The 461,373-nt window shown below is 58.4% G+C and carries 423 protein-coding genes, 12 tRNA genes, 1 other RNA gene, 3 pseudogenes and 1 riboswitch (2 of these 440 running past the window's edge); of the genes and pseudogenes, 194 read left to right on the plus strand and 245 right to left on the minus strand.

Annotation, left to right across the window (positions count from 1 at the left end; genetic code table 11):
• The 4 genes in view from IEW73_RS12230 to IEW73_RS12245 are tightly spaced (at most 4 nt apart) and all read left to right on the plus strand, a layout consistent with a single transcriptional unit that may run on beyond the window.
• Window positions 1–586, plus strand: the end of a protein-coding gene (locus IEW73_RS12230; RefSeq protein WP_188675443.1) for a phytoene desaturase family protein. The gene continues 995 nt to the left of window position 1, outside the view; only the last 586 of its 1,581 coding nucleotides appear in the window; its start codon lies beyond the left edge, outside the window; its stop codon occupies window positions 584–586.
• Window positions 574–1,461 carry a carotenoid biosynthesis protein gene (locus IEW73_RS12235; RefSeq protein WP_229675985.1) on the plus strand — a complete coding sequence of 296 codons (888 nt, stop codon included), beginning with the start codon at window positions 574–576 and terminating at the stop codon, window positions 1,459–1,461. The genes IEW73_RS12230 and IEW73_RS12235 overlap by 13 nt, the downstream gene beginning before the upstream one ends.
• 4 nt (window positions 1,462–1,465) lie before the next feature.
• On the plus strand, window positions 1,466–2,182 hold the full coding sequence (locus IEW73_RS12240) for an LppM family (lipo)protein (RefSeq protein ID WP_188675447.1): 717 nt from the start codon (window positions 1,466–1,468) through the stop codon (window positions 2,180–2,182).
• Window positions 2,145–3,449, plus strand: a complete 1,305-nt coding sequence (locus tag IEW73_RS12245) for a glycosyltransferase family 2 protein (protein WP_229675986.1) — start codon at window positions 2,145–2,147, stop codon at window positions 3,447–3,449. Before IEW73_RS12240 ends, IEW73_RS12245 begins: the two co-directional genes overlap by 38 nt.
• A 14-nt stretch (window positions 3,450–3,463) precedes the next feature.
• On the opposite strand, the gene metF is transcribed toward IEW73_RS12245, so the two are convergent.
• A complete protein-coding gene (metF, locus tag IEW73_RS12250; RefSeq protein ID WP_229676029.1) occupies window positions 3,464–4,387 on the minus strand; it encodes a methylenetetrahydrofolate reductase [NAD(P)H] in 924 nt (307 codons plus the stop codon).
• Window positions 4,388–4,566: 179 nt separating this feature from the next.
• Between metF and IEW73_RS12255 the strand changes: the two genes are divergently transcribed.
• From IEW73_RS12255 to IEW73_RS12270, 4 genes are all read left to right on the plus strand, one after another.
• Window positions 4,567–5,664: a polyprenyl synthetase family protein gene (locus tag IEW73_RS12255; protein ID WP_372433634.1), complete on the plus strand. Its 1,098-nt coding sequence runs from the start codon at window positions 4,567–4,569 to the stop codon at window positions 5,662–5,664.
• A gap of 23 nt (window positions 5,665–5,687) precedes the next feature.
• Window positions 5,688–7,241: a phytoene desaturase family protein gene (gene crtI, locus IEW73_RS12260; RefSeq protein ID WP_188675453.1), complete on the plus strand. Its 1,554-nt coding sequence runs from the start codon at window positions 5,688–5,690 to the stop codon at window positions 7,239–7,241.
• Window positions 7,242–7,368: 127 nt separating this feature from the next.
• Window positions 7,369–8,922 carry an alpha-(1->6)-mannopyranosyltransferase A gene (locus tag IEW73_RS12265; RefSeq protein ID WP_188675456.1) on the plus strand — a complete coding sequence of 518 codons (1,554 nt, stop codon included), beginning with the start codon at window positions 7,369–7,371 and terminating at the stop codon, window positions 8,920–8,922.
• A complete protein-coding gene (locus tag IEW73_RS12270; RefSeq protein ID WP_188675459.1) occupies window positions 8,919–9,848 on the plus strand; it encodes a phytoene/squalene synthase family protein in 930 nt (309 codons plus the stop codon). The genes IEW73_RS12265 and IEW73_RS12270 overlap by 4 nt, the downstream gene beginning before the upstream one ends.
• Window positions 9,849–9,864: 16 nt before the next feature.
• On the opposite strand, the gene IEW73_RS12275 is transcribed toward IEW73_RS12270, so the two are convergent.
• Window positions 9,865–10,251, minus strand: coding sequence for an Rv2175c family DNA-binding protein (locus IEW73_RS12275; RefSeq protein WP_206050461.1), 387 nt, complete (start codon window positions 10,249–10,251; stop codon window positions 9,865–9,867).
• Between the two features lie 169 nt (window positions 10,252–10,420).
• Here IEW73_RS12275 and IEW73_RS12280 point away from each other — a divergent pair, with 169 nt between their 5' ends.
• A complete protein-coding gene (locus IEW73_RS12280) occupies window positions 10,421–12,580 on the plus strand; it encodes a Stk1 family PASTA domain-containing Ser/Thr kinase (RefSeq protein ID WP_188675462.1) in 2,160 nt (719 codons plus the stop codon).
• A gap of 38 nt (window positions 12,581–12,618) precedes the next feature.
• On the opposite strand, the gene IEW73_RS12285 is transcribed toward IEW73_RS12280, so the two are convergent.
• The 7 genes from IEW73_RS12285 to IEW73_RS12315 form a co-directional block, all read right to left on the minus strand.
• Window positions 12,619–14,004, minus strand: a complete 1,386-nt coding sequence (locus tag IEW73_RS12285) for a class II 3-deoxy-7-phosphoheptulonate synthase (protein WP_188675465.1) — start codon at window positions 14,002–14,004, stop codon at window positions 12,619–12,621.
• Window positions 14,005–14,061: 57 nt separating this feature from the next.
• Window positions 14,062–14,559, minus strand: coding sequence for a polyadenylate-specific 3'-exoribonuclease AS (locus IEW73_RS12290; protein WP_188675468.1), 498 nt, complete (start codon window positions 14,557–14,559; stop codon window positions 14,062–14,064).
• A gap of 105 nt (window positions 14,560–14,664) precedes the next feature.
• Window positions 14,665–15,672: an ROK family protein gene (locus IEW73_RS12295; RefSeq protein ID WP_188675471.1), complete on the minus strand. Its 1,008-nt coding sequence runs from the start codon at window positions 15,670–15,672 to the stop codon at window positions 14,665–14,667.
• Window positions 15,672–16,166, minus strand: coding sequence for a hypothetical protein (locus IEW73_RS12300; RefSeq protein WP_188675474.1), 495 nt, complete (start codon window positions 16,164–16,166; stop codon window positions 15,672–15,674). The genes IEW73_RS12295 and IEW73_RS12300 overlap by 1 nt, the downstream gene beginning before the upstream one ends.
• Window positions 16,151–17,443 carry an ArsA family ATPase gene (locus IEW73_RS12305; protein ID WP_188675476.1) on the minus strand — a complete coding sequence of 431 codons (1,293 nt, stop codon included), beginning with the start codon at window positions 17,441–17,443 and terminating at the stop codon, window positions 16,151–16,153. The genes IEW73_RS12300 and IEW73_RS12305 overlap by 16 nt, the downstream gene beginning before the upstream one ends.
• Window positions 17,444–17,456: 13 nt before the next feature.
• On the minus strand, window positions 17,457–17,894 hold the full coding sequence (locus tag IEW73_RS12310; protein ID WP_188675478.1) for an SRPBCC family protein: 438 nt from the start codon (window positions 17,892–17,894) through the stop codon (window positions 17,457–17,459).
• A 10-nt stretch (window positions 17,895–17,904) separates the two neighbouring features.
• Window positions 17,905–18,300 carry a polyketide cyclase / dehydrase and lipid transport gene (locus tag IEW73_RS12315; protein WP_188675482.1) on the minus strand — a complete coding sequence of 132 codons (396 nt, stop codon included), beginning with the start codon at window positions 18,298–18,300 and terminating at the stop codon, window positions 17,905–17,907.
• Window positions 18,301–18,435: 135 nt separating this feature from the next.
• Between IEW73_RS12315 and IEW73_RS12320 the strand changes: the two genes are divergently transcribed.
• Window positions 18,436–20,229, plus strand: coding sequence for an AMP-dependent synthetase/ligase (locus IEW73_RS12320; protein ID WP_188675485.1), 1,794 nt, complete (start codon window positions 18,436–18,438; stop codon window positions 20,227–20,229).
• 72 nt (window positions 20,230–20,301) lie between these two features.
• Here IEW73_RS12320 and IEW73_RS12325 read toward each other — a convergent pair whose 3' ends face one another.
• From IEW73_RS12325 to IEW73_RS12340, 4 genes are all read right to left on the minus strand, one after another.
• The gene (locus IEW73_RS12325; RefSeq protein WP_188675488.1) at window positions 20,302–21,432 is read right to left on the minus strand and encodes a glycosyltransferase family 4 protein; all 1,131 of its coding nucleotides are present in this window, start codon (window positions 21,430–21,432) and stop codon (window positions 20,302–20,304) included.
• 84 nt (window positions 21,433–21,516) lie between these two features.
• The gene (locus tag IEW73_RS12330; RefSeq protein ID WP_188675491.1) at window positions 21,517–22,854 is read right to left on the minus strand and encodes a hypothetical protein; all 1,338 of its coding nucleotides are present in this window, start codon (window positions 22,852–22,854) and stop codon (window positions 21,517–21,519) included.
• Between the two features lie 3 nt (window positions 22,855–22,857).
• Window positions 22,858–23,967 carry an NlpC/P60 family protein gene (locus IEW73_RS12335; protein WP_188675494.1) on the minus strand — a complete coding sequence of 370 codons (1,110 nt, stop codon included), beginning with the start codon at window positions 23,965–23,967 and terminating at the stop codon, window positions 22,858–22,860.
• A gap of 271 nt (window positions 23,968–24,238) precedes the next feature.
• On the minus strand, window positions 24,239–24,847 hold the full coding sequence (locus IEW73_RS12340; RefSeq protein ID WP_188675497.1) for a C40 family peptidase: 609 nt from the start codon (window positions 24,845–24,847) through the stop codon (window positions 24,239–24,241).
• Window positions 24,848–24,862: 15 nt separating this feature from the next.
• A riboswitch (cyclic di-AMP (ydaO/yuaA leader) is annotated at window positions 24,863–25,024 on the minus strand.
• 557 nt (window positions 25,025–25,581) lie between these two features.
• Between IEW73_RS12340 and IEW73_RS12345 the strand changes: the two genes are divergently transcribed.
• Window positions 25,582–27,378 carry a DEDD exonuclease domain-containing protein gene (locus tag IEW73_RS12345; protein ID WP_188676866.1) on the plus strand — a complete coding sequence of 599 codons (1,797 nt, stop codon included), beginning with the start codon at window positions 25,582–25,584 and terminating at the stop codon, window positions 27,376–27,378.
• On the plus strand, window positions 27,375–27,650 hold the full coding sequence (locus IEW73_RS12350; protein WP_188675500.1) for an Lrp/AsnC family transcriptional regulator: 276 nt from the start codon (window positions 27,375–27,377) through the stop codon (window positions 27,648–27,650). The genes IEW73_RS12345 and IEW73_RS12350 overlap by 4 nt, the downstream gene beginning before the upstream one ends.
• 20 nt (window positions 27,651–27,670) lie before the next feature.
• On the opposite strand, the gene trpD is transcribed toward IEW73_RS12350, so the two are convergent.
• Both trpD and IEW73_RS12360 read right to left on the minus strand, forming a co-directional pair.
• Complete coding sequence (gene trpD, locus IEW73_RS12355) at window positions 27,671–28,717, minus strand: anthranilate phosphoribosyltransferase (protein WP_188675503.1); 1,047 nt, start codon at window positions 28,715–28,717, stop codon at window positions 27,671–27,673.
• 86 nt (window positions 28,718–28,803) lie between these two features.
• On the minus strand, window positions 28,804–29,211 hold the full coding sequence (locus IEW73_RS12360; RefSeq protein ID WP_188675506.1) for a hypothetical protein: 408 nt from the start codon (window positions 29,209–29,211) through the stop codon (window positions 28,804–28,806).
• A 203-nt stretch (window positions 29,212–29,414) separates the two neighbouring features.
• Between IEW73_RS12360 and ctaE the strand changes: the two genes are divergently transcribed.
• From ctaE to qcrB, 4 genes are read left to right on the plus strand one after another with little or no spacing between them, the layout of a single operon-like run.
• Window positions 29,415–30,023, plus strand: coding sequence for an aa3-type cytochrome oxidase subunit III (gene ctaE, locus IEW73_RS12365; protein WP_188675509.1), 609 nt, complete (start codon window positions 29,415–29,417; stop codon window positions 30,021–30,023).
• A 55-nt stretch (window positions 30,024–30,078) separates the two neighbouring features.
• The gene (gene qcrC, locus IEW73_RS12370) at window positions 30,079–30,966 is read left to right on the plus strand and encodes a cytochrome bc1 complex diheme cytochrome c subunit (RefSeq protein WP_188675512.1); all 888 of its coding nucleotides are present in this window, start codon (window positions 30,079–30,081) and stop codon (window positions 30,964–30,966) included.
• Complete coding sequence (gene qcrA, locus IEW73_RS12375; RefSeq protein WP_188675515.1) at window positions 30,963–32,126, plus strand: cytochrome bc1 complex Rieske iron-sulfur subunit; 1,164 nt, start codon at window positions 30,963–30,965, stop codon at window positions 32,124–32,126. The genes qcrC and qcrA overlap by 4 nt, the downstream gene beginning before the upstream one ends.
• Window positions 32,123–33,772, plus strand: a complete 1,650-nt coding sequence (qcrB, locus tag IEW73_RS12380) for a cytochrome bc1 complex cytochrome b subunit (RefSeq protein ID WP_188675520.1) — start codon at window positions 32,123–32,125, stop codon at window positions 33,770–33,772. The genes qcrA and qcrB overlap by 4 nt, the downstream gene beginning before the upstream one ends.
• Before the next feature lie 1,452 nt (window positions 33,773–35,224).
• Here the strand turns inward: qcrB and IEW73_RS12385 are convergent.
• The gene (locus IEW73_RS12385) at window positions 35,225–35,641 is read right to left on the minus strand and encodes a cytochrome c oxidase subunit 4 (protein WP_188675522.1); all 417 of its coding nucleotides are present in this window, start codon (window positions 35,639–35,641) and stop codon (window positions 35,225–35,227) included.
• Window positions 35,642–35,676: 35 nt separating this feature from the next.
• Entirely contained in the window at window positions 35,677–36,735 is a 1,059-nt protein-coding gene (gene ctaC / locus IEW73_RS12390; RefSeq protein ID WP_188675525.1) for an aa3-type cytochrome oxidase subunit II, read from the minus strand.
• Between the two features lie 215 nt (window positions 36,736–36,950).
• Here ctaC and asnB point away from each other — a divergent pair, with 215 nt between their 5' ends.
• Window positions 36,951–38,882: an asparagine synthase (glutamine-hydrolyzing) gene (gene asnB, locus IEW73_RS12395; RefSeq protein WP_188675527.1), complete on the plus strand. Its 1,932-nt coding sequence runs from the start codon at window positions 36,951–36,953 to the stop codon at window positions 38,880–38,882.
• 23 nt (window positions 38,883–38,905) lie between these two features.
• Here the strand turns inward: asnB and IEW73_RS12400 are convergent, their stop codons facing one another.
• From IEW73_RS12400 to IEW73_RS12420, 5 genes are all read right to left on the minus strand, one after another.
• Window positions 38,906–39,313, minus strand: a complete 408-nt coding sequence (locus IEW73_RS12400) for a DUF5313 family protein (protein WP_188675529.1) — start codon at window positions 39,311–39,313, stop codon at window positions 38,906–38,908.
• A complete protein-coding gene (locus tag IEW73_RS12405; protein WP_188675532.1) occupies window positions 39,310–39,765 on the minus strand; it encodes a MarR family winged helix-turn-helix transcriptional regulator in 456 nt (151 codons plus the stop codon). The genes IEW73_RS12400 and IEW73_RS12405 overlap by 4 nt, the downstream gene beginning before the upstream one ends.
• Window positions 39,766–39,919: 154 nt before the next feature.
• Window positions 39,920–40,897, minus strand: a complete 978-nt coding sequence (locus IEW73_RS12410; RefSeq protein WP_188675535.1) for a carbohydrate kinase family protein — start codon at window positions 40,895–40,897, stop codon at window positions 39,920–39,922.
• A 174-nt stretch (window positions 40,898–41,071) separates the two neighbouring features.
• The gene (locus IEW73_RS12415) at window positions 41,072–41,422 is read right to left on the minus strand and encodes a HesB/IscA family protein (protein WP_188675538.1); all 351 of its coding nucleotides are present in this window, start codon (window positions 41,420–41,422) and stop codon (window positions 41,072–41,074) included.
• A 116-nt stretch (window positions 41,423–41,538) separates the two neighbouring features.
• Window positions 41,539–42,588, minus strand: coding sequence for a glycerate kinase family protein (locus tag IEW73_RS12420; RefSeq protein ID WP_229675987.1), 1,050 nt, complete (start codon window positions 42,586–42,588; stop codon window positions 41,539–41,541).
• A gap of 77 nt (window positions 42,589–42,665) precedes the next feature.
• Between IEW73_RS12420 and IEW73_RS12425 the strand changes: the two genes are divergently transcribed.
• From IEW73_RS12425 to IEW73_RS12440, 4 genes are all read left to right on the plus strand, one after another.
• Window positions 42,666–43,343, plus strand: a complete 678-nt coding sequence (locus IEW73_RS12425; protein ID WP_188675541.1) for a DUF3043 domain-containing protein — start codon at window positions 42,666–42,668, stop codon at window positions 43,341–43,343.
• Between the two features lie 5 nt (window positions 43,344–43,348).
• Window positions 43,349–43,900, plus strand: a complete 552-nt coding sequence (locus IEW73_RS12430) for a bifunctional adenosylcobinamide kinase/adenosylcobinamide-phosphate guanylyltransferase (protein ID WP_188675545.1) — start codon at window positions 43,349–43,351, stop codon at window positions 43,898–43,900.
• A 68-nt stretch (window positions 43,901–43,968) separates the two neighbouring features.
• Window positions 43,969–45,009: a nicotinate-nucleotide--dimethylbenzimidazole phosphoribosyltransferase gene (cobT, locus tag IEW73_RS12435; protein WP_188676872.1), complete on the plus strand. Its 1,041-nt coding sequence runs from the start codon at window positions 43,969–43,971 to the stop codon at window positions 45,007–45,009.
• Window positions 45,010–45,050: 41 nt separating this feature from the next.
• The gene (locus tag IEW73_RS12440; RefSeq protein ID WP_188676875.1) at window positions 45,051–45,800 is read left to right on the plus strand and encodes an adenosylcobinamide-GDP ribazoletransferase; all 750 of its coding nucleotides are present in this window, start codon (window positions 45,051–45,053) and stop codon (window positions 45,798–45,800) included.
• A gap of 53 nt (window positions 45,801–45,853) precedes the next feature.
• Here IEW73_RS12440 and IEW73_RS12445 read toward each other — a convergent pair whose 3' ends face one another.
• Together IEW73_RS12445 and gcvT are read right to left on the minus strand one after the other, a co-directional pair.
• Window positions 45,854–46,957, minus strand: coding sequence for a branched-chain amino acid aminotransferase (locus tag IEW73_RS12445; protein WP_188675548.1), 1,104 nt, complete (start codon window positions 46,955–46,957; stop codon window positions 45,854–45,856).
• A gap of 24 nt (window positions 46,958–46,981) precedes the next feature.
• Entirely contained in the window at window positions 46,982–48,133 is a 1,152-nt protein-coding gene (gcvT, locus tag IEW73_RS12450; RefSeq protein WP_372433635.1) for a glycine cleavage system aminomethyltransferase GcvT, read from the minus strand.
• 124 nt (window positions 48,134–48,257) lie between these two features.
• Here gcvT and IEW73_RS12455 point away from each other — a divergent pair, with 124 nt between their 5' ends.
• Window positions 48,258–49,784, plus strand: coding sequence for a leucyl aminopeptidase (locus tag IEW73_RS12455; RefSeq protein ID WP_188675550.1), 1,527 nt, complete (start codon window positions 48,258–48,260; stop codon window positions 49,782–49,784).
• Between the two features lie 13 nt (window positions 49,785–49,797).
• Here IEW73_RS12455 and IEW73_RS12460 read toward each other — a convergent pair whose 3' ends face one another.
• On the minus strand, window positions 49,798–50,163 hold the full coding sequence (locus IEW73_RS12460; protein WP_188675552.1) for an oxidoreductase: 366 nt from the start codon (window positions 50,161–50,163) through the stop codon (window positions 49,798–49,800).
• A gap of 410 nt (window positions 50,164–50,573) precedes the next feature.
• On the opposite strand from IEW73_RS12460, the gene sucB reads away from it, so the two are divergent.
• The 5 genes from sucB (at window position 50,574) to IEW73_RS12485 (ending at window position 55,990) form a co-directional block, all read left to right on the plus strand.
• Window positions 50,574–52,334: a 2-oxoglutarate dehydrogenase, E2 component, dihydrolipoamide succinyltransferase gene (gene sucB / locus IEW73_RS12465; RefSeq protein ID WP_188675554.1), complete on the plus strand. Its 1,761-nt coding sequence runs from the start codon at window positions 50,574–50,576 to the stop codon at window positions 52,332–52,334.
• A 67-nt stretch (window positions 52,335–52,401) separates the two neighbouring features.
• On the plus strand, window positions 52,402–53,310 hold the full coding sequence (locus tag IEW73_RS12470; protein ID WP_188675556.1) for a TIGR01777 family oxidoreductase: 909 nt from the start codon (window positions 52,402–52,404) through the stop codon (window positions 53,308–53,310).
• Window positions 53,303–54,115 carry a lipoyl(octanoyl) transferase LipB gene (lipB, locus tag IEW73_RS12475; RefSeq protein ID WP_188675558.1) on the plus strand — a complete coding sequence of 271 codons (813 nt, stop codon included), beginning with the start codon at window positions 53,303–53,305 and terminating at the stop codon, window positions 54,113–54,115. The genes IEW73_RS12470 and lipB overlap by 8 nt, the downstream gene beginning before the upstream one ends.
• Before the next feature lie 76 nt (window positions 54,116–54,191).
• A complete protein-coding gene (lipA, locus tag IEW73_RS12480) occupies window positions 54,192–55,229 on the plus strand; it encodes a lipoyl synthase (protein WP_188675561.1) in 1,038 nt (345 codons plus the stop codon).
• Window positions 55,230–55,246: 17 nt separating this feature from the next.
• Entirely contained in the window at window positions 55,247–55,990 is a 744-nt protein-coding gene (locus IEW73_RS12485) for a DUF4191 domain-containing protein (RefSeq protein WP_188675564.1), read from the plus strand.
• 78 nt (window positions 55,991–56,068) lie between these two features.
• On the opposite strand, the gene IEW73_RS12490 is transcribed toward IEW73_RS12485, so the two are convergent.
• Window positions 56,069–56,533: an RDD family protein gene (locus IEW73_RS12490; protein ID WP_188675569.1), complete on the minus strand. Its 465-nt coding sequence runs from the start codon at window positions 56,531–56,533 to the stop codon at window positions 56,069–56,071.
• A gap of 229 nt (window positions 56,534–56,762) precedes the next feature.
• Here IEW73_RS12490 and glnA (IEW73_RS12495) point away from each other — a divergent pair, with 229 nt between their 5' ends.
• From glnA (IEW73_RS12495) to IEW73_RS12510, 4 genes are all read left to right on the plus strand, one after another.
• On the plus strand, window positions 56,763–58,199 hold the full coding sequence (glnA, locus tag IEW73_RS12495; RefSeq protein WP_188675572.1) for a type I glutamate--ammonia ligase: 1,437 nt from the start codon (window positions 56,763–56,765) through the stop codon (window positions 58,197–58,199).
• A gap of 691 nt (window positions 58,200–58,890) precedes the next feature.
• A complete protein-coding gene (locus IEW73_RS12500; protein ID WP_188675575.1) occupies window positions 58,891–59,181 on the plus strand; it encodes a putative quinol monooxygenase in 291 nt (96 codons plus the stop codon).
• A gap of 75 nt (window positions 59,182–59,256) precedes the next feature.
• The gene (locus tag IEW73_RS12505) at window positions 59,257–59,808 is read left to right on the plus strand and encodes a type 1 glutamine amidotransferase domain-containing protein (RefSeq protein WP_188675578.1); all 552 of its coding nucleotides are present in this window, start codon (window positions 59,257–59,259) and stop codon (window positions 59,806–59,808) included.
• A gap of 296 nt (window positions 59,809–60,104) precedes the next feature.
• Complete coding sequence (locus tag IEW73_RS12510; protein WP_188675582.1) at window positions 60,105–61,343, plus strand: alkane 1-monooxygenase; 1,239 nt, start codon at window positions 60,105–60,107, stop codon at window positions 61,341–61,343.
• Window positions 61,344–61,475: 132 nt separating this feature from the next.
• On the opposite strand, the gene IEW73_RS12515 is transcribed toward IEW73_RS12510, so the two are convergent.
• On the minus strand, window positions 61,476–62,210 hold the full coding sequence (locus IEW73_RS12515; protein WP_188675585.1) for a hypothetical protein: 735 nt from the start codon (window positions 62,208–62,210) through the stop codon (window positions 61,476–61,478).
• Between the two features lie 297 nt (window positions 62,211–62,507).
• Here IEW73_RS12515 and IEW73_RS12520 point away from each other — a divergent pair, with 297 nt between their 5' ends.
• Entirely contained in the window at window positions 62,508–63,140 is a 633-nt protein-coding gene (locus IEW73_RS12520; protein WP_188675588.1) for a hypothetical protein, read from the plus strand.
• Between the two features lie 25 nt (window positions 63,141–63,165).
• Here the strand turns inward: IEW73_RS12520 and IEW73_RS12525 are convergent, their stop codons facing one another.
• The 3 genes from IEW73_RS12525 to IEW73_RS12535 all read right to left on the minus strand — a co-directional run bounded on the left by IEW73_RS12525 (window position 63,166) and on the right by IEW73_RS12535 (window position 69,266).
• Window positions 63,166–66,189: a bifunctional [glutamine synthetase] adenylyltransferase/[glutamine synthetase]-adenylyl-L-tyrosine phosphorylase gene (locus IEW73_RS12525; RefSeq protein ID WP_188675592.1), complete on the minus strand. Its 3,024-nt coding sequence runs from the start codon at window positions 66,187–66,189 to the stop codon at window positions 63,166–63,168.
• A 13-nt stretch (window positions 66,190–66,202) separates the two neighbouring features.
• Window positions 66,203–67,543, minus strand: a complete 1,341-nt coding sequence (glnA, locus tag IEW73_RS12530; RefSeq protein ID WP_188675595.1) for a type I glutamate--ammonia ligase — start codon at window positions 67,541–67,543, stop codon at window positions 66,203–66,205.
• A gap of 76 nt (window positions 67,544–67,619) precedes the next feature.
• Window positions 67,620–69,266, minus strand: coding sequence for an alpha/beta hydrolase (locus IEW73_RS12535; protein ID WP_188675598.1), 1,647 nt, complete (start codon window positions 69,264–69,266; stop codon window positions 67,620–67,622).
• A 142-nt stretch (window positions 69,267–69,408) separates the two neighbouring features.
• Here IEW73_RS12535 and panB point away from each other — a divergent pair, with 142 nt between their 5' ends.
• The 3 genes from panB to IEW73_RS12550 are packed head-to-tail and all read left to right on the plus strand — an operon-like array spanning window position 69,409 to window position 72,269.
• Window positions 69,409–70,278, plus strand: coding sequence for a 3-methyl-2-oxobutanoate hydroxymethyltransferase (panB, locus tag IEW73_RS12540; protein ID WP_188675601.1), 870 nt, complete (start codon window positions 69,409–69,411; stop codon window positions 70,276–70,278).
• Window positions 70,279–70,304: 26 nt separating this feature from the next.
• Window positions 70,305–70,709 carry a hypothetical protein gene (locus IEW73_RS12545; RefSeq protein WP_188675603.1) on the plus strand — a complete coding sequence of 135 codons (405 nt, stop codon included), beginning with the start codon at window positions 70,305–70,307 and terminating at the stop codon, window positions 70,707–70,709.
• A gap of 12 nt (window positions 70,710–70,721) precedes the next feature.
• Entirely contained in the window at window positions 70,722–72,269 is a 1,548-nt protein-coding gene (locus tag IEW73_RS12550; protein ID WP_188675606.1) for a CYTH and CHAD domain-containing protein, read from the plus strand.
• A 26-nt stretch (window positions 72,270–72,295) separates the two neighbouring features.
• Here IEW73_RS12550 and IEW73_RS12555 read toward each other — a convergent pair whose 3' ends face one another.
• Window positions 72,296–72,478: a hypothetical protein gene (locus IEW73_RS12555; RefSeq protein ID WP_188675609.1), complete on the minus strand. Its 183-nt coding sequence runs from the start codon at window positions 72,476–72,478 to the stop codon at window positions 72,296–72,298.
• Window positions 72,479–72,487: 9 nt separating this feature from the next.
• Here IEW73_RS12555 and IEW73_RS12560 point away from each other — a divergent pair, with 9 nt between their 5' ends.
• Together IEW73_RS12560 and IEW73_RS12565 are read left to right on the plus strand one after the other, a co-directional pair.
• Complete coding sequence (locus tag IEW73_RS12560) at window positions 72,488–73,636, plus strand: peptidoglycan recognition protein family protein (RefSeq protein ID WP_188675613.1); 1,149 nt, start codon at window positions 72,488–72,490, stop codon at window positions 73,634–73,636.
• Window positions 73,637–73,771: 135 nt separating this feature from the next.
• Window positions 73,772–74,755, plus strand: coding sequence for a glycoside hydrolase family 183 protein (locus tag IEW73_RS12565; RefSeq protein ID WP_188675618.1), 984 nt, complete (start codon window positions 73,772–73,774; stop codon window positions 74,753–74,755).
• Window positions 74,756–75,045: 290 nt separating this feature from the next.
• Here the strand turns inward: IEW73_RS12565 and IEW73_RS12570 are convergent, their stop codons facing one another.
• Window positions 75,046–75,531 carry a DJ-1/PfpI family protein gene (locus tag IEW73_RS12570; protein ID WP_229675988.1) on the minus strand — a complete coding sequence of 162 codons (486 nt, stop codon included), beginning with the start codon at window positions 75,529–75,531 and terminating at the stop codon, window positions 75,046–75,048.
• Between the two features lie 366 nt (window positions 75,532–75,897).
• Window positions 75,898–77,286 carry an FAD-dependent oxidoreductase gene (locus IEW73_RS12575; RefSeq protein WP_241012684.1) on the minus strand — a complete coding sequence of 463 codons (1,389 nt, stop codon included), beginning with the start codon at window positions 77,284–77,286 and terminating at the stop codon, window positions 75,898–75,900.
• A gap of 72 nt (window positions 77,287–77,358) precedes the next feature.
• Here IEW73_RS12575 and IEW73_RS12580 point away from each other — a divergent pair, with 72 nt between their 5' ends.
• Window positions 77,359–78,207: a GNAT family N-acetyltransferase gene (locus tag IEW73_RS12580; RefSeq protein ID WP_229675989.1), complete on the plus strand. Its 849-nt coding sequence runs from the start codon at window positions 77,359–77,361 to the stop codon at window positions 78,205–78,207.
• 1 nt (window position 78,208) lies between these two features.
• Here IEW73_RS12580 and rnpB read toward each other — a convergent pair.
• The 5 genes from rnpB to cobC form a co-directional block, all read right to left on the minus strand.
• An RNA gene (gene rnpB / locus IEW73_RS12585) (RNase P RNA component class A) lies at window positions 78,209–78,615 on the minus strand.
• Between the two features lie 63 nt (window positions 78,616–78,678).
• The gene (locus IEW73_RS12590; protein ID WP_188675627.1) at window positions 78,679–79,785 is read right to left on the minus strand and encodes a bifunctional RNase H/acid phosphatase; all 1,107 of its coding nucleotides are present in this window, start codon (window positions 79,783–79,785) and stop codon (window positions 78,679–78,681) included.
• Between the two features lie 55 nt (window positions 79,786–79,840).
• On the minus strand, window positions 79,841–80,578 hold the full coding sequence (locus IEW73_RS12595; protein ID WP_188675630.1) for a zinc ribbon domain-containing protein: 738 nt from the start codon (window positions 80,576–80,578) through the stop codon (window positions 79,841–79,843).
• Window positions 80,579–80,683: 105 nt separating this feature from the next.
• Window positions 80,684–81,817, minus strand: a complete 1,134-nt coding sequence (locus IEW73_RS12600; RefSeq protein ID WP_188676892.1) for a Nif3-like dinuclear metal center hexameric protein — start codon at window positions 81,815–81,817, stop codon at window positions 80,684–80,686.
• A 47-nt stretch (window positions 81,818–81,864) separates the two neighbouring features.
• On the minus strand, window positions 81,865–82,911 hold the full coding sequence (gene cobC / locus IEW73_RS12605) for an Rv2231c family histidinol phosphate aminotransferase CobC (RefSeq protein ID WP_229675991.1): 1,047 nt from the start codon (window positions 82,909–82,911) through the stop codon (window positions 81,865–81,867).
• A gap of 81 nt (window positions 82,912–82,992) precedes the next feature.
• On the opposite strand from cobC, the gene IEW73_RS12610 reads away from it, so the two are divergent.
• Complete coding sequence (locus IEW73_RS12610) at window positions 82,993–83,484, plus strand: low molecular weight protein-tyrosine-phosphatase (protein ID WP_277395876.1); 492 nt, start codon at window positions 82,993–82,995, stop codon at window positions 83,482–83,484.
• A gap of 82 nt (window positions 83,485–83,566) precedes the next feature.
• Complete coding sequence (locus IEW73_RS12615; protein ID WP_188675636.1) at window positions 83,567–84,409, plus strand: SURF1 family cytochrome oxidase biogenesis protein; 843 nt, start codon at window positions 83,567–83,569, stop codon at window positions 84,407–84,409.
• On the opposite strand, the gene IEW73_RS12620 is transcribed toward IEW73_RS12615, so the two are convergent.
• A complete protein-coding gene (locus tag IEW73_RS12620) occupies window positions 84,326–85,348 on the minus strand; it encodes a cobalamin biosynthesis protein (RefSeq protein WP_188675639.1) in 1,023 nt (340 codons plus the stop codon). The genes IEW73_RS12615 and IEW73_RS12620 overlap by 84 nt on opposite strands.
• Window positions 85,349–85,358: 10 nt before the next feature.
• Window positions 85,359–85,745 carry a hypothetical protein gene (locus IEW73_RS12625; RefSeq protein WP_188675641.1) on the minus strand — a complete coding sequence of 129 codons (387 nt, stop codon included), beginning with the start codon at window positions 85,743–85,745 and terminating at the stop codon, window positions 85,359–85,361.
• A gap of 81 nt (window positions 85,746–85,826) precedes the next feature.
• Here IEW73_RS12625 and IEW73_RS12630 point away from each other — a divergent pair, with 81 nt between their 5' ends.
• Complete coding sequence (locus IEW73_RS12630) at window positions 85,827–86,528, plus strand: ABC transporter ATP-binding protein (protein WP_188675643.1); 702 nt, start codon at window positions 85,827–85,829, stop codon at window positions 86,526–86,528.
• A complete protein-coding gene (locus IEW73_RS12635) occupies window positions 86,525–87,835 on the plus strand; it encodes an FtsX-like permease family protein (RefSeq protein ID WP_188675645.1) in 1,311 nt (436 codons plus the stop codon). Before IEW73_RS12630 ends, IEW73_RS12635 begins: the two co-directional genes overlap by 4 nt.
• Window positions 87,836–87,846: 11 nt before the next feature.
• Here the strand turns inward: IEW73_RS12635 and IEW73_RS12640 are convergent, their stop codons facing one another.
• The 4 genes from IEW73_RS12640 to IEW73_RS12655 all read right to left on the minus strand — a co-directional run bounded on the left by IEW73_RS12640 (window position 87,847) and on the right by IEW73_RS12655 (window position 90,690).
• Window positions 87,847–89,325, minus strand: coding sequence for a serine/threonine-protein kinase (locus tag IEW73_RS12640; protein WP_188675647.1), 1,479 nt, complete (start codon window positions 89,323–89,325; stop codon window positions 87,847–87,849).
• 329 nt (window positions 89,326–89,654) lie between these two features.
• Window positions 89,655–89,726 (minus strand) — tRNA-Val (locus tag IEW73_RS12645).
• A 113-nt stretch (window positions 89,727–89,839) separates the two neighbouring features.
• Window positions 89,840–90,304 carry a peroxiredoxin gene (locus IEW73_RS12650; RefSeq protein ID WP_188675649.1) on the minus strand — a complete coding sequence of 155 codons (465 nt, stop codon included), beginning with the start codon at window positions 90,302–90,304 and terminating at the stop codon, window positions 89,840–89,842.
• Window positions 90,301–90,690 carry a DUF3052 domain-containing protein gene (locus tag IEW73_RS12655; RefSeq protein ID WP_188676898.1) on the minus strand — a complete coding sequence of 130 codons (390 nt, stop codon included), beginning with the start codon at window positions 90,688–90,690 and terminating at the stop codon, window positions 90,301–90,303. The genes IEW73_RS12650 and IEW73_RS12655 overlap by 4 nt, the downstream gene beginning before the upstream one ends.
• Window positions 90,691–91,231: 541 nt before the next feature.
• Here IEW73_RS12655 and aceE point away from each other — a divergent pair.
• From aceE to IEW73_RS12685, 6 genes are all read left to right on the plus strand, one after another.
• Entirely contained in the window at window positions 91,232–94,006 is a 2,775-nt protein-coding gene (aceE, locus tag IEW73_RS12660) for a pyruvate dehydrogenase (acetyl-transferring), homodimeric type (protein ID WP_188675652.1), read from the plus strand.
• 30 nt (window positions 94,007–94,036) lie between these two features.
• Window positions 94,037–95,278, plus strand: a complete 1,242-nt coding sequence (locus IEW73_RS12665) for a PucR family transcriptional regulator (protein ID WP_188675654.1) — start codon at window positions 94,037–94,039, stop codon at window positions 95,276–95,278.
• 143 nt (window positions 95,279–95,421) lie between these two features.
• Window positions 95,422–96,354: an ACP S-malonyltransferase gene (locus IEW73_RS12670; protein WP_188675657.1), complete on the plus strand. Its 933-nt coding sequence runs from the start codon at window positions 95,422–95,424 to the stop codon at window positions 96,352–96,354.
• Between the two features lie 52 nt (window positions 96,355–96,406).
• Window positions 96,407–96,706 (plus strand): meromycolate extension acyl carrier protein AcpM, encoded by a 300-nt coding sequence (gene acpM / locus IEW73_RS12675; protein ID WP_188675660.1) that lies wholly within the window; start codon window positions 96,407–96,409, stop codon window positions 96,704–96,706.
• 2 nt (window positions 96,707–96,708) lie between these two features.
• Window positions 96,709–97,986, plus strand: a complete 1,278-nt coding sequence (locus IEW73_RS12680) for a KasA/KasB family beta-ketoacyl-ACP synthase (protein WP_188675663.1) — start codon at window positions 96,709–96,711, stop codon at window positions 97,984–97,986.
• A 132-nt stretch (window positions 97,987–98,118) separates the two neighbouring features.
• Window positions 98,119–99,570, plus strand: coding sequence for an acyl-CoA carboxylase subunit beta (locus tag IEW73_RS12685; RefSeq protein WP_188675666.1), 1,452 nt, complete (start codon window positions 98,119–98,121; stop codon window positions 99,568–99,570).
• 98 nt (window positions 99,571–99,668) lie between these two features.
• Here the strand turns inward: IEW73_RS12685 and IEW73_RS12690 are convergent, their stop codons facing one another.
• The gene (locus IEW73_RS12690; protein WP_188675669.1) at window positions 99,669–100,181 is read right to left on the minus strand and encodes a DUF3145 domain-containing protein; all 513 of its coding nucleotides are present in this window, start codon (window positions 100,179–100,181) and stop codon (window positions 99,669–99,671) included.
• 254 nt (window positions 100,182–100,435) lie between these two features.
• Window positions 100,436–101,251, minus strand: a complete 816-nt coding sequence (locus tag IEW73_RS12695) for a serine hydrolase domain-containing protein (protein WP_188675672.1) — start codon at window positions 101,249–101,251, stop codon at window positions 100,436–100,438.
• 69 nt (window positions 101,252–101,320) lie between these two features.
• Between IEW73_RS12695 and IEW73_RS12700 the strand changes: the two genes are divergently transcribed.
• Window positions 101,321–102,322 carry an SMP-30/gluconolactonase/LRE family protein gene (locus IEW73_RS12700; protein WP_229675995.1) on the plus strand — a complete coding sequence of 334 codons (1,002 nt, stop codon included), beginning with the start codon at window positions 101,321–101,323 and terminating at the stop codon, window positions 102,320–102,322.
• Window positions 102,323–102,484: 162 nt separating this feature from the next.
• On the opposite strand, the gene IEW73_RS12705 is transcribed toward IEW73_RS12700, so the two are convergent.
• A tRNA-Ile gene (locus tag IEW73_RS12705) sits at window positions 102,485–102,558 on the minus strand.
• 64 nt (window positions 102,559–102,622) lie between these two features.
• Window positions 102,623–102,695: transfer RNA gene (locus tag IEW73_RS12710), tRNA-Asn, on the minus strand.
• Window positions 102,696–102,875: 180 nt separating this feature from the next.
• Between IEW73_RS12710 and IEW73_RS12715 the strand changes: the two genes are divergently transcribed.
• The gene (locus IEW73_RS12715) at window positions 102,876–103,136 is read left to right on the plus strand and encodes a hypothetical protein (RefSeq protein WP_188675675.1); all 261 of its coding nucleotides are present in this window, start codon (window positions 102,876–102,878) and stop codon (window positions 103,134–103,136) included.
• Window positions 103,137–103,194: 58 nt separating this feature from the next.
• On the opposite strand, the gene dnaG is transcribed toward IEW73_RS12715, so the two are convergent.
• Genes dnaG through IEW73_RS12730 form a run of 3 tightly spaced genes read right to left on the minus strand, consistent with a single transcriptional unit; the run spans window position 103,195 to window position 107,063 of the window.
• Complete coding sequence (dnaG, locus tag IEW73_RS12720; RefSeq protein ID WP_188675678.1) at window positions 103,195–105,096, minus strand: DNA primase; 1,902 nt, start codon at window positions 105,094–105,096, stop codon at window positions 103,195–103,197.
• A gap of 45 nt (window positions 105,097–105,141) precedes the next feature.
• Entirely contained in the window at window positions 105,142–106,419 is a 1,278-nt protein-coding gene (locus IEW73_RS12725; RefSeq protein WP_188675681.1) for a deoxyguanosinetriphosphate triphosphohydrolase, read from the minus strand.
• Between the two features lie 26 nt (window positions 106,420–106,445).
• Window positions 106,446–107,063 carry a YdcF family protein gene (locus IEW73_RS12730; RefSeq protein WP_188676903.1) on the minus strand — a complete coding sequence of 206 codons (618 nt, stop codon included), beginning with the start codon at window positions 107,061–107,063 and terminating at the stop codon, window positions 106,446–106,448.
• 188 nt (window positions 107,064–107,251) lie between these two features.
• On the opposite strand from IEW73_RS12730, the gene IEW73_RS12735 reads away from it, so the two are divergent.
• A complete protein-coding gene (locus tag IEW73_RS12735; protein ID WP_188675708.1) occupies window positions 107,252–109,483 on the plus strand; it encodes a TPM domain-containing protein in 2,232 nt (743 codons plus the stop codon).
• Window positions 109,484–109,548: 65 nt separating this feature from the next.
• Here the strand turns inward: IEW73_RS12735 and IEW73_RS12740 are convergent, their stop codons facing one another.
• Window positions 109,549–110,937, minus strand: a complete 1,389-nt coding sequence (locus IEW73_RS12740) for a glycine--tRNA ligase (protein WP_188675711.1) — start codon at window positions 110,935–110,937, stop codon at window positions 109,549–109,551.
• 233 nt (window positions 110,938–111,170) lie between these two features.
• On the opposite strand from IEW73_RS12740, the gene IEW73_RS12745 reads away from it, so the two are divergent.
• The 5 genes from IEW73_RS12745 (at window position 111,171) to phnE (ending at window position 114,555) form a co-directional block, all read left to right on the plus strand.
• On the plus strand, window positions 111,171–111,542 hold the full coding sequence (locus IEW73_RS12745; protein ID WP_229676035.1) for an ArsR/SmtB family transcription factor: 372 nt from the start codon (window positions 111,171–111,173) through the stop codon (window positions 111,540–111,542).
• The gene (locus IEW73_RS12750; protein ID WP_188675714.1) at window positions 111,539–111,964 is read left to right on the plus strand and encodes a Fur family transcriptional regulator; all 426 of its coding nucleotides are present in this window, start codon (window positions 111,539–111,541) and stop codon (window positions 111,962–111,964) included. Before IEW73_RS12745 ends, IEW73_RS12750 begins: the two co-directional genes overlap by 4 nt.
• A 105-nt stretch (window positions 111,965–112,069) precedes the next feature.
• Window positions 112,070–113,083, plus strand: a complete 1,014-nt coding sequence (locus IEW73_RS12755; protein ID WP_188675717.1) for a phosphate/phosphite/phosphonate ABC transporter substrate-binding protein — start codon at window positions 112,070–112,072, stop codon at window positions 113,081–113,083.
• Between the two features lie 4 nt (window positions 113,084–113,087).
• Window positions 113,088–113,798 (plus strand): ATP-binding cassette domain-containing protein, encoded by a 711-nt coding sequence (locus tag IEW73_RS12760; protein ID WP_188675723.1) that lies wholly within the window; start codon window positions 113,088–113,090, stop codon window positions 113,796–113,798.
• Window positions 113,791–114,555, plus strand: a complete 765-nt coding sequence (phnE, locus tag IEW73_RS12765) for a phosphonate ABC transporter, permease protein PhnE (RefSeq protein ID WP_188675724.1) — start codon at window positions 113,791–113,793, stop codon at window positions 114,553–114,555. Before IEW73_RS12760 ends, phnE begins: the two co-directional genes overlap by 8 nt.
• 15 nt (window positions 114,556–114,570) lie before the next feature.
• Here the strand turns inward: phnE and IEW73_RS12770 are convergent, their stop codons facing one another.
• From IEW73_RS12770 to hemW, 16 genes are all read right to left on the minus strand, one after another.
• On the minus strand, window positions 114,571–115,386 hold the full coding sequence (locus IEW73_RS12770) for an isoprenyl transferase (protein WP_188675726.1): 816 nt from the start codon (window positions 115,384–115,386) through the stop codon (window positions 114,571–114,573).
• A gap of 42 nt (window positions 115,387–115,428) precedes the next feature.
• The gene (recO, locus tag IEW73_RS12775; RefSeq protein ID WP_188675728.1) at window positions 115,429–116,208 is read right to left on the minus strand and encodes a DNA repair protein RecO; all 780 of its coding nucleotides are present in this window, start codon (window positions 116,206–116,208) and stop codon (window positions 115,429–115,431) included.
• Window positions 116,209–116,272: 64 nt separating this feature from the next.
• The gene (locus IEW73_RS12780) at window positions 116,273–117,034 is read right to left on the minus strand and encodes a winged helix-turn-helix transcriptional regulator (RefSeq protein WP_188675730.1); all 762 of its coding nucleotides are present in this window, start codon (window positions 117,032–117,034) and stop codon (window positions 116,273–116,275) included.
• Window positions 117,035–117,088: 54 nt separating this feature from the next.
• The gene (gene pstB / locus IEW73_RS12785) at window positions 117,089–117,979 is read right to left on the minus strand and encodes a phosphate ABC transporter ATP-binding protein PstB (RefSeq protein WP_188675732.1); all 891 of its coding nucleotides are present in this window, start codon (window positions 117,977–117,979) and stop codon (window positions 117,089–117,091) included.
• 76 nt (window positions 117,980–118,055) lie between these two features.
• Window positions 118,056–118,877 (minus strand): phosphate ABC transporter ATP-binding protein PstB, encoded by an 822-nt coding sequence (pstB, locus tag IEW73_RS12790; RefSeq protein ID WP_188675734.1) that lies wholly within the window; start codon window positions 118,875–118,877, stop codon window positions 118,056–118,058.
• Window positions 118,878–118,885: 8 nt separating this feature from the next.
• A complete protein-coding gene (gene pstA, locus IEW73_RS12795) occupies window positions 118,886–119,791 on the minus strand; it encodes a phosphate ABC transporter permease PstA (protein ID WP_188675736.1) in 906 nt (301 codons plus the stop codon).
• Window positions 119,788–120,777, minus strand: a complete 990-nt coding sequence (pstC, locus tag IEW73_RS12800; RefSeq protein WP_188675738.1) for a phosphate ABC transporter permease subunit PstC — start codon at window positions 120,775–120,777, stop codon at window positions 119,788–119,790. The genes pstA (IEW73_RS12795) and pstC (IEW73_RS12800) overlap by 4 nt, the downstream gene beginning before the upstream one ends.
• Before the next feature lie 114 nt (window positions 120,778–120,891).
• Complete coding sequence (pstS, locus tag IEW73_RS12805; protein WP_188675741.1) at window positions 120,892–121,968, minus strand: phosphate ABC transporter substrate-binding protein PstS; 1,077 nt, start codon at window positions 121,966–121,968, stop codon at window positions 120,892–120,894.
• A gap of 185 nt (window positions 121,969–122,153) precedes the next feature.
• A complete protein-coding gene (gene era / locus IEW73_RS12810) occupies window positions 122,154–123,062 on the minus strand; it encodes a GTPase Era (protein ID WP_188675745.1) in 909 nt (302 codons plus the stop codon).
• Window positions 123,055–124,395: a hemolysin family protein gene (locus tag IEW73_RS12815; RefSeq protein WP_229675996.1), complete on the minus strand. Its 1,341-nt coding sequence runs from the start codon at window positions 124,393–124,395 to the stop codon at window positions 123,055–123,057. Before IEW73_RS12815 ends, era begins: the two co-directional genes overlap by 8 nt.
• Before the next feature lie 6 nt (window positions 124,396–124,401).
• On the minus strand, window positions 124,402–124,953 hold the full coding sequence (ybeY, locus tag IEW73_RS12820; RefSeq protein WP_188675748.1) for an rRNA maturation RNase YbeY: 552 nt from the start codon (window positions 124,951–124,953) through the stop codon (window positions 124,402–124,404).
• The gene (locus IEW73_RS12825; protein ID WP_188676910.1) at window positions 124,950–125,957 is read right to left on the minus strand and encodes a PhoH family protein; all 1,008 of its coding nucleotides are present in this window, start codon (window positions 125,955–125,957) and stop codon (window positions 124,950–124,952) included. The genes ybeY and IEW73_RS12825 overlap by 4 nt, the downstream gene beginning before the upstream one ends.
• A 201-nt stretch (window positions 125,958–126,158) precedes the next feature.
• Entirely contained in the window at window positions 126,159–126,923 is a 765-nt protein-coding gene (locus IEW73_RS12830) for a 16S rRNA (uracil(1498)-N(3))-methyltransferase (protein ID WP_188675749.1), read from the minus strand.
• Between the two features lie 3 nt (window positions 126,924–126,926).
• Entirely contained in the window at window positions 126,927–128,081 is a 1,155-nt protein-coding gene (dnaJ, locus tag IEW73_RS12835) for a molecular chaperone DnaJ (protein ID WP_188675753.1), read from the minus strand.
• A gap of 183 nt (window positions 128,082–128,264) precedes the next feature.
• Window positions 128,265–129,299, minus strand: a complete 1,035-nt coding sequence (hrcA, locus tag IEW73_RS12840; protein ID WP_188675755.1) for a heat-inducible transcriptional repressor HrcA — start codon at window positions 129,297–129,299, stop codon at window positions 128,265–128,267.
• 121 nt (window positions 129,300–129,420) lie between these two features.
• Entirely contained in the window at window positions 129,421–130,653 is a 1,233-nt protein-coding gene (gene hemW / locus IEW73_RS12845; protein WP_188675757.1) for a radical SAM family heme chaperone HemW, read from the minus strand.
• Window positions 130,654–130,977: 324 nt separating this feature from the next.
• Here hemW and IEW73_RS12850 point away from each other — a divergent pair, with 324 nt between their 5' ends.
• The 4 genes from IEW73_RS12850 to IEW73_RS12865 all read left to right on the plus strand — a co-directional run bounded on the left by IEW73_RS12850 (window position 130,978) and on the right by IEW73_RS12865 (window position 136,027).
• Window positions 130,978–132,777, plus strand: coding sequence for a nitrite/sulfite reductase (locus tag IEW73_RS12850; protein WP_188675759.1), 1,800 nt, complete (start codon window positions 130,978–130,980; stop codon window positions 132,775–132,777).
• Between the two features lie 225 nt (window positions 132,778–133,002).
• Window positions 133,003–133,704 carry a phosphoadenylyl-sulfate reductase gene (locus IEW73_RS12855; RefSeq protein ID WP_188675760.1) on the plus strand — a complete coding sequence of 234 codons (702 nt, stop codon included), beginning with the start codon at window positions 133,003–133,005 and terminating at the stop codon, window positions 133,702–133,704.
• Entirely contained in the window at window positions 133,701–134,741 is a 1,041-nt protein-coding gene (gene cysD, locus IEW73_RS12860) for a sulfate adenylyltransferase subunit CysD (protein ID WP_229675998.1), read from the plus strand. The genes IEW73_RS12855 and cysD overlap by 4 nt, the downstream gene beginning before the upstream one ends.
• A 2-nt stretch (window positions 134,742–134,743) precedes the next feature.
• Window positions 134,744–136,027 (plus strand): sulfate adenylyltransferase subunit 1, encoded by a 1,284-nt coding sequence (locus IEW73_RS12865; protein ID WP_188675772.1) that lies wholly within the window; start codon window positions 134,744–134,746, stop codon window positions 136,025–136,027.
• 140 nt (window positions 136,028–136,167) lie between these two features.
• On the opposite strand, the gene IEW73_RS12870 is transcribed toward IEW73_RS12865, so the two are convergent.
• Window positions 136,168–136,398: a (4Fe-4S)-binding protein gene (locus IEW73_RS12870; RefSeq protein WP_188675773.1), complete on the minus strand. Its 231-nt coding sequence runs from the start codon at window positions 136,396–136,398 to the stop codon at window positions 136,168–136,170.
• A gap of 189 nt (window positions 136,399–136,587) precedes the next feature.
• On the opposite strand from IEW73_RS12870, the gene IEW73_RS12875 reads away from it, so the two are divergent.
• The gene (locus IEW73_RS12875; protein WP_188675774.1) at window positions 136,588–136,824 is read left to right on the plus strand and encodes a hypothetical protein; all 237 of its coding nucleotides are present in this window, start codon (window positions 136,588–136,590) and stop codon (window positions 136,822–136,824) included.
• 3 nt (window positions 136,825–136,827) lie between these two features.
• Here IEW73_RS12875 and IEW73_RS12880 read toward each other — a convergent pair whose 3' ends face one another.
• From IEW73_RS12880 to IEW73_RS16730, 6 genes are all read right to left on the minus strand, one after another.
• On the minus strand, window positions 136,828–139,137 hold the full coding sequence (locus IEW73_RS12880; RefSeq protein ID WP_188675775.1) for a hypothetical protein: 2,310 nt from the start codon (window positions 139,135–139,137) through the stop codon (window positions 136,828–136,830).
• Between the two features lie 75 nt (window positions 139,138–139,212).
• The gene (locus IEW73_RS12885; RefSeq protein WP_188675776.1) at window positions 139,213–140,181 is read right to left on the minus strand and encodes a sulfate/molybdate ABC transporter ATP-binding protein; all 969 of its coding nucleotides are present in this window, start codon (window positions 140,179–140,181) and stop codon (window positions 139,213–139,215) included.
• Window positions 140,178–140,987 carry a sulfate ABC transporter permease subunit CysW gene (gene cysW, locus IEW73_RS12890; RefSeq protein WP_188675779.1) on the minus strand — a complete coding sequence of 270 codons (810 nt, stop codon included), beginning with the start codon at window positions 140,985–140,987 and terminating at the stop codon, window positions 140,178–140,180. Before cysW ends, IEW73_RS12885 begins: the two co-directional genes overlap by 4 nt.
• Window positions 140,984–141,823 carry a sulfate ABC transporter permease subunit CysT gene (cysT, locus tag IEW73_RS12895; protein WP_188675782.1) on the minus strand — a complete coding sequence of 280 codons (840 nt, stop codon included), beginning with the start codon at window positions 141,821–141,823 and terminating at the stop codon, window positions 140,984–140,986. Before cysT ends, cysW begins: the two co-directional genes overlap by 4 nt.
• A gap of 4 nt (window positions 141,824–141,827) precedes the next feature.
• Window positions 141,828–142,874 (minus strand): sulfate ABC transporter substrate-binding protein, encoded by a 1,047-nt coding sequence (locus IEW73_RS12900; RefSeq protein WP_188675785.1) that lies wholly within the window; start codon window positions 142,872–142,874, stop codon window positions 141,828–141,830.
• Between the two features lie 145 nt (window positions 142,875–143,019).
• Entirely contained in the window at window positions 143,020–143,112 is a 93-nt protein-coding gene (locus IEW73_RS16730) for an Ms4533A family Cys-rich leader peptide (RefSeq protein ID WP_372433637.1), read from the minus strand.
• An 89-nt stretch (window positions 143,113–143,201) separates the two neighbouring features.
• Between IEW73_RS16730 and IEW73_RS12905 the strand changes: the two genes are divergently transcribed.
• Complete coding sequence (locus IEW73_RS12905; protein WP_188675788.1) at window positions 143,202–143,342, plus strand: hypothetical protein; 141 nt, start codon at window positions 143,202–143,204, stop codon at window positions 143,340–143,342.
• Between the two features lie 20 nt (window positions 143,343–143,362).
• On the opposite strand, the gene IEW73_RS12910 is transcribed toward IEW73_RS12905, so the two are convergent.
• Complete coding sequence (locus tag IEW73_RS12910) at window positions 143,363–143,587, minus strand: hypothetical protein (protein WP_188677042.1); 225 nt, start codon at window positions 143,585–143,587, stop codon at window positions 143,363–143,365.
• 154 nt (window positions 143,588–143,741) lie between these two features.
• Between IEW73_RS12910 and IEW73_RS12915 the strand changes: the two genes are divergently transcribed.
• A complete protein-coding gene (locus tag IEW73_RS12915) occupies window positions 143,742–145,664 on the plus strand; it encodes a glycoside hydrolase family 15 protein (protein ID WP_229676036.1) in 1,923 nt (640 codons plus the stop codon).
• A 278-nt stretch (window positions 145,665–145,942) separates the two neighbouring features.
• Here IEW73_RS12915 and IEW73_RS12920 read toward each other — a convergent pair whose 3' ends face one another.
• Window positions 145,943–146,320, minus strand: coding sequence for a hypothetical protein (locus tag IEW73_RS12920; protein ID WP_188675794.1), 378 nt, complete (start codon window positions 146,318–146,320; stop codon window positions 145,943–145,945).
• Between the two features lie 119 nt (window positions 146,321–146,439).
• Window positions 146,440–147,375: an NAD(P)H-dependent flavin oxidoreductase gene (locus tag IEW73_RS12925; RefSeq protein WP_229675999.1), complete on the minus strand. Its 936-nt coding sequence runs from the start codon at window positions 147,373–147,375 to the stop codon at window positions 146,440–146,442.
• A gap of 52 nt (window positions 147,376–147,427) precedes the next feature.
• Here IEW73_RS12925 and IEW73_RS12930 point away from each other — a divergent pair, with 52 nt between their 5' ends.
• Window positions 147,428–148,213 carry a PhzF family phenazine biosynthesis protein gene (locus IEW73_RS12930; RefSeq protein WP_188675801.1) on the plus strand — a complete coding sequence of 262 codons (786 nt, stop codon included), beginning with the start codon at window positions 147,428–147,430 and terminating at the stop codon, window positions 148,211–148,213.
• Window positions 148,214–148,250: 37 nt separating this feature from the next.
• On the opposite strand, the gene lepA is transcribed toward IEW73_RS12930, so the two are convergent.
• Window positions 148,251–150,107, minus strand: coding sequence for a translation elongation factor 4 (gene lepA, locus IEW73_RS12935; RefSeq protein ID WP_188675804.1), 1,857 nt, complete (start codon window positions 150,105–150,107; stop codon window positions 148,251–148,253).
• A gap of 264 nt (window positions 150,108–150,371) precedes the next feature.
• Between lepA and IEW73_RS12940 the strand changes: the two genes are divergently transcribed.
• Window positions 150,372–151,538: a peptidoglycan recognition protein family protein gene (locus IEW73_RS12940; protein ID WP_188675807.1), complete on the plus strand. Its 1,167-nt coding sequence runs from the start codon at window positions 150,372–150,374 to the stop codon at window positions 151,536–151,538.
• Here the strand turns inward: IEW73_RS12940 and IEW73_RS12945 are convergent.
• The 4 genes from IEW73_RS12945 to IEW73_RS12960 form a co-directional block, all read right to left on the minus strand.
• Window positions 151,522–152,364, minus strand: a complete 843-nt coding sequence (locus IEW73_RS12945) for a transglutaminase family protein (protein WP_188675811.1) — start codon at window positions 152,362–152,364, stop codon at window positions 151,522–151,524. The two genes, IEW73_RS12940 and IEW73_RS12945, sit on opposite strands and share 17 nt — an antisense overlap.
• Window positions 152,361–153,338, minus strand: coding sequence for an alpha-E domain-containing protein (locus IEW73_RS12950; RefSeq protein ID WP_188675814.1), 978 nt, complete (start codon window positions 153,336–153,338; stop codon window positions 152,361–152,363). The genes IEW73_RS12945 and IEW73_RS12950 overlap by 4 nt, the downstream gene beginning before the upstream one ends.
• 13 nt (window positions 153,339–153,351) lie before the next feature.
• Window positions 153,352–154,920, minus strand: coding sequence for a circularly permuted type 2 ATP-grasp protein (locus IEW73_RS12955; RefSeq protein WP_372433646.1), 1,569 nt, complete (start codon window positions 154,918–154,920; stop codon window positions 153,352–153,354).
• A gap of 211 nt (window positions 154,921–155,131) precedes the next feature.
• Window positions 155,132–155,704 carry a hypothetical protein gene (locus IEW73_RS12960; RefSeq protein WP_188675820.1) on the minus strand — a complete coding sequence of 191 codons (573 nt, stop codon included), beginning with the start codon at window positions 155,702–155,704 and terminating at the stop codon, window positions 155,132–155,134.
• 119 nt (window positions 155,705–155,823) lie between these two features.
• On the opposite strand from IEW73_RS12960, the gene rpsT reads away from it, so the two are divergent.
• A complete protein-coding gene (rpsT, locus tag IEW73_RS12965) occupies window positions 155,824–156,087 on the plus strand; it encodes a 30S ribosomal protein S20 (protein WP_188675823.1) in 264 nt (87 codons plus the stop codon).
• 98 nt (window positions 156,088–156,185) lie between these two features.
• Here the strand turns inward: rpsT and holA are convergent, their stop codons facing one another.
• The 11 genes from holA to IEW73_RS13020 form a co-directional block, all read right to left on the minus strand.
• Window positions 156,186–157,154: a DNA polymerase III subunit delta gene (holA, locus tag IEW73_RS12970; RefSeq protein ID WP_188675826.1), complete on the minus strand. Its 969-nt coding sequence runs from the start codon at window positions 157,152–157,154 to the stop codon at window positions 156,186–156,188.
• Window positions 157,138–159,561: a DNA internalization-related competence protein ComEC/Rec2 gene (locus IEW73_RS12975; protein WP_188675829.1), complete on the minus strand. Its 2,424-nt coding sequence runs from the start codon at window positions 159,559–159,561 to the stop codon at window positions 157,138–157,140. Before IEW73_RS12975 ends, holA begins: the two co-directional genes overlap by 17 nt.
• Window positions 159,503–160,468 carry a ComEA family DNA-binding protein gene (locus IEW73_RS12980; RefSeq protein WP_188675832.1) on the minus strand — a complete coding sequence of 322 codons (966 nt, stop codon included), beginning with the start codon at window positions 160,466–160,468 and terminating at the stop codon, window positions 159,503–159,505. Before IEW73_RS12980 ends, IEW73_RS12975 begins: the two co-directional genes overlap by 59 nt.
• 120 nt (window positions 160,469–160,588) lie before the next feature.
• The gene (locus tag IEW73_RS12985) at window positions 160,589–161,431 is read right to left on the minus strand and encodes a DegV family protein (RefSeq protein WP_188675834.1); all 843 of its coding nucleotides are present in this window, start codon (window positions 161,429–161,431) and stop codon (window positions 160,589–160,591) included.
• A 17-nt stretch (window positions 161,432–161,448) separates the two neighbouring features.
• Entirely contained in the window at window positions 161,449–162,204 is a 756-nt protein-coding gene (gene octT, locus IEW73_RS12990) for a diglucosylglycerate octanoyltransferase (protein WP_188675837.1), read from the minus strand.
• Entirely contained in the window at window positions 162,191–162,865 is a 675-nt protein-coding gene (locus IEW73_RS12995) for a histidine phosphatase family protein (RefSeq protein WP_188675840.1), read from the minus strand. The genes octT and IEW73_RS12995 overlap by 14 nt, the downstream gene beginning before the upstream one ends.
• A gap of 29 nt (window positions 162,866–162,894) precedes the next feature.
• Window positions 162,895–163,314: a ribosome silencing factor gene (gene rsfS / locus IEW73_RS13000; RefSeq protein WP_188675849.1), complete on the minus strand. Its 420-nt coding sequence runs from the start codon at window positions 163,312–163,314 to the stop codon at window positions 162,895–162,897.
• Between the two features lie 24 nt (window positions 163,315–163,338).
• Complete coding sequence (gene nadD / locus IEW73_RS13005; RefSeq protein WP_188676917.1) at window positions 163,339–163,947, minus strand: nicotinate-nucleotide adenylyltransferase; 609 nt, start codon at window positions 163,945–163,947, stop codon at window positions 163,339–163,341.
• A gap of 79 nt (window positions 163,948–164,026) precedes the next feature.
• Entirely contained in the window at window positions 164,027–165,457 is a 1,431-nt protein-coding gene (locus IEW73_RS13010) for a vWA domain-containing protein (protein WP_188675851.1), read from the minus strand.
• A gap of 15 nt (window positions 165,458–165,472) precedes the next feature.
• The gene (locus IEW73_RS13015; protein WP_229676000.1) at window positions 165,473–166,330 is read right to left on the minus strand and encodes an AAA family ATPase; all 858 of its coding nucleotides are present in this window, start codon (window positions 166,328–166,330) and stop codon (window positions 165,473–165,475) included.
• A gap of 32 nt (window positions 166,331–166,362) precedes the next feature.
• Window positions 166,363–167,658: a glutamate-5-semialdehyde dehydrogenase gene (locus IEW73_RS13020; RefSeq protein WP_188675854.1), complete on the minus strand. Its 1,296-nt coding sequence runs from the start codon at window positions 167,656–167,658 to the stop codon at window positions 166,363–166,365.
• 85 nt (window positions 167,659–167,743) lie between these two features.
• Between IEW73_RS13020 and IEW73_RS13025 the strand changes: the two genes are divergently transcribed.
• From IEW73_RS13025 to IEW73_RS13070, 10 genes are all read left to right on the plus strand, one after another.
• The gene (locus IEW73_RS13025) at window positions 167,744–168,601 is read left to right on the plus strand and encodes a ribokinase (protein WP_229676001.1); all 858 of its coding nucleotides are present in this window, start codon (window positions 167,744–167,746) and stop codon (window positions 168,599–168,601) included.
• Between the two features lie 151 nt (window positions 168,602–168,752).
• Window positions 168,753–169,274 carry a diaminobutyrate acetyltransferase gene (ectA, locus tag IEW73_RS13030; protein ID WP_188675860.1) on the plus strand — a complete coding sequence of 174 codons (522 nt, stop codon included), beginning with the start codon at window positions 168,753–168,755 and terminating at the stop codon, window positions 169,272–169,274.
• A gap of 63 nt (window positions 169,275–169,337) precedes the next feature.
• A complete protein-coding gene (gene ectB, locus IEW73_RS13035; protein WP_188675862.1) occupies window positions 169,338–170,645 on the plus strand; it encodes a diaminobutyrate--2-oxoglutarate transaminase in 1,308 nt (435 codons plus the stop codon).
• Between the two features lie 31 nt (window positions 170,646–170,676).
• Window positions 170,677–171,075: an ectoine synthase gene (locus IEW73_RS13040; protein WP_188675865.1), complete on the plus strand. Its 399-nt coding sequence runs from the start codon at window positions 170,677–170,679 to the stop codon at window positions 171,073–171,075.
• A 104-nt stretch (window positions 171,076–171,179) separates the two neighbouring features.
• Complete coding sequence (locus IEW73_RS13045) at window positions 171,180–171,515, plus strand: hypothetical protein (RefSeq protein ID WP_188675867.1); 336 nt, start codon at window positions 171,180–171,182, stop codon at window positions 171,513–171,515.
• A 211-nt stretch (window positions 171,516–171,726) separates the two neighbouring features.
• Window positions 171,727–172,593 (plus strand): NAD-dependent protein deacetylase, encoded by an 867-nt coding sequence (locus tag IEW73_RS13050; RefSeq protein ID WP_229676002.1) that lies wholly within the window; start codon window positions 171,727–171,729, stop codon window positions 172,591–172,593.
• A 101-nt stretch (window positions 172,594–172,694) separates the two neighbouring features.
• Window positions 172,695–173,045: an ArsR/SmtB family transcription factor gene (locus IEW73_RS13055; protein ID WP_188675873.1), complete on the plus strand. Its 351-nt coding sequence runs from the start codon at window positions 172,695–172,697 to the stop codon at window positions 173,043–173,045.
• 79 nt (window positions 173,046–173,124) lie between these two features.
• Window positions 173,125–174,183: an ACR3 family arsenite efflux transporter gene (arsB, locus tag IEW73_RS13060; RefSeq protein ID WP_188676923.1), complete on the plus strand. Its 1,059-nt coding sequence runs from the start codon at window positions 173,125–173,127 to the stop codon at window positions 174,181–174,183.
• The gene (locus tag IEW73_RS13065; RefSeq protein WP_188675876.1) at window positions 174,180–174,593 is read left to right on the plus strand and encodes an arsenate reductase ArsC; all 414 of its coding nucleotides are present in this window, start codon (window positions 174,180–174,182) and stop codon (window positions 174,591–174,593) included. The genes arsB and IEW73_RS13065 overlap by 4 nt, the downstream gene beginning before the upstream one ends.
• Window positions 174,590–175,018 carry an arsenate-mycothiol transferase ArsC gene (locus IEW73_RS13070; protein WP_188675879.1) on the plus strand — a complete coding sequence of 143 codons (429 nt, stop codon included), beginning with the start codon at window positions 174,590–174,592 and terminating at the stop codon, window positions 175,016–175,018. The genes IEW73_RS13065 and IEW73_RS13070 overlap by 4 nt, the downstream gene beginning before the upstream one ends.
• On the opposite strand, the gene proB is transcribed toward IEW73_RS13070, so the two are convergent.
• The 9 genes from proB to IEW73_RS13115 form a co-directional block, all read right to left on the minus strand.
• Window positions 175,007–176,110: a glutamate 5-kinase gene (gene proB, locus IEW73_RS13075; RefSeq protein ID WP_188675882.1), complete on the minus strand. Its 1,104-nt coding sequence runs from the start codon at window positions 176,108–176,110 to the stop codon at window positions 175,007–175,009. The genes IEW73_RS13070 and proB overlap by 12 nt on opposite strands.
• Before the next feature lie 2 nt (window positions 176,111–176,112).
• Window positions 176,113–177,672, minus strand: a complete 1,560-nt coding sequence (gene obgE, locus IEW73_RS13080) for a GTPase ObgE (RefSeq protein WP_188675885.1) — start codon at window positions 177,670–177,672, stop codon at window positions 176,113–176,115.
• Window positions 177,673–177,897: 225 nt separating this feature from the next.
• Entirely contained in the window at window positions 177,898–178,161 is a 264-nt protein-coding gene (gene rpmA / locus IEW73_RS13085; protein WP_188675887.1) for a 50S ribosomal protein L27, read from the minus strand.
• Between the two features lie 54 nt (window positions 178,162–178,215).
• The gene (rplU, locus tag IEW73_RS13090; RefSeq protein WP_188675889.1) at window positions 178,216–178,524 is read right to left on the minus strand and encodes a 50S ribosomal protein L21; all 309 of its coding nucleotides are present in this window, start codon (window positions 178,522–178,524) and stop codon (window positions 178,216–178,218) included.
• Window positions 178,525–178,723: 199 nt separating this feature from the next.
• On the minus strand, window positions 178,724–181,993 hold the full coding sequence (locus IEW73_RS13095) for a translation initiation factor IF-2 N-terminal domain-containing protein (RefSeq protein ID WP_188675891.1): 3,270 nt from the start codon (window positions 181,991–181,993) through the stop codon (window positions 178,724–178,726).
• 453 nt (window positions 181,994–182,446) lie between these two features.
• Entirely contained in the window at window positions 182,447–182,860 is a 414-nt protein-coding gene (ndk, locus tag IEW73_RS13100; protein ID WP_188675893.1) for a nucleoside-diphosphate kinase, read from the minus strand.
• A gap of 54 nt (window positions 182,861–182,914) precedes the next feature.
• Window positions 182,915–183,277, minus strand: coding sequence for a DUF4233 domain-containing protein (locus tag IEW73_RS13105; protein ID WP_188676925.1), 363 nt, complete (start codon window positions 183,275–183,277; stop codon window positions 182,915–182,917).
• Window positions 183,278–183,345: 68 nt separating this feature from the next.
• Complete coding sequence (folC, locus tag IEW73_RS13110) at window positions 183,346–184,842, minus strand: bifunctional tetrahydrofolate synthase/dihydrofolate synthase (protein ID WP_229676003.1); 1,497 nt, start codon at window positions 184,840–184,842, stop codon at window positions 183,346–183,348.
• A gap of 13 nt (window positions 184,843–184,855) precedes the next feature.
• Window positions 184,856–187,549 (minus strand): valine--tRNA ligase, encoded by a 2,694-nt coding sequence (locus tag IEW73_RS13115; RefSeq protein WP_188675903.1) that lies wholly within the window; start codon window positions 187,547–187,549, stop codon window positions 184,856–184,858.
• 128 nt (window positions 187,550–187,677) lie between these two features.
• On the opposite strand from IEW73_RS13115, the gene IEW73_RS13120 reads away from it, so the two are divergent.
• Both IEW73_RS13120 and IEW73_RS13125 read left to right on the plus strand, forming a co-directional pair.
• Complete coding sequence (locus IEW73_RS13120) at window positions 187,678–188,028, plus strand: hypothetical protein (RefSeq protein ID WP_188675907.1); 351 nt, start codon at window positions 187,678–187,680, stop codon at window positions 188,026–188,028.
• A gap of 68 nt (window positions 188,029–188,096) precedes the next feature.
• Window positions 188,097–189,068: a pirin family protein gene (locus IEW73_RS13125; RefSeq protein ID WP_188675910.1), complete on the plus strand. Its 972-nt coding sequence runs from the start codon at window positions 188,097–188,099 to the stop codon at window positions 189,066–189,068.
• 78 nt (window positions 189,069–189,146) lie between these two features.
• Here the strand turns inward: IEW73_RS13125 and IEW73_RS13130 are convergent, their stop codons facing one another.
• Window positions 189,147–191,210: a S9 family peptidase gene (locus IEW73_RS13130; protein ID WP_188675913.1), complete on the minus strand. Its 2,064-nt coding sequence runs from the start codon at window positions 191,208–191,210 to the stop codon at window positions 189,147–189,149.
• 63 nt (window positions 191,211–191,273) lie between these two features.
• On the opposite strand from IEW73_RS13130, the gene IEW73_RS13135 reads away from it, so the two are divergent.
• Window positions 191,274–192,119, plus strand: a complete 846-nt coding sequence (locus tag IEW73_RS13135; RefSeq protein WP_188675916.1) for a GNAT family N-acetyltransferase — start codon at window positions 191,274–191,276, stop codon at window positions 192,117–192,119.
• Here the strand turns inward: IEW73_RS13135 and mobA are convergent.
• The 7 genes from mobA to IEW73_RS13170 form a co-directional block, all read right to left on the minus strand.
• The gene (mobA, locus tag IEW73_RS13140) at window positions 192,098–192,706 is read right to left on the minus strand and encodes a molybdenum cofactor guanylyltransferase (RefSeq protein WP_188675919.1); all 609 of its coding nucleotides are present in this window, start codon (window positions 192,704–192,706) and stop codon (window positions 192,098–192,100) included. The two genes, IEW73_RS13135 and mobA, sit on opposite strands and share 22 nt — an antisense overlap.
• Window positions 192,707–192,709: 3 nt before the next feature.
• On the minus strand, window positions 192,710–193,171 hold the full coding sequence (gene aroQ / locus IEW73_RS13145) for a type II 3-dehydroquinate dehydratase (protein WP_188675922.1): 462 nt from the start codon (window positions 193,169–193,171) through the stop codon (window positions 192,710–192,712).
• 2 nt (window positions 193,172–193,173) lie between these two features.
• Window positions 193,174–194,454 carry an ATP-dependent Clp protease ATP-binding subunit ClpX gene (gene clpX, locus IEW73_RS13150; RefSeq protein WP_188675925.1) on the minus strand — a complete coding sequence of 427 codons (1,281 nt, stop codon included), beginning with the start codon at window positions 194,452–194,454 and terminating at the stop codon, window positions 193,174–193,176.
• 306 nt (window positions 194,455–194,760) lie between these two features.
• Window positions 194,761–195,414: an ATP-dependent Clp protease proteolytic subunit gene (locus tag IEW73_RS13155; RefSeq protein WP_229676004.1), complete on the minus strand. Its 654-nt coding sequence runs from the start codon at window positions 195,412–195,414 to the stop codon at window positions 194,761–194,763.
• Window positions 195,415–195,541: 127 nt separating this feature from the next.
• A complete protein-coding gene (locus IEW73_RS13160; protein ID WP_188676933.1) occupies window positions 195,542–196,129 on the minus strand; it encodes an ATP-dependent Clp protease proteolytic subunit in 588 nt (195 codons plus the stop codon).
• A gap of 238 nt (window positions 196,130–196,367) precedes the next feature.
• Window positions 196,368–197,792, minus strand: a complete 1,425-nt coding sequence (tig, locus tag IEW73_RS13165; protein ID WP_188675928.1) for a trigger factor — start codon at window positions 197,790–197,792, stop codon at window positions 196,368–196,370.
• Window positions 197,793–197,912: 120 nt separating this feature from the next.
• Window positions 197,913–197,986, minus strand: a tRNA-Pro gene (locus tag IEW73_RS13170).
• A 128-nt stretch (window positions 197,987–198,114) separates the two neighbouring features.
• Here IEW73_RS13170 and IEW73_RS13175 point away from each other — a divergent pair.
• Window positions 198,115–198,185 (plus strand) — tRNA-Gly (locus tag IEW73_RS13175).
• 392 nt (window positions 198,186–198,577) lie between these two features.
• Here IEW73_RS13175 and IEW73_RS13180 read toward each other — a convergent pair.
• The 6 genes from IEW73_RS13180 to IEW73_RS13205 all read right to left on the minus strand — a co-directional run bounded on the left by IEW73_RS13180 (window position 198,578) and on the right by IEW73_RS13205 (window position 203,504).
• Window positions 198,578–199,372, minus strand: coding sequence for an Fpg/Nei family DNA glycosylase (locus tag IEW73_RS13180; protein WP_188675931.1), 795 nt, complete (start codon window positions 199,370–199,372; stop codon window positions 198,578–198,580).
• A 33-nt stretch (window positions 199,373–199,405) separates the two neighbouring features.
• A complete protein-coding gene (locus IEW73_RS13185; protein WP_188676935.1) occupies window positions 199,406–199,879 on the minus strand; it encodes a ribose-5-phosphate isomerase in 474 nt (157 codons plus the stop codon).
• A gap of 49 nt (window positions 199,880–199,928) precedes the next feature.
• Window positions 199,929–200,540: a mycothiol-dependent nitroreductase Rv2466c family protein gene (locus IEW73_RS13190; protein WP_188675941.1), complete on the minus strand. Its 612-nt coding sequence runs from the start codon at window positions 200,538–200,540 to the stop codon at window positions 199,929–199,931.
• Between the two features lie 111 nt (window positions 200,541–200,651).
• Entirely contained in the window at window positions 200,652–201,557 is a 906-nt protein-coding gene (locus tag IEW73_RS13195; protein WP_188675943.1) for an SGNH/GDSL hydrolase family protein, read from the minus strand.
• Between the two features lie 153 nt (window positions 201,558–201,710).
• Window positions 201,711–202,307, minus strand: coding sequence for a GNAT family N-acetyltransferase (locus tag IEW73_RS13200; protein ID WP_206050463.1), 597 nt, complete (start codon window positions 202,305–202,307; stop codon window positions 201,711–201,713).
• A 384-nt stretch (window positions 202,308–202,691) separates the two neighbouring features.
• On the minus strand, window positions 202,692–203,504 hold the full coding sequence (locus tag IEW73_RS13205) for a class I SAM-dependent methyltransferase (protein ID WP_188675947.1): 813 nt from the start codon (window positions 203,502–203,504) through the stop codon (window positions 202,692–202,694).
• Between the two features lie 180 nt (window positions 203,505–203,684).
• On the opposite strand from IEW73_RS13205, the gene pepN reads away from it, so the two are divergent.
• Window positions 203,685–206,255: an aminopeptidase N gene (gene pepN, locus IEW73_RS13210; protein ID WP_188675950.1), complete on the plus strand. Its 2,571-nt coding sequence runs from the start codon at window positions 203,685–203,687 to the stop codon at window positions 206,253–206,255.
• Window positions 206,256–206,344: 89 nt separating this feature from the next.
• On the opposite strand, the gene IEW73_RS13215 is transcribed toward pepN, so the two are convergent.
• The 3 genes from IEW73_RS13215 to IEW73_RS13225 form a co-directional block, all read right to left on the minus strand.
• Complete coding sequence (locus tag IEW73_RS13215) at window positions 206,345–206,854, minus strand: DUF5130 family protein (protein ID WP_188675953.1); 510 nt, start codon at window positions 206,852–206,854, stop codon at window positions 206,345–206,347.
• The gene (ctaJ, locus tag IEW73_RS13220) at window positions 206,814–207,038 is read right to left on the minus strand and encodes an aa3-type cytochrome oxidase subunit CtaJ (RefSeq protein WP_229676005.1); all 225 of its coding nucleotides are present in this window, start codon (window positions 207,036–207,038) and stop codon (window positions 206,814–206,816) included. The genes IEW73_RS13215 and ctaJ overlap by 41 nt, the downstream gene beginning before the upstream one ends.
• A 77-nt stretch (window positions 207,039–207,115) precedes the next feature.
• Window positions 207,116–207,772: an HNH endonuclease gene (locus IEW73_RS13225; RefSeq protein ID WP_188675959.1), complete on the minus strand. Its 657-nt coding sequence runs from the start codon at window positions 207,770–207,772 to the stop codon at window positions 207,116–207,118.
• A 200-nt stretch (window positions 207,773–207,972) separates the two neighbouring features.
• Here IEW73_RS13225 and IEW73_RS13230 point away from each other — a divergent pair, with 200 nt between their 5' ends.
• From IEW73_RS13230 to IEW73_RS13240, 3 genes are read left to right on the plus strand one after another with little or no spacing between them, the layout of a single operon-like run.
• Window positions 207,973–208,866 (plus strand): mechanosensitive ion channel family protein, encoded by an 894-nt coding sequence (locus IEW73_RS13230; RefSeq protein WP_188675962.1) that lies wholly within the window; start codon window positions 207,973–207,975, stop codon window positions 208,864–208,866.
• Between the two features lie 51 nt (window positions 208,867–208,917).
• A complete protein-coding gene (locus IEW73_RS13235) occupies window positions 208,918–209,322 on the plus strand; it encodes a globin (RefSeq protein ID WP_188675963.1) in 405 nt (134 codons plus the stop codon).
• A gap of 45 nt (window positions 209,323–209,367) precedes the next feature.
• Window positions 209,368–210,942, plus strand: a complete 1,575-nt coding sequence (locus IEW73_RS13240; protein WP_188675965.1) for a glycoside hydrolase family 13 protein — start codon at window positions 209,368–209,370, stop codon at window positions 210,940–210,942.
• Here IEW73_RS13240 and IEW73_RS13245 read toward each other — a convergent pair.
• The 7 genes from IEW73_RS13245 to IEW73_RS13275 all read right to left on the minus strand — a co-directional run bounded on the left by IEW73_RS13245 (window position 210,932) and on the right by IEW73_RS13275 (window position 222,076).
• Window positions 210,932–211,576, minus strand: a complete 645-nt coding sequence (locus IEW73_RS13245) for a DUF8185 domain-containing protein (protein WP_188675967.1) — start codon at window positions 211,574–211,576, stop codon at window positions 210,932–210,934. The two genes, IEW73_RS13240 and IEW73_RS13245, sit on opposite strands and share 11 nt — an antisense overlap.
• Before the next feature lie 6 nt (window positions 211,577–211,582).
• The gene (locus IEW73_RS13250; RefSeq protein ID WP_268236315.1) at window positions 211,583–212,017 is read right to left on the minus strand and encodes an acyl-CoA thioesterase; all 435 of its coding nucleotides are present in this window, start codon (window positions 212,015–212,017) and stop codon (window positions 211,583–211,585) included.
• Entirely contained in the window at window positions 212,014–217,053 is a 5,040-nt protein-coding gene (locus tag IEW73_RS13255) for an NAD-glutamate dehydrogenase (protein WP_188675969.1), read from the minus strand. Before IEW73_RS13255 ends, IEW73_RS13250 begins: the two co-directional genes overlap by 4 nt.
• A gap of 103 nt (window positions 217,054–217,156) precedes the next feature.
• The gene (locus IEW73_RS13260; protein ID WP_188675972.1) at window positions 217,157–217,573 is read right to left on the minus strand and encodes an acyl-CoA thioesterase; all 417 of its coding nucleotides are present in this window, start codon (window positions 217,571–217,573) and stop codon (window positions 217,157–217,159) included.
• 5 nt (window positions 217,574–217,578) lie between these two features.
• Window positions 217,579–219,255, minus strand: a complete 1,677-nt coding sequence (gene ettA, locus IEW73_RS13265; protein ID WP_188675974.1) for an energy-dependent translational throttle protein EttA — start codon at window positions 219,253–219,255, stop codon at window positions 217,579–217,581.
• Window positions 219,256–219,398: 143 nt separating this feature from the next.
• The gene (locus tag IEW73_RS13270; RefSeq protein WP_188675977.1) at window positions 219,399–219,848 is read right to left on the minus strand and encodes a single-stranded DNA-binding protein; all 450 of its coding nucleotides are present in this window, start codon (window positions 219,846–219,848) and stop codon (window positions 219,399–219,401) included.
• Between the two features lie 164 nt (window positions 219,849–220,012).
• A complete protein-coding gene (locus IEW73_RS13275; protein ID WP_372433638.1) occupies window positions 220,013–222,076 on the minus strand; it encodes a bifunctional copper resistance protein CopD/cytochrome c oxidase assembly protein in 2,064 nt (687 codons plus the stop codon).
• A gap of 206 nt (window positions 222,077–222,282) precedes the next feature.
• Between IEW73_RS13275 and IEW73_RS13280 the strand changes: the two genes are divergently transcribed.
• From IEW73_RS13280 to IEW73_RS13310, 7 genes are all read left to right on the plus strand, one after another.
• A complete protein-coding gene (locus tag IEW73_RS13280) occupies window positions 222,283–222,930 on the plus strand; it encodes a SipW-dependent-type signal peptide-containing protein (RefSeq protein ID WP_188675980.1) in 648 nt (215 codons plus the stop codon).
• Window positions 222,931–222,933: 3 nt separating this feature from the next.
• The gene (locus IEW73_RS13285; RefSeq protein ID WP_188675983.1) at window positions 222,934–223,566 is read left to right on the plus strand and encodes a hypothetical protein; all 633 of its coding nucleotides are present in this window, start codon (window positions 222,934–222,936) and stop codon (window positions 223,564–223,566) included.
• Window positions 223,567–223,600: 34 nt separating this feature from the next.
• Window positions 223,601–224,152, plus strand: a complete 552-nt coding sequence (locus IEW73_RS13290; protein ID WP_188675986.1) for a signal peptidase I — start codon at window positions 223,601–223,603, stop codon at window positions 224,150–224,152.
• A complete protein-coding gene (locus tag IEW73_RS13295; RefSeq protein ID WP_188675989.1) occupies window positions 224,149–225,852 on the plus strand; it encodes a hypothetical protein in 1,704 nt (567 codons plus the stop codon). The genes IEW73_RS13290 and IEW73_RS13295 overlap by 4 nt, the downstream gene beginning before the upstream one ends.
• A gap of 11 nt (window positions 225,853–225,863) precedes the next feature.
• On the plus strand, window positions 225,864–226,490 hold the full coding sequence (locus tag IEW73_RS13300; protein WP_188675992.1) for a hypothetical protein: 627 nt from the start codon (window positions 225,864–225,866) through the stop codon (window positions 226,488–226,490).
• A 71-nt stretch (window positions 226,491–226,561) separates the two neighbouring features.
• A tRNA-Arg gene (locus IEW73_RS13305) sits at window positions 226,562–226,635 on the plus strand.
• Window positions 226,636–226,912: 277 nt separating this feature from the next.
• Complete coding sequence (locus IEW73_RS13310) at window positions 226,913–228,109, plus strand: RtcB family protein (RefSeq protein ID WP_229676006.1); 1,197 nt, start codon at window positions 226,913–226,915, stop codon at window positions 228,107–228,109.
• A 310-nt stretch (window positions 228,110–228,419) separates the two neighbouring features.
• On the opposite strand, the gene IEW73_RS13315 is transcribed toward IEW73_RS13310, so the two are convergent.
• Both IEW73_RS13315 and IEW73_RS13320 read right to left on the minus strand, forming a co-directional pair.
• Window positions 228,420–228,659 carry a lipopolysaccharide assembly protein LapA domain-containing protein gene (locus tag IEW73_RS13315; protein ID WP_188675998.1) on the minus strand — a complete coding sequence of 80 codons (240 nt, stop codon included), beginning with the start codon at window positions 228,657–228,659 and terminating at the stop codon, window positions 228,420–228,422.
• A gap of 166 nt (window positions 228,660–228,825) precedes the next feature.
• A complete protein-coding gene (locus IEW73_RS13320) occupies window positions 228,826–230,511 on the minus strand; it encodes an alpha/beta hydrolase (protein WP_188676001.1) in 1,686 nt (561 codons plus the stop codon).
• A gap of 110 nt (window positions 230,512–230,621) precedes the next feature.
• Between IEW73_RS13320 and IEW73_RS13325 the strand changes: the two genes are divergently transcribed.
• The 13 genes from IEW73_RS13325 to IEW73_RS13385 all read left to right on the plus strand — a co-directional run bounded on the left by IEW73_RS13325 (window position 230,622) and on the right by IEW73_RS13385 (window position 242,685).
• On the plus strand, window positions 230,622–231,038 hold the full coding sequence (locus tag IEW73_RS13325) for a DUF4383 domain-containing protein (protein WP_188676005.1): 417 nt from the start codon (window positions 230,622–230,624) through the stop codon (window positions 231,036–231,038).
• Window positions 231,039–231,101: 63 nt separating this feature from the next.
• Window positions 231,102–231,698 carry an ECF RNA polymerase sigma factor SigK gene (sigK, locus tag IEW73_RS13330; protein WP_188676008.1) on the plus strand — a complete coding sequence of 199 codons (597 nt, stop codon included), beginning with the start codon at window positions 231,102–231,104 and terminating at the stop codon, window positions 231,696–231,698.
• The gene (locus IEW73_RS13335; RefSeq protein WP_188676011.1) at window positions 231,695–232,435 is read left to right on the plus strand and encodes an anti-sigma factor; all 741 of its coding nucleotides are present in this window, start codon (window positions 231,695–231,697) and stop codon (window positions 232,433–232,435) included. Before sigK ends, IEW73_RS13335 begins: the two co-directional genes overlap by 4 nt.
• Window positions 232,436–232,470: 35 nt before the next feature.
• Complete coding sequence (locus IEW73_RS13340) at window positions 232,471–234,087, plus strand: molybdopterin-dependent oxidoreductase (RefSeq protein ID WP_188676013.1); 1,617 nt, start codon at window positions 232,471–232,473, stop codon at window positions 234,085–234,087.
• 113 nt (window positions 234,088–234,200) lie between these two features.
• Window positions 234,201–234,875, plus strand: a complete 675-nt coding sequence (locus IEW73_RS13345) for a fasciclin domain-containing protein (RefSeq protein ID WP_188676016.1) — start codon at window positions 234,201–234,203, stop codon at window positions 234,873–234,875.
• Window positions 234,876–234,959: 84 nt separating this feature from the next.
• Window positions 234,960–235,475, plus strand: coding sequence for an O-acetyl-ADP-ribose deacetylase (locus IEW73_RS13350; protein ID WP_188676018.1), 516 nt, complete (start codon window positions 234,960–234,962; stop codon window positions 235,473–235,475).
• Window positions 235,476–235,538: 63 nt separating this feature from the next.
• Window positions 235,539–236,087: a PadR family transcriptional regulator gene (locus IEW73_RS13355; RefSeq protein WP_188676020.1), complete on the plus strand. Its 549-nt coding sequence runs from the start codon at window positions 235,539–235,541 to the stop codon at window positions 236,085–236,087.
• Between the two features lie 38 nt (window positions 236,088–236,125).
• Window positions 236,126–238,174: an NADPH-dependent 2,4-dienoyl-CoA reductase gene (locus IEW73_RS13360; RefSeq protein ID WP_188676022.1), complete on the plus strand. Its 2,049-nt coding sequence runs from the start codon at window positions 236,126–236,128 to the stop codon at window positions 238,172–238,174.
• Between the two features lie 50 nt (window positions 238,175–238,224).
• On the plus strand, window positions 238,225–239,271 hold the full coding sequence (locus tag IEW73_RS13365; RefSeq protein ID WP_188676025.1) for a zinc-dependent alcohol dehydrogenase family protein: 1,047 nt from the start codon (window positions 238,225–238,227) through the stop codon (window positions 239,269–239,271).
• A 67-nt stretch (window positions 239,272–239,338) separates the two neighbouring features.
• A complete protein-coding gene (gene cmrA, locus IEW73_RS13370) occupies window positions 239,339–240,145 on the plus strand; it encodes a mycolate reductase (protein WP_188676029.1) in 807 nt (268 codons plus the stop codon).
• Between the two features lie 11 nt (window positions 240,146–240,156).
• On the plus strand, window positions 240,157–241,824 hold the full coding sequence (locus tag IEW73_RS13375; RefSeq protein ID WP_188676032.1) for an AMP-binding protein: 1,668 nt from the start codon (window positions 240,157–240,159) through the stop codon (window positions 241,822–241,824).
• A 79-nt stretch (window positions 241,825–241,903) separates the two neighbouring features.
• Window positions 241,904–242,542 carry an oligoribonuclease gene (gene orn / locus IEW73_RS13380; RefSeq protein ID WP_188676944.1) on the plus strand — a complete coding sequence of 213 codons (639 nt, stop codon included), beginning with the start codon at window positions 241,904–241,906 and terminating at the stop codon, window positions 242,540–242,542.
• 70 nt (window positions 242,543–242,612) lie between these two features.
• Window positions 242,613–242,685: transfer RNA gene (locus tag IEW73_RS13385), tRNA-His, on the plus strand.
• Between the two features lie 356 nt (window positions 242,686–243,041).
• Here the strand turns inward: IEW73_RS13385 and IEW73_RS13390 are convergent.
• Window positions 243,042–243,635, minus strand: coding sequence for a TetR/AcrR family transcriptional regulator (locus IEW73_RS13390; RefSeq protein ID WP_188676034.1), 594 nt, complete (start codon window positions 243,633–243,635; stop codon window positions 243,042–243,044).
• Window positions 243,636–243,717: 82 nt separating this feature from the next.
• Here IEW73_RS13390 and IEW73_RS13395 point away from each other — a divergent pair, with 82 nt between their 5' ends.
• Window positions 243,718–244,797 (plus strand): beta-ketoacyl-ACP synthase III, encoded by a 1,080-nt coding sequence (locus IEW73_RS13395; protein WP_188676036.1) that lies wholly within the window; start codon window positions 243,718–243,720, stop codon window positions 244,795–244,797.
• A gap of 82 nt (window positions 244,798–244,879) precedes the next feature.
• Here the strand turns inward: IEW73_RS13395 and IEW73_RS13400 are convergent, their stop codons facing one another.
• Window positions 244,880–246,067, minus strand: coding sequence for a L,D-transpeptidase (locus IEW73_RS13400; RefSeq protein WP_188676038.1), 1,188 nt, complete (start codon window positions 246,065–246,067; stop codon window positions 244,880–244,882).
• A gap of 175 nt (window positions 246,068–246,242) precedes the next feature.
• On the opposite strand from IEW73_RS13400, the gene IEW73_RS13405 reads away from it, so the two are divergent.
• Window positions 246,243–246,315: transfer RNA gene (locus tag IEW73_RS13405), tRNA-Lys, on the plus strand.
• Between the two features lie 77 nt (window positions 246,316–246,392).
• Here IEW73_RS13405 and IEW73_RS13410 read toward each other — a convergent pair.
• The 5 genes from IEW73_RS13410 to IEW73_RS13430 form a co-directional block, all read right to left on the minus strand.
• On the minus strand, window positions 246,393–247,487 hold the full coding sequence (locus IEW73_RS13410) for an ABC transporter ATP-binding protein (RefSeq protein ID WP_188676040.1): 1,095 nt from the start codon (window positions 247,485–247,487) through the stop codon (window positions 246,393–246,395).
• A gap of 17 nt (window positions 247,488–247,504) precedes the next feature.
• Window positions 247,505–248,815, minus strand: coding sequence for an ABC transporter substrate-binding protein (locus IEW73_RS13415; protein ID WP_188676043.1), 1,311 nt, complete (start codon window positions 248,813–248,815; stop codon window positions 247,505–247,507).
• 51 nt (window positions 248,816–248,866) lie between these two features.
• Window positions 248,867–249,718, minus strand: a complete 852-nt coding sequence (locus IEW73_RS13420; RefSeq protein WP_188676046.1) for a carbohydrate ABC transporter permease — start codon at window positions 249,716–249,718, stop codon at window positions 248,867–248,869.
• On the minus strand, window positions 249,718–250,674 hold the full coding sequence (locus IEW73_RS13425) for a carbohydrate ABC transporter permease (protein WP_188676049.1): 957 nt from the start codon (window positions 250,672–250,674) through the stop codon (window positions 249,718–249,720). Before IEW73_RS13425 ends, IEW73_RS13420 begins: the two co-directional genes overlap by 1 nt.
• Window positions 250,675–251,018: 344 nt before the next feature.
• Window positions 251,019–254,504 (minus strand): indolepyruvate ferredoxin oxidoreductase family protein, encoded by a 3,486-nt coding sequence (locus tag IEW73_RS13430; RefSeq protein ID WP_188676053.1) that lies wholly within the window; start codon window positions 254,502–254,504, stop codon window positions 251,019–251,021.
• A 232-nt stretch (window positions 254,505–254,736) separates the two neighbouring features.
• Between IEW73_RS13430 and IEW73_RS13435 the strand changes: the two genes are divergently transcribed.
• The 4 genes from IEW73_RS13435 (at window position 254,737) to IEW73_RS13450 (ending at window position 258,494) form a co-directional block, all read left to right on the plus strand.
• Complete coding sequence (locus IEW73_RS13435; RefSeq protein ID WP_188676056.1) at window positions 254,737–255,216, plus strand: Lrp/AsnC family transcriptional regulator; 480 nt, start codon at window positions 254,737–254,739, stop codon at window positions 255,214–255,216.
• Window positions 255,217–255,375: 159 nt separating this feature from the next.
• Complete coding sequence (locus tag IEW73_RS13440) at window positions 255,376–255,981, plus strand: TetR/AcrR family transcriptional regulator (protein WP_229676007.1); 606 nt, start codon at window positions 255,376–255,378, stop codon at window positions 255,979–255,981.
• 2 nt (window positions 255,982–255,983) lie between these two features.
• A complete protein-coding gene (locus tag IEW73_RS13445; RefSeq protein WP_188676059.1) occupies window positions 255,984–257,648 on the plus strand; it encodes an FAD-binding dehydrogenase in 1,665 nt (554 codons plus the stop codon).
• 3 nt (window positions 257,649–257,651) lie between these two features.
• Window positions 257,652–258,494, plus strand: coding sequence for an alpha/beta fold hydrolase (locus IEW73_RS13450; protein WP_188676062.1), 843 nt, complete (start codon window positions 257,652–257,654; stop codon window positions 258,492–258,494).
• Here the strand turns inward: IEW73_RS13450 and IEW73_RS13455 are convergent.
• The 8 genes from IEW73_RS13455 to IEW73_RS13490 form a co-directional block, all read right to left on the minus strand.
• Complete coding sequence (locus tag IEW73_RS13455) at window positions 258,487–258,915, minus strand: type II toxin-antitoxin system Rv0910 family toxin (RefSeq protein ID WP_188676065.1); 429 nt, start codon at window positions 258,913–258,915, stop codon at window positions 258,487–258,489. The genes IEW73_RS13450 and IEW73_RS13455 overlap by 8 nt on opposite strands.
• Window positions 258,916–258,941: 26 nt before the next feature.
• Window positions 258,942–260,462, minus strand: a complete 1,521-nt coding sequence (locus IEW73_RS13460; RefSeq protein WP_229676008.1) for a carboxylesterase/lipase family protein — start codon at window positions 260,460–260,462, stop codon at window positions 258,942–258,944.
• A gap of 198 nt (window positions 260,463–260,660) precedes the next feature.
• A complete protein-coding gene (locus tag IEW73_RS13465; protein ID WP_188676068.1) occupies window positions 260,661–262,286 on the minus strand; it encodes a monocarboxylic acid transporter in 1,626 nt (541 codons plus the stop codon).
• Window positions 262,286–262,663 carry a DUF485 domain-containing protein gene (locus tag IEW73_RS13470; protein ID WP_188676071.1) on the minus strand — a complete coding sequence of 126 codons (378 nt, stop codon included), beginning with the start codon at window positions 262,661–262,663 and terminating at the stop codon, window positions 262,286–262,288. The genes IEW73_RS13465 and IEW73_RS13470 overlap by 1 nt, the downstream gene beginning before the upstream one ends.
• Window positions 262,664–262,943: 280 nt before the next feature.
• On the minus strand, window positions 262,944–264,707 hold the full coding sequence (locus tag IEW73_RS13475; protein WP_188676072.1) for a sodium/solute symporter: 1,764 nt from the start codon (window positions 264,705–264,707) through the stop codon (window positions 262,944–262,946).
• A gap of 2 nt (window positions 264,708–264,709) precedes the next feature.
• A complete protein-coding gene (locus IEW73_RS13480) occupies window positions 264,710–265,084 on the minus strand; it encodes a hypothetical protein (protein ID WP_188676075.1) in 375 nt (124 codons plus the stop codon).
• Entirely contained in the window at window positions 265,081–265,914 is an 834-nt protein-coding gene (locus tag IEW73_RS13485) for a LytR/AlgR family response regulator transcription factor (RefSeq protein WP_372433647.1), read from the minus strand. The genes IEW73_RS13480 and IEW73_RS13485 overlap by 4 nt, the downstream gene beginning before the upstream one ends.
• Complete coding sequence (locus IEW73_RS13490; protein ID WP_188676078.1) at window positions 265,914–267,113, minus strand: sensor histidine kinase; 1,200 nt, start codon at window positions 267,111–267,113, stop codon at window positions 265,914–265,916. Before IEW73_RS13490 ends, IEW73_RS13485 begins: the two co-directional genes overlap by 1 nt.
• 128 nt (window positions 267,114–267,241) lie before the next feature.
• Here IEW73_RS13490 and IEW73_RS13495 point away from each other — a divergent pair, with 128 nt between their 5' ends.
• On the plus strand, window positions 267,242–268,063 hold the full coding sequence (locus IEW73_RS13495; RefSeq protein ID WP_188676082.1) for a hypothetical protein: 822 nt from the start codon (window positions 267,242–267,244) through the stop codon (window positions 268,061–268,063).
• A 128-nt stretch (window positions 268,064–268,191) separates the two neighbouring features.
• Window positions 268,192–269,082: a DUF7847 domain-containing protein gene (locus IEW73_RS13500; protein WP_188676085.1), complete on the plus strand. Its 891-nt coding sequence runs from the start codon at window positions 268,192–268,194 to the stop codon at window positions 269,080–269,082.
• A gap of 25 nt (window positions 269,083–269,107) precedes the next feature.
• On the opposite strand, the gene IEW73_RS13505 is transcribed toward IEW73_RS13500, so the two are convergent.
• The 6 genes from IEW73_RS13505 to IEW73_RS13530 all read right to left on the minus strand — a co-directional run bounded on the left by IEW73_RS13505 (window position 269,108) and on the right by IEW73_RS13530 (window position 274,441).
• A complete protein-coding gene (locus IEW73_RS13505) occupies window positions 269,108–270,388 on the minus strand; it encodes a lipase family protein (protein WP_188676088.1) in 1,281 nt (426 codons plus the stop codon).
• Window positions 270,389–270,763: a thiol-disulfide oxidoreductase DCC family protein gene (locus IEW73_RS13510; protein ID WP_188676091.1), complete on the minus strand. Its 375-nt coding sequence runs from the start codon at window positions 270,761–270,763 to the stop codon at window positions 270,389–270,391.
• Between the two features lie 106 nt (window positions 270,764–270,869).
• Complete coding sequence (locus IEW73_RS13515) at window positions 270,870–271,190, minus strand: antitoxin (protein WP_188676093.1); 321 nt, start codon at window positions 271,188–271,190, stop codon at window positions 270,870–270,872.
• A gap of 467 nt (window positions 271,191–271,657) precedes the next feature.
• Window positions 271,658–272,788: an MBL fold metallo-hydrolase gene (locus IEW73_RS13520; protein WP_372433639.1), complete on the minus strand. Its 1,131-nt coding sequence runs from the start codon at window positions 272,786–272,788 to the stop codon at window positions 271,658–271,660.
• 38 nt (window positions 272,789–272,826) lie between these two features.
• Window positions 272,827–273,555 (minus strand): enoyl-CoA hydratase, encoded by a 729-nt coding sequence (locus tag IEW73_RS13525; protein ID WP_188676095.1) that lies wholly within the window; start codon window positions 273,553–273,555, stop codon window positions 272,827–272,829.
• 64 nt (window positions 273,556–273,619) lie between these two features.
• Window positions 273,620–274,441 (minus strand): aldo/keto reductase, encoded by an 822-nt coding sequence (locus IEW73_RS13530; protein ID WP_188676097.1) that lies wholly within the window; start codon window positions 274,439–274,441, stop codon window positions 273,620–273,622.
• Window positions 274,442–274,552: 111 nt separating this feature from the next.
• Between IEW73_RS13530 and IEW73_RS13535 the strand changes: the two genes are divergently transcribed.
• The 3 genes from IEW73_RS13535 to IEW73_RS13545 are packed head-to-tail and all read left to right on the plus strand — an operon-like array spanning window position 274,553 to window position 278,211.
• Window positions 274,553–276,064, plus strand: coding sequence for a carboxyl transferase domain-containing protein (locus IEW73_RS13535; RefSeq protein ID WP_188676099.1), 1,512 nt, complete (start codon window positions 274,553–274,555; stop codon window positions 276,062–276,064).
• 38 nt (window positions 276,065–276,102) lie between these two features.
• On the plus strand, window positions 276,103–276,798 hold the full coding sequence (locus tag IEW73_RS13540; protein ID WP_188676102.1) for a response regulator transcription factor: 696 nt from the start codon (window positions 276,103–276,105) through the stop codon (window positions 276,796–276,798).
• Window positions 276,799–276,834: 36 nt separating this feature from the next.
• Window positions 276,835–278,211 carry a sensor histidine kinase gene (locus IEW73_RS13545; RefSeq protein ID WP_188676104.1) on the plus strand — a complete coding sequence of 459 codons (1,377 nt, stop codon included), beginning with the start codon at window positions 276,835–276,837 and terminating at the stop codon, window positions 278,209–278,211.
• A gap of 3 nt (window positions 278,212–278,214) precedes the next feature.
• On the opposite strand, the gene IEW73_RS13550 is transcribed toward IEW73_RS13545, so the two are convergent.
• A complete protein-coding gene (locus IEW73_RS13550) occupies window positions 278,215–279,597 on the minus strand; it encodes a cryptochrome/photolyase family protein (RefSeq protein ID WP_188676959.1) in 1,383 nt (460 codons plus the stop codon).
• Window positions 279,598–279,693: 96 nt separating this feature from the next.
• Between IEW73_RS13550 and IEW73_RS13555 the strand changes: the two genes are divergently transcribed.
• A complete protein-coding gene (locus IEW73_RS13555) occupies window positions 279,694–280,713 on the plus strand; it encodes a hypothetical protein (protein ID WP_188676107.1) in 1,020 nt (339 codons plus the stop codon).
• Window positions 280,714–280,778: 65 nt separating this feature from the next.
• Here IEW73_RS13555 and IEW73_RS13560 read toward each other — a convergent pair whose 3' ends face one another.
• From IEW73_RS13560 to pdxH, 3 genes are all read right to left on the minus strand, one after another.
• Window positions 280,779–281,138 (minus strand): FKBP-type peptidyl-prolyl cis-trans isomerase, encoded by a 360-nt coding sequence (locus tag IEW73_RS13560; protein ID WP_188676111.1) that lies wholly within the window; start codon window positions 281,136–281,138, stop codon window positions 280,779–280,781.
• Between the two features lie 3 nt (window positions 281,139–281,141).
• Window positions 281,142–282,440: a citrate synthase gene (locus tag IEW73_RS13565; protein ID WP_188676125.1), complete on the minus strand. Its 1,299-nt coding sequence runs from the start codon at window positions 282,438–282,440 to the stop codon at window positions 281,142–281,144.
• Window positions 282,441–282,566: 126 nt separating this feature from the next.
• The gene (gene pdxH / locus IEW73_RS13570) at window positions 282,567–283,244 is read right to left on the minus strand and encodes a pyridoxamine 5'-phosphate oxidase (protein WP_188676962.1); all 678 of its coding nucleotides are present in this window, start codon (window positions 283,242–283,244) and stop codon (window positions 282,567–282,569) included.
• Between the two features lie 182 nt (window positions 283,245–283,426).
• Here pdxH and IEW73_RS13575 point away from each other — a divergent pair, with 182 nt between their 5' ends.
• The 4 genes from IEW73_RS13575 to IEW73_RS13590 all read left to right on the plus strand — a co-directional run bounded on the left by IEW73_RS13575 (window position 283,427) and on the right by IEW73_RS13590 (window position 287,587).
• On the plus strand, window positions 283,427–284,593 hold the full coding sequence (locus IEW73_RS13575) for a citrate synthase 2 (RefSeq protein WP_188676128.1): 1,167 nt from the start codon (window positions 283,427–283,429) through the stop codon (window positions 284,591–284,593).
• A 79-nt stretch (window positions 284,594–284,672) separates the two neighbouring features.
• Window positions 284,673–285,764, plus strand: coding sequence for a phosphoserine transaminase (gene serC, locus IEW73_RS13580; RefSeq protein WP_241012716.1), 1,092 nt, complete (start codon window positions 284,673–284,675; stop codon window positions 285,762–285,764).
• A 241-nt stretch (window positions 285,765–286,005) separates the two neighbouring features.
• Window positions 286,006–286,827 (plus strand): septation protein SepH, encoded by an 822-nt coding sequence (gene sepH / locus IEW73_RS13585; protein ID WP_188676134.1) that lies wholly within the window; start codon window positions 286,006–286,008, stop codon window positions 286,825–286,827.
• Window positions 286,828–286,906: 79 nt separating this feature from the next.
• Window positions 286,907–287,587, plus strand: a complete 681-nt coding sequence (locus tag IEW73_RS13590; protein ID WP_188676137.1) for a YceI family protein — start codon at window positions 286,907–286,909, stop codon at window positions 287,585–287,587.
• Between the two features lie 8 nt (window positions 287,588–287,595).
• Here IEW73_RS13590 and IEW73_RS13595 read toward each other — a convergent pair whose 3' ends face one another.
• Together IEW73_RS13595 and IEW73_RS13600 are read right to left on the minus strand one after the other, a co-directional pair.
• The gene (locus tag IEW73_RS13595; protein WP_188676140.1) at window positions 287,596–287,865 is read right to left on the minus strand and encodes a DUF2537 domain-containing protein; all 270 of its coding nucleotides are present in this window, start codon (window positions 287,863–287,865) and stop codon (window positions 287,596–287,598) included.
• On the minus strand, window positions 287,862–288,680 hold the full coding sequence (locus IEW73_RS13600) for a TrmH family RNA methyltransferase (RefSeq protein ID WP_188676965.1): 819 nt from the start codon (window positions 288,678–288,680) through the stop codon (window positions 287,862–287,864). Before IEW73_RS13600 ends, IEW73_RS13595 begins: the two co-directional genes overlap by 4 nt.
• 31 nt (window positions 288,681–288,711) lie before the next feature.
• On the opposite strand from IEW73_RS13600, the gene IEW73_RS13605 reads away from it, so the two are divergent.
• Window positions 288,712–289,992 (plus strand): GNAT family N-acetyltransferase, encoded by a 1,281-nt coding sequence (locus IEW73_RS13605; protein ID WP_188676143.1) that lies wholly within the window; start codon window positions 288,712–288,714, stop codon window positions 289,990–289,992.
• An 85-nt stretch (window positions 289,993–290,077) separates the two neighbouring features.
• Window positions 290,078–290,326, plus strand: coding sequence for a DUF2530 domain-containing protein (locus tag IEW73_RS13610; protein WP_188676146.1), 249 nt, complete (start codon window positions 290,078–290,080; stop codon window positions 290,324–290,326).
• A gap of 41 nt (window positions 290,327–290,367) precedes the next feature.
• Here IEW73_RS13610 and IEW73_RS13615 read toward each other — a convergent pair whose 3' ends face one another.
• Window positions 290,368–290,901 (minus strand): phosphatase PAP2 family protein, encoded by a 534-nt coding sequence (locus IEW73_RS13615; RefSeq protein ID WP_188676149.1) that lies wholly within the window; start codon window positions 290,899–290,901, stop codon window positions 290,368–290,370.
• A 12-nt stretch (window positions 290,902–290,913) separates the two neighbouring features.
• A complete protein-coding gene (locus IEW73_RS13620) occupies window positions 290,914–291,777 on the minus strand; it encodes a DUF3027 domain-containing protein (protein ID WP_188676151.1) in 864 nt (287 codons plus the stop codon).
• A gap of 64 nt (window positions 291,778–291,841) precedes the next feature.
• On the opposite strand from IEW73_RS13620, the gene IEW73_RS13625 reads away from it, so the two are divergent.
• From IEW73_RS13625 to IEW73_RS13635, 3 genes are all read left to right on the plus strand, one after another.
• Window positions 291,842–292,702, plus strand: coding sequence for a glutaminyl-peptide cyclotransferase (locus IEW73_RS13625; protein WP_188676154.1), 861 nt, complete (start codon window positions 291,842–291,844; stop codon window positions 292,700–292,702).
• 131 nt (window positions 292,703–292,833) lie between these two features.
• The gene (locus IEW73_RS13630) at window positions 292,834–294,375 is read left to right on the plus strand and encodes an MFS transporter (protein ID WP_188676968.1); all 1,542 of its coding nucleotides are present in this window, start codon (window positions 292,834–292,836) and stop codon (window positions 294,373–294,375) included.
• Between the two features lie 34 nt (window positions 294,376–294,409).
• Window positions 294,410–295,009, plus strand: a complete 600-nt coding sequence (locus IEW73_RS13635; RefSeq protein WP_188676157.1) for a DUF2771 family protein — start codon at window positions 294,410–294,412, stop codon at window positions 295,007–295,009.
• Between the two features lie 88 nt (window positions 295,010–295,097).
• Here IEW73_RS13635 and IEW73_RS13640 read toward each other — a convergent pair whose 3' ends face one another.
• Window positions 295,098–295,508, minus strand: a complete 411-nt coding sequence (locus IEW73_RS13640; protein ID WP_188676161.1) for a cold-shock protein — start codon at window positions 295,506–295,508, stop codon at window positions 295,098–295,100.
• Window positions 295,509–295,708: 200 nt separating this feature from the next.
• On the opposite strand from IEW73_RS13640, the gene IEW73_RS13645 reads away from it, so the two are divergent.
• The 5 genes from IEW73_RS13645 (at window position 295,709) to IEW73_RS13665 (ending at window position 298,838) form a co-directional block, all read left to right on the plus strand.
• Window positions 295,709–295,957 carry a hypothetical protein gene (locus IEW73_RS13645; RefSeq protein ID WP_188676164.1) on the plus strand — a complete coding sequence of 83 codons (249 nt, stop codon included), beginning with the start codon at window positions 295,709–295,711 and terminating at the stop codon, window positions 295,955–295,957.
• On the plus strand, window positions 295,957–296,415 hold the full coding sequence (locus IEW73_RS13650; RefSeq protein WP_188676166.1) for a YccF domain-containing protein: 459 nt from the start codon (window positions 295,957–295,959) through the stop codon (window positions 296,413–296,415). The genes IEW73_RS13645 and IEW73_RS13650 overlap by 1 nt, the downstream gene beginning before the upstream one ends.
• A 77-nt stretch (window positions 296,416–296,492) precedes the next feature.
• Window positions 296,493–297,593 (plus strand): GTP 3',8-cyclase MoaA, encoded by a 1,101-nt coding sequence (gene moaA / locus IEW73_RS13655; RefSeq protein ID WP_188676169.1) that lies wholly within the window; start codon window positions 296,493–296,495, stop codon window positions 297,591–297,593.
• Window position 297,594: 1 nt separating this feature from the next.
• Window positions 297,595–297,843, plus strand: a complete 249-nt coding sequence (locus IEW73_RS13660) for a MoaD/ThiS family protein (RefSeq protein WP_188676172.1) — start codon at window positions 297,595–297,597, stop codon at window positions 297,841–297,843.
• A 461-nt stretch (window positions 297,844–298,304) separates the two neighbouring features.
• The gene (locus IEW73_RS13665; RefSeq protein ID WP_188676175.1) at window positions 298,305–298,838 is read left to right on the plus strand and encodes a transglycosylase family protein; all 534 of its coding nucleotides are present in this window, start codon (window positions 298,305–298,307) and stop codon (window positions 298,836–298,838) included.
• 117 nt (window positions 298,839–298,955) lie between these two features.
• Here the strand turns inward: IEW73_RS13665 and IEW73_RS13670 are convergent, their stop codons facing one another.
• The 4 genes from IEW73_RS13670 to IEW73_RS13685 form a co-directional block, all read right to left on the minus strand.
• The gene (locus tag IEW73_RS13670) at window positions 298,956–299,393 is read right to left on the minus strand and encodes a molybdenum cofactor biosynthesis protein MoaE (RefSeq protein ID WP_188676178.1); all 438 of its coding nucleotides are present in this window, start codon (window positions 299,391–299,393) and stop codon (window positions 298,956–298,958) included.
• Window positions 299,386–299,871 carry a MogA/MoaB family molybdenum cofactor biosynthesis protein gene (locus tag IEW73_RS13675; protein WP_229676010.1) on the minus strand — a complete coding sequence of 162 codons (486 nt, stop codon included), beginning with the start codon at window positions 299,869–299,871 and terminating at the stop codon, window positions 299,386–299,388. Before IEW73_RS13675 ends, IEW73_RS13670 begins: the two co-directional genes overlap by 8 nt.
• Window positions 299,856–300,284, minus strand: coding sequence for a cyclic pyranopterin monophosphate synthase MoaC (moaC, locus tag IEW73_RS13680; protein ID WP_188676182.1), 429 nt, complete (start codon window positions 300,282–300,284; stop codon window positions 299,856–299,858). Before moaC ends, IEW73_RS13675 begins: the two co-directional genes overlap by 16 nt.
• 81 nt (window positions 300,285–300,365) lie before the next feature.
• Entirely contained in the window at window positions 300,366–300,548 is a 183-nt protein-coding gene (locus IEW73_RS13685) for a hypothetical protein (RefSeq protein ID WP_188676186.1), read from the minus strand.
• A gap of 82 nt (window positions 300,549–300,630) precedes the next feature.
• Between IEW73_RS13685 and IEW73_RS13690 the strand changes: the two genes are divergently transcribed.
• From IEW73_RS13690 to IEW73_RS13715, 6 genes are all read left to right on the plus strand, one after another.
• Window positions 300,631–302,925: a helicase-associated domain-containing protein gene (locus IEW73_RS13690; protein WP_188676190.1), complete on the plus strand. Its 2,295-nt coding sequence runs from the start codon at window positions 300,631–300,633 to the stop codon at window positions 302,923–302,925.
• A 53-nt stretch (window positions 302,926–302,978) separates the two neighbouring features.
• Complete coding sequence (locus IEW73_RS13695) at window positions 302,979–304,649, plus strand: DNA repair helicase XPB (protein ID WP_188676193.1); 1,671 nt, start codon at window positions 302,979–302,981, stop codon at window positions 304,647–304,649.
• Between the two features lie 13 nt (window positions 304,650–304,662).
• The gene (locus tag IEW73_RS13700) at window positions 304,663–305,319 is read left to right on the plus strand and encodes a DUF3239 domain-containing protein (protein ID WP_188676197.1); all 657 of its coding nucleotides are present in this window, start codon (window positions 304,663–304,665) and stop codon (window positions 305,317–305,319) included.
• 493 nt (window positions 305,320–305,812) lie between these two features.
• The gene (locus tag IEW73_RS13705) at window positions 305,813–306,037 is read left to right on the plus strand and encodes a hypothetical protein (RefSeq protein ID WP_188676200.1); all 225 of its coding nucleotides are present in this window, start codon (window positions 305,813–305,815) and stop codon (window positions 306,035–306,037) included.
• A gap of 234 nt (window positions 306,038–306,271) precedes the next feature.
• Window positions 306,272–307,285: an alpha/beta hydrolase gene (locus IEW73_RS13710; protein ID WP_188676203.1), complete on the plus strand. Its 1,014-nt coding sequence runs from the start codon at window positions 306,272–306,274 to the stop codon at window positions 307,283–307,285.
• An 18-nt stretch (window positions 307,286–307,303) separates the two neighbouring features.
• Complete coding sequence (locus IEW73_RS13715; RefSeq protein WP_188676206.1) at window positions 307,304–307,447, plus strand: hypothetical protein; 144 nt, start codon at window positions 307,304–307,306, stop codon at window positions 307,445–307,447.
• 61 nt (window positions 307,448–307,508) lie between these two features.
• Here the strand turns inward: IEW73_RS13715 and IEW73_RS13720 are convergent, their stop codons facing one another.
• Window positions 307,509–309,320 (minus strand): long-chain-acyl-CoA synthetase, encoded by a 1,812-nt coding sequence (locus tag IEW73_RS13720; RefSeq protein WP_188676209.1) that lies wholly within the window; start codon window positions 309,318–309,320, stop codon window positions 307,509–307,511.
• A 221-nt stretch (window positions 309,321–309,541) separates the two neighbouring features.
• Between IEW73_RS13720 and IEW73_RS13725 the strand changes: the two genes are divergently transcribed.
• On the plus strand, window positions 309,542–309,757 hold the full coding sequence (locus IEW73_RS13725) for a hypothetical protein (protein ID WP_188676212.1): 216 nt from the start codon (window positions 309,542–309,544) through the stop codon (window positions 309,755–309,757).
• A gap of 159 nt (window positions 309,758–309,916) precedes the next feature.
• Here IEW73_RS13725 and IEW73_RS13730 read toward each other — a convergent pair whose 3' ends face one another.
• Together IEW73_RS13730 and IEW73_RS13735 are read right to left on the minus strand one after the other, a co-directional pair.
• A complete protein-coding gene (locus IEW73_RS13730; protein WP_188676215.1) occupies window positions 309,917–312,067 on the minus strand; it encodes a 3-hydroxyacyl-CoA dehydrogenase NAD-binding domain-containing protein in 2,151 nt (716 codons plus the stop codon).
• A gap of 32 nt (window positions 312,068–312,099) precedes the next feature.
• Entirely contained in the window at window positions 312,100–313,320 is a 1,221-nt protein-coding gene (locus IEW73_RS13735; RefSeq protein WP_188676218.1) for an acetyl-CoA C-acetyltransferase, read from the minus strand.
• Window positions 313,321–313,415: 95 nt separating this feature from the next.
• Between IEW73_RS13735 and IEW73_RS13740 the strand changes: the two genes are divergently transcribed.
• Window positions 313,416–314,579, plus strand: coding sequence for a pyridoxal phosphate-dependent aminotransferase (locus IEW73_RS13740; protein WP_188676221.1), 1,164 nt, complete (start codon window positions 313,416–313,418; stop codon window positions 314,577–314,579).
• Window positions 314,580–314,604: 25 nt separating this feature from the next.
• On the opposite strand, the gene IEW73_RS13745 is transcribed toward IEW73_RS13740, so the two are convergent.
• Complete coding sequence (locus IEW73_RS13745) at window positions 314,605–315,747, minus strand: acyl-CoA dehydrogenase family protein (RefSeq protein ID WP_188676223.1); 1,143 nt, start codon at window positions 315,745–315,747, stop codon at window positions 314,605–314,607.
• 151 nt (window positions 315,748–315,898) lie between these two features.
• Between IEW73_RS13745 and IEW73_RS13750 the strand changes: the two genes are divergently transcribed.
• Window positions 315,899–316,903 (plus strand): AraC family transcriptional regulator, encoded by a 1,005-nt coding sequence (locus IEW73_RS13750; protein ID WP_188676225.1) that lies wholly within the window; start codon window positions 315,899–315,901, stop codon window positions 316,901–316,903.
• On the opposite strand, the gene mftF is transcribed toward IEW73_RS13750, so the two are convergent.
• The 5 genes from mftF to IEW73_RS13775 all read right to left on the minus strand — a co-directional run bounded on the left by mftF (window position 316,801) and on the right by IEW73_RS13775 (window position 319,690).
• Window positions 316,801–318,228, minus strand: a complete 1,428-nt coding sequence (mftF, locus tag IEW73_RS13755; protein WP_188676227.1) for a mycofactocin biosynthesis glycosyltransferase MftF — start codon at window positions 318,226–318,228, stop codon at window positions 316,801–316,803. The two genes, IEW73_RS13750 and mftF, sit on opposite strands and share 103 nt — an antisense overlap.
• 153 nt (window positions 318,229–318,381) lie before the next feature.
• On the minus strand, window positions 318,382–319,284 hold the full coding sequence (locus tag IEW73_RS13760) for an oxidoreductase (RefSeq protein ID WP_188676229.1): 903 nt from the start codon (window positions 319,282–319,284) through the stop codon (window positions 318,382–318,384).
• Between the two features lie 102 nt (window positions 319,285–319,386).
• Window positions 319,387–319,460 (minus strand) — tRNA-Phe (locus IEW73_RS13765).
• Window positions 319,461–319,503: 43 nt separating this feature from the next.
• Window positions 319,504–319,577 (minus strand) — tRNA-Asp (locus IEW73_RS13770).
• Window positions 319,578–319,617: 40 nt separating this feature from the next.
• A tRNA-Glu gene (locus IEW73_RS13775) sits at window positions 319,618–319,690 on the minus strand.
• A gap of 311 nt (window positions 319,691–320,001) precedes the next feature.
• Between IEW73_RS13775 and IEW73_RS13780 the strand changes: the two genes are divergently transcribed.
• Entirely contained in the window at window positions 320,002–320,799 is a 798-nt protein-coding gene (locus tag IEW73_RS13780) for a sulfite exporter TauE/SafE family protein (RefSeq protein ID WP_188676233.1), read from the plus strand.
• 15 nt (window positions 320,800–320,814) lie between these two features.
• Here the strand turns inward: IEW73_RS13780 and IEW73_RS13785 are convergent, their stop codons facing one another.
• Both IEW73_RS13785 and IEW73_RS13790 read right to left on the minus strand, forming a co-directional pair.
• Window positions 320,815–321,633, minus strand: a complete 819-nt coding sequence (locus tag IEW73_RS13785; protein WP_188676236.1) for a spermidine synthase — start codon at window positions 321,631–321,633, stop codon at window positions 320,815–320,817.
• A gap of 50 nt (window positions 321,634–321,683) precedes the next feature.
• A complete protein-coding gene (locus IEW73_RS13790) occupies window positions 321,684–323,051 on the minus strand; it encodes an MBL fold metallo-hydrolase (protein ID WP_188676974.1) in 1,368 nt (455 codons plus the stop codon).
• 217 nt (window positions 323,052–323,268) lie between these two features.
• Here IEW73_RS13790 and IEW73_RS13795 point away from each other — a divergent pair.
• The 5 genes from IEW73_RS13795 (at window position 323,269) to phoU (ending at window position 327,738) form a co-directional block, all read left to right on the plus strand.
• Window positions 323,269–323,341: transfer RNA gene (locus tag IEW73_RS13795), tRNA-Lys, on the plus strand.
• A gap of 141 nt (window positions 323,342–323,482) precedes the next feature.
• Window positions 323,483–324,076, plus strand: a complete 594-nt coding sequence (locus tag IEW73_RS13800; RefSeq protein ID WP_188676239.1) for a DUF937 domain-containing protein — start codon at window positions 323,483–323,485, stop codon at window positions 324,074–324,076.
• Window positions 324,077–324,079: 3 nt separating this feature from the next.
• The gene (gene dusB, locus IEW73_RS13805) at window positions 324,080–325,243 is read left to right on the plus strand and encodes a tRNA dihydrouridine synthase DusB (protein ID WP_188676242.1); all 1,164 of its coding nucleotides are present in this window, start codon (window positions 324,080–324,082) and stop codon (window positions 325,241–325,243) included.
• A gap of 149 nt (window positions 325,244–325,392) precedes the next feature.
• Window positions 325,393–327,018: an LCP family protein gene (locus IEW73_RS13810; RefSeq protein WP_188676245.1), complete on the plus strand. Its 1,626-nt coding sequence runs from the start codon at window positions 325,393–325,395 to the stop codon at window positions 327,016–327,018.
• 63 nt (window positions 327,019–327,081) lie between these two features.
• On the plus strand, window positions 327,082–327,738 hold the full coding sequence (gene phoU / locus IEW73_RS13815) for a phosphate signaling complex protein PhoU (RefSeq protein WP_188676248.1): 657 nt from the start codon (window positions 327,082–327,084) through the stop codon (window positions 327,736–327,738).
• 5 nt (window positions 327,739–327,743) lie between these two features.
• On the opposite strand, the gene pstB (IEW73_RS13820) is transcribed toward phoU, so the two are convergent.
• From pstB (IEW73_RS13820) to IEW73_RS13845, 6 genes are all read right to left on the minus strand, one after another.
• Window positions 327,744–328,520 carry a phosphate ABC transporter ATP-binding protein PstB gene (pstB, locus tag IEW73_RS13820; protein ID WP_188676251.1) on the minus strand — a complete coding sequence of 259 codons (777 nt, stop codon included), beginning with the start codon at window positions 328,518–328,520 and terminating at the stop codon, window positions 327,744–327,746.
• A 29-nt stretch (window positions 328,521–328,549) separates the two neighbouring features.
• Window positions 328,550–329,455: a phosphate ABC transporter permease PstA gene (gene pstA, locus IEW73_RS13825; RefSeq protein ID WP_188676254.1), complete on the minus strand. Its 906-nt coding sequence runs from the start codon at window positions 329,453–329,455 to the stop codon at window positions 328,550–328,552.
• Window positions 329,456–329,458: 3 nt separating this feature from the next.
• Complete coding sequence (pstC, locus tag IEW73_RS13830) at window positions 329,459–330,430, minus strand: phosphate ABC transporter permease subunit PstC (RefSeq protein WP_188676977.1); 972 nt, start codon at window positions 330,428–330,430, stop codon at window positions 329,459–329,461.
• 80 nt (window positions 330,431–330,510) lie between these two features.
• Window positions 330,511–331,602 (minus strand): phosphate ABC transporter substrate-binding protein PstS, encoded by a 1,092-nt coding sequence (gene pstS / locus IEW73_RS13835; RefSeq protein WP_188676257.1) that lies wholly within the window; start codon window positions 331,600–331,602, stop codon window positions 330,511–330,513.
• Between the two features lie 177 nt (window positions 331,603–331,779).
• Window positions 331,780–332,700: a mycothiol synthase gene (gene mshD, locus IEW73_RS13840; protein WP_188676260.1), complete on the minus strand. Its 921-nt coding sequence runs from the start codon at window positions 332,698–332,700 to the stop codon at window positions 331,780–331,782.
• Entirely contained in the window at window positions 332,697–333,428 is a 732-nt protein-coding gene (locus IEW73_RS13845; protein WP_188676263.1) for a winged helix-turn-helix transcriptional regulator, read from the minus strand. The genes mshD and IEW73_RS13845 overlap by 4 nt, the downstream gene beginning before the upstream one ends.
• A 145-nt stretch (window positions 333,429–333,573) precedes the next feature.
• Here IEW73_RS13845 and IEW73_RS13850 point away from each other — a divergent pair, with 145 nt between their 5' ends.
• From IEW73_RS13850 to IEW73_RS13870, 5 genes are all read left to right on the plus strand, one after another.
• Window positions 333,574–334,371, plus strand: a complete 798-nt coding sequence (locus tag IEW73_RS13850) for an LmeA family phospholipid-binding protein (RefSeq protein ID WP_188676265.1) — start codon at window positions 333,574–333,576, stop codon at window positions 334,369–334,371.
• Entirely contained in the window at window positions 334,368–334,790 is a 423-nt protein-coding gene (locus IEW73_RS13855) for a thioredoxin family protein (RefSeq protein WP_229676011.1), read from the plus strand. The genes IEW73_RS13850 and IEW73_RS13855 overlap by 4 nt, the downstream gene beginning before the upstream one ends.
• A gap of 230 nt (window positions 334,791–335,020) precedes the next feature.
• Entirely contained in the window at window positions 335,021–335,470 is a 450-nt protein-coding gene (locus tag IEW73_RS13860; protein ID WP_188676268.1) for a DUF4395 domain-containing protein, read from the plus strand.
• A gap of 68 nt (window positions 335,471–335,538) precedes the next feature.
• Window positions 335,539–336,378, plus strand: a complete 840-nt coding sequence (locus tag IEW73_RS13865; protein ID WP_188676271.1) for a sulfurtransferase — start codon at window positions 335,539–335,541, stop codon at window positions 336,376–336,378.
• The gene (locus IEW73_RS13870) at window positions 336,379–336,684 is read left to right on the plus strand and encodes a DUF1416 domain-containing protein (protein WP_188676273.1); all 306 of its coding nucleotides are present in this window, start codon (window positions 336,379–336,381) and stop codon (window positions 336,682–336,684) included.
• Between the two features lie 70 nt (window positions 336,685–336,754).
• Here IEW73_RS13870 and IEW73_RS13875 read toward each other — a convergent pair whose 3' ends face one another.
• Entirely contained in the window at window positions 336,755–337,204 is a 450-nt protein-coding gene (locus IEW73_RS13875) for a hypothetical protein (protein WP_188676276.1), read from the minus strand.
• A 349-nt stretch (window positions 337,205–337,553) separates the two neighbouring features.
• On the opposite strand from IEW73_RS13875, the gene IEW73_RS13880 reads away from it, so the two are divergent.
• Window positions 337,554–338,171 (plus strand): heme-binding beta-barrel domain-containing protein, encoded by a 618-nt coding sequence (locus tag IEW73_RS13880; RefSeq protein ID WP_229676042.1) that lies wholly within the window; start codon window positions 337,554–337,556, stop codon window positions 338,169–338,171.
• Here the strand turns inward: IEW73_RS13880 and IEW73_RS13885 are convergent, their stop codons facing one another.
• A complete protein-coding gene (locus tag IEW73_RS13885; RefSeq protein ID WP_372433640.1) occupies window positions 338,172–338,915 on the minus strand; it encodes an SDR family oxidoreductase in 744 nt (247 codons plus the stop codon). It lies immediately after the preceding gene.
• Window positions 338,916–338,940: 25 nt separating this feature from the next.
• On the opposite strand from IEW73_RS13885, the gene IEW73_RS13890 reads away from it, so the two are divergent.
• Complete coding sequence (locus tag IEW73_RS13890) at window positions 338,941–339,738, plus strand: hydroxypyruvate isomerase family protein (RefSeq protein ID WP_188676284.1); 798 nt, start codon at window positions 338,941–338,943, stop codon at window positions 339,736–339,738.
• Window positions 339,739–339,842: 104 nt separating this feature from the next.
• Window positions 339,843–340,238, plus strand: a complete 396-nt coding sequence (locus IEW73_RS13895; RefSeq protein WP_188676287.1) for a YchJ family protein — start codon at window positions 339,843–339,845, stop codon at window positions 340,236–340,238.
• Here the strand turns inward: IEW73_RS13895 and IEW73_RS13900 are convergent, their stop codons facing one another.
• A complete protein-coding gene (locus tag IEW73_RS13900; RefSeq protein ID WP_188676290.1) occupies window positions 340,239–340,526 on the minus strand; it encodes a hypothetical protein in 288 nt (95 codons plus the stop codon). It lies immediately after the preceding gene.
• 159 nt (window positions 340,527–340,685) lie between these two features.
• Here IEW73_RS13900 and IEW73_RS13905 point away from each other — a divergent pair, with 159 nt between their 5' ends.
• Window positions 340,686–341,300 (plus strand): TetR/AcrR family transcriptional regulator, encoded by a 615-nt coding sequence (locus IEW73_RS13905; protein WP_188676293.1) that lies wholly within the window; start codon window positions 340,686–340,688, stop codon window positions 341,298–341,300.
• Here IEW73_RS13905 and cydC read toward each other — a convergent pair.
• The 5 genes from cydC to IEW73_RS13930 all read right to left on the minus strand — a co-directional run bounded on the left by cydC (window position 341,297) and on the right by IEW73_RS13930 (window position 348,200).
• Window positions 341,297–342,967, minus strand: a complete 1,671-nt coding sequence (gene cydC, locus IEW73_RS13910) for a thiol reductant ABC exporter subunit CydC (protein WP_188676296.1) — start codon at window positions 342,965–342,967, stop codon at window positions 341,297–341,299. The two genes, IEW73_RS13905 and cydC, sit on opposite strands and share 4 nt — an antisense overlap.
• Complete coding sequence (cydD, locus tag IEW73_RS13915; RefSeq protein WP_188676299.1) at window positions 342,964–344,592, minus strand: thiol reductant ABC exporter subunit CydD; 1,629 nt, start codon at window positions 344,590–344,592, stop codon at window positions 342,964–342,966. Before cydD ends, cydC begins: the two co-directional genes overlap by 4 nt.
• Window positions 344,589–345,629 carry a cytochrome d ubiquinol oxidase subunit II gene (gene cydB, locus IEW73_RS13920; protein ID WP_188676303.1) on the minus strand — a complete coding sequence of 347 codons (1,041 nt, stop codon included), beginning with the start codon at window positions 345,627–345,629 and terminating at the stop codon, window positions 344,589–344,591. Before cydB ends, cydD begins: the two co-directional genes overlap by 4 nt.
• A 15-nt stretch (window positions 345,630–345,644) precedes the next feature.
• On the minus strand, window positions 345,645–347,159 hold the full coding sequence (locus tag IEW73_RS13925) for a cytochrome ubiquinol oxidase subunit I (RefSeq protein ID WP_188676306.1): 1,515 nt from the start codon (window positions 347,157–347,159) through the stop codon (window positions 345,645–345,647).
• 186 nt (window positions 347,160–347,345) lie between these two features.
• The gene (locus IEW73_RS13930) at window positions 347,346–348,200 is read right to left on the minus strand and encodes an aminodeoxychorismate lyase (RefSeq protein ID WP_188676309.1); all 855 of its coding nucleotides are present in this window, start codon (window positions 348,198–348,200) and stop codon (window positions 347,346–347,348) included.
• 117 nt (window positions 348,201–348,317) lie between these two features.
• Here IEW73_RS13930 and ygfZ point away from each other — a divergent pair, with 117 nt between their 5' ends.
• The 3 genes from ygfZ to IEW73_RS13945 all read left to right on the plus strand — a co-directional run bounded on the left by ygfZ (window position 348,318) and on the right by IEW73_RS13945 (window position 350,741).
• Complete coding sequence (ygfZ, locus tag IEW73_RS13935; RefSeq protein WP_188676312.1) at window positions 348,318–349,403, plus strand: CAF17-like 4Fe-4S cluster assembly/insertion protein YgfZ; 1,086 nt, start codon at window positions 348,318–348,320, stop codon at window positions 349,401–349,403.
• Complete coding sequence (locus tag IEW73_RS13940; RefSeq protein ID WP_188676316.1) at window positions 349,400–350,356, plus strand: asparaginase; 957 nt, start codon at window positions 349,400–349,402, stop codon at window positions 350,354–350,356. Before ygfZ ends, IEW73_RS13940 begins: the two co-directional genes overlap by 4 nt.
• 175 nt (window positions 350,357–350,531) lie before the next feature.
• Window positions 350,532–350,741 (plus strand): DUF3073 domain-containing protein, encoded by a 210-nt coding sequence (locus tag IEW73_RS13945; RefSeq protein WP_188676318.1) that lies wholly within the window; start codon window positions 350,532–350,534, stop codon window positions 350,739–350,741.
• An 81-nt stretch (window positions 350,742–350,822) separates the two neighbouring features.
• Here IEW73_RS13945 and purM read toward each other — a convergent pair whose 3' ends face one another.
• The 7 genes from purM to purL form a co-directional block, all read right to left on the minus strand.
• Entirely contained in the window at window positions 350,823–351,911 is a 1,089-nt protein-coding gene (purM, locus tag IEW73_RS13950) for a phosphoribosylformylglycinamidine cyclo-ligase (protein ID WP_188676321.1), read from the minus strand.
• Window positions 351,912–352,060: 149 nt separating this feature from the next.
• Window positions 352,061–353,044: an oxidoreductase gene (locus IEW73_RS13955; RefSeq protein ID WP_188676323.1), complete on the minus strand. Its 984-nt coding sequence runs from the start codon at window positions 353,042–353,044 to the stop codon at window positions 352,061–352,063.
• Between the two features lie 127 nt (window positions 353,045–353,171).
• On the minus strand, window positions 353,172–354,686 hold the full coding sequence (gene purF / locus IEW73_RS13960) for an amidophosphoribosyltransferase (RefSeq protein ID WP_229676043.1): 1,515 nt from the start codon (window positions 354,684–354,686) through the stop codon (window positions 353,172–353,174).
• A 129-nt stretch (window positions 354,687–354,815) separates the two neighbouring features.
• Entirely contained in the window at window positions 354,816–355,214 is a 399-nt protein-coding gene (locus IEW73_RS13965; protein WP_188676328.1) for a sterol carrier family protein, read from the minus strand.
• Between the two features lie 20 nt (window positions 355,215–355,234).
• Window positions 355,235–355,906 (minus strand): CPBP family intramembrane glutamic endopeptidase, encoded by a 672-nt coding sequence (locus tag IEW73_RS13970; RefSeq protein ID WP_188676332.1) that lies wholly within the window; start codon window positions 355,904–355,906, stop codon window positions 355,235–355,237.
• Entirely contained in the window at window positions 355,903–357,690 is a 1,788-nt protein-coding gene (locus tag IEW73_RS13975; RefSeq protein WP_188676336.1) for an alpha/beta hydrolase, read from the minus strand. The genes IEW73_RS13970 and IEW73_RS13975 overlap by 4 nt, the downstream gene beginning before the upstream one ends.
• 66 nt (window positions 357,691–357,756) lie before the next feature.
• Window positions 357,757–360,039 carry a phosphoribosylformylglycinamidine synthase subunit PurL gene (purL, locus tag IEW73_RS13980; RefSeq protein WP_188676983.1) on the minus strand — a complete coding sequence of 761 codons (2,283 nt, stop codon included), beginning with the start codon at window positions 360,037–360,039 and terminating at the stop codon, window positions 357,757–357,759.
• Between the two features lie 204 nt (window positions 360,040–360,243).
• Between purL and IEW73_RS13985 the strand changes: the two genes are divergently transcribed.
• From IEW73_RS13985 to IEW73_RS14005, 5 genes are read left to right on the plus strand one after another with little or no spacing between them, the layout of a single operon-like run.
• Entirely contained in the window at window positions 360,244–361,179 is a 936-nt protein-coding gene (locus tag IEW73_RS13985; protein ID WP_188676338.1) for a DUF4129 domain-containing protein, read from the plus strand.
• A 23-nt stretch (window positions 361,180–361,202) separates the two neighbouring features.
• On the plus strand, window positions 361,203–361,679 hold the full coding sequence (locus IEW73_RS13990; protein WP_188676340.1) for a hypothetical protein: 477 nt from the start codon (window positions 361,203–361,205) through the stop codon (window positions 361,677–361,679).
• Complete coding sequence (locus IEW73_RS13995) at window positions 361,676–362,662, plus strand: AAA family ATPase (protein ID WP_229676013.1); 987 nt, start codon at window positions 361,676–361,678, stop codon at window positions 362,660–362,662. Before IEW73_RS13990 ends, IEW73_RS13995 begins: the two co-directional genes overlap by 4 nt.
• On the plus strand, window positions 362,659–363,888 hold the full coding sequence (locus IEW73_RS14000) for a DUF58 domain-containing protein (RefSeq protein WP_188676344.1): 1,230 nt from the start codon (window positions 362,659–362,661) through the stop codon (window positions 363,886–363,888). The genes IEW73_RS13995 and IEW73_RS14000 overlap by 4 nt, the downstream gene beginning before the upstream one ends.
• 8 nt (window positions 363,889–363,896) lie before the next feature.
• Entirely contained in the window at window positions 363,897–364,430 is a 534-nt protein-coding gene (locus tag IEW73_RS14005; RefSeq protein ID WP_188676347.1) for a hypothetical protein, read from the plus strand.
• Here IEW73_RS14005 and IEW73_RS14010 read toward each other — a convergent pair.
• Window positions 364,367–365,506, minus strand: a complete 1,140-nt coding sequence (locus IEW73_RS14010; protein ID WP_188676350.1) for an acyltransferase family protein — start codon at window positions 365,504–365,506, stop codon at window positions 364,367–364,369. The genes IEW73_RS14005 and IEW73_RS14010 overlap by 64 nt on opposite strands.
• 144 nt (window positions 365,507–365,650) lie before the next feature.
• Between IEW73_RS14010 and IEW73_RS14015 the strand changes: the two genes are divergently transcribed.
• On the plus strand, window positions 365,651–366,880 hold the full coding sequence (locus IEW73_RS14015; protein WP_229676014.1) for a glycosyltransferase 87 family protein: 1,230 nt from the start codon (window positions 365,651–365,653) through the stop codon (window positions 366,878–366,880).
• Between the two features lie 19 nt (window positions 366,881–366,899).
• Here the strand turns inward: IEW73_RS14015 and purQ are convergent, their stop codons facing one another.
• The 6 genes from purQ to IEW73_RS14045 form a co-directional block, all read right to left on the minus strand.
• Window positions 366,900–367,577: a phosphoribosylformylglycinamidine synthase subunit PurQ gene (purQ, locus tag IEW73_RS14020; RefSeq protein ID WP_188676353.1), complete on the minus strand. Its 678-nt coding sequence runs from the start codon at window positions 367,575–367,577 to the stop codon at window positions 366,900–366,902.
• On the minus strand, window positions 367,574–367,819 hold the full coding sequence (gene purS, locus IEW73_RS14025) for a phosphoribosylformylglycinamidine synthase subunit PurS (RefSeq protein ID WP_188676355.1): 246 nt from the start codon (window positions 367,817–367,819) through the stop codon (window positions 367,574–367,576). Before purS ends, purQ begins: the two co-directional genes overlap by 4 nt.
• Window positions 367,820–367,924: 105 nt before the next feature.
• Entirely contained in the window at window positions 367,925–370,435 is a 2,511-nt protein-coding gene (locus IEW73_RS14030) for an ABC transporter permease (protein ID WP_188676358.1), read from the minus strand.
• Between the two features lie 32 nt (window positions 370,436–370,467).
• Entirely contained in the window at window positions 370,468–371,220 is a 753-nt protein-coding gene (locus IEW73_RS14035; RefSeq protein WP_188676362.1) for an ABC transporter ATP-binding protein, read from the minus strand.
• Between the two features lie 99 nt (window positions 371,221–371,319).
• Window positions 371,320–372,024 carry a DUF2334 domain-containing protein gene (locus IEW73_RS14040; protein ID WP_188676364.1) on the minus strand — a complete coding sequence of 235 codons (705 nt, stop codon included), beginning with the start codon at window positions 372,022–372,024 and terminating at the stop codon, window positions 371,320–371,322.
• Between the two features lie 85 nt (window positions 372,025–372,109).
• Window positions 372,110–372,607 (minus strand): glutathione peroxidase, encoded by a 498-nt coding sequence (locus tag IEW73_RS14045; RefSeq protein ID WP_188676367.1) that lies wholly within the window; start codon window positions 372,605–372,607, stop codon window positions 372,110–372,112.
• A 121-nt stretch (window positions 372,608–372,728) separates the two neighbouring features.
• Here IEW73_RS14045 and modA point away from each other — a divergent pair, with 121 nt between their 5' ends.
• Window positions 372,729–373,499, plus strand: a complete 771-nt coding sequence (modA, locus tag IEW73_RS14050) for a molybdate ABC transporter substrate-binding protein (RefSeq protein ID WP_188676370.1) — start codon at window positions 372,729–372,731, stop codon at window positions 373,497–373,499.
• 64 nt (window positions 373,500–373,563) lie between these two features.
• On the opposite strand, the gene IEW73_RS14055 is transcribed toward modA, so the two are convergent.
• The 5 genes from IEW73_RS14055 to IEW73_RS14075 all read right to left on the minus strand — a co-directional run bounded on the left by IEW73_RS14055 (window position 373,564) and on the right by IEW73_RS14075 (window position 379,165).
• Entirely contained in the window at window positions 373,564–375,639 is a 2,076-nt protein-coding gene (locus IEW73_RS14055; protein ID WP_188676373.1) for a S9 family peptidase, read from the minus strand.
• Window positions 375,636–376,541, minus strand: coding sequence for a phosphoribosylaminoimidazolesuccinocarboxamide synthase (locus tag IEW73_RS14060; RefSeq protein WP_188676376.1), 906 nt, complete (start codon window positions 376,539–376,541; stop codon window positions 375,636–375,638). The genes IEW73_RS14055 and IEW73_RS14060 overlap by 4 nt, the downstream gene beginning before the upstream one ends.
• A 65-nt stretch (window positions 376,542–376,606) precedes the next feature.
• Complete coding sequence (locus IEW73_RS14065; RefSeq protein WP_188676379.1) at window positions 376,607–377,032, minus strand: HIT family protein; 426 nt, start codon at window positions 377,030–377,032, stop codon at window positions 376,607–376,609.
• Window positions 377,033–377,038: 6 nt separating this feature from the next.
• A complete protein-coding gene (gene purB / locus IEW73_RS14070; RefSeq protein ID WP_372433641.1) occupies window positions 377,039–378,478 on the minus strand; it encodes an adenylosuccinate lyase in 1,440 nt (479 codons plus the stop codon).
• 75 nt (window positions 378,479–378,553) lie between these two features.
• Window positions 378,554–379,165 carry a TetR/AcrR family transcriptional regulator gene (locus IEW73_RS14075; protein WP_188676382.1) on the minus strand — a complete coding sequence of 204 codons (612 nt, stop codon included), beginning with the start codon at window positions 379,163–379,165 and terminating at the stop codon, window positions 378,554–378,556.
• Between the two features lie 192 nt (window positions 379,166–379,357).
• On the opposite strand from IEW73_RS14075, the gene IEW73_RS14080 reads away from it, so the two are divergent.
• Window positions 379,358–380,269 carry an alpha/beta hydrolase gene (locus IEW73_RS14080; RefSeq protein ID WP_188676385.1) on the plus strand — a complete coding sequence of 304 codons (912 nt, stop codon included), beginning with the start codon at window positions 379,358–379,360 and terminating at the stop codon, window positions 380,267–380,269.
• On the opposite strand, the gene IEW73_RS14085 is transcribed toward IEW73_RS14080, so the two are convergent.
• Entirely contained in the window at window positions 380,266–380,907 is a 642-nt protein-coding gene (locus tag IEW73_RS14085; protein ID WP_229676015.1) for a TetR/AcrR family transcriptional regulator, read from the minus strand. The genes IEW73_RS14080 and IEW73_RS14085 overlap by 4 nt on opposite strands.
• A gap of 314 nt (window positions 380,908–381,221) precedes the next feature.
• On the opposite strand from IEW73_RS14085, the gene IEW73_RS14090 reads away from it, so the two are divergent.
• Window positions 381,222–386,300, plus strand: a complete 5,079-nt coding sequence (locus IEW73_RS14090) for a PDDEXK-like endonuclease domain-containing protein (RefSeq protein WP_188676387.1) — start codon at window positions 381,222–381,224, stop codon at window positions 386,298–386,300.
• Between the two features lie 59 nt (window positions 386,301–386,359).
• Window positions 386,360–386,614 (plus strand): DUF4357 domain-containing protein, encoded by a 255-nt coding sequence (locus IEW73_RS16770; protein WP_504739203.1) that lies wholly within the window; start codon window positions 386,360–386,362, stop codon window positions 386,612–386,614.
• Here the strand turns inward: IEW73_RS16770 and IEW73_RS14100 are convergent.
• From IEW73_RS14100 to IEW73_RS14110, 3 genes are read right to left on the minus strand one after another with little or no spacing between them, the layout of a single operon-like run.
• The gene (locus IEW73_RS14100; protein ID WP_188676393.1) at window positions 386,586–388,781 is read right to left on the minus strand and encodes a DEAD/DEAH box helicase; all 2,196 of its coding nucleotides are present in this window, start codon (window positions 388,779–388,781) and stop codon (window positions 386,586–386,588) included. The genes IEW73_RS16770 and IEW73_RS14100 overlap by 29 nt on opposite strands.
• 37 nt (window positions 388,782–388,818) lie before the next feature.
• Entirely contained in the window at window positions 388,819–393,762 is a 4,944-nt protein-coding gene (locus tag IEW73_RS14105; RefSeq protein ID WP_188676397.1) for a DEAD/DEAH box helicase, read from the minus strand.
• The gene (locus tag IEW73_RS14110; protein WP_188676399.1) at window positions 393,755–397,183 is read right to left on the minus strand and encodes a hypothetical protein; all 3,429 of its coding nucleotides are present in this window, start codon (window positions 397,181–397,183) and stop codon (window positions 393,755–393,757) included. Before IEW73_RS14110 ends, IEW73_RS14105 begins: the two co-directional genes overlap by 8 nt.
• 164 nt (window positions 397,184–397,347) lie before the next feature.
• Between IEW73_RS14110 and IEW73_RS14115 the strand changes: the two genes are divergently transcribed.
• From IEW73_RS14115 to IEW73_RS14130, 4 genes are read left to right on the plus strand one after another with little or no spacing between them, the layout of a single operon-like run.
• Window positions 397,348–400,239, plus strand: coding sequence for a helicase-related protein (locus tag IEW73_RS14115; RefSeq protein ID WP_229676016.1), 2,892 nt, complete (start codon window positions 397,348–397,350; stop codon window positions 400,237–400,239).
• Between the two features lie 3 nt (window positions 400,240–400,242).
• Window positions 400,243–404,937, plus strand: a complete 4,695-nt coding sequence (locus IEW73_RS14120; protein WP_188676403.1) for a class I SAM-dependent DNA methyltransferase — start codon at window positions 400,243–400,245, stop codon at window positions 404,935–404,937.
• Window positions 404,938–404,940: 3 nt separating this feature from the next.
• Window positions 404,941–411,306 (plus strand): DEAD/DEAH box helicase, encoded by a 6,366-nt coding sequence (locus tag IEW73_RS14125; protein ID WP_188676406.1) that lies wholly within the window; start codon window positions 404,941–404,943, stop codon window positions 411,304–411,306.
• The gene (locus IEW73_RS14130) at window positions 411,307–413,541 is read left to right on the plus strand and encodes a 3'-5' exonuclease (RefSeq protein WP_188676409.1); all 2,235 of its coding nucleotides are present in this window, start codon (window positions 411,307–411,309) and stop codon (window positions 413,539–413,541) included.
• A 351-nt stretch (window positions 413,542–413,892) separates the two neighbouring features.
• Here the strand turns inward: IEW73_RS14130 and IEW73_RS14135 are convergent, their stop codons facing one another.
• Window positions 413,893–416,172: a GmrSD restriction endonuclease domain-containing protein gene (locus tag IEW73_RS14135; RefSeq protein WP_188676412.1), complete on the minus strand. Its 2,280-nt coding sequence runs from the start codon at window positions 416,170–416,172 to the stop codon at window positions 413,893–413,895.
• 311 nt (window positions 416,173–416,483) lie between these two features.
• Here IEW73_RS14135 and IEW73_RS16735 point away from each other — a divergent pair, with 311 nt between their 5' ends.
• A complete protein-coding gene (locus IEW73_RS16735; protein ID WP_372433648.1) occupies window positions 416,484–416,759 on the plus strand; it encodes a LuxR C-terminal-related transcriptional regulator in 276 nt (91 codons plus the stop codon).
• A gap of 194 nt (window positions 416,760–416,953) precedes the next feature.
• Here the strand turns inward: IEW73_RS16735 and IEW73_RS14145 are convergent, their stop codons facing one another.
• Window positions 416,954–417,268, minus strand: a complete 315-nt coding sequence (locus IEW73_RS14145) for a hypothetical protein (RefSeq protein WP_188676415.1) — start codon at window positions 417,266–417,268, stop codon at window positions 416,954–416,956.
• 584 nt (window positions 417,269–417,852) lie between these two features.
• Here IEW73_RS14145 and IEW73_RS14150 point away from each other — a divergent pair.
• The 4 genes from IEW73_RS14150 to IEW73_RS14165 are packed head-to-tail and all read left to right on the plus strand — an operon-like array spanning window position 417,853 to window position 420,111.
• Window positions 417,853–418,713 (plus strand): hypothetical protein, encoded by an 861-nt coding sequence (locus tag IEW73_RS14150; protein ID WP_188676418.1) that lies wholly within the window; start codon window positions 417,853–417,855, stop codon window positions 418,711–418,713.
• A gap of 36 nt (window positions 418,714–418,749) precedes the next feature.
• Window positions 418,750–419,091 (plus strand): hypothetical protein, encoded by a 342-nt coding sequence (locus IEW73_RS14155; protein WP_188676422.1) that lies wholly within the window; start codon window positions 418,750–418,752, stop codon window positions 419,089–419,091.
• Window positions 419,091–419,807: a hypothetical protein gene (locus IEW73_RS14160; protein ID WP_188676425.1), complete on the plus strand. Its 717-nt coding sequence runs from the start codon at window positions 419,091–419,093 to the stop codon at window positions 419,805–419,807. Before IEW73_RS14155 ends, IEW73_RS14160 begins: the two co-directional genes overlap by 1 nt.
• A gap of 1 nt (window position 419,808) precedes the next feature.
• Window positions 419,809–420,111, plus strand: a complete 303-nt coding sequence (locus tag IEW73_RS14165) for a hypothetical protein (protein ID WP_188676427.1) — start codon at window positions 419,809–419,811, stop codon at window positions 420,109–420,111.
• Between the two features lie 2 nt (window positions 420,112–420,113).
• Here IEW73_RS14165 and IEW73_RS14170 read toward each other — a convergent pair whose 3' ends face one another.
• The 3 genes from IEW73_RS14170 to IEW73_RS14180 form a co-directional block, all read right to left on the minus strand.
• Entirely contained in the window at window positions 420,114–420,521 is a 408-nt protein-coding gene (locus IEW73_RS14170; protein ID WP_188676430.1) for a DUF779 domain-containing protein, read from the minus strand.
• Window positions 420,521–422,044: an acetaldehyde dehydrogenase ExaC gene (gene exaC, locus IEW73_RS14175; protein ID WP_188676433.1), complete on the minus strand. Its 1,524-nt coding sequence runs from the start codon at window positions 422,042–422,044 to the stop codon at window positions 420,521–420,523. The genes IEW73_RS14170 and exaC overlap by 1 nt, the downstream gene beginning before the upstream one ends.
• Before the next feature lie 83 nt (window positions 422,045–422,127).
• Window positions 422,128–423,417, minus strand: a complete 1,290-nt coding sequence (locus tag IEW73_RS14180) for a helix-turn-helix domain-containing protein (RefSeq protein WP_188676436.1) — start codon at window positions 423,415–423,417, stop codon at window positions 422,128–422,130.
• Window positions 423,418–423,570: 153 nt separating this feature from the next.
• Here IEW73_RS14180 and eat point away from each other — a divergent pair, with 153 nt between their 5' ends.
• Genes eat through eutC form a run of 3 tightly spaced genes read left to right on the plus strand, consistent with a single transcriptional unit; the run spans window position 423,571 to window position 427,162 of the window.
• Window positions 423,571–425,010, plus strand: a complete 1,440-nt coding sequence (gene eat / locus IEW73_RS14185; protein ID WP_188676439.1) for an ethanolamine permease — start codon at window positions 423,571–423,573, stop codon at window positions 425,008–425,010.
• Complete coding sequence (locus tag IEW73_RS14190; protein ID WP_188676442.1) at window positions 425,007–426,422, plus strand: ethanolamine ammonia-lyase subunit EutB; 1,416 nt, start codon at window positions 425,007–425,009, stop codon at window positions 426,420–426,422. The genes eat and IEW73_RS14190 overlap by 4 nt, the downstream gene beginning before the upstream one ends.
• Complete coding sequence (gene eutC, locus IEW73_RS14195) at window positions 426,419–427,162, plus strand: ethanolamine ammonia-lyase subunit EutC (protein ID WP_188676445.1); 744 nt, start codon at window positions 426,419–426,421, stop codon at window positions 427,160–427,162. The genes IEW73_RS14190 and eutC overlap by 4 nt, the downstream gene beginning before the upstream one ends.
• Window positions 427,163–427,186: 24 nt before the next feature.
• On the opposite strand, the gene IEW73_RS14200 is transcribed toward eutC, so the two are convergent.
• The 9 genes and pseudogenes from IEW73_RS14200 to IEW73_RS14240 form a co-directional block, all read right to left on the minus strand.
• Window positions 427,187–427,570, minus strand: a complete 384-nt coding sequence (locus IEW73_RS14200; protein ID WP_188676448.1) for an aldo-keto reductase family protein — start codon at window positions 427,568–427,570, stop codon at window positions 427,187–427,189.
• Window positions 427,571–427,588: 18 nt separating this feature from the next.
• Window positions 427,589–428,134 (minus strand): DUF3558 domain-containing protein, encoded by a 546-nt coding sequence (locus tag IEW73_RS14205; RefSeq protein ID WP_188676450.1) that lies wholly within the window; start codon window positions 428,132–428,134, stop codon window positions 427,589–427,591.
• 464 nt (window positions 428,135–428,598) lie between these two features.
• Window positions 428,599–429,729 (minus strand): phospholipase D family protein, encoded by a 1,131-nt coding sequence (locus IEW73_RS14210; RefSeq protein ID WP_188676453.1) that lies wholly within the window; start codon window positions 429,727–429,729, stop codon window positions 428,599–428,601.
• 154 nt (window positions 429,730–429,883) lie between these two features.
• On the minus strand, window positions 429,884–430,603 hold the full coding sequence (locus tag IEW73_RS14215) for a 6,7-dimethyl-8-ribityllumazine synthase (RefSeq protein ID WP_188676457.1): 720 nt from the start codon (window positions 430,601–430,603) through the stop codon (window positions 429,884–429,886).
• Window positions 430,604–430,701: 98 nt separating this feature from the next.
• Window positions 430,702–431,070, minus strand: coding sequence for a hypothetical protein (locus IEW73_RS14220; protein WP_188676460.1), 369 nt, complete (start codon window positions 431,068–431,070; stop codon window positions 430,702–430,704).
• A 317-nt stretch (window positions 431,071–431,387) separates the two neighbouring features.
• A complete protein-coding gene (locus IEW73_RS14225) occupies window positions 431,388–432,248 on the minus strand; it encodes a hypothetical protein (RefSeq protein WP_188676464.1) in 861 nt (286 codons plus the stop codon).
• A gap of 213 nt (window positions 432,249–432,461) precedes the next feature.
• Window positions 432,462–433,139, minus strand: a complete 678-nt coding sequence (locus IEW73_RS14230; RefSeq protein WP_206050464.1) for a PIG-L deacetylase family protein — start codon at window positions 433,137–433,139, stop codon at window positions 432,462–432,464.
• A 348-nt stretch (window positions 433,140–433,487) separates the two neighbouring features.
• Window positions 433,488–434,021 (minus strand): DUF4333 domain-containing protein, encoded by a 534-nt coding sequence (locus IEW73_RS14235; RefSeq protein ID WP_188676467.1) that lies wholly within the window; start codon window positions 434,019–434,021, stop codon window positions 433,488–433,490.
• Between the two features lie 158 nt (window positions 434,022–434,179).
• Window positions 434,180–434,422 (minus strand): annotated as a pseudogene (locus tag IEW73_RS14240) (transglycosylase family protein); the annotation flags it as partial.
• A gap of 598 nt (window positions 434,423–435,020) precedes the next feature.
• Here IEW73_RS14240 and IEW73_RS14245 point away from each other — a divergent pair.
• The 7 genes from IEW73_RS14245 to IEW73_RS14275 are packed head-to-tail and all read left to right on the plus strand — an operon-like array spanning window position 435,021 to window position 440,062.
• On the plus strand, window positions 435,021–435,350 hold the full coding sequence (locus IEW73_RS14245) for a hypothetical protein (RefSeq protein WP_188676470.1): 330 nt from the start codon (window positions 435,021–435,023) through the stop codon (window positions 435,348–435,350).
• Window positions 435,347–435,673, plus strand: a complete 327-nt coding sequence (locus tag IEW73_RS14250; protein ID WP_188676474.1) for a hypothetical protein — start codon at window positions 435,347–435,349, stop codon at window positions 435,671–435,673. The genes IEW73_RS14245 and IEW73_RS14250 overlap by 4 nt, the downstream gene beginning before the upstream one ends.
• On the plus strand, window positions 435,670–437,700 hold the full coding sequence (locus IEW73_RS14255) for a TPR repeat domain-containing protein (RefSeq protein ID WP_188676477.1): 2,031 nt from the start codon (window positions 435,670–435,672) through the stop codon (window positions 437,698–437,700). The genes IEW73_RS14250 and IEW73_RS14255 overlap by 4 nt, the downstream gene beginning before the upstream one ends.
• Entirely contained in the window at window positions 437,690–438,469 is a 780-nt protein-coding gene (locus IEW73_RS14260; RefSeq protein ID WP_188676480.1) for a hypothetical protein, read from the plus strand. Before IEW73_RS14255 ends, IEW73_RS14260 begins: the two co-directional genes overlap by 11 nt.
• Before the next feature lie 2 nt (window positions 438,470–438,471).
• The gene (locus IEW73_RS14265; RefSeq protein WP_188676483.1) at window positions 438,472–439,275 is read left to right on the plus strand and encodes a hypothetical protein; all 804 of its coding nucleotides are present in this window, start codon (window positions 438,472–438,474) and stop codon (window positions 439,273–439,275) included.
• 2 nt (window positions 439,276–439,277) lie between these two features.
• Window positions 439,278–439,601, plus strand: coding sequence for a hypothetical protein (locus IEW73_RS14270; RefSeq protein WP_188676485.1), 324 nt, complete (start codon window positions 439,278–439,280; stop codon window positions 439,599–439,601).
• 35 nt (window positions 439,602–439,636) lie between these two features.
• A complete protein-coding gene (locus IEW73_RS14275; RefSeq protein WP_188676488.1) occupies window positions 439,637–440,062 on the plus strand; it encodes a hypothetical protein in 426 nt (141 codons plus the stop codon).
• Between the two features lie 266 nt (window positions 440,063–440,328).
• On the opposite strand, the gene IEW73_RS14280 is transcribed toward IEW73_RS14275, so the two are convergent.
• The 5 genes from IEW73_RS14280 to IEW73_RS14300 form a co-directional block, all read right to left on the minus strand.
• Window positions 440,329–441,054: a hypothetical protein gene (locus tag IEW73_RS14280; RefSeq protein ID WP_188676492.1), complete on the minus strand. Its 726-nt coding sequence runs from the start codon at window positions 441,052–441,054 to the stop codon at window positions 440,329–440,331.
• A 7-nt stretch (window positions 441,055–441,061) separates the two neighbouring features.
• On the minus strand, window positions 441,062–441,202 hold the full coding sequence (locus tag IEW73_RS14285; RefSeq protein ID WP_188676496.1) for a hypothetical protein: 141 nt from the start codon (window positions 441,200–441,202) through the stop codon (window positions 441,062–441,064).
• 100 nt (window positions 441,203–441,302) lie between these two features.
• Entirely contained in the window at window positions 441,303–442,028 is a 726-nt protein-coding gene (locus IEW73_RS14290; protein ID WP_188676499.1) for a hypothetical protein, read from the minus strand.
• Window positions 442,029–444,371 carry a TPR repeat domain-containing protein gene (locus IEW73_RS14295; protein ID WP_188676502.1) on the minus strand — a complete coding sequence of 781 codons (2,343 nt, stop codon included), beginning with the start codon at window positions 444,369–444,371 and terminating at the stop codon, window positions 442,029–442,031. It abuts the gene before it with no gap.
• Window positions 444,368–444,718, minus strand: coding sequence for a hypothetical protein (locus tag IEW73_RS14300; RefSeq protein ID WP_188676505.1), 351 nt, complete (start codon window positions 444,716–444,718; stop codon window positions 444,368–444,370). The genes IEW73_RS14295 and IEW73_RS14300 overlap by 4 nt, the downstream gene beginning before the upstream one ends.
• Before the next feature lie 115 nt (window positions 444,719–444,833).
• Here IEW73_RS14300 and IEW73_RS14305 point away from each other — a divergent pair, with 115 nt between their 5' ends.
• The 3 genes and pseudogenes from IEW73_RS14305 to IEW73_RS16580 form a co-directional block, all read left to right on the plus strand.
• A complete protein-coding gene (locus IEW73_RS14305) occupies window positions 444,834–445,511 on the plus strand; it encodes a lipase family protein (RefSeq protein ID WP_229676017.1) in 678 nt (225 codons plus the stop codon).
• Window positions 445,512–445,600: 89 nt separating this feature from the next.
• A complete protein-coding gene (locus IEW73_RS16575; protein WP_229676018.1) occupies window positions 445,601–445,765 on the plus strand; it encodes a hypothetical protein in 165 nt (54 codons plus the stop codon).
• 96 nt (window positions 445,766–445,861) lie between these two features.
• Window positions 445,862–446,142: pseudogene (locus IEW73_RS16580) on the plus strand (alkane 1-monooxygenase); the annotation flags it as partial.
• A 244-nt stretch (window positions 446,143–446,386) separates the two neighbouring features.
• On the opposite strand, the gene IEW73_RS14315 reads toward IEW73_RS16580, so the two are convergent.
• From IEW73_RS14315 to IEW73_RS14330, 4 genes are read right to left on the minus strand one after another with little or no spacing between them, the layout of a single operon-like run.
• The gene (locus IEW73_RS14315; RefSeq protein ID WP_188676508.1) at window positions 446,387–447,142 is read right to left on the minus strand and encodes a hypothetical protein; all 756 of its coding nucleotides are present in this window, start codon (window positions 447,140–447,142) and stop codon (window positions 446,387–446,389) included.
• On the minus strand, window positions 447,139–449,466 hold the full coding sequence (locus IEW73_RS14320) for a WXG100 family type VII secretion target (protein WP_188676511.1): 2,328 nt from the start codon (window positions 449,464–449,466) through the stop codon (window positions 447,139–447,141). Before IEW73_RS14320 ends, IEW73_RS14315 begins: the two co-directional genes overlap by 4 nt.
• Entirely contained in the window at window positions 449,463–449,819 is a 357-nt protein-coding gene (locus IEW73_RS14325; protein WP_188676514.1) for a hypothetical protein, read from the minus strand. Before IEW73_RS14325 ends, IEW73_RS14320 begins: the two co-directional genes overlap by 4 nt.
• Complete coding sequence (locus tag IEW73_RS14330) at window positions 449,803–450,147, minus strand: hypothetical protein (RefSeq protein ID WP_188676517.1); 345 nt, start codon at window positions 450,145–450,147, stop codon at window positions 449,803–449,805. The genes IEW73_RS14325 and IEW73_RS14330 overlap by 17 nt, the downstream gene beginning before the upstream one ends.
• Window positions 450,148–450,265: 118 nt before the next feature.
• Between IEW73_RS14330 and IEW73_RS14335 the strand changes: the two genes are divergently transcribed.
• Window positions 450,266–450,541, plus strand: coding sequence for a hypothetical protein (locus IEW73_RS14335; protein ID WP_188676520.1), 276 nt, complete (start codon window positions 450,266–450,268; stop codon window positions 450,539–450,541).
• 149 nt (window positions 450,542–450,690) lie between these two features.
• Here IEW73_RS14335 and IEW73_RS14340 read toward each other — a convergent pair whose 3' ends face one another.
• From IEW73_RS14340 to IEW73_RS14350, 3 genes are all read right to left on the minus strand, one after another.
• A complete protein-coding gene (locus IEW73_RS14340; RefSeq protein ID WP_229676019.1) occupies window positions 450,691–451,377 on the minus strand; it encodes a DUF8548 family protein in 687 nt (228 codons plus the stop codon).
• A gap of 102 nt (window positions 451,378–451,479) precedes the next feature.
• Complete coding sequence (locus IEW73_RS14345; protein WP_188676524.1) at window positions 451,480–452,097, minus strand: hypothetical protein; 618 nt, start codon at window positions 452,095–452,097, stop codon at window positions 451,480–451,482.
• Window positions 452,098–452,508: 411 nt separating this feature from the next.
• Complete coding sequence (locus tag IEW73_RS14350) at window positions 452,509–452,655, minus strand: hypothetical protein (RefSeq protein WP_188676527.1); 147 nt, start codon at window positions 452,653–452,655, stop codon at window positions 452,509–452,511.
• 60 nt (window positions 452,656–452,715) lie between these two features.
• Here IEW73_RS14350 and IEW73_RS16645 point away from each other — a divergent pair, with 60 nt between their 5' ends.
• A complete protein-coding gene (locus tag IEW73_RS16645) occupies window positions 452,716–452,847 on the plus strand; it encodes a hypothetical protein (RefSeq protein ID WP_268236319.1) in 132 nt (43 codons plus the stop codon).
• A 201-nt stretch (window positions 452,848–453,048) separates the two neighbouring features.
• Entirely contained in the window at window positions 453,049–453,984 is a 936-nt protein-coding gene (locus IEW73_RS14355) for an exonuclease domain-containing protein (RefSeq protein ID WP_188676538.1), read from the plus strand.
• Between the two features lie 171 nt (window positions 453,985–454,155).
• Here the strand turns inward: IEW73_RS14355 and IEW73_RS14360 are convergent, their stop codons facing one another.
• Window positions 454,156–454,401: a hypothetical protein gene (locus tag IEW73_RS14360; protein ID WP_188676541.1), complete on the minus strand. Its 246-nt coding sequence runs from the start codon at window positions 454,399–454,401 to the stop codon at window positions 454,156–454,158.
• 34 nt (window positions 454,402–454,435) lie between these two features.
• Window positions 454,436–454,675 carry a hypothetical protein gene (locus IEW73_RS14365; protein WP_188676544.1) on the minus strand — a complete coding sequence of 80 codons (240 nt, stop codon included), beginning with the start codon at window positions 454,673–454,675 and terminating at the stop codon, window positions 454,436–454,438.
• Window positions 454,676–454,878: 203 nt separating this feature from the next.
• On the opposite strand from IEW73_RS14365, the gene IEW73_RS14370 reads away from it, so the two are divergent.
• Both IEW73_RS14370 and IEW73_RS14375 read left to right on the plus strand, forming a co-directional pair.
• Window positions 454,879–455,421: a hypothetical protein gene (locus IEW73_RS14370; RefSeq protein ID WP_188676547.1), complete on the plus strand. Its 543-nt coding sequence runs from the start codon at window positions 454,879–454,881 to the stop codon at window positions 455,419–455,421.
• Between the two features lie 10 nt (window positions 455,422–455,431).
• A complete protein-coding gene (locus IEW73_RS14375; protein WP_188676550.1) occupies window positions 455,432–455,854 on the plus strand; it encodes a HEAT repeat domain-containing protein in 423 nt (140 codons plus the stop codon).
• 285 nt (window positions 455,855–456,139) lie between these two features.
• Here the strand turns inward: IEW73_RS14375 and IEW73_RS14380 are convergent, their stop codons facing one another.
• The 6 genes and pseudogenes from IEW73_RS14380 to IEW73_RS14400 all read right to left on the minus strand — a co-directional run.
• Window positions 456,140–456,919, minus strand: a complete 780-nt coding sequence (locus IEW73_RS14380) for a hypothetical protein (protein WP_188676553.1) — start codon at window positions 456,917–456,919, stop codon at window positions 456,140–456,142.
• A gap of 723 nt (window positions 456,920–457,642) precedes the next feature.
• Window positions 457,643–458,497 carry a DUF6361 family protein gene (locus IEW73_RS14385; protein WP_188676554.1) on the minus strand — a complete coding sequence of 285 codons (855 nt, stop codon included), beginning with the start codon at window positions 458,495–458,497 and terminating at the stop codon, window positions 457,643–457,645.
• 96 nt (window positions 458,498–458,593) lie between these two features.
• Window positions 458,594–459,238 carry a uracil-DNA glycosylase family protein gene (locus IEW73_RS14390; protein WP_188676557.1) on the minus strand — a complete coding sequence of 215 codons (645 nt, stop codon included), beginning with the start codon at window positions 459,236–459,238 and terminating at the stop codon, window positions 458,594–458,596.
• Window positions 459,239–459,276: 38 nt separating this feature from the next.
• Window positions 459,277–459,513: pseudogene (locus IEW73_RS16585) on the minus strand (DUF8462 domain-containing protein); the annotation flags it as partial.
• A 54-nt stretch (window positions 459,514–459,567) separates the two neighbouring features.
• Entirely contained in the window at window positions 459,568–460,089 is a 522-nt protein-coding gene (locus tag IEW73_RS16590) for an ATP-binding protein (RefSeq protein WP_372433642.1), read from the minus strand.
• A gap of 365 nt (window positions 460,090–460,454) precedes the next feature.
• On the minus strand, window positions 460,455–461,373 hold the 3' portion of the coding sequence (locus IEW73_RS14400; protein WP_188676560.1) for a DUF3558 domain-containing protein. Its footprint extends 503 nt past the window's final position; only the last 919 of its 1,422 coding nucleotides appear in the window; the start codon falls outside the window, past its right edge; its stop codon occupies window positions 460,455–460,457.

Raw genomic sequence — 461,373 nt, forward strand, 5'->3', positions numbered from 1 at the left:
AGCCGACAACGCTGACGCGGTTCTATCGAGCCTGCAGCTGCTCACCACGGATCGTGCACATCTACGAAGATCACATGGCGCAATGTTGGCTGGCGATCTCCCGGAACGCCCAGTGACGTTGGCTATGAGCTTCAGCGCCATCGATCCCACGTTAGTTCCGGCTGGAGAACACCAAATTACGCTGTGGTCGCAATGGCATCCGTTTAACCCGGCCGCCTCGTGGGAGGACGCTGGGGACGATGCGGCCGATCGCATCGTCGCCGAGCTCGAAAGGTACGCCCCCGGCTTCGAAAGCAGCGTTCTAGATCGCTATGTACAGACTCCGCAGGCGCTACAAGACGAACTCGGACTCATTGGCGGCAATGTTATGCATGTTGAAATGAGCCTCGACCAGATGATGCTGTGGCGCCCCGCTTCCGCCTTGTCACAGCATCGGGTGCCCGGCGCTCCTGGAATGTATTTGACAGGCGCATCGACACATCCGGGTGGTGGCGTCTCAGGTTTTAGTGGCAGGTCGGCCGCACGCCTGGCCTTAGAGGATGCGCGCCTCGGTGCGATGAGACGGAGGTTCGCTTGGCCCGCATAAGGCAGATTCCTCTGGTCCTTGCGGCCGTTGCCGTACTCACCCAGATTGCCTACCCAATCACGTCTGGCTCGGTCAACGACGCTGTCACCGTAGCTGTTGTCACCCTGCTCGCAGCGACGGCGTTTGTGCACGCATGGATAACTCGTGGACCGCGTTTCCTTGTCACACTTGTGGTCGCTGCCACCGGCGTTGGCTTCGCAGCCGAGGTTGTAGGAGTTGCAACTGGTTTTCCTTTCGGTTGCTACGAATATGCACTCGACCGGCTTGGCCCCAACCTGGCTGATGTTCCGTTGGTTGTTCCACTGGCGTGGGCTGGTGGCAGCTATCCGATCTGGTGCGCAGTCTCAGCCGCCACTGCTGCGTTTGCGAGGCGATCGGGGCATACCCGCCGAGCAGCGATTCGTATCCCTGTCGTCGCGGCAACCATTGTTGGTTGGGACCTGTACTTGGACCCACAGATGGTCACTGCTGGGTACTGGACATGGTGTTCCGAGGGCCCACTGTTGCCGGGATTCGACATTCCGCTGACCAACTACCTAGGTTGGGCGCTCGTCGGTGTCATTGTGGCGACGGCATTAGAGATCGCTGAATCGTCAGACACCGTGCCGGATGGTGTGCGTTTGCGCAGAGACGCAGCACCGTTGATCCTATTTTTCTGGACGTGGCTAGGGTCTTTTGTTGCACACGCTGTGTTCCTGGCCCCCCAGATCGAAGACGCTGACTTGCGGATTTCCGCCGTATATGGCCTTATCGGCATGTCGGCGGCTGGTGTTCCACTAGTGATGTGGTGTGTCCGAAACTGGAGATTCATGTCACGGAAAGACCGCGACATGCACGGTCGCCGCACGCACGACGGTGCAGACCTGGCACGATAGTGCCGTGCCCGATTCATCTACGCCTCACTACGCCACGCCAATTAAGGCGACTCGCCGACGAGCTGCGCGTATCGCTCCTGCTGCGCTGTTGCTCGTGTCCCTCACCTTGCTGTTGACGGGATGTTTGCGTACTGACATTTCGCTCAGTATCTCGGAGGACGACCGAGTTTCCGGGCGCATTGTCGTTGCGCAGCTGGCTGACGATGAGGAGTCACTGGGTCCGCAGCTTCGAGTTCAGGATTCGTTGCGCACCCGAGTGAGAGTGCAGCCCTGGGCCGAAGATGGTTACGTTGGTAGCGACATGGTCTTTAACGGACTAAGTTTCGCTGACCTTCGCCAACTCGCGCTCTCGACGTCTGATGTCCCGGGCAACTTTGATGTTCGGCTCGTGCGGTCAGGTAGCACTGTGTCACTGACAGGTCGTGCGGACTTGCGCAATGCGCCCGAAGGGTCAGACGCCCGGGTGTCAGTCACCTTTCCGTCGAATATTGCTGCCACAAACGGTGAGAAGACCAGCGGGCGAACAGTCACGTGGAATCTCGCACCGGGTGAGCTGACAACGCTGCGCGCGGAGGCGACGTACACAGACCCGAATACTCGCAGTTTTGCAGGCTGGGCCGGATTCATGATCAGTTTGGCTGTCGCCGCGGCGGTGGTGGTTGGAGCTTTGGCGTGGTTCAACCGTGACCGGTCGCCCAAGCCAAGTGAACTCATGCATTGATGTGATGGCACGCCCTCGGCACTTAGGGAAGCATCGTGGCACTCGTAAATCGTGGCGAAAACTTGCTGCTTCCGTCGTAGCGATTGGATCAACTATCGCTGTGGGTAATGCGATTTTGGCGACAGCGAACACTGTCGCCACGCCTCGGCTTCCGACTGTTCCAATACGTGGTTCTCGTCGCCGCCATGATCGGATTGCAATATGCGTTCCTGCCCGCAACGAGGAAGAGTCGTTGCCGCGTCTCATTTCTGACCTCAAAGGTCAACGTGCGCAACTCGATCTGCGGGTAATAATTCTGGACGACAACTCAACGGATGCGACACTCGCTACTGCGAAACGTGCAGTGGGGTCAGATCCGCGATTTAAGGTTCTCTCCGGCACAGGGAATCCGCCGCCTGGCTGGGTTGGCAAGCAGTATGCGTGCCATCGACTAGCAGCACATGTCGATGGCATGGCGGATGAGGGCTGGGTCGCTGATGTGTTGGTTTTTCTCGACGCCGATGTTCGGCTGCAACCCGATGCAATAGAAAGATCTGTCGAGTATTTTGGTCGTACTGAGTCTGAGCTTGTGTCTGTTTGGCCCGCACAATGTGCGTTTACAGCGTCGGAAACTGTTGTACAACCGCTGCTGGCGTGGTCTTGGATGGCGTTCGCCCCCATGTGGATGACAAATCAAAGCACAAACCCAGACCATGCTGTGGCCTGTGGGCAGTTTCTTGTCATTGACCGGAACATATATAAGTCGGCCGGTGGTCATGCGGCTGTGAAAGATAGCCTTACCGAGGATCTTGATCTCGCCAGGCTCCTTCGGGGGAACGGTGTTGGCACGTCAGTGGTTCTTGCGTCAGGGCAGGCGCGTTGTCGAATGTACGACAGTGCGCGCGACTTGCACGCGGGATATACACGGTGGCTCGGCACTGCGTTCGGTGGCCCTGTGAAGTCCTGCACCATAGCTGCTGTTGCGACGCTTGCCTATATCGCGCCGCCGTTGCTGGCTGTGGGCGGCGGCGGTGCCGTGCGCCGCATCGGGATTGTGGGGTACACAGCAGCGGTAGCTTCCCGGATGATCGTGTGGTCCGCTGAACATCAGCGAACACCGACAATTGCCAGCTCAGCGAGTGCGGTGGCGCACCCACTCTCCACCGTTGCGTTTATCGGCCTTCTTGCGTCGTCACGATTCCGGCAAGTCCGCGGATCCACCTCGTGGAAGGGCCGGGCACTCCCGCAGGTGGCACAGATCTCCCAGCAAGAACTAGCCGCCCGATAGATCCGGGAGTTCGCTCAAGCTGGGACCGGCGCCATCCCCAGATTCGTCAATACTTCCTGGGAAGCTCGCGCGAAGTTCAGGGTGCAAAAGTGTAAACACGGCGCGCCCTCAGCTACGAGGCGCTCACACATCTCCGTAGCAAGTTCAATGCCGACTTTCCGGACTTCGGCACGATCCTCTTCTGGTCCGTTGCCAGCCGCGCGCGCAAGACGCTCGTCCAGCCAGCCTGGGATCTGCGAACCAGACAGTTCCACAATCTTGCGGACCTGCCGAAGCGACGTGATGGGCAAGATGCCGGGAATGATTGGTTTCTCGCCCTCAATGGGGTCCGCTGCAACTACACGATCCCGGAGACGCAGGTAATCCTCAACATCGAAGAACATCTGAGTGATCGAGTATTCGGCTCCAGCCTTCAGCTTCGCCACGAGATAGCGAGTGTCGTGGTCAAGGTCTTGAGCGCGGTAGTGCCCTTCGGGGAATGAGGCTACGCCGACGTGGAAGTCACCCAGTTCGCGAATCATACGGACAAGCTCTTCCGCGTACTCAACGCCCTCCGGATGCTTGACCCATTGGCCAAGGGGGTCACCAGGAGGGTCGCCGCGCAACGCAAGCAGGTTCACAATTCCGCGGTCAGCGTAGGAGCCCACTAGGCCGCGAAGCTCGTCAACGCTATGCCCCACCGCTGTGAGGTGCGCAACTGGGAGAAGCGTCGTTTCCTCGGCTAGCTGGCCAGCAATCCGCACCGTGCGGTCGCGGGTTGATCCGCCAGCGCCGTAGGTCAAGGAGACAAACGCTGGATGTAGCTGCTCAAACGTGCGCACAGCACGCCACAACCGTTGCTCTTCCTTCTCATTCCGAGGTGGATAAAACTCCACCGAAAACGGCGTTCCCCCTGTATGGCTGGAAATTCGTTCAACGATCGAAGGTGTGTGGCTCACGCGCCCGCCGTGGCCTCCTGGTGTGCTTGCCTCACTTGTCACACCACACAGCATACGGATAGTGGGCAAATGCGTCGCGGAGCCGAAGTCTGCGGGCAGCAGAGCAGGTTGGCTTCACCTTGTCAGAAAATGGCCGCTACTCTTGAAACGAGGATGCAGTCCACCGATGACAGGAGCCAGTGCTGAGCACGGAAACGATTACTCACGCTGCCCGTGACCTACCCGTCGCAATTAGCGGTGAGTTGCAGAAATTCTTTGTATCGCGCGAGGCACTGGTGGCGCCAATTGGACCACACTATGAAGCGGTGGCTGACCTTCTAGCGAAGTTTGTGCTGCGCGGCGGAAAACGTGTGCGACCCGTGTTTGCGTGGCTTGGGTGGGTCGGTTCCGGAGGAAACCCGGAATCACCGGAGGCACCTTCAGTTCTCACCGCATGCGCATCGTTGGAGCTCATTCAGGCGTGCGCACTTGTCCATGACGACATTATTGATAATTCTGACACCCGACGCGGCCACCCCACCGTGCATGTCGAGTTCGCTGCCCACCACGCAAACTCCGCGTGGAACGGCGACGCTGACCGGTTCGGCGTTGCTGCGGGCATCATTACCGGCGACCTCGCCTTTGCGTGGGCTGACGACATGTTTCACGGCGCGGGACTCCCGCGTGAATCACACCTCAGGGCATTCCCGGTGTGGTCGGCGATGCGCACTGAGGTTCTCGGAGGGCAACTTCTCGACATTGTGGTCGAGGCCTCTGACGATGGCAGTCTTGAATCCGCCGAAAAAATTAACCGATACAAGACCGCCGCTTACACAGTAGAACGCCCGCTACACCTCGGAGCGGCCATAGCAGGCGCCAACGATGAGTTAATAAGCGCGTTTCGTACCTACGGGGAATGCATTGGCATCGCCTTCCAATTGCGCGATGACCTGCTCGGGGTTTTTGGCGATCCAGAACTGACTGGCAAGCCGTCCGGTGACGATCTCATCGAGGGCAAACGAACCGAACTCTTGGCGCACGCCCTCAAACGGGCGGACGCGCAGCGACCACAGGACGCACAGTTCTTGCGCAAGGCCATCGGCACCGACTTGTCAGCACACGACATCGATACCATTCGGAGCCTTCTCGTCGATCTCGGCGCCGTCGACGCTGTCGAACAACGCATTAGCACCCTTACTGACCGAGGTCTCGCTGCGTTGGAAAACAGCACCGCCACAGACAGCGCGAAACAGCAACTACATCAGATGGCACTCACTGTTACACGTAGAGCTTTCTGACGATTCAGTACAAGGGGACGAGAATGAAGACCATCGCGGGCAAGACAGAACACGTAGTTGTTGTGGGTGCTGGGCTTTCCGGACTTTCTGCTGCGTTACACCTGCGCGGAACAGGACGTTCGGTCACAGTTGTGGAGCAGAGCAGCGAACCTGGCGGCAGAGTTGGCGCATACGCTGGTCCAGACAACCAGTACCGCATCGACAGTGGCGCCACCGTCCTCACCATGCCGGATTTAATTGACGACGCACTTCGAGCAGTAGGTACCGACCGGGACACCGTCGGGCTCCACATACGGCGCATGGATCCGGCCTATCACGCACGGTACGCCGACGGCACAAGCATCAATGTCCACTCTGATCCTGAGGCAATGGAAGCTGAAGTTCGCAGGGTATGTGGCGATGACGAAGCAGCACGTTATAGGCAGCTCAGAACTTGGCTTCAGACAATGTTCGAAACGGAATTCGACCGCTTCATTGCGTCCAATTTTGATTCGCCGCTCGACCTCATGAACTCATCTTCCGCGGCACGCGACATGACGAAACTCGTGGCTCTCGGAGGGTTCAGCAGGCTGGGTCGGCAGGTTGCCAAACGAATTCACGATCCGCGCCTTCAACGAATCTTCACTTTCCAGGCTCTGTACGCCGGGATGCCTCCAGCGAAAGCCCTTGGCGTCTACGGCGCCATCGCCCACATGGACACCTCGCTCGGCGTGTACTACCCCGACGGTGGCATGCACAACATCACCAAAGCGATGGCTGAAGCGTTCGTCAACGCAGGCGGAACACTGAAGCTCGACACTGCTGTCACCAGCCTCGAAGCCCAGGGCACACGCGTCGCCGCTGCAATCACCGAACACGGCGACCGCATCTCCGGCGACAGTTTTGTTCTCACGGCAGACCTGCCAATCGTGGACGCACTCCTCGCGCCTACCTCAGCGCGCCGTCCACGCAGGCGCCTCCGGTGGTCACCGTCGGCGTTCATCCTCCACGGCACCGTTCCGCAGTCCGTATCTTCGCTATGGGACGCACAGGCGCACCACACCATCGATTTTGGCGACGCGTGGGATACCACCTTCAAAGAGTTGACGGCTAGGCGCGGCAAGGGTCGGGTCATGTCAGACCCATCCCTGCTTATCACTCGGCCTGTTATCACTGACCCGGGTCTTGCTGTCGCTAACCGCCACGACCATCCCGACTCCCCTGGGGCGCACGAACTATTGTCGATCTTGGCCCCGACCCCCAACTTGGAATCAGCACCTCTTGACTGGGACAAACTTGGCCCCGCCTATCGAGATGAACTGTTGGGCGTTCTTGAAAACCGCGGGTACAAGGGCATCGCCGAACATTTCGTCGTCGACCACGTCGATTCCCCCGGGACGTGGCTACGGCAGGGCATGGGAGCTGGTACGCCCTTCTCCGCAGCTCACACCTTCCCCCAGACAGGGCCTTTCCGAAGGCGCAACTTGGTCAAGGGCATAGATAATGTCGTTCTTTCGGGCTGCGGAACAACACCCGGCGTGGGCGTTCCGACGACGATCATTTCTGGGAAACTGGCGGCGCGGCGGATAACTGGGTGATGGTTGATCGACTTCGCCATGAGCATCGTCCCCAGCGCAGGGCCGTGTTGACCCGCCGTTAGAATAAGTTGCGATCTTGGCCGCAATGGCCCGCCGCGGGACGCGACCCTAGGGAATGATCAGACCGATGAACGCCACAAACAGAGTCTCGTTGCAGACCACCGCCGACGAGCGTCGGATCGGTAGCCTACGGGTGTTCTTTGCCAGTGCAACCGGACGTGCCACGCTACTTGGTCTCGTAGGAGCCTTAACGCTGGTCGTTGGCGGCCTCGGTTCTGGAAGTTTGCGTCGACACGATCCGCTACTCGAAACAATGCAGCTGTCGTGGTTGCGATACGGGCATGGCCTCGTCATCGCTAGCATCCTCCTCTGGGTCGGGGTGCTCCTCATGATTTGGGCGTGGGTGCGTCTTGGCCGTGCCACGATCCGCGGTGACGTATCGCTCGCTGAACTGCGGCTCACAGTCTTGCTGTGGACTGTCCCGATGCTGTTTTCAGTACCCCTGTTTAGTCGTGATGCGTACTCATATCTAGCTCAGGGTGCGCTGCTTCGTGACGGGTTCGACCCCTACTCCGTGGGCCCTGTTGCAAACCCCGGGATCATCCTGGAGAACGTCAGCACGGTGTGGACGACCACACCAGCCCCATATGGCCCCGCGTTCATGTTGATTGCGATGCTGGTGACTGTCATCTCCGGTGACAGCATCGTCATAGGCACGATGCTCATGCGCATTGCTATGCTGCCTGGCCTAATCCTCACATTGTGGGCCGTTCCACGGTTGGCTCGATACCTCGGCGGTAATCCCGCGATCGCGATCTGGCTTGGGGTACTCAACCCACTCGTCCTCATTCACCTCATCGGTGGGGTGCACAACGAAGTCCTCATGGTCGGCCTTATGGCGGCAGGTGTTGTCCTCGCATTGCAGCGATACCACATTGCAGGGATCGCTGTTGTCACCGTAGGGCTCGCAGTGAAAGCCACAGCAGGTGTTGCACTGCCCTTCATTGTGTGGATTTGGATGGTGCACCTGCGCGACGACGCTATCGAACAGGGCCGACAACCCGCCGCACCTGTGCTTCTGTTCTTTCGAACCGCAGGTATTGGCGTTGCGGTATTCGCGGCCGTCTTAGGCGCGCTATCAGCTATTGCCGGGCTCGGCCTTGGCTGGTTAACCGCCTTGCAAGGTTCCGCGTTGATCGTTAACTGGTTGTCACTACCGACCATCCTGGCGCACATCGTGACGTGGTTTACCAGCGTTCCACTGGGTTCAGCGTTGGACGTCACACGAATGATCTGCGGCGTCGCGATGTTCATCATTCTGTTGACGGTGTGGTGGCGGGGTCGTCACACGCAGCGTGATGCCATTCTTGGATTGCTGTTCGCGTTACTTGCGATCGTGATCCTGTCGCCCGCCGCCCTACCGTGGTACTACTCGTGGCCAATCGCCATTGCCGCAGGGTTTGCACTCAGTCAGCGGACACTCGTGTTCCTCACTGGACTATCTGTGTGGCTGATGGTGATCTTCCGCCCTGATGGAGCCCACGGCATGTACGACTGGGTTCATGTCACGCTCACATTCTTCGTCGCCATTGTTGCCGCTGCGTCACTCCGCAACGAGGATCCGCTTAATCTTCGCTGGCTCACTGGCCGACCCACTCCTGCTCCAGAAAGGGTCTCGTGACCGCGCAGCTGCAGCACGCTTACGAACTATGTCGGCGCATTACCGCCCACCACGCGCGAACCTACTACTTATCGACGCAAGTACTAGATCCGGCTCAACGCCCAGGGATCTACGCCCTATACGGGTTCGCTCGACAAGTCGATGACGTCATTGATGAAGGCGACCACGATCCTGAAGTGCAGGCGGCCTACGTCGACAGCGTTGAACTCGAGTTGCGGCAAGCCCTCAACGGGGAGGCAGCACCCACCGACCCAATAATTCTCGCCCTGTGCGACACCATTTCGACCTATTCGATACCGCTCGAGTACTTTTGGAGATTCCTCGACTCCATGCGCATGGATATCCCTGGTACGCCCGCATTTCGCGACCGATACCATTCCATAGCGCAACTACACGAGTACATGTATGGCTCAGCCGCGGTCATCGGCTTGCAACTACTCCCCGTATTCGGAGCGCATAGCGCCGACGCGATTGAGGGCGCAGCCGCGTTAGGCGACGCGTTTCAACTCACAAACTTTCTTCGCGACATCGCCGACGACTATCGGCGAGACCGCATTTACTTGCCGCTCGACGATTTCGCCGCATTTGGTGTGACAGAAGACACTATTGCTCACTGTGTCGACACGCGCCGAACAGACCAACGCGTGCGACGTGCACTAGCGCATTTTGTTGCGCTGACGCGTTCCTATTACCGCACTGCTGAGAAGGCACTGCCCCTGCTTCCGCCCCAACCGCGGCTTTGCGTCGAAACAGCACTTCTGCTCTATGGCGGCATCTTGGCCGAAATTGAGAACGCAGACTACGAGGTCTTCGCTTCTCGGGTGGCAGTGCCGAAGCGGCGTCGATTCATGGTTGCGGCGCCGCGGATGGCCCGCGCCGCCGCTCTCCGCATCGAGTCATCCCGCGTTCAGCAATCCAGCGGTTAAACAACAACGAGCTCCGCTACAGCGCCAAAGCTTGCGCTCGACGCACTACCTCACGCGCAGAATGCGTATGCAACGCATCCACGGGGCGCCCTGGCAAAGACGGATCTTCTTCATACATCCAGCGCAAAGCCTCCGCGTGCGAGTACCCGCCATCGCGCAGTACCGCAATCAACCCAGGGAGTTGCTTCAGGACCCGCTGCTTTCCGACGTTCTCTTCATCGGCCACAAAGAAAGTGGACGGAATCACTGCGATCTTGTCGCGGCGAACCGCGAGCAACAGATCATCGCGCAACATTTGATGAACCCGGGTCACCGGGACGCCAAGGAGTTCCGCTACGTCAGGCAGCGTCAGGACTTCATCGGTTTCAGACAGAACATCATCACACACAGGAAACGTACTCACAGTGCTACCGTAGCGCCCCGACGGCCAATGAGTTGAACTGACGGTTGCGACAAAGCCGAAATCATCCCGCTACGATCGAGCAGTACGTCATGTTGGGAACTCCACAACCTAGACCAAATACTGGAGTGAAGTTCCGGGCAATACAGATAACGGTAGGAGCTGACGAAATATGGGGAACATTAGTCCGAAAGGTTCAGACTCGTTGAACCTTGTCGGTGCCCTACTCGACGGCAGATACCGCATTGACGCCCCCATCGCTCGGGGTGGAATGTCAGTTGTGTACCAAGGCATGGATGTTCGCCTCGACCGGCCGGTCGCTGTCAAGGTGATGGATCCCCGCTTCTCTGAAGACCCCCAGTTCCTTGAGCGCTTCGAATTTGAAGCACGAAGCATAGCGCGACTCAACCACCCGGCCCTCGTTGCCGTCCACGACCAAGGCACCGATGGCCAGCACGTTTTCCTCGTCATGGAACTGGTTCCTGGTGGCACGTTGCGCGAACTGTTGCGTGAACGCGGCCCCATGCCCCCGTATGCCGCCGCGGCCGTTGCCCGGCCTGTGTTGCGGGCACTAGCAGTCGCCCACCGCGCAGGATTAGTGCACCGCGACATTAAGCCCGAGAATGTTCTGATCTCTGATTCCGGCGCGGTAAAGATCGCCGACTTTGGCCTTGTACGCGCGGTGGCGGCCTCGGGCACAACATCGGGCAGCATGATTCTTGGCACCGCCGCGTACCTGTCGCCAGAGCAAGTCAGCATTGGTAGCGCAGATGCTCGGAGCGACGTTTACAGCATGGGTATTTTGCTGTTCGAGATGCTGACTGGGCGTACCCCGTTTACGGGCGACAGTTCGATCGCCATTGCATACCAACGAACAAGCAACGACGTACCCGCACCGAGCAGCATTATCGCTGGAGTACCGGCAGAGTTAGACGCCTTCGTTGTCAAAGCAACACAGCGTGAGCCGGAAAAGCGTTTTGCCGATGCCTCAGAGATGGTGCACGCACTGGTCGCCCTGACCGACAAGTTAGCTTTGCCGCAATATCGTGTTCCCGCACCCAAGCGGTCTGCCCAACACGAGACGATGTCCACGATGCACGGGGTCGCAGGCGGAGACAAACATGGCGGCGCCAACCTTGACAGCACCGAAACCGCCAACGCTGGTTCACACACCACCGTGATCGCCGACGAGTCGGGGGTAGCTCCGCCTGAAAACGCCACTGGGCGTAGTCCAAGTGAAAAAACTACCGCGCTGTCGCCTCCTGTTTCAGCACCCCCTGTTGCGGTACCGCCAGTCCCTGTGCCACCTGTTCCTGGGCCACCTGTTCCTGTGCCGCAGGCTGGGTCGCCGACGTCTGTGCTGCCAGTAGGTGCGCCACAGACCACCAGCACACCGCCGACCGGCGACGCCGCTGTTGGGCAGCCACACCCTTCGGAAAATGATCTCTCACCAAGTCGCGGTCCCCGTTCACCGCTAGTGCTGCTCATCATCGTCCTATTACTTGCGGCCACAATTGGTATGGCTGGTTGGTGGTTCGGGTCAGGACGGTACGTCAATGTCCCAGAAATCACCGGGCTTGACCTCACGAGCGCCGAATCAGCAATCGAAGAAGCAGGCCTCCGCCCGGTGCGCGACGGCCAGTACCAAGATGCCATACCCGCCGACACAATCCTCGACATCACACCTTCACCTGGTAGTCGGATTGTGCGGCGGTCCGATGTGGTTCTCGCCGTGTCGCTCGGCCAACCCACCGTCCCCGAGATTGATGGCGATATCACTGTCGAAGACATGATCGACGAGCTTCGTGACCGCACCTTCGTTCCGGTACTGGGAGACGGTGTCTTTCACCAAACCCGACCAGAGGGTTCCGTAGTATCCCTGTCACCCGCGTCGGGCACCACTCTTAATGTCGGCTCCACCGTCACCGTCACGCCCAGCCGTGGCGAACCAATCATCGTCCCCAACGTCCGCGGAATGAGCGTTGACGACGCACGCGCAGTACTTGCAGACGCCGGGCTGAACGTCGGAACCATCACCGAAGAATTTGACGGCGGGATAGACGACGGTGACGTTGCGGAAACGCAGCCTGCCATTGGGTCGGAAGCTGCCCAAGGGGAAACCGTCACAATAGTGGTGTCTAACGCGATTCGCGTACCTTCAGTGCTCGGCCGCAATGTGGGGAGCGCCCGCACCGAACTATCCGACTTGGGCTTCAATGTCGATGTCCGGCAGCTAGTTAGTTCTGACTCGTCCATCGTGATCGGGCAGAACCCCAGTGCGGGATCGCGGCAACGGCCTGGCGGCACAATCACACTCACCGCCCTGCCGTAGCAGCATCACCACAACTCCTGGGGCCTGCCTTACTGGCCTTAGCCCCGGAGCATCTCCGCAACAAGAAACGCCAGCTCAAGCGACTGCTGGGTATTCAGCCTCGGATCGCACGCGGTCTCGTAGCGCCCTGCGAGGTCGAGGTCGGAAATTTCCTGAGCACCACCAAGACATTCGGTTACGTTCTCGCCGGTGAACTCAATATGAATGCCGCCAGGGTGAGTCCCCAGGTCGTTGTGCACCTCAAAGAACCCCTGCACTTCGTCGACAATGCGGTCAAAGTGCCGTGTCTTATACCCAGTCGTCGCCTCGTGAGTGTTGCCATGCATCGGATCACACTGCCAAATCACCTGGTGCCCCGTGGCCTGGACCTTTTCCACGATTGGGGGCAACACGTCGCGAACCTTGCCGTTGCCCATGCGAGACACCAGTGTCAGCCGACCAGGCTTGTTGTGAGGATCGAGTCGTTCGACATATTCCACAGCCATATCGGGAGTCGTGGAAGGTCCAATCTTCAAACCGATCGGGTTTGAGATCAGCTCGGCAAGCGCGATGTGCGCGCCATCAAGCTGACGAGTGCGATCCCCGATCCACAAGAAGTGCGCCGACAAGTCGTACAAGCGTGGTTCCTCCCGACGCTCATCGAGACGCAACATGGCACGTTCGTAATCCATCACCAACGCCTCGTGGCTGGAATAGATGTCCACCGTGTGCAATTCGGGGTCCGAGACGCCGCACGCATCCATGAAACGCAGCCCGCGATCAATTTCACTAGCGAGGGCTTCGTACCGAGCGCCAGCGGGCGAAGTGCGCACAAACTCACGGTTCCACTCATGCACGAGGCGCAAGTCGGCTAGCCCGGACCCCGTCAACGCACGTACGAGGTTCATTGCAGCACTGGCATTCGCATACGCACGCACGAGCCTTGACGCATCGTGCTTGCGGGTCATCTCGTCGGGGGCGAGGGAGTTGACCATGTCCCCGCGATACGACGGCAAACCGAGCGCGTCGAGATCAGACGACCGCGGCTTGGCGTACTGGCCGGCAATGCGCGCGACCTTCACTACCGGCATGCTTGCGCCATATGTCAGCACGACCGCCATTTGCAACAGTGTGCGGATGTTCGCACGAATGTGAGGCTCAGTGTTGTCCGCAAAAGTCTCAGCGCAGTCACCACCCTGCAATAGGAATGCCTCACCCCTAGCTACCGCAGCGAGCTTGTCCTGCAGTGCATCAACTTCAGGGGCGACAGCAATCGGTGGTACCGATTCAAGCACAGTTCGCATCGTGGCGGCCTGCCCTGCGGGCCACGATGGCTGCTGCAGTGCGGGTTTCGCCAACGCCGCGTCGAGCCTGCTTCGCAGGTCGCCCGGTAGCGGCGGAAGTTCCGGCAATTCATCGATGGCAACGTCGACAGTCCAGTTCACATCTCTAGAGTAGGTCGTTTACCCGCCTGCCCGCTCAGGAGGTGTGAAATTGAGAGGCTAGACGGTGCGTCGCTGCTCCCTGTGGTGTTCAATCGCGAGGAATCTAACCCGGTTGTGTCGGGCGTCAGCGAGGGCGTCGTGAGCATCGTCGGGGGCTGGCGGCAAATGCGGTTTACCATGCGTTTCCCAATGTTGCTTGATCTCGCGAGTAAACCGAGGCATCCCTACTGGGAGTGCCGTCATCGGCCCCCACAATTGGCACAGAGCTACGTGATCGTATGCGCCGACCCAAGCCCACAATTCCACCCCACCGTCCTCTGGTGCGAGGAACCGTGCGAGATCGTCACGGATACTGCTTCGACTCCGCCACAGTTTGGAAGATGGCGAAGGCAACTTGGGAAGTACATGTTGCCGGACCCATTTGCCTGCCTTGGATTCATCGAACTCTGTGGAAACGGCATAGTATTCACGGCCAGATTCGCTCACCACTGCAATCGATACGAGATCGATGGTGCGCCCATCTTCAATAAATTCGCAGTCATAAAAATAGCGCACTGTTTCTCTGCATCCGCCTGTCGTATCGTGGTGTCGATTCGCTAAGTCTGCCAGAGTACTAGGTTTGCTGGGCACCTTTGTTTCTCACGCGAAGCTGACTGAGCACTAGTGTGATCGTTCCGCCGCCAGTGTTGTTCGCGCGATATCTGCCGCACCAATTGTCGCAGCGTCCTCCCCCATTTGCGCCCTTCTAATGCGCGCTAAGGGCCGATACCCTGCACCAGTTAACATCGCGATGTAATGTTCGCGGGCCTCGTCGAGGAACAGTGGCGCCGCAGAACCCACACCGCCTCCGAGCACAATCAGATCAGGGTCATAAACATCACTGACGAGCGCCAACCCCACACCTAACCACCGCGCAAAATACGCGATAGTTGCCTCCCCGAGCGGGTCGCCCTCCTGCGCTGCCACCATCACCCTGCGCCCCGAAACAGACTCCGGGTCTTGACGTAACTCACGAGCAAGCGGAGTTGACATCCTCGGGTTTGCGGCGAGCAGTTCGATGGCCGAATCGATCAATCCGGTTCCGCTGCAATACCGCTCCCAACAACCGCGCTTGCCGCAAGGGCAACTTCTGCCGTTCGGCACAACCTGGAGATGGCCGAGTTCAGGTGCCACTCCAAAGCTTCCCCGATAGATTTCGCCATCAATGACTAGTGCAGCGCCTATCCCTGTGCCAATGGCAAGCGTGACGACATTCTCCCCGCCCATCGCGGCACCAAAACGAAACTCAGCCCAACCAGCAGCATTCGCATCATGCTCCAGTACCACCGGAACTCCGAGCCTCTGAGACAGTTCAACGCCAACCCGCGCTTGGCGCCACGGCAAGTGGGGGGCAAATTGGACCGTGGTTTTATCCTTTGACAGAAATCCTGCGACAGCCAGACCAACTGCGGACACCGCGTGATCTGCTATGAGTTGCTTGATAGCGCCTTCTAGCGCCAACTCTAACGACGCCACAGAGTGCGGCGTGGGGGCATGCACAGTATCAATCACTGTGCCGTCGGCGGCGACAACGCCAGCACGGATATTTGTGCCCCCGATGTCGACGCCAATGGCGAGCTCCGGTGACGGTGAAACGTCACGTCGCGAGCGCCGCGCAGGGGTGTCCACTACGTTCCGACTAGCACCGGAATTGGTTCAAACCGAGCAGTCCGCCGCACTCGGGGCCCGGCAGTCGGGGCATCAGCCGACGGGTTCGTGCCGGTAGCTGTCGGCGCCGCGGTCGGTTCAGAACCGTACTCAGTAAAGGCCCGCGCAAAATCGAACATCGACGACAGCTGCATGGCGATCACATCATCGAGTGTTGAGTCGTCCTCGTGCTCCAAAATTGTCTTGAGAAAGCCCAAAACGGTGGCAGCGTGACGAGCAAGAAACCCCAATAGCTCGTGATTCTCACCTTTAGCGATGGCAACAATTGCGCACACAGGGCACCAGGCACAACCTGATCGTGTGATCGCGCCGTCATGGTGACCTTCAGCAAAATTACGCAAGGCCGGCTCGTATCGTTCGACGACCGCCTGCGCAAGTTGACGAAGTTCTCGAACTGCGGCGCGGATTCCAGCCTGCGCATCAGTGGCGGTTGATCCGTCTACCACTGTGGCCACACCTCCGGATTAGGTCTGAATCGAATCTGCAACTGGCTACCTTCTACACGAGCTCCGATGACTATGCACCTTCGCAGCACTGATGGTAGTGGGACACGTCGCTTTATCCCCGCAGCCCCCACGACGAGATCATCGTCAATTCGGCCAAGCTTAATAGAGTGAGCGTCAACTAGCGGGAGTTTAATGCGGAGCAGGTAGACCGCCTTGAGACCATCGCCGGACTCGTGTTCCAACTTCGGGTCGTGCTGATGATCCACCTCGCCCCACACCGGACCGTCTGGCCCATACACTTGGCCCGCAAGTTCACGAAGCGCAGCGATTCCCACCGGTTCGGAGGCGGTGTACCCGGCGGTGAGCAGCGGGGTGTCTCCTAATGCATGGGCGAGCTCGTCCACAACCGCGCGTTGTTCTGCGACTCGGGCGTGGTACCAGGTCCGAATGGGATCGTTAGTCGTGTCGGGCACGCGTTCCGCTTGTGTATCACCGCCCTGATCTGAGGCATCCTCATCTGAGCCGTCCTCAGAATAGGAAACCAGCATTCTATTGACGATTACCCCGTCGAGAGCCATTCCCAGCAAAGCCATCGCTGTGACGGTTCGGCGAGTCTCTTCAAGCACAACGCGTTCAGGCGTAAGCACCAGGCTTACCCGTGTCGAGGTGGAGTTCGTCAAGAGCGTTTTCAGACCCAGAGTGGTCTCCGCCAGTTTGTCGAGAAGTTCTGCCACAAAACCTTGAACCCCGGGATGACCGACGGAGTGAATTCTGCGATGTTGAGGCCACAAGCGCTCAACGTAGGATCGTGCTGTTTCGGGCAAGGTGATCAGACGAATCGTTTCGGCCGTAGGTGCGCAATCGAGAACAATAACGTCCCACATTTTGGTACGCGCAAGGCGTGCGACCTCAGCGAGCGCTAAAAGTTCCTCAACCCCCGGCAATACCGTGAGCTCTTCCGGCTCGAGGGAAAACCAATCGATTCCCTCAGGGGCAGCTACTTCTAGCAGCGGGTCCATCTTGTCAACAAGGTTTCGCCACGCCGACTCAGCCAACGCAACTGCGTCAATGTGATGGGCCTGAACGCCATCAGCAACATCCCACCAACCATCGCCGTCACGAGCCTGCAATTCGCCAAATGCGTCAGCGAGCGAATGCGCTTGGTCCGTGGATACCACCAGCACGCGCTGACCAGTACGCGCGAGGGCAACAGCAGTGGACGCAGCCAGCGTTGTTTTGCCGACTCCACCCTTACCAACAAACAGGCGAATCCGAGTTGTGGTCACCCGTAAACCCCGCTCAGCGCTCAACCCTTTTCTTCAGTTCCTTGAGCGCAGTGTCGGTAATGACCTTCTCGGCCCGCCTCTTCAGCAACCCGATCACAGGAATCGACAAATCAACTTCGAGTTCATATGTGACGCGAGTGCGGTTGTCGGGCAGCGGTTCGAGCGTGTAAGAACCCGATTGCGCCTTCTGAATTCCGCCGTCAACGAGTTTCCAGCTCACGACCAACCCGTCCGGCGACCAGGTGTATGCGAGTTCGTATTCGTCCTTGATTACCCCAGCGTCAAGCACAAAACGCACGCGCGACGCTCGACCATTGGGTAGTGAGGACCGCACTTCCACGCTTTTTGCTGCAGAAACCCAGCTTGGGTACTCGGCAAAGTCAGCGATCACCGCCATGATGCGATCAGCTGGTGCCTCGATCACGATCGACTGCGTGGTCCTTTCCGTCATGACCTAAACGCTACCTTGCCGGCGCAGCGCCCACAGCAGGCTCGCCTGGCCGACGTCCTTGTTCTGCCAGGAATTTCACCTCAAGCGCCATCGCGCGACCCGCTACTCGCCGCGCCCGGTTTGCCTCAGGCAAGCTCGCGATATCGACGTTGCCACCGACAGGTTCTGCGTGAAGGAAATAGTGCACCGTGGTGCCGTCAAGGTTTGGCTCAAGCCAAACCTCCATGGTGCCGTCCAACTTTCCAGCAACAAGCCATCGAATTCCCTGCTCACCACGATCTTGCCGAACGTCGAGACGCAAATCGGGCCACCAGCGGCGCCAACGCCTCTGGTCCTGGAACACTTCAGCGACGATGGCGGGGGGTGCAGCGACAAAAGTGTCGTCTGCAACATGGATGCTGCTCACCTCCACAGCATCACACAAGCAACAGCGCAAGCACCACTTTCTGAACTCTGTGTGGATAGGCACCTGCCATTGAATGCAATGGCAGGTTAAAGTGGGGCACAGATTTACAAGTGGCCTACATCACGGAGGTAATCAGTGCGCGAATTCAGCGTCCCAGCTACATTTACGGTCCCGGAAGGTGCGTCCTGCGCAGATGCTGTCGCGCGCAACGCGGCAGAAGCCCCCACCTACCCCCTGTTCCGGAAGCTCGTCGGCGAGAACTGGACAGATGTCACAGCCAAGGAATTTGCTGACAACGTAAATAAAGTCGCGAAGGGGCTCGTCGCTCTGGGCGTCAACAAGGGCGATCGAGTCGCACTTCTATCCAACACACGATACGAATGGGTCGTTCTCGACTACGCGATCTGGACAGCCGGTGGCGTCACCGTTCCCATTTACGCCTCCTCATCCCCTGACCAAGTTAAATGGATCCTCGAAGACTCCGCCGCCGTAGGCCTCGTCGTTGAAACAACCGAGAACGCCTCGACCCACAAGGCAGTAGCCGACGAAGCGAAAGACCTCAAGAAGGTTCTCGTCATCGACGAGGGCGCACTTGATGAGCTTGTCGCGGCGGGCGCTGACGTCTCAGACGAGGACATTGCAGCTCGCGTAAACTCCGTCACCGCCGCTGACCCCGCCACGCTGATCTACACCTCAGGCACCACAGGACGCCCCAAAGGCGTTCAGCTCACGCACTTTAACTTGCAGGCAGAAGTCCAAAGCATCCTCGCGTCGAGCTTGTCCGAGTACCTACAGCAAAACGCCAAGACGCTGCTCTTCCTCCCCCTCGCACACATTTTCGCTCGCGTCATCAGCATCGCGTGCGTCGAAGTACGCGTCACAGTCGGCCACACATCCGACATCCCCAACATCGTTGCGCACCTCGGCAGCTTCCAGCCCACTGTCCTTCTTGCTGTGCCGCGCATCTTCGAGAAGGTGTACAACGGTGCACGCCTGAAAGCTCACGCTGCAGGCAAGGGCAAGATTTTCGACAAGGCTGCCGACACCGCGATCGCGTGGAGCAAGGCCCAAGACGAAGGCGGCGCAGGCTTCGGACTCAAGGCCAAGCATGCACTTTTCAGCAAGCTCGTCTACGGCAAGCTCCTTGCAGCGCTTGGCGGGCAATGCACCGCAGCGATCGCCGGTGGCGCACCGCTCGGCGCACGCCTCGGTCACTTCTTCCGCGGCGCCGGATTGAAGGTGTACGAGGGCTACGGTTTGACTGAAACCAGCGCCGCGATCACGGTGAACACACCAGGTCACCATCGAATCGGTTCTGTCGGTAGGCCACTGCCTGGAGCAAAGGTTCGTATCGCGGAAGACGGCGAAGTCTTGCTGTCCGGACCAGTGGTTTTCGATGGCTACTGGCAAAACGAAAAGGCCACCAAGGAATCAATCGTTGATGGTTGGTTCCACACCGGTGACATCGGGTCACTCGACAACGATGGTTTCCTCTCCATCACGGGGCGCAAGAAAGAAATCATCGTCACCGCAGGTGGAAAGAATGTTTCACCTTCTGGTCTCGAAGACGTCCTTCGCTCCAGCGCCATCGTGAGCCAAGCAATGGTTGTCGGCGACCAGAAGCCCTACATTGCTGCGGTCCTCACCCTCGACCCCGAAGCGATTCCAGGGTGGCTCGAGCGCAACGGCAAGCCTGCCGATACCAGCGTCGGATCGTTGCGCAACGATCCAGATCTCATTGCCGAGATCGACGCTGTCGTCGCACAAGCCAACCAAACCGTCTCCAACGCCGAGGCCATCAAGAAGTACAAGATCCTCGACATTGACTTCACCGAGGCGACCGGCGAATTGACGCCGTCGATGAAACTCAAGCGGAACGTCGTTGCGCAGAAGTTCGCCGACGAAATCGAAGGCCTATACACGAAGTAGTATCAGGCTCAAGTAGCACCAAACTTGAATGGCCCCACCCGCGAACCAGCGGGTGGGGCCATTTTCGTCTCGTTAACCGTCAATAAAAGTCTGCAGTCTCCGAGCCATCGTGCCCCACTGCCAATTCTGTGTCACCCATTCGCGTCCGGCTTTCCCCATCATTCGAGCCCGGTCAAGGTCACTGAGGACAGCGGTGATCGCTTCGGTAATTTCAGCAACTGAACGTCCGTCTACAACATGGCCAGTTTCGTGGTCCAGAACTGTTTCCGGCGCACCACCGGAACGGCCCGCAACCACGGGCACCCCCGAGGCCGAAGCCTCCAAGAAGACGATCCCGAGGCCTTCGACATCCAGTCCTGCTCCCCTAGTTCGACACGGCATCGCAAACACGTCAGCCATAGCGTGATGCGCCGCAAGCTCGTCTGAAGGAACCGATCCAGTGAAAATCACATCGTCCTCAACGCCGCATTCTCGTGCCAACTTTCGGAGCTGCTGACCGTAAGGGCCTCCCCCGACAATGACAAGCGCCGCACCGTCGATGTGGCTCCGGATTCCACTCAGTGCGCGGATCAGCATGTCCTGCCCCTTCCGCGGAACCAACCGAGATAGACACACAATCGTGGGACGCTCGCCTAGACGGTAACGGGCACGCAACGACTCCCGCGCAGCACTGTCCGGGCGGAAGACGTTTGTGTCGACCCCCGGAGGAACATGCTCTAGCGCCGCATTCGCGCCAAATGCTGAAGCAAACCGTCCACGCGTGTACTTGCTGACATAGGTGATAACGTCCGCGGTTTCGCCAATGACGCGCAGTGATTGCCGCGACACCGGAAGCATGGACCAGCCGACCTCGTGTCCATGTGTGCAGGCAACTGCTCGCTCCACCCCCGAACGGCGAAGGAAGGGCGTCATCAACGCAAGTGGCGCTGCTGCACCAAACCACACCGCTGAACAGTTTCGATCACGCACAATCTCTCGTGCCCTTTTCAGAACACCTGGCGAGGGAACCATCAGGGTAGTTGGGTGGCGCACCACCTCGAACGGCTGTTCTGAATCAAAACGGGTATGTGTGTCTCCGCGCCATTTCGGGGCGTAGACGACAAGATCGTCAGGGGGGACCAAAGAGGCCAACGTATGGATGTATGACTGGATTCCGCCGGGGCGCGGCGGGAAATCATTGGTCACCAAAAGTGTGCGACGCATGCCCATACCGTATTGGTTTCTTCAGCTATCCACACACCAAGGTCCCATTTATCGCTTGGCACCGGCTGCCGCGCGGCGTGTCAGCTACTCAATATTGTTTGCCCACCACATCGACCACCGGGTCAGTGCTTCCGCGTAACCGATGCCCAGCGCTTCGCGAAGCCCGCGGTCGATCGCTTCGTTGCCTCCCCCTGTTTCGGCAATAGCGAAATACGTCTCACGTACTGCTGATGGTCCAAACTCGTCGGCAATGAACAGCGCGAACGACCACGAGAGTTCATATGCGAGAACTGTCGATTGTGTATCCGCATGAAAATGATCGTCGCGGGGCAACGAATCCGGCGGTCCGAATTGCCGAACCATTCTCACAGCGTTGGGTGCGCCATCGAACAATTCGATGCTCGTTCCCGTTCGGCCCACAAAATCTGCGGTGCCCTCTTTGAGCCACAGGGGTGTCGAAGGTGCTGTTCGGGACCGGGTGATGACGTGGGTGAGCTCGTGCTTGAGAGTCGCTTGACGTTGATCCGCACTTAGGGTGTCGAATACCTGTGTATTGATAATGACACGCTGCCCGTCGGCCGGGCTTGCGCTCGTTGCCGGATTCGCTATGGCGACAGCAGCGATATTGCCGCCTTTATGATTTCCGTCGTCACCATCATTGCCGAACCCGCCCGCCAATGCAGCTAGCTGCGCGGAGTCTGTCGCAAGGACGATTACCACCTCATCAGCCCACGGGGTTTCCCAAAAGCCATCAGCTTCTGAAGCTACCGTCGGCAGCGATTCTGCAATCTCTGCCAAGCGTTCATCCATGTCGGCGGGTGCCACAAGAACGAACCGAATGCCCTGTGAATCCTTTGTTTGCGAGGAAAGTACATCGAAATCCCATGGCCCCGACCATTGTTTACGGGGTACGCCCATCGATTGAGCATGTTCATCGGTGTCCCCAGCGATCAGCCACGTGTCGCCGTGTAGTGCCAGGAATAGTGTCGCGGGGCGATCTGCGTGCCCGACCTCATTGTCATAGGCGTACCGGGTCCGAATTTCTGGCGCCCACACGTCTCTGGCATTGAGGTGCTGGATCGCGTCGGTCGAGAGGAACTGTTCCGGGCCGTCAGCCAGATAGTACGACCAGGACACAATGGGTGCCGATGCCAGCGAAACCGAGCGCTGGATTTCACGGCGAACAAAACTTTCGTCTGCGTTCGGATGAATCAACTTTTCCAAGGCGTCTGTATCGCCCGCGTGCTGCGCTTGGGCAAACGAATCAAGCACGCCTTGCACTTCAGCAACTTTAGGATCCGCATTCGACACAGTGGCCGGAGCGGTCGTTTCCGCATGATCTGGTGGGTGCGCAGGCTGAGCGCATGCAGCAAGTGTGAAGGCAATGATTGCCACAAAAACCAGTCGAACTGCAGCGCTCACGATCTAGTAGCGTCGAATCGCGTGAATTGGTGCGTTGTTCACCGGGTCAACCTTAACGGGAACACCAAATGTGGATGCGTGAACAATCTGACCGTTGCCGATATATAGACCCACGTGTGAAGCATCGGCGTAGTACACCACCACGTCGCCTGGCTGAATTTCGGCGGGGCGCACCGGCATACCGCCTTGAGCCTGCATTTGGCTTGTACGAGGAACGCTTCGACCTAGCTGGTTGTGAGCCCACATAACCAGTCCAGAGCAATCAAACTCGTTTGGACCAGTCGCCCCCCAAACGTATGGAGTGCCAATTCTGCTGAGCGCCGCCCGTACGATTTCGGCGCCTACACCAGATCCTCGAACAAGGTCAGGGTCGAATCCCGGTGGAATTATGGCGCCGATCCACCGCTCACGCTCTTCCTCGCTCAGCGTCTCATAAAGCGCTTTGATTTCTTCGATCTGGCCTTGCAGCACCGACTGTCGGCTTTGAAGCGTCGCGTGCTGGGCCTGAGCGTCGCGCGTGAGTTGGAGGAAGCGCTCAGCTGACTCTCGGGCAAGCCGTTCTGCCGTCTCGTATGTTGCCCGCGCTGACTCAAAGTCCTTAATGCGCTCCCCCGTGTCCCGGGAGATGATTTCAAGTGCGGACAGCTGTGTAATCAGGGTTTGTGGGGAGTCACTTGTCAGCAGCGCATAAATGGGGTCCACCCGAACACCGCGGTAATTTGCGGCCGTGAACTTATCGACAATCTCTTGGAGTTCGGCAATACGGTCGCGCGCCTCGCTTGCCGCACGACCAAGCTCGTGTTGCCGTTCTTCTGCCTCGCCAAGCTGATTGTGGAGTTCTTCGAGCCTAATCTCGGCAGTGAGCACTTGGTCGTTGGCCCGAGTTGCATCTCGGCTTAGCTCAGTCAATCGCTGCAACGCTTCGGTTGCGTTGGTGATATCAGGGTGGGCGGCCGCACTCGGGGGGTTCCCTATGTGGGGTGCCGTGACGAGAACTGCACTCAAAGCGATGGTGCAGAGCACTGCAGCAAACCGTTGCGGGCTGTTTGCCTGGATATGCGGGGCCTGAAAATGCGGTGCCCGAGAACGTTGCGAAAGCAAAGGCAAACGCACGGTTTCCTCCCCCAAAGTTTGGTCGCACACGGTGCATTCATGCCGCAAGGCACCGCGTGCACTAGCTGAGAACTTAGTGCACGCTTACCCGATCACACGAGTCTCAGCTGGACGCCATCGACCCCGTTGATCGACAAATGTCTCGATTAGATTACGGAATAGGATTTGGGCTGTCCACTCGACATCTGCAAACGCAATGTGGGGCCGAACCAGTTTCCGGTTCGGCCCCACATTACTGCGCATTAGCTGCGCAAAAACTGCAGTCTGACGATCAGGCGTAACGACGCGCGCTATGGAACGGCATCATCCCGATTGAGTCAACGCGCACAGGTTGCGACGAGTTCAGAGCGTGGACGACCTGACCGTTGCCGATGTAGATGCCAACGTGTGAAGCTCCACTGTAGAACGCGACTACGTCACCTCGTTGCAAGTTGTTGTAAGCAACAGGAGTACCACTGCCGACCTGGGCCTGGCTTGTGCGTGGAACGCTAATTCCAGCCTGACCGTGAGCCCACTGAACGAGCCCGGAGCAGTCAAAAGCATTTGGGCCGGTGGCTCCCCAGACGTAAGGCGAGCCCACCTTGCTCAGTGCGATGTCAGCAACCTGGTTGCCACGTGAGAACGGGGCTGCAATGAACTGAGGATCGGCGCTGCCGGTGTTGATTTGCGGCAAGTTCGGAACCTGCGGAAGTTCGAATACAGGAACGTCGAAGTTTGTTGGGATTGCAAGGTGATCTGGAACGTCGAAAGTTCCGATTCCTGGAATGGTCACAGGCGCTGCCATAGCGGGTGCGGCGGGAAGTGCAACAGCACCGACCGAGATCAGTCCGGCTGCGATTGCATTACGTACGGTCCGCTTACTACGCGACGTGGTGGCCATAGTTCTGAGTTCTCCGTTTCTTCCATGTACCGCCGACCGAGTTAGCTGACGGGTTCGGGCTTGGAAGCTGCCCTACGCACGCTGATTGGTGGTCAGCGCGTGATTCACCCCAAAAGTTCACGGTGGGTCCCCGGCTCGCACAGAAATGAAAGCGGTGCGATTAGGCGGTTGCGTTGCGGCGCCATCCCGGTCGGGTCGGCAAAGACTCCGCAATGTCTCGAAAAGATTACGAAAAGGACTCAGCCGAGTCCATGACCTCACCCACGCGCGCCTTGTGTGATACAGATCACTACCAAATCCTGTAACGCGACACGCGCCTACATGTACCTGCTCAAAGCCCAGTTCAGTGGGTACTTCTTGTGCAGGTTGGCCGAACTTCACATCACCGCTTCGGCGAGTCGCGTCTCAGACTCGCGGACGCCCCACTTGGCGCAGCGCATTCCTGGGATGAATTGCCGCCGACTACGGATAACGACTGTTCGAGCGGTGCGGTGACTTTGGGTACATAGCCAATCGGATACAAAATCACCCCTCCCGTAACAGCGCAATCGGTCACAAAATAAACATTTTGTGATGCTTGTCTCAAAAGTGTTCCCTGCTTACCTAATGCGCGTTATCGCGAGATTAGGCGGCTGGTCCTGGCCCATTCATCGGCGTCGGCAAAGCATCGCAACCCTCCAAGTGACTGCACAATCAGCAAAGCTGTCAGTGCCCGAGCATATTCTTTGGCTGTGATGTCACCACCGCCTGGCGCTCAACTCCAGTTTGAGGACTTAGACGCGAATCTCAGTTGCACGACGTTTGTGGTCGTAGACCTCGAAACAACCGGCGGAAGTGCACAAAACGACCGGATCACGGAGATCGGCGCGGTGAAAATACGAGGCGGCGAAGTAATTGGAGAGTTCGCCACCCTCGTGAACCCTGAGCAGAGCATTCCTGCCTACATCGTTCAGCTGACAGGCATCACCACAACAATGGTGTCGAAAGCACCCACGATCAACGAAGTGCTCCCCGCCTTCTTCGAGTTCGCACAATCATCAACGCTGATAGCCCACAACGCTGGGTTTGACGTTGGGTTTCTCAAGGCCTCTGCACAACGATTGGACTTTGCCTGGCCATTTCCGGCGCCTTTATGCACCGTAAAACTCGCACGCCGAGTGCTCACAAAAGATGAAGCGCCCTCCGTGAAGTTGTCAAAACTTGCTTTGCTGTTTCGCATCCCCCACACACCAACCCACCGGGCGCTCGATGATGCCCGCGCGACAGTGGACGTCTTTCACGCCCTGTTGGAACGCATCGGCAACCAAGGAATCCACACTCTCTCTGAACTCAACGCGTACATGCCCAACATTCCGACAGCAGTGCGAGTCAAACGGTCACTAGCCGATTCACTACCCGACGGCCCCGGCGTGTACATGTTTCGTGGCCCATCAGAAGAGATCTTGTACGTCGGTAAAGCCACAAACTTGAGCAGCCGAGTTCGCTCCTACTTCACCGGCTCAGAAACCCGCAAATCAATACGCGAAATGGTCAACATTGCCGAGCGCGTCGACCACATCACGTGCGCGCACAGCCTGGAGGCTGGCGTGCGGGAACTCCGACTCATAGCGGCTACCGAACCGGCATATAACAAACGGTCAAAATGGCCCCAGCGAAGTTGGTGGATCAACCTCACCGACGAAGCCTTCCCCCGCTTCACCATCAGCCATCGTGCGACAACCAACTCATTCGGCCCGTTCTCGCGGCGGTCGATCGCGCTTGAAAACGCGCGGACGCTTGCCGAGGCGACCGGGCTCCGCACGTGCCTCCACCGAATCCCCGCCCAGGGGACGCACTCTCCCGACTGCCTCTCACACTCACCAGCACCGTGCGCGGCGGCGCAGCATGGCGAGCTAGATACCGACGCATACAGGGCACTCGTCGAGCACACGCTAAATGTTCTCACCGGATTCGACTGCACACCACTTGAGCGCCTTCAAAACTCAGTTCACACTCTTGCGTCACAAGAACGGTTCGAATCCGCCGCACGTATGCGCGACAAACTTTCCCAACTTGGGGTTGCACTACATAAGTCACAAAGGGCACGGGCCCTCGCCGCAATGTCAGAGTTGGTAGTCGGAAAGCCGGACGGGCACGGGGGCTGGGAGCTAGCTGTGATCCGCTATGGCACCCTCGCCGCATCCGGCGTAGCGCGAAAAGGAACATCAGCACGGGCGCTCGCTGACAGCCTCGTCGCGACGGCCGAATCAGTAATACCGACGGAAACACCACTGGCCGGCGTGCACCCTGAAGAGATCTATCTCATCATCCGCTGGCTTGACGAACCAGGAGTTCGAATCGTTCACGCTAGCCCCGGATACTCAGAACCCGCCCACAGCGCTACGAAGCACCTCAGCTGGTTTAAGCAGGCGCAGGACGGCGCACGTATCGACAAAACAACACTTGCTCAGATGCCGCGGGCGAGCGCCCCGAAACTTATGCCGGGTGTCGTGTATCCACCACGATCGTCACGGGTTACTGTCGGGCCATGATCAACGCAATTGTTCTCATCCATACCGAGGCGCACACAATCCCTGAGACAGCGCAGGCTGTCGCGGACGTCCCCGGAGTGGCCGAAGTCTACTCATGCGCAGGCGACATAGATCTGATCGCCATTCTCAGGGTCCGCACTCACGAAGAAATTTCGCATGTCGTAACCGAGCGCATCACTAAGGTTCCCGGCGTGAAGTCCACGAACACACAAATAGCCTTCAAGATGTACGCACGCAGCGACGTCGAAGCCGGATTTTCGCTCGGCGAATAAACGGCCAACGCGCTGCCGCCTCAGTTTTGTTGGGTCCAGTCTGCCCACGCGCTCAGGAGCTTTGCTGCTGCACCAGAATCAACCGCCTTCGTGGCTTGCTCCATCGACTCTGCGATTGCATCGTGGATGTCTCCGGTGACGCCCTTAGAGGCAGCAATTGCCGCGGCAGAGTTCAGCAGCACAGCATCGCGAACCGGCGACTTTTCACCATCCAGAAAAGCGTGTGCAATCTTCGCGTTCTCGTCTGCGTCGCCACCTCGCAGTGCACCCAAGTCGGACGTCGGAATGCCAAGCTTTGTGGGGTCAAACACCTGAATTGTGACTTCGCCCTCCGACACCACATACACAGTGGATGTTGTCGATGTCGTAATTTCATCGAGGCCGTCGTCTCCGCGCACGACTAGTGCTGAGTTTCCCCGCTCAGCGAGCACACCGGCAATCACTGGCATCAGAGTTGGAAACGCACATCCGACCAAACCTGCTCGAGGTTGCGCGGGGTTGGTCAGTGGCCCCAAGACATTGAAGACCGTAGGGATTCCAATTTCTTTCCGCGGCCCGGCAACGAACCGAAAGGCCGGATGGAAAACCGGTGCGAAACAGAACCCGATGCCGACGTCCTGCACACTGCGTGCGACCGCATCAGGGCCCAACGTGATTTTCACTCCCAACGCTTCGAGGACGTCCGCGCCGCCACTACGCGACGACGCTGCGCGGTTGCCATGCTTAACGACCTTCACACCCGCCGCTGCGACCACTATCGATGACATGGTCGAAATGTTCACAGTGTGCGACTTGTCCCCACCTGTACCAACGATGTCGACGGCGTCCGAGCACCCTGGCACCAATTGCGCATGGCTCAACATCCCGTCCGCAAGCCCCCGCAATTCGGCAGGTGTCGGCCCCTTCATCTTCAGAGCTACGCCAAATGCAGCGATCTGAGCTGACGTTGCGCTATCCGACATGATCTCGTTCATCGCCCACTCGGTCGCTTCCGAGGGAAGATCCTGTCGGTCCGTTAGCGCCCCGAGCACACTTGGCCAGGAAAGTTCGACAGTCCCCAGAGTCACGATGAAAATCCCTCACGTCGCAATGTCAACACCCGTTTTTCGACATCATAGTGCGCTACACCCTCGAGACAGTGCACTCGCCACAGCTAGGTCGCCATAGGTTGCAAAACACGCCAACCCAACACATCGCCGCCGCAACGAGAAGCGACACTGGCCATTCGTGAATTTTCCTGCGCACAACTCAAACCTGACACGACCTGAACGCGTTGGAACACCACTGCCTCGGGCGGCAGACCCTCCGCACTGCGAGACAGCGCGTAGCCGTCGATCGACACGATGGCAGCCACCTCGTCCACGGCACTTTGTGACAACACCATGACGTGCTGGATCAGCGCCACCTCCGTACGTCGCCACGCCTCAGCTCTCTCTAGCACCGCGGACGGAGATGCTGCCACATCAAAATTTTCGGCAACGACAACCAGATCCTTCCGATTTGGATCAAGGTCCGGTACGGACTTTCGGCGGCGGAACCACCGACCCATCGCTTTGAACATTGTGGTGCCACTCCTCCTGGATTCTTCTGCTCCACAGGTTTACACCGCACATCGCTCTTGACGCACAAATCTCAGTCACGAGCGCCACCAAATCACGAACTGGACACCCTCAGAAGTCCACGAGCTGGGAAAATAGTTTCGGGAGGACCCTAATTCCGGACCCGCTTGCATGTTTAATACGACGAGCCGTCATACTTCCAAGTGTGACGAGCGCAGTAGGGAACTCAGGAACGGCAATCACACAACGTGTGCACTCGCTGAACCGCCCAAACATGGTCAGCGTAGGAACCATTGTGTGGCTGTCCAGCGAGCTCATGTTCTTCGCCGGTCTGTTCGCGATGTACTTCGTGTCGCGCGCGCAGGCCACGGAATGGCCGCCCCCGCCAACCCATCTCAATATTCCGTTTGCATTGATGATTACAGTCGTGCTGGTGGCGTCATCGTTCACCTGCCAGCTCGGTGTTTTCGCCGCAGAACGGGGCGACGTATTTGGCCTCCGGAAGTGGTACTACATCAGCTTCCTCATGGGCCTGTTCTTCGTCATTGGCCAGGGCTACGAATACTACGAATTGGTGCACGAAGGCACCACGATCTCGAGCAGTGTCTACGGATCGGTGTTCTTTATGGCCACCGGCTTCCACGGCCTGCACGTGATTGGTGGCCTTATCGCCTTCCTGTACATCATTGCGCGGACAAAGATGAGTAAATTTACGCCCGCTCAAGCAACCGCCGCGATCGTAGTGTCGTACTACTGGCACTTCGTCGACATTGTGTGGATCGCCCTGTTCGCCACGATTTACTTCATCCAATAGGCATCCCACAACGTTAGCCCCGTCCAGCCCGTCCCCCATCACCAAAGGGATCTCGATGAGCTCATCTCCACCACCCACAGCCGAAAACAACGGCGGAGGCTCAGCCGAACCGACTACGTCGACCGGCAAGTCGCCGCGGCAACAGCGTCGCGCGCGCAAGCTGCGCCGTCGTGCTACCGGAGCGGCGATGCTCCTCATGGGGCTCGCAGGCGCAGGCGTTCTCGCCACCGCCGTTACTCCTCAAGGGCACATCGCCACAGCTAGTGACGACAGCGCCGCCCTCATTCGTGAAGGCAAGCAGCTCTACGACACGTCCTGCATCACTTGCCACGGCGTCAACCTCCAAGGTGTGGCAGACCGCGGACCTAGCCTCATCGGTGTAGGCGAGGCATCTGTCTACTTCCAGGTGGCGTCCGGCCGCATGCCAGCGATGCGCAACGAAGCACAGGCAATCCGCAAGGAACCAAAATTCGAGGCGCGCCAAATTGACGCCCTCGGTGCGTACATTCAGTCCAACGGTGGCGGCCCAGTTACACCGCGCGACGCCGACGGCACTGTCGCGACCGCATCACTGCGCGGTAATGACCCCGCACGTGGTGGCGAGCTTTGGCGACAGAACTGCGCATCTTGCCACAACTTCACAGGCCAGGGCGGCGCACTATCCTCCGGCAAGTGGGCTCCTGAACTCACCGGTGTCCCCGAGCCTGACATCTACACCGCAATGCTTGTCGGCCCACAGAACATGCCAAAGTTCTCCGACCGCCAACTGTCACCCGAAGACAAGCGCGACATCATCGCCTACGTCAAAGCGGTAAACGAGCCTCGAAACCCAGGCGGCTACGGCCTCGGCGGATTTGGGCCCGTCTCAGAAGGCATGACGATGTGGGTACTTGGAATCTCAGTGGTCATCGGCGCCACACTGTGGATCGGAGCTAGGTCATGAGTAACGCTGACCGGAACACCCCCGGGGTAAACCGCAACCCCTCGGAGGAAGAACTGGCCAGTATGAGCCAGGAACAACTCGCCGAACTCGGTGCCAAACTCGACGACGTCGACATTATTTTCCGCCGCAATCGGTGGCCTGAGAAGGGCACCAAGGCTGAAAAGCGCGCTGCACGCCAAATCTCATTTTGGTTTGCACTGTCCGGCGTCTCTGGCCTCGCGTTTCTCGGTGTCTTCCTATTTTGGCCATGGGAATACCGCATGCCAGGCGAAGAGGGCTACAACCTCTACAACTGGGCTACCCCGCTTTACGGCTTGACCTTCGGTCTCGCAATCCTCAGCATCGGTATCGGCGCGGTCTTGATCGCAAAGAAGATGATCCCCGAAGAGATTGCCGTACAGCAGCGCCACGACGGTCCTTCCGACGCAGTGGACCAAAAGACCACAGTCGCGCTTCTCAGGGACGCATACGACACATCCACCATCGGTCGCCGAAGCATGATCAAATGGTCGGCAGCTTTCGGTGTGGGCACATTTGCCATCGCATCGCCCATCGCACTTGCGGGCGGCATGGTGAAGAATCCATGGGCCGAAGGTGATAACTCACCACTATGGACGTCACTTTGGACCCCGTCGTATGAGGGTGAAACTATCTACCTTCGACGCGACACAGGGCGTATCGACGACATCGCTCTCGTGCGGCCCGAAGACATTGACGCCGGCGGTATGGAAACAGTCTTTCCGTTCAAGGAATCGTGGCGAAATGACAGCTACAAGTTGTTGAAGTCCTTCCGCCACGAGTACTCCCCCGTTATGTTGATTCACCTACGCTCTTCTGACGCGGCGCGAGTTACCAAACGCCAAGGCCAGGAAGACTTCAACTACGGGAACTTCTTCGCATTCTCGAAGATCTGTACCCACCTTGCTTGCCCCACCTCACTCTACGAACAGCAAACTCAGCGACTCCTCTGCCCCTGCCACCAGTCGCAGTTCGACGTGCTGCAGTACGCAAGGCCGGTGTTCGGTCCTGCTACCCGCGCGCTTCCACAGCTTCCACTGGCAGTGAACGAAGAGGGCTACCTGGTTGCCCGGGGCGACTTTATCGAACCGCTCGGCCCTGCCTTCTGGGAACGGCCTAATTACAGGGAGCGCCAGTCATGAGCATGAGTCAAGCGATCCAAGATCGCGCCAACGGGGAAGCCACCAGAGCCGCGGTCAATATGGACCAGCGGTACCGGATGGCGGCAGGCATGCGCCGTCAGATGAACAAGGTGTTCCCCACACACTGGTCATTCCTGCTCGGTGAAGTAGCGCTCTACAGCTTCATCATCCTGCTGCTCACTGGTGTGTACCTCACACTGTTCTTCGACCCTTCGATGGCACACATCGCCTATGAGGGTGTCTACCAACCTATGCGCGGCGTCGAAATGTCGAAGGCCTACGCAACCACGCTGGACATCTCCTTCGAAGTTCGCGGCGGCTTGTTTGTTCGCCAGCTTCACCACTGGGCGGCTTTGCTGTTCGCAGCATCGATCATCCTGCACCTCTTGCGTGTCTTCTTCACGGGTGCTTTCCGCAAACCACGCGAAGCTAACTGGGTTATCGGCTCAATGATCTTCGTTCTGACCATTGCTGAAGGCTTCCTCGGCTACACCCTCCCTGACGATCTACTTTCGGGCACAGGCCTCCGCATCACTTCCGCGATCATGTTGTCGCTGCCGGTGGTCGGGACCTGGATCCACTGGTTCGTCTTCGGCGGGGACTTCCCCGGTGAGCTGATCATTCCTCGTGCATACGTGGCTCATATTCTGCTCATCCCCGGAATTCTGCTCGCGCTGATCGCCGCACACCTTGCACTCGTGTGGTACCAGAAGCACACCCAGTTCCCTGGACCAGGCCGCACAGAAAACAATGTCGTCGGCGTCCGAGTGCTCCCCGTCTTCGGTGTGAAGGCAGGCGGATTCTTCGGCATCATCTTCGGCATCCTCGCCCTTATGGGTGGTCTGCTACAGATCAACGCAGTGTGGAACCTCGGTCCATACAATCCATCGCAAATCTCAGCAGGATCGCAGCCCGACTTCTACATGTTCTTCACGGAAGGCATGGCTCGAATCTGGCCCGCGTGGGACATCTACATCGGCAACTACATGATCCCGTCGGTAGTCGGTGTGGCAGTTATTCTCGGCGTTATCTTCATGCTGCTCTTCACATACCCGTTCATCGAAGCGAAGCTGACCAAAGACAACGTCCACCACAACATCCTGCAGCGTCCACGCGACGTACCGGTCCGTACCTCACTCGGTGCAATGGCCATCGCCTTCTACATCGTTCTCTACTTGATGGCGATGAACGACATCATCGCGTTGAAGTTCAACATCTCGCTGAACGCAACAACATGGCTCGGACGTATCGGCATGATCGTGCTACCGCCGCTGGTCTACGTCATCACCTACCGGTTCTGCCTTGGACTTCAACGCTCCGACCGCAAGGTTCTCGAGCACGGGATCGAAACAGGCATCATCACACGCCTTCCACACGGCGAATACATCGAGCTGCACCAGCCGCTCGGACCAGTTGATGAGCACGGCCACCCGATCCCACTTCCCTACCAAGGTGCCGCGATACCAAAGCGAATGAACCAACTAGGTGCCGCAGGCGCACCCGGCACAGGCAGTCTGATGACTGCAGATCCGGAAGACGAGCACCAGTTGCTCACCGAAGCGGAACACGAAGCTCACATCAGGCATGAACGCGCGCTCCGTGAACTGCAACAAAAGAACATCGAAAACGACGGCAAGGGCCACTAAGCCTGCCGCACCGTGAACTTGGGGTCCTGGACTTAATTGTCCAGGACCCCAAATTTTTTGTCCTGGCCAAACCCTCGTGGGTTCACAATCAGTGGGGTGCAATATCCCTGCGGATCGAATGCCGTGATGGTGCGCAGGTGGTTTGAGCGTCAAGCACCGCGGAGCTGCGGTAATCGCATGAACCACCGGTAGACGATCAGGGCCAAAAGCATTCGCGTGACTCGGGGTGGGTCACTCGCGCCATCTGGCGAACAAGATCTTGCACTTGCGCGAGTTGGGGCGGCACAAGTCGCTCCCGATACTCTCGATCGACCATCTGGTTAGTGTGAACGGAGGCTGCGAGGGCGCGAAACAGCGAACACAGTGGCTCGGTAGAGAATTTCACGGCTGGGGCTTTTTTGTGCTTCCTCCTCCGAATCACTAGTCGAAGCAGTGGGCGACGATGTGCCTTCGTCATGTCACCTATCTGCGCTCACGTACATACGAGCCCAAGCGGTGGGCACATCGCTCAGATCTCCTACGTCCGCGGAGTCGGCACTATGCCTTTCTTGGCCTGGTGACGATGCGTGCTGTCTACGTAGATCTGGTACATATTCTCGCTAGTTAAACAACCAGTGAGAGCCGCCCTGACAAGCGATACGGGGATCAAGATACAGATGGACCATCGCGTAGCGCTGTGGCTTTCTGCGCCCTGGACTCACGGCCAACATCGACTTCCCTGCCAGCAACACAGGTTCCGCCTGCCCGGTCGGCGGTCGGCCTGATGCGCACTGGCATCGTGCCGGGCAGGAAGCTGGCTACGCCCTCCCTGTGTGGGGACAGCTCCCACGGCGGCAGTGGAGTGGTCGTGTTGACCGACGTTCGTAGGTGCCATTGGTGAGGATGCGTGTGCGGTGGTGGTAGGCGCGTAGCGGTGTGGGGTGCGCTGCGCACCATGCGGTCACGCTTGGCGTGAATTCTGGATCAAGACAATCGCGCCCCGCCGTACCTGTGGTTGCGTCGGACTAGTCGGCTCGTCTGTTTCGGTTGTGCAGAAGAATGCATCGAAAACACTGCGTTGGGCGATGCATTTCTCTGCACATGTGGACGCCCAATCTGGTCATGAACAGCAGTCAATGCCTTGTCTTGGGTTCCGTGTCGCCGAATCCTCACACATGCCCGATCAGCCTAGGCATCAGTCGTGCCATATCTCCGTAGGCAGCACCTCTGTGTAACGCGGCCTAAGGGCGCTAGAAGGCTTCAGAGAGGCCTTAGCGGATGAACCAACACCCTTTAGTGTCCGCATGGCCTTTGCTGAGATTGGGGCTATCGACACCGAGTGGGGGCACGGCGACTGGGGGCTGTTCCAGTCATGCGCTCCCCTAGCTCCCCTGAAATGCGAAATGCGGCGCCGTATGACCGGGGAGGTCTACGGCGCCGCAATCACAAGCTAATTGGCGCTGAATCGCTTTCTCAGTGCTTTTCTGGTCCCATGTGGTACTCGAATACCAAACCGGCCGAGGCGACGAGCACAGCGACTACTGCGACTGCGATGAGCCAGTAGTAGAAGAAGGCAACGGCAAGACCGGCGAGTGCTGCGGTGAGAGCCACAACAAACGGCCAGTAGCTACCGGGGCTGAAGAATCCCAAGTCGCCCGCGCCGTCTTCGATGTCGGCTTCGTCATAATCTTCCGGACGGGTGTCAATGCGCCTAGCTACAAACCGGAAGTACGTTCCGACAATCAATGTCAGACCTGCGGAAAGAGCGATGCCAGTGACACCAACCCATTCAAATCCGGCACGCGAGTAGAAGGTGAAAACACCGTACAGAATGCCCACCAGCACGAAGAACACCGTGAGCAGCTCAAAGAGCTTCGCTTCGATTTTCATGTCAGCACACGTCCTTGTTCATGTTCAGGGCTTCCTCAGTTACCGGACCGGAAAGGGATGGCAGTTTGCGCTTCACGCCGTGTCTCGAAAGGCACGGTGGTGACGGAAACTGGTGATTCACCGATTGCCTCGAGAGCTTCCGCATTCGACAGTCCTTGCCCACCATCAACTGTGGGCTTGCGCAGTTCGATGTATTCAGCGAACCGTTCAGGACTCACTGCGCGAACTTCGAAGTTCATCATCGCGTGGTAGGTGCCGCACATCTCCGCACAGCGGCCAACGAATGCGCCTTCGCGTTCGATTTCACTGATCTGGAAAGAGAAGTCAGAGTGGTTCTCTGCCGGGTTCGGCAAGACGTCACGCTTGAACAGGAATTCAGGCACCCAGAACGAGTGGACGACGTCTGAGGAGGCAAGTACGAACTCAATTCGACGGTTCGTGGGAAGCACGAGGACCGGAATCTCTTCGCTCGAACCGAGAGTCTCAATGGTGTTGTACTCGAGGTATGACAGATCTCCTCGGCGCTTGCCGTGGATTGGGCCAAATTCGTCGTCATCGTTGGGGTCGACGACCTGTGGGCCACCATCCGGATCGGATCCGTCGTAGAACGGCGTTCCATCACCCATGTCTATGGTGCGGTAGCCGAACTTCCAGTTCCATTGGTACGCAGTGACGTCAACTACGACGTCGGCCTCGCCATGTTCTTTGTCGTTCACAAAGTTCTGTACGACCACTGTGAAGTAGAACAGCACAGCGATAATGACGAAGGGAACTGCGGTGTAGAGCAGTTCTAGCGGGACGTTGTATCCCGTTTGTCGGGGGAAATCTGGGTCGCCCTTCTTCTTGCGGTGAAAGATCACCGTCCAGAAGGTAAGGCCCCACACGATTACACCCATGATGAGAGCAGCGACCACCGACCAGGTCCACAATTCGCGCATCATCTGAGCCTGAGGGGTAACCCCTGATGGCCAGCCGAAACGAAGGACCGCATTGTCAATGGAGCAGCCCGAAAGGAGCACGGCAGCGATACCGAGAGTCGCCGCTAGCCCAGTCCGCCGCGCAATTCGACGCCGACTACCGTGTGCCACGTTCACGCCTTCCTGGTTGCCACACTTGGTGCAGACTCGATTATCTAAAGTCTTGAGTCTGAATACTACGCAGCGTAGACCACGCGTTTGCAGCCGGCACTATCGGGTCTCCCCATGGGACGAAGAAATATGCGGCATACTCCCTATCGGAAGTGTTTCCCCTGCCTGTAGGTGACCCGTTGTGGGCCGCCTGACTACCGCGAATAGAGGTGCTGAGCGCTGTGTGTGGCCTCCTAGGAATCTTGACGCCCGATCGGAACGCTGCGGTGATCGCACCCCAACTTGGTGAGGCGTTGCATTGCATGAGGCACCGCGGCCCTGACGAAGCCGGGACGTGGCATGACGAAGATTTGGCTCTTGGATTTAACCGTTTGTCCATTATCGATATCGCGCACTCTCACCAGCCGTTGCGGTGGGGCCCGGAGGGTAACTCTGAGCGCTACGCACTGACGTTTAACGGCGAGATCTACAACTACTTGGAGTTGCGCGAAGAGTTGGCGCGGGACCATGGAGCTGTATTTCATACGGAAGGCGACAGTGAAACGATTGTCGCGGCTTTTCACTACTGGGGCCCTCAGGCTGTGGAACGTCTTCGTGGAATGTTCGCATTCGCGGTTTGGGATACTGAGAAGCGCGAACTTTTTATCGCACGCGATCCGTTTGGAATCAAACCGTTTTTCTACGCGGAGGGCCAAGGCGGTTTTGGGTTTGGCAGCGAGAAAAAGAGCCTTCTGGAAGCGGCAGATTTACTCAAAATTGACCTAGATATTGACCCTCGGGCCACTGAACACTACTTGGTGTTGCAGTACGTTCCGGAACCAGAAACACTGCACAAAGGCATTCGGCGCCTTGAGTCCGGGTGCTACGCGTGGGTGCGTCCTGGCGGATCACCAGAGATCACTCGATATTTCAAGCCACGGTTTCCTGTTGTCCCATTCAAAAAGGGAAAGGACGAGGCGCAAAAGCGGTACGACGAGATTGCTGCCGCCCTTGAGGATTCTGTAGCGAAACATATGCGGGCCGATGTGACGGTGGGTTCGTTTTTGTCGGGTGGAATTGATTCGACGGCAATTGCGGCCTTGGCGATTCGGCATAATCCGGATCTCATAACTTTCACTACGGGATTTCAGCGCGAAGGGTATTCCGAAGTTGATGTTGCAGCAGAGTCCGCGGAGGCAATAGGCGCCCGGCATGTCGTGAAAGTCGTAGGCCCCGAAGAGTTTGCGAACGCGATACCCGAGATCGTCTGGTACCTCGACGATCCAGTAGCAGATCCCGCTTTGATTCCGCTGTACTTCGTCGCTCGCGAGGCCCGCAAACACGTGAAAGTCGTGTTGTCAGGCGAGGGTGCTGACGAACTGTTCGGTGGGTACACCATCTACCGCGAGCCCCTATCGTTGAAGCCGTTTGAAGCCTTGACTCCAGGAATGCGACGCGCTGCGGCCCGGTTGTCCGATCGGATTCCTGAGGGCAAGCGTGGAAAGAGTTTGCTACAGCGCGGTTCCCTCTCGCTTGAGGAGCGCTATTACGGCAATGCGCGCAGCTTCCAGGACGCCCATCTACGCGCCGTGTTGCGAGATTTCAGGCCCGAATGGACGCACATGGATGTCACAGCGCCGATCTATGCGCAATCTGAGGGTTGGGATCCTGTGGCACGGATGCAGCATGTGGATCTTTTCACGTGGCTGAGAGGCGACATTCTCGTCAAGGCTGACAAGATGACGATGGCGAACTCGTTGGAACTGCGTGTCCCATTCCTAGATCCTGAGGTTTTCGCGGTCGCTGAGAAGCTTCCGTTTAAGCAAAAACTGACGCGTGAGACGACGAAGTTTGCGCTCCGTCAGGCGTTGGAAGGCATTGTGCCGGGGCACGTTTTGCATCGCGCGAAGCTTGGTTTCCCTGTGCCGATTCGTCATTGGCTGCGCGGACCTGAGTTGTATGAGTGGTCACGCACTCAGATCGCGGAGTCTGGTACTGATCACATTCTGAATTTGGGCGCAGTGAGCCAGATGTTGGAAGAGCACCGGACTGGAGTGTCGGACCATAGTCGACGCTTGTGGACTTTGATTACGTTCATGGTGTGGCACGGCATTTTTGTGGAGAACCGGATCAAACCAGCTATTGAGGATCATCAGTACCCGGTTAAGCTCTGAGGGTGTGATCCTCACCCGCTTGCTTATCTCACCTGGGTGCGATGTGTTTGTTCGTATCGCTCTTTTTCGCGCTTGATACGTGCTGTGGTTCTCGGATTCTGCAGGTCGGCAGGTAGTCCGTGGCGCTCGAGTCGTCGGGCGCGATTGGGTTCCATGTAAGCGGCTGAGTAGAACAACGCCAGCAATACGCCGAGAAGTACGACTGACCCGGTCAGCACAAATGGACCGGGCAGTAGGAAACCCAGAGCAAACAGGGGCATGAACGGAACCAGGCTTCGGACGAGATGTCGCGGAACGGCCCTGTTACCGGTGAGGTCGTTCCGCACCCACTCCTGCATTGTGGGTGGGAGTGTTCGGCCGAAACTGTAGCCAATCCATTGCAATGGGCCGGGTCGAGTTCGTTGGTTCTTTATTTTGTGCAGTGTTTTCATGCGTCTAGTACTCCGGCTCGTAGCGCGGCGGCGTTGATATTGCTGAGCACGTCGTGCAGTTCGGTAATTTCGGCTTCTGTTACACCTAGTCGAGCCATCACCGCTGGCGGTATGGCTTCTGCCTGTTTACGCAGGGACTTGCCGGACTCGGTGAGCCGAACTTCGAGTTTGCGTTCGTCCTGTTGGCTGCGCTCCCGCACGATCAGGCCTGCCGCTTCGAGCCGTTTGAGGAGTGGCGACAGCGTGGCGGAGTCGAGTTGGAGTGCTGCGCCGATGTTGCGAACAGAACGCGGATTCTGCTCCCACAGGGCGAGCATGACGAGGTATTGCGGATGTGTGAGACCCATTGGCTCGAGCAAGGGCCTATAGACGGCCAGCACTGCCCGGTTTGCTACAGCGAGAGCGAAGCACACTTGCCTATCGAGCGCGAGTAGGTCCGACTTTTCTTCCATGCGCACTATCGTAGCGCCCAATTAGATAGCGCACTACTCATTAGTGCGCTATCTACAATGCTGTGAACTACACACAGCTTTTCCAAGCAACTGAGGGGCTGCGCGCCTCCTCGGCACACAGCCCCTCTGCAACACACGTCTAGCGCAATGCGCGCTATACCGGCAAAATATCGCCAATCTCCCGCGCGGCATCAACGCCGTACGCATCACCAATCCGATTTAGGGCATCGTCGCGATCCCAGGACCACTCCTGCGTACCTAATGTTTCGAGCACAAGCACAGCGACGAGGGACCCAAGTTGCGCGGAACGTTCGTGACTCAGCTTTGACATGCGCCCCGTTAGGAACCCTGCGCGAAACGCATCGCCGACACCTGTCGGATCTAGGCGCCCACGGTCAGGGACCACATCAACGTGAACGGGGGCTTCATCGGAGGGGAATATGCCTACTCCCCCTGCACCCAGAGTCGTGATCCGAACATCAACCAAGCCGGCGATATCCTCCGCAGTCATTCCTGTCTTCTGCCGCAACAAGCCCCACTCGTACTCGTTGGTAAACAAGTACTGGGCACCGGTAACAAGATCTCGCGCAGTATCACCGTCAACACGCGCCAACTGCTGAGACGGGTCTGCAGCAAACGGCAGACCCAATGTGCGGCATTCTTGCGTGTGGCGGGTCATCGCCTCAGGGTCGTTTGCACCGATCAGCACCATATCGATATCGGGATTCTTTTGCACGAGTTCCGTCACGGAAATTTCACGAGACTCACTCATGGCGCCTGGGTAGAACGAGGCAATCTGCGCCATCGCAGTATCCGTCGTGCACACAAACCGCGCAGTGTGTGCGGTATCTGAGATACGAACTCCGTCGCAGTTGACTCCGTGGTTCTCGAGCCATGCGCGGTACTCGGAAAAGTCCACACCAGCTGCGCCTACGAGAACAGGACTTCCACCTAGCACACCGATGGCGAACGCAATATTGCCCCCGACTCCCCCTCTGCGCACAACGAGGTCGTCCACCAAGAAGCTCAGCGAAATCTGCGAAAGCTTGTCCGCAACGAGTTGTTCCTCGAATGTGCCTGGGAAAGTCATGAGGTGATCTGTTGCAATTGACCCGCTGACGGCGATTGCCACGGCATGTCCCTTTCGCGTTCAGTTTGTTGTGTCGCCAGTATGAGAAGTGCGACGCACTACCGTACCGCGAAGATACTGATGGTCCTTAAAATCGCGCACGCAATACCGCCAGTACGCACTGTGGGGTGACCCGGCAAAAGCCAGGCCACCCCACAATGAAATGTGTGTACGGACTCAGTTAAACGAGTCTCCGCAGGCACATGAACCCGTCGCTTGAGGGTTGTCGATAGTGAAACCCTGCTTTTCGATCGTGTCAACGAAATCGATGACCGCACCGTGCAGGTACGGCTCACTCATACGGTCGACTGCCAACTTCACACCATCGAAATCACTGACGTGGTCACCGTCGAGCTCGCGGTCGTCAAAGAAAAGCTGGTAGCGAAGCCCAGCGCAACCACCAGGTTGGACGGCGATTCGCAACGCTAGGTCGTCGCGACCTTCTTGTTCCAGGAGAGCCTTAGCCTTCGCTGCGGCCGCTGCTGTGAGCTGCGCGCCCTGGGTGGTGGTTTCATTCTGCACTGTCATGCGTTCTCCCTCAGCTCAGACAAAAATGCCGTGCACATACCGGTGCTAGTCTCAACGGTACTCTTCATCGAATAATTCCCCTAGTCTCCCTGTCTTGAGAGATTGGGGCAACTATGTCAAATATAGCCGCGTGCGATATGGCGTGTGAGTTCATGTAGAGCCTCCGCTCCCCGTGCAAGTGCACTGCGAATCGATCCGCAGTGGGATGTCACAGAGTACGCGTCGTGAACACCGAGTTGCTTGTAGTGCTTAGGTGCCACCGACACCTGTCCAGCGATCACGATCGCTGGGACACCGCATTCGCTCGCTTTACGTGCCACGACAGACACGACTTTCCCGTTGAGAGATTGCTCGTCGAACGAACCTTCACCGGTGATGATGAGGTCAGCATCTGCGAGGCTCTCGTCCAGGCCAGTGTTGCGCGCCACTAGTTCGGCTCCGGAGCACCGGTGTGCACCCATCGCTAAAAGCGCCGCACCTAGTCCGCCGCCCGCTCCACTCCCCTCTTTACTTGAGCAGTAGCCCCAGTTCTCCAACTCATTCGTTAGCAGGGTGAGGCGCCGTTCCAACCGCGCAACGGTCGCTGGATCTGCGCCTTTTTGGGGACCAAAAACTCGGGCGGCGCCATTCGCTCCAAGCAAGGGATTCGTCACATCTGTTGCAGCTACCAAGTCGATATGTTCGTATTCTGCTGCCGCAGCTGGCAATCCGCCCAAGGCCGCGAGCATGCCTACCCCACCATCGGTTGTCGCCGAGCCGCCGCAACCGACCACGATGGTTTTTGCCCCCAAGATCCGTGCGTCGTGAATCAATTCGCCGACGCCGTACGTCTTAGACTGCCAAGCCGTGGCGGGCGTTGGCGTGGAGATGAGATGCAGCCCACAGGCCTGCGCCGATTCGATGTACGCGACATCGTCGACCATAAGCCACTGGGCACTAACAGTTTCGCCGAGCGGACCGCACACATCAGTGTGGTGCGTGGATCCACCCAAAGCGCCGAGAACTTCGACAAATCCGGGCCCACCATCGGCTTGCGGACACATGACAACATTGTCACCAGGACGCTCTGTTGCCCACGCGTCGGCAATCGCCCTCGCAACGTCGAGCGCCGTCATCGTGCCAGCGAACTTGTCCGGCGCGACCACAATGTTGAGGCGAGTTTTCACTACTTCAGTGTCACATTATGTGCCGATAGCGCCAGGGGGAGTTTGTACCCGCGACTCAATCGAATACCCTAAAGCCCGTGAAATCCTCCGGACGTGGCAGCGACAACAACTCACCAGACGACGGCGCCGACTCCCCAGATGCGGGCGCCGCTGTTCGCCGGGGGTACACCCCAGCAAAAGGCCGTGCCACACCGAAGCGGAGCGAGAAGCAGCGCGGCTCGCGCGGCCCTATTATGCCGCCGCCCATGACGCGCGCGGAGGCCCGCGCGCGCCGGAAGGCCATCAAAGCCGAGAAGAAAAAGACTGAATCGAAGATGACCAAAGCTGAGCGGAAGAAGCTCAGCGCGGAAACTCGAATGCGCGCAAATGAGCGCCGCCAGCGCATGATGTCAGGCGAGGAAGAGTTCCTCCTCCCCCGCGACCGTGGCCAAGTGCGACGTTTTGCGCGTAACTACGTAGATGCTCGCCGCAACCTTGCCGGCTTATTCATGCCGCTCGCTCTCGTCGTGCTACTGACGCTGTTCATGCCACCCGAGATCCAAGGCGTCATCACCCTCGGCATGTTGGTGTTCTTGATCTTCATGATCGCTGAAGGAATCATGCTAGGGCGGACCATTAGCAACAAGATTCGCGAACGGTTCCCAGACAGCGAAGACACAGGCTTTAGTATCGGTTGGTACTCATTCGTGCGCGCAACTCAGGTGCGACGACTGCGGGTGCCGCGTCCGCAGGTACGCCCCGGCGATCCCGTCTGAGCCACGTGCGTTGTCTCATTCTCGGTGGTGCTCGGTCGGGTAAATCCAGTTTCGGCGAGGCTTTGATTGCAGACTTGGCGTCCAGCGATCAAGTGCCGGTCCGGTACATTGCCACATCACCCCATCGTCCGAATGACGAGGAATGGGCCGATCGGATCAGGCGGCACCGGGCGACCCGCCCCCACCACTGGTCGACGGTGGAAACTTTGGATGTTGCCGACGAACTACGCACCAGCCCTCATACGCCGACGATCGTCGATGATCTTGGAACTTGGTTGGCAGCGGAGATGGACGTGTCGGGCGCCTGGGATGGTCATCGGGCTGAGCTTGTTGGTCGCCTCGACGATCTCGTGTCGAGCGTGAAGAACTTCACATCACCGCTTGTCATCGTGACTCCGGAGGTTGGGCTAGGAATAGTTCCAGACACCCGCGCTGGAAGAATGTTCCGAGACGACATCGGGGTGTTGAACGCCCGGATCGCCGAAGTGTGCGAGAAGGTAGTACTTGTTGTCGCAGGAATATCGTTGCCGCTGAAGCAAGTTCCACCGCTTAGGTAGGTTCTGTATCACTGTGGTGAGGAAGGCAGGACTTCGTGACTGGCCCACAGGCCCCCGACGAACCCGATGTGCGCGCAACATTCGGGGCAATAGACCAACCTGACCGCGAGGTACGACGCGCCGCCAGCGAACGCCAACTGACGCTCACAAAACCGCGTGGGTCCCTCGGTCGACTTGAAGACTTGGCAGTGTGGATTGCGGCCTGCCAAGGGCAGTGTCCCCCGAAACCGTTCACACGCCCGCGGGTCGTCATTTTTGCTGGAGACCACGGCATCGCAAATACAGGTGTGTCGGCGTACCCGCCTGAAGTGACCGCGCAAATGATTCACAATTTTCTCGCGGGAGGCGCTGCCATCAACATTCTGGCGGACGTTGCTGGCGCTTCAGTGCGAGTCGTTGATATGTCGGTTCGGGGTGAAACCCCCGCATCCGTCTCCAGGTTCAAGGTTCGTGAAGCGTCTGGTCGGATTGACCAAGAAGACGCCATGTCGATGGAAGAAACTCTCACGGCAATTGCAGCTGGACGCGCTATCGCCGACGAAGAGATAGATTCGGGTGCGGATGTCCTCATCGCTGGCGACATGGGCATCGGTAATACGACACCCGCTACCGTGCTGATTGCAGCAGTGACGTCAACCGAACCCGTCGCTGTTGTTGGACGAGGCACTGGGATTGATGACAATACGTGGATGCGCAAAGCGACAGCTGTTCGTGATGCGCTGAGGCGAGCAAAACCTGTGGTGCGTAACCCTGTTGAGCTTCTGGCGACAGCCTCTGGGCCTGATCTTGCAGCTATGGCCGGGTTCTTAGCGCAGTGTGCGTTACGGCGAACCCCCGTGATTCTTGACGGGGTTGTAGTGACAGCCGCAGCCCTCATTGCTGAGAATCTCGCGGCGGGCGCAAGTGAATGGTGGGTTGCCGGTCATCGGTCCACCGAACCAGCCCACACAGTGGCGTTGCAGTATCTGCGCCTCGACCCAATTGTTGATCTTGGTATGAGGCTTGGTGAAGGCTCAGGAGCCACCATCGCCCTGCCTGTGCTGTCGGCAGCCGTCGCCACACTAGCCAACATGGCCACCTTTTCGGAAGCGGGGGTTTCGGACCAGTGACTCGGCAAGACAAACGAACACGTCCGCGCAATAACCCATCGATCGACGGCATTCACCTTGCGTTCTCATGGTTGACGATTCTGCCGTTTCGTGGCCCGCGGCTAGTTGACCGGCATGCTGGCGCGTGGGCGATCGCCGCTTCCCCACTGATCGGGCTCGGGTTTGGTGTTGTCGCAGCTCTGATGCTGTGGGGAATGTTGGCAGCGAATTTACCGTGGCAGTTGGCGGGCGTCCTTACAGTCGGAGCATTAGCCCTGTTCACACGTGGGATGCATATCGACGGACTTGCCGACACTGCCGATGGTCTCGGAACTTTTGGGTCACCCGCACGTGCTCAAGAGGTGATGCGGGCCGGCGGTTCGGGACCGTTTGGTGTCGCGACGTTGGTCGTGGTCTTGGTTGGTCAGGCATTGGCGCTGGGCGCTCTTGCTGAGAAGCAGATGTTTGTCGGGATTGTCGTCGCGATCGCTGCTGCCCGTGTATCCGTCGTTTTAGCTTGTCGTACCGGCATTCGGCCCGCCCGAAAGGATGGGTTTGGTGCCCTGGTCGTCGGAACGCAATCGTGGGCCCTGATCGGTACGTGGATTGTGGCGTGCCTCTTCATCGCCACGATGGCTGTGTCGAATAGCCCTATTCATGGTCCAGTAGTCGTTGTTGTGGCGTTCGCCGTAGCGTTTGTTTTCACTATCCACTGCGCACGGAGATTTGCAGGGCTCAATGGGGATGTTCTTGGAGCGGTGTTAGAGATTACGGTTCTCTTGATCGCTGTGGGCATGCTGCTCGGAAATTAGTCCGCCCGCCACAGCGATCTGTGGCGGGCAGTCAGGTCCGGATGGTCACGGGCTTAGTACAGTTTTTGCATCCACCCGCGAGTATCCGTGAAGGTTCCCCGTTGAATACCGGTGAGCGTGTCGCGCAGAGCCATCGTGACTTCACCTGGCTCGCCGTTGGCTACGGTGTACTCACCTCCGGTGTGCTTCACTCGACCAACAGGGGTAATCACGGCCGCTGTGCCACACGCAAAAATTTCGGTAATGCCGCCGCTGCGAACCCCAGATTCCACTTCGTCGACGGAAATCTTGCGCTCCTCGACTGGAATACCGGCATCCTCGGCAAGGTGGATAAGCGATTCCCGCGTAATACCTGGCAGGAGTGAACCTGAAAGTTCAGGGGTCACGAGGCGCGCATCCGCTCCCGAACCATAAACGAAGAAGAGGTTCATTCCACCCATTTCTTCGATGTACTTCCGTTCGATCGCGTCGAGCCACACGACTTGGTCACAACCCTGTTCCGCGGCTTGTGCCTGGGCAAGGAGCGACGCGGCGTAGTTGCCAGCAAATTTTGCCGCACCGGTGCCGCCGCGCACTGCACGAACATACTCGGTGGACAACCACACGCTCACGGGCTTCACGCCAGCTTTGAAGTAGGCCCCAGCCGGTGACGCAATAAGCAAGTACTGGTATTCGTTTGCAGGTCGAACTCCAAGTCCAGCTTCAGACGAAAACATGTATGGGCGGAGATACAGGGACTCTTCGCCACCCGGTTGCGGAACCCAAGCGTGGTCGACTGAGAGAAGTTCCGTCAGCGATGCAAGGAACAATTCTTCGGGTAATTCCGCCATTGCGATTCGCCGCGCTGAGGAACGAAACCGCTCGGCGTTGGCATCTGGCCGAAATGACGCAATGGTGCCGTCTGGTTGGCGGTAAGCCTTGAGCCCTTCGAAAATCGCCTGACCGTAGTGCAACACCATGGCTGCGGGGTCAAGTGATATCGAACCGTACGGCAGCACTCGGGCGTCGTGCCACCCGTTGCTTGCCGAGTAGGAAATCGAAACCATGTGATCGGTGAAGTACTGGCCAAAACCGGGAGCGTGAAGGATTCGTTCCCTGTCGGCATCAGACCGCGGCGACGGATGCGGGGTGTACGTGAACTCGGGCAGTGCAGTCATGAGGGAAGATCCTATCGCGAAAGATCATTGAGTCTTCGGTGCAACGAAAGGCGGGATGACCACCTCACAGGGCATGTGCCGCCCCCGGATGTCCACCGTCACAGTATCGCCTGCACTGATGTCCGCTGAGGTGTCGAGGAGAGCGAGCGCAATACCTGCTTTAAGTGTTGGTGAAAAGGTACCCGACGTGCACGTTCCAATCACCTTATTTTCTTGCAGCACGGCGAGTCCAGCGCGCAAAACGCCACGGCCGTGCGCCTTGAGACCCCACAAGCTGCGGTTCGGGCCGTTTTCTCGTTCCGCCTGCAGTGCGTCGCGGCCCCAGAACTGTGGTTTTTTCCATCCGACTGCCCAGCCACACCGAGCTTCGACGGGCGAGATGTCGAGTGACAGTTCGTGTCCGTGCAGGGCGTATCCCATCTCGGTCCGGAGTGTGTCTCGCGCGCCGAGTCCGGCTGGTTGTCCCCCGGCTGCGACGATGCGTTCGACGAGGTGACTAAACGCCTCGGCTGCTGATTCTTGTGCGATCACGATCTCGTACCCATGCTCACCCGTGTACCCAGTGCGGCACACACGGACCGCTGCTCCGTTCAGTGCAGCCCACTCAGCGTCGGCGAACGCCATGTACCGCATGTCTGTCGGCAAACCTTCGGCTGCGAGAACTTCGGCTGACTGGGGACCTTGGACCGCATATACCGCGAACTCACGGTGCTGGTCAGTAATGGACACTCCGGCGGGCGCTTTGTCGGCCAGCATCTCCGCGACGTTGGCGGTGTTGGCAGCGTTAGGAATCAGAAAAACTTCGTTTTCGCTTACCAAATATGCGATGAGGTCGTCGACTACGCCGCCTTGGTCATTGCAGCACAGGGTGTATTGGGCTTTGCCTGGACTGATTCGGTGTAGGTCGTTGGTGAAGGCAGTGTTGACGAACTCGGCCGCTCCAGGCCCGGCGACGAGGATCTTGCCGAGGTGGCTGACATCAAAGATCCCCACGTGTTCGCGCACAGCGTGATGTTCACCTACAACGCCGCTGTATGACACTGGCATTGACCAGCCAGCGAAAGGCGCAAACGTCGCACCTAGGCGAACATGCACGTCATGAGCAGGACTGTGCAACAACTCATCACCTTCGGACGCTGTCGTCGTAGGGGCGGCAATTTCATGTTCGGCACTCACGGGATCCACGCTAGCCGGCGAAGATCGCGGTAGCCTCTACCTCACTACTCGGCGCGACCTTTTCCGCCCACGTAGCCGATCTCATTGCAGCGGTTGTTATCGAATATTTCAGTAAGGAGTTTGTATGAGCGCAGGGGCCATAGCGCAGACGAAGCGTCTTCACGTTGAGTTCGCGGCAAAAGTCACCAAAGCCCACGACGTCGTAGTGGTGGGTGTTCTCCAGGGCGGCAAGAATATTTCCCTCGACGGGGTTAAAGACCTGTGGGACAAGGAAACGCGCGCCGCAGTGGTGAAGGCGTTGAAGGAAGCTGGGGCTACGGGAAAGCGCGATCAGTTCACGCGAGTGCCGTCTCCGAAAGGTGTGGCTGCAGGCAGTGTCGTTGGCGTTGGTCTAGGCGTTGGGAAGCAAGGTTCGCTGACGGCTGAAGAACTACGCCGCATCAGCGGTTCAGTGGCACGATCACTGACCGGTGTGCGCGCAGCTGCCACCACGCTGCATTCGCGTGACCTCGCATCCGTTGTGGAGGGATTTATCCTCGGATCGTATTCCTTTTCTGCATTCAAATCCGCGAAGACAGCTCCGGCGAAGGACGCGCTTCCCCTCGCTCAGTTGGACCTCGTAGCTACCGGCTCGGGTGACGGCAAAGCAAAATCACAGCTGAAGCGGTCGATCGCTGTCGCCGAAGCAGTGTCTCTTGCACGCGATTTCGTCAACACCCCACCGAGCCACCTATACCCCGAGGTTTTTGCAGATCACGCCGCAAGTCTCGCGACTGATGCTGGCCTTGAGGTGGAAATCCTCGACGAAACGCAACTGGACGAAGGCGGTTACGGCGGGATTTACGCCGTAGGTAAAGGGTCGGCGCGTAAACCGCGATTGGTTCGCATCGCACACCGCGGCGGAGGTGAAGAAGGCAAGACCGTCGCCCTCGTAGGTAAGGGAGTCACCTTCGACACCGGCGGTATCTCAATCAAGCCCGCAGCAGGCATGGAGAACATGACCTCAGACATGGGTGGCGCCGCAGCAGTCATTGCGACAGTCTTGCTCGCAGCGAAGCTCGACCTACCAATCAACGTCATTGCGACGGTGCCGATGGCAGAGAACATGCCGTCAGCCAACGCGACCCGGCCTGGCGATGTCATTACCCACTATGGCGGCACGACCGTTGAGGTAATCAACACCGATGCGGAAGGTCGACTCATCCTTGCCGACGCACTTGGGCGTGCGGCGGAGGACAACCCGGACTACATCATCGATACTGCAACGCTGACAGGTGCGCAGATGGTGGCACTCGGGACGCGCGTCCCCGGTGTCATGGGAACTGATGAATTCCGCGATCGCGTGGCTTGGTTGTCCCAGGAAATTGGCGAGAATGCGTGGGCGATGCCAATGCCGCAGGAGTTGCGGGCAGACCTCAACTCAAAGGTTGCTGATCTCGCGAACGTCACAAACCACCGCTGGGGTGGGATGCTGTCGGCTGCGTTGTTCCTCAAGGAGTTCGTTGCCAACGGAACGCCGTGGGCTCACATTGACGTAGCAGGTCCCGCATATAACACCGGTGGGCCGTGGGGTTACACCGGCAAGGGCGGCACAGGCGTTCCAGTCCGGACAATGCTCGCTGTGCTTGAGGACGTTGCCGCAAACGGGTAGCGCAGTTAGGCGACTAAATACCGTCTCGCTGCTGACGTTCACGCCGCTTGAGGATGCGCTGCCGCTCATCGTGGTCGCGCATCCTCTGCGGGTAACCCGTTTTTTGCACGTCGTACATGGGGATCGAAAGATGCTCGCCTAGTTTCCTGGCGGTCTTTGGATTACCTACTCGGCGTCGAGTCCACTCGCCATCGTTGGCGACGAGCACAACCGTCATTTCGTTGACAAAAGTTTGTGGCTCAACAAACGCCTCGACCCCAACGCGGGCAGCACACCACTGTTCGAGATGTGCCACGTCGGTGTCTGACATCCCCCGCACGCCGGATTGACCACTTGCCCCGCCGCCGAGCGACTGACGCATTCGCCCAAAGATTCCCATAGGTCGATGCTGCCAGGAATTTGCCCATGTTCCCAAATTAGAACGTGATGTGGCACTCACAATGTGACCTGGTTGGAGACAACCCGCGCTCCGCCGACGAAGGGCGTAAGGTTTCGTTGGGTTTCGTTTCGTGGGCTTAGGTTTGTGGGCTTAGGTTTGTGAAAGTTCCCCACTCGAACTGAGTGCGCGCTAAGAATTGTGAACCTGCCCGCGCGTGAAAGTCCGTGTGATGCAAGGATGTCCTTGGACGCTTTCAATGTGAGATTGACTGACGGTGGGAGAAGTTTCCGCTTGATCTGTGCATCTCGCCACGAAACGTCCTTGCCACAAGCACAATAGAGATCGCTTCGCTAACGGAAAGTGAAGCGATCCGCCATACGCCCCATCGAGCGCCGAGGAGTCGAAGGATTATGGCCTTCTCCGTTCAAATGCCCGCCCTAGGTGAAAGCGTGACTGAAGGTACCGTCACGCGGTGGCTCAAGCAGGAAGGCGATACCGTTGAAGTCGACGAGCCGTTGCTCGAAGTGTCGACTGACAAGGTAGATACCGAGATTCCTTCGCCTGCCGCCGGTGTTCTCACCAAAATCGTCGCTCAGGAAGACGACGTCGTCGACATTGGTGGTGAACTTGCAATAATCGGCGACGGCGATGATGACTCCGGGTCGAGCGATTCCGGGTCCAGCGATGCTGATTCGAGTGAGCAGGCAGAGCCGGAGGCCGAAGAGGCCCCCGCTGAAGAAGAAGCCCCAGAAGAAACTGAGCAGTCCGCCCCGGCTGAGGAATCAGCTGACGACGAGGAAGAGTCGTCAGGCGGCGAAGGCAGCCCAGTGACGATGCCAGCGCTTGGCGAGTCTGTCACCGAAGGCACTGTCACTCGTTGGCTTAAAGCTGTGGGCGACACAGTGGAGGTTGACGAGCCACTGCTTGAGGTTTCCACTGACAAAGTTGATACGGAGATTCCGTCACCTGTTGCGGGGACGCTCCTTGAAATCTCGGCTGAGGAAGACGAGGTCGTTGAAATTGGCGGCCAACTCGCAATCATCGGCAGTGGTAAGCCCGCGTCGGCCAAAAAGGCCAAACCGGAACCGAAGCCTGAGCCTGAACCTGAGCCAGAGCCCAAGGCTGAGTCCAAACCAGAGCCGAAAGCTGAGCCGAAGGCTGAGTCCAAACCCGCACCTAAGCAGGAGACGGACACCAAGCCAGCTAAGAGCGAATCGAAACCTTCGTCGGGCAGCACACCGTACGTCACACCACTGGTTCGCAAGCTTGCGTCAGAGCACAAGGTTGATCTGGCCGACGTTCGCGGGTCCGGAGTTGGTGGACGCATCCGAAAAGAAGATGTGCTTGCCGCTGCTGCCAAGGCAAAAGAGTCGGCATCGTCCTCAGCATCTAAGTCCGCAGGTTCAAAACCGTCTACTCCAGTTGGCGTGCGGCCAGAACTTGCGAAGTTGCGTGGTACCACCCAGAAGGCGAACCGTATCCGCCAGATCACGGCGATAAAGACGCGGGAGTCTCTGCAAACCACAGCTCAATTGACCCAGACACACGAGGTAGATCTCACTCGCGTGGCTGCGCTGCGCAACGAGTACAAGGCAGCGTTCAAAGAACGCCACGGTGTGAACCTGACATTCTTGCCGTTCTTCGCGAAGGCCGTTGTTGAGGCGCTACAACTGCACCCCAACATCAATGCCAGCTACGACGAAGAAGCCAAGGAAATCACGTACTACGGCGCTGAGCACCTTGGTATCGCAGTTGATACCGAAAACGGTCTGCTCTCCCCTGTCATCCACAACGCTGGCGACATGTCTGTGGCTGATCTTGCGAAGGCAATCGCGGACATTGCTCAACGTGCTCGATCAGGTGGACTCAAGCCCGACGAACTGTCTGGTGGCACGTTCACGGTGACCAACATCGGAAGCAACGGCGCACTGTTCGACACACCGATTCTCGTTCCTCCGCAGGCAGCGATGCTTGGAACAGGTGCGGTCGTGAAACGGGCTGTTGTGACAACCGACGCTGACGGCAACAACTCCATTGCGATTCGTTCCATGGCGTACTTGCCGCTTACCTACGATCACCGCCTCGTTGATGGCGCTGATGCAGGACGGTTTGTTTCGACATTGAAGCAGCGTCTTGAAGACGGTGAATTCGCCGACGATCTGGAACTCTGACAGTTGGCCCCGGCGTTCCACGTCGGGGCCTCCGTGTTAGCGACGGACACCTGAAAGGCGATGAAATATGCGCGTAGTCATCGCAGGCTCGTCAGGGCTGATCGGAACGGCACTGGTTGCTGGTCTGCGTGCCGAGAACCACGAAGTTCTTCGGCTTGTGAGACGAAAAGCCCAGGGCCCTGACGAAATACAGTGGAGTCCCTCAGCTGCGCTCGACCCCAGTGTGCTGGATGGTTGTGATGCTGTCGTCAACTTGTGTGGCGCGAGCATCGCGGATAAGCGCTGGACTGGGGCGTATAAACAAGAATTACGGGATAGCCGAATTGGGCCGACGGAAGTTCTTGGCGAAGCCGTTTCACAGGCTCACGTTCCAACCTTGATTAATGCAAGTGCAGTCGGGTTCTATGGCGACACCGGCGACAATAAGGTGGGTGAATCGTCGTCTTCCGGCGAGGGCTTCCTCGCTGATCTATGCGTTGAGTGGGAGAAAGCATCCCTACGCGCTGCGAACAACAACACCCGTGTTGTCAACATTCGCACCGGAATTGTGCTGTCCAAAGCTGGCGGCATGATTCCCAAGCTCATTCCCTTGTACAAACTGGCACTTGGCGGGCGCCTCGGTGATGGGCGTCAGTACTTCCCGTGGATCACCCTTGAAGATCACATCCGGGCAGTGAAGTTCCTGCTCGAAAGCACCACTGTCGACGGTCCGGTTAATCTCACGGGGCCCGCACCAGTCACAAATGCCGAATTCAATCGTGCATTCGGCAAAGTTGTGCACCGTCCCTCACCATGGGTTGTACCTGGGTTTGCGCTGAAGGCTCTGGTTGGGGAATTCGCATCAACCGGGATTTTGGGTGGGCAGAGGGCTATACCAGCGAAACTAGAGGATGCGGGTTTCACGTTCGAGCATCACACCATCCGTGAAGCCTTGGACGCCACGTTGACGCCCGGAGTAGGTTTGAATAATGAGTGATCGCCAAGTGTCGGCACGCTTGTCCGACAGTCCGCTTGCCATTGCCACCCTCGGCCGCATCGACTACCTCGACGCCTGGGCGCGCCAGCGGGAAATCGCAGCGGACAGAGCCGTCGGCAAAGGGCTCGACACCTTGCTGCTACTTGAACACCCGCCTGTGTATACCGCTGGTCGTAGAACCACTGATGAAGAACGTCCACAAGATGGGACGCCCGTCATCGATGTTGACCGCGGCGGAAAAATCACCTGGCATGGCCCCGGGCAGCTCGTCGGGTATCCGATTATCAAACTTGCCGAGCCTATCGATGTTGTTGGCTATGTGCGGAGACTCGAAGAAGCACTCATTTCTGTTATTGGCTCGTATGGCATTAGGTGCGGTCGTGTCGACGGTCGGTCTGGCGTGTGGTTGCCTGCCGCAATGGTCATCACCAAAGATGGTTCGACTGTTTTCCGGCCTGAGCGGAAAATCGCCGCGATCGGTGTTCGCGTTCAGCGCGGCGTCACACTGCACGGATTCGCGTTGAACTGCAATAACGATCTTGGCGCGTTTGACGCAATTATTCCGTGCGGTATCACTGACGCGGGCGTGACGTCTCTCAGCGAGGAAACTGGCTCAGAAGTGTCGATTTCTGACGTCGTAGACAGCATTACTGATGCTGTCCGGCGTGCACTCGACGGCGACATGCCCGTCACCGAACATCACATTGAGCGGCTAACACTCGAAGACTTCCAGGCAAGTGTGTTCCAGTCGAGCGAACCATCAGTGCAAAAAATGCCCAAGGTGACGACATTTAGTTTTGGGTAGCCGCAGCTTCCCGCTATTTGTTTGCCTGTAATAGCGTCGCGACACGAAGTCGGATGCCAAGCGTAGGATCGTCAACGTGACTGTTGCCCCAGAAGGACGAAAGCTACTCCGGGTAGAGGTTCGCAATGCGGAGACCCCCATTGAGCGGAAACCCGGATGGATCAGAACCCGAGCGAAAATGGGCCCCGAATACACGGAGTTGAAGAGCCTGGTTCGCAAAGAAGGACTTCACACAGTGTGTGAGGAAGCCGGTTGCCCCAATATCTTCGAGTGCTGGGAAGACCGCGAAGCGACATTCCTTATCGGCGGGGACCAATGCACACGGCGTTGCGACTTCTGCCAGATCGATACCGGTAAACCGGCCGACTTCGACCGCGACGAACCGCGACGGGTCGCCGAGAGTGTTCAAGCTATGGGATTGCGCTACTCCACTGTTACGGGTGTAGCACGCGACGACCTCGAAGACGGTGGCGCCTGGCTGTATGCGGAAACGGTTCGACAAATTCACAGCCTGAACAGCGAAACTGGTGTCGAGCTGTTGATTCCCGATTTCAACGCAGTGCCTGAGCAGTTGGAAGAGGTGTTCTCGTCCCGCCCCGAGGTCCTCGCCCACAACCTCGAAACAGTCCCGCGAGTGTTCCGGCGGATTCGTCCGGCCTTCCGGTACCAACGCTCGCTCGACGTCATCACTGCGGCGAGGGATGCAGGGCTCGTCACCAAATCGAACCTCATTCTCGGAATGGGCGAAACCCCAGAAGAAGTCGTTGAAGCGCTGCACGACCTACACAACGCTGGCTGCGACATCATCACTATTACTCAGTACCTCCGCCCCTCTTCGAGGCATCACCCCGTGGAGCGTTGGGTGCGCCCAGAAGAGTTTGTTGAGCATTCCGACACGGCGCGAGAGATCGGCTTCGCCGGAGTTATGGCTGGCCCCCTCGTTCGGTCGTCGTACCGTGCGGGACGCCTCTATGCGCAGGCAAAAGCCCATCGTGGTGAAACAATTCCGCCACATCTCACTCACCTTGACCGCGGTGGCGCCGCAGGTCAGGAAGCTAGCGCTGTCCTGGAGCGGTACACAAATCGCGTCGGTGTGTCCAACTCTGGTTCCTGACCACGTATCCTGGGTATATGGCGAAGGGCAAGGAAAAGCTCGATAAGGGACAACGCAAGGCGCTGAGGGCTGCGCGAAAACAGCGATCTCGGGAGCGCCGTTCACAACTGTGGCAGGCGTTCAAGATCCAGCGTGAGCAAGATAAGTGGCTCATTCCCATCATGGTCGGTGCCATAGTTGGTACCACTTTGCTTCTGTTTGGGTTCGGCTGGCTTCTCAGTGCGCAGTGGTTGTTCCTGCCGATGGGACTTATTCTTGGTTTCCTCCTAGCATTCATGCTCTTTGGCCGACGCGTCACCAAAACGGTGTACAAGAAAGCCGAGGGACAGACAGGCGCAGCCGCGTGGGCATTGGACTCGCTGCGCGGACCGTGGAAAGTTACAAACGCGGTTGCAGGTACGACACACCTTGATGCCGTCCACCGAGTTCTTGGCCGTCCCGGCGTGATCCTCGTCGGCGAAGGCGCGCCGCACCGTGTGAAGGGCCTGTTGGCGCAGGAAAAGAAGCGTGTCTCGCGGCTAGTTGGCAACACTCCGATTTACGAGATTGTGGTCGGCAATGGTGACGACCAGATACCACTTCCCAAATTGCAGAAGGCAATGAACAGGTTGCCGAAGAACATCACGCGCAAGCAGATGGATGCGTTGGATTCTCGTCTTGCTGCAATTGCCTCACGAACGAGTGGCCCCGCGATGCCCAAGGGCCCCGTACCTGGAGGCGGCAAGATGAAGAGTGTTCAGCGCTCAATTCGCCGCCGATAAGCGCGAAAACATAACGCCGGAAATTCAATAAGTGTGGCCCAGGATGAATTGTCATCCTGGGCCACACTTTTTGTGATGTTAGCGGGTACGAACTACGACTGTTCCTGAGGCCTTGTCGTGTAGCCCGCGACCGTCTTGATCCCAAATCGCTGCGGGGATGAGCAAGAACACGAGTCCGGCGCGCACGGCGGATCGCCATAGCCCGACAGGGGCATCAACGCCTACACGCTGTACTCGCAATCCGAACAGCGCCTGCCCTGGTGTGAAGGCAAACAGGACAACGGCAAAGATCGCGACGATGAACCACACCAGTAGGCTCCAGTTCTGAGGCGCGTGCGGGAATGTGAACACCGCAGCCACGCCCGCCGCCATGAGAAGGTCAGCAAAGAACGCGCCGGAGCGACGAAGCCACGACGGCATTGAGCCTGGGCCGTGTTGAGGAAGTCCCAGCCGCTCCCCTTTGTAGGTGTTTTCTGTACCTGTTTCGCCGTCCGGGAGCGCCGCCGACGGGCCGTATAGCCAAGAGCCAATATTTCGGGACATGTTATCTAGGATAGGACTGTTCGAACCTGTCGCCGAAAAACTCACAATGTTCGTTACTCCGGTCACATTTATGTGCTCGTGGAGGGTCCCGTTTCGCAACACTCGCCGGGATTGGTAACACGTGTGAAACACTGAGGTGACCGGAGGGCAACACCAAGTCCATACGGTTAATCGTGAATCCCGCCTGATATAAGTCAATTTGCGGGGCCCCGACTGAAGGAGCAGACGCGTGGCGTTTTCCAATGCCGAAGAAGTCTTCAAGTTCATTAAGGATGAGAATGTCGAATATGTCGACATTCGATTCTGTGACCTACCGGGTGTGCAGCAGCACTTCTCCATCCCGGCATCAACATTCAACCAGGACGTCCTTGACGAGGGCCTAGCGTTCGACGGCTCGTCCGTCCGCGGTTTCCAGTCGATTCACGAATCTGACATGCTGCTCCTTCCAGATGTCACCACCGCGCAAATCGACCCGTTCCGCAAGGCGAAGACCCTGAACATCGTGTTCTCGGTTCACGACCCGTTTACACGCGAGGCCTACAGCCGCGACCCACGTAACGTTGCTCGCAAGGCTGAGGAATACCTACGTAGCACCGGAATTGCCGACACGGCATACTTCGGCGCCGAGGCTGAGTTCTACCTGTTTGACTCGATTCGCTTCGACTCACAGGCCAACGGCACGTTCTACGAGATCGACTCCAAGTCCGGCTGGTGGAACACGGGCGTCGACCAGGAAGCTGACGGATCAGCAAACCTCGGCTACAAGGTTCGCTACAAGGGTGGCTACTTCCCCGTCGCACCGTACGACCACTACGTCGACCTTCGTGACGACATCACCACCAACCTCACCAACGCTGGCTTCGAGATCGAGCGCGGGCACCACGAGGTTGGCACCGGCGGCCAGGCCGAAATCAACTACAAGTTCAACACCTTGCTACACGCAGCTGACGACCTGCTGCTGTTCAAGTACATCGTGAAGAACACCGCATGGCAGGGCGGCAAGTCCGCAACATTCATGCCGAAGCCACTGTTCGGTGACAACGGCTCGGGCATGCACATGCACCAGTCGCTGTGGAAAGACGGCAAGCCACTGTTCCACGACGAGGCCGGCTACGCAGGTCTCTCCGACATGGCACGTCACTACATCGGCGGCATCCTGCACCACGCTCCGTCGTTGCTTGCATTCACCAACCCCACGATCAACTCGTACCACCGCCTTGTGCCAGGCTACGAAGCTCCGATCAACTTGGTGTACTCGCAGCGCAACCGCTCCGCAGCGGTTCGTATTCCGATTACAGGCAACAACCCGAAGGCCAAGCGCCTCGAGTTCCGTGCGCCTGACAGCTCCGGTAACCCATACCTCGCTTTCGCAGCGTGCTTGATGGCCGGCCTTGACGGAATCCGCAACAAGATCGAACCACCAGCACCGGTCGACAAGGACCTCTACGAGCTTCCTCCCGAGGAAGCCAAGGGCATCCCGCAGGCACCGACCTCACTTGAGGACGTTATCGACAACCTTGAGCGGGACCACGAGTTCCTCACCGAGGGTGGCGTGTTCACGACTGACCTGATCGAAACCTGGATCGCCATCAAGCGCGAGCAGGAAATCGAGCCGGTACGTCTTCGCCCGCACCCATACGAGTTCAACCTGTACTACGACGTGTGATGCTTTTGGCGTACTGAACTGCACTAATCCTCAGGGGTTGAGGCGGCCGGTACGCAACAAGTACGCCGTATGTTTTGCCAGCGAGCCCATTCGCTTCGTGATTGAGTATTCAATCGCGTTGCGGGTGGGCTCGTTTGCTATTGGGTGTCATCTGGTTCCTTTTGGGGAAACTCGCACAAGCGTGCCCGGACCTCAGTGCTGCGCTCAAGCGGTGAGTATCAGTGATTGCAAGTTCAGTCTGAACAATCAGCAAAGGACAACTAGATCAAGCTCACGTTTTTGCAAACGCTTCCGGAACAGTCAAGTCGTGCGACTCGAACGCCCAAGAGCTTTTTTGCTACACAAGGAAGGCCCTACCCGCCGCCTAGAAGTACGTCTCATCGTCGTCCCAGACAGTCGTCATCAACCTACTCGCGCTATCGCAGAATTCTCTCCCACTGCGAATGTGGAACCTGAACTCCCTGGCTACTAATCGACTGTCGGAGAGAAGGCTTGCACAGTGGTCGAGTGTCGGCCACGGTGCAAGTTCGTCAACGCTCAACGTGAGTACACCCAATTCACTCTCTCATTCTCATATGGCGAGGGGTTCTCGGCTTTGTTAGCCTCGATGAGGACGGTTTAGCGAATCAGCAAGCCGTAGTGCCGGTCTCATCTCAGTGGCGCAAAATGCGAAAGCTCATCAGGGAGCATCATGGTCATTCTGAATGTATTTTTCGATGTCCGCCAGGATTCAGTTGCGGACTTCATCAAGCTCCTCAACCACATGGTGATCGAGTCGAACAAGGAGCCAGGCTGCTCCTTGTATCAGCTATATCAAAGTTCTTACGATCCGTTCGCTTACGCCCTGATCGAGCATTGGGATTCCCAAGAAGCGCTTGATGCGCACGGAAAGACGTCGCATTGGATCAACTTCAACGACACTGTCAACAAATATCTTAAATCCGCCTACGACGAGCACCACTACACCGAGATTCCTCGTTAACCGGCAAGGCCGTAAATATGGCCCACTGTGCAGTGAATAAGTAGTCGCATCCGAGTTTCCGAAGGAAGATTACCTATGGCCGAACGATCAAAGATTGAAGTCCTTGTGATGGCATCGCCTTACGGCGCAGAGCAGCACGAGCTCACGCAACCCATCGCTTTCTTAACTGAGCAAGGCGCATCAGTGACGGTTGCCACTATCGACGGCGCTGATGCGGAGACTCTCGTATCCGATAAGTCGCCCGGACATACCGTCAAGAGCGACGCCAGAATCTCAGAAGTGGACCCGTCGAGTTTTGACCTTCTGGTCCTGCCCGGCGGCACGATAAACGCAGACACCTTGCGCGTCGATGAATCAGCACAGGCGATCGTGACTGCCTTCGCGAAGGCTGGCAAACCGATAGGTGCGATCTGCCACGCACCTTGGCTCCTCGTTGATACAGATCTGGCCCGTGGGCGTCGCCTGACGTCGTACCACACGCTGCGTCGCGACCTTGAGAACGCTGGTAGTCAGTGGGTCGACGAGGCTGTCGTGATCGATACCTCAGCCGGTTTTACTACCATTACCTCGCGTAGCCCAGCGGATCTCGATGATTTCACGGCTGCGCTGTGGTCAGCCGTGCAATAGCCGGTGCAATAAGCGTCCAACTAGAGCCCCGCCTCCCCCGCGAACGAAGGATTCGCTACGGAGGCGGGGCTCTCGCACCTGTTGCCGTCTCTGACGGCGGTTGATGCTAAATGGTGCGGCCGACTCGTGCGACCGTGAAGAGACCGGAGGCTGTTAACCGGATCCGCTAATGCCAACTCTGTGGTGTACATCATGCCCAATTGTGTCTAGTAAACAAACGATTGCTCACCTACAGTCAATGGAACGTGTTGCTTTGACATCGGGGTCAAGCACAACGACACCACGAGGGTGATTGTATGTCCACCACTGTGAACGACGATGCTACGGCCGCTGCCGTCAGCACCAGCGAAGAGACAATTAAACGCTGGCGTGACAAGAAGAAATACCTCTGGCCGTTCTCGCTTCTGCCAGCCCTGGCTGTATTTATCGCCTGGGGCCTTGTCGAACTAACAGGATCAGGAATCTTTTGGTGGGGCGGTTTCCCAATCGTCTTCGGCCTCATTCCCCTCCTAGACGTGATTATCGGTGATGACGGTGAAAACCCGCCCGATGAAGTCATGGAAGAACTTGAGAACGACCCATTCTACCGTTGGATGACATACCTCTACATCCCCATCCAGTACGCAGGACTTGGTGTCGCGGTCTACTTCTGGGCAACTGGCTCACTCAGTGTGTTCGAAAGCATCGGTCTTGCAACTACAGTTGCCATCACCTCCGGTATCGGCATCAATGTCGCCCACGAGCTCGGTCACAAGAAGGAAGAGAACGAGCGTTGGGCCTCACGAATCGTGCTTGCTCAATCCTTCTACGGACACTTCTACATCGAGCACAACCGCGGCCACCACGTTCGTGTTGCAACCCCAGAGGACCCCGCTTCCTCACGCTTCGGAGAATCGTTCTACCACTTCCTGCCCCGCACCGTTACAGGCGCGATCACCTCAGCCTGGGAGTTGGAGAAGAAGCGCTTTGAGCGCCTCGGCCAGTCACACTGGACACTGAAGAACGATGTGCTTAACGCCTGGTTGATGTCAGTAGCGTTGTTTGGCGGCATCTTGATCGGTCTCCAGGCACTGAGCTTCGCTGGTGTTCTGACCGACTACAGCATTTGGAATGTACTTCCCTACCTTGTGATTCAGGCCATCTTGGGATTCTCCCTTCTTGAAGTTGTGAACTACCTTGAGCACTACGGTCTCAAGCGTCAGAAGCTTGAGAGTGGACGGTATGAGCGTTGCCAGCCCAAGCACTCGTGGAACAGCGACCGGATCGTCACCAACATTGCTCTGTACCAGCTGCAACGCCACAGTGACCACCACGCCAACCCGACGCGTCGCTACCAGACTCTGCGCAGCTTCGACGAAGCACCAATGCTGCCCGGTGGGTACGCCACAATGATGGTCGTCGCAGTGATCCCGCCGCTATGGCGCAAGATCATGGACCACCGCGTGCTTGATCACTACGACGGTGACATCACGAAGGCGAACATCTACCCGCCCAAGCGCGACAAGATCCTCGCCAAGTACGGCCAGGAATCCTGAAAGCTTCCCGGGGTCTCGTAATAGTCCACTGACCCTGTCCCCGATAACAGGGTCAGGCAACCGGTAAACACGGCCTCGGGAAACAACACAATGAGGGCCCACAGGTAGCAAACCTGTGGGCCCTCATTGTTGCTACTCGTTCACAGTGTCTCCCCAGATACTGAGGTCAAGGCTGGGTGGGACCTGGAACGATTCGAGGACCGGATCGTCAACCAAAGCTGCGATGAGATCTGATGCCCCACCAACGATGGTCGAGTCGAAATCAATCTCGGACAACGAATACCAGGACCTGTCACGTGGCCACATCACCATGGGGGGAGGCGCCACACTTTTCGGGTGTTCAGTCACCTGGTTGGCCAGGGCGGAGAGATCCCCCTGTAGCAGGATCATCTCTCGGCCTGCCAGCCTGAAGTGGGGAGAGTCAAACTCACTCCGCGTGAAGCCGCTGCGCTCCCCAGGTTGTACATCGTGGTGTCCGACCCAAAACCCGAACACGCAGCCATCCGTTTCCTTGGTCGCGTCCACAAGATGAGGAAGGAGCGCGGCGAACGAACCGGGGTCCAGCTGTCCGTGCCGCGGGTGAAAGCCCCGCCACGGTAGGTATAAGTCAGGGTCCGTGTCCTTCCCGCCAAGAAGCCGGTGCCACTGCACTGCTGGATGCATGATGGCCCCAGTCTCAGCAGCAATGTCTGCCCACCGCGGCGCTGCTACGTCGTTGTAAGAATCAGGTCGGTGCAGGATTCGGCAGTACGCGTCAAACCCCACAGGAACTTGCCCCGACATGTGGCCTGTGGATCCGTGAAAGCGTTCAGCCGCCCAATCCGCGGCTGCCGGATCCGTGACAGGTACCGCAGTGTTTATCCACATAACCAATCACTCCCACGTTTCCATTGCCTAGTTACCGGACTTACGTAACACCACTCGCGTTGCGTAAGTGGTTCAATTCCGTACCCTTGAAGATCACCGCCACATAATCCCTTACTGTGGCTGCCGATGTACGAAGAGAGGGGTCACGTGGCGAGTTCGTCGCGACACACGTTTCGCAGTCGCAGTGCGTCCTCTCCTCGGCACCCTGCGCAGAGTGTGAAGGGTCGTGGAGTTCCTATGCAACAGTCTCGGTCATTGATTCCCGGTTTGCCGTCGAGAACGCACTACGCTGGTGGCATGGTGATTGTTGACGTTGCTTTGCTCCCTATCCGGGTGGGAATTATTGGAGCTCGGGTGACTGTGATGGCAAGTCAATGGGCACGCCCTGACGGGCCTATTCGGCGTGACAATGGATTGCTCGACATGGCTGATGTCATGGTCGGTAAGCACGGTGTGGCGGAGCAGGTGATGACGCTGCTGTCGAATCCGTATGGCCCAGTGGCATTGCTGCGTGCAATCACCTCGGCGACGTCGCCGGAACGTCCTTTGGGGCGGGCCCTGCAGCCTGGCGGCATGGTCGACAATGCTTTTGACGACAATGGCCTGGTGGACAAGGTTTTTCAGTCGGGCGGGATAGTTGAGCGAGTCCTAACTGAAAATGGGCTAGCGGAACGTGTGCTGGGTTTGATGGAAAACCTTGTGTCCATCGCACCAACGATTGAGGGTTTGCAAGATCCGTTGGCGCGGATTGAGTCCGCCTCGCGGTACATCACAGAGGCAGCGGAGCCGCTGACTGACCTGGCAGGGCGACTGCCTCGGCCGCGTTTCCCGAAGGTGGGTTGGCCTGGCGCTATTCGCCCGGATGACCTTGAAGTCGCCCCAGTTCAAACCCCAGTGGCGCGCCCGTCGAAGCGCCCGCCTGCGAAGTAGACGCTGTTGCGGTAGCCCCGAAAGACTAGGTTCCGAAAACCTCTTCGACCACACCGCGGGCTCGTCGTGTCACCCTCCGATAGTGTTCCAGGAACTCTCCTGAATCGCGCCGCCAACCAGCGATGTAGGCAACAGCGCTTAGCGCGGCACCTGAGCTTGGCAGTTGATCGGTGGGTTTTCCACGAGCGAGGACCAGTGCGTTTCTGGCCTGCGTGGCCGTGATCCACGATTCACGCAAGAGGTCAGTGTCGCTGGCTGGGAGGATGTTTTCGGCAGCGATGGCATCGAGGGATTCCAAGGTTGAGGTGTTTCGTAGGCTGTGAACCTTGTGTGCATATTGCAGTTGCAGCAATTGCACGGTCCATTCCACGTCACCCAGTCCCCCGCGTCCCAGTTTCGTGTGGAGTTTCGGGTCGGCACCGTGCGGTAGTCGCTCAGAGTCGATACGTGCCTTGATGCGGCGGATTTCTCGAACCGCTGTACTGGACACACCGCCCTCCGGGTACCGAACTTTGTCGGCCATATGGAGGAACTCGACGCCAAGTTCTTGATCGCCAGCAACTTGGTGTGCGCGCAGCAATGCCTGAACTTCCCAGGTTTGCGCCCACTGTGCGTAGTAGGCGTCGTATGCGGCGAGGGTACGCACCATGGGCCCGCTGCGACCTTCTGGCCGCAGGTTGGTGTCCACCTCAAGTGGTGGGTCTGTGCTGGGTGCGCCGAGGTGTTTGCGGATTTTTTCCGCGATCCCGGTGGCCCACTTCACGGCTACCGTTTCGTCCGCCCCAGGTTCTGGATCACAGACGAATAAGACGTCGGCATCCGATCCGTAGCCAAGCTCAGCACCGCCCAGTCGACCCATGCCGATGACTGCGATGCGCGCCGGTGCCGGTTCCCCGCGTTCGGCCACGCTGGCTTTGATCACTGCGTCAAGTGCGGCGTCGAGTACAGCAACCCACACGGAAGACAACGCATGGCACACCTCAGGTACGTCGAGCAAACCTAGGATGTCGGCAGACCCGATCCTGGCGAGTTCTGCGCGTCGTAGGGCTCGTGCCGCAGAGATTGCACGCTCGGGGGTGCTGTAGCGGGCAGATGATGCGAGAAGGCCTTTCGCGACATCTTCCGGGTTCGTTTCGAGTAGTTTCGGCCCGGCGGCGCCATCACCGTAGAGCCGCAGCACTTCGGGTGCTTTGAGCAGCAACTCAGGGACGTAGGCGGATGATCCGAGTATTTGCATCAGCCGACGCGCAGCTGCCCCTTCGTCCCGGAGGGTGCGGAGGAACCACTGTTTGTCGCGCAGTTCTTCCGACATACGCCTGTAGGCCAGGAGCCCGTGATCCTGGTTGGGAGTGTCACTGAGCCAGTCGAGCAAAGTGGGAAGCAGTAGCGCCTGGATGCGACTTCCGCGAGAAACACCGCCGGACAGTGCTTGGAGATGCCCGAGCGCGTTTCGAGGTGTCGCGTACCCCAGCGCAGACAGCTGCCGAATTGCTGCGTCCTCGGTGAGGCGCAGCGCATCGGTGTCGAGCTTAGAAACCGATTCAAGGAGGGGCCGGTAAAACAGTTTGGCGTGGATGCGTCGCACTCTTGCGACGTTCTTTTTGATCTCATCGACGAGCACACCTTGTGCATCAGTGCGCCCATCAGGGCGTACGTGTGCTGCGCGGGCAAGCCACCGCAATGCCTCAGTGTCGTTCAGCGCGGGGAGAGTGTGGGTGCGCTTGAGTCGCTGGAGTTGAAGCCGGTGTTCAAGCAGGCGCAGGAATTCGTATGACGCCGTCAGATTCGCGGCGTCTTCACGGCCCACGTAACCACCGGCCACGAGAGCGGTGAGCGCATCTGTAGTGGAGGTGACATGCAGATTTGGGTCGACTCGACCATGGACGAGTTGCAGAAGTTGTACTGCAAATTCGACGTCACGCAATCCGCCTGAACCGAGTTTCAGCTCCCGGTCACGGATGTCATCGGGGATCAGAGACTCGACTCGGCGTCGCATCTTTCGAACATTCTCGACGAAGTCTTCGCGCTCCGATACGGTCCACACCATCGGGTTGAGCAGCTCAACGTACCGCTCACCAAGTTCCATATCGCCCGTCATGGGGCGAGCTTTCAGTAGCGCTTGAAACTCCCAGGTGTGCGCCCAGCGTTTGTAGTAGGCGACGTGGGCATCAAGGGTTCGAACGAGGGCGCCAGCTTTGCCTTCTGGTCGGAGCGCTGCGTCAACTTCAAAAAAGGCGGCAGAACCAATTCGCATCATTTCACTGGCGATGCGGGTCCCCATGCCGTCTGCTGGTTCGGCCACGAAAATAACGTCGACGTCGCTGACGTAGTTCAGTTCCCGTGCACCACACTTGCCCATAGCTATCACGGAGATTCGGGTAGTACACGGCCTACCAGCGCACACGGTTTCGACGGCGACGGCAAGCGCTGCGGTCAAGGCCGCATCAGCGAGATTCGTGAGGTGGCGAACCACAGAGGTGTACGGCAAAACTGGTTCGTTTTGGACTGTGGCGGCAAGGTCTGCGGCAGCGAGAATGAGCAACTCGTCGCGGTAGGCGTTGCGAAGTTTCACTATCGCGTCGGGGCCGGTAACCGAGGCGCGATAGATCTTCGATTTTTCGGCGTCGAGCCCCTCAATCGATTCGGGTTTACCGCCGACAGAGGCAAGCATGTTTGCCGTTAGGTCATCCGCACTGCGCAGAGACAATCGCTCCCCGCGAAGGCTTTCCCACAGGTGCGGGTGTGCAATGAGGTGATCCGACAGAGCTGTCGATGACCCCAGGACTGACAGCAGACGGCCGCGGAACCCAGTATCGCTTCGTAGCGCTGCGTCACAGTCACCCCACTCAGACGCGAGCGCGTCCCGAAGCCGAACCAACCCTAGAAGGGCCCGGTCGGGATCGGGCGCCCGCGAAAGTGCCCACAGTAGGTCAATGTCAGTGTCGCTGTCCCACCCGAGTTGGCTCAGGCGATCAGCTGCTTGCGCATCGACCATGCCGAGTCGTGCAGGCCCAGGGATCAGTGATCGACCAAGGGGTGGTCGGGACATCACACAGAACCTCTCAGAGCGACAAGTAAGTCTTCAACTCAAACGGGGTGACCTGGCTGCGGTACTGTTCCCACTCGGCTCTCTTGTTGCGAAGGAAGAAGTCAAAAACATGCTCACCCAAAGCTTCGGCAACCAGTTCCGACTTCTCCATTTCACGCAAAGCTTGGTCAAGGTTGCCAGGTAGTTCCTTGTAGCCCATGGCGCGACGCTCAGCGCGAGTCAATGACCACACGTCGTCTTCGGCTTCGGCTGGCAGTTCGTATCCCTGCTCGATCCCGCGCAAACCTGCGGCAAGAAGCACCGCGAATGTGAGGTACGGGTTGCAAGCCGAGTCTGGGCTACGCACCTCAATACGACGCGAACCAGCCTTGTTCGGTGTGTACATCGGCACACGCACCAGAGCTGATCGGTTAGCACGGCCCCATGACGCGGCTGTTGGTGCTTCACCACCGTGGATCAGTCGCTTGTACGAGTTGACCCATTGGTTGGTGATCGCGCTGATCTCGTTGGAGTGCTCCAAGATCCCAGCTATGAAGTGCTTCGCGGTGTCCGACAATTCCATCGGATCATCCGGATTGAAGAATGCGTTGTTGTCGCCTTCGAACAAGCTCATGTGGGTGTGCATCGCTGAACCAGCATGCTGACTGAACGGCTTTGGCATGAAGGAGGCGTGAACACCTTCGAGCAGCGCAACTTCCTTCACGGCGTACCGGAAGGTCATGATGTTGTCAGCCATCGATAGTGCGTCAGCGTAGCGAAGATCAATCTCTTGCTGACCCGGGGCTGTTTCGTGGTGGCTGAACTCGACAGAGATACCCATCGACTCCAGCGCTTCGATCGCGTGCCGACGGAAGTTCGGCGCAGTGTCATGCACCGCTTGGTCGAAGTAGCCGCCCTTGTCCGCGGGGATTGGCTCCGAGCCATCTTCGGGAGAATTCTTCAGCAGGAAGAACTCGATCTCGGGGTGGACGTAGCAACTGAAACCTAAGTCAGCAGCTTTGTTCAGTTGGCGGCGCAACACGTGGCGCGGATCCGCCCAGGACGGGGATCCGTCCGGCATGGTGATGTCGCAGAAGATGCGAGCAGTGTGCGGCTTTCCGTCCTTGTGGACCCACGGCAAAATCTGGAATGTCGAGGGGTCTGGCTTTGCGACGGTGTCGGCTTCTGAGACGCGTGAGAAACCCTCGATGGAGGATCCGTCAAAGCCGATCCCCTCGGTAAAGGCACCCTCAAGCTCAGCAGGCGCAATAGCCACCGACTTCAGGTAGCCGAGAACGTCGGTAAACCACAGCCGGACGAACCGGATGTCGCGCTCCTCGATCGTGCGAAGCACGAATTCCTTCTGGCGATCCATACCGGCGAGGTTATCACTTACAGCGAGCAACTAACCGGGTTCACGGTGGGAAACTCCCAGTACCCCAACTCTTTTATTACCCACAACGCGGGTCTGACTCCGGTAACTGCAGGTCAATGAGATACCGCTCGACGTGTTGGTCAACACATTCGTCAACTCCAAGCACGACAGTGTGTTGATTTCCTTCGTAGGTGAGCAAGCTGCCGCCGAGTTGACGAGCAAGTTCCAGACCGGCCTCGTACGGCGTCGCAGGGTCACCAGTCGTCGACACCACCAAGGTAGGTGCCAGTGCGTCGTCAATATCCAAATCGCGCGGTTCGCTGGTGTTGAGCACGGGCCAGAATGCGCAGAAATCTAGTGGGGCTTCACCGGTCCCCTGCCCGCCGTCAGCAAACGGTGCGACTTCGCGATACCGCATGTCGGCCTCACCGCGCCGCGCCCTGTCAGTTTCAGGTGGACTGTCTACACAACTCACCGCGTGAAAAGCTGGGATCGTGTTGCGGTAGGTGCCGTCGTCTCGGCGCCCCTCATAGGTGTCTGCGAGGAAAAGCAATGTGTCACCAAGACCATCTGTCACTTCGGTGAGTCCCGTACGCAGCAGTGTCCACAGTTGCGGAGAATAGAGCGCCTGATAGACGCCCGCCATTCCGTCGCTGTAGGTGAGGTTCCGTGGGTCTGATGTAAAAGCTGGGTCGTCGATCAGCGATTCCATAATCACCCGGAACTCCTTGACCGCGTTGTCGACATCGCTGCCAAGTGGGCACTGGGGTTGCTCCAGACAATCGTCAACAAAAGCATCAAATGCACGCTGAAACCCCTCGCCCTGGCGCACCAGAGTCTCAACTAGATCCTCAGCAGGGTCTACCGCCCCGTCGAGCACCATTGCGCGAACTTTGTCCGGGAACTGCTCGGCATAGACCGCGCCCAAAAAAGTCCCGTACGAATACCCTAAAAACGTGAGTTGCTCATCACCGAGCGCCGCGCGCAGCACATCGAGGTCGCGAGCCACGTCCCGCGTACCGACGTTGCTAAGGACGTCAAGCCCAGTATTGCGTTCGCATGCCTCGACATAACGACGTGTGTCTGCTTCTGTCTCGGCGATGCCCTCAGGGCTCATGTCGATGCGCAACGCCTGTCGGTAACTGTCCTGATCAGGACCACTCAGACACGCAATTGCTGGCGTTGACGCACCAATTCCGCGCGGATCAAACGATACAAAGTCGAAGCGCTCGCCAAGTTGAGTGCCGGGCAGCGCGGCTGCCACATTCGCCGCAGCCGAAATCCCTCCAGCGCCCGGACCGCCTGGGTTCATCACGAGCGAACCGATCTTGTTCCCACTTGCGCTGGTGCGTGTCACAGCAATGTTGGCGACGTCACCCGTCGGGTCCTCGTAAGACAGCGGAACAGCCAAATAGGCACAGGTAAATCCGAAACGATTGAGACGCTGCCGCGTGTCAGCATCGTTGGCATATTCGTCGCAGGACTCCCACTGGAGTTCCTGGGTATAGAACTCGGCGAGATCGGGGTCAAACCCTTGTGGTTCCGCAGGGGTGAAGCTCGAATCCGGCGCCTGCGCGCACGCCGTTATCGCAAGCACCAAACCAATTCCAAGGCACGCCCCAGTCAGGAGCCGCCCACGCTGGCCGTGTCGCCGTTTTTTCACTTCTGTGCGGCCGTGTTCACTCGCCGCGCGCCCAACCACAGATTGACCAGCAGGAACCATGACAGCGATCCTGCCACGCGGTCGTAATCCACGTCACATCAGTGGCCGATACGGGTTGTTTGCTCGATACAGTGGCAGACTAGGCGTGTCACCACCCAATCCCGGGGACCCATAACGGGCCTCGAGGCGCGAAGGGACAACGATGTCGGACACAACGGCAGAAAATCCGGTCTACGGCAACGCATCAGCAGGACCGGCTGATGCGGTAAAGCGCACGAAAACTAGGATTCATCACCTCCAGACGTGGAAAGAACAGGGTCAGGCCTGGCCCATGCTCACCGCGTATGACTACCCCACGGCACGCATCTTCGACGAAGCCAACATTCCAGTTCTTCTCGTCGGAGATTCCGCAGCCAATGTTGTTTATGGCTACGACACCACCGTGCCGATTTCCATCGATGAACTCATCCCACTCGTCCGGGCGGTAGTCCGTGGGGCACCCAATGCGTTGGTCGTCGCCGACCTGCCATTCGGGTCGTATGAAGTGTCACCCACTCAGGCCTTAGAGAGTGCGATCAGGTTCATGAAAGAAGGCGGAGCGCATGCCGTCAAGCTGGAAGGCGGCGATCGGATGGCTCCACAGATCAAAGCGCTGACCACAGCTGGCATTCCGGTTATGGCCCACATCGGGTTTACACCGCAGAGCGTCAACAGTTTGGGCGGCTTCCGGGTACAAGGTCGAGGTGCCGGTGCCGAACAGTTGACCGTTGACGCTTTGGCTGTCCAGGATGCTGGCGCATTTTCCGTCGTGATGGAAATGGTGCCTGCTGACCTCGCAACGGACATCACGAAAACTCTCGGTATCCCCACTGTTGGAATCGGAGCGGGCAGCGGCTGTGATGCGCAAGTTCTTGTCTGGCAGGACATGGCCGGAATGAGTGGCGGAAAGACCGCCAAGTTTGTTCGCCGCTTTGGCGACGTCGGAAAAGAACTGCACTCGGCGGCGACCGAGTACGGGTCAGCTGTTCGCGACCGATCGTTTCCGGCTGAAGAGCACACCTTCGTCCGCTAGATCCCTCAAGTCTGCAGGAGTACTCGGTGCCCACATCACAACTCGCCTCGCGCTCAACGATCGTCGTCTGCGGACTTGCAGCAGTACTTCTGAGCGCGTGTACGGCCCCCGGGCCTGAATCAACCCCAGCCGATCCACCGCCCCCGGCTCCCCCAGGTTTCGCACTCCCCGATGCGTCGATGTTGTGCACCGACCTGGCCGAACGGGAACAGGAAATGCGCACCTACACGCCAAGCATTGGGCGCGTCACGTTGAACGGCATCGTGATCAACTGGGCGACAAACAACAATGTCGATTTGATCGAACTTGCCCGCAATCGTGACGCCATAGACACGGCGCTCATTGAAGCGTGCCCCACCGTGCGGGACAATGTAATGAGCTACCTAGACATACCGTCAATCGCGTCAGCCATTATCGGCTTGCCAGAGTAGGACTGCTGCATTGTGTCCACAACCGAGAATGTAGAACGTGAACTCAAGTTTGAAGCTGGGAAAGAAGCTGCGATTCCGTCGTTCGACAGCGTTGAGGGCGTGGACGCGGTAGATGCAGCGTCTGTGGCGGAACTCCACGCTACGTACTTTGACACTTCAGATCTTGCTCTAGCACGCCACAAGATCACGTTGCGGCATCGCACAGGCGGCGGAGACGAAGGATGGCACCTCAAACTTCCGTCGACGGCGGGCGCACGGGCTGAGGTGCATGCCCCGCTCAGCGCTGTGAGCGAAGGCCCCCCGTCCGCGCTCACAGACCGCGTGCGAATCCACGTTCGGGATAAGCCTCTAATCGCCGTTGCGGAGGTGCTCAACAGGCGTACCACTTACTCGTTGCGCAGCTCCAACGGTGCAGCCCTAGTCGAGGTGGTCGATGATCGCGTCACCGCCTCATCGCTGCGGCCCGGGCACAAGCATGTGAGCACCTGGCGGGAATGGGAAGCCGAAATTGTCTCCGGCGACGAATCTGATCTCGCTCGCGTCCGCGATCGGCTACTACAGGCCGGGGCGCTTGACTCACCGAGTCCGTCGAAGCTGGCACGTGCACTAGGCCCCGACGCGGTGACACCAACTTCAGAAGCAGAACCTGAACCAGCCAGTTTTGCGAAAAACTCCATAGGCGCCCTCCTCGTCGAGACTGTCGCGCGGCACCGTGATGCATTCTTTGAACATGACGCACTTGTTCGCCTCGACAAAGAAGACGCAGTTCACCAGATGCGCGTGGCAGCCCGACGAATTCGGAGCCTCCTGCGTGGGTATCGCCCCCAGTTCGCTAGGCAACTCACTGATCCGATTGAACGTGAACTTAAGTGGTGTGCGGGTGTGCTGGGCGGCGCCCGCGATGCTGAAGTGATGGCGCTACGCCTCGATGCGCTTATTGCTGCCCAACCGACCGGCACAATCAGCAAAACGACCCGCAAGCACCTCCTCGCACACCAGCGCGATGCCTACGCGACGGCGTATTCCGAGGTAATGGATATGCTCACAAGCCCCCGATACTTCCGGCTGCTGGACTCACTCGACACCATCCTTGCTGCCGATCACTTCAGCAAGAAGGCCAAGCGTGACGGGAGCGACGCTATTTGTTCGACTCTTGTTCGGATGCACAAAAAGACGCGGAAAACTGAGGGCAAAGCGCGGGCTGCCACCAACACCTACGAGCGTGACACCAATCTTCACAGCGTACGCAAAGAGTGCAAACGAATCCGCTACGCTGCCGAAATCGCCAACAAGACCCACATAGATGCGAAGTCCGGGCGGAAAATAAAACGTGTTCGAAAAGCTGCCGAAGATGTTCAGGAAGTCTTAGGCGAACACCAAGATGGTGTCATCACCCGCAACCTACTCGACAACATCGCTGTGGACGTCGCCGAGCAAGGCGGTGACGCGAGTGACTACCAACGGCTCGCAGGGTACGAACAAGCGATGGCTGATGTTGCAGAATCTGACTACCGCACGCACTGGAAGGCGCTGCGTCGCGCTATTCGCGCGCTGCCGTAATGTCTATGTATCACCATGCTGGGGAGCTAGGAATTCCACTCTTCGTCTTGTTCATCAGCCTTTTCATTGCGTTCTTTAGCGATCTCCAACGCACGTGCAGCCGTCTCTTTGTTGGGATAGGGGCCCATGCGTTCGAGGCCTCGTGATTCTTTGCCACGCCGGACAGAGCCGTCGGTAACGCAGTAGTACCACTGGTCATCTGTGTTCATTCCTTCAGTGTGCCCGACGACCCCGCCCACAGCACGGGAACGTGCGCCTCGATTTCGCCGCTGACTGGGCGACTACGGCACATGTCAGACATCGCAGGCATGATGGTGATCACATTGGGGACAGCTTTGATGGGAGACGATTCGACGATGGCGTGGGTGGGTAATCCGGTTTGGCTCGCTGATGTGCTGCGAGCTGAAGGCTTAACCGTTATCGAACACGATGGGTGGCTCACTCGCGGTCACGGCGAGTATCGCGACATCCGCGGGGTGATGGCCCACCACACCGCTGGTGGCACCCCCAACGACTGGCGCGTGGTGATGTTCGGTCGCCCCGATCTGCCCGGTCCGTTGTCGAATCTGGTGTTGGAGAAGGACGGCACATACCGGGTTGTGGCAGCTGGTGTGTGCTGGCACGCAGGGCGTGGCTCGTGGCCTGGTTGGCCGACAAATAATGCGAACTGGCATGTGATTGGGATTGAAGCGGTCAGCACTGGTCGCCCTGACGCACAAGGACGTTTCGATTGGACTCCGGAGCAACTAGACGCTTACGTGCGCGGGTGTGCTGCCATCGCGCGGAAGGTTGGCTTCTCGGTTAACAATGTGGTGGGTCATAAGGAATACAGTTCGGAAGGAAAAATTGATCCGGCTGGAATTGATATGGCTGACTTCCGCCGCCAGGTGCAACAGGTCATCGTCAACGGACCAGGGCCCGTAGACCGTGAAGTGTTTCCGCTTCCGACCGGGTATTACTTTGGCCCGCTGGAGGGGCCCACTGAGTCGATTTCGGGTCAGCATCCTTCGGAACGCCCGCAGTGGCGTGAGGGGTTGAAGTTCTGGCAAGCGCGGCAGGAGATCCCACAAACGGGTGTGTGGGATGCGGCGACAGCCGATGCTGCGCGCGCTGTCCAGCGAGCACACGGCTGGCGACCGGATGGGTTGATTGGCCCGGGAACGTGGGCGGCGGGACTTCGAGGAGCTCCCGCACCTGAGCCTGTACCAGAGCCCACACCCACTCCAGAGCCCGAACCTGTACCGATCCCTGAGCCCGACCAGCCCTCTGCCCCAGATTCCGAAAGTCAATCGAACCTTCGCTGGCCGCTTGTCATTGTCCGCCGCATTCCTGGGTGGGTACGCGAGCGAATTCCATTTGGTCGGTGACTGCGGGTCAGAGTTACGTCAGGTTTCGTAGCAGTGGGGGCGGTGGTTGAGTTTAAGCGTTGGATAGCAGGCGTATCGGGTTCTATTCGCAACACTGAATGGCGTGCAGTTGTGTCGCGTCGGTACGGTTCCCGTATGCGACGATTCAGCAAAGTATGCGACCTCACAGGGCCAGGTACCAGCAGTTGCAATTTCGACGTTGTCGGCACTGACCTGGGCATACCCGTCGAGTTGCCGGGCGGTCGCGAACTCGCATGGATCTTTGGTGACACATTCAGTGGTGTGGCACCAGGAACACCAGGGTGGCGGTCACCGGTCCTGTTACGTTCAGCAGATCAACCGCTGGAGGACGGCGTCGAATTTTGCTCGTGCGCAGGTAAGGGGCAGGCTCGGCGTCTCGTGCGCGGCAGCAACCGTGGGCGCACAACGTGGCTCCCGGCCGACGCCATCACCATCGGTGACGCAACATACCTATTTGCCATGCGTAATGACGGCCTGCACAACGTCACGCAGACTCGCATCTTTGCCTCCACTGACGCCGGTGAGTCATGGAAGAAAACCCGCGCAAAATGGTCGGGAAAACACGACGCCGGGAACATGCAACTGATCACCTGGGTGCAGGGCCCTCCCGAAGACAATTGGATCTACGTATTTTCGACGGGCTTCCAGCGCAACAAGCCCTTGTTCCTCTACCGGGTTGCAGTGGACGACGTGACAAACCCGAAAGCGTGGGTTCCGTGGGGATGGACCGAAGACACTGGGTGGCGGTGGGGAAACACCGCCACGCCAGTGCTCACAGGCCAGTTCGGTGAAATGAGCCTTCGACGCGTCGACGGCAAGTACGTGCTCGTCTGGTTCGACGCTGGTGGATACCAGATCCAAGCTATGGTGCTTGACCACCCCACTGACAACTTGTTTGAGACCCGTCAGTACACACTGCTGCGCGGCACAAGTTGGGAAGACGAAAACCATGCCGTAGGCGATGTAGCCCAACTGTACGGCGGCTACATCGTGCCCGGTTCAACCCTTGATGACCTGCACATTTCGGTCAGCCAGTGGAACACCACAACAAACAAGGTTTACAAGGCGATGCTTTTCCACGGCAGCCTCCCGCGCTAGGTCACCAGGGATTGGCTGGTGTTTCGCCCCGAATCCTGTGGAGTCTCATTAGGCGTGATGTCTTCGTCAACTAATCAATCCAACCCGCTGTGATCGGTCTGTAGGTCCGCCACTCCTAGTTTCTGGCACGTCGGATCCCCGGGCGGACTTTCCGGGTTTTGCGCACCGCGATTCGCAAAGCGAGTTCCGAAAGCTCGGCGCTTTCGCGAAGGACCGCGCGCGGCTCGTTCGCGGCGAGCTTCACGGTCTCTCGGCGCACAATCGCTGCAACAGCACGTTTCGTGTCAGCACTAGCATTCCGCCAGACTGCCACTATCGTACGGCGGCCTCGGGTCATACCCGATCGCCAACTGCGCGGCGCGGGCCACGTCATCCCCTGCGATCTTGCCGACAAGCCACAGTGCTAGGTCAATGCCAGCTGACACCCCGGCGCCCGTAACGATCTTCCCGGATTGGACGATTCGCTCGTCGCTCATTGCCCGAGCCCCAAGTCCGTTGAGCACAGACATCTCCGACCAATTCGTAGTAGAGGGCTGATCCTCGAGCAGGCCTGCAGCCACTCGCACTACCGAACCTGTGCACACCGACGCGGTCCACTGTGTGGTCTTGTGCACGCGCCGCAGCCATTCCAGAAGCAGCTGATTCTTAGCGATCGCGCCGCTAGCAGTGACCGACCCGCCAATCAGCACAACATCCGGCGTCGGGGTCTCGTCGAACGAATGCGTGGCTGCCATGACAAACACCCCACTGTCGGCGATGGTCGAGCCTCCAGTCATGGCGAGGCAGGACCGCGTTACAGGTCCGATACGCACCAGGCACAGTCCGCACACTCGAAATCCACCTGCGCAGGTCGCCAAAATCACTCAAAACTCAGCCGTTTTGTTGACCTCCGCAGATGGATTCGGAGGAGGAGAGGAGGAGAGGCGGAGAGGCGCTGACGAGGCTCCGCACTAGTTGCACCATCGGCGATATGCACAAAGCTCGTGGGGTCCTCCCGTCGAACTGCATCGCACTGCCGGTCGCAATACTCGCGGACGGACCGTTCAGCCTGTGCCTGTCGATCCGGGCCGAGATGCCGAATTAATCGCCCACTAGACCGGCCGCCGTCATCGTCTCTCGGTTTGACCGGCACCCCTTATCCCCTAGTTTCGCGGTCCAAATCGGGGCATCGCCAGGCTTTCCAACGCAATAACCTGGGCTGGTGCAACTGTCGCGGACGATTGCGGCGGGGCACAGCAGCCGCCAGAACCTTCCGCGTTGGGGTCGTCAAACACTCCAGCTCCCCCACACACGCCGGTGTCCGGGAGTGTCAGTTCCACTTGGGCGGCCGAGTCGAAGTCGCCTGCGAGAGCAGCAGCGATGCTACGCACCTGTTCGAAGCCAGTCATCGCGAGGAAGGTTGGTGCGCGCCCGTAGCTTTTCATTCCGACAATGAAAAAGTTGGGTTCAGGGTGCGACAGTTCTGCGTAGCCATGGGGGTAGACCGTTCCGCATGAGTGCACATTGGGGTCGATGAGTGGCGCCAATGCGACAGGTGCCTCAAGGGTGTAATCGAGGTTCAGGCGCAGTTCTGTGAGCCACGAGTTGTTGGGCCGAAACCCTGTCAGTGCAACAACGTGATCGACGTCGACGATGCGCGCGCCTGTGTCGCTGATCAGCTCGAGGTTGTCGTCATGTGTCTCGATCTGTTCGGTGCGGAAGCCCGTGATGGTCGAAACGAGGCCGTCCTCGACGGCTTTTTTGGCGCGCACACCGAGTGCTCCGCGCTGCGGGAGTTCATCCTGGGAGCCACCGCCGAAGACGTTTTCTGCCGTACCTCGTCGCCGTGCCCAGGTGATTGTGGTGCCAGGGTGCGACTGGGCAAAGGCTGCGAATAAGCCGACTGCGGTGAGGGCGGAGTGGCCGCTGCCTACAACTGCGATGTGTTTCCCGGCGAGTTCGTCCCGCACTGTTGGCGAATCGAGATCTGGGATGCGGTAGCTGATACGTGTGTGGGCGGAATCCTCGCCGATTGCAGGAAGCCCTTCGCTACCAACAAGGTTGGGTGATTGCCAGGTTCCTGTTGCATCAATGATGGCGCGGGCTGCAATTTTGTGTGTTTGTCTGTCAGCGGTGTGCAGGTATACGGAGAACGGTTCCGTGTCGCGGCCCGAATCAACGAGTCGATCGCGTCCTCGCCGCGCAATGCCTACCACCTCTGTGTCGTAACTGAACTCGACGGAACTTCTGAGCGCTTCGGACAGTGGGCGCAGGTATTGCGTCACCCACTCCCTACCTGTGGGGTAGGTGTCGTCGTCGGGCGGTGTCCATTCAGTGTTCGTGAGCAGTGCACGTCCTGCGGGGTCGATCACTTCAGCCCAGCGGGAGAAGAGCCGAACATGGTTCCATTCGACGACTGAGGCTCCCGCGTGGGAACCGCGCTCGATGACATGGGTTGGGATGTTGCGTTGCGCTAGGTGGGTGGCAGCGGCCAAACCGATGGGTCCGGCGCCGACAACAACTACAGGTAGGTCTTTCACCAAGGTCTCCATCGACGAGGATCGATATACCCTTTCACTGTATAGACGTACATCAATGTAGGCAATCATCGATATACTTCGATGATGGAGGTTCCATCGATGCCGCCAACTAATCACCCTCTAAGCCTCGAAGAGGCAGAGGTCTACGCAGAGTGGTTTGCGTGCCTCGCTGAGCCCACGCGAGTACGCCTCCTCCACTATGTCGCACGCTCCCCCGACGGAATCGCGGTAGGACAACTCGCCCAACTTCTATCCCTCGGACAACCCACGGTGTCACACCACATAAAAAAGCTCGCCGATGTGGGGTTCCTTGCCGTGAGAAAGCACGGCACCGCCACTATTGTGAGCGTGAGCCCGACCTGCTGTACAGGTATCCCCCACGCCGCAGAAGCCGCAATGGGAATTCTCGCCACCGGGCGATGCTGCATCGGTGAGGCTCCACCCAATGTTCTTGTTCGCCCCATGATTGATACCGATTGGGCGCCGGTCATCGACATCTACGCTCAAGGGATCGCTGCACGCACCGCAACCTTTGAGACCGCAGTGCCCGATCGTTCATTGCTGGAACAGAAGTGGTTGCCACAGCACCGCTGGGTCGCCGAAATCGACAACAAAATTGCTGGCTGGGCCACCCTGTCGCCAACATCCACAAGGTCCTGCTACCGCGGCGTCACTGAAAACTCAATCTATGTAGACCCAGTGGCACAAGGAAAGAAAATCGGTAGTGCGCTGATGCGTAAACTCGTCCAGCACGCGGATACTGCCGGGGTGTGGACCATTCAAACGTCAATTTTTCCGCAGAATCGCGCCAGCATCGCACTTCACCAGGCGGTGGGTTTTCGCACAGTTGGTGTGCGCGAACGGATCGCCGAACTCGACGGCGTCTGGCATGACACCGTGCTGATGGAACGTCGGGCGCGCGCAGAAACCTAAAGGGACGAGCCAGTCTCTAAGCCGGATTCTGTCCCCCAGCGTCGAAACGCTGGAGTGGCGACCATCCGTCTGGACACACCGTCGCCGGGTGCCTCATGCGGCTCACCCGCGAACTCGGGCGAGCAGCCCTCAAACATTCGCGCAGCCCCACCACAGGGTGAGGCCTTCTGCCTTGCTCCGGACGGGGTTTACCTAGCCACCCTGGTCACCCAGGGTGCTGGTGCGCTCTTACCGCACCGTTTCACCCTTACCCACCGTGGTGGGCGGTTTGTTTTCTGTGGCACTGTCCCGCGGGTCGCCCCGGGTTGCCGTTAACAACCGTCCTGCTCTGCGGAGTCCGGACTTTCCTCGGCGCAGGGCCTATCGCTGTGCGGTGGTTCCCTGCGACGCGGCCGCCCGACTGACTCGTCCGCCCACAACAATAGCCTTACGCCGTGTGGTTCAACGAACCGGTGCGAGGACGAACAACAGCTACTCCCAGGTATGGCTGGTGTCGTTGACGAGTTTCACGGATGCACCACCGTCGGGGTAAAACTCGGCGATACTCAGCGACGCTAGGTCGAGGTGGAGTCGGAAAAGCAGTGCTGGTCCGGCGTCGAGCGCCATCCGGAGGACCGTTTTGATTGGGGTGACGTGGCTGACGATCAGCAAATTGGCGCCGCCGTATTCGGCGATAAGTTCATCGCGCGCCCGCCTTACCCGCTTATGTACGGTGTCGAAGCTTTCGCCGCCTGGGGGTTCCACTGATGTGTCTGTGAGCCACCGCGCAAATAGTTCTGGATCGCGGGCGGACGCTTCGGTGAAAGTGAGGCCTTCCCAGGCTCCAAAATCTGTTTCGATGAGGCCGTCGTGCGGAGTGACAGGCAAGCCGAGTGCTTCCGCCGCCGCGTCTGCGGTACTGCGGGTGCGTGTCAGCGGCGATGAGATAACTGCGCTGATGCGCCCCTTCTGGCGGCTGAGGCGCTGGGCTGCGGTTTCCACTTGACGCTGGCCTTCGGAGGTCAGTGGGTGGTCTCCTCGACCGGAATATCGTCGCTCCACTGACAATGCAGTTTGTCCGTGTCGAAGCAACAGCATTCGCGTGGGGGTACCCATCGCGCCCGTCCACCCTGGTGAGTGATAAGCGGCGGGTTTCGCAGCCGGAGGTTCCTCGTCGCGTCCTTCTGCAGCAGCGTCCATCGCTTCGTTTGCGAGTTTGTCGGCGTGCTTGTTCTTCTCGCGAGGAATCCAGGTGTACTTCACCGAAGTAAACGCGCGGGCTAACGTGGCGGCTTCGCGGGCCAACGGAATCATGTCGGGGTGTTTTACTTTCCACCGTCCCGACATCTGTTCGACGATCAGTTTGGAATCCATCCGAACGTCGACCTCGCGCGCACCGATTTCCGACGCAGCGGTAAGCCCCGCAATCAGTCCTTTGTACTCGGCCACATTGTTTGTGGCGGTACCGATGAACTCTTTCCGCTCGGCGAGCACAGAGCGGCTGTCGGCATCGAACACGACGGCGCCGTACCCAGCAGGACCAGGGTTACCTCGCGAGCCACCGTCTGCCTCGATGATGACCTTGTCAGGTGTGCTCACGTAAACCGCTTCTTTCCTGTCGTGGCCTGAACAGAATGGTTTCCAAACGGAGTGGTCAGAGTCCTGAGCGTGCGTTGCGCACCAGGATTGCGCTGCATTCCGGACATTGCACAACACCGTCGTCTGGCGTTGCCGCAATGCGTTCAAGTTCACCGCGGTCAAGCTCGATGCGACATGCGCCGCACCGCCGTCCCTGCAGATGTCCGGCACCGATCCCACGAATGGTGAGTTGTTCGGTGTACAGCTCAAGGAATTCGTCTGGGAAGAGTCGCACAAGCGCATTTCGGTCGGTATTGCAGCGGCGTTCAGCTACCTCAATGTCGGCGAGGGCCTCGTCGCGTTGTCTATTAGCGTCGGAGATCTTGTCATCGATTTGCGATAGCTTCGCACCAGCGTGCTTGTAGTTTTCGTCGGCAGCTTCGCGTTGCTCCATATATTCAAGGAGGTCGTCTTCGAGAAGGCTGCGTCGACGCGCCAATGTGGCGAGTTCATGTTCAAGCTCAGACAGCTGCTTCGACGGAAGCGAACCTGATTGCATGAGTTGGTTGTCGCGCAGTTCTCGCTTGCCGACCTGTTCGACTTCGCGTTCAAGCCGACGAATGTCACGGTCAAGGTCGTCGAGGATCATTTCTTTCCCGACGGCATCGTCCTTGATTTTCTGCCGCTCCGCCTCGAGTTCGGCAATGACTTTGTCCTCAGGCAGGTTGCGTCGACGGTGCCGGAGACGCGACAGTTCTGCGTCCACCCCTGCAAGATCGAGGAGCCGCTGTTGAATCTGTACGTCAACCTTCACTACTCTGTGCTCCCAAATTCAAATGTCGTTCTCTCGTGTGCAACCGCACCACTCTACCGCCCATTCAGACCACGGACAGAATCCTGGCACGTTTAACGTGTGCCGTCAGCTTTCGTCCGGATGTGCACTGACTGTCCACGGATCGGTCCGTACGGCACAAACGCGGGTTTCTAGGCTGTGATCACTGAATGCTGCGTCGATTACCGAGCGAGCCTGCGCACACCATGGGTATTCGCTTGCCCAGTGCGAGACGTCAATGAGAGCTGGCCCGCCGGTACGCAAGTGCTCATCAGTGGGATGGTGCCGCAGGTCTGATGTCACGTAGGCATCAACACCAAGCGCTGACACCGCAGCCAAGTATGAATCCCCTGCACCACCACAGACGGCGACGCGGTGAATCAACCTTTCGGGGTCCCCAGCGGCACGCACTCCCCACGTTGTTGCAGGCAACGCATTGGCTACACGTCTCGTAAACTCCCGCAAAGTTTCGGGGGCGGGCAGTGCGCCGACGCGACCAAGTCCGCAGCACGATTTCAGCGGAGCGTGCTCAAACACATCGAAGGCAGGCTCTTCGTATGGGTGGGCACTACGCAGAGCTGCGCGTACCGCATCACGCTTGTTTCGCGGTGCCACCACCTCCAAGCGGTCCTCGACCACGCGTTCTAGGTCCCCCACGGTTCCCAGGGTGGGATTAGCTCCAGCGAGCGGCCGGAACTGCCCAGTCCCCGTCACCGACCAAGCGCATTCGCTGTAGTCACCCATCGAGCCTGCGCCAGATTCAAACAGCGCCGAGCCCACAGCCGAGGTGTCAGCAGATGGAACGAAGACCACCCACTTGTCCACCGGGCGCTCAGGCTTGGGCGCAATGGGGCCTTCCACGGTAATTCCGAGAGCATCTGCAAGGGCATCGGACACACCCGGATCAGCTGAATCCGCATTGGTATGGGCAGTAAACAAGGCACAACCCGCTCGTATTAACCGGTGCAGCAGAACTCCTTTAGGGGTGTTTGTGGCAACAGAATCAACGCCGCGCAGCAGCAAAGGATGGTGGGCGACAATAAGTTCCGCACCCCAGTTGATCGCCTCCTCTACTACGTCTGTCGTGACATCGACGCACAGCAGCACTTTGGTGACGGCGTCATCGGGGTTTCCACACACTAAGCCGACAGAATCCCACGACTCGGCGAGCTGTGGTGGGTAGGCAACTTCAAGAGAGCGAACAACATCGCCCACAGTCACAGTAGCCGTATCGTTCACAGCGGCCTTATCGTGCTTCGTCTCGCCGGTCACAACATCTCCTTCATCGCGTTCACAACCATGTCTACTTGTTCGGGTGCGCGCACGGCCACCCTGACATATTCGTCTGACAGTCCGGGGAATGTGTCGCAGCGCCGCACGGCAATCCCCCGCGTGCGAAGGAAAGCACACAGTCCCGACGGCACCTGCACCAGGACGAAGGGCGCCGACGCCGGGGTGAGCACACGGATCCCTCCATCTACCAGTCCTCGAAGTTGATCCACGAGGTAGTCACGGTGGGCCGAAATCTCTTGCGTGATTCGCAGCGATTCACCTTGCGCCGCGGGTTCGCTGCAGGCGCGCAGCGCTTCCATCTGTAGCGAACCCACTGGCCAGTGTGGCCGAGTGCGACCAAGTTGCGTCAACACTTCGGGGTCCCCAAGCGCATACCCGCAACGCAAACCCGCGAGCGCCCAAGTTTTTGTGATGCTCCGCAGAACCACAACGTCTGGTGCGAGTTCTGTCGAAAAACTGTGGTGTTCCCCCTGCACAACGTCCATGAAGGCCTCATCGACCACCACAATGCGGCCAGGTCGGCGCAGCAGATCAATGTCTTCGCGCGTGTGCAGGACCGACGTTGGGTTTGTTGGGTTTCCGAGCACGACGAGGTCTGCGTCATCAGGCACCGAGCGCGCACCGAGGGTAAATGGCTCACGAAGAATCAGCTGGGTGACCCGAATCCCAGCTCGCCTGAGAATGAACTCTGGCTCGGTGAAGGAGGGATGGATGACAACAGCGTGCTTGATGTCGAGGTTTGGTAGCAACGAGAAACCCTCAGCAGCCCCCGCAAGGAGAAGCACCTCGTCCGGCGAACGACGGTGCCGCTCGGCCAGTACGCTGCGGGTCGAACTGTTCTCGTCTGCGCTGGGATAGCGGGCAAGATCACCAATCCGCCCAGCTAGTCGCTGCTGAAGCCAGACCGGCGGTTCAGCGCCGTGCACGTTGACGGCGAAGTCGATCAGCCCGGGTGCGGCGTCGATATCCCCATGATGACGCAGCGACTCCACTGAAACGTCTTGAGACCTCGGCGCAATCACAGCCTGAGCCTACTGACGCGCTCATCCCACCGCTTCCTCGGCATAATGGAAACCCGTCCATATGCTCATGGCGACGCCTTGTTGCACGAAACCAGGTCGCACGGAAGGGCTCACAGAGTGCACATCACATTCATCTGCACCGGAAACATATGTCGTTCGCCGATGGCCGAACGCATCATCGGTGACATCCTCCACCGCGAAGGCCTTGACAATCGTGTGCGCGTCAGTAGCGCGGGGATTGGCGATTGGCATGTGGGAAATCCGGCAGACCATCGCACCGTCGACGTCCTGCGCAACCACGGGTACAGCGCCGACCATGTCGCTGCCGTCGTTGACGAAACCCACCTCAGCGCGGACCTCATTGTTGCGCTCGACAGCGGTCACGCACGCGAACTCGCGATGCTCGGCGCCGAGTCGAGTCGCGTCCGAATGCTACGGAGCTTCGATCCTGACGCCGACTCTATCGACGTGGCTGATCCGTACTACGGCGGAATTTCCGGCTTTGAAGAAGTTCGTCAGCAAATTGAAGCAGCCGTCCCTGGGATCCTCCGATGGGTCCGAGATCAGGTCTAGTAGTTGTCGGTTTGCGGTGACTCAGGTTACGCAGAGCACCCGCAGTTGTCGCAGAGTCGGCACTTCGGGCTACGGTGGTGTCGTGCGTCGATTTGGCTTCCTCCTCCGCCCAGGTTGGGTAGCGCTTGTTGTTGTGGTTGGCGTGTTCGCGTACTTGGCATTCACGGTCCTTGCGCCGTGGCAACTCGGCAAGAATGCCGAAACTGAACGCCGCAATGCGCTTATTGAGCAATCCGTTGAGGCGACCCCCGTAGCGGTGTCTGATGTTCTCTCTGAAAATGGTGAACTCCACCCCGATATGGAGTGGAGACGCGTCACCCTCAGAGGCGAGTACCTGCCTGAAAGTGAAGTTGTTGTTCGATTGCGCTCGGCGGAATCCTCACCAGCATTCGAGGTGCTCACACCGTTCAAGGTCGACGATGCCACTACGGTGCTAGTGAACAGGGGCTACGTCATCACTGAACGTGGAACCGAGGTTCCACAGTTCAACCCTGCACCGACTGGGGTTGTCGAGCTTGAGGGCCGTGTTCGGGTGCCGGAAGGCACGCTCGGGCGCGAGGCAATCGTGGGCGACGACGGCATTACGCAGGTGTATTCCATTAACCTCACCGAGATCTCAGCAATCACAGGTCTCGAACTGCCTCAAACGTACGTTCAGCTGGCACCGGAACAACCCGGCGGTCTCGGCGTCATCGGTTTACCGCAGCTCAGCAGTGGACCGTTCTTGTCGTATGGGCTGCAATGGATCGCGTTTGGCATCATGGCGCCCCTGGGGTTGCTGTACTTCGCGCGGGCAGAACTTCGCGAACGTCGCAGAAACAAGGCCCCCAAGGAGGACAGCTCACCGTCGTCGTCCGAAGCTCCCCCGGTGAGCCCGCCGACGGCGGAAGATCGACTGGCCAGCCGCTACGGCAAGCGTCGATAACAGCACCACACCGAGCGTTGTCACCTGCACTGATGACGACAATCGTGTCGCTCGACGCACATCATGCACCCCGGGTGTCGGCCCAGTGCCCAAAGTGGGGCGCTGTTCACGGCCATGCCGATACACAGTTTCGCCACCCAGTTGCACACCCAGCGCACCCGCAGCGCTCGCTTCAACGACACCAGCATTAGGGCTAGGGTGCTTGTTCGCGTCGGACCGCCAAGCCTCCCACGCGGAGCGCCGACGGCCGGGTGGTGCCACGAGAACCGTCACAGCGGCGCATGCACGAGCGGGGATGAGATTGGCGACGTCGTCAAGGCGTGCCGAAGCCCAGCCAAAACGCGCGTACTTTTCCGACCGGTACCCAACCATCGCATCGAGGGTATTTACAGCTCTATACGCCAACACTGCAGGGGCTCCACCGACGGCGGCGAACACGAGTGGCGCAATCGCGGCATCCGACGTATTTTCCGCCAAGGACTCCACCGTCGCTCGCGCAATACCGTCTGCATCTAAAACGTCAGGGTCACGCCCGCATAGCGACGGCAGAAGACCCCGAGCCGACTCAATATCCTCGGCTTCCACATGCGCCGCCATCGTGTAACCAACTCGCGTCAGCGACGTTCCACCAAGTGCCACCCACGTAGCCGCCGCCGTCAGTGCTACGTGAGCAACCGACGATTTTCGCACCGCCATATCAGCGCACAAAGCCCCTGCCGCGACTACGCCAACCAGCGCGCCACAATATAACGCCCCTCGGGCATACCCGTCGCGGTAGATCGCCTGCTCCAGCTGCGACGCTACCTTCCCGAACCCCGCCACCGGGTGCCACTGCTGAGGATCACCAACCGCAACGTCGAGCGCAAACCCTAGCGCGATTCCTGCCGCACGCGTCACCAACACATTCGGTTCTGTCACGTGGTCTGTTGTAGCACTCATGTCGTCGCACTCATGTTGTCGACGGCCGAGGTTGCGGCGATTGCGTCCATCGATTGATCCACGCAACCGGCTCCGGGCGAGTCAGCAACACAAAAATCACAACCCACAATAGTGAGCCCGCTACCGCAGTCGGCCACTGGCTGTCCACAATATTGACGCTGATAACGAGCGGGCCGTGGACACCAAAGAATCGTGGAACAAACACACCCGACGGCACCCGAACCAGCCACAACCCCACCACGGATACAGCAACGACCGCGACGAAGCACACCCCAAACCAGAAGTTTGACCCCTCAGACGCAGTCGATGCGCGCGTCCTTATATCGATTAGGGCCGCGAGGAGGAGAAAAATGACCCATCCGGCATTGACAACGCGGTACCGACTCAGTGTTGTCATACCTGAGGACGATACGTCACTGCGAGGAATGGGCCCTAAGTCCGATGTGCTCGCCCTGGCATAAACGGGAGCATTGCGTGCATGACAACACCACAATCCACTGCCGACGCACCAGTCTTGGCAGGTCTTGAGCTCACCAAAAGCTACGGGACAAACACCGTGCTGCACAACGCCTCTATCGCGATACGACCTCAAGAATCTCTTGCTGTCATGGGACCATCCGGATCAGGCAAGAGCACTCTCCTTCACATCCTCAGCGGGATCGTGAAGCCCGACAGTGGCACCGTTCTGTTTCGCGGCCAACCCATTCACACCTGGAAAGAGTCGAAGCGCACCGAACTGCGGCGCACAGCGTTTGGGTTCGTATTCCAAGCTGGACAACTACTGCCAGAACTTCCTGCAATCGAAAACGTAGCGCTCCCACTCATACTTAACGGAATGCCCATTGCAGCGGCCAAAGCACAGGCTGCCGCGTTTTTTGCACCGCTAGGGATCTCAGGTTTGGAGATGCGCAGACCCGGTGAGATGTCGGGCGGTCAGGCACAACGCGTAGCGATCGCGCGGGCTCTTGTAGCACGCCCAGCAGTGTTGTTCGCCGATGAGCCAACAGGTGCCCTCGACGCCCACACCTCTGCGGAAGTCATGCGCCTCCTGAGGGAAACGAGCCGCCACATGGGCACCGCACTTGTCGTGGTCACCCACGATTCGGACGTGGCCGCATTCTGTGATCGCACCATTGGCGTGCACGAAGGCACCCTCGTTGAAAGGACCGCACAGAAATGAGCGCCCTCACCGTCATGCGGGTCACCGCCCTCACCTCGCGCGCCGAAGGCCCCCGTATCTTCGCCACCTTCGCCCTGCCGCTGGTGGCATTTATGTCCTCCACTGCCCTCGCCTTGACCGTCTTCGGTGGTTACGGTGCGTTCGCCAACCGAACCGACCACCCCGACGCTGAGTTCTACACGGTGCTCGCTGCCATCGCCGCAATATTGATCGTCATCCCGTGCTTTACGTTGGGCCTAGCAGCGGCACGCCTAGGTGCACGCCGACGCGACGAACGACTTGCAGCCCTCCGGCTTGCAGGAGCCACACCCCGCCAAGTGGTAGCGCTGTCCGCCATTGAGGCTGGTTTTCAGGGACTTCTCGGCGGCGTTCTCGGCGCGGCGACGTACGGAGCATGTCTGCCACTGGTGGCGCAGCTTCCGTTTCAGGGTCACCCCTTCACCACGGCTGAACTGTGGGTAGGAATGCCAGTCCTCGCCGGAACGCTGCTCGGTGTCACCGTCATCGCCGTCATCTCCGCGCTTGTCGGTCTCCGCGCGGTAGTCATCAGCCCACTCGGTGTGGCACAACGCCACGCACCCCCGGCACCGAAATGGATCATTGCAGCAACCGTGGTGGCGGTGCTTATTGTGTGGACGCAGATCAACCCTGCAGCACTCGGAATCGCAGGAATGCTCGTCGCACTCGCCGTTGTATTCGGCGCCATCAACTTCGTCGGCCCATTTGTTGTCACGCTGGTTGGAAAGGTCCTCATTCGACGTGCCAGCAGTGCAGGGGCGCTAGTAGCCGCCCGCCGCATCCTTGACGACCCCAAACAGGTGTGGCGTTCAGTGGGAGGCGTCACTGTCGCCAGCTTTGTCGCAGCTGGCACCTCACTTCTGACAGCCATCGGCGGCGCTGCTGGGAGCCCCGAAGACGCACAACTGCTGGCTGACATGCGCCTCGGGGTGGCCTTCACCGTGACAGTCACGTTTGGGCTCGCCGCAATCTCCGCAGTCCTCACCCAGGTTGCGACTATCCTCGACAATCGCGACCTCTATCGCAATCTGAATTACGCTGGCACACCGTTCACCGTGATGAATGAAGCGCGCACACGCCAGGTCCGCACACCAGTCGTAGTGATGTCACTCATCGGTGCAGGTTTCGCGCTGGGCTTCCTCTTCCCCATCACCGGATTGATGATATTTATCAACCCACTAGCACTTGTTCAACTCATCGGGTTGATCGCCTTCGGCTGTGGACTAGTAATTGCTGCGGTCTACGCCACCACACCAATCCTGCGGTCAGTGATGCTCGCGGGGCGATGAACCAGAGGGTGTCAGCGGGTGTCACTGTCAATCAGCAGACGCCCGCCATCTTCGATAACACGAAGGGTCGCGTCCTTGGTTTGACCGTCATACGTCAACCCATTCACCCGCATATCGACTGAACCATCGGGGTTGTTTTCTAACTTGTAGGCCTCAATGCGGCCAAAGCTCTGGATAACCCTCGTCGACCAGTACTCTTCGAATGCCTGCTGTGACCCATATGGTTCCTGCGCGGCAGGGGTGAGCAACGACCACGAACCCGATGGGTTGCTGTAGAACTGTTGCACGAGTTGGCCCCCGCGACTCCAATCAACCGGCGAACCCGAATGTGCTGTCTCACCAGCGTCCGCGACAATCGTCTCTGACACACCGGGAACATCCGAAACACGGTCAGACAAGTTCAGGGCCACATTGACCACGGCACCTACCGCGAGGAGGACCAGAAGCACCGCCCCCGCATACAGAAATGGTTGCTTTCGGTCTCGCGGTGCAGGTTCAGCGTGGACCGGCGCAGTAGCGTGGACCGGCGCGGCAGCTCGAACCGGCGCCGTAGCGTGGGCTGGTGCAGCAGCTTGGACTGGTGCGGTGCGAGCCGTACGAGGCTTCACTTGCGTCAAAGCGCGTGTTGACGGGCTTGGCCTACGGATAGAGGGGCGTTCACGGCGCGACAGAGTCGGTACTACAACATTGCCACCAGCAAAGTGTGACAGCGCTGCGCGAGCCTCCTCCATTGACGGGCGGTTCCGCGGCTCGGAGCTCACAAGACTGGAAATGAGTTCCATCGCTGGACCTGCACGTCGTGGCGCACGAATATCACCGTTGGCGGCCGCAAACAGCAAAGCGAGCGGGTTGTCATTCAACCCGTAAGGAGGCTCTCCCTCCAGGGCATGAAACAGAGTCGCGCCGAGTCCAAACACATCCGATGCCGGTGTGGGATCGACACCTCGTGCAACTTCCGGCGGCAAATATGCGGCGGTACCCGACACGAGGCCTGTAGCGGTGAGCGTCGAATCACCGGACGCCTTCGAAATCCCGAAATCAGTAATTTTGACGGTGCCGTCTGGGCCCAGCAGGATATTGCCTGGCTTCACATCACGATGCACCAAACCCGCCTTGTGGGCCGCGATCAGTGCCGAGGCCACTTGCTCACCGATACGGGCAACTTCCGGCAAGGGCATAGTGCGGCGCTTCTTCAACACCTCAGCCAAGCTGTACGACTCGAAGAACTCCAAGATCAAACAAGGGTGACCTTCGTGCTCCGTGATATCGAATACGACGATCGCGTTGGGATGATGAAATCGAGCCGCATTCCGGGCTTCACGAATAGCCCGTTGACGAACAAGCGCACGTTCACCATCATCCAAACTCGAATGAATCGGAATCTGCTTAACAGCAACGGACCGCTCGAGACGCTCATCGATCGCACGCCACACTACGCCTGCGCCGCCGCTACCGATGCGTTCAACGAGACGATAGTGCTTCGCGATCACCTGGTCAGTTCTAATGGCGCCTACTCCGAACTTCCTACGACTACGTACTCCACCAACATGGCGAACAACACCGAAAATGTTGTCCTACATGACCGCTTTATGTTACGTGCGAAAACTAAGCCCCGGCTATGACGACAATCACCGGCGAGTTCCGGACCGCCATCTGACGCTGTGGGCTCGGTTCAGACGGGCCGGGTGGAGCCGATCGAGCCTACATTCCGACCCCAATGGCGGGTCAAAAGTAGGCGCGATACCCCCACTGCTGGTCGGCAAAACGAAAAACAGTCGAACCCTGAGGGGCTCGACTGTCTGGTTTCGTCACAATCTTGTGGGCGCAGAGGGATTTGAACCCCCGACCACTGCTGTGTAAGAGCAGCGCTCTACCGCTGAGCTATACGCCCCGAGTCGCACGTTGTTAGTGCCGCGACTACTTTACACAGTCTCCGCCGCATTGGCACATCCGGGCCACATCGGGGCCGCATCGGGGCCAAAACCCGACGTAACTGCGGCACCACTAACCTTGCAGTGCCGCTATGGCTTTCTCCCATTGTCCCTGCTCGCGGGGCTTCCCTGGCTCGCCAACTTCAGCGAATCGAATGATCCCATCGGTGTCGATGAGGAATGTTCCGCGGTTGGGTGTGCCGTTCTTTTCGTTAAGAACGCCGTAATCGGCTGCTACTGCGCCATGCGGCCAGAAGTCAGCGAGGATGGGAAAGAGATATCCCTGTTCAGCGGACCATATCTTGTGCACGGGTGAGGCGCTGACGGACACGGCGAGGATTTCCGTGGTGTCATTGCGGAACGTGTCAATGTTGTCGCGGATTTGCCCTAGTTCACCTTGGCAGGTTCCGGTGTAGGCCAACGGGAAAAACACCAGCAGTACGTTCTTTCGGCCCCGGAACTGCGAAAGCGTGATTTTCTGGTTGTTCTGATCTCGCAGGGTGAAGTCAGGCGCAGCGTCGTTGACTGCTGGTGTCATTGCCGCTTCCCGGCCTTGGCGCGAGGCTGCACGAGACGTGCACCAGTCCAAGCTCCGAGGTTGACCGTAGAGGTTTGGGTTAGTCCGGCAGTGGGTGCCGATTCAGCGATTTCGCTGGGCTCAACATAGCCGGGTGTGCCAGTTTTCGGTGATAGCACCCAGATGAAACCATCTTCGCCCAGGGGCGCGATGACATCCATGAGTTCGTCGACGAGGTCGCCGTCGCCGTCACGCCACCAGAGGATTACGGCGTCAACCACTTCGTCTGTGTCTTCATCGATGAGCGCGTCTCCGCATGCTTCTTCGATCGAATCACGAATTTCGTCGCTAACGTCATCGTCCCAGCCGAGTTCCTGAACAATCATCCCCTCGGTGATACCTAACATTTGTGCGTAGTTCCGAGTGTCCGTCCCGGCCACGTTCTTGAATCCTCCTACGTCTGTGGGTGCTTACCGTATCGCCCGGATTGGCGATATCTATGCACTCGTTTTTGTGCGGGGTGCTGTGAGTCAGTTGCGCCCTAGTGCATGATGCACTTGAGCAGCCACGATGACCAACCGTTGCGCCGAAATGGCTGAATTTGGTGTTTCTGAATTTGCCCTGGCGGGATAAAACATCGGTTGTGTTGTCCCTAGGACGGCTGTTGCAGAACTAAAGGTTCCAGCCGTTACGGTCCCAGCTTTACCATCCCCGCCGTAGATTGCACTACTCGCGGCGATCTGCCCGCACCTATTCACGGTACTTACACTACCTGCTCTGCGAGGTTGTTGCCGACGTTTACCGGCCGACGGGGGTTTGGGCCTTGTTTTCTCATGGCACTCCCGCGCACCGCTTAGCGAAAGTAATGTGGATTACACCTGCTGCGGCATCGGAAACCCTTCGGCCGCGGCGGCGCCCACGAGGTACACGCCCACAAGGAGTAATCGAGTGCCGAATCAAGAACCTGCATCTAATGAAGCCAAAGACCGCGACCGTGTTCGAGTTATTCGCGAGGGCATAGCGTCGTATCTACCGGACATTGACCCGGAAGAGACAACGGAATGGCTGGAGTCGTTCGATTCGATGCTGGCGCATTCTTCACCCGCGCGTGGACGCTATCTCCTACTGCGACTTCTTGAGCGGGCCAGTGAGCGCCGGGTTGCGGTTCCCGCTTTAACGTCGACAGATTATGTGAACACGATCCCGACGGAACACGAGCCGTGGTTCCCAGGCGACGAGGATGTCGAGCGGCGCTATCGCGCATGGATCCGGTGGAACGCTGCGATCATGGTGCATCGCGCACAGCGCCCAGGTGTTGGCGTGGGCGGACATATTTCGACTTATGCGTCTTCTGCCGCTCTGTACGAGGTGGGGTTTAATCACTTCTTCCGAGGTAAATCGCACCCGGGCGGCGGGGATCAGATTTTTATCCAAGGGCACGCCTCGCCTGGCATTTATGCGCGTGCGTTCCTTGAAGGCAGGTTGACGTCAGATCAGTTGGATGGGTTCCGGCAGGAACATAGCCATGCGGGAGCGGGCGGAGGGTTGCCGTCGTATCCCCACCCTCGTTTGATGCCGGAGTTCTGGGAATTCCCCACGGTGTCTATGGGCTTGGGGCCTATGAATGCCATCTATCAGGCGCGCTTCAACCACTACTTGCATGGTCGTGGCATCAAGGACACGTCGGACCAGCATGTGTGGGCATTCCTCGGCGATGGCGAGATGGATGAACCCGAATCTCGCGGGTTGGTGCATGTGGCGGCCATGGAGGGGCTGGATAACCTGACATTCGTGGTCAACTGCAATTTGCAGCGGTTGGATGGTCCAGTGCGCGGCAACGGGAAGATCATTCAGGAATTGGAGTCATTCTTCCGGGGCGCTGGCTGGCATGTCATCAAGGTCATCTGGGGCCGCGAGTGGGATTCGCTGTTTTATGCCGATAAAGACGGCGCGCTGGTCAATTTGATGAATACGACGCCTGACGGTGACTTCCAGACGTACAAGGCTAATGACGGCGACTACGTTCGGGAGCATTTCTTTGGGCGCGATCCGCGAACTAAGGAACTGGTGAAGGACCTCAGTGACAGCGATATTTGGAACTTAAAGCGTGGCGGCCACGACTATCGCAAGGTCCACGCGGCGTATCAATCAGCGATGCAGCACAAGGGTCAACCGACGGTAATTCTGGCGCACACCATCAAGGGCTATTCGTTGGGCTCGCATTTCGAAGGGCGTAACGCGACGCATCAGATGAAGAAGCTCGCACTCGATGACTTGAAGCAGTTTCGCGACACCCAGCGGATTCCTATTTCGGATGAGGAACTGGAGAAGGATCCATACTTGCCGCCGTACTATCACCCCGGCAATGACGCTCCTGAGATTCAGTACATGATTGCGCGCCGCACTGCGCTGGGCGGTTTTTTGCCGCAGCGGCGTAACAAGGCGCGGGCGTTGAAGTTGCCTGATGATAAGCCGTATCAGGCCATTCGGAAGGGGTCGGGCAAGCAGGAAGTCGCCACAACTATGGCGATTGTGCGGCTGTTTAAAGAGCTGCTGCGAGACAAGGAGATCGGAAAGCGGATTGTGCCGATCATTCCGGACGAGGCTCGCACGTTCGGCATGGATTCGTGGTTCCCGTCGCTCAAGATTTATAACCGCCTTGGGCAGCTGTATACGTCTGTCGACGCAGACCTGATGCTTGCGTACAAGGAGTCGACTTCGGGGCAGATCCTGCACGAGGGAATTAACGAAGCTGGTTCTGTTGGTTCGTTCATCGCTACTGGCACGTCGTATTCGACCCATGACGAGCCGATGATCCCGGTTTACATCTTCTATTCGATGTTCGGTTTTCAACGCACCGGGGATAGCTTTTGGGCTGCGGCAGATCAGATGACCCGTGGGTTCATTCTCGGTGCGACGGCGGGGCGTACGACGTTGACGGGCGAGGGACTGCAGCATGCGGATGGGCACTCTCACACCCTGGCGTCGACCAATCCCGCGGTTATCGGCTATGACCCCGCGTTTGCTTTTGAGGTCTCCTACATTGTGAAGGACGGGTTGCGCCGTATGTTCGGTGACGACCCAGAAAACATTTTTTACTACATCACGCTGTATAACGAACCGTTTGTGCAGCCTGCCGAACCTGAAGATCTGGATGTTGATGCTCTTCTGAAAGGGATATACCGGTACTCGAAGGCGCCGGGTGGTCGTGTTAGGGCAAATATTTTGGCATCGGGGATTTCATTGCCGTGGGCGATTCGTGCGCAGGAACTTCTCGCTGAGGAGTGGGATGTCGCTGCTGATGTGTGGTCGGTGACGTCGTGGTCGGAGTTGCGTCGCGACGGTCGGCGCTGCGAAGACGCCGCATTAAAGAACCCGTCGGCAGATAAGGGCGAGGCGTTTGTGACTCGAATGCTGTCGAGCGCCGATGGCCCATTCGTCGGTGTTTCTGACTGGGAGAGCGCCGTGCCGGACCAAATTCGTACGTGGGTCCCGGGACATTATGTGACTTTGGGGGCCGATGGTTTTGGGTTCTCAGATACACGACCAGCGGCGCGCAGGTTTTTTAACATCGATGCTGAATCAATCGCGGTGGGTGTTTTGAGTGCTCTGGCAGACACTGGTGAGGTGGATAGGAAGCTCGCCGCGGAGGCTGCTGAGAAGTACCAAATAGATGATGTAGCAAGCGCTCCGGCCCAAACCTCGGATCCAGGGGTGGCGTGATCTGCGCCACGGTGGCGGTACTGTGACGATATGACTGGCAAGGATCAGCGCAGTTCGCGCACGGATACGAATCCGCTTTCCGACGCGTTGTTGCGCCGCGTAAAGCAGTACTCCGGACGCTTGTCTACCGAAGCCGTGAACTCCATGCACGAGCAGTTGCCGTTCTTCGCGGATCTTGATGCTGACCAACGGGCGACTGTTCATTTGCTTGTGCAGAACGCGGTGTCTGGCTTCGTGGACTGGTTGAAGGATCCGCACCGCGACATTTGGAAGACTGTTGATTCGTTTCGCGTAGTCCCCCACGACCTCGCTCGCAGAGTGACGCTGCGGCAAACCGTCGAGATGGTGCGGGTTGCCATGGAGTTTTTCGAACGGTACTTGCCTTTGCTGACGCGCAATGAGCAGCAACTGGGGGCGTTGACCGAAGCAGTGCTGCGGTATCGGGTTGAGATTGGGTTTGCTGCCGCAGCGGTGTATGCGTCAGCAGCGGAATCGCGAGGTGCGTGGGACACTCGGCTTGAGGCGTTGGTGGTTGATGCTGTGGTGCGCGGCGACTCTGACTCAGCGATGCTGTCGCGTGCTGCGACTTTGAACTGGGAAGCGAATGCACCTGCGACAGTGATCGTGGGTTCGCCTCCACCTGATGGGGGCGTCTCAGCGGTGAGCACTGTCCATATTGCGGCTCAGAAGCATGGACGTTCGGCACTGTCGGTGGTCCAAGGCGCCACGTTGGTCGCCATTGTTAATGGGGAAATCGCTCCGCGGAGTGAATTTATGTCTGCGCTCTTGACGGCGTTTTCGGATAGTTACGTGGTCGTTGGTCCAACAGCCCGCACTCTGGCGACTGCTCATGCGAGCGCGCGGGAGGCGTTGAGCGGCTTGCGTGCGGCCCCGGGTTGGCGATCTGCGCCGCGTCCTGTGTTCGCATCTGACCTACTTCCGGAGCGCGCATTGCTGGCTGATCCCATTGCTGTGCGGGCGCTGAACGAGCAGATTGTGATTCCACTAGCGAAGGCTGGGAATGCTCTGGGCGAGACTTTGGATGTCTATTTGGACACCGGTGGCGCGGTGGAGGCTTGTGCCCGCGCTTTGTTCGTTCATCCAAACACAGTCCGATATCGGTTGAAGAAAATATCGGAGATTACAGGGCGTGAGCCAAGCAATCCGCGGGACGCACACGTGCTCAGAGTGGCGGAATCTGTGGGTAGATTGATTCGCTCTGATGCAGAACCGTTACTTCAGTTCCCAGATATCACTTCAGTAACACTGTGAAAAAGTTCTCTGTAACATTTGGCCCTGTGCTGGCGATGTTCAGCAGTTTTCGACGCTTTTGTGGGAACCCCACAATTGATGGCACAAAGGTTGGTGCTTAAAAACACCTGAGAAAACCGCTCAAAGGGTGTTCTGTAGAGCACGTGATAGCACTACTAGCTCCAGGACAAGGCGCCCAGAAGTCGGGCATGCTTGCAGCATGGCTTGAGCTACCCGGTATACATGACCGCGTAGCTCAATGGTCAAAGGCTGCAGGCCTCGATCTCGTTCGTCTCGGCACCACCGCCGACGACGCAGAGATCACCGACACTGCCGTCACCCAACCGCTAGTTGTCGCTACTGCGTTGCTGGTGTTCGAAGAGATTGCGCACCGCGGCCTTTTCGACGCCCACCCTGAACTTGGATCGATCACGGCCGGACACTCGGTTGGTGAACTAGCTGCCGCAGCATTCGCGGGTGTCATCTCGTGCGACGACGCTGTCGCACTTGCCGCCACCCGTGGCCGCGCGATGGCAGAAGCTTGCGCTCTCGAGGAGACCGGGATGACCGCGATCCTCGGTGGCGTCGAAGCTGACGTCCTCGCCCGACTCGACGAACTCAACCTAGTGCCCGCGAACCGGAATGCGCCTGGACAAATCGTTGCAGCAGGCTCGCTGCCCGCGCTCGCCGCACTAGCCGAGAACCCACCTGAGCGCGCCAAACTCCGCCCCCTCGCCGTTGCGGGAGCATTTCACTCGAAGTACATGGCGCCGGCTCAAGATGCAGTTGCTGAAGCTGCGTCATCGGTCGATACCGCGAATCCCGAGCGGACATTGTTGTCCAACTCCGATGGGAAACCGGTGACCACCGGCAGCGAAGCGCTAAACAAGATTGTCGCGCAAGTTACCAACCCAGTGCGCTGGGACTTGTGCAACGAAACACTGCAGAACATCACCCTCGGCGGCATCGTGGAGCTAACACCAGCGGGAACACTCACTGGAATAGCGAAACGCTCCCTCCGCGGAGTTCCGCAGGTAGCAGTTAATACGCCAGAGGACCTCGACAAACTTGTCGAACTCCTCAACAGCGATAACTGACAACTTCATAACGCCAATACCTAAGAAATAAACGAGAAGGGAGCCATATTCCATGGCCGCAACCCAGGAAGATATCGTCGCCGGACTAGCTTCGATCATCGAAGAAGTCACCGGAATTGAACCATCTGAGGTGACGATCGAGAAGTCCTTCGTTGACGACCTTGACATCGACTCCCTTTCGATGGTGGAGATCGCGGTGCAGACCGAAGACAAGTACGGCATCAAGATCCCTGACGAAGACCTCGCGTCTCTGCGCACAGTCGGCGACGCCGTCAACTACATCCAGCGTCTTGAGGCCGAAGGTGTTGAAGGCGTAAACACCGACGCCCTCAAAGGTGCGAGCGAGAACTGATCGTGTCACATTCCGCTACTCCGTCCCCCAGTGCTGGACCCGCCTCTAGCGGCTCCGGCTATCCTTCCGTCGTCGTGACTGGTTTCGCTGCAAACACATCGCTTGCAGGCGATATCGACTCGACGTGGAAGGGATTGCTCGCGGGCGAGAGCGGCATCGAGGCGCTTACCGATCCGTGGATTGAAGAATATGGAATACCGGTGCGGATCGGTGGGCGGCTCAAGGTTCAGCCGTCAGAATCACTCACCAAAGTTCAAATCCGCCGAATGGATTTTGTCGAGCAACTTGCGCTCGTAGAAGGCCGTAAAGCCTGGGCGCACGCTGGCTCACCTGAGGTCGACAAAGATCGACTTGCGGTCGTCATCGGCACCGGAATCGGTGGCGTTGACACTTTGGTGCAATCAAACTTGGCGCTCCGCAGTGGCGGAGCACGCAAAGTTTCCCCGATGGCCGTGCCAATGATGATGCCCAATGGGCCTGCCGCCACAGTCGGGCTTGAACTCTCCGCCCAAGCTGGAGTGCACACACCGGTTTCTGCATGTGCGTCTGGTTCCGAGGCAATCGCTCAAGCCTGGCGAATGATCGCTCTTGGCGACGCTGATGTCGTGGTTACAGGTGGAGTTGAATCTTTCATCGACCCGATGGCTATCGCCGGTTTCTCCATGATGCGGGCAATGAGCACGCGAAATGACGACCCGAAGGGTGCTTCACGGCCATTTGACCGTGACCGCGACGGGTTCGTTTTTGGCGAAGCTGGTGCCGTGCTTGTGCTCGAACGTGAGGATTACGCCCGCGCCCGCGGTGCGACAATCCACGCACGAGTACTTGGTGCGGGTACGACATCGGATGGTTACCACATCGTCGCCCCAGAACCCGATGGCACTGGTGCAGCCAGGGCTATGGTCAAAGCAATGCGAGTAGCTGGGGTGTCCCCCAGTGAAGTCGCACATATCAATGCGCATGCCACAGCCACTTCGGTGGGTGACATCGCAGAAGCACGAGCTATCAATTCAGCAGTGGGATCACACCCGGCGGTCTATGCCGCTAAGTCAGCTCTCGGTCACTCCATTGGAGCGGTCGGTGCGCTGGAGTCGATCCTGACAGTTCTCAGCTTGAGAGAAGGGGTTATCCCCCCAACGCTCAATCTTGAGAATCAAGACCCCGAAGTCAACATTGATGTGGTCGCGGGCGAACCCCGGCACGGACAGTTCGACATCGCCATCAAGAACTCATTCGGTTTCGGCGGGCATAACGTCTCGATTGTTTTCGCCAGAGCATAGGCGAAAGCGACGCGTGGGCGTTCACCGCCAGCGCCGCCGGTGAACGACTGACGTGACGACAAGTAACACATAGCGAAACAAACGAGACATACATATAGAAGCAGTTCAACCGGACTGGGATTTGGAGGAGCGATGACCGTCTTGGCGCCGAGGACCACTCGGGACACCACGCCGGACCCGCGGGACCCGCTGGGCCGTCTACAACGCTTCTTCGATCCTGGTTCGATTAGCTTGCTGCACCCGCGCGACAATTCGGGAGTCCTCGCCGCAGCAGGGCGAGTCGACGGCGTGCGCACGATTGCGTATTGCACCGATGGCACCATCATGGGCGGCGCAATGGGCGTCGACGGATGTGCACACATTGTCAACGCTATTGATACAGCCTTGGAAGAAGAACTTCCCATTGTGGGTCTGTGGCACTCCGGTGGCGCACGCCTGGCAGAGGGTGTCGAAGCCCTCCACGCTGTTGGACTTGTCTTTGAGGCAATGGTCCGGGCGTCGGGCACAATTCCACAAATTTCTGTGGTGCTCGGTTTTGCTGCCGGTGGCGCTGCTTACGGCCCGGCCCTGACAGATGTTGTCATCATGGCTCCGGACAGTCGCGTATTTGTGACTGGCCCTGACGTGGTGCGCTCGGTCACTGGTGAGCAGGTCGATATGGCTGCACTCGGCGGGCCTGAGACTCACACTCGTAAATCTGGCGTGGCACACATTGCTGCTGCCGATGAGCCGGATGCGATGCATCAAGCTCGCGGACTTGTCTCCCTCTTGGCTGATCAGGGCCAGATGGACGTTAACGCAGCGAAGCTCGGCGATACCGACCTGAAGGCGCTGCTACCTGAGTCGAATCGGCGCGCTTACGACATACACCCGGTTATTCGCCAGTTGCTTGACCGTGTCAACGTGGGCGACGGAAACGAAACTTCCAGCTTCATCGAACTGCAAGCAAAATGGGCGCCCAACGTGGTGGTCGGTTTCGGTCGCCTCGGCGGACGATCCGTCGGCGTTTTGGCAAACAACCCACTGCGCCTCGGCGGTTGCTTGAATTCTGAGAGCGCTGAGAAGGCAGCCCGGTTTGTGCGCCTATGCGACGCATTCGGTGTTCCGATCGTTGTGCTGGTGGACGTACCTGGATACCTTCCTGGTGTTAGCCAGGAGTGGGAAGGCGTTGTTCGACGTGGAGCTAAGCTGCTTCACGCGTTTGCTGAAGCGACAGTGCCACGCGTGACTCTGGTTCTCCGTAAGGCATATGGCGGCGCGTACATCGCCATGAACTCCCGCGCGCTAGGTGCCACCAAGGTGTTTGCGTGGCCGAATGGTGAAGTTGCAGTTATGGGCGCGAAGGCCGCTGTTGGCATCTTGCACAAGCGTGCACTGGCTGCCGCTGCGACTGATGCCGAGCGTGAAGCTTTGCACCAACGGCTCGCCGACGAGCACGAGGCGATTGCTGGCGGAGTTGGTCGAGCACTAGATATTGGTGTGGTTGACGAGCAGATTGACCCGACTGTGACCCGCAGCCGACTCGCAGAAGCGATTGCGGCCGCGCCTCAGCGCCGAGGTCAACACAAGAACATCCCGCTCTGATGTAATGCAACACGCTGTGTGAGTCACCGAGAATCATTCCGGTGAGGTGCACAGCGTGTTTTTACTGTTCGCAAGAGTTCCGGTGAACATGCTTTTCGTCAGCCAACACGGCGGCTGATCCAGGTAACTTCAGCGCCTTCACCGGCGAAGCGGAATGGTTCTAGCTCAGCATCCCAGTCAGTTCCCAGTTCTTCGTTGAGGGCAGCTTGAAGGTCGTTCGGACGCGAAGCCATTAGAGCGCGCAGCCGCAACTCACTGATGACAGTGTCGCCATTGGCGCTCATTGTCCCGCGCCATAGTCCACGTTCAGGCGTGAAGCAGAAACGTTCTCCGTCGACCCCTTCGCTGACGTCTTCCGTCACTTCAAATCGCAGCTCTGGCCATACGGACAGCGCTGTAGCGAGCCTGGCACCTGTACCAACAGGGCCTACCCAATTTATGGTCGCGCGCAATTCTCCACGCGCGGCCGGTTGCGATGACCAACGCACCCGGGCACGGCACCCCAGTGTCGCCGCAATTGCCCAATCCACATGTGGACAGCGGGCACTCGGCGACGAATGGACGTGCAGTACACCCGTCGTCGCGTCAGCGATCTGCGTAAATGCCGACACTCAACACCTCCGGTATCTGGAACAGACGAGAAACGTCTTCCCCAAACGACCCTCGACCAGTTACGGCGGTGTTCTATGTGGTGCGCCAGCTTGCGCTTCAACACCACTACCTTACGGACCGCACCGAAGTGCGGCCACAGCATCGCAGTGACCAACCCGGCCCACAGGTGGGCTTTCTGCTAGCACGGCGCTTGCTGCTGCAAATCAGTTTGCACAGTTGTTCGCGATTTCGCTAGCGTTTTGACAAAAATTTGTTACATGTCTGAGATTTCGCTGAGAACCTCGTCGCTGAACTCACTCCACAATGGTTTCGCCCATTCCCCAAAAGCCCTACTTGTCAACAGAGTGAGAGAAATATGCCGACTTGGGTCCACCCACAGAAATGTTCCTGACTGACCAAAATGGCCGAACGTGGCGGGACTATTGAGAGTGCCGGTCCAGTGCGGACTCTTCGTGCCGCGAAGTTCGCACCCTAGCCCCCAGTCACATGGGCGCTGCATGCCGTAGCCAGGCACAACGCCGTCAAGCGAGGGAAATTGGACTTCAGTTGCAGCACTGAATGTTTCATTCGCCAACAGGGTTGGATCGAGCAGTTCCACAGCGAACCGCGTCAGGTCAGAAAGCGTCGACTCCGCCCCATGCCCGGCTGGCCCTGTTAGGGCAGTATTTACCATCCCTAATGGGGCAAATACACCCTCGTGAAGATATTCAGGAAAATCGATTCCCGTTTCTCGCTCAATTAATTCCGCAAGCACCTCAAAACCGGCACTGGAATAAATACGTTTTGTTTCAGGCTCAGCCTGCCGAATACGGTCCGCAAAGGCCATACCGGACGCATGGGACAACAAATGGCGGACTGTTGCGCCGGGCAAACCCGCAGGTTGGTCAAGGTCGATCGCACCCTCTTCAACTGCTAGCAGAGCACCGTACGAAACGAGCAGTTTTGTTACTGATGCGAGCGGCACAACCTTGTTGTCGTCTCCATGAACAACAACGTCACCGTCTGGCGTCACCACTGACGCCGCCGCAAAATCAACCGGCCACGAATCGATCCCTTGCAGACTTTTCACTCCTCCAATCTAGGTGGTGTAAGTTGAACCTGCTTTACACACCCGCAGATCATCAGGCAGAGGGCGGACATGACTTTCCTAGACGCCACTCGCACAGTAATGACAACGTGCGTGCTTACGGCTGTGTCCGTCGCTGCCATGTCATCCGTCGCTGCCATGTCGACAGTCGCGACTGCGCAGCCACTCCCGCCTCTACCTGGCATCACCTCAAGCAGCCTCCCTCCCCTCCCTTCGTGCGGAAACTGGGAGCAAGAAACGGTGGCGCAAGGGCTAGGGCCGCTGGAAAACATCAACTTTGATCAACGCGGCGGAATGCTGCTGTCAGAGCAGTCAGCCAACGGTATCGATGGCTCAATCAAACGCTTAGAAGCCGACGGTCCCCCGAGAACTCTCGTCGCAAATATCGAAAGCCCCGGCGGAATTGTCGTCGACGGCGATACCGCGTACTTCACCACTGGCAATTCATTCCTTTCCGGGCTCACCAACCAAGCTGACGGGACCCTGCGAGCAGTGAATCTCGACTCCGGCAGGGTCACCACCGTGGCTGACGGCCTCCGGATGCCCAATGGTCTTGCCCAACTTCCCGACGGCGACTTCGTTGTGAGCAGAAACTTAGGACCGCATACAGGTCTGACGAAGATCAGCCGCGACGGCACGCAAGTAACCCGGTTTGCGGAGCAGGTGAACTCACCCAACGGCCTCGCACTCGATGCCGAAAGAAATCTCCTTGTCGCATCCACAGCCTTTGATGCCGACACCAACATTGTTCTGATCGACATCGACAACCCCACTACGTCGATGAAATCGATTGCGATACCAGGGTTCGGTGCACTGAATGTCGCCGATGATCTCACGGTGTCACCCGACGGCCAGATTTTTGTCGCTCTCAACGGCGCAGGACGTATCGTGCAAGTTGACCCAGAAGACGGTTCGGCGTGTTCTGTAACTGATTCGGTCCCGTTCGCCTCATCGGTGCGGTTCGGTAGCGGGCCAGGGTGGGATAGCGACTCGTTGTACGTTTCTGACTTCCTTGGAAACGTCACTCGCTTGACGCCGCCCGCGACTCCGTAGCGGTTCCTCAGACCTATAGCTCCACCATATGAGAAGTGGGGCAGTTTCTGGGCCAGTGTCGCCCAACAGCCGGGTGCGGAGGCAAACAGCCAGATGCGGAGGCAAACAGCTAAGGGCGAAAGTCGGGAAATTTCGGTTCGGGCCGAATACTGAATGTAAAAGTGGGGCGGGCGGGGCTCGAACCCGCGACCAGCGGATTATGAGTCCGCGGCTCTAACCGACTGAGCTACCGCCCCTTTGGCATGTTTACCTTACACAAAAATTCAGGCCCCTCAAGAATCTGAGGGGCCTGAATGTGGGCTCCTCCGGCTGGACTCGAACCAGCAACCGTCCGATTAACAGTCGGATGCTCTGCCAATTGAGCTACGGAGGACCGTCAGTGGCCCGTACGCGGGCGTTGACGACTTTAGCGCATAGTGGGCTGTTTATGCCAACTCAGGCAGAAACCTGGGCGTATGTCGTCGTACTGGGTGTCTCATCGCGATGTTGTGGCGATGCTAAGGCAAGATGGGGGCGACGATGTGATAGTTCGGCGCCTGCAGGAGGTTTTGTCATGATTGGTCTAGTTGTGGGCGTTGCTGCCGGTTACGTGCTGGGCACTCGTGCGGGTCGCGAGAGGTATAACCAGATCAGCCGTGCAGCAAAGACGTTGGCGACAAGTCCAGCAACTAAAAAGGCAATTGATGTCGGCCGCCAGAAACTCTCGGAGGCATTGAGCACGGAGCCGAAGCTAGAACGCATAGCAGACATTGACGACAGCACCTCGGTGTATGCGCCGCATGACCGGCAGCGTGGGAACAACGGCCTCGGCTAGATCAACCCCCGGGTAGATCGGCCCCCGGCTAGACCGACCCCCCGGATAGCGAGCCCGCTTAGTACGTCCCCACGCCGGCGTCGCCTACAGCTTTGCTGAGGAGGCTGCGCCGGTATTCTTCAAGCGCAACAAGATCACCAAAAAGCGCATGGTAGTCGGTGGGGTTTTCGCTCGGCGACATGCGTTGAAGCCGGGATTTTAGGTCTGCGATCTGCCGACCAACCCACACTTCTTGGAGTCGCGCCAACACCCCGCCGATATAGCGCGGCACAGCATCGTCATCTACAGGCATTGCCTCGGCTATGAGCGCCGACACCAGCGAGGCGAGCTCATCGTCAAGGTGTTGCTGCACTGCGCTAATCCACTGAGCACCGCTGATGCTGGCCCCTGTGCCGCCCGCGGTTGTGATGGCATGGTGCAACGCTCGGTACGTGGGGTGGGTGAAGGTTTCGTCTGGTAGAGAATCAAACACCGTACCTGCGATGGCTGGGTACTGAAGCGCTGCTTTGAGCGCCTCGCGTTCCGGCCACAGACTCGGATCACGCGGATCTGGTACTGCCGCACCGCCTGATCCTCCTGACCGCACGCGTCGATCACTCTGGTCCGCGCGGTCGGTGGCTTGTGCATTGCTGTGGCGCTGAGCTTCCTCACGCACGCGTTTACGAACTTGCGCTTCCTTGTCCCACCCCACCCATTCTGCGAGCTGACGGGCGTAATCATCACGTAGTGCGCCGTCTTTTATTCGCGCCACGATGGGTACTGTGCGCCGGAGGGCATCGACGCGTCCTTCTGGCGTTTCAAGGTCGTGCTCAGCGAGTGTCGATTGAAGTGCGAAGGCGAACATCGGTGTCCGCTTGGCTATCAGGTCGCGCAGGCCAGCGTCGCCGTGTTTCAGGCGCAAATCGCATGGGTCCATCCCATCAGGCGCGATGGCAACGAATGTGCGGCCAGCGATCTTCTGATCGCCATCAAAGGCCTTGAGTGCTGCTTTGCGGCCAGCTTCATCACCATCGAATGTGAAGATGATTTCGCCGCGGAAGTAGCTGTCATCCATGAGCAAACGCCGCAGAATCGAGGTGTGCTCGTCGCCGAACGCTGTGCCGCTTGAGGCAACAGCGGTGGTGACGCCAGCGAGGTGCATAGCCATGACGTCTGTGTACCCCTCTACGACGACGGCCTGGTGGCTGCGAGCGATATCGCGTTTAGCTAGGTCGAGCCCAAACAACACCTGGGACTTCTTGTACAGAATGGTTTCAGGGGTATTCAAGTATTTCGCTTGCGGGTCGTCGTCAAATAGCTTCCGCGCGCCAAAGCCGATGACATCGCCGGACAGATTCCGGATTGGCCAGACTAGCCGCCGCAAGAAGCGATCCATCGGGCCGCGCTTACCCTGGCGCACGAGTCCGGCAGCTTCCAGTTCCTTAAATTCGAAACCTTGTCGCAGCAGGTGCTTGGCAAGGGTGTCCCAGCCCCCTGGTGCGTAGCCGCACCCAAAGTGCGCTGCCGCAGCGGCATCGAAGTTCCGTTCGGTGAGGTATCGCCTAGCCGTTTCAGCTTCCGGACTACGCAGTTGTTGTGCATAGAACTCCTGCGCCGCAGCGTTAGCCGCTACGAGGCGGGCACGCGTTCCGCGGTCCCGTTGGACCGACGTTCCGCCACCTTCGTAGTTGATGTGGTAGCCAACGCGATCTGCGAGCTGTTCGACTGCCTCCGCGAAAGACACGTGTTCGATCTTTTGGAGAAAGCTGTAGACGTCTCCGCCTTCGCCGCAACCAAAGCAGTGGAAGTGCCCGTGGCTCGGCCGGACGTGAAATGAGGGGCTTTTTTCGTCGTGAAACGGACACAATCCTTTGAGCGAGGACCCCACTCGACGGAGTGAGACGTATTCGCCGACGAGTTCGTCAATAGGCATCCGGTCGCGGATTGCCGCGATATCACGTTCAGGGATTCGGCCAGCCACTCGACGAGTGTACGGCCAAACTGCGCCAGGCCGTAGCGTGGCGGCTTAGCCCCAGCCCGCTTGTGTCCCGCGGCTCGATTTGTCGACGGTTTCGAGCCTGCTTTCTGTGTAGGAGGCGATTTGGTCGACGATGACGCGCATTCTTTCGTCATCATTTCCCGCGGCCGACCATGACGGCACAAACAACGGATCTAGCCCGACTGGTGCTGTGTGCAGCAGGTACTGAGCGACGCGGTGAATCCGGTCCCGTTGACGTTCTTGTTTTGTACGGTGCTGGGGGCTCGACATCACAAACCGCAATGCCATTGTTTTCAACAGCACTACCTCGGCTTCGACCACAGGTGGAATATGAAGGTCGCAGTCGTACCGCCCTAACGGTCCGTCGCCAGCGACTTCGCGTGTGCCTGTGATCGCTGCCGAAGCAAATCGTCCAACGAGTTCGCTAGTCAGTGTCTTGAGTGCGACCGAACTGGTCATGCTGCCGTCGTACTCCCCTACGGCCGATACGACCGGCATTGCCGCCAGCCGTTTCGCAGCCTCGATGAGGATTTCCCCGTCCGCGAAATGAAACTCGCGCATGCCGAATGCGGCTAGTTCTTTCTGCTCGGTTGGGTCCGTGAGCGCGGCCAACGAAAGCCGTCCTTCAATGACGCCGTCCTCCACATCGTGGACGGAGTAGGCCACGTCGTCTGACCAGTCCATAATCTGGGTTTCGAGTGAGCGCTTGTTGCCTGGTGCGCCTTTGCGTAGCCAGGTCATGGCCGCTGCGTCGTCGTCGTAGGCGCCGAACTTTCTGCTACCGACCCGTCGAGTCCATGGGTATTTCACTGCGGCGTCAAGCGATGCGCGTGTGAGGTTCAGTCCCACACTTCTTCCGTCCTCGTCGAGCACCTTGGGTTCGAGTCGGCACAGGATCCGTAGGCTCTGTGCGTTTCCTTCAAAGCCACCATGGTTTTCAGCGACCTCGTCAAGTGCTCGTTCACCGTTGTGCCCGTATGGGGGGTGACCGAGGTCGTGGGCAAGACCGGCAAGGTCAACGAGATCAGCGTCGCACCCGAGGCCGTCCGCGATGCTGCGACCAATCTGCGCAACCTCCATCGAGTGGGTCAGTCGGGTTCGGGGTGTGTCACCGTCTCGTGGGCCCACCACCTGCGTCTTGTCCGCGAGCCTTCGAAGCGCTGCTGAATGCAGCACTCGTGCGCGGTCGCGACTAAAGGGACTTCGATGTTGGGATGAGGCTCCGTTTAGTGCTGCGCGCTTTGGTCCCTCATGCACCATCCGCTCAGTGTCGTGTGGGGTGTACTGGTAACCACGCTGGGTCATTACGGCGTCCTCATGTCTTCGGTGCGCTACAAGCTCGGGATGAACGACACATCATGCGACGAGTGCGTGAACTGGTAGTACAGCAGTGCTGCCGTCTCCCGTGCGATTCCTTTGAACTGCGACTCACGCGCCCACACTGCTGGCCCAGACCTCACTGGCGCAGAGTTTGCTGATAACCCAGCGTCTTGCGCCATAATCTTGGTGCGGAGCGAATGCCACGGATCTGTTGTCACCACAATGGACGACAAACCCCGTGCAGACAACTCGCGCGCCACGGCTTCGACTGACTCTAGTGTGTCCGCGCCTTCCTCAACGGCGAGGATGTTTTCGGCAGGAACGCCCTGCGCGACGAGGTAGTTTCGACCTGCAGCAGCCTCAGTGAAAACGTCGCCTTCTTGCTTACCTCCCACCGTCACGATGAGCGGCGCGACACCTTGCTGGTGCAGGAAAACCGACTGGTCGAGGCGCGCTCGGAAAACTTCGGTGGGCACTCCGTTGTACTGAGCAGCCCCGAGCACAACAACGGCATCGACGGTCGCTGTGTCAGTGACTCGGGCGACTTGCCACACGCGAAATGCCGTTCCCGCCACGAGCACCAACGCGATTAAGACAGTTCCGATGACGAGTCTGCCTATCCACCGCATCACCACCGACACAAACTCGCCCCCACTATCGCGTTACACCGAATTGTTCGTCGTTGCCGTGACTGCGCTCGAGCGTGCACAACAACACTGCATTCAGTGTGCCAGGCAGTCAACAATAGAGCCCGTTGAGGGGATTGTTTGACGAACCTTGGCGCTCATGTGTCGGACAAATCGGCTAGATTCACAGCATGCACAGTGGGGGAACTAACTCGCCAACTTCACCGCAGCGAGCCAGGTCTCGTTCGTCGTTGTGGGTTGCCATCGTCGTGGCACTGACAGCCGTATTTGCATTGTCGTCCGTGGGGGCATTGTCGTCCGTGGGGGCACTGTCGTCCGTATTGGCGCCACCTTCAGCGCACGCTGAGGCTCCCTTTGAAATGAAAGAGCGCATCGTCGACAACGCCGGTGTGCTCGATGAGAGTGATGTTGTTCGTGTCCGCGAGGAATTAAACGCGCTTTCGGACGCGCACCGCATCCGCTTGTGGGTCGTGTTTACCGACACCTTCAGTGGGGTGAATGAAGCGACGTGGACGGACCAAACCGTCCAATTGAGTGGCTTCGGGGACGCTGATGTTTTGCTTGCAGTAGCCGTCGAAGACCGGATTTACCACTTCAATTTGCCGTCGGCCCTCACAGAAATCTCTGCTTCCGACGAACGCTCGATAATGCGCGATGACATAGAGCCTCACCTCGCGGCAGACAGGTGGGCTGACGCGGCAGTGGGCGCGGCGCAAGGATTGGCACGGGCCGCGGAGCCATCGAGCACAAACCCGATTCCTGGGCTTATCATCCTGGGCGGCATAGCTGGCGGTATTGGGTTCCTCATTATCCGGTCCCGCAGGAAGTCCCGCGCGGGAGAAGAAAAGGCCCTTCGCCAACTCGCCGAGGTTGACCTCACCGACCGCAAGGCCGTCGCTGCGTTCCCCACTCCCGTACTTGACCGCAAGGCGCGCGAAATGCTTGTCGACACCGACAACGCAATCCGGTCTAGTGAAGAGGAACTCGAACGAGCGCGAGACGAATTTGGCGCACCGAGCGTGTCACAGTTCACCCGTGCCATTGAATCGGCGAAACGAAGTCTCGCCTCTGCGTTTCACATTCGACAGCAACTCGACAACAACAAGGCACTACCGGCGCCGCAGCGCCACCATATGCTTGTTGACCTCGTTTCTACCTGCGCCACGGCAGACAAAACGCTCGACGAACAAGTCGATGCTTTTGACGAAATGCGCAACCTTCTCATCAATGCCCCGGAACGAATCAACAGTCTGGCTCAGGACATTGTGGGAGTAACTGTTCGCATTGCGAGCGCAGAGTCCACGCTGGAGGGTCTGAAGACGCGCTACTCCCCCGACGTGCTTGCCTCGATCGGAAACAACCCGGCACTCGTGACAACGCACCTCGAACTGGCTGACGGCTCGATTAGTTCTGCGCGCGAGGCCCTGGGCCGAGGCGATGCTGCCACCGCTGTGGCTGAGATTCGGGCAGCTGAGGCTGCGGTCAGTCAAGCGAAAGAACTTTTAGCTGCGGTAGAAAATGCGGAATCGAATATTCGTGACGCGATGAGTTCCCTTCCGCAGGCCTTGAAGGATGTTGAGCGCGATCTCGAAAAGGCCCGCCACCTCAGCAAGACCGTCGGACTGGGGCGGGAGTCGGCACGAAAACTTGCCGATGCACGCATGCGAGCAGAGGATGCCGTCGCCCGCGCACGCGCTATCCGTGACACCGACCCACTTGGAAGCATGGAACACATTGTGCTCGCCGAAGACGCTCTCGATGACGTCCTCGCTGAAGCTTCACAGACAGCGGAACGCGTCGCTCATGCACAACGCGCACTCGCCAATGACATGTCGGCAGCTCAAGCGCACATCACTGCAGCGCGTGACTTCATCGCTACGCGCCGCGGGGCGGTCAGCGCCCAACCACGCACCCGGCTGGCCGAGGCGGAACGACACCTAGCCCACGCCCGCGAAGCGTCGCACTCCGACCCTGTAGCGGCACTGAACTACGCGCGCGGCGCGGTTCAATTGGCTCGGCAGGCACTCGACCAAGCGCATCGCGAGGTGAAGACGTGGGAAGCACAGCAGCAACGGACATTTGGCTACATGCCGAGCGGTGCGCACAATCAACGAACGCATTCCAGACGCGGGTCTAGTGGCTCCTCGTTTGGCGGCGCCGCTGGCGGCGCAGTGGTTGGTGGAATTCTCGGCGGAATCATCACCGAAGCGATGCGCCAGAGCGGCGGAACTAGTTCCCGTCACCGCGGCGGACGTTCTGGGGGAAGCTTCGGCGGAGGCGGCGCCCGCCGCAGTTCGGGTGTCCGCCGCAGTTCGGGTGTCCGCCGCAGTTCAGGTGTCCGCAGCACCTCATTCGGGGGCCCGCGTACTTCTGGACGACGCGGAGGCGGCGGACGTTTCTGACACAAAGAACGGTGTGCCTGGACCTTGCGGCCAGGCACACCGTTCTTTGTTTACGCTGCTGTTATTTATGCGCCGATGAGGTGCTTGGCTAGGTAGCCTTCGACCTGATCGAGCGCAATGCGTTCTTGACTCATGCTGTCACGTTCACGCACGGTGACCGCTTGGTCATCGAGCGTGTCAAAGTCGACAGTGATGCAGAACGGTGTGCCGATCTCGTCTTGACGGCGGTATCGGCGGCCGATTGCCCCTGCATCATCGAAGTCAACGTTCCAGTGCTGCCGAAGTTTCGCCGCGAGATCTTTCGCCTTGGGGGTCAAGTCTGCGTTGCGGCTGAGCGGCAGCACAGCGGCTTTGACTGGTGCGAGACGTCGGTCAAGGCGCAACACGACACGAGTGTCGACGCCGCCCTTGGCGTTTGGTGCCTGGTCTTCGTAGTAGGCGTCTACGAGGAAAGCCATGAGCGACCGTGTTAACCCTGCTGCAGGTTCGATAACGTACGGCGTGTAACGGGTGCCGGTCGTTTGGTCGTAGTACGACAGGTCAACGCCAGACGACTTGGCGTGGGTTGATAGGTCGTAGTCGGTCCGGTTGGCGACGCCCTCAAGCTCGCCCCATCCGCTGCCTGAGAACCCGAATAGGTACTCGATGTCAACGGTGCGCTTGGAGTAGTGCGAGAGCTTGTCCTTGGGGTGCTCAAATAGGCGCAAGTTTTCTGGGTTGATACCGAGGTCGGTGTACCACTTGAGTCGGTAGTCGATCCAGTACTGGTGCCATTCTTCATCGCTTCCGGGTTCGACGAAGAACTCCATTTCCATCTGCTCGAACTCACGCGTGCGGAAAATGAAGTTTCCTGGGGTGATTTCGTTGCGGAAGCTCTTGCCGATTTGCCCGATGCCGAAGGGTGGCTTCTTTCGAGCGGAAGTCATGACGTTGGCGAAGTTGACGAAGATGCCCTGCGCTGTTTCGGGGCGAAGGTAGTGGAGGCCTTCTTCGTCATCAACTGGTCCGAGGAAGGTTTTCATCAACCCGGAGAATGCTCGTGGCTCTGTCCACTTGCCTGGTTGCCCTGTGTCGGGGTCGTTGATGTCAGCGAGACCGTTGGCCGGTGGTTTGCCATGTTTGGCTTCGTAAGCCTCGATGAGGTGGTCTGCCCGATACCGCTTGTGTGTGTAGAGCGATTCGACAAGCGGGTCAGAGAAGACTTCAACGTGTCCGGATGCTTCCCACACTTGCCGTGGGAGGATCACGGACGAGTCGAGGCCCACGACGTCGTCGCGGCTGGTGACCATGTTTCGCCACCACTGCTTTTTGATGTTTTCTTTGAGTTCTACACCGAGTGGTCCGTAGTCCCAGGCGGAGCGTGTTCCGCCGTAAATTTCACCGCAGGGGAAAACGAGGCCGCGGCGCTTGCATAGGTTGACTACCGTGTCGATTCGGTTGGACTTGCCTGCCACTGAAGGTGCACTCCATCTTGTCGCGAGGTGTCTGCGCTGTTGTGTCAGCGAGGAGAAACTTGCCAGTCTAGGTCAGTCTAGGCAACGGGGTTCCGAAGTCTAAACCGGTGTGGTGTTTGTGGCGCGTTCTCGGGGGCTTCTTGGCACGATACGCCATTCCCGTGACAGTATTGACATGCACAGTCACGCATATAATAATGGTTATTATTTCCAATAAGGTGAACGGAGTGACCCTGAATACCAACACTGCCGTCAATCACGATCCACTTGACCATGACGAGGAGCACACCAAACCAACCACACCCGCCGCTCCCCTCCCGCCGCAGAAGACACTGATCGCCGCCGGTGAACTATTGCGCGCCCTCGCTGCCCCCGTGCGCATCGCCATCGTTCTCCAACTGCGCGAATCAGAACGGTGCGTCCACGAACTCAAAGACGCACTCGGTGTTACCCAACCGCTCATCAGCCAGCACCTACGAGTCCTAAAAGCGGCAGGAGTGGTACATGGCGAGCGATCGGGGCGGGAAGTTCTCTACCGCCTTGTCGACGACCATCTCGCACACATCATCACCGATGCAATCGCCCATGCCGAGGAGTCCTCATGACGACGACCAGTTCAAGCAAGCGCCCCGCACCAACTATTGGCGTGCGATCAACTCGTCAGCGAAGCGCTGTGTCCGCACTCCTCGACGATGTTGATGAGTTCCGCTCAGCCCAGGAATTGCATGAAGAGCTCCGCCGCCGCGGCGACGGCATCGGCCTCACCACGGTATATCGAACTTTGCAATCACTCGCCGAAAGCGGCGCTGTCGACGTTCTCCGCAACGACACGGGCGAAGCGCTGTACCGACGGTGTTCGACAACCCATCATCACCACCTGGTGTGCCGAGAGTGCGGGTTCACTGTCGAAGTGCAAGGCGAGGAAGTAGAACAGTGGGCGCGCAACGTCGCAGACCGCCACGGCTTCACAGAAATCACGCACATGGTGGAAGTTTTCGGCATGTGTCAGACCTGCCAGAAACGCTGACCGTTTAGCCTGTTTTGCGCATAACCCCTCCGCCGGTAAGGTTCGGTACACCATTTTCTTCGGGTGACCGAAACTTTTACTCAGCAGAGGCGATACTTAAAAGTTATGACGCTAAAAATAGTCGCGACCGTTATTGGCGCAGGCCTAGCCGCAACCGTCAGCGCGTGCGGGACCGCAGACCCGGTTAGCGACTCCTATGTCGTCGCTTTTAAGGTCGCAGAGGATCGCCAAGAGTTTGTCGAATCCGCAGACGCCCTCGCCCAGTGGATTACTGATGCCACCGGCACTCCAACGGATGTTTTAACGGTTTTGGACGACCAAGCTCAGATCACCGCCCTAGCAACTGGCCAGGCCGATGTGGCGTACATGTCCGGCGGGCCATCATGGATCGCATGGTCAACATTTGGCGCCGAAGCAATTGCGGCTGCCGTCCAGGAAGGTGGCGACACCTCCTATATCGCAGGGTTCTGGACACTTGCCGACTCCGGAATCAATGACATTGAAGGCATGCGCGGAACCCGTAGCTGCCACACCGGTGAGCTCGCCGGAACCGGCATGCTCGTCCCCATGGGCTACCTCATCGGGCACGGCTACATCGACATGACCGACCTCGACACCGACGACATCTCAAGCCTGCGACAAGCCCGCGAGCAGTTCTTCGCCAGTTCCAAAATCGGTGGCGGCTACCTTGGCGCACTTCAGTGCCTATCCACGGGGGAAGGCGACGTCGCCACCGGGCGCAGCACCGCGTGGAATGATTTCTGTGGCACCGAAGACCCACAACCGTGGTGTCTACCCCGGTCAGCGTATGAGTGGGTACCTGCATCAGGCGGAGCAGATCCAGCTCTTGAAGGCACCGGTGGACTAGTGCGAGTACCGAGTCACCCAGTCATGGTCTCCCCCACGCTTCCAGACAGCGACCGAGCCGCTCTACAACAAGCCTTTCTCGCACTCTCGGACAATGCACTCTCGGACAATGAGTCCGGGCAGCAGATCCTGACAGAAATTCTTGGCGCAGAGAGTTTCCGCACCGTGACCGCGGAAAGCCACCTAGCCCCATATGGCGACGTCGTGCAGCATGTCCCCGGCATAGAGAACCACTTCGGCGGGGGCAACTAACCGCGTGCTCAGCACACAAAACCTGTCCTGCGGATATGACCCCCGGTACCCAGTAATCTCGGGGGTCGATCTGTCAGTGGCGCCCGGCGAACTAGTGGCATTGGCGGGCCCGAGCGGTGCAGGAAAATCCACCCTGGTCAAGACCCTTGCGGGACTCATCCGCCCACTCTCCGGGAGCTTGCATCGGCCTTCACACCACCAGGCCGTGAGCTACATCCCACAAGGGCTCGGCCTGGTCCGTCATTCCAGCGTGCTCCGCAACGTACTGCTCGGCACACTGCCGCGACGGATGAGCCGCACTGGTATGGGCAATCTCCTCGGCTCATTTACCGCCGACCAGACACACGCCGCCAGAAGCGCACTCGCTGCGGTCGGACTATCGGGGTCCGCCGATAAGCGCCCGGACGAACTGTCTGGCGGGCAGCGTCGACGAGTCGCGGTCGCTCGCGCGCTCGCCGCGGAACCTGCCGTTCTCATTGCTGACGAAGCGCTGTGCGAACTCGACCATCGCACCCGCGATACCGTCGTGACCGCTCTCACCGACCTCAGATCGCGCTGCGGCACAGCAGTGATTCTGGTTGAGCACGACCTCGAACTGGTCTGTCGCGTTGCCGACACGGTGTGTTGTGTTGGCGCAGGCACCATCGAAGCGACGCTGCACCCTAGCCCGGAGCGGTATCAGTTGGCCCACAAGATCGTGGCGAACCATGTTTAGGCGAATCACTGTCGCGCTCATCGCGGTAGCAGCGATCGCAAGTGTGTTCAGCCTCGATTTGGGGGGCCGTCAGCTCAGCCGAAGCATGACCAATGCGTGGATGTTCTTTGAGCGCGCAGTTCCGCCGGACGCATCGGTCATTCCGCTTGCGGCCCGGGCGATGGTGGAAACATTGCAGATGGCGCTTCTCGGCACACTCGCCGCTACCGTTGTTGCCGTACCACTGTCACTGCTCGCGGCACGCAACGTCTATCCCGGCGTGATCGGTGCGGTATCACGTACGGTTCTTGCCTGCCTCCGCGTGATGCCAAGCATCCTGTGGGCACTAATCTTTGTCGCAGTTGTCGGGCTCGGTCCGCTTGCCGGAGTGCTCGCGCTGACGGTGTACTCAGTGGGGATGCTGGGAAAATTGCAGTACGAAGCAATCGAGGGGCTGCCCAGAGATGCCGCCGAGGCGCTCACTGGCTGCGGGGTGTCACGGATCCACATCATTCGTCATGCTGTAATTCCCGAATCAGCAAACCAGCTTCTCGCACATGTGCTGTTCGTATTTGAGTACAACGTGCGCCACGGCTCTGTGCTCGGCATTGTGGGCGCAGGAGGCATCGGCACGCTACTAACGGGTTACCTCACGTTTTTCCAGATGGACAAACTCGTCGTGGTACTCGCTGTCATCCTGGTGACAGTGTTGGTCATTGATGCGGCAAGCCATCACGTTCGCCGCAAGTTCACAGACCGGGCCGTCAGCTTCGTCTAATTGATGAACGAACGATTACTGCGCACCGCCGTAGCGCCTGTCCCGTTTGGCGAACTCGACACATGCCCGCCAGAGGTCACGCCTGTCGAAGTCGGGGAACAATGTTTCTTGGAAAACGAACTCCGCATAAGCGGATTGCCACAGCAAGAAATTCGAGATCCGCATCTCACCTGATGGTCGCAGGAAAAGGTCGACGTCAGGCATATCTGGTTCATCGAGGTGACGCGCAAACATCGCCTCTGTGATCTTTTCGGGATTGATTGTGCCAGCAGCCGCCTTGCGCGCGAGCTCCCGTGCAGCATCGACGATCTCGGCCCGTCCCCCATAATTCACACACATCGTCAACGTCATCACTGTGTTGTCTTTGGTGAGCTCTTCGGCTACCTCCAACTCGCGGATGACGCTGCGCCACAACCGCGGACGACGACCTGCCCAGCGAACACGCACACCCATCTCGTGCATCTCGTCACGCCGTCGGCGGATCACGTCACGGTTGAAACCCATGAGGAAACGTACTTCGTCAGGGCTGCGCCGCCAATTTTCGGTGGAAAAGGCGTATGCAGAGAGCCACGTGACTCCGATGTCGATGCAACCACTCACCACATCCATGAGGACGGCTTCACCGCGTTTGTGGCCTTCAGTCCGCGGCAACCCCCGCTCTTGGGCCCAGCGCCCGTTGCCGTCCATCACCAAGGCGACGTGTTTGGGTACTAGTTCTTGGGGCAACTTAGGCGGTTGCTCCCCCGATGGGTGCGGATCTGGCGGACGAAACGCGTGCGCATCGGCCGTCGGTTTCTGCCAGGAGGATGGTCGCTGAGTCACACGCCCCATCTTGCCCGATGGTGGTCCGTTGTAGTGCAACAGGTGGCGCGGTTACACCACTGCAGCGGCAGAATCTGGTGTCTCGGCGATAGCGTGCGGCCGGGTTCGCTCGATCAGCGGGAGGGAACGGAGTTGTTGTTCGAGATGCCACTGCAGGTGCGCTGCGGTGAGACCACTCGCATTGCGCCGCACCTGTGCCGACGTGTCAATTGCTGAACTCCAATCACCGCGCACCAGCGCCTCCATGAGGTCCAGCACACCGAGCGGCGGGGTGGCCGCGCCGCTGGGCCGGCAATGAACACACACGGCGCCTCCTGCCGCGACGTGAAAAGCGCGGTGCGGCCCAGGTGCGCTACATCGTGCGCAATCAGTGAGCGCTGGCGCCCAGCCAGCAAGGCCCATCGCGCGAAGCAGGTATGCATCAAGGATCAGCTCGATGGGACGTTCCCCCACAGTTACCGCTTTAAGAGCACCGACAGTGAGGTGGTAGAGCCGGGTAGCGGGTGCGCGTTCTTCACCTGCGAGCCGTTCCGCAGTTTCAAGCACTGCGCATGCCGCCGTGTACTTACCGTACTCAAGCACGATATCGGCGCTGAAGGTGTGGAGCGCTTGCACCTGGGTGACGATGTCAAGGTTGCGGCCGGGATGAAGAAGAATATCGACGTGATTAAACGGCTCTAGCCGTGCACCGAACTTTGATCGTGTGCGCCGAACACCCTTGGCGACGGCCCGAACTATCCCGTGCTCACGGGTAAGCAAAGTGAGGATGTAGTCGGCTTCGCCCAACTTATGTTGGCGAAGAACGACGGCGGATTCCCTGTAATACCTCACGCCACTAGTTTGCCACTGCTGTCGGACATTCTGGGTGCCACTCGTTTCGTGTCCCTGAATGGACCTACCGTGCAGGTACCTGGAATTGGTAGCCCATTCCCCGAATTGCACGCAACCATTGCGGGTTGTGTTCGTCATCGCCAAGTCTGCGCCGCAGACGAGCAATATGCACGGTCAACGTATTGCTGTTTGTAGTGCTTTCGCCCCACACTGCGTGGATGAGGTCACTTCTGCTGAGGACCTGCCCCACGTGTTCAGCGAAAAACCGTAGGAGCAAGAACTCACGCGGGGGCAACCGCACACAGTCTCCATCAAGCCACATTTGAGGAGTAGCGCCATCAACAACGAGGCGTCCTAGGTCGATCGGTGATTGTCTCGCGTCACCCATAGCGTGCCGCACAAAGGAATGCACCAGCGAAGGCAACTCGTGAACGCGATACGGCCTAGGAATGACGATGTTCGCAATGGTAGAAACTCTCGCCACAAAGTCCGCATCGTCCGGGCTAGCGGCAGCGAAAATCGGCAAATCGGGGTCGCCCTGCCTCACGATGGAGGCAAAAGCAACGGAGTCAATAAGCCCATCGACTGGCGCCACCACAACCACGTCCGGTCGCACCCTACCGACAATGAGCAGAGCCTCCGCAGGTTCTGAACACACATGCAGGTCAAACGGAAGCCCGCCGATACTGTCAACGAGGCATTGCACCCCATCAGCGTTGTCATCAACGACCAGCACCAATGGGTGTAGGCGAACCGCGCTGGGATCGCCGAGTTGCGCGAGCCGTTCTGCACTCACGAACGCGACCTCCAAGTTCGCCACCACCATGTGAATCCACCTATTTCTTCTGCGCCCTACTCAAAGTTGGACTTGTCGAATTGTTTAGCCGAAGCGACCTGAAATGTAGTCTTCGGTGCGCTGGTCGTTGGGGTTGCTGAACATCTTTGCGGTTTCGTCGTATTCCACGAGTCGGCCGGTGCGATCACCGTGTTCGTCGGCTTCCGCTGTGAAGAAGGCGGTGCGCTGCGATACACGAGCTGCCTGCTGCATGTTGTGCGTGACGATGATGATGGTGAACTCTTTGGTGAGTTCTTCCATCAGGTCCTCAATTTTGAGGGTTGCGATGGGGTCGAGCGCCGAACACGGTTCATCCATCAAAATCACTTGAGGTTTTGTAGCAATCGCACGCGCGATGCACAGGCGCTGTTGCTGCCCACCGGAGAGCGCCAGCGCGCTTTCCTTTAGCTTGCCCTTCACTTCATCCCAGATGGCGGCTTTGCGGAGCGCCTCTTCGACAAGATCGTCCATGTTGTCGACCTGCATCTTGGTGACGCGCGGACCGTACGCGATGTTCTCGTAGATTGACTTCGGGAACGGGTTCGGTTTTTGGAACACCATGCCGATGCGACGGCGAACCTCGGTAGCGTCAACGCCTTCGCCGTAAATATCCGTCCCCTCAAACCGCACCATACCCTCGACACGAGCACCGGGGATCAGGTCGTTCATGCGGTTCAGTGAACGCAGCACCGTTGACTTTCCGCATCCGGAAGGGCCGATAAGCGCTGACACTTCGTTGCGCGCGAAGGAGAGGTTAACGTCGCGGACGGCAAGGTGCTGCTTGTAGAAAACCTTCACGTCGTCGCATGTGATGGCGGGCCCACTACGACTGGCTGGACGGGATGCCTTTGCGTGCGCTACATCAAGGTGGAGTCCCGGCGTTTTCTGCGGTGCATCCGCGGACACGTGTGTATTGGGAGATGTCGCGTGGGCCATGGGTTTTACTCCTTGTGTTTGGGGGAAATCACCAGACCGGGCGGCCGGGTTCGCCGTACCGCCCGGTTCTGTGTGATCAGCCGAAGCGGCCACTGATGTAGTCCTCGGTCCGCTTGTTGGTTGTTTTGGTGAAGATATGGTCCGTCTCAGCAAACTCAACAAGTTCGCCCGCGCGACGGTCACCGTCACCGTCCTCGACGCTGAAGAACGCTGTCTTGTCGGACACGCGTGCAGCTTGCTGCATATTGTGCGTGACGATGACGATGGTGAACTGACCAGCGAGTTCACGAATAAGATCTTCGATTTTCAGCGTTGCGATCGGGTCGAGGGCGGAACACGGCTCGTCCATGAGCAACACTTCAGGCTCCACCGCAATTGCTCGCGCGATGCACAACCGCTGCTGCTGCCCACCAGAAATTGCGGTGCCGCTTTCCTTCAGCTTCTTGTACACCTCGTCCCACAACCCAGCACGACGAAGTGATTTTTCAACCAGATCGTCCATGTTGCCGCGGTACCCATTAAGACGCGGGCCGAAGGCAATGTTGTCGTAGATCGACATCTGAAATGGGTTCGGGCGTTGGAACACCATTCCGATTCGCCTACGCACCTCCGCCGGGTCGATATCAGATTCGTAGATGCTCTCACCGTTGAAGCGGATTTCGCCGCCCACAGACGCCCCTGGAATAAGGTCGTTCATCCGATTGAGGCACCGCAACAACGTCGACTTACCGCAGCCTGACGGCCCAATGAGCGCCGTCACTTCGTTGCGCAAGATGTCAAAGCTGACGTTGCGCAATGCGGTGAAGTTTCCGTAGTTCACCGATACCTGGTCGATTTCGAACACGGCGTCACCGGTGGTGTTTCGGGGTGCTCGCTCTTCGGTCTGATTAACAGTCATAGTTGTCATCACTTCCGCTTGTTGGCTCGGGCGCCGATGATTCGTGCGGCAACAACCATGATGAGGACAAGAACAAACAGGCTGAGAGCACCGCCGAAGGCGCGGTTCAATCCCTCTTCGAAGGGTTGGCGCGCCCCGTTGTAGATCTGCAGCGGCACGGCTGCCTGCGGATCTCCCTGCAATGTCGTCACGATGAAGACGGAGCCCAACGCCGTAAGAATAAGCGGAGCAGTCTCACCGATACCACGAGCTATTGCGAGCATTGACCCGGTAATGAGTCCAGGTGCTGCCGCGGGGAGAACCGTTTTGAGGATTGTTTGCGCTTTGCCCGCACCCAGGCCGTAGCTGGCGTTGCGCCACTCGTCCGGCACCAGTTTGAGCATTTCCTCAGCGGACCGCGTCACGATCGGCAGCATGATGATCGCGATAGCGACGGCGGCGACGAAGGTTCCGAAGCCGACCGATATCCAGCCAGACACCATTAAGCCATACACAAACAGGCCGACGAAGATCGAGGGAATACCTGTCATCACGTCCGAGAAGAACCGAATCGCCATCGCAAGCTTGCCTTGGCCGTACTCGACAACGTAGATGGCGGTAGCGATACCGAGCGGCACTGCCATCAGGATGGCGAGGCCCATGATGTAGAGCGTGCCGAAGAAGCCTGCGACGTAGCCGCCACCAGCGCGGCGGTAAGGCGGCTCTTCTAGTGTGAAGAAGTCCCAGCCAATGACCCCGATGCCGCGATACGTAACGTAGCCAATAATGACGAAGAGCGGAACCATAGCGATAACCATGGCGATCGTCAGCACTGCATTGAAGACCTTGTCAGATGTGGTGCGCCGTCCGGCATTGCCGGCCCGCTGCCGTAGGCTCCGATGGCCCGCGGGCACTGGTGTTTCTAAAGTCGTCATACTGCCGAATCTCCCGTCATACGACCGAGCCGCCACACGATGAGGCGGGCGACCACGTTCACGATCATGGTGACGACAAACAATGCGACACCAATTGCCATAAGGCCACGGATGGATTCAGGGGACGCGTCCTGGAAAGTGGCGGCAATGTGCGCTGCCATGGAGTCGCCGCCCTGAAGCAAGCTAGTGCTCACTTTTTGAGTGCTGCCAATGAGGAACAGCACCGCCACAGTCTCGCCCAAAGCTCGACCGAGACCCAGCATGCTTCCGCCCACGATGCCGGAAAGGCTCGACGGCAAAATAATCTTCCGCATCACTTCGAAGCGGGTGGCGCCAAGCCCGTATGCGGCGTGCTGCTGGTCGATCGGGTTAACGGTGAACACCTCACGGAAGATCGCCGTCATGATCGGCAGAATCATGATGGCGAGAACGATTCCTGCGCTCAGGTAGCTGACGCCGAACACTGGTCCTTCGAAGAGAAAGAACCAGCCGAAGGCCTTTTCTAGTGGTTCCAGAACGTACGGGCGAAGCACATTCGGCAACAACCAGAAAAAGCCCCACATGCCAAAGATGATGGACGGCACAGCGGCAAGCATTTCCACTGTGTACGACAGCGGGTTGCGCAGACGCAATGGCGCCAACTGTGTCAAATAGAGCGCCACTGCGATCGCGAGGGGCAGAGCAATGATCATCGCGATGATAGCCACGACCACGGTGCCGTAGATGAAGGGCCAAGCACCGTATGTTCCGGTGATCTCAGTGCGCGAGTATCCCGCCTCCCAGGTCGTCCCAAACAAGAACCCGAAAAAGCCTTCTTTTTGGAAAACCGGCCATGCGTCCTGGGTCGTGCGGATGACCATGAGGGCGAGAAGAATGAGGACGGTGGTACCAGCAATGGTGACGGTCCAACGGAAGATCGGGTCCGCGAATCTGCTGCTACTGGTGTTGCGAAGTTCTGGACCGCTTGGCGGTGTGACGACCGACATAGGTTTTATCTCCAAAGATTGAGATCGAGCGGTTGTGGCGCCGTGTAACCGGCCAAACGTGGCCGATGCTTTTTCGCATCGGCCACGCCCCAACTGGCCTTACTAGTCAGCTCGTTAGTTCTGTGAGTTGATTCGTTCAACCTGCTCGAGCACACGCTCCTTGAGGCTTGCGCCCATCGGTGCGTAGCCAAGCTCAAGTGCCAGTTCGTCAGCTTCATCGCTGGTCAGAACCCAGGTCCAGTAGCTCTTGAGCATGTCGGCTGTGGTGTCGTCGTAGCCGCACTCGTAGGCGAAGATCCAGTTGGTTCCGGTGATGGGGTAGCCTTCGCCGCCGATGCCGTCAATGTCGAACTGGAATGAATCCGGGATTTCCGCGAGCTCGGAGGCTTCTGTTGTCGCTTCCAGCGTTGGGGAGATAGCTTCGCCGTCGGAGTTCACGATGGCTGCCTGTGGCATTCCGATTTCCATGGCGTATGCCTGGTTGACGTAGCCAAGTGCGCCGCGGTTCTGCTCGACCTGAGATGAAACGCCTTCGTTGCCCTGGCCGCCAATGGTGCCGCTGGCCCACTGCACCTCAGTGCCCTCGCCGTACTTGTCGGCCCACATCTCGTTTTCAGTGTTCAAGTAGTGCGTGAACACGTAAGTGGTTCCGGAGCCGTCCGAGCGGTGGACCGGAATGATGTTGAGGTCGGGCAGATCCATGTCAGGGTTGAGTTCCTGGATCGCTGGATCGTTGTAGTTGGTGATGTCACGGTCGTAGATGCGCGCGATCACGTCTGAGGTGAGGACCAGTCCGTCAAGTGCGTCATCGTTGAATGCGATGACAACTGAACCGAAGATCACGGGGAACTGGATTGCTTCACAGCCACGGCCTTCAGCCGCTTCAGCGAGTGCATCGTCGGTGAGGTAGCGCTCGGAGGAGCCGAAATCGACCGTTTGGCGAAGGAACTGTTCGATTCCGCCGCCGGACCCGATGCTTTGGTAGTTAATGCGCACGCCCGGCTGTTCTTGCCGGAAGGAATCTGCCCACTCTTGAAACACGGGGTTGGGGAAGGTTGCGCCAGCTCCGGTGAGGTTACCGCTGAGGGAACCTTCAGCTGATTCTGAGTCGCCATTGCTGCCACAGGCTGCAGCAAATGCAACGAACGGTACCGTTGCTCCAATTGCGACCACTGAGCGCCAACTACGCATACTTTTCTCCTTGGGAGGGTTCATTCTTGGCTTCGACGAATCCGCCAAACAGGTGAAACGTAGCGCCTGTAGATGAACGATCTACGCCCTCAGGAGAACACAAGGTGAACGACGGAAACCAAAATGGTGAACCGCCCCAGTTTTACGCGCACGGTAAGACTGGGCATACCTTTGAAGTGTTGGGTTTAGAAGCCCAATTTGCCCAGTTGTTTGGGATCACGCTGCCAGTCTTTAGCAACCTTGACGTGCATGTCGAGGAATACTTTCGTACCAAAAATGCGCTCAAGTTGATGACGCGCCTCAATGCCCACTTGACGCAACCGGGCACCACCGCGACCAATGACAATGGACTTCTGGCTCGGCCGTTCCACATACAAGTTGGCAAAAATGGTCAGCACCGGAACGCCGTAGCTGTTCTTCGATTCCTTGAGTTCTTCGATGACAACGGCAAGCGAGTGCGGCAATTCGTCGCGAACACCTTCAAGTGCCGCTTCCCGGATAAGCTCCGCCATCAACACAGTTTCTGGCTCATCGGTGAGTTCGCCGTCGGGGTAAAGAGCAGGCCCCTCAGGCATTAGCGAACGCATCAAACCAGCTAACCGGTCAACATTGTCACCGGAAACGGCCGACACCGGGATAACTTCAGCTTCGGGACCAAGCACCTTTGACAACGCCATGAGTTGGTGCGCAACGGCGTCTTTTGACACCTTGTCGATCTTTGTGACCACACCGAAGACTGGTGTTTTTGGTGCCACCAACTTAAGTTGCTCGAGGATCCACTTGTCGCCAGGTCCGATCTTCTCATCAGCGGGAATACACACACCCACCGCGTCAACTTCGGAGTAAGTGTCGCGCACCAGATCGTTCAGGCGCTGACCGAGCAACGTACGAGGCCGGTGCAAACCCGGAGTATCGACAAGGATTACTTGTCCATCTTCGCGGTGGAGAATGCCCCGAATGGTGTGGCGGGTAGTCTGCGGACGCGACGAGGTAATGGCAATTTTGGCGCCCACGAGAGCATTCGTCAATGTCGATTTGCCAGTGTTCGGCCTACCAATCAGGCATACAAAACCGGAACGAAATTCACTAGTCATTGGTCTTTCCTTCGCTTTTACCTCGAGTAAGTTCGAGATTATCGTCAGCATCGGACAGCGCATCCTCAGGAACACGCTCTGCCAAGACTGTATGAATTCGGACGCGCCCTCGCACGTCCTTGCCACCCTCTGCGGTGAGATGGATTCCCTGGACCACGACATCGGACCCGGGAAGTGGGACTCGGCCAAGTTCGTGCGCTAGCAATCCGCCTACTGTTTCAAAATCTTCGTCACCGAATCGTTCACCAAAAAGTTCACCAAGATCATCGACTGGTAGTCGAGCTGAGACTCGGTAAACGCCATCACCTATTTCATCCACTGGCGGAGTTTCGTCAGTGTCATACTCATCGGCGATCTCGCCGACAATTTCCTCAAGAATATCTTCAATAGTCACAATTCCGGCAACTCCCCCGTATTCGTCTACGAGGATCACCATGTGGTTGCGGTCTTTTTGCATGTCCTGCAACAACACATCAAGTGGTTTTGTGTCCGGCACGAACACTGCCGGGCGCATCAATTCCCGAACGGTCACACTGCGCCCACCATCGACTGCGGTGTATGTCTTCGTCACGAGGTCCTTGAGGTAAACAACTCCCCGAATGTCGTCAACATTTTCGCCCACTACGGGTATGCGTGAATGCCCACTGCGCACCGCCAACGAGGTTGCCTGGCCTGCGTGCTTGTCGTCTTCGATCCACACCATTTCGGTGCGGGGCACCATAACCTCACGGGCGATGGTGTCACCGAGTTCAAATACCGACTGAATCATGCGGTGTTCGTCTGCCGCTACCACGCCGCGTTCCTGAGCTATGTCCATCAATTCGCGGAGTTCGATTTCCGATGCGAAGGGGCCATTCCTGAACCCCTTGCCCGGTGTGACCGCGTTACCGAGCAAGATCATGCCGCGCATCAGCGGACCTAACAGCATTCCCAACAGTCTGATCGGGATCGCCGCAGCTACGGCAATTGAGTAGGCGTGTTGGCGGCCGAGTGTTCGCGGCCCCACTCCGATGAGGACGTAGCTCACCAGCACCATGACGAGTGCCACCACAACCAGGGCCCATTTTGTATCGAGCTTTTCCAAGAGAAATGCCGCCAACACCACTGTTGCAGTGATTTCGCACGTTACCCGCAGCAAAACAGTGAGGTTGACGTACTGGGGCCGAGACCCTACCAACTTGAGAAGACCGGACGCACCAGGTTTCTTTGCATCCACAAGTTCGTTGACGCGCGCAATTGACAGCGTGTTTAGCGCCGCGTCAGTTGCAGCAAAAACACCACCAAGGAGCACCATGCCTGCTGCGACTAAAATTAGCCACAATTCAGATTCCACCAGCGGTTACCTACCACCAGCGTCGGGGTCGTCCAGAAGGCCGACCTTGCCGAGCAGTTTCCGGTCGCGTTCCATCTGCGCCACTTTGCGCGCCTGCTTCTGCTGTTCTTCTACCCAGTCTGTGAGTAGCTGATTCTGCAGCGCAAACATCTCTTTTTCTTCATCTGGTTCGGCATGGTCATACCCCAACAGATGCAGTACTCCATGAACTGTCAGGACTGCCAGTTCATGGTCCACTGTGTGGCCCACGCTCTTAGCTTGAGCCGCCGCGAACTGTGGGCAAATAATGATGTCGCCCAGCATGGCAGGTCCCGGTGCGCTCGCATCCGGGCGTCCACCTGGCGTCAACTCATCCATGGGAAATGACATCACATCGGTGGGACCGGGGAGATCCATCCATTGCTGATGCAAATCAGACATCGTGTCAAGATCAACGAATACCATCGACAATTCGGCAGCCGGATGTACGTCGAGCCGATCTAGGGCATACCGTGCGACCGACATCAGTCGTTTAGCGGGAACGGCGACGCCACTCTCGTTGTTAACCTCGATGCTCACCGTGCGGTGTTCCCTTTCCACATGTCTTTTCGCCTGTTCGCCCTGCCCAGTGGACGCGGTTCTTCCGCATTATCCGCTTCTTCAAATTTTTCGTAGGCATCGACGATTTCCGACACGAGACGGTGGCGCACCACGTCCTTGCTGGTAAGCCGAATCAGGTTTATGCCCTCGATACCGTCGAGGATCTCCGATGCAAGGCGCAAACCGGATCTCGTGCCACCAGGTAAATCTACCTGTGTCACGTCGCCGGTAACCACGATCTTTGAGCCAAAACCGAGCCGAGTCAGAAACATCTTCATCTGTTCGGGCGTCGTATTCTGCGCCTCGTCCAAAATAATGAAGGCGTCGTTTAGCGTCCGACCGCGCATGTACGCCAACGGCGCAACCTCGATAACGCCAGCCTGCATCAGTTTCGGTATTGCCTCAGGGTCAAGCATGTCGTGCAGGGCGTCATACAACGGCCGCAAGTAAGGGTCGATCTTCTCATTGAGCGTGCCGGGGAGAAAACCGAGCCGCTCCCCTGCCTCGACGGCAGGCCTCGTAAGAATGATCCGATTGACTTGCTTGGTTTGCAAAGCTTGCACAGCTTTTGCCATCGCAAGGTACGTCTTGCCTGTACCAGCAGGGCCGATACCAAAAACGATGGTCGCCTTGTCAATGGCATCGACGTAAGTTTTTTGGTTGAGCGTTTTTGGCCGGATCGTTTTGCCGCGGCGGGACACGATGTCGAGGCTGAGCACTTCAGCTGGCGAGTCGTGCGTCCCATCGGTGAGCATGGCGACCGAACGCTCAACCGCATCAAGTGTCAAGTGTTGATCACGCAGGACGATCACGAGCAATTCTTCGAGCACGCGCTCAGCAAGTGCTACATCTGACGCATGCCCGCTCAGCGTTACCTCGTTGCCGCGAACCAGGATGTCAGCATTAAGGAGTTTCTCCAGCAACCGCAAATTGCGGTCAGACGACCCCAGGAGCGGAAGCACTGACTTCGGTGGAAGTTGCATGCTCGCGCGAACGGATCGTTCGGTTTCAGGCCCTCCAGTTAAGCGAGAGCCACCATTGTCTTCATTCTGGGGCGACACGTGGACGTCCAAACCTGCCTTCTACTGCTGTCACATGGGCGAAGCGAACCGTGTTGCTCAGCTCCGTAGTGTTAGTTTATGCCGCTTTTGCGCGCGACGTCGCGTGAGTTTCTACGACCAGCGTCAATCGATCGGTGGTGTGTCCCATTTGCGTGTGAGGACGCCAAGCGCCCCCAGCGCGACAGCGCCTGCGGTGGACGTCCTCAACACTGTAGGACCCAGAAGCGCGCATAGTGCACCAGCGCCAACGAAGCGATCCAATTCTTCCGGCGCCACACCACCCTCGGGCCCAATAATCAGAACCACCTCAGGTGCGTCCGTGAAGGTAATATCAGCGATCCGCCGCATCGATGCTTCATGCAAGACGATGGCAACACCGCCGCGGGCAGTGACCTCAGATACCAGTTCAGCGACCATTGTTGACGTGTGAACATCTGCTACAACGGGGAAGAATGTTCGCCGAGACTGTTTCGCGGCTGCAAGGGCAGTCTTGCGCCATTTGTCGACGCCCTTTTTTAGCTTCAGACCTTCCCACTTGGCCACGCACCGTGATGCGGACCAAGGAATGATCACATCAGCGCCGGCTTCGGTAACGAGCTCCACCGCTAGTTCTGAGCGCTCCAGTTTCGGCAACGCCTGAACAATTGTGATGTGCGGAACCGGCTTGTGCGCGTGGCCGCATTCGGTAACCCTGATTTCTAGAACATCCTTCGCTGCGCGCTCAACCACACCTCGAGCCGTACTCCCCGCACCGTCGGTGAGGATCAGTTCTTCACCAACCCGCATTCTGCGCACTGTCGCGGCGTGGTGGCCCTCAGGTCCGTCCAGGACGACGAGTCCACCATTGTGGTCCGGGATGGATTCGAGATGAAAAATTGTCGCAGCCACGGGCTAGTGCCCACTGACAAAGTCGCGAAGCTTGGCGAAAATCTTTCCGCCTTGGTGCGAGTTACTGTTGACCACTTCAGCGTTGTCGCGGTGGCGGGCATCGCGGAACTTGCGCAAAATTTCGGTTTGCTTGTGGTCAAGTTTGGTGGGAATGACCACATCGAGGTGGACGTAGAGGTCGCCTCGACTGCCCGCGCGTAGTCGCGGCATGCCCTGGTTCGGCACGGTGGCGATCGCGCCGGGTTGCGTGCCTGGATCGACGTCAAGTTCGATGGGACCATCGATAAGACTTTCGATGGTCACGGTGGTACCAAGTGCGGCGTCAACCATCGGTACTTTGACGGTGCAGTGCAGCGCGTCTCCATCGCGAACAAAGGTGTCATGCTGCTGCTCGACAACCTCGACGTACAGGTCGCCAGCGGGTCCTCCGCCGGTGCCGACTTCGCCCTGACTGGCCAGACGCACCCGCATCCCACTGGCAACACCAGCAGGAATCCGCACGCTGATGTCGCGGCGAGCACGTACCCGTCCTTCGCCACTACATTTGCGACATGGATCAGGAATGATCGAACCGAACCCACTACAGGTGGGGCACGGGCGGCTGGTCATGACCTGGCCGAGGAAGCTGCGCTGCACCGACTGGATTTCGCCCGAACCGCGGCAACTTTCACACTGAACTGGTTTCGAATCGCCATTCGCCCCGGAGCCATGGCACGAATCACACAAAATTGCGGTGTCGACGGTTACCTGCTTGGTAACGCCCTGCGCGCATTCCGCTAGGTCAAGACGCACCTTAATAAGGGCATCTGAGCCGGGTTGGACACGGCTGCGGGGGCCACGGGTGCCACCGCCTTGGCCGCCAAAGAACGCCTCGAACACGTCCCCGAGCCCACCGAAACCTTGGCCGTTGAACCCGCCTTGGGCACCGGCACCACCTGGTCCCGACAATGGGTCCCCACCCATATCAACAATTTTACGTTTCTGGGGATCGCTCAACACTTCATACGCTGTTGTGGCTTCTTTGAAGCGTTCTTGAGCTGTGGGGTCGGGGTTGACATCGGGATGAAATTCGCGCGCAAGCTTGCGGTATGCGCGCTTGATCTCCTGATCAGTCGCTGTCTTCGAGAGACCGAGCGTCCCGTAGTAGTCACGTGCCACGTTTGTATGTCGTCCTGTTCTGAATCTGCGGGCCGCTTAACGGCCCAAAGGGTGCCTCAAGTATGCGCGGCAGCCACCTACCGACCGTACTCGCCTACTTCTGGTGCGTCTGCGTACTCACATCGCCCAGCACAACACGATGCACGAAGTGACCGCCACTAGCCAATCTGGGTGTCCGGTGATTCACCGTGCGGAAAGTACCTCCCCCACATATCGGGCTACCGCAGACACAGCTGCAATGGCCCACGGGTAGTCCATTCTAGTTGGGCCGAGAATGCCGACCCCACCAAATGTTGTTCCTGCGGAACCGTAGCCGGTTGTAATGACGGATGCACTTCGGATCTGTTCGTCTTCCATCTCTTCACCGATGCGAACCGTCACCATGCCTGGCTGTTTCACTGCGGCGAGAAGCTTCAGCACAACGACTTGTTCCTCCAACGCCTCCAGGATGCTGAGCATTCCGGAGGGTGACCCACCGAAATCGGCTGCGTTCACTGTGAGGTTTGATGTTCCGCCGAGGACAAGGCGATCTTCGCTGCGCTCAACAAGCGATTCCACCAACACTGAGGCGCTGCGCAAGACTGCGTCTCGGATGTCGACGGGGGCTTGGGTCGCAAGTTCCGCGACGGCGACTGACGCTGCGGCAAGACGCTTACCTTCGAGGGCAGATCCCAACAACGCCCGAAGGTGTGCAACCTGCTCTTCGGAGATCACATCACCGAGTTCAACGAGGCGCTGATCTACTCGTCCCGTGTCCATGATGATGACGAGGAGCAGCCGCGCTGGGTTCAGTGGCACGACCTCAATGTGTCGAACGGTCGAGGAGGTAAGTCGGGGGTATTGCATCACAGCTACTTGCCGTGTGAGCTGCGCCAATAGTCGAACGGCACGGCGTAGAACGTCGTCGAGGTCAACGCCGCCTTCGAGGAACTCCATGATGGCACGACGTTCGGGCGGTGAGAGAGGCTTAATTTCGGCTAGTCGGTCAACAAATTGGCGATAGCCCTTATCGGTCGGCACCCGGCCTGACGAGGTATGCGGTTGGCGAATGTACCCTTCCGCTTCGAGTACAGCCATGTCGTTGCGCACCGTTGCACTGGACACACCAAGGCTGTGCCTATCAACTAAGGACTTCGACCCGACAGGCTCGTGGGTGGAGATGTAATCAGACACAATGGCCTGCAACACCGCGAAGCGCCTGTCTTCCGGAATCGGCATAGATGCATCACCTCCCGCTCACTCTTACATTGTTATGTATGCAAGTCTTGCGTTATTTTAGCGCCCTTGCTGCCTATACCCACAGTTCACTGTTCACCCGGCCCCCGTTGGGACGCAGTTGCTAGGTGGCACTGACGATGCGTCGCACCACACCGTCGGCCAGAAGTCGGCCGCGTTTGGTCAGAATCATTCGAGACCCAACAACCGTCGCAAGCCCGTCCGTGACACAAGAATTCGCCGCGTGAAGTTCGCGTTCCGACAGCGCGGTGAGATCAAGCCCGTCTCGCATTCGCACAGCAAGCATGATGCCTTCCACGTGCTGCTCGGCAGGTGTGAGAAATTCGACACCGGCAACGGGTAGGTCTCCGCCTTCGAGTTGCTGCGCATACCTAGCTGGGTGCTTGGTGTTCCACCACCGAACCCCACCGATGTGACTGTGCGCACCAGGGCCTGCCCCCCACCAGTTATCACCATTCCAGTATCCGCGGTTGTGATGGCACTCCGCTTGCCCACCCGATGACCAGTTCGACACCTCGTACCAGGTCAACCCTGCTTTGGAGAGGCGCCGATCAATATGTTCGTATCGTTCAGCGAGCACATCATCGTCGGGGGAAGGCACAATGCCTTTGCGAACATTCCGTGCAAGCGCAGTACCTTCCTCCACGATCAACGCATAGGCCGACACATGGTCAACCCCTGCCTCGAGAACTGCATCAAGGGACGCGTCGAGATCACGTGTCCGTTCACCTGGGGTCCCGTAAATGAGGTCGAGGTTGATGTGGTCAAAACCCGCAGCTCTTGCTTCTCTAGCGGCATCAACTGCGCAGCCCGGTGTGTGCGTTCGATCGAGAGTTTTCAGCACATGCTCGGCGGCAGATTGCATCCCCAGCGAAACCCTCGTAAACCCAGCGCCCTTCAAGTCTGAAAAGAATTCAGCAGATGTGGACTCCGGGTTACTTTCGGTCGTCACCTCTGCGTTTGGTGCGAGCCCGAAAGTGGTGCGGATAGTAGAGACGACTTCCCCCAGCATGTGGGCGCCGATCAACGACGGGGTGCCACCACCGACAAATATTGTGTCGGCGGGTCGCGAGCAATCACTGTCGGAAAAGATTTTTCCTGCTGCGGCAATTTCTCGCTTGAACCCTTCGAGCCACGAGTCCGGGGACGCGCTCGAACCGAGTTCGCCAGCCGTGTAGGTATTAAAGTCGCAGTACCCGCAGCGGGTAGCGCAAAAAGGAACATGGACATACACACCGAATGCACGAGTGCGCACGGTAGCCAGCACGTCGGCAGAGAGGTTCAGTTCCACGCGATCCCTTTGATTGATTGTGACGTCCCTTTGAGTGTGACCCATGCCTACGCCACTGCGAAATCACCCCATAACCTGCACATTCGGGACCCCTGCCCGATTCATGGCACAATAAAGACGTGAGTGGACCGAGAGTATGGCTGGCAGAACTGCGTCTTGTGCAGCGCCGTCATATCGATTTCAAGCGGGTGTGTAGTTGCAGCTGTCGTTGTCAGACTGCGTGATCGCGTAAGCTCTCCACCCGTACTGGTGGTCGGCCGCGACAGTCCCGCACACGCATTTTGCTTATTTCTCGTCGTCACTGTTGCGGCATCGTTGAGTAGAACTCACCACCTACGATGCCTACCGAAGACCCTTCAGGAGCATTGAATGTCGTCAGCCCACGACGCCACCTCCCCCGCATCGCCATCGGAGGAGACGCCACGCACCCGCACCCCGCGTGGTGACCGCCCCACGCGTCGGGACGAAACAGGACAGGCATCCGATGCCGCGCCCCGGAAAGCCCGCACTGCTCGGCCCCGCCGCCGCAAGGCTGAGGCACAGTGGAAGCTCGGCTACCGCGAACCGCAGAACGCTAACGAGCAGACCAAAAAAGACGACAACCCGCTGAATGTCCGACAGCGCATCGAAAACATCTACGCGCACCGCGGTTTCGACAGCATCGACAAGGCGGACTTGCGTGGCCGTTTCCGCTGGTACGGCCTCTACACTCAGCGCAAAGAAGGATACGACGGCACCTGGACCGGTGACGAGAACATCGACATCATTGAAGACAGCCACTTCATGCTGCGCATCCGTGTCGATGGCGGTCAGCTGAACCTGAAGCAACTGCGCACCATCGGCCAGATATCGAAAGAATTCGGCCGCGACACCGCTGACCTTTCGGATCGCCAGAATGTGCAGTGCCACTGGATCCGCGTCGAGGACATGCCTGAAATCTGGCGGCGCATTGAAGACGTTTCATTGACGACGACAGAGGCGTGCGGTGACACACCACGTATCGTGCTGGGTTCCCCACTTGCCGGACTCGCAGTAGACGAAGTCCTTGACCCCACACCGGCGATTGACGAGATCGTTCGTCGATATGTCGGAGATCCTCGGTTCTCCAACCTGCCCCGCAAATTCAAGACAGCAATGTCCGGTTTGCAAGACGTTGCCCACGAAGTGAATGACTGCGCCTTCATCGGCGTGAACCACCCCGAGCACGGGCCTGGCCTTGATGTGTGGGTCGGTGGCGGACTGTCCACCAATCCCATGTTCGCGCAGAGGCTCGGAGTCTGGGTTCCCCTCGACGAAGTTCCCGACGTGTGGGAAGGCATTGTCACCATCTTCCGCGACTACGGCTACCGTCGCCTTCGTGGTCGCGCACGGTTGAAATTCCTCGTCAAGGACTGGGGCGTGGAGAAATTCCGTCAGGTCCTCGAAGACGAGTACCTCGGCCGCAAACTTCTTGATGGACCTGCACCTGAACCGCTAACGCAACCACGCGACCACGTTGGCATTCAGAAACTCAAAAACGGCAACTACGCGGTAGGCGTCGCGCCGATCGCGGGACGCGTGTCAGGCACAAAGCTCCTCGCCGTTGCTGATGCAGCCGAACGTGCAGGTTCTGACGACGTTCGCCTCACCCCGTACCAAAAGCTGGTCATCCTCGACGTGCCGGAGAGCAACCTCAACCAGCTCATCGCGGACCTCGACGAACTCGGGTTGCCAGCGCGGCCGTCACTGTGGCGGAAGAACCTCATGGCATGCAGCGGGATCGAATTCTGCAAGTTGTCATTCGTGGAAACTCGCAAGCGATCCCAAGTGTTGGTACCGGAACTCGAGGAACGCCTCCGCGATCTTAATGCGCAACTCGATGTCCCCGTCACGATCAACATCAATGGTTGCCCGAACTCGTGCGCTCGAGCGCAGGTAGCTGATATCGGCTTTAAGGGGCAACTAGTTCTCGACGATGACGAGAACACTGTTGAGGGGTTCCAGGTGCATCTTGGCGGACGTCTCGGCCTCGATCCCGATTTTGGCCGCAAGCTGCGTCAACATAAAGTGACCACCGACGAACTCGGTGACTACATCGAACGTGTGGTGCGCAACTTCGCAAACAGCCGCAATGAAGGCGAACGCTTTTCCGATTGGGCTGTACGCGCCGACGAAGATCAACTCCGATAGGGCAGCTACTTTGGGGAACATTTCGAACGAGAATCACGGCACCGGGAACAGACCGGTGTCGCGAGCCGTTCCACTATATTGCCCGTACTGCTCGGACGAAGACCTCCGACCGGACCTGGCCGACGGCACAGCCCTGCCGCACGGTCAATGGCGATGCGCGAGTTGTCGACGTGTTTTTGCGTTGACATTTCTTGGCGCATCGGCCGCTAAGCGAAAGGTACCCACATGAGTATCGCGACCGAATTAGATTTGCGGAAAATCGCCGAACAAGGCGCGGTTGAACTTGATGGTGCCACCGCCGAAGAACTGCTCCAGTGGACAGAAGACACGTTCGGTGACCGCTACATTGTTGCGTCAAATATGCAGGATGCCGTTCTTGTTCATCTTGCTGCCCAGGTTCACCCCGGGGTAGAGATCTTGTTCCTTGACACCGGCTATCACTTCGCGGAAACGCTCGGCACCCGCGATGCTGTTGAACAGGTTTACGGAGTCAACGTGCTGAACGTCACCCCGGAACACACGGTGGCCGAGCAGGACAAAATTGAAGGCAAAGACCTGTTCGCACGTGAACCCAACCGTTGCTGCGGGCTTCGCAAAGTAGCGCCGCTCAAGAAAACCCTCGCAGGGTACGACGCCTGGGTTACTGGAATCCGCCGGGTTGAAGCACCCACCCGCGCTAACGCACCGTTTGTCTCCTACGATGAAGCCTTTGGATTGGTCAAGATCAATCCACTTGCTGCGTGGTCCGATGAAGACATGCAGAACTACATCGATAAGCACGGCATCATCGTCAACCCACTCGTTGACGACGGGTACCCATCGATTGGTTGCGCACCATGCACAGCTAAACCACAACCGGGATCTGACCTACGCAGTGGGCGCTGGGCAGGCAACAACAAGATCGAATGCGGCCTGCACGGATCATGACATCGGAAACTGCCACCGCTGAGCACACGCTCAGCGAAAAAACTGCCGGGCACACGCCTGGTCGAGAGATGAATGGGGTGTTGCCTGACGTGGGCACGCACAGCGCTGAAGACGAAACTGCACGCCACAGTGCCGCCACGGCGACGAACTTCGATACGCTAACCGCACTCGAATCCGAAGCCATTCATATTTTCCGTGAAGTAGCGGGCGAGTTCGAACGTCCCGTTATCTTGTTTTCCGGTGGAAAAGACTCAACGGTCCTGCTCCATCTCGCTATCAAGGCGTTTTGGCCAGCACCGCTGCCGTTCCCTGTTCTCCATGTAGACACCGGGCACAACTTCCAGGAAGTTCTCGACTTCCGCGACCGGATGGTGGAGAAATACAATCTGCGCCTTTACGTCGCTAGCGTCGAAGAGTACATCGCGGATGGTCGCCTAGAAGAACGCCCCGATGGCATCCGCAACCCGCTTCAAACAGTGCCACTCCTTGACGCAATCAGTGAGCACCGTTTCGACGCAGTATTTGGGGGCGGTCGTCGTGACGAAGAACGGTCACGCGCTAAAGAACGCATCTTCAGCCTCCGTAACGCCTTCGGCCAGTGGGACCCGAAGAAGCAACGACCAGAACTGTGGAACTTGTACAACGGTCGCCACTCCCCTGGCGAGCACGTCCGTGTCTTCCCACTCAGCAACTGGACAGAACTCGACATTTGGCGCTACATCGCCCGAGACGACGTCGACCTGTGCCCGATCTACTACGCCCACGAGCGTGAGGTTTACCAACGCGACGGCATGTGGCTTGCGCCCGGCCCATGGGGTGGCCCTCGCGACGGCGAAGAGCTGAAGACATTGTCTGTTCGGTACCGCACCGTAGGTGACGGCTCCACCACTGGAGCCGTGTTGTCAGACGCTGTCGACAACTATTCGATCCTATCCGAGGTGGCTGCCTCACGGCTTACCGAACGCGGCGCCACCCGTGGGGACGACCGCGTGTCTGAAGCTGCCATGGAAGACCGCAAGCGAGAAGGATATTTCTGAGCATGAGTGACCTATTGCGTCTCGCCACAGCAGGCAGCGTTGACGACGGCAAATCCACTCTCGTGGGGCGCCTGTTGTTCGACACAAAGTCGGTGCTCGCAGATCAGATCGACGCCGTCAAACGTGCCTCTGTGGACCGCGGATTGGCAACACCAGACCTATCCTTGCTCGTCGACGGCTTACGCGCGGAGCGAGAGCAAGGCATCACGATCGACGTGGCATACCGCTATTTCGCCACACCAAATCGGTCGTTCGTGCTCGCGGACACTCCCGGCCACGTGCAGTACACCCGCAACACAGTATCTGGGGCATCCACTGCGCAACTCGTGGTTTTGCTCGTCGACGCGCGTAAAGGTGTCATCGAGCAGACACGTCGCCACGCAGCGGTGATGGCCTTGCTCGGTGTTCCACGGCTGGTTCTTGCCGTGAATAAGATCGACTTGGTCGACAACCCTGGCGAGGTGTTCGCACAGATTTGCCAGGAGTTCAACACCCTCACTGCTGCGCTTGGGTGGGATTCCAATGCGATTCAGGAGATTCCCGTATCAGCGCTACACGGGGACAATGTCGCATCCCGTTCGGATCGCACACCGTATTACACCGGGCCGTCACTAATCGAGCACCTCGAATCTGTTCCCGTTGATGCAGAGCCGCACAACGTGGGCCTACGATTCCCGGTGCAGTACGTGATCCGACCACGCACGGCTGAGTACCCCGACTACCGTGGCTACGCCGGCGTGATCGCTGCTGGGGAAGTTCGCCCCGGCGACGAAGTGGTGATTCTGCCCGCAGGGATCCACACGACTGTGTCCGGTGTCGATACTGCCGACGGCCCTCTTGACCACGCGGAAGCTGGACGGTCAGTCACCCTTCTTCTCGCTGACGAGATCGACATTTCTCGTGGAGACATCATCGCGTCGCCACACGACGCACCAGAACCGATTAGTCAGTTTGAAGCGACGGTGTGCATTCTCGCTGACAAACCGCTTCGACCTGGAACTCGGCTGCTGCTCAAGCACGGCGCAAAGAGCACGCAAGCCATTGTGGGTTCCATCATCGAACGCTTCGAGGAGCAAACTTTGACGGCCGATCCGTCGCCGGAATCGCTGCGTACGAACGAAATTGGCCGGGTCAACATCACGGTGGCAGAACCCATCGTGGCTGACAACTATGCGGTGAACCGGCACACCGGCAGCTTCCTCCTCATCGATCCAGCAAGCGGCAACACGCTCGCTGCAGGACTCGTCGGGGATGCCCTCTCCGCTGTGGAGATCGGCACTCGCTGACGTTCGACCGCTAAACCTATTGATGCCCGCCCCCACTTGGGGGCGGGCATCAATACGTTCTAGGCCGCGCTCATTTATGGCCCCGCTCGTTCAACGCCCCGTGTGCGGAGCCATTCCTCAACGAGCTGGGACCGCGGGGGCTAACCGTGGTCGGGTTCGAGGAAAATCAACGCACCGCTCGGGCAGCGGCCAATTACGTCCTCAAGTTGTCGGCGGTCAGCGTCGCTACGAAGCGTCGTCGGGTCGATCCACGGGCGCTTATTTGGGTCGAAGACGGTGGGCATCCCGCGCACGCATTCAGCGGCATGTTGACAGATCTCGCCGTCGAATGACACGTCTGCCAACGATCCGCGATAGGTCTTTCGTGCCATTGTTGTGCCTCCTAGCTTGGTGGTTTCGCTAGTTCCAGGTCGTCGTCCATGGTCTTGGTTGCGTATACGGCCCACATTACCCATCGGGGTCCACTCCGCGGGCTTCGTGCACGACGATGACGACACTGCGCGGAAGTTGGTGTACCCGCGCTACAAGGCAATGCGCGACAAGATCGGTGCGGAACGAGGGTGGCCCCCGCTTCACGGCGCGACTTCGAAGCCGACATCGAGAGCGGTTCGCTCGATGTCGGATCGCCGGAGAAGGTCGCGCGGAAGATCGCAAAAACGGTCAACACTCTCGACCTGTCGCTGTTTGATCTGAAGTACAGCCTCGCCTCAATGCCTCATGAGATGCTGCTGAACACGATCGGGGTGTATGGCACCGAAGTAATTCCGCGGGTACGTGAACTACTTGACAGGGGTTGAGCTTTACGGTGAGAAATCTAGCGACTCGACGATTTGCACGGGATCACCAAGTTCGGAATCCATCGTGAAAACAATTCCGTCACCGTAAGGCTTCACGAAACGAACGATGCCGTCGGTTCTCGCGGGCACCCGCCATGGTTCCCAGCGGAATCCGTGGTCGGAAAGCCACACCACAGGGCCACTAGCATCATCGTTGGTGATACGGCCTGCTGCGGCAAATCCACCGTTAACTCGCACTGCTTCTCGCATCGTTGAGCCGAACTCAGTGCGGAATGTGCCCTCAAACTGGATACCGTCGGTGGTTCGTAGAATTAGGTTTCGCCCACCAGACGTTGCGCTGAGGATGGTTTCGTCGTCGCTACTTGCACATCCGGTGAGTTCACCGCGCCCCGTGGTGAGGATTTCTGCAGTGGCGCGTTCCCACGTTTCCTCTGTGAGTCGCCACACTGCGGGGGCCGTTCCGTCGCTTTCGGTTACCGATCCTGCGACGAGGACGGGACCATCAGTCACTTGGCATACAGCGGTGGCATTGCTGCCATTTCCGCTGTTGAGTACCTCATCGACTTGCCATTCCCTGCCATTGTCGGAGCGCCACACCGTGGCACTCGCCGGGTCGTTGCCTTCAGGGCCTGTGCTTGTTCCGACTGCGTACCAACCGGAGTCGGTTTGGACAATTCCTTTGATCTGAGAGTCAGCGACGGCACCGAAGCCATCCACGGGGATCCATGGTTGACCTGGCGCTGGAAGGAACCATCCGCGCGCCTCAATCCGGTTCCGTTGAGTGCTAAATCGCGAACCGAGGAGCAGTAACTCGTTGTTATCTGTGCTGGCAACGACGGTGTTGGTGAGATTTCCCACCTCAGGTGGGTCGAACCCGATGTTTTCAAGCTCAAAATTGGCGTCGCCGCGGTCAAATAACTCATACAGCTGGCGTTCTGGGACACCGCTGAAATCCGCTCCGTCAACGTCGTAGCGGACGCGAAGTGTTTTGACGAACATTCGGTCGATTACTGACGTTAGTGCCTCGACCTGACCTACCTGTTCTAGTGCGCCGAGGTCCAATCTCTCGCTCCATGCGTCGTCCCGGCCGTGTACGCCAATAACTACTTTGCCGGTTCCGAATGGACTGAGGACAGCAAGGCGCTCGTCTGGATTAAGTCCCACTGTCACACCACCAGCGCCAGGGAACCCCATGAGCTCGGATGTCCCGTTGAAAAACCATTCGCCCTCAGGTACGCGGTGGTAAAAACCCGCGCGCAGTGAGTCATCGTTGCTGGCCACCGCGTAGATGTGACCGTCCCGGACGGACGGACGTCCGAGAAGCGCTGGGACACCTTCTGCGATGTAGAAGACCGAATCTTCGGGTGGCGGGGGCACGAACTCTGGTGTCCACGAAACCCCGTCATCTGACGTCCAAGCTGCGGGGACAAAGCCCCTGTCAGAATCCGGTGCAAGGACACCGCCGGTCATGACGAACTGCTCCCCTGACGCCTCTACTCCCGCGACGAAAACATTGGGGCTATCCCCGACTGGGTGCGACCCGTCCCAGGTGATGCCGCCGTCGTCGGAGGTGTAGGCAACAAACGCGCCTGGACTCCCCTCGTCGCCCCGCTGCGCTATGAGTACGACGTTGTCGCCGCTGGCAGCCATGTCGACAATGAGGCGTTGTTCTCTATCTGGTATCTGGGGAAGCAAGGTGTGTTCGATGCGGTCGCCGTCGATGATGGCTACGCCTAAATCCTTCGACACTGCGTTTCCTGCGACGAGGATGCGTTCTCCTGCGGCCGTCCCGGTCACCACACGGAATGTCCGTGCGAACTCGTCTGGCAGTTCAGCCTCTACCCAGTCGCGGCGGTTGTCGGACAGCCATACACGCGATACGAGTGTTCCGTCTGCGAACGAGGATCCGACGAGCGCAGACTTTTGATTGTTGCCGACGAGCCCGCCGGAAAACGAGTGTGGAGAGTCCGGTGTTAGATCGATCGGTGTCCAGTGGTTTCCGTCATCGGCTACCCAGACGACAGGACGGCTTGGGCGTTGCGGTGCGGCCATGTTCAGTGCAACGGCGTATGGGAGCCCTTCCGCTCCGGCGAGGAGGTTGAGCCCTCGTCCTGCGAACTCTTCGGTTCGGAATAGTTCGGGCGGTACGCCGACTGGAATGGTGTTGAACTCGCGGAGGGTCTGCGTCGGTTGTGGTTCCTCTGGTTCCGGCTCCGCAACTGGGTCGTCCTCTGTGGTTGAACACGCGGCGAGGATCAATGTTGTTGCCATCAGTGCAGCTGTTCCACAGCGCACCCGCCGAGAGATCACCATGTTCTCGACACTAACCCCTCAAGCCCCTGAATATGGGGGCATTGACCCGAGAAGTTCGCGTTTAGGACCGCATTCTTAATGTGCCGCTGCGTGCACAATCCCTGGAATGTGGGTGGCACGAACGTACAACTGCTCTCCGCGTACGAGATTGAGATCATCCGCGTCGCCACGAGTGATCTGGGCAGACAATCGTTGGTCACCGTTGACGGGCACGAGTTCCACTCGAACCTCGAACCCAAGCCGAACGATGCGGTCTACCGTAACCTCCACAGCACCCGGGTGGTGTACGCGGTCGAGGTGGAGGTCGTGTGGCCGAACCATGACGCCGTTAATGGTCGCTACTGGGCCCAGAAATGACATCACGAAGTCGTTGGCCGGACGCTCATAAAGATCATCGGGCGAACCAACTTGTTCAATGTTGCCGCGGTTCATCACTGCGATCCGGTCTGCGACGTCGAGGGCTTCCTCTTGGTCGTGCGTGACAAGAACTGTGGTGACGTGCACTTCGTCGTGCAGGCGGCGCAGCCATTCACGGAGGTCGGCTCGCACTTTGGCATCCAATGCTCCAAAGGGTTCGTCGAGCAGCAGCACTTTTGGATCTACGGCCAGGGCCCGTGCCAGTGCCATGCGCTGGCGCTGTCCACCCGAAAGTTGCGCGGGATAGCGCATCTGAAACCCATCGAGTCCGACAATGCGCAACAATTCGTCGACGCGTTCTTTGATTTCTGCCTTCGGGCGCTTACGGATGCGCAAACCAAACGCGATGTTGTCGCGCACAGTCATGTGTTTGAACGCTGCGTAGTGCTGGAAAACAAACCCGATGCCACGTTTCTGCGGGGTAATCCCGGTGACGTCTTCGCCGTTGATGGTGATGATTCCGGCGTCGGGTGATTCAAGACCGGCGATGGACCGCAACAGCGTGGATTTCCCCGACCCTGATGGCCCGAGCAGCGCCGTAAGCGACCCTGATGGAATGTCCAGTGTGACCCCGTCGAGAGCCACAAAGTCGCCGTAGTTTTTCCGCACCTGGGAAACGGTAATCATGTTGTGCTCCTCTTCCGGTCAAGGATAGTCATGAGCAATAGGGTGACGATGGCGATGCTCATCAACAATGTGGCGGCACTGTAGGCGCCGTAGGTGTTGTGGTCATCGATGTAGCGAGCATGGACGAGCAGTGTGAGCGTTTGGGATACACCAGCAAACCCGGACGACACCATCAGGACAGCGCCGAATTCTCCGAGCGAGCGGGCGACGGTCAGCACGACTCCGTAGGTTAGGCCCCAACGGATCGCAGGCAGTGTGATCAGCCAGAAGGTTTGCCACGTATTTGCGCCCAATGTGGCTGCGGCTTGTTCTTGTTCTTCTCCGACTTCACGCAATACTGGTTCTACTTCGCGAACCACGAAGGGCAGCGTCACAAAGATGGTGGCGAGGACCATTCCAGGGATTCCGAAAATCACCCGGATTCCGACGCTTTCAACGAAGGAACCAAACCACCCGCCAGCACCCCAGAGCGTGATGAGTGCGACGCCGACCACGACCGGTGACACAGCGAACGGAATATCGACGACCGCTTCGAGTAGGCGCCTTCCGGGGAAGCGACCTCGAACGAGTGCGAGTGCGGTGATCACACCGAAGACCACGTTTACGGGCACCACGATCGCGACGATGACCAACGACAGTTGGAGAGCGGAGATCGCGGCCGGCGTGGTGATGGATTCCCAGAACGCCACAATCCCGTTTTCAAAGGTGCGGAACAGGATCATGCCAATCGGCACGAGTAGCAACAGCGCGAGGTACGCAAGAGCGAAGAACCGCAGTGTGTAGCGCCATGGCGCAGTCACCGTCATGCTGCTTGTTCCTCCCTTCGGGCCGCTTTGTTAGCGAGAATGCGGAGGACGAGCAGCACAATGAAGGCGAATACCAGCAGCACAACGGAGACTGCTGCGGCAGCGCCTGGACGGTCCATTTCAAGTTGCTGCTGGATGTACTGCGATGTCACCTGGGTTTCCCCGCGAATGTTGCCGCCGATGAGAATGATGGAGCCGAACTCGCCGATTGCGCGAGCAAAAGCCAGACCTGCTCCACCGAGGATTGCCGGCGCAAGCACCGGAGCGACGACCTTGCGAAAGATAGTGAGGTTACTTGCGCCCAGGGATGCGGCGGCTTCCTCGATTTCGCGGTCCAATTCCATCAACACTGGTTGGACCGACCGAACAACAAACGGCAACGTCACGAAAGCAAGGGCAACAATGAGGCCGGCTTGAGTAGCGTTGAGATGAATATTGACCGGGCTCTCGGGACCGTAGAGGGATAGCAATACGATACTGGCGACAATTGTGGGCAACGCGAATGGCAGGTCAATTAGTCCGTTGACGTAACGCTTGCCGGGGAACTCATCACGCACCAACACCCACGCGATGAGCGTGCCGAATACGACATTGATGAGGGCAACCACGGCGGACACATAGATCGTGATGCGCAGTGACGCTAGCGCCCCGGGCGCCATGATGGCGTCCCAGAAGCCCCGTAGGCCACCCTCCAATGATGTGGCGGTGAGCGCGGCGAGTGGCAGCAAGACGATTACGCTAAGCCACAACACTGCAACGCCAACCCCAAGCGAGCCAACCGTGCCGGTGACACGGTTCACTTTCCTTGGAGTTGGTTTCGCTTCTTGAATAGTCACGCTGCTACCTCAACGCCTCGTAGTAGATGACAGAAATCAATCCTGAGTCAGGGTCAAACAGTTCTGCGTTCACCACATCCCAGCCGCCGAGGTCTGCCACGCGCCACAAGGTTTCCGGCTCTGGAAACTCAGCCGAAAATTCGTCGACAATCTCTGGCACTACTGGGCGAAAACCTGCTTCTGCCCACGCACGCTGACCTTCGGGGGAATACTGAAATGCCAGAAAGTCCTCGACCATCGCGCGATCAGCAGTCCGGTTAACAATGGCCACAGGGTTTTCAATACGCAACGTAGCCGGTGGTGTGACGTACTCGATGGGATCGCCTAGGTGTTGCAGGAAAATCGCTTCGTTTTCGTAGGTGAGCAGCACGTCGCCGCGTCCCTGAAGAAAAGATTCGGTCGCTTCCCGCGCAGAACCGGGTTGAATCTTGATGTGATCTCTAATGAGTCTTTGAACATAAGCTAGACCGGTTTCGGGGTCGTCACCACCGTTGCTTGCCACCGCGTACGGTGCCAGCAGGTTCCACTTCGCGGACCCTGAACTGAACGGATTCGGCGTTACCACCTCAACGCCGGGTCGAAGAAGGTCGTCCCAGTCTTGAATATTTTTGGGGTTGCCTTCTCGCACAACAAAGGTCACGACGGACCCAAAAGGAACCCCTGCGTACTCCCCCTCGTCCCAGTCGTCATCGACAAATCCCGCGTCAACCAGCCGATCGACATCGGGTTCGGTAGAGAGCACCACGAAGTCTGCCGGAGCCCCGAACATCACTTTCCGGGACTGGTCCGCTGACGGACCGAACGACTGCAAGAAGCTAACGCCAGCACCTTCGGGGGTTTGAGCGAACGCTGGGATTACCTCGTCGAAACCAGGCTTTGCCACTGCATACGCAAAAACCCCGAGCGTCCCGCGACTACCGTCGCCACCGACCGTCCGCTGGCCCGGAATATCACTAGGCCCGCCACCACACGCCGCCATCAGAAATGCACAGCCGAGTGCCAAGATCACAGTCGCACGCGTGCGGAACCGTCTTCGCGAGTCGGAGTTCATGAACTAAGAGGCCTTCCAGTCACAGATGTCTGACACCAATGTCACACAGCCACACAGGGCGGGGTGGGGAGTAGAAACCGCAACACATTCGGGTGCGGGGCCCGGCCAGCTTGTCAGGCGAAATCCGCCGTAAGCGAGGCTCTACTCAGCGACAACACATGATGTCAGCGACTGCGGGGAAACCGACAGCGATGAGCGCCAACTGATGGCGTACTACATACTGCTCGGCTGCTTCCACGACAGCTATGTTAGCAGTCCTTCCAGAGCAGCAAGAAACTCCGTCCAACAGGCGAGATGGCCCATTTACCTCCCGCCAAGGAGAGTGATATGGCCCACTACGCTGGGGCGCGCTACAGGGGGATCCGCCACATCGGGACCCAAGCGACAAACCTGCGCACGAAACGTGAACTAGCGGAGAGAGATAGCCCAGGCCAGCACGATCAGCACCAACAAGGCCAGCAACACTAACGACACGCGAGATTTCGGCACTATAGATTCCCCTCCCCCTGGGACGTCCCCTGCGACGCCACAGAATCGCGCCGTCGCTTGCTGTCCAACCAGTTGTACGTGGCTCCCAGCACCCGATCAAGCACAGAAGCAAGGCCGAAACATACCGGCACCATCACTGCTACCACTAGCAAAGCTTGCGGAACAAACGGCAGCCCAGCGATCCACAGCTCTACGCCGTCCCACCACCGTGCCAATGCTTCCACCCACTAACCATAACGGCCTCACCCAAGTAGTCGCGGCGTTGGGTTGCACGTTCACACAGCATACTGCCGCAGTTCGCGCCACAATATGATCATGGCGAAGCCCTCAGATCCACGACAGGCTGACGACAACGACCGCGGAGCGGACGATCCCGGCATGCCCTCACCACCCCGCAACCACCACACTGGATTCCCGCCCATCGGGGACTACGGCTTTCTGTCGGATTGCGAAACTACATGCCTGATCGCGCCGAACGGTTCGGTCGAGTGGATGTGCGTGCCTCGCCCCGACTCTCCCAGCGTGTTTGCAGCGATTCTCGATCGGAGTGCCGGTCACTTCCGTTTGGGGCCGTATGGGCAAAATGTTCCTGCTGCGCGTCGGTACCTGCCAGGCGGGCTGATCCTTGAAACAACGTGGCAGACGGAAACAGGGTGGCTGACCATCCGAGACGCGCTTGTCATGGGCAAGTGGCACAACACTGACCAGCGCTCCCGAACGCACCGTCGCACCCCAACCGATTGGGATGCCGAGCATCTCCTGCTTCGCACCGTCAAGTGCGTTAGCGGCACGGTGGAACTCGAATTGAGCTGCGAACCCGCGTTTGATTACCACCGCAAGTCTGCTACCTGGGAATACACAGGAAAAGTGTACGAACAGGCCACGGCGTACTGCATCGAAGCCCCCGATGGCGAACCAAACCTCACTCTGACAACGAACCTCCGACTAGGTCTTGAAGGCCGCGAAGCACGCGCCCGGACACGTCTCACCGAGGGCGACCAAGTCTTCGTTGCCTTGTCATGGAGTGACCTCCCGCCTCCGCAAACATTTGAGCAAGCCGCGGAAAAGATGTGGGAAACCGCTGAATGTTGGCGGCAATGGATCACCATCGGACGTTTCCCCGACCACCCTTGGCGCGCCTACCTGCAACGAAGTGCGCTAACCCTCAAAGGGCTCACCTACGCCCCAACCGGTGCTCTCCTTGCCGCTGCGACCACTTCATTACCGGAGACCCCCGGCGGCGAACGCAACTGGGACTACCGATACGCCTGGATCCGCGACTCAACATTCGCGCTGTGGGGGCTGTACACCCTCGGGCTTGATCGCGAAGCTAACGACTTCTTCGCTTTCATCTCCGACATGGGCATCGGCGACGACGGCAAACCTGTGCCGCTGCAAGTGATGTATGGGGTTGGCGGCGAGAAGGCACTGCACGAGGAAGAACTGCACCACCTCACGGGCTACGAAGGCGCACAGCCAGTGCGTATTGGCAACGGCGCATTTGATCAGAAACAACATGACGTGTGGGGAATCATCCTTGATTCTGTTTACCTCCATGTGCGGTCCCGAAACCAGGTACCTGAATCGCTATGGCCGCTACTTAAGCGACAGGTTGAAGAAGCGATAAGTAACTGGCGGGCGCCGGATCGCGGCATCTGGGAAGTTCGCGGCGAACCGCAACACTTCACCTCGTCGAAGGTGGTGTGTTGGGTGGCTCTCGATCGTGGATCGAAGCTCGCCGAGATGCACGGCGAGCATCGTTACGCGGAGCAGTGGGCGACGATCGCGGCCGAAATTAAGGAAGACATTCTTGCTCACGGTGTCGATAGTCGAGGGGTGTTTACTCAGCGCTACGGGGACCCCGCCCTCGATGCGTCACTGTTACTGGTGCCGCTCATGCGGTTCCTCCCCGCCGACGACTACCGCGTGCGCAACACGGTTCTCGCTATCGCTGACGAACTGACCGAGGATGGGTTGGTGTTGCGCTACCGGGTTGAGCAAACCGACGACGGGTTGTCAGGCGAAGAAGGTGCCTTCACCATCTGTTCATTCTGGCTCGTGTCGGCGCTGGTTGAAATCGGCGAGGTGCCGCGGGCGAAACGACTGCTTGAACGCTTACTTGGATACGCCAGCCCGTTAAAGCTGTATGCAGAGGAGATTGACCCGAAGACGGGACGGCACCTGGGGAACTTCCCCCAAGCGTTCACCCACCTTGCGTTAATCAACGCTGTTGTCCATGTGATTCGCGCGGAAGAAGACCTTGACGCTGGGGCGTTCAGCCCGGCCCACACGGCAGGCTAGGCCGGGTCGACGGCGCTACCGATATTCCGGATTGTCGTACCCGAAGTGGTCGCCCGCATCCGCCTGCGGGGGTTCACATAGCCGATGTCATGGTGAAGGGCCCCAATTACGGCGCGACTAATTCCGCGGCTTCTTCAGGGTGCAGTTGATAAATAGTGCCTTCACGTCACGTTCCATATCTCGTCTTGGAGCCAGCCATCGCGCACAAATGGTGATGGGGTCCGAGGATGTAATTCCCCGAACCCCATCACACTGGCAACGTCTAGATCTGCCGAAGCCTACTTTTCGATTTCGGCGTTCTTGTCGTCCAGTTCGTCGCGAACGACGACGCCTTCTTTGCCGCCGCGTCCGGTAAGACGCTTCAAAGGCTTGCGGAGTGACTGCGCCGGGCTCAGCATCCAGTCCGCGTTATCAAGCACATTGTCGAGCTTGCCGAGAGAGTCGTTGAGCGTATCAAGCGAGCTGTTCAGGGTGTTGAGGCTGCCATCGAGTTTGGTCAACGTATTGTCGAGCTTCTCGAGAACCAGGAGTAGACGCTCGGTGATGATATCGAGGCGGCTCAGCGTTTCGTCGAGGTTCAGCACAGCATTGGTGAGCGCCTTAATCTTCCGAGTGGGGCCCCAGCCTTTGGTGGTTTCTTCTGGTGAAACAGTCATTGGTTCTCCTTCATTCGCACGCCGACCCATACCGCGAGGACCGGCATGGTGCCGGTCTACATGTCTGAATCCTAAGCCACCGTGATGCAATCGGCGCGGGCAAATCAGGGTCATGCCGGTCACATGCCGCAAAACCGACTTAATAACCGCTCCGCATCGCGGGCGATACTCGATACAACCTCGGCTACCGGCCTAGCGTCATGGACGAGCCCGGCGATTTGCCCCGCATACACCACGCCGCGCTCCGGCAAAGCAGGGTCGTACTGAGCTGCGAGTTCCTCCTCCGTGCGACCAGCCTCGTGATACTCCTCGGTGAAGTCGTTGGCAATCGCACGTCCTAGCCACCGCGAAGGCCATGGTTGATTGCGCGCCTTGTCGAACACATCGGTGTACACCGTGTCGGTGCTTTCTGCCTTCAGAAGGCGCGCCACCGCATAGTCAGGGCCAATCGTTTCGGGGCTAGCCAGCAGCGCTGTCCCAATAAAAGCACCCTCGGCGCCTGCGGCGAGGACGGCCGCGAGTCCGCGCCCAGTACCTATTCCGCCCGCAGCGAGCACTGGAACGGTGGCCGCCTCCAGGACTTCCTGCAACAACGGCAATGTCCCGATGCGCCCGGTATGACCACCCGCTTCAGAACCTTGCGCAACGACGGCATCTACACCGGCAGCCTCTGCCTGGCGTAGGTCTTCGAGTGTGTTTACCTGCGAAACTGCACATGCACCCGCTGCATGCACACGCCCCACGTAGGGAGCGGGATCGCCAAAGGACAATGACACCATCGTCGGCTGGGCCGCCAAGGCCGCCTCGAGAAGCGAATCGTCTTCCGCTAACGCCCAGTTCATCAGACCGACGCCGAAGCGGCCACCGAGGTCGCGTGCAATGGCGGACTCACGTTCAACCCACTCGGGTGTGGTGTAACGCGCGGCGCCGAGCATCCCTATACCGCCTGCCCGACTTACCTCGCCTGCAAGCACACCGCCCGCACGCCCACCCATTGGCGCACCCACAATAGGCAAAGCGATTCCCAGTTCACGCGTCAACCATGTCTGCAGCACACCACTGTGCCTACCACACGACATTCATAGCCGCACTAGTTAGACTCTCGCCATGTACCACTACCAGGTCATCGATGCGTTTACAGACGTCCCATTCCGGGGAAACCCAGCTGCCGTTTTCATCCTTGAACGCCCGTACGACTCTGCGTGGGCGCAGAACGTAGCCGCGGAATTCAACCTGGCCGAGACCGCATTCGCGCTACCAATCGCGGACGATACTTGGGATCTGCGCTGGTTCACGCCCGAAGTCGAGGTTGACCTCTGCGGGCACGCCACTCTAGCTACTGCGCACGTGTTGGCAGCACAAGGTCATTCGGGGCCATTCCGCTTTGCGACACGAAGCGGAATACTGACAGTGTCCGAAACTGACAACATGTTGTGGATGGATTTCCCGTCCGAACCGCCCGAACGTATGGAAGCCGACACCGACATTCAGGCCGCACTAGGTGCACCAGTCCTCGGTGCATGGAAGGGCGCGACGGGTGACATCCTCGTCGAGCTTCCTGACGAACACACAGTTCGGATGCTGCAACCAAATCTAGAAAAGATCGCGTCAATACCCGCACGGGGCGTAATCGTGACTGCACCTGCCACTGATGAGCACGACTTTATTTCGCGGTTCTTCGCGCCCGCAGTGGGAGTGCCCGAGGACCCTGTTACCGGGAGCGCACACACCGTACTCGCACCATTTTGGGCCGAACGCCTGAACAGGTCTCACCTGCGGGGGTTTCAGAGCTCACGACGCGGCGGCACGGTGCACATTCGCATCGAAAAACCCGGCCGCGTTCTACTCGGCGGGAACGCCGTTTCAGTGATGGCGGGCACCTTTAACGCATGAAAGCTGCGTGCCCGCACAAGTGCGGGCACGCAGGCCACTACTTCTTTGGCTTATCCGCAGATGAATCCGTGGAAAGTGCTGCAACGAACGCTTCCTGCGGAACATCGACGCGTCCGATGGTTTTCATCCGCTTCTTGCCTTCCTTCTGCTTTTCCAGCAGCTTGCGTTTACGGCTAATGTCGCCGCCGTAACACTTGGCAAGAACGTCTTTACGGATTGCGCGAATATTTTCGCGGGCGATGATCTTGGCGCCTATTGCCGCCTGAATCGGGACCTCAAACTGCTGGCGCGGGATAAGTTCCTTCAGTTTCACCGCCATCTTATTCCCGTATGTATGCGCGGCGTCTCTGTGAACAATTGCGCTGAAGGCGTCGACTGCTTCACCTTGGAGCAGGATATCGACCTTGACGAGATCTGCTTCTTGCTCGCCGGACTCCTCATAATCGAGTGAGGCATATCCGCGGGTTCGAGATTTCAAAGCATCAAAGAAGTCGAAGATGATTTCCGCCATGGGGATCTTGTATCGCATTTCGACACGAGTCTCCGACAGGTAATCCATTCCACCTAGGTCCCCGCGGCGGGACTGACACAGCTCCATAACGGTGCCGACGAACTCCGACGGAGTAATAACCGTGCATTTGACCATTGGTTCAAAGATGCTGCGCGCTTTGCTTTCTGGCCAGTCGGAGGGGTTGGTGACGACGATTTCGGAATTATCTTCCATTTCCAGTCGATACACCACGTTCGGAGCGGTTGAGATCAGGCTGAGGTTGAACTCGCGTTCCAACCGGTCACGGGTGATCTCCATGTGCAATAGCCCTAGGAAGCCACAGCGGAAACCGAAGCCTAGAGCAACCGACGTTTCGGGCTCGTACGTCAAGGCAGCGTCGTTGAGTTGCAGCTTGTCGAGCGCATCGCGCAAAACTGGGTAGTCCGAGCCGTCTAGCGGATACAGACCCGAATACACCATGGGCTTGGGGTCGCGGTAACCAACGAGAGCTTCGGTTGCGCTGTTCCGCGCCGAGGTCACGGTGTCACCAACCCTCGATTGGCGAACCTCTTTCACACCCGTGATGAGATATCCGACCTCGCCAACTCCGAGCCCGTCACACTTTTTCGGCTCAGGAGAAATGATGCCAACTTCGAGGAGGTCGTGGGTCGCCCCCGTAGACATCATGAGGATTTTTTGCTTAGGGGTAATACGCCCGTCAACTACACGCACGTAGGTAACCACACCTCGGTACGTGTCGTAAACGGAGTCAAAAATCATCGCGCGAGCAGGTGCGGCGTCATCGCCAACCGGCGGTGGAATCTTAGCGACGACCTCGTCGAGAAGCTCCTTAACACCTATGCCTGTTTTTCCAGACACCCGTAGAACATCGCCTGGTTCGCAGTCAACAATGTGGGCGATTTCCTCCGCGTAGCGGTCAGGGTCCGCCGAGGGGAGGTCGATCTTGTTGAGCACGGGGATGATTGCGAGGTCCCGCTCAAGCGCCATGTACAGGTTGGCCAGCGTTTGCGCTTCAATGCCTTGTGCGGCGTCAACGAGAAGGATGGCGCCCTCGCACGCTTCCAGTGCGCGTGAGACTTCGTACGTGAAGTCGACGTGACCAGGAGTGTCGATCACCTGCAAGACGTAGTCTTCTTCGGTGCCGTCTTCTTTGGTGATGGCCCAGGGAAGTCGTACGTTTTGGGCCTTGATGGTGATGCCGCGCTCACGCTCGATGTCCATGCGGTCGAGGTACTGAGCGCGCATCAGCCGTTCATCGACGACGCCGGTGAGTTGCAGCATGCGGTCGGCAAGGGTGGACTTGCCATGGTCGATGTGCGCAATGATGCAGAAGTTCCTGATCCTGGCAGGATCGGTGAACGTTGTGTCCGCGAAGCTAGGCACTCGGCTCCTTACAACTCGATGACGATTGTCGAGACTGACCTTGTGGAAAGTCACTGATGTTCGATTCTATGGGGTATGGGCCCGCATTCCACATTTTCGCCCTAGCTGTAGGTAAGTCCACAGGTCAGCGCCTTGGCGTTGTGCGGGAAGTATCACTTTGCTTACAACTGAGTTTCTTTTTCGGGTAGCAAAACTTTTTTATTGAGCTCACCTCTACCGTGGTCAACATCAGGATTATCCCTCCACCGACGTACGGGGCTCCATGTGACACAACACCTGCCAACTACAGCGCACAGCGTCAATCGTCGACGGTTCGTGGCCACAGCGTCCACCGCAGCACTTGGAGCGGTGGCGCTTCCCTCAGCGCTCGCTGCCTTCGCCCCACGAACCCTCCCCCAAGCCGCTGCAGATGTCGACGTAATCACCCACATCCCAATCGGTGCACCGGTAGCGCCACCACTGTCAGCCGACTATGTCGGTGTGACATTCGGCAACGCGGCGACCAAACCAGCTCGCGTGCGGTTCATCGCCAACGGGACACAAAGCGAATGGCACCACCTCGCCCCCAGTAGCCACTGCCCCGACACACATCCAGTAGGCCTGTCCACCGACCTCCTTCTCATCCCCGACGGCTGCTCATCGGTCGAAGTGGCCCACGATGACCCCTCAACTCAACCGTCAGCGGTAGCGATCAACGGTCGCGTACGTTCGCTCACAGGCGTACCGAACTCAACGACGCGCTTCCTGTCCATCCCCGTCGTCACACGCAGCGGGTGGGGCGCCCAAACTCCAGCAGGGGGCAACACCTGGCGCAGGTCCTTTCGTCGCCCACAGATGATCACAGTGCATCACTCAGCAACCGCGCTCTGGTCAAGCCCCGCTGCCACGGTCCGAGCGATCTACCGCTACCACGCGACAACACTGGGCTGGGGCGATGTTGGCTACCACCTGCTTATCGACCCAGCAGGCACCATTTATGCCGGACGGGACACCGGAAACGACCAATCACCCGTCTTCCGCCAACCACCGAGCGGCAACGGCACCGCCGAACTCGTCACGGCAGGCCACGCCTACGCTCTCAACGGCGGCAACATCGGCATCTGCTTGCTCGGCGATTTCTCAACCAGCCGACCAAGCCGCGCAGCACAAACGTCACTCATCCGGGTACTTGCCGCGCTGTGCGCCGCCTTAGGCTTCGACCCAACCGCCACAGTGAACTACACCGAACCCGACACCGGCGCTCGGTACCGCGTCCCCATCATCGCGCAACACCGTGATCTCAACGACACGTCCTGCCCAGGTGCCGGCGCTACCGCAGCATTCGCAGCCTTGCGCAGCACTGTCGCAGCACGCATGAGCGCCGTCACTGCTGGACTCGATGCTGGACTCAACGAAGAATCAGGAATCGACCAAATTACGCTAGCCGAGTGATGTCAACGACGACATCCAGAGCCTTAGACTTTCCGCCGATGTAGATGCCGCGCAGCGGAGGCACATCCTTGTAGTCACGACCAGCACCAACAGCGACGTGCTGCTCACTCACATCAGTTGCATTTGTCGGGTCGTAACCCCACCAGCCACCGGTCCATGCCTCAATCCATGCATGGCTCTCACCCGACACGGTTTCGCCGATGTTGGAATCACTGCGCGGGTACAGATACCCCGATACGTAGCGACACGGAACACCAATCCCGCGCAGCATCAACAAAGTTAGATGCGCGTAGTCCTGGCACACGCCTTTGCGTTCCTCCCACGCCTCTACAGCGGACGTGTGAACCCCAGTGGTTCCTGGAACGTAGGACATTTCTGAATGCACCCACTGGGAAATCGCCTCGACCGCCTCGTCAGGCCTAAGCCCCTTTTTCAGGCCGCGCGCAATGGAAATCAGCTCAGCGTTCTTCGGCACGTAATTCGTGTTCAGAAGCGACTCGTTGAACCAGTCCAAGATGCGATCAGTAGCAAGATCGCTCCATGTAACCCGCTCGTCCGGGCGAACCGACGGGTCAGTCTCCACAACCGACAAGCCAGCAACCTCAAGCTCAGTGTGCGGCGCATGAAGATCGAAAGCCGTGACCTGCGTGCCCCAGTAGTCGGTGTAGCGGTAGGACCTGGTGGCCGGAACACTTTCCACCCGGTTAAGGATCACGTTCTGACGAGGTTCGCTCCGAGGACTCAGCCTTGCCTCGTTATAGGAACGGGTGACGGGAGTTTCGTAGTTGTACCCGGTCGTGTGAACAATTCGCATTCGCCAGCTCACAGTTCCGCCTCCACCTGAATCAAGTCATCGTGCGTCGCATCTGCATCGCTCCACGCCACCCACGGCGCAGAGTGGAAGTACTGCAACGCCACCGCCTCATTCACCTCGGTGCACGTGTCCAACAATCCGAGCAACCGCGGCTGCAAGTCCTCAAGCAAAATTCCCGGACGCAAGAACTCCAACTCGCTGCGCGTTCTACCAAGCAATCGGAGTGCTTCCGCGCGCGCACCGATACGACTACGGGGACGATTATCAAGCTCCTCCAACGCAATCTCAGCAGTGCGGATCGCGTGAAAAACAGAACGCGGAAAAAGCCTATCAAGCAGCAGAAACTCCACGACCCGGCCCGCGTCGAGCGCTCCCCGGTACGTTCGCAAATAGGTGTCATGCGCGCCGGCGGAACGCAACACCGTCACCCAGGACGGCGACAGTGTCCTATCCCCGGCACGCGAAAGCAGCAAGCGCACAAGCATGTCCACGCGCTCAACCGACCGTCCTAGGATCAAAAACCGGTACCCGTCATCTCGGCTGAGAGTCGTGTCCGCAAGTCCAGCAAACATCGCTGCTCGCTCTTCGACGTAACGAAAGAATTCGTGCGGACCAAGCAACCGCGCAGCACGCTCGCGTGACGACAGTCCATTCACCGTCGTGTTGAGACATTCCCACATCTCCGTCGACGTCACCTCACGGGCACCGCGGGCATTATCTCGCGCACGGTTAAGCGAGTCCACGATCGAACCGTTATTTTCCCGGTTGTAGGCGACCCGTTCGGTCAACGACCACACATCCAAAGTGCCCTCTTCTGGTGGCTCGACACCGAGCACCTTCAGCAGCACACGGGATGTTCGATCTGGATCCACGGTGGAATCTTCGAGCAGATGGTGAACGGCCACGTCCAGGATCCGCGCAAGATCATCCGCGCGTTCCACATACCGCCCTATCCAATACAACGACTCTGCGTTACGTGCGAGCACGACCCCTCACCTCCTACTGCTGTTGCTGTTGTTCTTGATCAGTACCGAGATCGGGCCCGACTTCGGCCCGGTGCGCAGTCTTAGGTTCAGTTACCAACTCATCACCCACTACCTCGCGGTCCTCCACGGCACCCCGAGCAGACGCAAGCACCCATGTGTCCTTGCTGCCGCCGCCCTGGCTTGAGTTAACGACGAGAGAGCCTTCTGTCAGCGCCACCCGAGACAGCCCACCTGGCAACACAAATACTTCCTCGCCGTCGTTTACAGCAAAGGGCCGCAAATCAACGTGACGCGGGCACAGTTCATCGCCAATTTTCGTCGGGACTGTGGACAACTGCACGACGGGTTGCGCGATCCAATCGCGCGGGCTATCTCGCACACTCTTCGTTATGGCTTTCAATTCAGCTGGCGAAGCATCGGGGCCGAACACGATTCCATACCCACCCGAACCTTCGACCGGTTTGATCACGAGCTCATCGATGCGATCAAGTACTTCGTCAAGTTCGCTTGGGATCCAACACCGGAAGGTATCCACATTGGGTAGGCGAGGCTTCTCGTTTAAGTAGTACTCGATGATCGTGGGCACATAGGTGTACACCAATTTGTCGTCGCCGACGCCGTTGCCCACCGCACTGGAAATAACAACATTGCCCGCACGCGCGGCGTTGAGAATTCCGGGGATACCGAGCACGGAATCGGGCCTGAACTGAAGGGGATCAAGATACTCGTCGTCGATCCTCCGATAGATCACATCGACCTGCTGCTCGCCCTCAGTTGTCCGCATGTAGACAACATTGTCTCGACAGAACAAGTCGCGACCTTCAACGAGCTCCACACCCATCTGGCGAGCGAGGAGCGAGTGCTCAAAGTAGGCAGAGTTCGCGACACCTGGCGTCAACACAACAACAGTTGGATCAGCCTCATTGAGCGCAGCCGAGTTTCGCAACGCACGCAACAAGTAGGCCGGGTAATCAGCGACAGCACGAACCCGGTGGCTCGCAAACAAGTCAGGGAACACCCTGGTCATCGTCCGACGATTCTCAAGTACGTAGGACACACCCGACGGTGACCGCAGGTTGTCCTCAAGAACGCGAAATACGCCCTTCTCGTCCTTGATCAGGTCGATGCCCGCTACGTGGATACGCACCTCATTCGGCGGGACGATCCCCATCGCCTCACGGTGAAAGTGCTGGCATGAAGTCACAAGCCGACGAGGTAACACGCCGTCTCGCAAAATGTTCTGCTCGCCGTAAATGTCATCGAGGAAAAGCTCGAGCGCCTTCACTCGCTGCTTAATTCCCTTTTCAAGCTTCGCCCACTCCGCGGCAGCAATCACTCGCGGAACCAAATCGAGCGGAAACGGACGTTCCTGCCCCGACAGCGAAAAGGTGATCCCTTGGTCAAGGAACGCTCGGCCCAATGCGTCCGCGCGGGCCGCTAGGTCCATCGCGGTGGCCGGGGCTAGCGCCGAAAAAATGCCCTTATAGGCCGCTCGCACATTGCCTTGAGCGTCAAACATCTCGTCATACGCCTTGGCGTAATGCTCATGAACCGGCCCTGTACCGGCGTAACCGCTGAACACGTATTCGCCGTGCCCAGCCTCGTCAGCTTGCTGGAGCGCTTCGTACAGGGCGCTCTGCGCGCGGGGCGATCTTGAACCAGAACTCACTCCGTCCATGGTGCTACATTCCCAAGGTTTCGGCACGCAGAATCTCTCGACGCTGCGTTAATATTTCGTTTCCATAAATTTCGGCAAAGCACAGACCGGGCACACCCGACACGACTAGCAGGCATCACGACCGTTGCGTGGGAACAACCAGCCAAGCGCCGATACACGCACTCACAGCGGCAAGCCCCACTGTTGTCAGCAACCCACCTTCAGGGAGTTGTACTACTTCATCACCAGAACTAATACCCCGGTGCGCTGACAGCATGTCCACCGTGGCGACAGTAATGAACGCGATGATCCCCCACGCGCAGCCCACCGTCACCCGGGCAACAACCGCACGCGCCTCAACAAGCAACCCCAACACCGTGAGCGCAATCGTGACAGCCGCCGCAAGAAGGTAAGACCACACCACCGACGATGCCGTCACCACAGTGGTGGGCACCTCGGCTTCCGACGCCCAACCCGTAACTATGCTGTCGGGCAGCGAAGGCAACCAGGTAAGGAACAGGACTCCGGCCGCGATTGCCACCACGAGCGGAACTGCAACCACGGCGCGATTTCGAGTACGTGGCGTGAACCATTGCGGTGCGATTGTGGGAGCCATGTCGATCAGCGTAATGCGGCGTTTGGTGTCGAAACGAAACCGGTGGTAGTCTTGCCCTTCGGCGCGCACTGTCAGCCAATGGCTGCTGCGCACGCACTCCCGACGTAGACAACTTCGACTAGAACTTCTGTCCCTTTCAGAAATTCTAACGAAGGTCTGTAAAAAGAGTGCTTAAGTCATCCATTAGACGAATCTGACCAGGGGTTGTACGCGTGGCCAACATCAAGTCTCAGCTGAAGCGGATCGGCACCAACGAGCGTGACCGACTCCGCAACCAGTCGGTAAGGTCTGCGCTTCGCACTGCTATCCGGAACTTCCGTGAGGCAGCGGCCGCAGGCAACAAAGAAACCGCAGAGAAGCACCTTCAAGCAGCGAACCGCAAGCTCGACAAGGCCGCTAGCAAGGGTGTCATTCACAAGAACCAAGCAGCGAACAAGAAGTCTGCCATGTCGCAGGCTTTCAACAAGATCAGCTGACTTAGTCATAAACTTTTCTGGGGTCCTTCACCATGGTGAAGGACCCCAGATTTGTTGCATCTACTCATGGCTGTCGTAGGTTGCTGGGTGGCTGATACCTACCGGGCAAGCGTAGCGACCGCGATGACCGCTCGTTCCAACGCGTAGTGAGTATCGGCAGCTCCACCTTTCACATCACCGTTCAGGCGTGCCACGGCGCTAAGCGCTGTGGTCAACGACTCGGGCGTCCAGGTGCGGGCAAGCGCTTGGGTCTTTTTCACCTTCCATGGCGGCATACCCAACTGTGAAGCTAGACGGTTGGGGTCCCCTCGCCCCGCGGCGCTAACGCGCGCGATTGAGCGGACAGTCTCCCCCAGGGCATCAGCAAGCACCACAGTGGGCACCCCAGTGTGCAGCGCCCACCGCAATGCTTCAAGCGCTCCACCTTTGTTGCCATTTACTGCTTTCTCGGCCACATCAAAGCCACTCACTTCAGCTTTGCCCGCATAGTACTGATGCACAGTCGCTGCGGTGACTTTCCCTCCTGTGTCTGCGATGAGTTGCGAGCATGCTGCAGCAAGTTCGCGCAGGTTCGAACCAACGGCATCAATGATTGTGGCGATCACATCGGGGGCCACACGTACCCCGTGGTCGCGAAACTCGGAGCGTACGAACTCTGACCGCTCGGAGGCGTTGAGTTTGGTGCACCGGTGAACTTCTGCGCCTGCTTTTTGCAGGCTCGCGGCGAGTGCTTTCGCGCGTCCACCGCCGGAGTGGGCCACGATGAGGGTGACTCCGGCAGGAACGTCACGGGCCGTGGTTTCAATGATGGCGGCAGCGTCTTTGCCTGCTTCGTCAGCCGATTCAAGGGCGACGACCCGGTCTTCGCCGAACAGCGATGGGCTGAGCAACTCGGCGAGGTGGGCGGTACTGACATCACCTGCGCGCATGCGGGTTACTTGCACCGATTCCGCTTCCGTGTCTGCGCTGTCACGCACAGTAGCGATAATTCGCCGCATCGCTCGGTCTACGAGAAATTCTTCATCGCCTACAACCAGGTGAACTGACACCTCATGACAGTGGCACATTGGCGTACTCCCCCACAATCTGCACCCCGTGTGAAGTCGGTCGGACCGTGATTAGCCCGTGCACGTCAGTTCTGGCTACATGTGCGTTCATTGACTCGAGCGCATCGAGAACCTCAGTGTGCGGATGCCCATAGGTGTTGTCCCGCCCTGCGCTGATGATCGCGATTTCGGGTGCGACTGCGTGCAGGAATTGCGGGAGCGTTGTCGCCGCTCCGTGATGCGGGACAGTCATAATGTCGGCGGTGAGCGCTTCCGGGGCGTGGTCGAGCAACCACTGTTGTGCTTCGAACTCAATATCGCCGCAGAACAGCAGTGTCATGGATTCGTTTTCCTCCACGCGGGTTGTCGCAGAGACGACGACTGACTGATCATTCGGCGACAGATACGGAGCTAGGTCCGGATTTGGCCCAAGAATTCTGAGGGTTGTCGCAGGTAAGTCGACTTCGTCCCCGAGCCGTATCTCCATTATGGGTACGCCCGTTTTCTGGGCGGTAGCCACAACATCATCGAATCCGGATTGCGGGTCCTGACCAGGCCCAATCGCGACCGCACCAACATTCCGCCCCGTGAAGACACCGGACAATCCCGCCACGTGGTCAGCATGAAAATGGGTAATGATGACGAGATCTACGGTGTTAATCCCCAAAGTTCGCAGGCAGCTGTCCGCAAGGTCTGGCGCGGGTCCGACATCGATCACGATCGCTGATTGTGGACCCGTTGCGTGCACGAACATGTCTCCTTGTCCCACGTCGCAAGCAGCGACCACCCACCCGGTTGGGATGGTGGCGCTGAAGGCTACGCGGGCAACGGCCCACCCCGCTGCGACACTGACGGCAACTACGAGAACAAGAAGGCGCCAGCGTTTCGCCCAGATGAGTGCTGATGCCGCCAGCGTCACGATGACCATCAGTACCGCCCCTGGAATGCCGCGTGGTACCTCGATGCTGGCGTTGGGAAGCGCGGCGCACCATTGCGCGGTGGCGAGTATCCATGACGTGGGGTGACCCGCAAGCCATATGGGCACGGCCGCAAGTGTGGCGGATAGCGGTGCAAGCACCAGGCCGAGGTACCCGAGGATGATGACTGCGGTGACGACGGGTGCGACAACAAGGTTCGCGAGCACTGCGACGACGCTGAACTGCCCAAGAACTCCCGCGATGATCGGTGCTGTTGCGAAGTGCGCGGCGGTGGAGACGGCGATGATCGCCGCTAGTCCATCAGGTACGCCGCGTCGGGTAAGTGCGTTTGTCAGTGGCGGAGTGGCGAGGACGAGTCCCGCTGTGGCGGTCACTGACAGCGCAAAACCGAGATCGACAGCCAACTGTGGCCTCACGACGAGCAGCACAATCACTGCCGCGCACAGCGCGGGAAGCGCATGTCGGCGCCTGCCACTTAGCAGGGCGATGAGTGTCACCGTGCCCATTGCGGCAGCTCGCAGAACGCTGGGTTCGGGCCGACAAATGATCACAAACCACACCAGCGCAATGGCAGTGAGAAGCACGCTGAGGCGCCGGGATCCCGTGATAAACCGTGTTGACAGGAGCACTGCCGCGCACACGATCGTGACGTGGGTGCCTGAGACGACGGTGAGGTGCGTCAGGCTGGTGGTCACAAAGGCACTGCGGGTGTCTTCAGACATTTCTGCACGGTCGCCGATCACGATTCCCGGCAGAATGGCTGCCGTTGATGCAGGCAATGTTCTGTGTACGACCTCCTTGAAGCTGCTTCGAACGTGGCCGGCGATACGTTGCGCGCGTTGAGGTACCCGCACAGTGTCGGGCGTGCCTGTGGTGAACAGGGTCGCGACGGTGAAGTCCTTCCGCCTCGGTTCCCTCGTCGTGGCGGTGAAGCTGATGCGCTGCCCCGGAAGCAGGTCAGCCCAATGTTCCCCAGTTGCGATGACAGTTATTGCCCCGGATGCGGTGACTGTGTGGTCAGTTTGCGTCACGCTCACAATGTGCGCGCGCAAGACGTGGCGGGGCTGCCCGAAGTGCTGGTTACGAAGCAATTGCGGGTCTGTTCGCACGTCCGCGACGACTGTGACCGACTCGTGCGGGGCGACGTCACGTAGCGGGTGGGATTCGATGCTCTGGGCGGAGAACCCACCTGCAATCGCACATGTTGCGCCAAACATGAGGGCGACAGCAACGACTCGACGGAATGCCGCTAGGTTTTTCCGATCATCTGGGGTTTTCCGATAATTTGGAAATCTCCAGACGACCACTGCTGCAAGCGTTGCCAGTCCCGCCACAAGGAAGGCGACGACTGAGCCACCGACGATCGCGAGGATGGTGGTCGCCCAGGCGGTCAGTGCAGCGGGCGCGAGTCGTGCGTCAATTGCGGCCCTGTCAGTGGAGAAGGTATTCACGTACTTGGGTGAACTTCGCGGGTCCGATTCCTCGAACATCTCGTAGTTGTTCTACTGACTGAAAAGATCCGTTGTTGGTGCGCCAGTCCACGATCGCTTGACCTGTGACGGGTCCGATGCCTGGTAGCGCAGTGAGCTGTTCGACGGTGGCTGAATTGATGTTGACCTTTGTCGGCGCTTTTGGGGTTCCCGGTCCTGACGCCGAGGGACTCGTTTTGGCTTCTCCGCTGCTCATGATCATGCTTACTACCGGTGCCGCGCTGTCAGCGCCGTCACGGTTCCCCACTACGATGTGGTCGCCGTCCTGGACGATGTGGGCGAGGTTGAGCGTGATGGTATCCGCACCTAGTTGTGAGCCTCCTGCGTGCGCTATAGCGTCAGCAACGCGCGCCCCAGCGGGCAGGGTGACAAGCCCTGGAGTGTGGATGTGGCCCGCCACGCTCACGACGATGTGCTCGGGTGGCTCCGCACTCATCGACAAGTTCTTTGTGTCGGCGTCTGACTTCGTGCCATCGAGAGATTCGCGGTGGCCGCCATGCTGGTCCGGGTGACTGGGTTGGTCCGGGTCACTGGGTTGATCGGCGTGATTGGGTTGTGTCTCGACTTTCATGTCGCCTTGCACTAGCGCGAGTTGTGTTTCCGACGGGCCACCCCGCTGGGCCGCGACCGCGGCAAAAACCACCCCCGCGATGCCGACTCCAATAAGTGCGAGCGCACCTGCCTTCGTCAGAGAAAGCCGAGCTGGAATTGGAGGAACGCGGCGGGTTTCACCAAAAAAGTCGGGAGCATCAGCATTGTTTACAGGACGTGCAGCGGCAGCCGAGTCCGGATCATCCGCGAAACTCGTGTCATCGCCGACGGTCGCGTCGCCAGTAGTCGGCTGTCGAGCAGGCAAAGACATCAACGCGCGGTAGCGTTCCCTCGCCTTGTCCGTGTCATAGGGCATGGGCAGACAGTAGAGACCGAGCAGACAGCACAGCACGGACTACCTACAAGAATGTGGATAACTCCATCGTGTGGATAACCGGCGCTGCGTAGATAACCCGCGCTGCGTAGATAAAAACGCTCAGAATTCCCGGCGGGCGAACATCGACACGCTGATCGCACCTGGGCCCAAATGCACCCCAAGGACCGCGCCGAGGTCAGTGATATAAGTGGCGTGAAACCCCTCAAGCCGTGCGGTCACGCGAGCCAACACATCGCGCGCCCGGTCCTCGGCCTCCAAATGCTGGACCGCGATGCTGACGTGTTCTTTTTGCCTTGCGGTCTCGACAGAAATATCGATTAACCGATTGATCGCTTTCGTCGCCGTGCGGGTTTTCTCCCGAATACCCAACGCGCCATCTTCGAGCTGCAGCACAGGCTTAATGGCAAGTGCCGTCCCCAACAAGGCCGATGCAGCACCGATCCGCCCACCACGGCGGAGATTGTCGAGTTGATTCACGTAAACAAAAGAACTAGTTCTGTTGGCCGCGTCGACGGCCGTGTCGTACACCTCGTCACGCGTCGCCCCGCGGTTCGCTGCGACTGCGGCGGCTTGTACGACAAACGCCAAGCTAAACGCAGCTGCGCGCGAATCAACGACACGAACTGCTGAACCGATATCTGATGCCGCTTGGTGGGCTGCTTCCCAGGTGGAGGACAGTTTGCGCGAAAGGAAGATGCCTACCACTCCGTCGCCACCGCTGTCGCGCACTGCTTTGTCGAACACTTCGCGCAATTCCTCAGGCGACGCACCTGCGGTCGAAACCCCGTTCGAACGCCATACCGCACTTGGAATTTCATCGACCCCTTCGCGGAGGTCGTTCCCGTTGTGAAGGACGTGAAGCGGGACAACCCGGATATTATTTTGCGCAACCACGTCGGAGGGAAGTGTGGACGACGAATCAGTTACTACGATGACAGCCACAGCTTCACCAACCTTCGTTAGCTTGAGCGCTCGGAAGTATCTGGGATTGCACGCTCACATGAAACGATAGCTGCCTCCATGAGCGTTGCGACGCGTTGATGCGCATCAAAGTTCCAGTGAATGCCGTCGGGGTTACCTTCGCCTGCCCTGAGGTGTTCGAATGTCGCTCCCGGAATGTCGACCACGGGGACATTATTTTTCGCAGCCCACGCGGCGATAGCGTGTGCAGTCCTTGGCTGGCCTGGTTGCACTCGCGCATACGACTCACTGTATTGCAGGGCAGGCAGCACCGCCACGATCGGTATGTCGGGTCGCACAGCGCTGAGTGCCTCGCGCATTTTTTCGAGGTACGACACGGTCACCGACGGTGGTAGCGCCATTGGCCAACCCAGTGGCGACAGTGCAGGTTGTAGTTTGCGGTAAACCGAACGCACAGCGGTACGTAGCCGAGTCGGCCGGATGTACCGGATTTGTTCCCGCAGAGCTGTTGGTAACGGCGACGGCAAGGAGTCCATGCCTCCCAGGGCAATAACGACGGCCCTTACGTGCGGGATGGTGGCCCACACCAATGGGTCTTGAGTTAGCGCCCACCACCCATCGCGGCTAGTCCACCCGACGCGCGCACATAGGTGCGAACGCAACCCGAGTTTAGCGGCTACCAGGTTAGGCCAGATCTGCGGATGGTCTGCTGGGAGCCCACCTTTTGGCCCGAAGAATGACAGGGAATCGCCGATGACCAGCAGCGCCGGGGATGCCGTGTTAGAGGGAGACATCGGGGGCAACTTCCGCGGATGAGTTCCACACATCGAGCCGCCACAGGCCAGTATTGCTGAAGTGGCTGAGTTGAACCCAACTCGCGTTGCCGAGACCACCCAGTATTTGCCAGTGAGACACCGGAAGGTCCAGCAGTTTCGCTGTCAGCGCCGAGATGAGTCCCCCATGCGCTACGAGCACCACGGGGCGGTCGTTCCATGCTGCGAGATCGGCGTCACCATTGTCGTATCGGGCTAGCAGTTCCTCCACCACGGGGACAGACCGTTGTGCAACGTCCACTCGGCTTTCACCGCCGGGAGGGGACAACGTCGCGTTCAGCCGCCACTGTGCGCGGGCACCTGGATGTTTAGCATCCACGTCAGAGTGGGTCCAGCCTTGCCACTCGCCGAGGTGGGTTTCACGAAGCCGCACATCCGTGACGACGCCCATGCCCGCCTCGTCTCCCAGTGCCACTGCGGTGTCGTAGGCGCGATGCAGGTCAGACGAGACGATCGCCACCGGTTTGCATCGTGCTAGCACCACCGCTGCGCGCGCTGCTTGATCTTCCCCGAGGGGTGACAGTGCGGTGTCAAGTTGGCCCTGCATTCTGCTCTCCGCGTTGTACACAGTCTGACCGTGTCGCAGAAGAAGCAGTTTTCGAACGGTGACCGGTGCGGTCATTCGTGAAGGTCCCTCCATGGTCGACCGATTTAGTGATCCGTACCGTCTTCGGCTACATCTGCGTCGTGGTCGACAGCTGCGGGAACATTCTCAATGCCTTCAACCGGGATGACAGGGCAGTCTTTCCACAGGCGCTCAAGGCCGTAGTAGGAGCGCTCTTCACCGTGTTGGATGTGAACTACGAAGTCGACGTAGTCAAGCAGAGCCCAGCGGCCTTCGGAAGCACCCTCACGTCGAGTTGGCTTGAGGCCAATCTCACGGAGCTTTTCTTCAACATTGTCGACAATGCTGCTTACCTGACGCTCGTTTTCGCCGGTGGCGATGACAAAGCAATCAGTGATGACAAGATGCTCAGACACGTCGAGCACAACTACAGCGGTTGCCTTCTTTTCGTCAGCGGCAAGCGCGGCTATTCGGGATGCACGGATTGCGTCGTCAGATGCGGTCACGGGGTTCTCCTTGGTATAGGCAAATTACATGTATAACGAGCGTTTGGCGATGTATTGCACAACGCCATCGGGAACGAGGTACCAGACAGGGCGCCCATCACGGGCCCGGGCACGGCAGTCACTAGACGAAATTGCTAGCGCAGGAATTTCGATAAGTGTCACGGTGTCGTCTGGGTAGCCATCAAGGTGATGATCTAAGTGTTCAGTGTGAAGATCGTAGCCCGGCCGGCTGACTCCAACGAATTTGGCTAAGTCGAAGATCTCTTCCCACTTCTGCCACGACAGAATGTTTGCCAAGGCGTCAGCACCGGTAATGAAGAAAAGTTCGTCATGCGGATGCCGCTCACGGAAGTCCCGAAGCGTGTCTACGGTTCGGGTGATTCCTGCGCGATCAATATCAACTCGGCTGACTGAAAACCGGGGATTTGAAGCGGTAGCGATCACCGTCATCAGGTAGCGGTCCTCCGCCGCACTGACGTCACGGCCTTCTTTCTGCCACGGACGACCGGTGGGCACGAAGATTACTTCGTCGAGAAAGAACTTGTCTGCCACTTCACTTGCGGCGACGAGGTGCCCGTTGTGGATGGGGTCAAATGTTCCACCCATGACCCCGAGCCGTCGCCGAGTGCCCACACCGGACGGAGTCAACGGTGCGCCATGTTTGCCGGTGTCGTTCGCCGGGTCGGGTTGCACGAATGTTTACTTTACGTGCTCACACCGGCAGCAACCGCGCCACGACTGCCGCTAAGTGCTCAGCGGTGCGGCATTCGTGCATCGGAATGAGGTGTTTATACAAGTCGGCAGCGGAATCGCCGCTCCCCCATTGCGCCGCGGGTTCAGGATTTAGCCAGTGCGCGTGGCGTGCGCGGCTGACAAGTTCGGCAAGTGCTGCAAGGTTCGGGTCACGAAAATTTGTGCGCCCGTCGCCGAGAATCAGCAGGGAGGTTCGTGAGGTGACAGCTGTGTCGAATCGTTCGTTGAACGTGGTGAATGCGTTGCCGTAGTCAGAGTGCCCGTCGAAAGCTACGAGGCGGGTATGTTGGATCATGCTCGACACCGCTGTTCCCAATTCGGCGCTTGCGTCGAAAAATGAGGTCACTTCATCAGTTGAGTCGATGAAAGCGAAAATCCGTGTCTTCGAGAACTGCTCGCTCAGCGCGTTCACTAACTGCAAGGTGAAGGTACTAAACCCGGCGACCGACCCAGAAAGATCACATAGGACGACCAGTTCGGGCCGTGAGTGTTTGGGCTTTTGCGCCACCAAGTCGATGGGTACACCCCCGGTGGTCATCGATTTACGCATTGTTCGACGAATATCGATGGTTCCGGTGCGGAATTTCTTGCGGCGAACAGCAAGGCGGGTGGCGAGTAACCGTGCCAACGGAACCACGGTTGCCTTGAGCGCTTGCAGGTCTTGGTCGGATGCGCGAAGAAAATCAACTTGCTCCGCAACCTTTGGTACCGCGTAGGAGGTCACCTTTTCTACGCCAAGCCGTTGTGCCACTCGCCGTTGCGTTTCCTGCTCAACCTGCGCGCGGAATCGCCGCACAAACTCGGTTGCGTTTCGTTTGGCAACTTCGTGAGCGAACGGCTCCGCAGTCGTACCGCTGGGTTCGGTGGAAATGCGGTCAAGCAATCCTGAAAGGAGTTTTCCGAGTATTTGGTCCGGAGATATCGCTTGTAAAGCTTGATAGGCCGAATACGATTGGCCGTTGATTGATCGGTATTGGCCAAGCTCCTCGACAAGCAGGGTGACAACTTCGTCAAGTTCCGTCTTCGCCTCGTCTGAGTTGTCTGCCAGGAGCTCCGCAATAGTGTCTTGTAGCTTCGGAATATCGAGGTCGCCATCATCGTCCCGGGCTGGGTCAGCCGAACTCTCGTCATGGGCGGTTTTAGTGCCGACTGCGGCAGGAAACCAGAGGTCAAATAACCCGTCGAAGGTTGGGCGGTGAGTGTTTCGACGTACTAACGCGCACGCGAGTCCCTCCCGCACAACGGTCCGGTCAGCGAGCGCTAAGTGCGTGAGGACGCGCGCAGCATCGACTGTTTCCGCGGGACCGACAGGCACGCCTTTGCCACGCAACGCCTCCACAAATCCAACGAGGTGGCTCGCGATGGGATGCTGCGGTTGCTTGTCCCCCATGGTGTCGTCCTCGATCTAGTTGAGGCGCAGTTCGACGAGTGCGCGTTGCTGATCAACCTGATGCTTCAAAATTACGCCCAAGGTCGTGCGCACCGCGTCGTCGTTCATTTTTGATTCCCCAAGCGCGAGCAGAGTGCGCGCCCAGTCGATCGTTTCCGCCACCGATGGGGCCTTCTTTAGTTGCATTCCGCGCAGCGCCGTAATGACGTCGACGATTTTCTCAGCGAACTTGTCCGGCAGTTCGGGCACTCGAGCTGCGAGAATCTTCCGTTCTCGAACTGGGTCAGGGTAGTCCATGTGGAGGAATAGGCAGCGCCGCTTCAGCGCTTCGGATAATTCTCGCGTGGCGTTTGAGGTGAGGACGGTGAAGGGCCTGCGGGTAGCTTCGATGGTGCCCAATTCCGGCACTGTGACGGCGAAATCGCTGAGGACTTCAAGCAGTAATCCCTCAAACTCGATGTCCGCCTTATCCGTCTCGTCAATCAACAGCACGGTCGGGTCGGTGCGTCGAATTGCGGTCAGCAGGGGCCTCGTGAGCAAGAACTCCTCAGAAAAAACATCGTCGCGAGTGTCTTCCCAGCTATTTTCGTGTGCCGCCTGAATGCGCAGAATCTGCTTGGCGTGGTTCCATTCGTACAGTGCCCTGGCCTCGTCGACGCCTTCATAGCACTGGAGTCGAACGAGCTCAGCGCCCGCAGTTTGGGACACAGCACGGGCAAGTTCGGTCTTGCCTACTCCTGCCGGTCCTTCGATCAGAAGGGGTTTCCCGAGCCGGTCGGCGAGAAAAACCGCAGTCGCAGTCGCGGTATCTGCCAAGTAGCCGGTTTCAGCGAGGCGTTCGAGGACATCGCTTGGGGATGAAAAAAAGTTCACGCAGACCCTCTCGAAGGTGGGGATGGGACAGATTAAACGGGCCTGGTGTGGCCTTGTCCCCAGACAATCCACTTAGTGGAGGTGAGTTCCGGCAAGCCCATGGGCCCGCGAGCGTGCAACTTCTGTGTGGAGATACCAATTTCGGCGCCGAAGCCAAACTGCTCGCCGTCAGTAAACGCTGTAGACGCATTCACCATCACTGCCGCCGCATCTACGCGACTGGTGAACTCTCGAGCAGCTGCGATGTCTGCTGTGACGATCGCTTCGGTGTGGCTGGTGCCGTACTTCTCAATGTGGGCGATAGCCTCATCAATTCCGGCGACAACCTTTACCGCCATGTCGAGGCTGAGGTATTCGTCAGCCCAGTCATCCTCACCGGCGGCGACCATGCCGGGAAGGTCGCCATGCAGTGTCACTTCGGCGTCCTCTAGCGCGCCAACAAGCCTGGGCAAAGCGACTGGTGCAATTTGTTCATCGATAAGCAGCGTTTCAGCCGTGTTGCACACGCTGGGACGACGTGTTTTTGAATTCAACACAATGTTCTCTGCGATATCGAGGTCAGCCGCGGAATGTACATACACGTGGCAGTTCCCGACACCAGTTTCAATCGTAGGCACGGTGGCATCGCGGACCACCGCGTTGATCAGGCCTGCGCCTCCGCGCGGAATTACCACGTCGACGAGGCCACGCGCCTGGATGAGGTGCGTAACAGTAGCGCGGTCCTCGGTGGGCAGGAGTTGCACTGAATCAGCTGGCAGTCCGCTGTCTACCAGCGACGTGCGCAAAACATCAACGAGCGCAGTGTTCGAGTTGGATGCCGAACTCGAACCCCGCAACAACACTGCGTTACCAGATTTCAATGCAAGGCCGAATGCATCGACAGTGACGTTTGGTCGTGCCTCATACACAATTCCGACCACACCGAGGGGCACTCGCTTCTGCACAAGTTCAAGCCCATTAGGCAGTGTTTTTCCTTGCACTACTTCGCCCACTGGATCGTCGAGTCCCGCGACCTGGCGGAGCCCTGCGGCGATCCCGTCGACGCGGGCTGGCGTGAGGCGGAGTCGGTCGAGCAAGCTTTCTTCAGTTCCGCTGGCTTTCGCACGCTCAATATCGTGGTTATTGGCCGCAATAATGGCGTCTACTGCGCCTAGAACTGCATCCGCAGCAGCATGGAGCGCACGATTTTTCTGCTCAGCATTGAGCAAGGCTAGGGTTCGCGAGGCCACTCGAGCACGGCGGGCGGCGTTATGAACATCGCCGCGGAGATCTTGTTCGCCGTCGTTTGCACCGTCGCGCTTTGCATCAATTGTCGAGCCAGATGTCATGTTCACAGGGTAGCCGGTTGAATGAAGGAAGATCTCACTACGGTTTGCTGATTCGCAGTGGCGGCACCGTGCCATGCTATTGGTTATGAGTCGCATCGGTGTCGTAGGTAGCGTCAACATTGATTTGGTGACTACCACCACGCGCCTACCTCTTGCTGGTGAAACTGTGCGTGGGACCTCCTACGCTGAGATCCCGGGCGGAAAAGGCGCTAACCAGGCTAAGGCTGCGTCACATCTCGGCGGTCAAGTGTGGTTCCTTGGGGCTTTGGGAACTGACCGGTTTACGCCCGTGTTGCGCGAATCCCTTGAAGTTGCGGGAGTCCACGTACCTGAGTTGCGCCAGGTTGAGGGCCCTTGCGGTGTCGCCGCTATCACCGTAGATGCCGGTGGAGAAAACTCCGTTGTGGTGGTGGCGGGAGCGAATGCGACCATGACAAAACTTAGTGTTGAGGACCGTCGACGGATAACTGAGTGCGACGTGTTGTTGCTGCAGCTAGAACTCCCTATCGAGATTGTTGAGGAGGCGGCAGCGTTGGCGTACCGATCGGGCACGGTTGTCATGCTCAATGCTTCGCCTGTCATGGAACTGTCGCCCGACTTGCTGGCCACAACTGATGTTGTGGTGGTGAATGAGCGCGAAAGCAACTTCTTCCATCGAGAGTTGCACCGTGTGCGTCATGTTGTGACGACACATGGTGCTGATGGCGCTCGCTACCGCGGCCCGGGCGGCGGGAGCATTGACACGGTTCCGCCTCGCGTTGACGTCGTTGACGCAACAGGTGCTGGCGATGCGTTTGTTGGAGCCTTGGCGGCGTTTTGGCACAACGGAGTGGACACGGCATTGCGGTGGGCGACCGCGTCTGGCGCTCTGGCGACGACGCAGGCTGGTGCGTTCGCTCCGCCGTTGACGCTGGTTGCTGAGTACGTCGACCACAACCGTTAGGCGGCCGCTATCCCTAATACACTGCTAAGATTATTTCAATATGACAATGGTCACACATGCGCCTTACCCAGCGGAAACGAGACCCAAATGACAACAAGCAACGCGACCTACCCTGACAATTCACCCCAGCGTTGTTAAAGTTGAAACACCGATGAAACCTGACATCGAAAACTCAAACACCGCCCGCAGCGCGGTGCGTTTCCGCTTTCCTGAAATCTCTGACGGGATTCGATTGTGGGAAATCGCCCGCGATTCACAAGTTCTAGATCTAAATTCCAGCTACTCATACGTGTTGTGGTGCCGAGATTTCCGTGAATCTTCCGTCGTCGCTGAAGTCGATGGACGAGTTGCGGGATTTGTTACCGGTTACTTCCGCCCACGCGACCCCCTGACCATCATGGTTTGGCAAGTCGCAGTCGATAGCGACTATCGCGGGATGAAAATCGCCCACAACATGCTCGATTGGCTGCTCGACCAACCGCCCGTGCAGCGCGCGACCCACCTCGAGACAACAATTAGTCCCGACAATGGTGCGTCAATCGCATTGTTTACGTCGCTAGCACGGTCACGCGATACCGAAATTGTGCGAAGTGATTTATTCCCACCGGATCTTTTTCCCGACAGTCACGAGGCTGAGGATCTCTACCGAATTGGTGAGTTTCCGCCACGCTGAATGTCAATTTCCGTGCGCTACGCGTAAGTATCGCTGATTCGCAATTCCTCAAGGAGAACAGTTATGACCATTGCCGATTTGCCCTCTGACCAAAAAGGCGAGAAGCCCGGCACCGGACAAGGACTGCCTAGCATTTTCGCATCGCGCGAGTCCGAAGTCCGGAGCTACTGCCGCGGCTGGCCCGCAACCTTCACCACAGCGAAAGGCGCGTGGATCACAGACACGACCGGACGCAAGTTCCTCGACTTTTTCGCCGGCGCTGGATCGCTGAACTACGGCCACAACCATCCCGTGCTCAAAGAAGCACTCATGGATTACATCGGCAAGGACGGCATCACCCACGGTCTAGACATGGCCACAGTGGCGAAGCAAGAGTTTCTTGAAACCTTCGAAGAGGTAATTCTCAACCCGCGCAACCTTGACTACAAGGTGCAGTTCCCCGGTCCGACCGGAACAAACTCTGTTGAGGCCGCCCTCAAGCTCGCACGCAAGGCGACCGGTCGCGAAGCGATCATCAACTTCACCAACGCGTTCCACGGCATGACGCTCGGAGCCCTTTCCGTCACCGGAAACTCCATGAAGCGCGCCGGTGCCGGTATTCCTTTGGTCCACGCGACACCAATGCCATACGACAACTACTTCGGTGGTGTCACCGAGGACTTCCAGTGGTTCGAGCGTGTTCTCGACGACTCAGGAAGTGGCATGAACCGCCCCGCGGCGGTCATCGTGGAAACAGTCCAGGGCGAAGGTGGAGTGAACGTAGCTCGACCAGAATGGATCCGCGAACTTGCACTACTGTGCTCGCGTCGCGACATTCTGCTCATCGTTGACGATGTCCAGATGGGCTGTGGACGCACCGGACCGTTCTTCTCGTTCGAGCTTGCAGGAATCACACCTGACATCGTGACGATCTCAAAGTCCATCAGTGGGTATGGCTTGCCGATGGCGCTGACCTTGTTCAAGTCGGAACTCGACATTTGGGGTCCAGGCGAACACAACGGCACCTTCCGCGGAAACAATCCGGCCTTCGTGACGTCCAAGGTCGCGCTAGAGACCTTCTGGTCCGACAACGGCCTTGAACTAGACACACCTCGCAAGGGTCAAAAAATCGCCGACGCTTTTGAAGCTTTGGCCAACGAAGTCGGTGGCGTCAAGCACCGCGGTCGCGGTTTGGTCCAGGGTCTTGTGTTCGACAACCCGGAACTCGCGCCTGCAGCATGCGAAATCGCGTTCAACAATGGTTTGCTCGCTGAAACATCTGGCCCATCAGACGAGGTCGTCAAGCTGCTGCCACCGTTGACTATCACTGACGAAGAAATCGATCACGGGCTCGAAATTTTGGTCGACGCTGCGAAGCAAGTTCTGCGCTGAGCCACCACCGATCACACGAAAGGGGTCGCTCATGATTGTGCGTACCACTCAAGAAATCACTGATACCGAGCGCGATGTCACCGCCGAGAACGGCAACTGGCGCAGCAAGCGGATCGTCCTTGCCGACGACCGGGTGGGGTTCTCGTTTCACGAGACAACCATCAAGGCTGGCACAGTCAACGAGTTTCACTACCAAAACCACGTTGAGGCTGTGTGGCTAGTTGAGGGACGCGGAAAGCTGATCGACCTCGACAACGACGAAGTGTACGAACTGGGACCCGGTTCGATGTACCTTCTCAACGGCTTCGAAAAACACCGCATTGAGGTGGATGAGCAGATGCGCATGCTGTGCGTCTTCAATCCCCCGGTAACCGGTCGCGAAGTACACGACGAAAACGGCGTGTACCCGCTGATCACACTCGACGACTAACACACGGTCCTCGCTCTGGTACCCACGGCGCTCTTCGGGGCGTCGTGGGTACCGATGTTTGCGCACACAGTAAACATGGGAAGATCCGTGGAAAGGAGATGCGCATGAACGTACCGGTTGATACTCCAAGTCGATTAGAGAAGATCAGTCTGATTCTCGCCTTGGTCAGCGCAATAGTTTTGTCGATCGCCGCAGTCGTCGAATCCTCGTGGGTGCTGGCGATCGCCGCCATCATTCTCGTGCTGTTTGTTGCGGGGCTCGGCAACACGTACCGACGTAGCAGCCAGAGCGCCAAGATCGCTGGTTCCCTCTCCCCCGACGACATTCGCAGCATTACTGGCGATGAGACGGACAGGGTTCTCCAGATTCGAGCTCTGCGAAGGCGGTACCCCGCGCTGACGTTGAGCCACGCAGTCTTCCTCGTTGACAATTTGCCGTAAAACGAAAAATCCCCAGGTATTGTTAACGACTTTGGGTTCCGTCTGGTAACGAAACGCTTGAGGGCGTTTGGATAAACCACACATCCTCGATAGCGCCTGGTATACCGGAAGGTACGCGGGGCAGCAAGGGAAGGTTGCCCCGCGTTTTATCTCTGTGATGCGAACTGTCGTGTTGTCGCCGCGACTGCTCATTTTCTTTATCCTGAGTAGGGTGAACGCAGACGCAACGGTAGATGGCACCACCTTGGCTCTCGATGAGCACGAGGCGCTTGTCCGCTCAATCGAAGTGCTGGCAGCGCAAAAGGTGGTCACCCTAACCGGCGCGGGACTGTCGACGGATTCTGGGGTTCCTGACTACAGGAGCCCCACTGCGCCGAAACGTACTCCGATGACCATTTCGCAGTTTCTCGCCACCCCTCAGGCACGCCAGCAGTACTGGGCGCGTAATCACATCGGGTGGCGATTTATTGATTCGCGGGAACCAAATCGGGGCCATCGTTCGCTGGCAGCACTTGAGCTCGGCGGTGTCGTAACGTCGTTGATCACCCAGAATGTAGATCTGCTGCATTCCAAGGCGGGGCATCGCGAGGTCATGGATCTGCACGGCACCTACAAACAGGTGGTGTGCCTCAACTGCGGCGATGTGCTCGACAGGACTGACCTGGCGAGAGAACTTGAGTTAGCAAATCCGCATTTTGCTCACTACACCGAAATCGACGGGCTAGAGATCGCGCCTGACGCCGACGCGGTGGTAGCCGATGTGTCGTCGTTTCAGGTGGTTGATTGTCCGCGGTGCGGAGGGATTCTCAAACCTGACATAGTTTTTTTCGGAGAGTCAGTTCCCAAGCCGCTTGTGGAGCGGGCGTTTGCGGCGGTAGACGCCGCGTCAGCGATGCTGGTTGTTGGCTCATCCCTGACGGTGATGTCTGGGCTTCGCTTTGTTCGATACGCAGCACGACAAGGGCTGCCGATCGTCATTGTTAATCGAGGCCCTACGCGCGGCGATGACCTCGCTACGGTGAAAGTTGAGGCGGGGTGCTCTGAAGTGTTGAGTGCGCTCGCCGATGTGCTGCATTGAGCTGATGCATTGACCTGACGTTCTTGGTCTTGCCCCGTTTTAATTGTCGGAGTCGTGTACCCGACTTGATCTAAGCCATAGACGGGTGTCAATATAGACAGATGTCTAATCAAAGTGGTGGCTCGGACATTCTCACCAACGTCACACCCAACCACGCTGACGCCCTTGCGCGAACCCTCAAAGCCCTCGGCGACCCCATACGGCTTCGAATCGTCAGTACGATCGCGGCAACCCGCGAACCCGACGTGTGCGTATGCGACATCACGGCAATGTTCACCGTCTCGCAACCCACCATTTCCCACCACCTCAAGGTGCTCAGGGAAGCTGGAATCGTCGACTGCGAACGACGGGGCACCTGGGTGCACTACTCACTCACCCCCAGCGTGACCCCGCTCATCGAAGCAATTCTCAGCACCACCCCGCCTGAGGCGAACACATCCAACTGCTGCTGAACCCCCTACACCATCAAGGAATCCACCAGTGAGCTCACCAGCACCGGCCCAGGTCGCGCACCCCGCGATTGTCGGCAAAATGTCCACCCTGGACCGATTTCTCCCCTTCTGGATTGCACTCGCCATGGCTGCGGGACTCCTTCTGGGCCGATTCGTTCCCGGTCTTGGCGATGCCATCGATGGAATTAAGATCGACGGAATCTCACTTCCCATCGCACTCGGCCTTCTCATCATGATGTACCCCGTGCTCGCCAAAGTGCGCTACGACAAATTGGACTCCGTCACGGGCGACCGGCGACTCCTGCTCAGTTCCATCGCCCTGAACTGGATCTTCGGCCCCGCACTCATGTTCGCCTTAGCCTGGATATTCCTCGCAGACCTACCCGAGTACCGCACTGGGCTCATCATCGTCGGTCTCGCCCGATGCATCGCCATGGTCATCATCTGGAACGACCTCGCCTGCGGTGACAGAGAAGCTGCTGCCGTTCTCGTCGCAATCAACTCTGTCTTCCAGGTCTTCATGTTCGCCATCCTCGGCTGGTTCTACCTTTCAGTTCTTCCCGGGTGGCTCGGCTTCGACCAAGCTTCGATCGACGCCTCCCCGTGGGACATCGGACGCTCAGTGCTGATCTTTCTAGGGCTTCCGCTCCTCGCTGGTTTCCTCACCAGGTACTACGGCGAAAGAATCCGAGGCCGTGAATGGTACGAAGCGAAGTTCTTGCCGGTAATCGGCCCCTGGGCTCTGTACGGTCTCCTCTTCACCATCGTGATGCTCTTTGCACTGCAAGGCGAACAGATCACCTCGAATCCATTTGACGTCGTTCGCATCGCGCTCCCATTGCTGGTGTACTTTGCGCTCATGTGGATCGGCGGCTACATCGTCGGCATCCTTATCGGACTCAATTACGCCCGCACCACCACGCTGGCGTTCACCGCAGCAGGAAACAACTTCGAACTGGCCATCGCCGTCGCGATCGCTACCTTCGGCGTCACCTCGGGACAGGCCCTCGCCGGTGTCGTGGGACCACTCATCGAGGTGCCCGTACTCGTCGGCCTTGTATATGTCTCACTGTGGCTGCGCAAGCGGTACTGGCCGAGCGAAAACCCAACGTCGAACACTGTAAGGACAGCGAAGTGAAAGCTAAACCAAGCGTACTTTTCGTCTGCGTCCACAACGCGGGTCGATCACAGATGGCGGCGGGCTTTCTCACCCACCTCTCGAACGGTGCAATTACGGTTCGATCAGCGGGAAGCGCACCAGCGGACAGTCTCAATCCCAACGCCGTCGCAGTAATGCTGGAGCATGGAATCGATATCACAGCGGCACAACCAAATGTGCTCACCACCGAAGCTGTCGAAGCATCTGATGTGGTCATCACCATGGGTTGCGGGGACGCATGCCCCGTCTTCCCCGGGAAAAGCTACCGCGACTGGGCACTCGACGACCCTGCCGGGCAGGGTGTTGAGGCCGTCCGCGTTATCCGCGATCAGATTCGAACCCTCGTGGAACAACTCATCGACGAACTTCTCGTGGAGGTTAAGTCATGACCGAAAAGCTGCCGTCAGTTCTGTTCGTGTGCAACCGAAACGGCGGAAAATCGCAGATGGCCGCTGCCCTCATGCGGCATCACGTCGAAGCGGCAGCCGACATTTTTTCAGCTGGTACCGACCCAGGCACGAAGCTCAATGGTGAGTCGGAGCAGAGCCTTCACGAGATCGGCGCAACCCTAGACGGTGAGTTCCCCAAGCCCGTCGACCAAGATGTGCTGGACCGAGCGACTGCGGTTGTCATCCTCGGAACGGAAGCTCAACTAGACACGACTCGCGACGGGATTGAACGGTGGGTCATCGATGAACCGTCCGAGCGGGGCATCCATGGCATGGAGCGAATGCGCCTGATCCGCGACGATATCGACAAACGAGTCATCGACCTGATTGGTCGCTTGGGAATTTCGCCGCAGTCAGCGGACTAGAGGAACCAGATCGTCGGCATGAATCACAGGCCGACGGAACTCAGATGGCAGCTCCCCGGTAGATTTGCCAATCATGCTCGTCAGTTCGCTCGCGTCGTAGGCAACTACGCCGCGAGCGACACGGGTGCCGTCGACGGCGCACACATCAACAACGTCACCACCGAAGAAACGCCCAACGACACTTGTTATCCCCGCGGGCAACAGTGACCGCCGTTTCGTGAGAACTGCAGTGACAGCGCCGTCGTCGAGGTGCACTGCACCGCTGGTGTCCGCGGCATGCCGCACCCAAAACTTACGCGCCGACATGCGTTCAGGACGGGCAGCAAACACGGTGCCAACTTCAGCGGTAGATAGAGCATCAGCGGCACGGGAAGCAGCTGTCAGCAGAACGGGAATGCCAGAATCCGCCGCCAACCGTGCAGCTGACAGCTTCGACGCCATTCCCCCAGTTCCAAGCGCGCCACCACTCCCCGCGATAACACCGTCGAGATCGTCAGGCCCAGTGACTTCGGGAATCAACCTGGCACCACCGCGCCGCGGGTCGCCGTCATACAAGCCATCGACGTCGGACAGCAGAACCAGCGCATCCGCCCCGATCAAGTGCGCCACAAGCGCCGCTAGTCGGTCGTTATCGCCGAACCGAAGTTCCGTGGTTGCGACCGTGTCGTTTTCATTGACCACAGCCACCGCATGCAGAGTTCGCAAACGATCAAGCGTACGTTGCGCGTTGCGGTGCTGCGCGCGGCGTGCGATGTCATCCGCCGTCAGCAACACCTGGCCAACGGTGCGCCCATATCTCCCGAACGACACAGCCCACGCCTGCACCATGGCGAGTTGCCCGACGCTCGCCGCAGCTTGTTTGGTAGCAAGGTCTTGCGGACGCTTCTTGAGCCCAAGCGGGGCAATCCCAGCGCCAACAGCACCGGACGACACCACCACAAGGTCCGATCCCGCGCGCATCCGGGCCTCACATGCATCAACAAGTTCGTCGATGCGGGACTGCTCCAGGCCGCCCTCAAACGTAGTGACGGCCGACGATCCCACCTTGACGACAACGCTGCGCGCCGTGGCGATGGATTCGCGAACATTCATCGCTATTCGTCGCCCCCGCGCTCGTCTGTGCTCGTGTCTTCTGCGCTTGACTCCTCTAAGCGAGGGTCAACTTCGCTCAGGCCGTGCGAGCTTGAACCAACGATTGGGGCGTCCTCTGGAGCATCGACCAGGCCGCGACGGACCCGTTTGGCGAACTTGCGTTCGTGCGCCGCCACTCGATGTGTCTGCTCAAGCCGAATATCGGTACCACGGCCGGTCAGAATGTGATCTTTACCTGCAGGGGTTTGTGGATCGAAGTCGAATGTCACGCCACCAATGGTGACCGCAGCACCTTCTTCCGCTCCGAGCTTGAGAAGTTTGTCTTCCACCCCGAGCCGGTTGAGTCGGTCCGCGAGGAAACCAACGGCCTCGTCGTTGTCGAACTGAGTTTGGCGGATCCACCGTTCAGGCTTGGTGCCCCGAACAATAAATCCACCTTCGATCGATGGGTCCGGTGTGACCGTAAACTCGTCTTCCTTCGCCAACACTGGCCGAATAACCTGGCGGCGTCGAGTCTCTTTGGGGTGCGCCGCGCGATATTCCTCGACGAGTTTAGCCAGCGCAAACGACAACTCCCGCAGACCTTTTTGCGCCACCGCGGAGATCGAAAATACCGGCCACCCCTGCTTTTCGAACTCTGACCGCACAAATTCAGCAAGCTCAGCGGCCTCGGGCACATCGATTTTGTTCAAGATAACGATGCGTGGCCTGTCGCGAAGCGCTCCAAGTCCAGTATCGCTGTCGAGGGAGGGAATGTATGCGGCGAGTTCCGCCTCTAGCGCTTCAACATCTGACACAGGGTCCCGGGCCGGGTCGAGTGTTGCGCAGTCCACCACGTGCGCGAGCACAGCACAGCGCTCAATGTGGCGGAGAAAATCAAGCCCGAGCCCTTTACCTTGGCTCGCTCCTGGGATTAGGCCGGGAACGTCCGCAATGGTGTAGGTGACACCGCCAGCTTCAACGACCCCAAGGTTGGGGCGGAGCGTGGTGAAGGGGTAATCCGCGATCTTGGGTTTCGCGGCCGACAGTACTGAGATCAGGGACGATTTTCCGGCTGACGGAAAACCTACGAGGCCAACATCAGCAACTGATTTGAGTTCGAGAACGATGTCACAGCTCTCGCCTTCCTCACCCAGCAGTGCAAAACCGGGTGCGCGGCGCGCTTTGGACGCTAGTGCCGAGTTTCCTAAGCCACCCCGTCCGCCTCGTGCGACGACGAGCTCGGTGCCTTCACCCACGAGGTCGGCGATGAGTTCGCCCTTTTCAGTGAAGACAACGGTGCCCTCAGGGACCCGCAGCACGAGGTCTTCGCCGTCGGAGCCTGCGCGGTTGTTGCCCTGGCCCGCTTTACCGCTGGTGGCTTTGGCGTGCGGTCTGAAGTGGAAGTCGAGGAGGGTGTGCACGCTGGCATCCACCACAAGAATTACGCTTCCTCCACGACCGCCGTTGCCGCCGTCTGGTCCGCCGAGCGGTTTGAACTTTTCGCGGTGTACGGATGCGCAGCCGTGCCCACCGTTGCCTGCCTGTGTGTGCAGGACTACGCGGTCGATGAATCGTGCCACTGGTGCATCCTCTCGCGCCGTTGATTCTGACGCTTATTCGTGCTCATCCGGGGTGCGCCCTGATGGGTGTACTTGCTTTTAAGAATAGTTTTGCCCGCTTGCGCGAGCATCTTATTTATTTCTTGCTGTGAAACGACACATGGGGCGGGCCCTAGGGCATAGTTGCCCAAGCCCGCCCCATGTGTGAGAGCGTTACCGCTTCGGAACGAATGTGTTCCGGTGTGCTTAAACCTGCGCCTGCGCGGGCACGATGTTCACTGTCTTGCGACCGCGCTTGCTGCCGAACAGCACTGAGCCGGTGGAAAGCGCGAACAGTGTGTCGTCGCCGCCACGGCCTACGTTTTCACCTGGGTGGAAGTGGGTTCCACGCTGACGTACGAGGATTTCTCCGGCATTAACGAGTTGTCCGCCGAAACGCTTAACCCCAAGCCGCTGAGCATTGGAATCGCGCCCGTTACGGGAACTCGATGCACCCTTCTTATGTGCCATTTGTCATTCTCCTTGAAGCCCTGAAGTCCGAAGCGTAAATCTTCGAACCGTGGATTAAGAGTTGATTCCCGTAACCTTGAGCACGGTCAGCTTCTGCCGGTGCCCCTGGCGTTTGTGGTAACCAGTCTTGTTCTTGAATTTGTGAATGCGGATCTTCGGGCCCTTGGTCTGCTCGACAACTTCCCCGGTTACGGAGGCGTTTGCCAACGCAGCGGCGTCGGAGGTTACTTCTGCGCCATTGACAACGAGGGCAACAGGAAGCTCAACTGCAGTGCCCGGAGCACCCTCGATCTTCTCGACCTTCACGAGGTCACCAACAGCAACCTTGTACTGCTTGCCGCCGGTTTTGACGATCGCGTACATGGAGGGCTACCCCTTGCTTAATCAAACGTGTGTACTCGCACCGCAAGTGCGGTACGACTGGTCTACTTGCTGGCTGGCCACGGCGCATGCATACCTGATGAAAGCGCAGCATAAATGGATATCGCCGGGCAGCGACTTTCCAAGGCTAGTGGACCGAGGCCAGTCTGGTCAAACTGACCTCGGATTCCACCGGCTCTCATTACACCGACTCGGATCCCACCGGCTCAGATGCAGTTGCCGCATCGTCCACCGGCGGCCCTGCTGGACGTCCAGCAGTGCGTCGCCGACGCTGTACCGGCCGTGCGACAACAACAGCCTCCTGCGATGGCACCGCAGTGCTAGGGCCTGCCGACTCTGAGCTACCGGCTGCGGCTTCAGACTCAACTCCGACGGTGAACACTGCTTCCGTGGATGTACGTTCACTCGTCGAGCCTGCAGCGCGCCGCACGCGGCGTCGGCGTGGCAACGGCGCGGAAGCGCTGTCGGTCGGTGCTGCAACTTGTTCAGGCTCAGCAGCCTTAACGACCTCAGCAGGCTCAGCAGCCTTAGAGACCTCTGCGACATCTGGCACCGTGGCGGTTTCGGCAACCTCGACCGCATCCGGCACTGCGGGCGTTTCAGCCGATGCGGGCGTTTCAGGGGCCTCCGCTGCCTGAGCAGGGACCTCCCCTTCATCGGCGCCCTGTGTGGTCATCGCCAAAATCATCGGGTGCTTCGCGTGAATCTCAGCTTGCGCCTTCAATTCCTCCACCGGCACGGCTGGAGGAGCAATTTCGGTGGCGACTTCCTCGCTTACCTCAGGCTCTGGTTCGACGCGGACCTTAGCTCGTCTCGGACGCCGGGAACCGCCAGCACCACGATCAGGTTCTGGTTGGGTCTCGACTGGCTCGTCATGCATGATCAAGCCGCGGCCGTGGCAGTGGTCGCAGCACGTAGAGAAGGCCTCAATAAGGCCTGTCCCGATGCGCTTCCTTGTCATCTGCACAAGGCCAAGCGACGTAACCTCGGACACCTGATGACGGGTCCGGTCACGTGCCAACGCCTCCGTGAGACGCCGCAGAATGAGGTCACGGTTCTGCTCGAGAACCATGTCGATGAAGTCAATCACCACCATGCCGCCGACATCACGCAACCGTAGTTGGCGCACGATCTCCTCAGCAGCTTCGAGGTTGTTACGGGTAACTGTCTCTTCGAGGTTGCCACCCGAACCTGTGAACTTGCCGGTGTTGACGTCGATGACGGTCATCGCTTCGGTGCGGTCGATGACCAGTGTGCCGCCTGAAGGCAGCCACACTTTTCTATCGAGTGCCTTCGCGATCTGCTCATCGATTCGGTAGTGCGCAAAGACGTCGGTGTTGCCCTCGTGCTTGCGAACACGGTCGACGAGGTCAGGCGCAACCTTGCGGACGTAACCCTCAACGGTGTTCCACACACGATCGCCCTGTACGACGAGGCTTGCAAAATCCTCGTTGAAAAGGTCGCGGACAACCTTAACCAGTAGGTCAGGTTCCTCGTACAACGACTTCGGGGCGTTGCCCTTCTCCGATGCAACCTGCTCGGAAATTGACGCCCACAGTTTCTGTAGCCGATCAACGTCGCGACTAAGTTCGTCGGCAGCGACGCCTTCTGATGCTGTTCGGATGATGACACCCGCATCATCAGGAACGATATCGCGCAAGATGTCCTTGAGACGTTTACGCTCATTCTCTGGCAACTTCCGGCTGATCCCTGTCGAGGACCCGTCCGGGACGTAAACCAAGAAACGACCCGCCAACGAAATCTGAGTTGTCAGCCTTGCGCCCTTGTGCCCAACGGGGTCCTTGCTCACCTGGACAAGGATCTGGTCGCCAGATTTCAGCGCCTGTTCGATCTTTCGTGAACTTCCGCCAAGTCCAGCGGCGTCCCAGTTGACCTCACCGGCATACAAGACACCATTGCGGCCCCGACCAATGTCAACAAACGCCGCTTCCATACTTGGCAGCACGTTCTGAACACGACCGAGGTAGATGTTTCCAACAATCGACCCGGAAGACGCACTCGTCACAAAATGCTCGACGAGCATTCCATCTTCGAGCACACCGATTTGGGTGGTAGTCCCCGACTGGTTGTTGGCACGCTTCTCACGAACAACCATGACGCGCTCAACAGCTTCGCGGCGAGCGAGGAACTCCGCTTCCGTCAAGATCGGCGGGCGACGCCGTACTGTGTCCCGGCCATCCCGACGGCGCTGCCGCTTTGCCTCCAACCGCGTCGAGCCAGAGATACCCTGAACTTCGTCTTTGCGGGCTTTGTTTCGCGGTTCACGCTCATGGACGACTGTGTTTGGCGGATCGTCGACGACGGCTTGGCTATCAGCGTCGTCCGATCCGCCCTTCCGGCGGCGTCGACGGCGACGGCGACGTGTCGACGATGACGATTGGTCGTCGTTATCGGAGTCGTCGTCGTTGTCGGTGCTCGCCGATGTGTCGGCATCAGCATCGGTGCTGTCGTCAGCTTTGCCATCGCGATCACTTTGCTGACTACGAGTCGAGTCTGCGTCTGCAGCCTTGCTCCCCGCGTTATCGGAATCCTGGGAGGCATCGGCGGTGTCACCTTTACCAGCGTCACCTTTACCTGCGTCACCTTTACCAGCGTCACCTTTACCAGCGTCGCTTTCCGATCCCGAGTCGTCGGAACCGCCAGACTCGGGTGAACCGGCATCGCCTTTGCCGCGGCCCCGGCCACGCCTACCTCTGCGACGGCGGCGGTTTCGCTTGTTGTCGTCTGAGCCGTCGCCGTCGTCGTCCTGGTAATCGCCGTCGTCTACACCGGGCTTTTCAGCTTTCGTTGTGGCAGCGTCGGCATCAGCGTCGGCCGCTTTGCTCTTAGCGTCTGGCTTCTTAGGCTCCGACTTTTGGGCATCCGACTTCTGGACATCCGGCTTCTGAGCGTCTGGTTTCTGGGCGTCCGGCTTTTGAGCATCACTGGCCGAACCGCCGTCGTCTGCATCGCGACGCGGCTTTCGGGTACGTTTTCTCGCCTTACGTGCCTCTTCCTCAGCGTCAATCTCTGGCGGAGGCAAAAACAGGGGCGGACCGACGTCAACTGCGACATCGTCTCGCACACTTTCAGGCGCGGCCGTGCCCGCAACGGCCGAGAAAAGCGACGGCTCCGGTGCAGGCGCATCAACGCGCGGCGCGGCGGCGGAAGTTAAGTCGTCAGCAGTAGAGGACGGTAAATGAACAGAATCCCAGACACGTTCCGCGACGTCACGCTCCACTGTGGAATGCGCGCTACGAAGCTCGTGCCCTTGATCCTTGAGGGTTGATAGAAGTTGCTTGCTGGTCTGTCCAAGCAGCTTTGCGAGTGCGTGGACACGCATCTTGGCGGGGAACACTGGGCGTGAGTCCTCACTGTCGGCGGACTGAGCTGCGGCTTCTCCGCTTGTGTTCAGTTGTGTTGTTGTGTCGGGCGGCGCTTTATCGGCCACTTATACTCCTCGAGCCCCCGGGCGCGTCTTACGCGGCCACACAGGGACATAAGCTTGCTCACACCCGGTCCGGTGCGAGATCGTCGGTAGGTCTGTCTGCGGAGGCGCACCAAGAATGCTTCCCGGTGTGTCCCCACGTTGGGATTTCACATTTCGTTCGCACAGGGCATTTTCCGCAACACCAGGATGCTCATCAGCGCGTTGCGGTAGTAAATCGCCGCGCATGAAGCTACATGGCCTAGTGTGCCGAACTTGCTGTGAAAGCCCAGCAGCAGTACGCAAACACCTTCGCTGAGGCTATCGACGATCAACCTCGTCGCGCACAATGATGCGCTGCTACCCCTCCACTATCCCACACTCTGCGGCAAGAACCTTCCCAGATGAGAAAGACTCGGCGTCGCAGCGCGCTAGCACTGCTCCGCCGAGCCTTCAAATAAAACGTCGATGCTTCCGTTAGGGCAGGTCAGGGAACCACAACGAGATTTCTCGCGCAGCTGACTCGGTCGAGTCAGAACCGTGCACAATATTTTCCTGGACCTCCAACGCGAAATCGCCGCGTACTGATCCTGGAGCAGCTTTCTCGACTGGGTCCGTTCCGCCGGCAATCTGACGGAAGGCAGAAACAGCGCGAGGCCCCTCCACGACAATCGCGACCACGGGGCCGGAAGTAATGAAGTCGAGGAGTGACTGGTAGAACGGCTTGCCGTTGTGCTCTGCGTAGTGCTGTGACGCAAGATCTTCTGTCACATTTTTTAGCTCTAACGCAGCCAGCTTCAATCCACGGCGTTCGATACGGACAAGGACTTCTCCGACGAGGCCACGGGCAACGCCGTCGGGTTTGACTAGTACTAAGGTGCGCTCACTCACGCGCCTAGCCTAACTGGCAGATCTCATTCCCGTGTGTGCGGGACTGGGTTTAGTTCAATTCTGTTCGCCACTGTCGTCAGGAACCGACGATATTTGTTGACTCGGCAATATTCCTTGGTCAAGGCGTCGAGCGATATCCCGCCGAAGGTAGAGAATGTACGCCCACACAGAAGCAAAAATAAGACCAAGCACCCCGAGCGTGATGTTGATGACGAAGGTCCCGATCATCAAGACCTGAAGTGCGAGGTCGAACTTCAATGCCCATGGCCGACGTTGCAAACCTGAACCAACAATCATCAGCGCCGCGAGTCCGATGATGTAGCCGCCGGAAACCCATGTCACTCCATCGCCGACGCGCCACACCACTGGCAAAGCGAGCAGAACGACTATGGCTTGCAGGATCAATGTTCCAGCCATGACGCCCCGCAGACCTTTCCACGGGTCAGGTGCAGGTTGTTGCTCGGCTTCGGGTGCTAAATCATTGCTCACGAAGGCTCCTTTCCGAACATGCTTCGGGCGTTACCTGCGGTGACAACCGATCCCGTGATCACGATGCCAGCTCCAGAAATACGGTCGGGCGATGATTCAGTATCTTCCGCACGGACGACTGCCAACTCGATGGCGTCACTCAGGTTCGGTGCGACGAGCACGCGATCTTCGCCAAATCGCGGTCGCGCATACTCGGCAAGCTCCTCTGGCGGCATCGCACGGGGCGACCCGTTTGAGGTGACGATGATTTCGTCGAACACTGTCTCGAGAGCGTCCAGAATGCCCATGACGTCTTTGTCGGCCATCACCGACACCACACCGATGAGGCGACGGAAATCGAACTCATCTTGCAGCGTCCGAGCGAGGGCCTGGGCGCCATGTGGATTATGTGCGGCATCAAGAAACACTGTTGGTGCCGCCCGGACACGTTCCATGCGTCCAGGGCTGGTCACCGAGGCAAAGGCGTCGCGCACGGAATCAATGTCGAGACGTCGGTCCTTGCCCGCGCCAAAAAATGCTTCCACCGAAGCCAGCGCCAGGGAGGCATTTTTTGCTTGGTGCTCTCCGTGCAGTGGCAGGAAGATGTCTTCGTACACCCCACCGAGTCCCTGCAGCGTGAGTTGCTGTCCTCCCACCGCGATCTTCCGTTCGAGGACGAGGAATTCGCTGCCAGCCCGTGCCACGGAAGCATCGGCATCAACGGCTTGCTTCAGTAGGACGTCCATAGCTTCGGGATGCTGCTCGGCAATCACCGCGACAGTGTCGGTGGGGATAAGCTTCTCCGGCGCTCTCTTGATGATGCCGGCCTTCTCCGAAGCGATCGCAGTTAGCGTGCTGCCCAAGTACTCGGTGTGATCGGTGCTGATTGGGGTTATTACCGCCACATCGCCCGTGATGACGTTGGTGGCGTCCCACGTGCCACCCAGGCCAACTTCAATCACACCAACGTCGACGGGTGCGTCAGCAAACACAGTGAAAGCCATAGCTACGAGCACTTCAAACTTGCTCATCCTAGGACCACCCGCCGCCACCGACTTTTCGTCAATCATGGCGATGTACGGCTCTAGTTCGCGGTAGGTGTCGATGTAGGTACGCGGACTAATGGGTGCGTTATCGACGCTGATGCGTTCCGTCGCCGCCTGCAGGTGCGGGCTCGTTGTCCGTCCCGTCCGTTGGCCCATTCTCGTCAAAAGCGCGTCAATCATCCGCGAGACGGATGTTTTTCCATTAGTCCCGGCAATGTGAATCGACGGGAACGATGAATGGGGCTCACCGAGAACGTCCAGGAGCAACGAAATGCGCGTCAAGCTTGGTTCGATCTTGGTTTCCGGCCAACGCTGATCAAGTTCGGCTTCCACCTCAGCCAGTTCAGCGAGATCCTCAGCAGACGGCAGAACCACGATCGGTTCATCTGGATCATGAGTGGCCTCATCGTCTCCAGTGACCCCGAGCGCCTTGAGGATGTCGGGTCCATCCATGTCATCAATATTCATTTACGCTCCGGATTCATTGCGCACCAAGTGCGGCGAGACGGTCGCCAATGCGCTTCACTTCTTCGTGAGCGATTTGTTGACGTTGTTTTATTTTGTCCACCACATGGTCCGGGGCTTTGGCAAGGAATGCTTCGTTGCCCAGCTTCGCTGACGTCGTAGTAAGTTCTTTTTCGGCCGCTGCGAGGTCTTTCGCTAGACGTCGTTTTTCGGCCTCGATATCCACTGTGCCAGACGTATCGACTTCCACCTGCAACGTCGTGAGGCTGGTGCGGACTTCAATAGCCGCGCTGGAAGTGAAGTCGGGTTCCGCTGACGTCAACCGAGCGAGGTTCAACAGATAAGGCTCTAGAGTTGCGAGATCAGCAGCATCGAGCCCGACGATGCGGACGGGCACCTTTTGATTCGGCCTAAGCCCCTGATCAGAGCGGAATCGGCGAATCTCAGTCACGAGGTGCTGGAAGTCCGCGATCCGTCGTGACGCCACGGTGTCGCCTGGGACACTCAGCCCGGTTGGCCAGTCCGCAATAACCACAGATTCTTTGCCCGTCAGTTTTGTCCACAGAGTTTCTGTGACAAACGGAATGACGGGGTGGAGAACGCGCAATAGGGTGTCAAGCACCGTACCGACGACAATCCTGGTGTTTTGCGCGGTCTTTTCGTCACTGAATTGGACCTTAGCGAGTTCGATGTACCAGTCGCAGAACTCATCCCATGTGAAGTGATACAACGCTTCACAGGCCTTGCCAAACTCGTACCGCTCAAAGGCTGCGTCCACATCGTTGCGAACCTGTTCGAGTCGGTCCAAAATCCAACGGTCAGCATCGGTCAGCTCATCGACGGGTGGAACTTCGCCCGAGATCGCACCGTTCATCAGAGCGAAACGAGTCGCGTTGAACAGTTTGGTTGCGAAGCTACGGGCTGCCTTAGCTAGGTCCTCACCGACCGGCAAATCTGCTCCGGGATTTGCGCCGCGCGCGAGTGTGAAGCGCAACGCATCTGCACCGAATCGATCAACCCAATCGAGTGGATCAATTCCATTGCCCTTGGATTTGGACATTTTTCTACCGAACTCGTCGCGAACCAGCCCGTGTAGAAATACGTCGTGGAACGGCACCTTGCCCAGGGCGGAATCGCCACCAGCGGGATTGGACGCACTATCTTCGGCCACAAAACGACCGAACATCATCATCCGGGCGACCCAGAAGAACAAAATGTCGTAACCGGTCACAAGAACACTGGTTGGGTAAAACTTGTCGAGTTCATCGGTCTTGTCAGGCCAACCCATTGTCGAAAACGGCCACAGTCCCGACGAGAACCACGTATCGAGCACATCAGGGTCCTGCACATAGCCATCTGGAGCTGACTCATCCGGCCCAACACAGACGACTTCGCCCTCAGGTCCGTACCAGATTGGAATCCGGTGTCCCCACCACAATTGGCGTGAAATACACCAGTCGTGCATATCGTCAACCCACGCAAACCAGCGAGGTTCAAGACTCTTGGGGTGGATGACGGTGTCGCCATTGCGCACAGCATCACCAGCCATCGCGGCAAGGGTCTCAACTTTGACCCACCACTGCTTCGACAGTCGTGGCTCAATCACTTCTCCACTGCGCTCGGAATGGCCCACGCTGTGGACGTAGGGTCGTTTCTCGGCAACCACACGACCCTCACGTGCTAGGCGCTCGCGAATCTTGGTGCGCGCTTCGAAACGGTCCATCCCATCAAATTCAGTGCCCGTACCTGCGATGCGTGCACGCTCGTCCATAATCGTTGGCATCGGCAGGTTGTGGCGGAGGCCGATTTCAAAGTCGTTCGGGTCATGCGCCGACGTGATCTTGACGGCCCCGGAACCGAAGGACGGATCAACATAGTCGTCAGCCACGATGGGGATCTGGCGCTCCGTGATCGGGTGGAGCAGCGTGGTCCCGATCAGGTGTTGATACCTCTCGTCTTCGGGATGCACAGCAACCGCGGTATCCCCGAGCATTGTTTCCACACGAGTTGTGGCAACGATGACGTGCGGTTCGTCGTCGTTGAGGGAGCCGTAGCGCAGCGAGATTAGTTCGCCATCTACTTCTTCGTGTTTAACCTCAATATCCGAGATCGCGGTCTGTAGAACGGGCGACCAGTTAACGAGGCGCTCAGCGCGGTAGATCAGACCAGCGTCATAGAGGTTCTTAAAGATTGTGTGGACTGCACGTGACAGACCGTCATCGAGCGTGAAGCGCTCACGACTCCAGTCCACCCCGTCCCCAATGCGGCGCATCTGTTCCATGATGGAACCGCCCGATTCGGCCTTCCATTTCCACACCCGCTCAATGAATGCTTCGCGCCCCATGTCGCGCCTACTGCCACCTTCGGCGTCGAGTTGCTTCTCGACGACCATCTGCGTTGCGATACCCGCGTGGTCCATACCGGGGAGCCACAGCACTTCGAAGCCCTGCATCCGCTTGCGTCGGCACAAAATGTCCATGAGCGTGTGGTCAAGCGCATGCCCCATATGCAAGCTGCCGGTGACATTGGGTGGCGGCAAAACAATCGAATAACCAGGCTTATCGCTCTTAGGGTCCGCCGTGAAATAGCCGGCGTCGACCCACCGTTGGTACAGCTCTGCCTCAACACTCTGCGGCTCCCACGACTTTGGAAGCTCATCGGCTGGCACTGGCTCGGAGGATGCTGTGGGATCTGGCGCTGCACTGGTCACCCCGCGATTCTAGGGAACATGTCCCTTCACCGTCACATCTGGTTCGTTTGCGCCTCACTAGCGACGCTGCACGATCGCCGTCGCACCCTGCTCTGCCAACTCCAAAAATGTCTACTACGCTGTGTCGTATGGACATCGTAATTGGCTTAATTCTCGCCCTACACATCCTCGGCGTTGTCGCACTGCTCGGCGGCGTTCTATACCAAATGAAGGCAATGAAGGCTGGTGAAGCCAAGTTCATACCCGGCATGCTTCATGGCGCATTCACCATGCTCATCACCGGTATCTTGCTCGTCGGATTAAACGAAATGGCCGACTACGACCTCAACCACATCAAGATCGGTGTCAAAACACTCGTCCTGCTAGTCATCACCGCCCTCGTCTACATCAACCGCGACGCACCAAAGGTGTCCAACGCAATCTTCGGTGCAGTCGGCGGACTTACGGTGGTGAATATTCTTCTTGCCACCATGTGGTGACTCTGACGCTGTCACTCGCATCGAAAACTATGATCGAGTGACAGCCCACAGAATCCGGAGGCAACACCGTGAGCAACACCGAAACAGCCCCGACGGAACTCACCTGCACCACAACCACAGCAAGCTCGACTGTTGAGATCCTCACACCGCGCGATGTGCCGCTCGGTGGGCCCCGCGCCATGCAGGTTCGGCGCACACTTCCCCAGCGTCGACGCTCGTTCATCGGCGCCTGGTGCTTCGCTGATCATTACGGCCCAGACGACGTCAGCGAATCCGGCGGGATGGATGTGGCCCCGCATCCCCACACTGGGCTGCAGACCGTCAGTTGGATTTTCACCGGCGAAATAGAGCACCGCGACAGCGGAGGGGTGCACGAGTTCGTGCGGCCGGGAGAAATCAACCTCATGACGGGTGGACACGGTATCTGCCATTCCGAAACTTCTACCGCCAACACCCGAGTTCTCCACGGAGTCCAACTCTGGGTTGCGCTACCTGATCACGCACGCAACGCGCCGCGCAACTTTCAACACTTCGCGCCCGACGTGATCGAAGTTGACGACGCGAAAGTTCAGGTATTCCTTGGCTCCCTTGCCGGGTCGGTATCGCCAGTCGAAACCTTCACGCCCCTGCTTGGCGCAGAAATCAACCTCCCTGCTGGGGGCACAATCAGTTTCGACATTAACGCCGAGTTCGAACACGGCATCCTCGTCGATGCCGGATCCGCAACGGTCGAGGACACAACGATCGGTTATGCAGAACTTGGATACTTCACCCCTGGTCGTACAACTCTCACCATCGCGGGAGCAGCCGACCAACCGAGCCGTCTCATCCTGCTCGGTGGCACCCCATTCAACGAAGAAATCATCATGTGGTGGAACTTCGTCGGACGTACCCATGAGGAAATAATTGAGTTCCGCGAAGCGTGGGAAAACGAAACCGACCGATTCGGCGCAGTCGAAGGCTACAAGGGAAAGGTGCACAGGCTACCCGCACCCGTGTTGCCTAATGCTCAACTAAAACCACGACGCAACCCGAGCTGACCTAAACCCCTGCGCGACCCAGATCGGGGGAATGTCACGACGCTGAAAAGCCCACGGCACTCCCCCGACCTGCGACCACTAGTCGTCAGTAGCTAGTTCCACCCCGAGGCTTTGCGGCAGTTCTAATGGCTGACCCAGCACCTTTTCGGACAGGAACGCAAAGATCGTTTCGTACCAGACCTTTGTGTGCTGCGGGCTTAAGATCCAGTGGTTCTCACTGGGGAAATACAAGAACTGGTGCTCAGACACCCCGTGATCATCCGCGGGTAGCCCAGACTCAGAGTTCAGTTCGTACCACAAACGCAGCGCTTCACCGATCGGAACTCGGTAGTCCTTGTCGCCGTGAATAACCAGCATCGGTGTGACGATGTCAGCCACATATAGGTGCGGGGAGTTTTCCACCGCCATCTCTGGGGTCATTTCGCGCGCCCAGTACCATGCTGCGTCGGTCGTCGGACCAAACTGGTCCAACGCCCACAGGCTTGCGTGCGTGACGATCGCTTTGAAGCGATCAGTATGGCCAGCAATCCAGTTCGCCATATACCCGCCGAACGATCCCCCAAGCGCAGCCGTCCGCGTTTCGTCAACCTCGGCGAGTTCCTCGGCGGCATCGGTCAGTGCCATCAGGTCGGTGTACGGGGTTTTGCCCCACTCACCCCAACCTCGTTGAATGAATTTGCGACCAAACCCTGTCGACAAGGCGGGGTCGGGCAGGAGCACTGCATAGCCCTTCGCCACCCATAGCCACGGGTTCCACCGCCACTGCCAGGTATTCCACGACCCAAGTGGCCCGCCGTGAATCAGCACGAGCAATGGTGCGGGGTTGTCAGAATCGGCGCTCTCTGGAAGTGCAAGCCACGCACGCACAGGTGTGCCGTCGGAGGCGCTGGTGATCACTTCTCGCACAGAACCGGGAACAGCGGGCGTTTCGGTGGGACTCGACAGAAATACCATCTCACCGCTAGCAAGGTTGACCCTCACAGGCACCGGCGGAGATGCAATCCCTGCTCGCAAGGCGTAGAAACAATCGCCGTCGGGAGAAACGCATATATCGCTATACGCAGCGTCATCCGTGGTGAGGTGACGAACTTCCGCGGCTGGGTCGGTGGCAGAGATCTCAAAGACGTGAGCTCGGCTGTAGTGGTCCGCAGTGGCAAGTAGCCCGCGACCATCGGCCAACCAATTCAGGGAAGTCGGCCAACGATCCCAACCCTGGGCAACCTGTGTACGCCCCCCTGTCGCAATGTCGTAAATGTGGACGGTGACGTCAGGTGCGACGTCTGGCAAGGCATGACTTTCGCGCACATACGCAATACGTCCACCATCCGGCGAGACGCGCGGCATACCGAAGTCCGCGTCGTTTTCTCTGGCAATCACACTGCGCTCATGAGTGTCCGTATCAAACCGCATCAACTGTGTGCGCGTCACACCAAGAGGTCCAGCCTCGTTCCACGTCGTCACGAGAAAAGCACCGTCTGCGCTGAGATCCACCGAGGCTTCTCTCAGAGCTGCAGCGTGTGCGCTTCGCTCAAAGACTCCGTCGCTGCCACCAACTTTGAAACCCGGAACTTCAGGCCCAAGGTCATGGTCCCAGAACCGCACGGGATAGCTGGTATGCAGAATTGCCGAGATCTTGTTCTTCTTGCGCAGATCGCGAAGCTTCTCGTCATCCTCATCTGAACTCGCCGCGGAGAACGACGGCGCACGGAGAAGAATCCGATCGGCTCGTCGCGCGGACAGCACTGAGTCGATCCCGAGAGGTGACGTAGCGAACTCTGCTGCTTCACCACCACCCGCCGACAGCTTCCAGACGCTCGCGGGGTCATCATCCGATTCTCCGCGTGCAGACAAAAACAGGATGTCACCCTCGGGAGTAAAGGCTGGGGCGCTGTCCCCACGGCGACCACGCGTCAACTGCTGCGCACGCTTCTCGCCTGCCGGATCAATTTCCCACAATGCACTGGTGTACTTCGTTGCATCGTCTGAAAGTGTGCTGACACTCGTCACCAACCGACGCCCGTCGGGCGACAAGGTAAGCCCGCTCAGCCTCGGGATTCCTACGAAATCATCTAGCGAGTGGAAAGGCGTGGCAGTGGAGTTCGCATCGGTCACAATGATGTTGTTACCACGTCGGTGCGACATTGCGCCTAGTGATATGGATCGCTCGCCGCCCCGACTACCCGCCAATCGACGTACAGTAGCGCCGTGAGCACTGGTTTCTCCCCTGAGCAGAATGCGAGATCAACTCCAGCTTCGGCAGAGTTCGCTTCCGCGTTCGCAGCACTCGCAACACCTGAACGGGTCGAGTTGCTGCACACGATTTCCCTATCTAGCAGTGGTATTTCCCACCGCCAAGCGATATCGAACGGCGCCACCGACGAGGACATCCAGGCGCTCGCCGTGTCGGGGCTCATCGGCGTTCGCGATGAAATCCTCACCGTGCGCACCGAAGCTTTGCCCTCAACTCAGCTCATCGTGGATATCCTCTTGGGGCTCTCTGCGATACCGACTGCGTCACTCACCACTGTCAACCCCTCTATTGTGGTCCGCAAGCTCACCGCAGACGATTGGGACGCTGTACTGCGCATCTACGGTGAAGGAATCGAGGCTGGCAACGCCACGTTCGACACAGCAGTACCGGAGGCGTCAGTTTTCGATCACCGGTGGCATCCCGAGCATCGATGGGTGGCGCAAATAGGCGGACAAGTGTGCGGTTGGGCCTCTGTCAGTCCAACGTCAGTTCGCGACTTTTTTTCTGGGGTTGTCGAAGTGTCCGTGTATGTGGGGCGTGAAGCCCTCGGCCGCGGAGTGGGCAAGGTACTGCTGAAGCACCTCATCGAGCACGCTGACGCCGCGGGCTTGTGGACGCTGCAATCTTCGATTTTTCCGGACAACACGGCTAGTTTGGCGCTGCATCGGTCCGCCGGGTTCCGGACCGTGGGTGTTCGCGAAAAAGTCGCACGCCTGCATGGTGTGTGGCGCGACACGATCATTGTGGAGCGCCGTAGTCCCACTCACTTTCAAGGGGATTACGAACGAGCGTCGCGGTAGTCATCCGGGGTGTTGAGGTTGCGCAGCTGTGATTCGGCTCCTGGCACCATTACGTACTTGTGTTGGTGCTGAGTGACGAAATTGTTGAGGCTTCGCATTCCTGAGCTGACTGCGTTCTCCGCAGATTCTGCGAGTGTGAGCTTGTAGATTGCCGCGAGCGGCTGAGGGAACGTGCCATCATGCGCAGCCACAATGTCGATGCTTGGTTCGATTGCGGTGACCAGCGCGTCGATAAGGCTGGGTTCCAGGAAAGGCATGTCGACTGCACAGACGAAAGCCCACTGTGCACCGCCGTCATGTGCACCGCCGTCATGTGCACCGTCGTCATACGCTGCGCGCAAGCCCCTCGCGAGCCCGTGTAGCGGTCCGTAGTCTGACAGCGTGTCAGACACGATCGTCGCGCCTGTTTCCGGCACTGCGCGACCATCTGCCGTAACGACGTATACCCGGGGGCACGCCGATTTCAGCATCGTGACGCTGTGTTCGAGCATGGTGGAGCCGCGCCACGGAAGCGTTGCTTTGTCTTGCCCCATCCGCCGAGATTTACCGCCAGCGAGGATGACACCGGCCAACCGTACAGGGGTCACAGGCTATGCAGTGCGCGTCACGCGGGCGAGGTATTCGATTGCAGCGAGGTAGCCGTTAGTTCCTAGGCCACAGATAACACCCGTTGCGATTCCGGAGATGTAGGAGTGGTGTCGGAACTCTTCTCGCGCGTGCACGTTACTGATGTGCACTTCGAGGACTGGTGCTTCCACGGTGACAAGTGCATCGCGCAATGCAACAGAGGTGTGCGTGAAGCCGCCTGGGTTAATGATGAGACCAGAGCAGGATTCACGTACGGCGTGGATGGCATCAATCAGCACACCCTCGTGATTGCTTTGCCGGAAGTCCATGTCAAAGCCGTGCACGCTTGCGGTCTCTGCGCATTGCTGCTCGAGGTCTTCGAGTGTGTCATGACCGTAGATTTGCGGTTGACGCTTCCCGAGCAGGTTCAAGTTCGGGCCGTTGAGCACGACGATCGTGCCGTTGGCGGTGTTGTCGAGCGCCACGCCTATGCCGATTTGTCGCGTCGTTCGGGGTCTTCCGCCCGACGTGGGACGATCGTCGGGTTGACATTATCTCGCACTGTCGCCCCGGTGATCACTACCTTTGCGACGTCATCACGACTTGGAATGTCATACATGACGGGCAGTAGAGTTTCCTCCATGATTGCGCGCAATCCACGTGCACCGGTCCCCCGGATGATTGCCTGGTCTGCCACAGCATCCAACGCATCCTCGGTGAACTCCAACTCAACACCATCCATTTCGAACAATCTCGTGTACTGCTTCACGAGGGCGTTCTTTGGCTGGGAAAGGATTTCAACAAGCGATGCCTTGTCGAGGTTGGTGACAGAAGCAACCACGGGTAGTCGACCGATGAATTCAGGGATGAGTCCGAATTTGATGAGGTCTTCAGGCATGACATCGGCGAAGTAATCCGCGGTGTCAATTTCTGCCTTTGACCGCACTTCTGATCCGAAACCGATGCCGCGTTTTCCAACCCGGTCGGAAACAATCTTTTCAAGACCGGAGAATGCGCCCGCGACGATGAACAACACATTGCTTGTGTCGATCTGGATGAACTCTTGGTGGGGGTGCTTACGACCGCCCTGCGGTGGGACGCTCGCCTGGGTGCCCTCAAGAATCTTGAGGAGGGCTTGCTGCACACCTTCACCCGAGACATCACGCGTAATGGAAGGGTTCTCACTCTTCCGCGCGATCTTGTCGACTTCGTCGATGTAAATGATGCCCGTTTCAGCGCGTTTGACATCGTAGTCCGCTGCCTGAATAAGCTTGAGGAGAATGTTCTCGACATCCTCGCCCACATACCCTGCCTCTGTTAGCGCTGTCGCATCCGCAATCGCGAAGGGAACATTCAGCATTTTCGCAAGCGTCTGAGCTAGGTAAGTCTTACCGCAACCTGTTGGACCGAGCATGAGAATGTTGGATTTTTGAAGATCCACGTGCTCATGGCGCGAATCGCGGGCCTTCTCACCAGCCTGCACGCGCTTGTAATGGTTGTAGACAGCTACAGCGAGATTTCTTTTAGCCTTGCCCTGGCCAATGACATATTGGTCGAGGAATTCATGAATCTCTGCTGGCTTGGGAAGTTCATCGAGCTTGACCTCGTTGGTCTCCGCGAGTTCTTCCTCGATAATTTCGTTGCACAGATCAATGCACTCGTCGCATATGTACACACCCGGCCCTGCGATGAGCTTTTTGACCTGCTTTTGGCTCTTTCCGCAGAAAGAGCACTTGAGAAGATCGCCCCCGTCGCCGATGCGCGCCATATCTGTGCTCCCTAATTCCCAATCTCGCCGTTATGCCACCACGCTCTAGCAGATGCTGGCTCGGCGGAGTTGACTAGCATCCATCTGACGGTACTCGCGTTCGACGCTGTAGGTCTAGGACATTCCCCGCCAGCAGCAAGTGCTTGCGCACCTGATGAGCCGCAGCTCCGATATTTCAGCGCCGCTAATTCCACCGAAGTTAGAAACCTAGCGTCACTGTTCGATACCAATTTGCTCGGTATCTGCCGAATTCCGGCGTGTCGTCCCAGCATACCGCTAGGACGACTCACCGATGTGTTGAATTTGTCACTTGTTGTTCAAAGACAGCTTGCGGTACTCGAGCACGTTGTCGATGAGGCCGTATGCCTTCGCCTCTTCAGCAGTCAGAATGAGGTCGCGGTCGCTGTCCTTACGGATCTGCTCCGGGTCCTTTCCTGTGTGGCGCGCCAGCGTGGTTTCCATTTGCTGACGCATCCGCTCAATTTCCCTAGCCTGGATCTCTAGGTCAGAAACCTGGCCTTGGATGCCACCTGTTGACGGCTGGTGAATCAAGATGCGGGCGTTCGGCAAGGCCATCCGCTTACCTGGCGAACCAGCGGCTAGCAGGATCGCGGCAGCGGAAGCTGCCTGGCCGAGGCAAACCGTGGTGATGTCGGCACGCACGTACTGCATCGTGTCGTAGATCGCCATCAACGCGGTAAAGGACCCACCAGGCGAGTTGATGTACATCGTGATGTCACGGTCCGGGTCCTGGGACTCCAGCACTAGCAGCTGGGCCATAACATCGTTCGCTGATGCGTCATCAACTTGCACGCCTAGGAAGATGATCCGCTCTTCGAAGAGCTTGTTGTACGGGTTCGATTCCTTCACACCGTAGCTTGAGTGCTCCACAAACGACGGAAGGATGTATCGCGCCTGGGGCCCCATGTTCTGGGGCAACTTGTTGGGGTTGACAGTCATGGCTTCTCCACAGATTATTCTTGGGCTTATGGCTGGGCGGTGGGGCTGCGCTGGGATTAAAACTCAGCGCCGAAACTGGACAGCGTCCAAAGGAACTTGCCTTCAGACGAGTTAACGTCCTCAGGAGTTAACGTCCTACGCCACCAGATTGCCCTGCGCGACTGATGACATGATCGACGAAACCGTAGTCTTTCGCCTGAGCGGCGGTGAACCAGCGGTCGCGGTCGGAATCTGCAGTGATCTGCTCAACTGACTGACCAGTGTGAAGCGCGATCAGCTCAGCCATTTCACGCTTGGTGAGCGCGAATTGTTCAGCTTGGATTGCAATATCTGCTGCAGTGCCACCGATTCCCGCTGATGGCTGGTGCATCATGATGCGGGCGTGCGGTAGTGCATAACGCTTGCCTTTAGCGCCTGCCGACAGAAGGAACTGCCCCATCGATGCGGCAAGTCCCATCGCGTACGTTGCTACGTCGCATTCGGCGAACTGCATTGTGTCGAAAATGGCCATTCCCGCTGAAACTGAGCCGCCAGGCGAGTTGATGTAAAGAGAAATGTCGCGGGTCGGGTCCTCAGCGGAAAGCAACAGGATCTGCGCGCACAATTTGTTTGCGATCTCATCGTCAACCTGGGTTCCCAGAAAGATGATTCGTTCCTGCAGCAGTCGCTCGTACACCGAGTCGCTGAGGTTCATGCCGTATGTGCCTGAACGCATCACTGGTTTGAGCGCGGGAGTGTGCACGGTCACTGGGGCCTGCCTTCCGGATACCTGAATGTTGTACCGGGGACCCTGAACTTCGCCGCAATTCGGTGGGCTGGTGAGGCTTGCCCGCCGTGTGACTTCGCTTCAGGGTTTCCCCGTTGAAAAACTTACTGACACCGACACTAACGAACTAGGGCGGCGCCAGTATCCCGGCACCGCCCTAGTTCGCTGTAAGCGTCAAGAAATTGTGTTACTTGTCGCTTGAACCATCTGTTTCTGTCTCTGCAACCTCAGCTTCATCAGTGGAATCTTCGTCAGACTCCGACTCATCACTGGGTAGTTCGTCATCCTCTACTGGTGCACCGAAGTACTCGGTTACATCAATAGCGTTGCCGTTCTGATCTTTGACGTTCACGGCGCGGATAACCTCAAGGAGCGCCTTAGTGCGGCGCGCATCAGCAAAGATGGTGGCAAGACCATTTGGCTGCTGCTGGATCTCCTGAATGAATTGCTGTGGCTCCATGCCGTAACGCTGCGCTTCAGCGAAAATCCGCTCGAAGAGCTCTTGCTGACCCACAGTGATTTCGTCTGCGTCGGCAATCGCGTCCAGAAGCAGTTGCGCACGAACTGCCTTTTCAGCTGCTTCGCGGGAATCCTTGTCGAACTCTTCGCGTGTCTTGCCTTGCGCTTGGAGCAGACGGTTCAGAGTTTCTTCATCGTTGTCCAACGACTGCAGCGCACTGTTGAGCTGTTCTGCAACCTGCTGGTTAACCACGTTCTCCGGAGCTGGCAGGTCTACCGTGTCGAGAAGAGTCTGCAAAACCTTGTCACGAATTGAGTTTGTGACCTGGATCTTCTTCGTCTGCTCGGCCTTCTCGCGAAGGTCTGCACGGAGTTCCTCAACTGTGTCGAACTCGCTCGCCATGGCGGCGAAGTCGTCGTCAACCTCGGGAAGTTCGCGGACCTTCACAGAGCGAACTGTGACAGCGACGGTGGCATCTTCGCCAGCAAATTCTCCGGCGAGAAGTTTGGTGGTGAATTCTGCAGTCTCATCAGCCGCGACGCCAACGATTGCCTCGTCGAGACCCTCGATGAGCTCGCCTGAGCCAACCTCGTGTGACAAGCCTTCAGCTGTCGCATCGTCGACGGGCTTGCCATCAACAGTTGCTGACAGGTCTAGCGTGACGAAGTCACCGTTCTCGACGGTGCGATCGACAGGCGTAAGGGTGCCGAACCTCTTGCGGAGTTCGTCGAGTTGGTCCTCGACGTCTTCGTCAGCGGCTTCAGCGACCTCGACGGAAACCTCAACAGTGTCGTATGCGGGAAGTTCAACTTCCGGCCGCACATCAACCTCTGCGGTAAACGCGTAGTGATCGTCCTCGATGCCCGTTACTTCAATCTCGGGTTGACCGATCGCCTTGATGTCCGTTGTCGAAACAGCTTCGGAGTAGCGGCCTGGAACAGAGTCGTTGATGACCTGCTCTAGAACAGCTCCACGTCCGACGCGTGCGTCGATAATGCGGGGAGGTACTTTGCCTTGACGGAAGCCTGGAACACGGATCTGCTGAGCCAACGCCTTGTAGGCGCGATCAAAGTCCGGTTTCAACTCCTCGAACGGCACCTCGACACTGATACGTACTCGCGTCGCGCTCAGCTGCTCGACGGTGCTTTTCACGGACATGCTCCTGACTGAATTTTCGACTCGTACTTTGGATGGCTCATTCTGGATGGCACTACACAAGCGAATAGTGACCATGTCCCCAGATCGCCTCTCGACGACCTGGGGGCCACACAGTCGGGGTGACAGGATTTGAACCTGCGACCCTCCGCTCCCAAAGCGGATGCGCTACCAAGCTGCGCTACACCCCGTTTGCTTCAACACGAGAGACTACATTGAATCATCTCGCCGTGGCTGCCGGGACAATGCTACGTGGTCGGCTTGCCGTTTCCAAAGCAGGTTCGGTACAGTCACTCATCGCACACGTTAGTTCGTGTTTGCGGGTGTAGTTCAATGGTAGAACCTCAGCCTTCCAAGCTGATGGTGCGGGTTCGATTCCCGTCACCCGCTCTCCGAGGGCCGTAACTGTTTTCGCTGCTTGCAGCACAGTTACGGCCCTATTTTTATTGGCCCATTTAGGCGTTTTCCTGCTGAAACTCGCGGTTTTGTATACCGACCATCACATTCCCCGAGCGAGTCTTGGCTACAAAATTGCTCGCATCTCTTCGTTGTCTTCGACTGCATTCGGCCGTCATCGGTAGGCGCCCCAGGCCCGCGTGGGCACGATTCTTCACCCCAACAGCTCTCTAAAATGTGAGATAGAACACAGCAGGAGTGGCGTTTATGGCGCCGAAATCGGCCGAAAATTGGCTGTCAGGCCGCTAGTTTCGCCCGCATGTTTTTCGAAAACGCCGTTCTGGTGCGTACCTCTTGGGCCGAATTTGAGTTCCAGACGGCAAAAGTCAGCACTGGCAGGTCGGACACCAGTACAACTTCCGACCCTGGACCGTGTTTTGCATGATCTGAGTTCCGCAAATTCTGCAGGGCTCACCTGTTCGGCGGTAGACATATGTCCTCGGACGCCCCGGCTCATACGCTCCCGCGCCGTGATCGTGTTCATCGCGGACTGTGATCATGCGACCTTGTTCCACCCCGACGGGCAGGAGTGCGCAAATGTCGCGCCACAACGCATCCCATTCACTGCGCAGCAGCGAACAGCCTGGGCGATCCGGTGCAATCCGTTGTCGGAACAAGATTTCTGCTCGATAGACATTTCCGACCCCGGCAAGCACCTTTTGATCCATCAACAACACGGCAATCGACGCCTTGGAACGGGCCACCCTCTGCCAAGCGACCTCGGGATCGGCGTCCGCCCGAAGCGGGTCTGGGCCTAACCGTGCGAATAACGCTTCCACTTCAGCCGCCCCGACGACCTCACAACGCGTTGGCCCCCGCAGATCTGCGCCCCATTCGGCGTTCGATATCCGCATTCTTACCTGCCCCACAGGCGGTTCAAGTGGTGCCGGTTCTAAGGAGAATGCGCCATAGAGACCAAGGTGGATGTGAACTGACCTGCCACCTTCGTAGTGATGCAGCAGATGTTTGCCCCATGCTTCAGCGGTCAGGAACTTGCGATCTGAGACGAGTTCCGCCCCTCCGGTGAAGCGCCCCTGAGGACTACTGACCGTGACGGGGCTCCCGCCGAAGGCCAATCGATGTTGGCGGGCTAGACGGTGAAGGGTGTGCCCCTCAGGCATCGCCGTGAGGGGCCACTACAGACAGTGTTGTTGTCACGCGCCGGGGACGACAGGTGCGACACCGGACTTTTCATAGTCAGCGAGAATGTCGATTCGCCTTTGGTGCCGGTCTTCGTTTGACCACTCAGTGCCGAGGAATGCTTCGACGATGGCGAATGCTTCTTCCTTGCTGTGCATGCGTCCGCCGAGGCCGATAAGTTGCGCGTTGTTGTGTTGCCGCGCCAGCTGAGCTGTTTCAACACTCCACGCGAGTGCGCAGCGCGCCCCTGGGACTTTGTTCGCCGCGATTTGCTCACCGTTGCCCGAGCCGCCGAGCACAATGCCCAGGCTGCCTGGGTCTGCAACCACTTTGCGGGCGGCATCAATGCAGAAAGCTGGGTAATCGTCGAGGGCATCGTATTCAAACGCCCCACAATCAGCTACTTCGTGCCCCAGCGAGGTGAGGTGGTTTTTGATTTCGTTTTTGAGTTCGAAGCCGGCATGGTCGGCACCAAGGTAAACGCGCATAACAGCGATTCTGTCAGGTTTGCTGTCAATGTCACGCACTGCCTCGTCTCTAATCGAAGGTAGGGCCTTCGCTTCGGCTCCGTTTGAGCTCAAAAAAGTGCGGGTACGAGGCAAGCGCCACTGTGCCGTCCCATATTTTTCCAGCGGTTTCGCCTCGTGGGATTCGGGACAGGACAGGTCCGAAGAACGCGGTGTCGTTCACGTGAATTGTGGGTGTACCTACGTCGTCCCCGACTTTATCCATCCCTGCGTGGTGGCTTTCACGCAACGCCTTGTCGTATGCCTCCGACGTTGCAGCTTCCGCGAGTGACGCATCGAGACCCACCTCAGTCAAAGACTCTGCGATAACTTGTGTGCGGTCCCGCATCTGTTTGTTGTGGATTCGGACACCCATCGCGGAATAAAGCGGTGCCAGTACGCCGTCACCGTGTTGTTGCGCCGCTGCTATCAAAACCCGCACAGGGCCAAGGGTGGAACTGATTTTGTCCCGGTATTCCTGGGGAAGATCTTTGTCTTCATTCAGCAAATACAGGCTCATGACGTGGAAGTTCACGTCGATATCACGCACTTCCGCAGCTTCAAGAATCCATCGAGATGTTACCCAACACCACGGGCAAGCAGGGTCGAACCAGAAATCAACACGATCACGTTGCACAGTCACAGAATGTTCCTCAGGGTTGCTGATAGGACGCTTATGTCAACACGTCGGCACCCAAGATCATTCCAGCGATCGCTGCCTGGCACTCGTTGACGATCCCCACTCGCGGATCCGCTAGCGCACTCGCCGTCGGAACTCCTTCTTGATTTCTTCTTTGAAAATCTCCGCGAAAGCTGCGTTTCCATTGTTGTTGGGGTGCATGCTCAGCGATGTGGACGTAGTGACATTGCCTTCGTACCACTTGCGGTGCCGTGGTTGGCATGCGTCGTGCCCCACGCTGTGGGCTGCAAGGTCAACATAGTTGACTCCCGCATAGCGGGCAGCTGCGCGGATGATGTCATTCATATCGTCCTGGTATTGCGCAATAAACGCCGCATCCTCATCACTGGCGGGCACTTCTGGCCAGCATCCCCCGTCACCCACTGTGCCGCCGTGGCTGGCGAGAAAGATGAGCGCTTGGGGTGCCCTGGCGCGCAACTCCCCCAGCAACCGGTCTAGCCGAGGGCGGAGTGGTCGCAACGATTCCATTGCAGCCAACCTGGTCTCAGGGTCGTTCCGACATTCGCGGTCGTCGCCTTCTTCCCGGGTGAAACACCGCCGAGCGATGTCGTACCACCGAACGTCGTTTCCACCGATGCTGATGGTGATCAGCGTCGTTTCCGACGTCACCGAATCAATCTGCAGCGGGCGCCCGCCACCGCTGCGGGTTTCCTGTGGGGTGTCGATGATGTTCTCAACTTTTGCGCCACTGCACGCTGCGAAGAGGAAGAACTCTGGTTGCAACCACTCCGAAATGAGCCTCGGGTAGGAGGCCGCGGTGCGCCCACAGCTGTCGTTGAGGAACCGGAGAGTTGATGGACCTGCAGCCCGCGAGTCCCCCAGTGCAACATAATGCTCGCTCGTACGCGGGGCGCTCGCTGCGGGAATAAGCATGGCAGCAATAACCACGATGATCACAAGTCCTATGAGGCGAACTACGCGACGCCATGATGCACGGTTCAACTCCCGTTCCCCCCGCATCTACACAAGACTCCTCCGATTGGTACTGCTGTATTCGCTGCCTTTCCGAAGCTCTAAAGTACACATCCGAACTGGGTTACGCAGCGGGGCAACGATGGCCTCTCACTCGGTAAACCCAATTGGGCACAGTTACTTTGCCGCGAGACAGAGAACCTACTGTCGCTTCGGAGCGCGCCACATGCACCACAGCGGCGGACCGTCCGGGGGCGAGATCGTTTTTGTTAACGCGAAACCATGACGGGCGTACAGGTCGCGATTACGCTCACTCGTCGCTTCGAGGTAAGCGGGCATGCCATCTTGGTCGCACCTGTCGAGCATGGGTTGCATCAAAGCTGAACCAATCCCGCGGGATTGCCACTCCGGGCGAGTTCCGAGGAGCCACAAGTACTGGTGTGGTTCGTGTGGGTGGTGGGCATCCATCAGTGCTAGCAGCGTGAAAACACGCTCGGCGAATTCGCCCGAGATTCGGCCGATCTCCTCCGCCAAGAGTTCTTCGTTCAGTACCGATTCTGGTGGGATCCACACGGCCCCGCCCACCGCATCCGCAACGGTATAAATTTCGCCGAAGGGCAAGGTCTCGTTGACTATCGAGCGGAAATTCTGAGGCAGTATTTCTGCCCTGCGAACGGCATCGGGATAGCACCACGACATAACAGGGTCTGCATTAAAGGAAGCTGCGAGCGTTTCCGCGAGAGGCAGCGAATCTGATTCAGTTGCGTGGCGCACTGAAGAGGTGATCGACCGTTCCACGATGACCCCCTTGTCGGAATGGGACTTCGCGATCGTCTATACCCATTCTTACATCTAGCACCGCAATGGGAGAAGGGGCCAGCAACAAGCGAAAGTGAAGATAATCCGGCCTGACCGCGTTCGATTGCCGCGAGCAGGCCGGATTTTCCCGGGCCCCCACAATACAGCTGCGGGTCCGCCAAGTGGGCTGGCGCTCCTGCGCGGCACCTTCACTAGACGCATCGCCGATGTTGACTGCACATTAAGTTGCAGGCACCCCTCGCGGTGGCGATCGCATCGCTGCAGCTTCTATCTTCGCACGTCGGACAACTTTATTTGAGTACACCGCCAGATTTTGTGAGTCGATTCACCGGCAACGGGCGTTTTGTGTAGTTTTCCGATCCGCTACACCACTCCCGTAGCAACAAGTGTGGTTGCATCCACTGTGGTTACTCCGCGGGCATGAAGTTCGGCGATAAATGCACCCTTGAACTGTGTTGCGGTCTGTGCATCAAATCCCATTACCGCCCCCCGCATACCGCTACCCAGCACCATGTCCCAGGCAAACGCCTCTGTCATAGGGATGAGGTTCGACAATGTACGTACTTCACTGTCATACACACCGACCGTTGCCAACCAGTTCCGCAATGACTCAGGCTCGTCAATACGTCGGATCGCGTCAGCCCACGGCGGTTTGCGCGCAGGCTCGTTATCGTTGGCGAAGCGTCGAACTATGTCACCGAACACCGTGGCGAATTCCTCCATCGCTCCCCTGCGCCAGACCGTCAGCCCGACTCGGCCACCTTTGCGCACACGCTTCACCATTCCGCCGACAGCAGCATCCATGTCCGGCAGGAAAAAAACTCCATACGAGCACGCCAAAGCGTCATAAAGGGGCGCAGTACTATCCCAACTAGCGATATCTGCGGTATGGAACTTTATGTTGTGCAGCCCACGTTGTTGGGCATTCTTTGCGCCGACGGCCAGAAGTTCCCCGGCGAGATCCACCGCATCAACATGCCCTGTTGGTCCCACTGCCATCGCCGCAGCTAAGGCCGATGCGCCCGTGCCGCTACACACATCGAGTATCCGTTCACCGGGATTGATGCTCAGCTGGTGGATCAACGCATGCGACGCCGGTCCCCACACCGTCGGCGTGAGCCGGTTGAAATCAGCGCTCGTAGAATTGAACACATTGGCCAACGCAAAATCGTCCATCGCTTCACCGTAGTTCACCCCCAAGCGAAAATGTCGTGTCCCTTTTTCCTGTTAGCGGAATGTGCCGCCACACGCCGATTGGGGGCTGCCGAGCTGTCATTTAAAGCGCATGATGGGTGTCACTCATGGGTAACCACTCCCTGGCACCTGCAATGAACGATTATCGGAAAGGCAGTTTTTGTGGCAGCCCCGAACTTAACTCGCGACCAGGCACGCGCACGCGCCGCTGATGTCAAGGTCGACAACTATACGATTGAAGTAGATCTCACCGACGGCAACGGAAACCCGAGTGAGAAGACGTTTCGCACAAAAACGACAGTGACATTCGCAGGTACGCCCGGTGCCTCCACGTTTGTCGATTTGATTGTCAAGACAATCCACCATGCGACTTTGAATGGAAACGCTGTCGACGTATCCGCCTACGATGATGCGCACGGGTTGCCACTCCCTGAGTTGGAACAGAACAACGAACTCGTCATCGACGCAGAGTTCCTTTACTCGCACACTGGCGAGGGGCTTCATCGGTTTGTCGACCCGACGGACAACGAGGTGTATCTCTTTTCGCAGTTCCAGACTGCAGATGCTAAACGTGTGTTCGCATGCTTTGACCAGCCAGACATCAAAGCGACATTTGATGTCTCTGTGACGGCCCCTGCGCATTGGGCGGTCATCACCAACGGCGCGGAGATCAGTCGTTCAGGGCTCACGCGAACATTCGCACAGACTCCACGGATGAGCACGTACATCGCCGCATTGGTAGCTGGTCCGTATTCTCAGTGGACTGATGTTTACCGGGATGAGCATGGAGAAATCCCGTTGGGGATCTTCTGCCGCGCCTCGCTTGCCGAACACATGGATGCCGACCGGCTTTTTACTGAGACTAAGCAGGGGTTTGAGTTTTACCACCGCAATTTCGGTATCCCCTACCCCTTCGGCAAATACGACCAGTTGTTTGTTCCCGAGTTCAACGCAGGCGCCATGGAAAACGCGGGTGCGGTGACCTACCTTGAGGACTACGTATTCCGCAGCCGCGTAACTCGATCACTCTATGAGCGTCGTGCAGAAACAGTGCTTCACGAGATGGCGCACATGTGGTTTGGCGATCTCGTGACAATGGAATGGTGGGATGACCTGTGGCTTAACGAGTCATTCGCCACCTTCGCCTCAGTTTTGTGCCAGGCCGAAGCTACCGAATACACTAACGCGTGGACGTCGTTCGCCAATGTTGAAAAGGCTTGGGCTTACCGTCAAGATCAGCTTCCGTCGACCCACCCCATCGCTGCGGATATACCCGATGAAGAGGCGGTCGCCGTCAACTTTGACGGCATCACCTACGCCAAAGGCGCCAGCGTTCTGAAACAGCTCGTCGCCTATGTTGGCCTCGAAGATTTCCTCGCCGGGCTCCGTGCGTACTTCAAGGAGCACGCATACGGCAACGCCACCTTTAGTGACTTGCTGACAGCACTCGAGGCAGCATCGGGCCGCGATTTGTCCGACTGGGGAAATCAGTGGCTAAAGACCACCGGCCTCAACACGCTGCGACCTGAATTCACGGTCGACAGTGATGGCAACTTTGCGTCATTCTCGGTTATTCAAGGCGGTGCTCAACCGGGCGCCGGAGAAACACGGACACACCGACTCGCTGTGGGCGTTTATGGCGACGACGGTTCCGGCAAGCTTGTTCGCATTAACCGGGTGGAACTCGACATTTCCGGCGACAGCACCGACGTTCCTGACCTTGTCGGAACTCCACAGGGTGAGTTAGTGCTGGTTAACGACGATGACCTCACCTACTGTTCGCTGCGTCTTGACGACAGTTCGTTGACGACGTTGATCGACCGTATCGGCGACATTGCTGACTCGCTTCCCCGCACTTTGGCCTGGTCGGCGGCCTGGGAAATGACCCGGAATGCGGAAATGCGGGCACGCGACTTTGCTGCGCTTGTAGCGCGCGGAATTGGCGCCGAAACCGAGGTTGGTGTTGTGCAACGCCTACTTCTCCAAGCGGCCACCGCTATTGGTTCTTACGCCGAACCGGATTGGGCGAACTCAACTGGGGCGCCTGAATTCGCTGACATGCTGTTGCAGCACGCCCGCAACGCCGAGGCTGGATCTGATCACCAACTCGCTTTCGTAAACGCACTCTGCGCTGCGAAGCTTGAGGCCCGTCACGCTGATGCGGTGAGCACTCTGCTCAACGACGGACCAGACGCTGTCGACCTTGCAGGTCTTGTTGTGGACACTGATTTGCGTTGGCGCCTCATCCAGGCGCTCGCCGCTGCAGGCCGGATCGATGCCGAATCGGAAGCTACCCCCCGCATCGATGAGGAAATCGAACGAGACAACACCGCCACAGGTGCTCGACAAGGCGCCCAGGCTGCGGCGTTGCGTCCGCTTCCCGCAGCGAAGGCGCACGTGTGGGACCGCGTCGTCAACGATGACAGCACGTCGCACACGATGGCCCGCTCCATGATTGCCGGTTTCTCTCCAGTCGGACAGGCGCACCTTCTCACTGACTACGCTGACAAGTTCTTCGCCGCGATCCCTGACATTTGGAAGAACCGCAGTGGCGAAGTAGCTCAGACAATCGTCACAGGCTTGTACCCAACCTGGGACATCAGCGTGGAGGGTCTTGAGCGGGCCGACAAGTTCCTTGCTGGCGAGCATTCCTCCGCATTGCGTCGGCTTGTGCTCGAAGGCCGAGCAGGAATTGAGCGTTCTTTGAAAGCACGCGAATTTGATGGCTCGTAAATAACTAGGCAACGACTGAGGGGGTCACCCACTGGTGGGTGACCCCCTCAAGCCTGCCGCATACAACTATTGCGACACAAAACTACAGGTCAAGCTCGAACCGGAGTGGTCGCTGCAGCCATAACTTTCACTGCGCTCACAAGTCCATCAAGCAGATGCCCCTCACGGAAGGACGGTAGCGCTGCAGTGATGCCGAGCTGGCAGATCCGATCAGTCGCTTTGTGTGCAACTGCTGATCCGGACACAACCTCGATCTTCCGTTCACCTGGGGATACCGAAATAAGCACCGAATGCGCGCTATCGTCCAGGCTGTCAAGAAGCTCAAACGCGGTGTCGTTCGACTCAGCGCCGAGGTCACCGAGATAGATCGTGAAGTTCATTCCTGTCGCCCGAGTTGCATTGACGAGTGCCTCATCGAGCCGGATTCGATCAAACTTGTCGAACGGCAACTTGTCGACTGGCTCATCTAGGAAACGAACCGCAGAAATACGCCCACTAGCGGTGTGAACTGCACCGAGCGGAAGGTTTTCTGGGCGGACTGTGGTCTCAATTGCGACCTCACCATGTTGCACTTGCGGATCCTCCAATCGGCTGCTCATCGGCGTGGCTTGCATGGCCATGACCATGTTCTTCTACAGCGCTCCACCAGATGGGCCCATACGGCCATGGATCGCCGAGCTTATAAGGCTCAGGCTGGAGCTTCGGCTTCACGACCAACAGAGGAAGCCCAAGAATGACAAAGATCGCCGCTGGGGCCACCACAAATAGCAGGACAGTCTCCATGATGCTCACCCTTAAAAAGGTAGTCGAAGCCAGTTTGGTGATGTGCAGCGGGTCCGGTTTTTGGTATTACTCGCGCCCTACGCTGACACCAATGCAGGAACATAATGTGACCAGACTGGGTCAAAGGCACGAATCTTCGACACCAAATGCCAATGTTTTCCAGACGGAGCACGCAATGGAGTAGCCAGCGTCCAGCCAATTTCCCCGAGCAACTTATCGGCTTTGCGGTGGTTGCATTTTGCGCAGCAGGCCACACAGTTGTCCCACGTATGGGTACCTCCACGGCTGCGCGGTATCACGTGATCAATGGTTTCCGCCTTGCCTCCGCAATACCCACACCGGTTGCGGTCGCGTTGCATCAGCGCCGCACGAGTGAGCGGAACGCGTGCGATATAGGGAACCCGAACGTACACGGTCAGGCGAATGACTGACGGCACTTGAATCTGGTGCCCCGCAGAGTGGACTATCGCACCTCGCGGATCCGAGTGGAGCACTTCGGCGCGGGCGCGTAGCAAGAGAATGACAGCCCGACGAGCTGACACTGTTGTGAGAGGCTCGAAGCTGGCGTTGAGGAGAAGCACCCTCTTCGTGGTCCAGTTCGGGGCTGATGGCGGCGAGGACTGTCTAGTCTCGTCCGCGCAGTCGAGAAGAGTGGCCCGCGGCGCGCCAATGTTCTGGCCACCGCCGGGCATGGGTTGTCGGTGGTGAACCCGGTTTGGTCGATGCTTGCTCATACAGCCTCCCGAACGTGCTGCTTTCCAGTGAACACGCTGAGCGCCTCTTGTGCACGATCTTTTTTGGCATCTAATCGGGAAGTATCTATGAATTTTTGATGACAACACGTACCGCGTAGTCGCAGTGGGCTCTCCGCTACGACAACCACGGCAGCAGCTGCGCCAATTCGCGGTGGGATGTGGTGTGAGAAATCCGTACGATGGGCGCCGTGCTTACGAACGTGACTGAAGCTTTCGAGTGGACTGAAACTAGCCGTGAATGGTTGATCGACAAACCTATCGAGGTGGCTATCTACGTCGTTGTCGCCTTGGTGTTGCGGTGGGTTGCGCATAGGTTCATTGACAAAATGACCAGCCCAAAACGAAAGACGCTGCTCACCTCCAACGGGAAGAAGAACCGCGATACGGCCTTGCGCGACGAGCGTCGGGACCAGCGACGCAAGACCATTGCTGCCGTCTTCAAATCGATCGTTTCACTCATGCTTGCCGCATGGGTGGTGCTGATGGTCTTGAGCATCATTGGGCTAAATGTCGCACCCTTCATCGCATCCGCCGGAATATTAGGTATCGCCATCGGCTGGGGCGCCCAAAGTCTTGTTCGTGACTTCCTCTCCGGCATATTCATGCTCCTTGAGGACCAGTACGGAGTAGGTGATGTCGTCGACCTCGGCGACGCAGTGGGCACAGTGGAAACTGTGGGACTACGCGTCACAACAGTACGGTCCGTCAACGGCACCCTGTGGTACGTCCGCAACGGTGAGGTCCTGAGGGTTGGAAACCACAGTCAGGGGTATGCCGTTGCCGTCCTAGATGTGTCGCTGGCACGTCCGGTGAACGTGACTGAAGCTTCACGGATCGTCGAAAGCGCAGCTATTGCAGGCGCACAAGACGAAAAGATTTCCGAGCACCTTCTCGAACAACCCGTCATGCTTGGCGTGGACCAAACGACGGCCTACACCGTCACTCTGCGCGTTACGGCGCGTGTTCGAGCTGGTAGCCAGTGGGCTGTGCAACGCCACTTGAACACCTGCATTGTGTCCGCACTGTCCAGCGCCGACATCACCGTGCATTCCGACGACAACGCACCGGCATGAGCCCGAACAAAATATGACATCACAGCACCGCAGAAGGCATGATGGAGGGTAATGGCCACCCAAGATCAGCAGTTTCAGACACTCTACGAAGCGGTAGGCGGATCGGAGACGTTCCGCAAACTTGTTGCACGGTTCTATGAGGAAGTCGCCAAAGACGAAATCCTCCGCCCCATGTACCCCGAGGAAGACCTAGGACCAGCGGAGCTTCGGTTTCGCATGTTCCTCGAACAGTATTGGGGCGGGCCAAGAACCTATTCCGATCAACGCGGCCATCCACGCTTACGTATGCGTCACGCACCTTTTGTCATCGGTCCCATGCAACGCGACGCATGGCTACGGTGCATGCACATCGCTATCGCTTCCATCGACAGCGACACTATGGACGACAAGCGTCGCCAAGAACTAACCGCTTACATGGAAATGGCTGCACAATCGATGGTAAACAGCCCCTTCTAAGCAGTTCGCGGAACACCGGCTCTCGATTCCTGCCACCATGGAACTATGTCCGATCAGGCGAAAAACTGGTGGCGCAACGCAGTGTTCTATCAGGTGTATCCGCGGTCGTTTGCCGACGCCAATGGTGACGGTGTTGGAGATTTAGAAGGGCTCCGATCTAGGCTCGGATACCTGCACGCTCTTGGTGTTGACGCAGTCTGGTTATCACCTGTGATGCGCTCCCCCATGGCTGATCACGGGTATGACGTATCTGATCCACGCGATATTGACCCACTTTTTGGTGATCTGCGTGAGATGAAGAATGTCATCGACGGTGTTCATGAGCATGGCATGCGAATCATCATGGATCTTGTCCCAAACCACACAAGCTCTGAACACGAATGGTTCCGCGCCGCCGTGCACGCCACTCCCGGTAGTGCGGAGCGCGCACGGTACATCTTTCGCCCCGGGCTTGGTATCGACGGCGATCAGCCACCCAACAATTGGCTCAGCGTATTCGGCGGGCCCGCATGGACACGCATCACAGAACCGGATGGTAGCCCCGGCGAGTGGTACCTCCACCTTTTCGCACCGGAGCAACCGGACTTGAACTGGGAAAACCCCGAAGTGATGGACGATCTCGCCACCACTATGCGGTTTTGGCTGGACCTCGGCGTGGATGGGTTCCGCATCGATGTCGCTCATGGAATGGCAAAGCCGCCAGAGCTACCGGACCTTGACCTCACCCGTGTGCGGACGTTGTTCAACGGTGATGACGATATTCGGTTCAACAATGACGGTGTGCACGACATCCACCGAAAGATTCGCGCTGTGGTCGACGAGTATGACGACCGAGTCCTGGTGGGCGAAATTTGGGTTCGCGATAGCGCACGCTTTTCAAGGTATGTGCAACCGGATCAACTGCATCTAGGGTTCAACTTCCGCCTCGTGGAAGCGACATATGGTGCTGAGAGTTTCCGAGAGGCAATATCTTCCTCGCTTGAGGCGATACGTGACTCGGGCGCACCGCCAACATGGACGTTGTCCAACCATGACGTTGTACGTGAGGTGACGCGCTACGGCGGTGGAGCTCAAGGTTCAGCCCGCGCCGCGGCGGCAGCCCTCATGGAACTGGCGCTGCCTGGTGTGGTGTTTATCTACAACGGTGCCGAACTTGGGTTACCGAACATTGATGATCTTCCGGAGGATCGACTGCAGGACCCTGTGTGGGAGCGTTCAGGGCACGTCGACCGCGGGCGTGATGGATGCCGAGTCCCGTTGCCATGGTGGGGTGACGAACCTCCATTTGGATTCGGCACCAATCCCGACACATGGCTGCCGATGCCAGCGCTGTGGGGGCAGTACACCGTCGAATCTATGTCGGCGGATCACGATTCCTTTTTGACGGTGTATCGGCACACGATTCGACTGCGGAAAGAACTACTTGCCGGTGTTGACGATTCGCTTTCGTGGGTGGACGCGCCCCAGGGTGTGTTGGCGTTCCGCCGCGGCCCTGTTTTGTGCATTCTTAACACCACAAATGAAGCGGTGGAGTTGCCACCAGGCAAGGTCGTTGCTGCCAGCCAGCGGGTGAGCCCTGGGGTGTTGCCGACTGATACTGCTGTGTGGATCAGTTCGTGAACAATTGAAGACTGTTGCGCCTGATAAATATCGAACCGAACCGGGCATCCACTCTGGTCCATACCCCACTGGCGCGAACCCGGATCTTTTCATCATCGTCAAGTTCTTTGGGAACAAAACCCATTCCCACGATGGCGAACGCACTGCGCATGGTGATACCCACTGTGTGGTTATCGCTGCTTGCCGTGACGACGTGCTGATCCAGCAGTGATGTTGGTGGTCCTTGTTGGCTTCCGTGCTCACGTGCGAGCACGCTCCCCTGTTCCGCTAGTTCAACGATGAGCGATGCGGGGATATCGTCAACGTGTTCGTATCCTTGGTCGGCCGGTAGTGCCCCTCGCCAGGCCGAATCGAGACTATATCCGGGGTCGACGGCGTAGCCGTGTGCGCCTCGTAGGTTGTGTAGTAGGTGGTCAGCTGCGGCAACAAGATCTGCGGGTGTGGCGCGTCCGGGGATTGTGCGGGCGGCCAGCACACCGAAACCGGTCTGCGTCCACACTGTGAAGTGCTTGGGTCCGCGATTGCGTGCACGAATCACTGCAGATTCGTCGAGCCTGAGCGCACGGGTAAGGAACGTGCCTAGGTCACCTTTAGCGCTGCCACTTCCTACAAGGATTTGGCGATAGTCACTCATTGATTCTCACGCCCGCAAATACTGTGAGAGAAAATCACGTTCTTCGGGCGTGAGCCTTCGCAACCTCTGGGTATCAAGATCGAACGCGGCGAGTTGCATGGAGGCGGTGACAGAAGGTTTGGTTGTGATGTCAGCTCCGTTTGGCCGTACTTCGTAGCCGATGGTCCAATCGGCGGAACGTAGCTTTTCCACCCACATGTCAACCGCGAGTGGCCCATCGACGTGGCGGAGTTGCCCACGGTATCGAACTGTCATTTCGACCACTACAGCTCCACGCCCTAAGTTCGCGGTGGGGCGCCCAGGTGCTAGAAGCCACGGTATCCGGGCTTCCTCTAGGAGAGTGACCATTCGGGCATGGTTGATGTGGTGGAACACATCCATGTCGGACCAACGAACTGGCACCGACACCCGATATGTTGTGCCCTCTCCTACATATGTCACCTACCGGCCTCCGACCTCAAACTTCGTGAGTACACCATGCTGCGTACCTGGCGTGCAGCGACGGACAGTGTCGCAAGGTCTAGTGTGCCTGAGTTGGAGATTTGATTCAGCGCAGTCCTGGCGCGTTCAAGCCGTGAGGCGTTAGAAAGTTCCCATTCTGCGATTTTTTCTTCGGCACTTTCATCAGGTTCGCCGTATTCGAGAACATCAAGGCACAACGCCCTCGTGGAACCGTAAAGGTCGTCACGCAGCGCCAACCTGGCGAGGGCGTGCCAACGGTCCCCGCGCTCGAGACGCGACACTGCACCCTGGAGCATGTCGATTCCGAGGTGTGCGGTGAGCTCGAAGTACAAACTTGCCACCTCGCCAAGTTCGCGCTCGGCGAAATCGGCCACTTCCACAATGTCGAGTAGACAGTATTCGTGCAGTAGCGCATAGACGCGCGTCGCGAGGTCTTGTGGTGCGCCGATAGCAACGGCTTCCTCGGCTCGAAGTTTGAGGTACTTGGAGTCGTTACCGTGCAACCATTCAGGCACTTTTGGTCCAAGTTCACGCACGCTCACGGCGAACCGGTTGATCTCGGCACCGACTGCGATTGGTTGCGGACGGTTGGCGAGCAACCAGCGGGAAGCACGGTCGAGGAGCCGCCGCGTGGCGAGCATGAGTTGATCTGATGCCTCTGTGGGCATGTCAGCGCTGCGGATTTGGTCCCATAGTTCGCGGAGACCAAAGATTTCAGTTACGGCAGCAAAGGCCCGAATCGCGTCGGTTGTGGTCGCTCCCGCATCTTCCAATAGTCGGAATGCGTAGGTGATTCCACCGTTGTCTATTGCTTGATTTGCCAGCATGGTGGAAACGATTTGGCGTTGAAGCGGGTGGCTGCGGATCGCCTCGTGGTAGTTCTCTCGCAGCGCTGTGGGGAAATACTCTGGAAGCCTTCCCGCAAACACTTCGTTGTCGGGCAGGTCACTTGCCATGAGGTCGTCTTTGATTGCAAGTTTGACGTGGGCTAGCAATGTGGAGAGCTCGGGTGATGCTAGGCCTTCGCCGCGTTTGGCTCGTTGCAGGATCTCTTCATCGTCGGGCAGGGACTCGATTTCCCTGTCCATTCCGCGATTGGTGACGAGGTCCGCAATCTGCCTGGTGTGCACACTGAGCAGTTGCGCGGAGTTTGCCCTGCTTGTGCCCATCAGTTCGTTCTGCATGCGGTTGTCGAACAGCACAAGTTCGGACACTTCATCGGTCATCGATGCCAGCAGTTCGTTGCGGTCTTCGGCTTTGAGGGTTCCGGTGCTGATCAACGATTCCAACAGGATCTTGATGTTGACTTCGTGGTCGGAGCAGTCCACTCCGGCTGAGTTGTCGAGAGCGTCGGAGTTCACTTTCCCTCCGCGCTGTGCAAACTCAATACGGCCTCGTTGTGTGAGCCCGAGGTTTCCGCCTTCACCGACGACTTTCACGCGGAGATCTGTGCCGTTGACCCGAATGTTGTCGTTGGCTTTGTCTCCCACGTCTCCGTGGGTTTCTTGACCGGACTTCACGTAGGTTCCGATGCCGCCATTCCACAGCAGTTGCGCGGGCGAAAGCAGGATCGCTTTCATCAGTTCAGGTGGCGACATTTCATTGATGTGCGGTGGCAGGCCCAACGCTTCCCGCATTTGCTCGCTGACGGGGATGGATTTGACGCTCCGTGACCACACGCCACCGCCAGCGCTGATGAGTTCTTTGTTGTAGTCCTCCCAGGATGAACGTGGCAGGTCGAACAGCCGTTGCCGTTCTTGGAACGACGATGCCGCGTCGGGATTTGGGTCAACGAAGATGTGCCTGTGGTCAAATGCGGCTTGCAGTCGGATGTGCTCACTCAGCAGCATGCCGTTTCCGAAGACGTCGCCACTCATGTCACCAATGCCCACGACGGTGAAGTCCTGCGTCTGGGTGTCGATTCCCATTTCGCGGAAGTGCCGCTTGACGCTCTCCCACGCGCCCTTGGCCGTGATGCCCATGGCTTTGTGGTCGTACCCTGCGGACCCGCCTGATGCGAAGGCGTCACCGAGCCAGAAGTTGTACTGAGCCGCGATTCCGTTCGCGATGTCTGAGAATGTTGCTGTGCCTTTGTCTGCGGCGACAACCAAGTAGGTGTCGTCGCTGTCCCAACGCACAACGTCTCCGGGCGAAATGGTGGCACCTGTTACCTGGTCGAGGTTGTCGGTGATGTCGAGCAATCCTGAGATAAATAGGCGGTAGCAGCGGATACCTTCGGCGCGGAATGCGTCGCGGTCGACGGCAGGGTCGCCGGTGGCTGTTGGTGGCTTCTTGACAACGAACCCACCTTTTGCGCCGACCGGTACGATGACGGCGTTCTTGACGGCTTGAGCTTTCGCGAGTCCGAGGACTTCTGTGCGGAAGTCTTCACGACGATCCGACCAGCGCAGACCACCACGGGCTACCTCGCCGAAACGTAGGTGCACACCTTCGATTCTTGGGGAGTACACGAATATTTCAAACCGTGGCCGAGGCTTCGGAATTTCGGGTACGTCCCGTGGGTCGAACTTGAACGACAGCACTTCGCGGTAGCGGCACTTGTCGGGCATTGTGTCGATTCCGTCGCGGCATCCGACAAAGTAGTTGGTGCGCAGTGTTGCCCGCATCAATCGCAGGTAGGCGCGAAGAATACGGTCAGCATCGAGGCTCACAACGTCGTCAAGCTGTTGCTTGAGGTCTTTGGCGATTTCTTCGGCACGCGATTTCGAGTGGTTAACCGGGTCGAATGTAGCTTCGAACAGCCCCACTAGCGATGAGGCTGTGTTGGCGTTCTCCAGTAGCACTTCTTCGATGTGTGCCTGGCTGTAAGCGAATGTGATTTGCCGCAGGTAGCGTGCGTAGGCCCGAAGCATCATGGCTTGCCGCCAGTCGAGTCCTGCGCGCAGGATCAGTTCGTTGAACCTGTCTGACTCGGCAAGGCCATCCCAGACTGCGACGAATGCTTCAGTGAACCTGCGTTCGAGGTCGTTGGAGCTGGGTGCGTTTTCGGCTCGGGCGGTGGGTGCCGTGGATAGCGATGCGGCAAGGTTTGCGACGGACGGCGATTGCAGGGTTTCGTGATCAACCTGGAGGCTGAAGTCATAGATCCAGCACTGTTCACCGTCGGAGCGGGACAACCGGTATGGGCGCTCGTCGAGTACTTCAACACCCATCGACTGCATCACAGGCAGGACACTGCTCAACGACACACCATCTCCGGTGAGGTAAAGGCTGAGTTGCCATCGCCCGGGCTTGGCGCCTTCTTTACGGTAGAGCGCGATGTCAATATCGCCGTCTTGCAGCCGCTCAATGCGGTTGAGGTCTGCGAGTGCCCTCGCTGGTGGGAAGTCTTCTTTGTACGCCTGCGGGAATGTGCCTGCGAACCGGTTCGCTTGAGCGGCCAGTGCTGTTGGTTCACGGCGTGCAACTTCGTCTGCGAGGTGATCTTCCCAGCTTCGTGTGGCTTCGCTGAGCCTTCGTTGCAGTTCTTCGCGAGCTTCTTCGGACACGTCGGGAGCTGTTCCCGCTGTCCATCCGTCCGGTATTCGGATGGTGAAGTGGACCTGCGCGACGACTGATTCAGTAACGCGTGCGGTGTAGTCGATACTCGATCCGGCGAACTCACGGAGCAGCAAGGATTGCATCTCAAGTCGAACGCCGGTGCGGTACCGATCACGGGGCATGTACACGAGTGCGGACACGAATCTGCCGTTGGGATCTGCGCGTAAAAATAGGCGCAACTCACGACTTACACCGATCGCGACTACTTCACTGACTGTGCGGTGCAGCGTTTCCACGTCGACGGTGAACAGTTCGGTACGTGGGTAGGACTGGATAATTTCCAGCATCGACTGTCCGGTGAAGGAGTCGAGTGAGTGCCCGGCTAGTCGCAGTACCTCGTGTACACGGGTGGCCAGAACTGGCACGTCGAGCACATTTTCGTGCAGGCCGGTGACTGTGAAGATTCCGAGGAACCGATGTTCGCCAACAACATTGTTGTTGCTGTCGAAGATCCGCACGCATACGAAGAATGGGTAGACGACGCGCAGTGACATGGCAGGCGCTTGGCCCTGCGCGAACACGAGGATGCGCTTCGCTTCGGATTCGTCGGAGTACAAGCGGAACCGTAGGTCGGTCATTTCTGGTGAGCGCAGTACTCCGAGGCCGCTGCCGTCTGACATTGTGAGGTTTTTGTCCGCACCTGTGCCGGAGTGTGCTTCGTAGCGCCTATACCCAAGTGTGCGGAAGTTTCCCGCGGCGAGCCAGCGTAGTAGTCCTGCTGATTCGTTGGCCTCAGCTGCAGTTGCTGGTCCGGTGCCTCGCTGCGATTCGAGTTCTGTGGCGATGTCGGTGAGGGTGCTGCGCATCGCGGAGGTGTCGGAGACGACTTGGCGCACGTCGCTGAGCAGTTTGGTAACTCGTTGCTTGATCTGGGTAAGCAGTGCGCTTGGAGTGCCGGAAAGTTGCAGGTGCATCCACGATTCCGCGATTGCGTCCTCGGGCTTCGTGAAGGTCGTGTGGTCGGTGAGGATCTCGGTAAGCTCGCCACTGCTGTTTCGGCGGACGATTAGCACTGGGTGGACGATTTGCTCGACGCTTATACCTACACTGCCGAGCAAAGCCGTGACCGATTCCACGAGGAAGGGAACGTCGTCTGTGACGATTTGCAGGACTGAAGTGCTTACGCTGCCACCGTTGGTGTCGGCGTTGTCGCTTTCGCCCCAGATCGCAACGGACGGTGAGCCTGGCGTGCGTTCGGCTGCGAGCTCGCGGTGCTTCGTCAGTAGCGCGAATGCACGTTGTTGGTGCTCGTCGCTCGCATCGGTGGTTTCAGTATCGATAGGCATTGCGTTGCCCGCCGCTGTGGCAGGTATGGCATCTTGCCTGTAGTAGGTCCGGTACAGCCGGGTGAGGTCACCGTCGGATGTGTGGTCGGGTTCTACACTGTCCACCGCATTTGGTTGCGGATTGTCCATGGCAGGGTCTGCCGTGGTGTGTACGCGGGAATCAGTCATTGGTTTGCCTCCTGACGCAGCACCGTCAGCCACGAGGCTATTAGGCATTACGAAGTTTTGGGCACAGTTGAGCAAACTTCACCGCACGGTGAACATTTCCCTGCTATTTTCCGCGATATTTTTCGAGCGCAGTGCGTTCAGATTCACTGAGTGGTCGTGACGCGTTGGTCGTGGTGTCAAACGCGACGAGCACAGCATCGACGCTGCCCGCACGGTTGCCGCCTTTGTCGTACATCGTGTGGCGTATCGAGAAGGAGCTGTTGCCTACGTGTTCGACGCTCAGATCGACCGTGAGTGGCCCCGAGTTAGTGAAAAGTGGGCGTTCAAAATCTGCTTCAATGCGGCGCACTACAATCGCACGGTCGGGGCTGAACCCTTCCGAAAATTCTTCGGTGACAAATCGCACGCGGGCTTCTTGTGCGTATTCGATGAATTTTGTGTTGTTGACGTGTCCGAGCATGTCGGAGTCACCCCAGCGGACTTCGACAGTCGTTGAGTAGGGCGCCGCATTGTCGCTCATATTGTTCAGTCCCTTGTCAGTTTCCGGTGGGTGACGCGGTGTGGCCGCGCTGCATCTGCTCCGAGGCGTTCGATCTTGTTTTCTTCGTATGCCTCGAAGTTGCCTTCGAACCAGAACCATTGTGCTGGGTTGGCGTCGTCACCTTCCCAGGCGAGGATGTGGGTACAGGTGCGGTCGAGGAACCAACGGTCGTGGGAGATCACCACTGCGCAGCCTGGGAACTGTTCAAGTGCGTTTTCCAACGATCCGAGGGTTTCAACGTCGAGATCGTTTGTCGGTTCGTCGAGCAGGATCAAGTTTCCGCCCTGTTTCAGTGTTAGCGCGAGGTTCAAGCGGTTGCGCTCACCGCCCGATAGCACTCCTGATGGTTTTTGCTGATCGTGACCTTTGAACCCGAACGCACTCACGTATGCGCGGGAAGGCATTTCGGTGTTGCCGACTTCGATGTAGTCCAGGCCGTCTGAGACGAGTTGCCAGACTGTCTTTTTCGGGTCGATTCCGCCGCGATGCTGGTCGACGTAGCTCAGTTTGACTGTCTCGCCAATCTTGACTTCGCCGGAGTCTGGTTCCTCAAGGCCCACGATGGTCTTGAAGAGTGTCGTCTTGCCGACGCCGTTGGGCCCAATCACGCCGACGATGCCATTTCGGGGCAGCGTGAACGAAAGATCTTTAATGAGAGTGCGGTCCTCGTAGCCTTTGTCGAGGTTCCGCACCTCGACGACAACGCTGCCCAGTCGTGGACCTGCTGGGATCTGAATTTCTTCCATGTCGAGCTTCCGCGACTTCTCAGCCTCGGCTGCCATTTCTTCGTAGCGCTGCAGTCGAGCTTTGCTCTTGGCCTGGCGGGCTTTGGCGCCTGAGCGAACCCATGCGAGCTCATCTTTAAGTCGCTTCTGAAGCTTCTGGTCTTTCTTGCCCTGCACCTCGAGGCGCTCAGCCTTCTTTTCCAGGTACGTGGAGTAGTTGCCCTCGTAGCCGTGGGCTTTTCCGCGCTCAAGCTCGAGGATCCATTCAGCGACGTGGTCCAGGAAGTACCGGTCGTGTGTCACGGCAAGTACAGCACCGTGGTAGCTAGCAAGGTGCTGCTCTAGCCACAACACACTTTCGGCGTCAAGGTGGTTTGTTGGTTCGTCCAAGAGGAGCAGGTCAGGTTTGCTCAGGAGGAGTTTGCAGAGCGCGACGCGGCGCCGTTCACCACCGGACAGAGTGGTGACTGGCTCGTCTGGTGGCGGGCAACGTAGGGCGTCCATAGCCTGTTCAAGTTGGGATTCGAGGTCCCATGCGTCCGCGTGGTCGAGTTCTTCCTGGAGTTTGCCCATTTCGTCCATGAGCTCGTCGGAGTACTCGGTTGCCATGAGTTCGGCAATTTCGTTGAAGCGATCAAGCTGGACCTTGATTTGTCCGAGCCCGTCCTCGACGTTTTGACGAACCGTCTTAGTCTCATCGAGAGGTGGCTCCTGTAGGAGGATGCCGACCGTCTTATCGTTGGCCAGGAAAGCTTCACCATTACTGGGTTGCTCCAGGCCAGCCATAATTTTGAGGACCGTGGACTTGCCTGCTCCGTTGGGCCCGACAACACCAATTTTTGCACCGGGTAGGAACGCCAAGGTGACGTCATCAAGGATGACTTTGTCACCGTGCGCCTTCCGAACGCTCTTCATGGTGTAGATGAACTCAGCCACATTTACCTCTCGACATAGATTTCTTGCTTGTGAACGCCGTAGTGCCAATGAGCTCGAGTGCTACGAAGCCTGCTGTTACACACTGGGCGCACATAGGTTATCGCAGATGCCACCGACTCCCCACCTTGTGACGTTTCGGTCGGTCAAGCCACGTCTTTGATTTCGCTCGTGGTGTCCTCGAATGCCACGGTTGTCAGGTTGTCCACCACCTCGGTCATGGGTGTCGCCTCAACTGTCGTCTCCGCTTCGGGTGCATAGCGGACCAAATCGAGCCCCACGGCGCGTGCACGCATCTCTAGAGCAGTCTTTGCTTCGCCTTCTTTAGTTGTGTATTCGGTGTTGTAGAGGTCACCGTGCACAACTACTGGATCGCCTTTACTTAGCGTGGCGACAACATTTGCTGCTGCACGGTTCCAGCAGTTGACACGAACGAAGAGTTTGGTGCCGTCCCGCCACTCGTTCTTGTCCTTATCGAATACCCGAGCGGTAGATACGACGGTAAATCCGGCAACCTGAACGCCACTAGACGTCAGCGTGCGGGGTGTCAGCGGAGTGATGACGTTGCCCATAATCGTGGTGCTGCATTCGTACATTTGAGTTGCCTCTCGTGAAGTGAGCCGTTTGTCAGCGCGGTTGTTTGTTGCGCATGAAGACAGCATTCTTCGCAATCTGGCAATGTTCCAACGATCGATGGCGGATCTGTGGATAACACCTCGTTGTGGACAACTTCGCCGGATAACGCCCCGAGCTAACGGACCTATTTTTGCTCGCGACGTGCGAGTTCAGCGAACATCGCGTTGTAGGCAGCAAGCTCAGCATCGTTGTCCTTGTCGGCAGCACGATCGATCCTGCGGGCAGTACGACGGTCTGAGGACGACCACTGAACAAATAATGCGATCATCACCAAGATCACAGGGATCTCGCCTGTCCCCCACGCAATGCTCCCACCGACCGATTGATCGTAAAGAAGATCGTCGACCCACGGTAAATCTAGTTGCCGGTAGTACCACCCACCCATCACTGTTTCCATATTCATCAGCGCGATGCCAAAGAATGCGTGGAACGGCAGTGTCGCGAAGAGCAACCCGAGTTTGCTGAGAGGTTGCATTGGGTGAGGCGAAGGATCAACGCCGATGACTACCCAGTAGAAGAGGTAACCGCTGGCGAGGAAGTGCACATTCATCAAGATGTGGGCGGTGTGGCTCGCGACCACTGAGTCAAAGATTCCCCCGAAGTACAAGACGTAAAATCCCGCGACGAACAGCACGGCCGCCACAATTGGTTGGGTCAGCACTTTCGAAACCGGGCTGTGCACTCCGGCGAGAATCCACTCGCGCGGACCGGGCACACCGCCCTTTCCTGCGGGTTTCAGCGCTCGGAGGGCAAGCGTCACCGGCCCGCCCAGAACGAGCAGGACCGGCACCAGCATCGACAACAGCATGTGCGAACTCATGTGCACGCTAAACATCGCGTGCGCGTATTTTCCAACGCCGGACGATGTCGCTACCAGCAAGACCACGGTGCCGCTGATCCATGACACCGTTCGTATGACGGGCCACGCATCTCCACGCTTGTGCAGGGTCCATACTCCGCGTAGATATAGCAAGGCCATCACGATGGCGGCGGTGCCGAAGATGAGATCGAAACGCCAGTTGGTCATCAAGATCAGGAATGTCGGTGGCTCGGTGAGGTTGTACCCCAGTTCCACTTCCATAAGGGTGGGAATTGATGCTGGCGGTGGCGGTGGAGTACGACTGAGTCCGATTGCGAGCCCGTATGTCGCGGCGAGAATGGCGACCTCAACTGTGGCGAGGGCAATAAACGGTGTTCGTGCCGCAGGGTTCTTTGTCACCGCAGCAACAACGCGTCTGCGCTGTGCGACGCCGAATGCACCGAGAGCCACAAGTGCGGCAACTTTCGCGACGATCAGTAATCCATATGTGGAGCTCAGAAGGTCGTCGAGTTGGATGCGCACCATCGCATTGATGACGCCCGAGATTCCGACTACGGCGAATGCGACTCCGGCGATGGAGGAATACCTCCGGACAGCGACATTGAGGTGCGTACCGCCACACCAGGCGTGCACGAGCACGGCAAACAATCCCCCGGCCCAGATGGATGCGCCCACGATGTGCCAGAAGAAGCTGTTCGTTGCGATGTCATGACTGCCACCTGAGGCGGAATGTCCGGTGAGGACGATCGGCATGAGGCTGAGAATTGAGAGTGCAAACAAAGGCACTGTCCATGACCACCGCAATACAATCCGTGCGCTAATAGCTAGAGCGGCCGCGATTACTGCTGTCCACGCCCACGCTTCGGCGTTATCGACGAGCCCGATGCTTGACCACAGGTTCTCCGGCCGTAACGCCGTGCGCAGCGCTTCGCCTGATATTTCGGACAGGGTCAGCGGAACCATTAACACTGCACAGGCCGCGTAGATTGCGGCGGCAGAACTGACGATTCGCAGCGACCGATATCCGCCGACGTCGACCACGCCGTTGGATTGAGGTGGCGACAGAAAAGCAGCGTGCAGCGCAGCACCCACCGCGGCCACACCCGCGAGCATGCCGACAGCCTGAACTGCAGGCAACCCAAAACGGGTGACTGCCCCGGGATCAGGAAGGCCGAAGCTGGCTAACTCTTGCACTGATGAAAGGCCCGCAAGGCCTGCCGCAACCATCGCCGCGATGGTTGCTACGACGACAGCTACGAGCTTCATTGCTGACGCGCTTGCCACACCCAGATTTTGGTGTGTTGGAGGCGCGTCGCGGGGCGGTTGCGCCTCACTCTCAACGGTGGGTGGTGAATCAGCGGAGGGCATGGCTCCTAGGATACGGCGGCTCTGACAAATCCTAGAAAACTGCACTACAACGCTTTGTTGCAGTACATAGAAATTATTTTCTGACGATGTGTAACGTTTCATCCAGCATGTGTGATACTTCACATGTCGGGGGAAACATGTGCAACATCACACCCTGTTGCAATACCGCCGAAATCCCTGTTCGCACCCTGTGAAAGAAGACCTCCGTGACCACACAAACCCAGTCCTCGGACCGCAAACGTAAGATCCGCGCGATCCTCGCAGGAGGTGTTGTCCTCGGCGTCGGTGCAGCCGTCACCCTCGCCGCTTGGAACGACTCAGTATTCGTTCAGGGCGATTTTGCCGTCGGCGACTTCAACATCCAGGGCAATGTTCACGACGGTACGGGTTGGCAGGAGTACGACACCGCAGGCACCGCAGGCACCATGCAATTTGTCATTGCACCGGACAACTTGGCTCCCGGTGACACTGTCTATGCCCCAGTGTCACTCCGAGTCGACCCCACGGCCAATAGCTACGACGCCGACATCGAACTGCGGGGCGGAGAATGGGGACTTGCGTCCGACGACCTCGCCACCGCCCTCACGTACACCGTATACACGGGCGTTACACCGGCGAACTGCACGTTGCAAAACACCACGGGCGGCACCGCACTCGTCGGCCCCGACGCGACGCTAGACACTGGCGCGGGCACTGTCCCGGGCAGCCCCGCCTTCACCCTCGATCGCGGTGACGATCCCGGAATTGAAATCTGCTTCGCCGTCACACTCCCCTACGGCGTTGACATGACCGCTGTGCCCGCAAACTCGGAAGCAACAGTTGTGTGGGAATTCTACGCAGAACCAGTCAGCTAACACATGACATCGCACGTCACTCCGTTGCGGCCACGGCGCACCAAGTTTCGCGCCCTGGCCGCAGCGGGACTCGTTCTCGGCACAGGCACCACCATCGTGCTCGCATCGTGGACCGACAGCAGCTTCGTAACGGGAATCTTCGCGCTCGGTTCGTTCGGTATCGAAGCTAGCGTCAACGGAGCCAACAGTTGGTACGACGACGAAGACGACCTCATCTTCACTGTCAACCCCACCACTGTGCGCCCCGGCGATACGCACTACGCGCCCATCGCGCTGCGCACCAAGGCAGATTCAATGGCCGCACTCGTTACCCTCAACGGAGCGATCAACGACGGCGACGCAGCTGTGTTCAATGCGCTGCGATACCGCGTCGTCGAATCAACGACATGCAATAGCAGCGCCTTCACCGGTGCTAGCACCTACGTAGTGGGAAGTAACACGACGGCGAGCGCACTCGCTACCGGATCAGCACCCGACGCCATTGCGCTACCCGCGGCCGCATCACTACCAGGTGCGGCAAAAACCTACTGCTTCGAAATTGCACTACCGGACACGAGTGCGAACTGGACCAACGCGAACCTCCCCAACAAGACCGCAGCAGCCCGCTGGAAGTTCACCGCACAATCCGGTTCGTAAATCACACCACCATCAACACCACCGAGAGCACACCATGACCAGGCGCAGTATCCCCGCACGCATCGGACACTTTGTCCGCGAATCACTCCTCAACCTGCTCGCCCTGGGCGGCATCGTGTGCATTATTCTCGTCATCCTCGCCTTTACGTTCAACATTTCCTTGATCATGTTTAAGACGGGATCAATGAACCCCACCATCCCTCAGGGGTCGCTCGCCGTTGTTCGTGAAGTGCCTGCCAACACTGTCGAAGTTGGCGACATCGTCACAGTTGACCGAGGCCGCGGTCGCCTCCCGATCACACACCGAGTCATCGGCATCGAACCAGGCCCCGATGGGACCACCCACATCAGCATGCAAGGCGACGCCAACGCGCAACCGGACCCCGCCATCTACCGAGTGACAGAAGTACGCACAGTCCTCGTCAGCTATCCGCGGCTGGCATACGTCATTGTGCGGCTCTCAGACCCTCTCGTGATGGCCGGCATCACCTTGTTTGCGGCGCTACTTGTGGGCTGGGCGTTCTGGCCTCGCCGCATGGAGGCTGAAGCAGAAGAAGTCCGTGCCGAAGCCGATCTCACCTCATGAACCGGATACGCGCTCTCGCTCTCATCGCCGCAAGCACACTGGCGCTCGCAACGTCGCTCACAGTCAGTGGTTCCCTAATCAACCAGACTGACGCATCGTTTAACGACGACGTCACCGCACGCGGTCAACTCACCACTGGCGACTGGCCGACGCAGGGTTACGCCCGCGCAATCGGCGGCGAAACGTCTGTCACCGACGTCCTAACCGAAACCGCCGATGGTCTTCAAGTCTTTCGGGATCACAACAACCCCGGGCGCACAAATTCCACAAACGTCAACATCGGCACAGGCGGCCTACTCAGCTTGTTCAGCGTGAGTGGCAACGCGTCTGCGTGCGCCTCGTATGTGTGGGGAGTTGGCGGGATTTACCCAAACTGTTTCGGCCCAACAAATACTGACGCTGATTCCAGGGTCACTGTGCCGGATTACAACTTCAGCCTCACCCTCGTGGGTGTCCTCAACGTATCCAACATGATTCGCGTTCACCCATCGCTCGGCCCGGTGACAACTCAAACCACCTGTGATCGAAACACTGGCCTCACCTCTGCAGCGACACCTTCGGGCAGCATTCAAATCCGAGGTGGTTCACTCCAGAGTTACGGAACGTACAACACCGGAAGTGTCGGAACTACCAACATCAACCAGGGTTCCATACTCACGACGAGCGTTATCGGAACCATGACCACAACCGTCACCACTACTGGCTCAACCGCCCTGTCGCAGACATTTTTAGACCTGCGCGCACGTGTCGCACTGGTAGAGGTAGCTCGAATCCGGGTCATGCTTGTGCACTCGTCGTGCAGCCTCGACAATCCGTCGCCCATGTCCACCGGACCACAACTGTCACAGTTCCGCGCCCAGCAGCTAGACGACGACTTGGCGTCAGAGGATTGTGTTGTTCGCGAGAATGAGCTTGACGAAGAAGTCACTAGCGACGTTGTCGAGGCCTGCGACGAAGCTGCTGAATCTGTTGACGACCACTCGGACCTCACCGACGACGAACCCACGCCAGTCCCCCCACCGAGCGAAGTGAAACTGCGAGAAACTTTCACAGTGTCCACCGTTGACGGCACCGAACTCGGAACGGCTTCGATCCGTGATATTCAGTACGACCCAGCTTGTGGTGGTACCGCAAATGGCGACCACGTTGCTATCCAACTCGATCTCGCGACATCCGACTATGTCGGCCAAAGTCGCATTGACGGGTTCCGTGCAGGCGATTTCGGACAACTGCAACCAGACGGTTCAATCACACCGTTCCGAACAGCTGTTTCCAACTGTGCCGATGCCTCTCCTGCACTGCCTGTTTCGACAGAACCATCCACGAAGTATTCAGGGTGGATTGTTTTCGATATTCGGGACACCTCGCTGCCATTCGTTTTCCAACCTGAAGGCACGGCCGGATGGAAACTGGCACTGCCACCAAAACCTGAGCCTGAGCCAACAGTGGAACTCACTCCAGAAGTGACCCCAGACGCGACGCCCGAGCCCGCTGCTGAGCCGACACCAACCCCAGGGCCGACCACCGAGCCGCCACCAGCACCACCGTCGACAACGGAACCGCCGCCACCCACCACCGAACCGTCGCCTGAACCAACCGTGACTCAAGAACCGACAGTGACGGTTGCGCCAACAACGGAACCTGCCACTGTCATCAGCGAGGAGCCACTCTCTGCCACGGTGGAACCTGACGACGAATAGACACATGGATCGTGGTCGAAAGACGAACTCTTCGCGCACACCGGTGGCGGGCAACTCTCGCCACCGGTATTGCGCTTGGAGTTTTTGCTGCGGTCTACCTCTCCGGCTGGAATGACCTCGTAGTCGCTGGAAGCCAGGCCGAATCCCCCGCCGAGCTTTCACTACTGGCTAATGTTGGCAACGGATGGGATCGCCACAGCACAAGCAACACCGCCGCAGTTCTGCACTTTGGCACCGACGCTATTCGGATATCCCCGGGAAAGGCCGTATACGCACCAATCTCGGTAAAACTGTCGCCACCGATTCCAGACACAGACGAGACCGCGGAACTGTATCTTCGTGGCCCGAGTGTTGTGCATGACGCTTCGACGACCCACGCGCTGCGGTACACCGTGAAACGCGACGTTCCGCACGCTCAATGCAACGTCGACGCATTTGATCGAACCGGCTACACACCCACCGGCTTCGCGGTGCGACAACCGCTCACTGTTGATAGCGGCACGAGCTTCATCAGACTTCCATTATCTGGTGAACCGATCGATTTTTGCGTCAAAGTCGAGCTCCCCTACAACACAACGCTGCGGCCAGGCAGCAGCCCGGGCCAAGCCCATTGGGAGTTCGTTGCGATAATTGACTGACACAAGCGCGGCCGAATGCTGAAAAGGCGCACGGCTCCGCTACACTCGCCTACGCGAAAACAACCGCGCACGCCTCCGTAGCTCAGGTGGATAGAGCAAGGGCCTTCTAATCCCTAGGTCGCAGGTTCGAGTCCTGCCGGGGGCACATTTCACCAGGTCACAGACCTGGGTTGCCCAGCAACAAGGCACAAAGTAGCCAGATGCATCTTTTTGGTCAAGCGCGGCACCCAACACACCCCTGACCCATGCGTACGACCACGCGCAAAGTAACGGGTTTAGCCGTCCGCAGCGGAACTGCTGCCTGAACCACCTAAGCGGATGCACCAAAAAATCAGATGCGTGCGCACGGAACCGTCAATACCATCTTTAAGCAACACCCCCGGCACAAGCCGCGACCATGGATTAAAGGATGTGCGTTCCAGTTGCCGCAACAGTTACCTAAGGCCCAGAGACGCCTCAGCCACAAACTCATCAACTGGGCATCCTTACTCGACGACACCACCGAGCAGCAGGCCAAGCAAACTGCCCGAATGCCCTTCATTCACCCACACATCGCGCTCATGCCTGACGCCCACAGTGGCAAGGGCTCCGCGGTCGGCACCGTCATTCCCACCCTTGGCGCGGTCATCCCCGCCGCTGTCGGCGTTGACATCGGATGCGGAATGGTCGGCGTCCAAACCCACATCCACCACAGAACAATCGAGCACCTACCGCTCAGTGACCTCCGGGAAATGATCGAGGAAACAATCCCCTTATCGCCCGGTAACTACAACGACCACCTCACCCGCTTCGACTTCACCGCCCCACGGATCCACGCTCTCGAAGTGCACGCCCACGACAACCAAGTGGACCTCACTCACTCCCCGAAATGGCGGAACCAACTCGGGTCTCTTGGCGGCGGCAACCACTTCATCGAACTATGCCTCGACGAAACCGACCACGTCTGGCTGTTTCTGCACTCGGGCAGCCGCGGCGTCGGCAACAAGATCGCCCAAAAGCACATCAAGATCGCCCAACAGCTCTGCGCGCAGTGGTGGATCGACCTACCCAGCCGCGACCTCGCCTACCTAGCCGAAGGAACCCTCGAGTTCAGCACATACCTGCGGGACCTGACATGGGCACAGAAGTTCGCCTTCGAGAACCGAGCAGAGATGATGGATCGGTTCGTCGCCGTATTCACCCAGTGGTCCGGTACAGACGATGTTGAGGTGGAGCGCATTAACTGCCACCACAACTACACCGTCAAAGAGCGCCACGCGGGCAAGGATGTGTGGCTTACCCGCAAGGGCGCGGTCGATGCACACGAAGGTGTGCGGGCGATGATCCCGGGCTCCATGGGCACCCGTTCCTATGTGGTCACAGGGCTGGGGAACCGTGCTGGGTTGTGCTCCGCGCCGCATGGTGCTGGTCGCCGATTCTCTCGAACCGAGGCACGCCGCCGCTTCACCGCTGACGATCTGGCCGCACGCATGGGAGGCATCGAATATCGGCATGGCGACGCATGGGTGGATGAGATTCCTGACGCGTATAAAGACATTGACCAGGTGATGAACGATGCCCGGGATCTAGTTCGGGTGGATCACACATTGCGACAGATTCTCAATGTGAAAGGCACCTGACGTTGGGTTGAACTGCGCTCGGGCCAGAGCCTTTTCCTTGGTTGTGCGGAGTTCTTCTTCGGTGATGGTGTCTGCGTCGAGTAGAGCCTTGGCTGTTGCGATCTCGTCCGCGGACCAGCAGGTAGACGAACGCGGTGATGGAGGGAAGGAGGACGAGTCCAATACCCCCAAGTGGCGAGGACGGACATAGTTCGATCTCGGAACATGTCCGCGATGATCTGGAACATCATGATGATGAGGTATGCGACAAAGAAGGAGACGTCGGCGGAAAATCAATGTCTTTCTAGAGAGGCACTTGGCGGCTCCGCGCCTACTTCCGTTTTTTGACTGCAGCGCGGCGCCAGGATGTTAGAACACCAACGAGCCAGCCGAGGACAAAGACGGCGAGCAGTGTGAGCCACAGTGGCGTGGTTACGTTGGTCCAGAACAGTGCGATAGAAACCGAACTTCGGTTTTGCAGGATGAAGATGGCCGCGAGCGCGGCGATCACGATGCCTACGATCCTCGGGGCCGTGATGTGGGAAGCGAACGATTTTTGCTGTTGTTCCATGTCAACGCTCCTTGGTGCGACGACTGTTCTGCGTGACTAGATCCATTCCTTCACATTGGACGGTAACGACCGCCGTGATCAGGAAGTTCACGTTTCAAACACTACCTGGTAAACATGTGGCGATCGAGGCACTTCAGTCGCTTGCCAGCAGTGATGAACGCCACTTTCATTGCCCGGCCATCGCATGTCGGGCCCTCTCGGTTGCTTCGTCGGACCAACTCGGCGGGTCGATGATTTCTGCCCACAGGCTAACCGCTTCAGAACCGTACGTGTGGCCGTATCCAGACGGGACATCGGTGGCAAACACCATGTCTAGGGTCACTTGCCAGAACGTCACAAACGGCAGCCACCGCATCCCGGGGTCTACCCCAGGCCCGAGTGGCTCGCGTAACCAGTCGGGCCGCGAGAGCAACAAATCAGACGACCACCAGGTGATCGGGTCGGTCGGGTGCTGCCAGAACAGTATCCGCCCTTTTTCCCAGGTAACAGGAAGATCCGTGTCCGCTGGGTCAGAGGCGAAGCGAATGTTGCGCCCACCGTCTATTACTGGCAGCCGTTCGTAGGATCCTGGATCGCGTTCTTCGGTGATGCGCTTCCACGGTTGCGCAAAGTTCGGGGGCCCCACTAGCAGGGCCCCGTCAACTCGTGCTGCGAGGCCCTGGCCCGACGAGAATGCGGCCATTCCTCCATAGGCGCCGAGGCTTTCGCCGAAGACGTAAAGTTGCGGCCGCGCATCTTCGGGCCGGTCTGACCAGGCCTGGTAGACAGCTTCGAAGAGCTCTCGCCCAGCTTCCTGCGGGGTTGTTCGATCTGCGAGGAATGCCATTGGTGACGGAAGGAACGAGTATTGCATTGCCGCGATGGCGGTGTCCCCGCCGCCGACGTATTCGAAGGCGCTGGCCACGTTGTTGTTTACCCAACCGGTGCCGGTGGTGGTGACGACTGCGAGCATTTGGCGATCAAACGCGCCTGTGCGCTCGAGTTCGGCGACGACACGGTCCGCCACCCCGCTGATAGTTGGGGCGGAGTCCCTGCCTGCATAGACCCTAATGGGGGTTGGTGCATCAGTCCCGGTGACGTCTGCGATTTGCTCGGGTGTAGGCCCGATGGCTACGAAGGTGCGGCCCTGCTTGCCGAGGGTGTCCCACGTTTCGAGTGAGGATGGCGAGCCGGACCGCTCAGGTTCCCACGGCTGTTCGATGCCTTCGGCTGTGCCTTGGTCTGCGGCCTGACCGGACCGTTCGGCTGCCCCAAGGACACCGCGGTTGATCGTGCCATTCACCACGAGCACGATCAGGAACACGGTGACGACAAGTGCTCCGACCCGGGCAACCGGCATAGGCGCAAATCTGGATCCAAATCGGGTCAGCCGCCGTTTTAGCGATCTGATGCCACGGCCGAGTGTTACCAGCGCAAGCGCGACGACAAGCGCTAAGAGCAGTATCAGCACGTAAAACGATCGTTCTGCTCGCTCAACGCCGACGAGATCACGCACGACCTGCTGCCACCATGATCCCAGCACCAAGAACGCCGGTACGACCACCGCGGTCACCGCAGCCAGCGCCCACCAGCCGATCCTCCGCGTTCGGTCAGACCAGTTCGGGCTGACTCCGCATTTGCGGAACGTCCACGCGACGAGGCATCCAACGCCGTACCCTGTGGCCAAACTGATCCCGGTTGCAAAAGCCTGGAGGAACCAGACGCGTGGCAATAGCGATGGTGTCATTGACCAGGCGAAGAACTGAAGCGCGAAGACCAGCCCGACTGGGTGAAAACGATGGGCGTAGCTGATGAGCGCGTCCGCAATTCGTGGTTTGGCACCATTTCTCACAGTTAGTAACTTAGCCCTCATATTTGAGTCTGAAGCTGTGGGGGGCCGCCCCGAGGTCGAGAAGCACCAATCCGGACACCGCGTAGCTGCGAATGATGTGTGTATAACAATGTTGATGTCTGGAGGGTCTGATGTTCCGCAGTGTGAATCAACCTGTGGGGTATGTCTTCGGTGCGGTGTACGTGGTTGTGGGCATCCTTGGTTTCACTGTGTCGGGCGGTCACGACGTCGCGGGTGCACACGGCGGTGAGTTATTTGGCGTATTTGGTGTCAATGCTCTGCATAATGTCGTTCACATCGGTATCGGCGTAGCCCTTATTGCTGGTGCGGCCGCTGGCGCTCTCGTTTCACGGCGAATGAATGTCACCGTCGGCGTTATGTACCTATTTGTGGGTTTTGTTGGACCCATCATTTCGACCACTTCGCTGAACATTTTGGCTTTAAACGGGCCCGATCATGTACTGCATGTCGTTAGCGCCGCGGTCCTTATTGGATTCGGTCTATTGGCGGACAGCCCAGTTGTTCGCCGTAAGTCTGTGAATCGTTGAGACACGTCCGCAAGGTCCATATGGATGGCGCATGCTTGAGGGATGACAGGAAGGAATTCCGATATGCCGGAATTTGATCGAATTCGTGCGATTTCTCCTCAACCGGACCCGGAGATTGACACTCCTGAGGTGCTGTTGACGCGTGCAGCTCTTGGCGACGATAAGGCTTTCGCTCAATTTTATGATCATGTTTCTCCCGCTGTGTTCGGGATGGTTCGCCGCGTGGTGCGCGACCACGCCCAGTCTGAGGAAGTAACGCAGGACGTCATGGTCGAACTGTGGCGTACGGCTTCGCGTTTCGACCCTGACAAAGGGTCCGCAACCGGTTGGGCGATGACGTTGGCGCATCGTCGTGCCATTGATCGTGTGCGTTCGGCGCAGGCGTCGACGGATCGTGAGCGAAAAGCGGCAGCGACGTCGGGGCGGCGTGAGTATGACGAGGTGAGCGAGAAGGTCGATTCCAATATGGAGCGACTTCAAGTTCAGCGATGTATGGGGTCGTTGACTGAGTTGCAGCGCGAATCGGTATTGCTGGCGTTCTACCAGGGTTACACGTACCCGGAGGTTGCAACACTTTTGAAGGTCCCACTCGGGACTGTGAAGACGCGGATGCGCGACGGGCTTATCCGCTTGAGGGATTGTTTGGGGGTGGCACGATGAGGATCGATTTTCATTCACTAACGGGGGCTTATGTTCTTAATTCGTTGCCTGCGTTTGAGCGGGAGCGTTTTGAAGTTCATTTGAAGCGATGCCCGATGTGCGCGCACGAGGTTGCTGAACTTCGTGAGGCTGCTGCACGTATCGGCGCCGCCGCTTCCATGACGCCGCCACCTGAGTTGAAGGACCGGGTGATGGCGGAGGTCGCACAGACACGTCAACGCCCGCCTGAGGTGTCGGCTGACCGGGGACGTCGTTCGTGGTTGCCCGCCGCTTCGGCAGTCGTTGCCGCGGCAAGCATGGTCGTTGCTATCGGTTTGGGAATTCAGCTCGGCCAGGTTAACCAGGATTTGAACGACCAGACGCAGGCGCGGGAACAGTTGGCGTTGCAGTATGAGCGTTTCGCCAACCTTGTCACAGCGGGAGATGCCGAACTTGTTGTCACGAGCATTGAAGGTGGTGGCACCGCGTCGGCTGTCGTTGCGAAGAGCCACAACTCGGCCTTATTTGTGACGCACGATCTCGCACCGCTGCCCGAACATTTGACGTATCAGCTGTGGGTGCTGGGACCTGACGGAACTCATTCTGCTGGCCTCCTGAGCCCGGCTGCAGGCACTGCCTCTGAGGCGCTGCTTGCGGAAGGTGTCAGCGATGACACGCAGTTGGCTTTAACTGTTGAGCCTGCTGGAGGGTCGCCTTCGGGCACTACCAGTCCCGTTGTGATTCTGCCATTGCAGTAACTAGCGCTACACAGCACGAAATATGAGGAGCACGGATGAGCACAACGGTTAGCACAGGCGAAGTTTCGCGGTGGAGAGGTGCGCTATCCGGTGTGCTCTCTGTCCTCACTGCACTCGGTTTTGGCCATCTAGCGGCGGGCCTCATCAACATTGAGTCGTCGCCCATTTTCGCGGTGGGCAACGCCGTCATTGATGTGACACCGAATCCCATGAAGGAATTCGCAATCGCGCAGTTTGGGGAGGACAACAAGTATGTCCTTCTCGCCTCGATGGCTGTGGTCTTGGTGTTGGCGGCGGCCGTGGCGGGTGCGTTGTCGCGCAGGTCGTGGATTCCGGGGATCGCGCTGATTTCGCTTCTCGGAGCTGTCGCTGTGCTTGCTACGGTGACGCGGCCGACGTTTTTTGCACCAGATCTGGTTGCGCCCATCGTCAGCTTCGCTGCCGGTGTAGGAGCTTTCTTTTGGCTACACACGGCTGCTAAGCAGAAAGAAGTCGCGGTCCCTGCAGCGGGTGCCGCAGACACCACGCCCGAAGAGGGTTCAGCGGAATCTACGACTAAAGAGTTCACGTGGGAGATCCCCGGCGTGGGTCGGCGTACGTTCCTCGTGTCGTCCAGTGTTGTAGCAGCGTCGGCCGGATTGGCGGGGCTCGGCGGCAGGCTCGCTGCCCAAAGCATTGACGTGGAAGCTTCGCGTCAAGCGTTGAACCTCGTTCCGGATGAGCCCGCTCCCCCAATTCCTTCGGGTGCTGATTTTGTCGACAATGGGACGCCGGCGTTCATCACGCCGAACAACGAGTTCTATCGCGTCGATACAGCGTTGACCGTGCCCCGCTTGCGGGCGGAAACGTGGAGGATGCGAATCCACGGCATGGTTGATCGCGAGATCGTGCTGACGTACGACGACTTGTTGGCTCGACCGCTCGTGGAGAAAACCATCTCGCTGGTATGCGTTTCGAATGAAGTGGGTGGGCCATACATTTCGACGGCCAACTTCATCGGTGTCTTGTTGTCGGACATCTTGGAGGAGGCTGGGGTGGATCCGCAGTCTGACCAGATCGCCACAACGAGTTCGGATGGTTGGACTTGCGGTACCCCGGTAGATGTTGTGATGGCTCCGGGCAGTGACGCATTGATCGCAATCGGGATGAACGGCGAGCCGCTCCCGGCGCAGCATGGCTTCCCTGTGCGCATGGTGGTGCCCGGACTCTACGGGTTCGTGTCTGCAACCAAGTGGCTGGTTGATATGGAATTGACCACGTTCGCGGACTTCACCCCATATTGGGTGCGCAGGAACTGGGCCGAGCGGGCGCCCGTGAAGACGATGTCTCGTATTGACAGGCCGAAGTCATTTTCTCGAGTTCCAGCGGGACCATTTATCGCCGCTGGTATTTCGTGGGCGCAACGTGTCGGCATTGACAAAGTTGAAGTCCGTGTTGATGGCGGCCCCTGGTTGGAGGCTGATCTGAGCACTGAGGTCAATATTGATACCTGGCGAATGTGGAAAATTGAACTAAATCTCGAACCTGGGAGTCACCGAATTCAATGTCGTGCTACCGATCGCAACGGTGAAACTCAGACTGAAGAGCGCGTAGCACCGATCCCGGATGGTGCAACGGGGTGGCATTCGATCGCTTTCACAGCGGGTAGCTAAAAAAACAAAAGTTTTTTCTTTTCCAACCAATCCATACGACCGCCGCCCCCGAATTACTGTTGAAGGCACCGGAACTACTCCCGGGGTCATTTCCGATAAAGGAGTGAATTTCTATGCGCGTTACTTCCAAGATTGCTGCGATCTCCGCCGCATCCGCTCTCGCTCTCACCATGGCTGCATGTAGCAGTGATGACTCAGAGTCCACAATGGACTCAATTCAAGACACCGCTACCGACATGATGCCTGACATGGGCGGCGATGACGACGCTGACGACATGGGCGATGGCGTCACCACAATCGCTGACGTATTCGGTTCAGCATGCGATGCTATCCCGCAGGATCCCAACGACGCAGGCTCACTGGATGGCATGGTTGCTGACCCGGTTGCTACTGCAGCGAGCAACAACCCGTTGCTGACCACACTGGCCACCGCTGTGGGTGAAGCTGACCTCGTTGACACCCTCAACGACACTTCAGCTGAATACACCGTGTTCGCTCCTTACGATCCAGCCTTCGAAGCACTCGGTGAAGAAACACTCAACGCCGTTCTTGCTGACCAGGAACAACTATCGTCAATCCTCACCTACCACGTTGTTGGCGAGCGTCTCGACCGTGACGGCATCCTCGATGCCGGAACGCTTGACACTGTTCAGGGTGGAACGCTAGAGATCACCGGTTCCGGCGATGACATCCAGGTCAATGGCGCCACAATCCTGTGCGGCAACATCCCGACCGCAAACGCCACTGTCTTCGTCATCGACACAGTGATGCTGCCACCAGAGGAGTGATCTAACTGATCGCCTCGTTTGACATGAAAAACGCCCCCAGGATTCCTGGGGGCGTTTTTCGTGTTTCTGCACCACAATTGACGTATGACTGCTGGCCTACACATTGACGTTGTTCTTGGCGATATCACGGCTGTGCCAGTCGATGCGATTGTTAATGCGGCGAATTCGACGTTGCTTGGCGGGGGTGGCGTAGACGGTGCGATTCACCGAGTGGGTGGACCCACTATTCTCGCCGAATGCAAGGCTTTGCGTTCCGACACCCTTCGGGATGGCTTACCTGCGGGGCAGGCCGTTGCTACATCGGCTGGCAACCTCCCAGCACGGTGGGTAATCCACACCGTCGGTCCCGTGTTTTCGCAGTTCGAGGATCGTTCTCATATTTTGCGATCGGCGTATCTGGAGAGTATGCGCGTCGCCGATGAACTTGGGGCGGCGACTGTGTCGTTTCCGCTGGTGTCGAGCGGTGCCTACGGGTGGCCGCTCGAGGACGCTGCTTATCAGGCAATCACTGCGATTCGTGCGAGCAAGCGTCGCCTTTCTGTGGTTCTGGTGACTCGAAGTGGCGACATGATGGGGATTTTGCAGCGCGCCCTTTCGTGACGCGGTTCGCGAATTTTGCCCCAATGCTTGCTATGAAACTAGTTGCATAGGTATTCTTGGCTCATGTCACTCGAACACGCGATCCTCATCTCATTACAGGAACGCGCAGGTTCTGGGTACGAACTCGCACGCCGTTTCGACCGCTCGATCGGCTACTTTTGGACGGCCAGTCATCAGCAGATTTATCGGACGCTGAAGCGGATGGCCGAGTCCAACTGGGTGGTAGGTGAACAAATCCCTCAGGACGATCGCCCCGACAAGACTGTTTATCGTCCCAGCGCAGAAGGCCTAGAGGCGCTTCGCGCGTGGATAAGCGAACCTGTCAACGGCACAAACTTTCGCAGTGTGCTCGCAGTAAAACTCCGGGGCGCGTCCTATGGCGACACCACAGCCCTCGCGTGCGAATTCAAACGGCACCGCACGCTAGCGGAGCAGCGACTACACACTTACCACCACATCGAGAACCGAGATTTTGCGCACGCCCCGTCCCTTACCGGCACTCCCCTCCACCAGCATCTCGTCCTCCGCGCCGGGATTATCGAGGCCCAGTCATTTTTGGCCTGGTGCGACGAAGTCCTCACCGCACTCGACTCAACTCCCCGCCAGGCATAGCCCGCCGGGCGGAAACAACAACACGAAAGTGATCGAAAATGGCACAGCCCGCCACCAAGCATCCGAAGTATCCGCACCTCATGGAACCCCTCGACCTTGGCTTCACCACGTTGAAGAACCGCGTCATCATGGGTTCGATGCACACCGGTCTAGAGGACCGCGCCAAGCACATCCCCGCTCTCGCTGAGTACTTTGCCGAGCGCGCCCGCGGCGGCGTCGCCTTGATCGTCACTGGCGGATACTCCCCAAACTTGCAAGGCAGCCTGTACCCCCTCGCGGGCAAGCTTTCGACAAAAAAGGAAGCTAAACAGCACCGCAAGATCACCAAGGCAGTGCACGAGGCTGGCGGCAAGATCGCCTTGCAGATCCTCCACGGCGGCCGCTACAGCTACCACCCACTCAGTGGCTCAGCGTCGCGCATCAAGTCACCTATCAACCCGTTCACACCGATCGCATTGCCGTCCATCGCGATCAAAAAGACCATCCGCGACTACGCGCGCTGCGCCAAGCTCGCCCAAGAAGCCGGATATGACGGCGTCGAAATCATGGGCGGTGAAGGTTATTTCATCAACCAGTTCCTCGCCAAGCGCACCAACAAGCGCACCGACCAGTGGGGCGGTTCGCCAGAAAACCGCCGTCGCATCGCAGTCGAGATCAGTCAGGCTATCCGCGAAGCCGTCGGTACGAACTTCATCGTCATCTTCCGGCTTTCGATGGCAGACCTGGTTGACGACGGCCAAACATTTGACGAAATCATCGGGCTAGCCAAAGACCTGGAAAGCTCCGGCGTCAACATCATCAACACTGACATTGGGTGGCACGAGGCGCGCGTTCCTACCATCGTCACGTCCGTTCCTCGCGGCGCATTCGTCGAGGTGACCGCGAAAATTGAAAAGTACGTCGGAATCCCCGTGTGCGCGTCCAACCGCATCAACATGCCGGAGATGGCCGAGGAAATCCTCGCGGACGGCGACGCACAGCTCATCTCGATGGCCCGCCCTATGCTTGCCGATCCAGACTGGGTGAACAAGGCCGCTGAGCAGCGCGAGGACGAGATCAACACGTGCATCGCCTGCAACCAGGCCTGCCTCGACCATGCCTTCGTCAACAAAAAGGTGTCGTGTCTGCTCAACCCCCGTGCGGGACGCGAAACTGAATTGAACCTGCTCCCTACAAAGCGGGCCAAGAAGATAGCCGTCGTTGGTGCGGGGCCTGCTGGCTTATCCGCCGCCGTCAACCTGGCAGAACGTGGTCACCATGTTGACCTCTTCGAAGCTGACTCCGAAATCGGCGGGCAGTTCGCCATCGCCAAGGAAATCCCAGGCAAGGAAGAGTTCGCTGAGACCATTCGCTATTACAAGCGCCAGGTTGAAGTAAAAGGCATCACTCTCCACCTCAACACCCGGGTCTCCGCACAAGAACTCATCGACAGCGGCTTCGACGACGTCATCCTCGCCACCGGCGTTACCCCACGTGTCCCACCGATCGAGGGTGTTAACCACCCGAAGGTACTGACCTACGCAGAAGCCGTGAAAGACAAGAAGCCTGTCGGCAAAAAGGTCGCCGTCATCGGCGCTGGTGGCATCGGCATTGACGTGTCAGAATTCCTCACCCACAGCACACGCCCATCACTCAACCTCGAGGAGTGGAAGGAAGAGTGGGGCGTCGACTACGCCGAGGACAACCCCGGATACGTCACCAAAGGCAAACCGTCACCATCCCCACGTGACGTCTACCTGCTACAACGCAAAACAAGCCGGATCGGCAAGTCTCTCGGAAAGACTTCCGGATGGGTTCACCTTGCAGCCTTGCGGGGCAAGAAGGTCAACAAACTCACCGGAGTCAACTACGAACGCATTGATGACGCCGGACTGCACATCTCCTTCGGCGAAGAACGCAAAGACCCCAAGGTTCTCGACGTCGACACCGTCGTGTTGTGCGCTGGACAAGAATCCGTTCGCGACCTAGAAAGCGACCTTCGAGCGGCTGGCGTTTCGCTTCACATCATCGGTGGCGCCGACGTGGCCGCCGAGATCGACGCCAAGCGCGCCATCAGGCAGGGCACAGAGCTCGCAGCCGCACTGTAGGAAACACACCACGGTAGCCGCCGACACCAAGCGCGGCTACCGTGGTGCCTATGCGCTCAACGATCATTCACGCAGCTGGTGACGTACGGCTAGACACAATTCCCGATCCCACAATTATTGCCCCCACAGACGCCATCGTCCGCATCATTCGCACATGCGTCTGCGGATCTGATCTGTGGGCGTATCGCGGTACCGAGCACACAGACGAACCGCACCCCATCGGGCACGAGTTCATCGGCGTCGTCGAAGACACTGGTACGGACGTGGCGCTCAAGCCGGGCACTTTTGTCATCTCGCCATTCAGCGATAGTGACGGCACTTGCCAGCATTGCACCAACGGGATCTTTACCTCGTGCGAGCAAGGCGGCTTTTGGGGTGGCCTCAATCGGAGCGGTGAGCAGCTCGGCGGCGCACAATCTGAGTACATCCGTGTGCCCTTTGCCGACGGCACCCTAGTTGCGCTCGACGACCACCCCGATGACACCATGCTGGCCTCGCTGTTGACATTGTCCGATGTGATGGGAACAGGCCACCACGCGGCCCTGATGGCGGGCGTCAAGCCTGGCGCAAATGTTGTCGTCGTGGGCGATGGTGCAGTCGGTTTGTGTGGGATTCTTGCAGCGAAACGACTTGGTGCGGGGCGGATCATCGCGATGTCGCGTCACGAACCACGGCAGAAGTTGGCGCTCGAGTTCGGTGCCACCGACATCGTGGCGGAGCGCGGCAAAGAGGGCGTCGCACACGTCAAGGAACTCCTCGGAGGGATCGGCGCTGACAGTGCCCTCGAATGCGTGGGGACGAAAGGATCGATGGGGCAAGCCCTAAGTTCACTTCGCCCCGGTGGACACCTCGGATTTGTGGGCGTCCCCGCAGGTGCGCCTGAACTTCCCGTTGGTGCCATCTTCAGCAAGAATCTGCGCGTTTCAGGCGGAGTGGCGCCGGTTCGCGACTACATTCGTGAGCTTCTTCCCGACGTCATGGACGGCACGCTTAACCCCGGTCGAGTCTTCGACACAGAAATGTCGCTCAACGACGTGAGCAGCGCCTACACCGCGATGGATGAACGCACCGCCATCAAAGTGATGCTGACGCCATAGAGGCTGGTGCCAGCCGCCAACACCCGCTGATGCCTCATAAACCAAGTACGCACAGTACGATCAGCGCATGGCAGTTCCGCATCCCACCGCAGAAAATGTTGCTGTTGTTACTGGTGCGTCGTCCGGCATTGGGACCGCCCTTGCTGAAGATCTCGCAGCACGGGGCTACAACCTAATTATTGTCGCGCGCCGTGTCGAGGTGCTAGAGGGCATCGCAACGCGACTACACGACAAATACGGAGTCACTGTAGAGGTCCGTGGCATCGACCTCGCAGACCGCGAACAGCGCAAACCATTGGCAGATGAGCTTTCCAGCAAGAATGTGGCAATCCTGTGCCTCAACGCTGGTATCGCCACCTTCGGGCCACTGGAGCGCCTCGATCCAGACTACGAACGATTCATTGTGGATCTGAACGCCGTGTCGGTGCACGACCTCGCACTCGCCGCTCTGCCTGGCATGGTGGAGCGCGGCGGTGGCGGCATTTTGATGACGGGCTCGGCAGCCGGAAATATGCCAATCCCGAACAACGCCACCTATGCGGCTACCAAAGCGTTCGTGAACTCGTTTTCGGAGTCCCTACGGGGCGAGGTGAAGTCGCGGGGAATTCACGTAACCCTGCTGGCTCCCGGTCCCGTGCGGCTAGACGCACCGGAACCCGAAGATGCGTCGCTCGTGGACCGCGTCGTTCCCGACTTTTTGTGGATTGACACCAAATACACTGCACGCCTTTCCATCGATGGATTGTTCCGAAACAAGATGCGCGTAGTGCCCGGTGTCCTCAGTAAGGCAATGTCTGCGGCTGGCCAATACAGTCCGCGTGGTGTGATGGCCCCCATCGTGGGCAGCATTTATAAGAAGCTCGGCGGAGAGTGAAAGGTTCATTCATGGTTTCCATGTCCGAAGCGCTAGACCTTGTCAAAGGACTTGTGCCCATCACTAAAGCGGGAATTGTGGGCCCAATGCGGCCCGACCGCCTCGGCAAAGTCGCCGCAGCGTGGTATCGCCTCGACTTCACCCCAGGCGGATTGATTGCGTTCGCCGCCAAGCGCAACCCCGACCACCTTGCGGTCATCGATGACGCCGGCACCATCACGTATGGCGAACTCAACGACAGCGCAGACGCATTGGCTCGAAGCCTCTCAGCGGAGGGTGTCAAGGAAAAAGAGCGCCTCGGCATTCTCGCCCGAAACCACCGCGGGTTTTTGCAAACAATCGGCGCTTCAGCTCGCCTAGGCACCGACCTCGTCATGCTCAACACGGGCGCATCAGCAGGTCAGCTCGCTTCAGTCATCGAGGAGCAGAAGCTCACGTGGCTGTTTATCGACGAGGAGTTCATCGAACTTCTTGCCGACGACTTCGCTACGTCGCGTGTTGCAGTCTCGTGGATCGACACAGACAAATCCGTTCTTCGCGACGGCTGGACCACCCTCGACGACCTCATCGCCGAAGCCCCTGCGGCAGGCAGCGATGACGGAAAGCTTGCGCGCCGTCCGCGTCGCGGCAAGACGATTGTGCTCACGTCCGGCACCACAGGAACACCGAAGGGCGCGCGCCGACCAGAGCCACGCAGTTGGATGCCCGCGTCAGCATTGCTGTCACGGTTCCCACTCAAGAGTTGCGAGCGGTCATTTATTGCCGCACCGATCTTCCACACGTGGGGTTTTGCCACAGTTCAAATCAACCTTGCTCTGCGTTCCACACTTGTTATGCAGCGCAAATTCAGTCCCGCAGACACTGTGCGCCTCGTATCTGAACACAAAACCGCATCACTGTTCCTCGTGCCCACAATGTTGCAGCGCATCATTGACCTGCCAGAGGACGAGCGTTCGTATGACCTCTCCGCGCTCCGCGTCGTGGCAGCCAGCGGATCAGCTATCCCCACAGCACTGGTCAAGCGCACCCTGAGCGAGCTCGGACCCGTCCTGTACAACTTGTACGGCTCCACCGAAGTCAGCTGGGCGGCCATCGCCACACCGGACGAGATGACGGAACACCCAACGACCGCAGGCCGGGCACCACTCGGGACCACCATCAAGATTCTTGATGACGACGGCAACGAAGTGCCCACCGACACCGTCGGCAACGTGTTCGTTGGAAACGGCATGATCTTTGAGGGCTACACCCGTGAAGGCGCCGACACCAAGGTCCACGACAACCTCATGTCCACCGGCGACCTAGGCCACTTCAACAGCGATGGACTGCTGTTCATCGACGGCCGATCCGACGACATGATCGTGTCCGGCGGCGAAAATGTCTACCCACGCGAGGTCGAAAACGTCCTCAGCGAAATGCCCGGCGTCCTCGAGGCAACGGTAGTTGGTGTCGACGACGAAAAGTTCGGCAAACGTCTCGCCGCATACGTCGTCCGCAAAGACGATAAAGCAGGCAAAGGCCTCACTGTCGACGCCATCAAAGCTGAAGTGAAAGAAAAACTTGCCCGCTTCAGCGTGCCGCGCGATGTGGTGTTCCTCAAAGAACTTCCACGCAATGCCACAGGCAAGGTAGTCCCCCGCGACCTACCCGATTCCACTGAGGCCAAAACCGAAGAGTAGACAAACTGTGACGGCGGCGGTGCCAACGGCTTGTGCCGGAAAGCACCGCCGCCGTGACATGCTGAATGGTGTGAATGACGTGCAAGACAGACTCGTATGGATCGACTGCGAAATGACTGGGCTCGACCTGGGCTCAGACAAGCTCATTGAAATCGCAGCTCTGGTCACAGACAAAGACCTCAACATCCTCGGCGACGGCGTTGACATCGTCATCCACGCCGACGACGAGGCGTTGGCGAACATGCCTCCGGTGGTGACTGAAATGCACCGCAACTCAGGACTCACCGAAGAGGTCCGCAAGTCAACAGTGAGCATTGCCGAGGCTGAGAAGCTTGTATTGGATTACATCCGCAAATACGTGCCCACACCCAACACTGCACCGCTAGCAGGTAACTCCATCGCCACCGACCGCGGTTTTCTCGCGCGCGACATGCCAGAACTCGATTCATACCTGCACTACCGCATGATTGACGTGAGTTCCATCAAAGAGCTGTGCCGCCGGTGGTTCCCCAAGGTGTATTACGGCCAGCCAGAAAAGGGCCTCGCTCACCGGGCACTAGCCGACATCAAAGAGTCGATCCTCGAACTCAGCTACTACCGGCACACCGCATTCGTGCCAGCACCAGGGCCCAGCAACGGAGATATCACTCAGGTAGTCAAGGACATTCAGGCTGGTAGACCGGTTGTCCGCACCCCCGATTCGGCAAACCCGCGCTAGTCACGCTATCATCGGAAAGGCCAACGCGGACATACCTCAAGTAGGTAGCCGTCCGACGCTGGTGACCGTGGTGGGCGTAGCTCAGCTGGTAGAGCACTGGGTTGTGATCCCAGATGTCGCGGGTTCGAGCCCCGTCGTTCACCCTTATAGCTCTGGCCCGGATCTACTTTTGTAGATCCGGGCCAGAGTTTTTTTGTCGCGGTTCGGGTCCAATGGTTGTTATGGGCGTTCTATACCCTCGCCAACGCGTCGACTTAGACGTCCGCTTCACACATGTCGTCGCGGAACTGTTTGCGAAACGGATTAGGCACAGCAACAACCCCTCAGCCAGTCAGAAATGCTACCGCCGAGCAGATCCTCAGCCCCAATCCTGACTTCGATATCCTCGTAACAGCACCTGCTGACGCCTCTGAGATCGCGACTACCTCTGTTACGCGGGGATACGAAGGCGGGTTCATGATTTCGGTTCCGACCTGGAATCCACGGTTGACAGAGACACTCACGTCGTTTGCGGTACCGATGCGAGGTGACCGCGGAGCAGCACAGCGAGCTGGGCGGTGGCGTCGTCGAATGGCTGACGGGACTTGCAGGCCCGGCTTTGGACGATGGCACCTTCAATCGCCGAAAGTACGAACCCCGCCACAGACGTCGCCGTCGCTGGATCCAACCCAAGCTGGGTAAATCCCTCAGTGAGGCGCGATACCCAGGCAGTGAATGCCCTACCCGCTGCCGCCTGTACTCCCGGGTTCACCTGGTCCAGCGCTGCCGACATCATGAACGAACCTGCCCGGTACTCACTGGATTCGAGCGGATCGCGCCAAAATGCCACCAACTCGTCTAACCAGCCATCGAGGTCAGGCGCGGTCGCCAGCCGATCGGCCATCCGGCTGAGGTGGGAATCCACGACGCGCGACACAATCCGCGCAGCGGTTTCCACCAACTCCCCCTTGCCCGCAGGAAAGTGTTGGTACAGCGAGTTGCGCGATGCGTTGCTGCGTTTAAGCAGCTCATTCAGGCCTGCTGCGCTCACGCCGAGTTCCTGTACCGCTGCAATTGTGCTCGCGATCAACCGGGCACGCGGTCCCGCTGTCATTGACCCCTCCTACACCCTTGCATGTACTGATCGGTTCATGTTAGATGATGTGAACCGATCGGTACACAAGTGGAGGGTGATTATGCCTACTCAGATCTCAACGGCAAGCCGTACTGAGCACGCCGCAATTCTCGGGTTGGGCGTGTACCGGCCACGCCGCTCGGTTCCCAACTCGGAAATCGTCGACGCAATCGAGTCATCGGACGAATGGATCAAAACGCGATCAGGGATTGCCGCACGTGGGTGGGCCGATCCCGATGAAACAATCGTCGCCATGAGCGTTGCGGCAGCAAAGGACGCTATGACTGCCGCCGGTATCACGGCCAGCGACGTGGACACGGTTGTCCTCGCCACATCATCACTGATGGTTCTCGGCCCATCCGCTGGGGCTATCGTCGCCACCAAACTCGGCATGCACAACACCCCCGCGTACGACGTGTCCGCTGGATGCGCTGGGTTCTGCTATGCGCTGGCTAACGCCGCGAGCTTGGTTCGTGACGGGCAGGCGCGCCATGTCCTAGTTATTGGGGTGGAACGCCTCACCGACCTCCTCGAACCTACCGATCGCACCTGCGCGTTCATCTTCGCGGATGGTGCGGGTGCAGCCATCGTCGGCCCGTCCACGACGGAAGGGATTGGCCCGGTCGCTTGGGGATCAGACGGAAGCCAATCCGCGGCAATCCGCCAGGACAAAGACTTTCAGGAGTACTTCGCTGAGGTTGCCAAAGCGGAATCGACCGGCGGAACCACGGTTCGCCCGTATATCCGGATGGATGGCCGGGCGGTGTTCCGGTGGGCGGTCACCTTCCTGGAGACGGCCTGCCGCGACGCTTTAGATGTTGCCGGCGTAACCGTCGCAGACCTCGACGCGTTTGTGCCGCACCAAGCCAACAGCCGCATCATTGATGCGCTCGTCAAAGTCCTCGCACTCCCGGATTCAGTCAGCGTGGCACGCGACATTGTGGAAACCGGAAACACGAGCGCAGCCTCTATCCCGATGGCTATGGAGGAACTCCTGCGCACCGGGGCGGCACGTCCCGGCGACACGGCGCTCCTGGTGGGATTTGGCGCCGGACTTGCATACGCAGGACAAGTTGTCCGCATGCCTCCGATCACCGGGATCGAGCAACCAGTCGCGAACGCTGGCGCCTCAGCGTCGTAGCCAGGGCGCGGCGTGGGTACTCCGAATGAATTTCACGCAGCGATCGCAGCGTTCTGGCTGGCTGTTGGGAGATTCAGTACCTTTAGGCAACCCCGGAGTTGGCGTTGCCCGCCTTCCATGTCTCCCAGGGGATGTTCCAGTCGCCAAGCCCGTCGATGCCCGACAGGGTGCCGCCTACGGTGTTGCGGACTATGACGAGGTCGCCAGGTTTGGTGTTGTTGTAGAACCACTGCGCGTTGGCGGGGCTGACGTTCAAGCATCCTGCGCTGACGTTGCGGTATCCCTGGTCGCCCAGTGACCATGGGGCGGAGTGAACGAAGATGCCGCTGTAGGACATGCGTGTGGCCCATTCGACGCGGGTGCGGTAGCCGTCAGATGAGCTCACAGGTACGCCGTAGGTGGAAGAATCCATGATCATTGACCGTTGTCGGTCGCCGATGATGTAGGTGCCGTTGGGTGTGGGCGTGCGAGCTTTTCCGAACGAGGTTGGCATGGTGTACACAACTTCGCCGTTGACGGCGACAGAGATCGTTTTGGTCAGGTCATCGGCGGTAGCGATGACGGCGTCGCCGATGGTGAAGGTGACATTTCGATTTGCTTCGCCGAAGAGTCCGTCACCGAGGTCGCGGCCGTAGACGTCCACGTCGACTGTGATGGTTGTGCCGGGTGCCCAGTATTCTTCGGGTCGCCATCGAACTTCCCTGTTACTCACCCAGTAGAAGGCACCTTCTACGGTGGGTTCGGTGGTGATGGTGATGAGTTCTTGTGCGCGTTCGCGGTCCGGTATCGGTTCGTCGAATTGCACGGCGACCGGTTGGCCGATGCCTACTACTGCTCCGTCCCAGGGCATGAGGTACGGCATGGTGAGGTTGGACGGCGTGAGTGTGGTGAATTGACTTGTTGTCTGGGTTGTTCCGCCTGGGCCGGTAGCTTCAACTTCGAGGGTGTAGGTGCGCCCATAGCCGAGGACTTCTGCTGTGGCCCACGACGTGCGGTCGGCGGACATTTCAGATTCGACGACCTTGCCCTCTGGGTTAGTCAGGGTGGCGGTGGTGATGGTTCCGTTGTCGACGGTGACGCTGAATGGCTCGATTGGGTCTGTGCCTTGTTTCCCGTCGGGTTCGGACAGACTGATCGCTGGGGCCACTGGCGCTGGAGGCTCATCGCTTACGGGGATCGTGCACGCAGTAGTGAGGAACAATGCTCCTGCTGCGAATGTTGCGGCAACCGCCCAACGCTGCCTGTGCTTTTTCGGCACCGTGATTGCCATGAAAGACCCCCGCCCGCGATAGTTTGACTATGAAAAGTATGCGGTAGTCGACATGATTCATCATGCCGAGGTGAGTTAAGTAACACCCTTTCATAAAGAGGAAGCGCACCTGTACGAAACTGCGGATTTCCGATTGAGCGACGAACCTGTTAATGTTTTCTCGCAGCAAGCGCACGCGCCATTAGCTCAATTGGCAGAGCAGCTGACTCTTAATCAGCGGGTTCGGGGTTCAAGTCCCTGATGGCGCACTTGAGAAGCCCCCGTCCAGTTCATCTGGGCGGGGGCTTTGCTTTTTGCCCGGACTTCACCAGGCCTTTCCTCCAGTTCAGCTTCGCAATCGCATGCCCGTGCTGGGCTCGAAGAACAACACTTCACGTTCGTTCGGGCGGGCTCGGAGCACCTCGCCGAGCCTCACTGGGGTTCGTGCTTCCAACCGCATGACGAGCTGCCCGGATTTGCTTGTCCAGCCGTCACCGTTGGTGGCCACACCGTAGGCGAATCCCTCCGACCCGAGCTCCTCGTGCAACACCACCCGCATTGCCACTGAGTCGTCCTCTGTAGCTAGGTCAAACGCCTCGGGGCGAATACCAACCACTACGGAGTTGCCTTCTAGCTTCTGCTGAACCGTGCGCGGGATGCGGATACGCAATCCGCCAATAATCGCTCGTCCGTCTTCGACCGAGGCAGTAATGAGGTTCATGGCGGGTGAACCAATGAACTCTGCTACGAACGCATTGTCAGGGTCGTCGTATAAGTCGCGTGGGGACGCTACCTGTTGCAGCTTCCCACCGTTTAGTACGGCGACCCGGTCCCCCATTGTCATCGCCTCAACCTGGTCGTGGGTGACGTATACGGTCGTCACGCCAAGCCGTCGTTGCAGCGATGCGATTTGGGACCGTGTGCTGACTCGCAGTTTCGCGTCGAGGTTGGACAGTGGTTCATCCATGCAGAAAACCTTGGGGTGCCGGACGATCGCCCGCCCCATCGCGACCCTCTGCCGCTGCCCACCTGAGAGTCGGGCCGGTTTGCGATCCAACAACGCCTCAAGATCCAGCATGCGTGCGGCCTCGGCGACTTTTGTCTTGCGTTCCGCTTTCGCCACCCCGGCGTTGCGAAGAGCGAATTCCATATTCTCTTCGACCGTCATGTTGGGATAGAGCGCGTAGCTCTGGAATACCATCGCGACGTCACGTTTTGTTGGCGGCAGGTGGGTGACGTTGGTGTCCCCTATGTGTATTGCGCCGCCTTCGACGGATTCGAGTCCGGCGAGCATCCGCAGTGTTGTCGACTTGCCACACCCTGACGGTCCGACGAGTACTAGAAACTCACCGTCGTCGATTGTGAGACTCAATGCGTCCACGGCGGCGATGTCGCTACCTGGGTAGCGGTGTGTGACGTTGTCGAGGCGAATGCCCGCCATAGGTGCTCCTTATATTTTTAGCGCGGAAGTTTCGGGGTGATCTGGCGGTCGATGATCTGCTGCAGTTGGTTTTGCACGTCCGCGAATGTTGGCTCAACCTCTGCGTTTTGTAGTGCAATGCGCTCGAACCCTGTACCGAGGATCCGATCTGCACCTGGTACGAATACGCGGGCGTAGTCCTGCGGTCCGGTGAAGGCGAGCTGGTCCACTGCGGTGCGGGAGTTCGGGTTATCGCGCAGAAATTGTGCGTACTCGGCTGTTTCCACGGCGGATTTCCGCACCGGCATGTAGCCGACGTTTTGCGCGAAGTACGCGGTGTTTTCGGCGTTGGTGATGAACTCGATGAAACGCAATGCGTTTTCTTTGCGCTCGTCTGAAATGCGCGAAGGAATCGCAAGCCCGGCTCCTCCTGTGGGGCAACCAGGTTCAGACGTGCGGGGCAGAAAGGCCGTACCAAAATCAAATGTTGTGGAAGTCGCGGAGATCGTCGAAAGGTCGCCTGTCGAGGCGATGATCGATCCGCTCAGCCCTGCTGCGAAGTCGTTGACGTGGTCGGCCGACACGTTGGCATAGCGCGCGGAGTGGACTTGGTCCCGCAGCCAGTTGGCCGCTTCGATGGTGCGGTCGTCCGTGAGTTTCAGGTCCCATTCATCCGAGTAGGATCCCCCAAACGTCCAGTTCGGGCCTTGGAACATCCATGCAAGGTACTCATTTGCGTTAGCCCAGCTGTGCGCGAACTTGCCGCCACCGATTGCCTGCTGCAACTCGGGCGCCCATTCACCAAATTCGGCCCAACTGTCAGGCCCGCGGTCCGGCAGTCCGACGGTCTGCCACAGGTCTTTGTTGTAGTAGAACAACGGTGTTGAGCGGGCATAGGGTAGCGCGAAGTGATTGCCATCAAACAGATAGTCGGCGAGGAGCGAGTCGACATAGTCGTTTGCGTCGACCCCTGCTGCGGAGAAGTGTGAGTCCAGCGGCTCGATCGTCTCGTTCAGCGCGTAGTTGAACCACCAAACATCAGACAGCACCACCACATCTGGGAGGTCACCGCCGGTGAGTGCCGCGTTGAACTTTTGCGCCACTTCTTCGTAGTTCTTGCCAGAACTGATGAGTTGCACCGTGATGTCTGGGTTGGCTTGTTCAAATCGGCGAATCAACTCCAACTCCACATCGCGCGAGGTGCCGGGGTGGTTGGACCAGAAAGTAATGCGGTTCGCCGAGCCTCCTGCACTTGATCCACCGCCCGTTCCTGCGCATGCGGTTAATGCCGCGGCTGCCGCTGCCGTTCCAGCAAGCCCCAAAAAATGTCGACGATTTAATCCGGTCATGACGTAGTCCTTTTCGTGTCGGTGGTGAACTTCGCTGACGACTAAGCGGTGTCAGCCCTTGACTGCCCCGGAGGTCAATCCTTTGATCATGTGCTTTTGCAGCAACAGGAACACGATGAGGATCGGCAACATCGCAAGGATCGTGCCTGCCATCACCGCACCCCAGTTGGTGAGGCCTTCGTTGTTTTGTAGCAGCGTCAACCCAACTGGTAGCGGTGCGACGCGGTGATCATCAGACATCAGGAACGGCCAGAGGTATTCGTTCCATTCATTCACGATGACGATCGTCGCGAATGCCACCATGGTGGGCCCTGAGATGGGCAGGACTACGCGCCACAACAGTTTGAGGTGACCCGCGCCGTCCATGCGCGCAGCCTCGATGATTTCCGCGGGGATTGACAGGAAGTGGTTGCGCATGAGGAATGTCCCGAAGGCTACCCCTGCGAGCGGAAGGATGATGCCCTGGAATGTGTTGCGCCAACCCCATTCCGCGACCAGTGCGTAGTTGGAGATGACCGTAATTTGATTCGGCACCATCAGGGCTGCGATGACGGTGAGAAACACGAGGTTCTTACCGGGGAACCGCAAGAACACAAGGCCATACGCCGACAAGATTCCGAGCGTGAACTTCACCACGGCAAGAATGCTGGTGATAATGATGGAGTTCCGCAGAAAAGTCGTGAACGGCACGATGTTGGTGACATCTGAATAGTTCTGTGGGTGAAAAACCGTAGGCCACCAGGTCACGGGTTGAACGTAGATGTCGGGGCGTTCTTTGAAGGACGTGACGACGATCCAATACAGCGGCAACCCAATGATGAGAAGCACAATGAGCATCGCTACATAACCCCAGGCTTTGCGGCCATTGAAGCGTGGTTTCTTAGATTCGGTGATCGTCGCCATCACTGTTCACGCCCTCTGTCCATCATCCGTACCTGAACAACTGTGAGAATGAGCAACGCCAGGAACATCAGGGTCGCCACTGTGGCACCGTAACCGGCCCGAAAATTGACGAACGATTCTTGATACACCTGGTAGACCATCGTCGTCGTGCCCGTACCGAGCGGCCCACCGCGGGTCATGACGTTGATGATGTCGAATACCTGCACCGACGACAGCAGGACAGTGATGGACAGGAAGTATGTGCTCGGACGCAGTTGGGGCATGAGGACACGCCGGAAGCGTGTCCAACTGCTCGCCCCGTCGATCTGGGCGGCTTCTGTCAGGTCCTTTCGCACCCCTTGCAGCGCGGCGAGGTAGATCACGAAGGTATAGCCGAGGTTCTTCCAAATGAACGTCACCGTCACCATAAATAGTGCCCAGTTCGGGTTCTGATAGAAGTCGGGAACTGTGACGCTGAGCCCTACGATCTCGAGGACACCTGATGTACGCCGCACCAAGTCTTGGATGAGTCCGAAATTTGGGTCGAAAACGAATTGGAACGCGATTCCGATCGCAGCGCCAGAGATGACAAACGGCGCAAAGATGGCCGACCTCACGAGGTTTCGGCCCTTGAGTTGCTGGTCAAGAAGAAGTGCTAACGCAAGTCCCAACGCCATCGAACCGACGACTGTGAACCCAGTGAATATCACTGTATTGCGGACGATTTGCCACGAATCCGCTCGGCCAAACCATTCGATGTAGTTGTCGAAACCGATGAACGTCGCAATCGGTGAGGCGAGGTTCCAATCGAAAAACGACAGTCGAATGTTGTCGGCAAGGGGCCGGTACGTGAATACCGCTAGAAGGATGAGGTTGGGGCCAGCGAGCGCAAGGAATATTGCGTAGTCACGCCAGGGTCGGCCCCAGAACCCACGCTTCCCCGTCTCGGGCAGCACTCGTTCCGTCGTCGAAGTCACTCAGGGAGCGTGACTGATGCTCGCCAACAGATGATGAACGCAAGTGAACGACGATGTGTCTCGTGGCAGTCGAATTGTTTACTTCCACGCGGTGACCCTGTCGCATTCAGGGGCGTGCGTTGCCGCAAAGCAGGCGCACACAGTGGTGAGAAGAAAAGCGATAATGCCTGACCCAATCGTGATTGTGCGTTCACCAACGTAGCGATGAAACATGGCGACACCCCCGAGGATGAAGCCGGGCACTTCGCCGTTGAAGTGCCCGTGCACTAGTTAAATCGTTGAGCAGTTACCGAGTGTTACTGGTCACATTGGTGAATTTTGCCCAGTTTCTCGGCGCGCGTTACTCACGTCCAGGCGCTTAGCCGTTTCGTGAGTTCAGCACGATATTTATCAATGTTGCGCAGTTTGATGTCTTCGTAGCCGCGAACCATATCTGGCAGTTTTGCAGTCTCCACAGCGCCAGGAATGTTGGATTCGGACAACGTCGCGCTAATGGTGCGCATGGCGTCGATGTACTCACCGATGAGTTGGCGCTCAGTCTGCCGCATCGTGGTGTGACCAAACGGATCAAGCTTGGTGCCCCGCACACGCTTCATGCTCCGCAGGCCCCGGAATGCTGGATCAAACCAACTACCCAAGGTGATCTTCTTCTTCATACCTAGCGCGCGCAGCGCTGGTGGATGAAGTTTGTGGCTTACCTTGGCGTCGGGCCCGAATGCATCCTTGACGTCCTGCGCGACCCGTGGATCAAGGGCGAGTCGTGCCACTTCATATTCGTCCTTGTAGGCCATCAGTTTGTGCAGGCCCCAAGCGACAGCTTCGGTGACTTCGGTTGATCCTGGTTTCGCTTCGTTCTCCGCCCTATAGGTATCGACTAGCGCACTGACGTAGCGGAGTGCGTATTTCTCATCTTGGTACGCGATGAGTTCATCAATCCGCAGGTCGATTGCATCTGACGAAGCGGGTAGCCCGATGAGTTCGCCGAACGCTCTGGCGCGCGCACTGATTGCTGGTGTGGTTTTTTCTGGGACGAGAATTTTCCCGAGGGCCTCAGGGTCGGCCACTGATTGACGACCGCGGCGGAGCGCTTGAATATTCCTCTCGACAGCAACACCGTTAAGGACGATTGCCTGCTCAATCGCTGATTCTGACAGAGGGAGCACTCCGGTTTGAATTGCGGCGCCGACCAGGATCATGTTGGCGTATTGTTCGTCGCCGAAAAGCCGGTGAGCAATGTCAGCTGCATTGAGGTAGTGCACCTTCTTTGTCACTTCGTCGATGGCAGCGTGAATGGCGCCGTCATCGGGATAGCTCACGTCCGTGCTGGTGACCATCGCTCCGGTTGCCACGTGAGCGGTGGAAACAACCGCGATTGTCTTTTGTGGGTTTGCCACCGTGAGATTGCCGGGATCTGTGGCTACAAGGGCATCGCACCCCAGATAGAGGTCACATGCACCCTCCCCTACCTTGGCCGACAACTGTTCGGTGTTGTCGGTCATTTTTATGTCGGCAACGACAGCGCCACCTTTTTGCGCTAGTCCTGTTTGGTCTAACGTGCGGACTGCGTGGCCGTCGATGACTGATGCCATAGCGAGTACTTGGCTCACTGTCACCACTCCGGTTCCGCCGATACCCATGATGCGCATGTCGAACTCGTCCCTGCCGGAAACGTACTGAGGGTCCGGGAGGTCGTCGAGGCTCAGCGGCGCAGGGTCATGGTGATCCTTTTTGCCGCCAGGTTCTACGGTCATGAAGGAGGGGCAGTCGCCTTGCAGGCACGAGTAGTCAAGGTTGCACGATGACTGGTTGATGCGGGTTTTCCGCCCAAACTCCGTGTCGACAGGTTGAACGGACAGGCAGTTGGACTTCTCACCACAGTCACCACAACCTTCGCAGATCCGTTCGTTGATCATGACTTTTGTGGTCGGGGTGGCTAGCTTTCCGCGCTTGCGCTTGCGGCGTTTCTGTGCGGCGCATTCTTGGTCATGGATGAGCACCGTGACGCCGGGGATTTGGGCCAGTTCTTTTTGCACCTGGAGCAGCTCATCCCGGTCGCGGACCTCGACCCCCTTGGGCAACGCTGCGCGACGCAAACGTGAGGGATTCTCGCTCGTGATGATGATCTTGCGGACGCCCTCGTCGTGCAAAATTTGTGCCATTTGCTCGACGGGCATGTCACCGACTGGTTGCTGCCCGCCCGTCATAGCGACGGCACTGTTGGCCAGCAGTTTGTAGGTGATGTTGACCTTCGCTGCGATCGCTGCCCGGATGGCAAGTGACCCGGAATGGAGGAAGGTTCCGTCGCCAAGGTTTTGCACGATGTGGCGTTCCTTGAGGTACGGGGCCATTCCGATCCATTGGACACCTTCTCCACCCATCTGGGTGGTGCCCATGACGTTTCCAACTTGTTTTTCGTCCATGATGAGGACCATGGCGTGGCAGCCGATTCCGCCGCCCACCAGTGTTCCTTCGTTGACTTTGGTGGAGGAATTGTGGGGGCACCCGGAGCAGAAGTACGGGCTACGGACGGCGAGCGGAAGTGACAAGCGGTGGGTGCGGGGGCGGTGCATCCAGCTGCGCACGGTGTCGATTCCTCGCGGTGACAGCGCCTTGGCTAGTCCTTTTGTCACGGAGTCGATGTCGAGTTCACCAGTAACGGGGAACAGCACGGAGCCGTCGGCGGCTCGTCGGCCGACAATGCGCGGCGGATTGCGGCGACCGTAAAGCACATTGCGGACGGCAGTTTCGAGGAAGTCATGCTTTTCTTCAATCACGATGATTTCCTCAAGGCCATCGGCGAAGCGTTCCACGATCCGTGGTTCGAGCGGCCACACCATTCCGAGCTTCAGTAGCCGGATGCCGTATTGCTTCATGGCGGTGTCGTCGAGGCCAAGTGTCCTCAGCGCACTGCGGAGGTCGAGGTATGTCTTACCCGAGGTGACGATGCCGATCGTGTCGTCGGCTCCGCTGCGCGTAATCGTGTTGAGGCCGTTGTTGCGGGCATATTCAAGGGCCCGTGGCAGGCGCGTCTCGTGGAGGGACCGCTCCAACGCGACCAGGGTCTTTCCCAGCACGACGCCGGATGGGGTGTGGTTGCTGGGCTTGGCGTGCCCCATGATGGGGGCCGACATGTGCGGGTGGACGTGCACCGTGCTCGCCCCGTCGGCTACTGCGGTGACGATCTTGAGCGCCGCCCAGGTGCCACTAAACCGGGAAAGGTACTGGGCGTGAATCCCGTATTCGACCACTTCTTGGCTATCCGCCGGGTACAAGGTAGGGATGTTGAGGTCGGCTAGCATCGCTTCTGACGCGGAGGCAATAGTCGACGATTTTGCGCCTGGGTCATCGCCCACAATGGCGACGGCGCCCCCGTTTGGTCCGGTGCCCATCATGTTCGCGTGCCGAAGCGCATCCGCTGCGCGGTCTAGTCCGGGCGCTTTGCCGTACCAGATTCCGGTCACGCCATCGATGTCGCTCATGGTGCCAACGTGCCCTGCGAGTTGGCTACCCATAACCGCGGTGGCACCGTATTCCTCATTTAGCCCCGGCTGCAGCGAAATGGACCAGTTGTCGAGGAGTCGCTTCTGCTTCATGAGTTCGAGGTCGTACCCAGCCAGAGGCGATCCTTCATAGCCTGACACGAAGGTAGCGGTGTTAAGGCCTGTGCGACGGTCTTGCCGCGCACGGTCAAGCAGCATCCGAACTAGCGCTTGGATGCCGGTGAGGTAGACGACGCCGTCTTCGCGCTCATACCGTTCGTCGAGGTAGAAGCCCTGTTTTTGGGTTGCTTTGTGCGTCTGCGACCCGTGGGCAGCTTCAGATGTGGTCATTGTGGCACCTCCTGAGGTTGCCTGCACTGGGTGTGGTGCGGGCACTAAACCAGAAATGGTGTGATCTGGCTCATAAATGTCCATGTGTCTACCATTTATCCGCATTTAGCGAATCGGCCGCAAGTGATGTGCCTAGAATTGCGCCAATGGCCCAATCGGTGTGATGGCGATCACTTCCCAGTAGGCCAGGTGACCACGTGCCGCGCGGCCACACGCGCGAACGGAGGGGAACATGAGCACTTCATTCGACAAACTTGACCTCACCATCTTGCGGCTCATGGTCGAGCAGCCACGAGCGGGGGTTCGCGAGTACGCTCGCCAACTCGGCATTGCACGCGGCACAGCGCAAGCGCGCATCGACAAGCTCCAACGTGCGGGCGTTATCGCGAGCTATGCGCCACGCATCTCCCCCACAGCTCTGGGATTCGGCGGACTCGCCTATATCCACATCCATCTGGCGCAGGGAGAACTCGACACGACAAGTCGGCTGCTGGCGGCCATCCCGGAGATCATTGCGGCGGATTCCATCGCGGGCGAAGGCGACCTCTTGTGCCATGTAGTGGCGAAGGACAATCTCGAGCTTGAGCGCGTAATCCAACGCATTATCGCCACCCCTGGGGTTGTCCGCACTCGCACCGAAATTGTGCTCAGCCGCCGAATTGAAGCGCGCGTCATTCCGCTCATCGAAGCCCTTGCCCACCAACTCGGCTGAACGCATTTATCGCTGTAGTAATTGACGTCGGTCGTGTGCACAAACTCGCGGTTCAGCGACCGAAATTCTGCAAGTTTGTGCACACAACGCGCAGCGGGTCTGAACAATGACTTTCTCAATACGTTTCCGTATTGAATACATTTGTGTATCGTGGATCGAGTGAGAACAACGCGCAGCAGACAGAACACGCGCTCAGACCTAATCAAGGCAGCGTTCGACGTCTTCGCCAACGAAGGATTTGGCCGAGCAACAGTAGAAAAGGTGTGCAGCCACGCCGGATTCACGCGCGGCGCCTTCTACTCAAACTTCACGTCACTCGATGAGCTCTTCCTCGCCATGTGGGAAGAACGAGCCGCCACCATGCTCGCCGACGTTGAGAACCTGCTAGCTGCCAGCATCACCAACGCGACAAGTGTTGAAAACGTCGTTGAACAAGTACTCCACGCAATCCCCGTCGATGACAAGTGGTTCCGAATAACCGCAGAGTTCACCGCATACGCCCTGCGCAACCCCCCACTTCACACGATCATGGCCGCCCGCGAGGACGCCATCATCGCTGCCGTCACCCCACTATTGACCACAGCGCTTCATGCCCTCGGCCGACACGTAGCCGACCCGGTAGCCTTCGGCCACGCACTCGTCGCCGTACACGACGGCACCACTGTCCAGTGCCTTATCGAACCTGACAATCCCGCCGTGCAGCAGCGCCGCACAGCCCTCTTCACCCACGTAGTCCTGGCGTATTCAGAACCGATCCGAGGATAAACATGACCCCCAATTACGACGTCATCATCGTCGGCTCCGGGCTCGCCGGACTCGTCGCCGCCCACGAACTAGTCAAAGCCAAAAAACGAGTCATCATCGTTGATCAAGAAAACCGCGACAATCTCGGCGGACAAGCATTCTGGTCACTAGGTGGACTGTTCCTCGTGGACTCACCAGAGCAGCGGCGACTCGGAATTAAAGACTCCTACGACCTAGCGCTGCAAGACTGGATGGGATCAGCCCAGTTCGATCGCCCCCGCGATGACCACTGGGGCAAACAATGGGCCGAGGCATACGTCGAATTCGCCGCCACCATCAAACGCCCCTACCTGCATGACCTCGGATTGCGCTTCACCCCTGTCGTCGGCTGGGCAGAACGCGGCGGCGGCTCAGCAGACGGGCACGGCAACTCAGTACCGCGGTTCCACCTCACCTGGGGAACAGGACCCGAAGTGGTCCGGATCTTCGAAGAACCAGTCCTACAAGGGGAACGTGACGGCTTTGTCGAGTTCGCGTTCCGGCACCGAGTAGACGACATAATCGTGGAAAACGGCACCGCAGTGGGCGTCCGCGGAACCGTGCTCGAACCGAGTGACGCTGCCCGAGGCGAAGCTTCGACGCGAACGAGTGTGGGCGACTTTGAGGTTCGCGCCCAAGCGGTCGTCATCACCACCGGCGGCATCGGCCACAACCATGACCTCATTCGCCAAAACTGGCCCACCGAACGCCTAGGCCCCTGCCCCGAGACAATGATCTCGGGAGTGCCCGCCTACGTCGACGGAAAAATGCTCGCCATCACCGAAACAGCGGGCGCCAACCTCGTCAACCGTGACCGCATGTGGCACTACACAGAAGGCATCCACAACTGGAACCCGATATGGCCCAACCACGCCATCCGCATCATCCCTGGACCATCATCATTGTGGTTCGACGCCACCGGCAACCGACTTGCAGCGCCGAACTTCCCCGGGTTTGACACAAACTCCACGATGAAAGCAATCCTGGCTTCTGGCCACGACTACTCGTGGTTCGTACTAACTCAAACCATCATCGAAAAAGAATTTGCGCTGTCAGGCTCAGAACAGAACCCCGACATCACCGGCAAAGACATCGCTCTCACGATCAAAAGCCGCGCGGCATCAGGAGCGCCGGGCCCCATTGAGTCGTTCAAGCAGCACGGCGTTGATTTTGTTGTCGCCGACACCCTACGCGAACTCGTAGACGGCATGAATGCCCTTGGTCGCGGCGCCGTGGTTGATCATGCGCACCTGGAGAAACAAATCGTCGCCCGCGACCGGGAAGTCGCTAATAACTACTCCAAAGATGCCCAACTCATGGCTGTCAAAAACGCCCGCGCATACTTCGGTGACAAGGTCACCCGTGCCGTGAAACCCCACCGCATCCTCGACCCCAACCACGGTCCCCTCATCGCGGTACGGCTGAACGTCCTCACCCGCAAGACCCTCGGCGGCATCGAAACAAACCTCGACTCGCAAGCTATGCGCCCCGACGGCAGCCCCTTCCCTGGGCTCTACGCTGCGGGTGAAGTCGCAGGCTTCGGCGGCGGAGGGGTGCACGGTTACAACGCCCTCGAGGGAACCTTCCTCGGCGGGTGCATATTTTCCGGCCGCGCAGCCGGACTCGCCCTCGCGAAAGGCATGGCCTAAAACATGAAAACTCGACCCATCATCGGTGCGTTCATCGACGTTTCTGGCACACCAGTCCACATCCGTGAAGACGGCAAACCTGGTGCGCCACCGTTGGTACTCGTTCATGGTTTCGCCGGTTCAGTCCACTGGTTTGATCGGATAACTGAACTGCTCCGCGACAGCTTCCACCTTATTCGGGTGGACCTGCGCGGGCACGGCTGCACAGGCGGCAGTCACGGTATCGACGCCCCAAGCCAAGGCAAAATGGTCGCGGAAATCATCGAAAAACTCGACCTGTCAGACGTCACCGCTGTCGGACATTCCTTCGGATGCGACGTTGTCCTTGCCGCAGCCGAACATAGCCGTCGAGTGTCCCAACTTGTTCTCATCGGCCAAGCCCCTGACATGTCCTACGCTAAATTCCCGGCCGGAAACGTACTCATGACGGTGCCCGTACTCGGAGGCTTTCTGCACTCACTCCCGCCCCAACGCATCGCCGAAAAGCTGACCGCGTCCATGGCATTTGCACCCGGCTTTGCGGTGCGGTCCGCCTTTGGTAACTCCGGGCAAATGTTCGCTGACCACCGCGCAACGAACCCCGGAATGTACAAGGAAGTTCTGGCGCTGCGCCCGCGTCGGCTACTCCAACGACCACTCGACCAGCAGGTCCACGAATCCGGCATCCCAACAACAGTGATCTTGGGCCGACACGATCAGTTTTACGACGCCAAGACCACCGAAGCCAGGTACCGAAGCGCCGACGCCAACGTGATCATCATCGAGGATGCTGGGCACTCACCCATGGTCGAACGCCCACAAAAGGTGGCTCAGATCCTACGCGAGGTTGCAGGGGGCGCTAGCTAAGCTTGTCGAAGCGTTCCAGCGACTTCTTGATGTCACCTTTTAACGCCCGAGACACACCAAACCCAATCGGGCCGGCCACCAACGGGCCCGAGAAGTCCACATCAAGTTGCACACTGGCACCCTTTCCTGCGGGGCGAATCTCCAGCGACAACGTGATCTTGGTGCCGCCAACACCATCACCAAGAAGCGACACACGGCGCGGCTCATCAAACTCGTTCACGGTCCACGCAATACGGTTCCGCATGCCCTTCACTGACACCACAGACGTCACCGACGTTCCCACACCAATGGTGTCCGGCACTTCTCCGCGCCACCCATCGTGCAGCAACAACCAGTCACCATAGCGGGACAGATCGGACGCGCGATCCCATGCCTCGTCAGGGGTGAAATGTGTGTCTAGAGAAACCGAAGTGCGTGCCATAAGGACGAACCTTTCGCTGGAGGGAACTACCGGTAATTGTGGTACCCACTCCATGCTGTTCGACGTTCGGCACGCGGATCGTCGTCAACTCGTTCATTCGTGTCAAAAATTTTGGTGCTGCGCGTATCAACGTCATACGTCGGCCACCCAACGTCGGGCGAACCTGTGTACGCGAAATTCACCCACCGCCGTTGCATTCGCTGGCTCACCGAAGCAAGTTGATTCTTGCCCCCAACTGACGTCAGCACCTTCGCAGCCCTACTGTCGAGTGTGCCGAAAACAGCTGGTAGGTCCGTGGCATGAGTGGCCCCCATGCGCAGAATCCGCAACATGCGCGGCGCAAAGTCATATCGATACATAAAGGTAGGCGCCACATCACTGTGACCCGCCGCAGCTTCCACCGTGGGGTGCCAAAACAGCACGTCTCCCCCAATGTCCGTTGCAGCTGGCCTGGCCGGATAGCCGGGATACGCAGACACCACCGCGTCCCGCTTGCCTGGGTCGGTTTCCGCGAACATCCGCTCAATCTGCGGTTCTGTTGTGGGGATTACGTCGCCGGTTTTTGCGAACAGCGCGCCCTCGCGGTCGGTCGTTCCGATAATCAGCGGTACCGGGTGGGCGCCGCCGCGTCGAAACACGTCACCTGGGCGTTCCCGAACAACGTCGTCGAGCACCAAACTAAACGTCATCGCACCTGGCGTGCTTTGCAACCTACGCTGCTTCAACTCATCGGCCGCGTGCACAAACTCTTCGGCAGGAATGCGCCCCAACGCTTCCGCCGCGTGGTCCTCACACACATTCAGGATGTCCAAAAACTCCGCCGCAACCGCCCTACTCCGGTCCCGGTCGTACGTTGTGTCCATCGCAGGGCTTTGCATGATTGCTTTGGCGAACAACCCCCGCGTGCGCGGAATCGTCATGAGTGCCGCCACACTGATGGCTCCAGCAGATTCACCGAACAACGTGACATTGTCGGGGTCGCCACCGAATGCCGAGATGTTGTCTCGAACCCACTCCAACGCGGCAACCTGGTCAAGCAACCCCACGTTGGTGTCGAATTGCCGACGAGAGCTGTTGTAGGCCGAAAAATCCAAGAATCCGAGAGCGCCGAGCCTGTAGTTGAACGAAACGTAGACCACGTCGCCATTGGCCGCGAGCACCGAACCGTCATAAACATCAAGGGCCGACGAACCGCTTGTGAACGAACCGCCATAGATGTACACCATCACAGGCAACGGCGCCGCAGACGTGCGTGCCGGGGCGGACACATTGATGGTCAAACAGTCTTCACTGACCCCGACATCATCGGAGTTCGTGAAAGTTTTCTTCACTTCCTGCGGCGGAATGCTGCCGAACTCAGCTGCATCGCGCACGCCACTCCACGGCTCACTCGGCACGGGTGCGCGGAAGCGAAGCTCACCCACAGGCGGTTCAGCGTAAGGAATGCCGCGCCAGGTGACCACATCGCCGTCCCGCCGACCGCGGACCACCCCACCTTTGGTGGTGATGTCCACAGAGCTGCGGGTTCTATCCAACTGATCGGTCACCCCACAACTGTGGTTGAGTTCTGAATGACATGTCCATTCCGGCCCACTAATTGAAACCGGAGCGAGACCTAACGGTGACCCAATTGCGGCATCACCATGCTCTTTGTCACAAATTTATCCCCAAGCTGCACACGTCACAAGGGGCGGATGCAGTGTTGCTGCAACCGCCCCTTGTGCTAGCTCGGGTTCGAGAATGACTTAATGTGCAATCGCCTTCTCTGCCCCAACGCCGGTGAGTGAACGAACCTCCATCTCGGCATTCTTCGCAAGGTTGCCCTTGTCAGACGACAGGACCGAGCCAAGGTAACCGAGGAGGAACGCCAACGGGATCGACACGATGCCAGGGTTCGACAACGGGAACCACGCGAAGTCCATGTTCGGCAACATCGATGTCGGAGCCCCCGACACAGCAGGCGAGAACACGATCAGGATGATCACCGAGGCCAAACCACCGTAGATGCTCCACAACGAACCAGTTGTGTTGAACCGCTTCCAGAACAGCGAGTACAGGATGGTCGGCAAGTTCGCAGACGCTGCGACAGCAAAGGCCAGCGCCACGAGGAAAGCGATGTTCTGCCCATTAGCCAAAATGCCCAACCCGATCGCGAGAGCACCAATCACGACTGCGGTGATCCGCGAAACCTTCACCTGCTTCTTCTCATCCACATCGCCGTTTTTGATGACGTTCGCGTAGATGTCGTGAGCAAACGACGCCGAGGCCGTAATGGTGAGCCCAGCGACCACAGCAAGAATCGTGGCGAACGCGACCGCCGATATCACGCCAAGGAGAAGCGTGCCGCCTAGCTCATAGGCGAGGAGTGGCGCTGCCGAGTTTTGACCACCCGCTGCGGCAAGGATCCTTTCGGGCCCAACAATAGCTGCGGCACCATAACCAAGGATCAGCGTGAACAGGTAGAACGCACCGATCAACGCGATCGCCCACACTACCGAACGTCGAGCTTCCTTCGCCGTTGGGACTGTGTAGAAGCGCATCAAAACATGTGGAAGCCCAGCCGTTCCGAGAACAAGAGCGAGTGCTAGCGACAACATGTTGAGCTTGGATATTTCGTTGATGCCATATTGCGCACCCGGTGCAAGAATGTCCCGGCCACCCTCAACAGCACCGTTTACTGTGTCCTGAGCGCTGCCTAGCAGCCCGGAGATGTTGAACCCGAACTTCCACAGCACCAGCGCAGACATGATCCCGGCGCCCGTAATCAGCATTACGGCCTTGATGATCTGCACCCAGGTGGTGCCCTTCATGCCACCGACGAGGACATACACAATCATCAGTGCGCCAACCAACGCGATGATCAGTGATTGCGTCGCCCGATCATTGACGTCAAGAAGCAAAGCAACAAGACCGCCCGCGCCTGCCATCTGTGCAAGAAGGTAGAACAACGACACCGTCAGAGTTGAGGCCGCAGCCGCGGTGCGCACTGGTTTCTGCTTGAGACGGAAACTCAGCACATCAGCCATCGTGAACTTGCCTGTGTTGCGCAACAACTCTGCCACTAGCAGTAGCGCCACCAACCACGCGACGAGGAAGCCAACAGAGTAGAGGAACCCGTCGTAGCCGAACACTGCGATCGCACCCGCGATGCCCAGGAACGACGCCGCGGAGAGGTAGTCACCGGCAATGGCGACGCCGTTCTGTGTTCCGGAAAAGCCACGGCCACCGGTGTAGAAGTCGGCCGCCGTCTTGTTCGTCCGGCTTGCCCTGATGACAAACACCATGGTCGCCGCAACAAACACTAAGAAGATGGAGATGTTGACGAGCGGATTTCCCACCATCGATGTCTCCGCTTGGGCGAGAATATTCATCACGCAAACCCTTCCATTTCTTCACGAATCTTCGCGGCGCGAGGGTCCAGTTCACGATTCGCGAAAATGATGTACCAACCGGTGATGCCGAATGTGGTGACAAACTGTGCGAGCCCCATCAGGATTCCGACATTGATGTTGCCGAACACCGGCGTGCCCATAAATCCGGTGGCATACACACCAAGCAGCACGTAAATCAAGTACCAGCCCAGGAAGAACCCCGTCATGGGGAACACGAACCGCCGCAGTCGTCGGCGTAGGTCCTGGAACTCTGGGGTCGCTTGCATTCGTACAAACTCGTCGGCCGTGGCGATCCTGGCTATTGGGGGCGTTAAAGGGTCGTCGGCCTCCGGTGCAACGACGGGTGCAGTAGTCATTGCTCTCTCCTCAGCGGTTGGTTGTGCTGTAGCCCTACGTGTGTAGGTCGATAAGCTGACGGTAATGAGAGCTGGGTCACAAAATTGGAGTGTGGGCTGGGCCACACGGCGAGGGGGCAATGTGTGCGACGAGCGGTTGTGCTGGCGCGACGAACGGTGAGCGGTTGCGGCCCAGTTTGCTATTCGGTGAAGCTCCCGGTTTTGACGTTTGCTCCCACTTTTTCGCTGCAAAACCGGGAGCGTTCGTCAAAAGTGGGAGCGTGAGCCTCAAGCGGCGCGATCAGCCCCAGCGTTCGGCATCGCGGTCGCGCACCATCCCGAATCGTTCAGGCACATGCATGCGAGCAAAAAGCCCACCGACGGCTGCTGTGTCGCGTCGTGTTGCCCTGCTGACCAGTACCATCACACCAAAAGTTAGCGGCACCGACCACGCCGCGGGTTGGGTAACCAATGCGCCCGCCCACCCGGCGGACGGCCCCATCCCCGACGCGGTGAGTACCACTGCACCCATGCTGGCGACACCACCCACCAGCAGGCCCGCGTAGGCGCCCGCTGCGGTCAGGCCCCGCCACCAAATTCCCAGCAACAACAGTGGCGCGAAGGTCGATGCGGCAACCGCAAACACAAGCCCGACTGATTGCGAAAGGTCGAGCCGGGTAGCGCCGAAGGCAAGTGCCATGACTACTGAACCGGCAAGAAGCGCGCTGACTCGGAAGTCGCGCACACGCCCGCCCATCACGTCGGTGGAGAGCACACCTGCGGCGCACACCAACAATCCCGACGACGTTGACATGAACGCCGCGATGGCACCGGCGGCGACGAGAGCTGCAAGAATCTGGCCGCCGACACCAACGAAGACGGCAGTGGGCATGAGCAGAACTACGGCATCGGAGGTTCCAGTCATCAGCAACTGGGGCACGTATATCCGCGAAAGGACACCCAAGATGACGGGAAATAGGTAGAACACGGCGAGCATGGCGATGACAATCAAGCTTGTCCACCGCGCCAAAGATCCGGTCTTGTTGGTGTAGAACCGCACAAGCACGTGGGGCAGTCCGAGCGTGCCGAGGAAGATGGCGATGATGATCGAATACGTGATGTAGAGGCGGATTCCTGGGTTGTCATCGGGTGTCGACAGTCTGCCTTCGCCCGGTTGTAGCCACAGATCCCCCGTCGCAGGAATGCCTGTGAGTGTGGGTATTGGTGAACCTTCAGGCAGCAGGACGGTGCTGCCAGCCCCGATGACGTGGGTGCCGGGTGTGAGTTCGACGGGCCCGCTAACGTGAGCATCGCCGACCCGGCCAAACACCTCAATTGTGGTCGGCGTAGCAACGTCGACGCTAAATGTGGTCTCGACTGAGACGGCGAGGTCGGAAGGCGCGGTGGGGGGTGCGGCGTCCCCAATTGGGCGAGGGTCGTTGAGGAAGAACACGGCGACGGCGATCGCGGGGATGGCGATTGCGGTGAGTTTGAGCCAGTACTGAAATGCCTGCACGAAGGTGATGGATCGCATCCCTCCGGCAACGACGTTGGCGATGACTATGCCTCCGACAGCGGCGACGCCCACCCAGTCCGGGAATCCCAGCAAGATGTTGAGTGTGAGTCCGGCACCGTGAAACTGCGGGACCATGTAGAGCCCAACGATGATGACCACGAAGATCATCGCGAGGTACCGCAGGGCTGGCGAGGCGAGGCGGTATTCGGCGAAGTCTGGGACGGTGTAGGCGCCGGATCGTCGCAGTGGTGCGGCGATGAACATGAGAAGAAAGAGGTATCCGGCGGTGAAGCCGACGGGGTACCACAATGCGTCAGCGCCGTGTTTGGCGATGAGTCCTGCTACGCCGAGAAACGATGCTGCGGAGAGGTATTCACCCGATATGGCAGCGGCGTTAGTGCTTGGTCCGACGGTGCGCGACGCCACCAGGAAGTCCGATGTGGTGCGCGACAGTCGGATACCGAGTGCGCCGATGATGATGGTGGCCAGTGCGGCGAGGACGACGGCGGCCAGTGTGAGGAGCGCGCCAGGTTGGTCGAGTCCGTTCATCGCTACTCGTCAACAAGTTCGATGAAGAGGCGTTCGTTGCGTTCAGCTTGACGCACGAATAGCCATCCGATGCCAAAAAGCAGTGGGTAGACAACTCCCCCGAGTATCAACCACGGCAGGAGTACCCCGCCGATTGTGATGCTCGCGATTTCTGGGCTGAGTACAAAAACAAGTGGGAGCGCACCGAGTCCGATGATGACGAGTAACGCGAGCCGCAGTGCTAGTCGGAATTGTGCAGTGACAAGTCCGTCGACGAGGACGTCCCCAACAGGGGTGTGTTCGGTGAGTTCTATGCGGGTGTTGACGGGTCTCGCGCCGGAGCGTCGGGCAAGGATCACACGTTCGCGGTGGATCGGTTTGTCTCGGGGTGTGGTCATTTGTTGTGCCACGCTTGCATGGGACGCCGGATGAGCACATCTTTGATTGCGCGGGTGTGTCGTCGGCTCACGGGCAATTGCACGGCGGGGAGGTCGCGTTCGCCGCGGAGAGTGACGACATATCCCGTTCCGATGGATTTGAGACCGGTAACGAGCCGCAGGGCTACGAGGTAAGACCTGTGGACTCGAATAAATCCTGCGTTGGACCACCGCTGTTCAAGAGTGCTGAGTGGGATGCGCACCAGGTGCGAGCCAGTGGTGGTGTGAAGCCGGGCGTAATCGCCGTCTGCCTCGACCCAGCCGACAGTGGATCTGCGAACAAGTGTCGTTGCCCCACCGAGTTCGACGGGAATGACTTCATCTTGTGGAGTCGGCGGTGTCTGTGGAGTCGGCGATGCGGGCGCAGGTGTTGGTGATTCTGTGCGGCGTTGTCGGCGTTGTTGGTGGTCCACTATTCGCTCTAGCGCCTGGGCAAGCCTGGCTTCGCGCACGGGTTTTAGCAGGTAGTCGACAACACCAACATCGAAGGCTTCTACAGCCCTGTCTTCGTGCGCGGTGACGAACACTACGAAGGGTGGTTCCTTGAATTCGCCGATGATTCCGGCGAGTTCAACGCCATCTAGGCCGGGCATACGAATGTCGCTGAAGACGGCGTCGATTTTTTCGGCGCGCAACATTCGGAGCGCTGTGGTCGCATCCGATGCTGCGTGAACCTGGCGCACGTGGGGTTGTGCGCGGAGCAAGTACACCATTTCGTCGAGCGCAGGGGCCTCGTCGTCGACTGCCAACACTGTTAACCCGTGCGGTGTGGTGGACGTCATACCGTCCATCATGCACGTACTCCCTGTCGAAACTTCGGCACTCGCACAATCACTTTTGTTCCCGCACCGACCGCGGTTTCGACGACGAGGCCGTATTCGTTGCCAAAAACGGCGCGGAGTCGTTCGTCAACATTGCTTAGGCCGATGTGTGAGGCGACGGGATCGTTGTCGAACGCCCCTGATCGCAGTCTTTCTGGGTCGATTCCGATGCCGTCGTCTTCGATACTCAGCACACAGTCTGACCCGGTGTCAGATGCGGTAATGGTGAGTGCTCCACCATCTGCTTTGGCGGCGATTCCGTGCCGAACGGCATTTTCGACCAGTGGTTGAAGCACGAGGAAGGGAACGACGACGTTGAGGACTTCGGGAGCTATTTGGAGTCGGACGCGAAGTTTGTCGCCGAAGCGTGCTTGTTCGAGGGTGAGGTATCGGTCGATGTTTTGCAGTTCGTCGGCGAGGGTGGTGAATTCTCCTGCGGAACGGAACGAGTATCTGGTGAAGTCGGCAAATTCGAGAATCAGTTCACGGGCTCGGGCAGGGTCTGTTCGCACGAATGACGCAATGGTGTTGAGCGCGTTGTAAATAAAGTGGGGGCTTATTTGGGCACGCAGGGCTGTGACTTCGGCGCGCGCTAGTCGGCCTCGTGACGCGTCGAGTTCTGCGAGTTCGAGTTGGCTTGCGGCGTAGCGCGACACTTCAGTGAGGGTGCGCAGAAGTCCTGGCGTGATGGGTTCAGTGACGGTGGCGGCGAGCAGTCCAACGCAATGTGATTCGCTGCCCGGTGGGTCGGAGATCATCGGTTGCAGCACGAGTGCGCGAACTGCGTCCGGCGTGTGTGCGGGCAAGTCTTTGCGATGCACGAGTTGCTGCCGACTTGTCTGTACGTACTCGTGGGCAAGCAGTTCCACTGTGGAACGGAGCGAAGGAGCACCGCCGTCCCAGGCCACGACATTCCCCTCGATGTCACACAGGGCCAAGGCGTGCGAACCGACCAGCATGCGCAGGTATGGGGCGGCATCGTCTATTCCGTCGCCGTGCAGACCTTGGCGCAATGCCTGCGCTGCAGCACCAGCGGTCGCCAGGGTGGAGTGCACAGCGCGCTCAGCAGGCGTGGTGAAGGTGGCGCGTTTTCGCAGCCACATTGCGACGGCGAGGACCACCATGACAACAGCGAGGAATGTGATGGTTGCTGTGACGACAGGTGGCATAACTGACAGTCTGCCGACTTGATGTGACACTGTGATCACTTTTGCTGTCCTCGTGTTGCTTAGCTTTGGAAGGTTGGACAGACTCATTACGACAAGCGATTATCCCTTTTGCGCAGAAGGAGCGAATTATGTCGCAGTATCCTCCACCACCGCCCGGTAGCGAACCGCCGCCCGGCGACGACCCGAATGATCGTCCGAGTTGGGAGAACCCACCAAGTTGGGACACCCCACAGTCCGGCGGATTCCCACCTCCCCCTCCCCCCGAAGGTAACTACCCTCCGGGTGCCCCTTACGGCTCGCCGTATGGTGCGGGTGGATACGGCGCTGGTGGATACGGCGCTGGTGGATACGGCACGCCTACGGGTGAGTTCAATATCGGTGACGCTATCCGCTGGGCTTGGAACAAGTTTGCCGACAACTGGTCCGTGTGGGTTGGTTTCGTCGCCATCATGGCTGGTCTACTCATCCTCGATATGGTGACTGACTCAACATTCTTGAGCCTGCTCATCAATGTTTCGTTCACGGTTCTCGGCTGGATGCTTATTCGTGGCGCCCTTCTCACTGCAGATGGCGCTAAACCCGCGTTTGGTGATTTCGCCCAACTCAACAATGTCCTGCACCTGGTTTTGGCTGCCATCGCGGTGAGCATCATGGTGGTCCTTGGGTTGATTCTGCTGATCATCCCCGGTCTCATCATTGCCTTCCTGTCGATGTTTGTCACCCATTCGGTGCTCGACAACAACATGGATGTGGTCTCGGCCATTAAGAACAGCTGGAAGCTCGTCTCATCGAATGCCGTGAGCGCATTGCTGCTGGTTGCGGCCGCGATCGGTGCTGCGGTCCTGATGCTTCTCACCTGCGGCCTGGGCGCCTTCGTTATCATTCCGGTGATGACTATGGTGTCGGTGTACGCGTTTCGCACATTCTCTGGTCGCCAACCGGCTATGTAGAATTTGCCATGTTTCCTCTACTGGCGCGGGACGATGTCGTCCCGCGCCAGTAGTGTTTGTAGTGACGGCCGTGCGATACCACGCGGGAATCACCGTGCTGTGTGCGCACAACTGTAAGGACGAGGACGATGACGAACGATTCTTCATCTGGAGATAGCTCCGCTGGGTTTCCCCCTCCGGAGAATATTCCTCAACCAGGCGCCACCCCTTCCCCTGGTGGCTACCCGCATCAGGGTGAGTATCCGCCGCCGGGCGGATATCCTGGCGACGGTTTGAAACCACCACCGGGTTCGTATCCCCCGCCCGTTGAACATCACGTGCCTTATGGCGTGCCCGCGGGTAACACTGCGTTTCGTGCGCGGCGCCGCAACGGCGAAGTCGCGCCGTTCCATGTTGGCGAGGTGATGTCGTTCGCGTGGGGTCGGTTCCGTGACAATGTTGGAACTTGGTTGGCGTTCATGCTGATCAGCATCGCGGCGTCGTTGCTTGTGGTGTTTCCGATGTCGCTTGTGTTTTTCGCGCCGGTGGCTGATTCGGGTAGCGGCACCGCACTTGTGCTGACGCTCGGGGCTGCTGGTGTGGCATTGATTGTGCTGGTGGGGATGCTGCTGCAGGCCGCGTTGGTGCGTGCGGCGTTAGCTGAAAGCGCGCAGGATAGGCCGAGCCTGCGTCATTTCGGCAGGATACGGAATCTTTCCCAAGCGTTGCTGGCCATGGCGATCGTGGCGGTATTGACGTTCGCTGGGCTGTTGCTATTTGTGCTGCCAGGGCTTCTGGTGGCGTTCTTCAGCATGTTTGCAGTGCATTTCGCTGTGGATCAGAATTTGTCGGCGATCGATGCCATCAAGTCGAGTTGGCGTGCGGTCGGCGCGAACGTCGGCCCGCTGCTTTTACTCGTTCTGGTTTTGTATCTGATTAACCTGGCCGGGGCATTGATCCTTATTGGGTTCTTGGTGACGGTGCCGGTCGCGGCTATCGCGGTTGCCCTGGCGTATCGCAGGGTGACCGGCACGGCTTAGCGACCAGCACCGCGTAGTCCCCCCGCTATTGCGGGCATGTCGATTCTGCTGGCGCTCCCGCAAAACGCTCGCGCAACCAGGTGTTGCTTTCCTCGGCGCGGCCAATGCTGAAGTGGTCTGCCCCTGCGATCAGCCGTGCATCAACCTCGGTGCCGCCGGTACACGCCCGCTCGATGGCACGGTCAATCCATGGGGCGGGCACAACCGTGTCACGGTCGCCGTACAGAACGAGTAGGGGCACCTCTGCGCGATCCAGGGGCAGGGCGGTGGATGTTAGCCAGTCGCGGATACCGTCAGCGGCAGCCTCTGTGAACGGCCCAATGTCCTCCGGTGAGCTTGTGAGCAAGGCCAGCGCTGTTCCGAACCACGCTGTGCCGACGCATTGTTCTACCATCCCGAAACCGTTGGCGAGTGAACCTCGAAGGTAGTCGTCGAATGAGGCGGTGGGCTCTATCGCTTGGTATCCGGCGATGACGTAGGGCAAGAGGGCGATTTGAAAGACGTCGAGGTCCCAGGGAGGCTCGCCGTCAGTGATGGGGCTGAGGTCGGCGGCGGGCGCTATGGCAACTGATCCCACAAGCTCAAGGCCGTCGCCGTAGTCTGTTGCGGCCTCTGCAGCGGCCCAGGCGGCCTGACCTCCTTGTGAAATGCCGAGAGCCGCCCACTGGTTGCTTAACGACGCGTCAATGTTTTTCGCTGCTCGTACCATGTCGATCGTGTTGAACGCCGCGGTTATGGGTTCAAGGTAGGGGTGTCCTCCCCCAGCGCCAAGGCCCTCGTAGTCTGTTGCTGCGACGGCGAAGCCCGCGTTGAGCAATGATGCGATGCGTGACGCTTGGCCGAGAAGGTCGCTGTGTTGCGATGGGCCACATTGAGACGCGACGCCGGTGGTTCCGTGGGCGAAGGAGACTATCGGCCACCCTCCGGCGGGGGCTTGGCCGTTCGGGATGAACACCGCCCCTGTTACTTCTGTTGGTCTGCCGTCGATTCCGGAGGTTGAGCGGTAGGTGACACGGTGCGCTTCTGCGGCGGCGTTGGCGACTTCGGGGAGCAGTGTGTGGAGTGGCTCGGCGTCGAGGATCTCGCCACGCGTGTCTGTCGCTACAGCCGCGATATCGTATGGACCCCGTGGCACACCTGCGTCGCTCGGTGCCGCATCCTCGTGCGCTTCCTGGGGTTGGTCAACGGCTGTGCATCCCGTGAGAACCAATGCCGCAGCTACGAATATTGTGCCGAAAGTTGCTCTGCGGCAGGTGGCTCTGGAGAGGGGTGCCCTGCGGAAGAGTGGGCTCGGGGGTGGTGTCACCTAATCAAGTGTGCATGTTTTTGTGCCGCCTGGCATCCAGTGCCGATGGTCCGCGACCCATTGGTAGACAACGTCTTGCACGCGGGTCATACCGGGGAGGGCATAGACTCGTGCGGGAATCGATGATCCTGTTGCGACGGTGAGCGCTGCGTTGACTGCCGCGGCTCCCCTGGTCAGCGTGCCGTCTGACTTCTTAGCCCACACTGCTGCGGCCGCGTCAGCTTCTGAAACCGCGAAGGCCTCAAGTGCACCTGGACTTTGAAAGGCAACTGCGCCGACGCGGCGATGACGGTCTAGGCGGCCGAGGATGTTGACGCAGCGTACGCAGAATCCGCAATCGCGGTCGTAGAGAACGACTATTTCAGGTTCCGCCATGACGACTCCTCATGCTTTCGGGTGAAATGCGTATGCCCCCACCAAAGTAGGCGGGGGCATACGTGATGTCGCTCAGATTGCAGCGTTGTGTCGCTTAGTGCGACTTTCAGCTAGCTGGAACGAGCTTCTTTGCCGAGTCCTGAACCTTGGTGACCTGGGCGGTGAACTTGCCCTTGGTCTGGGTGTCAACGAACGATGCGGCCTTGTCGACTGCGGAGTCGATCTGGTCCTTCTTGCTTGCTACAGCTGCTTTTGCCTTGGTGGCGTTGGCGTCGAATGCAGCCTTTGCCTTGGTGGCGTTAGCGTCGAATGCAGCCTTTGCCTTGGTGGCGTTAGCATCGAAAGCTGCCTTTGCCTTGGTGGCGTTAGCATCGACGGTTGCTTTTGCCTTGGCAGCGATGTCCTTGGCTGAGTTGAGCGCGCTCATAGTTCTCCCTAAATGCTGGCACCTTGTGAATCGTGCCTACGTCGGTCGGGGTAAAGCCCCGCTTGGCATTTAGTGTCGCAGCAAAGCAGACAAACTTCCACTTAGTGTGGCCATTGCCACGCTGCAAATAATGCGGGGCGTTCATTTTGATGAAGGCTGGCTCGAATGCGTCACATCGGCAAGGTTTGCGACAGCCAAAAGTTAGTTGAAAGTGGCAGCTGACCTGCCATGAGAACCGGCGTTTGACTCGACTTGAGTGTGACGGTTTAGCACTTTTTGCAACCGTACGGTAACACCATTAAGCAAGCAACAAAGATTGTGTTCTGCGATTCGAAATGTTCAAGATCAACTAGATTCTTTTTGGTCGCAAAGTCGTCGACAAGAGTTCCCGCCAAATTCATAAAACAATCGTCAATAACTTTTTATGTAGGACGATGTTCTCAATTACTTGAGATCGAATCCGCACGCTAGCCACACCGAACCCACCACGCCTCCCTTGGCAGAGCCTTAAGTGCGTCCACGCGCTGCCCTGGCATCGGAACCACATACTGAACTCCCCGCTCAACACTGGCAGCACGCAACCTCACAATCGGCTCCGACCACGAATGAAAGCCCAAGTTGAACGTCCCCCAATGGATTGGCACCAAAACGCTCGTACCAGCCCCACTGGTGAGCAGGCAATGCGCCTGCACCGCCTCCTCCGGATTCATATGCACGTCAGGCCACTGGTCCGAGTACGCACCGATCGGCAGCAACGTCACGTCAAACGGGCCGTAGTCGGCAGCAATCGACTCGAAACTTGCAGTAAAACCGGTGTCACCGCCGAAGAACACACGCCGACGTTCCCCCGCAATCACAAACGAAGCCCACAATGTCGTGTTGCGTCGAAACCCCCGGCCGGAAAAATGCCGAGCAGGGGTACACGTCACAGACACGTGCCGAGTTTTGCCGCCGACCGTAAGCATGTCGGTCGAATCGCCCCAATCGAGCTCAGTAATAACCCGATCTGGCACTCCCCACGACCGCAAGTGAGAGCCCACACCCAGCGGAACTATGAATCGCACCGACTGCGAGGCGTTTAATGCCTTCACAGTTCTCTCATCAAGGTGGTCGTAGTGGTCATGCGAGATAAGCACCGCATCGAGTGTCGGCAACTCGGCAATCTTGATCGGCACCGGGTGCATTCGCTTCGGCCCCAACTCTTTCGACGGAGACACTCGGTCACTCCATACCGGGTCCGTCAAGATGCGACAACCATCAATCTCCACGATCGCGGTCGCATGGCCCAACCACGTCACAGCGAGTTCACTCGCCTCGACCGGCGCTAGCGGAACCGCCATCGGCACCGCTGCCGACGGTCCGCCAGAGTTGCCACGGAGGATCGCCGCTGCCAACAAGTCAGGTACCTGTTTGCGGGTAAACGGAGTGGCTGGCTCGAGGTTGTGGAACCGGCCATCGCGGAAATGTGGTGAACCCGCCGCATATGGGCGAATGCGTGACCGCGAAGCCCCCGCAGCCTGGTAGATACGCATGCCGGCAACGACCCCAGCAGTTAGACCGGCAAAACCCGCGCTAGCAAACGCAATTCGTCGACGCACAATGACACTGTATGACGGTTTGTGAGCGTGCGCTCGCGCTACTCCCCACGAAACGAGGGTGGACGCCCTTCCTTGCGTGCAGCCCGAGCCTCCGCCACATCTGAACTCGACCAGGCAGCAGTATGTGCTTCCTGCTGTTCACGCGTAGGAGTGCTGTCGGGCATATGGTTGAAAACGAGTTTGAGGTGCCGTAATGACAGCGGTGCAAGTTCGGCGATCTCGGCAGCCCAGTCTTGCGCAGCGGCGAGATCACCACGCCTGTTTGCCAGGCCACATTGCGCCGCCCGATCAACATCAATGGACTCCACACCGATGAGCATGCTGCGCGCAACACTTCCCCCGGCGAGTTCACTCAACCGGTTGATGGTCCAGTTGTCCATCGCGAACCCGAGTTTGGCAACCGGAATCATGAAAGATCCACTATCTGCGACGACCCGCAGGTCCGCCACCAGTGCCAGTTGGACACCCGCCCCCACAGCTGGGCCGTTCACCGCTGCAATCACTGGTAGCGGAGTTTCGCGCAATGTCGTGAGCATCGTGTACAGCGAACCTATGAAGTCGCGATCGTATGCCGCGCTACCTAGGTCCGCGCCCGCGCAAAATGCGGATCCCTGCCCAGTGATCACAATCGCCCGCGCACCATCGCGTTCTGCGTCGCGCACTGCAGCTGTGACGCCTGAACACACCGCCGTATTGAGAGCGTTGCGCCGTTCGGGGCGTTGCAACTCCAGTGTCACAACTTTGTTCGCGCGGGCGATTCCGAGCATGTTCACTCCACTCTCATTCAAATTCCTGTTTCAGTGAGGACATTACTTGGGCACCGCACCAGAGTTAGAACGTGTCGGGGTCAGGACCAATGCGACCGTCTGGCACATCAAGCGCAGTGATCGTGTCGACTTGTTCGTCATTAAGCTCAAAGTCGAAAATGGCAAAGTTCTCCGCAATCCTCGACGGTGTCACGGACTTAGGAATAACAACATTTCCGAGTTGCAGGTGCCATCGAAGAATCACCTGGGCCACCGACTTGCCAACTTCTTGCGCAATACTCACCAGTTCTGGATGAGATAGCACTTTCCCCTGCCCGAGTGGGCTCCATGCTTCAGTAAGAATGCCGTGCTTGGCATGAAACTTGCGGAGCTCAGGCTGGGAGAACTGAGGGTGCAATTCAATTTGGTTCAATACCGGAACTTCACCTGTCGTCTCGATAAGACGTTCGAGGTGCGGGACCTGGAAGTTGGAAACACCCAAGGACTTCACGCGTCCGTCAGCTAGGAGTTCCCGGAGCGCTGCGAAAGTGTCGACATACAAATTTTCGGCGGGCTTCGGCCAATGGATGAGATAGAGATCAATGTAGTCAAGGCCGAGCCGAACAAGGCTGTCTTCAAATGCGCGCAGTGCGCGATCTCTTCCTTGATCTTCGTTCCATAGTTTTGTGGTGACGAAGATCTGATCACGAGGTATGCCCGATTCACGGACGGCCTGCCCAGTGCCAGCTTCGTTTTCGTAGATCTTCGCAGTGTCGATATGGCGATATCCCGTCGTCAAAGCGGTTGAGACAGCGTCACGGGCCGCGTCGTCATCTACCTGCCAGACACCGAAACCTAGTTGTGGAATGGAGTTGCCGTCATGCAGTTGAAGTTCTGGAACAGTCACAACCCCATTCAACTCTTGTGGGCCTAAAAAGATTCCCGTATTTGCTAGCTCTTCACCCGGTAGCGTGCACGGTATGGTGCTCGCTATTCGCTCCGGAGGAGATGATCGCCCATGCCGAGCGTGACAACGTCACAGCAACTGTGCGACGGAGTTCTCGACGCCGGATCGTTTATTACGTGGGACACCACACCCGTGCAGCTGCCTATGACGGATGAGTACCGTGCAGAACTGGTTGCGGCACAAGAAAAATCAGGTGTGGACGAATCGGTTGTCACGGGAGAAGGTTGCATCCGTGGACGACGAGTTGCAGTCATCGCCTGTGAGTTCCGGTTTCTCGCCGGTTCTATTGGTGTCGCGGCGGCTGAACGTGTCGTTTCCGCCGTAGAACGCGCAACTGCGGAAAAGTTGCCCTTGCTTGCCTCGCCCACCTCTGGGGGCACACGTATGCAAGAAGGCACCGTGGCGTTTCTCCAAATGGTGAAGATCGCGGCGGCAATTCAGATGCACAAGGAAGCGCACCTTCCATACTTGGTGTACCTGCGGCATCCGACGACAGGCGGAGTGTTCGCCTCGTGGGGTTCGCTGGGGCACGTCACCGTGGCCGAGCCGGGCGCTCTAGTTGGGTTTCTGGGGCCACGCGTCTACGAATCTCTGCACGGGGAACGGTTTCCCGACGGCGTGCAAACCTCTGAGAATTTGTACCAACGTGGCGTTATCGATGGCGTTGTCCCCATGAGGTGGCTCCGACCCATTCTCGACAGAGTTTTGCGCGTCCTCAGCGGTACGTCATCGGCGCCCGTCGAATTTGACCCGGCTCCCGCCCTTGAGGCGATACCTGACATTCCGGCGTGGGAATCAGTGCTTGCTTCGCGAAGCCCGATCCGCCCCGGTGCGCGCTCGGTGCTGCGCCACGGGGCGACAACATTGACGCCGCTGAGTGGGACCGGACAAGGTGAGTCCGACCGTTCGATGCTGTTGTATCTGGCGCGCATCAAGGGAACGCCATGTGTGGTTCTTGCCCAAGACCGCACGCTTTCGATTGGTGCCGATTCGTTTGGCCCGGCCGCGCTGCGCGAAGCTCGGCGCGGCATGCGGTTAGCGGAGGAGCTGAACCTGCCTCTGGTGCTGATTATCGACACCATGGGTGCTGCCTTGTCTAAGGATGCTGAGGAACGCGGGTTGGCTGGGGAAATTGCGCGCTGCCTAGCGGAGTTGGTTACCCTGCGCTGCCCAACTGTGTCGGTGTTGTTGGGTCAAGGAACGGGCGGTGGTGCCTTAGCCATGCTGCCCGCCGACCGGGTGCTGTGCGCCCTAAATGGGTGGCTTGCACCGCTTCCGCCAGAGGGGGCCAGCGCCATCGTGTACCGCAGTACTGGGCGCGCCGCAGACATTGCGGATGACCAACAGATCCGGTCGCGTGATCTGGTGAGCACTGGAATTGCCGATGCGATCATCCCTGAGTTTCCTGATGCAGCGCAGGAACCAATCGCATTCAGCCAACGGGTTGCCCTCGCAATTGCCCGTGAGATCCGCGCTCTCACACTCATCCCACCTGAGAAGCGATATTCAATGCGCTTGCAGCGTTACAGAAACTTTGGGCTCCCCCGCGCTGATGCGTTGTAATACTATTCGTTTCGTCCGAAAGCTGGCAGTATGACGGCATGCCCGAGTCCGCGCTAGTTCTCATTGTTGACGACGACGCAGAGATCTTGGCGTCGCTTGAGCGAGGCCTTCGCCTGTCTGGGTTTAACACGGTTACTGCCGAAGATGGTGAGTCGGCGCTGCGTAAAATTCATGAGCATCACCCGCACGCAGTCATTCTCGACATTACGATGCCCCGGCTTGACGGAGTAAGCGTTGTCACTGCCCTCAGGGCGATGGGATCTGATGTCCCGATCTGTGTACTGAGCGCTCGAAGTTCCGTCGACGACCGGATTGCTGGGCTTGAAGCTGGAGCAGACGACTATCTCACCAAGCCATTCGCATTGGGCGAACTCGTAGCCCGTGTTCGTGCCATGTTGCGCAGGCGAATTGAACCAACCACCAGTGCTGTCCGTGAGGTTCTCACCGCAGGCCCTATCGAGGTCGATGTCACTGCCCGTCGAGCGACTGTGAATGGCACTGAACTTGACCTGACTAAACGTGAGTTCGAGTTGCTCACCACCCTCCTGCAGCATCGTGACGCGGTCTTGTCGCGGCGTCAGCTGCTTGAGATTGTGTGGGGATACGACTTCGCAGCCGACACAAATGTTGTCGATGTGTTTGTCGGATACCTGCGTAAGAAACTCGAAGTCGATGGCACACCCCGCGTTCTTCACACAGTGCGCGGAGTCGGCTTTATCCTGCGAACGCAATAGTCGGCACGTGCGGTCACAAGAAGGGTGCCACCACTGATGAGTAACGCTGTGCAGCGCGCGTGGCATCGGTTTCGAGTTCGACGAATCTCGTCGTTGCCGTCCCTGTCCCTCGTCACTCGCGCCGCTATCGCCTCCGCACTAGGTGCGACGATCATCGTCGTCACCGTTGCCACGTTTGTGTGGTCGCGGATTGAAAGCGATCAATACGCTCAGCTCGATCAACGCCTTGAAGCGGTGACCGCCATTGCCCGGAGCGTGTCGGCGCAGTCGTTGTTCACAGCCCGTGATCGACTTCCAGAAGACTTTGAAGCGACGTACCGCTCGGAGAACTTCCTCATCCCCGCGCGCCGATTACAGATCCCCAATCTTCCGGACGGTTTCACCACTCGCACGCTTCGCGGCGAAACTTACCGCATCTTCACCGTGACGCTGGTGGATCGACCGCGCGCGAGCATCTCAGTTGCCGTACCGACAGCCAGCACAGACAAACGTATTACGGACGATCGGCGGAATGTTCTCGTCGTGTCGACACTGTCTGTCGCTGCCGCAGCAGGGCTCGGGTGGCTCTTTGCTGGTTTCGCAATCCGGCCTTTACGGCTACTTACTGAGCAAACCCGCCGAATCACCGCGGACAATCTGAAGCCAATGACGCACGTCACCGGCGCCACCGAGGCTGAGGAACTGTCGCACGCCATTACGTCCATGTTGGCCCGCATCACGCGTGAACAAAACCGCAAAAACCAGGCGTTGGAAACGGCGCGTGATTTCGCCGCAGTGTCCGCCCACGAACTTCGCACTCCCCTGACCGCCATTCGCACCAACCTTGAAGTGCTGGAATCGCTTGATCCGCCGCCGGAGGACCGACACGTCATTGTGGGTGAGACGCTCCGCTCCATCACGCGAATCGAGCAAACCCTTCGAGCACTGGAACGGCTCGCAGCCGGGGAACTCACTCAGCAAACGGATTACTCAGACGTTGATATCCCTGACCTTCTCGACCGTTCGGCACAAGAGGCGTCACGCGTGTTTCCCGACGTCGACATCCGGCTGGGTCACGTCGATTCTGTGACCGTTCGCGGGCTCGCCGAAGGGTTGCGTCTCGCTGTCGACAACGCCATCACCAACGCTGTTAAGCACGGCCGGGCCTCCGTTGTTGAACTGACGACGGAACATCAACGGAACAATTTCCTCGACATCACGATTGATGATGACGGTTGCGGAATTCCGATGAACGAGTGGGAATCCGTCTTTCATCGTTTTAACCGTGGGTCGAACACCACACGCACTGGGTCGGGACTCGGGTTGTCACTCGTGGAGCAACAAGCCGATCTGCATGGTGGTCGGGCATTCATTTCCAACAGCACTCTCGGCGGCACTCGGTTGACGCTGCGCATACGCACAGCTACAACGTGACAGCTACTTTTTGATGCGGTCGTAGCGAGCTAACGCATCTCGTCGCTCCTCTGCGTGATCGACCATCGGCGCGGGGTAGCCCGGAACATCAACACTCCGTTCCCCCACCGTGTGTACCGCTTTGCCCTCGATGCTGCGAAGTTCTGGAACCCAACGCCGAACATAATCACCTTGGGGGTCATACCGTTGCCCTTGGGTAATGGGGTTAAACACTCGGAAGTACGGTGCCGCGTCGGTGCCGGACCCCGCCACCCATTGCCAGCCGTGCTGATTCGCGGGGAGGTCGCCGTCAACGAGATGCTGCATGAAGTGTCGAGCACCCCACCACCAGGGAAGGTGTAGGTCTTTGACGAGAAACGACGCCACGATCATGCGCACACGGTTGTGCATCCACCCTTCGCCCGCGAGTTGGCGCATCCCGGCATCGACGATAGGAAAGCCAGTGCGGCCTTCGCACCAGGCCGTGAAGTGCTCCTGTGCGTTCGGTTCCTTTTCGTCCGTCGGCATCCCGTCATAGGTTCGGTTTAGGTTGTGACGGGCCGAATCCGGGTTGCGCGCGAGCACATCACCGTAGAAGTCCCGCCACGCCAATTGTCGGCGGTAGGCACGGGCGCCTTCGCTTGTGAGCGCGTCGAGGTCGGCGAGCATCGTTCGCGGGTGAATAGTGCCAAGCTTGAGATGCACGGACATTCGACTGGTGGCATCTAGATCGGGGCGGTCGCGGTGGTTGTCATACTCGTGAATCGGTCCGTCAAGATATTCAGCCCACTGCTGCCGTGCTGCTCGCTCGCCTACCGGGCACACGGGCTTTTCGGCCGTCGGTATTGCGACGCGACGGCACCCGTCAACGGTGTCGGGATCAATCCACGTCAGGGTCGTGGCATCAGTTTGTGCGGGAGCGCGCCACCCGTGGTCGAGCCATCGCTTATAGAAAGGCGTGAACACTTGGTATGAGGAACCGTCTGGTTTGACGACGCGTCCTGGGGAAACTGCAAAAGGTGAACCTGTTCGAACCAACTCGATGTGCTGCTCGACGTCGCGATCACGTTGCGCACCATAGGGGCCGAAGTCCGCAGTGACGTGCACTTGTTCCGCGTCAATCTGGCGCGCGATTTTCGGTACCACTTCCCGAGGGTCGCCGGTTACCACAAGCAGGGAGCCGTTCAGGCGTTCATTTAATTCGTGCAGGCACGCAAACAGTGCGGCGCGGCGGCGATTCCCAGATAGGTTCAGCAACGCTTCGTCGAGAACAAAGAGGCCGAGGGCGGAGTCCGTCGAGCTTGCCGCAGTCAACAATGTGGGAAGATCCGCGAGACGCAGGTCACGTCTGAACCATACGAGGGTGTGAGAGCAAGCACCTTTAGGGCGATTTGCGGTAATTTTTATCAACCCCTTAGAAGTAGTTTATTATTACATCACAATTCGCACATACCGTCGGACTCCAAGTACGCCCATAAAGCAGCCAACACTAGGAGTTACCGGATGAGTAAAATCCGACAGTACCGCGTGCCCGGAATTCTCGCGATCACGGCAACAGCACTCACCATCGGAGCATCCGCGACCCTCGCTGCTGAATACGACGATTCACCCGCAACAGACACTCAGGTGGCCCAGTCCGCCGACAATTCCAGCCTGGACGAAGCATTGCGAACGCTTCGCCAAAACAACCTCGCAGCCACCTTCCTGACAGCTGGGACAGGCCAAGCCGCGAGCGGAGCAGAACAACTCGCCGCGGGCAACGCAGAACTCCACGCAGGCCTCATTCAGGCGCACAACGGCTCAGGCCAACTCGCCGGTGGAGCCGCAGAACTGTCCGGCGGAATCAGCGAACTCCGAAACGGCACCGGGCAGCTCAGCACCGGAATGGCCGAATTTCAGGGCGGTATTGGGCAACTCGGCGACGGCGCCGTACAGGTGAGCAATGGCGTAAGCCAACTCGTAAACGAAATCCGCCCCCTGAAAGAAGCCGCAGCACCGTTCGCTCCTGAGCTCGTGGCAACGCTCTCCCAGCTCGAACAGTTGCAAGACGGCGCCGGTCAGCTCGCATTCCAGCTTTCCAACCAATCAAGCGACTTCCGCTCCGGTGCCAACCAACTCAGCACCGGCATCAACCAGCTCCACGATGGCGCCGGACAACTCGACGCCGGCGGGAAGGAGCTCAGCACTGGAGCCGCACAATTGCGCGACGGCCTCGGTCAACTCAGCACGGGCGCCGGCCAACTGGCTGACGGATCACGTCAACTTGCCGATGGTGCAGGACAATTGCAGTCCAACGCAGACAGGCTGGGCGGCAGCGTCAACAGTGTCGTCAACAACACCCCGCGCGGTGGGATCAACACCGCCGAGGTGACAACGCTCGGGGCGCAAAGCACCAGTCCCCTCGACGTAACCCCTGCAACAATCGCCGCGTTTCTCGCTCTCGGCGCAGGCGGAACTCTCTTCATCACCGCGTTGATCCTCGGCGGATACCGCTGGCGTTCAGGCCGGTCAACAACGGCGTAGAGCAGACTGAATGCAACGAGGCCCGTGGTCGCATCAAGCGACCACGGGCCTCGCTGTACTTCCGACTAGCTCACATCGAGCAAGTCAATAACAAACACCAGGGTGCGACCAGACAGTCGGTGCCCTGAACCAGCTGCGCCGTACGCCTGCTCTGGCGGAATTGTCAGCTGGCGACGTCCGCCAACTTTCATCCCCGGGATGCCGTCCTGCCAGCCCTTGATCAGGCCTCGAAGCGGGAATGAAATCGACTCGCCGCGGTTCCATGACGAGTCGAACTCCTCGCCGGTTTCGAAATCGACACCCACGTAGTGGACCTCGACGGTGCCACCGGGCACTGCTTCAGCGCCGTCACCAACGGTGATGTCTTTGATGGTCAGCTCCGAAGGAGCTGGTCCTGACTGGAATTCAACTTCTGGTTTTGTCATAAGTTATCGCGCCGAAACCTCTGTGTAGTTGCGTTCAGTGTGTCCGGTATAGATCTGGCGGGGACGCCCGATCTTAGTGGTGGGATCCTCGTGCATCTCACGCCAGTGAGCGATCCACCCTGGTAGGCGACCCAAGGCGAACATCACTGTGAACATCCGGGTCGGGAATCCCATGGCTCGGTAAATCAAGCCTGTGTAGAAATCAACGTTCGGGTACAGCTTGCGGTCCACGAAGTAATCATCCGTCAACGCCGCTTCTTCCAGCTTCATCGCGATGTCGAGCAGTTCGTCTTGCGCCCCGAGCTTGCCAAGAATGTCGTGTGCAGTCTTCTTCACGATCGCAGCACGCGGATCGTAGTTGCGGTACACGCGGTGACCGAAGCCCATGAGCTTCACACCATCTTCTTTGTTCTTCACCTTCCGGATGAACTCGTTGACGTCGAGCCCCTGGCCCTTGATGTCGTCGAGCATCTCCAGCACCGCCTGGTTCGCGCCACCATGAAGCGGTCCCCACAGCGCGTTGATGCCGCCGGAAATGGAAGTGAACAGGTTCGCGTTCGACGAACCCACCAAGCGAACAGTCGACGTCGAACAGTTCTGCTCATGGTCGGCATGCAGAATCAGCAGCATGTCGAGTGCTTTGACGACCTCAGGGTCGGCCTCGTACGGCTCCGCAGGGAACCCAAATGTCATCCGGAGGAAGTTTTCCACCAGAGTCTTGGAGTTGTCCGGGTAAAGGAACGGCTGCCCAACAGACTTCTTGTATGCGTAGGCCGCAATGGTGGGAAGCTTCGCGAGCAAACGAATAGTCGAGACTTCAACCTGCTCAGGATCATTCGGATCGAGCGAATCCTGGTAGTACGCAGATAGAGCGTTTACCGCACTCGACACCACCGGCATAGGGTGCGCGTTGCGTGGGAAGCCATCAAAGAAGCGCTTCAAGTCTTCGTGCAGCAACGTGTGCCGCTGGATTCGGTGCGTGAAATCCGCCAACTGATCTGTTGTCGGAAGCTCACCGTGGATCAAGAGGTACGACACCTCAAGAAACGACGACTTCTCCGCCAACTGCTCGATGGGATAGCCACGATAGCGAAGAATTCCAGCATCGCCGTCGATGTAGGTAATTGCCGACGACGTCGACGCGGTGTTAACAAACCCGCCGTCAAGGGTTGTGTAACCCGTTGTGCTCAGCAACTTACCGAGGTTAAACCCATCATTGCCCTCGGTTGCCCGGGTGATCGGCATTTCGTAGTCACCACCGGGGTAGCGAAGTACCACTTTGTCATCATTCTCAGCGGGCACGAGGGCTCCTTCTCAGACTCAACTGGTCAGTAGCGTATCGGCAGATGCGCAACCACTCCACGCACAACCATACGTACGAACCTAGTCGAAACCCGCCTCACCGGGCCAACCAGGGTGGTTGTGAGCTCACGGTTGCACCCTGGTAACCCGGACTATGCAGCCACCATCACCAAGTTCGCAACGCAATCTATTGTGCAGTCTATTTCGTCTACCCTGCCAGAACTCCACCGACTTTGGGTGAATTCGGAACCCGCCCCAGAACGGCGGCACGGGAACCTCGTCCACATCGTGGAATCGCGCCGCCATCCTGTCGAGAGCACCGAGGAGAAGTTCGCGTGATTCGATCGGCTCAGACTGATGCGAAGCCCACGCGCCCAACTGAGAACCACGCGGTCGGGTACGCCAGTATTCCAGTGTCTCCTCGTCTGACACCTTCTCCACGCGGCCCCGCACATGGATCTGCCGCGCAAGAGCAATCCACGGGAAGGTTGCTGACACAAAAGGATTTACCGAAATATGCTGCGCCTTAGTCGATTCGTAGTTGGTGAAAAAGACCACCCCACGCTCGTCTGCGCCCTTGCACAGTACTGTCCGAGTTGCCGGAAAACCTTCGTCGTCAACGGTGCCAAGCACCATTGCATTGGGTTCAGCAATACGTCCACCATCGGATGCGACATACTCAGAGGCGTCGACTAACCATTGTGAGAACAACGGCAGCCAACCATCAGCGAGACTTGCCTCGTCCAGGTCGCCACTATCGACAGGTGAACTTGACACAAGTTTTTCCCCATAACTGACCCGCATGTGCGGTAGATCGAGAGAATCGGAAGGGTAACGAACCACGCTTAATACGCTACGCCCGACTTCTGAACACCTTTGCACCCAAGTTCAGTTTCGAGCAGGGTTAGTCCCACCTCACCGGTCGCGATTCCACCCTGCGACAACGCGTCACATACGATCCAAAAAACAATTTAGGAGCGTCACACATGGCAGCCGAACTACCAGAAGGCTTCTCACCAGGCCTCGAAGGCGTACTCGCCTTTACGACTGAAATTGCAGAACCCGACAAAGATGGCGGTGCATTGCGCTACCGCGGTGTCGACATCGAAGACCTGGTCAGCAATAACGTCACCTTCGGAGATGCCTGGTCGCTTCTCGTCGACGGCAAGTTCGGGCAGACGCTGCCTCCCGCCGAACCATTCCCACTTCCCGTGCACACGGGCGACGTTCGTGTGGACGTTCAAGCAGGCCTGGCCATGCTTGCCCCAATTTGGGGATACCAGCCGCTCCTCGACATTGACGAAGAAACCGCCCGCGAAAACCTCGCACGCGCCTCCGTCATGGCACTTTCGTACGTCGCACAGTCGGCTCGTGGCATCCACCAGCCCGCAGTGCCGCAGAAGATCATCGACGAATGCCCGACTGTCACAGCTCGGTTCATGACCCGCTGGCAGGGGGACCCAAACCCCGACCATGTCAAAGCAATCGACGCTTACTGGGTGTCGGCAGCAGAACACGGCCTCAACGCCTCCACCTTCACCGCCCGCGTCATCGCCTCCACCGGCGCTGACGTTGCCGCCAGCCTTTCCGGGGCCATTGGCGCAATGTCGGGCCCACTCCACGGCGGCGCGCCTGCTCGGGTGCTCCCTATGATCGACGAAGCAGAACGCAGTGGCGACCCCCGCAGCATGGTCAAGGGCATCCTCGACCGCAAAGAACGCCTCATGGGCTTCGGCCACCGCGTTTACCGTGCTGAAGACCCACGCGCGCGTGTTCTCCGCAACACCTGCAAGGAACTCAACGCATCACGATTCGAAGCTGCGGCCGCACTGGAACAAGCGGCTCTCGCTGAACTTCGTGAGCGTCGTCCGGACCGCGCAATCGAAACCAATGTTGAGTTCTGGGCTGCCGTCATTCTCGACTTCGCTGGAGTACCGCCGCACATGATGCCGGCGATGTTCACCTGTGCCCGCACAGCAGGTTGGTGCGCCCACATCCTTGAACAAAAACGCCTCGGCAAACTAGTCCGCCCCGCCGCTCTCTACACCGGTCCTGAACCGCGTTCTGCAAGCGAAGTTGAGGGCTGGGATCTCATCGCTGGAAACGGCGGCAGCAACGCAGGCCAGGGCATTCTCCGGCGCATACTACGCTAGGACCACAATTGACCTCGACAAAAGCAGTAAGGACGGACAGTACGTGACCGCGAACCCGGACATCACCATTCCCGACGCGATGAAACCTAGCGATGGACGATTCGGCTGCGGCCCATCCAAGGTTCGACCCGAGCAACTCCAGTCGCTCGTCGATACAGGAGCTTCTGTATTCGGAACCAGCCACCGGCAACCTCCGGTGAAGAACGTCGTTGGCCGTGTTCGTGACGGCCTCCGCGAACTGTTCTCAGTTCCAGAGGGCTACGAAGTTATCCTCGGCAACGGCGGCACTACAGCGTTCTGGGACGCAGCTTCGTTCGGTCTCATCCGGGAAAAGTCGCTTCACCTCACTTTCGGTGAATTCAGCAACAAGTTCGCGTCTGTCGCGAAAAACGCCCCGCACCTCGGCGATCCCATCGTTGTCAGTTCTGAGCCAGGCACCGCTCCTGAGCCAACGTCTGACCCCTCAGTCGATCTCATTGGCTGGGCGCACAACGAGACGTCTACAGGTGTGGCCGTACCGGTCAGCCGACCTGCGGGTTCTGAGAACGCACTCATCGCGATCGATGCGACATCTGGCGCCGGTGGCTTGCCCGTCAACATTGCAGATGCTGACGTGTACTACTTCGCACCGCAAAAGTGTTTTGCGGCGGATGGCGGTTTGTGGATCGCGATCATGAGCCCCGCAGCACTTGCGCGGGTTCAGGAAATCAAGGACAGCGGACGTTGGACGCCGGACTTCTTGTCGCTTCCGATCGCCGTCGAGAACAGCCTCAAGAATCAGACGTACAACACCCCCGCGCTAGCCACACTGCTCCTGTTCGCGGACCAGATTGAGTGGATGAACAGCAACGGTGGGCTCGACTGGGCGGTTGCCCGCACAGCTGATTCGTCATCGAGGCTTTACAACTGGGCTGAAGCAAGCAGTTACGCAACGCCTTTCGTTGTGGACCCTGCTCACAGGTCGCAGGTCGTCGGCACGATCGACTTCAACGACGATGTGGACGCCGCAGCCGTTGCTAAGGTTCTTCGCGCCAACGGAATCGTTGACACCGAGCCTTACCGCAAGCTCGGCCGCAACCAGCTCCGGATTGGGATGTTCCCAGCGATCTCGCCTGAGGACATCACTAAGCTCACCGAGTGCATCGACTATGTAGTCGATCAGCTCAGCTAAGAGCGCTTTTATGTTCGGCCGGGTTCCGTTTGGGACCCGGCCGAACGTCGTTTTGGCGCAGGGTTGGGCTGGTGGGCTCGCTCTCCGGCGACAACTGAAACGGGACATTCGAGGCGCACTAGACTGAAATTTGCAGGCTTGCAACAACTCTCCGCGTGTCGATGTCGTGATTATTGTCACGACACCATTACAGTGCGATAAAGAAGGTGAATTGCGCGGGGTGCGGCCTGAGGAGGTTGGAGTGCGAGAACTCAAGGTGATCGGAATTGAGCCCGACGGAAGTGCGATCGTGTGCGCTGATGTCAATACAGGGGCGAAATTCAAGATTCCTGCTGATGATCGCCTCCGTGCGGCGTCACATGGTGACGTTAGTCGGCTCGGTCAGGTTGAGATCGAGATGGAAGCGAAGTTGCGTCCACGCGAGATCCAGGCTCGAATCAGGGCGGGCGCAAGCGTGATGGACATCGTTACCGCTTCAGGCATTCACAAGTCCCGCGTCGAAACTTTTGCGCACCCAGTTCTACTTGAGCGCGCACGGTTTGCCACGATGGCTCAGCGCGCGTACCCCCTGCGTGAAGACGGCCCCGCTCAGCATCCGCTCGCGACCGTAGTCGCTATTGCTTTCGGTGCGCGAGGACAAAGCCTTGATGACGCCAAGTGGGACGCATGGCGCAATGAGGAAGGCCGTTGGGTTGTCCAACTCCGCTGGATGACTGGACGTACCGAGAACAAAGCGCACTGGCGCTTTAACCCTGGCGCAGACGGCGGCACGGCGGCACCACTTGATGACGCTGCGAAGGATTTGGTTTCCACGGAAACTCCTCGCCCGCGTGCCGCATTGAGCCCCGTGACACCATTGGTGGCACCCAAGGCTCAAATCAAAGTTTCGGCCGAAGAAGCCGTTGATGTATCGGCGAAACCGTCGAGCGCGGCCCCCGAAAGCACCGAAGCACCAGCTGTGAACGAAGAAAAACCTGCCGATCGCCGTATCGACAAGCGCGCGCAGAAACCCGCTATGCCGTCCTGGGAGGACGTACTACTGGGAGTTCGCGCAGGCGGGTAGTAGTAAAAAAGGCTAAGCCGGGTTTGTCTCACTCATGGGACAGGCCCGGCTTTCCACCTTTCAGCGTAGGATTTTTCTCATGTCTCGTAAGTGGTTGCTCGGGTTTGGTGCACTGATTCTTGCCCTGCTCGTCTTAGCGTTCGGTGGAACGTGGCTGTACCTCAATGTGTTTCGTGACGATGCCCCCGACACACTGCAGCTACCTGATCAAACAAATGGCGACGCCACAATCGAGCTAGATGGGCGTTGGGTTGTAACACCCGAATCGATGGCCGGGTACAGGGTGGACGAAATTCTGTTCGGGCAAGCGGTAACTGCCGTCGGCAGAACAAGTGATGTTTCCGGCTCGGTGGAGTTCGACGGTGATACTGCCCGGGGTTTGTCAGTGGTGGTGGACATGACTTCCGTGGTTTCTGACGAACCCAATCGTGATCAGCAATACCGGACCAGAATCATGGACACGGAGATGTTCCCGACTTCACAGTTTGAGCAAACCGATGCGGTTTCAGGGGTTGAGGCACTCGCGGAGAACGGTGCGACACTGACCGTCCCGGTTCGGGGCGAGTTCACTGTGCGTGGACAGACACAAACCATTGAGGTGGATGTTGACCTCCAACGCTCCGGCGACGTTGTGCAGGCAGCCGGTTCGATTCCCATTGTCTTCGCTGACTACGGGATACCTGAGCCGAGCATTGGTGCGATTTCGGTAGACGACAATGGCGTGGTGGAATTCTTGATCACACTTGAAAAGGATTCCTAGACCGTTCGCTATGTGAGGAATACCGCAAGTGCACCAGCCCATCCGATGAGGGCTCCGGCTGCTCCCCCGAGTATCGCCCACCGCAGCGTTGGCACTGTGCGGCGTTTCCATAGCGGCTGGGCCGCACCGGCGGAAATCAGGACGCTCAGCGCTACGAATAGCACTGGGTGGATGCTGAGTACGCCCCAGCTGAGTGTTCCGACAACAACTGCGACGCCCACGGCGACGAATGCGGCAAACGTGAGCCCAATCCCCCAAGGTGTGTCTTCATCCATCATTTCGCCTGCTGTTCGGTCAGCCTCGAACGTTCGTAAAAAGCGATAGCACCGGCAGTCGCGACATTGAGGGAATCCACTCCCGGCGTCATGGGGATCCGAGCGCGACGATGTGCAGCGCGGAGGGCGGTTTCGGAAAGCCCAGCGCCCTCAGCGCCAAGAAAGAACGCCACCTTGGGCACGGCGATCGTGTCTGCAAGTGTGTCTGACGGGTGCTGCGGGGTGAGTGCAACCGTGTGGAAGTCGTATTTGGCGAGGGCCTCAAGAGCAGTTCCCCAGTCGTCGATGGTGGCGTAAGGAATACGAAGTACGTGGCCCATCGAAACGCGGACGGATCGGCGGTAGAGGGGGTCAGAGCATCGGGGGCCGAGTAGAAAGCCGTCCACTTTGAGGGCAGCGGCGTTGCGGAACAATGCGCCAAGGTTTTCGTGGTCGCCAATGCCCTCCAGTACAGCAATGGTGCGGGCACCCGCGAGGACACTGTCGTAGTGAAGTGGTGCGGGCCGTGGCGATACTGCGAGCACTCCGCGGTTGAGATGAAACCCCACGATCTTCGCCATCACTTCCGGACTCGCGCAGAAGTATGGCACGTTCTTGTCCTGCAGTACGGCTTGTAGTTCGTTGAGTTTGCGCGGCACTCCCAGTAGTTCCGTTGGCGAGAAGCGGGTGCCTGCCATGCGTTCTACGACGATTGTGCCTTCGCCAATCACAAGACCTTTGCCTCCTGGACGGTCGGGGCGCCGGTCAGCGTTTGTCAGATTGCGAAAATTGTCCACTCGCGGGTCGTCGGGGTCAGTGATGTCGATCGCGTAGGCCACGTACCTATCTTGCATGGTGGCGTGCACCACCATGCAGTCGGTCAACCCGGAAATTGTGCTGACGTTATCTGTGGCGTGTGCCAAGCTTGGTGCTGTGGCGACAGAAAATGCATTTGGAGTTGTTGTTCGTACTGGCACTGATGATGATTGGCCAGAAATTCTGAAACTGGACAGCTTTGCGTTCGGTGGTCACATTGCTGATTTGAAGACGGGCATCACGCGGGATTTGGCCCCCAATGAGAATGTTCTCGTCGCCACGGTGGGCGACGAACTTGTTGGTGTGACGATGAACTATGACTTGCAGATAACGGTTCCCGGTGGCGCGTTGGTGGACGTTCCAGGTGTCACGTGGGTTTCCGTGTCTCCGACCCATCGGCGTAAAGGGATTCTGCGGAAGTTGCTCACGGAGCAGCATGCGCGCTTCTTGGCCGCAGGGAATCCGATGTCAATTTTGACGGCATCGGAGGGCGGCATTTATGGCAGGTTTGGGTACGGGCCCATTACGACGGAGTACACACGAACCCTCGATCGTCGCTTTGTGCAGTTCCGCGACACCACGGCCGATCCAGGTGGGGTTCGGTTGGCGACGAAGGAACAGGCAAAAACAGCTCTCCCTGGTATTTATGATCGCTGGCGGAGATCCTGCCCTGGTGCTGTGCGCCGACCAGACGCATTCTGGAGGGGTGTTTTTGCTGACCCTGAAAGCAACCGCGGTGGAGCATCAGCGTTGTTCTATTTGCTGCACAAGGATGGTTTTGCGACCTACCGGGTCCGCGATGAAAAGTCGCGGATGGCCGTCGAGGTTGAAGACCTGTTCGCGGTGACAGCTGAGGCCTACACCGCGGTGTGGCGGGCCTTGTGCGCGTTGGACTTGATGGAAACTATCACGGTGTCCGAATCACGGACCTCGTTGCTGCCTTACTTGTTGACGAATCCCCGGTTGCCGAAGGTTACCGGCGCGTTTGATCTGCTGTGGGCGCGCATTTTGGACTTCCCCAGGATGCTGTCGGCTCGGAGCTACGCTTCGGAACTCGACATGGTGTTTGAGGTAACCGACGGTTTCCTCGACCAGGGTGGGATTTTCCACTTACGCACTGACGGCGCGGGTGCAGGTGGGGTGTGTGAACCCGCTGATGGTCCCGCGCAGGTTCGGATTACTGCTGCGGACCTGTCGAGCATTTACTTCGGCGAGCACCGGGCGGACACCCTCGCGCAGGCAGGTCGAATTTGGTCGGAAAGCGATGCAGCCCTGGACCTTTTTGATCGGGCTTTCGCCACCGCAGATACGCCTCAGGGTGGGATGTTCTTCTGATGCAGCGTTGCTGTTTGTTTGTCCGGTTGGGCCGCTGTGCCGCATCCGCTAGCGGGTCGGCACAACAACACGCTAAGTTGGCGCTGTGGGTACACACGTAGAACCACCACAACTTCCGCCTCGACTGGCGGACCCGCGCCCCGTGATCATCTTGGGCATCACGGGGTGGATCGTGGGCACGATCGTGGTACTCGCTTCGGGGGATCGACTAGCCGAGTACTTGCCGTTGTGTATCGCCGGTCTTGGTGTTGCCGCTGCAGGCGGTGTTGTATTTCTGTTGCAGCGCCGAGCCGTTCGTCGTGGAGACCGCGGGGCACAATCGGGTTTGGATTAGCCCCCAGTTAGGGCTTGCGAACAGTTAGGGCTTGCGAACAGTTAGGGCTTGCGAAATTCCGCGGGGCGCAGAGCGTGATGCAACGCCACACACGCGAACCCCCAGGCAAAACCAACAGCCCAGCCCGCGAGCGCGTCAGTGGGCCAGTGAACTCCCAAATAGACCCTGGACACGCCAACCAGCAGAGGCAGCACCGCGAGCAACGGCCACGCGAGTTTGGTTTTCACCACCGTTGCAGCCAACACGATGGCGAGAATGGTCGCCATCATGGCGTGGCCTGAGGGAAACGCAGAATTCGCCACCTCAATCAGTGCTAATTCTGGGCCGGGGCGGTCACGGTTTGCCAAGAACTTCAGCCCCACCATCAAAGTCCATCCTGAAGTAACAGTGACGACAATCAGGACAGCATCGGTGCGCTTGTGCTGAACGAACGCGAAGACAGCAGCAATAGTGGCGATAATTCCTATGGCAATCGCGCTACCAAGGTATGTGATGGTCGAAAAGAAGGCATCCAGGGCCGGTGTGCGCTGACTGATGAACCACTCAAGGACAGAAAGGTCGAATGACGACGTCATATTGCTGTCACGCTATTGAGCATCCGCACTGTCGGCAGCACCGTTTGCTGCGTCACCATTCGCTGCGTCACCGTTTGCTGCGTCACCATTCGCTGCGTCAAGGCTCGCCTCAAGCATGTCGAGCACACCGTCGTCGTAAGGTTCGAACATCGGCGAACCCGCCCCGGTGGGGAGCGATGTGTCTGAGTGCGCTCCGCAACCGTACTCTGCGTGCACAACACGGCCATCAGCCGAATATTCGTTTGCGCACACACCGAATGCCGCGCCGAGCGACCCCGCAATAGGCGCAAAGAAACCACATTCGCAACATAGACCGGGCGCAGATCGCGCCATTTCGGAACTGGGACCGAAGCTGCCTGAAGCCCACCGATCCGCCGCAGCAACCCTGCCCGCGAGGCTGAGCACTTGGCGACGTCCAAGGCCGATCTCGTGCGCAACGTCGTCAATGGCGGGATCGCCTGTTTCGACGTAACCCGGCACCAGGCGCGTGTCCTCGTGTTTAGGCGGAAGAATATCTCCAGGACCTAGGTCGTCTGGATCAATGCGGTCTTCCCACGGAACCCAGGGCGGCGGGAGCAATGCATCGGCACCGGGTAGAAGCGCAAGTTCGCTTACTGTTGCGCAATCGCCACCGGGGAATGTTGCTACAACAACATTCCATTCCCAGCCGCGGTAGCCACGAAGGTGTGCGGCGAACCGATGCGAGGCTGCCCACTCCCCTTCCGCGACGACCCCGTAATGCTCGCCGATGGCGTCAGGCGAGGCGACTTCGCACACCGCTGCACGAGCAAGGTCGCCAGCGTTTGCGAGCACTGAGGCGACGTCACTTGCTGATCGGGACACGTGCGATACGACAGAAGCGTTCACACTGTCCATCTTGCCTCATTTAGTTGCAAAATCTCGACTCCACTCTGGGGTGTAGTAGGGCAATCTTGATCACATGCGTCTTCGTCAGTTCCGCCGTGCAGCCCTTGCAGTGTCGATGATGGCCCCTTTGCTCTGCGCAGGGTGCTTTGACACGCTCAATTCCGATTCGATCACCACTGATTCGACCACCCCTGATGCGCCCCCTGCAACGCTCGATCGAAATTCGATCACAATGATTGCCGAAGTGGTCGACCGCCACCCGCACTCGAGGGACGCATTCACACAGGGGCTAGAACTTCATGGCGACGTGTTGTTCGAGTCAACCGGCCGTGTCGGCGAGTCGTGGATACAGTCTCGGGCGTTTCCGTCCGGCGATGTGATTGCTCATGCTGACATTACGGATCCCTATTTCGGTGAAGGCTTAACGGTGGTGGGTGACACGGTCTGGCATGTCACGTGGAAGGACGGCGTTGCTTTTGCTCGCGACCGGGATTCGTTGGAGGAGCGGTTTCGGGTGACGTATGACGGCGAGGGGTGGGGCCTGTGCTCATACGATGACCACGAAGTGCTGGGTGCGCATGTAGTGATGAGTGACGGCACCGACGTGTTGACGTTCCGTGATCCTGAAACTTTCGACGTCCTCGACACCGTGCGGGTCACTCTCGACGGCGCTCCTGTGGTGATGCTGAACGAACTTGAATGCACTCCAGACGGTGTCTATGCGAATGTGTGGATGACGGAGAAGATCGTGCGTATTGATGCTGACACCGGCACGGTAGGCGATGTCATTGATGCTTCCCGCTTGTTGACGGCGTCAGAACGCCCCGGCACCGACGTCCTCAATGGCATCGCTGCGATTGAGGGAACAGACCACTTCCTAGTGACAGGAAAGTTGTGGCCAACCATGTTCGAGGTGAAGTTTGTTCCCCGATAAGACGCTGCGTGCTGAAAGTTTCCCGCGATCCATACGGGAGGCAGTAGGCATATCCGCTGATTTTGCGACAGAATTGAGCAGTGCCCATTCCCAAGCTGACTCCAGGCAATGCCGGTGGTAGGCGTCGGAAGATGAGTTCAGTCGATGGCACGCACCCGGGTGTGGAGAACTATCCGCCTTCACCGCCATCGGACGAATTCGCTGATAACACCGGAACCAGGGAAAAGCGGAAACACAAGAAGCCTAAAGTCACGCGAGCAGCGGCGATGCGCAGCCGCCAGCTCACGAAACAGGGCATCTCCGCGTTTAGGCGAGCGGCGACGGCGGACGGCGCAGACAAGTCGGGGCTCACGGCGTTGACGTACGCGACGATTGCCAATTTCGCTGCCGACGCGGCAATGGCGGTGGCACTCGCCAACACACTGTTTTTCTCTGCCACAACGGGCGAGAGCCGCGGCATGGTGGCGCTGTACTTACTGATCACCATTGCCCCTTTTGCCGTGATAGCACCGCTCATCGGCCCTGCCCTCGACCGCGTCCAGCGTGGACGCAGGCTTGCCTTGTCAGCATCGTTCTTGGGGCGAGCATTGCTCGTTCTGGTCCTCATCTTCAGCTACGACACAACGACAAACAGCTTTGAGCCGTGGGTGCTCTACCCCGCTGCTTTAGGAATGCTGGTGTTGAGTAAGTCGTTTGGCGTACTTAAGGCGGCGGTGACTCCGCGTGTCTTACCGCCTGGCATCGACTTGGTGCGCACCAACTCGCGGCTGACTGTGTTCGGCCTCGTTGTTGGCACGCTCATCTTCGGCGCGGTGGCAGCCATCTTCGAACTGGTACTGGGAAGGCTATTTGGGTGGCCAGGTGCACTGATCACTCTCCTGGGCCTCACTGCGGTTGGCGCGTATCTCAGCATCCGCATACCCGCATGGGTGGAGGTCACAGAGGGTGAGATTCCTACGTCAATCACCTTCCACGACTCGGGTGCACCTCGTACCCGGATGCGCGCTGTGCTGTTAGGTGCCCGGTACCAACCGTTGGGCAGAGTCGTGGTCGTTGGACTATGGGGTAACTGCACAATTCGCTTCGTCACGGGATTTCTCACGTTGTTCGTCGCGTTTGTTGCCAAAGCCCACACTGAGCACGCTCCCACGATGCAGGTCGCCCTGTTGGCCGGGGTGGGAATCGCTGCCGCAGTGGGCAACTTTGCAGGCAATGCAGCTGGGTCGCGCCTCACGCTGGGGCGCCCTTCGATCATCGTGCTGCGCTGCGCCGGCACTGTGGTCGTGATGGTGATCTTCGCGGCGCTAACGAACAGTTTCTTAACTGCCGCACTCTTGGCGCTGGTCCTCGCCGCATCGAGCGCATTGGCAAAAGTGTCACTTGATGCGCTCATCCAGCAGGATGTGCCGGATGAATCGCGGGCGTCGGCGTTTGGCCGGTCGGAGACGGCACTTCAGTTGAGTTGGGTGTTCGGGGGCGCGCTTGGCATCTTGTTGCCCACCGAACTGTGGATCGGGTTCACTGTAGTGAGCGTGTGTGTGGCTCTGGGATTGGCGCAGGCTATCCTGACGCACCGAGGCCAATCTTTGATTCCGGGGCTCGGCGGTCACCGCCCTGAGCACACTAGTTTTGACGATGCCGACACCAGCACTACCAGCGCAGCCCCGCAATGACAGTTCATGCAGTTGACTTGGAGAGTCGAACCTTATGCCCCTGTTTCCCCCAAAGTTCCTCGCCATTGCCACAGCCGTGATGGTGGTGGCTGTTCTCGGCATCGCAGCCACGATTGGCTTGCACGTTCGGTTCGAAGGTGATGCTCCGCACCGGTCAACGGTGTCTGTCTACGCGAGCGGTCAGACAACAGTTGTTGAGCCACTCGCATACTGCGATCTCGCTGCGCTCGGCGAGATTGATAGGAAGTATCGCGGAGTCGAGATCAGTACGCCTGCGCAGAATGCCGAATTGCAAGCTGCCCAAAGTGCAGCATGTGATCCCACCGGTACGCCTCCAATCATCAACGCAAACGCGGGTGACACTGTACAAATGTCGTTGCCCAAGGAAATTTCTGGAGCACCGTTTAACTTCCTCGCGCTTTACGGTTCGCTGAATGGCACGTTCGACGTCGTCGAAATCAATCATTCACCCGGCGAGCGACGTTCTCTGTCTCTTCCCACTGTCGATGACCAAGGCCTGCCGCTGAGTGTCGTCGAGTTCAAACTCCCTATGGGAGTGATCAACCCGGAGACTGGGCAGGAACAGTTTGTCCCGCACGCGGTGTGGTCATTTGGAGTCGCTGTTAGCGAGTAACAAAACTGGGCGGTTGCGCAGGGATTTCACCCTTTTGCAACCGCCCAGCTTCTGTAGTTTTGGACGTGAAAACCGTCTCGTTGAGAACCTACGCGTCTAGCTCGCGGGCTACCGCGCGCATGGCTTCAGCGATCCTTTGTGACGCCTTGCGATCTGGGTGGCGCCCTTTCGAAAGGGTGGGCTGAACCGACGCTTCGAGCAGTTTGATCATGTCTTCGATCATGCTGTGTAGCTCTTCTGGTTCACGCTGCTTCACGGGTGCTTCCTTCTTGGCAGCACCGACACGAACTGATGGTGGCGGTTCGAGAACCTTCACACTGAGCGCTTGCGGGCCACGGCGACCAACGGCCATGCCGAACTCCACTCGCTGGCCCGCCTTCAGCGTCTCCACACCCTCAGGTAGGGCCGAGGCACGGACGTGCACGTCCTCGCCATCATCCTGCGAAAGGAAACCAAATCCCTTTTCCGCGTCGAACCACTTAACCCGGCCGGTTGGCACTGTGTCACCCGCTCATCACTCGATCAAATCCCATCGCCGCACATGGACATGCACGACGACGCACCCCGCGGTGACGGGATGCGTACTGACACATGGTAGCGCTTCCCACGCAATCGATGCATTCCACTTATTTGTAGCGTCAGGGGTGCGCGCTCACTGTCGATATTCGCTCGGCTCCGGTGTCGGGTACTTTGTCTGTTGTGGGAAATGAATTTGGACGTCGCACCCGGCACCGTGTGATTGAGTCACGTGCCGAAACCATCGCTATGCGCATTGGCGCTGTGCTTTTCATTCTCGGAGTCGTGGCGCTGGTCGCGCTCTTTGTGGTGCATATAACGGGTGGAGATCCTGTACTTGCTCTGTACCTCGGGAGCATGCTGAGCCCGCTTGGCCTTACTGTTGCGTTCTTCACCACGGTGTTCAGCGGCAGCCGAAGTAAGGTTCGCTGATGCTTCGGCTCTTGTTGAACATCATCTGGTTGGTGTTCGGCGGAATCTGGTTGGCTCTGGGGTACATGATCGCCGGAATTATCTGCTTCATCCTGATCATCACCATCCCGTTCGGTATTGCTGCATTCCGCATTGCGATTTACGCCTTGTGGCCCTTTGGCTCCACGGTCATTAACCGGCCTACGTCAGGGGTCCCTAGCCTCATCGGCAACGTCATTTGGTTGCTTGTGGCTGGGATTTGGTTGGCTATCGGCCACCTCATCACCGCCGTGTTGCAGGCAATCACCATTATTGGCATTCCCCTCGCGATCGGGAACGTGAAGATGATTCCGATTTCGTTGATGCCGCTAGGCAAGCAGATTGTGCCCGTTGATCGTCCGCAGTACCCACACGCGGGGCCTCTCCCCCAGTATGGTCCGCCCAACCCGCAGTATGGCGCCCACCACTACCCTCGCTGATCTCACCGTGGCTGTGGCGCCGGGGTGAGTTCAAGAAAATGTGCTGATAATTCTGTCCGAGTACGCTGGGCAGTGTTATGACAATCGTTGGCTTGGGCATTCCCCTACCGTCTCGCTCGCCCCAGCGGCCCAGCGATGGTGTTTCTTCTGCGCCACAGACTGGTCCGCTGTTGGATAGTCATGGGCGAATTGCACGGGATCTCAGAGTGTCGCTGACTGATCGGTGCAACCTGCGCTGCACCTATTGCATGCCTGCGGACGGGCTCGACTGGTTACCCGCAGACGAGAAGCTTTCACTTGACGAGTTACAACGCTTGTTGCGGATCGCGGTGACAGAACTCGGTATCACGGAGATTCGTTTTACTGGTGGCGAGCCACTTCTGTATGCGCGGATCATTGATCTCGTTCGATTTACGGCTGGTTTACAGCCGCGGCCTGAGGTTTCGTTGACCACAAATGCGTTGGGTCTTGCGAGGAAAGCGTTCGCGTTGAAGGACGCGGGTCTTGATCGGGTCAACGTGTCGCTTGACACGGTCGATGCTCGACACTTTCATGCTTTGACGCGCCGCGATCGCCTTGACGATGTGTTGGTGGGGCTTGCCGCCGCACACGAGGCCGGTTTGACGCCAGTGAAGGTCAACGCCGTGTTGCAGCCGGGAATCAACGACAGCGATGCCGCAGACTTATTGTCGTTTTGCCTCGACCATGGATACGAGTTGCGCTTCATCGAGCAGATGCCTCTTGATGCGAGTCATACGTGGCAACGCGAAACCTTCGTCACTGCCGACGACATTCTCACATCACTTTCTGGGCGGTTTTCTCTCACGCCCCATCCTGAACATCGCGGCGCAGCGCCTGCCGAGCGTTTTCTCGTCAATGGCGGCCCTGAGTCTGTCGGGATCATTGCGTCGGTTACGCGGCCATTCTGCGGTGACTGCGACCGGACACGGCTGACTGCTGACGGGCAAGTGCGGAGTTGCTTGTTTTCGCATGGCGAAACGGACTTGCGCGCTTTGCTGCGTGGCACGGGCGTTTCGAAGGTTTCGGACGACGCGGCAGGCGATGCTGTACTAGCGCAAGCATGGCGGGAAGCCATGTGGGCAAAACTCCCCGGGCATGCGATCAATGATCCGGGATTTTTGCAGCCGACGAGGTCGATGAGTGCGATTGGTGGATGACGTGACTGTGACGGTACGGTTTTTTGCTGCTGCATGCCGGGCAGCTGGTGCCGCTGAAGAATTGGTGACGGTTTCCGAGGGCACACTCTTGGGCGAGCTGGTTGATTCCCTGTCCGTGCGAAGCGACGAGTTGAGCCGGGTGCTGTCTCGGTGCCAGTTCTTGGTTGACGAAGAGGCTGTGTCGAACCACGATGTCGTTTTGCGTCCCGGGTGCACCGTTGATGCTTTGCCCCCATTCGCTGGCGGCTAAAAGGGACATTTCGCTTACCGTCAGCTAAGCGCATTCCACTATTTGAGAGTGCGGCCGTTGTTTATTCCGTGACGCCTGTCACATAACGAACAGATAACAAGACGGCAACAAAACGTGATAATTGCGGCCTGCGCTCGGTTTTTGCGCGCTTCGCACGCGTACGCCACAAGATCGGCCTCGTGAGACTGGCGTCACGTCATGGGTTTACGACCTCCACCGACGCCCGTAGCGTCTGTCTCGGCTTCACAAACTGCTTGCTACAGATCACCCGACGATCGCAGCGGCAGTCAGCCTCGGACTCACCATCCAGGGCAGTGCAGAGCAGCGTGCTTGCCAGGCATGCGGTTCACATCGGCACTCGCCCCACCTACTCCGGCACGACGAGTAGTGGAACAAGTACCAGTGAGTGTGAACACGAAACGCACGTCTACGCAAGATTACGAGAGGAACCCCGTAACACCATGAGTTTCAAAGGCCGTAACTTCACCAAAAAAGCCCTCCTTACCGGCGTTGCAGTATCCGCAGCTGGCGTGCTCCTAGCCGCACCAGCAAATGCCGCTCCCGACTCAGACTGGGACCGCCTGGCACAGTGCGAAGCTGGCGGAAACTGGAACATCAACACCGGAAACGGCTACTACGGTGGACTGCAGTTCTCACAAAGCACATGGGCTGGCTACGGCGGAACTGAATTCGCTCCTCGCGCCGACCTCGCAACTCGCGAACAGCAGATCTACGTTGCAGAGAAAACTCTCCGTGGACAGGGCTGGGGCGCATGGCCAGCATGCTCACAGCGTCTTGGGCTGAACAGCGCACCAACAGACCGCCCGCACCCTAACCGTGCGCCGCAGAACATTGCTGCACCAGCTGCCCCAAGCGCACCCGAAGCTTTTGACACCAGCTTCATCCGTACCGAGCTGCTCCGCATGATCGGTGAAGCTCAGCAGGCCGGACTTCCCGTCGCGCCTGAACTTCTAGACCTGGTCAACTCGCTCTAAGACCTCAGCTTAAAAATGTCCCCTTGCCTCGAAGGCAAGGGGACATTTTTGTGAAGTTTTGTCGCCAGCCAACTACGTGCAAATTCAGCACGGTCGACCGGACGCGGTCACACTTCGTCAGGCGGAATTGACCCATTCATCTGTGCCGTCCGCGAATACTTGACGCTTCCACACAGGGAGCTGCGCCTTAATCTGCTCTACCAATTCTGCGCATGTAGCAAAGGCCTCTGCGCGGTGATCCGCAGCAACAGCGCACACCAGGGCCGCATCACCTATCCGCAACTGCCCTACGCGGTGACTCACGGCGATTGCGCGCACCCCCACGGCGGCGGAGGCAACCTCTGACGCAACCTTCTCGACAACTGATGCCGCTGTGGGATGCGCGGAGTAGTCGAGTTCTGACACCGACCGCCCACCATCGTGGTTTCGCACCACTCCGGCGAAGGTGACAACTGCGCCAGCACCAGCGTGCGCCACGAGCTCTTCGTGCTCGGCGACGTCGAGGACTTCCTCGGTTACCGCAGCGCGCATCACTTTCGGACTCTGGTCACTCATGGCCGCCACCCCCGTTGATTTGATCAAGTGCGTGTTCGAGCACGGTGTCGAGCACAGCCAGTCCGTCCTTCACACCGCCGCGTGACCCTGGCAGATTAACGATCAGCGTCCGCCCCACCACTCCTGCGATGCCGCGAGACAACATTGCGGTGGGCACTCTATCTATTGCACTACTGCGGAATGTTTCCGCGATTCCAGGGATCTGGTAGTCGACGATTGCGGCGGTGTGCTGAGGCGTGACGTCGGTGGGACTGAGTCCAGTGCCCCCGGTGGTGAGGATGACCCCACAACCGCCGCTCACGGCTGACCGCAACGCTTCGCCTACCGCGTCACCATCTGGCACCACCACGGGATCGTCGACGGCAAATCCGCGCCCACGAAGCCATTCGACAATGACGGGGCCTGTGCGGTCTGTATAGGTTCCATCTGAGGCGCGGGTGGAGGCGACAATGACGCACGCTTTCACGCTTGTTCCCACTTTCCGGTCTTTCCACCGTCTTTACTGGTGACGCGAATGTTCGTCATGCTCGCCCCTGGGTCCACAGCTTTGACCATGTCGTGCAACGTAAGCCCCGTGACAGCTACTGCTGTGAGGGCTTCCATTTCTGCGCCGGTCTTGCCGGTGGTGGCGATTCGCGCCGTGACGTCAATGTGGGAACTGCCGAGCACCAATTCGACGGAGACGCTAGTCAGGGCGAGAGGGTGGCACAGTGGAATAAGGTCCGGGGTGCGCTTCGCTGCCATAATCCCAGCGATACGCGCCGTGGCGAGCGCGTCACCTTTGGGTAACCCGTCGCTGGCGAGCAGTGCGAGAACTTCAGCGGTGGTCTGGAATGTTCCTTGGGCGACGGCTACGCGCTTGGTGATCGCTTTGTCACTGATGTCGACCATATGCGCAGATCCCCGATTGTCGAGGTGCGTCAATCGGGGTTCTACGGGATCTGTGTTGGAATTTTGGCTATTCACTGCTTGTCAGCGGTTTACCGCCGTGTACGGGTGGATGTAATGGAGTTTGTCCGCTGGCAACGGGAAAGTCGTTTCCCCAAAGGGCGAAAGCGCGCCTGCGGAATCCGATGCAAGCTCGGTCACGGCGTGCTCGCCCTCCGCAAGTACGGGCCAGCCTGGATCAACATATGCGTTCTTCTTGTCAGCCACACGTCTATTTTGACAGGTTAAGTCGACGGGTGTGTAGGCAAGGTGCCTGTTTGGTACGCAAAGGTCTCTAGGCTGGTAAGTGATGAAGCGGCAAAATGCGGACGGAAACACCTTTGACCAGTGGCTGATGGGTTTAAGTGACAATCAACTAGTGACGTTGTTGTCACTGCGACCCGATGTCGCAGTGCCTCCACCGCTCAATGTGGCGGTGTTATGTGACCGGGTTCGGCTCCGAGCCTCGGTTCAGCGCGCGATGGATGAAGCTGACTATTTCGTGTTGTCAGTGGTGGAAGCTTTTTCTCTCGCTGGCGCTGAGAAGGCACCAGTTACACCCGACGCTGCGTGGCAGATTATTCGCCAAGCAGGCTTAGCGGGCGATGCAACCACGGCTCTGGGCTTCGATGAGCGCGTCGAGTGGCTGCGCCAACGCGGATTGTTGTGGGGTGGCAAAGAAGTTCGATTGCTGCCGGAGGTTTCGGAATGCGTGCCGTGGCGCGTGGGCCGTATGCGGCAACTAAACGCAGTAGTTCCCGTTGCTGACGTTGCGCAGAGGATGGCCGAACTTTCGGAGGCCCAACGCCAAGTGATTGACACCTTGGCGCATGGCAATCCCGTGGGTTCGACCCGCGATGCGGCCCTCGACGCTCCACTTGATCGACCAATTCCGCAACTGATCTCTTGGGGCTTGCTGGTGCGGGTCAACGAACAGACGGTGGAATTGCCGCACCATGTAGGCCAATGGGTGCGGGGCGACGCAATGGTAGATCCGCATTCGTTGACTGCCCCTCCCCTCGGTTTGGCCGCGGAGGAAGCAGCAGGGGTGAGCGCGAAACTCGTCGACAGCACTGCCGCTGGCGAGGCATTGGAGTTTTTGCGAGACGCAGCGTCGGTAGTTAAGGTTCTCGGCGCAACACCGGCACAGGGCCTTCGCACCGGCGGTGTCGGCGTGCGCGAGGTACGCCGCATCGCCAAGCAAGCTGGGTTGACCGAGGAACGCACAGGTTTTGTGCTGGAAGTTCTCGCCGAAACCGGGCTGGTTGCTAGCGCACCTGATTCATCGGGGTCGTCGTTGATGTGGGCGCCTTCTGATGCTGTGGACGGCTGGCTGCGCGCCGATGCCGCGCATAGGTGGTCCGTGGTGGCGCAAGCCTGGTGGGCAATGCCCCGACGGTCGTGGCTCATTGGGTTGCGCGACAGGGACGACAAACCGGCGTCGGCGTTGTCCCGAGAATTGGTCTCCCCAGGTGTGGTGCAGGACCGGCAGACCGTGGTTGGCGCTGTGGCCGACGGCCACGGAGCCAATGCGCGCGACGTGCAGGCATGGTTGTTGTGGCACCGCCCGCGGACGTCGCGCCGCTTTGGCGCACTTGCTGTGCGGTCAATTCTTGCTGAAGCGCAGGCACTTGGCGTGGTTGCTCAGGGTTCCTTGTCGACAACCGCGGTGTCGGCGCCGGGACGAGCGTTGCTCAGGGGTGACGACATCACCTCATTGTCGTCAGCGATGGAGAAGGCGTTGCCTGCACCGCTGGACTACGTTCTTGTACAAGCGGACCTGACCGTGATTGCCCCTGGCCCCCTACAGCAGTCACTGCAGGAACAGATGGTGTTGGTCGCGGATGTCGAGTCGGCTGGGGCAGCGACGGTGTATCGGGTGACAGAACGCAGCGTGCTGCGCGCACTTGATGCAGGAATGTCCGCGGCGGGGTTGCACACCTTGTTCAGTAAGCGGTCACGTACCCCCATTCCTCAAGCATTGACGTATCTGATCGACGACATGGCGCGGCGGCATGGCCGGTTGCGGGTTGGAATGGCGACTACGTTTATTCGCTGTGACGATCCGGCGATGCTCAGTGAGGTACTGGCCTCGGCGGTGGCTGACGAATTGGGGTTGCGCGCGTTGGCGCCTACCGTGGCGGTGTCTCAGGCTCCGCTGTCGGACTTGCTGGATAGCCTGCGGTCGGCGGGGTTCAACCCTGCTGGCGAGGACGTGCGCGGCGCAATCGTCGACATGCGCCCTCGTGGTGTCCGGTTTCCGGAGCGCCGCAGGGAGCAACCGTTTCCGGTGGCACGGTTTGTTTCGCCTTCCGACGAGCAGTTGGCGGGCTTGGTGCGCAACCTCCGGGAAATCGGATCGGCACCGTCGAAAACTGGTGCCAATGCGAGCATGACGGAAACAATGTCGACGTTGCAGTTGGCAGCAATGCACCGCTCTCGCGTGACGATTGGGTATGTCGACGCCCAAGGTGTGGCTGGGTTGCGCAGTGTGGAGCCGCTCGCTGTGGTGGGTGGCCAGTTGGAGGCTTTCGACCCGGCTGTTGGGGTGGTGCGCCGGTACCCTGTTCACCGGATTAGTTCGGTAAACGTGCATGTTGACTGATTTCCTGGACAATTGAGGTTCTGTCCGCGTTTGTGAGTGTGAGGGAGTTCTGTGTGTCTGACGGTCCGTTGATCGTGCAGTCGGATAAGACGCTGCTATTAGAGATTGATCACGAGTTGTCGCAGGCTGCCCGTTCGGCGATCGCCCCGTTTGCTGAGCTTGAACGAGCTCCCGAGCACGTGCATACCTACCGGATCACTCCGTTGGCGTTGTGGAATGCGCGGGCCGCTGGTCACGATGCGGAGCAAGTTGTTGACGCGTTGGTGAGTTTTTCCCGCTACCCGGTGCCACAACCGCTGCTTGTAGACATTGTCGACACGATGGCACGCTACGGCAGATTGCAGTTGGTGAAGAACCCGGCGCACGGTTTGACGCTGGTAAGCCTGGATCGCGCCGTGCTCACTGAGGTGATGCGCAACAAGAAGATCGCCCCAATGCTGGGCGCCATGGTGGGTGACGACACCGTCATTGTTCATCCATCCGAGCGCGGGCGACTGAAGCAAATGTTGCTGAAAGTTGGCTGGCCCGCGGAGGACTTTGCGGGTTACGTCGACGGCGAGGCGCACGAGATCCGGTTGGACACCGCCGCAGGGTGGCATTTGCGTGACTACCAGCAGATGGCCGCCGATTCATTTTGGGATGGCGGATCCGGCGTTGTGGTGCTGCCCTGCGGTTCAGGCAAAACGATCGTTGGTGCTGCTGCGATGGCCCGCGCACAGGCCACCACTCTGATTTTGGTGACGAATACCGTCTCGGGTCGGCAGTGGAAGCGGGAACTTATCGCTCGCACGTCGCTTACTGAGGAAGAAATTGGCGAATATTCGGGGGAAAAGAAAGAGATCCGCCCCGTCACTATTGCTACGTACCAGGTGATCACCCGCCGCACTAAAGGCGAGTACAAGCACCTGGAGCTGTTTGACTCTAGGGATTGGGGTTTGGTGATTTACGACGAAGTGCACCTTCTCCCGGCCCCAGTGTTTCGCATGACGGCTGATTTACAGTCGCGCCGACGGCTCGGACTCACCGCGACGCTAGTTCGTGAGGACGGCCGCGAAGGTGACGTGTTCTCGCTCATCGGGCCCAAGCGATATGACGCGCCGTGGAAAGACATTGAGGCGCAGGGGTGGATTGCGCCCGCTGACTGCGTGGAGGTTCGGGTCACTCTTACTGAAGCTGAACGCATGGCGTATGCGGTGGCGGAACCTGAGGAGCGTTACAAACTGTGTTCCACTGCGCGCACCAAGGTCGCGGTGGTGAAGTCCATCTTGGCGCGGCACGAGGGAGCGCAGACGCTCATTATCGGCGCATATCTGGACCAGTTGGAGGAACTCGGGGCCGAACTCGATGCCCCGGTCATTCAAGGCTCCACCCGCAACAAAGAGCGGGAATCTTTGTTCGACGCGTTTAGGCGCGGCGAGATTTCCACCCTGGTAGTGAGCAAGGTGGCAAACTTCTCCATCGACCTACCTGAGGCGTCCGTGGCGGTGCAGGTGTCTGGCACTTTTGGTTCGCGGCAGGAAGAAGCCCAGCGACTCGGCCGCCTACTGAGGCCGAAGAAGGATCGCACGCAGGCGCATTTCTATTCCGTAGTGTCGCGGGACACACTAGATACCGAGTATGCGGCGCACCGGCAGCGTTTCCTGGCTGAACAAGGGTATGCGTACCGGATTGTGGATGCCGATGATCTGCTCGGCCCCGCACTAGGTGACGTGGCACAACCGTAGTTAGTCTGATTGTGTGCGAACACTTGATTTTCTAGTTGACATCCCTCATGCCCGCCGAGTGAACGAGATGCTCGCCGATCTGCGACGAGTTCAGGTATCCGCAGGCATTTTTGCTGCCGTCTTTGTTGGCGCCGCGATTGGGTTATTCGTCGTTGGCGAAACATGGGCCATCGTGTTGGCCGTGGTGCTGCTTCTCGCCGCTGCGGGTTGCGTCTACGCGGGCATCATGGCGCCGCGTAGAGCAGCTGATCTGCACAGCATGTACAGCGAACACGAACTTGTTCCGGCTGTGGTTGCTGCGGTGCGCCCTCGGGGTGTGACCCTGCTGGCGTTGGTAAATCTGACTCGAGATCGGTCGCAGCCCGCCACCTGGGCGTTGGTTGCGTCGCGGGTGCAGAACCTTCCCGGCCACAGGCGCAAGGTGGGCGAGCGGGTTCCTTGCGTCGCGGTGACGAGCGCATCGAAGCAGTCGGCCCTGTGGCAGCAGGTTCGCCCCGTGCCCATTGCCTGGGGTGCCCGTGATGAAGATGTTCTTAGCCGCGCGATCCGCGCAATTCGCCACGTCGAGTGGGATTTGCTTTCTAAGAGCATTAAACGCACCGAGGAAGCCGAGCAATCACGCCAGTACCCCATTCTGAAGCCGAAAGAATTGCCCCCAGAACTTCGGTAAAACGTGAATGGTTTTGTTGGCGCGTCTCAGCCCGCTTTCACACCACTGGCATTAATGTGAGACGTACATCACGCCGAGAAACTAAAAGCCGTGAGCCATATCTAAGAATGCGCATACTTTCACCTTTGCTAATCGTAAGGAATGTTTCGGAAGAATCGGCGTTATCGGACTGTCGCCGGGATGTGATCTTGTGACCGCATCCCGGCGTGCCTCGTTCTCACTTACTGGAACAGCGGTAACCAGCAGGTTAACGCGCTTTCGGCGCTCACGTGACGTTCATCACGAGACTTTAAGTGTCACCTAAGTTAACAACAGGAAAAGCCGCAGGTAGTTCGCGTACTTTCCCGGAAACACAATTCTTGTGCTAGGCGAAAAACATGCGTCAAATCCGTTAACAGGAAGAACGTAGGCGGCTATTCCCTTTTGTGATGGTGTAGAAATCATTCCGAGCGCTAACACCCGGCGCGGTCACTACATGAACCAAGGAGTACACATGGAAATCGCAGAAATGATCGAACTGTTCGCAACCTTCTCCGGCGGCCTTGCTGACATCGGCGCATTCTTCGACGGTGTCGGTGGATTCACTTCCGGTTCAGCTGACCTTCTCGGTGGATACGAGCTCGGCTTCGGTGGAGAAGACGGAACATTCGCAGGCGGCGAAGGCTTCCTCGGCTCGATGAACTTCTTCAGCCTTGGTGCAACACCAGCTGGCGAGTAATACCTAGCTTTAACCGTGCGCACCCCCAGGTCGGGCTCCAGCCCCCTGGGGGTGCCGCGTCTCATATCACGCAGGTGTGCGGGGACACCTGCGTGAAGACACAACAGTGTCGCAACTAGCTACCGATCGGACATAAAAAGTCACGGTAGCGGTGCCGATCACTTATTGTTCCTTCGTACCGTATGTACGAGATATCCCACTCTGTACATCTACTTGCAATTAGGTGAGGTCTTAATGCGCCGAGCATCGTTCCGACGCAGATTGGTCACTGCGGCCACTGCAACTGCCCTCCTCGTGGCGCCGCTAGTCGGGGCCGGGTTCACAGCTGCCGCCAACCCATCGGGTGCGTACGTCACATCGACCCAGGTCACTGGCGAACGCAAAATGACAGTCAACGTGTTCTCCCCCTCAATGAACCGGGTCATCCCCATTGAGGTCATCCGCCCCGCAGACACCAGCGTCCCCCGCCCCACCCTGTACCTCCTCAATGGCGCAGGTGGCGGCGAAGATACCGCAACGTGGTCCGCGCGCACCGACGCCGACGAATTCTTCGCCGACAAAAACGTCAACGTCATCACCCCCATCGGTGGCCGCTTGACGTACTACACCGACTGGGAACGCGACGACCCCACACTCGGCCGCCACAAGTGGCAAACATTCCTCACCCAGGAACTTCCTCCCGTCATCGACGCAGCGCTCGGCGCAAACGGCGTTAATGCCATCGCAGGCATTTCCACGTCAGCGACCTCGGTGTTCAACCTGGCGATCGCTCGCCCCGGCCTGTTCAAGGCCGTTGGTGCCTACAGTGGTTGCGCACAAACAGCAGACCCGTTGGGCGAGGCATACATCCGCACCGTTGTTGAAGGCCGCGGCAACGCCGACGCCACCAACATGTGGGGCCCCTACGGCGGACCAGGCTGGGTTGCCAACGATCCAGTCATCAACGCAGAGAAGCTGCGCGGTACCGCAATCTTCGTCTCCAACGGCAGTGGGCTTCCCGGACACTACGAAAACCTCGATGATCCACGCGTAGGCGGCAACCCTGTCACCCTCGCCAACCAGATCGTTGTCGGCGGTGCCATCGAAGCAGCCACAATCCCCTGCACCGCGAACCTCCAGGCACGCCTCACCCAGTTGAACATCCCGGCGCAGTTCAACTGGCGCCCAACCGGCACCCACTCATGGGGCTACTGGGAAGACGACCTCAAAGACTCATGGCCGCTGATCGCCAACGCCATCGGTGCATGACCGCTAAAGGAGACGCTGATGCTTGAATTGCTCGCAGGAAGCAGCGACATGCTGGTCACCAGCACGGAGTTGTTCACCACCAGTTCTGACCTCTTCACAGGCGCAAGTGAGCTGATCGACTTCGGTCTGTGGGTCAACGACCTTCTCACCAACGGTTCCTAAACGCAGTACTGAAAATGCCCCGGCTGTCCCTCTCAGGACCGCCGGGGCATTTTTGCTTCAGCTAGACGCGAATCTTTCCTGCTGCCACATCATCTGGGTACGAGTCATAAAACTCCACGTACCCATCTTGTTTGCTGGCCAGAACATAGATAGGGTCGTCCATTTCACTGTCGTACCCTGCGTTGCGCAGGTCCACCTTTTGGCTCTTGAACGTCGACGTTTGCTTTACCTCGTCGATGATCCGAACAAACAGAGGGACCGCGTAGCTCGGCAACGAATCAATGAGGTGAGCTGCCACCTTCTTGCCATCAAACTTGGCACCGTCGTGCAGGTTGATTGCCGCCATGCCGGCCTTGCCGTCAGTTCCCGGAACTGCCACGCCGTACACAACTGCCTGGTCCACCTCAGGCAACGAGCCGAGGGCACCTTCGACCTCTGTGGTCGCTACGTTTTCGCCCTTCCACCGGAAGGTGTCGCCCAACCGGTCAGCAAACGCGATGTGGTTGAACCCTTGCTTGTATACAAGGTCTCCGGTGTTGAACCATTCGTCGCCCTTCTTGAAGGCATCACGCAACACCTTCTTCTCGGTCGCGGCGGGGTCGGTGTACCCGTCGAACGGTGCGCGGCTCGTGATCTTGGTGATCAATAGCCCCGCTTCCCCAGTCTTGACCTTCTTCAAATTCCCGTTGGAGTTCCGGCGGGGCTGCTCTTTTTCTTCGTCGTACTCCACGATTGCGAATGGCAACGGGCAAATGCCTGCGGTTTTGTCCACATTCAAAGCGTTGACGAACGCAAGGTTGCATTCGCTGGCACCGTAGAACTCCGCGATGCGCTCGATGCCGAACCGCTCTTGGAACTCGTCCCAGATTTCCGGGCGCAATCCGTTTCCGACAATCACCCGCACCTTGTGTTGCTTCTCAGTCGGCTTGGGGTCCTGGTTTAGCAGGTAGCGGCACAGTTCACCGATGTAGCAGAACGCTGTCGCGTCGTTTTGAATGATTTCGTCCCAGAAGCGCGAGACCGAAAATGAACGCCCAATGGCCATCGTGGCACCAGACGACAACACTGATGACAACGACACCGTCAACGCGTTGTTGTGATACAGCGGCAGGCATGAGTAGAGGACGTCGTCTGCGTGCAGTCGGACACCAAGACCACCGAGTCCTGCCATGCTCTTGAGCCAACGCATGTGCGACATTGTGCTGGCTTTGGGCATGCCCGTAGTGCCTGAGGTGAAGATGTAGAACGCCTTTTCTTTGGCTCTGATCTCCTCGCACACAGTCGGGTTTGGCGCACTCTTGGAGGAAGCGGCGTCATCTAGGTCCGGGTGGCCCTCCAAGGTTTCATCGCCGTTGCGCAACCCCAGAACAACACCCTGTGGCGCGCCAGAGATCGAATCGAGTGCCTCCTTGGATTCAGCGCCGACGACGATGACCTTTGCGTCGAGCAACTTGAGGCTGTGGTCGAGGACGTCGCCACGCTGGTTGTAGTTCAACATTCCCGCCACGGCCCCAAGCTTCACGGCGGCGAGCGCGACAAGCAGCGTGGAGGGACGATTAGAGGCGAGCACACCCACAACGGACCCGCGGGTCACTCCGTTTTCGGCAAATACTGCGGCGTACCGATTCACCTGATCATTGGCCTCGCGGTAAGTGACGTCCTTGCCTTCAAAGCGTAGAAATGGTCGGTCCGGGTGTGCAGCAGCTGCACGTTGAAAGACTCTGCCGACAGAGTTTCGTGTCTTAGCGGTGGTCGAGAGCAGCTTCACTGCTCCGCGCACCATGCGTGGCGCATCTGGCACCAAAGCAGGCAATGCCTTAGCTGCGTCAGCTAGGCGAACTGGCTTAATCGGCGAACGGGACGAATTATCCATGCCCCCACCCTACGACTTCTGGTGTGGATAATGTCACAGCACCCTACGCATGTCGCTTGTACTCGCAGCTCAGAGCGTGTGTTGGCGCACCGGTGACGTACGCAATAGTTTTCGGCGTCGAAATAGGACATGGTTGTCGATAGTCTTCGACGCAAAGATTGCGTAAATACAATTTTCGTGAAGGATTGCTGCACCAAATGAAACCACCGTGTGAGAAAAGCATGAAGACGGCACTGTTCGCGTTTGTTGCTTATACAAGTATCGCAATTTTGGCGTTCGCGCTCTTTCTCACGCAAGGCATAGTTACATGGTGGCTCATCGCTACTGTTCCCATTTTCGGAATCATTATAGTTTTGTTTTCAATTATTCCGCACTACACCGGCCGCGGCGGCCTCGACGACGAACTCCACCGCCAGGCCGAATTGCTCCAAAAATAACTCTCACGTTTCGCTCACGCTCCCACTCTTGACCAACGCTCCCGGTTTTCCCTTGAAAAAGCAGGAGCAACCGCACAAAGCGAGAGCGTGAGCGCCACACCCCCACAAACAGCAGTGCCCCCACTCCTCTCAGAAGCGGGGGCACAAAAACCGAAGAACTTACCCTTCGACGATTTCCTTCAAGCGAGCCGGTGGAGCAAAACGCTCACCGTACTTGGCTGCCAAATCCTGCGCGCGGGCAATAAACCCGTCGACGCCACCCTCGTAGCCCTTGATGTACTGAATTGCGCCACCGGTCCACGCTGGGAACCCAATACCAAAGATTGACCCAATGTTGGCATCAGCGTGCGTCATCAGAACGCCCTCATCGAAACATTTCACAGTTTCAATTGACTCAGCAAACATCATGCGTTCTTGCAGATCTTCGAAAGGAATTTCTGTGGAACCGCTGTTGAATGCATCCCGCAAACCTGACCATAGGCCCGCACGCTTGCCATCGGCGTATTCGTAGAAGCCAGCACCGGCTGAACGTCCCTTGCGGCCCAACTCATCGACCATCTTGTCGACAACTGCGTTGCCTGGGTGGTCTGGGAAGTCCTTGCCTTCGGCTTCCACAGCAGCGCGGGTTTCGTTGCGGATCTTCTGCATCAGGGTGAGGGTCAGCTCATCCGACAGCTGCAGCGGAGGCGCTGGGTAGCCCGCCTGCAAACCGGCCTGCTCGATGGTCGCTGGCTCGACACCCTCGGCGAGGAACGACAGTGCCTCGTTGATGAAGGTTCCGATCACACGGCTAGTGTAGAAACCACGCGAGTCGTTAACCACGATGGGGGTCTTGCGAATGGCCTGGGCAAGGTCCACTGCTTTCGCAAGTGTTGCATCCGAGGTCTTGTCACCACGAATGATTTCGAGCAGCGGCATCTTGTCCACTGGGGAGAAGAAGTGCAGGCCGATGAAGTCTTCCTGCCGCTTCACACCCTCAGAAAGAAGCGTGATGGGGATTGTTGAGGTGTTGGACCCGAGGACAGCGGTGGGAGCAACGATGTCTTCGATTTCCTGGAACACCTTGTGCTTGAGTTCGGTGGATTCGAACACAGCTTCGATCACCAGGTCAGCACCCGCGAGTGCCTGTGGGTCTGAAGTCGCGGTGATGCGGTCGAGCAGCGTCTTCGACTTCTCTTCGGTGGTCTTCCCGCGTGAGAGAGCTTTCGCTTCAATGTTCTCGGAGTAAGCCTTGCCCTTGTCGGCAGCTTCCTGAGAGATGTCCTTGAGCACAACCTCCATGCCAGCCTTGGCGCACACGTAGGCGATTCCGGCGCCCATCATGCCCGCACCGAGGACGGCGACCTTCTTGAACGAGGTGGTTTCGAACCCGTCGGGACGTGATGCTCCACGGTTGATTGCTTGGAGGTCGAAGAAGAACGCCTGCGTCATGTTCTTGGCGACCTGGCCGGTAGCGAGTTCGACGAAGTAGCGGGATTCAATGGTCGACGCGTTGTCGAAATCGACCTGTGAGCCTTCGACAGCTGCGGCCATGATCGCGCGCGGTGCTGGCATCGGAGCGCCCTTGACCTGCTTGCGCAGGTTGGCGGGGAACGCTGGGAGCATTTGTGCGAACTTCGGGTTCGACGGGGTGCCACCAGGAATACGGTGACCCTTTACGTCCCATGGCTGCACTGCTTCAGGGTTGGCCTTGATCCATGCCTTGGCAGCTGGGATCAGTGCATCCACTGAGTCAACGAGTTCGTCAACAAGCCCGATTTCTTTGGCCTTGGCCGGGTTGTTGCGCTGGCCCTGCAGTAGGACGCCCATGAGAGCGTTTTGCAGCCCCAACATGCGAACTGTTCGGGTAACGCCGCCGCCACCGGGGAGCAGGCCTAGCTGCACCTCAGGCAAGCCGATCTGTGAGCCCTTCACGTTCGCAGCGATACGGTGGTGAGTGGCTAGCGCGAGTTCGAGGCCGCCTCCGAGGGCTGCACCGTTGATTGCAGCCACAACGGGCTTGCCGAGGGTTTCTAGCGCACGCAGGCTGGCTTTGAGCGCCTGAACCTGGTCGAACAGCTTCTGCGCATCTTCGGGTTGCACTGCGATCAAGCTATCGAGGTCGCCACCAGCGAAGAAGGTCTTCTTCGCTGAGGTGAGAACAACACCGGTGATGCTGTCTTTCTCGGCCACGAGGCGTTCAACCGTTGCGGCAAATGATGAACCAAAAAGGTCGTTCATCGTGTTGGCGCCCTGGTTGGGGTCGTTCATGGTGAGCGTGACGATACCGTCGCCGTCCTGCTCCCACGCAATCATGTTGGTGTCGCTCATTTTTTGCCTTTCAAAAAGAAGTTCGGGGGGTATCAGACACGTTCGATGATGGTGGCGACACCCATGCCGCCGCCGATGCACAGGGTGACGAGCGCGCGGCGCGCATTGCGACGCTCAAGCTCATCCACCATGGTGCCGAGGACCATAGCGCCGGTTGCGCCGAGCGGGTGGCCCATAGCGATTGCCCCACCATTGACGTTGAGTTTTTCGTCAGGGATGTTTAGGTCGCGCTGGAACTTGAGCACAACCGATGCGAATGCTTCGTTGATCTCGAAGAGGTCGATGTCGTCGACGGTGAGTCCCGCGGTGGCGAGGACCTTCTTTGTCGCCGGGGTCGGACCGGTGAGCATGATGGTGGAGTCAGCACCACTGGTGGCTGTGGCCACGACGCGCGCACGTGGGGTGAGGCCCAAGTCCTGGCCTGCCTTTTCGGTGCCGAGGAGGACCACTGCTGCGCCATCCACGATGCCCGATGAGTTGCCACCGTGATGCACGTGGTTGATCTTCTCCACCTGGTGGAACTTCTGCAGTGCCACTGCATTGAAGCCACCCATTTCGCCCATTCCGGCGAACGAAGGGTTCAGCTTTGCGAGGTTTTCGGTGGTGGTGCCGGGACGCATGTGCTCATCGTTGTCGAGGATTGTCAGCCCATTTTGGTCCTTGACCGGGACGACAGACTTCGCGAAGTATCCACCAGTCCACGCCTTTGCGGCGAGGTCCTGGGAACGTACGGCGTAGGAATCGCAATCATCACGTGTGAAGCCCTCAAGCGTCGCGATGAGGTCGGCACTGATGCCCTGCGGCACAAAGTACGTGTCAAACGATGTGGCGGGGTCCATGGCCCATGCTCCGCCGTCGCTTGCCATCGGGACACGTGACATGGATTCAACGCCACCTGCGATGACCATTTCGTCCCAGCCTGAACGCACCTTCTGTGCAGCCATGTTCACGGCTTCGAGGCCTGATGCGCAGAAGCGGTTGATCTGAACGCCACCGACTGTGTCGGGCATTCCAGCAACCAATGCGACGGTGCGGGCGATGTCTGCGCCCTGGTCGCCAACAGGGGTGACGCAGCCAAGGATGAGGTCAGAAATACGGTTTTCGTCAAGATCAGGGAACCGCACACGCAGTTCTTCAATCAGGCCGACAACAAGTGACACTGGCTTAACGGTGTGGAGTGAACCGTTTGCCTTTCCGCGGCCTCGAGGGGTGCGGATTGCTTCATAAATAAATGCCTCGTTGGAGCTAGTCACGAGAGCTGGTCCTTTCTTTGTGGGTGGCCTGTACAAGCGCCGATTTTTCGAGCACGCCCCGGTGTGATTGCCGACGGTGCGGCTACAGTGGCGTGATGTTGGTGTCTCGTCTCGAACCGTTCCGCACCACGGTATTCGCTGAGATGACGGAACTCGCTGTGCGGCACGAAGCTATTAACCTCGGTCAGGGTTTTCCGGACGAAGATGGTCCAGCGAGCATGCTGGAGGCGGCCTGTTCCGCGATCTTGAGTGGAGCCAACCAGTACACACCCGGCGCTGGTGCGTGGGATTTGAGGGAAGCTGTCGCGGACGATCGTTACTCGAGGTATGGGATCAAGTATGACCCGCAACACGAGGTTTTGATCACCGTTGGCGCAACAGAAGGCATTACTGCTGCGATCTTGGCGTTGACTGAACGTGGCGACGAGGTTGTGCTGATAGAACCGTTCTTCGATTCGTACCCCGCCGCTGTGGCTTTGGCCGGTGCCACCTTGCGCACCGCGACGATGGAGACTGACGGGGACTGTTTCGTCCTCGACATCGATTCTGTGCGAGCTGCGATAACCCCAGCTACCAAAGTTCTTGTTGTTAATAGTCCCCACAACCCCACGGGTTCGGTCATGACCGAGGCGGAAGCTGCCGCCATCGCGGACCTTGCCGTTTCGCATGACTTGATCGTCGTTGTTGATGAGGTTTACGAACATTTGGTTTTTGATGGTCGTAGGCACATTTCGTTGGCCACGCTCCCCGGCATGAGGGAACGAACAATCAGCGTTTCGAGCGCCGGTAAGACCTTCAACGTCACTGGGTGGAAGATCGGCTGGGTATGCGGCCCGGCGCACTTGGTAAGTGCGGTGCGTGCCGCCAAGCAATTCATGTCGTTTGTCTCCGGCGCTCCCCTGCAACCTGCCATTGCGGTGGCGTTGCGGAATGAACTCCCCTGGGTGCGGGCGATGCGTGACGATCTGAACATCAAGCGAGACATTCTCCGCACCGCGCTGAGCAACGCCGGTTTTAAGGTGCACGCCAGCCAGGGAACGTACTTCGTCATCGCCGATGCCACACCACTGAGCCTTGGCGACGCGACGAAGTTGTGTCGGCGCATGCCAGAAGAGATCGGCGTTGCCGCGGTTCCGGTAAGCGCCTTTGTTACCACCAACCATCACGATAGGTGGCGCAACTTCGTGCGGTTTGCGTTCAGCAAACGACATGATGTGCTCGCCGATGCAAGCCAACGGTTGGTCGGCTTGCATCGTTGAACAGCCTGGTATCACCGGTGTGACCTCAGAGGTTGAGTGATCGGCCGATGATTTCTTTCATGATTTCTGTGGTGCCGCCGTAAATGGTCTGCACGCGGGAATCGAGGTAAGCCTTGGCGATTGGGTACTCGCGCATGTAGCCGTAGCCGCCGTGCAACTGCACGCAGCGGTCGATGAGTTTCACCTGAAGTTCTGTGGACCACCACTTGATCATGGCGGCTTCTTGAACGGTCAGCTTCTTGTCATTGAGCGCTTCGATGCACTTATCGACAGCAAGGCGCACCATTTGCGTTTCCGTTGCAAGTTCGGCGAGAACGAAACGGGTGTTCTGGAAGGTGCCGATACTGCGGCCGAATGCCTTGCGGCTACGCACGTATTCGATGGTCATGTCGAGCGATGCTTCCATCGCTGCAGCGGCAACAACAGCGATGGATAGGCGTTCCTGCGGCAAGTTCTGCATCAGGTAGATGAAGCCCATTCCTTCTTCGCCGAGAAGGTTCGCAGACGGGATGCGTACGTCGCTGAAGCTCAGTTCGGCCGTGTCTTGGGCCTTCATGCCGACCTTGTCGAGGTTGCGGCCTCGTTCAAACCCTTCCATGCCGCGTTCTACGACAAAGAGGCTGAATCCTTGCGCTCCCGCATCGGGGTTGGTTTTTGCAACCACGATGACGAGGTCTGCGTTGACACCGTTGGTGATGAAGGTTTTGGAACCGTTGAGGATCCAGTCGTCACCGTCTTTGCGCGCTACAGTCTTGATGCCTTGCAGGTCCGAACCTGTGCCGGGTTCAGTCATCGCGATGGCAGTGATGATTTCGCCACTGACGAATCCTGGGAGCCAGCGTTGTTTTTGCTCCTCGTTGGCAAGCTCAGTCAGGTAGGGCTGCACAACGTCGTTGTGGAGGGTGAACCCGATGCCGCTGTATCCACCGCGGGCGGTTTCTTCAGAAATGATGGCGTTGAAGCGGAAGTCAGGGTCGCCACCGCCGCCGTACTTTTCGTCAACTGCTGTGCCGAGAAAACCTAGTTTTCCTGCTTCTGCCCAGAGTTCCCGTGGGACAATTTCGTCCTTTTCCCATTGGTCGTGATGGGGAGCGACATGCTCTTTCAGAAAACCCCGGTACGAGTCACGGAACATGATTTGTTCGGGGGTGAAAAGGGTGCGTTCCACGCTGAAGGACTCCTTTGGAAAGGTATGGCGATCGTAGCTGTCACACTACGCCCCACATAACGCCATTACGAGGACCAAAAGGCGCAAAGTCTATGACCGAAACGATCACATAGAGTGGGGGTGCACACTCAACTCAGCACCCCAGGAAGATATGCGCCGCTACATCCCCACCGAATTCGTCAGCCGCACCGTACAGGCTGCTCAACATCGCGGCATCGACCTGCAACCCGCACTCAGTGACTCCGGCATCAACCCTGAATCGCTCAGCAACCCAGCGACACAGCTAAGCCCCGACGACGCCACCAACTTCACCCGCGCAGTATGGGCGATCACAGATGATGAACTCGGCGGCCTCGGCGCAGCACCAGTACCGCGCGGAACATTCCGCTTAGTGTGTCTCGCCCTGATTCACTCACCCGACCTCAATCACGCACTCAAGCGCATGATCTCGTCGCTGCCGGCGCTCCCCGCGATGACCCCACTCACCCTCAACTACGACCCCACCACGGGAACCGTAACTCTCGGGCTTCGCGGGCACCGACCAGACGAAGTGACCCAACTTCTCATCGAACTCGCATTCTTACTAATCCACCGGTTCGCGGCCTGGCTGATAAGCCAACCACTCACCCCCACCGAGGTGACACTGCCCTACCCCCCGCGTGGTGACTATGCGCCTGCCTTTTACCGAGGACTCTTTGGCGCACACACCACATTCAATGGCACATCCGCACGCATAGCATTTCCAACCCAGGCCCTGTCGACGCCGGTAGTGCAGACTGAAGACACTCTCCGCGAGTTCTTGCGCCTATCCCCCGCGCTCCTGTTTAAGCAGTTCGAGGCTCAAACACCCCGCACGACGCAAGTTGAGCGCATCTTGCAGCGCAGCAAGCTCAATCAACTTCCTACCAACGCACACATCGCGGAAAAGTTGTCTGTCAGCGAGTCTCATCTTCGTCGCCAACTTCGCGCCGAAGGCACCTCTATCAATGAACTCCGCGACAACCTACTGTGCGAACGCGCGATAGAACTATTACGCCGAGGCGATCCCGTCGATCACATCGCGACAACGCTCGGGTTTTCCGAATCCAGCGCATTCCGCCGCGCATTCAAAAGATGGACTGGAACCACACCAGCATCGTTCCGCAATCCGGAATAACCGGAAGCACCGTAACGAACTTCTGCAAAGCCGCGCCACAGTCCCCACCCGAACGCAATATCGTCGAGGCGGCGCAGCAACACGAAGCGCACCAAGTCGATTCGAACTTCCGCGTCGCGACGAGACCACCAGTCAGCTGCTCCCTCGGCCAGCGCGGCAACAATGACGACAGTGCGCACACGCGGTGACACCACCGCTGCGAGCAAGGTCAACGGCCACAAGTTGCGCAGCGCCACCTCTGCCACTCGGCGTACCGAACCCGACCAACTCGACGCATTAAAGGCGGCTGCTGTCACCCACGGATGTACCTCACGTGGCAGCTCACGTGCTAGGCGCACAGTGTGCACCACACCCACTGCAGCGGAAATCACCGCAGCGCGCCTCGCACCCACTAACAGCAGCACGGACCCCAGCAACAACCACAACTTCGTGGCGGCTTGGAGGCGGCGCGGACGCGCCTTAGTCGCATAGACCCGAGCCGAACCGTAACCGGACGCAGCGCGCCACTCGAACCACCGACGCACCGACGCCGGCGCGGGAGCTCGCATCACGGCGACTGGGTCAAACCGCAACCGCCACCCGTTTTGGGCAAGCCGCACACACATGTCGGTGGCATTAAACGCGGGGAAGGCTCCGTCGAAACCACCCACTTTCACGACAGCCTGACGACGAACCATCAGCGCCGTGGTGGGCACACTGTAATCCCACTTCCGTTTGTGCAAAGAGCACTCACGTCGGCCCGGATCAAGGGTGGGCCGCATGGCTTCGTACTGCCCTATCCAACGCTTGCGATGCGGCAACGGCGCGATTCTAGGCACGACAAGAGCAACATCGGGGTCAGCAAAATGGGCCAACATTGCCTCGACCCACAACGGACCAGGAACTACTCCGGGGTCCAGGAACACAACAAATGGTGTGTGGGCCGCACGCAGTCCCGTATTCCTCGCCTCGGCGACTCCACAACGGTGCTCATGACGCACGATTGTTGCGCCCGAACACGTGAGTGGAACAGCGGACCCGTCGTCGACGACGATGACCGGAAGATCGGGCAAATTCGCCACCAACTGTTGCACCAGTTCGGGTTCGTCCCGAGCCGCGATGACAACCGTCAAATCAGACCACGACGGTCCCTTGAGAGGCCGAGGGTGGGCAAATTCAACATCTAGTAGGTGGCGCGCTAAGCGCGAGGATTCATTGTCGACAACTTCGACGGTGTCTTCGTCAAGCATTGCTTGTTCAGCAGACGACAACCTCATCACCCGGCCCCACGGTGCAAACAACGCGGAACCGTCGTCGGCAACACGGACACGGCTGTCTAGCCGCACCGAGAATCCCTGAGGTAGTCGCCGGATCGACGCGGACTCGAGGGGTAATTCTTCAGACGCGGAGGCGTCAGTAGACGAGCTCAGAATTTCCCCCCTCACTAATCGCGACCCAGCAAATCAAAACAGTGCAAATCCCGACTAGGTTACCCCGCCTTAGCGCCTCTGACGAATATCAAACACCACCCCGGTGAGCGCTTCTGACTCTTCCCAAAGCCGCTTGGCGACGTCTGGATCGCGTGACAGTTTGTTAGATTTCACCACCATCGGTGAACCCCTGAACTGGCGCACACCGTCCGGGCCGACAAGGCTTCCTCCGGGCAAGGATGGCGCCACGGCCGCGTACAGCGACGGCTGCGCACCCTTGAAAGCGCTTTGCGCAACTACCGCGTTAGTCACGGCCATGAGTTTGTCTTGGATCGACTGTGTGTGGGATTGCAGGTTTGTCGACGCATAACCCGGATGCGCTGCCACAGAACGAACCCTGGAACCACCTTCCGCAAGGCGGCGCTGAAGTTCGTATGCAAAAAGCAGATTTGCTAGCTTCGACTGCCCGTATGCGCGCCACCGCTGGTAGTTTCGCTTCTCCCAGTTCAGGTCATCGAAGTCAATGGTGCCAAGTGTGTGGGCGAGGCTCGATACCGTCACCACCCGATCGCGAATCTTATTTGCCAACAGGCCCGTCAAAGCGAAGTGTCCTAGATGGTTGGTGCCGAACTGCATTTCGAAACCATCTTTGGTGCGAGACTTCGGAAGTGCCATCACACCCGCGTTGTTGATCAACACATCGAATGTCGAGGTGTCATTGGCGAAGGCATAGATTGAACTGAGATCAGCTAGATCGAGCTCGCGAACTTCGCAGTCCGCCTTGGGATGGTCTTTGGCGATGTTGTCGCGTTCTGCACGCCCTTTGGCTATGTCTCGGCACGCCATCACAACCGATGCGCCCTTTGCGGCAAGCTCTCGCGCCGTCACCGCGCCGAGGCCGCTGTTAGCGCCTGTCACAATGACCGTGCGGCCTGTTTGGTCAGGCATGTCACTCGAAGTCCATCCACTCATGGGAAAGACACTACGATTTGTGGCGAAGATATGCCAGAAGGAAGAACTTTTGCCGAGGACGAGAAAAACCCCCAGCATACTGCGCTAGGGGTATTTCCAAAGTGGCCAAGGCCGGGATCGAACCGGCGACCTTCCGCTTTTCAGGCGGACGCTCGTACCAACTGAGCTACCTGGCCGGATCAACGCCGTTCCCGGCGATGAAAGTATTCAAACATGTTGCGACCCTGACGGGACTCGAACCCGCGACCTCCGCCGTGACAGGGCGGCGCGCTAACCAACTGCGCCACAGGGCCTTGATTTGTTTACTCTAGCTTGCTTGCGCAAGAGAGAGTGTACCCCCTACGGGATTCGAACCCGCGTTACCGCCTTGAAAGGGCGGCGTCCTAGGCCTCTAGACGAAGGGGGCCTGCCGGTGAACCGGCTGGCGTCCCCAACAGGTTTCCGTTGGGAGCTGAATCAGCATAGGACACAACCTGCGAAAAACACAAAACGCCAGATAGATGCCCTGTACGCGTTGAAAAACTTGCTGCGGATAACGGTTTCAGTGCGACTGAGTTGATCAGCAGCGGCGCGCGGCAGCTCCGCGCAACATCGTTCACGGGGGCTGGCGAACGCGGGTTATTGCATTGGCCCAGCCGTTTGCCCACTTCCTTAGATACCCCCCAGGGTATACAATTCGGTGGGGCGCACCGAACAGCGAACCGCCAGGAGAAAGCATTGACCACCGAACTCACAGTCGCCGCACTCGGCCTTGTCGTCGGAGTCCTGCTAGGACTCCTTGGTGGCGGCGGGGCCATCTTGGCAGTCCCGGCCCTCGTGTACGGCACCGGAATGCCAATCCATCAGGCAATACCGCTTTCTCTCATTGTGGTCATACTCGCATCCACGACAGGCGCTATCCCCCGGATTCGCGCACACACCGTCAACTGGCGCCTCGCCGCAATATTTGCCGCCACAGGAATCCCTATGGCACTCATCGGCGGCTGGATTGGCCGCGCCCTACCGGAAGGTCTCCTACTAGCTGGTTTTGCCGCCGTCATGATCGCTGCCGCCTACCGCATGCTTCACAGCCCCGACCACGTAGGTACGGCCTGCACCATCACAGATCCCGGCGATGGCAAACCACGCATCAACTGGAAACGATGCTCCTCGCGATCCATCCCAGCAGGACTTGCCGTAGGACTACTCACCGGAATGTTCGGGGTCGGCGGGGGCTTTCTGATCGTTCCGGCGCTAGTGCTACTACTCGGGCTGCCAATGGTCACCGCCGTCGGCACTTCCCTGCTGATCATCATCGTTAACTCGATGTCCGGGCTTGTCGCGCATCTAGGCAACGTCGAACTCGACTGGACCATCACAGGCGTATTCGCAGGAACAGCGATAGCAGGGTCCCTGGTGGCGCAGCGGCTCGGCCGACGCATCAGCGCACGGCAACTTCAGCGCTGGTTTGCCTACCTCGTGCTCGCACTCGCCGTTGTCATACTCGGCGACGTCGTTGTCGGGCTTATTCGATAACGAGAAGCCATACACTCACCCGCAAAACCCGCGAACGCCATCGCCCTCAAGCACAACCGCCGTACTTGCACCACCACGCACCTTCGCAGCAAGAGCGACAGCGTCCAACGGGCTGTCGCTTGCCACAAGCACAACATTTCCGGGCCTTCGCCCCTTCACAGTCGCCTGCTCAGCCACCACTAAGACATGCTCGAACTGCTCAACCGTTCTCGCACAATCTTCGCGAGCAGCACGCAATCCACGCACTGATCCACAGTTAGCGATGTACATGCCGCCTGGCACCAAAACTCGCCGGACATCGCCGAGGAACTCTGTTGTACACAACGCTGCGGGCGTTTCATCGCCTGCAAAAACATCACGGATAATGACGTCCCGCGTAGCTGCTTGCAGTTGCGCAACAACTTCGCGCGCGTCCCCCACCCGTATCCGGAGCCGCGGAGCGCGCGGCAGGTCCGACCACTCTCGCGCCAACCGCGCCACTTCACCGTCAATTTCCACTACGACCTGCCTGGCAGCGGGAAATGCCTCACCCACATATCGCGGCAGCGTGCACGCGCCTCCGCCGAGGTGCAGAACCCGAAGCATTTCCGACTTTTCGCTCCAACGACACAAGATCGCACTTGCCGCCCACCGCATGTACCCGAACTCAAGGGCACGCAGGTCATCCAATGCGATGTGCGGACTGGGGATATGAGAACTCGGCACACCGTTGATATTCACCAACCAACCGCCGGTTCCGTCCTGCACCAGTTCGCAGGTTCCGGTATCAATTGCGTGCGCACCGCCAGCGAGGCTGGCGGTGCGGGAACCCGTTCGACGGGACTGGCGAGTCATCGCAACATTGTGCCCGTTGCAGGCGGGGGTACGTAAACTCGGCGGGCTAGTTACACGGGGACGTGTGAGTCGACCCACTCGTTGTAGCCGCCGACGAGGTCGCTCACTTCGTTGAGTCCTCGCGCCCGCAAAAGGCTCGCCGCCACGCTGGAACGCCATCCGCCGGCGCAGTGGACGACAATGGGTTTACCTGCAGGAAGCTCGCTGATCCGCTCGTCGAGCTGAGCGAGCGGAATGTGGACGGACCCTTTGATGAAGCCATCTTCTCGCTCGCCGGGGTTACGAATGTCGACCAGGGTGACACGGTCGAGGTTTTCTTCCAGCTCGCGGACAGTAAAGCGTGGCGCCGGAGCAACCCGGTCCGCGAGCATCGCCGGAAACTCGCTGCGCACATTAACGAAGCCAACAACGGCGTCGTAGCCGATTCGAGCGAGGCGCATGGCAGCGTCCTGCTCTTCGCCTGGGTATGTCACGACCACAATGTCGTCGTGGAGCCCTGCCACCATTCCGCCAGTTTCAGCGAATCGGCCGTCGAATCCGACATTGATCGAACCCCTGATGTGACTTTCGGCGAAGTCATCGGGCGACCGGGCATCAAGAACGACGCCGCCGGAGTCGAGGTGTTGGGCAACAAACGCAGCTGTGAGCTCGGGGATTGTGCGGTCTTGAGCCAACAAGGCACGGTTTTTGCGGTTCAGGTCGGCGTCCGTGAGGAAGTAGCGGGGCACGGCGGGCTGACCATCGGTAATGAGTGCGACAAATTCGTCCTCACTCATTTTCTGGACGGACGGGTTGGTTCGGCGTTGTTCGCCGATCGTCGAGGTGAGCTCTGCCGAGAGGTTCTTTCCACACGATGATCCGGCTCCGTGTGCGGGCATGACGACAACATCGTCTGGCAGCGGTAGCAGAACACTGTGGATGGTGTTGAACATTGCGCGAGCGAGATCGGTGTTGGTGCCGTCACCCAAGTTCGCGAGGTCGGGTCGACCTACGTCGCCAATGAAGAGGGAGTCTCCGGTGAGCACGGCCGTCGGGGTTGCGTCTTTGTGTTGACGGACGAGGAGGCTAATGGATTCCCAGGTGTGGCCCGGGGTCTCCAGAATCTCGATGTCGACGTCGCCGAGGCTAATTCGCTCCCCGTGGTGGAGTCGTTTGATGGGGTATTCGGTGTCGGCCCGGTGGCCGAAGCCGATCCATGCGCCGGTTGCGGCGACGAGTTCGAGGTGGCCGGAGACGAAATCTGCGTGGAAGTGGGTGTTAATGATGCCGGTGATGTTGAGGCCGTGGTGTTGCGCGTCGGCGAGGTAGTCGGAGATGTCTCGCCGGGGGTCGACCACGATGGCGTTGCCGCTGGTTTCATCGCCGATGAGGTATGACGCGTGGGAAAGGCAGTCAATGTAGTACTGCTCCAAGATCATGGTGGTCTCCTCGATTCTACGACTCAAACATACCCCTTGGGGTATGTTCACCATCCTTTCATATACCCCCATGGGTATACAAGCGTTGCAATCAAAAGTGCAGTTCAGCGGACTGCTCGACGGGTTTCGACGCGCCAACGACCAGCCGATGTGCTAAACACGCCACCTATTCGCTAGCATGAGTTCGTTCTCGAGAAAGAAACACGCGAACAAGCACGCCCCTTTAGCTCAGTTGGTAGAGCTACGGACTTTTAATCCGCAGGTCCTCGGTTCGAGCCCGAGAGGGGGCACACACTCCCCCGTCTGGAATTTTCCGGACGGGGGATTTTTCTTTCCGCGCCACCAACCCGCTATCCTCGCCATCACTTAAACCCGATAGGGCTATCGTCAACTAATCAACAAAATTCGGACACCAAGAAAGGACACCCACCATGTCCCCTTTTGATGATTTGCTTCGCCAGGTTCCAGTCGGAGAGATCGCGCAAAAGCTCGGTGTCGATAACGCCACCGCCGACAACGCGGTGCGGCAAGCACTCCCCACGCTCCTCAGCGGCCTGAACCGCAACGCACAAGACCCGAAAGGTGCAGACTCCATCGCCTCTGCGCTTTCAGGTCGCGATACGTCACTCGCCGAAAAAGAAGTCCACATAGACGACGTCGATACCAACGATGGCGAAAAAATCGTCAACAGGATCTTTGGGGACAAGAAGAACGACGTCATCAGTGCCCTCGCCGGCGGCCAAGGTGGCTCGCAAGCGAGCAACGAGTCTCTCATCAGCAAAGTCATGCCCATGCTCGCCCCCATCGTCATGGCGTACATGGCTAAGCAGTACATGGGAAGCAACTCAGGATCTGGCGGACTAGGAAACATCCTGGGCAGCGTTCTCGGTGGACAGCAGAACCAAGGTGGCATTGGAGGCATGCTCGGTGGTGTACTAGGTGACGCCCTTTCGGGCGGTGGGCAAACAAAGCAGGGTGGACTCGGCGGGATGCTGGGCGGCCTACTTGGGGGAGGTAAAAGCTAGCTGATGTCAGCTCCGACTGCTTCGCGACCGCAACTTCGCATCGGGTCACTCACATTGGGCAGCCCGGTAGTGCTTGCACCCATGGCTGGGATTACCAACGTGGCGTTCCGCACTTTGTGCCGCGAAATTGAAACAGCCAAGATGGGCAGTACTGCTGGCCTGTACGTATGCGAGATGGTGACTGCGCGCGCACTAGCCGAACGTAACGAAGCCACCTTGCATATGACGACGTTTGGGCCAACAGAAAGCCCACGCTCGCTGCAGCTCTACACGGTAGACCCGCGGTACACCTATGAAGCAGCGCGCTTCATCGTCGAAGAGAATCGCGCAGACCATATCGATATGAATTTCGGCTGCCCAGTCCCGAAGGTGACGCGCAAGGGCGGCGGTGCGGCGTTGCCTTACAAGCGGAACCTATTTGGCCAGATTGTCGCTGCGGCAGTTCGCGCAACGGAAGGCACGTCGGTGCCCGTGACTGTGAAGTTTCGGATTGGCATCAACGACGAACACCACACGCACCTTGACGCGGGCAGAATCGCCGAAGGTGAGGGCGCTGCGGCCGTCGCCCTGCATGCCCGCACTGCGGCACAGCGGTATTCCGGCACTGCAAACTGGGGTGAGATCGCCCGGTTGAAGGACCACGTTCGTTCGATCCCAGTATTGGGAAATGGTGACATTTTTGCTGCCGAAGATGCTGCGCGGATGATGGAGTCCACTGGCTGCGACGGCGTTGTCGTCGGTCGCGGTTGCCTTGGTCGGCCTTGGCTGTTCGCCGAACTGAGCGCGCACCTGAACGGAAAACCAGTGCCCACCCCTCCCACCTTGGGAGAAGTGGCGGATATTATGTTCAGACATGCTGAGCTGCTCGTTCAACATCATGGTGAGTTCAAAGGCGCGCGGGAAATGCGTAAGCATATTGCGTGGTATCTTCGCGGATTTCCGGCAGGGTCGGAGTTGCGTTCCGCGCTTGCCCTGGTGACGAGCCTGACCGAGTTGAAATCCCTACTCAGCCAACTCGATCCAACGGCGCCTTTCCCAGCTGCAGCCGAAGGCCCGAGGGGACGACAGGGATCTCCAGCGAAAGTCGCGTTGCCAGAGGGTTGGCTTGACGATCCGGATGACTGTGCCATTCCAGACGGCGCAGAGATGATGCATTCAGGCGGTTAAGCAACGGTTCACAACTGTCACAAATGCCACGGTTGTATCAAGAATGGCATTTCTGGACTGTTGCGAAACCAACAGAATGACGCATGTACTTAACTAAATGCCTACTCTAGTAGTGGAAAGAACGACGGCACTAATTCAAGGATGGACGAGTGAGCGATTCACCTGAGCGCGGCGCCGACCGTGTCGCACGGCAGGTTGGAGTCGTTGCGGCGCCCCCGCGCATTCGACATCGTCACCCAAAACTCCTGATTGTCAGCCGTGTCTTTGTCGCCCTAGCCGCGATCTTTGCCCTCATACTTACCGGAAGCATGTGGAACTACGTGCGCAACACCGACGCCAACCTCACCGTCGTGGAAGCGCTCGATTGGGGCTCGATCGATGTACGTAGTCCCGAGGAGCAGGTCGGCGACGAAACATTCCTGGTAGTCGGTGTTGACAACCGTGCTGGAATTAACGCCGAAATCGGCGGAACAGGCTGGCAGCACGAAGGCGCTAGATCAGACACCATCATGTTGGTTAACCTTCCCGCAGACCGTCACCGCGTCGTTGTTGTTTCCTTTCCCCGCGACCTCAATATCACCAGGCCTGCATGTGACCGCTGGGACAACGACACAGCGACGTACACCAATGAGCGTGTCCCCTCCGAACCCAACAGAAAACTCAACGACGCCTATTACACCGGCGGGCCTAAATGCCTGATCCGTGCAGTGCAACGCATCTCCGGGTTAAACATCAATAGGTTCGTGGGCATCGACTTCAACGGATTCCAGCACATGGTGGACACCCTCGGCGGCGTAGAAGTGTGCGTCACACAACCCATGTTTGACGACGAGTTGGGCCTGATCATTCCCGAGGCTGGACGCCAGACCATCAACGGCGCAACTGCACTGGACTACGTTCGCGCCCGCAGAGTTCCGGCAGAGGGAACCAACGACTACGGACGAATCAACCGGCAGCAAGTACTACTTTCGTCGCTTCTGCGCGAAGCTCTCTCCAACAAGACCCTGTTTGACCCGAACCGACTCAACCGGTTCATCGACGCATTCACTACCCACACTTTTGTGGAGAACGTGGACACGCAGTCACTCCTGATGCTCGCACGGTCGATGCAAGGCGTTGATGCTGGTCAGGTCACATTCCTGACGATACCCACCGCAGGGCCCAACGAGGTCATGAACGAAATCCCCCGCGAAGCCGATATTGACGCGATCTTCGATGCGATCATCTACGAATGGCCGCTACCTGGAGAGGAACGAAGCGCTAGTAACGGGGACCAAAGTGACGATGCAAGCGAGTCACAAAGCGACTCTGGCCCGGTCGACGATGCACCACCAACGAGTGCGCCATCTCGATCCGAAATCGGTGAATTCGAATCGGTTACTCCCAGCTCGGTCAACGTCCAGGTAAGCAACGGTTCCAACACCATCGGCGTCGCTAGCACCACTGCAAGCGCGCTGGCTGGTTACGGCTTCCAGATCTACAGCGTCGGTGACCATTCGCGCGTGGTGAACCAGACAATCATTCGATACTCGCCTGGTAATGAGGCCGATGCAGCGACCTTGGCGTCATCGTTCCCTGATGCAAAAATGCAAAGAACCCGCGGCCTCGGAAGCATTGTTGAGATCATCCTCGGAACTGACTTTGATGCAACGGTCATTGAACCCGCCACAATAGGCACAGCACTCCCCGTGTCCCCCGATGGGACCGTTGTTCCACGGCGCGATCTCCCCGCCGATCTCGCGGTAACCAACGCTGGCGACCTATCGTGCACATAAATTCACGTGTCGTTAAGTATTGACGCATGACGTTTGCCCTGATTAGACGTATGCTCAGTGATCATGCGGGCTGCGTACACAGAGAAAATTGCTGACCTATCGTTCTCATTGGCGACGATGTGTCGGCTTGCTGACGCGTCGATGGCTTCAGCCACACAGGCGCTGCTGCAAGCTGACCTGCCGATTGCCGAGAAAGTGATCTCAGACCACGACGAGCTTGAGTCCATGCGCACATCGTGCGAAGAGAAGGCATTTGCGCTTCTGGCACTCCAAGCACCTGTCGCTGGAGACCTTCGTTCCGTCGTGTCGGGCATTCAGGCCGTAAACGACCTCGACAGGATGGGGCGGCTAGCGCTGCACGTCGCAAAAATCACGCGTCGGCGTCATCCCAAGCAAGCTCTACCCGAGGAAGTCAAAGCCTACTTCGCTGAGATGGGACGAGTTGCTGCGCACCTAGCCAAAGGTGCGGCCGAAGTTCTAGAGAACCACAACGCCGAGCAAGCGTTGCTCCTCCTCGAAGAGGACGACGCCATGGATGATTTGCACCGGCACCTGTTCAGCGTGCTCATGGACCGAGAGTGGAAGCACGGCGTTGCAGCCGCGGTCGATGTCACGTTATTGGGCCGCTACTACGAGCGGTTCGCGGATCACTCCGTTGAAGTAGCGCGGAAAGTGATTTATCTGGTCACCGGCAAGGTTCCCGAGGACGTCACTTTCTAGCTCGCCTATCCGAATCGGCCGGAGATGTAATCTTCGGTCGATTTTTGGGATGGGTTTGAGAAAATCTTCTCTGTGCGGTCAATCTCCACCAGTTGACCGGGACGGCCCTGTGCTTCGAGGTTAAAGAAGGCCGTTTGATCGCTGACGCGGGCTGCCTGTTGCATATTGTGCGTCACGATCACAATGGTGAAGTCTTTTTTGAGCTCGGTGATCAGGTCCTCGATCGCAAGGGTTGAAATGGGATCGAGCGCCGAGCACGGCTCGTCCATGAGGAGAACTTCCGGCTCAACAGCTGTAGCCCGTGCGATGCACAAGCGTTGTTGCTGGCCGCCAGAAAGCCCACCGCCTGGTTTATCTAGGCGATCCTTTACTTCTTCCCACAGGTTAGCTCCCCGCAGCGCATTCTCCGCCGCATCGTCGAGCTTCTTCTTGTTGCGCATGCCCTGCAGTTTCAGGCCCGCTACCACGTTGTCCCGAATAGACATCGTGGGGAACGGGTTGGGACGCTGGAACACCATGCCGATTGTGCGCCGCACCCCTACTGGGTCGATCGCCGAGTCGTAAATGTCCTGCCCATCAAGGAGCACGGAACCTTCCACGCGTGCCCCAGGGGTCACTTCATGCATTCGATTCAGCGAACGCAGGACGGTCGACTTTCCGCACCCTGACGGACCGATAAAGGCCGTGACGCTTTTCGGCGGCACAGAAAGAGTGACGTTCGAGACAGCATGAAATTTCGTGTAGAAGATGTTGAGGTCTTTTAGGTCAAGTCGCTTGGCCATAGTATTTTCCGCCTTAAATTGCAGGGTGGCTATTTGGTCTTGGAGCCGGTGTATCGACTGATCAACGTGGCAAAAACATTAAGTAGAGCGATGATCAAAACGAGGGTCAGAGCCGCACCCCAAAGGCGTTCACGACCTGCCGCGGACGGGTTGTTTAGTTCGGTGATGATCATCCCCGGCAACGAACCCATTTCCCCGTCCACCATGTTGTAGTTGATGTACGTTGCATATCCCACCAGGATGAGCAGCGGCGCCGCTTCACCAATAACGCGAGCTATCGCCAACATCAGCCCAGTGATGATGCCTGGCAATGCGGTAGGTATGACGATTCGAACGATTGTTTTCCACTTGGGCACGCCCAGTGCGTACGACGCTTCACGCAGATCCATCGGCACAATGCGGAGCATCTCTTCACCGGAACGGATTACCACAGGGAGCATCAATAGCAGCAGCGCAAGGGCTACTGCGAAACTCGACTTGCTGAACCCGAGCGTCGTAATCCACAGGGCGTAGATGAACAAGGCCGCCACAATTGACGGAACCCCACTGAGAATGTCGACCATGAAGGTTGTGATCTTGCCGAGCCGTGAGCCGTTGGAGTATTCGACCAGATAGATCGACACCATCAGACCGACGGGGATCGCGAACGCTGCAGCCACTGCGCCCTGCATAAGAGTTCCGACCACCGCGTGGTACGCGCCGCCACCCTCATCGAAGGGCAGAATCCCGCGCATTGAACGCGTGAACCACGTCTCTGAAACTAATGCGCTAAATCCGCGTGAGATGACGGTGTACAACACCCACACCAACGGAACCATTGCGACCACAAAAGAGGCGTATACAAGGAACGTGGCGAGTACGTTAATGGTTTTCCGGCGGCCACTGACGGCAGTGAATACCTGCGGCTTAACTGGTTGGTCTAAGGCAGTGATCATGTTTTAGTGCACACCCTTTCCGGCAACAATAGATCGGGCGATTGCGTTGACGACGAAGGTGAGCAGGAACAGAACCAAGCCTGCGGCGATGAATGCACCGGCTTGCAAATCGGTGTTGATCTCTGCGTATCCCGATGCAATTTTCGATGCGATTGTTTGACCGCCCTCGAACAGCGAGGCACGGAAGTTAGCTGATGCGGTGGCGAGCACGATGAAGATGGCCATTGTTTCACCCAGTGCGCGTCCAAGCCCGAGCATTGATCCGCTGACGTAACCGGATTTTCCAAACGGGATAACTGTGGTGCGGACGACCTCCCATTTTGTTGCGCCAAGCGCGAGCGCAGCCTCAATTTGGGCGGTGGGAGTTTGAGCGAAAACCTCACGAGTAATCGCGGTGATGATGGGCAGGATCATTACGGCGAGCACGATTCCGGCGGTAAAGATCGTAAACCCGGCTTCAACCATTCCTTGGTTATCGGCACTAAACAGGAAGAACCACCCGAGGTGTTCGTGGAGAAAACCGGCAACAGGTGAGAGCGTGGGCGCAAGAACCAAGAGTCCCCAGAGCCCGTAGACCACCGACGGCACCGCAGCGAGCAGGTCGACTAGGTAGCCCAGACTTTTCTTGAGGTGCTTGGGCGCGTACTGGGTAATGAAGATGGCGATCCCGAGCGCTACAGGCATTGCGAGCAAGAGCGCGAAGCCTGACACAAAGACTGTGACGGCGAAGAGATCGAGGACGCCGAAAGCTAGCCGCTCAGGGTTGAACGTGCTCCATTCTCGGCTGGTGAGGAAGTTGACCTCGTTGGCACGAAGCGCCGGCAACGCTTGCCACAGCAGGAAGACACCAATGGCGCCAATTACCGCTGTGACAAAAAGCGCTGAACCGCGGGCCATGCCACTGAAGATCGCGTCGCCGGGTCGGATGCGTCCAGAACTGTGCTTAACGCCGGTCATAGTTCCTGGTCCTGACATCGTGGCGGTGGATGGAGCCGAATTGTCGTCGGGGCCAAAAAGCTTGTCGGTGCGTCGGCGCGAGTCATCATCAAATTCGCTCACTGGATCGCCTCGATCGAGTCCATGAGGCGAGCTTGGAAGCTCGACGGCAACGGGGCATAGCCCATTCGTTCAATGCCGACTTGGCCTTCGTTGGCGGCAACGGTGAGGAACGATTTCACGGCCGCGGAGGTATCCGGGTCATATCCCTGGCCGCAGACGATTTCGTACGTGGCGAGAACTAATGGGTATTCATCAGCGCCCGATGCGCCGTAAACAGAACCGAGGTCGAGCGTGAGGTCGCCGTCGCCGGTGCTGGCGAACTCAGCTTGGGCGATGGCGTTGGTCGCATTGTCGACAGAAAGGGCGACTGGTCCTGAACCGCTATCGATCTTCACCGACTGAAGTCCGTTTTGTTCCACGTACGCCATTTCGATATAGCTCACTGACCCGCGCGCCGCAGCGACGGCTTGTGAAACGCCTTCGTTGCCGCGGAAGCCGCTTCCGATTCCGCCGGTGAAGTCGGACCCTGCGCCTGTTGTCCACGCTCCGTTGGCCGCAGTTTCAAGGTAGAGCTGAAAGTTGTCGGTTGTGCCCGACGAATCCGAGCGGTGAATCACCGAAATGCCTTGGTCCGGCAGGTTCATGTCAGGGTTCTGCGCGGCAATCGTAGAGTCGTTCCAGCGACGAATCTCGCCGTTGAACACCTTTGCGATAGTTTCGGCATCCATGACGATGCCGTCAAAGCCGTCGAGGTTATAGCCGATTCCCACGGGACCGAAGACCAACGGGAGATTCCATACATCTCCACCGCAGCGCTCTTGAGCCTGTTTAAGCTGATCCCCCACGATCGGGGAGTCTGTTCCGCCGAAATCAGTAAATCCGGATGCGAACTGCACTCGGCCGTCGCCGGATCCTGATGACGTGTAAGCGATGTTCTTGCCTGGGCAGGATTCACCGTAGCGAACATTGAAGGCGGCCATTGCGTTCGCTTGAGCGGTCGAGCCCGTTGCGGAAAGGTTTGGTTTCCCCTCACACGATGCGAGGGTGTCAATGTTGCCGGGACCCACTTCTTCAGTGATGCATCCGGTCATCATCAGCGCTCCGATGGTCGCGAGACTGGCAAATAGAGCGCCGCGATTGGGCTTCACTTACGTTCCTCCAGAACAAATGGTGGATTCGCCACGCATCACGAAGTTCGGGACCTAGTGACTGCGCACAGCTACGAAACTATGTGTTGTCGCGCTCAAGAGTCCACCACTTAGATGAACAAACGGTGAACAAAGGTGACATTGCAGCCACTTAAGTGAATAAGTGCAGCTCAATAGCTACATGATGTACGCCACATCGGTGAAAACTTTCCCAAAACCCAACCGCTGATACGTACGCAGGGCAGCCACATTGTCCGATTCGACGTACAACGTCACCGCAGGCAACCCGCGGTCGCGCAGATACTGCAAACCTGCCAGCGTCAACGCTGAGCCCAAGCCCCGACCATGCGCCGCAGGATCAACACCGACGATGTATACCTCACCAATCGACGGCTCTAGCTCAGTCGCCGGATGCACTTTCGTCCAGTGAAACCCCAACAGTTTCGAAGAGTCATCAGTGGCATACGCGAGGAATAACCCCTCAGGATCGAACCAGTCCAGCGAACGACGGCTTACAACATCATCGAGCGTCCACCCACCTTGCTCTGGGTGCCACGAGAATGCAGCGTTGTTAACTCGCACAATCTCTGCGTCAACATCGCTGCCGCTGCGTTGCCCATACGTCGTGAGGACCACATCCGCAGGTCGCGAGTCAGCAGGCAATTGTTGGTCACCGCCGAGTTCGAGTCGCATTTGCAGAAGCTCCCGGCCCCTGCGCAAATTGCGACTCGAGGCGAGCGCCGCAGCCGCTGGGAGATCGCCATGCGACCACACCTGTGTTTGCGGCCCACCCAGTGTCAGCAGTTGATCCAAGATGCGACCACCCACGCCGCTGTCGCGAGCGCTGGGAATCACAGCTAGCTCCGCGTTAGGGGTTCCGTTTTCAATTCGGACGGTTCCCACGCCAATCGCCACTCCGTCGCGCTCCGCAATAACGTGACGCGCGTCCACAGTTCCGGACAGGCCGAGAATGCCCTGCTCCGAAATGGGGTCCGTTCCGTCAGCCAAACGCGATTCATCAAGCACCCCCTGAACGTCAGGAAGCACCGCGCCGGATTGTTCACAAAGTTCGACGTTTGATGACGATCGCTCAGTCATTCGGCGTCAACCTCGTAGTTATCCTCTCCAGTGGGTTCTTCCGGGGCAGATCGTGAAGACTTCGACGGACGAACAGCCTTGTAGCCCACGTTGCGAACTGTCCCGATCAGCGACTCATGCTCGGCGCCGAGTTTCGCGCGCAAGCGTCGCACGTGCACATCAACCGTGCGGGTGCCGCCGAAAAAGTCGTAGCCCCACACTTCCTGGAGAAGCTGAGCCCGGGTGAATACACGACCAGCGTTCACGACCAGGTACTTGAGCAGCTCGAACTCTTTGTACGTCAAGTCCAAGGGGCGGCCGCGCAACCGTGCGGTGTAAGTGCCGTCATCGATGACGAGTTCGCCAAGCGACACAATGCCGGATTCTTCGTCTGGAATGAGGGTCGTGGTGCGGCCCACTAGAAGCCGAAGCCGCGCATCGAGTTCCGCGGGCCCAGTTCCAGGTAGCAAAATATCCTGGATCCCCCAGTCAGAACTGACGGCGACCAAACCGCCCTCATTGAGCACCGCGATAACTGGAACCGCCGCGCCGGTGCTTGCCAAAATACGGCACAACCCGCGCGCAGACGCCAGATCGGCGCGCGCATCAACAAGCACGATATCCGCGCTGTTCGTTTCCAATAAAGACGACACGTCCGCCGCTGCGGGCCGGACTGTATGCGGCAGTAGCGCCAGCGACGGCAGCACCGATTCTGGATTCGGATCGGCCGTCAGCAACAGGAGCTCCACACCGTCTCCCTTCCGTTTTCTACTGGCAGCCGCCCTGTGACGATGGCTACCCGAAGGGCGAGAATACCGCTCGAACTCTCACAGACTAACGCGTCAGTCTTACAGTACCGACGTTCATTCGCCCGGTGTCAGTAACAATAGAGGCGTGCGCAAGTTGATCTTAGGTGTTCTCACCCTCGTCGTAGTTGCAATTGTTGCGGAACTAGGCGTCGCTGCTTATACCGAACATCGAATCTCCCGAACCCTGCGTGAAAGCGCAGAACTCGAGGCAGACCCCCACGTCATCCTCCGGGGCTTCCCCGTGCTTCCCGACATCATCTCTGGCAAATACTCAAAGATTGATATTCAGGCGCAACGAGTTTCGACGGACTACGCCGGGCGTGTCTCACTTGAGGCGGCTCTCGTCGGTGCGGAAATAACTCCATCAGCGTGGTATCAGCGCCGCATCACTGCGCTCCATGCCGACGAACTCACGGGTCGCGTCATCATGAACCAAACCGAACTCGGGCAGACTTTTAACATCCCTGACTTGCGCCTTTCGTTCTTCCCACCGGGCATCATCGATGCTTTCGGTACCGCCACCCAGGATGAATTGAACCTGCATCGGCCCGTCATGATGACGGCCACCGTCCCAGAGTCCACCACTAATGAGCCCGTCACCGTTGAGGCACGCTTGTACCTTGATGGTCACGAACTCGAAGTGCGCCCGCTGAGGTATTACAACGGACCTGAACGCGACCGTGAAATTCCGATCCCCGAGGAATTACAGGACGAGGTTCTGCGTTCTTTTGGCATGACGATCACAATCCCGGATGTGCCCTTTGGTCTCACCCCCGCTGTCGCATATCCACAAGGCGGACGCATCGTTGTTGAGTCAACCGTTGCAAACGTCACACTTGACCTTGACCACCGCCGCGCGAGTGTCGGAGCAGCGAACCAGTGACTGGACTCTTCATCTTGGGCGGCGCCACCGCTATCGCCACAGCCCTCGGCATGTGGTGGCAGCGGCATCACGGCAGCGCCATCGCCACAAATGGCCAAACAGAGCACCATGAGGGCCTAGCTGATGTAGGTGTATCGGCGGGCTCCCCCACGGTTGTGCATTTCACTGCCGATTGGTGCGGACCGTGCGCCGCTGTCCGCCGCGTCATTCAAGACACGCTCCCGGACTTTCCCGGTGTCAGCCATGTCGAACTTGACATCAATGAACATCCCGAGCTGAGTCGCGACCTCGGAATACTGTCATTGCCCACCACGCTCGTCTACGACAGCGCAGTTCAACAGCGCTTTCGCATCCCCGGGGTACCAACGCGCGAGACGCTCAGTGACGCGCTGATCTCAGCTTTTGGACAGCAAAGCTGACAAAATGAAATCGCGAGGTAAAGTGGGCTCCGTGCAAAACAACCATGAGCTCATGCTCACCCGACGCCGCACAGTTGACCTGTGCCGCCTCGGTGGTTGCTGTTGTCTTTGTTCCTGATCAGGAATAGCGCGAGATGCGTCCTAGCCCCGCTGTTCCTCACTCGATACGTTCGTATTTCTCTCGCATTCCATGCCTACGGTGATTCCGACGGCAAACCCAGGAGCAAGAAATGTCTACACCCCCCACTTCCGCGAATGTTGATGTGCGCGGACCCCGTTTCGCAGCGTGGATTACCAGCGGTGTTCTTGCGCTGACGCTCATCACCAATTTTTGGCCACTGCTCGCGTTCCAGACTGTGGTCTTCGCACTAGGTGCGCTGCTCGGCCCCCGACGCAGTCCGTACGGCCTACTCTTTGCGCGTCTAGTTGCTCCACGCCTGAGCCCTACGAAGGAAAGCGAACCGGCATCACCAGTGCAGTTCGCACAATTCGTCGGGTTCATCTTCGCTGCCATCGGGCTTATCGCCTACCTCAGCGGAGCGGTACTTGTCGGCCAAATATTCGTTGCATTCGCTTTTGCGGCAGCGCTTCTCAATGCTGCATTCGGCATCTGCCTCGGTTGCAAAATCTATCCTCTAGTGGCTCGTTTCGTTCCACGCGGGGATAACGCAACCGCATAGTTCGACACCAAATACGTTCGACACCACATACGTTCGACACTGAGAAGTTCACACACGAAAGGAAACACATGGCGCGCTCCGACGTCCTAGTCTCCGCCGACTGGGCCGAGCAGAACCTCAACCAACCAAACATCGTTCTGATTGAGGTCGATGAAGACACCTCCGCATACGACGGTGGACACATCGAAGGTGCAGTCAAGATCGACTGGAAGACCGACCTCCAAGACCCGGTCCGCCGCGACTTCGTCAACCAGGAGCAGTTCTCGGCACTCCTGTCCGAAAAGGGAATCTCCAACGACGACACCGTCGTTCTCTACGGCGGAAACAACAACTGGTTTGCCGCATACGCATACTGGTACTTCAAGCTGTACGGCCACGAGGATGTCAAACTCCTCGACGGTGGGCGCAAGAAGTGGGAACTCGACGGTCGTCCCCTGGTTCAGGAAGTTCCGAAGCGCGAAGCAACCAACTACACCGCAAAGCCACAGGATGTCTCCATCCGCGCCTTCCGCGATGAAACGATTGCTGCTATCGGCGTGAAGAACCTCGTTGACGTACGTTCTCCAGACGAGTTCAGCGGCAAGATCCTCGCACCTGCGCACCTTCCGCAGGAGCAATCACAGCGCGCGGGCCACATCCCCACAGCGCTTAGCGTTCCCTGGAGCAAGGCAGCAAACGAAGACGGCACCTTCAAGAGTGACGACGAATTGCGCCAGCTCTACAAGGAAGAGGGCCTCGACGAGGGCAAGGACATCATTGCCTACTGCCGCATTGGCGAGCGCTCAAGCCACACGTGGTTCGCACTTCGTGAACTGCTCGGCTACGAAAATGTGAAGAACTATGACGGCAGCTGGACCGAATACGGCTCACTGGTTGGCGTCCCGATCGAGCTAGGGGAAGCAAAGTAAATGTGCGGAGCACCTGTTCAGGGCCAGAACCTACCAGCTGGCGTAGACGCTGAAAAAGAAACGGTAATCACCGGCAAAGTTGTTGGCGCATCAGGCGACGCCATCGGCGGCGCTTACGTGCGACTTCTTGACAGCACCGGCGAATTCACCGCTGAGGTTGTTGCTTCCGGTAGCGGCGACTTCCGCTTCTTCGCAGCCCCCGGCGACTGGACTGTGCGCGCACTGTCCGCGTCGGGCAACGGCCAGAGCACAGTCAGCCCACAAGGCGCTGGCGTCCACGAGGTAACCATCACCGTAGGTGCGTAACTAGTAGCGCCTCATTCCGATGCTGGCCCGAACCGCTTGTTAGCGGTTCGGGCCAGCATACTTTTTGTCTCTAAACGAATACCTTCTCCGGCGCACTATTTACAGCCTGCGGTTGGCCTCCACTCAGCAGACTCCCGCTGCGACGAATCGCACCGTGGCGGCGCATGGTTACTGCGAACGTCACCATTGCTAGCACACCGCCCGCGATGAGCCCCTGGTAGAAGCTCGCTGCCGACCACGGAACTTCCGGGCCGACGGCGTTAATTCCAAAATGGCCGAAAGCTGCAACTACGGCAATCCACACTGCAATCGATGTGAGCTCCAGCAGGCGATGTACCCCACCATTGCCTTGGGAGTACAGCCACGCGGTCCTAATGCCTGCGGCCACGAGTACTATTGCAATAAACCCACCTGCACGGCCTGTGCCCGCGATATTAAGGGCGGCAAGCCCAACGTAAAGCGCACCTAGCACGAGAGACAGCAACCACAATGGTGGCGCTGGTGTATATCGAGTGGGCATGTGATGACTCCTTATATTGCTCCATGTTCAGAGTAGATTCGGAGCTGTCACCAGCGCCAGGTTGCTCGCTGTTACAGTCAACACACATTCGTAACGCCGTGATGTAGAACATCCAGCGATTCGGAATAGGCTCCGAAACCCGCCCCGTGTGGTTGCCAATCTCCGCAACGGATAGAATCAGCGACGTGGTGATTTTCTTCGAACTCCTCCTAGTCCTGTCGAGCTTGCTCATTACTTGGTTCGCTGTGTACGTGGTGTATCGCCTCGTCACAGAAGATCACAAGCAGTGAGTAGCGATACTCCAAAATTTGGCGCGCCTGATTCCGAACCGGATACAGGCTCAACTGCCATAAGTGGTAACGCCGCTGTGGAAGCTGCGGCGCGGCGCGCGCAAGAAACTGCGGTACGCAATGTCCCGCAGTTAGAAGGCATACCTCTGCCAGCCGATACCGCAAATCTCCGCGAGGGCGAAAACCTCAACGATGCTCTTCTCGCGTTGATCCCACTCGTTGGGGTGTGGCGTGGAGTCGGCGAGGGAAACCATCCAGTGACCGGTGATTATCACTTCGGTCAGGAAGTTATTGTGACTCACAATGGCGGCGAGTACTTAGCTTGGAACTCGCGCACGTGGGTTATTGATGACGAAGCTTCCTACGTTCGCCCAGACTTGCGCGAATCAGGTTTCTGGCGGGTCGCTGATGATGACGGCGAAGAAGTCATTGAGTTGCTGCTCACCCACTCTTCGGGCCTAGTCGAGTTGTATTACGGTGCCGCACTGACGCAGTCGTCCTGGGAACTTGCTACCGACGTCGTTATTCGCAGTCAGTCGGCAGACGTTGTAGGAGGCGCGAAGCGCCTGTACGGCATCGTCGACGGCGGCGATCTCGCCTACGTTGAGGAACGCATAACACCGGACGGCGAGTTGGTGCCGCGGTTGTCAGCGCGACTCAAGCGCTATATTGGCTAACTATCCTCGGCCTATGTAGGGCATGTTCGTGGCTGTCAGAGTCATGAACTGAATGTTGGCTTCGAGAGGCAACTGCGCCATCGTAAGCACCGCCTCTGCCGCATGTTTGGCGTCAAAGGTTGGTTCAAGTTTGACAGTTCCATCAGCTTGTCTGGCCCCAGCAGCAAAGCCATCCGTCATCTCCGTGGCAGCGTTTCCGATATCTATTTGGCCGCAGGCGATGTCAAACGGACGACCATCGAGCGATATCGCTTTAGTCAGACCAGTGATGGCATGTTTGGTAGTCGCATAAGCGACAGTGCCTGGACGTGGAACATGAGCAGAAATCGACCCATTGTTGATAATCCGCCCACCGATGGGGACTTGAGTTTTCATATGACGCACCGCTTCGGCTGCGCATAGGAAATACCCGTTGAGATTGACGTTTACTGTGGCAAGCCAGTCTTCGACAGTGATCTCATCAATGGCACCAACAGGACCGAAGGTTCCAGCGTTGTTGACGAGAAGGTCGATCCTCCCCCACCGGGCCCGAACTGTTTCAAATAAGGTGCGCACGGATTGCGGGTCGGTGACATCCGTCGGAATGCTGATTGCGTGTTCTGCCCCGTCAGCGGTGGCATCGAGCGTGGACTGGTTGCGACCCGCGAGCGCAACACGATAGTTCGAGGACAGCAAAACTCGGGAGATAGCTCGGCCCAGGCCGGAGCCTGCACCCGTAACAATGGCTACCGGCTGTGGGTTCACCTGTGCTCCTCTACGATCAGTGGTCATGCGTGCGCCTTTGACAGTCAACTGTTCCATTCTGCTCACACACCTCCCACTGCTCAAGCGACCCCAGGCCGCGCGAGAGTCGGGCTTCGGTGCTGTTGAGTTTTGGTGGCCGTTTTCTGCGGCGGTGCCCTCGGACCGAGAAGTCAACACATTCATCCGAAGTGTGCGGGATGCAGGTGTGCGTTTATCTTCACTGAACTTCGCTGCAGGCGATTTAGCCGCGGGTGAGCGCGGCTTATTGTCTAACCCGTCGAGGTCTACCGAGTTTCGCGACAACATCGATGTGACACTCGGCATCGGCGAGCAACTTGGCGCAAGGGTATTTAACGCGCTGTACGGCAACCGCCGGAGCGATGTACAGGAATCAGCCCAGGATGAATTGGCGTTAGAAAATCTTGCTCTTGCTGGTGAGCGTGCGGCACGGTTCGGCGCGACCGTAGTTGTGGAACCGGTGAGCGGAATTGCAAGCTACCCATTAAAGCGTGCGCATGATGCAGTCGATGTCATTGGGCGAGTGCAGCGGCGCTACGGCGTGAAGTTGGGTCTGCTTGCGGACTTTTACCACCTCGCGGTTAGTGGCGATTCAGTACCTCAGGTGGTAGAAGACTATTCCCACTTGATTGCGCATGTGCAGGTCGCTGACGCGCCGGGGCGTGGGATGCCTGGCTCTGGCACACTACCGCTGGCCACGTGGGTCGAGGCGCTCGTCGAACGAGGCTACAAAGGGATGGTTTCGCTTGAGTACATGCCATGCGACGACAATCCGTTCGCTTGGCTAACACCAACACTCCACTAACGCCGACACCGCGCGAACCGACCGATCGGCGACGCCACTACAATTAGTGTGATGAAGCCGTTTGCCGCGGAACAATTTGCTGCTACCTACAGTGTCGGTAACCGATGAGTGCTGCCACGCAGGATTTCTGCCCTTGCACATCGGGGGCATTGTTTAATGAGTGCTGCGGCCCGTTGTTACGTGGTGACGCCAAAGCGCCGTCCGCGGTTGCGTTGATGCGGTCAAGGTTCACCGCGTTCTTCCTCGACGACGTCCCGTATCTCGAACGAACCTGGCATCCTACGACGCGGCCGCCCGCACTTGGGTTAGACCCGAACCAGCAATGGACTCACCTCGAGATCCTCGGAACTCATAAGGGCGGCCCCTTGGACTCGGACGGGTCGGTCGAATTTCGTGCGCACTACCGTTACGGGAAGCAACGGGGCTCGTTGCATGAGAACAGCCGATTCGTGAAGGAGCACGGCCGGTGGCTCTACGTAGACGGAGTGATCGGCGACTAATTACTTCCCATAGCTTTCGCGTGGATGCTGCGGTCCTTCGTCCAGCATTTCTTGCACACGCGGGTTAGTTGTTGAGCCTGGATACTTTTTCGCAAATGCACTTCCTGCCACTGATCCACCTGTTCCCGGTACCACTACGGTTTCGGGAATTGCAGATCCTGGGGTATCTGCTGCAGGGGTGTCAGTCTCGGGGGTCCCCTCTTCAACGACGGTGGTTTCCACGCTCGCGTTTTCAGCACTATCGTTGTCGAGTTGGCTTACGTTGTCGGACATCTTATTGTCAGGCATACAATCCTCTGCTTAGAACATATTTCTTTGGGTGTTCATCGAAAGGGTGCCCGCTTCGGGGTCCACCTAAACATTGTCGGCGCTTCATGTGGGGCGACGCGAGCAATGTTTTCGGGTCATCATCGCTGTATTCGCTGCACATGAGTGGTACACAAGGGTGTGGCCCCCAAACAAGCAAAGTCGAAGCCGTCCTACGCGGAGCAAGCAAAATCGTTGCTAGTTGACGTCATTCTCGATTCTGCCGACTCGATGATCCGAAAAATTGGGTGGTCACAAACGAGGATGGAAGCGATCGCCAAGGCGTCGGGCGTGAGCAAGCCGACGTTGTATCGGGCTTTCGGCACTCGGGAGCAGTTGGCGAGTGCGTATCTTGATCGTGAAACCGACAGGCTTGCCGATACTGTTCGAGAAAGCCTCAGCAGAACGTCGTCTTTAGACTCAGTGGCAACAACCCGCGTCATGCTTGTTACGGCGTTGGATTCATTGCGGGATAACCCGTTGGTTGCGGCAGTGCTCGCTGATGACGACAGTTCGGCAGGTTTGCTTCCGCTGCTAACGGTGCACGGTGACAGGCTGCTAGAACGAGCCACCGATAGGATCATCCCGCTGGTTGAGGAGTGGTTCCCCGATGTTGATGCGGTGTTGCGGCGTCGGTTCGTCGATTCCGTGATCCGGTTGCTACTCAGTCACAGCATCCTGCCCGGCGCTTCGCCGGACGAAACCGTCGACACTGTGATGACCATGATCGAACCGTTTATCGAGAAGCACTTCTAACCTAATATTCGTAGTTGCTGATCCACGTCCACTGAGTGTTGGTGATGCGTAGCTACGATCACGGTCCGGTGCGGCGCAATCAACGAACTTTCGCGGTCGAGCAGTTTGTCGAGCAACTCTTCGCTGTCGTCCGCATCAAGGTGCTCGGTCGGTTCGTCGAGGAGAAGCACCGAGGCTGGTGAGAGAATGGCGCGTGCGAGCAGGAGTCGCCTACGTTGGCCGCCGGATAGTGCCTCATCACCACCGACCAGGACGGTTTCTAGCCCATCGTCGAGACCGGCGACCCACTCGGCGAGCCCCACCCCGTTGAGTGCCTCCAGCATCTGAGCGTCTGTGGCCGCGTTGTTAGCGACTCTGAGGTTTTCTCGAATGGTCGTAGCGAAAATATGTGCGTCTTCGGCAAAGAACGTCACAATGTTTCGCAGGGCCTGTGGGCGCCAATCATGCAGGGGCACATTCCCGCACATCACGGTTCCGCCGAGCGGTCTCGCCAATCCAGCTATCGTCATCAACAATGTGGTCTTGCCGCTGCCGCTAGGTCCGGTAATGACGACTCGCGAGCCTGCTGGCCATGTTGCATCGAGCGGTGCGGCTAGCGGTGAGCCCCACCCCCACATGAGCGAAGTCGTCACGATTTCGTGGCCATCGCCCGTGCGGTCGCCTTGCTGTGGTGGTTCGCTATCGGCCCGGTCGATCAACTCCATCACGCGCGCTGCCGCACTCTTGGCGCGAACGGTGTGTGTGGCCGCGTCAGGCAACGTGGATACTGCCTCAAACGCCGCCAGGGGCAAGAGCACGAGTATGCCAAGGGACGTCAACGCGATGTCACCTGATGCATACAGTTGCACGCCGATAATGATCGACCCGATAACACTGGCCCCGACAGCCAGCGGAGTTACTGCCGTCGCCGTTGCTGATCCGATTGCGGCCCGATCTGATGCTGCGTTGCTGCTTCGCACTGCGTGATCAGCTCGATCGAGGGACTGTTCTAGTTGACCAGAAACACGCAGTTCTGCGGCGTGATCAAGCACCATGAGCACTGCGTCGCGGTGGTCAGCTCGGTGCGCATCGGCTTCTTCTTCACGAATTCGCGTGGCCCACGCCGCGCATACGGGGGCGAAGACACCCGCGACTATGAGTGCTATAGCGAGAACAATTGCGGCTGCGGGCGCAATGAGCCACAGAACAAATGTTGCCGTTGCGCTGAGAATGACTGCTACCGCTACAGGTATGACGGCGCGGACCACGGTGTCGGCGATGGTATCAATGTCTTCACCTGTGCGGGCCAGCATTCGGCCCCGGCTGACACCTAGCGCCACGCGTGGGTCGCCGCCAGCTAGGCGCTGGTACAGCGTTGTGCGCGCGGCAACGGTTCCGCGTAATGCCACATCGTGTGTGGCGAGGCGGTCGAGGTAGCGGAAAACCCCTCTGGAGATACCCAGTGCGCGCACGGCAACTACAGCCACGGTGAGATCGAGCACCGGCGGCATTTCGAATGCGCGCAGCACAAGCCATGCCGACACCCCCGCGAGTGTCAGCGCGGAAACGAGAGTGATCGTGGCCGCCACCACCGCAAGTGATGTGCGACGCGGTGACACTTCAAGCAACGCCAATCCGCGCCGTAGGTCTCGCCATGTGCCGCGCCGCGGACGTTCTACTGTGGTCATGCTCGCACCTCCACGACGTTGTCTGCAGCCGCGACGATGTGCGGATGATGTGCCACAACGATGACGGTCGCACCTGCGTGGGCTCGGCGCTTCAGTTCGTCGAGCACCTGGGTGGCTGAGGTGTGATCAAGGTGCGCGGTGGGTTCATCGAGAATAATCACGGCTGCGTCTCGCGCCAGCGCCCGAGTCAGCGCGAGCCGTTGCCTCTGCCCGAGCGACAGTCCTGCCCCGCCGGAGCCCAGAATGGTGTTGAGGCCGTGCTTCGCGTCCTTAATTACTTCGTCAAAACCTGTTTTTCGGGCGGCCGAGTCAATGTTGTCGAGCGGACCTGCGAGTTCGAGGTTGAACTTGATAGTGCCTGGTAACAAAACTGGTTTTTGCGGCACCCACGCTACGGTCCGCCACCATGCCTCATGGTCGACATCCGCTATGTCTGTGCCGTCAATCGTGACAGTGCCTTCGGACGGGGAAACAAGCCCGAGGATGGCATGCAGCGCGGAGGTTTTGCCCACCCCGTTTGGGCCGGTCATCACGGTGAATGTTCCTGGTGCGAATTCGGCCGACAGCTGGTGCGGTGCGTGTCCCCCTCGCGCTTCGAGGCTCATGTCCGTGAGGCGAATGGTCTGCGGTCCAGACCCCACAATTGCCGTTGCGGTCGTCTCATCCGCGGGGTCGGTGATCAAGGAAATCGCCTTGTCTGCGGCTTCCACTCCGTCTTCTGCGGCATGAAACTGCGTGCCAATCATCCGCAGCGGCAGATAGGCCTCGGCAGCGAGGATGAGTGCAACAAGTCCAGGCGCGAGTTCCATGTGCCCGTAGACGAGGCGTAAGCCGACACTCACAGCAACGAGCGCGACACATAAAGTGGCCAGCATTTCGAGTACCAGTGAGGACAAAAATGCGATCCTCAGCGACTCCATCGTTGTCTTCCGGTGGCTGTCTCCGAGCCGGTGCACACTCTCGGCCTGCCCCGCTTCCCTGCCGAGCGTCCGCAATGTTGGTAGGCCCGCGATCAGGTCCAGAACCTGGGCTGACAGTTGAGACATGGTTCGCAACTTCGCACGTGCCCGACCTTGCGTCAGCAGTCCGATCAGAACCATGAAGATCGGTATCAACGGCAACGTGAAGAAAATGATCAACCCGGATGTGAGGTCGTAGAGCGTGATGACAATGAGCACGGTCGGTGTCACCACGGCAGCGAGCGCAAGGGTGGGTAAGAAGCCGGTGAGGTAGGGGCCAAGTCCGTCGAGGCCGCGGGTCACTATCGCTGCGGCATCATCGCGCACGGCTGCGCGTCGGCGCGGGGACATCGCAGCGACCGATGCCGTGACGTCCTGTTTGAGGCCAGCTATCACGGCGTAGGCGCTGCGGTGCGCATAGCGGGTGTGCAACCAGCTTGCGCCGACACGGACCGCCACGGCTGCGGCGAGCACGATAATTTCGGCGGTCCAGGCTTGCGGTGTTCGCATTGCCGGTTCGGTGGCGACACCTGCGACGATGGTGGCGATCATCACCGCCATCACGACAACCGCCGCTGCCGTGACGACACCCATCACGACCGTCAGCACCAAATAGGGCCGGACCGGTCGAGATAGGTGCCACAGGCGTGGGTCAAACGGCTTCACTTACGCCTCGTCGTCTTCAGCCCAATGGAGTCGGGGATGTGATCCACCGTGATGCGTTGGCGGAACACCCAGTACGTCCACCCTTGATAGATCATGACGACTGGTGCGAGGAACGCCGCCGCCCACGTCAGTACTGTCAAGGTGTATGGCGACGATGCAGCTCCTTCGACGGTGAGGCTCCACTCGGGATTCAGCGATGATGGCATTACGTCGGGGAACAACGACCCGAACAGAAGTGCGGTGGCGGCAGCGACTGTGATGAACGTGGCAATGAAGGCCTTTCCTTCGCGTTGCTTCGCCGTCATCACCACTGTCACCGCGAGGCCCACAGCAGCTATCGCAGTGAAAATCCAGGTGAGGTTGGAGCCGTACGCAAGTTGGGTCCACATCGCGAATGTCCCGGCCACCACGAGCGCGATGGGCGCCAACCGCGTTGCAGTGGTGACAGCGTCCGCGCGCACCTCTCCCCCAGTTTTCAGCGCGATAAACACTGCTCCGTGGAGGGCGAACAGAAGCGCGGTAGTGATGCCACCGAGGACGGCGTACGGGCTAAAGAAGTCCGCCCAGACGCTCACTATTTGCTTGTTCTCATCAATCTGCGTGCCACTTACTACCGCAGCGAAAATCATGCCCCACAGAATTGCGGGGATCCAGGATCCCACGACAATTCCGATGTCACAGCGGGCCCGCCACTGTACGTCGTCGATCTTGCCGCGAAATTCGATGGCGACGGCGCGGAAGATCAGTGCGATCAGGATCAACAGCAACGGTAGGTAGAAGCCCGAAAACAAGGTCGCATACCAGTCGGGGAAGGCGGCGAACAGTGCACCACCAGCGGTGATCAGCCACACTTCGTTCCCGTCCCAGAAGGGGCCGATTGTGTTCAGCGTGGTGCGTCGACGTTTGTCCGCGTTCATCCGCGACTTGCGGCCCAGAAATGGCATCAGCATTCCTACGCCAAAGTCGAACCCTTCGAGGACAAAATATCCCAGGAACAGGAACGCGATGAGAATGAACCACAGAGTCGTTAGCTCCATCGTGAGGCTCCTGTTCTAGTAGGCGAACGACAACGGCTTTACTGCGCTGTCCTCGTCATCGGATTCGTCGGGGGCGTGCGGGTGCTTGTCGTGCTCGAGCGGTCCTTCGCGCACGTAACGCCTAATGAGGTAGAACCACACCATCGCTAGTGCTCCGTATACGAGGGTGAAGGTGGCGAGCGAGAACAACACCAGTCCTGCAGAGTGATTCGATACGGCGTCCGCTGTCATCAGTCGCACCTGGTCCACGCCAGTCAAGTTGGGAACGACAACCCATGGCTGACGCCCCATTTCGGTGAAGATCCAGCCGAAACTGTTGGCAAGGAACGGGGTTGGGATGGCGATGATGGACAGCTTTGCGTACCAATCTTGATCTGGTACGCGTCCGCGCCTGGTAACCCAGAGGCCAGCGGCGGCAAGGATTGCGGATCCTGCTGCCAGGCCGATCATGAGACGGAATGACCAGTACGTTACGAAGAGGTTCGGGCGGTAGTCCGCTTCCCCGTAGCGTTCTGTGTACATTTCCTGGAGGTCGTTGACGCCCATGAGTTCTGCGTTGAAGTCGTTTGTGGCGAGGAACGATGTGAGTCCTGGGATGGCGAGGATGTGGCGTACGCCTTCACAGTCGTTGTTGTGATCTCCGATGGAGAGCAGCGAAAATTCTGCGCCTCTTTCGGTATCGCACAATGCCTCTGCCGAGGCCATCTTCATTGGTTGTTGCTCAAACATGAGCTTGGCTTGGATGTCGCCGGTAATTCCCAGCGCAATGCCCGAGCCGATCATCAACACGAGCGAGATTCGGGTGATGGGCCGCCACATTGTGCGAGCTTCTTCGCGCAGTTCCTCTGCTTCGGCTTCGGTGTCGGCGTTCGCCGCTTGCTTCATTCGACGAACCATCCACCAACCTCCGACGCCTGCGACAAAGGTTGCCGCGGTGAGGAAGCTGCCCGCGATGGTGTGTGGGAAGGCCGCGAGCGCTGTGGGGTTGGTAAGCAACTCCCAGATGCTCGACAGTTCGGCACGGCCGGTTTCCTCGTTGTATACGGCGCCGACGGGGTGCTGCATGAATGAGTTGGCGACGATGATGAAGTAGGCCGAAGCGTTAACACCGATTGCGACCAGCCAGATGGTGGCGAGGTGGACAAGTTGGGGTAACCGCCACCAGCCGAAGATCCACAGGCCGAGGAAGGTTGATTCGATGAAGAACGCGGCTAGCCCTTCCAGTGCGAGGGGCGCTCCGAATACGTCGCCGATGAACCGGGAGTATTCACTCCAGTTCATGCCGAACTGAAACTCTTGCACTATGCCGGTGACAATGCCGAGGGCAAAGTTGATGAGAAATAGCTTGCCGAAGAATTTGGTGAGTCGGTACCACTCGTCTTTTTTGGTGATGACCCACATTGTTTGCATGAGCGCAACGAGTGGTGCCAGGCCGATTGTGAGTGGGACGAAGATGAAGTGGTAGACGGTGGTCACTCCGAATTGCCAGCGGGCAACGTCGAGTGCGTCGAGCGAGTCGAGTCCGAACACGAGGTGCTCCAAACTGAGGCGACGTTGCCTCGCCGGATGTGCGTTTTACTACGCCGAGTACTACTACATACCGTACTACTACATCTGGTAGTAACTACTACCCCGCGTCGTAGACCTTCGTCACACTCCGGCGCGACCCCCTGCCCCGTCACACCGGGCTAGTCACACCGGGCTAGTCACACTGGGCTAGTCGCGCTCGACCGCCCTTTCCACCAGCCGGGCGAAATCAGATTCACCAGCTGGCGTCGGCATCCGCAACCCATTCACACTGGTAATCCGGGCACTCAAAGTCACACTCGACAGCATCCACGCCCCGTCAGCATTCAACAGATCCACCACCGTCAACGGCTTGTACGCAGTCGTAAAGCCATACTGGTCAGCAATATCAAATACCGCCCGCTGGGTGGTACTCGGCAAAATGCCAAGCTCCGCAGGAGGGGTGGCAAGTTCGCCGTCACGCAGAACCACGACCGCAGCGCGCGGGCCTTCGAGCAAGTACCCATCAGAGCTGACAAAAACGGCATCGTCCGCGCCGTTGTCATTCGCATACCGCACCGCGGCCATGTTGACCGCATACGACAGCGTCTTAGCCCCCAGCAGAAGCCACGGCGCAAACTCCGCCAGGTCGCTTGCATAACCGCGCTCCAAGGTCAGAACACTGACCCCGCTCGCTCGCGCCTGCAACATCCGATGCGCCAGTGGAGTAACAAGAACATACGCGGTTGTCGCACTGCCCGCGTTTTCTCGTCCCCGGGCATACACCAGGCGCAAAACGCCCTCGCGGCGGTTGCCCCACCGCTGAACAGCCATGGCAATCGCATCGCGCCAGTCGGCGGCTTCCACATGAGGGAGGTCCAACAGTTTGGCCGAGTTTTCCAAGCGACTTAGATGCGCCGCAAGGTTGCACACTTTCCCATGCCTCACGAGGAGAGTTTCGAACACGCCATCACCACGGAGCGCAGCGAGATTATCAGCGTGAAGGATGGGAGTATCCGCATCACACAGTTCGCAATCGAGTGTTACCAATACCTGCTCAGCCATACCGTGCAGCGTATTATCCGATCCGGCCGTACGATTGGTGACGTGGCCGTAGATAATGTTTCTGATACTCCGAGTTCCCCTCAGCCCCCAAACACCACACAACCTGCACTGACGTACATGAGCCCTTTACTCGTTTCACCTGGGGCTGTCCGTCCACCAGAGGGGCTTCCAGACAGCGGAGTCGCATGGCATTTCGGTGACCCATTCCCCGAGCAACGCGCGACCACGCAGGCCGCAGCCATAGTCGACCGCTCACACCGCGGAGTGCTCACTGTCACCGGCCCGGAACGCCTCACTTGGCTGCACTCGCTGACGAGCCAACACTTCACCGAACTCAAGGACGGCGAGTCGACAGAAAGCCTGCTCCTCGACGTCAATGGCAGAATCGAACAGCACTTTGTTGCTACCGAACTCGACGGCACAGTATGGATTGACACCGAGGCCGAAAAAATCGACTCGCTCCTGGCCTTCCTCACCAAGATGATCTTCTGGTCAAAAGTAGAGGTCAACGCCGTTCCGTATGCCGTACTCACACTGCTCGGCCCTGAAGTCCCACAGCACGATGTACCCGCACCTCAACTGGGCGAAGCGGTAGCGCTGCCTGACGGCGGACTCGCACGAAAACTCGCCTGGCCAAGTGAGCATCGGTGGGACCTCCTCGTTCCACGCGACCAACTAACCCAGTGGTGGGCAACCGCTACCGACTCCGGGATTCGCCCCGTAGGAACCTGGGCATTCGAAGCACTGCGGGTAGCAGGGCTACGTCCTCGCATAGGGATCGACACGGACGACCGCACAATCCCCCACGAAGCCCGCTGGATCGGGGGCACTGCCGAGCACGGCGCGGTACATCTCAACAAGGGGTGTTACCGGGGACAAGAAACTGTCGCCCGAGTGCACAACCTAGGCAAGCCTCCACGCCACCTTGTACTGCTACACCTCGATGGGTCAGCCGAAGAGCGCCCCGAAACCGGCGATCCCGTGCTCGCCAATGGTCGCACCGTCGGTCGTATCGGCACCGTCGTAGACCACTTCGAAGACGGTGTCATCGCCCTCGCTCTAGTGAAGCGTTCCATAACAACAGACACCCCCCTCGCTGCCGCGAAAGACACCATCGCCGCATCGATCGACCCAGATTCGGTACCCAACTACGACGTCGTGCAGGCCGGACGTGCGGCGGTGGAACGGCTGCGGCAAAGGTGACGCGCTTTGTTCCGCTCGTTGAGGTCATCCGCTCGGGCTTTGTTGAATGCGTGCACTACGGCGCGTTTGTAGTACTTGCGCCAGATGGAAGCGTCATCGATTCAGCCGGTGATGTGACGGGACCGATCTACCCGCGATCATCAAACAAGCCACTCCAGTCAGTGGGGTTGTTGCGGGCAGGCTATTTCCCCTCCACGAGCGCCCACCTGGCATTGGCTACTGCGTCGCACTGTTCCGAACCCGAACACATCGCCACGATCCGCGACATGCTCGCCGAGGCAGAGCTAGAAGAAAACTACCTACTGTGCCCGCCGGACCTGCCGTGGAATGAACGAGCCAGAGCCGAAGTTCTGCTCGGCGATAATGCGGCGCGCAAGATCTTTATGAACTGCTCCGGTAAGCACGCCGCGATGCTCACCGTCTGCCTCACCAACAAGTGGCCTATCGACAACTACCTTGACCCCGACCACCCACTGCAGAAACTGCTCGCGGAAACGATTGTTGAACTCGCTGGGGAACCTGAGCACCCGCGCGGCGTTGACGGATGCGGCTTACCCATCATTCCGTTGTCCCTGACCGGGCTAGCTCGAGCATTCGCACGCCTGACAACCGCGAGCCCGGAAACGCACGAACGTCGCGTGGCCGATGCGGTGCGACAACATCCCACATTGGTGTCAGGTACAGCGATGCCCGATGCGGTCTCCATGCAAACTGTTCCCGGCCTGCTCTGTAAGTCAGGAGCAGATGGCGTGTTTGCCGGAGCATTGCCAGACGGGTCCGCGGTTGCGTTCAAAATCGCTGACGGGCACGACAGGCCACGGCTCCCCCTAGTCGCTGAGTTGCTGAGCAAAATTGGCGCCACCGGCTTGGAAAATTTGCCCGCATCACCGATACTTGGCGGGAGTCACAAAGTTGGTGAAGTGCGCGCAATACCCACAACGCCAATGCGCTGACCTGTTTGTTTTCGAACTACCACTGCTATGCAAAATAGCCGTCAACCGCGTTTGATGACGTCGTTGCGGCATAATTGCGCTTATCGCGGTAGAGTATGTGCCAGGAAGAAACATCAGACACGAACGGGGTCGCCAAATCCCCAGGCCACCCCGACATCGCGCGAGGGGGTCAGCCATGGGCCGCGGCCGGGCGAAGGCGAAGCAGACCAAGGTTGCACGGGCATTAAAGTACAGCTCACCGAACACCGACTTCGAGCGGCTTCAGCAAGAGCTGTCGGGAGCGACGTCGCATCCGCGACATGACGATTCGCTGACCGACGATCCGTATGAACCGGATTACTCGCGCTGGGTCGACGATGACGACTATCAGAGCTGGAGCCGCTGAGCGACCACGCTTCAAATCAAGAAGAGGCGGGGCACACATTGTGCCCCGCCTCTTGCTTTGCCTCCGGTCAGGAGGCCAGGATCAGAATCGTGGATGTTCACCCACGAGAACCGCGCGCACGTTCTCATCAGTGTTCAATTCGTTCGACTTTCGAACCGAACCGAGCGTCCAGCAATCAATGTGACGAGCTGTCAAAACCGCGAGCGCACGGTCGACGTCCTCAGGCGCAACAACGGCGACCATTCCCACACCCATATTGAACGTGCGGGACATTTCAGCAGCAGCAACCTTGCCACGCTGCGCAATGAGCCGGAAGATCGGCGCCGGGCTCCACGTCCCCCGGTCCAGTTCAGCCACGAGGCCGCGCGGCATCACCCGCGAGAGGTTCTCGGCTAGCCCACCGCCGGTGACGTGGCAGAACGTCCGTACGTCAGTTTCCGCCGCCACAGCGAGGCAATCTTTCGCATAGATGCGGGTCGGCTCCAGGAGTTCCTCACCCAATGTGCGGCCAAACTCCTCGACGTGCGCTTCCAACGACATGCGGTTGATCTCCAGCAGGACATTGCGCGCCAGGGAGTAACCGTTTGAATGCAGGCCAGACGATGCCATACCAATGACAACATCGCCGGGGCGAACCTTGTCAGGGCTGAGCACAGAATCCGCTTCAACAACACCCACACCGGTGGCGGAGATGTCGTAGTCGGACTCCCCCATCATCCCCGGGTGCTCGGCTGTTTCCCCGCCAAGCAATGCGCATCCAGCTTGGACACACCCTTCAGCGATGCCCGACACAATGGCAGCGACTTTTTCTGGGAATACTTTGCCCACCGCGATGTAGTCCTGCAGAAAGAGCGGTTCGGCTCCACAAACCACAAGGTCGTCCACCACCATAGCGACAAGGTCCACACCTACGGTGTCGTGCTTATCCATCGCTTGGGCGATTGCCAACTTGGTCCCCACGCCGTCCGTTGAGGCAGCAAGGAGTGGGTCCTTGTAGTTGTTCTTCAGCGCGAACAGTCCGGCGAATCCGCCGAGACCACCCACCACTTCTGGCCTGGTCGCACGACGTGCGTGAGGTTTGAACAGTTCCACTGCTTTGTCACCGGCGTCGATATCGACACCAGCTGCGGCATAGGATGCCCCGGCAGTCGGGGTGTTGTCGTCGATCATTGGGTCCGCTAGCTCCGCCCCTGAGTTGTCTCACATTACGGGGTTACGCTACCGGACTTCGGCAGAGCATGACACATGTCTTAACGGCGGGTGCCCCGCTTCCAAGCTGTAAGCACTGAAAACGGGGCACGAACGGCAGAGAAAATACCTCAGTCGAGCTCGTCGTACGTCACCCCAGTGAGTTCTACCGACTTCGCCCACAATGCCTCCGCAAGACCTGCGTCAGCTGCCTGTGAACTACGGCCGCAGCGTGACACTGGCCCTTTGACGCCGCCAAATTCGGCGGGACCGAGGTAGTCGTCGTTGGCCACGTCAGGCATGCCAGCCGCATAAAGGGTGCTGTATGCCCCCTGCTCGGCCGTTTTCGCCGTCATTGCCACAATTTGACGAACCATTCTCCGTAGGCCCAGAGTTGGCACTACAGGCTCAAATAGATCAGTTGCAGCAGCACCGGGGTGCGTGGCTACCGAAATTGCAGGCGCCTTCGCGACCTCGAATCGACTAGCAAGCGCACGGGTGAACAGCAGATTCGCGAGCTTGGACTGCACGTACGCATTGATCCGGAAGTACTTGCGCCGTGTGTAGTTCAAATCGTCGACGTCGAGACTTCCTTGCTGGTGCATCAATGACGTCAATGTGACAACGCGGGCGTTATCGGATGCCAACAGCAGGGGCATCATCCGGCCGGTGAAAGCAAAGTGCCCCAGGTGGTTGATGCCGATCTGGGATTCAAACCCATCTTTGGTGGTCCTGTACGGAACCGCCATCACCCCGGCGTTGTTGATCAGCACATCAACGGCGTCCGTATGTTGACGAATCTCGTCGATGCACGATTGGACAGACGCTAAATCACCGAGGTCGAGGTGCACTAAAACTGGACGGGCAACAGTTGCAGCAGAGCTGATGTCATCGAGCGCGAGCTTGGCGCGTTCAAGATTGCGGCACGCGACAATGACGGAAGCGCCGTGTTGGGCGAGCGCCATTGACGTTTCTTTTCCGAGCCCACCGTTGCCACCTGTGACAACGATGGTGCGACCGCTCAGATCGGGTAGGTCCGCAGGGGTGAAGTCTGGTACGGCGAGGGGGCCGTAGCCATCTTTAGACTTGGGTGCTTTGACGTTGTTTGCAGCCATCGTTCCTACTCCCTGTGATGCGCCCCACATCTTCGATCTTAGTCAGGAACACCGCATCTACGCCAGGGTGAAAAGATTTCACCACCAGCGAGTAGGTTGGCTCACTTCAAGCTAGCCCCGCGCCACGCTAACTCTGTGGTGTCGCCTGCGACTCTTTGGCCGAAGCATCCCCCACTGTTGATTCATAGAGCGCCTCAAGTACGTTCTTGCCGATCCGGCTGTCGTGCGGCAACTCAATGGGATATTCGCCATCGAAGCAGGCCCTGCACAGTCGTGACGACGGTTGCTCTGTCGCTGCGACCATCTCATCGACCGAGATGTAACCCAACGAGTCTGCGCCGATGGACGACCGGACAGCTTCGAGCATTTCCTGCACCGAATCGGCACCATTAGCGACCAGTTCGGCCGGGGAAGCAAAGTCAATACCGTAGAAGCATGGCCACTTCACCGGCGGCGAAGCAATGCGCACGTGAATTTCCAGTGCCCCAGCTTCGCGCAGCATCCGCACAAGAGCCCGCTGCGTGTTCCCACGAACGATGGAATCATCCACAACGACGAGGCGTTTTCCGCGGATCACGTCTCGAAGCGGATTGAGTTTAAGGCGGATACCGAGCTGGCGGATCGTCTGCGACGGTTGGATGAAGGTACGCCCAACGTAGGCGTTTTTCATCAGCCCCTGGCCATAAGGAATGCCCGAACCTTGGGCATACCCGACAGCGGCGGGTGTGCCTGATTCGGGCACTGGGATGACAAGGTCGGCTACTGCCGGATGCTGCTTCGCGAGCCGCCGTCCGATCTCCACGCGCGTCGCATGTACTGATCGGCCCGAGATTGTGCTGTCCGGCCGCGCAAGGTACACAAACTCGAACACACACCCTTTTGGCTCTGGGCTAGCAAACCGCATGGACCGCACACCGTCCGCGTCAATCGCCAGCAGTTCGCCTGGTTCGATTTCGCGAACAAATGATGCACCCACGATGTCGAGGGCCGCAGTTTCGCTCGCAACAACCCAGCCACGATCAAGACGCCCCAGGCACAACGGCCGAACACCGTGCGGGTCACGTGCCGCATAGAGTGTGTTCTCGTCCATAAAGGTCAAACAAAAAGCACCCTTGAGCTGAGGGAAAAGTTCCATCGCGGCTTGCTCAACGGTCGTATCGGTGGCGGTATAGGCGAGGAGCGCGGCAACCACATCCGAATCGGTGGTCGCTGCCTTTTTGCGACGCCCTCCCAGCAACCCAACTTCACGTGCTCGCGCAGCTAGTTCGGCGGTATTCACCAAGTTGCCGTTATGGCCTAACGCAATACCCGTACCCGCTGTTGTGGTCCGGAAAATTGGTTGCGCGTTCTCCCATGTTGTTGCGCCTGTTGTCGAGTACCGACAATGCCCGACGGCAACATGGCCACGCATCGCAACCAGAGTTTGCTCATCAAAAACTTGACTAACAAGTCCCAGATCCTTAAACACAAGGACCTGTCGCCCGTCACCCACAGCAATTCCGGCGGCTTCCTGGCCGCGGTGCTGAAGTGCGTACAGACCGTAATAGGTCATCTTGGCTACATCTTCGCCAGGAGCCCAAACTCCAAAAACACCGCACTCTTCGCGGGGTTCGTTCTCTATCTCGTCGGGTGCTGCTCCCAATACGAGATCCTCGGTGGACGTTACATCAGACTTGCTGCTCGTGTGAGTCGTCACTGCGAGATGCTCCCTTAGCGGCGGGATCGGGGACACCTTAGTCTACGGTCCAGCACCGTCAGGATGCGAACTTGATCAAAGAGGCACTAACGGAAGCCACCGACCGATGGCAGCCGCGCGAATCCCGGACGCGTCTACATCTCCGCTTTCGATAGCCTCATCAAACGACATGTGACCAGCAACCAAGCGCATCCAAACGGCAGGTGAAACCTCGACAACATTAGGGGGTGTGCCCCGCGAGTGGTGGGTTCCAGCAATACACTGCACAGCTACATAGGGTGGGATCCGCAGCTCCACGCTGCGTCCCGGCGCGACGCTTGCCAAGGTCTGCGCGCTGAGGCGAACAGCCGCCGCCAACTGCGATTTCGGTGGTTTCGGCGTGGAGTCGGGTGCGGCAATCCAATCGGCAATGGATAGCACTGCGCTGCGTAACTCGTGCGGATCAACCGCTGGGGGCTTGTGGTGCGACGGCATAACGATACAAACCCACCTTCTTAGGATTCGAGGCTAGAAACATGGGCTATGACAGCGCCCCCGGCATTCACAACATAGTGCACCAGCGCGGCGGCTAGAACACTGTCATAGCGCTTTGTCAATGCAGTGAATCCCACACCTGCGAGCGCAGTCGCCCCGACCGTCGCGACAACCCTGCTGCCGCCCGCGCCCCAACCTCCCGCGGGCGCGATGTGCCACAAACCGAAAACGGCGGCCCCGACAGTTCTGCTCCACGGGTCGGGCAAGGCCCGCCACCAGAGCGCGTTAATGGTTGCGCGAAAGAGTAGCTCTTCAGCCACCACTGTGCCGAGTGGGATATGGAAGAGCACCCATTCGGCTAGTGGTCGCTCCGGCTCCGGCTGAGGGGTCGTCCCCCGGTCGCCACTGCGGCTAGCTATTCCAGTTGACACAACCGCTGCCGCAGCGAGTCCTGACGCAGCAATGCCTGCCGCAACCTGATACCGCGGCCGCAGTTTCATGGCGGTGTCCACGTGAAGCTCGCGTGACGTAACACCGGCTGCTCGCGCACACAGCACTGCACCAATACCAACGCCAGCGTGCGTGATAGTTCGGGTACGCCAACCCCACTGTTGCCGCGGCACGACAATGTTGTTCCACGTCAACGCCGCAGCACTAGCGGCTACCGCCGTTGCGAACGCGACGCGGGTCATTGCGTCGGACCTTCCTCGCTGATGGGGCTCTGCCGCGGCAGGAGGAACTGAGAGAGGGAACCCATAACCTCGTGGGCGTGATCGGTGTCGGCGTCCGTCCACTCGTCCGGTGCGGCGATAGCTATCCAGCCGTCAAGAATGAGGCTGCCGTATAAGTGCCCATGCCCGTATGGAATGCGGCCTGCGTTAGCAAGGTCAGATGCCACTTGCCAGAACGTCACAATAGGACGCCACCGCATAGAGGGTGACACGTCGTAGCCCGGGGGTTCCCGCAACCAATCAGGACGCTGGAAGAGAAGCTCAGGCGACCACCACACAACAGGGTCGGTGGGATGCTGCAGATACAACACGCGGGGTTCAAGCCACGGCGCAGCGGCTAACTCGTCTGCGCTGGGCAAGTCCGCCGCTTGGTTAGCGAAACGCACGACCAGTCCCCCCGCGTATGTCGGTTGGATCTGAGGACTACCCGGGTCACGACGCTCCGTCAACGATCGCCAGAGCCGGTTCATGTTCATTGGACCAACCCATAGGGCACCCGACACTTTTTCACGCAGGTCCGCTAGCCCTTCAAACGCGGCCTCGGAACCGTATGAGCCCAGGCTTTCTCCATACACAAACATCCTCGGTCGGGTTTCTGGATCACGTTGTTGCCACTCCGCATAGACAGCGTCAAAAAGCTTCTTACCGGCTTCGGCTGCAACATCCTGGTCGACAAGGAATGACAATGCGCTAGGCAAGAACGAGTACTGCAACCCCACAAATGCAGTGTCGCCGCGATAGATGAGTTCGAGCGCCTGGGTGGCATTTGGATTGATCCAGCCTGTGCCCGTGGTGGTGGCAACAACTAACACTTCACGATCAAACGCACCCGTGCGGTCGAGTTCGGCAAGCGCAAGTTCTACACGGTCATCAATTGTGGGTGCCGAGTCGAGTCCGACGTAAACGCGAATTGGCTCCTGCGACTGTTCGCCCGTCGCATGCTCCAGTTCGGCGGCCCGCAACCCCCGCGACACGATCCTGCGGCCTTGCAAACCGAGTGTTTCCCACGCTGCGAAAGATTCGGGGCTCCCCGACCGCTCTGGTTCCGCCGGTTGCCTCACACGAGGCTCAATCTCTGCGTTCTGAACAGAGAATGCTGAGTTGGCGGCCAGCACGAGCCCCCGAACCAGCACACCGTTAACAAGTGTGATGATCAGGGCTGACACGATCACAATGCCGAGCGCGTTCACAATCGGTACTGGCAAATGCAGCAATTTGCGAATGCCAGACCCAATAAACCGGACCACTGCACGCAACACACGGAACGAAAACACGATCGCTGCGGCGATCACTATCGCTGACAACCCCGCACGGAAGTACGACTGGGTTGTGGCGAGGTCCATTCCGAGCAGCGCACGAATTTCGTTTTGCCACTCAGCAGCCGCCACGAGCGCCGAAACCATCACCGACACGGTGCCGACAGCCGTCAGGCCTCGAGTCCACCACACCACCGTCCGAGACGGCGGCGGCCACTCCAACAACGGGAACACTACTGACCGCACGAACCAAGCGAGCACAACGCCTGTTCCGTAGCCCGCAGCCAAACTGATCCCCGAGACCAGGCCTTGGTACGTCCACTCCCGAGGCAGCAACGACGGTGTCATTGACCACGCAAAAAACAACCCTGCGAACGCCAGCCCAGTGAGGTCAAGGCGCAAGCGATGCCACAAGTAGCGGCCTACCTGCGTGGCGGGACGCACCGTCGGTTCGGGTTTCTCCTGCAGCACAGGGGAGGCAGTGTGCATACGCTCACCACCTCCCCTGCTACCGCGCTAACTTCTCAGCAGCGTCAATCCCTAGGCAGCGTCAATCTATGCAATCGCGTGCCCAAAGAGCGCGGGAAGTGTGCCCTCACGGTGGTCCCGCAGTTCCGCCAAAGTAAACGTACCGATGCCTTGAATTTCAAGATCAGTTGATCCGTTGACAACAACGCCCACGCGGGCCCACGGCATTCCGCGCATGGTGCACATGGACGTGAATCGTGGCTCTTCTGTGCGCGGCACCGCCACCAACACTCGTCCCGAAGACTCTGAGAACAGCTGCACAAATGGGTCAGTGTTCTCAGGCAGCACGATGCGGCATCCGGTTTCCGAGGCGAGCGCCATCTCCACCACTGCTTGCGCGAAGCCACCTTCGGAGAGGTCGTGTGCACCGTTAATCAAACCGTCGCGGCTTGAAGCCACCATGATCTCCCCGAGGAGACGCTCGTGCTCAAGGTCCACTGCCGGTGGGCGTCCGCCGAGGTGGTCATGCGCGACCTGCGCCCACACTGAGCCGTCAAACTCATCTCGGGTCTCGCCGAGAAGGATGAGGGTCTCGCCGTCATCAATGCCGAAGGTTTGCGGTGTGCGGCGTCGAACATCGTCGAACGTGCCAAGAACGCCCACGACAGGCGTGGGCAAAATTGGTTGGCTACCGGTTTGGTTGTAGAAGCTGACGTTTCCGCCGGTGACGGGGATGCCCAATGTGGCGCACCCGTCGGCAAGTCCACGAACCGCTTGCTGGAACTGCCACATCACGCCCGGATCTTCAGGTGAACCGAAGTTGAGGCAGTTTGTCACCGCTAGCGGGATTGCTCCCGTCGTGACGACGTTGCGGTATGCCTCTGCGAGCGCTAGCTGCGCACCCTGGTATGGGTCCAGCAAGGTGTAGTGGCCGTTGCAATCGGTCGCCAGCGCGATGCCACGTCCGGTCTCCTCGTCAATACGGATCACACCGGAGTCTGCTTGCTCTGCGAGCACCGTGTTGCCGCGAACGTACCTGTCGTATTGTTCGGTGATCCACGCCCGGCTACATAGCTGCGCGGAACTGATCATCTGCACGATGGTGTCGCGAAGCTCATCTGGCGTTGACGGCCGTGCGAGACCCGCTGAGGTGTTGGCTTCGAGGCCATCTTGGCTGTCAGGACGCGCGAGCGGTCGGTTGTAGACAGGGCCTTCATCGGCGAGGCTCTTCGGTGGCGCATCGACAACAACTTCGTCGTGCCAGGTGATCACGAGCCGGTCGCCGTCGGTGACCTCACCGATCACTGTCGCGATGACGTCCCATTTTTCGCAGACCTTCATGAAGGCGTCGACGTTGTCGGGTGCCACCACCGCGCACATGCGCTCTTGCGACTCGGACGACAATACTTCGGCTGCGGTCATGTTCCGGGCACGCAGGGGAACCTTGTCGAGTTCGACGTGCATGCCGCCGTCGCCGGCCGCCGCAAGTTCTGAGGTGGCGCAGGAAAGCCCAGCGCCGCCGAGGTCCTGGATACCAACAACGAGCCCAGCGTGGTAGAGCTCAAGGCTGCACTCGATGAGGACCTTTTCCATGAAAGGGTCGCCCACTTGCACAGATGGCAGCTTTTTGCGTCCGCCACCGGACTCATCACCATCGAAAGTCTCTGACGCGAGAACTGATACGCCACCGATGCCGTCAAGGCCTGTTCGAGCACCGTACAAAATGATCTTGTTTCCAACGCCTGAGGCATGCGCAAGGTGAAGGTCTTCAACCCGCATCACACCAGCACACAAAGCATTGACAAGTGGATTGCCTTGGTACGACGCGTCAAAGACGGTCTCGCCACCAATATTTGGCAAACCAAGCGAGTTGCCGTACCCACCGACACCACGCACGACACCATCAACAACGCGACGAGTATCGGGGTGATCGGCTGCACCGAAGCGCAACTGGTCCATCACTGCTACCGGACGGGCACCCATCGCGAGAATGTCGCGGACGATGCCACCGACGCCGGTAGCTGCGCCTTGGTACGGCTCCACATAGGACGGGTGGTTGTGGCTCTCCACCTTGAATGTGACGGCCCAACCACCACCGATGTCGACCACACCGGCGTTCTCGCCAATACCGGCAAGCATAGATTTGCGCATCTCATCGGTCGTTGTCTCACCGAAGTAACGCAAATGCACTTTGGACGACTTGTAGGAGCAATGCTCACTCCACATCACCGAATACATTGCCAATTCGGCGGCAGTGGGGCGACGCCCGAGAATCTCGCGAATTCGGGCATACTCGTCATCTTTAAGACCAAGTTCACGATATGGCTGAGGAGTGTCCGGAGTTGACTCTGCGTGAGAGACCGAATCAATACGGGTAGTAGGTGAATCAGATGCGGACGTTGCTGATGACGACACGGAGACTGTAGTCCTTTCGACGCGGCGGCTCGCCGAATGAGAGTCTACCGCGCCAACTACCCCGTCTCTGAACCGTGATCCATGTCACCATAAGGAATGCGCAGTGAGACGCAGCCGCCACGCCAGCACAACCCACCGGCCTCGCCTAGCCCGACACCGGTGGCGCACGTTGCCACAGTTGGTGCGCTGACATGGGCACTCGTCTACGCGTTGCGCCATGAACCACTAACTGGCGAGCCGCTCCTACCCGACAGCTGGACCGTCGCGCTGCTTGTGATCGTCATGGGAGGGGCCATTGCGATCACAGGATTAGCGGTCTTCTTTCTCTGGCGGCATCCACGAACGCGCGTGATCCGCACCAGCGGACCCACAATGATGCGATTTGTCGGGGCGCAACGGCGCAGCGGAAAACGATGGCGACTCATCGCCTGGATCGCGGTCGCAGCGGTGCTGATCGCCGCGATACTGCTCATTCTTCAACAGCGCGACGACACCATCGTCAGAGTTCCGCCACCATCCACCGAAAACGGCCACACCACCGCCGAACCCATCACCGAACAGCCCGTTACAGTCACCGACCCCGACGAAGAAGCCAACTTTGGACCGTTCTTCCTTATAGCGCTCGTGCTGCTCGTCGGGCTACTCGTGCTCGGCACATTCTTGGCAATGCGCAACCCCCGCCGGGTCCTCGGTGGTGAGTCGTGGATGGAACCATCTACGACCATCCCCGCGCAGCGCACCTCAACCGAAGTGTCGCCGCTTGAAATGGCTGCGCAACGCGGACTTGCGGCGATAACGGATGATCACACCAACCCGAGGGACGCGATCATTGCGTGCTACGCCGAAATGGAACAGGCCCTCACCGAGGCAGAAGGGGCCTCTCCCCTCGATTCCGACACCCCAAGTGAGGTTCTCGGCCGTGCAGTCAGCCACGGCTACGTCCACAAGAACTCAGCCGACGCGCTCGTCCAACTCTTTGCCGAAGCCAGATTCAGCAAGCACACCATGACGCACGATCAACAACGATCAGCCGCCGACCTATTGCGAAACATGCTCGCCGACGTGAGGAGGACACCATCCGTGGCCTCACGTTAGCCGGAATCGGTTCGCTCGTCGTGGTGCAGACAATCCTCCTGGCCGTCGGTGCCTACGATCTCATTGTCCCGCTCAGTGGTGCCGTCATCTGCGCGATCACCGTCATCGCGCTATATCGACTGGCATTTCGCAACGCCCCCGAGAATCCCGACGACTCCGTGTCCCCCTCGAATGACACTGACGCGCCCGAGGAGCTGCTTCGCCGCTGGCTAGCACGGACCAACTTCACGATTAGCTGGGCAGACGGCACGCGCCGCGATTGGGACCTCCACTTACGCCCTATTTTGGCCCGCGAATTCGAAGGGTCGTTCAGGGTTCGTGCACACGGAAACCGAGACCAATACCAAGCGACCGGACTCGCGCTTTTCGGTCCGGAACTTTGGGAATGGGTAGATGCTAGCCGTGTAGCGCCGAAAACCCGCACGCAAGACCCTGCAGAACAGCCCGGCCCCGGGCTCCCCGTCCTCGCCGAGATTCTCACCCGATTGGAACGCAGTTGACCCAACGTGACTCAAGCGCTGCCACCACAACTGAACGCGCAAACGCCGTACTAGACGAAATCGAACGCGCAGTTGTCGGCAAACGTGAGGCGCTTACTCTTATTCTCCTGACAGTGCTCTCGGGCGGGCATGCATTGATCGAAGACCTACCGGGGCTAGGCAAGACCCTGATCGCGAGATCGTTTGCCGCAGCGTTTGGCCTAAAGTTCACGCGCATACAATTCACCCCAGATCTGCTTCCTTCAGATCTTCTCGGCGCCACCATCTACGACATGCGATCGGGAGAGTTTGAGTTCCGCGAGGGTCCAGCATTCACCAATTTGCTTTTAGCAGACGAAATAAACCGTACTCCGCCCAAAACTCAATCAGCTCTGCTTGAAGCGATGGCTGAAGGTCAGATCACCGTTGATGGCAAAACGCACATTTTGCCGGTTCCGTACATCGTGCTCGCCACCGACAACCCCATCGAATACGAGGGCACTTATCCCCTTCCGGAAGCGCAACTCGATCGGTTCACGATGCGATTGAGTCTCGGATATCTCAACCAGGCAGACGAGCAAGTCATGCTGCAACGCCGACTCGACCGCGGCTCAGCGCCCATCGAAGTCCAGCAAGTGCTCACCGCCCAGGATTTATTGGATATGCGCGAGACCCTCGAACATGTCTCGGTGCATCCCGACGTACTGAAGTACGTCGTTGCACTCGCCAACACCACCCGCAATCATCCCAAAATCGAGGTGGGTGCAAGCCCACGGGCAGAAATTGATCTCGTGCAACTTGCGCGTGGTCGAGCGGTACTTGCTGGCCGCGATTACGTCATCCCTGAAGACATCAAAGCGCTCGCTGTCCCCGCAATCGCGCACCGCATCACCCTGCGGCCCGAGATGTGGGTACGGAGGATCCGCGGCGAACAAATCATTGAGGAAATCCTCGCTCGTCTACCCGTTCCGCGAGTACAACACCCCTCAACGGTGACGCCGTGAATGACCTTCGATGGCAACCATCCACACTGATTTTCACTCTCGCCTTCTGCACTGCGGTGCCGCTCGTTGCAGCCATCCTCGCGCAATCGTGGCTGGTTGCATTGTTTTCCGCCCCGTTTCTCGGGGCACTTGTGAGCTGCACGCATCAACGGACGACGGGACTTGGCCGCTCCATCATGGTGGAAGCGGATCACACTCCGATTCGCATCTTTGAGGGCGAGACCGCGCAGCTTCACTACGCCATCAACCTTGACGGCCCCGGCACCTTTGAAGCGGAACCGGAGCTAGCGCAAGGTATGACCCTGGCGGACCCAGAAACGGATTTGCCTCTCACCGTCGCAGTCAGTAAGTGGGGCAACTACCCGGTGTGGATGCGGGTCACGGCTTTATCGCCCGATGGCGCATGGGCTGCGGAATCACGAGTACTCATAGGGCGAGTTCATGCCTACCCCTTGTCGCCACCGCAAGCCACAGCGATACCTAAGACGCCGCTGCCCGATCGCATCGGTATGCACCTAACACCTAGACGCGGGGCAGGTGTTGAATTTGCCAATACCAGGCTCTACCAACCTGGCGATCCCTTGCACGCCATCAACTGGAAAGTCAGCGCCCGCACAGGCCGCCTGCACATCACCGAACGATTCACCGACCGCGCCGCCGACATCGTCGTTATCGTCGACACCTATCCCCAAGCGCCCGGTGCGGCGAGCGAAAGCCTCACTCGATCAGCGCGCGGCGCGACGCAAGTCACCCAGGCAGCATTGCAACAGGGCGACCGCGCGGGCATCGTGACCCTGGGCTCCCGCGCCCGATGGATCACCGCCGAACTCGGACGCACCCAGTTTTACCGAATTCTCGACGTCATCCTCAACGGCGGAGACGGTACGAATGTAGTACGCGGCACTTTGGCCCCCGTCGATGCCGTACCCCCGAGGGCGATCATTATCGCGTTCTCCCCCATGCTGGAACCACAATTCTCGCTTGCGCTAATGGAACTTCGGCGACGAGGGCATCCAGTAGTGCTCGTCGACGTTCTTGCCGAAGCCACACCGTTTGAAGCAGAACTCGACGACCTCAACGCCCAGTTCTGGCGCATCGAACGACGCCGACTCGTACGTGACCTCAATGCGGTAGGCGTATCTGTTGTCGTCTGGAACCGCGACTCGGACGCCAACGATCCAGATGCTGGGCTCGCCCACGCGTTCCGTCTTCTCTCACGGGGGTAGCGATACACATGAAGCGGTTAGCCATCACAGTCGTGCTCACGGGGTGGATCTGCGTAACTGCTACGGCCTTGGGGTACGTGGCGACAACAGGTCAACTCACAGCGCTTGTATTGACGTTGGGCGCAGTCGGCTTTGTCACAGCTATTGGCGCACTCCTCACGCGTTTAGGGACAGTGAGTTCGGTAGTGACAGCAATGTGTGCGCTCGGCGTCATCTTGGCGACACCAACCCCGGGCGCGGAAGCGGCCCTATTCGGCGCGGTAGGTGGTCTAGCTGCAACATTCCATGTTGTCTGTACGTGGACTCGGCGTTTTCACGCAACCACGACAGAATCCCTGCGCCACATGGGACCGGGGGCTGTCACCGTCACAGTCATTGCGATAACGGCGATTGCTCTGCCAGAAACGTGGCGGTGGTGGGTGCTTCTCGCACCACTCGTCGCCTTGGGTGCTTTTGCCACAGCGGTGACGCTTGCGAATCAACGACGTTCGGAGTCAGCGAGCCCGGCATCAACTGGCGTGCGCACGAGGTCGCCCAAGTGAGTACTCGTCTCGGGTTTTGTTAACTCGGGCGCCTTTTTTGGGAGGAGCCAGTTCGGCAACGCAAACAACCACGTCGCCTTGAGCGATAGCAACAACTTATGCAGCAGAAGTCCGCCACAAATGCCTGCTAGTGCTACCACTACGGGCCCAGCGGCGCGCATTACTGAATCTGCGGGCAACACTCCCGTCGACAGCAGCGCGTAGGCAAAGGATCCCATAGCAATTTCGTGCATCAAGTACACAGGCAACGTGACAGTTCCGAGTGTGGAGAGCACTCGGACACCCACGCCCCAGCGAAGCCGCGCGGCAGCAAGAACACCAAGCGCAAGTCCGAGCAGCGTCAACATAATCCTTGCAAGACTGAACTCGCCAAGTTCACTGTTGTTCACCGCGTAAAACCCTGCACTGTAAGAAATGGCAAGCAAAGCGATCGCCGGAATCGACGTCCATCGCGCCAGCGTCAAGAGAATTTCTTTCCCATTTACGCCGATGAGAAAGAACAGGAAGTATGCGCCCATATTCTGCCAGGTCCATGGCATAAAATCCGCCGAATATGCGGCCAACGAAACAGTGAATGCAACGCTAATCTGAATACGCGGATCACGGTCAGCCAAGAGTTTCGCCGCAGCAAAATACAGCGCTAGTGCGTACACAAACCACAGGCCGTTATGTGGAACCACGAGAGCAGTGAGCAGGTTGAAAGGTGAGGACTCCTCACCCGTCAGGCTCGCACCTGGAACTAGTGCGAAGAACCCAAACCTCAACAGCAACCACAAGCCATACAAGTAGAGCATGAGCATCACGCGTCGCCGCCAGATGTTTGACCACGACGTGCCTAGGACCTTGCTCGCAAAAAGACCGGCAACCAGGAAAAATAATGGCATTCTGATCGGTTCGAGAAACGCATTGAAGGCAACCCAGGATTCCGAGCCGTAGCCACGCGTAATCATGAAGTTCGTCGCGTGAAACAGCACGACAAGCAAAATGCACGCGCCTTTAGCGACATCTACCCACTCAACGCGAGAACTAGAAACGGTTGTTTGAGCCGCCACTTTGCTCCCCTCGTCGATAGCCACGCTTGGTCACAGTACGTGGCAAACTACCGTCCGAATAGCCTTTGGTGACAGTTTTCACATGACAATGCAGCATCATTTCGGTACATTCTTTAGAAATGAGCCATTTAATCAATTGCTTTACCATTGCATCTAGAAGGATTTATCTTGACCATAATTGAGAAGCCAGAAGTCCGGACAATAAGGGCCTTTTCGCCAATTTGGACATTATGGCTCGGTCAAATTGTCGCATTTGGCGCAATTATCTTCCTGCTACACCGAGCGTTCTCAGGAACAATGATTGACCTCGCAGTCTTCCAGGCGGCCGGGCAAGCATTTGTCGATGGCGGATCGCTCTACAGCAGTAGCTTCGAACGGCCCCACGGGCTACGGTTCATCTACGCACCATTCGCCGCGCTTGTTTTCGCTCCAATGGCATTGTTTTCACTATCAGTACTGCAGGTCTTGTGGACAATTCTGAACATCGCCCTCGTGTGGGGGATTCTCACTGTGCTGCTCAGCCGCACCGGCACGCCCGGTCGTTTCAGTGCACAGACACTCGCCGTAGCTCTGTTAGGTCTCGCCTTACTCATCGAGCCTGTGCGAACCACGTTCTTTTTCGGGCAGATCAACATCACTTTGATGGCTCTTGTCGTCGCTGACGTCACCGGTGTCATTCCACGGAAGTACAGGGGAATCGCCACCGGCATTGCAGCGGCGATCAAGGTCACCCCAGCTGCATTCGGCTTGGTGTTTCTCCTTCGGAAAGACATCCCTGCGGTCGTACGGGCCATCATTACCGGACTTGGAACCATCGTCGTTGGCTTCGTGGTGGCCCCGGGCGCATCGGTCTTCTACTGGACTGATGAGTTTTTCCGCACTGATCGCGCCGGTGGGCACTCGTACGGACCTAACCAAGCGTTGACGGGGCTGCTGGCACGCATTGGGATGGACGACACAGCCAAGGACATCGCCTGGGCTATCGGCGCCCTCATCATCGTTGGTGCGGCAACCTGGGCCGCGTGGCGGTTCACTCGCGCGGGTGACCACTACGTTGCGTTCGGCCTTGTTGCACTCGCGTCGCTGGCTGCAGCACCGTTTGCTGTCAGCCACCACTGGGTGTACGTGCTGCTGCTTCTACCAATGCTCGTCGCTCCGCGCTACCGCGGTTGGTTGCCGGTTACACTGATGGCGACGCTTGTGTTCTTGGTTGCACCGCACAAATTCGCCGACCTGGACGCGAGCGGCGCGTGGGGTGCTGTGAACTCGATAATCATCGCGAATGGCCAATTCTGGGCAGCGATGCTCCTGCTAACCGCAGCTGTGATAGCAGCACCAAAGCGCACCGAATCCGCACGTGCCCCGAAGGCGCGCGAGCTAGAGTCGGTGCGCGCCTAACACGGCCCAACACAGCAAACTAGGAAGCAAGCACTCCGTCGAGTACCGACAGGAACATGCCCAAACCGTCGTCACTGGGGCCCGTAAGGGCCTCAGTGGCATGCTCAGGGTGCGGCATCAATCCGACGACACGACCATTGGCCGAAGCAACACCGGCGATTCCACGCTGCGAACCGTTCGGGTTCTCCCCCGCATAGCGGAAGACCACGCGACCTTCGCCCTCCAGCTCATCCAGCGTTGCCTCTGAAGCCTGGTAGCGGCCCTCGCCCGACTTCAACGGGATAAGGATTTCCGCGCCGCTCTCGTAGCGTGATGACCACGCGGTGGTGTTCGACTCCACCCGCAACCACTCATCGCGGCAGATGAAATGCAGGCCTTCGTTGCGAGTCAGCGCACCTGGCAGCAACCCAGCCTCACACAGCACCTGGAAACCATTACAGATGCCAAGAACGGGCATGCCTTTTCGTGCCGCAGCGACAACTTCGCCCATCACAGGCGCAAAGCGCGCAATCGCACCACAGCGCAAATAGTCGCCGTAAGAAAACCCGCCTGGAACGATGACTGCGTCGACACCTTTGAGGTCAGCGTCACCGTGCCACAATGCGACGTCTTGCGCACCGGCTAAACGAACAGCGCGGGCTGCATCTATATCGTCGAGCGTTCCAGGGAAGGTAATGACACCGATCCGTGCGCTCACGCGTCACCATCCAGGCGTGTCACAGTCCAATCCTCGATGACTGTGTTCGCGAGCAGAGACTCAGCGATTTTCGCCAATGTGGCGTCATCAACAGAGTCGTCTACTTCAAGTTCGAAGCGCTTACCTTGGCGGACTTCCGCCACGCCTTCAAACCCCAACCTGGGGAGCGCTCGCTCAATCGCCTGACCCTGAGGATCCAGAATCTCAGTCTTCGGCATGACACTGACAACTACACGAGCCACCCGGCACTCCTCGTTACATCGACACCGCCGCGCTTGCGTTCGCGACCGACTCTAAGCGTACCGGGTCTTGCGACATGGTTCTGCCACCAAGCCCCGGTACGAGATCTAGACATCCGCGATTGCCTCCAACGGCTTCGTCCGGGCCGCCCGGCTCGCTGGCCACAGCGCGGCAAGCACACCCACCACAGCCGAACCGACCAGCATTATCGAAACTTGAACCCACGGGACCGCGAGGACCGTCAAGCCCTCATCACGCAGGGTCTGGACCAGCGCCCAACCGAACGTCAAGCCCAATGCCACACCGAGGGTTGCACCGAACACCGCAATCAACGCCGATTCAATATAGATCGTCTGACGCAATTGCTTTCTGTGCATTCCCACAGCGCGGAGCATCCCAATCTCACGCTTGCGTTCCACAACTGACAACGCCAGCGTGTTGATGATGCCCAGGATGGCAATCACCACAGCGAGTGCCAGCAATGCGTACAGCAGCGACAGAATCAGATCAATCTGCTGAGCCTGCTGCCCCTTGAACTCTTCGCGGTCCATCACCTGAACCACCACAAACCGCTCCGTGGCCTCTTCAAGGTCCGAACGCAATTGCTCGACATTGGCATCAGGGTCGACATTGACCATCACTGCAACTGTGGTTTGCACAAACGGCGGTATGAGAGCATCCATCGCACTCGGCGACAACATCATCGCGCCCACAACCTGGTTGCGTTCGAAGATCCCACTCACAGTAACTTCAATTGAGCCGTCCCGAGCAGGTCGCTCAATTTCGACCTCGTCGCCGACACTGAGACCGAATCGCTCCGCTGCGCCCTCGTCGACAATGATGGTGCGACCATCCATATTTGTGTCGCCGTCGACCATGTTGAACTGCAGCATCCCGTCAACACCGCCGGTGAGACTGCTGCCGTTGATACCCATGTCGTTGATGAATCCGCCAGCAAAGGTGAGAGCAGCCGCGCGGTCAACACCATTGACCCGATCCACCACCTGCGTAACCCCGGCAGGCACACCCGTTTGCATCGGACCAGTCAGAACATAGTCAGCTTCGACGCCTTGATCGATCAGTTTGTCTACGCTGACCTTGGCCGATGTCCCTAGGACGCCAATCAACGTCACCAGCATCAGCCCAAGAGTGAGCGCAAAAGCAGTCGCTGCGGTGCGGCGAGGGTTCCGCATCGCATTGGTACGTGCCAGCTTGCCTATCGGACCAAAAGGTTTAGCAACCACACCCAGCGCGTTAATAGCAGGGGTCGCCAGCGCTGGGGTCGCGAAGAGCACGGCAACGATCAGTAACGCAGCACCGATACCCACTCTCGTCACACCGGGTTGTCCCGTGTACTGCGCACCCCAAATGAGCAGTGCGATACCAGGGACCGCAAGCGCTGCGCCAATAATTGTTCGAGTGCGAATCGACTCAGCTGCTGAACTGAACTCCTCGCGCATCGCCGCAACGGGCGGAATTCTCGATGCCCTGCGCGCTGGTGCGTAGGCGCTGACCACCGTGACCAGGATGCCGACGGCGAATGCCACTGCGATTGTGCGTGGCTGCACCGCCAACGGTCCCCCAGGAAGGCCTAGGCCAAACACATCGAGCAACACTCTCAGGCTGTAGGCGATCCCAATACCGGCGAACAAACCAATAACGCTGCCGATAACACCAACTACCAGCGCTTCGAGAATGACCGAACGACTAACTTGCATTCGGCTCGCACCGATCGCTCGCAGAAGCGCCATTTCACGCAGCCTCTGCGCGACGATCATCGCGAATGTGTTGTAAATAATGAACGTACCTACCACGAGTGCTATAGCCCCGAAGGCAAGCAAGAAATAGTTGATAAACGAGAGGTTCTGTTCAAGTTCATCTTGCTGCTGCGCTTGAACTTCAGCACCGGTTTGGACGTTGTAAGCATCGGGAACGAGTTCAGCCACCTCGTCGCGCAACTGTTCCTGCGACACTCCATCAACGGCAGCGAGGTCTACACGAGAAACGTGGGAGCCGTCGGAAAACAGTTCCAGTGCTTGCTCTTCCACGAACTGCATGCCAACAAATCCGCCGACATCAACCGCGAGGCTGTATGTGCCAGTGATGGTGAGATCGAAATTGCCGACATTGGGAACAAGGACCTCAACCTCATCACCTATGCTCAACCCGGCTCGCTCTGCCCCCGATTCATTGATGATGACTTCACCAGGTTCGGCAGGCGCCCGGCCTTCAATCAACTCGATGGGCTGACCAATCGCTGAATCCGGCGGCAAGTATGGCTGGCCAAGGCTCGGCGCACCGCCAGTCTGAACGGCAGCACCGTCTTTAATGATGATGATCTGTCCACCGGCATACTTGATGGACGCGCGCACGTTCGGCAGATCCACAATTTCGTCGGCTAGGTCGAGTGGAACACCGAGCGAAGCCTCATTCTGCAAGGACACTCGAACATCGACGCCCTGGGAATCACCCGAGAAAATCTGGTCAAATGTTTTCTTCAGGGTGTCCGTGAAAACGAAGGAACCCGTAACAAAAGCCGTGCCCAAAACCACGGCGAGCACCGTGAGGAAAAGCCGAAGTTTATGCGCCCCAAGGTTGCGCAGTGACACCTTTGTCATCGGTGAACGCGAAGGCGCTAGCGTCACAGGCATCAGATATTCTCCAATGCTTTCATCTTGTCAATGATGCTGTCCGCCGTTGGATCGCGGAGTTCATCGACAATGTGGCCGTCAGACAAGAACACCACGCGGTCTGCATACGATGCCGCGCGCGGATCATGCGTCACGATGACAACTGTCTGCCCAAACTCGGTCACAGCAGCGCGAAGAATATCGAGAACCTCACCACCGGAATGCGAGTCGAGGTTACCTGTGGGTTCGTCGCCAAAGATGATCTCTGGGCGACCGACAAGCGCCCGCGCGCACGCAACGCGCTGCTGCTGGCCACCCGACAGTTCGCTGGGGCGATGGTCAAGCCGGTTGGTTAGCCCAAGTCGATCAACAACAGCATTAAGCCACTCTTGATCCGGTGTGCGCCCGGCAATGTCTAGCGGAAGTGTGATGTTCTCCAACGCAGTCAAGGTGGGAACGAGGTTGAAGGCCTGAAAAACGAACCCGATACGATCCCGTCGCAACTGGGTCATTTGCTTGTCGCTCAAGCTGGTCAGTTCAGTGCCACCGATGTCCACCGAACCTGAGGTCGCGGAATCTAGACCGGCCAGGCAGTGCATCAAGGTGGATTTTCCGGAACCCGAAGGCCCCATAATTGCCGTGAACTCGGCTTTCTTAAATTCCACGTCCACACCAGCGAGCGCGTGAACCTGTGTATCCCCGCTGCCGTAGATTTTCTTAACATTGGTGGCGCGGGCTGCTATACCGTCGCTAGCTGGATTCGTCTCGACCATGGCCCCCATCATTCCAACGACTGCCCCGGTGCGCCATCGGAACGAACCCTGAATTCAATTGTTTCCCACCTCAGGTGAAACCCCGATGACGAAGATCACTTAGGCTGCGTCTGCCACGTCGTGGTGGTACGGCCACCGGTACGTAGCTGAACGCGCGCCGTGATACAAACACACATCAATAGCGTCAAGGAATGCTTGACGTGGTCCACTGCGCTCGAGGTGTTTCGCCTTGATCGCCAATCGAACAACACCGCCACGTCTAGCAATTCGTTCCGCACTCATGATCAACGACTTGCACCACCACGGCTCGGAAAGAAACCCCTCCCCGACACCTAGCACTCGAGTTCGCGTAGCCACGTTCCGATCGAGGTCCCGAATCGATGTGAGATCAGCACACACCCGGAACCCCACTCGCGGCAGAGCCATCAACGCCCCTTCGGACAACGTCCATTGAGGAGGAGCGAACAATCGGGTGCGTAGCCCGGATTCCTCCATGACACGATCAGCTGCAACCAGACGCAGCATTGCTTCATGCGCACGCAGGGTCGCAAACTCAGCGCGACGCTTCTTCGTGGCCGCCTGGTCATACCCGTGCATCACGATGGCCGCGCCACCCGATTGCTTATCCCGAAACCACTCCTGTGTGTGCGGGTCTTGAAGAAGCCGGTACTTCCCCTTCATGCGTGGCGCCACCAGGAGCGAAACCGGTACGTCGCGTTCAGCGAGTTCACCCAGGAAGCTATCGGCAAGATCCACTGTGGTGTCACGAATGCCTGACACAGAAACCAACAGTTCAGAGCTCATGCTCTCACCGTCACATCAGCACATGTACACACGCTGTCTTGGAGGTGACAGGCACTGAAATGTTTGCGGCCAGAGCACCAACAATTCACCCCTGCGGCAAGACCTCTTCAATCGCCTTGATGACCTCGGGTGCGTCAGGTGTTGTTCGTGGCCGGAACCGGCGGACTACCGAACCATTAGGTGCGACAAGGAACTTCTCAAAATTCCACTGGATGTCTCCGGCCTCGCCAGCATCGTCTTTCGTTTCGGTGAGCACCTCATACAGTGGATGCCTGTCCGCGCCGTTGACGTCGCATTTCGCCAGCATGGGAAAAGTCACACCAAACGTGGTTGAACAAAATGTGGCGATCTCTTCGGCTGTACCTGGCTCTTGGCCACCGAATTGGTTACACGGAACACCAATCACGGTCAGCCCTTGCTCCCCGTACTTGGTGGCGAGCTCTTCAAGTTGACGGTACTGCGGCGTCAACCCACATTTGGAAGCCACGTTGACGATCAGTAGGGCGTTTCCGTCAAACTTCGCAAGGCTTGTGGATACGCCGGACAGAGTGGTGAGCGGGATGGTCTGCACAGATTGTGACATGCCACCACCGTACCGGTACCAATTAAACGCAAGTAACAGGATGGTCCACGGGAAGCGTACTTTCGGTGTCACCCAACACCAACTTTGATTTCTGTTTACTTTCTCGTGTGACACTGGAGCCATGGCCCAACCCCGTCGACGTGGTGCACTTCGTGTTGTGTGCATTGGTGCCGTGGCAGCAGCGATTGCTACTGGCTGCGCCCCAGCCGACCAACAAGATCAGCTCACCGTTTTTGCGGCATCGTCGTTGCGCACCGCATTCGATGACATTGCTAAAGACTTTGAGTCCGCATACCCGCAGACCGCGGTAAATCTCAACTTCACAGGGTCTTCGGATTTGCTCGATCGCATCAAGGACGGCGCACCCGCGGATGTTTTCGCAACCGAAACCGAAGAAGTGATGTGGCTGGCGCTCGACGCTGAACTGATAGATGATCCTCAGGCTTTTGCTCGCAACGAGCTTGTGATTATCGTACCCAACGTCGACGACGTTGACGTTTCTGACATCGACGACGTCATCGACAGCGGCACCCCCGTCGCCTCGTGCGCGAGTGAAACATCCTGCGGAACTATCGCGCAGAGGCTGGCTCGGCGCGCAGGATTTGCCATTGACCAAGACGTTCAAGAGCGATCCGCAACCGAAGTGCTCAACCGTGTTCTTGACGGGTCTGCCGTCGCCGGCCTCGTGTACCGCACAGACGCGCTATCCGCGGGAGAGCAAGTACGCATCATCGAACTCCCCTTCTCTGCGACGACCGTCAACATGATTGGGATTGTTGAGTCGTCGCAAAGCCAGCCGCTGGCGCGCGCCTTCACTGATTTCGTCACGTCACCGCAGGGGCAACGCGCACTTGAACGCGCAGGTTTTTCCACTGCAACGCAAGACAGCTAGGCCCTGAACCACACGCTCTGATTCAGGGCCTCTCGCCTACTCAAAACTGGCTAACTCAGGGCTGCTAGCTCAGGCCGACTCGGTCAAGAACCCAGGCGAACTCGAACGCAACTTCTTTCCACTTCTCGTACCGACCACTCACGCCGCCGTGGCCCGCGCTCATTTCCGTCTTGAGCAGCACCGACTCGGCCCCCACTTCGCGTAGTTTCGCGACCCATTTTGCGGGTTCCACATACAGCACACGGGTGTCGTTGATGCTCGTCACCGCGAGGATCGGCGGGTACTTCTGGTCGGTGACATTTTCATACGGCGAATATGACTTCATGTAGGCATACACATCCGCATCGGCCAGCGGGTTACCCCATTCATCCCATTCGATCACTGTCAGTGGCAGCGAAGGATCAAGGATGGAGGTAAGCGGGTCAACGAACGGCACATTCGCCAAAATCCCATCGAACAATTCAGGAGCGAGGTTGGCGACAGCGCCCATCAACAACCCACCCGCACTACCCCCGTCTGCGACGACGGCGGAGGCCTGGCCTGAGTCACGAATGTGCCGCGCGCACGCAACGAAGTCGGTGAAGGTGTTCTTCTTCGTCAGAGTCTTGCCGTTGTCGTACCAGCGTCGTCCCATTTCGCCACCGCCGCGAACATGCGCGACCATGAACACCATTCCGCGGTCCAACAGCGACAGCCGGGCGACGGAAAACGATGGATCGATGCTGGACTCGTAGGAGCCATACCCATACAGCAGTGTGGGCGCAGGCTCGTTCGTGTCTTTGCGCTTGACCACAGAAATCGGGATGCGCGTGCCGTCCTCGGCTACCGCCCAATCACGCTTCTGCTCATACATTGCGTGGTCGTATCCGCCCAGGACAGGCTGCTCCTTGCGGAGGTGCATCTCCCCTGTGCTGAGCTCGAAGTCAAACACCCGACCCGGGGTGATAAATGAGGTGAAACCAAGCCGAAGGTAGGGCGACGACCACTCAGGGTTGGCGCCAGGGGCAGCGGTGTACAGCTCCTCGCCGAAGTCGATTTCGGTGAGTTCGCCGTAACCATCAGCGTTGATCGGCCACAGTGCGATGCGAGAAATGGCATCACGTCGGTACCCCACCACGAGGTGGTCTTGGAACGCCTCGACGTCTTCGAGCCGCACAGTGTCGCGATGCGCGATGAGCACCCGCTGGTCCGTGGGGTCGCTGACAGGCGCGTCCGCGAGCTCAAAGTTCTCGGCACCATCGTTGTGCATGATGAGGAACCGGTCCTCACCGGCGACCACGACGTGATCAATGCCGTATTCGACACCCTCACGGCGAGGCAGGACAACCTTGAATTCGCCCGTGGGGTCATCGGCATCGACGACGCGGGACTCGCTGGTGATTTTCGACCCGACCTCGATGACGAGGAATTTGCGGCTGCGGGTCGTGCCCATCCCCACCCAATAGCGTTCATCAGATTCGTGGAACACCGACACGTCGTCACTCGCTGGCGTGCCCAGTTCGTGCCGCCATACAGTGTCCGGCCGCCACGCGTCATCAACCGTGAGGTAGAACAGGAATGTTCCGCTGTTGTCCCACAGTGCGCCGGGGAACGTGTTCTCGATTTCGTCGCCGAGCATTTCGCCCGTGCGCAGGTCTTTAACGCGCAGCGTGTACCGCTCGTCGCCGGTGGTATCCACTGCGTACGCAAGCAAGGTGCCGTCTTCAGTCACGGTGAAACTGCCGAGACTGAAAAAATCGTGGCCTTCCGCTTCCGCGTTGGCGTCGAGAAGGACAACCTCCCCCGGCACGTCCGCGTCGAGTTGCGGTGGCTCCCAATCATCGTCCGACTCGATTGGGCACCGGCAGCTCACACCATATTGCTTGCCCTCGATCGTCCGGCTGTAGTACCACCATTCGCCGCGGCGAACGGGAACCGACATGTCAGTTTCCTGCGTGCGGTTTTTGATCTCGCCGAAGATTTTTTCCCGCAAAGCACCGAGATGCACAGTCTGCGCGTCGGTGAATGCATTTTCCGCTTCGAGGTAAGCGACGACCTCGGGGTTTTCTTTGTCGCGCAACCACTCGTAGTTGTCGACAAAGGCGTCACCGTGGTGTTCACGTTGAAGCGGAACCTTTTTTGCTTCCGGAGCGGTTGTCATGCTTTGGCCCACGAAGTTTCCCCCAACCAGTCGTCAAACGACAATCCCGAGATGCGCTCATACGCTTCGATGTAACGCTTCCGCGTCGCGTCAACAATGTCGTCAGGCAACGGCGGCGGTGGGCTGTCGGAGTCCTTGTCCCAACCGGACTCACTGCTCGTGAGCCAGTCACGCACAAACTGCTTATCAAAGCTCGGCTGTGATTTGCCCGGTGCGTAATCTTCGACGGTCCAGAAACGCGAGGAGTCTGGCGTCAAAACCTCATCCGCCAGCACCAAGTTATTGGCATTGTCCACACCGAACTCAAACTTTGTGTCGGCGAGGATGATGCCGCGCGCTTCCGTCAAAGTTGAGGCACGCAGATAAATATCAAGTGTTTCCTGCCGTATGCGGTGCGCCAGTTCTGTACCCAGCTTGCTCAGAACGGCATCAAACGTCACATTTTCGTCGTGGTCGCCGACGTCAGCTTTGGTCGCGGGCGTGAAGATCGCTTCCTCAAGGCGGCTTGCTTCGCCGAGCCCCTCAGGCAGCTTCACTCCGCACACAGCACCGGTGGCGGCGTAATCCTTCAGACCCGAACCTGTTAGGTAGCCGCGAGCGACACATTCGAACGGAACCATTTCTAGCTTCTTCACGATCAGTGCCCGTCCGAGCACTTCCTCAGGGATGCGTTCATCATCCGCGGAGGCCGCAAGATGGTTAGGCACCCCAAGTTCGCTGAAGAAAAACACGCTCATAGCGGTGAGGACGCGCCCCTTGTCTGGGATCGGCGTTTCCAGCACATGGTCGTATGCCGAAATACGATCCGACGCCACCATCAGTAGGCATTCGTCGTCAATGTTGTACAAGTCGCGGACTTTGCCGGACTGGATGTGGGTGTAATCAGCCAAAGTAGGACGCACGGCGTTCACCCTAGTTGCTCACACCGTCAAACAGGCAAATGAAAGCACCATCTGGGACAGATTGGTCACAGAAATTCACACGCTGACCGTATTTGGGCGGCATGAGCATCGAGGGACATGCGATGTGGCCAACTGAAACTGCCCCGCAGCCCAAAGCCGTCACCGGTGTTGCGGGGAAGAACATGAAGGTGCACGTGAAAAACTTCCTGGCCCGCAGCAACACCGTCAGCAAGAAACAGGTTGATTCCCGCAGGCTTCAATGCTGACTTCCGCAGCGCGGCGGCCATCTTCTGGGCAGTGCCGAACAGAGGGCCGGCGAGTTCGGGAGGAAGTTCGCTGAGATCGGTGGCGTGCTGGCGCGGAATGACAAGGAGATGCCCCGGTGTCATGGGTCGAATATCCATGAACGCCATCACATGCTCGTCCTCGAACACGGGGCTAGCCTCAGCCTTACCCGCGACGATGTCACAAAAAATGCACGCCACCGACATCACCACCTACAAAATTGGGGCTGGCTTATACGTCGCTGCGGTTGGGTACCGCTCCGCCAGCGCGCCCACGGCCGACACAACATCTGCAACCTGCTTCTCCGCCGCACCGACAAAAGCCGTCCGATCAGCGAGCGCCGCATCGAGCTGTTCGCGGTCCAACGGAATACGAGAATCGCCAGCCAACCGGTCCAAAAGGTCCGGCTCCTTGCCCTCTTCACGCATAGCCAGTGCCACAGCAACCGCGTGTTCCTTAATAGCTTCGTGGGCAGTTTCCCTACCCACACCGGCACGAACCGCAGCCATCAACACCTTCGTCGTCGCCAGGAACGGCAAGTACCGCTCAAGTTCGCGATCCACCACAGCCGGGTAAGCGCCAAACTCGTCCAACACCGTAAGGAAAGTTTCGAACATGCCATCAATAGCGAAGAAAGCATCCGGCAACGCAACGCGGCGCACCACAGAACAGAACACATCGCCCTCGTTCCACTGGGCACCCGCAAGTTCCGCCGCCATCGACGCGTACCCGCGCAGTACCACCTGCAGGCCATTGACCCGCTCACACGAACGTGTGTTCATCTTGTGCGGCATCGCCGACGAACCAACCTGACCCGGCTGGAACCCTTCAGTGACCAGCTCATGGCCCGCCATCAACCGCACCGTGTGCGCAAACGACGAAGGACCAGCAGCAAGCTGAACCAGCGCCGACAGCACATCATGATCCAACGACCGCGGGTACACCTGCCCCACACTGGTAAGTACGTTCGTGAAGCCGAGGTGGTCCGCGACCGCGTTCTCTAACTCCGTCAACTTCGACGAATCGCCGCCCAAAAGATCCAGCATGTCCTGCGACGTACCCATCGGGCCCTTCACACCACGCAACGGGTAACGGTCAATCAAATCCCGTACACGCGACAGCGCCACGAGGACTTCCTCAGCAGCAGAAGCGAACCGCTTCCCCAGAGTTGTGGCCTGCGCCGCAACATTGTGGCTACGCCCAGCCATCACCAAATCCGAATACTGCGCCGCATGCTTAGCCAAGTTCACCGCCACCGCAACACCACGCGCATGCACCAACTCCAGTGCGCGCCTGATCTGCAACTGCTCAACATTCTCAGTCAAGTCACGGCTCGTCATGCCCTTATGAATGTGCTCAAACCCCGCAAGGGCACTGAACTCCTCAATACGGGCCTTCACATCGTGGCGCGTCACCCGCTCCCGCTCAGCAATCGACGCCAAATCAACCTGATCAAGAACACCCTCATACGCCTCAATCACGGCGTCAGCGACGTCAATTCCCAAACTCTTCTGCGCGCGCAACACCGCCACCCACAGCTCACGCTCCAACACAATCTTGCTCTCCGGGGACCACAACTGGGTCATCTCCGGGCTCGCATAGCGGGTAGCAAGAACATTAGGAACAGGCTTTTTGCCAATATCTGCGGTCACAGCACGAAAGTCTAGTAGCACCCACCGACAGCGCCCAATGCGTCACACCGGCGCCACCCCAAAGCGGATGACCCACTACCCCTTCGTCGGAGCCAAAACATCCACCACCGGGAACAACGCATCACGCACCGCCGCAAACGGATCACGTTCCTCAGCAAGCAAACTCGACAACAACGTGCCATCAACAATCGCCACCAACGTCTTCAACGACGACGCCGACACCTCACGCCCACAACGATCAATCAACTCCACAACTAACGCATTACGCTCCGCCCGCAACCTACCCGTCACACGCCGAATCTCGGGCCGCCGCACCGACGCCACAAACCGCTCATACCGAGCAACCAACTCCGCACGCTGCGCACTCGGCTCGGCATCCGAACCCTGCGCAAGCCACTCCACAAGCAACGACGAAAAAGTATCCGCATTGCGCCTACGCCTCGACACCACCTCAAGCTGCCGCTTCAACAAATCAATCTCCGCACGCCCACCAAACTCAACAGCGAGCACCAACACCTCATCAAGCGACGAAAAATAATACGTAGTCGACGCCAACGGAAGACCCGCACGCTGAGCCACCGCCCTATGCGTCACCGCCTCCACCCCACCCGCAGAGAAAAGCTCCGACGCTGCACGAATCAAGGCCGCCCTACGGCGCTCACCTTTAGGAGTCGAAGCAGTCGTCACCGCGCAATGCTCTCAGAGACCACCCCACACGTCCGCGCTTTATGTCTCAAACAGCTAAAGAGACGATACCGATCAGCGAAGTACGCGGACGAAGGTGCGGTTGCGGAGGTGAGGGAGTCGTGACGTAGATAGCACCAACTCTAGTCTTAGAACCTATTCCATTACTGGAGTTACTTCCATACAATCTCTGATATGACACGTACTGACACCACCTTCACGGTGGACGGCGACACCTGCGCAGCCTGGTTGTACACCCCCGACCACGCACCATCCAGCTCCGGCAGACCGATCATCGTGATGGCACACGGACTAGGCGCAGTGAAAGAGATGAGACTCGACGCTTTCGCTGAGCGGTTCACCGCTGCCGGGTACGCGTGCCTCGTCTTTGACTATCGACACTTTGGCGCCAGCACCGGTGAGCCGCGCCAGTTGCTCGACATTAAACACCAGCTCCAAGATTGGAAAGCCGCAGTCGCCTACGCACGCACCCTCGATGGCGTTGATCCAGACAAGGTCATCGCGTGGGGCACCTCCTTCGGAGGAGGGCACGCAATAATCACCGCCGCACAAGACAAGCGGATCGCCGCCGCGATCGCGCAATGCCCCTTCACCAACGGGATCTCCTCGACAGCCGCCATACCTGTCGCCACCTCCACGAAGCTCACCGCGCTCGCCATCGCCGACGCCGCGGGGGCATTGCTCGGACGAGATCCCGTAATGGTGGCTGTCTACGGCCCACCTGGATCAACCGCGCTGATGACGGCCGAAGACAGCGTGGCAGGCATTGAACGCATGATCCCGGATGGCTTCGACGCACCCAGAGAAGTGGCATCACGGTTCGCGTTGCAGATCGTCAAACACTTCCCCGGCCGATACGCCCGCAACGTCGAATGCCCCATCCTGTTCGCGATCTGCGAGCCTGACACCGTCGCACCCGCTGGGCCAACCAAAAAGTACGCAGCGCAGGCCCCACGTGGCGAGGTCAAGCTTTATGACTACGGGCATTTCGACATCTACGTCGGAGAAGCGTTCGAGGTCAACGTCGCTGACCAACTCGAGTTCCTCAACACCCACGTTCCAGCGAACTCAGCGGCGCGCGGTTAAATGTGCGAACTACTCCCGAAACGGGGCGCATGACCTGAAACCGAAGACAGCCCGAACATTACTGAAATGAGTTGTGCGACCTCGTCCTCATCCGCACGTAAACGGTCAGATCGCCAACTCAAACTAATGATGCCATTGGTGGCTGCCCACAACGCCTTGGCCGCCAATGCCGGGTCAACCGTTGGGTTCGTAAGCCCAGCAGCAGCCGCATCGCGAAGGGCCGCTTCGAGTTTGCCGTTCTGCTCATCAGTGAGATCCGCGATGCGTTCAAGGGCCTCAGGTTCGTTCGGAGGATCAGCAAGGATGCGGAACTGGTTTGGACGCTCCCTCGCAAAGTTCAAATACGCTTGAGCTGCCTTCATGATGCGTTCAACCGGCGTGCCGGGGGCCGAATAGGCGGCATCCATGTACTGCCTATTCTCCTCAAGGGCACGCTCAGCGACCGCGACAAGAACAGCCGACCGGTTCCCCACACGGTTATAAATTGTCTGCAATGCGACATCGGCGCGTTCAGACACATCCTCGAGCGTCCAAGCATTCGGCCCAAGTTCGACAATTGCCGACTCCGCCGCATCAACTATCGCTTTCCTAGTTGCGGCTTTTCGACGCTCTGTACGTGTTGCCGGTGGGATACTCACCCGCCGATTGTATAGCCCTCCATAGATAGACGACTATCCAATGTTGGAACGGCAGGCGGCTACCGCAGCAGTCCGGACTGCGCCCCGGGACTACGAGCAACCATCACGTACTTATCCACCCCAATGCGCATAGGATCCACTCCCGGTTTAATTAGCAGTCACAGACTGAGGTTAAGGGGCGGTACCATCACAACAGCCATCCCCGCCGCGAGGTTGCCGGAATAGAGCCTCCTCCAATTTCAGAGTGTTTCAGAAAAACCTATTTAGGCAACGGTGAGACTTTCGTACGGCTGGTGTCACAGTAAGGAGTGGGATTGAGCAGCGATCTTGTTGAACGTGGAGCGAATCTTTTTGAGTTTCTTGCCCGCGTTCAGCAGCTGAAGTCACGCACTGTAACGTCGCTTGATTCATACGAACGTGATGGTGCGGTTTTTTGGTTTGCGAGTCTTCCTTCTCATCCCGCTGTCCGAGTCGCTCATGAGACTTCAGGTGGGGAACCGTTTCTAGTCGTCAACAAAGTTCCCGCACACCCAGTTCCTGAGGTTCCCAAGAACCTTTCCTGCTGGGTGGGCAGCAGTGACACTAGGGACCCGAAAAAGTCGCCTCAGGTTCTGCCCTGGATTACAGAAATTGACGAGTCTGGGAATGCGATTGAACTTAAGTTAGGCGATTTCCCTGAAACCGCGGAGGCCTTGGGAAGTTGGCTGGAGGAATGGAAGCAATGGGCTGCGCGCGAATTAGCTGACAGACCTGTCCGCGAGCTGTATTCGCGGTTGTTTGATGCCTACGCTCAGGTCACCGGAAGCCCTGAGGCGGTTGAGGCTGTACTGGCAGTGGGGTGTTTGGCGTGGAATCCCCCAGCGTTCGATGCTGTCGTTCGACACGTCCTCACCACCCCGGTGACCCTTCATTTCGATGCCGATACCGGACGCCTATTGCTCGTGCGTGACTCGGCTGCGCCGTTGAACTGCGAGTACGACATGCTGTCCCCCAAATTGATTGCAGCGCCCGACGAAGTCAATCACGTGGAGAGCGAAGCGCGCGCAGGTGCTGTCGATCCTCTCGTTGAAGAGTCCGCAGGCAGTCTGATCCGTCGCCTTGTGAACTCAATTGACCCAGCCGGTTCGTACCGTTCTGACCTCACGCGCCCACCGATGACAGCGCATGCCCAAGCTTCCTACGCCCCTGCCATTATTGTTCGCAAGCGTTCGCAACGTGGCTTGATTACCACCTTCCGCAAAATCTCGGATTACATCCGGGACACAGGTGAGGTGCCGTCAGGCATTAAGAACTTGCTGGATCCCGACCATGTTCCTTCCGTGGCGCCCGATACCACGCCAGGTGCACTCGTCAGGCGAGGGTCAGAACAGTTCCTGCCCCTACAACTCAATGACGTTCAGCTTCGCATTGTGCACAGCGTGAATGAATCTGCGCATACCGTTGTTCAAGGTCCGCCCGGAACTGGGAAGACGCATACCGCGGCGGCACTTCTTACTCATCTGCTCGCCCAGGGCAAACGGGTATTGGTGACCGCAAAAACTGATCAGGCTCTACGTGAAGTGCGCGGGAAACTACCCGAGCAGATCAAGCCGCTCAGCGTTGCGGTAGTGGGTAGCTCTCGCGACGATATGAGTGATCTGCGAACTGCTGTTGAGTTTCTTTCGGAGCGCAGTGACACCCACGATTCTGCGAAGACGCGGAGTCAAGAACATGTGCTGCTCCAGCGTCTTAACGACCAGCTTGATGAACGAGAACGGTTACTGCAGCTGGTGCGCGAAATTCGCGCTGAGGAGGTCCGGCTTCACTCATTTGGGGAATACGAAGGCACCCGCGCAGCACTCGCCCAAACTTACGAAGCGGAACGGCCCGCTCATGAATGGCTCCTATCCTTCGTACACCCCGATCCTGCTGATCAAGCGCCGCTGTCAAACAACCAAATTGCGCTGTGGGTGTCGTTGTTTTCGGATGATTCAATCGATGCAGATGCAGTGGAAGCGCAGACGTGTCGCATCACTGAAGATGACATCCCCGCGCCCGAGGAATTCACGCGGTTATGTCTCGACGAGAGAGTCGCAGCCGAGGCAAAGAAGATTCACCATTCACTGACCGAGCACGCAGCCTTTGAGGCGATTTCACAGCTCCCTCCCAGCCAGCGGCTTGATTTGCAGCACCGAATGAAGCGGATTGCACGCGCTGCAGCAGAGTTTGAGGCTCGGCAAGAACAATGGATGAATGACGCGTTACGTGATGTGCGAGCGGGCCGAGCACGACAATGGCAATCTCGCGCAAATGTGATCTCTGAGCTCACGGAATTGACAGCGCCACAGGTTCAGCAATTGCAGAACATCAAGGTGGTGATAAGCAGTGGTGAACGTGCGATTCTGTCTCGACTCGCGCAGAACTTACTTCAACACATTGCGGCAAAAGGCGGAATCAAGGTTCACACTGATGGGTCCCCGAAGATTGGCGCCTTTTCACCAAAGGCGGTGAAAGAATCTCGGGCTCTCTTTGATGGTGTGCGTGTTGACGGTCTACCGCCTACCACTGAGCAACAACTCACTGCGGTCTGCACTGCAGCGAGGGTCTATGACAACTTTGATCGCCTTGATGCTGCGTGGCCAACGAATGTGAGCGCCCCACACGAGGACACGTTGTTTGAACTGCTTGATTGGCATCTCACCGAACTCGATCAGCTCCACAAGGTTCTCGCATTTGGTGACGAACTTAATGATGAGGCTCAGCAGCTGTCTGACTTGGGGTTGCCTCGCCCCAACTGGAACGACTTAGCGTCGGTGCAGCAATACGCCAGCTTGGTAGATGCCGCAACTGCTCATGACGCCTGGCTTGAATCTCACACGCCGCTGAGTGAACTTCACAGGAAGGTCACCAGAGAGGCGCAACAGCCACGGCCTGCGAAAGTCATGCAGGACCTTGAAACCGCGATCGCGCGACGAGATCCCGAACGGTACGTCGACCTAGTGTCGCGCCTCCGCCGCCTCACCAAGGTTAAGCACGCAATTGAAGTTCGCGTCGACCTCGACGACGCATTAACTGCCGTTGCCCCCGCATTGGTCTCAGCGTTTCATAAAGGGTCGGCAAGCGACCTACTCCCGCAGCTCGAACAGTTCGAACAAGCCTGGCAATGGGCACAACTCGGTACGTGGCTCGCATCGTTTGAGCAAACAGAAATAAACGAAATCCAGCACCACATCAGCAGCTCAGAAGATCGTGTCCGGTCGCTCGCAGAAAAACTTGCTGCCACGCGGGCCTGGGATCATGCAGTGTCCCCGCAGCGAATGACCAGAAAAACTAAAGCGGATCTGGCCAATTATGTTCAGCGCGTGCATCGCTACGGCAAGGGAACGGGAAAGCTTGCTGCAACGAGGCTCGCCGAGGTGCGCGAAGCGATGGATCGGTGTCGGCATGCCGTTCCCGTGTGGATTATGCCGATCTACCGCATAGCTGAACAACTCGAAGTCACACAGAACATGTTCGACGTTGTGATCGTCGACGAAGCGTCACAAGCCGGGGTCGAAGGAACATTCCTGCAGTACCTCGCTCCTAAAATCGTCGTGATCGGTGACGACAAGCAAGTCTCCCCCGCTGCGGTCGGCGTCGAAGAACAACCACTACGTGACCTCGCACTTCAGTTGCTGCCAAACGATCGGTACCGTGCCGCTTGGCAGGATCCCAAACACAGCTTCTTCGACGCCGCCGTGATGCGGTTCGGCGGGCGCATCACACTGACCGAACACCGCAGGTGTGTCCCAGAGATTATCGGCTTCTCCAACCGGATTGCCTACGAACCCTCCAATATCCGGCTTGTTCCTGTACGCCAATATGGCGCCGACCGTCTCGACCCCATCAAGGTTGTCTACGCCAGTGATGGCTTCACCGAGGGTACGACGAACAAAACAAATCCAGTCGAAGCACAACTTATTGTGGATCAGGTGGTGTCTTGCCTTGAGGATCCGGCCTACGACGGCAAAACGATTGGAATAGTCTCACTACAGGGCGAGCACCAGGCGAAACTGATCGAAAAGCTGCTACTCGACCGGATCGAGTCCAACCAATGGGCGGACCGAGAGTTGCGTTGCGGGGACGCTGAAGCATTTCAGGGATCTGAGCGAGACGTCATCTTCCTGTCGATGGTGGCAGCACCGGGTGCCAGGATTCAGTCCCTGACCGCCACAATGTATGTACAGCGGTACAACGTCGCTGTGTCGCGCGCGAAAGACCAACTGTGGCTTTACCACTCAGTACCGTTGAGCAGCTTGCCGAACAAAGAAGACATGCGTTTTCAGCTACTTAGCTACTGCTACGCAATCGCTGAAAATCAGGGTACTGATTTTGAGTTCGAAGCAATCGACGTCACAGAAGACTCAGTCGTCGAACCCTTCGATAATTTGCTTGAGCAAAACGTGTACTGGCACCTCACCGCTCAGGGCTATCGGGTGGATCCGAAACGAAATGTCAACGGTTACCCCATCGACCTTGTCGTTGTCGGCGGACGCGCACGATTGGCAATCGAATGCCAGAACGATACGTGGTCAGGTCCTGAACACTATGAAAGTCAACTGAAGCTGCAGCGAGATTTGGAACGCTCGGGGTGGCACTTCTTTCGCATACGCGCATCCTCCTACTGGCGAAACCGCAGCAGTGTCCTTGACCGGCTGTACTCGGCGCTTGACGAGCTGGGCATTGCCGCCAACCCTGTTGATGCGGTGGTGGCTCAGGTCGAGACTCCACCTGAAATCAAGTCCGAACCGGAAACGGAAACCAAACTACCGCCGGAATCTGACTCGGAGAACGCCGCTGCTGTTGACACAGAACCTCAGCCCTCGCTACTGGTCGATGAATACCGTGAGTTCACAGGCAGCGTGCCGCACGTGTTGGAGCTAAACAATGCTCAGTCCCGTGCCGCCTTTGTCGAGATCATTCGCGCAGAAGGGCCCGTCACTGGTGCGCGGTTGCGCGAGCTCTGTTTGCAGGCAGTTCCTGAACCCGACCGAGTTGTCGCTGCGGCGACACTAAACGTGACCTTGGCGTCGGCAAGTAGCTTGCCAGAACTTGTTGTGGAGGATGAGCTTGGCCTCGCCGATCCTTTACGCCTGACGTTCCGCATGCCGGATCAGCCCGAAGCGTATCCGCGGCGCCTCGGAAGCCGGTCAATCAGTGACGTGCCGCCAAGGGAGATTGCGCAGGTAATGGCATTTCATGCCGCAACTATTGGCACCACTGATCGCGAAGCGCTCATGCGTGCAACCTTGGAATCTTTCGGTGCGACTGAGTTGACTCCGGAAGCCATCACGTCGATGGCGCTCGCCCTGCCACTTGTTCCTCGTTTTCAGGTCGATCATCACAGCACTACTGCGCCTGCTGTTTCGAATTAACGTCGCAGCGGTTTGGCTACCGGGCTTATGCCAGAAAAGTTAGTGGGCGCTTCGTCATCTTGGAAGGGTCGACTATGCGCGGCGAAACCACTCCATCAGCTGGTCGCACTGTGCGTTCACTTATCGACATTCTGTGCAAAAACGGGGTAATAGCCGTTGACCGTGAGAGTGGGCTTGGTCGATTCACTCGGGACCACACTTTTCCCAGTGCGACAACGTCAGCGACTGTCATCACCGGTACATCAGTCAACGGCAGTGCGGCGTGGAAGGTGCAAGGAACACAAGTTACTTATGGTCAGTGGAGTCAACGGTAAGTAGTCCAACAACCGTGCACCCACGTGCGGCAGCGGCTGCATGTAATAGACGTTCGGGCTGCACTTGCCACCGGGATAGCGATCTGGTCACTGTGAGCAGATTTCCTACTGGATCCGGCCCCGACGCCCACGTTGAAATCGTATCCAGTGCCCGTTCCGAATGCCTTCCGTACACCGCGACTTTAGTCACGCCAAGCTCACGCACCGTCAGCATCGGGTCGCTGCTGAGGATCATTCTTGCCGCTTCACTGACGGTATGTTCAGGACTGGCCACATTCTCGAGTAGCTCCTCCCACGTAGCGATTCCACCGACAGAACGAATGTAGCTCGCAACGTCAACGCTCATCGAGAGGGATGGTTCTCGTTCTGCCGGTTGATCTTCCGGCTGTTCCGGGGCTTGCCCTTCGGGTTTCAGTGATGGTGATTCGGTTGCTGCCGATTCGTTGGCCGCAACGTCAAGGGTTTCAGGGGTGCGCTTGTGCGTCGAGTCAGGCGAACCCAGAGGGGCCATGTCGAGCCAGTCCCGCAGTAGAAACGGAAGGTCGTCAGGACCAGCAGTGACCTTTTCGTCTGCGATGGTGGTGAGCTCGTTGAAAAATGTTTCGTGCGCACCTTTGTCGGGATCTTCGGTTGTGTCCTTAACGTAGGCGACGACGAAGACGGCCCGTCCGCCGTTGTTTTTCGGTCTAATTATTCGGCCCATTCGCTGGATCATCTGCCTCCGGCTACGGCTCGCGGCGAGGATGAAACCCAACTGCGCATCGGGCACGTCGATGCCTTCGTCCAGAACTCGCGGGGCTGCGACGGCCTGCAATTTTCCTGACCTAAAATCGTTGAGAATATCGGTCCTGTTCGCTGGTGTCAGCCCTGATCGCAACAGTCCAACGTCGACACCGAGTGCGCCGAGCTCATGTTGGACTTGTCCTGCTGTGACCACTCGTTCTGTGAAGAAAATTGATCGAGTGGAGCGCAAAACCTCGGCTGGAAGTTCCTGCACCAGTGCTACTTTGCCCTTGCATTCGGCAAGCACTTCTCTGCGTTCTTGTAAGCTCTTGAGATACCGTTGCGCAGTCATGGTGGGCTGGCTGAAGTCACTTTTAGCGAGCTGCTGTACGTGCTTCATGAATTCGCCATATGGTTCTTCGGGCAACCCAAAGTCGTAGACGAGTCGTTGCTGGGCTTTTCGGCACACTTCACTGGCTTTGTCGTACCGGGCACGTTCTACGGGGAGGAAGTCGACACCAATGGTGACGACGTTGACGGGCGCAATGATGCCGTCCTTCTTTGCGCGTTTGTAGTCACATCCTTGGATTACTGGTCCGAAGTACGGCGCCAGGATCTCGACGACGGCGTTGTCACTGCGGTGCAGTGTGGCTGTGAGCCCGAGTCGCCACGTGAAGTCATCGAGTAGTGCTTTGGCATATTCGGAAGCGCCGTAGCGGTGTACTTCGTCGGCTACCACCAGAGCTCCGACCGCTCCCGTGGATCCGAAGATGTTTCTCCGTGATGCTGATTGGACAGTAGCGATCAGTACGTCCCAGTGGGGGTTTTCTGGCTTTGCTCCACCGCCTAGTGCCTCAAGATTCGCGGACGGCACCGCTTCGGCAATTGCTTTCTGCCACTGCTGCAACAGGTCTAGTCCTGGTACTAAGACGACGGCTCTGCGTCCGTCGTCTACTGCTGCCACAATTGCTGCGATTCCTACAGCGGTTTTGCCGGTTCCTGTGACGGCTTCGACGATTCCTCTGCGGTTGTTTTTCTGCCACGTTTCGAAGGCCTCGGCTTGCCATGCCCTGAGTGGCGGTCCTTGATACGTGCCAAGGTTTGCGTTGCCGCCTTGCGCTGGCGTCTCGGGCTCAGTACGTGCCCACGGCTGTGCGATGAGTGTGTCACTCGCGGACGGCACCAGCGGCGCACCAGTACTGTCCACTGTCACTGTTCCGCCATCGTCGGGGTAAGCGGCAGTTTCGGGTTCTGCACGCAATTTCCACAGAGGCGGAATCTGACTGTCAATGACTGTGAATGCGTCCCTGTTTCCGTACAGGATGCGATTGACAATCGATCGCGTCAGCCCAGGTTCATTGAGTTCTCGGGCGATTTCCTTCGCAGATATCAAGGGGTTTCGCCCAAGCAGTTTCGATATCGCTGCTATGTGTTGACGCTCCATGACGCCTCTCGTGTTTGGCATCGGTTGTTGTGGGAGTTTACTTCGGGGTGTGCGCCAACGCGGCGAGAAGATCATCAGCCGTCATCTGAGGGTGACGGAGGACGGTGTACCCGTTTCGTTTCAACCAATCATCACGATCAGTTACTTCGTCGGTGACAACTGCTAGCTCACGGTCCTTCCACAGCGCTTCGATCGGCCAGTAAATGTCGTTGCGCACTCCCACTTCGGCACCCACTTCGGGTGCGGGTACACCTGATTGGGCGACCAGTCGAAGCAAGTCGCGGAGGTCTCGTTCGGCAACGTATTCGAGTTGACTTTGCCACTGGCTGGAAACTGGAACTCCGGCGGCTGAAATACCGATGAGCTCTAGGAGGTGAAGTGCACCTCTGCGACTGAGTTGGTCATGGTGTCGCGCGTTGCGGTGCGACCGCAAACAGCCGTAGCAGGATGTTTCTTCACCGCAGTCGCAGTTTTTCACCCGTAGGTAGGCCTTGTACAGCACATCCTGGAAATTTTCGGTGATCATTTTCGCGGCACCTGCACCACCTGGAACAGTGTCAAATAGCACGAGGCTGCGGAGACCTTTCTTGCTCCATGACAGGGTTGCGTCGATGTCGTCGCGAGAGATTTCCAGGTGCTCGGAGGCCCCTTCGAGTAGCGCGTACAGCGCCGACAACCAGTCGTCGATGTGCTCGGCCGCGAACACAAGGGAACTGAACGTAAACTCCGCGATGTCCGTTTGGTATTCGTGGCCCAATGAGCGGAGGCTCAGCGAGGTTCGCCCGCATGAATCACCGGTGGTTGGTCGCTCGTGGGTTTTTGGCGCTTGCCGCCCTTTGGGGCCTGCCCATCCGCACGATTCGCACACATAGAAGCCTTTTGCCGGGCCTTCCGAAATAGCCACCATGGTTGCCCGTGTTCCGGAGCGAATGTGAACTTCAGTTCCGTTCGGCGACGGCCAAAGTGTGTCCGCTACTTCGTCACCAAGATCGTGCACGTGCGTGGATCCGTGCCAACGAGTTTCTGGCGGGGCTGAGCCGACAGATTCGGTTTTCCTATCTGCCACGAAGCCAAACTCGGGCACTATGTAGCTCAGTTTGGTGCGCGGTTTAGTGGAGCCGCATTCACATGCACCTTGTTCGTCGGGCAGGTTGATTGCGGATTCGAACCGGTCGCATTCCACGCAAATCCGGTACTCATGCTTCACTAAGTCCTTGCCAGGGACGCGGTACACGCCGCGGGATCGCCATAGCTTTCCTCCTGCGACGATTTCGTTGCCTGGTGCATATTCATAAATTGCCAGGGATAGGTCGCGGTCGAGTTTGAGTTTGGCGCCGGTCGAATCTGCCGCATGGAGGGTTCGGAGTTCCACGGTATCCACGGGGAAACCGTATTTGGGGAGCACATTTTTTGTTGCGAGGTAGCCGATTAGCTGACGCGTCTCCACTGTTTTGAGGGTTTGCTCAAGTTGTCGTGCGGCTCCAAATCTGCGCGCTGCTGCTGCCTCGTCGATCATTTTGTTGAACTCGCTGATGTCTGCCTGAACTTCCGCTTCGACACAGCGCAACAGGTCGACAAGTTTCGGCACCCATGCTTGGGTGTCGACGCCGAGTTCGTTCTTCACAGGTTCGGGCAGGATCTGATTGAGTGCGGTTGTGATCTCGTTTGGCACCGGAGTGAGATACGCCTCCAGGTCATTCACGATTGAGGGTTTGTTTTTTCCGTCGCCGAAGAATTCGCTCGAGGTTTTCCACAGCGAGCCGTCGGCAGATTTTGCGTGACGCCAGAATGCTGAAATTGCCACGGAGTGGGCGTGGCGCCTGCTAATTCGTTCGTTTTCGATGGGGACCCAGGGCACCCGCATGGTTCCCGCGATCATGCTGATGGGGTCGGCGAACTTTGTGAGGTCGTGAGACCTGCGCTGCGCGTATGTCAACACCAGCGCGGCGGCACCTGCGCGTCGTCCTGCACGGCCCGCTCGTTGCACATAGTTGGCGGTCCTTGGTGGCATGTTGCGCAGGACGACGGCTTGGAGGTCACCTACGTCAACGCCGAGTTCGAAGGTCGTGGAGCACGACAGCACGTTGAGAACACCTTTAACGAAATCGTTTTGGATTTCGGCGGCTTCTTCAGAGGTCCACTGCGCCGTATGTTCTTTGGCACTGAGTGGTGCCGGGTTGAGGGTCCGGTAGAGGTAGCGATAATGGTTCTCGTCATTTTCTTGGGTTGGTGGGGTAAACGACTCTAGGTTCCCTTCGCAGCCCAACCCGGGGCACACTCCAGCAATGGACCGTGCGGTGATTCGCCGACAGGCACTGCATTCGTACCAGACGGAGCTGAGACCACTGTCAAGGCGCAGTTGTCGGTGGTCGACTTGACTCACCACTCCGACGCTGAGGTGGTGGGAGTCTGTGATCCAGGAGGTTTGCGCTCGGATGAATTCCCAGCACTTTTCTAGGGTCTCCCTGGCGCCGAGTGGCGAGTTGATGGCACTAAAGACCCTGGTGAGATAGTTGATTCGCCTGTTGGTTCCCCTGGTGGGCAACCAGCTGAGGATTTTTCGTTTTGCGTCAGATCCGTTGTATCTCAGATAGATGGGGCCAAGTCGGGGTGCGAAGCGATCGTCCTTGGGGTCAACATCGTCTGGCAGTGTTACCGCCCCTTGGTGCCGCATCGTGTCCACTAGCTCTTCGAGCAGACCCCATGCTTGATCCTCGGTAAGTCCTGCATTTGTGAGTGGTCGTGGTGGTTTGACGCCTTCTGGGCGTTTGAGGGTTGTCCGCAGAATGCCAACGCCTTCGAGGGATTTGCGCACGTCGGTGGCGACTAGTTCACTGGCTACCCATGTCGCCGCTTGGCTCACACGGTCTGGGCCGACCACGTCGTCTCTGAAGTGTCCGTGGGTGCTGGCGCGTTTGGCGACCATCCGCGCTAGGTAGTCGACGGAAATTTCTTCGTCTTCGAATCGCGGGTCGGCGATTGTTTGCGTTATGTAGCGCCGTTCAAGTAGCTGCCGGTATGTGCTGTCGAGATATGGTGCTGCGTACGCTGCGGCCTGACGGGAGTCGCTGAACATGAGTAGCTTTCGGCCACCACCAACATTGTCGGCTGCTTCGCCGTCGCTCACCGGCAGGTTTTGGTACAGCGCTGTCGCTAGCACAGAAAGTGGTGCGTCTTGGCCGAGGTGTAGGCGGCGGATTTTCTGGCCAACTGGGGTGCTGCCCCCGCATGCGGTGCAGCTGCGGAGTTCTCGTTTTCGGTGGTCGTGCTTGCGGACTCCGCGGATGGTTCCGTCACTACAGTCGCGCACTGGGCAGCTGGAGATTAGTGTCCGCGACAGGTACCCGCACCCGGTGCAGAGCCATGCTTCGCCGGTGGCCGTGTCGGCGCTTTCTGCGTCAAGCGTTGCGTCATCGTCGTCGACTACGTCATCGTGGTCAGATAGCAGCAACCAGGTTGCTTGCACGTCCGGTTTGCTCGTGGGAATGAAATGTTGGCGGCCGCTTCTTTTTTCTACGTCACCGGCAAGGTACACAGCACCGCATGTCACGCAGGTACCAAACTCAAAGCATGCTTTTTCGCATGATGGGCAGATTTCGTGACGGCCTAGTTGGACGTGTGGACCGCTGGCGGAGAAGCAAGAAAACACACCTTCTGTGGAGCGAACGAACATGTGGTATCGGGCCGAAATCACGGGTACCCCTGTGTTATCGGTGATTTCGCTGCCGAGTTCCACGAGGGCTTCGAGCCTGGAGGTGCCATTGGGGTCGCCTGGCCAGAGTGCCTCACAAATATCGTCGACGGACTGTGGCCCTTTGGCTAGCAGTGCTCGTAATTGTGAGGTGGACTCTTCTTGGTGCAGTGCTTCGTCGGGTTGACTGATGCCCGACAGCTGCTGAAGTTGAGCAGCGCGTTGGTCAGGGTTGTTGACTAGTTGAAAAAGCGTCGGATCGTCAAGGGTTCCCCAGGTTGAGGCGGAGCGTCTCACTACTCGGCTGGGCAGCACCAAGTCTTGTTGCGATGGATCTTTTTTGTTGTATTCGAATTTTTCTCCGAACAACGAGCGCGCGAATCGCATCACTTCGTGGGGTGCACCGTCAAGTGATGCGGAAGTGGCGATGCACTGCATGGTTTGCCCGCGGGCAACTCGGTCACGAAGTCGACGCAGTAGGAGGCCCACTTCGCCTCCTTGTGCTCCGTCGTAAACGTGCGCTTCGTCGAGTGCGATGAAGCGCCATGATCCGCTGTGTTGCCCTTCGAACAGGTCCATGTCATCGGGGCGAAGCAACAGGTACTCAAGCATGGCGTAGTTGGTGAGAAGGATGTGCGGCGGATTGGCGCGCATTTCTTCTCGGCTCAGCAGCTCATTCGGCAGAATGGGCTGCCCTGGGTTTGTTGCCTTGAAATACCGTTCTGCGTCTACACGTTTTGGTTTGGTTTCGCCGGTGTAGCGCCCGAAAGTTATTTCGGGTACTCCGCTTAGCAGTGCTCGCAGTCGCTTGACTTGGTCGTTGGCGAGTGCGTTCATCGGGTAGAGGAGGAGTGCGCGCACGCCTGGACCAAGTTGGCCGTTGGCGTGCTCGGTGAGCAACGAATTGAGGATCGGAATGAGGAAGCTTTCGGTTTTACCGGATCCAGTGCCTGTGGTGACGACGACGTTGCGGCCAGCGACTACCTTTCGGATGGCTTGTTCCTGGTGCTTGTACAGCGGTCGGTCAAGCGGAAGTGACACGCTGTCGAGATTGGCTACTTGACTGTGTAGTACGCCTTCCTCGATGAGTTCGCTGATCGATTTTCCCGGTTCGTACGGAGGTGTTAGCTCAAGGATCGGGCCGCGGGTGAGGTGCTTTGTGGAGTTAACCTCAGCTGCAAACGCTTTTGCCAGATCGGCTTCGCGCGGGGTGATCAGTGTTTTTATGTAGCGTTTGTAGGCGCCTTCGATGTCGCTGCTGGTGCGTAGCGGGTCGAGTCGGTTATGCATGGGTGGCTCCTACAAGGTCGCCGTGGGCGAGGTGAGTGGTGATCGCTTCTGCGGTCAGTAAGTCGGTGAGGGTGAGTTGGGGGCATAGGGTGGCGAGTTCAGCCCAATCTTGCAGTGTTTTGTCGCTGAGCGTCCCCGCGGGCAGTTGATTGTGCGCTTCGAGTCGCGCCGCGAGTGCCAGTGTGAGGGAGTTTAGTGGGATCCACACCCATGGGTTCATGAAGAGGCTGAGGTTTCCGTAGTCTCCTGCACGCACGTCTGTGATGTCACCGAGGATTGTGTTGAAGGATCTGAGTGTTACTCGAAGTCGTGTCGTTTCTGTGTTGAGCCGTGCGCAGGCGGGGTTTTCAGCCCATTGTTCGCGGTGGGGAAATACTTGTCCTATGTCGGCGGTACGTGTGTCGATGTCGAGTAGCGCCCCTGGTACGACCTTCGCTTCTTGAAATGCGATGTTCAGTTGTTCTGGCCTCATCTTGTGGAGGTGCGCAGTGTTTGGGCCAAATCTTCCGTGTTTCAGCGTTGAGGCGTTTCCGTCTCGCAGGAGATTCAGTAGCGTGTCGCCACCAATTTCTGCTAGTTCTGAGACGATTTCTTTCTTTCTGTCGGGGACTTGAGTTGTGCGTAGTTCAGCTATGAGCTGCATGGCGGTAGCCCACGGTGTTACTAGGGATCTGCGTGATTGGGTGATTGCCGGCAGCGCGGTGCATACCAGGCCCGATCGAATAAGCAGTTTCGGTTGTTTCTCGGTATCGATGTTGCTGCGGCTGAGGGCTTCGATGGCGGCGTAGGGATCGCGCCGCAGAAGGCCACCGATCTTCGACACGAACCATTGGCTATCAACGGCGTTCGTTTGGGATGCCCGATGAAGCATTGCTGTCCAAAGCTCGGGCCGAGGTGACGATTCCACTAGTTGGCGGCCTTCGCCGATCAGGACCTGTGACAATGTGGTGAGGACTTCGTCGGTATCGGTGAACCACCCTTGTTGATCAAATCGAGTGGCGTCTTCGGGTGGCGTGCTTGGCGCTTCTACCGGCATCCACGGATCGTCAATGACAACTCGCGCCCATAGCGGGCCGCAGTTTCGAAGTTCCGAGGGAAGATCGTAGGTGGACTTTAGTAGCGCGGCCGTGTGCGGGTGACGCCAAGGTGCGGCTTCGGTCCATATTTGGACGGTGGCGCCATCGACCTCGGCGAGGTTTTCGAATGTAAGAGTGCCCTCCTTTAGCGTGATACGTGAGCAGAGCGTTTCTGGTCGAACGTGGACTAGCGGCAGGAGCGTGGTTTCACCGTATGGTGTGCGCACGACAGCCATGAGGTTCCCGTTGGGGTATGCGTGCGCTGTGGAAGAGAATCGGCCTAGAGGAAGGTCGAATGTGTCGCTGTGTTCGCGATACTCGGGCGTCTCCTGTTGTTTCGTTTCTTTCGCGGCATTGCGGTATTCAACCCAGCAGTCGAACTCGTACTCGAAGGAGGTTGGGATACGGAATGAAAGGACTCGTACGCCTTTGGCGATCTCGTCGGCGCTGATCACTGGCGGCAATGCTGACCACGTTGCACGTTTACCAGGTTGATCGAGGCGGATTGAGAGGTGCGGTGGTCGTACTACGAATCGGTCTGAACCGTCAGGGTGGTCTATACGAAGTGGGTGTGACAGGTCCTCGGCCAGAAACTTCATCGTCGCTGGCACAGGAACATTCGATGACGACGCAGATTCAATCTCTACGCTGACCGGAGTGAGACCATTGTCATGTGGTGTGCGAATCTCTACCGGCATCTCGATGCTGATGCCTTCGGCAAGGTTGATTGTTCTGCGCAAGTTTGAGCCAAGCGGACCGTGGATTGCGATATCGAATGTTCCGACGAGAGGTTCTTGTGTTTCGAAGATGTCTGCGGCTGCATAGTCATCGGTCGCGTCATAGACCACGGTGTTCCAGTTGTCGGTGCGGGCTCGGCGGCTCATGACTTTCCACTGGGTGGTCACAGATGACGGTGTCGGTGGAAGCCCGACGACTGGACGTTCGCCATAAACTGTGGCTTTGCCGACTGTTAGCAGTCCGCGGATTACACTTCCATCCCGAATGTCCGGTACCGCGGTTTGCTGCACTGCTCGAGTTGAACCGAACTTTCCGTTGTACCTTAACGCCAAGGCTTCACCCTGCTCGATGCTCACCAGAATCAGTGACCATCCGGCCCAACCAACAGGCGAACCTATATCGGTACAACCGCTCAATGGTTGCTGAGTCCGCGCATCCACAAGTTCAGCGGCTTTGGGTAGAACGGCGTAGAACTGGGTTGTAGGGAGCGGCTGGTGTGGTCCGATCAAGTGTCCTCCCGCTGAGAACACCACCAGCGGATCATTACTGTCGACGAACACCCACCCAAATGTCCGTTCGAGTGTTTCGTGCTCCGCCGTTACGCGACGAACCGGCGACAAAATGTCCACAGTTTCGAACGCGCTATCTGTGTCGAGTCCGAACCAGTCAGCCTCGACGGCCACTTCCGTTGTGTCGCCATCTAAGGACACCACCCAGGGTGTGTCGCTGTTGTCGGGCGGCGCGGGCAAAACAAGCTGAATCGAATTCTCAGCCACATTGAACTTGATGCGTGGCGCACGAAGGGCGGCACTGCCAGTCCTCGTTGATCTCTGCGAAGTGCGCGAAACTTCTAAATCAGACAGGATTTCCGCAATACCTCGGAACATCATGGGTGGTAGCCCCGAGTTGTCCGCCAAAGCCTCGACGCGATCGTTCCAGTTGTCGGACGCCTCAATGCGCTCCACAACCAGGGCAACAATGCGGTCCACAATGTCAATGGCAATGCTGCCGCCGTACAGAATGAAGTTTTGTGCAGGAACGTCGAGTCGCCCCAACCTGGACTCGCGGTGTTTATCGAGCAACCAATCAACCAGGGCGGCACCACTTTCTTCACCGCCACGGTACAAATGCTCAACAATCAAATTTACGAGGTCAGCCAAGCAATAGTTGGGGATGCCCGCTTGCATCGACACTTTGTCAACAGGCCGCCTGATCTCCGGGAACTGATCGAGTTTGAAACCTTTGATGAGCTTCGGAATCGCTTGTCGTAGGTCATTTTCGATTGCCTGGGCGCGTTTCAGGCCAAGTTTGTCGAAGTACTCATCCCAGTATGCATTTTTGCCATAGCCTGTCGCGGCGTGACCAACAAGGGTGGCCAATGCGGCACCTGGAAACTTTTTGACGACTTCTGTTGCCGTGTACTTGTGCACGCGCATGTAGGCGCCGAGTGTGCTGCCAAAATCGTAGAAGAGCGCTTCAGTCTGGTCAGGGTCAAGATTTACCTCTAGCGCGAGAGTGGCTGCTGCCAGTTGTTTGCGTAAGTCCGCATCGATATCTGTAAGCCGCTGACGAACTTCATTGATCGTCCCTCCACGTACCATCGCCACAGCATCCCCTTTACTCGTAAAAGCCTAGAGGGATAGTGGCAGAGAGGTATGACACATTTCTGACGAATCCCTATTTCCCGTAACAGTTCTTGGGCTTCGCTCACCCTGCTTACCACTAGGATCGTAGAGTTCATGTATACGCAAACGATCAGGGGGATCAACCAGTGACGGTGCTGAAATCCGATACTCAACAACAGGATTCCAGAGTGTTCACCGCTGCACCTGGTTCTGTCGTGGTTGTCCGGGATGAGGACTGGTTGGTTAGTGCTGTCGAACCCGCCACGGACGGATTTTTCGTCCATGTGATCGGTTTGTCTGAGTTGGTTCGCGACACAGCAGCAACCTTCTCTACGGCTCTCGACGATATCGTTGAGTCAGATCCCACTGATGTCGATGTGGTGGCGGACGATTCTCCGAAGTTCCGCCGGTCGCGTTTGTGGCTGGAGGCGATACTTCGCAAGACACCAATTGCCGTGTCTGATCCTTCGCTTTCTACGGCGCACCGTGGCTTAGCGAATCATTTGGATTACCAGTTCAAGGCGGTTCGGCAGGCGCTGGATCCGGATAAGCTCCGACCGCGCATTCTGCTGGCTGATGCGGTGGGGTTAGGAAAAACCCTTGAGATCGGCATGATCTTGGCTGAGCTTGTTAGGCGTGGTCGTGGTGATCGTATTTTGATTGTGACGCCGAAGCACGTACTTGAGCAGATGCAGATGGAGTTGTGGACCCGGTTTGCGTTGCCGTTTGTGCGGCTTGATAGCACCGGCATTCAGCGTATTCGCCAGGTTTTGCCGGCCAACCGGAACCCGTTCACGTACTACAAGCGGGTCATCATCTCGATCGACACTTTGAAGAGTGACCGGTATATCGCGCATTTGCAGAAGCAGCGCTGGGATGCGGTGGTGATTGACGAGTCTCATAACGTCACGAATACAGCTTCGCAGAACAATCGTCTCGCACGTTTATTGTCCTCGCGCACGGATGCTTTGATCCTTGCATCGGCCACTCCGCACAACGGCAAAAAGGAATCGTTCGCTGAGTTGGTGCGGATGCTTGACCCAAGCGCTGTGAGTCCCGAAGGTGAGCTGGACCTCAAGCAGGTGGCGAAGCTGGTGATTCGCCGTCACCGTCATCACCCAGATGTGGCGAGTGAGGTAGGTGCCGATTGGGCGGAACGGCAACCTCCCCGCAACGTCACTGTGGAAGCGTCTGCTGTTGAGGATGAGATTGCCCGCGAACTTGAACACACGTGGTTGTGGCCGGAGTCGGGCATGAACCCGTACTCGGGGAAGAACAAGTCGTTGTTCCCGTGGATTCTCGCCAAGGCCTTCTTGTCATCCCCCGCGGCCCTAGCTCAGTCAGTTGATGAGCGCCGCAAACGACTCGACAAGTCTGATTCGTCTACACACCGTGAGCGACAGGCATTGGATCGACTTGCAGACCTCACCAATAGTGCTTTGGCGCAGCGCTCTGCGAAGTACGAGGCCCTGCTTGCCCACCTGAAGAAGATCGGTGTTGCGAAAAACAGCGATCGCCGCGTGGTGGTGTTCGCGGAACGCGTTGCCACGTTGGATTGGTTGGCCGAGACCCTCCGCAAGGATATGAAGCTTGGCGACGGGCAGGTGATGGTGCTCCACGGCGGGTTGAGTGATCAGGACCAGCAGGAGATCGTGGAGTCATTCAAGTTGGAGTCTTCTGCCATCCGTGTGCTCGTCACTGGTGACGTTGCCTCCGAGGGCGTGAACCTTCACACCCAGTGTCATCACTTGGTGCACTACGACATTCCGTGGAGCCTCATCCGAATTGAGCAGCGCAACGGTCGCATCGACCGGTATGGGCAAAAGCATCGCCCGGAAATCACCACGTTGCTGTTGGTTCCGTCCACGGAACGCTTTGGTGGTGACATCCGGGTGCTCACACGCCTGGTGGAGCGTGAGCACGAGGCGCATACCGCGTTGGGTGACTCGGCCTCACTGATGGGCACCTATGACGTAAAGGCGGAAGAGGAAGCCGTTCGGAAAGTCTTGGCTGGGGAGTCTCGGCTTGATGATGTGGTCCGCACAGTTCAGGAAGTGACCGAATCGGGCGGGTTGGACGCGTTTTTCGCTGAGCTCGCCGGTGGCGATTTCTTCGACGAGGACGAACCGTCAGCCCCCGATCTTGCTACTGAATCGGCAGCTGGTGTGTACCCGACGGAGTTCGCGTTTCTCGCTGATGCGCTCGACGAGTTTAAGATCACCCCCCACCTGCCACCGCCGAATGGGGTGAGCTGGAAGGTTCACGAGCGGCAATCCATTGCCAGCCTGGTGCCGCCGCACGATCTTCGTCAACGCCTCGAAGTGCTGCCCCAGTCCTATTTGAGGGACAGGAAAGTGACCGAAACATACAAACTCGCCCTGACGCGGCTTCGCGGCGAGGAGGAGTTGAAACAAGCTCGAAGTGGACAGTCCACGTCGACATGGCCGGAGGCTCACTATTTGGCGCCGCTCCATCCAATCATCGATTGGGCTGCCGACCGGGCGCTGGCTGAGTTAGGTCGCAACCAGATCTTCGCGGTGCGCGGCGACGTAGACATGGTTACGGTGCTTACACAAGTGACGCACACGAATACACGTGGGCAGGTAGTGGCAGCGTCTTACTACACGGTGGTTTTTCCTGATCCCCAAAACCCTTCGGGGCGTTTCGCGATGCCGCACTCATCAGCAGCCTCCGCTGTGGCAGCACTTGGTTTATCAGACGTGAACCCCGGCAACCTCAAGGATGTAAACACGTTGCGAAATCTCGTTTCAGCCGCAGTGCAGGCAGCTGATTCCGCAGCCGATCAGCAGGCCGACGCGATCCGTCAGGAAACCCAGGAGCGCGTCGACGAGTGGCTGCACCGGTCGAGGCGATGGATGCGAGAAGCCGACGCGCTGGTCAAACGCAAAGATCTACAGGAACGAACAAGGCGCATCTCGGAAGAACAGGAACTCGCACAAGCAATGAACCCAGATCGTCGCCTCAACCGACCCCTCATTGTGGTTGTGCCTCAAAACTTTCACGCGGCGGGAGCGTAACTCATGGAAGCATCAGACGCCCTCATTGTCGGTGAAGACTTCATCAGTGAGCACTACTTCACGACCGACGCCAAGTCGCAGTCGTTTCAAGCCATGGTCCTCAGTCGACGAAAAGAGTGGGACGACGCAAAGAAAGATGACCTGTCGACACCGCGAAGCCGCTACACAGAGCAGCGCAGCGACCTCACGCGCCGTTTCATTAGCTTGTCCGAGAACGCGGGCGACGACGTCCTCACGGCCCTCTACGCCCGTCTGCGCACAATTCTCGGGTTTGACGACACAGTGCGGTGGGACACCGCCAGGATAGGAGCCTCGGGCACCCACGAGGGTCCCGCGATCACTGTGCGCACTCGAGGACTCACCAGCAACGCTCCCCTAGTGATCATCGAAGCGCACGCGGGATTGACGTTGGAAAACTTGCTCGCCAAGGACGAGAAAACCCTGCTACGCAGCTTCCACACCGAGGATGACGAAATCCACTCGGTTGCAGCACTTCTCTCCCACCTGTTTGTTTCAGATGACGGACCACAATTCGCGCTCGTTCTCTCCGGCGGGTTAGCAATGGTGACCGAACGGGAACGCTGGTTGGAGGGCCGCTACCTTGCCGTCGACCTGCAACTCGTTGGGGAACGCGCCGAGGATAAACGTGGCGGAGAAATAGACCGCGCGCTCAGTTGCATCTCCTCCGAATCCCTCGCCCCCGACGCGGAAGGCGATATCTGGTGGGCTGAGGTGATCGCCGAATCCATCAAACACACCGTCGGTGTCTCGCAAGATTTGCGTGAGGGTGTGCGCCTGTCGATCGAAATCATCGCCAACGACGTTGTCACACGCCGCCGCGAACATGGCCTCCCACCACTCCCGTCCAGCGAGGCCCAGCCGCTCGCAAAGCAATCCCTACGGTTCCTGTACCGCATTCTGTTCCTCCTCTACGCAGAAGCTTCCCCGGAACTCGGAGTACTTCCTATCGGGGAACCCAACTATGAACGCGGCTACAGCCTCGACCGGTTGCGTGAACTCACACTTGTGGAACTCGCCAGCCCGCGTGCACGCGGCGGCACCCATATTTACGACTCACTCGCCACCCTGTTCCGGCTCGTCGACAAAGGCCACGACAGCGGAGCAGACAACTATGACGACGAAGGCGCCACCGTCGAGGGCCTCACGTTCCGGTCACTGCGCGCCGACCTTTTCCTATCCAAAGCGACCAAACTCATTGACGACACCCAACTCAGTAACGCCGCATTGCAGCAAGTGTTGCGACACTTACTGCTGAGCAAACAGGTCAAAGGCCGAGACCGCGGATTCATCTCCTACGCACAACTCGGCATCAACCAGCTAGGTGCGGTCTACGAGGGCTTGATGTCCTACACAGGTTTCTTCGCTGAAGAAGACCTGTATGAGGTGGCGAAAGGCGGCGACGCCAGCAAAGGCTCCTGGGTGGTACCAGCGACACGAATCGAAGGGATCTCGGAAAGCGACTTCGTCAAATCACGCGACGACATCACCGGTGAACTACGCCCTGTAGTGCACGAGCGCGGCACCTTCGTCTACCGTCTCGCAGGACGCGAGCGGCAACAGTCCGCGTCGTACTACTCCCCCGAAGTGCTCACCCGATTCGTTGTGGGGCAAGCCCTCGAAGAACTACTCGATCAGAACGATGAGCGCACACCCGCACGGGACATCCTCGACCTGACGGTGTGTGAACCCGCCCTTGGGTCCGGGGCGTTCGCCGTCGAGGCAGTGCAGCAACTCGCTGAGCAGTACCTCACCCGCAGGCAGGAAGAACTCGGCGAACGCATCGACCCCGACCGATACTCCACCGAACTGCAAAAAGTGAAAGCGTATATTGCGCTACACCAGGTGTACGGGGTCGACCTGAATGCCACCGCAGTGGAGTTCGCGGAAATTTCGTTGTGGCTCGCCACTATGGGTGAAGGACTGCTCGCCCCGTGGTTTGGTTTGCACCTACGACGCGGCAACTCCCTCGTCGGCGCACGACGCAGTCTCATACCGGCTCGATCTCTGAAGGACAAAGGTTGGCTTACCGCCACCCCAGTCGACAAGCCGATCAGCACCCTCGGCGAAGAGCTCAGCGGCGCGGTGCACCACTTCCTCCTTCCCACTGACGGGTGGGGCAGCACCGTCGACGCCAAGGAAGCCAAAGAACTAGCACCCGAGGCGCTGACGCGACTAAAGAAGTGGCGGAGCTCGCTTCGTCCGAAACCCACCAACCCGCAGCTCACCGCATTGGCCGTGCTTGCCCGCCGCACCGACCGCTTGTGGGCGTTGGCGCTACGCCGGTTGCAGATCGCCGAATCCGAAATCCGCCGACAGATCGATGTGTGGGGTTGCGACGACCTACCGACGGGTGGTGCGGTGACCCGCGAGCAAATCGAAGAATCACTCGCTGATCCGCGTGGTGCGTACCAGCGGTTGCGGCGCGTGATGGATGCGTGGTGCGCACTATGGTTCTGGCCCTTAACGGACGAGACCGCCACTGTTGCTGGTGAAGTCGTCAGCCCACCGTCGTTGCAGGAATGGATTGATGCGCTGCAGAAACTCCTCGGCGTGGAAGGCAAAGTAAGGCGCGGTCACGAAGCGCAACTCACCTTCGGGCAGATCGACACCTGGGATGAGCTGGGCGCCGCGGAAGAAACCGACCTTGGATATTCAGGAGCCATCGACCCCGCGACTGTAGTCGAGGCGCACCCGTGGCTCACGGTGTGCGAACGAGTCGCCGCCGACCAAGGGTTCTTCCACTGGGAACTCGACTTCGCACCCCTATTCGCCCAAGGCGGTTTCGATCTGCAGGTGGGAAACCCACCGTGGGTGCGGCCGCGAATCGATCTTGACTCTCTGCTCGCTGAGGAAGATCCGTGGTTCAAATTAGCGAATCTCCAGAGTCAGCAGAAGGTAATTGATAGAACGGAGGGGGTACTTTCGCGACCAACTTTCCGATCCTTCGTGATTACTAGCTTAGCCGAAACGACCGCAATGTCCGCCTTCGCTGGAGACGAGCGAAACTACCCGTGCCAAAAAGGGCTCCAACCTGATCTTTATCGATGTTTCATGGAACTTTCTTGGAAACATCAATCGCTCGCGGGAGTCTCTTCGCTCATTCACCCTGTAAGTCACTTAACGGATGAAAAAGCGGAACTATTACGTAGATTTACATACTCACGCCTACGGCGACTTTGGCAGTTTATTAACAAATTAGGACTATTTGACATCAAAGATCACAAGACATATAGCATAAATATTTATGGGAGCGAGAAACCAATCAACTTCCTTTCAGCGGCATCTTTGTACCATCCAAATACGGTCACTAATTCATTAATACACGACGGCTCAGGGCCCGAGCCTGGAATTAAAGATTCATCTGATAAATGGGATGTCAAACCTCATCGTGACAGAATTTTGCATGTTTCGCGGGAAACACTGGATATTTGGCGAAAAATGGTTGACGCAGACTTAAGCAACCCACCGGAAAGCACAAGGATGGTGTTTGCAGTAAACAAAAGTGCAACAAAAATTTTAAGCCATATCGCCAACGCTACGAGAATCAATTACCTTAAACCTCAATATTGCGGAGGTTTAAATGCCAAGAAAAGCAAACAATCTGGGCTTATTGATATTTCTTGGGGACCCGCTGCAAGTTGGGGAGAAGCGCTTTTGCACGGCTCCCATCTACACGTTGGCACAACGTTCTTCAAGGCCCCTCGCGTCAGCATGAGGAACAAAGATGATTGGTTCGCCCTCGATCCCGAGGACACTAGACCAGATTCGCCTCCAATTACTATCTATAAGCGTACTTGTAGCGCGTCACGGTACATTAGTTCTGATACCAATTGGCATTACAATGATGAATCTGGCCGCAGCCATTCGGAACCAACCCGGAGTTTCTATCGAATAGCGTGGCGAACAATGACCGACAACACCGGCGAACGGACTCTGAAGCCCGCAATAATCCCTCCTGGTTGTGGCCATCTCGACACCGTGACAACTCTTGGGATCCCTGGAATTCCTTTGCGGGATTTGTGTGTAGCCGCGGCATCCCTGATGTCTATGGTCGCTGATTTTTCTGTAAGATCCGTGCCGAAATCTACAATTCGTGAAGCAACAGTGAATCGTCTCCCACTCGCAGACGATCCAACAATTAGAAATCTGCTAATCCTGAGGGTTCTGAGGCTTTCATCCACAGGTTTCGCCTATGCAGACCTGTGGAATGAATGCTTTAGAAGTGAAATGGCAGACGACGATTGGGCAAGTGGGCTGAACCACAAGAGACGTTGCCCTGTAGGTCAGGTCGGTTCCGATTGGACTCACCACACACCACTTCACATCGCTGCAGATCGCCGACAGGCCATTCTTGAAATCGATGTTCTCGTTGCTCTAGCCCTGGGTTTGAATGTCGACGAGCTATGCACTCTGTATAAAACCCTCTTTCCAGTTTTGTATCAAAGTGACCGAAGATCTTACTTATATGACATCAATGGCCGATTAGTTCCACAGGATCTGCATTCTGTTTGGCGAAGTAGGCACGGTGCCCTAACAGCGGATGAACGCACAATCACAAACGAAGCCGGTAACACCTACATCTATGAATTGCCGTTCCAGTTCCTCGACCGTGAAGCCGACATGCGAGTTGCCTACGCCGAGTTCGAGCGTCGCCTGGCCGCAAAGAAGTCGGAGTAGGCGATGTCGGAACTCCTCCCCCTTGCGCAGGCGGAGTCGATCAAACACAGTTTGCTCGAATACCTCGGCACTACATTCGCGCTAGCTGATCCGGATGCCCGCCGTGTGCTGGATGATTTTTTGCAGCACCGTGAAACAGGTATGTTCCGTGGCCCGTATGTGCGTTTGAGGTTGCCTTTTCGTCCTGCTGAGGAGGGATGGCGGGACAGTCTTGAGTGGTATGAGGGCTTCACCCCGTACGGGCATCAGGCGGCTGCTTTTTCACGCCTGAGCACCTTTAATTTGTCTGAAGCAAAGTCACGTCCCCTTCCAACATTGGTTACCACCGGTACTGGGTCCGGTAAGACTGAGGCGTTTCTGTATCCCATTCTCGACCACGTGCAGCGCTCCAAGCGTGAAGGCGTCACTGGCACTAAGGCGATCATCCTTTACCCGATGAATGCCCTCGCCAATGATCAAGCTTTGCGGCTGGCCCGCATCATCACTGAACACACTGCTCTCTCCGGTATTACCGCAGCGCTGTACACAGGTGAGGCTGGGGCGCAGCGCACCAAAGTCACCGAGGAAGGCCTAGTCACCGACCGGAATGTCATTCGTGACTTGGCGCCCGACATTCTGCTGACCAACTACAAAATGCTCGACCAGCTATTGCTGCGCGCTGCCGATGCCGGTATTTGGCGGCAAAGCGCCCACAGTTTGCAGTACCTGGTGCTCGATGAGTTTCACACTTACGACGGCGCACAGGGCACCGATGTGTCCATGCTGCTTCGCCGCCTTGGGCTCACAATCAAAAGCCATTGGAACGCAGACGACCCCGAAGTTACCCCCGAGGATTGGGACCGCCCGCTCGGCCGCATCACCCCTGTCGCTACCTCCGCAACATTGGGTGATGGTGGTGATCCGTCGGACATGTTGGAGTTCGCCCACACCGTATTCGGTGAACCCTTCACCCCAGACGCTGTGGTCACCGAATCACGCCTCGCAGTGAGCGAGTGGGTTGGTGATGCCGAAATACGGGCGAAGTCGGCGAAGTGGCGCGAAGCAACACTCGATTCAGCGCGTATGGGTCGCCTCGCGACCGCCGTCAGCGGTGAAACCGACCCGCACAGAATCACCTACCTCGTGCTACGCGCGTTATACGACGGCGGAAGCGGTACTGCCCTCGAGGAAAGTCTCGACAAAACCACAGAACTCGCCCTTGATCTGGTGAAGTCACATACCAAGTTCCGGGAGCTGATCTCCCTCACCACGATCGCCGTGGACATCACCGATTTGCTTGCCGTTCTGGAACCGGAGGATGGTGGCCTCCGCCGCACACTCGGCCGCGCCTCCTCTGTCACCGATCATCAACGGCGCACCGTCCTCGGCGCCATGTTCACCGCCCTCAGCCACATCAGAGCCAAATTTGGTCGCGGCGCGGTATCGGTGGATGTGCATTTGTGGATTCGGGAACTCACCCGCATCAACCGAACCGCATCAGGTGCACCCGAGTTTCTGTGGGGCGATGACGGTATTCCCGACACCGAGGGATCATCCGCCCAATACTTGCCAGCGGTGTATTGCCGCCACTGCAACAGGTCCGGTTGGGGTGTAGTACTGGCCCCCACTGGAGCTGACCTGGACGGGGATCCAGACACTATCCGTCGCCGTGCGGCCCGCAAGGATGACCGGTTCCGCGCACTCATCCACGCACCCGCAGAAGCTGACAAAACTGATGAGCTTGTCGACACAAAAGATGCAGCATCTGGGTTGGCGTGGCTACTCGTGAATGAACAACGGGTTGAGTTCACCCGACCCAACGAAGGTGTTGTCGCTGAAGGCGGCGCGCTGCCTGTGCTGGTACACAAATCCGATACGGCGGGCGCTGATTCGAAGCGCGACACCTGCCCGTCTTGTCGCCAGCCGGAAGGTATTCGGTTCCTCGGCTCGGCCATTGCGACGATGCTGTCTGTGTCCCTCTCAACTCTGTTTGGTACCCCTGATTTGGATCCCGCAGAAAAGCGGGCATTGGTGTTCACCGACAGTGTGCAGGATGCGGCGCATCGGGCTGGTTTTGTGCAATCCCGGTCTCATGCCTTGACGTTGCGCACACTGCTACGGCAGGCGCTCGACGAAGGTGAGTCTGACCTCGATTCGCTGGCGCACAGAATGATCGAACTCGCCGGTGACGATATGGGTGCACGCTACCGACTGTTGCCGCCCGAACTTGCTGAGCGGGACACGTTCGAAACCTTCTGGACGAGTCCCAAGTTGCGCAAGGTTCCGATTGGTATCCGCAACGCTGTGCGTAAACGACTGCTGCTTGATATTGCACTCGAATTTGGTTTGCGATCCGCAGTGGGCCGCACCCTCGAACGCACCGGCACCGTCACCGCCTACGTCAATGTACCCACCTCGGTGCTGCGCTCCAGCGCACGTGAAGTGGTCGAGGCTCCCGACGTGCAACTCACCACTGACGGGTTCGATGACACCGCCCTGCTCGCTTGGTGTCGCGGCATTTTGCTGCACATGCGGGCCCGCGGAGCTGTTGAACACGAGTGGTTCGACAAGTTCCGTAAAGACGACGGCAATAGGTGGTGGATTACCGGTGGCCGCCACCGAAGCCAAGGCATGCCCGGCTTCGGAAAAGGTCAGAGCGCACCAACATTCCCCACGCTCGGTGGGGCAGCGCGTGGCACTGACCTCGAGCCCATCGCGTCCGCACGCGGTTGGTACGCCCAATGGACTGCCAAAACACTAGGGGTGCCGCCGCAGCAGGGCGCAGTTCTTGCCCGGTTGCTCTTCACCACCCTGGCGCGCCGCGACGTGCTCGGCGACATCACGTCTCCAGCAGGAACTCAAACCTTTCACATTCCCGCCACCAGCATCGTCGCCCGCCCCGTCACCGCCAAAGAACTTACCGGCGGGGCCGTGAGCCTGATTTGTTCGATCTGCCGCGATACCGTGCACAGCTCCCCGGACGTCATTCGGGAGCTCACTGGATCACCGTGTTTGGTGGCCCGCTGTGACGGAGAATTGCAGCATCACGTCATTGATGACAACTTCTACCGTGCCATGTACGCCGCCACCGACGTGCGCCGGGTAGTGGCGCGGGAACACACCAGCCTTCTACCTGACCGCGTGCGGCTGGAATACGAAACCCAGTTCAAGCAAACAAATCCGCCCCCCAACGCCCCCAATGTTCTTGTTGCCACACCCACCCTGGAAATGGGCATTGATATCGGTGACCTATCTGCGGTGATGTTGTCATCCCTGCCACGCACCGTTGCCTCCTACTTGCAGCGGATCGGCAGGGCGGGACGCCTCACTGGTAATGCGCTTGCTCTCGCATACGTCACCGCCCGCGGTGATCAGCTTCCACGATTTACTCACCCCCACACCACCATCAATGGTTCTGTCCGCCCGCCGGCCACGTACCTTGATGCGGAAGAAATCCTTACCCGACAATTCACCGCATCAGTCGTAGATGTGTTGGCCCGTCGGCCCGATGTTCCCCACCCAAAGAACTCGCCAGAAGCGTTGCGAAGCACAGGGAAAGGAACATTCCTTGGAGCACTGATCGACGAGGCTGAAGGTCGGCCTGAGGAACTTGTCGACGCGTTCCTTGCTGGTTTCACCAACCTCGATGAGGAAGTGATCAGCCGATTGCGGGCATTCCCGCAGCCTCCAGGCGGTAGCGGCACAAGCGAACTGGCCCGCCGGTGCCACCGCGCCAGCGCCACCTGGAATCACCGCATCGAAACATTCATGCACCGTCAACAAGCGGTGCACAAAAAACTCCCCGAACTTCGAGAGAAGGCACACTCTCCTATAGCAGTTGACGAGGACCAACGCGAACTGCGCACCGCAGAAGCCACCGTCAAACTGATTCAAAAACAGCTCAGCGAACTACGTTCCGACTACTGGATTAGCACACTCGAATCGTTCGGCCTGTTCCCCAACTACACTTTGCTCGACGACATCGTCACTCTCGCCGTGTCGGTGAACTGGATCAACCCAGCGAGCAAAGAATACGAACAAACCTCTTTCGAGTTGACGCGTGCCTCTGCCCAAGCGTTGCGAGATTTCGCCCCCGGATCCACCTTCTACGCAAGCGGATTCGCCATCGCCATCGACGCAGTAGACCTCGGCGCTGATGGCGACGAAGTACGAAAATGGGCGTGCTGCCCCGCCTGCGGATACGTCAAAGAACTCCCCACCGCAGACTCAGTCGACGCACCCACCGCCTGTCCACGATGTGACTCCACTGGCATCGCCGACACAAGCCAACATCTACCCGTGGTGGAGCTGACAAATGTGTCAGCGGTGATTCGCCGCGAAGAAGCCACCATCGATGACAGTACCGACGAGCGCAGCCGTGAACGGTTCACCATCATCACAGCCGCTGACATCGACCCCGCCAACGTGACAAAACACTGGTTCGTCAAAGACCTCGGATTTGGCGCCAAACATTTGCGCAACCTCGAGGTTCGCTGGCTCAACCTCGGGAAAACAGCAGCAGGCGGGTCAACCCGCACGCTCGCCGGGGAAAAAGCCGACGCCAGCCTCTTTCGACTCTGCTCCGAATGCGGCAAACTCGACACCGCCACCGGGCGCAACAAACGCTCCGACCACCGCCCCTGGTGTTCTCAACGCGAAGCTCAAGATGAATCCGTTGTCAACCTCGCACTCGCCCGCAAACTCACCACCGAAGGACTACTCCTCCGTCTTCCGCTCTCGGTCACCATGGGCGACTCCTTTGCGGTGCCCTCACTCGCCGCGTCACTGCTATTGGGTCTGAGGGAACGGATCGGCGGGGATCCAGATCACCTCCACATCACCACCGTGCGCGACCCTTCCAAACACAGCACCGACGCACATGAGGCGCTATTGCTGCACGACGTCGTGCCAGGTGGAACTGGGTACCTCGCAGAACTCGCTAACCCCGACATCGTGTGGGACGTACTGCACCGGGCATGGAAGATCGTCAAAGACTGCCCCTGCCAAGACGAGGGAAAGCTTTCGTGTGAAAACTGCCTGCTACCGTTCGCCGGTGTCGGTGGGGTGAAAAAGACTTCCCGAGCCGCAGCCGAACGTCACCTCGCCGGGCTGCTCACCGGGCGCGAATTCGATGACACTATCGACGTTCCCGACTCCATGCCGTGGACCGTGACACAGGAGGAACCCATCGTGACTGACACCGAATCTGCTCTGGAGAAGCGCTTCCGCGTGGTGTTCAAAGAACGCCTCGAAACTCTCGGCGCCACCATCACCCCAAAACCCACCGAGCGCGGTGAAGAATGGGAAATAGCACTCGGTTCAGCAAACCGATGGACCTTGCGACCACAAGAAAACATTCTCGGCAGCAAACCTGACTTCGTACTCACCTCCCGAAACCCTGGTGTGCCACCCACTGCGATCTTCACCGACGGGTGGGCCTACCACGCAAGCCCCACGCACAACCGTGTCGCCGACGACGCCGAAAAACGTCGCAACTTGCGCGATGGCGGCTACCAGGTGGTCGCTGTGACCCACGAAGACGTCGAAGGGACACAACCGGAATCACCTGCGTTGCACACCGAAGCAATACGCAAAGTGTTGCAACTCGCCGGTGATCGACTCTCCAAAAGCGCTATCGACCTCGCATTCCGCAACGCAGTCGACCTCCTCGTCGCATGGGTGCAAAACCCAACCAAACAATCCCGCGCCCAACTCGCAGACTGGCTACCTATGATCAGCCTCGTCAGCACCAGTAAAACGGGGGTCCGCGCAACCGGCGGCAACACCGCAGCACTGGCACTCGCTGCGCTCAACAACTCACTCGAGCCCTCCGCTCAGGGTGAAACCTTCGTGTGGCACAACAGCGGTTTCGCCACCGCCATTCGCATGCCCAGCTCATCCCGTATGCCCACTGAGGTCGCTGTCATTTTCGACGATGACGACACAGCGCTGACACTCGACTCCAAACTTGCCTGGCGCGAATGGCTACGCTGGGCAAACCTACTGAACTTCCGGCCCGTACCGTCAGAAATCACCACCCGCAAGCACCTCGCCTCCGCCGCTGGCGCCCCCATATTCGACCAAGAATTGATCCGTTTGGAACCAGTCGCCGTGGGGCTCAGCGACGAGTGGCAAGAAGCCTACGACGAAGTTACAAGCGACGCCGAAAAAGCTCTCATCAAAACCTTCGCCGACCATGGCATACCGGTGCCCTCAATCGGCGAAGAAATCAACGGTATTCCCGTCGAAATCTCATGGCCCGAACTCAAAGTGCTCCTCGACACCGACGTCGACAACACCGAACGTGACGAATTTACCCAGGCAGGCTGGGTAGTCTGTGCCGCAAACATCACCGCGCTAAAGGCCGCGCTACAGGAAGGACGGGCATAAATGCCGCAGATCATCATGGGGCCCGGTCTCGAAAAAATCGACGGAAGTCTCTACAAAGCCACTTACAACTTCCTCATGAAGCTCGCAAGCGACGACACCACGCCCGGCTTGCACATCGAACCGATCAACAACTCCGTGGACAAACGTGCCCGCACCGGACGAGTCGATCTTTCCAATCGCGCAGTGTTGTTCAAACTTCAAGGCACCCAACAAGACGCCTCCTACGTCTTTATCGGAACCTTCCCCCACGATGAAGCCATCAGCATCGCCCAAAAATCGCGTGTACGCATCAACCCTCGCAATGGTGTAGCCGAACTCATCCCTATCGAATCCCCACCCGTACACCAACCCGAAGAGACACACGCACCGCAGAGCGAGCAGAGGGTTGAGACCGCGCCACATCCCGCACCAGCGCACCCTGCAGAACCTTCAGAAAAAGCACTCCGAACCAGAGAGTTCACCACCGAAGACCTCACCGAACTCGGCATCGACCCCGCCTTCGCCGAAGGGGCACTCGACATCACCGGTGCTGACGCAATCCTGGAATATGCAGCTACAGCACCAGCAACATGGCAAGGCAATGCGCTGCTCGACATCTACACCGGCGAATCCCTCGCCGTCGTACGGGACAAATACGCACTCACCGAAAACCCCACCGTCGACGACGACAACGACGACGCCGTCCTCCAAGCGCTCCGGCACCCCGCCGCCCAAATGGAATTCGCGTTCATCGAAGATAACGACGCACTACGAACCGCCATCGAAAACCCAGACTTCGCAGCATGGCGCATCTTCCTCCACCCCGAACAACGCGCCTACACCACACGCAACTACAACGGATCCTTCCGGCTCACAGGGGGCGCAGGAACCGGAAAAACCGTCGTCCTTCTCCACCGTGCACGGCACCTACACCGCCAAAACCCCCAAGCCCGAATCGTCCTCACCACATACAACACCACCCTCGCCGAGGGGCTTAAAACCCAACTCGAAATCCTCGACCCCCACCTGCCCCAGGCCACCGACATCGGCCAACCCGGCATCTACATCGCTGGTGTGGACGCCATTGCCCACCGCATCATCACCACCAACAAACCCACACTCACCGGCGACACCGCGCCTGGAGCTGTCGCCGAAGTCCTCGGCCCACGAACCGCACACATCACCACCCCCACCGGCCCTCAGGCCTGGTCAAACGCCGCAGTACACAGCGACCTCCCAGAACACTTACGCACTCCCTCATTCCTTAGCGCCGAATACGCCACAATCGTGCTCCCCCACAACGTCACGACCCGCACCGAATACCTCAAAGTGCGACGCCCCGGACGTGGAGTTGCACTCAACCGCAAAAACCGCAACGCCGTCTGGGACATCATCGAAACCTACCGGGCCAACGCTGCAGCCGACGGGACAGCCGACTTTGAAGAAAAGGCATCCATCGCCGCAAAGGTGCTCCACCTGCGCGGCGACTACCCCGCCGACCACGTCCTCGTCGACGAAGCACAAGACCTCAGTCCCAACCGATTCACCTTGCTCCGCGCCCTCGTCGCCGAGGGACCCAACGACCTGTTCCTCGCAGAGGACGCACACCAACGCATCTACGGACAAAAGATCGTCCTAAGCCACTACGGAATTAACATCCGAGGCCGTTCCCGCCGACTCACGCTCAACTACCGCACGACCGAACAGAACCTGCGCTACGCCCTAGGGATCCTCACCGGTATCGACTACACCGACCTCGCCAACGAAACCGAAAACACCACCACATATCGTTCCGCCCGCCGAGGACCGACACCGCACATCATCGCCGCGGATTCGCTCAGCGACGAATACGACATCGTCGCCAAGCTCGTCAACCAATGGACTCAGGAAGGCGCAGCGCCCGACAGCATTGGGCTACTCGTCCCCACCCGAAAGGAAGGCGAAACACTCCCCCGCGCCCTCGGCGATCGCGGAGTCACCGTCACCTACATCGACCGCGATACCTCCAGCAACAAAAACACCCCACAAGTAATGACCATGCACAGATCCAAAGGCATGGAATTCACCAAAGTCATCCTCGTGGGGGTCGGAGCCGACAACCTGCCACGGCAGTACCAAATCGATGCACTACCTGAAGGAGATCGGGACGACGCACTACAGCGCGAACGGTCTTTGCTGTACGTCGCCGCCACGCGAGCACGCGACGAACTCATCGTCATATACCCAGGCAAGCCCAGCGAACTACTACCCCAATAAATGTCGGCTAGATTGGCTGACTCCGAAACGCATGGACGCAACCCAACTACTTTCGAGGCGGCGCTCGCCTACTCGGCCTAAGGAATTAGGTGCTTATGCATGCTTGCGTGTGGCCAAATCGCTAGCAATGTGCGGCCTCACTAAACAGACCCTCAAACCTTAATTCGCGACCGAAGCTACACACTGTTGCTACGGCTGACCACCGCATGAGCATCCAGGAATAGAACCGGCACTCATCCGAATTTTTCAAGGTCACGCTACTCAATCCCGAAGGCCTCGTTTGCACACCTCGCAACGGAAACGGGATTCGCCGCCGCACTTTGTCGGCCACCGGATCGATCCTCCGCGCAGTTACCTTGTCCCCCAATGGTCGTCGCGGTATTGGATTAGGTCATCGCCGTGGAGCTGCTTGGTTGCGTTCCCTATACGCACCCAAAAATTGGATACCGTATTGTCATTTGAAGATTTCGCGAAAACCGCCTTGCCAGATGGCGCCACAGACACGACACAAATTGTTTGCTCATTGAGCGTTTCGAACCGAATGCGTACAAGGCCCGCAGTGGAAACTGAAAGGCTATTATCGAGCATCTGTCGCAGGGCAAGCTCGAAACCGTCGGGGTTGCCTTTCGCGCCTAAGGTGCTCATATCACGTTCAAGCCCGAGAACATTCCCATCATCGTCGACACCGATGATTAGCGTCCCACCTTCACCGTTTAAGAATCCGCACACGGTTTTCGCGATTACCTGCTCCATTTTCCGGTCTGGTTTGCCAGTGTAGAGGTTCCATCGAGCAGTCGATTTGAACTCAACTAATTGCGACTCACCGGACGCAATAATTTCCGCAATCTCAGCCACTTCGTTTCGGCGTACACGATCTTCCCAAAGTCGATCGAATCCGTCACGCACGACTTTCGCAATGAGGGATCTCCTTCGTTCAAGAAAAACCGAATACTCAAGCTGCTCCCACCCGACCGGTAGCGCGTGCCAGTAGACCTGACGCTTGAGCATCTCAGGATTCAATGTGCGCGACATCTCTGGCCAGTACTCTCGTGGGTCACCCGAGCCAATTGTTGCGTTTTCGGGCCAATCAAGGAACGCCATATTTGCAATGGCGTTCGTTTGAGCAACACCGGATACGCCGAGACTTTTGAGGAATGCCTTCGGAAAGAGATGGTGCCGTTCCATTGAACGAGGTGAGTTGATTGCCGGGTCAAGCAGGTCGCGAATCTTCAAGTGACTGAATAGCACTTCTGCGTCGAGGAGATTCAGTGCTGCCCAGTAAGCAGATAGGACTGGAGATTTGGCAGCAGAGGTATCTAGACGGTTTGGTAACGAAATATCCCAGTAGTCGCCGGTGAAATTGGATCGTACTTGGCGATTCAATTCGGCTGTAAAGGCATCACTATCTGGAAGGTTCTTGAACCGAGTAAGGTCTGCTTCGATAACACTCTCGGGTGATGAAGTGTAACGACCAGTTGTGTGAGCCATAAAGAACCACCGAGCGATGAGTTTCCTCAGCTTGGCTCGCTCGATTCCGAAGTCATGCCGACCGACGAGCCACAATGTGTAGGTGTAGATCAGGGCATTATCTGAAGCGATCATCCGATCACTACGAAACCCTGCATGCTGAACACATTTCAGGAACTCGTGCCAGTTTGTGAGATCCACCACTTGGTCCTGCGCACGAGCCAACGCTTCGAATTGGGCAGCGCGGCGCTCTTCTGATACTTGACCGCTCTCAAGATCCTTACCGCGCAGAATGCTGTATACGTTCGCAAGTCGCCCTCGCTTGAATGCCAGCCCAACTGCGGCGCGAAGGAGCTGGTCGGGACCAGGGTTGATGAATGGATTTTTTGGTGACGGACCAATGCTTGGAGCAACTACAGCATCCCGAGCAAACTGCTCGAGCTGCCGACGCCCCTTCTCCCAGTGCACCGACATGAGCGTCAATATGAAGTCCGCTTGTTTCAGTTGAACGCCCTCGGAGTTGATGCGCACGAAGATGTCGGCGACCTGCTCTTCGTCAGCATTCGAATTAAGCTCGATTACCTGAAATCGAAAGTCTCTGAGGTCCCGTACACGATCAATCCGTTCCTCCAGCTGGTCCTGCTCGGCCTGCGACAGTTCGCCGTCCCTACTGGTTTCGAGTCTTGTCATGAACTCTCGAACTCTCGATTTGAAACTGCCGATCCAGAGATCCGTAATGTCGGCTATGAATTCGGGATCTCGCTCAATTGACGCGTCGGCAACCTCGAAGGTCTCATCGGCGGGTCGAAACGCAATTTTAATTCGCCGAGATTGGAACGTCTTGGTTACAACTTCACTCCCAGTGAGGACTGCGTATAGGGAGGTGAGCCGCTGCTGCCCATCGACAACCAATAGCTTTGGTACCCGACCGGTTTCGCCGCTTTTTCCTGCTCCAAATTGTTTGGTACCTACTGCCGCACCCGTTTCCCAGAACATAAGCGTGCCCACGGGGTATCCGCGATACATCGAGTCAAATAGCTCTCTAGCCTTACGCGCGGGCCACACAAATGGGCGTTGGATATCCGGTAGCGCTACGTTTCCGTGCTTAATGTCCTCGATGAGGTGCGTTAACGAGTAGCCAGTGTCGCGATACAAGGTGGGCATAGGGAGATCCTATCGAGGAAGGCATACAGTTGCGCTCTAACGCTTTTTCGAAACCTGCGCAATGCCGATTTGCATGGTGAGCTTCCAAACGAGCTGGGAACACCAAGGCCAGTTCAATGGCCTGATTAAGGCGCCCCAGAAGACGCCATTTTTCTCACCGCAGCCGACGAAGTTTTACTCGACCTACACCCCAACGCGGTACGCACACTCGCCGATCGAGGCACGCTCATCGTCCCTTAACAACCGACAGGCGGCTCCACGCAAACCGCAAAGGCACCACCCCTATTGACGACGGATACCCCAACGCACCAATCAAATCCCGAGAAACCGAAGTACTCCGACTGGTCGCTGAAGGGCTCGACCATCGCGACATCACCGCCACGCTCCAGCTCGCCGACAGCACCATCAAAAACCACATCTCCACAATCCTGCCGAAACGCGGCGCACGCGACCGCACCAACGCTGTGATTTGTGCCCTCCACCAAGGAATCTTGTGCTGGGCGACTTACATCTTCGGCGCGTCGCTATCGAAGCAGCCCAGGCACCAGTCCGCACAAGCTCGTGACTTTCGTCGCTGTCGGCGATAGTTCGTACGCATGGTGATGACAGGCTTCGCTCTATGCGCGCATTCAGCACTTTCGTGTCCCCGATGTGCTGGGGCGGGACGCGCGGGGACAGCTGTTCTGCCCCTAGCAAGCCCCGTCGCATGGAGGCGGAGCGGCAACAACCGAGTAGCCGCTTCCGTGCAACGCAGCGGCCAAGCAGTGGGCCACCAAAACCCTCACGAGCTGCCAAAGATCCCGTCGAACAGCTCCATCAGCAGATCAAGAGATCCGGTTCCCCCATTCGCAGGAACCACGAGCTGCTCCAGTTCGAAGACGTCATCCCCGCAGGTCCCGTCGGCCCAGTACCCGCCCGGTTCCAGCCCCGTGAACGCCACCGTACCGTTGCCGTCACCGTCGAGCACTGCTGTCTCCTGATCAAGGATGATGAAACTGTCAACACCATCCCGCAGCTTGGCAACGCATTCAGTATCCGCAGGATCGATACTGACAAATTGAACCTCGACGACGCCTGGCGAGGTACTGAAAGTCACGTCGCCAGTCACTTGCGCTGCAGCCCCACCGCACCTGCGCTCAGCAATCCAGCGAGCGAAATACTGACCACGGCGCCGCGGCTCACCGCCCGATTAACTCCAGTGAGCTCCATCACATCAGTATTCAACACTGCTGCTCAGAAAGGTATAGGTAGCCGACATTCTTTGATTAGCGGTTTCTCGTCCCATAGCCGCCCGCATGAATGAACTTTTAAGAAGGTTAGCCGTCTTACTGCGCAGTTTGATTGTGACCGTTTCTGCTCCTGACTCAGGATTATTGCGCTGCGCGCTGCAGCGCCTGACAAGCTCCATGCTGAAAGGCGTGTTGTTTTGCGGTAGAGGCCGCGTCGATCGGTTCCGGAAGTTCAGGACTCTCGACAAGATCCGCAGCTCACTGGCGATGCTCTGGTGCTTCCCAAGTCGATGGAACCGATCGGTCGGTTCGTGCGTCATACCTGGCGTTCGGGAAATTTTGGGTCCTGATCGGACTGGGGGGAATCATGCGTCAAGGGCGGAGTAATGTCACGCTTCCACTGCCTGACGGTTGGCAGTGCAACGCGACGAGGAGCCGAAACAACTCGCTCATGGTTGGCGGGGTTGCGGCAGTTTTGGCGATCGTGGCGGTGTTGGCGGTAAGTAATTCCGTTGCCCATGGCGAGTTCTTGGCCATTCTTCCGATGTTTCTCACGATGGTGGTGATCTTGGCGGTCGCCTCAGGGCTTGCGGTTGCCCATTACTCGCCGAAGCGGCCTATCAATGTGCATCTGGAGTCTGTTGAGACACCGACGGGTCGAGAGTGGGGTGTGTTTTTCGCTATCAAAACATTCCGCCGTGTTGCGTTATTTGGGCTTTTGTCCGCTGGTGCTGTTTTCGTGGGGCTGGCGGCCGTGATGGTGATGAGGTACGCCGACATTGCGTCGAATGCGGAGCACCCGCCGTATATCGGTGTTGTGTTGATGCTTAGCATCGGTGTTGTTTTCATCGCAGGTGGCGTTGCGGGTCTACGGAATCGCGGCCAGCGGTTGGGGGTGTGCCTGACACCGTCGGGGGTGGTTCTTGTTCGGGGAGACGACGAACGCCCGCTGCTGTGGGACGATATTGTGCAGTTCCAGGGCCGGAGTGACGATTCGATGGGGCGACGGCTTCGCCGCGTCATCAATTCATGCGTTATCTACGTTCGTTCCGGTTCCGCTTCCGACAACGGCGAAGAAGCTTATCCCACAGATGGTCTCGTGTCCGCGGCACCGCTCATTGATTCAAACGCTGCGCCTGCCGACATGTTTTTTGCGTCAAGCCTTGAGACGGACCCCGTTCTTCTGTATCACACGCTGCGTTTCTACCACTCGAATCCGGCCCTGCGTATCGAGCTGTGTCAGCAACATGCGATCGACCGGATTCGCCGCGGTGACGTCCTGAATGCGTTGTCTCCCATGAGCACCACCTAACTTTCGACTTCGGTATCCAGACTTCGAGGGGGGAAGATGTCTGAGTTGTGTCTTGACCCTGATGAGATCAGAAACTATGCGAATCGCATGGAAGTTCTCGCGCGGGAAGCAACTCTTGCCGTCGAGTATCTGAATCGACACCTGCAGGTGGAAGCGCACCAAGCTGGGGTCCTGTTCGAGATCGCCCGGCTAGAGGCAGTGAGAGTTGCCGATTCGACGGTTCCTAACCATCAGGAAATTGTGAACCTCAGCCGCAGTTCTGCCGACGGACTAGGCAAGACCGCGGACAGGTATACAGACTCGCACAGCCGCGCAACGGCCTGCATCACATCCGTCGGGTCCTCGCTTCAGGCCGTCGACACGAGTGGTGATCGATAATGGACCGTCCCATCGACACATTAGTGACGCCGGTGTACGAGCCCAGGAATCAATCAGTGCTCGACATCGCTCTCGGTTTCACCCAATACGGTAGTCCCGCGTATTGGGTCAATGAAGTTCTCATCGCAGCACTCAATGTCGACCCGATGGGTGAAGTGTCACGCTGGTTGATCGGAGATTTCGAAGCCTTCCAACGAGTTGGAACCGCACTGATGAATGTCGCCGAATTCAACACTGCCTACGAACAATCCATGACCCGCGGCGCACAGCTGCTGACCGAGACCTGGACTGGTGAAGCCGCAAGCGGCGCGAACAACTACTTCACAACACTCGCCCACGCCATCGGCGACCAGTCCGACAGCCTCCGCGATATGGGCCGGGCATTCCATGACTTTTCGTCGTCGGCATATCAGTTCGCTCAGACAATTGGTTCAATGATGAATTGGCTGATCGATCAGGCAATCACCCTGGCGATTAACGCTTCCGCTGCGGCCGCGTTGTCATGGACGGGACCCGGTGCGGTCGCGCTTGTGGGTGCCGCCGCACTCCAGGTGACGCTGATGCTCAATACGTGGTCGAACATCATCAGCACATTCGACGACGCGGTGAACATGGCGCGGTTGATCGTTGGTGTGCTCGAGGGTGCGTCCGCCGCGGTCAACCGCAGCAATCTTCCCCCACTCCCCGCTGCTGCCTACAACAATCAGGACACCTGACATGACTAATCCTCAGTACACACCGCTCGACATCGCTCGCGGCGACGTTGACCTGTCGCGTCAGATCGAAAAATCTCTGACCATCACCGCGCGACACACCGACAACCCCGAACTTAAGCGACTCATCCACGACGTTCTTGCGCGTCGTATCAGTGTGCGCGACATGGCGATGACGACCGCGTTCAGTGCGATTGCACAGCCAGCGTCAGAAGAGTTCGCCCGGCGGCACAAACGCATGAACGACGATCAGCGGCGGAGGATGACTGCCCAAGCCGAACGAGACATCGCGCGGCGCCAGGAGTAGCCCTACAGCCACTCCCCTGCATTTCTCTGCCCGGCTTTCCATTGGGCACCGACCAACACCGGCGGCAAAGCTTCCATCTCTTCATCAGTGAATGCTCGTCCCCTGCTGAGGAATCGCACCCCGTCCGGAGCTTCAATACTGAAACCCGATCCGCGTCCGGGCACCACGTCGAGGATCATTTGCGTGTGCTTCCACGCCTCGAACTGCGACCCTGAAATCCACACCGGCACGTCGGCGAGCGTCCCCAGCAGCACGTCACGTTCCCCGATGATGAACTCCCCGTCGGGGTAACACATGGGAGCGGAGCCGTCGCAGCACCCACCGGATTGGTGGATCATTAGTTGGCCATGGCGGCCCGTGAGCGTTTTCAGCAGGTCACGAGCCGCCGGCGTCATTTCCACGCGGCGCATCAGAAGAATCCTTGCGCCCCGGCTGCGTAAGAGACGAGCAGGTTCTTTGTCTGCTGGTAGTGGTCGAGCATCATTTTGTGGTTTTCGCGTCCGATGCCGGATTGCTTGTAGCCGCCGAACGCGGAGTGTGCCGGGTACTGGTGGTAAGTGTTCGTCCACACGCGTCCCGCCTGAATCTCACGGCCTGCGCGATAGGCGGTGTCACCGTTGCGCGACCACACCCCCGCACCGAGCCCGTAGAGGGTGTCGTTGGCGATAGAGATCGCGTTGTCGAAGTCGCTGAATGGCGTCACCGAGACGACGGGACCGAAGATTTCTTCCTGGAAGATCCGCATGTTGTTGGTGCCGGTGAAGATGGTGGGCTGCACGTAGAACCCGCCGGAGAGGTCCCCGCCGAGATCGGCACGTTCACCGCCGGTGACCAGTCGGGCGCCTTCAGATTTGCCGATGTCGATGTAGGACAGAATCTTTTCGAGCTGGTCGTTGGAGGCTTGCGCGCCGATCATGGTTTCGGTGTCGAGCGGGTTGCCCTGGCGGACAGCTTTTGTGCGGATCGTGGCGAGCTCAAGGAACTCGTCGAAAATGTCCTCCTGGATGAGTGACCGTGATGGGCACGTGCACACTTCGCCCTGGTTGAAGGCGAACATTGTGAAGCCTTCGAGGGCTTTGTCCTGGTACGCGTCGTTGGCGGCGAGGACGTCGGAGAAGAAGATGTTGGGGCTTTTTCCGCCGAGTTCGAGCGTGACCGGGATGAGGTTTTCTGACGCGTATTGCATGATCAGTCGGCCTGTTGTGGTCTCACCGGTGAACGCAATCTTGCGGATGCGCGGGCTCGACGCGAGTGGCTTACCTGCTTCGACGCCGAAGCCGTTCACGATGTTGACCACACCTGCTGGCAGAAGATCGCCGATCAGGGAGAACAGATACATGATCGAGGCGGGGGTTTGTTCTGCAGGCTTGAGAACGATCGCGTTTCCTGCGGCAAGCGCGGGGGCGAGCTTCCACACGGCCATGAGGATCGGGAAGTTCCACGGAATGATCTGACCGACAACCCCGAGCGGTTCGTGGAAGTGGTAGGCGACGGTGTCCTCGTCGAGTTGGGACAGTGAGCCTTCTTGCGCCCGAATAGCTCCGGCGAAGTAGCGGAAGTGATCGATCGCTAGAGGGATGTCGGCGTTGATGGTTTCGCGGATGGGTTTACCGTTGTCCCATGATTCGGCGAGTGCGATCGCTTGAAGGTTTTCTTCCATGCGGTCGGCGATTTTGTTGAGAACATTGGCGCGGTCCGCGGCGGAGGCCTTGCCCCAGGCGGGTGCTGCGGCATGCGCGGCGTCGAGTGCTTTCTCGACGTCTTCCGCTGTCGACCGGGCGATCTCGATGAACGCCTGACCTGTTACGGGGGTGACGTTGTCGAAGTATTCACCCTTCGCGGGTGCTACCCATTCGCCGCCGATGAAGTTGTCGTACCGCGCAGGGAACGACATCAGTGCATCGGGTGAGCCAGGGCGAGCAAATTCAGTCATGACGTGCCTCCAGTGATCTGCGGGTCGTAAAACAGAACGCTAGAAGCGGCACCGTTGCATGCACGTTGCACGGGTGCGGACGGTTACATCCTGAGTTCTCGATCGAGTCGCATAATGCGGGCCTTGACCTGCGACCGCATCGGGTCCTCGGGGCGAAGCGAATGCAAATACGCCTCCAGGGAAGTGAGGTCATCGCGCCCATGCACCGACGACGTCCAGAAGTTCAGCATCGCTGGGTCACCGGAGCGCAGGAGGGCGGCCTGCATACGAGAATGGAGGTCTTCGCGCAGGTCAACAACACCAGGCGCATCGGATTCCGGCAGAACGGGCCCGGTGTAGGAACGTATTGCCACCTTGATGTCCCCCCGTTGCAGGGCTGCCATCACGTCCGCCACATCAGTGCGCACCTCAGACAGGAGCCGGTACGGCCTCGACCCCAGCACATGCGCGCCGATCACTTTCCGCAGCCGCGACATCTCCGCCCGCACCGTCACGTCGTCGAGGTCGGACTCATCAAGCAGCACGGCGAGGCGCGCGGAGGACAGCCCTTCCGGATGTTGCGCCAGGAGAAGCAAGATCTCGGCATGCCGTTGCGACAGCTTCCGACTACTGGAATCGTCGTGCAAAACAGGTCGCGTCAGACCGAGAGTCTGCAAACGCGGCACAGCCGCCGTGACGGGTTGCGGCGAGCGCATTAAATACAGTCGAAGTTCGTTTTCCGCAGCTCGCACAGTGGCCTTGACCAGCTGCAACATCTCCGGCACCGCGACGCGTGGGCCGCCAGTGATGTCAATGGCACCGATGATTCGGCCCGTCAGAGGATCGTGAACCGGTGCTGCCGAGCAGTTCCATTCGTGCACCGGCCGACTGAAATGTTCGGTACCAAAAATCTGAATCGGATGATCCACCGCCAGCGCCGTCCCCGGCGCATTGGTGCCGACGCGTTCCTCGCTCCAGTCCGCACCTTCGACGAAACTCATGCTCACAGCGCGGTCGCGTGCGCGCTGGTCCCCGTCCACCCACAGCAGCCGTCCCGCCTCGTCACTCATCGCGACGAGCAATTCGCTTCCGACAGCATCGGCAACGAGGAGTTCACGAATAACGGGTCGGATCAGCGACATGGGGTGCGCCGACCGATACGCCTCAAGGTCGGCAGCGGGCAGCAGGTCAGTCTGTTCCACGGCGTCTGGCGAGACCCCCCGTGTCTTCGAACGGATCCACGACTCACCTACCACGCTCCGCACCGACGCCGGAGTGATCCCCTTGTCGAGGAAAGACTCCCACGCGGAGGCGGCATCACTGGCAAACCGGGCGATGTCCGCACCTGGCGGCACCGAAAGCCACCGGTTGAGCTGGGGTTGAACCTGGGTCATAGAAGTAGCCGCCTCCTTCACCCTGAGAGTAACGCAGCTCACAGCGTGCGCCTAGTCACGCGAACAATAGCTGCAACGTCGATGCAACGTTCGCTTCCTAAGCTTTGCCGCATCCGCTTCCCGCCCCCACAAGAGCACCACGGAAGGAACGCGATGGCCGACAAAACCGTAGCGGCGCCGCACGATCGAGCTGAATTCCACACCGAATCTCAGGAATACCTCAATCGCAGATCGTTGAAGAAAGGCACCGCAGGGTGGGTTCTGCTCGCAGGACTCGGCGTCAGCTTCGTGATCTCCGGTGACTACGCAGGCTGGAACTACGGTCTCGGCGAAGGCGGGTTCGGCGGGTTGCTCATCGCCGCCGGGATCGTCGCAGCAATGTATCTGGCGATGGTGCTGGGCATGGCTGAGATGTCGTCGTCCCTCCCCGCCGCCGGTGGTGGCTACACATTCGCTCGTCGAGCGCTGGGGCCGTGGGGCGGATTCGCCACCGGCACAGCAATCCTCATCGAATACGCAATCGCCCCCGCTGCCATCGCGACGTTCATCGGCGCCTACGTCGAATCGCTGGGACTGTTCGGCATCACGAATGGCTGGTGGGTGTACCTGTTCGTCTACGTGCTGTTTATCGGGATTCACCTCAGCGGTGCGGGCGAAGCGCTCAAAACCATGTTCGTCATCACCGCCATCGCCCTCGTCGGGCTACTTATCTTTGCGGTCGTGGCCGTCACGCGTTTCGATTCCGCGAACCTCACCAACATTCCAGTCGATACCGAAGCCGTCGGATCTTCAGCCTTCCTACCTTTCGGAGTCCTCGGTATTTGGGCTGCGATTCCGTTCGCAATCTGGTTCTTCCTCGCCATCGAGGGTGTGCCACTGGCCGCTGAGGAGGCCACCCAACCGGAGAAGAACGTGCCACGGGGAATCATCGCCAGTATGTTCGTCCTGCTTGTGACAGCCGCGACCGTGCTTTTCCTCGCCACCGGTGCGATCGGTGCGGACACCCTGGCGTCGGCCGACAACCCACTCGTGCATGCCCTCGGCGAAGGTGGCGCCGCCAAGCTCGTCAACTACATCGGCCTTGCCGGACTTGTCGCCAGCTTCTTCGCCATCATCTACGCCTACTCGCGTCAAACATTCGCGCTGTCCCGCGCGGGCTACCTGCCGACGAGCCTGTCAGTGACCAACAGTCGCAAAGCCCCCGTCCTCGCGCTCATCATCCCCGGCGTCATCGGGTTCCTGCTCGCACTGACCGGCGAGGGCGCAACCCTGCTCAATGTGGCAGTGTTCGGGGCTGCACTCAGCTACGTTCTCATGATGGTGAGCCACATTGTGCTGCGCGTCCGTGAGCCCAACATGCCGCGTCCGTACCGCACCCCAGGCGGTATCGCTACCACCTCATTCGCCCTCGTCATCGCCGTGTTCGCGGTCATCGCCACGTTCCTCGTGGATCCGCTCGCCGCATTCCTCGCATTGCTGGTATTCGCCGGGTTCATGGCGTACTTCGGCTTCTACAGCCGCCACCGCCTAGTCGCCAATTCTCCCGACGAGGAGTTCGCCGCACTCGCCGATGCGGAGGCCGCACTGAAATGACCGTCTACACCCAGTCGCTCGGCGGCACCACCTACCAGTTCGACAGCCTTATTGACCTGCTCGCCAAGGCAACTCCACTTCGCTCCGGTGACGAACTTGCGGGGTGTGCGGCGGGGTCGGATGAGGAACGTGCCGCCGCGCAATGGGCCCTCGCCGACGTGGCGTTGCCCGTATTTCTGAGCGATCTCGTCATGCCGTACGAGACGGACGAAGTAACCAGGTTGATCATCGATTCGCACAACGGTGACGCGTTCCGCGAAGTCTCGCACCTGACGGTGGGCGGGTTGCGGGACTGGTTGCTCGACATCATAAGCCGGGATGACGCCGCTGCCCGACTACGCGCCGTCTCCCCCGGGTTGACACCCGAAATGGTCGCCGCAGTCAGCAAACTCATGCGCAACCAAGACCTGATCGCGGTAGGCAAAGCCATCGAGGTGACGGCCGGGTTCCGCACCACCATCGGACTGCCCGGTCGGCTCTCCACCCGCCTGCAGCCGAACCATCCCACCGACAACCCGCGCGGCATCGCCGCCGCCACCCTCGACGGCCTGCTCATGGGGTGCGGCGACGCAGTGATCGGCATCAACCCCGCCACCGATTCGCCGCAAGCCACCTCGGACCTTCTGCACCTGCTCGACGACCTGCGACAGCAATACAGCATCCCGATGCAGTCATGCGTGCTCTCCCACGTCACCACCACCCTGGGTCTCATCGAAGCAGGAGCGCCGGTGGACCTAGTCTTCCAATCAATCGCCGGAAGCGAAGGAGCAAACAAAGGATTCGGGGTGTCACTGAGTCTGCTCGAGGAAGCCAACGAGGCCGGACGATCCCTGAGCCGCGGAACCGTCGGCAACAACGTCATGTACCTCGAAACCGGACAAGGATCAGCGTTAAGCGCCGGAGCGCACATCGGCACCGGTGGGCGCCCCATCGATCAACAAACCCTCGAAACCCGCGCCTACGCCGTCGCACGACACCTCGACCCACTGCTGGTCAACACCGTCGTAGGGTTCATCGGGCCTGAGTACCTGTTCGATGGGAAACAGATCATCCGCGCCGGACTCGAAGACCACTTCTGCGGAAAACTCCTAGGCTTACCCATGGGCGTAGACGTCTGCTACACCAATCATGCCGAAGCTGACCAAGACGACATGGACACCTTACTGACATTGCTCGGTGCAGCCGGTGTTTCCTTCGTCATCACCGTGCCCGGCGCCGACGACGTCATGCTCGGCTACCAATCACTGTCGTTCCACGACGCGCTTTTCATCCGGCGCGCCCTCGGACTGCGGGCCGCACCCGAATTCGAAGAATGGCTCACCGGCCTAGGAATGGCCGACCGCGACGGCCGCATCGTCCCGATCGACCCAGCACGATCACCGCTACGCTCACTCGCAGGAGGCGTCGCATGACAGACCCCAACGACTTCTGGGCACCATTAAGAACATCAACCCAAGCACGCATCGGACTAGGCCGGGCCGGTGACGGACTCCCAACACGGAGAGTGCTCGAATTCCGCGCCGCCCACGCCGCCGCCCGCGACGCAGTGCACCAACCATTAGACGTTGAAGCCCTATCGGCAGAGGTTCGGCCACTGGGTTTAGGTGAACCCGCAGTAGTGCGCAGCCAAGTAACCTCACGGAGCGAATACCTTCGACGACCCGACCTGGGCCGCGTACCCGCCAACCTCGACGGGCTTACGCACGTGGGTGCCGATGTGGGCATCGTTCTCGCCGATGGGCTTTCACCCCGTGCACTACACGACCACGGAGCAGCACTCCTCGGCGCACTCGTAACCACACTCGGCGAGCGATACACCATCGCCCCACCCACCATCGCAACATCCGCCCGCGTCGCCCTCAGCGACCACATCGGAGCGGCACTCGGCGTCAACATCGTAGTCGTCATCATCGGCGAACGTCCCGGACTATCAGTCGCCGATAGCCTCGGCATCTACCTCACCTACGACCCCCGCCCCGGCCGAGCCGACTCCGAACGCAACTGCATCTCCAACATCCACCCACCCGACGGACTCGGCTACACCGAAGCCGCCCGCATCGTCCTCAGCCTCATCGGCGGCGCACGCGAACTCGGCAAAACCGGCGTCGAACTAAAAGACACAACCCCGCGAGGCGAACTCACGGGGTCGTAGTGGTGATGGGGGTTGGGGTGGGGTTTAGCGGGTCTGGCTGACAGCGTTCAGGTTCGCTCTGGTCGCGGCCTCGGCCTCTTCAAAGCGATCGACAGAGTTCTTGAAGACTGAGCGCATGCGTTCGACGACATCAATATGCTGCTCGATTGCGGTCTTGAGCGATTGACTTGACTCGTTTAACCGAGCAGCAAAAACGTCACGCGTATGAACTCCCGATGGGAGGATGCCGAAACCAACAACTTCCCCGTGCGAATAGATTTTCGCCAGCATTGCTTCCAAACCCTCAATGAACCGATTGCACGCCTCCAATGGTTCGCGCGCTTTGACAGGGTCCACCCACACCTGCCCGGCCTCCACTTCGTGACCAAGACCCGCCCAATGTTCCAACGCGTTAAATCGATCCGACATGGCCCCTCCATCGGACGTTCATTGCTGCGGCATGTACTCGCGGACATTGGCATACACCCGCTCCAAAATGTCACACGGTTCCTCCGGCACCCACTGACCCGCAGCCTGAAACTCATCAATCCGATCACCCAGCCGCTCCTCGTATTGATAGGAATAGAACCGTCCGGTGTCCCGCAAATCAGCAGCGCCCATGGCGATCGTTGGGTTCGCGATAATTCCGATACGGACGATCTGGCGCTCAAAAGGAAACGCCACAAGACAACTAAACATCCGTCGGTCGCGGCGAGCATCACTCGTCCGGTCATACTTCAAACCCGACGATCCCAGAACCGTCACCATCTCAAAATTCGTCATATTCGTAGTGGTTCGAAACTCGTCAAGCGTGTGCTCAGATGCCATGAACTGCAGCGAATACCACTCACCCTGCCATTCACAAATCTGAAAACCCATACACTCAATCTCACCAATACCCGAAGACTGGGACGACAATTCCAACGGGTACTCCACCAACGCCTCATCCGGCACTTCGGTGCACGCATGCCACACCTCAAACGGTGCAGCCACCTCACCTTGCGCAGGCTAAAGAGACGAACAGCCCGAAAGAACCACAACCACAACCGGCATACGCAACCGCTTCAGCATTGATACGTCCCTACTTTTAGATGCAAAAGCCAGATCGGACGCACCACAAGGCGGTTTGGTTCCACCAGGTTCGTATGGTTCCCGTCACATACGAGCGGGGTGGTCAACTACATCGAGTCGCCTAAGCGGCGCGGACTCGTTCTCGCGAGCCACTACCCCTCTGACGCCAGAACGAGCAGACGCACACCGAAGGCAGAAGGAAAGCATCGCTCGTTGCGACAGGTTCTAATTCCCCGTGTGAAAGTCAGCGCGATATACCGCCGATGAATGAGGCCAGCCAATCCGCTTGCCCGATGGTGCCGTCATTGAATGGACCTTCTTGGCATTGGCTCGAGCGCACCTCGAAGCCCACTCGCTAGGTGACACCGTGCCCGCTGATTTCGCTATTAGGTGTAGTCGATATCCGGCCAAAGTCCAAGAATGGCATCGAGCCTCCGTTTAACTCGGTATGTGCGATTGTTGAACTCAGGCTTCTCTCCTAACTTGTCAAGAGCTTCTTTCAGGTCGTTGAACTCGCGGATGAATTCGGAGTTCTTGCGCACCAAATAGTAGTAAGTGCGCGGAGGCGATGCTTCGAAGTCGTTGTAGATGTGCTCAATACGCGCTGGCTCGTAAACGGGGCACTTGTTGGTGAGTTTGCCGCCAGCTGTTTCTGGAACGACTACGAGGTACTCATCGCCGGAGTACGACTGCTTGTTCTCCCAGACGGGGTCGCCCTCGTCCTCAACCCACACCATGTCTAGAGTGATCGTCCCCGGCGCAGTCTCGTCCGTTTCAATTCCGAGGTCTTCACTCAGTTCCTCCCAAATATGCTCTGCCTCTTCCGAGGCAGTGGATTGACCTGTCCGTAGCAGACGTACCACGGTAGGAATAGGCCAGTGCGGCGCGCGATCGTTCGCACCATCGGGCTCGCCTGTTGCATCATCGTGAGCCGGTTCGTTGCCCCTGCTACTTTCATCATCGGGATTTTCGTTTTCTGGGTTTCGATCGACCCCGTATACGCCGACGAGGTGCGCGAGGTTCTCAAGTGTGAGCGGCGCACCTGCAAGACGTTTCCACTCCGTGAATGCCTCGCGTGCATCTGCGAGGCATTCACGGGTGTCGGCGACGATCACCGCTTCACGCAGTCGGTTCGCGGATGAGTTCGACAGGTTCGCCGACCCTGTGACGATGAATGCTGGATACTTGGCGGAGACCGCCTCGGCGAGAATCATTTTGGCATGCAGATCTTGCAAGCTGTAGATGGACGCGCCTGCGCGCATCCATGCGGTGAGCACTTTCGGGTCCGTCGCCCCCGACCGCACTGTCGCTTCGGTGGCGTCGGTAATAATTGTCGACCCCACACCTACTGGCATCAGGGCAACTGCACCGGGGCCGACGTATGCAACCGCCGCAGTCAACGTGGTCTTGTAGGGTTCCAATGCAGGCGTGAGCGTGTCCCACACGCGTTTGCCGGTTAGCAGTCGAACTGAGGTCGAATCGTTCAAAATAGACGGTGCGGAATGATCGGTCTTCATTGTGGTTGTACCTTCCGGGAATTCTCGCTCCGCCATATAGAAGGTCCTGCGAGTTTTATTTAGAGGTTGACGCGACAGTCTTTTTTGCACCACTGAACGGCGGAAGTAGCCGCGCAATCACTGATTGTTCTGCGAACTTGGCTCCGCTGTTGTTCTAGTACAGACGGCTTACTATTTCTGACCGTCCGTGATTGGAGAGGTGGTTGAGCCACGTTCTGCTCAGATTGATATGTTCGTCGAACGTGATGGCCGAAACCGGTCCCCGCGGCGCATGCCATGGCGCGGGCGGCATTTTGCTGATTGGGAGCCTCGCGACTAGGGGGACAAAGTGTTCGATCTGGACGTCGACAAGGCCCATGTCCGAGCCTTGGGTGACGAAAACTCTGCCGTCGACTAAACTTCCGCTGCCTACGATGCCGTTGTAGCGGTTTGTGGATTGTATGAACACGGGCGCGCCTTGGGTGAGGTTACTTACCGAGTCTCCCAAGTTCCATAGAAACCGGACGGCTATCCCCTTAGGTGTTTCTCGGACTAGACGACGACGCAACTGTGGCGCGAACAGCGAGTCGTCGCCATCCCAGTGCAGTAAATAGCCTCCGTCGTCAGATCCGATTTGAGACGGCCCAACGCGAAACCCCTGCCTGGTAATCGTGTTGCGCTCAGTTTCCCGGATTGCGCCAGATTTGGTTTGTACAAAGTACCGGACATCGTTCGCACCCCATGCGCTGTCGACTGAGCGGACCACTAAGTTTCCTTCGAGGAGTTCCATCTGTTGCGCGGTGTCTCGTGCATCGAGAAATGGGTTCTGGTTGTGGTAGTTGTAGTTGCGGGCGTACACGGGAGTGCCCGTCTCATAAAGGTCGTCAAGGAACATCGCTAGATCTACCTTCTTGCGCTGCGCTATATTCAGGCAGGACTGATAGCGCCTAGAGGGATTTCCAGGCGTCGAGGGACAAAGACTGTGGACTGGTGTTACTCGGCGAGAAGTTCTCGGATTGTGCGGAGGATTTCTGCGGGGCGCCCTCCGGCGGCTTCCCTTAGTCGTTCGTCACCAATGTCGGTGGGATTCAGGATTGCCTCAACGATTACACCGAGCGGTGCTCCCACTTTGTAGACACGCACCTCTTCGGAAAATCTCGGAGCCGGATTACTGTCGAGGACATGCTGCGGGTAGTAGCCAAGACCATGTTCGCGCAATTTGTCAGCGATCTCGGCAAGCACGCGCACACCTAAACGGTTATAGCCGAGCACCTCTCGAAGCTCGCCAAGTGTGACCACTGTTAGCCCGCCTAGTTCGTCGGCGGCTTCTGCCAGGTCTGGGATCGAGTCGAATTGTGCCACGGTGCCCCCTCAAGATGGTCTCCAAAGTTTACCATGGCCAACACTTAAGAGTCTATATTATTTTCCAAACGGCAAATAATATATCCGAAGTGTGCGCAGCCTCCTGGAAACCCGGCGAAAAGCACAGCACAAGAACGGTTTTGAGGACTACCGCCTGTCGCATACTCAGAACAACCTCATTGGCGGAGGGTGAATTCCAGCCGTCTAGCCTCACGCCTGCCCGAACACGTCAGCCAAACCCGAATCGGGCGCATTGCGGGCGCACTCGTTGCTCACATTGTCCGGTGATCACCAACTTCACCGATAAGCAAAATTAGTCATACCTCGGTATAGCAGCCGTCACCAGTTGGGTACACGCACCCAACATCAATCGACTGCAGAAGCGCCAGAAGGTCATCACTTGGACGGTCAGGCAGGAGAAGGCATAATTCCTCCACATCTGAACGACTGAGAAATCTTTGGTAGTCGAGGAGCTGACCAATAGCCATTCTGACTGCGTCTCGGCCTGTTGACGCTTTTGCTTCGTATAGTCGCTTCTGAGTGACATCAAACAGATCGGTGTAGAGGGTCGTATCCCCAACTGGAATCGTCCATCGCTCGACGGTGTGACCTAGAAGTTCAAGATAGTCCTTGTATGCTGCACACATTTTTGACTCTGCGCGCAAAGCTGTTCCGTTAGACCAGGAACTCACTTCATACTTTTCAACCAGCAATTTTTCTGCAGGCACGCGCACAGGATTGCGACTCTTGGCGTTGGGCTCCTTTCTGCGTAGGCTTTTCAGATGCTCACGCCAAACCTGCTCTAATCGATCAGCGTCCTTCGCTGTAACCCCGCTTTGCCTTGGAAACCACCCGAGCCAAATTCCCTCACTTCGCAGTTTCGTCAGAGTGAGCCGGTCCTCTGAATCAAGCATCGCGGACCACAAAATAGGGATGAAGTCACCTCCCGAGGGCACGGGTTTTGTCGCGGCGATCGTCCCGCTGCCGATGATTCCTTGTTCCGGTAAGGCGGAATACAGAAAGACTCGATCACCCACAACGATTCGGGAAAGGTTGGCGTAAGCCCAATAGGAATCCAACGCCTCCCTGCGCTGACCGGTCGCTTCGATAATACTGACCCGCCGGTCGAACGTGAAGCTTCGATCGTTTGGATTACGCACGAGCACATACGTGGACACACAACAATGGTTGCACCTCGCTGCAGATTCCACCTGCGCTTCGGCTAGGTACCTGGCCGTTCACGGGCTCTACGAAATTTACTTCTGTACTGCGCACCGGCAATGCTCATCGCTCACACTCGCTACACGGTTCCGAAGGCCGCGCCGATCCAGGTTGACGGTCGAGACTTGACCGTTCGAGACGAAATTGATCTACTCGCCCCATCCATCCACCTATCGCGAGGCACCTTCGATAGGGATCAGCTCGAACGTCACCGCAGCCTCGGTGCCCAACTGCACACCACCATGAGTCAGGTTTTCTTGGAGCATCTGCAACGACGAATCGTCCGGCCCGAGGCCTCGCAAATACTCTCGGTGTTCCTGAAGTGAAGCAACTGCATCCTGAACAAAGTCGCTGACATCCACGCCGTGCGTCGACACCGGGGAGGTACACGCCGCCACCCAACGCACCACGCCAGACTCCATCGCAGCAGCAACAATCGCCGAACCAGCATTGCAGTGATCCGACGAATTCATGAAGTCGCCGCCCGGCCATTTGTCACGAAAATTCAGCGTCACGATCAGCTCAGCCCGATACTCCCGCATCACTGCAACAAGATCCGCACGGAGACCTGGAGAATCTTCCAGAACGAAATCCGGGTACCGCAGGAATCGCACATCAGTAACGCCCACCCGAGCTGCGCTTGCCAATTGTTCTTTCTCACGAATGGGGCCGCACACCGCGGGATCCATACCCTCGATCCCCTGCTCACCGCTGGTGATCATCACGTATGCGATCGACTTTCCCTCTCGCACCCATCGCGCAATCGCAGCGGCCGCGCCGTACTCCACGTCATCTGGGTGAGCGACAATCGCCAGCGCCCTCGACCAATCGCCAGGAAAAGGCTTCATCGTTCCAGTGTGCGGCATAGTTGGGAGTTGCGGAAGGGACCGCATCGGACATCCGTGGGTGTCACGGCACCCGAAGTGACCTGTCCGCGATTTCTGTTCGGCCGCCCACATGGTTGCCTGCGCTGCTAGATTCCGCGTGAGACGCTAAGCCACTGTTGTCCCGCATGTCGGGGACGCTGAAATGGACGTTCCGCTAAACCTTGCTCGTGTGTATAAGGCGATTGACAAAGCCGGTTCCGTCGGTGGCATCGGACTCGACCGCATTAAACGAAAACAAGCCCCTTGCAGACTACGGACATGCGAGGCGTCCCGCCCTAGTGACGGCGGAGCACTCAGCTAGCGTCCCGCTTACTCCAACAGGGTGAAGTCGAGGGTAGCGACCACACCGTCCACCGCCACCACCTCGGCATCGACTTGCCGGGTTTCACCGTCGGGATCAGCGAAGCTGCAACGCTGTAGTTCACCCACCGTCGCTGGGAGGTCCCCTTCGCACGACACCGCCTCCAAGGCAACGTCGTCGACGCTTTCGTGCAACACACGTTCTACCTCAGCGCGGCCCAACAGGAGGATCGTTCCCTGGTCGAGGTTGTAATCCACGGTGCGGCCCTCCACCCCGGTGACCGAAACCCATACTTCGTACTCCGAACCCACACTGTCGACCACTGTGCACCGCATCGTGGCTTCAAGTTCGCCGGGTAAATCCTCCGGGCAGGTCACATCATTAAGCTCTTCGCCGATCTGCTCCCCTACCACGTCACCAATCGTGGCTTCCACCTCGTCGCGCTCAACATAAAGCTCGGATGAGCACCCCGCCGCGGCGAGACTTACAGCCCCGAAACCTACGGCACACAAAAGCACAGCAGACCGCCGACCAGCACCCATGAATCACCCTCCAGCTCGATGTTTCCCGCACAGTACTGCAGAACGAGATCGCTCAACCCCGTAACAGCGAATCGCTAACCGGGAAAGACCATTTCAGACAAAAAGAACGCCACCCATCGACGGTGATGGGTGGCGTAATTGGGTTTGTAAGTTTGTCGTTAGCGGATTCCAAGCTTGGCGGAACATGCGGGCCATGCGCCCCAGCCTTGACCGGCCTGTACACGCTCAGCCACTGCGATCTGCTGTTCCTTTGACGCGAGGTCAGCACGTGGGGCGAACTCGCCGCCGCCGAAGGCGTTCCATGTGCTTGCGGTGAACTGGAGTCCACCAGTGAAACCGTTGCCGGTGTTGATCGACCAGTTACCGTTCGATTCACACTCGGCCAGCATGTCCCACACTGGGTTGTAGGACGGGCCGAGGTCGATCGGCTTCACTGCAACCGCGGCGACACTCGTCATCGGTTCCGCTGAAACATTCGCCACAGTTTCCGCCGGTGAGGCCAACGCAACACCTGTGCTCGCCGATGCTGCTACTGCTGCAACCGCGAGGCCAGTGGCGGCCTGACGCTTCGTGGACTGTTGCTTGATGATTTCAATGAGGTGCGGCACCTATGACACAACCTTTGGCTTCTCGACTTCGGGGCGGTCCCCGTTGGCATGTATTCATCATTGAAAAATTCGGACAGCACAACAATGATGGCCATCACAGTGAGGTCTGATTCACACCTGCGCCACAAAACTGACACAGTGTGACTTAGGTTTCATTCGATGCCTAGCTCGGAGCGCAGAGTTGACGTCATATTTGTGAACCCGCTGCTCTAGACCGGTTTATCCTCAGGTCAAACTTCACCGCTCCCGACGCGACGCTGCCGCGTAGACGCAAAGCCTTGCCAACCACTCGGCACGTATGACCCACATCACCTGACTGAATTGGAACCGGGCGGTTGTCGCGTGCGTCTACCCCCTAGATGTTCAACGCGCGACAGGAGGGGGATATACAGTGGCGCCGCTACCTACCAACCATCCTGAGGGGTCGGTCAGAATCTCATCCGTTGCGGTGAATGAGCTGATCGCGACGTTCACCGCGTTCGCCACTGAAGTAGATGGTTTTCGTGCCGTTGACGTGACAGATGAGGTTAGCGCCGCCCTTCCAGCCTCGGACATTGCTGCAGCATGCACAGAGTTGAGAAACGCATTGTCGGCGAACTTGGCGTCAATGTCGGCACGCACCAATCGCCTTGCCGAGGTTACAAACTTGTCGTGGCGTCTCATGTCGTCTGCTGACCATCTGTTCGGCGAAGCTATCGTCGCTGTTGGGGAGGGCGAATGAGGCCGACCAGATCCCAGTGTGAGCGTTGGTGGCCCGCCGTCATTTCGGTCGGCGAGAGCCGCGCAACGCAACTCGCTCGTGAAGTCTTGGATGAGAGTTCAGCGATGGCGCGTCGGATGACCGACGATGGAATTGCGTGGACCGGCATCGCCCGCCGTGCAGCCGAAGATCGAGTCGAACGGGAACACGCGCAGAACAAACGAGTTGCGTACGCACTTGAGGACCTTGCCGACGAATACCGCGCGGCAATGCGCGGGCTGCAGCCTCTGCGCGACAGTGTTCACAACCTACTTTTACCGCGCAGCTTCTCGGGTGTGACGTGACCGAGGATTGGCAGGTACTACCAGCACAGGCAGCCGACGAAAGCACAGCTAACGCGGCAGCAACCATTCAGGCTCGCCTGCGGAGCATCGTCGATGAGATTGACTCGGTGGATCGCCGAGCAGCTTCGGCCATCCTAGAAATCGCCTCGCAACTAAGGGACGATGCGCCCGAATCCAGCGCACTATCAGGCCAACGCGGCAACGAGGCGGGTCAAGCTTCCCTCGCTGACGACATCGAACCTGCAGAATTGGCCAAGATCGGACGTGAGCTCACCCTTGCAGGACTCACCCCTGACCAACTCCGAATCCTGGCCGACGGCGGCACAATCACAGACCTCCCGACTGGAACCCAGGACTACCTCCGAAGCTTTGTCGCCACCGCCGGTTCTGACGGAATCATGCGACTTCACAAAGAATTCGCCGCACTAGGAACACCAGAGGGTAACGCACACGCCACCGCACTCGCCGACGCCGTGCTCGCGATCTCGCACGAACGCGTCGCAATCGGAGATAACCACTTTGGCAGCTACGACGAGCTCCCACAAGAAATGCGGGACACGATCAGCACCCGCTACGGTTCCGGGCCCGATAGCAATTCAGATGCACGCTTCTTCTCATCCCAGTCGTTCGCTGATATTGGCTCACTGCTAGCAAGTTCCAGCCCAGAATCTCTCCCCGGGGAACAGTTGGGTGTCGAACTTGGACGCCAGGCCGCGAATCTTGAGCTACTCGCACGCGACGCCGCTGAATACCGTCCGTCCCACGGCGGGATGAATGTCGGCAGTCTGACTAAATCGCCATACGATCAACACCACTACAACTCTGCGATCGAAGACATGATGTCGGTCGCCACCCGAAACCCCGACGTGTCAGCCGCACTACTATCCGGCACGACACACGATGGGGCCCAGATCAGTGGGTACGAACCCCACAACACCCTGATTCCCCTCATGACTCGCGAGTGGGACAACACCGAAAACATCACCAGCATGTTCGAATGGATCGCCACCGACGCACAAAGCGACGATCCCGATCAACGAGCGCGCGGACAACAAGGCTTCCGAGACCTCGTCGACGTCACCACCAACCACGAAACCTCCACCGGCACCAACAGCTTCCACGACCTCATGCACACCTCCGGCGGCACCCTCGGGCAACTCAACCCAGCTCTCGCGCAACAGCTCGCCGTCGCGTCCGTACCGTATATGAATGCACTTGGCGGGATGCATAACAGCCTTAGCGGATTCGACGACATTTCCAACATATCGCCAGGTGACTCCGTGCGCTTCATGACCCTCATCGCAGGCGACCCGGAAGCAGCACACATGCTCCATAGCCATATCGAGATCCAGCGCAGCATCAATGCCTACGATGCGGTGTCTCAGGACTACAGCGGGGCAATGATCGCCGGAGAAACAAACGGGAAGCTCCAACTGTTCTTCGAATCCGCGTTGGAGGCTGATCGGAGCCATCGGGAGAACTTCGCGCACGAAGTTGGCCAGCTTGAAAGTGAGAAATCCGAGGCTCGGCGCGACTTCATAAGGGGAACGATTGGGCTGATTCCGCACCCGGCAGTGGGCATCGGAGCCGAGGCGTTCCCGCTGATGTTTGGAGACTTCACAACGCCAGATGGACTCGTCAACTACGACACCTTCCCACGCGCTGTTGAGTTCAACGAAACTCACCGTGGGCTGACGTTGTCACAGTTGCACGCCATAGCGATTGCGGAAGGTGTGCCGCTCGAGAGGTATCCCGCTGATTTGACTGTTGACAGTGGTGAAGGAAGTCGTCTGATGACGGTGCAGGAAATTGAGCCTCTGTATCGAGAACGCTCCGGAGAAGTCAGGTTCCTGAGCGCCGAGCTTGAACAGGCGATCCGTGACCACGGAGGTGGCGCAAGTCTTGACCCGATCAGAAAAGGTTCCGAGTGGGCTGCAAATCATGCCGACGGCAACGTCGGAAACCGAGATGATTACACGCGACTTTCTGACGGAGCGTGGAATTGGAGGAAACCCGATGAAAATTAATTCGCTTTTCCGCGCAGGTGTGGCCGCGTTCGCTGCCGTCCTCACCATCGCCGCATGCAGCACCACGCCCGAGGAAGAAACACCTGATCCACTGCTCCCAGTCGCGACCGAAGACTATGTCTTCCCTGTTGAGCTTGCCGGTGACTACACCGTCCGATGGACGGCCGCCGACGGCATCGACCTCACCTCACCCGAAGCCACCATCGTCCGCGCCATCAGCGAAACCATCACCCTGTCCGGACTCGTGGGCGAGAAACTCAGCTACCCTGGCTGGTACGAATTCTGGGAAGAATACAACAGCAAACCCGACATCGTCGATCGCACAAGAACACTAGGAAGCCCCAGCGCGCTGCGGTACTTGGGAACCGACGACCGCTACCTATACCTTCTGGAAGAAACCGACAATGGAATACGCGCCGAGTTCTGCCAGGACACCAGCTACCGCGTCGCCTCACTTGACCGCGGCGAAACATACAACTGGGCCCCGAGTCTTCGCGCTCCAGTCCTTTCAGCCCAGCTGACTCTCACCCCGGCAGATCCCGCGGCCGACAGCGCACCAGCACCCGAACCATCCGGTCTCCGCGCACCCAACTGGAACGTCTTCGAGGGCTGGGATGGGGTGAGGCTATTTGCCACTGGCGACTACCACTTCTGTCGCGACTGGTACGAAAACCGCCAACGCGACACCGACATACCCGAATGGTTCAACACCACCGGCACCCCACCCGCTGAACTGCCGCCAGTTAAACCGCCACACCCAGGCTGGTGATAGTGAAACTCCATCACCTGCGCACGTTCACCGCCGCATCCCTCACCACACTCACGATCACCGCCTGCAGCCCCCTGCCAGAGGAACCAACCCCTAATCCCCTCACCCCGGTCCCAACCGAAGACTACGTCTTCCCTGTTGAACTTGCCGGAGACTACACCGTCCGATGGACGGCCTCCGACGGCATCGACCTCACCTCACCCGAAGCCACCATCGCCCGCGCCATCAGCGAAGCCATCACCCTGTCTGCCCTCGTGGGCGAAGAACTCAGCTACCCCGGGTGGTTCGAATTCTGGGAAACCTACAACAAAAGACCTGACATCGTCGACCACGAGCGAACGCTCGGCACCCCCAGCGCGTGGCGTTACCTCGGAACCGAAGACCGCTACCTATATCTGCTCGAAGAAACCGACAACGGGATACGCGCCGAATACTGCAACGATGCCAGCTACAGCGTCACATCACGCGACCACGGCGAAACCTACAACTGGACCCCGAGTTTTACTGAGCTGCGCGGCGGCGGCAAGTTTCCCGCCCCGATCTATTCAGCTCAGCTGATTTTCAACCAAACTGACCCCACAGCCACCAACTCAACAACACGCGAACCGTCCGGCCTCCGCGCACCAAACTGGAATGTTTTCGAAGGCTGGGAAGGCGTCAAACTCCTCGCCACCGGCGACCACCACTTCTGCCGGGACTGGTACGAAAACCGGAACCGTGACACCGACATGCCCGAATGGTTCGACACCACCGGCACCCCACCCACTGGACTCCCACCAGTCAAACCCTCACACCCAGGCTGGTGAATATGAGACTCCATAACCTGCGGACATTCATCGCAGCGTCACTTGCTGCGCTCACCGTAGCTGCATGCAGCGCCGACGTACCGGTACCAACCCCTGATCCACTCACCCCGGTTGCAGCGGAAGACTACGTCTTCCCAGTTGACCTGGCCGGTGATTACACCATCCGGTGGACTGCCGCCGACGGCATCGACCTCACCTCACCCGAAGCCACCGTCGTCCGCGCCGTCAGCGAAGCCATGACACTGTCGGGACTCGTGGGTGAAGAACTCAGCTACCCCGGGTGGTTCGAATTCTGGGAAACTACAACAGTCGGCCGGACACTGTAGCCGACATCTATGCAAGATCATTGGGAAGTCCGGGCATGACACGGCACCTCGGCACGCGCGACCGCTACCTCTATCGCCTCGAGCGCTCCGATCAGGGAATTCTCGTGGAGTATTGCTCTGACAACAGTTATCTAGTTTCAACGCAAGACAACGGCCAAACCATTAAATGGTACCGAGGGCCGACCGTCCCAGCGCTGTCTTCGAGTTTCATGATCACAAGGTCCACCGAGAATTCCAACGATTTATCTCAATACGAACCATCCGGTCTTCGCGCTCCAAACCGGAATGCTTTTGAAGGCTGGGAAGCCGTTCGGCTTTTCGGACTACCCACCAATTACCAACTCTGCCAGGACTGGTACGAAAATCGGCACCGTGACACCGACATGCCCGAATGGGTCAACACCACCGGCACCCCACCCACAGAACTGCCGCCAGTCAAAACCCCACAACCAGGCTGGTGACATTTTCGATTAATTAGTGCGGTACACGGCCAGACGATGTCCACACTTCGCGCTATCGCTACTTCTACCCCGGCTATCCGTAGGGGGTAGAAGACACTGGTTATCCAGCGAATACCAGCACCCAAAGTTCCGAACCGCTCTCGCACCGCCACAGGACCACCGACTCAGCCCGGCACCGACCGTTCAATTATGCCCGTGAGCTACGAAATTGCCTCCACAGTAAGGCTATTAAACATTGGGTGACGATATGCCGTAGCCCGCACCGACTAGCCTGCGGTCACGCAATCCTCCATGAGATACCGGTAGGTGTCGACGACGAAACTCGCGGGAATGTCATGCGTGGTGAAGTATTCGGTAAACACACGAGTGACAGTCGTCCTACCGATCGTCACATCCCTGGTGGGATTGTTGACCAGCAGAGCATCCTCAAACGGGATGAGTTTCCCGCCATCATCGAGATAATCGGCAAGAAGGTCCGACTGCTGCAACGGCTCCACCGGCTCACGCACGTACCACTTCTGCTCAAGTTGGTCCGCCAGAAGGTGCAGGATCACATCATCGGACAACACATGCCCCGCCGAGCGGGTCTGCCACTGTGCTTCCCTAACCGTGTCTGCCACCCCCGGTGCATACGGCACTCCAGCCGCGCTGAGAAGATAATTCTGGAAATCGCTGCGGATCCGGCTCCACCCGCTGATGGGGTTACGAGTGGGGTTGTCGGCCATCAGCGCCTCCTCATACGGCAGCAACTGACCCTCGTCATCGAGGTAACGCTCGAGAATTTCATGAAGAATCCCGTGCTCTTCAATGTGCTCGGCGGCAAGCTCGAGAAACATATACGCATCCCCTCGCACCGTGCTGCAGTCCGCGAACGCATCCACCTCCTCCTCCGGTTCGGTGGAGCACGAAGCCAGGAGAACACTCACCGCCACCGCGGGGACCAGTGCCTTCCAGCCCCTGAACCGAGTTTGCGTGATTGCTAATGTCATCATTCAGCCCTTACTTTGCCTCGACGCGGCCCGCGTTCACTGCATCGGCAATGTCAGTGATGGGGAAATTGTGGTTCCGTAGATAGTTGCCCGCGTCCGTCGCGATACGGCTACCGCCGGAGATGGGGTTCTGATTAGGGTTATCGGCCATCAGCGCTTCCTCGTAGGGCAAAAGGTTGCCATCCTCAGTCATATATCTGTCGAGGACCGGATGAGGTGCGAGAGCACCTAAGTCTTCGAGCGCGAGCGCTCTAGCCTGCGGTCACGCAATCCTCCATGAGATACCGGTAGGTGTCGACGACGAAACTCGCGGGAATGTCATGCGTAGTGAAGTATTCAGTGAACACACGAGTGATGGTGGTTCTGCCGATCGTCACATCCCTGGTGGGATTGTTGACCAGCAGAGCATCCTCAAACGGGATGAGTTTCCCGTCATCATCGAGATAATCGGCAAGAAGGTCCGACTGCTGCAACGGCTCCACCGGATCAAACGCGTACTGCGTGTACTCAAGTTTGTTCGCCAGAAGGTGAAGGATCACATCATCGGACAACACATGCCCCGCCGAGCGGGTCTGCCACTGTGCTTCCCTAACCGTGTCTGCCACCCCCGGTGCATACGGCACTCCAGCCGCGCTAAGAAGATAATTCTCGAAATCGGTGACGATCCCGCTCCACCCGCTGATGGGGTTACGAGTGGGGTTGTCGGCCATCAGCGCCTCCTCATACGACAGAAGCTGACCGTCGTCATCGAGGTATCTCTCGAGAATTTCATGAAGAATCCCGTGCTCTTCAATGTGCTCGGCGGCAAGTTCAAGCAACATGTACGCATCGCCTCGCACCGTGCTGCAGTCCGCGAACGCATCCACCTCCTCCTCCGGTTCGGTGGAGCACGAAGCCAGGAAAAAACTCACCGCCACCGCGGGGACCAGTGCCTTCCAGCCCCTGAACCGAGTGTGGGTGATCGCTAATGTCATCATTCAGCCCTTCCTTGCCTCGACACGGCCCTTGTCCACATACTGGGTGATCCGGTCAATGGGGAAATTATGATTCAACAGATAGTTGCCAGCATCCGTCGCGATACCGCTTCCGCCGGAGATGGGGTTCTGAGTCGGATTATCAGCCATCAGAGCTTCCTCGTAGGGCAAAAGTTTTCCGTCCTCAGTCATGTACCTGTCGAGAACGGGGTGCGGTGTGAGCGCACCCAGGTCTTCGAGCGCGAGCAGAGTGTTGTAGTACTGCCGGGATCCGAGCGGATCTTCGCGCGGCACCTCATAGGTTTCGATACCAGGGACTGACCCAACGACGGACTGTTCGAGGACCCCGGTGACTGCGATGACGGTGGCTGCTGCGGGGAACCCGATACCCGGAATCGCACCGGCACCAGTCGCGGCAATGCCACTCGCTATCTGGTACGCCTGGGTTTTCGCGTCGTGCAGTTCTTGCGCATCCGCGCCCCGATCTGCACCTTCCACGATGTAGCCATGATCGACGTAAGTTTGCAGCTGGCCAATGGTGTGGGCGTAGCGGAGCTGTGGCTCTTCGGGGTTCGCTAAGGCTTGTGCGGCCTGTTTGTACTGTAAGTTCTCGATTTGGGCAAACACCTGGCCGTTGAAGTTCGCCGCCGCCTCCGGATCACTGTCAATTACGGAGAACACCCTGATTGCGTCGCCATGTGTAAGGGACCCGAACCCGAATGTTTCCGTAAGATGGTCCTCAAGCTGGCCGATCGCCGGGATATACGGAGTCAGTGTCTCCCCGATGGTCTGTGTCATTTCCGGGTTGATCTGCCCGATCGATTGGTTGTTGTGCCCGGGAAGATTGAGCAGCGCGTTGTGGTTGTTGCCGCCGATTCCAGAGTCATTGCTCGACAGTGTCTGCGCGAGCCCGTAGGCGGCTTCCCCTGCACGCTGCGCAACCGTTGGGTTAGCGCTGGTGGCGTCGCCGGGGATCCAGTTGATCAACCCCTGTGCTGGTTCGTTTCCGAAGGCGAGCAAAGTCGCGACTGTGGTGTCGCGGTCATAGTTGGCCAGGTCGGTGCCATCACTGTAGGTGCCGGTGAGGATCGCAGCGGAAGAATCAGTATTGCGTGTAGCGATGTCGGTGAACGTGTCAGCAATGGGCGTGTAGAGACTACTGTCAGGGAATGCCTTGGAACGCGGAACCCCTGCGTCGGCATTCTCGTCAAGTGCGTGGAAATCTGCGGCTCGTTCGAGCAGATGCGTGCCGAGCTGTTCACCAGGTGCGTTGGTGGGTTCTGACGCGTTGAGCAGGTCAGCGAACGCGGCGAACTCACGGACCTCGCTGCGGGTTGGCGTGCCACTGCTCGGGTCCGTGACGTGATCGCGCAAATTATCGCCAAGACCATCGAAACCACTGGCTAACCGGAGTCCATCACCCCGTTCGCTCGTCAGCATTTCACGCAGGTCCGCTGGTAAGCGATCGAATCCTCCGGGGCTGCGAACTGTTCCGTCAGCGGTAATGTCGGCACCAATGTTCTCGTGCGACACGGTGAGCACCGCATTTGCCAGCGCAGCTTTACTAGCTTCGCCGTCGGCGGTGCCGAGAGAGTCAAAGTAGGCGCTGAGCGCGAGGATGCCGTCCTTGCCCGACGCCTCAACGAGGTTGCGCAGATAGTTCAGCTGGTCAGCAGGCACAGCGACCGGGTCACCGGCAGCGAGCGCATCAAGCTGGGCCGTAGTCAGCGCGAGTTGGGCCAGCTGCTGACCGATCAGCTCGGCGAGTTCGGGGGTGAGCGTTCCCTCGGCGACGCCGACAGCGAGAGCTTGTCCAAGCGCAGTGGCATCGCCCACGTCAACACCGATACGCAGTCGGCTAAAAAGATTGAACTCATTTGCGAAGCGAGTGAGCTGCTCGGCGAGCGTGTTGTCGTAATGCGTCAGGTCACCAACAAGGTGATTGACGCGGGTCTGAAACGCAGAAACCACAGAGGGATCAATGTTGTCAGTCAGCGGCTGAACATACCAGGATTCGGACACCGTGATCGGCTGAGATTCGATCTCACCAATGAGTTCTTGCAACGCAATACACGCAGATCCGAGCGTGTAATCCGTCGATTTGATGTCCTCGGCGAGGTCTTCGAGCATCGTGGCGATCTTCCGGGTACGCCCCCACTCGTGTGCCACGCGATCCTCGGCTGCAGCATGCGCGTCACCCGACCATGTTTCCGCAAGCCGATCGAACTCCCCGTAAAGCCATTTGCCGCTGTCAAACAACGCTTCCGCAGCTGTCCTGACCTGACGGGCATACTCGCCAATCGAATCCGGGGACCACGACATCACAGTCGAGCGGGTAATACTCACTGCCCACCGCCAAACCCGCCAAGCCCAACCACGAACGAGGCTTCGGTAACGTCGTAGTCTTCTGCCGTTCCCCGTGCCAAGTCGGCAAGGATCTCCGAACGGGTTGCGAGCGCTCCGAGTGCCTGGTTGATCAGTCCCGTCACACGCGGGCAACGCGACGCAGTCGCCGAACCAGGCAAACACGCGCCAAGACGCGCAACACCAGCACCTGGATCAAGCCCACCGACCACGCCAGCATGCTCGACGAACTTCGCCGCCACCTCACGCAAATAGTCAGGCGCCACAGTCAGCTGCCCGTCAGCTGTGGTCGACCGACGGTCGCCCCCGCCGAGTCCCGGTGCAGTCACGTTCGTATCCCCTTCCATGTCCTAAGAGAGTTGGACGCACGATGGCGGGAGTCGGTTCCGTGCAATCAACGCCAAGTCACTGCGGATCGGCGGAAGTTCGCGGAGAATCCACGAATTGTGGTTCGAAACAAACACGGAATCAACACGGATCTGTGCACCGACGTATTCCCTCGTTCATGGTGCCCCTATCGACCCGGCCTCCCCCGCTGGACCTCTCACGTTCGCAGTACCCGCGGCAGAGGTGATGCTGGCGGCGGCGGGGCTGAGGGACGGCGGGTCTGTTGCGCTGCCGGATCACGGCTCATTGAATGACCGCTTCCTCACACCGCATCCGCCTGGCTACGCCGCACTCGACGGTATACGTGCCGTCACGAGTTTTGAGCCCGTCGGCCTCGATGGTGCTGCGACAACTACTGCTTTGTCGGGTTATTCAGGAGGTGCCGTCGCATCGAGCTGGGCGGTGGAAGAACACCCAACATATGCACCCGAACTCAACATCCGGGGAGCAACCTTCGGTGCGCCCGAGAGTGACGTCGAAGCGTCACTAAAATCAGCGAATACCGCCCTTCTCGGTGGCCTCATTCCCATCACAATCACGTCGATCGGGAAGGACTCACCCGAGTTCCAGGCCGAGATCAGCCAGCATTTAACCCCATCAGGATCGAGGATCATCGCCACGGCACGTAACCATTGTGCGGCACAGAATGTGCTGAGCAACGTGTGGTTTGACTATCGCAACCATCTGAACACTTCCATTGTTGTAGATACTTCCTCATTACGTCTAACTCAATGACAGATAACTGCGTATAGCCCAAGGAACAAGTTGCTTAGGCATCGAGGTCAAGCGAATGGACACAGCGAGGTTCTTGTATCTCCGCATCGTTGCAGGAAAAGTCCACCGCATTTGATGCCGTCGACAACAGCGCTCAGGAACTGAAGCGCTGGCGCGACAAGAAGAAGCTCATGTGGCCGTTGTCGCTAGTGCCCGCCCTGGCAGTCTTTCTCGCTTGGGGCCTTGTGGAGCTGACCGGTTCAGGCTTGTTCTAGTGGGCCGGATTCCCTATTGTCTCCGGACTTATTCCACTTCTTGACCTGATCATCGACGATGATGGGCAGAACCCTCCCGCAGAAGTGATTGAGGAGGTTGAGAACGACAACTACCTGGAGCACTACGGCCTCAGCGCCAGAAGCTCGCAAGCGGCCGCTACGAGCGCTGCCAGCCACAGCACAGCTGGAAAAGCGACCACCGCGCCAACCCGGTTCGCCGCTACCAGACGCTGCGCACCTTCGACGAAGCACCCGAGCTTCCCGCCGGATACGCCACAATGATCGTGGTCGCAACCAATCCACCGCTGTGGCGCAAGATCATGGACAAGCGAGTGGTCGACCACTACGACGGCGACGTCACCAAGGCGAACATCTAAGCGCCTAAGCGGGACAAGATTCTCGCCAAGTACGGCCAGGAAAGCTGACACGCACTACCTCGCAAGGGACTACTTCACGGCGATAAAGAGTAGCCCCAGTGGTCACAACTGAAGATCGAAATAGGGAGGGCCGGGATTTCCGGCGCTCCCTATTTCGCGTTCTTGGCCCATCCGCTGCGCAAGTCACCGGGGACGAAAAGCCTTCGGCTTTAGGGTCTGATCACGATCAACCTGAATGAGCCGTTCACCAACCCGGCACCGGCTGCGGCAGTTCACCGATCTCAAACCAGCCCGATCGTGACGCCGGACCTGGCTGAAAAGGATCAACCTGCGCATCCGGATACAACTCCCACTGCCAGTCCACACAACGCTGATGCGCAATCTCGCTCTCAACAGGCTTGGTCATCCGCCACCCAGCGAACACATCATAATTCGGCACCCGACGGCCCGACGGCTCCGGCAACACCTCAAACGCCGACTGCGCTACCGGCTCAAACTCCACCGCCCACCACGACACAGGCCCCAACGGCGTGCGCCAGCCCCCGGCGTTGTAGGAGGCATCCACCGATCGCGTGTCGCGGCAGTACTCAGCCCGAAAACCGTCACCGACCGGTGTGATCGACAGCAGTTTGGCGTAGAAAACACCGAAGCTACGCCAGGTGTTGTCTGCGCGTCCGTGGGCGCTCACTCCTTCCCCCGAGTTCCGCAGCATTTGCGCGTACCCGGGGAATGAGACTTCGTCTCCCACGAACAAACTGATATTCCTCGCTTCTTCTACTGCACGCGCCAGCGCGGCTTCCCTGCTCAGCAGATCAAGATCGGGTACGGCTGACCACACGAAGACGTAGTCCCCAAACGCCGACTCATCAAACTCATACTCCGACGCGTCCTCGCTCAGGACTGGAGGCCCCGGCTCCAACCGGTCAATAGAATCACCTGCTGAACACCCCGCAACCACCAACGCAACACACGCCAACAACACGACAAGCCGCGACCTCACTCGATCCCCCCATCAGCCAGATCAAAAAACTGACCCCGCTCGATCCGCGTCACACTCCCACGCGCAACATTCGAATCATAATCACGACTCTTCACCCCTCGGTCGTCCATTTCCTCGATTAAGAGGCCAGATTCTGCTGTCAAGTCAAGTTGGCCAACCGCCGCCTGCTCTCCAATCTCAGACAACGTGCGCACTCCAACTACGGTTTCGCCGTCATACTCCCGAAGTGCCTCTGGGTACGCTTCCGCTGGCAACTCCGCACCTTGCGCCATGAAATACATTTGCGTAAATCGCGTCATCGCATCACTACGGTCACCATCATCGACTTCTCGGGTTGCAAACACTTCCCGATCAAACACCGGATGATCCGGATCACCAGATCCATAGCCCAGCTCGAAAGCCTCCAAAGCCAAAACGGTGAAACCACCCGGCTTACCAGCAATACCCAGCCCGGCTTTCACGGTGTCTGACACGTTGCTCCATGCGGTATCACGCGTTTCCGCCTGACCGTCACGCATCTCCCGGAAACCGGCTTCGCTGTTGAGCCCCGAGTCAAGCAGCCGCCCAAGGTTCTCGGTGTGAACACCCAATGTGGCGGCAGCACCCACGTCGTCACCCAATACCCCGGCGGCATACGCGTTGGCATCTTGCTGACGATAAATCGCTTCCGCCCATATCGCCGCTGACTCATCCGATGTGGACACAAGAGTCGCGAACCGGACAGCATCTCCCCAACCGATGCCCTCATCGATGTACTCGCTGCCTGACGACACACGGGGCATGCCCGCAAGATCGTTAAGATACGGCGACGCTGTCACAGCAAGGGCGCTAGTGAACTCCGGGTTGAGTTCCCCCAGAGTCTGTCCTCTGATTTCCAGCAGGGCCATGAAGTTGTTGTCGTCACGATCACGGCTCGCCGCAGTGGTGGTGTCAACAAGCGAGGTGAACGCTGTCTGCGATAGCCGCCGCTCGCCGGGATCGTCGCTACCGGCAGTTTCTCCGATCCAGGAGACCATGTCTGTCATCGCACCGGCGCCGTCATCGGACCACTGGTAGCGCATCAATGTCTTCAGTGTGTGATCGGCGTCGTAGCCGTCGCCGATCGGTGTGCCGTCGGCGTGCTCACCGGTGATCAACGCGTAGGACACATCAGTATTTCTGGTCGCTGTGGACAGCAGATCCTCGGCGGACCCGCCCACCATCTCCCGCCAGCCGATCGAGTCGGCCCCGGTCGCATGGTCGAAGAAGTACGCCAGGTTCGCCGACTGCCGACCCAGTTCGACACCGAACTCACGTCCCGGTTCGTATCCTTCATCCGCCGAGTTGAGCATCCCAGCGAAATCATTCATCTTCCGGAAGTACTGCTGTTCGTTGAAGTACCCATTTGCATCGGGGCCGTCACCCACACGGGTGCTGACCAACTCACGGAACTCCTCGGGCAACCTGGTGTAACTGCCCGCACCGGTCACCACACCATCGCTCATCCCGGTGCCAACACGTTCGTCAGACAACACCAGAATCGAGTTGGCCAGCACGGACGCATTGTCAGTGCCGTTCGCGATGTCCTCCTGCTTGTAGTGCTCGTACAGGGCAAGAACACCATCTACTCCAGCTTCGTCAAGGAACGCTTCGACAAACCGTTGAGTGGACGCAGGCCACGAAACTACTGTGCCCGACGTGTGGAGGTGTTCGAGCTGACTCGGCGTCAGCCCCGCAACCTGAAGCTCACGAAGAATCCGTGCCGCATCCTTATCCGCGATCCCACCATCGGTGATCAGTGATGCCAATTCTCGACCATACTGCGCCGTCAACCCATCACCCGCACCCGCATTGGCGCGAACAGCAGGCAACAGCGCACGGATCGACTCGGCGAGACGGCGGTCGTCGTCATCAATCGCATACAAGGTCTCGTGGAGTTGCCGCGCAAAAGCCAACACTTCCTCACCGCCCGCCACGTCCGATCGAGGCTGCACAGACCAATCCTCCCCGATCACACAATCAAGCCTCTCCGCATCATTCAGCAGGCCTCGCAAATAGACGATTCCGCCACGAAGCGACGAAATACTCTGCGCCGCATCGCTCAATAACACACTGAAATCGTCGGCAGCGTGCGCGAGCCGCATCGTCACCGCCGACTCCTCCTCCGCACGGTCCGACGCGGCCACAAAGGCAATCCCGTCCCACCCATCCTGAAGCTCACCCATCCGCCTCATCAGATGCCGACTATGCGCCTCAATATGTCTCGCAAGCCGCGCCGCCTCGTCCGCGGCCTGTTCAAAAGCATCCGGGTTCCACCGCCGGAAAACGGACAACGTCGGCCTCACAGCAGATCCTCAAGACTCAAAATCTCAACGGCGAAACGCTCATCCGTCATGTCATACGCTTCCGACACAGACGACGCGATCGCCGCCATATCTGCAAGCCTTCCGGAAATGCCGCGCGCCGCAGCGTTAAAAGCCTGCGACGCAGCCGTACACGCCCGGCCCGTATCCGACATCGGAAGAGCTTCAGCAAGCGTGTTAGCAGGCTCATCCGTCGGCAATTGACGCGCAGAGTCCGACAGAGAATCGAGCGCCCACGCAAACTGTCCGAGCAACTCAGGCGACACACGCAAGTCCGGCGGATAACAGGCACCCGCACGACCGCGCAACGAATCCAACTCATCCTGAGAAGACATACAACCCCCTAATACCGCGCAGCACGCCTACTACGCAATCTTCTGCCGTTCCCCGTGCCAAGTCGGCAAGCACCTCCGAACGGGTCGCGAGCGCTCCGAGCGCCTGATTGATCAGACCCCTCACACGCGGGCAACGCGACGCAGTCGCCGAACCAGGCAAACACGCGCCAAGACTCGCAACACCAGCACCCGGATCAAGCCCACTGACCACGCCAGCATGTTCGACGAACTTCGCCGCCACCTCACGCAGATAGTCAGGCGCCACAGTCAGCTGCCCGTCAGCTGTGGTCGACCGACGGTCGCCCCCGCCGAGTCCCGGTGCAGTCACGTTCGAACCCCCTCCATGTCCTAAGAGAGTTGGACGCACGATGGCGGGAGTCGGTTCCGTTAGATTCGCGTGATTGCCGCCACAGACGGCAATCGAGCTAAAGTCGGTGGTGATTTAGGTGCACACTCGATCATCAAAGCGGTTGTCGGTGGTGCCGATCACGGGCCTTACCGTCGCCGGAAGCTTCCCAACGAACTTCGAACTCGATTGGAGTGGCTCGTTTAATTCGCACGCCACAGCATCCTCGACACCGAAGCCAGGCACACCGACGATTTCGGCCGGAAAATTCAGGCGATCTATCATGTTTACCCGGGCACGACGACAATCCGAGAGCATTGCGGATGACCGGCAAGGAAAGAAAGCTGCAGTCGCGGCAGCATTCCCGAATGCGTAACCCACGCAATCCCTCTATGCACGGGTGTTCTCCTAAGCTTCGCATTCGAAATACGGCCGTGCGACCTCGTTATCGCCCCGCACATGCCGGACTGCGCCATCAAAATTGGGATAGTCACACGCGACAAGGACTACCCAGCGGAACCGCCACTATGGCTTCAGTTTGCGCCCCGCTTGCCAGATCGCATGGTCGATCTCCCAGGCTGTCACTGTGCGGTTCAGTTTCTCGCTTACGGCGGGGACCAATTGATCAATGAGCACTTCAGCAGATTTCGGGTCTAGGTCGCAGCCGTGATGCTTCAGCCACCTGAGTACCATTCGGTCCGGTTTGATCCGAGTGCCATCACCGATCAACATCCACAGATAACCACGCCGTATTCCTGCGGTACCTTCACCCGGAATACCCCGCAGCTCCCGGTTGACCTTCTTGAATGCCTCGCCGTCGCCCATCAATGAGTGCGCATCCTGCAGCTCATCAATTTCGTTGTCGACGAACACCCGTGTATGGCGCAGCACGGCGTCAGCTTTGCGAATCCCACCCACCGTGGACGTATTCTGTCGATTCGTCACCGCAAGCAATCCCTGCAAATCGAACCTATCTAGAAATGCGGAAAGTGGCATCGGGTCGGGGCCGATCGGATCTGCGAACGGAACTGTCGGCGTAGAAATATCGCAGTCCGTCGCGACCCTCCTGACAAGCGGGACGACGACACTGTCATACCGGGCACCAAGGCTCCACACCGCATCAAGAATGCACAGCGACAGACTTGCCCACCGACGTTCACGCGGCCGAGGCTCCAGCTCAGCGATTGCATGAACGAGACCGTCCGTATCCATTGAGCCCTCCAGCATCAGCGGCCTGCGCCAGAAAAGTACGCAATCAATTATGTGATCGGACAGTACAGACAAGGGCCGACAGAAACTTGCGCCTTAACGTCATCAGCAATCCTCCGGTGGTAGGTATCCCCATTCGCATGCCTCAGCGTGGTCGTTTGCATGGTTTGGGCGCCCTTCCGGATTAGGCATCTCTGCCATCGACACTGGTGTCCCATCAGCGTGGTAGCACCAATCATGATCGCAATAGATCAGTTCACCAGCATTTGACTCCTTGACGGTGGCCACAGGATTTCCATCCGAACCTACGCATATCTGGTCGCCACAAAAGGGGTAGTTGGGGTTCCCCTCAATAAGCTCATAGTTCTGAATGCACATCGGCAGAATTCCGACTGTTCCGTCATCGAAGTAATAGTTTCCGTTCATGGCGGGATCGCACTTGTCAACCGTGTAGGACTCCGCTGGCCCGGCGATGGTGGCTTCCGACGCACCTGTCGTTTCGAGTGAAGGCTCCTGCGGATCTGAAACATCTGTGCTTGGCGTTTGCTCAAGAGGTTGAGTCGAAGGAGGAATGGATGCCGCCTCATCAGGCGATGCCGGTTGGGATGTCGACGTAGCAATCGGAGTTGCGGGAAGCTCGTCACCTACTGACGGCTGCGCGCCGCAGGCCCCCACGACCAGCGATACGGCGATACATCCAGCCAACAAAACAAGACGATTCATTTTCTTCCTCACGGTAATCCGGAGTGCCCATGCCGCAAGAGTTTCTTAAGTATTGCGCCACGGCAGTAGAGGTACCTGACATTGCTCACCTTGGGCTGAAACTCAGTGTTTCGCTCCACGGACGAAAACCTGCCAGTACTTCATCTCGATCAGGTCAGCGCCGAAACTAAGCTAAGCGTAACGCGCCCAAAGTCGACTACGAGCCTCGCGCTCATCGAATCGTCCCTAGGCATTCCCCGGCCGCGGCGCGTAGACCATTCACCCGGTTTCGGCGTCGAAAATCGTGCGCGGGCGCGGTTCAGCAGGCTGGTAGATCCACACTCACGGTCGCCAGCTGTTTTGCTGTCAGCCGAAGTCATCGAACGCGCGGACTAACGTGCCGGACCAGGTGTGGTCGATGCGGCAGCAAGTTTAGTCATCTGACTGCCGGTGAACATGCACCGAAAACTGGCAACGGATCGGCGACATCAGCACGCTCGTGATCCGCACAAATACACGGGGAGAATCGACAAGGATGAGAGTGTCCGACAGATTTCGCACCGGAGAAGCGGTACTCATGGCCCAGATCCTAGCTGGATGCCAAGAAGTTGGTGACGGTGCGTGGGACTGCGGAGGCTCTTGCCCAACCGTCTTGCCGCCCTACCGTTTGCCAGGCTCGCCGCAGAAATCGGCACCACCACGATCCCGCGCCCACCTATCGGGAGTCAGCACGGTGCTCCAACCGAAGAAACCGAGGTTTCAGGGCTCTAGACCATCCACGCGGAAACGCCAGCTCCTCACGACGCGAACGCGATGAGGATTTCATGCAGATGTTCTGCCGGGCGATCTTACAATCTGGGGCATCGGCGGGTGGTGAACTGCCGGTGCCCGGGCAAGATCATAGCCGCAACAACGCCGGTGAAACCGGCAAACCAAGCAACAACGTCAGACACCTCCGGTACAAGTAAACACATGACTAATGGACTCAATTTCGTCGCACTCGATGTTGAAACAGCGAACAATCAACGCGGGTCAATCTGCGCGATCGGCGGGGCAATCGTCGAAGACGGCAAGTTGACCGGCACCTTTGGGACCTACTGCAAACCACCTGAAGGTCTTGACCATTTCTCGCCATTCAACACAATGATTCACGGAATCACAGCCGTTACCGTCGCCAACGAGCCGCAATTCAACGACGTGATGGCTGAAGTTGTGCAGCTCATCGGCGATCGAACAGTTATTGCCCACAATGCCGGGTTTGATATCGGGGCACTGCGCAGTGCGTGCACACACGGCGGGGTCACCTGGCCCGAGTGGCAATATGGATGCACACTAGTGTGGTCACGCCGAATCCTCGACTTGATCAGCTACCGGCTCCCGATCGTGGCGGAGTCACTCGGCATAGTGATCGAAAACCACCATGACCCGGTTGCTGATGCGATCGCCTCAGCCGAGATAGCAATCAAACTAGCCGAGCGCACCAATAGCTCAACGATCGCAGAGCTAACCGACGCAACCACTACCCGACTCGGACTCATGCAGCCCGGCAATTGGCGCGGATGCGAAACCATCCACTCTGGGAGCAGCTCGCAACCTGAGTTTGCGGGCGCCAACCCAGATGCTGACCCCAACAATCCATTGTTCGGTCACCGCTTCGCCTTCACCGGTGCACTGTCCATAACCAGGCAAGAGGCGTGGAACCTGGCTGGACACGCAGGCGCAATTGCTGAAAAAAGCGTGACGAAAAAGACGACGCGGCTCGTCGTTGGCGACGACTTCTCCGGTGAATCGCTCGAAGAGTTTCAAACCAAAAAAGCAAACAAAGCATTCATGCTGCGGGCACAAGGCCAGCCGATCGAGGTTCTCACCGAGCAAGACTTCTACGAACTCCTCGCCCAAACTGAATAGGCTCGACGTCACGCGGCGGTGGTGAGTTGACTCACTAAACCGAACTCAATGGTGTGGGGTTGACCCCGTTTGGTGGACATCGGTTTAAGCGGCTTGAACCACTGGACCTACGAGTTGCTGTTCGCAAGCCACCGGACTGGTCATCCCGAGTCATACGTGCCTGCGACGCCGTTAGTAGACCCATTCGATCCAGTCTCCGATCGCAAGCTTCGCCGCAGTCTTGGTCAGCCACGAAAGTCGACCGAAGAACTCGGTTTTCAGAGTTGACCACAACGTTTCCTGCTGAGTGTTGTCCAAGAATACCCCGGTCCGACCGACCGAGAGCCGCGCCCCGAGCTCTGCGGCCATGAAGGCCAGGTGCGCTGAGTTGACTGACAGCCCTCCCCGGTGGCCAGGGACGTGATGTCCGAGGTCCACACCGCATCAAGCTGCCCAAGGTCGAAGTCGCGGTTCACCAAATCCGGGACCGTGTGCGCAACCTCATTGACAAGCATCGCTTCTGATCTCCACCGGGCGGGCTGATGCCTTGAATGCCGTTGTCGCGCATAGTTTTCGCGACGGCCTTGCGAACCACGCCTTCACCGCGTTCCCACAGGTCGACCGGGATTCTGAGCGCACCGTTAACCTCGTCGGATGCCTTATGCGCGTCGACCTTGAACTCAGGCGTAAACCGCCTGAGACTGCCTGACATACAGACATCCTTTCAACCTCGACGAAGATCACGCGAACAAACTGGCAACGTGGACACTCTCAACGCTGCAGGACGCGAGCACATATGCCGACTGAGTTACGCCAACCTTCTCCCTCCGCCACTACCTTCTCGATCTCCTTCGCGCCCTGGTCCCCGCCGTCGATGACGACACGCTGTTTGTCATCCGTGAGTATCTCCTGAGATTGCCGCCAGTTACAGGGGACGCCCCTGGCCAGGACCTGGCACGTGTCGTCCGCAAAATCCCAGGTGAATCGTGGACGCCTGAGCAACGCAGACGAGCTGCAGCCCGAGCTCCGGAAGATGCAGCCTACCTCCGGGAAGCATTCCAGCGCATCGGTTCGCAGGCGGACGCGGCAACGGCCTCTGAGATCCACGAGCGTGCAAGCCAGGGCGACCTCTTGGCACTGGCTGCGATCGATGACCTCAGCGCCATACCCGCCGAATCTGCCCTCGGCCTGGCGGAGGCGTTGGAGGACTCCATTCACAAGAAAATCGCCGACGCCGAGTCCGGCAGCTTCGGGCATGGTGGCCCGGATCTCCCGCATACTCTCGCCATCATCAATCATTGGCACTCTACAGTCGCGCGGTGGAATGTTCTCGCGGATTTTCTCCGCAACCCAGCGGTTTTGGCCGACCAGCAGCAGGACTTGCTCGGCTTTCTTGCACGGAGCGGCGCTCGGCTTACAAACAAAGTTCGGGAGCAGTTCCTGGACGTCGTGGGTTAACTCAGGACTCGTGGACTCCGAGACCCGGGGTTCGGGGTTCGGGGTTCGGGGTTCGGGGTTCGGGGATGGTGCTCCGTCCCTATCGGGGCTTGCAGCCGAAGCCGAAGCCGCATTGGCGAACAGCTCCTGTCGCAGCGAGATAGTTCGACAGCTGCTTGCAACTGGGCACGAGCATGATCGCGTGTCGGTCGCACATATCCTCGCCCAATTTCCAGACAGCGATTGCATTGATGTGTTGCTGTCCATGGCTGGGGGCTCTCCATCCGAAGTTCAGGCCGCGGCCGCCGCTGCGCTCAACCGCCTTGTCGCGGCTGGCTGCGAAGACGAGGCCGTAGTGCCCGTCCTGAAGCGGCTTCTGTCGGAGGGTGGCCGGGCAGTCGCTGGCGCGATCATCGCTCAATTGCCTTCGTCGGATGCCGAAACCGACACCTAGTTGAGCTGCGTGACATCGCGCGGGCGCATCCGTCGGGGTTGGTTCGGCGTGCTGCCGCCCCTCGCGGGGCCGTGGCGTCGGATCTTCAGCCAACCTGATCAGTGACCGCGCTTGCGCACGACGCGGACCGCGTCGTCACGGAACTCCTTAGGATGAGACTTGGCCATCATGATGACGCTCCCCCGGAAACTCTTGGCTCCCGATGGCGGGTGACAATCAGACCTTCAGCGGTTCCCTGTTCGCAGCCGTCGCAGGAGAAGTCGGAGTTCGTACGAACCCGACACGCTAACCGTCGATGGGGTCAATCGGGAGCGGCTCAAAGGCCATCGGGTCAAAGCCCGCTGCACGATATCGCGCCCAGTTGTCACCACTAAGGGTGCCCACTGGTAGAGATGCGCCAAACCCAGCACCGCTGAGAATCCGGTCATCTTCCTTCGTCACCACAGCACCCGCCAGCTTCGCGAACAGCAGATCGCGCAGCGTCTCGGGCGTCAGCTGCGAGGCATTCTCAAACAGTTCGAGGAGAAGGAGCCTCCGCGGTGTCATGTGCTCCAGGATCAGACCCCAACCGCCCGGAGGCCGCCGCCCCTCATTCTCCTCCCACAAATCGCGTGCGGCGGGAGACCACGGGTATGACATCGGATATTTACTGGTGAGGAGCGGCCGCGGCAATCTTGGACGTTCCCAGACATCCCACAGCGACTCTCGCGCCATATGCATCGCTGCAGACGGCCCATGACGCTCCCTCACCCCCACTCCCGCCCGAATGATCGCGAGCATCGCTTCCGCATCCGCACGATCAAAATCCTCCCCGAGCGATACGGGCCGGCCAACATCAGGATCAACAGGGGGATTGTCGCCGTCGGTGCGAATCAACCTGTTCAGCGCCGCCTCGTATAGCCGCCGCTCGGCGTCACTCGTACGGCCACCCACCACACTCCGCTCGATGCGATACACCTTCGCGGGCGTTCCCAGCTCGCCACCAATCTCCTCCGCAAGCCGCGTGCGACTCACTGCGGCATCCCGGCGCTTCTGCTCCAGCTCACTAAACTCTCGACCCGACATGACCCTCCAACTATCCGATGAACGCGTCTGCCCCACCGTATAAGGCAGGTCTGACAGGTACGTTGAGCTGGCCGCGTCGCTGTGGGCGTGAGTGTTCCGATCCTAATTCCCTGCCATAATGTCCCAGCCTTCTACCTTCGAAATCCTCAATGCAGCTGGCTTGGCGATCCCCTAGCTCGAGCCCGCCGGGTCCGACGCTAAGATCTGGTTAATCACCCCGTCGGGTGAACGTGCACTGTTCAAACCGAATCGGCCCGACCTTGGTGATGATCAGGGTAAAGACTGGGCTGAGAAGTTTTCGAGCGAGATCGCCTTGGGCATCGGGGTTCCTACTGCGCGGATCGACCAGGCAACTTACAACGGCGTGCGCGGATGCGGTTCCTACAATGTGACTCCCGCAGGTACGACTTGCAGCCTGGTGCACTGCTAATGGACCAACTTCTTACTGACGCGTTCGATCCACGCGAGGTGTCGGGCTCTATTACTTAGACCGCACTCGGCGCAAACCGCGACCGGCACTCCGAGAACTGGGCAGTCCACCTCATTTGAGAGAACGACTAGAGCAACTTTCTTGCCGATACGAGTCGAGCGAAGAATTTTGTTGAGGGTTGCACGGCTCGACGGTTCGACGAAATCCTCATCGCGAAGCCACGGTAAAACCGGGGACCCCCGTTTAAGAGTCCTCGTTCATGCGTACCGCGAGATACCTACTCTTGGCGGCCGTCACGGCTGCAAATCCACGGCCTCGTCGGCGCTTGCTCGCCCCTCCGGCAACGCAACCAATCTTTCTTGCCGCGGCTGCCCGATACGCCGCAGCAATGTTGCGCCGGATGGTGTGGCTGCCATAGTGATGTCCTCGGCCTTCGCGTTGTTTGAAGTCAACGGGGTTAACGGGTGTGTTCCAATGCACGACGGCCGAGTACCATCAGTGCAAGTCGATGCCTTCTTGCCCGGCTCTCGTCCCGGCAACACAAAATGCGCAAGCAACGTGCCCCCGGCACCAGACAGAATGCGTTCCCGTAGCCACTGCGCCTCACCTGACAACAAGTCCAGCCCACCCGGAATTGTGTGCGGAAAATTCACTGGAACCTTTGGCAGCGTCGCATGCCACATCCCCTGCTGACGCTCCGTGAGCTCATCCTCCCCATCGGCAAAAACCGGCGAAAAACGATCCTCAGCCAACCGAACCCGATAGCGGCCCAATGCACTCCAATACACCGATGACGGCAATGACTTCACCATCGGCCCCGCACGGCGACCTATCAAACCATCAATGTCCCCCGCTTCTTTCAGTGTCCTGATCACCAGCTTTTCGTGCTGCTCGACTGCCGCAGAAAACCGCGCACCACTCACACCGCGCTTCTCGGCACTCAGATAGCACCACGGGACCAGCAGGAAATACTTCGCCCGAGTGTGCAGCGTCGACGTACCAGAGAAGAGAAGATCAGCAAACGCATCACGGATCTGGCCGATACCCAACTCGTCACGGCTCTCACTATCGGAGAACATGCTTAGCAACTCACGCATGCGCTGCGGATCCTCACGAGAATTATCGAGCCAGGCAAGGCTTGAAGGCATCGGCACCCCTCCGGTCGATGTACAGATACGACAAAGCCTATTGCTGTGCGCTTGCCATTACAGACGAACAGCTCAATCGGCCGTTGGCGACCGAAATTACCGATTCAGCACCTGCGTCAACTGGTCAATAGCGGCATCGAAGCTTTGTCGGTTCTTCAGTGTGTTGATGCCCGGTGGTGACGGGGAGGCGCCAGCAATCAGATTCAACTTCCGCCCAGGATGCAGTTCCGACGGCCGCCATCCATCCCGAGCAGGTCCACCGAGCGTCACCACCACCTCCAGCGCAGGCAACATACCTAGCAGCCTGCGAGTGAACGGGGCTGCACGCCTCCGTTCGACCGCGTTTGGGGTGTAACCCACAATCGGGAAAGGGCACACGTTCCACGGCAGCACCAGGGAACGCGCTAGCCCCCGCCGCTGGAACGCCTCGAACATGTTTGCTGCGCCGTCATCGTTGTTGTCGAAACTCAGAAACCGATGGTCGGTTCGCGACGGGTCCGCATCTTCCTCTGGCGCTTTCATGACGAGCAACGCGCGCGAGTTTATGCCACCGAAAGTGGGGTCGATGTACGGCAGGTTCGCCCAACCCATTGCGCGACCGATCTCATCAACCAAATCATTAATCGGCACGACGTGCGGGGCACCCAGGTGTTTCGCACGGCTCGCCCGCTCGCTGGCGGATGCCAACGCCTTTGGCATCCGAGGTACGGAAAGTTCTACTGCGGACGCATCCGTCGACATAGACGTGAGCTTAGCCCTCGCTGAAATTTAGTCGCACGCTAATGCTCCTCGGTTGAATCAGGGCGAATGTCGTCGGTGATTACCAGTGACGCTGCGTGATTCTGTAGGTAGCTTCGCAAATTCGGGACCGCGAAATCAACGAAACTGTAACCGGCGGGTTCGATCAATTCCGCCTGAATCAGCCACAGCCTGTTCTGGTCGGCGTAGTTTGTGTCGACTCCCATCCGTGTCGCAACCTCCACCGTACGTATGGGACCTGAGTCGTGCGTCATCGAAAGTAGGAGTGAGCAGTCGAACTGCGAAGTTTTCCAAGAGAGTTGGCTCGTAGATTAATAAACCCATGCGCCCGCAAACGCTACCTCACGATTTTCGCGAAACGCATGCTGGAATTGCGTACCGATCTGTCGCAGATCGTCGAAGAGCTTGCGAAGTATTTCATCGATAGTGATGAGCAGGCCAGTCGCATGTTTCGCGAGTACTTCGGTCAGGGCATTGATCATCGACCGTAGTCCCGATTCAGGCGGGTACCTTTCCACAGTCTCCCAGCTCAGCCCGCCCATACCTGCCGGGGCGGAAAAGCCCTTCAGCTGGCGCTTTTGGGCGCTTCCCCCGCGCGCGGCGAGAAGCCACGGCAGGTGGTCACGTATAAGGCGATCCATCAACCCTGGGGTCGCAGCTTCAGAGATCACAAGCCAACCGCCTCGACGCGCCTCGTCCTCAGCCGCGTTTAGCATGAAAGTCTTACCAACACCTCGCGCACCGGTATACAAGGTTGCTCGCCTGGGAGCACCCGGGCCATCATCGAGGCTCTCACCAAACTGCTCGATCAGATCGTCTCGACCGACGAGCAAGGGTGGCGTCGAGCCAAAAGTACGGTGTGAAGGCGTCGCGTATCCCCTGGATCTACAGCAGCTTTTAGTGGCCTTTAATTCTCTTAGTGGTGTAAATCACTCTAGCTGGATTGCCGCGGCATCACCTCCAGCCCACCAATTTTCCCGTCTAACCCAGTTTGTGCGTCGCGCGGGACAAGCCACACCGTCTGAGTCGACTGGCCCGCCGAATCTCCCTGCCTCGTGGCCATCGAGCACCGCTCATCGAAGTTGCCGCCGACCCCGGCTCAGACTCCATCGACTTGGTTGATTTCTGGGCCTCATCAGGTCTGCTGCGTTTTCGGGCAGCGGCGGAGGGAGATCATCTCCGCTTTCGCCGCGCAGTACTACGCCGTAATGTTGTCGACAATCACGTCTGCCAAAGCAATGACCTTTTCATTGTCAATCGATCGTGCACGGTCAGCGAGGAATGCTTGATCGCTACTGAGTGAGACAATGTAGTTTTCAACGAGCAGGAAGATGTCAATCACTCTGCCGTTGTCATGAACATACAGAACCTCAGCTTGAGAACCTGGGATGCGAGTGAGTCGCGTGGGATCGATGTCACGGGGGCCACGGTCGAAAAGCTTCCCGTAGTGGATGTTCTGGATCTGTTTGAGAACAGCGAGGCGGTTAAGTTCCGATTCGGCTAGGTAGTAAATCGTCGCCCGAATGGTGGTCACCGGTTCGTATCCTGTACCTGCGGCATATGACGTTCGAGTGCATGTATTGCGTGCGAATCGTGTTTCTTGTCCGCGGCGATATCCGTACAAAGGTTCGTCCAGCTTTTTCGGTACCGACGTTGTAGACACGAGTCGCGCAGCCGGTTGCAGGGTAACCACCTGGGCCATCGCAGAGTTGTCGAGCACGCGGCATGGCTCTAATACATGGCCACCGCCAACCACGGTTTCGTTGCTGATGTTGGTGGGTAGCGCAGACTGATCGAGCTCAACATTGTCGATGTTGTCGAAAATTACTTCGAACAGTTTCTTTTGCGCAGCGAGCAATGACGCTAATGACCGTGAAGTATCTGAGTCCGAATGGGTGGTGTCTGCTGCGGAGTCCACCAGCGATGTCATTTCGATACGAATGTTTCGCTTGAGGCCATGAAAAGCAAGTGGGCCACTGACGTATGCAACCGATCCATCAAAATCTCCGGGTTGGATGCGTGTTGGATCTTCCAACCGAGTGAGGGTGTTGCGTAGATTATCAACAAATTTCTCCGCATCCGACTCAACAGGGTCGTCGGAACTATCCGTTATTGAT

Source organism: Hoyosella rhizosphaerae, assembly GCF_014643175.1.
Classification (GTDB): Bacteria; Actinomycetota; Actinomycetes; order Mycobacteriales; family Mycobacteriaceae; genus Lolliginicoccus; species Lolliginicoccus rhizosphaerae.

Bases quoted from the DNA above. Each gene is read 5' to 3' on its own strand.
- crtI (WP_188675453.1), top strand. From the start codon at position 5,688: ATGAAGACCATCGCGGGCAAGACAGAACACGTAGTTGTTGTGGGTGCT.
- IEW73_RS12265 (WP_188675456.1), top strand. From the start codon at position 7,369: ATGAACGCCACAAACAGAGTCTCGTTGCAGACCACCGCCGACGAGCGT.
- IEW73_RS12280 (WP_188675462.1), top strand. From the start codon at position 10,421: ATGGGGAACATTAGTCCGAAAGGTTCAGACTCGTTGAACCTTGTCGGT.
- IEW73_RS12310 (WP_188675478.1), bottom strand. From the start codon at position 17,894: ATGACGGAAAGGACCACGCAGTCGATCGTGATCGAGGCACCAGCTGAT.
- IEW73_RS12325 (WP_188675488.1), bottom strand. From the start codon at position 21,432: ATGCGTCGCACACTTTTGGTGACCAATGATTTCCCGCCGCGCCCCGGC.
- IEW73_RS12340 (WP_188675497.1), bottom strand. From the start codon at position 24,847: ATGGCCACCACGTCGCGTAGTAAGCGGACCGTACGTAATGCAATCGCA.
- IEW73_RS12345 (WP_188676866.1), top strand. From the start codon at position 25,582: ATGTCACCACCGCCTGGCGCTCAACTCCAGTTTGAGGACTTAGACGCG.
- IEW73_RS12350 (WP_188675500.1), top strand. From the start codon at position 27,375: ATGATCAACGCAATTGTTCTCATCCATACCGAGGCGCACACAATCCCT.
- IEW73_RS12360 (WP_188675506.1), bottom strand. From the start codon at position 29,211: ATGTTCAAAGCGATGGGTCGGTGGTTCCGCCGCCGAAAGTCCGTACCG.
- qcrC (WP_188675512.1), top strand. From the start codon at position 30,079: ATGAGCTCATCTCCACCACCCACAGCCGAAAACAACGGCGGAGGCTCA.
- qcrA (WP_188675515.1), top strand. From the start codon at position 30,963: ATGAGTAACGCTGACCGGAACACCCCCGGGGTAAACCGCAACCCCTCG.
- qcrB (WP_188675520.1), top strand. From the start codon at position 32,123: ATGAGCATGAGTCAAGCGATCCAAGATCGCGCCAACGGGGAAGCCACC.
- IEW73_RS12385 (WP_188675522.1), bottom strand. From the start codon at position 35,641: ATGAAAATCGAAGCGAAGCTCTTTGAGCTGCTCACGGTGTTCTTCGTG.
- IEW73_RS12400 (WP_188675529.1), bottom strand. From the start codon at position 39,313: ATGAAAACACTGCACAAAATAAAGAACCAACGAACTCGACCCGGCCCA.
- IEW73_RS12405 (WP_188675532.1), bottom strand. From the start codon at position 39,765: ATGGAAGAAAAGTCGGACCTACTCGCGCTCGATAGGCAAGTGTGCTTC.
- IEW73_RS12415 (WP_188675538.1), bottom strand. From the start codon at position 41,422: ATGACAGTGCAGAATGAAACCACCACCCAGGGCGCGCAGCTCACAGCA.
- IEW73_RS12445 (WP_188675548.1), bottom strand. From the start codon at position 46,957: ATGACTGCACTGCCCGAGTTCACGTACACCCCGCATCCGTCGCCGCGG.
- IEW73_RS12455 (WP_188675550.1), top strand. From the start codon at position 48,258: ATGAGCGCAGGGGCCATAGCGCAGACGAAGCGTCTTCACGTTGAGTTC.
- IEW73_RS12460 (WP_188675552.1), bottom strand. From the start codon at position 50,163: ATGGGAATCTTTGGGCGAATGCGTCAGTCGCTCGGCGGCGGGGCAAGT.
- sucB (WP_188675554.1), top strand. From the start codon at position 50,574: ATGGCCTTCTCCGTTCAAATGCCCGCCCTAGGTGAAAGCGTGACTGAA.
- IEW73_RS12470 (WP_188675556.1), top strand. From the start codon at position 52,402: ATGCGCGTAGTCATCGCAGGCTCGTCAGGGCTGATCGGAACGGCACTG.
- lipB (WP_188675558.1), top strand. From the start codon at position 53,303: ATGAGTGATCGCCAAGTGTCGGCACGCTTGTCCGACAGTCCGCTTGCC.
- IEW73_RS12485 (WP_188675564.1), top strand. From the start codon at position 55,247: ATGGCGAAGGGCAAGGAAAAGCTCGATAAGGGACAACGCAAGGCGCTG.
- IEW73_RS12490 (WP_188675569.1), bottom strand. From the start codon at position 56,533: ATGTCCCGAAATATTGGCTCTTGGCTATACGGCCCGTCGGCGGCGCTC.
- IEW73_RS12500 (WP_188675575.1), top strand. From the start codon at position 58,891: ATGGTCATTCTGAATGTATTTTTCGATGTCCGCCAGGATTCAGTTGCG.
- IEW73_RS12505 (WP_188675578.1), top strand. From the start codon at position 59,257: ATGGCCGAACGATCAAAGATTGAAGTCCTTGTGATGGCATCGCCTTAC.
- IEW73_RS12510 (WP_188675582.1), top strand. From the start codon at position 60,105: ATGTCCACCACTGTGAACGACGATGCTACGGCCGCTGCCGTCAGCACC.
- IEW73_RS12515 (WP_188675585.1), bottom strand. From the start codon at position 62,210: ATGTGGATAAACACTGCGGTACCTGTCACGGATCCGGCAGCCGCGGAT.
- IEW73_RS12520 (WP_188675588.1), top strand. From the start codon at position 62,508: ATGGTGATTGTTGACGTTGCTTTGCTCCCTATCCGGGTGGGAATTATT.
- IEW73_RS12525 (WP_188675592.1), bottom strand. From the start codon at position 66,189: ATGTCCCGACCACCCCTTGGTCGATCACTGATCCCTGGGCCTGCACGA.
- glnA (WP_188675595.1), bottom strand. From the start codon at position 67,543: ATGGATCGCCAGAAGGAATTCGTGCTTCGCACGATCGAGGAGCGCGAC.
- IEW73_RS12535 (WP_188675598.1), bottom strand. From the start codon at position 69,266: ATGGTTCCTGCTGGTCAATCTGTGGTTGGGCGCGCGGCGAGTGAACAC.
- panB (WP_188675601.1), top strand. From the start codon at position 69,409: ATGTCGGACACAACGGCAGAAAATCCGGTCTACGGCAACGCATCAGCA.
- IEW73_RS12555 (WP_188675609.1), bottom strand. From the start codon at position 72,478: ATGAACACAGATGACCAGTGGTACTACTGCGTTACCGACGGCTCTGTC.
- IEW73_RS12565 (WP_188675618.1), top strand. From the start codon at position 73,772: ATGCGACGATTCAGCAAAGTATGCGACCTCACAGGGCCAGGTACCAGC.
- IEW73_RS12570 (WP_229675988.1), bottom strand. From the start codon at position 75,531: ATGACTGGAGGCTCGACCATCGCCGACAGTGGGGTGTTTGTCATGGCA.
- IEW73_RS12575 (WP_241012684.1), bottom strand. From the start codon at position 77,286: ATGGAGACCTTGGTGAAAGACCTACCTGTAGTTGTTGTCGGCGCCGGA.
- IEW73_RS12580 (WP_229675989.1), top strand. From the start codon at position 77,359: ATGGAGGTTCCATCGATGCCGCCAACTAATCACCCTCTAAGCCTCGAA.
- IEW73_RS12620 (WP_188675639.1), bottom strand. From the start codon at position 85,348: ATGAGTGCTACAACAGACCACGTGACAGAACCGAATGTGTTGGTGACG.
- IEW73_RS12625 (WP_188675641.1), bottom strand. From the start codon at position 85,745: ATGACAACACTGAGTCGGTACCGCGTTGTCAATGCCGGATGGGTCATT.
- IEW73_RS12630 (WP_188675643.1), top strand. From the start codon at position 85,827: ATGACAACACCACAATCCACTGCCGACGCACCAGTCTTGGCAGGTCTT.
- IEW73_RS12635 (WP_188675645.1), top strand. From the start codon at position 86,525: ATGAGCGCCCTCACCGTCATGCGGGTCACCGCCCTCACCTCGCGCGCC.
- IEW73_RS12650 (WP_188675649.1), bottom strand. From the start codon at position 90,304: ATGACACCAGCAGTCAACGACGCTGCGCCTGACTTCACCCTGCGAGAT.
- IEW73_RS12655 (WP_188676898.1), bottom strand. From the start codon at position 90,690: ATGTTAGGTATCACCGAGGGGATGATTGTTCAGGAACTCGGCTGGGAC.
- IEW73_RS12665 (WP_188675654.1), top strand. From the start codon at position 94,037: ATGACTGGCAAGGATCAGCGCAGTTCGCGCACGGATACGAATCCGCTT.
- acpM (WP_188675660.1), top strand. From the start codon at position 96,407: ATGGCCGCAACCCAGGAAGATATCGTCGCCGGACTAGCTTCGATCATC.
- IEW73_RS12685 (WP_188675666.1), top strand. From the start codon at position 98,119: ATGACCGTCTTGGCGCCGAGGACCACTCGGGACACCACGCCGGACCCG.
- IEW73_RS12700 (WP_229675995.1), top strand. From the start codon at position 101,321: ATGACTTTCCTAGACGCCACTCGCACAGTAATGACAACGTGCGTGCTT.
- IEW73_RS12715 (WP_188675675.1), top strand. From the start codon at position 102,876: ATGATTGGTCTAGTTGTGGGCGTTGCTGCCGGTTACGTGCTGGGCACT.
- IEW73_RS12725 (WP_188675681.1), bottom strand. From the start codon at position 106,419: ATGACCCAGCGTGGTTACCAGTACACCCCACACGACACTGAGCGGATG.
- IEW73_RS12730 (WP_188676903.1), bottom strand. From the start codon at position 107,063: ATGCGGTGGATAGGCAGACTCGTCATCGGAACTGTCTTAATCGCGTTG.
- IEW73_RS12735 (WP_188675708.1), top strand. From the start codon at position 107,252: ATGCACAGTGGGGGAACTAACTCGCCAACTTCACCGCAGCGAGCCAGG.
- IEW73_RS12750 (WP_188675714.1), top strand. From the start codon at position 111,539: ATGACGACGACCAGTTCAAGCAAGCGCCCCGCACCAACTATTGGCGTG.
- IEW73_RS12755 (WP_188675717.1), top strand. From the start codon at position 112,070: ATGACGCTAAAAATAGTCGCGACCGTTATTGGCGCAGGCCTAGCCGCA.
- phnE (WP_188675724.1), top strand. From the start codon at position 113,791: ATGTTTAGGCGAATCACTGTCGCGCTCATCGCGGTAGCAGCGATCGCA.
- IEW73_RS12770 (WP_188675726.1), bottom strand. From the start codon at position 115,386: ATGGGGCGTGTGACTCAGCGACCATCCTCCTGGCAGAAACCGACGGCC.
- IEW73_RS12780 (WP_188675730.1), bottom strand. From the start codon at position 117,034: ATGGTGGTGGCGAACTTGGAGGTCGCGTTCGTGAGTGCAGAACGGCTC.
- pstB (WP_188675732.1), bottom strand. From the start codon at position 117,979: ATGGCCCACGCGACATCTCCCAATACACACGTGTCCGCGGATGCACCG.
- pstB (WP_188675734.1), bottom strand. From the start codon at position 118,877: ATGACTGTTAATCAGACCGAAGAGCGAGCACCCCGAAACACCACCGGT.
- pstA (WP_188675736.1), bottom strand. From the start codon at position 119,791: ATGACGACTTTAGAAACACCAGTGCCCGCGGGCCATCGGAGCCTACGG.
- pstC (WP_188675738.1), bottom strand. From the start codon at position 120,777: ATGTCGGTCGTCACACCGCCAAGCGGTCCAGAACTTCGCAACACCAGT.
- pstS (WP_188675741.1), bottom strand. From the start codon at position 121,968: ATGCGTAGTTGGCGCTCAGTGGTCGCAATTGGAGCAACGGTACCGTTC.
- era (WP_188675745.1), bottom strand. From the start codon at position 123,062: ATGACTAGTGAATTTCGTTCCGGTTTTGTATGCCTGATTGGTAGGCCG.
- IEW73_RS12825 (WP_188676910.1), bottom strand. From the start codon at position 125,957: ATGCAACTTCCACCGAAGTCAGTGCTTCCGCTCCTGGGGTCGTCTGAC.
- hrcA (WP_188675755.1), bottom strand. From the start codon at position 129,299: ATGCCGATTCCGGAAGACAGGCGCTTCGCGGTGTTGCAGGCCATTGTG.
- hemW (WP_188675757.1), bottom strand. From the start codon at position 130,653: ATGGGTCACACTCAAAGGGACGTCACAATCAATCAAAGGGATCGCGTG.
- IEW73_RS12850 (WP_188675759.1), top strand. From the start codon at position 130,978: ATGTCGTCAGCCCACGACGCCACCTCCCCCGCATCGCCATCGGAGGAG.
- IEW73_RS12855 (WP_188675760.1), top strand. From the start codon at position 133,003: ATGAGTATCGCGACCGAATTAGATTTGCGGAAAATCGCCGAACAAGGC.
- cysD (WP_229675998.1), top strand. From the start codon at position 133,701: ATGACATCGGAAACTGCCACCGCTGAGCACACGCTCAGCGAAAAAACT.
- IEW73_RS12865 (WP_188675772.1), top strand. From the start codon at position 134,744: ATGAGTGACCTATTGCGTCTCGCCACAGCAGGCAGCGTTGACGACGGC.
- IEW73_RS12870 (WP_188675773.1), bottom strand. From the start codon at position 136,398: ATGGCACGAAAGACCTATCGCGGATCGTTGGCAGACGTGTCATTCGAC.
- IEW73_RS12880 (WP_188675775.1), bottom strand. From the start codon at position 139,137: ATGGTGATCTCTCGGCGGGTGCGCTGTGGAACAGCTGCACTGATGGCA.
- IEW73_RS12885 (WP_188675776.1), bottom strand. From the start codon at position 140,181: ATGATTACCGTTTCCCAGGTGCGGAAAAACTACGGCGACTTTGTGGCT.
- cysW (WP_188675779.1), bottom strand. From the start codon at position 140,987: ATGACGGTGACTGCGCCATGGCGCTACACACTGCGGTTCTTCGCTCTT.
- IEW73_RS12900 (WP_188675785.1), bottom strand. From the start codon at position 142,874: ATGAACTCCGACTCGCGAAGACGGTTCCGCACGCGTGCGACTGTGATC.
- IEW73_RS12905 (WP_188675788.1), top strand. From the start codon at position 143,202: ATGGCCCACTACGCTGGGGCGCGCTACAGGGGGATCCGCCACATCGGG.
- IEW73_RS12915 (WP_229676036.1), top strand. From the start codon at position 143,742: ATGCCCTCACCACCCCGCAACCACCACACTGGATTCCCGCCCATCGGG.
- IEW73_RS12920 (WP_188675794.1), bottom strand. From the start codon at position 146,320: ATGACTGTTTCACCAGAAGAAACCACCAAAGGCTGGGGCCCCACTCGG.
- IEW73_RS12930 (WP_188675801.1), top strand. From the start codon at position 147,428: ATGTACCACTACCAGGTCATCGATGCGTTTACAGACGTCCCATTCCGG.
- holA (WP_188675826.1), bottom strand. From the start codon at position 157,154: ATGTGCCACTGTCATGAGGTGTCAGTTCACCTGGTTGTAGGCGATGAA.
- IEW73_RS12975 (WP_188675829.1), bottom strand. From the start codon at position 159,561: ATGTTCGAGGAATCGGACCCGCGAAGTTCACCCAAGTACGTGAATACC.
- IEW73_RS12980 (WP_188675832.1), bottom strand. From the start codon at position 160,468: ATGCCCTATGACACGGACAAGGCGAGGGAACGCTACCGCGCGTTGATG.
- octT (WP_188675837.1), bottom strand. From the start codon at position 162,204: ATGTCTCCCTCTAACACGGCATCCCCGGCGCTGCTGGTCATCGGCGAT.
- IEW73_RS12995 (WP_188675840.1), bottom strand. From the start codon at position 162,865: ATGACCGCACCGGTCACCGTTCGAAAACTGCTTCTTCTGCGACACGGT.
- IEW73_RS13010 (WP_188675851.1), bottom strand. From the start codon at position 165,457: ATGGGGGACAAGCAACCGCAGCATCCCATCGCGAGCCACCTCGTTGGA.
- IEW73_RS13020 (WP_188675854.1), bottom strand. From the start codon at position 167,658: ATGACATCTGGCTCGACAATTGATGCAAAGCGCGACGGTGCAAACGAC.
- IEW73_RS13025 (WP_229676001.1), top strand. From the start codon at position 167,744: ATGAGTCGCATCGGTGTCGTAGGTAGCGTCAACATTGATTTGGTGACT.
- ectA (WP_188675860.1), top strand. From the start codon at position 168,753: ATGAAACCTGACATCGAAAACTCAAACACCGCCCGCAGCGCGGTGCGT.
- ectB (WP_188675862.1), top strand. From the start codon at position 169,338: ATGACCATTGCCGATTTGCCCTCTGACCAAAAAGGCGAGAAGCCCGGC.
- IEW73_RS13040 (WP_188675865.1), top strand. From the start codon at position 170,677: ATGATTGTGCGTACCACTCAAGAAATCACTGATACCGAGCGCGATGTC.
- IEW73_RS13045 (WP_188675867.1), top strand. From the start codon at position 171,180: ATGAACGTACCGGTTGATACTCCAAGTCGATTAGAGAAGATCAGTCTG.
- IEW73_RS13055 (WP_188675873.1), top strand. From the start codon at position 172,695: ATGTCTAATCAAAGTGGTGGCTCGGACATTCTCACCAACGTCACACCC.
- arsB (WP_188676923.1), top strand. From the start codon at position 173,125: ATGTCCACCCTGGACCGATTTCTCCCCTTCTGGATTGCACTCGCCATG.
- IEW73_RS13070 (WP_188675879.1), top strand. From the start codon at position 174,590: ATGACCGAAAAGCTGCCGTCAGTTCTGTTCGTGTGCAACCGAAACGGC.
- proB (WP_188675882.1), bottom strand. From the start codon at position 176,110: ATGAATGTTCGCGAATCCATCGCCACGGCGCGCAGCGTTGTCGTCAAG.
- rpmA (WP_188675887.1), bottom strand. From the start codon at position 178,161: ATGGCACATAAGAAGGGTGCATCGAGTTCCCGTAACGGGCGCGATTCC.
- rplU (WP_188675889.1), bottom strand. From the start codon at position 178,524: ATGTACGCGATCGTCAAAACCGGCGGCAAGCAGTACAAGGTTGCTGTT.
- IEW73_RS13105 (WP_188676925.1), bottom strand. From the start codon at position 183,277: ATGGCTGGAACATTGATCCTGCAAGCCATAGTCGTTCTGCTCGCTTTG.
- folC (WP_229676003.1), bottom strand. From the start codon at position 184,842: ATGAATATTGATGACATGGATGGACCCGACATCCTCAAGGCGCTCGGG.
- IEW73_RS13120 (WP_188675907.1), top strand. From the start codon at position 187,678: ATGGACATCGTAATTGGCTTAATTCTCGCCCTACACATCCTCGGCGTT.
- IEW73_RS13130 (WP_188675913.1), bottom strand. From the start codon at position 191,210: ATGTCGCACCGACGTGGTAACAACATCATTGTGACCGATGCGAACTCC.
- clpX (WP_188675925.1), bottom strand. From the start codon at position 194,454: ATGGCGCGCATCGGCGACGGGGGCGATCTTCTCAAGTGCTCTTTCTGC.
- IEW73_RS13155 (WP_229676004.1), bottom strand. From the start codon at position 195,414: ATGACTGTCAACCCCAACAAGTTGCCCCAGAACATGGGGCCCCAGGCG.
- IEW73_RS13160 (WP_188676933.1), bottom strand. From the start codon at position 196,129: ATGCGTTCAGGCACATACGGCATGAACCTCAGCGACTCGGTGTACGAG.
- IEW73_RS13180 (WP_188675931.1), bottom strand. From the start codon at position 199,372: ATGCCTGAGGGGCACACCCTTCACCGTCTAGCCCGCCAACATCGATTG.
- IEW73_RS13185 (WP_188676935.1), bottom strand. From the start codon at position 199,879: ATGCGCGTTTACCTTGGTGCCGACCATGCCGGCTTCGAACTCAAAAAC.
- IEW73_RS13195 (WP_188675943.1), bottom strand. From the start codon at position 201,557: ATGCGGGGGGAACGGGAGTTGAACCGTGCATCATGGCGTCGCGTAGTT.
- IEW73_RS13205 (WP_188675947.1), bottom strand. From the start codon at position 203,504: ATGGACGATTTTGCGTTGGCCAATGTGTTCAATTCTACGAGCGCTGAT.
- IEW73_RS13215 (WP_188675953.1), bottom strand. From the start codon at position 206,854: ATGAGCAGCCGATTGGAGGATCCGCAAGTGCAACATGGTGAGGTCGCA.
- ctaJ (WP_229676005.1), bottom strand. From the start codon at position 207,038: ATGGAGACTGTCCTGCTATTTGTGGTGGCCCCAGCGGCGATCTTTGTC.
- IEW73_RS13225 (WP_188675959.1), bottom strand. From the start codon at position 207,772: ATGAGCAAGCATCGACCAAACCGGGTTCACCACCGACAACCCATGCCC.
- IEW73_RS13230 (WP_188675962.1), top strand. From the start codon at position 207,973: ATGGGCGCCGTGCTTACGAACGTGACTGAAGCTTTCGAGTGGACTGAA.
- IEW73_RS13235 (WP_188675963.1), top strand. From the start codon at position 208,918: ATGGCCACCCAAGATCAGCAGTTTCAGACACTCTACGAAGCGGTAGGC.
- IEW73_RS13240 (WP_188675965.1), top strand. From the start codon at position 209,368: ATGTCCGATCAGGCGAAAAACTGGTGGCGCAACGCAGTGTTCTATCAG.
- IEW73_RS13245 (WP_188675967.1), bottom strand. From the start codon at position 211,576: ATGAGTGACTATCGCCAAATCCTTGTAGGAAGTGGCAGCGCTAAAGGT.
- IEW73_RS13255 (WP_188675969.1), bottom strand. From the start codon at position 217,053: ATGACTGATTCCCGCGTACACACCACGGCAGACCCTGCCATGGACAAT.
- IEW73_RS13260 (WP_188675972.1), bottom strand. From the start codon at position 217,573: ATGAGCGACAATGCGGCGCCCTACTCAACGACTGTCGAAGTCCGCTGG.
- IEW73_RS13270 (WP_188675977.1), bottom strand. From the start codon at position 219,848: ATGTACGAATGCAGCACCACGATTATGGGCAACGTCATCACTCCGCTG.
- IEW73_RS13275 (WP_372433638.1), bottom strand. From the start codon at position 222,076: ATGCCCTCCGCTGATTCACCACCCACCGTTGAGAGTGAGGCGCAACCG.
- IEW73_RS13285 (WP_188675983.1), top strand. From the start codon at position 222,934: ATGACATCGCACGTCACTCCGTTGCGGCCACGGCGCACCAAGTTTCGC.
- IEW73_RS13290 (WP_188675986.1), top strand. From the start codon at position 223,601: ATGACCAGGCGCAGTATCCCCGCACGCATCGGACACTTTGTCCGCGAA.
- IEW73_RS13295 (WP_188675989.1), top strand. From the start codon at position 224,149: ATGAACCGGATACGCGCTCTCGCTCTCATCGCCGCAAGCACACTGGCG.
- IEW73_RS13315 (WP_188675998.1), bottom strand. From the start codon at position 228,659: ATGGAACAACAGCAAAAATCGTTCGCTTCCCACATCACGGCCCCGAGG.
- IEW73_RS13320 (WP_188676001.1), bottom strand. From the start codon at position 230,511: ATGAGGGCTAAGTTACTAACTGTGAGAAATGGTGCCAAACCACGAATT.
- IEW73_RS13325 (WP_188676005.1), top strand. From the start codon at position 230,622: ATGTTCCGCAGTGTGAATCAACCTGTGGGGTATGTCTTCGGTGCGGTG.
- sigK (WP_188676008.1), top strand. From the start codon at position 231,102: ATGCCGGAATTTGATCGAATTCGTGCGATTTCTCCTCAACCGGACCCG.
- IEW73_RS13335 (WP_188676011.1), top strand. From the start codon at position 231,695: ATGAGGATCGATTTTCATTCACTAACGGGGGCTTATGTTCTTAATTCG.
- IEW73_RS13340 (WP_188676013.1), top strand. From the start codon at position 232,471: ATGAGCACAACGGTTAGCACAGGCGAAGTTTCGCGGTGGAGAGGTGCG.
- IEW73_RS13345 (WP_188676016.1), top strand. From the start codon at position 234,201: ATGCGCGTTACTTCCAAGATTGCTGCGATCTCCGCCGCATCCGCTCTC.
- IEW73_RS13350 (WP_188676018.1), top strand. From the start codon at position 234,960: ATGACTGCTGGCCTACACATTGACGTTGTTCTTGGCGATATCACGGCT.
- IEW73_RS13355 (WP_188676020.1), top strand. From the start codon at position 235,539: ATGTCACTCGAACACGCGATCCTCATCTCATTACAGGAACGCGCAGGT.
- IEW73_RS13360 (WP_188676022.1), top strand. From the start codon at position 236,126: ATGGCACAGCCCGCCACCAAGCATCCGAAGTATCCGCACCTCATGGAA.
- IEW73_RS13365 (WP_188676025.1), top strand. From the start codon at position 238,225: ATGCGCTCAACGATCATTCACGCAGCTGGTGACGTACGGCTAGACACA.
- cmrA (WP_188676029.1), top strand. From the start codon at position 239,339: ATGGCAGTTCCGCATCCCACCGCAGAAAATGTTGCTGTTGTTACTGGT.
- IEW73_RS13375 (WP_188676032.1), top strand. From the start codon at position 240,157: ATGGTTTCCATGTCCGAAGCGCTAGACCTTGTCAAAGGACTTGTGCCC.
- IEW73_RS13390 (WP_188676034.1), bottom strand. From the start codon at position 243,635: ATGACAGCGGGACCGCGTGCCCGGTTGATCGCGAGCACAATTGCAGCG.
- IEW73_RS13395 (WP_188676036.1), top strand. From the start codon at position 243,718: ATGCCTACTCAGATCTCAACGGCAAGCCGTACTGAGCACGCCGCAATT.
- IEW73_RS13400 (WP_188676038.1), bottom strand. From the start codon at position 246,067: ATGGCAATCACGGTGCCGAAAAAGCACAGGCAGCGTTGGGCGGTTGCC.
- IEW73_RS13410 (WP_188676040.1), bottom strand. From the start codon at position 247,487: ATGGCGGGCATTCGCCTCGACAACGTCACACACCGCTACCCAGGTAGC.
- IEW73_RS13415 (WP_188676043.1), bottom strand. From the start codon at position 248,815: ATGACCGGATTAAATCGTCGACATTTTTTGGGGCTTGCTGGAACGGCA.
- IEW73_RS13420 (WP_188676046.1), bottom strand. From the start codon at position 249,718: ATGGCGACGATCACCGAATCTAAGAAACCACGCTTCAATGGCCGCAAA.
- IEW73_RS13430 (WP_188676053.1), bottom strand. From the start codon at position 254,504: ATGACCACATCTGAAGCTGCCCACGGGTCGCAGACGCACAAAGCAACC.
- IEW73_RS13435 (WP_188676056.1), top strand. From the start codon at position 254,737: ATGAGCACTTCATTCGACAAACTTGACCTCACCATCTTGCGGCTCATG.
- IEW73_RS13445 (WP_188676059.1), top strand. From the start codon at position 255,984: ATGACCCCCAATTACGACGTCATCATCGTCGGCTCCGGGCTCGCCGGA.
- IEW73_RS13450 (WP_188676062.1), top strand. From the start codon at position 257,652: ATGAAAACTCGACCCATCATCGGTGCGTTCATCGACGTTTCTGGCACA.
- IEW73_RS13455 (WP_188676065.1), bottom strand. From the start codon at position 258,915: ATGGCACGCACTTCGGTTTCTCTAGACACACATTTCACCCCTGACGAG.
- IEW73_RS13465 (WP_188676068.1), bottom strand. From the start codon at position 262,286: ATGAATATTCTCGCCCAAGCGGAGACATCGATGGTGGGAAATCCGCTC.
- IEW73_RS13470 (WP_188676071.1), bottom strand. From the start codon at position 262,663: ATGACTACTGCACCCGTCGTTGCACCGGAGGCCGACGACCCTTTAACG.
- IEW73_RS13475 (WP_188676072.1), bottom strand. From the start codon at position 264,707: ATGAACGGACTCGACCAACCTGGCGCGCTCCTCACACTGGCCGCCGTC.
- IEW73_RS13480 (WP_188676075.1), bottom strand. From the start codon at position 265,084: ATGACCACACCCCGAGACAAACCGATCCACCGCGAACGTGTGATCCTT.
- IEW73_RS13485 (WP_372433647.1), bottom strand. From the start codon at position 265,914: ATGGACGGTATGACGTCCACCACACCGCACGGGTTAACAGTGTTGGCA.
- IEW73_RS13490 (WP_188676078.1), bottom strand. From the start codon at position 267,113: ATGCCACCTGTCGTCACAGCAACCATCACATTCCTCGCTGTTGTCATG.
- IEW73_RS13495 (WP_188676082.1), top strand. From the start codon at position 267,242: ATGTCGCAGTATCCTCCACCACCGCCCGGTAGCGAACCGCCGCCCGGC.
- IEW73_RS13500 (WP_188676085.1), top strand. From the start codon at position 268,192: ATGACGAACGATTCTTCATCTGGAGATAGCTCCGCTGGGTTTCCCCCT.
- IEW73_RS13510 (WP_188676091.1), bottom strand. From the start codon at position 270,763: ATGGCGGAACCTGAAATAGTCGTTCTCTACGACCGCGATTGCGGATTC.
- IEW73_RS13515 (WP_188676093.1), bottom strand. From the start codon at position 271,190: ATGAGCGCGCTCAACTCAGCCAAGGACATCGCTGCCAAGGCAAAAGCA.
- IEW73_RS13525 (WP_188676095.1), bottom strand. From the start codon at position 273,555: ATGCTCGGAATCGCCCGCGCGAACAAAGTTGTGACACTGGAGTTGCAA.
- IEW73_RS13535 (WP_188676099.1), top strand. From the start codon at position 274,553: ATGCCGAGCGTGACAACGTCACAGCAACTGTGCGACGGAGTTCTCGAC.
- IEW73_RS13540 (WP_188676102.1), top strand. From the start codon at position 276,103: ATGCCCGAGTCCGCGCTAGTTCTCATTGTTGACGACGACGCAGAGATC.
- IEW73_RS13545 (WP_188676104.1), top strand. From the start codon at position 276,835: ATGAGTAACGCTGTGCAGCGCGCGTGGCATCGGTTTCGAGTTCGACGA.
- IEW73_RS13555 (WP_188676107.1), top strand. From the start codon at position 279,694: ATGAGTAAAATCCGACAGTACCGCGTGCCCGGAATTCTCGCGATCACG.
- IEW73_RS13560 (WP_188676111.1), bottom strand. From the start codon at position 281,138: ATGACAAAACCAGAAGTTGAATTCCAGTCAGGACCAGCTCCTTCGGAG.
- pdxH (WP_188676962.1), bottom strand. From the start codon at position 283,244: ATGCGGGTCAGTTATGGGGAAAAACTTGTGTCAAGTTCACCTGTCGAT.
- IEW73_RS13575 (WP_188676128.1), top strand. From the start codon at position 283,427: ATGGCAGCCGAACTACCAGAAGGCTTCTCACCAGGCCTCGAAGGCGTA.
- serC (WP_241012716.1), top strand. From the start codon at position 284,673: ATGAAACCTAGCGATGGACGATTCGGCTGCGGCCCATCCAAGGTTCGA.
- IEW73_RS13590 (WP_188676137.1), top strand. From the start codon at position 286,907: ATGTCTCGTAAGTGGTTGCTCGGGTTTGGTGCACTGATTCTTGCCCTG.
- IEW73_RS13595 (WP_188676140.1), bottom strand. From the start codon at position 287,865: ATGATGGATGAAGACACACCTTGGGGGATTGGGCTCACGTTTGCCGCA.
- IEW73_RS13605 (WP_188676143.1), top strand. From the start codon at position 288,712: ATGCAGTCGGTCAACCCGGAAATTGTGCTGACGTTATCTGTGGCGTGT.
- IEW73_RS13615 (WP_188676149.1), bottom strand. From the start codon at position 290,901: ATGACGTCGTCATTCGACCTTTCTGTCCTTGAGTGGTTCATCAGTCAG.
- IEW73_RS13620 (WP_188676151.1), bottom strand. From the start codon at position 291,777: ATGGACAGTGTGAACGCTTCTGTCGTATCGCACGTGTCCCGATCAGCA.
- IEW73_RS13625 (WP_188676154.1), top strand. From the start codon at position 291,842: ATGCGTCTTCGTCAGTTCCGCCGTGCAGCCCTTGCAGTGTCGATGATG.
- IEW73_RS13630 (WP_188676968.1), top strand. From the start codon at position 292,834: ATGAGTTCAGTCGATGGCACGCACCCGGGTGTGGAGAACTATCCGCCT.
- IEW73_RS13635 (WP_188676157.1), top strand. From the start codon at position 294,410: ATGCCCCTGTTTCCCCCAAAGTTCCTCGCCATTGCCACAGCCGTGATG.
- IEW73_RS13650 (WP_188676166.1), top strand. From the start codon at position 295,957: ATGCTTCGGCTCTTGTTGAACATCATCTGGTTGGTGTTCGGCGGAATC.
- moaA (WP_188676169.1), top strand. From the start codon at position 296,493: ATGACAATCGTTGGCTTGGGCATTCCCCTACCGTCTCGCTCGCCCCAG.
- IEW73_RS13665 (WP_188676175.1), top strand. From the start codon at position 298,305: ATGAGTTTCAAAGGCCGTAACTTCACCAAAAAAGCCCTCCTTACCGGC.
- IEW73_RS13670 (WP_188676178.1), bottom strand. From the start codon at position 299,393: ATGAGTGACCAGAGTCCGAAAGTGATGCGCGCTGCGGTAACCGAGGAA.
- moaC (WP_188676182.1), bottom strand. From the start codon at position 300,284: ATGGTCGACATCAGTGACAAAGCGATCACCAAGCGCGTAGCCGTCGCC.
- IEW73_RS13690 (WP_188676190.1), top strand. From the start codon at position 300,631: ATGAAGCGGCAAAATGCGGACGGAAACACCTTTGACCAGTGGCTGATG.
- IEW73_RS13705 (WP_188676200.1), top strand. From the start codon at position 305,813: ATGGAAATCGCAGAAATGATCGAACTGTTCGCAACCTTCTCCGGCGGC.
- IEW73_RS13710 (WP_188676203.1), top strand. From the start codon at position 306,272: ATGCGCCGAGCATCGTTCCGACGCAGATTGGTCACTGCGGCCACTGCA.
- IEW73_RS13715 (WP_188676206.1), top strand. From the start codon at position 307,304: ATGCTTGAATTGCTCGCAGGAAGCAGCGACATGCTGGTCACCAGCACG.
- IEW73_RS13720 (WP_188676209.1), bottom strand. From the start codon at position 309,320: ATGGATAATTCGTCCCGTTCGCCGATTAAGCCAGTTCGCCTAGCTGAC.
- IEW73_RS13725 (WP_188676212.1), top strand. From the start codon at position 309,542: ATGAAGACGGCACTGTTCGCGTTTGTTGCTTATACAAGTATCGCAATT.
- IEW73_RS13730 (WP_188676215.1), bottom strand. From the start codon at position 312,067: ATGAGCGACACCAACATGATTGCGTGGGAGCAGGACGGCGACGGTATC.
- IEW73_RS13740 (WP_188676221.1), top strand. From the start codon at position 313,416: ATGTTGGTGTCTCGTCTCGAACCGTTCCGCACCACGGTATTCGCTGAG.
- IEW73_RS13750 (WP_188676225.1), top strand. From the start codon at position 315,899: ATGCGCCGCTACATCCCCACCGAATTCGTCAGCCGCACCGTACAGGCT.
- IEW73_RS13760 (WP_188676229.1), bottom strand. From the start codon at position 319,284: ATGAGTGGATGGACTTCGAGTGACATGCCTGACCAAACAGGCCGCACG.
- IEW73_RS13785 (WP_188676236.1), bottom strand. From the start codon at position 321,633: ATGACTCGCCAGTCCCGTCGAACGGGTTCCCGCACCGCCAGCCTCGCT.
- IEW73_RS13790 (WP_188676974.1), bottom strand. From the start codon at position 323,051: ATGATCTTGGAGCAGTACTACATTGACTGCCTTTCCCACGCGTCATAC.
- IEW73_RS13800 (WP_188676239.1), top strand. From the start codon at position 323,483: ATGTCCCCTTTTGATGATTTGCTTCGCCAGGTTCCAGTCGGAGAGATC.
- dusB (WP_188676242.1), top strand. From the start codon at position 324,080: ATGTCAGCTCCGACTGCTTCGCGACCGCAACTTCGCATCGGGTCACTC.
- phoU (WP_188676248.1), top strand. From the start codon at position 327,082: ATGCGGGCTGCGTACACAGAGAAAATTGCTGACCTATCGTTCTCATTG.
- pstB (WP_188676251.1), bottom strand. From the start codon at position 328,520: ATGGCCAAGCGACTTGACCTAAAAGACCTCAACATCTTCTACACGAAA.
- pstA (WP_188676254.1), bottom strand. From the start codon at position 329,455: ATGATCACTGCCTTAGACCAACCAGTTAAGCCGCAGGTATTCACTGCC.
- pstC (WP_188676977.1), bottom strand. From the start codon at position 330,430: ATGTCAGGACCAGGAACTATGACCGGCGTTAAGCACAGTTCTGGACGC.
- mshD (WP_188676260.1), bottom strand. From the start codon at position 332,700: ATGACTGAGCGATCGTCATCAAACGTCGAACTTTGTGAACAATCCGGC.
- IEW73_RS13860 (WP_188676268.1), top strand. From the start codon at position 335,021: ATGTCTACACCCCCCACTTCCGCGAATGTTGATGTGCGCGGACCCCGT.
- IEW73_RS13865 (WP_188676271.1), top strand. From the start codon at position 335,539: ATGGCGCGCTCCGACGTCCTAGTCTCCGCCGACTGGGCCGAGCAGAAC.
- IEW73_RS13870 (WP_188676273.1), top strand. From the start codon at position 336,379: ATGTGCGGAGCACCTGTTCAGGGCCAGAACCTACCAGCTGGCGTAGAC.
- IEW73_RS13875 (WP_188676276.1), bottom strand. From the start codon at position 337,204: ATGCCCACTCGATATACACCAGCGCCACCATTGTGGTTGCTGTCTCTC.
- IEW73_RS13890 (WP_188676284.1), top strand. From the start codon at position 338,941: ATGCGTGCGCCTTTGACAGTCAACTGTTCCATTCTGCTCACACACCTC.
- IEW73_RS13895 (WP_188676287.1), top strand. From the start codon at position 339,843: ATGAGTGCTGCCACGCAGGATTTCTGCCCTTGCACATCGGGGGCATTG.
- IEW73_RS13900 (WP_188676290.1), bottom strand. From the start codon at position 340,526: ATGCCTGACAATAAGATGTCCGACAACGTAAGCCAACTCGACAACGAT.
- cydC (WP_188676296.1), bottom strand. From the start codon at position 342,967: ATGACCACAGTAGAACGTCCGCGGCGCGGCACATGGCGAGACCTACGG.
- cydB (WP_188676303.1), bottom strand. From the start codon at position 345,629: ATGGAGCTAACGACTCTGTGGTTCATTCTCATCGCGTTCCTGTTCCTG.
- IEW73_RS13930 (WP_188676309.1), bottom strand. From the start codon at position 348,200: ATGGCTGAGCAGGTATTGGTAACACTCGATTGCGAACTGTGTGATGCG.
- ygfZ (WP_188676312.1), top strand. From the start codon at position 348,318: ATGAGCCCTTTACTCGTTTCACCTGGGGCTGTCCGTCCACCAGAGGGG.
- IEW73_RS13945 (WP_188676318.1), top strand. From the start codon at position 350,532: ATGGGCCGCGGCCGGGCGAAGGCGAAGCAGACCAAGGTTGCACGGGCA.
- purM (WP_188676321.1), bottom strand. From the start codon at position 351,911: ATGATCGACGACAACACCCCGACTGCCGGGGCATCCTATGCCGCAGCT.
- IEW73_RS13955 (WP_188676323.1), bottom strand. From the start codon at position 353,044: ATGGCTGCAAACAACGTCAAAGCACCCAAGTCTAAAGATGGCTACGGC.
- IEW73_RS13965 (WP_188676328.1), bottom strand. From the start codon at position 355,214: ATGCCGTCGCACCACAAGCCCCCAGCGGTTGATCCGCACGAGTTACGC.
- IEW73_RS13970 (WP_188676332.1), bottom strand. From the start codon at position 355,906: ATGACCCGCGTCGCGTTCGCAACGGCGGTAGCCGCTAGTGCTGCGGCG.
- IEW73_RS13975 (WP_188676336.1), bottom strand. From the start codon at position 357,690: ATGCACACTGCCTCCCCTGTGCTGCAGGAGAAACCCGAACCGACGGTG.
- IEW73_RS14005 (WP_188676347.1), top strand. From the start codon at position 363,897: ATGAAGCGGTTAGCCATCACAGTCGTGCTCACGGGGTGGATCTGCGTA.
- IEW73_RS14030 (WP_188676358.1), bottom strand. From the start codon at position 370,435: ATGACAAAGGTGTCACTGCGCAACCTTGGGGCGCATAAACTTCGGCTT.
- IEW73_RS14035 (WP_188676362.1), bottom strand. From the start codon at position 371,220: ATGGTCGAGACGAATCCAGCTAGCGACGGTATAGCAGCCCGCGCCACC.
- IEW73_RS14040 (WP_188676364.1), bottom strand. From the start codon at position 372,024: ATGAGCTCTGAACTGTTGGTTTCTGTGTCAGGCATTCGTGACACCACA.
- IEW73_RS14045 (WP_188676367.1), bottom strand. From the start codon at position 372,607: ATGTCACAATCTGTGCAGACCATCCCGCTCACCACTCTGTCCGGCGTA.
- modA (WP_188676370.1), top strand. From the start codon at position 372,729: ATGGCCCAACCCCGTCGACGTGGTGCACTTCGTGTTGTGTGCATTGGT.
- IEW73_RS14055 (WP_188676373.1), bottom strand. From the start codon at position 375,639: ATGACAACCGCTCCGGAAGCAAAAAAGGTTCCGCTTCAACGTGAACAC.
- IEW73_RS14065 (WP_188676379.1), bottom strand. From the start codon at position 377,032: ATGTCGGTGGCGTGCATTTTTTGTGACATCGTCGCGGGTAAGGCTGAG.
- IEW73_RS14080 (WP_188676385.1), top strand. From the start codon at position 379,358: ATGACACGTACTGACACCACCTTCACGGTGGACGGCGACACCTGCGCA.
- IEW73_RS14100 (WP_188676393.1), bottom strand. From the start codon at position 388,781: ATGGAGCGTCAACACATAGCAGCGATATCGAAACTGCTTGGGCGAAAC.
- IEW73_RS14105 (WP_188676397.1), bottom strand. From the start codon at position 393,762: ATGCATAACCGACTCGACCCGCTACGCACCAGCAGCGACATCGAAGGC.
- IEW73_RS14120 (WP_188676403.1), top strand. From the start codon at position 400,243: ATGGAAGCATCAGACGCCCTCATTGTCGGTGAAGACTTCATCAGTGAG.
- IEW73_RS14125 (WP_188676406.1), top strand. From the start codon at position 404,941: ATGTCGGAACTCCTCCCCCTTGCGCAGGCGGAGTCGATCAAACACAGT.
- IEW73_RS14130 (WP_188676409.1), top strand. From the start codon at position 411,307: ATGCCGCAGATCATCATGGGGCCCGGTCTCGAAAAAATCGACGGAAGT.
- IEW73_RS14135 (WP_188676412.1), bottom strand. From the start codon at position 416,172: ATGCCCACCTTGTATCGCGACACTGGCTACTCGTTAACGCACCTCATC.
- IEW73_RS14150 (WP_188676418.1), top strand. From the start codon at position 417,853: ATGGTTGGCGGGGTTGCGGCAGTTTTGGCGATCGTGGCGGTGTTGGCG.
- IEW73_RS14155 (WP_188676422.1), top strand. From the start codon at position 418,750: ATGTCTGAGTTGTGTCTTGACCCTGATGAGATCAGAAACTATGCGAAT.
- IEW73_RS14160 (WP_188676425.1), top strand. From the start codon at position 419,091: ATGGACCGTCCCATCGACACATTAGTGACGCCGGTGTACGAGCCCAGG.
- IEW73_RS14165 (WP_188676427.1), top strand. From the start codon at position 419,809: ATGACTAATCCTCAGTACACACCGCTCGACATCGCTCGCGGCGACGTT.
- IEW73_RS14170 (WP_188676430.1), bottom strand. From the start codon at position 420,521: ATGCGCCGCGTGGAAATGACGCCGGCGGCTCGTGACCTGCTGAAAACG.
- exaC (WP_188676433.1), bottom strand. From the start codon at position 422,044: ATGACTGAATTTGCTCGCCCTGGCTCACCCGATGCACTGATGTCGTTC.
- IEW73_RS14180 (WP_188676436.1), bottom strand. From the start codon at position 423,417: ATGACCCAGGTTCAACCCCAGCTCAACCGGTGGCTTTCGGTGCCGCCA.
- eat (WP_188676439.1), top strand. From the start codon at position 423,571: ATGGCCGACAAAACCGTAGCGGCGCCGCACGATCGAGCTGAATTCCAC.
- IEW73_RS14190 (WP_188676442.1), top strand. From the start codon at position 425,007: ATGACCGTCTACACCCAGTCGCTCGGCGGCACCACCTACCAGTTCGAC.
- eutC (WP_188676445.1), top strand. From the start codon at position 426,419: ATGACAGACCCCAACGACTTCTGGGCACCATTAAGAACATCAACCCAA.
- IEW73_RS14200 (WP_188676448.1), bottom strand. From the start codon at position 427,570: ATGTCGGATCGATTTAACGCGTTGGAACATTGGGCGGGTCTTGGTCAC.
- IEW73_RS14210 (WP_188676453.1), bottom strand. From the start codon at position 429,729: ATGAAGACCGATCATTCCGCACCGTCTATTTTGAACGATTCGACCTCA.
- IEW73_RS14215 (WP_188676457.1), bottom strand. From the start codon at position 430,603: ATGTTCCTTGACGACCTTTATGAGACGGGCACTCCCGTGTACGCCCGC.
- IEW73_RS14230 (WP_206050464.1), bottom strand. From the start codon at position 433,139: ATGAAGCCTTTTCCTGGCGATTGGTCGAGGGCGCTGGCGATTGTCGCT.
- IEW73_RS14235 (WP_188676467.1), bottom strand. From the start codon at position 434,021: ATGGGTGCTGGTCGGCGGTCTGCTGTGCTTTTGTGTGCCGTAGGTTTC.
- IEW73_RS14250 (WP_188676474.1), top strand. From the start codon at position 435,347: ATGAGGCCGACCAGATCCCAGTGTGAGCGTTGGTGGCCCGCCGTCATT.
- IEW73_RS14260 (WP_188676480.1), top strand. From the start codon at position 437,690: ATGAAAATTAATTCGCTTTTCCGCGCAGGTGTGGCCGCGTTCGCTGCC.
- IEW73_RS14270 (WP_188676485.1), top strand. From the start codon at position 439,278: ATGAGACTCCATAACCTGCGGACATTCATCGCAGCGTCACTTGCTGCG.
- IEW73_RS14275 (WP_188676488.1), top strand. From the start codon at position 439,637: ATGACACGGCACCTCGGCACGCGCGACCGCTACCTCTATCGCCTCGAG.
- IEW73_RS14280 (WP_188676492.1), bottom strand. From the start codon at position 441,054: ATGATGACATTAGCAATCACGCAAACTCGGTTCAGGGGCTGGAAGGCA.
- IEW73_RS14285 (WP_188676496.1), bottom strand. From the start codon at position 441,202: ATGGCCGATAACCCTAATCAGAACCCCATCTCCGGCGGTAGCCGTATC.
- IEW73_RS14290 (WP_188676499.1), bottom strand. From the start codon at position 442,028: ATGATGACATTAGCGATCACCCACACTCGGTTCAGGGGCTGGAAGGCA.
- IEW73_RS14325 (WP_188676514.1), bottom strand. From the start codon at position 449,819: ATGTCTTCTCAGGATGAGTTGGATTCGTTGCGCGGTCGTGCGGGTGCC.
- IEW73_RS14340 (WP_229676019.1), bottom strand. From the start codon at position 451,377: ATGGATACGGACGGTCTCGTTCATGCAATCGCTGAGCTGGAGCCTCGG.
- IEW73_RS14345 (WP_188676524.1), bottom strand. From the start codon at position 452,097: ATGAATCGTCTTGTTTTGTTGGCTGGATGTATCGCCGTATCGCTGGTC.
- IEW73_RS14350 (WP_188676527.1), bottom strand. From the start codon at position 452,655: ATGAGTACCGCTTCTCCGGTGCGAAATCTGTCGGACACTCTCATCCTT.
- IEW73_RS14355 (WP_188676538.1), top strand. From the start codon at position 453,049: ATGACTAATGGACTCAATTTCGTCGCACTCGATGTTGAAACAGCGAAC.
- IEW73_RS14365 (WP_188676544.1), bottom strand. From the start codon at position 454,675: ATGTCAGGCAGTCTCAGGCGGTTTACGCCTGAGTTCAAGGTCGACGCG.
- IEW73_RS14380 (WP_188676553.1), bottom strand. From the start codon at position 456,919: ATGTCGGGTCGAGAGTTTAGTGAGCTGGAGCAGAAGCGCCGGGATGCC.
- IEW73_RS14385 (WP_188676554.1), bottom strand. From the start codon at position 458,497: ATGCCTTCAAGCCTTGCCTGGCTCGATAATTCTCGTGAGGATCCGCAG.
- IEW73_RS14390 (WP_188676557.1), bottom strand. From the start codon at position 459,238: ATGTCGACGGATGCGTCCGCAGTAGAACTTTCCGTACCTCGGATGCCA.